Below are 406,212 nucleotides of genomic sequence, written 5' to 3'. Positions count from 1 at the left end.
CTAGAGTTGTTTAGGCGCAATCAGCTCTCACTCTTTTTCACTTTATTCATCAAAACTAATTGGTATTCACTGTCTCGTAAAATCACCTATATTTTACCTCTTTGCAAACATAGGAGTGCGCAAAGGAGTCGCAAAGCATTGTTGTTTTTCCTCGTTTCCCGCAGCAGCTTCGCCTGTCCCGTATCGTTCCTCACGGGATAGACTTGACTGCTTTTGCTTCGCAAAACCAGCCTCCTTCCGGCTGTTTCATTATTAATTATTACTTATTAATTATTAATTATTAATTACCCCCGGCTGCTCCATTATTAATTATTAATTTTTAATTATTAATTACACTTTCACATACCACTTCTTCTTATCCATCCAATACGCCAAGCTCCACATGAATGCCAGAAATACGAGTGCATAAAGGAAGGACCCGATTTTTAGGTTGGAACTAACGGGCTTGCATACATGCTCGTAGAACCAAGGCAGGGCGCTGGTATAGAGCTTTTTTCCGGCTTCGTCTGTTCCCGTTTCCCAACGGAATAGCGCAATTACTCTGGGCAAAAATCCGCTGAGTACAAATATGAAAAGTGGATTCTTCCCAAACACATCAAAGAATTTAACCCACCAACCGGATGCTTTTTTGAATTCCATTAAGTATAGCAAAACTGATAGTATCACTGTTGCAAGACCGCTCGTGTACAACACATATGAACTGGTCCAAATTTTCTTATTGATCGGGAATCCGAAATCCCAAGCATAACCCGATGCCACCAATAACACTCCGGCCATGAGCAGCTTCGCTAACATTTCATAGCTTCTTCCACTACTTTGTATATAATGCCCTACGAAATATCCAAACAACACCTGGGCAATTGGAGTGAACCCGCTCATCAGTCCTTCCGGATCAAAAGGCAGTCCTTCACCTTTGTACAAATGCGCTACTCCAAGAATATTCTTGTCGATTGCTGTTCCAAACCAACCATTTAAACTATACGGATCGGCACTGTTGCCTAGAATACAAACCAGCCAATACCCTAATAAAATAACAACTGTTAAATAAGCGCTGCCACGAATTTTCAGGAAATAGGCAGCCATCGCTGCAAAGCCATAAGCCAAGGCTATTCTTTGTAATACCCCCATGATACGAATACCGCTTTCGGGATTCTTAGGGTCTACCCAATATTTAAAAACTAGATTTTCTCCATCCCATTTGATAAATGGACTCCAATTCAGAAAGAGTCCAATGGCAAAAATGATGATCACTCTCTTCCATACTTTTTTCATCACCGCTGCAGTTCCGGCTTGCTCTAATTTCGGCATTACAAAGCTCATAGCATTGCCTACTGCAAAAAGAAAGAAGGGGAATACCAAATCGGTAGGTGTGCAACCATGCCAAGGTGCATGTGCCAGCGGTTCAAACAATTGCCCCCAATTTCCGGGGTTGTTCACGAGTATCATGAGTGCTACGGTAGCACCGCGGAAAATATCGAGGGATGGAAAGCGATTCATAGTTGGGTGTTGGGCTTTAGGTGTTGTAAGGTAATGAAAAAAGGGGGTTCACCGCAGAGAGCGCGAAGCCCGCGAAGTGTTACTCTACCTTTTATTCTGGCTGTTCAATTTTTAATTTTTTTTTTTCACCGCAGCGGCGCAGCGATCGCAGCGGCAACGCAGCGCTACCCCCTGTTCCTCCCCTTGTTCTTTCTCTGTATCTCCTCGTTTCCCGCCAACTCCACCCTCCCCTCCTTCCACTTCACCAACTTCACCCCGGATGCGGTAATTTCTAAACAGGTGATATCACCGTCGTCAAAACAACAACAACCACTGTTGTAGTAAGTGGGTTTTTCGGGGCGACGCGGTTGGTAGTCTTTAGGGAATTGATTTCGAATACGGTGCAATTCTGATAGAATATGGTTACGTTCTTCTTCTGTTGTAACTTTTTCTAAGCGAATGATCAATTGATCGAAGTGGGTAAGCGATTGAAAAATGGGTTGGTGCGTATGACCCGCTACTAAATTCATTCCCACTTGCTGTTGTGCCGACCATCGGTACATGATTTCATTGTGTAAGGAAATATTGTCGAGCGAATCAGAGAGTGAATTAATAGAGATTTTCAGCAGTCGTTGAATGGGCGACCAAATGTTCGCTACAACCCATTTGCTAAATGGGTTTCCGTCGGAACGAATATCACCCTGATGCCCATGCGCAATAAAATATTGTTGATCGGGAAATTGAAGTAAAAGTGCTTCATAAAACCAAAGCTTCCCTCCCATCAATTCGTCCAAAGTTTGCCTTGTTGCATTTTTTACAGCGTACTCTTCATCATGATTTCCGAACAAGCGATAATACCTGCCTGCAGCATAAAATTTCTTTTCTGCGAGTAGAGATTCATGATGAACCGAGAGAACTTTTTTCAGATTGCTTTCCCAAAGTTCTTCTGCGTCGCCATTGTTTATAAGTGTGAAACCGTTTTGATAGTAGTAATCGAGCGCTTTGAGATAGGCAGGTGCGGCCGGAAGAAAATCGTCGGCTCGGTCGCCGCCACCTTTGTGCTGATCGGAAACGATCACCCATTTGCTTTCGGGATCGCAAGGAATGGCCAGGCCTCTTATCGACTCGGAGTTGCAAGTATCTTTCAATAATTCATCGAGCGCCTTATGAACTTTGGATTCATCGGGAGAAGAAGACCATTTATTGATCAAACCGACCAACCATCTCTTAAAACTTGCTGCCATTTAAATTCGGTACTTTTTTCTCTCAGTTAAACTAAGCAGGAAGAATAGAAACCCTATTATGGAGAACAACAATACTATTAAAATGATGGAGAATTTTACCAAAGCCATATCGTAGGTTAAGTGCACCATGGTAGTATAGGCTTGCTTTTTAATAGTAATTAGCATTCCGATGTTTTCAACGATATCACAAATACCGGCGATAATGGAAAGAACAGCGAAGAAGTTACCTGCTTTGCGGAGAACATAATGCTTTGAGAGTTCTCCGAAAAATCGGGCGGCGCTGTAAAGCATAATGGTATAGCAAATAAGAAAGAGAAAATCGATGTAAATGCCGTTTACAAAGTGCTGTTGGTATTCGGGCGTCCAAATTTTGGTGAGTTCTGCCGCTCTTTCGGGAGTTTTGGCCATTTCAAAATCCACGATCTCTCGACCCGAAATTCCATTCGTAATCTTCCTCATTAAGAAGTAAACGATAACAGTGGCAAAAAACGACCAACCAAGTGATTTTCGAATAGCAGGATTCATGTAGTGAACCGTTTGGAGTAGGAAGGTAAGAATAATTGAGAATTAAGAGTTAGGAATTAAGAATTAAGAATTGAACAGCCGAAGTACAGGAACGAGGATAAGAGGAGACGAGGAACGAGGAAATACAGAGAAAGAACAGGGAGAAGAACAGGGGGTAATACAGGAACGAGGATGAGAGGAGACGAAGAACGAGGAAATACAGGGAAAGAACAGGGAGATGAGCAGGGGTTAGCGCTGCGTTATCGCTGCGATCTCTGCGCCGCTGCGGTTTAACTTGAACAGTCAAAATGATTGAATATCGGAGGCTAATCTGTGAGAATCTGTTGTAATCTGCGGTATCTGTGGTGAAAATTAGGAGGAAATATAGATAGACTGCCAGCGCTGCGTTACCGTTGCGATCGCTGCGCCGCCGCGGTAAAGAGCAATTTATTTTCAAGTCTTTTAAGTTAATTGTATTCCACTTGAATTACACTTTATAGCCCAGAGATTCCTTACCTTTATTTCCAACCAAACAGTCAAATATGAGAATCGCCATCACGTTCTGCTTCATGCTCTTATCCTTGTTTTCATTTGCACAATCTACTACGGTATCCGGTAAAGTACTGGACTCCAAAACAGGCAAAGGAATTACCGGCGCCTCTGTTCAAGTAGTGAGCACTAAAAAAGGAGTTAGTACGGCTTCCGATGGAAGCTTTACCGTGACGGCTGCTGCCAATGATGAATTACAAATTAGTGCCGTAGGGTATAAAACCACCACCTTTGCCGTTGCGGGTAGAACCACGCTGGAAATCAGTCTAGACGCCACTGCACAAGAACTCGGTGAAGTAGTGTTAGTAGGTACGCGCCGTGCCGGACGCGTAAAAATTGAAACTCCGGTACCCGTTGACCTCGTTAACATTGGTCAAATTTCTGCTACTACAGCCCGTACCGACATTACTTCTATTCTCAACTACGCCGCCCCCTCTTTCAACTATAACAAACAAAGTGGTAGTGACGGTGCCGATCATATTGATCTGGCTACGCTTCGCGGATTGGGCCCCGATCAAACCCTTGTTCTGGTAAACGGTAAACGCCGCCACCAAACCGCTTTTGTAGCCGTATTTGGAACGCGCGGTAGAGGTAACTCAGGCACCGATTTGAGCGCCCTACCAATGGGAGCTATTGACCGTGTTGAAATTCTTAGAGACGGTGCTTCTTCTCAATACGGGTCGGATGCTATTGCAGGGGTAATTAACCTCGTTCTTAAGAAAACGACCGGAGAATTTACCGGCTCAATTAGCACAAGTGGCTATTATGACAAGAAGTACAATACCTATTTCAAAAGAGATTACAATCAATACATTTACGAAGGCGCTATTGACGGTAAAAATGTAAATTTTAATGGCAACTACGGATTTAAAGTGGGTCAACAAGGTGGCTTCATCAACTTAACTGCCAATTTTATCAGCCAAGGAAAAACATTCCGTCAGGCTTTGGATACCAACGCCAATAGCAGTGAATTCATGTACACCAATATTTACCGTCGCGCTCATGGCGATGGAAGTGTTACCAGCGGTGGATTGTTTTACAATATGGAATTGCCGATTTTAGGCACAAAAGCCACTTTCTATTCTTTCGGCGGTTACAATGGAAAGAAAAGCGATGCTTTCGCTTTCACAAGAAACTGGAGCGCTCGACCCGATCGCTTTCCAACTAATGCAAATGGAACTTTGATTTATGTGCCTTCTATCATGAAAGTAACTGCTGATGCTGATACATTCTATAATCCTCATATTCAAACCAATATTGGAGACCTTTCCATTTCAGGAGGCATTAAAGGACAAACAAGCGGAGGCTGGGACTGGGATTTAAGCAATAGTTATGGTAGAAATAAGTTTCATTTCTACGGTGATAAAACCTTCAATGCTTCCAAAGGCGCTAGTCAAACTCATTTCGATGACGGCGGCTTTAGCTTCTCACAGAACACGGTTAACTTAAATATGAACAAAGAGCTTTCCAAAAAATTCAATCTTGCCTTTGGAGCTGAATTCAGAGCTGAACAATATAAATTGTTTGCCGGTGAAGAAGCGTCGTATAAGAATTATGATCCAACCGGAGATAAAGCAACCGGTTCTCAAGGTTTCCCTGGCTATCAACCATCAGATGTAGTAACTGCGAATAGAACCGTTGTTGGATTTTATGCTGATGGCGAATGGGATGTTACCAAGAAATTGTTCCTTGAATCTGCTTTGCGCTTTGAGCACTACAGTGATTTCGGTTCAACCTTAAATGCAAAACTGGCGGGCAAAATAAAAGCAGCTGACAATTTCAATATCAGAGGTAGCGTAAGTACCGGTTTCCGTGCACCTTCTTTGCAACAGATCAATTTTAGTTCAACGTTCACTACAGTACAAGGTGGTAATATTGCGGAAGTTAAGATTGCTCCAAACTACAGCCCTATCACAAAAGCAGCGGGTATACCAAACTTGAAGCAAGAGAAATCAGTGAATGCCAGCTTAGGTTTCACTTGGAAACCTTCAAAGAATTGGAATGTAACCATTGATGGATATTGGGTGAAAATAAAAGACAGAGTAGTATTGAGTGGTCAATTCAGTGTTGACGACAATACCCTTGACGCAGGATTAATTTCAGCCATGCAAGGGTTGAATGTGAGTCTTGCACAATTCTTCGCTAATGCCGTGAACACCAACAACCGTGGCGTTGACATCGTAATTGATTACAACAAAAAACTTTCCGGTGGCAGAAGTTTCAAGGGATTGTTTACAGCAAACTTCCAGAAGATGACCATCGACCAGGTGAATGTACCTGCAAAATTGAATGATACAGAAGATCATCGCAAAACTTTCTTCAGTGACCGAGAAGAGAAGTTTGTATTAGCGAGTGCGCCTAATAGTAAGTTTGCTTTCAACTTTGAATACGGAATTCACAAGTTTACTATTGGAACACGGTTCACCTATTTCGGGAAAGTGGTGTTGTTGGGTTATGGAGAAGATGGATTGGGAATCAATCCTCAAGTACCTTCTGATGCTGACCCTGCTAAATATGTTCCTGATCAGTACAATTACAACGGCAAGTTGGTGAGTGATTTGTATTTCAATTATGCAATTAGTAAGAAAGTAAATATAGGTTGGGGTGCTGATAACATTTTCAACGTGCATCCTGACTTGGGGATCAATCCTCTTGCTCGCGGATGGGCGTTCAACAACGAAACCGGTGGCCCTTGGGATGCTGTGCAAATGGGGGGTAATGGGATTAGAGGGTTTGTGAGATTGGGTTTTAAGTTCTAAGTTTATAGTAATTGAGTTTTTTAGTAAAACCCGCTTCGAAATTAATCGAAAGCGGGTTTCTATTTTTTTTAGTTTACGCTACCGCAAAGACACAACGAACGCAACGGTACGCAAAGACTCTACTATCAAGCTGCCACGTTGCGAACCTTTGCGTTCTTCAAAACGTTGCGGTAGCGTAAAAAAAAGAACCCTGGAGTTCCAAGAATATTTAGGGTTGTCAGCAACAACACACAACCAAAATACAATTTATTGTATTTCTATTTTTGCTTCATGGAAAAAGAAAATGAACTTTCAAAGTTAATTCTAGATGCAGCATTTGAAGCGCATAAATTATATGGTCCTGGTCTATTAGAAAGTATCTATACCGAAGCCTTGTATATACTGCTCTTACAAAAAGGATTAAAAGTATCCAAAGAGCAAGCACTGCCCGTATACCTCGGAGAGATAAAATTAGGAGTAGGTTATCGAATGGACTTAGTTGTAGAAGATTCAGTTATTGTTGAAGTGAAGTCAGTTGAAGCAATACATGAAATTCATGTAGCCCAAGTACTTACCTATTTAAAAGTAAGCAATATAAAACTCGGCCTCATCATCAACTTCAACTCCATTCTTTTGAAAGATGGTATACGGAGAGTTACGAACAGGCTTTACCCGATCAGCAATTGATAAAATGCTAAATCCAACCACCGATTGAATTTAAACCCTACCTCTTTGATCACTCCCACCTCTCTAAATCCGAATTGCTCGTGCAATTTAATACTCACCGCATTCGACGCATCAATACCCGCCATGATGCAGTGATACCCTTGCAATTTTGCTGCATTGATGATCTCAGGCATGAGAATTTTGCCAAGCCCTTTCCCGCGATGATCTTTATGAATGTAAATAGAATGCTCTACGGTTGGCTTGTAGGCCGCGCGTTCGCGGAAGGTTCCATAAGATCCAAAGCCGAGTAGTTGATCGTTTTCATCCACCAGGCCAATGACGGGGTAATTACCGGCATCTTTTGTTTTGAACCAAGCGTTCATGTTTTCGAGTGTGCGTGGTTCGTAGTCGTAGAGGGCTGTGGAGTTGAGTATGGCATCGTTGAATATTTCAAGTATCTGCGGGGCGTATGCGGGGGTGAGGTTTTTTAGTTGCATGCGAAGGTTGATTGACGATTATTTTCAAATTTAAATAAATTTCCTATTCACCGCAGAGTGCGCAAAGAACGCAGAGATGTCGCAGAGCCCTACCTGAAACTAGCAATTGGAAATACAATTAGTATGCTACAACTTATTTGTCAAGTACAATTCACCTACTAATTAGCTTTACGGAATGAAAACAGAAAACGAACTCTCGCAAATTATTCTTGATACCGCTTTCGAACTACACAATCAAATAGGACCCGGCCTCTTGGAAAGCGTGTATCAGGAAGGCATGTACCATAAACTTTTAGAAAAGGGAATCTATGTTGAGAAGGAAAAGGGCATTTCCGTTTATATTGATAATAAAAAAATTGACAAAGGGTTTAGACTAGACCTTTTGGTTGAAAACAAAGTTGTTGTAGAAATCAAATCTATAGAAGCCATTGCACCCATTCATCAAGCACAAGTCATTACCTATTTAAAATTGGGTGGTTACAAACTAGGATTACTTCTCAATTTCAACACTAAATTTTTCAAAAATGGAATCAGAAGGCTCGTAAATGGCTTATAACCTCGTTGCGACATCTTTGCGTTCTTCGCGCTCGTTGCGGTGAGATACGCCTTTCACCTCCTCCACCAAATCAAAAACCCCGTTACCGGCAACGAAGCAATCATCAAACTAAACAAAAAAGCCGCCATCTTTCCCGCAAAACCTCCGATAGCTCCTACATGAATATCATAATTCATTCGCAAAACCTTATCTGCCGCCGTTGCATCATTGTATTCTCCCCAAATATGCGTCACCGGAAGTTCCTTTAAACTGTATTGATTAAAATACCTGTAATTACTTTTCCAATAAGTTCCTTCCAACTCATTCGTAACTACTACAATACTCGAACTATCTGTCTCCACCGGATGCAATTCAATAGATTTGAATGCATGCCTTCGCTCCCATTCTTTTATAAATAATAAATCCAATGGATCTTGAAAAGCTTTTGAACTGTCTTTTATTGACACCGGCTCATGATACAACATCGACTTCTCTCCTCCCATTGCTTTGTGAAATCCATTTGCAAAACCTGGCAGCACCCATACTAAACCTGTGATAATAAATATCAATGCCACCCAAGAAGCATAAAAGCCAATCACAGCATGTAAGTCCCATGTTTTTCTTTTAACACTGGTAGACGATCTCCATTGAAAACTCAATCGCTGTTTTGCATTCTTTCGTTGCTTTGGCCACCATAACACAATTCCCGAAATCACCATAACTAAAAAAACCAATGTTGCGATCAAAACCACCGGAGCACCAATGTTTCTTGGCAACCACAAATACATGTGGCCATCTAAGATGATTCTGAAAAAACTAGTAGCCACATTTTCAACGCCCAATACTTCTCCTGAATAGGGATTTAGGTAGACAATGTAATAGTAATCATTCCCTTTCTCGGCACTGTAAAACAAGGCTTCCACAGATCTACTTGCTGTGCTATACTGAATGGAATGCACCTTTTTTCCTGGTAGTTCATTTTCAGCAATTGGTAACAAATCTGAGGGGAGTTTCACCGGTGTTTGCTGCACTGCCGTAAAACGATAGTCCTTCATCGCATCTTGAATCTCCTCTTGAAAAGTGTAGATGGCACCTGTAATGGCGATTATAAACACCAGTAGCCCGGACAGAAGTCCGAGCCAGAGGTGTATTTGTCTAACTACTGTTTTTACCATCATTAGAATTTATAAGTGAACCCTAATGAAGCAGTTCTCAACGCTTGAGGAGTAACGGTACTCCATCCGCGGTAATATTTTTGATTGGTAAGATTGTCTACTTTCACACTAATGGTATAGTTAGCGCCATTGTAAGAAAGAACCGAATTAAGAACGGTGTATTCAGGTAATGCGAATTGTCCAATATTGCTTCGGTTCAAAGTATAGTGCTTACTCGCATGATTTGCACCGAAACCAACACTTAACCCACGCAATACTCCTTTGCCTACTTTATAGTTAGCCCAGAAGTTAAAGAGATCAGTAGGACCTGCTTCTTCCGGACGCATGTTCAAGTATCCACCATCGGTAGCGTCTTTAGTAACTTTTGAATCGTTGTGGCTAAACCCTGTTACAATACTCAATCCTTCAATTGGATTTGTTGTAACGCTGAATTCAACTCCTTTGCTTTCAACTTCACCACCTTGAATGGTATTGTTTGGGTTAGTAGGATCGGTCATGGTTTTATTGGTAACCAAAATAGAATAGTAGCTAGCGGTAATAGCAATTCGGTCTTTGTACAAACTTGCTTTGGTTCCTACTTCCCACTGATTCGCATGTTCAGGATCGAAAATTTTAATAGTAGGGTTTTGTCCGTTTACATCTGAAACCGTTGCAGGGGCTAAGTTCGTGAAGCCGTTCATGTAGTTGGCGAAGAAAGACCATTTGTCTTTAACCGGTTGATAAATTAAGCCCAGCTTAGGTGATAGCGTAGTTTGCGATTTGATTTCTCCGGCTGCATACAACGGCAAGCCCTTGAAATTGTCAATACGCAAGCTAGTCATAGCACTCAGCTTATCTGTAAGATGCCACAAATTGGAAACATAAGCCGCAGCAATTTTTGTAACGGCTCTTGACTTTCCTTCACTACTGTTTACAACGAGGTTGTCTACTTTTTGACTGGTTAAGATACCACCGTCTGTTCCGTTAACAAGTGATACCACTCCGTTTGCCACCCATCCGGTGCTATTGTTTTCAATATTGGATTGAAGGTAATCGAAGCCAATAAACAAATCACTCTCAACTGATCCAAGTTCCCATTTACCGATGAAGTTTTGCTGAAGATCAGTAGTATAGGTTGCACCATTTCTCTTTGAAATATAACGAGTGAATTGATCACCATTGGAAGCGTCCCACAAATAGTGGTAGTAGCCGTCTGTCTTAGTATTGCTACTAGAAACAACAGTCTGTGAAGTCCAATATTTTGAAAGTTGGTAGTTGGCTTGCGCTTGAATCGCAAATCCGGGATTTTTAATAGAGAGGCTATTAGTAGTAAAAGCCTTCTTATAGTTCTTTTCGAAAACATCAATTGAACTAAAAGACAATGGATTGTAACGGTTCAAGAAGATCATTGGCGCATTGGCAGACTCTCCATTTCTAAATTCTGTATTGATCAAGAACGTCAATTTTTTGTTCGCATTGATCTTGAAAGAAGGCGCAACATATATTGACTTCCGGAATCCCGCATCTTGAAAGGTATTCTCATAATGATAAGCAGCATTCACGCGAGCCCATACATTTTGGGAGATTGGAGCATTGATATCTGCGGTAAAGCGATTCATATTATTGGTTCCTGTCATAAAACCAATTTCGCCTCCAAATCCTTCATAGGCTTTTTTAGTAACGATGTTGATCAATCCACCATAGGATGCAACAGCGCCGCCATAAAGCGTTCCACTGGGGCCTTTGATCACTTCAATGGTTTCAATATTAATGGGATCAATGGTTCCATTCACGATATTGGGCATACCGTTTAATAATGTGGGTTGAAGTGCAAACCCACGCATAGAATAATACTCGGCACCGTCGCCACCTCTACCGGTACTTTCCCATAGGCGACTGATACCAGTTGCGTTGTTCAATGCTGTTTGCAGATTGGTGATCTGTTGGTCTTTCAATATAAATTTCGAAATAGAATTGTACACCTGCGGATTATCCAAATCGCGCAAAGGCATTTTAGCTACTGTGTTACTAGTGTCGATTTTATAAATATTCTTTTTTCCATATACTACTACTTCATTCAAAACTTTCTTCTTCGTAGAATCCTGTGCAGTGGCGGATCCCGTAATAAATAACAACGCTACTAATAATTTTCTCATCAATTAATTTTTTACATTTTCAATTCGTGCACAAAACTAACAGTGAGAGCAAAGCGAGTTATTACGCAATGAGTAAATGGATTTATGGAATCGGGAAAACAAAGACGAATTAATAATTAAGAAGTAATAATTAAGAATGGAACAGCCGAGGTAATTAATAATTAATAAGTAATAATTAATAATGAAACAGCAGAGTACAGGAACGAGGATAAGAGGAGACGAGGAGCGAGGAAATACAGAACCACGGAGGCTCAGTGGCACGGGGATTCGCTGCGAATCCGCCGCGATCGCTGCGCCGCTGCGGTAAAGCTACTCCGAATATCAGAAGATAATCTTTGCAAATCTGTACTAATTCTTGCTATCTGTGGTCAATATAGAACTTTAGAAGGACAAACTCTTTGCGCTCCTTTTTAAACTTCTTCCCCTTTGCGAATTCCAAGCAGCGAAGCTGCACAAAACTTAATAACTAATAACTCAATAACTCAGAACTTTATTTAAAGGTATTCTATGGTCATAAAAATCCAAAGCTTAGGGCCCAACGAGTAATTCAAGACACCGAAACCACTTTCCTTTTCATGAATATGGCTACAATGGCCGCAGTAACAATACCCACTACTGCAGAAAAAATAGTAGACTCCAGCATAAAATTATCCAAATTGAAATACGCTTCAGCTTCTGCCAATTTCATTTTACCACTAGAAACATTGTAATCGATCATATTCGAGAAAAACTCAGGTGAAAGATAATTATGAATCAAGTATTGAGAAAGGGGTGTTAGAATTGCCACAAAAAGCGTCATAACTACACCCGATCTTAACCCTTGCAAATAGGTCATTGGCCCACCATAATAATCCTCTCGCTTGTTTCTCATTTCAAGAACATACAAAAGAATTGAAGGAATGGCTACAAAAAAAGTTACCGTATTGTGTTGGGCAATTCTGGTGGAATAAAATCCAAGAAATTTTTCAGCAAGCACCCAAGCTAACATCATTAGCGTGAAGTAAATGGCCCATTTGAATTCAAGAGCAATTGATCTCATGGAAGTTGAGTTTTGATGTGGTATCTAACGTAATATACAAAATCTTAATACATCACCCAAACGTCGTTATCATAGCGAAACTCAGGGTGATTGGGTGTTCCACCATATTTGCCACCCGTCATAATAATTTGATTCTTAAATACAGTGGCAGCAATTCCTCCTCGTGGCAGCCAAGGAGCCTCTTGTTCTTCCCAATGAATACCATCACTGCTATTCAATACGTTGCTGGTGAATTGGCCGTTTCTATTGCATCCAAGCAACCATATCTTCTGATTATAAACCAAAGCTGTATAGCCAAAAATTGTTTGGCCTGGCACAATGGCATCCGATACTTTTGTCCAATTGATTGCATCTGTAGAACGCCAAACATCATTGTTCAGCAAATAGAGGGTGTCTCGAAGATTAACAATTTGAGAGCCGGTTCTTTTACCCAGCGCCGTACTGGCCTTTTCTTTGAACCAATTTCTTCCATCGTTAGATGACCATATTTCTGAACTTACTTCTTGTTCTTCCCCACCAATAATCCAAAACTTGTTATTGAACACAAATGGATGATAAAAGAACAATCGTGGTAAATTGCTAGCAGATTCTTTCCAAGAACGAAGATTGGACGTAATAAACAATTTGGGTTGAAATGTATACCGTTCAATGTTTCCTTCAAAATAACCAAAACCGAAAACCGTGTCGTTTTTAACTACGTAATCAAGGAAGGCTTGATTATTAACAGCATCAGACAGACCCGAAGTGCTCCAATTAACGGCATCCAAGGAATACCAAACAGTATCGGGATGAAAGCACCAGAGCGTGTCTCTGATTGCAAAAAGCTGATAATTGTAAGTTTTCTTCCAAGGAGCAGAATCAAGTAGTTTAATCCATTGGTAAGAGCTTGTAGTTGTAATTGTGTTTTTCTGTGTAGCCTCGTCAGCATTGCGCTTTATCAATACAAATGCAAAAGGAATACAAGCGAGCATTCCTATCCACCAAATAGGAGATAATCTTTTTTGCTTCATTGATTGTAGGATAAGTTAATATTACAACAAAGCGACTTTTGACTGCTACCTGAATATACAAAATTTTTAAACAGCAGACGTGATTACATCAGCGATGCCTTATGTTTTGTTCTTAAACTGGCTTCTTTGAATTGAATCGCGTCTTCCCGCACTTTGCTCATTAGGTATTTTTGAATGGACCGATAGTCGGCCTCCGGATACACAGTAAGTACGATGAAATTAGGAGCCACATAGGGGTTTACGTCACATTCATAGGCGGCAAGGGCGAGTTCAATCCCTTTCTTCTGTTCGATACTGTTTACGAGAATTTGAATGGTACTGAACTCAGAGGCATGAATCAATTCCTCGTAATAGTTCTTGCCGTTTTCTTCTCGACAACGTACGATGTCTTCGGCAGACAAATTGGGGGCAAATACTGGGGCATTCACGAGTTTGAAATATGCTCCTTCCTTTCTTGCTTCTACGGTTTCAATAAAATAGTCTTCTATCCCTTCTCCAAAACGATAGAACACAACCACTTCGGTATATCCTGGTTCAAACATTTCGTAAAGGTATTAGATTCTATTGGCCCGTAAAATAGAGTACAACAGCAACCTGAGTGCTATAATAAAAAATAGATGTACTTTACTAACCAAATAGCACATCAATTTAACTTGAGCCATTCTCGCAACCTTGCTTCTTGCAAACGATGATGATGCAAATGCAAATACATAAAAAGCATCCATTGATCTGCTGCGAAAAATCCCAAATCGAAATGTTGCTTTTTACCCCCTTTGTTGTTGTGATGCAAATCGTGAAATATTGTGTTTACTTTTTCTTTCAGCGAACTTAATTTTTCTCTAATGTACTCAATGCTCTCAGGCTGTTGAGTGAGTTTATTAGTAGGAGGGCCTTCAATGCGAACTGCGGGTAGCGCCCCCATCTCAAAGAAACCTTGACCTTTCAAAGTGAGTTGCTCGTGTTTATTTGTATCGGATTGGATGCATTCTCTGGTGTTCTTGAAAAAATATACTGTAGCCTCCAACAGGTGCTGATACATCTGGCCTACCGACCATTCCGATGCAGATGGCTTTAATTCAAATTGTTCTGGAGTATAATCGTTGAGTTGATCGATCCAATAGTCCATTTCTGCATTGAAGTCGTTGGTTATAGGTTCAACCATGGCAATGTTTTTGTTAAATTAAGAAAACTAGGGGAATTTGGTGTTGGGTTCTTAGATTTCGATATTCGGAGTAGCTTCACCGCAACGACCGCTAAGTGCGCAAAGAATTCGCAAAGTATTGTTTTATAGCCTCGGTTCAAGTTGCAATTCATTCCCACATTCACAAACTCCCAAATTCACCAATTACCACCCCGGCTGTTCCATTCTTAATTCTTACTTCTTAATTATTAATTATAATTACCACGGCGGCGCAGCGTCCTTCGGCCTTCTCAGGACAGGCCCGCAGCGACTTCGCAGCGCAGGCTGTCTCTCTGCATTTCCTCTATCTTCGTCTCCTCTCATCCTCGTTCCTCTATTACCCCCTGTTCCTATGCCTGTTCTTTCTTTGTATTTCCTCGCTCTTCGTCTCCTCTTATCCTCGTTCCTGTACTCCGTTGTTCATTTTTAATTATTAATTGTTAATTATTAATTACCCCTCATTGCTCTCACAATCCGCTCCGTTCTTCTATCTGCGCGTGCATTTTGAAGAGAGATAACAGCCCATACTGCTGCAGGTATCCATCCAATAAGGGTTATTTGAAGAATGAGGCATAGAATTCCGGTGAGAATTCTGCCTCTCAGTATGAAAGATAAAAAGGGGAAAAAGATGGCTATAAGTGTCATGGTATTTAATCTTCAATTTGTTCTACAATTACTTTTGTACTGTCTTTACTCATCCAAATCGTTCTCCAAACAGCTCCCGGCTCCAATTCGTAATAGTATTTCCATGCTGAATCACCTATGGAGGACGGTGAAAAAGAATCGTTTGCAGTGAATGGATCCGGTGTTTTTAGAAACGAACTTGTATATGGGTATTGTTTCAAAATTGATTTCATTTCGGCACTGCATGCAGTAAACTTTATCGCAGCTCTTGTATCTACACGAGGAATCACCGGAATTTCTGAAGCTATAATACTAACACAAGGACCGGGTGCTTGTCCAAAAATGTTTTTATACATCGTAGGCGCATCTGTTTTCAGCGAATATTCTGAGCCGGTGAATAAAGACTTGATAATGGTAAACCCTGTGATGATTGCTATTATCACAAATGCAATAAAACTGATGATACTTGCATATATCACTGATTTCTTCTTCTTCTTAATACCTACCAAAAAAAGAATAAGAAAAAGGAATAAGAAGCCAACTGCAAGGATTATATAGATTGCCGTAGTGCTCATAATTTATTATTTACACCAATTTAAGCTGATTCTATTAATGTAGACTTACAACTTTCTTGATTTTCCATTTCTCGCCTTCTTGCTTCCAAATGATCACAAAACGAGCAGGGTGGGGCTTTGCATCTGGTTCTTGATTGTTTCTGAAATAATGAAAGCCAAATTCAATAGCTCCATAGTCTTTGATAGGGTATACTTCTATTGAGCCGGGCACCAAATGACGTGTTACTTTCCCACAAACATTGTTCTTGGTACCTTCCACTACGTCCTTTTTAGAGTTGGAGAAACCTCCTTTGTCGTGATAGAACTCAACATCTTCGGCATAAAAATCGGCATATGCATCAAGCATTAAGGAGCAATTATTATAGGTATTAAAGAAGATACTATCGAGGGCTACTACTTTATTGTACAAAGCCTGATCATCGGGAATATATTTACCCGGCATAAGCTCGTGATTTTGAATTTTCGAAGTACAGGCAGCAAAACTGATGGCTACCATTGCAAGTGTAGCAAACTGTTGAATAGAAAAACGATTCATGAATTAAAGTTTATTAATATAAACCGATACCACAAGCTAGGCGGGGTTGTAAAGAGAAACAAATTCTGTAGGCTCTTTGAAGTTGGTTGGAAGGCGGAAGATACGAATGTTTTGAGAATAACTCTAATACGCTTAAAACAAATATTTACTAAATCAATGATTAGCTATAAACCCGACTTTTGAACCTTTTCATGGTATTGCAAATACATTGGTAAAGCTGCTGAGCCATACCATGGTGTTACTTCCACTTCAAAAATTCCGGACTTTATTGTAGGATCTGATTCAAGTAGTTGCTGTAGTTCTTCTTGCGACTTCACATTGAATATAAACAAACCGCGGTAGGCCCTGTCGTTTTTACCAAAAGGACCTGCAACCACCAACTTACCCATCTTTGCAAGTCGGCCAATATTATCCATATGACCTTTGAATAAACTATCACGGAGTTTGCCTTCTTTAACAACTGTCTTTCCCGTTTTTAGAATTACAAAGTAATACGTTTTCATACCGTATTCATCGGCACCGAGGGAATCTGCAAGCTTCTGATTATAGGAAGTTGATTGAGCTTTCGTAGCAAGCGTTGCAAACAGGAAAATACATAGAAATGTAGACTTACTCATGGCTGAACTATTTCGTATTGAAATATACTGAATTTTCAGCATTGATGAAAAGATGAATTCCGATGAATATGTTTAAGTTTCATTCCGTTCGGAAAATCAGACAGTGGAGTTTTTCTGAAATCTTTGCTAGATAAGCTTTAGTAATTTTTTTACCACAGATACCACAAATTACAACAGATTGCCACAGATTAGAACCCGATATTCAAAGCAACTTTACCGAAGCGGCGCAGCGGTCGCAGCGATAACGCAGCGCAACCCCCTGTTCTTCTTCCTCTTCTTTCTCTATATTTCCTCTATCCTCGTCTCCTCTCATCCTCGTTCCTGTTTCTCCGCTGTTCCATTATTAATTATCAATTGTTAATTATTAATTCCCCTCACCAATCATGCTTCGCAATCAACACACAAACATATGTTTTATAGGTACTGCCGGTTTCGCTTCTTACATACCCTATTCCGATATCTTTCAAACTGCCGTTCCATTCGTTCAATCCAAGCAAATGACTGCGATGGCCCAAACCAGGTGTTTGAGCATCTATAAGTAATGTTTTGATGGCATCAACACCATTGTAGTCTCCTGCAACCAAGGATTCAAAATAATTCATACTTTTCTTCGACAACCAATCCGCATTCAATTTATATCCTGCTTTGTTGATGTAATAATTCATTCCAAATCCATCAGGATCTACATGCGCAAAATAATTTCGCTTGGCCATATCCATCGCTTTGGCTGTAGCCACCTGAGCTAAGGTGTCATTCCATATCAGCTTTATACCGGAAACTTTGATATTCTTAGCATACCCCAACTCTTTGTAATAATTGACTGGGGTACTCCTTACCTCTAATAGATATTCATAGCCTTGTTTGGCCTGAACTGGGTCTGAAACTATATCGGAAGGCCTTTTGCCAGACACCAAAGTAATTGAACACAAAACAAAAATTAAAAATCTCATAACCATCTCAATTTATTCAGAACATCTATTATTTACAAGCCTCTTAGTCAATTTAACATTTTCATGATTGAAAAGTTAGTATATGTCCATAAAGACTATTGAATTCGATAAAAAGTACTAGTATTACCAAAACCGTCGTGACGAAGAAAATGCTTGAACTGCTTTTTCTCCAAATGGTAAATTTTATGATGATCAGGTCCTGTATCGGAGCTTGGTTCCTGCAAAGAATCCAAATGTTGAGTATTGGCGACCGTGCTCATTTCTATGCTGTTCCTTTTAGCATTCAATTGAAACAATTCCCATCCGGCATTTTCATCTTTTCTATTAACAAAATAATAGCCCTTATAGCGTTTCAATACATGATCTTGATCGAACAGAAAAAGTGTATCCATAAATTCATCTCGAATTATGATTGAATCACCCATTCGCTGATAGTAATAAGACTGTCGATTGAGCGTATCTTCAACTGTATTTCCTTTTATAATCAAGTTCTTGTCCAAACTGTCGATATTAAAACGAATGAGGTTGTGATACTTTCGAACTATTGAGAAATCGTTTATTAATAAGAAGTAAGTGCTATCGGAAGAAGCATAACTCCCTTTAAGTTGAAAGGGAATGCTTGATAAAATTGGTTCTCCATCGGGTTGAGGTTGATCGAAACGCGCTGGGCTATCGCAAGAAAAGAATGTAAAACAAACAATGGCACTTGTAACCAAAATCAATTTTTTCATAACGGCATTTTAGCATTCATTCCTTGGATGCAAGACTTGTAACCTATGACAGTTCCCAAAATTCTGTTAAGCAAGAATATATGTAAAGAGGTGCTGATGCGAGGGGGAACAGCCGAAACGCAGAGGAATTGTGGTTGGAGGTCGGAGAGTGTTTTATTGCTTTAAGTTTAGTAGAGGCTGATATTCGAAGAGTCTGTACCTAAGAGCGCAAAGGCCGCTTCGCGGGGAATGTAGAACCACGGAGACACGGTGGCACGGAGTAGTTGCTTCTCCTTCCTCTTTTTCTACTTGTTTTTTTACCGCAACGGCGCAGCGATCGCAGCGATAACGCAGCGCAACCCCCTGTTCTTCTTCCTCTTCTTTCTCTGTATTTCCTCGTTCCTCGCCTCCTCTCATCCTCGCTCCTCCATCCCCCCTGTTCTTCTCCCTGTTCTTTCCCTGTATTTCCTCGTTCCTCGCCTCCTCTCATCCTCGCTCCTCCATCCCCCCTGTTCTTCTTCCTCTTCTTTCTCTGTATTTCCTCGTTCCTCGCCTCCTCTCATCCTCGCTCCTCCATCCCCCCTGTTCTTCTCCCTGTTCTTTCCCTGTATTTCCTCGTTCCTCGCCTCCTCTCATCCTCGCTCCTCCATCCCCCCTGTTCTTCCCCCTCTTCTTTCTCTGTATTTCCTCTATCCTCGTCTCCTCTCATCCTCGTTCCTGCTTCGCCGCTGTTTCATTAGTAATTATTACTTATTAATTATCTCGGCTGTTTCATTATTAATTATTACTTATTAATTATCTCCCTCCTATTTCAAATAAACCACCTTCTCAGCTTCCTCTGCTTCGTCATTTGAATAACGGATTCTAATTTTTCCTTTGCCCAATTTTGTTACCAAGCCTTTGAAGTTCTTCCATTCTTCCGGTAATTCGCCGGGTTTATAAGTATGTGTTGTATCGAATTGTTTGGCCTCTGTGCCAAAAGGCCCATAGGTGTTGGCTGATTCCGGCAAATCGGGTAGTTGCCAATCCCAAATAGAGAAAGAATAGATTTCTCTCCAACGCCCTTTCTTAAAACTTAGGATATGCCAGGTGTTGAGGTTTGACCAGTCGGCCCAGTTCACAACATAACTCAATTCATCTGCTCCATCACCGTCTAAATCTCCTTCGTTTTTAAGCAGGCTCAATCCAAACAATTGGGGGTTGGAAGAAATAACAACCGTATCTAAGTGCTTGTTAGTAGATAGCAAGAAGGAATAAGGCTTTCTCGACTCGGTAATAGCAACCAATGAATCGTAATCGTCTAAGTCAAAAAATTTATTGATTTCCTTATTAGTAAGTAGGCTAGTGTAATGTTCGGTTAGCAGTTCTTTCTTTCCATCGCCATCAAAATCGCCTTCCACTTCAAAACGATAACCCCAGATGGGCCGAACTGAGGTTTCAGCGCTGTGGGAGGCGGGTGTCTCCACATGCTTGGTTTGCGATACTAGAGAATCAGTTTGATTCGTTTGTTTTACCGGTGTTTCCTTTTCTCTGCAAGCAACTAGCAATAGGCAACTTAAGAATAAATACAATGCTTTCATATAACCATTCTAATATAAAATAGAGATGCGAAACCGTGAAATTTTACATAGACCGAAAGGGAGAAATTTATTAATGTAAAGTTGTTTTGCTTAAGGTTGAAAAGGTTGTTACTGCTTTATGTTTTTAGAAGTTTGAATTTCGAAGAGTCATCTACTTTAGGAAGCAGAGCCGCTACGCGGGGAATGTAGAACCACGGAGACACGGTGGCACGGAGTAGTTGCTTCTCCTTCCTCTTTTTTTACTTGTTTTTTAACCGCAGCGGCCGCAGCGATAACGCAGCGAATCCCCGTGCCTCTGAGCCTACTTGGTTTTGTAGTTTATCCCTCCCCCTGTTCTTTCCCGGTATTTCCTCGTTCCTNTTTACTTGTTTTTTAACCGCAGCGGCCGCAGCGATAACGCAGCGAATCCCCGTGCCTCTGAGCCTACTTGGTTTTGTAGTTTATCCCTCCCCCTGTTCTTTCCCGGTATTTCCTCGTTCCTCGCCTCCTCTCATCCTCGCTCCTCCATCCCCCCTGTTCTTCCCCCTCTTCTTTCTCTGTATTTCCTCCCTCCTCTATTCCGGCTGTTCCATTATTAATTATTAATTGTTAATTATTAATTACTTCCCTCCTACTCAATTTGTAGTACTCCTCTCTTCCTGCCCGAAAAACGGTTAACTTAGTATTCTCAACCCCCTGTATGCACAATTGTTTCTGCACCTTACTGCTTTTCCTTTGGGGACTGTCTGCTACTGCGCAAACTAAAAAAATTGATAGTCTGCGAAACCTAGTGTATTCAAGCACCTCAAAAAATGCGAAACTTGAGCAGCTGCTGGCATTAACAGAGGAATACCAAAGCATGCACAGAGATAGCCTTGAAAGCTACACCAACGAAATCAGCCAACTAGCAAGTAAATCAACAGATACACGGATCAAAACAAGGGCAGCTCTGGCCTTATCATATACGTATACACAATGGGGATGGTCTGATAGTGCACGACTTACCGTAGAGCCTGAAATCGCAAAATACCCTCCCTCCGACCCCGCTGCACGCGATCTGTATTTCAAATTACAAAGAGTGAAGGCCATGAGTTATGGCGTTAAATCTAACTACGAAAAAGCCTTGGAAGTACTTTTCGAAATGCTTCCTATAGCGGAAAAATACCAAGACAGTATATACATTGCGCTTACGTCGAATACCATTGGATCAGTGTATATGGCAATGGGTAAAATGCCCGAAGCAGTGCAGTGGATTGTAAAAGGAATGGAAGCAAGTCCAACAAATTCGAACAATTTACTACCCCGTGCCTCAAGCTTTGTAAATTATGGCATCGCTTTAATGATCACCGACAAAACAGATTCAGCCGTTTACTTCACACAGAAGGGACTAGTCCTTGGACGACAAATTGAAAACTTAAACATTGTTGCCACTGCATTGAGAACGCTAAGCTCCATCTACACCAATCAAAAAGACTATGAAAAAGCTGAAAAAGCATTGCTGGAAATGATTCAGGTTAGAAGTAAGATATCAGCTACCAGCATTTTGATTGATGATAATATTAGAATTGTAGAATTCTATGCACAGTCGGGACAACTGAAAAAAGCCATTGAACTGTGTAAGAAGTTTTTACAAAAAGGAAGTCTGGTTTCAAATGAGTTCTCTGGAGGGTCTACATTCCTAAACGATCCCAAAAACAGGGTTGAATTTTTGAAACTACTGGCCGGTTATTACAAAGAAGACCACCAATTAGAATCTTATGCGGCTACCTTGGAAGAATTAAATGCAGCAAAAGACTCGCTATACGAAGCAAACTCAGCGGAAGCCATAGCGCAGGCACAAACGCAATACGAGGTGCAGAAAAAGGAAAATACCATTCTAAAACAAAAAAATGACATTCAACAAAAGGACATCCTCTTCTATGAATCCATTGCATTTCTTGTTTTGATCGTAGCGGTTGGACTGATCCTGTTTTCTCGCTTTCGTACCAAACAAAAAATCCGCCAAACCGCAATTAGGGAAGAAGAAAAAACTAAAGCAGCTTTGGCCGTTCAAAAAGCAGAAGAACAAGAGCGCAAACGAATTGCGGCCGACCTTCATGATAATTTAGGAGCTTATGCGGCATCAATGGCGGCACAAATCGACAGCATTCATTTAAACGAAGTGGATCCCGGCATTAAAAAAACCGTACAGGGATTGCACTCTAATTCTCAAGCCATCATTTCACAGTTAAACGATACTATTTGGGTGTTAAACAAAGAAGCACTTTCTTTAACTGCCATTAGTGATCGAATTAAAAGCTATATCAATAAAATAATAGACGGTTACCCGGCTATGGATGTAGATGTGGTAGAAGAAATTGAAACCAATATCCTTCTAAGCTCTTCTCAAGCATTTAACCTATATCGTTTGATTCAAGAAGGGATTAATAATGGATTGAAACATAGTAAAGGAACAAACTTGACAATTACCATCAAGAGTGATTCAAATAACTGGAGTGCAACTGTATCCGATAACGGAGTAGGATTTAATAAGTCTGCTATGCTCCATAAAGGAAACGGACTTCACAACATGAAAAGAAGAGCGGAAGAATCGAATTGGGAGATTGATTGGAAAGAAAATCCGAACGGAGGATGCAGTGTGTATGTTTCAGGTACTTCAAATTGATTATAGTACAGGTTGAAAGACCTACCTAATTTTACAATAATGGCATTCAGAATCGCTTTTACAGAAGACAATCAGGTAAACAGAACCACTTTTCAGCAAAAATTGAAAAGCCTACCCGATTTTGATCTGATCTTTAGTGCCGTAAACGGGCACGACTGTTTGGAGCAACTAAAGGGTCTCCCTGTTCAAAAGCTTCCCGAAGTCATATTCATGGATATTGAAATGCCACAGTTAGACGGCATTGAAACCATAAAGATTGCCAAACCTTTGTATCCGGAAGTACATTTCATTGTATTAACGGTATTCGACGATGATGATAAAATTTTCGAAGCCATTAGATCCGGTGCCTCAGGATATCTGCTAAAACACGAACCGGCAAGCACTCTTCAAGAATCGGTAGTAAACGTACTTCAATACGGTGGAGCACCAATGAGTCCGGCTATTGCAAGAAAAGTGCTCTCCATTATGAGTCAGTCCAACCGGGCCAATTCGAATGATAGCGAAAAGCAAAATACCGTCCCCTCTATAATCACAACCCGCGAGGAAGAAATTCTACAGCATATGGTTCAGGGAAAAGATGCGAAACGAATTGCTGCTACTTTGAATATCAGTGTTCTTACCGTTCGCAAACACATTGCAAATATCTACGACAAGCTGCACGTTCAATCTAGAGCCGAGATCATAACGATGGCTCATAAGAACAATTGGTTTTAAAAATTAAGAATTAAGAGGTAAGAATTAAGAATTAGAAGACTTTAATTGCTTTTTCTATCAGAAGCGCATCAATTGCTTTTCACCACGCAAATAGTAAATCATTATTGGGCCCAAGTAACAAAAGCCCAAAGCCTAATTATCCAAAGCCTACCCACCTAATGCCCAACTAATACATTTTAAGTATTTCCTACACTATAGCTATCAGTTAGTTTTACACGAAACAAATTGATATGAGACCTACAACAACAAAACTTCTCAAATGCTTATTTAGCTTATCACTACTCGCTATTTCGTGCAGTAAAAGCAGCGATAGCGGGCAGGGTGATACTACGCCAAAAGCTCCATTTTGGAAAGGATTTGTAAACACACAAATTTGGGAGCACGGCGCTATTTTAGGCACGAACGGTCAGATTCGTTATTATTTTAGTGATACAGGCGGATCAATGAGCGATACTGCCAATGCAAATGTTCAGAAATACAATGGCACCTATACTACACCTGCCGGAACCGATAGCATTTACATCAACTGTGGCAATAGCAGTGTGGTGTTCTCACTGAGAGGAAAGTACAATAGTGCCAAAACAAGTATTTCAGGAATATGGAAAATGAGTGTATTCGGCATTACCAATACCTTACCATTCTCTTTGGTTTACTTACAGTAGAATCGACACATTTGAAAAGCGGCGCTGTAATCTATTTCTTAATCGGGGGGATTGAGTAAAGAAACAGGCCGCTTTCATCTTTTAAAGAAAGCGGCCTGCTAATTAAATATGATAAAGGCTATACGTTTGGAATACCCCGGCGAACCATTAGGTAGGCCTTTTTATCTTTAGAAGCTTCTTTAACATAGGCAGCATAGTACGACTTGGTCATCAAATCAACCTGATGTGTATACGTTTTCCCTTTAGCTGCGGCACCATGAAGCTTGCTAATAAAAACCTGATCAAAATCACCGGCGGTATATTTATTCAATTCACTGTTAGTTACCTTTTTTCCATCGATCCAAACTCCATATACATTTGCCTTTTTAAACGACTCAAATTGTGCTTCGCTGGGCGATTGTTTTCCAAGAGGCTTGGGTGCTTTTACAAAGAGTACGCGTTGTTTCATTTGTTGTTCAGGGCTCATTTTAACGAAAATAGCCTCTAGTTTTGCTCGTTCTTCTTCAGTGAAAGCGGTTACTAATTCATGATCGGCCCCCTTGGTTCTTTTCGTTGCCGCGTCTATAATTGCTTGATACTCGTTCAAGACTTCTTGACTCACTCCTTCTTTTGTAGAACCGATTGATTGCTTAACAAATGGATCTGTAATTTTTTGCTGTGCAGATGCGATAAATGGTGCACTGAATGCAATTAAAGTAAACAATAATGACAGGTGCTTTTTCATGGCTTTATAATTTGGATACTTAAATTAACGAACTACAGAGAATTTATTTTCCTATCTGTACAATTTGATAAAACTTTAGCATTTCACCTTACCCATTCGCCCTGAATTTAGCAAGAAGCTTTTTATAGACCAGAACATGCAGAATTAAACTAACACCCCCAATTACCAATGCGAAGGCTGTAGGAAGAATGGCACCGAAAGTTACGGTCATTCCAAGCACGAATCCTAGTATGTATTCTCCGTGATAAAGTGGAAAGAAAACGGCCAATGCAATCAGCAGATACAGCACATTCTCGAGGAACAAATCCACTTTATACGTAAAACAAACGGATAATATTATTCCAAAAGCCGCTGCAAGAAGAAACTTGTAAACAGCTGTTCTTGAGACTCTGGATCTTTGGCTTTCAGCCACAGCAAGGAGATGCTTTTCAATTCTTCCTATACAAATAAAACTCAGTACTGCCATTACGGGGAGTCCCCACCAATTGGAAATACCGGGCATATCCTTTCTTTGCAAAATATGATGAACATAAACACCTCCTCCCATCCACTCCCTAAGCAGTGCAAGTGCCACAACAAGAAGACAACCAACAATAAATAAGTACTTGTATTTCATGTGCTATTATTTGGTGAATTGTTTCAATTTGTTGACTGCATATTGATAGTTCTCATCGTCGAAGCACACTAGGATAATTTGCTCGGGTAAGGCTTGCTCATTAATGAAATGAACGATGGAGCTGATCGCTATTGCTGCGGCGCTTTCTTTGGGATAACCATAGATTCCCGTACTGATATTGGGAAATGCAATGGAATGACACTGATGTTCTTTCGCGAGTGTGAGAGCATTCAAATAACAGTTGGCCAATTTCTCAGCTTCGCCTTTTCCCCCACCATTCCAAACCGGACCTACGGTATGAATAACATATTTTGCAGAAAGCTTCCCTGCCCCTGTAATAACAGCTTCACCGGTTTTGCAGGAACCTTGCCTAGCAATAATTCTCCTACAGTCTTCCAAAATAGCAGGCCCTCCGGCACGATGAATAGCGCCGTCTACTCCGCCTCCACCAAGCAAGGAGCTGTTCGCAGCATTAACGATCGCATCTACTTGAGTTTTTGTGATATCTCCTTTTACAACGGCTATGCGGTTCAATATCATTGTAGAAAGTTACGACAAAAGACTGTGCGCTGTCTTAATTAACCCCTAGCGAGCGACCAATTAAAATAAAAAAGGTCGTTCATGAGTCAACATGAACGACCAACCGACAAACCAAATATAAAACTAAACGCCGGGCCAGGCTACTTTAATACTGGCCACTTTCGTTTCAATAACTGCACCGGTTTCAGCATTAACAGCTTTTAGAACTACACGATAGATGCCGAATGCTACTCCTAAAAAGGTTGTTTGACCACTCAAAGGAAGATTGGAACTTGACATTACCAACTCACCTGTTGTATTGTTATAAACCTCAAGAGTACCGCTGAGCGTTTGAGTGTTATCACAGGCTTTTATTCCATAAGCCACTTTGATACTCCAAATTGTTGGAATGGCTTCTCTTTTACCTTGTTTCAAATCGAGCTGATAGATGTTTGTACAAGGCGGAGGAGGCGTGGGAGCAACTTCTTTGTTTACGGAAGGTTGATTGTCATTTACCGGAGTGAGTGTTGAACCGGTTTTACTGCAAGAACTAAATCCTAAGGCAATGATTGCCAAAGCTAACAATTTTTTCATTTTGCTGTTGGTGTTATAAGTGTGGAATTGGATCACAAGTCACTGAAATCCATCCGGATGAAAATCAGAACCTTAACCATTTACACTACTTAGTAAACACCGAAATAGACGTTGTAACATTAAACAGCCAAAAAATGAGAGTCAATAAAGTTAGCGTATGAAAATAGATATCAAAGAGTAGTAATCAGCTTTTTAAGAACAACAATCTGCCCCAAATGATAATGATTGTGTTCTATTACTCCTTGAATGTTTCTATAAACTGTGCCGTATCTCTCGTTGATATTTTCCCAAAGTTGGGCCTCTGAAAGATTTTCAACCAGTGCTGCAAAGGATTCAGCATCCTGCCAAGTTTTAGAAAGCATGGCCTGCCATGTATCTTCGGTTTCTATTGCAGGTACTTTAAAACTGTCTTCATGCTTTCCGGTTAAAGGATTCCCAGCAACCCTATTAGATACGGCATTCAAATAATAGTTCATATGAAAAACCAACAAAGCAATGGTATTGCAATCTTTTACAGCCGTAGTCGCGGCTTTATAATCTACATCTTTCAAATGTTCTTGCATATTGGCCCATGTCCAATTGGTTCCAAAATGAATTTCACGAATATGTCGGGCAAGTTCTTTAGAAAGTAACATAAGATGAAGTTTTTCCTGAGTGTAGTAGATTGAAACTAAAGTTACATAATTAGCTTGTCAGAATTTGCAGCTCTCCTATAGCTCTGGATTTTTTTAACCACAGATTCTGCAGATTTAAGAGATTCTCACAGATTGAAAACTGAGAATAATGAAAGCAAAATTGAGTTGTGGAAATTAATCTATGTAATTGTATTTAATAATCTGGCTATCTGTGGTTAAATAAAAGAATGTGTCTGCCGCGTTATCACTTTGTGTAACTTCTCTTTCTTCTATCACCTTTGCGAATTCCAAGCAGCGAAGCTGCGCAAAAACTCGGACCTTAATGTAAATACCTTGTTCTATCTTCCGGACCGGCACTCGGCTTCCCCTCTCTCTCAAAAGTATAAAACATCGCGGCCATCCAAATAAGGTGCGAGGCGAGCCATGTCCAATAGCCAATACCAATCGAGGTAATTGTTTGAGACCCGCCACCTTCATTGGCTACAACAGAGTCGAATAGTAAAAATGAAAAACTCAACAAAAATGAAGCAATGGAACTGAATAGGGCTAGTTTCTGATTCTTGCGAGCTATATAAATACTGAATGCTAAAAGTGGATTCGCAAACCAGCTAATGGCTGCGCCGGAACCCATTGCAAAACCCATCCAGCCAAAAATAAATACCAAAAAGCCGATTGAACCTTCTTTCCCTGTATAGTAACAAGTTTGAGACAAAGAAAAAGCGAAAACGACACCGGATGCCAGCGCAAATTTTTTTCTGACGGCCCATTTGTTTTCGCTCATAATAAAGTCTTACAACTTAGAATAGATTACATCTTTTTATACAGCTCATATACATCTTGCTCATTGTTAGCATAGGTACGCGTAATGGTGATATGATTTGCACGAGAATAAACAGAGTAGTTACCACTTAGAATGTAAGTATGATCGAAATCGGATGTCCAAATACAGTCATTGGTAAAGCGCACACTATCAATTCCTACAGAACTGAAAACGCCTCTGCAAAGTGCGGGGTATTTGGTTGAATCACTGAGTCCCGACCAAGCGCCTTCATTGAAACTAACGCTCACTTTCACTTCTTTTCCTGTTCCACTTTTGATGCGTTGATACGTTCCGTAATAGACACCGTTGGCGATAGTATCGGCAGCTTCAATTTTCTTGCTGCAAGAAGAATAGACGAGAGAGGTAAGTACGATTGCCGCTAATAATTTATACATATGAATACTTTAAAGTTTGATCGCGGTCTTCAATCGATATGGATCTAAGTATTCAACAGGATATTAGAGAAATGTTCTTTTGAGGGTTTCTTTTAATTGCGGTAACCATTAGTAATGAACGAGTTCCGCAGTAGCTGTTGCAAAAGTAATATCTGAATTTGATAAATCATAGCGCGCAAGGGCGTAATTTCTAATAGCAGGGGTTAAACATTGGGGATAACACGCTAATTATCAATTAGATGGTACACGAGTTCAATTCAACAACTACCTGCTTTACTTGATTAGTGTTGTTTCACTAGAAAAAATCCAATCTCACCGCAAACAACATCTTTTTGCGTGAGCCAAAGGGTGTCGTTCTTATATCCGAAACGATAAACTCCCTCACAATAGGTAAAACGATTTTCTTCAGAAGGATGAGTAACATCGAAGTTTTTCAATAGCACCTGATTGGCGTCTAAAACAATATAACGTCCCTTCCTAAATGTAACAGAACTAGTCGGGTCCATTTCAGCGATCCAATTATTATTTGCAAATTGCATTTCTAGTTGCTGAACGCCTTGAAAATACCCACCGGAGACTTGTCCGGAGTAACGACCTTCTGGAACAAAGTTCTGTTTCTCATCTTTCGAACAAGAAACAAAAAAAGCCACAAAACAGATAATTAGAAACTGTTTCATGGCTTTAAAACGTTTTGTCAAATCCTGAAATTGCCCTTGAATACAGTTGGGCTGCTAGTAATTTTTTTCCAATCTGTATTCGTCTTGAAAATCAGGCCCTAGGTTGCGTTCTATCACTAAAGAATCTTTTATAAACCGAAATCTAAAACGACCCTGAAGTAAGTGCTTATTCTCAAGACCTGTAGGCCATTTTGATTCGTTTGTGAACACAATTGAGTCTTCGCCATGAAATAGATACCGTCCCTGACCCATTTTTGGGAAATCGCCGGAATCCGGATTTCCGGTCCAAGTATTATCATATAACCCAATTGTTACATATGTGGTAGAACGTTGCCCATTCTCCATTTTTTGATAGTAGCCCTTATAAGTTCCTTGTTTTAATTTGCGAGTGACCGTTTTTTCGCAAGAACTGTTTAAAAAAAAGAGAAAAATTGCAAGCAAGGTAAAATTATTCATGGGTGTCAATCATTTGAATTTGAAAACTAATTCCGCTGAAATCAGCGGTGGACGAGGCTTTCAACAACAAAATTAACGAGAAGTTCTATTGCTTATTTGCAACACTTAGCGAATCAGGAAGTTTTAATCGTAACTTAATTTTTGCGAGAAGAAACCGGAATAACCAACTTTAGCGCAGACCAAACTTCAGAAACAGCGCAAACTTTAATATCTACTAGGCCAATACTTAACGCGAGTTTTCGAATTTCATCTTCAGTAATATCTGTTTTTACACCGCTCGATTTCTTTGGCCATGAAACCCAGATCATTCCGTTCTGTGTAATTCTTTCTTTTAGCGAGGGAAGCTTTTTATAAAGAGAGGAGAGAGTGGTTTCAAAATAATGAATAAGATTCAGGTCTTTACCTTTTTGAAAAAATCCAACCGTATCGGGATGTCCTTCAATCCAATCAAAATAATGTTCAGGAGTATTCACCACCAATACCCTAAACTCGGATTGATAGCCCAACTTCTTGAACAAAGGAGTGGAAGAATATCCTGCCATAACTTCTATTTACGATAGTATACAATTGCTCTAATAATGAGTACAACTCCACTTACAATAAGCCCCCAAAGTACCAAGTAACCTCCACTCCAGGTAGAGAAATACGAAAGCAAGGTGCACGCAATTCCGGCTCCCATTACAAAAACACCCGCTATCAGCGTTCTCCAAAACTGCTTCCGATCCCATTTTTCATTCTGAATGTTTTGGATCAACTGCTGCCTATAATAGGGCTCTAAATTATAGGAGGAAAGCTTTTGTTCAATTTCTTCATTGGTCAAACCGTCTTCAATGCCCTTTCGCACGATGTGGTGGAGTTCTTCTATTTTCCTGTTGACAGTATCCATGTTTTTAGATTCAATTGTTGAATCAATACAAAATAAAATGAAGATATTTAAATTTACTCGAATTGGGAGAGTGAGAAAACGAGAAGAATTCTAAGATAGAGTTGGCTGCTTTTTAAACCACAGATTCCTCAGATTTGTAAATACAATTAACACAGATTAAAGTATGAAACTAAAAAAGTTCGCTTGTTCTGTAAGCATTAATTTGGCATCTGTGGTCAAAAGAGGAAGTTTGCTATAGCCACTCTTTGTGTACCTTCTTTTACTTCAAAAACCTTTGCGAATCACAAGCAGCGAAGCTGCGAAGAACTTAATAACTCAAAACTTAAAACTTTATCTGAAGGAACAGGCCACCGACAAACCAAACGAAAAAGGTCGGTATGCTTTTGTATCCGATCTTAATTCGTATTTCTCTTCACTGTAAGAAGAGATAGCAGTTTGGAAAAAAGGGATAATTGAAAAATTGACTTTATTGGTAGATGGAAATTCAAACACTAATTGAGTTCTACTACTAAATGCTAATTTCCTGTAGATGGCAGCCGCATTAATTGGTAACTCAGAAACCAAGGCTTGCGATATTAAGAAAGAACCCTCACGGTGTTTCAATACCGTCCATTCTGCACCTACAAATACCGACAAGTAAGAAGCAATAGCTTTTTTCTTGAAAGATTGTAATGGGTCGTAAGAAATGTCAAAACCGGATACTTCCGTTCCTTTACGATTAAATCCAAGTCCAAGAAATGGTGCCACTGCGCTTTGTTTAGAAGGGAATTTCACAGAGGTCATGATATCCGGTAAGATCAATGCCTTTTGACCGGTAATGGTAACGGTAGCCGCCTCATTTGAATAAAAGGGCTCGCTGTACAAACTCGTCTGTTGAACACCAAGCGCTATCCGAAATTCCGGCTTAACAGATTGAGCAGCAACTGTTAAGAATGGAAGTAGAAAAAAGGCAAAAGCAGTAATGTGTTTCATGGCAGTTCTTTGTCTATTATTTAGACAATACTTGATCCTGATTTGCTGCTCATTCCATCTTATCTACTATTGCAATTTTCTTTTGTATCTGCCATCGATGTCCAAACGGATCTTGAAATTCTCCTTGGCGATAACCGTAATCGTAGTCAGTACTTGGAGAAATTAAGGTGGCTCCTGCCAGAACCGCTTGCGCTATTACAGCGGGAACATCTTCTACGAACAACCCTATAATTACAGAAGTTGAATTTGTATGAAGCGGACTATGAAAAGCATCACTCATTATTTCGTGAACATGAAAAATACCTTCTCCCAGTTCAAACTCGGCTACATGAACAGAGCCATCATCATTACAAAACCTGAATATCTCTTTCGCATTTAACCCTTTCTCATAAAAACTAATATCGGTGGTACCCTTAGGTATTTTTAACTGCGGAGCAAAAAAGGCATGCATTACTATTATTTTTTAAAGATGAACTGAGCGATTGTCTCTGCTAGCTTTGGGTTGATAGGAAGTTTGAAATCGCCATATGTTTTTAGGTTGGCGGCTCGGTCGCCCACAACATCTCTAAAAATATGGTTCATATTTTCTATCAGTACCAATTGAGAAGACGGATTGGCTTCATGCAATCGGTTTGCATCAGCAACAGTTACTTGTATATCGTTAGTACCTTGAATTATTAAAATAGGAACTTTTAACTGCTTGATCAATTCTTGAGGTTCGTATTTAAACCAAGAAATCATATAAGGTTGAACACTTGGTCTGAAAAGCGAATACAAGAATGGCTTTACACTGTCTACCGTTTTACCGGCTTTCAAACTATCCAAAATAGCATACGAGGGATCTTTCACCATTGGTGGTTGAGCCGCTAATTGTTCTTTGAGTGTTTTATCTGCCGATTGACCAACACCAGCAACAGAAATGTATTTATCGGCTTTGGGAGCTGCAATCATTCCAATCAAAGAACCTTCGCTGTGTCCTACAATTGTAATGGAATTAAATTCGGAATGGGTTTTCAAGAGTCGTATCCAATCAATGGCGTCTTGAACATAGTCTTCAAAGCGCAGGTCTTGTTCCTTTTTTCCTGCTGCAAAACTAGCCGCCACTCCTCGCTTATCGTATCGAACACTTGCGATTCCTTTCTCGGCTAACTGATGCGCAAGCATTTTGGTTCCCTCCGATTTCATCATGCCGCTATTGCCATCTCTGTCAGTAGGCCCGCTTCCTGCAATGAATAAAATCACGGGGCCTTTTTTAAATTCCTTTGGAACCGTTAGCGTTCCTTTGATGACTCCGGTTGCGGTAGGTAACTCAATATCAGACTCATGGAATAAACTATCCTGCGCAAAAATGCAGTTACAATAAAGTAAACAAATGAGTACGATCCAGTTTTTCATATAGCATTATTCAAATTAAGTTTTGCGCAGCTTCGCTGCTTATAATTCGCAAAGGTGAAGAAGGGATAGAAGTAGCACAAAGAGAGGCCGTAGCAAACTTCTTCTTTTGACCACAGATAACACGAATTAAAACAGATTCCCACAGATTAGAACCCGAATGTTAATCAACCTAACTGCGATCAGGATGTACAGGATAATTTCTTAAACTCCACATTCCCCCTATTTTCCCCCTTCTACTTTCTCCGCACTCTTCCTCGTTCCTCGCTTCCTCTAATCCTCGCTCCTGTATTACCCCCTGTTCCTCCCCCTGTTCTTTCTTGATCTCACCGGCTGTTCAATTATTAATTATTAATTTCTTTTAACCGCAGCGGCGCAGCGCTCGCAGCGGAAACGCAGCGCTGGCAGGCTCTCAGTATTTCCTCCTTCTTCGTTTCCTCTAATCCTCGCTCCCGTGCTCCGGCTGTTCCATTATTAATTATTACTTATTAATTATTAATTAACCCAACGCCTTCGCATAATACTCCATCTCAGCCATGGTTCCGATTGAAATTCTCGTCCACTTTCCATTTTGTTCAAAAATTTCGCGGCCCATGATCTTGTTTTGCTCCAAAACTTTATAATAATCTTTCTTATAACCTTCAAGAGAGAAATACAAGAAGTTGGTGTAAGAAGGAATGACTTTCAAGCCCATTGCGGTCAAAGAATTGTAAGTAAATGTTCTCGCCTTTTCATTCAATGCTACATAGTCTTTTACAAATGTTGGATCAGTTAGCGCCGCTAATCCTGCCGCTACTGTTGCTATACTATTGTTGCCGTTTGGCCACGACTGTACACCAGACAGAGCTTTGATCGTGTCTTTATGTGCAATGGCATATCCTAAACGAGCACCTGCCATACCGTATACCTTCGAGAAGGTTTTAGCAACGATGATGTTTTTATTGCTATTGATCCAACCCACAAAAGATTTTTCATTGGTGAATTCGATATAAGCTTCATCGATCAATACCATAGCAGTCTTGGAGGCTTCCGTGATGAACGCTTCTAAATCGGCTCTTGTATTGAGCGTTCCAGTTGGATTATTGGGATTGCACAAATACACCAATTTGGTATCCGGTGTCATGGCTTTCAACATTGCGGGAAGATCCAATTTTTTATCAGCAGTCAGTGGAACCTTGATGCGTTTTAATCCAAGGCGCTCGGCGGTTTCTGTCCAGAATCCAAAAGTTGGATCGCCCAATACCAATGAACCTTTACTAAGTGCTGCATAACGACCCGTTACGTCCAATATCTCGGTAGAGCCCGCGCCCAAGAGAACATTCTCTGCTGCTACACTTTGCGCTTCGGCTATTTTTTCGACTAAAGTTTTTGCTTGAGGCAAATTATAACGATTGGAAACAACAGCATTTTTGATCAATGCTTCACGTGCTTTTGGACCGGGACCAAAAGGATTCTCATTGGCATTCAAACGAACGGGAAAATTGAGAAGGGAGTCGTCGAGTATTCGATGTTTTTCAAATGGGGCAGCAACCGATTCCAATTGAGTGAGGCCAATACCGGCAATGCCCAGACCAAGTTGTTTGAGCCATGAACGTCTGTTCGATTCCATAATAGCTAGATTTTAGTGTTGAAAGAATAGAATGGAAAGCACTCGCAGAAAGGGAAGTTAAGAAAATTCGGAACAGTAGGGAAATTTAAAATAAGCGGGTGTTTGTTCACCGCAAAGTTCGCAGAGAGCGCTAAGGAGTCGCGAAGTGATTTTCATTTTCTCTAATTTTTTCACCGCAGCGAATCCCCGTGCCTCTACACCTTCGTGGTTCTGTCTTTCTTCCCCCTTCTTTCTCTGTATTTCCTCGCTCCACGTTTCCTCTTATCCTCGTTCCTGTACTCCGCTGTTCATTATTAATTATTACTTCTTAATTATTAATTTCTTTTCACCGCAGCGGCGCAGCGAACGCAACGGTAACGCAGCGAATCCCCGTGCCTCCGAGCCTCCGTGGTTCTGTATTCCGGCTGTTCCATTATTAATTATTAATTCTTAATTATTAATTATCCCCCCTGTTCCTCCTCCTGTTCTTTCTTTTCCTTCCTCCCTCTTTTATTCTCAATGGAACTTTTAGCCTCACGAAAAAGAAGTAAGATTCAAACATACCATGCAATTGTTTCGTAACATTGGGTTATGAAACAATTGCGTATTATTTGCATCCAACATGTTTCGTTTGAAGGCCCTGGTACTATAGCGTTGTGGGCACAAATAAATGGCCATTCTTTCCAAACCATGCTGGCTAGCACCATTAAGGAATGGCCATCATTACATTCATTCGATTGGCTGATAGTGATGGGTGGACCCATGGCCGTATACGAAGAAGAACAACTTCCTTGGATGAAAGCTGAAAAAGCATTCATTCGTGCAGCAATTGACGCAGAAAAAATACTACTAGGAATTTGCTTGGGCTCTCAACTGATTGCTTCGGCGCTAGGAGCGAAGGTATACCCTCATCATACCAAAGAAATTGGCTGGTTTTCCGTAAATATCAATAGTGAAGAAATCAACAATCCTTTCGCTCATTTTACATATCAAGTTCCTTTTTTCCATTGGCATGGCGACACCTTCGACTTGCCAACCAACGCCAAACTGCTGGCAAGTACAGAACAATGCAAACATCAAGCTTTCTCTATGGGAAGCTCTATTCTCGGCATTCAATTTCATCCGGAGGTAGACTCGGCTTTAGTTGCAGCCATGGTAGCACACGGTTTGGATGAATTAAAAGAAGATAAGTTTGTGCAATCATCGCATCAGATATTGGCATTTGCTGATTCGTATGCTACGATACGCCAAGAGTTTTTTATTTTACTTGACGAATTTTCGAAACAGTAAAACGAACAAGATTAACAACGTTATTTGATAGCATTTCGATTGCAAATGATTGATTTACAAATTCATTGAAATTTAGCTTTGTAAAATACAATCATCGTTATTTCGATATAGAATAAACATCAAAAACATAAATTATCTTTACAGCATAGATGAAGTCTAAAATTATCATATCATCAGCTGATAAAAAAGCAACTGAAATGCTGAAAACGCTCAAGGAGCGTAAATCTCTCATGCAGAAGCATTTTGCACAGCCAGAAAATAAACTAACTACACTTAGAGTCAAGTTCAATAAAAAATCTAGTATGTAATTTATAGTTAGTTGAAACATTACCCGTTCGACTTTAAACAAGAAGCGAACATTATTGTTGCAACATTCACTACAGTAACAAACACTCAGTACAGGGTTTACTTCTACCCTTGCCAAGAATATTTTACAAACATCAATACAGATTCAAATCTGTACCGGTCTTGCTATTTTTTCGGTTTTACTAAACTCTCTCCTAATGAGAGGAAAATAGAACCAATTGATCTAAAAGTCAGAAACACCATACTGAGCATAATACATCAATTTTTTAGTATACGCGGCCAAGATCATTACTTGCTCTTTTTCTGTGGTAATGACGATAATAAGAACCTCAAAAGAGCAAAATGCTTTGATCTCTGGTATAGAAGATCAGATTTTTACAATTTGTTTGTTAAGTTAGACGAAGAGATTGTATATTATGATGAACAAGTGAATACTAAAAATTATGAGGACCTGAGCCTAATTCTTCCAATAAACAACCCGCAAAATGAACGGATACAAGAAGAATTTCTAACCTTCAAATCACAACTTTTCCAAAATAAATAAGTTACATTTCATACATGAATCTAGAACACGTTGCGATATGGACCTCCAATTTAGAACGGTTAAAAGAATACTATTCAACCTATTTTGGTGCTGTTCCTAATGAAAAATACCGCAATGAAACAAAACAATTCGAGAGTTATTTTCTAAGCTTTGATTCGGGTGCACGTCTTGAAATCATGTACAGACCGGATATTCCGCCTAACTTAAACGATACAGCATCATTGCAACATTTAGGAATCATTCACTTGGCCTTTTGTATAGGAACAAAGGATCAAGTGAATGCGAAAGCTATCGAGCTAAAAGCGGCAGGCTTTCCTATATTAGATGGACCAAGAACCACAGGCGATGGCTATTATGAGTTCGTTACCTTGGATCCCGACGGCAATAGAATTGAAGTAACGGCTGAGTAAAATCACACACCTTTTATCACAAGATCAATCGCAGTATCAATCATATTTCTTAGCTTGGGGTACACAAAGCAAGCAATATGAAAAAACAGTCTTCACGTCGCCAGTTCCTTGGAACAGGCGCATTACTTCTCGGCGGTACCGTATTGGGAGCCAATAAGCTCTTTGCGGGCCCCACTATTATTACCGATTTAAAGTCGAAAGCCTCCTTGATCAATGGAGTTCAAATTGGACTGATCACTTATTCATTTCGTGATCTCCCCGATCAAAGCGCCGAAGCTATGTTAAGTTATATCAAAGAAACGGGCATTACCGCTATTGAATTAATGGGCGATCCTGCAGAATCTTTTGCGGGAGCACCAAAGAATCCGGTCGATTTTAAAGCGGCTTTCCCATTACTGGTAAAAAGATACCGTAAAGAAGAAATGAACGACGACGAGAAAAAGCAACTCGCTGAAATTGATGCGAAAATGAAAGAGCACAAAGCTGCTATGAATCAATGGCGCTTAACCGCTCCCATGAATAAATTCAGCGAAATGAAAAAAATGTACGAAGCTGCCGGAGTAAAAATCTACGCTTTCAAACCGGATGTGTTTGGAATGGATGCTACCGACGCAGAAATTGAATACGGAATGAAGGCTGCTAAATTATTAGGTGCTTCTCATGTTACACTCGAACATCCTTCGAATGATGCACATACCCTTCGCTTGGGAAAATTGGGTGAAAAAATTGGAATGAAAGTGGGTTACCATGGTCACGAACAAGAAACACCTACACTTTGGGATACTGCTATCAATCAGTCGAAATCAAACGGATTGAACCTCGACTTCGGGCATTATATTGCTGCCGGAAATAAAAACCCGCTGGATATTTTACGTGCCAAACATGATCATATTTACAGTATGCACACGAAAGACCGTCAAACACCCGAACATGGAAAAGGCAATTTAGTTTGGGGAAGCGGCGACACACCAATTGTGGAAGCATTGCAACTCATCAGAGATCAGAAATACAAATTTCCCGCAACCATTGAATTGGAATACCAAGTACCGCAAGGTTCAACTCCAATTGCGGAAGTGAAGAAGTGTTTGGAATATTGTAAGAAAGCGCTGGCATAGGAAGGAGGAGCGAGGATAGAAGAAAGAGGAATTGATACCGCGATCCTCCATCTTCCATCCTCCCTCTTCCCTCTTTATTTAAAATGGACAACTACGCCCTCTTTATCATCCTCGCCATGATCGCTGAGATCATCGGAACGGTATCCGGCTTCGGATCGTCGATTCTCTTCGTGCCCATTGCATCCTTGTTTTTTGACTTTAAAACCGTATTGGGTATTACCGCTGTGTTTCATGTGTTCAGTAACTTATCGAAGATCTTTTTGTTCAAGAAAGGCATTGATAAAAATATTGCCCTGAAACTAGGAATACCGGCAGTGATCTTTGTGATCATTGGAGCCTACCTCACTACTATAATTCCTACAAAAGAAATTGAAATCATCATGAATATTACACTGATCGCACTATCAGTGTACCTTCTAATAAATACCCAAAAACAAATAAAACGCTCGAATGCCAACTTGTATTGGAGCGGCGTGGGATCGGGATTGCTAGCAGGACTAATAGGAACCGGAGGCGCCATAAGAGGACTGACTTTAGCGGCATTTGGACTCCCCAAAGATATTTTTATCGCCACTTCTGCTTTAATAGACTTGGGCGTAGATGCGAGCAGAGCGGTAGTATACGTTTCAAATGGATATTTTTCTAAACAATACATTGTATTGATACCGGCATTGATTGGAGTGAGCTTGGTAGGGAGTTATCTAGGGAAACTGATCTTGCAACAAACCTCCGAAAAACTCTTTCGATATATCGTGTTGGCACTGATTATCATTACAACCATTGTGCAAGTAAGTACATATTTCTATAAGAACTAAACATGATTGGTTTTTAGGTTTTTAGATGAGTTTGATGTAATCAATGAGAAGAAAGTTTCGCTCGAAACAGTTCTGCTATTAAACTAATGATGTGGCTACAATCATTGCACTTTTTAAAGTACCATTCGTCCATCGCTGCCGAAAACGATGTTCGAAGCCATTTCGAGCATGCTTCGAAAGGCCACAGGCCTGGAGAAGGGTGCGAGAAATCTGGGTTCTTTAACCCCAAACCCGTCATCCCGATCGAGCGAGGCTGCGAAGCAGTCGCAGCGAGAGAGGGACCTCAAAACGGGTTGTTAGAGAAGAGGCGCCTTTGAAAATATTTTTTTCACTAAACTCATTTGTGAGTTTTTGAGTTATTAAGTTTTGGGGCTTCGCACAAGACACAGGTTTGAATTGGTGTTTTTGCATTGTTGCGTGAACATTAGATCCACGCGACTCTAGTGCGATAACTCAAGAACTTTAAAAACTCAACAACTCAATTACTTAAAACTTAATAGCATGAGGCGCGAATGCTTCGAAATCGGATTATTTCTATAAAACACGCTTTGAGGTTCCTCTCTCCTTCGTTTGCTTTGCAAACTCAGTCGTTCGGAATGACGCCGTATTTTTTATTAAACATTCGATATTTTTCGTGGCCCCCACATCGGCCCTTCGATAATCCCTTCGGGATACTCAGGGACCTCGTGGGACCCACTCAAAATATCGGTTGGAGGATACGCTTGGCTAAAAGATGATACTGTTATGTAGTGCTATCGCTCATTAACTAGTTTGCTATAAAATGCTTAAGGCCCTTCATTTCAATACCACAATTCCCAATCTCCAATTCTTCCCACTAAACCTCGTTATTATATTCTAACACTTGCAACACATACCCTTTCTTCGGTATACTATTAATTTTCACCTTAGGATCTAGTTCCAGCTTTTTCCTCAATCGGGAAATGAATACGTCAAGACTGCGTCCAACAATCACACCTTCATCTTCCCATATTTCTTTTTGGAGTCGATTGCGATCTACCAATTCATTCAAATGCCGAGCAAGAATACTCAATACCCTGGCTTCTTTTTCAGTCAGTTCTATACTACTTTCATTGATTCGCAACTGTGCCTTGTCTATTTCAAAAATATAATTACCGATAGCAATTTCGGTTCCAATGGCTTCGGCAGGTGTACCATTATTTTCCGGTTGATCGTTGTTTGAAGAAGTGCTTTGTTCGTTCACTTCTAGCTCGTTATAAATGGGGGCTGTAGTACTAGCACTCTCTTTGATCTGCTCTGAAGACGGTATTTTGACCTCCTGTTCTTGCTTCGAAGCGCTCGCAGTTTTTCGTACTAATAACCAAATGCCAAGGGCCCCTACCAATACGACTAAAAAAGGCACCCATTGAGTCTTTTTTTCTTCAAATTGAAGTGTAATGAGGTATTTTCTTGAAGGTTGTTCGCGACCCGTACAAGGGATGATATCGTTTTGCTTGTTTTCGAAAATGGCATACCCAAACACTACTTTTTGGGAAGCTTCTTCTACTACATTCACAACATAGTTGCCCGGTAAATGATTCTCCCGAATTACTTGATCAATGGTTTTCACCAATGAATCGGGGGTAAATGAGAAACTGGTTTGAAAAGGAATTTCAAATTTGCCGTCCTCGAGTTTGCTGACACTGAGAATTCTTGTGGTACTGTCACCGGCACTACGAAGCACTTTGTGCGCAATTTGGCGCATTATAATCAAGTCTTTTGCTTCGTCAAATTCCGATCCCTTACCCTCCTTGGATGCAAAGCCCAAAAGAGCTAACAAAATTACGATGGTGCTGATGACAAGGGGCCTTTTCCAATTCATGCTTAAAATTACGCCCAACAATTTGTAAAGTGCTGATGTAAAGAAGAATTTACACCGTTTTACAGGGGAATTTACACAGCTTTTACCCTTACTGATGGATCCCTAACGTATTTTCGAAATCTAAATGAATGTCATGAAACACTTTATTGCTCTTTTGATGATAGGTCTTACTTGTGCTTGCAATGGCCAAGACAGTTCAAAAACAAGCTCAACTGCCATGGATAAGGATCTACCCGCAGTAGCATTTTCACAAGTACATGTACCATCAAAATCGGCGCTTTGGTTCGATAATATTCTCGATCAGAAGTGGAAAAAACCAACCGACCCAAGGCAAGTGAGCAAATACATTCGAACCATTTTTCAGGACAAAACCGGATCTTTTTGGCTAGGAACCAATAGCGATGGGGTGGTAAAAATGAGAGGCAATGAATTTGAATACTTCTCTTTAGAAAGAGGACTCAGTGGTTCTACTGTTCGAGCCATTTGGGAAGACAGTAACCAGGCCATGTGGTTTGCCACCAACAATGGAATCACGAAGTACATTAAGCATAGTTACACTCGCTTCAGTGCCAACTTGGGACCCGCCTACGATGAAATATGGAGTATGAAGGTTGACCGCAAGGGAATCTTCTGGCTAGGTACAGCCGGTGGTGTTTTGAAATTTGACGGAACGAAATTCACCAAATTCGAATTACCATTAGCAAAATCGACCGTTCAACCACTTGTCAGCAGGAATTTGGTTTGGTCTATTATGGAAGATCAGGATGGAGCTATCTGGTTTGGAACCGACGGATCGGGGGCTTACAAGTATGATGGGAACACGATTCAACATATTGGAAAAGAAGAAGGGCTGGCCTCTGATAGGGTAACCAATATTGTTCAAGATCGCAAGGGAGCAATTTGGTTCGCTTCGGAAGATGCAGGTGTCACAAACTATAGCCATGGAAAGTACACTCGTATTGGTGTGGAACAGGGGCTTTGTCATTCTTCAATTTGGAGCATCTATGAAGACCGAACCGGTAACCTGTGGTTTACTAGTTTAGGTGGTGGCGTTAGTAAATACAATGGAACCAGCTTCACGAATTACAAAGAAACCAAAGGAGTTACCAAAAACCATGTGCAGTCGATTTTAGAAGATGCCAATGGAAACATCTGGTTGGGCTTTTCAGGAGGCTTGTTTCGATTAGACAATGGGGTAATTGTAAATATTCGAAGAATGGAAGGTTGCTAAGCAAAGCTGTTGATGAATAACGATCATGAATAAATTCCCTTGCGATTATGACCAAGAGGGCAGCAATAGATCATTCATTCACGCAACTTTCCCTGAGAAATACTGCAGGAATATCAAAACGATTCCTAAAACCACCGACCACTTGATTCTTAGGTTGTTATAGGTATAGAATGCGTGAAACCAAAACAGCAGATACACGGAAAAGATTCCCGCGCAGAGTAATTGATACTTGGCATATACTTGCGGCGTGGAATAGTACCAAGGATTATCGGCTATTTGACCCCAAGGATAAGCAGTAATGCCACCATCGATACCCACATGAAACCACTCTCGGTAAAAACCGACGGTGAGTACCCCACAAAACAAGGCTAGAAAAATAGAGATGATTCGAATTGCAACCAAGTAAGAGAAATTTGTTCCTACAAGGTAGTCAATTATACAAAACTGCTGCCCGGAACGATAAAAATATCATAGCCGGTTCCATTGATAGACTTCGTGATCAAAACAGAAAGTTGTTTCATTCCTTCAGGTGCAGTTTCTTTAGAAATAAAAACGGCGGATTGTAGCTCATCAGCTTCTTTCTCTCTGCTGGTGATTTCACAGTAGTCGCCAAAATGCTCTACCAAAGCTTTATAAAATTCTTGTGCTTCTGCGGCAGTTTCTACACTCATCTGCCAGTTCAAACCAATGATCTTTTCCTTTTTATTAAAAGACGCAACAGACAATTCAATTTTACCTGCCGTGGCTTTGATCGTTGAAATGGGATCTTCTTTCATTTTGAACTCATAGGTAACCGAAGTAGCTTCCGGATCATTCATCGCTACCGTAGCCTCCAAACTTCTTTTTACCACCGGTTGTTCATACCAAAGCAGGGGATGCTTTTTGAAGTCGCCAACAAAAGTTGGAGAGGCGTAATTCATTTGAATACCAAAAAAGAGTTGATTTAGAGCGTCTTGATAGCTCTTGGGTTTCGAAGTGAAAGAAGAAAAGATCACAATACTCAAAAGCAGCAGGATTCGATTCATTTGATAGGATTGATTTTAAGTGTAGCACAAAAATAAGGTTCTGCGAAGAGAACACAAAGTGTTACAAATATTTGATCACCATGTACACCGCTACCATTGCCAAAAAAACGGCGTAAATCTTTTTAAAAGTTTTCACTTCTAACTTAATGGCAAATTTGGATCCGAAGAACACTCCTACTACAATTCCCGCTGCCATTAGCGCTGCATAGGTCAAATTTAAGTGCCCATCATTCGCATATACTATTACACTCGGTAAACCTACAGGTAATTGAAGTGCGGCCAAAGAAGTGGCAGTGGCTGATTTGGGTTCGTATTGGAAAAACTTAATTAGAACCGGCACTATCACCAGTCCTCCGCCCTTTCCAAACATACCTGCAATAATACCCGCTGCTAATCCAAGCAAAATGAATTGAAATACATTGAACTGCTTCCTTTCTTTAGTTTCAATGGTGGCTGGCGTTTCTTGTTTCTTTTTAAAATAAGAGGGAAGGTCTAAATAACTTACAGCTACATACAATAAAAAAAGCGCATAGAATTTTGCTAACAAATGAACCTCCACATGAAGCGCCAATTCGGCCCCTAAATAAGAACCACCAAATAATCCAATTGAAATAAGCAGTGATTCTTTGATATTGATCAACCCGGCTTTGTAATAATTGATTACCCCTAGAATACCCACCGGCAATAACATCGCTGCTAGAGAAGTGGCATTGGCAGTTAACAAATCCATGCCCAGCAATGCAACCAGCGTTGGTACAATCACAATACCTCCACCTATGCCAAACAATCCTGACATAATCCCCGCCACAATACCCACAATGGCCATTCCAATAAGTAGCATATAGAGTTGATTTGAAACCACAAAGATACAATATGAGCAAGAGGAACCACGCAAATCAGTAGTTAACTTTTCACTTCAACTTAAAGGAACGTATAATGAATATAAGCATTGGCAAAGAAAGGAGTCCAAGAATAAGTGGTAACAATAAATAACTGATATTGATATCAATTTTTTGAACAATCAAAATCGTACCCAATACCAAACTAAAAAGAATGATCATTACTGCCGCCAATAACCAACGCATCATAAGTATGGCATTGGCATATTGCTTTGCTGCATTTTCTTCTGTTATGGGTACTGTATAATTGAATTTGTGCGGGTAACGAACAAGCAAGCTTATAATGATAAAAATAAAGCTGCCAAGCAAGGGTAAAATCAACATATTGTTCTTCGATCCCTGTCTATCAACTTCTCCTTTGAAATTAAAATGGACTGGAATGGTATCGGGTAAGCTGTACCATGCATAGAGGGTTGCTCCCCATAGCAATGCAAAGAATGCGTAAGAAATGAGTTGTAGTATTCGATCAAAATTCGAGGAAGAGTGTTTAATGATGGGTCTATTTTGCATGGTTGAGAGTATTCTCCTTTAGATCAAGTGCTGAGTTTTTAGTTATTGAGTTTTGTACAGCTTCGCTGCTTGGCACTTCACCGCAGAGACCGCCAAGGCCGCTAAGGTTTCGCAAAGATTTTCTTCTTCTTAGTTTTTACCACAGATACCACCAGTTAAAACAGATTCACAGATTAGAGCTGAAATTATATCAGTCTCGTAATTAATTGTTCTTTTACCGCAGCGGCGCAGCGATCGCAGCGTTTTCGCAGCGCTGGCAGTCTCTCCGCCTTTCCTCCCTTCCTCTATCTTCCATCTTCCCTCCTCCCTCCTATACTCCCCCTCTTCTTTTTTGTATTTCCTCTTCCTTTTCTCACCCCCTCACTTCCAAAACTCCCACCACTTCTTACTTTTAGGTGGATTCTTAGGATCGGGCATTGCCAAACCCCTCGATTCATATTCTTTCATCAGAGCCGTCATTTTTGTTAAGGCTTCCACACTAGTTGCAGCGCCCGGAATCTTCAGTAAGGCAAAGAACTCGTCATTCAAATCTTGTTCGGTAAACCTATTGTAATCGGGAACCAATACAGGATCTTCTTTGACCGCAGTTGTTTCCCCCGCAATTTGATTTCCGTTGTAGAAGAATCGCACACTTACTCTATTCTTTGCAGTTGCCTCGGCCATCAATTGTGCCATTTCATTTTCCTCAATTTGCTTCGCCACACTCAAGCACTTGTCCATCAAAGCTGGACTCAATGGTTTAGCAGACTCCATTCGGTAATCAATATAGCCACCAAACTCCTTTTTCGCCATGATACCCAATAAAATCTGATTGTATGTAGCATTCACCACTTCTAAAATTTCTTCAGGTGAAGATGCATTGCATTTAATGCTATAGTTGTGCTCGCTCGATTCACTTATCAAAAAATTACCCCCGGTGCTATTTTCAGATCCTTCTCCAACCTTCTCTCCACCCATTCCTAAAATATCTCCATCTTGAATCATGAACACATTCGGACTAATAGCTGGCGATTGCGGATTCTCATAATATTGCTTTATCACATTAGGAAACTTAAAGCGTAGCGATGAATTGGCATCGGTTACAATCATCAGTCCTTTAAAGGGTATACCTACCATTGCAGTATGGAATCCTAAATTAGAAACCACTTCCCTCATGAAATCCATGTCCAATATTTTTTCAGCAGCGTATTCATGACCCGATACAAATGCTAGTTTCACTCCTTCATATTCCTGATGCTCCACATTTACAGCCACTTCTTTCAAATTCAATAGTGCTTCATCCCAGGCTTTTGGAAAGCCTGCATCGTATTCCTCCTTGCTATTAGCCGATTGGTATTCCACTCCTTCTCCAAAATCATATCCAACGGCTACAACAGGAGCTTCAGGGTCATCCATAATAGATCTCTTATAGAAAAATTCCACGTCTTTTCTGTAACCCGAAGGCTTTAAATTTGGCATCAATTTTTTTGACATGTTGGTGCTGGTTTAACGGTTATTTTTTGATCGCAGTAAATCAATGATAGACTTCAAGAAACCCATGTTTTTGGTCTTCATTGTGACAATATAAACAGGACCTTTGGAAAAATTTTTAAATCGTTCAATTCTGAAGAAACTAGGATGCGCTTTCAATTTATTGAGCTCAATTTCATTAAAATCTTCTTGCTGAAAAAACATCAAAGAGAACTTACCAAAACGAAACTTTTGATCTTTCTTTTCATCCATCGTTTTTAACAACATTGCTAAATTCTCTTCAGAACTGAGCATTTCAAAATCTTCGCTTTTGGAGGTCTGGGAAACGACTGATACAACTGGTGCAGGAACGGGTGCTGCCTCTTTCGCTTTAAACTGATAGCAATATGCTTTTGCAGCAGGATCAATTGACCAAAAAGAAGCACCAAGAACTACTTCTATTTGCTTCCATATCTTATCAGCGCTATCTGAAGTATTCAGTTCAACCTCCAATGGTGTTCCCTCAGCACTCAACTCCTCACCATTCACTTCCATAAATCTTCTTAAAACCTTTGAGCCTTCCGCATATTCAAAATTAAAGGCCATTGAAGTTTCAGACAAAGCAAAAGTGAAGCATTGTTGATCGGGTATAGAATAGCCTTCGATACAACGGTCCATACTAAGAAAGATCAGTGTTCCCCGTTCAGTAAAATAAACATCGCAAAGCACATCGTCTTTCCAATTAGAAGATGCTTCTTCAAAATAAATCTCTTTTTCAAAAACCACATTGAAGCCGAGTGCCTCCCACAGTTGTTCTTCTCTTCCTTGAAAATTACCATTAATTGCTATTCCTGATACATTGAATCCCATAGTTTGTTTCAGTTTAAAGACTAATTGAGTCAAGAAAACTACCAGCTCGAAAATTCTTCATCACGTTCCCTTCTTAGTCTTTCTGTTAAATCAATTTTTGCACCTTTTAATAAATATACTGAAATCTCCTTCTCTCGAGCATTCAGGTTGATGCGCTTAGCAGCTAAATAAACCGTATCGAACAAAGGACGTTCCTCCTTTCTATCTTTGTCTTCATCCCCACCATGGCGCACCAAAATAACATCGGTATACTTTTTTGAAAGATCAAGCCATGAAATATAATCTGCATCAAAGGAAGAAGCAATTAATTGTGGATTTTTCTTGTAATAATTGATGGCGGAAGCTTGACCGTAGTCTTGGCACAACACCAGCAAGCCCTCTTTGTTTGGAAAAGCTGTGTAAACACTGTCAACCACCAAGGCCATCTCCTTCCAACCCAACATATCGGCAAAATCTTGTGGCATGCTATGATCCTTTCCGTCTTCCCAACGAAGCAGGCCATATCTCTTGTAAGTTTCTTGATGCTGAAGAATATAGTCGGGGCCGAAATTCGGGAAGGCAATGAAATACATTCTTGCAAAAACCAACAGCGGCAATGCCATCATCACGTACGTCAGCACTTTCTTCCAGCCCATCGTCCAGTTCTCTGTAATATAAACCGCGCCAAATGCAATGAAAATGGGATACAGGCCAATGGAATAATAATTCTTTGCTTTTAGATAAGTGAAAAGAGACAGCGTAAAAACAAATGTCCAAAACAAAAATCGAAAGGGTTTAAATGCATCGTAACGCCAAAAGGCCAGCAAACTAAATAAGATCACAAAAACAGCACCTGTAAAAAATAACAATTGATCTTTTAGAAAATCAAGTCTGTTTACATTCACCAGCTGTTGCTCTTTCAGCAATTTCATGTGATGCCAAAAAGGAAAATGGTGTTGGTATTGCCAAAACAAATTTGGAAGTACCAGTACAAAAGCCACAAGCACTGCCAAATAGAATTCTTTTCTGACGAATATACTTCTAAGAGGAGTGAGTAATACCGCCGGAATCATTGCTATCAAGAGAAAAGCAATATTGTATTTATTGAGAAAACCGATCGCGAATACTATTGCTGCGAAGTAAAGCCATTTGCTTTGATTGGATTGTACATAAGAAACTCCTGTGTATAGAAATGCTGTCCAACATAAAACATCCAAAGAATTGGGCTGATATAAGGTATTTAAGCGAAGTAAAACCGAAAAGCAAACTCCAAGTGAAGCCAGAACCAGTGCAAACATTGAGCCACCGAGTTTTTCAACAGTTTTCCAAACCAATACCATGGTTAAAGCACCAAACAAGGCGGGAAAAAACTTCACCCAAAAAACTCCATTGCCCAGCCATTTAATAAGGGTAGAGATCCATGAAGTAACGGGAGGAACGGAAATGAAACCCCAATCTAAGTGATTGGCTTGGTCCAAATGCAAATACTCGTCACGCTGCAAATCGTATGCGGAACTCAGCAAAATATATTGGAGAAAGAATTTCAGCAATACAAAGCCAAGAAGGATTAGGTTTCTATTTTTCATGGTTGTAACAAGATACAAAATAGATCTTTTCGTACATTTAATTGAGCACACATTCAACTCTTTTATCATGCAAACCCGTCGCAGTTTTCTTCAACAATCGGCTCTTTTGAGCATGGGGACTCTTGTATCCCCGAGTGAATTATTTGAATCGAAGCCCTACTATTTTGACTTGCATTCACATCCGGGTGCATTTTTCTATAAGGGTAGTGGCGAATATGGTGGCGACGAAGGTGTACACAAAACCTTTCTTGAAATGAATGCGGCCGGGGTTTCAGGCGTGTTTGTGAGTTTGGTAGGCGATATGTCCCTGCTTCAAAAAACTGCCACCGGCATCAAACCCGTAAAAGCTTATGCAAAAGGAGAAGGGAAAGCGGAATATCAAAAACAAATGGGAATCATTAAATCGCTGCTCGCTAAAGAACCTGTTCAATTGGCAACTAAAAAAACATCGATTAACAGCAAATCGTCTCAGGTGGCCGTTTACCTTTCTTGCGAAGGCGGCGATGTATTAGAAGGAAGTACTGATTTGTTAGATCAAATGTATAATGACGGTATTCGTTCATTGCAACCTATGCACTACGCTCCGAATCCGCTCGGTGATGTTCAAACAGAAGCCCCTCAATTCAACGGGCTTTCTGCAGTAGGAAAAGAAGTGATCAAAAAATGTAATCGTTTGGGGATTCTAATTGACATGGCTCACGCCAGTTTCGATACGGTAAAAGATACAGCAGCCATTACCACAGCTCCTTTGATCTTATCACACAGCATTCTTCAATTAGCCGAAGAACGCCCTATTGGCAAACGAGCCATCAGTATTGAGCATGCTAAACTCATTGCATCAACGGGTGGTGTGGTAGGCGCTTGGCCCTCGGGCTTCAATACAAGCTTCGAAGATTATGTAACCAATATTAAACGTCTTATTGACGCCATCGGAATTGATCATGTTGGAATTGGAACAGATATGGACAGCAATTTCAAACCCGTACTCAACTCCTATTTGCAATACCCCACCCTTGCAGCCGCATTGGAGAACAAAGGATTTACTAAAGAAGAAGTGAGAAAAGTGATGGGAGAGAATGCGAAGCGAATAGTGAGTAATTAATAATTAATAAGTAATAATTAATAATGGGACAGCTCGAAATTAAAGAGACCCCTTCAATTCACATCCAACCGTTAACCAATCTAATGTCCTCTTATCAATGCTCTTGTCTCTACGTGGGAATTGGCATATCGCCAGATGTTGTATATTCGTTCAGTATGTATAATACAAATTGCCTGCATATCAACCTGAGCTCACCAAAACCCACCAACACTAATTCTTACCCGTATCAACCTCCATCACCTTCGCTGTCAAACCTCTCACCGGTCTTAGTAATTCCAATCCCACCCCAAAACCCAGAAACTCTCTATCCAATTCTCGATTCGGTATTACATGTATACTAAAATAGGACCACCCACTTTTTTGATACAGCAATTGCTGCGTTTTATGTATGGGCTTGGTGATAATATAAGGTGAATTGTTATAATCGGCCCGAAACTGAATTTCAATTGGCTTCTCATCTCGGCCACGTGTAACTCCTACAATTGGATCGAAATAGGTTTTGGGATCAAACCATTGATCTTTGTAATACACCGCAGATTTGCATACCCGAAATCCTTTGATACGATCTAGGGCCAAAGCCATGATATTCTTGCTTTTATTATGACACCCAAATAAAAACCATCTGTTTCTGTATTCCTTTAATAGATACGGATGAAGCCAAATCACACTTTTGCCACGAGCTTTAAAACTTTGATATTCGATGGCTAGCACTTCCTTGTTTACGATATGCTTGTACAAAGGTTCTAGCCAATTCAATCCCGTCAGCAATTCATTCTTCTCAAAATCAATCACCGGATCAACCTTGTTCTGTTCACTATAGATCTTGTCCTCAAGTCGTTGCACCATTTCCGACACTTCCCTAAAATGATGAAAACCCTTGAACTGCTGCAATAGCTGCGACACTTCTTGCAGTATTTCTAAGTCTTGACCACTCAATGGACTGTTCGCAATACTGAAATCGGGGTCTTCATATGTATAGTATTTCTTATCCTTAACCACAATGGGAGCATTGTATCCGAGCGCAGCCCCTCTCATCGCTTGCAAATCTAACCGAATGGTTCTCAAGCTAATAGCCTTACCATACACACCCGCTTCGTCGAGCGCTTGATCGCAAGCCTCCATCAAATCTTCTATGGTCCATTTCCTTCTCCGGTTCTGCAAACAGCGATCAATGGTACGGTAACGAATGAGCGCATTTCGGTTAATGGGCATCTTTTTTTCAGAAAATTAAAAAATAATTTTTACTGTGCAAAAAGATTGCACAGTGGCATTTCAATTTTACATCATGAACGAAACGAATACCAAAAATGATTATAAAAAGCTTGCTGAAAGGCAAGAGTCGTTACAAAAGGAGTGGTTCTGTTCCACCACTGTGCTACAAAAATGCTTTGTTGTATTCAGTAAATGTAGCGACACCAAGTGCGGGTTCGAATCCCGCTTGACGGTTCGTAGTCAATAACTCAACGGCAGAGTACCACTAGGATGTGTAAAAGAGCGTGTTCTCTATAAACAACACAAAGAGCGGTTCCCTCTTTAAAAAGAACAAACCATTGCCCTTACTAACATCCTTCTTGATATTCAAAAACGATGTTCCTGGGCAAACACTTGAACCGGAAAACGATTCTGCTAAAGTGAAAAGCATTCAAAAAAGCTAGGGCTTCAAGTACGATCCTTTTCACCTAAAATGAAATCCAATCCAGTTCCGTGACTTGAACTTGAGTAAGCGCAGTGGTTCTTTTCAATTTTTAGATAACAAGATAAAACTAGACTTATGTTACAGTATTTAAAAGTAAATGAATATCAAATTGCCCTTGTTTTTAAAGGCGAAGTGTATAAGAATATATTGGAAACAGGCAACTACTGGTTGTGGAATAAACATGCCATTACGTTCACTAAAAAAGGAAAGTTCATTCCACCCATTGAGATGCAATACTTATTAGTTGATGAAAAATTAAAAGCACAACTGCATGTTATTGAAGTGGCAGATCAGGAGATTGTTATCGTATTTGAGGACGGTCGTTTCAAAGAAGTATTAACCGCCGGAAACCACTTGTATTGGAAAAGCTTTGTAAACTATAGTTTCCAGCGCTACTCTATAAAGGAATTAGAAGTAGGCACTTCCGTTGATCGTGGTTTGTTGAACAAACCGGAGTTAAGTGAATACATCCGAATGGTAGAAGTGAACAACTACGAACAATGCGTATTGATGGTGAATGGAGTAGTGGAACGAATAATTCCGGCGGGAACCTACTATTTCTGGAAAAACGAACAACGTATCCAATTAGCACGTGCTGATATGCGTATACAACAACTAGAGTTGAACGGTCAAGAGATCTTAAGCTCCGATAAAGCCGGATTACGAATCAATGCTTGGGCGCAATACAAAATTGTAGATGTTTTGAAAGCAGTAATTGATACGAAAGAGACGGAACGCCAATTTCACATTGCACTGCAATTGGTATTGCGTGAATATGTTGCCGGTTTCTCCTTCGATCAATTGTTGGAAAAGAAAGAAAGCATAGCCGCATTTGTTATGGAAAAAGCGCAAACAGCGGCGAATTCCTTAGGATTGGAATTGCTCGGATTTGGGATTCGAGACATCATTTTGCCGGGCGATATTAAAGAAATAATGAACCAAGTGTTGGTTGCAGAAAAGAAAGCTCAGGCCAATATCATCACACGTCGTGAAGAAACCGCCAGCACCCGAAATCTTTTAAATACCGCGAAATTGATGGAAGAAAATCCAATGTTGTGGAAATTGAAAGAAATGGAATACATGGAACGTATCACCGATAAAGTTCAGAGCATTAGTTTGAACTCCGGTGGGAATGTAGTGGGACAGTTACAACAACTGTTCGGCGCTAAATAGAAACTAGAGTCTGGAAAGAAGAGTACCGTTCTCTTCTTTCCTCATATTGAAAACAAGTAATTTTACAATAATGAAGATGAATGGAACCACTTTGAAAGTACTGGGATTCCCTGAATCACCGATAATGGCCGCATTACTGAAAATAGTAAACGAAGAGCTAAAAGATCATAACGAATCAGAACTAACGAATGAATTGAGCGAATTAGCAGCGCATCCAGCTAAATTTATTGAACATCCTGTTTATGGAACCATTGCAAAAGAACTGTGCAAACCTTCGGCCGACGAAGATGTCATCGAATTGAACAATGCACCACTCCAAGTAAATGCCTACGGTGCAGATTTCATTGAAGCGGGAGCTTTTAGTCAGATGCATAACGCTGCTCGACTTCCCATTAGCGTTGCCGCAGCCGTGATGCCCGATGCGCATCAAGGATATGGACTTCCTATAGGAGGGGTATTAGCTACTAAGAATGCTGTCATTCCTTATGGTGTTGGTGTAGATATTGGATGCAGAATGTGTTTGAGTATTTATGAGATCAATCCTTTACTACTGGAAGAAAAGAAAGCCTTTTTCACTCGAGAATTGGGTGCAGCTACCCTATTCGGGTCAGGTGCCGGATTTAAAAACCCTACAGCGCACGAAGTGATCGATCATAAGCTATTTAACGAAATTCCACTTTTAAAAAACTTACAGTCTAAGGCTGCGGTGCAATTGGGAACTTCAGGAAGCGGAAATCACTTTGCAGAGTTTGGAGTGGTCACTATTACTGAATACGATCCTACTGTAGATCTTCAACCGGGAACATATCTAGGATTTCTTACCCATTCCGGATCTAGAGGATTAGGTGCTAATATAGCGGCTCACTATACTAAAATTGCAAAAGAAACTTGCAAGCTTCCAAAAGAAGCGGTGAATCTTGCATGGCTATCGCTCGATTCTGAAGCAGGCATGGAATACTGGTTGGCGATGAATTTTGCAGGTGATTATGCGAGTGCTTGTCACCACGTGATTCACGATAAAATAGCAGCACAGCTAAAGGAAACACCGCTGAAGCGAATTGAGAACCATCACAATTTTGCTTGGAAAGAGATTTTGAATGGCGAAGAAGTGATTGTTCACCGTAAAGGAGCTACTCCAGCCGGTAAAGATGTGTTAGGAGTTATTCCGGGATCCATGACTGCACCCGGGTTTATTGTGAAAGGTAAAGGTGAAGTCAATTCCATTCAATCTGCTTCACATGGAGCCGGTCGATTGATGAGTAGAACAAAGGCAATGGAATCGATCACCCATGCTGAATTAAAATCAATACTTACCGATCACGGTGTAACATTGATCGGTGGGGGACTAGATGAAGCCCCTCACGCCTATAAAAACATTCATGAAGTAATGAATGCACAGCAAGAATTAGTGGATGTAGTGGGAACCTTTCTCCCTAAAATTGTAAAGATGGATGGAGGACAACAGGAAAGAGGGCGGAAGAAGCGAGGAAATGAGGAATGAGTCAATTGGTTGATTTGAGAATTTGGAAGACGCATTAGTTAGAAAATAATATGCAGATCGAGGCTTCGATGATGAGCTATTTGTATGGCTCAATCGAAGCCTTTCCATTTCACCACCCTCCTTGCCCCAATTCAGCAACTCAATTTCCTACCACTCCTCATTATTAACGAATTATTGAAGCTTCCTCATGAGTAATTCAATAGTTTTGAGGAAACACCTACCACATGAGATTAGTGTTACTAGCCGCTTTCCTTTCTACTTTCAGCTTATCTTTAAAAGCTCAAAAGAAAGGCAGCTTAGAACTTTCAATTTCGGGAGGGCTTGCCGTTCCACTCGGAAAATTCTCTTCAACGGATCAAAACGATCCAAAAGCAGGCTTTGCAAACACGGGTTATGGGATCACAATCAACTACTCCTATTTCATTAACTCGGTAGCAAGCATAGAAGCGATGGTACTAGGCAATTCGAATCCCATCAACAGAAAAACACTGGCCGATCAATTTTCAAAAACCAACTTCAATATTCTTAGTAGCAGTATAACTTACTATCCCAATTGGCAAATAGAAAAAGCGAATTGGAGATCGGCTGCGGTATTGGCGGGCTTGGGAAGTCAATGGACCATGCCCGACGAAGGTTGGCGCTTCAAAGTGAAAGCCATGGCCGGCTACATTTATGTCAATTCTCCGGAGTTCAAGGCTGAGAGCAAAACAGACACTTCGTATGCATTCTTCAATCAGAAAGATTCGGATGGCCGAGGCTTTGCTTTTGGGTTTGGTGGAACAGCAGTAAAAGACCTATCAAAACGATTTGCCATCGGAATTGATCTCTTTAAATTATATACACAACAAATCACCTTTAAACAAGTTAGCAGTAATTTTGGAGGAACCACAGGTGGATTGGTAGTGCCAGGACTGTATGATATCAGCAACTCGAAAGGACCATCCTTTATCGGAGCATTTACCATCGACCAGAAACAAGACTTCGATATTTTCACTCTTCAACTGAAACTAATCTTAAAACTGTAACTTGTACCATGGCCATCCAATCACTTCAACAACTCTTTTCACGCGACTTGAACAAGCTTCGTTCGGAAATAGAAGCCTATCAAAATGAATCGAATATCTGGATCATCGATCAGAAGATATCCAACTCAGCCGGCAACTTAACCTTACACTTAATCGGTAACCTAAATACCTATATCGGCGCAGAAATTGGAAAAACAGGTTATCTGAGAAACAGAGAGCTTGAGTTTTCTGCTAAGGACATAGCCAGAGCCGAACTCATCAATATGATCAATGCTACTATTCACACAGTGCAAAAGAGTCTCGATCTATTAAAAGAAGAAGACCTTGCATCAGAGTATCCGATACTCGTATTCAAAGAAAAAACTTCAATGGAATACATGCTCATTCATTTAGCTACACACCTTGCCTATCACTTGGGACAAGTAAACTATCACAGACGATTACTCGACAAATAGTGTTCTTCCAAGTTCCTATATTTGCGTAAAATTGATTCATGAGTTACGACTTCTACGTTTATTTAGCATTTGTACCAAATACCAGCGAAGCCAGTATTGAGAACCTTTTCTCCTTGTTAAAAGAATATTATCAGAAATCAAACTCAGCCGCACAAGTAGTCCTTGAAGACCAAACAATTTATGTTCGTTTCAAAAACTACGAATTCAAAATAGACTTAAACGAAGAAGAGTATGTAAAAGAAGAAGCAGAAGAACTCAGTACCATTCGACATGAAGATTACCAACAACGCGACCTAAATAAAGATCTACTAAGAACCTACTCCAGACGATTTGAATTAGGTGCTCCGGTGGACCCTAACATGGATTATTTCAACGACAGCCTCTATATTGTTGAAACTATTGAAAAAATAGAGGGAGCAATAATATTTTCATTCTAATCAGTATTTAGCAATAAAATCAAGCACCAACTTATTGAAACGAGGGCCATCTTCTTGAGGGAAATAATGCGATCTCTTGGGCTCAATATGTAGTTCGCCTTTTGGAATATTTGCCGCAATACTCTTAGTATGATTTTCCTTAATCAAATCCTTTTCTCCTGCCATCACCAAAACCGGACAGGATATCTGTTTTAACTCTTCAAAACTATGATTCGGCTCGGTTACCAATAGATTCAGCAATCGAACCCTGTTTCTTCCTTTTGGTGTACTGTCATTTTCAAGTTCTTGTAATTGCACTTTTATCTCTTTGAAAACGCTGTTAGGCACCACAGTTCGGTCGATAAATACATTGGCACCCATAGTAACCAAGGTCTTTATTTTCTTAGGATACTTCATTGCCATGATCAATCCGGTATTACCACCATCGCTCCAACCAACCACATGCACACTATCCAATCCTAACTGATCCAAAAAAGCATTCATATCTTCTGCAAAAAGCTCATAAGTATAGCGGCGATCATCTGTTGTAGACCTTCCATGTCCGCGTGTATCAACTGCAATGACCCGATAGTACTTGGAAAGCTCGCCAATCTGCTTTTCGAAAGAATGAATGTTTTCAGAATTTCCATGAAGAAGCAAAAGCGGTGCACCTTTCCCATATTCCTCATAATACAATCGAACACCATTTACATTTTCGTATTTACCTAAACTATCATTGCTACCATAGCTGGCCACATACGAAACCTCCCGACTGTCTACTATTAAACACAGATTTCCCTGATACGGATTTTGATTCCCTGCTTTAACCTTGGTTCCTTTCAAAGGCATCATCAATCCGGTGTACCAATTCTTCAATTCTGCCGACTCAAATCCGGGGTCTACCATGTCAATTTCTTGCATTTCGCCCTTTTCATTTTCAATGAAAATTCGGAATTGATCGTAAAAGAACTGACCACGTCCATAAAAGATCCCGCCAAGATTCAACCACTGGCCCGTTTTACCAATTTTACCTGTCATTGAATAGAGCGCCCATTCACTTTTGATGATGGGTCGATCGTAGGTGTTTGCATAGAAATCAATTTTACCTTTTGTATCATCGACTCTTACCCACATACCGGCAAAAGCAGAACTGTCTTTTCGTTCAGTTCTAATGGCGGCTTCTACTCTAAATTTCTTTCCGGTAAACTTGGAAACATCTAATCGCTGACTAATAGCGCCCCAATCCTGTCGCGATTGCGCCGAGGAAAAACCCACTAGGAAAAAAAGTACGACTGTCAGTAAGAAGGAACGCATCAACATCAGGGAGTGTTTTAGCTTTTTTTAGCGCGTAATTGAAATACATTTCCTTCGGGATCCATTCCATCAAAAACAGTAAAGGGGTATCCATCCCAATTTTGAATTTCGCCCACGCGAATACCCTTGGCGCTTAAATCGGCATGAGCAGTTTCTATCGGAACGTCTATATCAAAGATTATTTTAACGTTTGACTCGGCTTGGTGGAGCGCTTCATAACCAGGTCCAATTCGGTGCAGACCGATGTCAATACTACCGGCATTCATTAAAATCCACACTTCGCTTTCTTCTTTGATCTCAAATCCAAATTCTCTCGTGTAGAACAATTTCATCCACTCTAAATTGGAAACAAAAAGAACGATCATTCGAGTATTGCAAAGCATAGCAAACAGTTTGTTCCGAAGGTACTCATTTCTTTATTTCAAACTACCGAACTCAACAAAATGATACTCAGGTGAGCACTCAAAAAGCTGTCGCAATATGGCTGCATGACCATTTCCATAGATAACCATAATTCGATCCTTAGGACTAGTGGTAATTTCTTGAATGCGTCGAAAAATGCGAAGATTGCGATTGTACCACCAAATCGATAAAATGTCCGGGCCTCTGGTTCCACTCAGCTTGAAATCACCAATTAGATACGCTCCATAGCCCAAGAGATGGAGCTCCCTTGAATTGATTCGTTTGATATAGTCTAGTAACTTTATTTTAGGGACCAAAAGATCTTCGTAGTTCAACCATTTCTTAAGCATGGTTTCTAGTGAATCAGTGCTCTGAAAGTCAAAATCCTGAAAGAGTGCTTTAAAATAATTCGTATCGAGCTTACTCAAATCGTCGTCGAACGAATTCATATCAATTGAATAAATCGTATCCATTTTAAGTTCGCTGGCCACACGTATGCCCAATTGAACACGTTCATCCCGTTGATCTCTTAACTTGCCTTCTTTGTATTGACGAAGCTTCTGCCCGGCATTCCAACTGGGCCAAGCTTCAATAACAATTTTGGTAGGCTTGAATTTTTTAATGTAAGCAACCAGCTCATTCATCTCCGATTTCTTTGGTTCTTTCAATACGTCTATCTTGTTCTCGTCGCTGGTTTTATGAGCATCAAGGCCCGGATAATCCATATGAAAAGTGCCTACTACTAGAACCTGAGCTTTATCTTTTGGGAAGAAGGAAGAGGCAGATTTTATTTGGCTGAAAGCCCCTACAGAAAGCAAGGTGGAAGCAATAATGAAAACTAATTTGCGCATGGTGTGTTTTAACCTATGACGCAGAGCTATCTAAAAAGTTACAGTTCGCGATTGTTTCTCGAAAAGTTTTCGTTCATACCAAATACTAGGATGAACACGGTCTTTTCGAAAAAAGCCCAGCTGCAGTCGGAATAAGCTTCTTTGAATCACTGCACTGTCTTTCTTGAAACCACAATTCATAACGAGGTAGTTTTCATCTTCTCCTTTCACCAAGGTATACGTACCTGAATCGCAGGCCCTGATTTCGGGTAAGGGTGATATTCGAAAAGTTCCCGGCGTATCAATATTGAACTCATGATAATCATTGAGTTTTTCAGGAATAAATCCATACGATTCAATTAATTGAAACTTGCCTTGAAATAAAGAAGGATCGGGTAAACTCCGCATCAAATGCACGGTATAGATCAAGCCGGAAATGGCGATTAAGGCTAATCCTCGCATCAACCATTTTCCAATCACGATCTTGCGAAGCCACAGAAAGCTATTGGGAAAGAAGAAATAAAACAGGCTGATAAAAAGAACAGCCATGGACGAGTATAATGTGATGAGAATTTCCATGCAATTACCAAAGTTAATTGAAGTAACCAACGCTATAAAATCTTCTCCATCAAAGCTTCATTAAAAGCAGTGTCATAGTAGTACACAATGGTGTCTTCAACTTTCCTCCAACCCTGCTTTAAATAAAATCCCTCTCCAACAGGAGAGGCAGACAATTCAATTCTTACAAAACCATTTTCGGCAGCATAATTTTCTAGGTATTTCAAAAGAGCAGTACCTATTCCCTTTCCAATGTAAGCGACCTTGGTATAGAACCCAACAACCAGGTCTTCGTCTAATCCTATAGATCCCAGAATTTCACCTTGAGATTCTGCCACAAACAAAACTGTTTTGCCTATCCTAGATCGAATGGCTTCAGGAGCATAGTGTCGAAGGAAAACCGCCATTTGAATTTCAGAATAATAGGAAGCAAGGATTGCTTTTGCGTTGTTTGAAATCATGACACTGAGTTCTTCCGCATCAAATTCGGTGGCACGTCGGATGCTAAATTCTAACATGAGGCAAAATTATCATTATTTATCCGGGAATTAGGGGTTGAAAACACGGCAAACTTCTCCTTAGATGCTAATTCCAAAATCCGCAATCATGTATTAAATGAAAAGGTGGGGCGTTTCAACAAGATCCAAGCATTTACACCAATTGCAGCCAGCAAGGGCAGATAGATAATTACAAAGTAGATGAAATAGCTTACTTGTACATTCGGAACAGGCTGTACTTCTACTAATAATTGATCGCCGATGAGCTTCCCGGAAAACAATACCGACCCTACAATATTCCAGCCTAAATGAATTCCAATGGGCGTTAACAAAGAGCCTGTTTTCGTATAGCCCAATGCATATACAACACCCATAATTCCGGTGGTTAAGAACTCAACGATCATGGGAATGGGCTGTCCCAACACCCCGTGCGAAAACCAATGATACACACCAAATGATATGGAAGAAAGAAGTATCGCCCATTTGATACCCAATCGTACAATAAGTATGTAGAACAAAGCGCCTCGAAAAATCAACTCTTCGAACAATACTGATTTAATATTCCACCAAGTTCCTTCTGCAATCAAAGCGATACTAACTTTCGGATTCACTACCCAACGCTCCATGGCCCATATCATTCGAAAGAAATACTGGCTTGAACTAATTAGTAAGGTAAGTAGAAAGAAACCAAAAAAGTCTGTCGATTGTTGTTTCATGCCGCCCCCGCACAATACCATCAACGATTTCTTTTGAAGAAACCACAACAAGGCTGCCGATAATATCAGTTGTACTAAAATGCCTATCATTACTTTTATTTAATTCGAACGAATTCAGCCACCGGATCTCCTAACCAAACATTCATCTTTCCCACTTCGCCTTTCATATTGGTTTCGAAATGAACCCTAAAATCGGGACGATCCAACGCAGACTCATCGGTATAGAATTGATCGTAATGCAAATGTTTCAATAGGAACTTGTTTCCTCGATATACCAAATACAATTGATCATTGGTCCATTCTACACCCATTTCTCCATAAATTGGACTTGAAAACTGTCCAACAAATTCTTTTAAAGGATGAGAGGGGCGCGTATTTTTAACTGCAGTTGCTAAAATAGAATCCTTCGCTTTCTTCTCTGCGGCCAATCCCTTCTTATAATCGTCCATATAGCGTTCGCTCCAAGGACTAGCACTAAGGCCCATCAATCGATCAACCACCGGAAAAGCCATCATAGAGCGTACCGAGCCGGCAGGAACACTGTTGTGTACCATAAAGACGGCAATTCCTTCAGAAGGAATGAAGGTTAGATTTGAATAGTACCCGTCAATTGATCCTGTATGTGTCGCAATTTTGTACCCCTTGTAAGTTTGAATGATGCGTCCTAATCCATACAAACCGTTTGATAACTCCGGCCAGCGACCATCCTTATCGGCAATATTTTGTGGGATGAGTGTTTCTTTAATGGCCGCATCAGGGATCACTTGTACACCATTGTACTTCCCTTGATTGAGCTGCGCAATCATCCAATGACTCATGTCTTCCACATTCGATTTTATAATGCCTGCAGGACCAAGTGCAGGGCATTGTGCATTGAAGGTTTTCTTTAATAACTTATTGGAACTGTCGGGAGCATAGTAAGCCCAAGCAAAATTCCCCGACTTCCTTGTTTCTTCGTCGGTGTAACCGGTTGCATTCATTGCAAGCGGTTGCAAGAGTTTCTCTCGTATCAGATCCTCCCAAGATTTACCCGTTACCGCTTCTTCCACTGCTCCGGAAGCTACAAACATCATGTTATTGTAGATATATCCTTCTCGAAATCCAAACTGCGGTTTCATATAAACGATCTTCTCCAACACTTCTTTTCTTGAAAATGGAGCTGCCACCCAAATGGCGTCATAACGCGGCAAACCGGTTCTATGAGAAAGCATGTCTCGGACCGTTACTTTGGCATTCAACTCATCGTTGGAAAAATTCAGAGAGGGTAAATATGTCCTTGCCGGCTTGTCTAAATTTAATTTCCCTTCTACGGCTAACATGGTTGCCGCCGTTGCGGTAAAGAGTTTTGTATTGGAGGCGATCGGAAATATTGTAGTAGCAGTAACCGGTAATTTGGCTTCTAGATCACGATAACCATAACCTTTGGCATAAATCAATTTGTCTTTATAAACGATACCCATGGCCAAACCTGGGATATTCCAGGCTTTCATGAAACTATCGATGTACTTATCAATATTAGGGAACTTCTTATCAAAAGGAGTGGTTTGCGAAAATGCAGCTCCTGAAAAGCCTATTAGAAAGGCTACAAAAAGGTATTTTCTCATGTTGGAAGGAATATGTAGGAAATTACTAATAATTACCAAGTCCACACGACAAAACTGAAAATTTCGGATTAAGATTAATTGCTATGTTGATAAGTGGCCAAATAGCTCGCTGTAAACCAAAAGACCCAACGTAAGGGGAAAGGGAGAACCGATTAGAATCCAAATTATCACCCACCACTTTTTATCCCCTAACCAACCGCGACGCCAAACATAAAGCGCCTTCAACAGTCCTACAAAAACAAGGGAGATAATAATGGCTTGAAGAATTAGTCCATAGTTATCGTCGTAAGATAAACTACATGCTTTAGCATAGCAATACCAGCAATACGCAGTTTGCAAGAGGAATAATAATTTGATAAGGTTTCGCTTGCCCGGCATTGAATAAGGCGTCTGTTAACATGATACAATTCAGTTAACATAAGGGGAAGGATTTATCGACCTACACTACAAATAAAAAAGGAGAATCCTTAGTTTTTATAATACGATTCGTATTCATCTACAATATCGGTAACGTCAATTTCTTTTACCTGCTTTGTTGGATCAAACAACAATACCGACCATAAACTACTAAGCGTATCTATTTTGATCACATGGCTTCCAACGGTACTTCTAAATCCAATTAGCGGACGCCCACTCACACGAATGGTTTTAACTCCCATACTATCTAAATAATGATGAGCATCACTCGTGTAAAACACAAGATCATCAACCACTGTTGCACGTACTGAAGTGTCAATCTGTTCTTTCCAACGTTCAGCAGCAATACTGTCGGGCTCCAAAAAAACAGCGCATTTCTCATTAAACCAGAGGGTGTCATATTTAGGCCCAATAGAAGCGCCAGTATTCATTCCGGATCCTCCGTTCTCATTGGTACAACCAATAATCAACACCATGAAAGTACCAAGTATTGTAACAAAAGCTCTCATATTCTAACTTTTCTATAATTCATTAAACAAACCTAAATTGCGAAGCAACTGTAGTAATTATTAATTCTTACTTATTAATCCCTCAGTGTTTGATTGCCTGATAATGCTTTTTCAACAGATCCTCGCCATATTCATTCCCCTTCTCTCTCCAAATGCTATGAATATGATTTGCATTTCCACCAAAGCCACTGTTATCAAATTCAATCAAGAAAGTGGGGCCATTCAATACAAAATAATGAGCTTTTCCTTCTTCATAAGCACCAATCCATCCGAAATAAATCTGATCAATTCCGGCCTTTTTGATCTTCTCAAATTCGGCACTTGCTTTCTCATATTCTAAATTAAAAACGTATTCTCGAATGATGTACTCAAGCACTGCTTTTTGAGCCGGATTCATATCTGAAGCTTTCAAACCCCAATAATCGATCAGGCGCTTGCCCGATTCAGCTCCGGTGATAATATCGCCAGGAACTTCCGTACTAAGAGTCGCCTTCTTCTTTTGCGCTTCGCTCAACATTCCAACAAGTCTAATGCCAAGATCCTCTTCCTGTCCTAAAACACGCCAGCCTGCATATTCGGTACTTGGATATTCCGCCGGATCCGTACCCACAAACCAAGGAGTTACTGATAGCTGCTTTCCGGTGAACGTAAAATTAACCGACAAATGGTGCCCTTCTAATTTATACCCCCAAATTGAATCCGAAGGGTTTCCAAAGAAAGCAAAGTAAAAGTTGCGGTGCGACCATTTTAGATCGTGTAGAAATTTATAGCTGTCTGAATCAATCTCCTTCTTGTAATAAAGGCTATCATAGTATTGATTCAGCAAATCATCCAAATGCATGATGCTTCCTGCTTTCAAATACCCTTGTGAACTAAGAGAAGCGGAGAGAATCCGATGTACTAGCTTTCGCTGTTCAATGCTCATATTACCAATGCTCACCCCGGCTCTCGCTCTTAAGCCAACCGGCAGATTGTTCCATTTCAATCGAGCTGTATCACTAAAAGAAAGCAATCCGGCTTTTTTTTGAATTGGATTAAAGGATTGCGCCAACTGAATGCCATAGCTTGTAATTTCTTTTTGATAGGGAGTTTGTCCGTGAACAACAGTACCTAACAGAAGGAAAACAGGCAATAAAACAGTATTCCAAATGAAGTATTTTTTCATAAACTCGACGCCTTTCGTGAGGTAAATTCGTGTTTTTTTAAATATAACACATAAGTCGTTACTATTCTTTGAAAATCATTCTAAGCAGTCTTCTTTGAGCGTATGCAGATAAATGCGGGAAACTGCATTAGTTCTTTGTAGTGTCTCGAATCTAGTTCTTTAAACCTTTCAACAGGTAAAGGCTCCAGAATTCGGTCGATCACAAATCCACTGTTCGTTAGCGGCATAATATATTCTTGCAATGGCCTACGGAAACAGTTTATTTCAACCTTTTTTCCAAAGCCACCCCAAACCGACTTTACATGTTCAATTGAGAAGTAGGACTTCGACCTGTAATAGTTATAGTCAAAAAAAGGATGTTCCAAAGAGATTATCAATATGCCACCGGGCTTTAGCAGCCTATTGAACTCTTGAATGGTAGGATTCCAATCTTCTACATAGTGGAGCGCTAATGCACATAAAACAATATCAAAAGATGTGTCGGAGAATTGAGGTAAAGGATCACTTAGGTCGTGAACAAAAAAGGAAGAGGTATCACCAAGGCGCTTTTGGGCAAGTTCAATCATTTGAGGGCTAAAATCGAAACCAACTACCTCCGCTCCTCTTTCCTTCAATATTTCAGCATATTTCCCCGGACCACAGGCTGCATCTATAATTTTCAGGCCCTTTACATCGGGAAATAAAGAAAGTGTGTTCGGCCGATCGTAGTAAGCGTTGTGAGGCTTGTGCTCAATCAACTCATTGTATTTTGCTGCAAGCTGTTCATAAGCAGCAAGAATCTTTTCCTTTATCATGTAACAAAGGTAAGAAACCGATCAGAACGACTTATTTAGAAGAAGGCACTTCCGCTAAAGAACGATAGATGATCTTATTCTTCTCCAAACCCACTTTCACCATTTTATCTGCTCCTGAGCTGGGACCGCCTATCCTCAACACCGCATCACAATGACTGATCAAATCAATTGCAACCGGATGAAAAATCTCATTGAAAACAGCATCACCAATTTCGCGCGACCCGGCGGCTTTAATCAGAGGCAAAGCAAACCATTCTCCCAAAACCGGCATATGCCCCATTCTGTATAAAAGAAGGGCTGTATCAGTCATTGCCTGTACATTTTGCTCTATAAGATGCGGATCGTCATTCGTTCCGGATCGATATGGGCCTGCTACCAAAATCATCATCTGTTTGTTCTCCATAGATAACTATCTGAATTTTTTGATTAGAAAAAACACTAAGATGGCTAAAACAAAAATTGCCAAAACGATCCAATTCTCTGTTTTCTTACTGATTGTAAATTGCTTTTGTTGTTTTGGAATAGAGTCGCTCGAACTCTGATAATGTTGCTTATAAAGAAGAGAAAGGTCTATTTCATTTAGTGAAGTATGTTGCAATGCCTTGGCTATGGATATAACCGGCACCGAGTGGTCAATGCGTTCATCAGGATCTACCAAAAATCCCAATTTTGAGCTGTACAACAAATAACCTTCTTCACTTATAATGCATGCGTCTAAAAATTTTGCAAGTTCTGCAAGGTCATAATAGAGTTCAAAATCAAAAATGGGATTGGCATTGATCGAATTGCTGTCTTCCGAAATCCATAAAAGAGGCAACCACTCTTGCTGAGCCTCATGCCAAATAAGCAAAGTATCTGAAGCCCCTTCATTTTCTATTTTTAAGTCGCTTCTATCCTTACAAAATTCTTGTACTCCTTGAATAGTAATAGCAGTAGCATTGGTAAAGCTATCATCATAACGAACCAATCCAATTGTATAAGGCATTTGCGTCTTTTCTCAAATCTACAAAAAAAGACTATTCCATTTTTTCGCCCTTGTAAGGAATAGCATTGTATCTTAGAAAAGTAAACAGTGCTTCTAAAGACTTGAAGTCTCGATCCAGAAATTGGATCGTTTGATGTGATTTAGTTTCAATCGCTACTCCATAATTTTCAGATTTTGACGAAGGAGTGGTTGTTCGGAAATAGCCTTCCAAGTCATCGACACTCAACTCAATAGTTTTGTAGAAGTAATTAAATTTCACCTTCTTTTTCTCTGTATTTACGTTAATAGATAGTACCCTAAAGAAGGTCCACACGAGAAAAAGAATACCAAAACTCAATGGAATGCTAATCACCCAAAACTGAAAAGGATGGGAAAACAGCTCATGTTCAATGTAAGAAAGAATGAAATAGGTGAGGGTAAGAGCGGCCAGAACCAATAGTCCAAACCGAATGATGATGCTGGCATAGCTTGGGGCAATTGTTTTCATACTTCGATAATTTTAAATGAATAGAAATAATGCAGCTTTTTAAAAGCAGCATTTTCAAATAATCGAATAGCAATCGTAGTTTAAAGCAATGCCTGGCAAGAATCAATCCACTATGAATATACATAGTTTATCATATCAAACCGAAACCTTAACTAATGTGAAGGAGTGTCGGCATCGTCACGTAGAAATCCCTCATATGGGTGCTCTCTGGCCCAGTCTTCCAGATTATCGCGGATGTTCTTTATTGTGTAGAAAATATAAATAGCAATGATGATTCCAAGTGAAAATCCAAAGAAAACATACACCCCAAAAACACCCAATACCACCAACATTCTCCAACCTACTTTAGTGCAAAGCTCTTCATCTAATTCAAATTTGTTGGCCAATTGGTTACCAATGATACCCGACCAACCAAGAAAAAACCAACTTACCAATGCTGCAATAATAGAGAACCATTGCATTGGTTGAAGTTCAGGGATTATATAGGCAGAAAAAATAGTTAATCCAAAAGCGATTACTGAAACAATTATCGCAGAAAGCGCATATACACGAACAAAACTTAATTTAAACATAACGGCTAGTGTTGTTTGAATAGAATCAAAATTCCATTTAAAGTAAAGTACGCATTTTTTAGTCGTCTTTTCTTTACCGCGGCGGCGCAGCGATCGCAGCGTTCTCGCAACGCCGGCAGCCTCACTGTATTTCCTCCATCTTCCCTCCTACCTAATGTATTCCGGTTATTCCATTATTAATAATTAATTATTCCCCCTGTTCCTGCCCATCTTCCTTCTTTGTCCATCCTCCCTCCTCGTCTCCTCTCATCCTCGTTCCAGCTTCGCGGCTGTTCCATTCTTAATTATTAATTCCCCTCACCTATTCTGCTCACTCACCCAATGAAACGGCTTCTCAGAAAGCGGGAAAGGCTTGATTCTTCTTTTTACCCTTACAAATAATGAGTCGGGTCGGGGGTAAGACCTCAGTTCAATGGTCGTACTGTCTTTTATGGAAAAAGTGAATTTTACAATGGGTAAGCTGTCATTCGAGGTACGTTTCAAGCTCAAATAAGTGTTGGTGCTATCGAACTCCATACTGAAATAGGCCCTGCCATAGCGCTTTCTAAACCTAGAATCAGTAGCATTGATACTACCAGAATAGTTCTTGTCGAAAATAATATCCCTCCATAATACTGAATCTACTGTTCCTACTTGCAAGGTATCCCCTTCTTTTACTTGTTGCACTACATCATAAACACCCGATTGAAAAGGTTTAGGTTCTTTTGCTGCTTGCACGTTCTGATATCCTTCAATACCCCCCATTACTCCATACACAATATTCACCAACACGAAAATCCATTTCCAAATTCTAGCCGCCCAAATGGCCTTTTTGGTTTCGAAGGGGAATACAAACACCTCCGTTGGTTTTGCAAGATTATTAAAAGTAAACGCTAGAAGCCTTGGTGCCTCCTGAGCCAATAAATACAAACTCAGAATGGTTAGCATGATGGAATTGATCTTCACCGGTATGTCATAGCTCAAATTCAACATCATCACGTTCAAGAAAACTGCGAACGCGCCAATCACCCCAAGCAAGCTTGTCTTCCTAAAAATCAACAACAAGGCTACAGCAACTTCGGCAGCACCTGAGAATATTTGATACGGACCCGAATAACCAATAAACATCCAAGAAAAACGCATGGGTAAGAAATCACCCAAGGGCGTTGCCAATTGACTTAAATTGGGAAAAGGCATCTGCAACATGAATAGCTTAATGATTCCATAGCCAAGTCCGGTTACAATTAAGAAATAGCGTATGCACAAACAGAACCAATAGTTCAACTTTACATAGTGAGCGCGTTTACGATCCAGTATCGACCATACTATCATCCCTACAACGCCAATTAGCAAAGCGGCACAAACATGCATCCATTGTTCCGGATAATCGCCGTTACCATTGGGCGTTAATGCAGCGGGTTTAATGTGAAAGAACCAACTGTTTAATACGCCATTTACTTTCTCTAATGCGGTATAATAATACTGTACAAGGTAGGCCACTCCCGGAATGAACTCAAAGAAAACAACCGGCGGAAGCAACCAAACGATGTAAATAAAGAAGAAGCGAAAAAAGGCCTTTCTGCCAAATGACCATGGGCTTAGGGATGATGCGTCGAACTGCATAGTGCTAGTTTTGATTTCTGGTTAAGAAATAAATCTACAATTTTTCTTGATTCTTACTAACGAATGCGTACACCGGGATATATATTCTCAACAATTGCCCCCTTATTCAAAAGCAGTACACCGTTCACCACCACATACTCTACTCCGGTAGAAAAGGAAAGTCCTTTTTCGAAACTGGCATTGTCTTGAACCGTTTCGGGATTAAAAATGGTAATATCGGCATCCATTCCTACCTGCAGACGCCCTTTTTTCTTCATGGAAGGTGCAATGGTTTCCAATCGTTTTGCGGGTAATAGAGTCATCTTTTCCAATGCTGTCATCAATTCAATTACCTTTTCTTCTCTAACGTATTTTGCCAATACCCGAGAGAAAGTTCCTGCAGTTCTAGGATGTGCCAATGGCGCATAACCCATTCCGTCGGATGCGATCATCACTCCCGGTGCAGCTATACCCGCCCTTATCCACTCTGGTTTCATCATGTGCATAATGGCTAGTCCACCTTCTTTACGGTACTTTTCAAAACTTTCTTTAGTTAATCGTTCACCGGTCGACACCAATTGGATATCTTGATAAGTCATCCCAAGTCGCTCTTGCCAACCATCGGTGAAGATGGCACTTTGAAGAGAGGTGGATGCCGCTGTGTAGGGATAAAGTTCAGTCGTAATATCTAAGCCTCGTTTTCTTGCGGCTTCAACCAAATTAATGGCAAACTGAATATTCCCTAAACTCATACTATTAATGTGTACAATGTGCAAAGAAGCTCCGGTGAGAGCAGCGTTAGAGATAGCTTCTTGAACAGCATATACATTCGGATCACGAACATGCGAATACACTAGTGTTTTCTGTTGCACAGCCAGTTGAAATACATGAAAGAATTCTACAGGTCGTGTAAACTTCAAGTAGCCAATAGGGGCTCCAATACCGATCCCTCCATCTTTTAAACTTGATTTAATATTTTGATCCATCTGAATTCGCTCGTCTTCAGTCAACGTATCTAAAAACGAAGGAGCCATGGCGTTGTTGGAAACAACGAGATCAGAGTTACCGGCGATGGTAATTTTCTTCAATTCTTCTGCAGCGGCCTGGTATTTTTTCATTGCCCGAAAACGCTCGAACGGCCAATTCACGCTGGCGCCGAAGTTGATCAAAGCTTTATGCTCGCGTGTTGCATACCATTCTTTCAAATTATCGACGCCCCATTCCAGCTCCAAGGAAGTGGTAAGTCCATCATGTACTTGGTATTCTTGTTCTTTATTGGTTCTTCCGTGTGCATGCAAATCAATGAAGCCGGGAGCTACCACCATGCTTTTTGCATCAATGGTTTGTTTGCCTTTAATCGTTTCCTTCGTGATAATTACAATTTTATTCCCCTTAATACCAATATTTCGAATGGCGTCTAGTTTGGTTTCAGGATCTATCACCCTTCCGCCAATAATAACAAGATCGTATACAGAGTTTTGTGCAGAAACCGATACTCCTAATAGCAGGAGTAGCAGTAAATAGAAGGTTTGTTTCATAAAAAAAAGACCTCATATTAGAGATCTTACTAAAGTTACGGTTTTCTTGTTTTGATTCACTGCGCTCACATTTTAGATCCACCTAATCGGTAACCCTGATTCCGGGGATTTTAGAAACGACCCAAAAGTACACGCACCATTAGATTCGTGCTTTCTCGGTGTCTTTAAAATCGATCTACTTATGAACCATCACTTTTTGAACCAAGCTATCGGGTCCAAGCTTTATTACGAGGGTTATGGTGTGGAGCGGGAAACTGCCAATTCGCTCTTGTTTTACTTGATAGAAGAGATAGTCCTTGTCAGCTCTAGTAGGTTCACCTAAATCGCGCAGCAATGAGTCTTTGGTTACACCATGGAGATCGTGGTGATCCATCAAATCCTTCAACATCCAAATTCGATTGGGGAAATCAGGACCATCTGATTCTTTCCATTTAATTGAATCAAATGCCATGGGCTGCTTTGTTTCATCGCTTTGATGACAAGATGCCATAACAAGGAGACTCGGAATAAGAAAAAGTTTTCTCACACTGCAAAACTATTCATTTCCAAGTTAGAATGCTCGAGTGTTCCCTTTTTTTGATTTAACCGCCGATTTTTCAGCCTCCCTTAACTCTTCCATAGTTACTTTCGATCGAGTTTGAACAGAGTCATTATAGTAATTGGCCAGCGAATGAAAATACGGAGTAAGTACAGGATCATTAATGGCAGTTTGAAGTTTAACTAAAATGGCTTGAGAGCTTCTGAAGTACCAACCGTCTTCATCGCGAACTTGTCCAATAGCCATAAACAATTTTCCTTTCGAATCACTTCGTTCGAAGGACACATCCAATCCGTTTTGAACATTCATACCGGTATCGATCAACTCCACTGAAAGGAGGCTATCAAGGTAAAGCTTCCAATTTTCTTTCACCTGATCGGTCAGCTTTTGTTGATATACATAACGACCGTTTCCTTGGGCCCCTGTAATCTTCTTATTCTTTACTTGAATGGTGAGAATACCTGAATCTCCTTTGTCTTCAAGTCGAAATTCTGAATTTCCTTCAGACTGAGAGGAGAAATGAATGGAATAATTTTCCTTAGAAGGCACCACAGGCTTGCTCGATCCGGTCTCGACCTCAAATTTTGCTTCGCAAGACACCAAGAAAACTACGGAGAGTAAAAATAAATACTTCATCGACTACTTTTTTGCTTTAAATAATAATTCGCATTCAGCGGCAGCCGGCTCTGACTTAAATTCATGGAGTTGACCTAACAGTACGAATTATTGCAAGCAAAACTGTAATCATTAGTTGACAACAAATGTGACATCAATCACCTTTAAACCTCATTTAGATCAGCTTACTTAAAATCACTGAAATAAGAGGCTACTACTATGTACTTTGTGGAGAGGTAATAACATTAATGGTTAAACTACGACTATAAATCCTATGAGAGGTTTAATAGTTACTGTAATTAACCACATATTTAACATTCGATAGGGAACTCGAATCTTTCACAGCCACTTGCGACTCAATACTTTCCTTTGCAATGGACGCATCACTTTCTTTGTTTTCTGAAACACCACAAGCCCAAATAAGCCCGATGATGTACGCAGGAAACACAAAAAAACCTAACAGGGGTTGCACTAAACTAGATTGCTTCATACACTTGATGTTTGATGATATGCTACTATCAAAATCAACCTTGTGTACGATCAACGAAATTGTCTGATTCTAATAATGAAATAACCGAATTGTGAGCTACGACCAACAGTAGGAGATTCGAAGGAGAGGATTGGAGAACAATACAGGATTGCTCTAACAGTTCAAATATACAACTTTATCAGAATTCAATGACCAATTACCCCATCAAAAGATGAAAACTAGCGTCCTTTCATCGAAATACCCATTGCCCTTAGGAATTAAATCGTGCAAGTATTTCATTTTCAATTGTTTTAGCCAATCGAGCATTCATAGCTACAAACATAAATCGAGCAAATGAGTAAAATACCAATGGCACAAGGGTGATAACTGCAGGAATTTTAATTTCCATGGTTTCCGCACTAATACCAATTACAAACATGGCAATGATGGTATACACCATTAAATAGCGCCAATTGTATTGGCCGGAAAAGTGTAATTCAGAAAATGTATTGGGATAGATCAAGAAATACTCTCTATTTGAATCAATATATGCAATGGGAAGCTCCCCATCCCAAACGATGATCAATTCATCGCCGGCTTTTATAGGCAAGTCTTTTTGCGTTAAAAGAAGCGTTTTCTCAAATCCGGTGGAATCAACAAAGCAAAACTCATATTTGCCTCTTAGATACAGCAAATCTGCCAACTTAAATGACGGCGCTTTTTCAGTTCGCTTGTAATGAAGCATTTTACCTTTTGAATATTCTAGTGACAATGAGACGCTTTTTAGTTTAAATAAAAAAGAAAGCGGCAATTGAAATTACTTAAACAAGTACCGCTTTTCACGTGCAAAATAAGAAGCTTTAGCTTATTAACGCAGCGTAAACTGAAATCCCTTGGCATTCCAGATTCCGGTTTCGTCACATTCGAACCCCACTTCCCAGTCCCCTTTTTGATGAATTTGTTCTCGATCGAGATGCAACACTACTTGCATTTTCCCCTTTACCACACCCTGCTTTTCATCAGCTACAAGCTCCAGGGCGTCCAACTCCTCAATCTCAATATCCTCATAACTATTTTTAAAATCACGGATGAATTTTGCAAAGTTATCCCTTGAATCGAATTTGCGATCATTAAAAGTCAATCCTTGAGATGCAAAAGGCATCAAGTTCCACAATTCTAGCTTGGAATAAATAGCTTTGATCACATTCTCACAAGCAATGTATTTCAACTCTTTTTCCACGTTAAAATGAAACTCATCGTACATAAATACAGTAAAATAGCCGGGAATCACTTGTCGAATCACGGGCATTTCCATGATCTCTGTTGTAATAAACTGATACAGTTCCTCATCGGTTACTGTTTCATCGTATTCTAACTGAATAAAATTTGCCATTAAACAATCAATCAGTTCTTTGTTTAACTCCTTTAACTTTTCCGGCTGGTCTTTGTAGTCAGTTGCCGGAGGAAAAACGGTCTTAATTCCCAAACGATCTTTAATTGGAATAAAATCGCGGCAAGCATGTGCTTGCTCGTACTTCAATACATTTTGGAGGAAACTTAATTCAACGGTTTTTGGAATTTCACCGGGGCTGTCCGGAAATCGCATTCCGAATTCTAACATCATTTTCATTTTGAGAGCGTCAATTTCAACTTGCAGGTCTTTAGAAGATAATGGGTTGTTCATACTTTAGGTTTTAATTCATGCAATAGCGCATGCAAATCAAAACTAAGCTGCAAATCAAATTGACAGAGCGAACAAAAGCAGTTCTGGTTGTGGCCTACAACAAAAAAACTCGAAGCGTCAACAACAAAATTCACCAAAACTTACTACAATAAAGGTGGTTGTTATTGAACGCTTCGAGCTCAACGGCACTAACAAAACAAGCTAGGACCTATAGAAACTTGAAAAGCCTACTTGAAAGCCATTGGAGAAAGAACCTTCAATTCTTGTCCTCGTTGCGGCATCCCTTCAATCAATGGCATGGCCTTCGTAATCATCAACTTCACTTCCGGATTCTTCAATGAATTATCGTGATCTTCCTTGCTATCCCATATCTCCGTTACATACACCGTATTGCGTTCTTCCGGATCAATGCTTACCGCATACAAATGACAGCCACCGTTACCCTGCATTTTTTCAGAAGCCTCAAGGAGTACTTCTGCCATGGCATCTCGCTTCCCTTCCTTTGTAGAAAGCTTTCCGTGTAGTAAATACATTTGAATACAATTAAAAATTAAAAAATTAAGATTGAATGGCTCTCAACTACTTGAACCAAGCCATCATCCAAATTGATCTACCATCTTCTGCACAAGCACCAAACAAATACAATTCCAAAATCCATACCACCACTAGAATTCTCAAAATGGCATTTTTATTTGTCCACCCGGAATTTGAAATTTGCTACTGTCTAATTCCCATTCTTCCCCATTCAACTTATACAGCTGGGTATACTTTTTATATTGTTGATTCACTAGTTCAGCAATAGGGCCTTCACCACGCATTCGTTCTCCGAATCTACTGTCGTTTACTTTTCCCCCATGTGCCGACTCTATCAAATGCCATACCTTATCGGCCCTATCGGGAAAGGTTTTGTAAAGCCAGTCGTGAAACAAGAGCTTCACCGATCCATTCAAGCGAACAAATGTGTATGAGGCAAAACTTGCTCCGGCTTCCGAAGCTTCTTTTAGAATAGCAGGCATCTCCTGCTCATTCAGTCCCGGAATCATAGGACCCAACATCACACCGGTTTTCACGCCGCCTTCACTGAGTTCTTTCAATACACGCAACCGCTGACGAGCCGTTGTAGTTCGAGGTTCCAGCACTCTTCGCAGCGGCTCATGTAAACTAGTGATCGACATCAGCACCGATACCAATCCCTTCTTACCCATTGCAATCAAAAGATCCTTATCCCTTAAAACACCTGCATTTTTGGTTATGATGCCTACCGGCTGATTGAACTCGTTGCACACTTCCAATAATCGTCTGGTTAACCGAAATCGTTGCTCTGCAGGCTGATAGCAATCAGTGTTACCACTCATACTCAAGGGCGTCCCATCCCAACCTGGTTTCATCAAAAACTTTCGCAGGAGCTGCGGAGCATTTCTCTTCACGATTATTTTTTGTTCAAAATCAATTCCCGCACTATAACCCCAATACTCATGCGCATTGCGCGCATAACAATAAACGCATCCGTGTTCACATCCCGCATAGGGGTTCATACTGTAATACATACCCACATCCGGACTTTCAACCTTGTTCACGATGCTCCTTGCCTCCTGCTCTATAAATTGTGTAGCCAATGCCTCTTCCGTAAAATCGTCTATCCCGTCCACCTCTTCTTTTGATAAAGTGGTCTTCAAAAACCGATTCGGTGTATTGATCTGCGCACCTCTCATGTAAAAGGATTAATACGATTTAATAAATGCCATTTTCTTCCGCCCCAACCGGTTCACCCCATTTCCCATTCCCCATTTACCGATATGCAACCCTCACCGGGTTATTGGGTAATGCACTCCTCTTTTATTTGATAGGCGCCACCAATTTGCGTGCTTCAACACCCAGTTCTACCAGGCTCCGCTGATCGCTCAGCAACCATCTGCACCCATTACCCGCGCTACTTTCTCAGCACTGACCTCTGACATTCAATTCACCTGACTGCCGTCTGTTCAATTCTTAATTCTTACCTATTAATTATTAATTCTTCCCTGCTTCTTCACGCAACCATTCCCCACAAATCGCCCTGCCTTACCTGCACCGGCATGTTCTTCAATTCCATGCGCTCAACAATTTGCCAAGCCAGCCCTCCTTCAGGGCGTTTCAGCACCAACACCGCATCGGCAATGCACTGACCACTGAACGATTTCTGACTGTATTCTGCCCAACCTTGCTCATATTGCCAAGGCTTTAGTTTGTTCGCAATAGTAACCGTAGGTTCTAACATGAAATAAGGCTTCTCACTGTCGCTGCTTTTCATCAATCGCTGCGCTTCCGAACGAATGGACTTCACCAATTCCTGCACCGGACCCTTGTTCGCCACTCCTATATAGATGGTATGTGAAGGAAAACTTCCAAAATTTTGCAACTGCACCTTAAACGGATGATGACCCATGGTCACCGTTCGAAGCCGATTCAATAAGCGATCTTCCATCATCGCATACTGCTTGAACTTCGCCAAGCCAATGTATGGCTTCGACATCCAATTCATCGGCGTCTTATACGAATCCGAAAAAGATTTTCGAACCATCATCACTTTCTGACGTAAAGCTTCCGCTAAAGGCAGTACCACAAGGTACTCATACACCCGGTAGCCGGGCATCGCTGTTGTGTTCATTGTCATAACCCATCCGTTTTGTGTAAGTAATTGGTAAGCCACTTGCAGCTTCACTTTCCTCGTATCCACATCCGAAAAAAATGTCCTTGCAAATTTTGTTAGCATAAAAATACTAAATAATTTAGTACACGCAAAATTTAATTTCTATGGATGGGGAAAATTTTTACGGAGCCGCCTATCGCGGCTCTAAAGACTTCACGCAACAAGATGTCTATACCGCCAATGCCACCGGCTTTGGCGCCGCTGCCGACGACTATGCCGAACGCGGAATAGACCTCAACGAACAACTGATTCGAAACAAACCCGCTACCTTCTTCTTTCGAATGAAAGGCGATGCCATGGTGGATGCAGGCCTCTACGATAATGACGTACTCATCGTAGACCGATCCATTAAAGTAACGAGTGGAAAAATCATCGTGGCCGTTCTCAACGGAGAACTGCTGATCCGACGCTTCCATAAAAACTTTACATCCGCCTTCCTCATTCCGGAAAACAGCCGCTACAAAACCATTAACCTCGCCGAATTCACCGACTTCGCCGTATGGGGCGTGGTTACTTATGCTATTCATCCGTTGGGTTAAGGAGGCTAGGTTTTAGGTATTAGGCTTTAGGTGTTAGGTATTAGGCCTTAGGCATTGGGCTTTAGCCGAACCATTCGATCGTCATCACTAGTTAAAACAGGCAAATACACATGTTCGCCATTGTAGACTGTAACTCCTTTTATTGCTCTTGTGAGCGTTTGTTCCGACCCGATCTCTGGAACAAACCCGTTGTGGTATTGAGCAATAACGATGGCTGTATCATCGCCCGCACCGATGAAGCCAAACAATTGGGCGTGGGAATGGCCGCGCCGTATTACCAAAACCGTGGCATCATTGAACAACACAAAGTAGCCGTTTTTTCGTCTAACTATCACCTTTATGGCGATATGAGCAAACGCGTGATGGAAACCCTCCGCTTCCTCACCAGTACCAAACAAGTAGAAGTGTATTCGGTAGACGAAGCCTTTGTAAACCTCGCTCAATTCCAACCCGACCAACTGACGCAACTGGCCTTTCAATTCAAAGACACCGTTGAACTCTGGACCGGTATCAAAGTATCGGTAGGCCTCGCACCCAGTAAAGTGCTTTCCAAAGTAGCAAACCGATTGGCGAAAAAAGATAAGAAAGGAAGCCGAGGCGTAATGGTATTGCAAACCGGCGAACAAATAAAAGAAGCACTGGAACGCACCCCCATTGAAGACATCTGGGGTGTAGGAAGACAATACGCATTGAAACTAAGAAATCTTGGAATCGACAACGGACTTCGGCTAAGCACCATGCCTATCGAATGGGCGCGGAAAAACCTTGGAGGCGTAGTAGGCACTCGACTCATCCGGGAACTCAACGGCGAACCCTGCATCCCCATGAAAGATCCACTTGAAACTAAAAAGATGATTGCCACTACTCGAATGTTTGGAACTACTGTTACCGAACTGAAAGATCTAAAAGAAGCCGTGGCCACCTATGCATCCAGAGCAGCAGAAAAGTTGCGCAGGCAATATTGCGCCGCTTCCTACATCGATGTGTTTTTAGTAACCAACGGAACCGTTAATGAAAAATATGTTTACAGTCCGCAAACACGTCACTTAAGCACCAATCTACCCCATGCTACCAACAACACCGATGATTTCATCAAGTATGCCATGCCGTTAGTAGAGCAATTGTATGAACGCGGATTGAAATACCTCAAAGCAGGGATCACGTTGGGCGAAATTGTACCGGAATCAGCTATTCAAACCAATCTCTTTGCATCGACTATGCCTGAATCAAAGCGAGCCTTGATGGATGCCATTGATAACATCAATTTCAGTCAGCGAAACGATGCCATAAAATACGCTGCAAGTGGCCTCACCAGAAATTGGAAGATGCGGCAAGAAATGCGAAGCGGTCGATTTACCACGCGTTGGGAAGAACTACCCGATGCACATTAAAATAATTGCTATGACAGGAGCAGACGACTATATAAAACCACCTTTCAATGAAGATCCATTCCCAACGGGATCGGGGAATGAAGCAGCAGGAAAGCTTCATAACGCCTACACTATTTCCTTCGCCCTGCTCACACCGCCATTATTGGTAGCAATGACCAAACAACCCATGTACTTCGTGCGACAATATTACCCGGATGGAGAAGGCTGGCGCGATGATAAAAGAACGCCATTACTCTTCACGCATTATACTGCCCATGAAACAGACCGTGAGCGCGCAGAACGCCATATGCGCTTGTTATTTCACGACAAGTACCGCTTTCTTTACTATTCCAACAACCCCGAACACATGGATCGCCTGTTAAAAGCAGCCCATCAACCGGAAGGATATCGTATCCACGTGAACCTTTTGGATCGAAAATGGAAACCTTCTCAACTAATCAAAAAACGCATCAATGAATACATTGAACGAGAATTGCGGTGGTGGAAATACCAGCCCAACGATTCCGTAAAAGTGACCCTGAAAGACCGCTACGGAAAAATTTACCTTGCCATCAAGTGGAAAGAATTTCAGGTGGAAGTGGGTTACAATGAAGTGATTGGTATTAAATCCTAAACCAATTTTCGCATCGCTAACATGTAACCCATATGCATGCCTTCGTGGTAATTGTTGAAGATCAACGCATCTTCCAGTGAGGCTAGATGAAAGCCGGTAACCGTAGTACGTTCGGTATACTGAGTGAAAAGTCCTTTCTCTAAATCGGCTTCCAATTGATCGGGTAGTGAATGCAAAAGAATCCGTAAATGATCCACTTCTTCTTGTGTCAGGTCTCGCTCCGGTTTGCTTCCGGGTTTAAACTGATCGAACAAAGCATCCGAAACATAGAGGGGTAGTCCGGAACCACGGTAAACAATTGACTGCTGCGCTACAATAACATGACCAACATTCCAGATCAAATTGTTCTTAAATCCTTCCGGGATCTTATTCAATTGATCCAAGGAATAACTGTCTACACTATTTTGCACTAACTTTCTTCCGGAGCGAAGGGCTTTGATGTGGGGGTTCATGTCAATTTTTTATAGTTCAAAAGTAACCATTAATTACTCGCTTAAAGCCATTTTTCAATAAAACCGTATTGAAGTTAATCAGTACGCCGAGCTTTTTATCAGTCAATCTTAAATAAGTAATCAATTGAGCGCGGTGAATCTCCAAAATTTCAGAAATCGCTTTTAATTCAACAACTACTGAATCTTCCACCATTAAATCAATACGGTATCCTTCATCGAGGGCTACTCCGTTATAAACAATCGGGACACGCATTTGCCGAACTACTTTTAGTCCCGCCGCTTTCAACTCTATCGCCAAACATTTTTCATAAACACTCTCCAATAAACCCGGACCCAACGTTCTATGTACTTTCAATGCACATTCAAAAATGATGTCACATATTTCGTTTTCAGTCATCTAACAAAACTAATACAGCTTAGCGATTGTAAACGTCACTTTAGTTGTAGCGCACAATCAAAACCACAGGGACACGAAGTCACGAAGTCACGGACGCTCTAAAAAACCAAGCAAACACCCACTACCCCGTGCCTCTGTGCCTCCGTGGTTCCGTGGTTCCTTGGTTCCCTAACACTCATCCAACCTACAACCTAGTAACTTTTCCAAATGGCCCTTCCCGCTCGGGTTTACCACAGTCTTGTACAAACGCTCCGGTACATTGTACGAATGAACTTCGTAAATACTCTTCAACAAGGCGATACCCGTAGCAACCGGCTTAAACAACTGATAATCCGTCACTATTATACGCATGCCATAAATAACTTCTCCCGCAAACAATCCCCATTCAGGAACATACGATTGATGTTCGAAGCGGACGCCGGCTAACGCCTTCGACCTTAAAGCATCCAATACCCTCACTGGATTCATCCAAGGTGCCCCAAAAATGCGAAACGGATAGGGAGTGCCTCGGCCTTCATTTACTTCAATGCCTTCCAACAGTCCCATACCCGGATATACCATAGCAGTTTCCCAATTCGGAATTGCCGGCGAGGTAGGTCTAAAGATCCAATTAGTAGGTGCAATAGCCATTCGATCCCAATTTCGAGTATTCACTACCGTTAAATCAACACCTAAGTGCTTAGTTTCATTGAAATAGGTGGCTAACTCACCCAGTGTTTTATTGTGACGAATTGGAATATCCCATCGTCCAATAAAGGAACTGTACTTTCTTTCGTTTAAGCCCGGGCCCTCTATTTTCGAGGGATTGCCTCCCAAAGGATTGGGTCGATCTAATACAAACAAAGGCTTTCCCGCGGCGGCGGCAGCTTCCATTACATAGGTCATGGTCCACAGATAGGTATAGAACCTGCAACCCACATCGGGTATATCAAAAAGTAGGAGGTCAACATCCTTTAAATCATCCATGCTCGGCGCCAATCGGTCTCCATACAAACTAATAACCGGAATAGTCGTTCCTTCATATACACTGTGCGCCTGCGCCACCCCATCTTCACCGGCCGCGCTGAATCCATGCTCAGGGCTAAACAATTTCACAACATTAAATCCATTCGCGAGCAGTGCATCCACCGATTTTACATCGTTCCTTGTATGCGCTACTGAATTCGTTACAAAACCCATGCGCCTACTCTTAAGATGCGTATACTCTTGCAACCAAATATCAATACCAAACAGTAACTCGTCCATGAATTTAAAAAAGTGTGTTATCAATGCGTTGTATAACAGAAGCGTCGTCGGCCTTTCTCGTGCGAATCGTATTCACCGGCCAAGCTTCCATTCTACTATCGGGGAATTCGAAACTCAGTATATTACGAATGCCTTCATCCGTTAAATTTGGATCCAACCATTTAAACAAATGCTCTTTCGATAAGAGCATCGGCATTCGATGACTATTTGGACCGCCATTGTGTATAGACGCCATTAAAGGATTCGCTTCTCGCGTAATAACGGTGAAGGTTCCAATGACCTCTCCCGTTTCCGGATTGGGTAATGGAGAATAGTTGTAAAGACCGGCTATGAAGAAAACCGGGCCATCGGTTGTTTTGATGAAATAGGGAGTTTTTTTCTTGCCACCGGTATCCTTGTGTTCAAAGAATCCGGTTGTTGGAACCAAGCAACGTTGGTTTCTTAATTTATGCCAAACAGAGCGCTTATCATCTAACAACTTTTCACTTCTCGCATTGGCCATGCTGGTTCTGTATTCTTTGATTTTCTCCGCCGTGTTCATATAATCGGCAATCACGCCCCATTCAAACAACTCGATACTCAACTCCTTCCCATCGTTAACTACTACAGGCCATTTGGAAAAGCTTTGGGCTACTTTGTGATAGGTTGGTTCGAATTGAAAAGGAGGCTCCTTAGTGTTGAGGTAGTCTGATACCAATTTGATATTGCTAAAAAAAGAGAGATCGTAACACATAGTGCAGGCATTTGATAGTTGAGCTTTGGCTCATACGCAATCAAAAGTATCAAATTTTAGGTTGCTTGAGGGGTCAAAAAACGAAAAGCAACCCGACTGGGGATTGTCGTTTTCTCATTCTTCTTATTTTCACCACAGATACCCTTTAGATCAAGTTTTGAGTTATTGAGTTTTAAGTTATTAAGTATTGCGCAGCTGCGCTGCTTGTTATTCGCAAAGGGGAAGAAGTTAAAAATGGAGCGCAAAGGGTTTGGTCTTCTAAAGTTTTTTTGAACCGCGGCGGCGCAGCGCTGGCAGTCTCTCTATAATTCCTCGCTTCCCGTCTCCTCCATCCTCATTCCTGTATTCCCCTTGTTCCTCTCCCTGTTCTTTCTCTGTATTTCCTCTATCCTCGTTTCCTCTCATCCTCGTTCCTACTTCGCGGCCGTTTAATTATTAATTCTTAACTCTTAATTCAATTCCCCCTGTTCCTCTCCCTGTTCTTTCTCTGTATTTCCTCTATCCTCGTTTCCTCTCATCCTCGTTCCTGCTTCGCGGCTGTTCAATTATTAATTATTACTTATTAATTATTAATTCACTGGTATTTCCTCACCAACTCCGCCAATATCTTCCGATCCCCATCACCAATAACTTTTGTAGTATCTGCAGGTGAGAAATGAATTTTATAACTCTGAATGGCAGCTAAACTGTCTTTAATATTATAACCAACAATGCGAAGGGCTTGCATGGCATTGAAATTATCAGGAACTACGGTTGTAGTAGTATCATACCAATACCCATAACCGGCATCTGCCAATTGCTTCCAAGGGAAGAAGCGACTGGGATCTACTTTACGACCCGGTGCTATATCGGCATGACCAACAAAATTTGCTTGTGGAATATTATAGGCGCGTTTCAATCTTCCTAATAAATCTACTAATGAATTGATCTGTGCTTCTGTAAAGGGTTCAAATCCATTGTTGTCAATTTCAATGCCCATGCTGCAACTGTTTAAATCGGTAGTATTACCCCATCGGCTCACGCCCGCGTGAAAGGCTCTCAATTGATCATTCAACATATGGAACACCGTTCCCTCTCTGCATACCACATAATGAGCACTTACTTGGGTAGCCGTTTTTGTGAAGGTCTTAAGCGTTTGATCGCAGCTGTTCTGCGCAGTATGATGAATCACTACAAAATTCGGGCGGCGCATCGAAAAATTCACTGTTCCTGCAAAATAAGGCGCATTGCTTACTGAATCTTCCAATGGATACATCCGCAACAACTTACTATAGGCCTTGGCCTGCTTCTTATAGTCTCTGTTAGTAGAAGAATACGGCCCTTTCGAACAGGCCATAAAAAACAGTAAACCCATCAGAACAGTTGCTGTTATTCTCATAACTTATCTTTTCTTATAGTAGAACTTCTTTTTTTGATCACCACCTCCTTGTCTTCTACCTCTTGGTTGATAGAGCGGAACCGGGCCCAAGCTCTGAGGCACCTCCCCTTTGTCAACGGTTTTTCCAATCAATTGCTCAATAGCTGCAAACTTATTTTGTTCTCTCTCGCCCACAAATGTGTAAGCAATACCATCTGCCTCTGCCCTCGCTGTTCTTCCAATGCGATGCACATAATCTTCCCCATCTGAAGGAACATCAAAATTGATCACCAAATCGATGGTATCTATATCAATTCCTCTGCTCAAAATATCGGTAGCTACTAAAATTGGGATTCTTCCACTTGTGAATCCGTTGATCACTTCTTCACGCTGCGATTGCTCTAAATCACTGTGCATATCAAACACATTCAACCTAGCTCGTTTCAAAGCCATGGTCAATTGCTTTACTTCCTGTTTCTTTCCACAGAAAATCAAAGCACTTTTATAAGGAGTAGTAGCAAGAATATGTTTTACTAGTTCTAACTTTTGGGTATCATATACCACAAATGCTTTCTGCACAATTTTCTCCGGTGGTTTTGAAATGGCAATATTGATCTCAACCGGATTCTTCAAAATAGCGCGAGACAATTGACGAATCTTCTCGGGCATGGTAGCTGAAAACAACAAGGTTTGACGCGATTCCGGAAGTTTCTGAATGATTCGATTGATATCATCCATGAATCCCATGTCCAACATCCGATCCGATTCATCCAATACCAGAAAACGTAATTTCTCCATGTTCACATAGCCCATGTTCAAGTGCGAAATCATTCTACCGGGTGTACAAACGATAATATCTGCACCCATTTGCAATGCCTTCTTCTCATTCACAAAGTTCTGCCCGTCGTTACCACCGTAAATAGCAATGGAACTTAGTGAAGTAAAATAGGTGAGCCCTTCTAAGTGTTGAGAAATTTGAATAGCCAATTCACGTGTTGGCACAATAATCAATGCTCCTACATTACCGTCCATCGGCTTTTCCAACAAACTATGGATAATGGGAAGTACAAAGGCGGCCGTTTTACCGGTGCCTGTTTGTGCCGAAGCGATGATATCTCGACCTTCCAATATAGGAGGAATCACTTGTTCCTGAACAGGTGTCGCTTTTTCGTAACCGCTGGCATCAATCCCCTCCATCAATGAAGGGTGAAGATTTAATTCACTAAAATACAAGTGCGTTGTGTTTAATTATGATATAAACGGCTTGAAATTATACAGCCGTTTCTTTCTTTTCTACTTCTTCTTGTCCATATTCACTGATCAACTCCGCAACTAGGGCCGTCCAACCAGTTTGGTGATTCGCCCCCAGTCCCCAACCATTGTCGCCATTGAAATACTCATAAAAGAGCACCAAATGCTCATTACCCGGACGCTTGTAAAACCAATTATGCGGGCCATAGCATCTGCGCTCCCCTTTCTCATTGCGTTCAAACAAACTAATAACCCTTCTGGTTAAACGATGCGCCACTTCAATAAGGTTGATCTTTTCACCGGAACCCTTCGGATATTCTACCAATAAACTGTCACCGTAAAATTCGCCGTATCGGTGAATCGCTTGAATAATCAAGTAGTTCAACGGCATCCACACAGGACCCCGCCAGTTACTATTTCCTCCAAACATATCGGAAGTAGAATCACCGGGATCGTATTGAATACTGTGTTGCCATCCATCCACCGTTACTGAATAAGGATGCTTCTCATGATATTTCGACAAAGCTCGAATTCCCCCTTCAGAAAGGAAGCCTTCTTCATCTAATAATTTATCTAACAGATGTAACAGTCTTTCTTTAGGAACCAAACTCAGCAACATTTTCGAACCATCGCTGGTTTCTTCATTGGGCCAGAACTTATTGTTCTTCTTACGATAGTTTTCAAACCAAGCAACACGCTTTTTAAAGTCGGGCATGTTATCAAGTTCCTTCATATCCATCGTTGATACGGCATACAAAGAAGTAAGCCCCACCGCTGACTGAATTTTCAACTGAATTGGATCTGCTCCCTGTGTTACCAGTACATCGTAAAAGAACTTGTCCTCTTCATTCCACAAGTGCTGCTCATTCAATGCTTCTGCAATCAATACAAATTGTTCGAAGAATTTTGTAGCAGTATCTTGGAAGGTTTCGTCGTACTGAGCAATTTCAATCGCCATGTCCAACATATCAAGCGCGTAAGTTCCCATCCAACTGGTACCATCGGCTTGCTCGAGCGTTACCTCATTACTAAAGTGATGACTTCTATTGAACACTCCAATATTATCTAGCCCTAAGAATCCGCCTTCAAAGATGGAATCGCCTTGTGGATCTTTACGATTGATCCACCAAGTAAAATTGATGAGTAATTTATGGAAAGCCCTTTTTAAGAAATTGATATCGCCTTTGCCGTTCTGCTTCTTCTCGATATTGTACACTTGCATAGCGGCCCAGGCATGAACCGGAGGGTTTACATCACTGAAATTCCATTCATATGCCGGTAGCTGTCCGTCGGGCTTCATATACCATTCGCGCATCACCAACAACAATTGGTGCTTTGCAAAAGTAGGATCGGCCACTGCCATCGAAATACATTGAAAAGCCAGATCCCAAGCGGCATACCAAGGATATTCCCATTTATCGGGCATGGAAATAATATCCTGATTTTTCAAGTGCTTCCAGTCATTATTACGCCCCTTCTGTTTCAATTCACTAACAGGAGTAATACCATCACTCGTAGTTAACCAACGTTCTACATCGTAATGATAATATTGCTTACTCCACAACAAACCAGCCAGCGCCTGACGTTGGATGCGCGCCATTTCACTACTCATCCCTTTCGGCAGAATAGCTGCATAGTATTCGTCTGCTTCTTTTTTCTTTTCTTGAAAAATATTCGCGAAGCCCACGCCAAACGCATTGTCCATAAGTTGATTGCTCAACCTACAATAAATGGTTTTGGTTGCTCCGGCGGCAATAGACCCCTTGTAAACTGCTGCGAACTTTGTTCCCTTCTTCCTTTCCCTCAGCTCGGTCTTGTTTTTATTGTTGATCAATGCCTCGTGAAATGCATCCTTTACAAAAATGCTTTCATTAGGAACATTCATCACTTTCTCTGTATTGGTTTCATTATCGGTAAACCAAGCATCTGTTGCCTGTTGATAATAGAAGTAGTAGGTACCCAAATTTTCGTGAGTAGCTTTCACTGCCGTTTTACTGATCGCACTGATCAAAGGCTTCTGATTCATTTGCTTGTTCACCCATCTGTTGTAAAACCAAAGTGTGGGTAGAATATGAATATCGGCCGCCTGCGGACCCCTATTGGTTACATCAATACGAACGAAGATGTCTTGATCACTCTGCTTCGCATAGGTAACCATTACATCGAAATACTCATCGTTGTCGAACACACCGGTATCCAGAATCTCATATTCCGGTTCCAAGCGTCCGCGACGGGCATTCTCTTCTTTTAATTTCTTGTAGGGAAATTCTTGCTGCGGATACTTATAGAGGTACTCCATGTATCCATGTGTAGGAATATTATCGAGGTAATAGTAGAGTTCTTTTACATCCTCTCCGTGATTTCCTTCGCGGTTACCCAATCCAAACAGGCGTTCCTTGATGATGGAATCCTTTCCGTTCCATACACCTACAGAAAAACAGAGGTTCTGTAAATAATCTGATATCCCCGCAATTCCATCCTCACCCCATCTATATACTCTGCAATGTGCATGATCAAAAGGGAAATAATTCCAGGCATCTCCATATGGACTATAGTCCTCTCGCACAGTACCCCACTGCCGTTCACTCAAATACGGCCCCCATTGTACCAGTGGAATGGGCTTGGTGGCATTCACCGCAAGCCTTTGATGTTCTGCTGTCATTCAATCTTTTTAGTTGCTACCAATGTAGCAGGCAATCGTTGGAATGTATAAAGATAGTGAAAAAGGAGCAAAGAACCCTGCCGTAAAGGCCTCCGGCTTATAGCTCCCATGCAGAATCGTTTTTGCGTCCAACTGGGCGCGTCTTCAAACAACTTAATAACTAAAAAACTAAACCACATAACAACTCCTTGTCTACATATTCCTCCTATACTGCCCTCCCACCGCATACAAGGCTCTCGTTATCTCACCCAAAGAACAATACTTCACGGTTTCCATCAACTCTTCAAACAAATTTCCATTCTCGATCGCTTTCTTTTGCAAAGCCTCCAATGCAGATTTGCTTTTCTGTGCATTGCGATTTTTGAAAGCATTCAAATTGGCTATCTGCTGTTCTTTTTCTTCGGTTGTACTTCGAATTACTTCGCCGGGAATAACAGTAGGACTGCCATTCTTATTCAAGAAAGTATTCACTCCAATGATAGGTAACTCTCCCGTATGTTTCTGATGTTCGTAGTATAAACTCTCTTCTTGAATTTTATTACGTTGGTACATTCTTTCCATGGCACCCAATACGCCACCACGTTCTGTGATTCGATCAAACTCAGTCAACACAGCTTCCTCCACCAAGTTCGTCAACTCTTCCACGGCAAAACTTCCTTGAATAAAATTCTCAGACTTCGCTGTTCCTAACTCCCGATTAATGATCAACTGAATGGCCATCGCTCTTCTTACACTCTCTTCTGTTGGTGTAGTGATGGCTTCGTCGTAAGCATTGGTATGAAGACTATTACAGTTATCATAAATAGCATACAAGGCCTGCAAAGTGGTTCTGATATCATTGAAATCAATCTCTTGCGCATGCAAACTTCTTCCCGAAGTTTGAATATGATATTTCAATACTTGACTTCTGGAATTAGCCTTGTACTTATACCTCATCGCCTTCGCCCAAATTCTACGCGCTACTCTTCCAATTACACTGTACTCAGGATCCATCCCATTACTGAAGAAGAAACTTAAGTTCGGAGCAAAGTCATCAATATTCATTCCTCTGCTCAAATAATATTCAACATAAGTAAATCCATTCGCCAAGGTAAATGCCAATTGAGTAATAGGATTCGCACCCGCCTCAGCAATATGATACCCACTTATTGAAACACTGTAGAAATTGCGCACCTGTTCTCTAATAAAATACTCTTGCACATCTCCCATTAACTTCAACGCAAATTCAGTAGAGAATATACACGTGTTTTGCGCCTGATCTTCTTTTAAAATATCGGCTTGAACGGTTCCTCTAACTTGGGTAAGTGCCTTCTTTTTTAATTCAATATACACTTCGGCAGGCAACACTTCATCTCCACTCAATCCCAACAAACGCAGCCCCAGTCCATTGTTCGACTCAGGCAATACGCCCGGTGCCAAAGGGTTGTGATATACAGGACGATTACCATCAGGATACTTTTCTTTTGCCTTTTGCTCTACCTCATCCCACAATCCATTTTCAGTGATGTACCTTTCGCATTGCTGATCAATGGCCGCATTCATAAAAAAGGCCAAGAGCATGGGAGCCGGACCGTTAATGGTCATTGAAACGGATGTCTTAGGATCACACAAATCGAATCCACTGTACAATTTCTTCGCATCATCAACAGTAGCAATGCTTACCCCACTGTTTCCAATTTTACCATAAATATCAGGACGATGATCAGGATCTTCTCCATACAAGGTTACACTATCAAATGCTGTACTCAAACGCTTGGCAGGTTGATCGCTCGACACATAGTGAAAGCGCTTGTTCGTGCGCTCCGGACCACCTTCGCCGGCAAACATACGCGTGGGGTCTTCTCCTTCACGTTTCAAAGGAAATACACCGGCTGTATAAGGGAATGAACCGGCTACATTTTCTTGCGACAACCAAATTAAAATATCACCCCAGTCTTTAAACTTGGGTAAACTCACCCGAGGCAATCGAGTACCACTTAAACTGGTAGAATAAAGTGGTTGCTTGATTATTTTGTCGCGAACCTTGTATTCATAGAAGTCTTTCTGATACGACTGTACCAATTCACTCCATTGCGAAAGTGCCTGCTTCGACTCATAAGTCAATTGCTGCTCATAATGATGGATCTGTTGATCCAAAGCGGCTTGTAAAGCAACTTCATTACTGCCAATGGCATCTTTAGCCCCTTTTAATTGATAAAGTTTACTTGCAATTGCCGCTTGTTCTTCAATTCGCTTATCGTAATTACGGTTGTTTTCGCTGATCTCACTCAAATAACGTACACGACTAGCCGGAATCACTGATTGCCCTAATTGAGCTGTTACATCAAAAGAGTAGGTTCCAAAACTCACACCGGTTTTGTCGGCAATTTTTTGAATCAATAATGAAAAGAGCTTGTTCACTCCTTCATCATTGAATTTACTAGCCATGGTTCCTACAATTGGGAGGCTCTCATCGGTAGCCGTCCATAAATTATGATTTCGCTTGTATTGCTTTTTTACATCGGCGAGTGCATCTAAAGCACCTGCTTTATCAAACTTATTGATACACACCAGATCAGCATAGTCTAACATGTTGATCTTCTCTAACTGAGACGCAGCGCCGTATTCAGGCGTCATCACGTACATGCTCACATCACAGAAATCGAGAATAGAAGCGTCGCTTTGACCTACACCGGCGCTTTCCAAAATCACAAAATCGAATCCGGCTTTTTTGCAAATGGCAATCGCTTCTGTTACATAGGCACTCAACGCTGTATTGTCGTCACGAGTAGCCAAACTTCTCATATAAGCACGGGGATGAGAAATCGAATTCATTCGTATACGATCGCCCAACAATGCTCCACCTGTTTTCTTTTTAGAAGGGTCAACCGATATTACGGCGATGGTTTTATCATGAAAATTATTCAGGAAACGTCTCACAATTTCATCGGTTACAGAGCTCTTTCCTGCGCCACCGGTGCCGGTAATACCCAAAACAGGAATGCCATTGGTGGCTTCAACCGCTTCTCCTTTTCCTGCTTCTGCCAAGGTGATGGCACGCGCAATGCGACGAATGTCTTTAGCCTCATCTAACGGCAGTTTGCCATTCCACGTAGCCGCTGCATCCCAATAAGAAGGTTTCGAAGGAAGTACTACTTCGGGCTTGCAGGTATTGATCACGTCTTCAATCATCCCTTCCAGTCCCATTTGTCTTCCATCATCGGGTGAATAAATGCGCGTGATTCCGTATTCGTGAAGTTCCTTTATTTCTTCGGGGAGAATGGTGCCACCGCCACCACCGAAAATCTTAATATGTCCGCAGCCATTCTGATCCAGCAAATCCTTCATGTATTTGAAGAATTCAACGTGACCACCCTGATAGCTGGTAATTGCTATTCCATGTGCATCTTCTTCAATGGCTGCTTCTACAATTTCCTTTACAGAACGATTGTGGCCCAAATGAATAATCTCGGCTCCCTTACTCTGCATAATTCTGCGCATAATATTGATGGCAGCATCATGCCCATCAAACAAACTCGCAGCCGTAACAATCCTGATTTTCATTGATTTAGAACTTTAGCTAACAAAGGTAATAAAAAAAGCTAATGACTGTTAGCAATTGCATAGAGAGTTTAGTTTTAGAAACGAAGCAATGAAACAGCCTTTCTTAAAGAAAACGATGCCGGCTTCAATCTATTTCATTTGTTAGGCCGAGTTAATAATAAAGTGAATGAAATAACTAATTTTCTAATTATCGCTTTTTTCTTTGCGAAACGCTGCTTTCAACTTAGTTTCACCTGCAAATTCTCTCAAACACAACAGCATGAAACTGATTCGATTTGGAGCCGTGGATGCGGAAAAACCCGGCGTTTTATTGGCCGACGGAACGCGCCTCGATGTGAGCGCTTTTGGCGAAGATTATACAGAACAATTCTTCGCTACTGATGGACTGACAAGATTGAAGAATTGGTTGTCAAACAATCAAGCTTCTTGTCCGGTTGTAAGCAACGAAGTTCGTCTTGGTCCTCCCACCACTCGACCCTCAAAAATCATTTGCATCGGTTTGAACTATTCCGACCATGCGAAAGAAAGTAATATGCAATTGCCACCCGAACCGGTGGTGTTCTTTAAAGCTACTTCCGCAATATGCGGCCCTAATGATCCATTGATCATCCCTCGCAACAGTACCAAAACCGATTGGGAAGTGGAACTTGCCGTAGTAATTGGCAAACGCGCTTCGTATGTTAGTGAAGAAGAAGCGTTGAACTATGTTGCAGGATACATGCTTCACAACGACTACAGCGAACGCGCATTCCAATTGGAAAGAGCCGGTCAATGGGTGAAAGGTAAGAGCTGCGACAGCTTTGCCCCACTCGGACCCTTCCTCGCCACTCCCGATGAAATCAAAGATGTTCACAACCTTCGTTTGTGGTTATCAGTAAACGATAAAATGTACCAAGACGGAAATACTTCCAACCTCGTTTTTAAAATCCCTTTCCTGATCTCTTATTTGAGTGAATTCATGAGCTTGCTTCCGGGTGATATTATTAGTACCGGAACGCCTGCAGGCGTGGGTTTGGGCCAAAAACCCGATCCTATTTACATCAAAAAAGGAGATGTGATTAAACTAGGAATTGAAGGTTTGGGTGAAAGCACTCAAACTGCCATCTAACCCTTAAATACAGACGATATGCGCCATTGCCTTGCTCTGGATCTGGTTGACGATCCGGCCTTGATTGCTGAATACGAACGCTACCACAAAAATGTGTGGCCCGAAATTGTTGCAAGCATACGCGACAGTGGTATCACTGCGCTTGATATCTACAGAACAGGAAACCGCTTGTTCATGATCATCGAAGCAGATGAAACTTTTAGCTTTGAACGCAAAGCAGCAATGGATGCTGCCAATGGAAAAGTACAAGCATGGGAAGAATTAATGTGGACCTTTCAACAAGCATTACCGGGCTCAAAGCCGGGAGAAAAATGGAAACTCATGACCCAAATTTTTGAATTACCATGAGCATCGATTCACACGTACATTTTTGGAAATACGATAAGAAGAAACACGATTGGATCACCGACGATATGAAAGTGCTTCGTCAGAATTATCTGCCTGAAGACCTTTCCATGATCACCAGAAGAAACGATATCCAAGGTGTTGTGGCCGTGCAAGCCGATCAATCTGAACTAGAAACCCACTTCCTCGTAGAACTGGCGCAAACGCATCCTTTGATCAAAGGCGTAGTGGGGTGGATTGATTTGAGAAACGATAACCTTCAAGAGAGACTAGACTACTTCAACCAATACCCCATTATCAAAGGCTGGCGTCATATTGTTCAAAGCGAACCCGATGATTACTTACTCAATAAAAAATTTCAAGAGGGCGTAGCCTTACTTAAAGAATACGATTACACCTATGATATTTTGGTATACCACCATCAATTGCCGGCTGTAGCATCTTTTGTAGAAGCCTTACCCGATCAAGCTTTCATCATTGATCATTGCGCAAAACCGAATATTAAAGAAGCAAAAATTACCGAATGGAAGCAGTGGATGCGTACCATTGCAAAACATCCAAATGTGTATTGTAAGATTTCAGGGCTATTCACCGAAGCCGCTTGGAAAGAATGGCAACCGGCCGATTTCTATCCCTATCTGGATGTTGTTTTCGAAGCATTTGGAACCGACCGTTTGGTGTATGGAAGTGATTGGCCGGTTATTTTAGTAAGCGGTATTTATGTTCAATGGAAAAGCTTACTCGAAAAATATATGGAGGGCATGAAACCCGAAGTAAAAGAAGCCATTTTCGATACCAACGCAAAACGATTTTATAAACTTGATTCGATCGCTTAATTATGGATTTACATCTTCAACAAAAAGTATTCATTGTAACGGGTGGAGCCAAAGGAATTGGCGCAGCTATTAGTAAAACGCTCGCAGAAGAAGGTGCTTCTGTTGTGATTGCGGGTCGTGATAAAAACGACAACCAAAAAATGGTAGATGAAATTGTGCTGGCCAAAGGAAAAGCCACTTCGCATACCATTGAATTGGCCGATCCTGAAGCATGCAAAGAACTGATTCAATTTACAGTAGATAAATTCGGTCGACTAGATGGCTTGATCAACAACGCCGGCGTGAACGATGGAGTGAGTATTGAAGAAGGAAGTCCGGAAGCATTTATGCAATCTATAGTGAAGAACTTAAGCCATATTTACAACCTTACTCACTACGCGTTACCGCATCTAAAAACAAGTAAAGGTGTGGTTATCAATATTGGATCGAAAGTAGCGGAAACCGGTCAGGGCCGCACTTCCGGCTACGCAGCATCCAAGGGTGGCATGAATGCCCTCACCCGCGAATGGGCTGCCGCTTTCCTACCATACGGTATCCGCGTGAACACTGTTATTCCGGCTGAAGTGTGGACCCCACTTTATGCTACCTGGATCAAAACCTTCGAAAACCCCGATGCAAAACTGAAAGAAATTACGTCAAAAATTCCATTCGAACAGCGCTTTACCACTTCTGAAGAAATTGCCAATATGGTGGTATTCTTAGCCAGCGATCGTTCTTCGCACACTACAGGACAAATCATTTATGTAGATGGTGGTTATACGCATTTAGACCGAAGCCTCACTTAATTCAACTTACAACTTAACGATACATGCCAACAACAGAAAAAAAGAACAGCTACTTAGTGCCCTTTATCTTGGTCACTACATTATTCTTCCTTTGGGCCTTTCTTCACAACATCAACCCAATTTTGATTCCCCATTTGAAGAAAGCTTGTCAGCTAACCAATACACAATCTGCATTCATTGATACCGCTGTATACCTTGGCTATTTCACAATGGCCATTCCTGCTGGTATTTTCATGAAGAAATACGGATACAAAAAGGGAATTCTCTTAGGACTCATTTTATATGCTGTTGGAGATTTACTTTTCATTCCGGCTGCCGGATCATTGAGTTATGCATTGTTCTTAACCGCTTTGTTCATCACTGCCAGCGGTGCAACTTTCTTGGAAACAGTTGCTAATCCTTATATCACGAAATTAGGCGATCCCGCTACTTCAGAACAACGATTAAATTTCGCTCAGTCCTTCAACGGCGTAGGTTCTGTTGTTGCTCCATTAATTGGTGGAAGTTTTATTCTTACCGGAATTGAACACAGCGAAACTGAAATCAAAGCAATGGATGAAGCCACCCGTCAGGCTTACTTTCTAAGCGAAGCAGCTACGGTGAAAATACCCTACTTAGTAATCGCTATCATCGTATTAATAGTAGCTGCATTGTTCTTTGTTGCACGCATTCCTGAAATCAAAGAAGGGGGTGATGATGCACACGATCATCGTTTCTCAACTCGTGTACTGCGTCACTCTCATGTTAAATGGGCGGTTATTGCGCAATTGTTTTATGTAGGTGCCCAGGTTTGTGTGGGCAGCTTCTTCGTTCGTTTTGCAGGAGAAATGATGCAGATGCCGGAGAAGAAAGCTGCTGTGGTGTGGGGAACCATTGCCATGGTTGGTTTTATGCTCGGTCGATTTGTAGGAACCTTCCTTATGCGTTATATCAGTGCCGCGAAACTGCTTAGCTTATACGCTATCATTAATGTATTGTTGTTATTAGCCGCCATGTTTGCCAAAGGGTCTGTTGCTACGTATGCGGTGGTAACGGTACCTTTCTTTATGTCGATCATGTTCCCCACCATTTTTGCCTTGGGTATTAAAGATATTGGGGAAGAAACCAAATCTGCTTCTTCATTTATTGTAATGTCAATTGCAGGTGGCGCATTCTTCCCGTTATTGATGGGATTGATTGCCGATAAAACCGGAACCATGCAACCGGCCTATATTGTACCATTGCTTTGCTTCTTAGTGGTATTGTATTATGGATGGAAAGGACATCAAGTAAAATCTGTTCAATCATAAACTTTTTTCTATGTTACGTTTGGATCACAAAACAGCAGTTATTACCGGTGCAGGAAGTGGAATTGGAAAAGCAATGGCCGTATTGTTTGCACAACAAGGTGCTTTCGTTCACATATTAGACATGGATGAAAACGGAGCTAATGCCACTGTTAAAGAAATTCAAGAAGCAGGCGGCGGTGCCAGTTTTCACAAGGCAGATGTAAGTGATCAGGCCGCCATAAAAGCCATCATGGATGCTATTGCTTCCAAAACAGGAACTATTCATATTCTCATCAACAATGCAGGGATCGCTCATGTAGGAAGTGCTTTGAATACAGAGGAAGCAGACTTCGACCGACTGATGCGCGTAAATGTGAAAGGTGTTTACAACTGCGTTCACACTGCTTTACCATATATGATCGATAAGAATGCAGTAATTCTTAATCTTGCGTCCATCGCAGCAAGTATAGGTCTTCCCGATCGTTTCGCTTACAGTACTACAAAAGGAGCCATCGTGGGAATGACGCTGTCAATCGCGAAAGATTACATTAATAAAGGAGTGCGTTGTAACTGTATCTCTCCTGCTCGAGTTCATACTCCTTTTGTTGATGGCTTCATTGCAAAGAATTATCCCGGTAAAGAAGCAGAGATGTTTGAGAAACTCTCGAAAACGCAACCCATTGGCAGAATGGGTCAACCCTCCGAAATCGCCTTCCTCGCACTTTATTTATGCAGTGACGAAGCAGGTTTCATAACCGGTTGCGATTACCCAATTGATGGAGGATTTATTAAACTCAACAATTAAATTTTTGCGATATCACTCAAAGGTTACCCTGTAGCACTTGAATAGCTTCAGGGTAACTTTACTCTCAAACAGTCGGCGGCTCTCTCCTATTTTTCCGATTTGATAGCTACTCCATCAACGATCGACAACGTACGCTAGCTTTCTTTTTTGTGTTTCTTCCTTAATTTGCACTAAAATCATTGTTATGCGTGCCATACTGTTGCTCCTTTTATTTTTCTCGTTGAATACGTTCGCACAAGACCCCTGGAAAATTTCAGCCACCAACTTCGACACTAAGAATTATTATGGAATTACCGTTGCAAACGGAATGATTGGAATTGTTTCTGCACCCGAACCCTTCAAAGTAAAAGATGTGGTACTTGCGGGAGCCTACGATCTTTACGGTCGCGGCAGAGTGAGCAATTTCCTTAGAAGCTTCAACTTGCTCAACATGCGCCTCGAAATTGACGGGCGGAGCATCGGAATTAATGAAGCAAAAAACTTTAAGCAAGAATTGAACATGCGCGAAGCTTCTTTCACTACAAGCTTCGAATACTCAGATAAAGCAACTGTAGAATATACGTACTACTCGCTTCGTCAATTGCCTTTCACAGTATTAATGGATGTAAGCATTACTCCCAAAAAAGATATTAGCATTACCGGTTCAAGTGTAATGGAAGCACCCGATGCATTGAAGGATGTTGAGAATTATTACAATGAAATTGATCGGCCGCATGTTGTAATTAGCCTGCTCACCTCACAAGCCAAAAGCCCTACAGGCAAATTGTTGATGTGCGCTTCTAATACTTTTTTATTCAGCGAACCGCACGGTTCAGAACCGAGAGTAATTCATGAAATGTGGGATAACAACATGCATCTCATGAAATTCACCAAAACATTAAAGGCAGGAAACACGTATCGTTTCTCCATTGCAGGATCTTCCATTACTTCCGCACACCACGACGATCCATTGAATGAAGCAGAAAGACTTACACTCTACGCAAAACTTGAAGGAAGAGAACGCTTAATTCAATTTCATAAAAAAGCTTGGGATCAACTGTGGTCGAGCGATATTTCCATCGAACCTTCTGCACCTCAATACGCGGCAGAAGTAGCACAAACTCAACAAGACGTACACAGTATGATGTACCATTTGTATTCTTTTGTTCGCCCCGGCACCGCCCTCTCTCCTTCTCCTATGGGATTAAGTGGCTTAGGCTACAATGGACACGTATTTTGGGATACTGAATTATGGATGTACCCCGCGTTATTAGTGTTGCACCCTGATCTAGGAAAATCAATGGTGGAATACCGCTACCAACGATTGGATGCTGCCAAGCGAAATGCATTTTCAAAAGGATTCAAAGGGGCGATGTTTCCATGGGAAAGTGCCGCCAGTGGCGTAGAAGAAACACCGGTGTGGGCTTTGAGCGGTCCTTTTGAACACCATATTACAGCATGCGTTGCTATTGCTACCTGGAACTATTTCCGAGTAAGCAAAGACACCGTTTGGCTTCGCGAAAAAGGTTGGCCGATCCTCAGCGCCACAGCCGATTTCTGGACTAGCCGTGTAGAACGTAACGGCCCCGGACATTACGATATTAAAAATGTAGTTGCTGCCGATGAATGGGCTGAAAATGTAGACAACAACGCTTTCACCAATGCAGCCGCCAAGGCCAACTTACAGTTTGCTACCAAAGCAGCTGCTATTCTAAAAATAAAAGCAGATCCCGATTGGATGAATGTTGCAGCCAATATCCCCATACTAAAAATGGAAAACGGAGTAACGCAAGAACATGCCAGCTATAAAGGAGAGGGCATTAAGCAAGCCGATGTGAACCTGCTCTCTTATCCTTTGAAAGAAATTTCCGATACCGCATTAATGATGAAAGATCTTGAATTTTACAGTGAGCGAGTGCCCAATGAAGGCACTCCGGCTATGACACAGGCTGTTTTTACCACACTCTACTCCAGATTGGGAAAGGGCGACAAAGCTTATCATTGGTTCAAAGATGCTTACATTCCCAACTTGAACCCACCTTTTAGAGTGATTGCTGAAACAAAAGGGGGTACCAATCCTTATTTCGCAACAGGAGCTGGCGGTATTGTTCAAAGCATGTTGATGGGATTTGGCGGATTAGAAATAACGGATAAAGGAATTATTAAAATAAAAACGGCTTTGCCTAAAGAATGGAAGTCGGTGAAAGTAACGCTCGAAGGAAAAACAATAAATTAAACCGTATTCAAAAGATAGAAAGCCTGAAGTAACGCTGTTACTTCAGGCTTTCATTTAAACCTCTGAGAAAACACGACCCAAAAACACAAAACCCCAAACGAACAACCTATAGTATTGAAAACGAACCACTTCACCCTCAAAATCAGAAGGTCTCTATCCGCTTTCTCCAAAAATTCCTTCAATTTTCTCAAAATTCCGTATTTTGCGTTCCAGTGAAACGCATTGCTACCATACTTCTGCTCAGCCTCCTGTTCTTCAATTGGTACGGATACCGATTGTGGACAGACCTGATGAACAATAAAGCAGAGAAGGAATTGCAAGCAAAATTAGACCGCCTCGACTACGATGATGCCCAACTCATCGAAATGCGTGTTCCACTGAATCTTCCTTATCATAACGACTGGACTGAATTTGAACGCTACAACGGTTCTATTGAAATCAACGGCGTTCATTATAACTATGTAAAGCGTAAAGTTGAAAAGGGAGAGTTGGTATTGCTTTGCTTACCTAACGAAGAAAAGCAATTACTCCAATCGGCTCGCGATCAGTTCTTCAAATTAGTGAACGATCTCAACCAGCCAAACTCGAACAAGAAATCTGCTCCCTCAAGCGCAGGAGCTCAAAAAGCATTATTTGCTGAATACAAGCAAGAAAAAAATCAATGGTTATTAGAGGCACCCATTCAAATGCAGGGCGCTCTAATTGGTTATGAACCTATCTTCGCGACGCAGTATTTCAAAGGCTGCTCAGAACAACCTCCCGACCAGGCATAATCAATAAAAAAACCATCAATCTCATTTGCCCTAACTCAGGGCTGTATTTTATTTAGTTTCAGATGAAAGCATGGATATTGGCATTCGCCACTTCACTCGTATTTATTAGTTGCCAGGAAAAAGACTATAAAGCCTACACAAACAACCCTTTTCTTTTCAGTAAAACAGTAAAGAAATTGAACGATGTTGTGTTAGAAAACAATTTTGCCCCAATGGTGGCATCACGCAACTATGCGTATGCTTCTATAGCAGCTTATGAATGTATGGTTGCAGGCGACTCAACCTATCAATCGCTAGCAGGCCAAATAAAACATTTTCCTGTGATGCCAAAACCGCAAGCAGGAACTTCCATCGATTTTCCGCTGGCAGCTATGTTGGCCTTTACAAAAGTGGGTAATGCCGTTACATTCCCCGAAGGAAGTTTGATGGGCTACTATGAATCACTAAAACAAAGTGCCGATTCTGCCGGAATGCCTTCCGATGTTCTCAAAAACACGGTAGCTTTCTCAGATACCATCGTAGCAACTGTTTTAGCTTGGTCCAAAAAAGACAATTACGCTCAAACGCGTACTTCCTCTCGCTACACTGTTTTGGATTCTCCCGGTCGTTGGGTTCCAACTCCTCCGCAATACACTTCTGGAGTAGAGCCACACTGGAGAGAGATCCGCACACTCGTACTTGATTCCGCTTCAGAATGTATGCCTGTTCGCCCTCCCGTTTTTGATATCAACAACAGAAACGGCGTATACTATAAAGCTTTAATAGAAGTAAAGAATATCGGCGACAGCTTAACAGATGAACAAAAACATATTGCAGATTTCTGGGACGACAATCCTTTCAAACTCGTAGTTACAGGACATGCTCAATACGCCGTGAAGAAATTCTCTCCTCCCGGCCACTGGATGAACATTGTTGGAATTGCAGCGCAAAAAGCCAAAGCAAATTTCAGCGCTACCGTTGCCGCATATGCGGAAACTTCCATTGCTATGTTTGAAGCATTTATTAGTTGCTGGGATGAAAAATACCGCAGCAATTATGTTCGCCCCGAAACCATCATCAATAAATATGTAAGTGCTGATTGGAGACCTTATATTCAAACCCCTCCTTTCCCTTCTTACACCAGTGGCCATGCTACTGTTAGCGCAGCCACTGCTGAAGTTTTGACAGCACATTTCGGTGAAAACCTTTCTTTCACCGATACATCTCTTCTGGAATTCGGAATCAAAAACAGAGAAATCAAATCTTTCCGCTCAGCAGCCGCTGAAGCGGCCATGTCTCGCTTGTACGGCGGTATCCACTACCGCTTCGATAATGAGAATGGAGCCGTTGCCGGAAAGAAAGTTGGCGAGTTGGTAATACGTCGTTTGCGTTTGAAAAAATAACGTAAACCGCACATTTTACCTCAAGTAAAATGTGTTGAACTGCACGAATAAATAAAATCGTGTTGTTCAGCAAACCAACTCATTATGAAGAAATTACTGTTTGTATTTGCAATATGCTTATTAGCAAAACTCGATACTATTGCCCAAGGTTGTGTAGCCATTCGTTCTAATGGTGCCTCTTGTACCGGAGAAGAAGCGTCTTCAACAAATGCGTCTGGTTGGCAACTCAATACCAATTATCGTTACTTCCATTCCTACAAACACTTTGTAGGCAAAGTGGAACAAAAAGAAAGAGAAGAGAAAGGAACCGATGTAAGAAACTGGCAGCATGCACTAACCATTAGTGTGGTGCGCAAGTTTAACAATCGTTGGAGTATGACTCTTGATGTTCCGGTACTTGTGAACACCCGTTCTTCAATGTACGAACATTATGGCAACACCAGCACCAATCCCAATGCTCGTCGTAAAACCTACGCCAATGGCTTAGGAGACGTTCGTGTAGCAGGTAACTATTGGTTATTCGATCCCTCTAAATATAAAAAAGGAAACGTTCAAGTTGGTCTAGGCATTAAACTCGCTACAGGCAACTACAATGTGCAAGATCTTTTCTGGAAAAACGATTCTACTTACGCCATTGGACCTGTAGACCAATCTATTCAACTGGGTGACGGCGGCACAGGCTTCACTACAGAAATGAATGCGTATTTCAACTTCACTCCAAGAATTGGAGTTTATGGAAACGCATATTACCTCTTCAATCCAAGAGAACAAAACGGTGTTTCTACAACCAGAGGCGGTACTGCCAGTGCCACTACTTTAAAATACTTCACCGCCACCATGAGTGTTCCGGACCAATTCATGTTCAGAGCAGGCGCTCACTATAACATCAACAAATTAATGGCAAGTGCCGGACTACGTGTAGAAGGCATTCCTGCTAAAGACGCCATCGGTGGAAGCAAAGGATTCAGAAGACCCGGCTACGTGGTTTCAATTGAACCTGTTGTAGCATACCATTTCTCTAAATTCAACGCCTTCGTAAGCGTGCCTGTTGCTGTTGAACGCAACCGCACACAAAGCTATTCCGACTTGTTGAGATCAGCTGACACCGGTACAAAAGTTCAAGGTGATGCGGCTTTCTCTAACTATTCTATCAACTGGGGATTGAGCTTCAAACTTTAAACACTCGTGCGTCAAAGAACTCAACTCACTGCAATCAAAAACGATTATGAAAATAAAATTAGTAATCATCGTAGCATTCTCTGTTTTAGCCAAGTTCTCGTTTGCGCAAACAGATGTTGATGCCATTATGATGAATAAAAACCAATTCTGCTTCGGTCCCATGTACAGCTACAGCTCTTGGGATCATTATTGGGAAGGCACATTGAAACGAAACAATGAAAACTTAGGAACTGTTAGCACCAAAATGTTCAATGTAATGGGCAATTGGGGAATTACTAACAATCTAAATCTAATGTTCAGTGTTCCTTATGTAAAAACAAAAGCAACTGCCGGTACATTGGCCGGAATGAAAGGTATTCAAGATTTGAGCATCTATGCGAAATGGAGATTTCTCAATGCATCTATAGGAAAAGCTAAACTGAAACTCTTTGCGATTGCCGGTTTCAGTACTCCGCTCGACAACTACGTAATTGATTTTCTTCCGCTTTCCGTAGGTCTCGGTTCTACCAATGGAATCTTCCGTTTTCAAGCCGATTATCAATACAAAAAATTCACAGTAACGGCCTCCACCGCGAGCTGGGAAAGAAGCAACGTAAAAATTGACCGCACTTCTTACTACGACACTGAAATGCATTATACCAATGTTGTAGACATGCCCAATGCATCGCAACAACAACTCAGAGCCGGCTACCGTGGCAAATATTTAATCGCTGAAGCCATTCTTAATAAATGGACTACCAAAGGTGGGTTCGACATTACCAGAAACAACATGCCTTTCCCCAGCAATCGCATGAACAGCACCTCCTTGGGAGTAAGCGCAAAATATACAATCCCGTCTTTTACAAACCTTAGCATCTTGGCTGGCACTCAATACACGGTAGCGGGAAGAAACGTAGGACAAAGCACTCAGTACTACGGCGGTGTTTTCTACGCATTTTATGGAAACAAAAAAAGTAAACCACAACCAAAAAAATAACTGTCATGAAAAACCGAATATATTCTCTCGCAATCATCGCCGCAGCGATCCTTACGATTGGAAGCTGTTCGAAGTCAATCAATGACAGAACAGCAGACTTACCGGCTTTAAACCCAACCAGTGTAGACGAAAATGCCGGAACCTGGAAACCCATTCTGCTAACCAGCGCTTCTGAATTTGCAGTAGCTGCTCCGGGAGCAACTACCTCACCCGATTATATTGCACAGTTAAATGAAATCAAAGACTGGCAGCAAGACATTTCAAAAGAAGAAGAATCTTTGGTGAAATACTGGGGAGCAGGAGCCGTACTTAGATGGAACGAAATTCTGAGAACTTTGGTAGCGCAACACAACCTACCGCCCTATCAGAATGCCGACGGAACCTACCCATTCCCAAATGCGAACAACCCATTAGCCTATCCCCTTTTTCCATTCGCTAATCCTCCCTATGCCGCTCGTGCATATGCTTATGTAAGTGCTGCACAGTATGATGCATTAGTGGCGGCTTACTATTACAAGAAATTGTACAACAGGCCTGCCCCATCTACAGTAGATGCGAACATCAAAACCTTATTGCCAAAGCAATCCATCGCATCTTATCCATCGGAAGACGCGGTGATTGCCGGCGTAAGTGTTGAAATGATGAAACTTTTATTCCCCGGCGATCAAGAGTTCATTCAAAAACAGGCCGAAGAACACATGCGAGCTCGCATCATTTCAGGCGCTAATGTGAGAAGTGATCTCGAAGCAGGTATGGCCCTCGGTAAATTGGTAGCACAAAAATTCGTTACCCGAGCAAGAGGTGATAGAGCAGGCGCCGCAGCCAGCAATGCTACCCAATGGGCGCAAATGGAAACTGATGCCATCAACAAAGGAGAAACTCCTTGGATCAGCTTGGAACTTCCAAAACGTCCGCCAATGCTTCCCCTATTCGGGAAAGTAAAAGCATTCTTGTTCGATTCATTGACGGCTATAAGTCTTCGTCCACCTCCACCACCAGCTACTTCTAGCCAAAAAATGAAAGATGAATTGGCAGAAGTATACAACTATGTAAAAAATCCAACCCGAGAAAACATTCGCATCGTACACTTCTGGGCCGATGGAGTTGGTACCTATACGCCTCCGGGTCACTGGAATGCCATTGCCTGCGAAGACTTCTTAAAGAAGAACTTTAGCGAAGTGCGTTGGGCTAGAAACCTTGCCTTGCTCAACATGGCTGTAATGGATGCGGGAATTGTTTGCTGGGACACGAAGTATTACTATTTCAACCCTCGTCCAACACAACTGAATCCTGCCATCAAAACACTCACCGGTATTCCGAATTTCCCTGCATACATATCAGGCCACTCTACCTTCAGCGCAGCAGCTGCAACGATCTTAAGTGTGATTGTTCCTGAAAGAGCCGCCGATTACGATGCTATGGCGAAAGAAGCATCCATGAGCCGCTTGTATGGAGGCATCCACTACAGAAGCGATTGTGAAGTAGGATTGGTAGTAGGTAAAAACGTAGGTAATTACGCAGTTGCTCGGTCTCAAACCGATGGCGCAGGCAACTAAGATTTTTGATAAAGGGTTTTATAATGATTGAGATGAAATTCGTTGTGCAGGTTTCGCCCTGCACAACCTATTACATTTAGTCCGTCACTCGAAAACAGAGGAAAAGAAAATGCCAAGAGCGTCAAACCATACAAATGAATTCATTTCTGCAGTTCAGAAAGTAAGAACAACTTGGTTGGTCTTAGTTAGCAAGATGACCTTCAAAGCCATTTTGATAACCCTATATATTCTCTTCTTACTATTATGGACCATTCGTACCAATGCACAAACAAAGGATAGTTCCAGAATAAAGGCACTCGATACAGTTACGCATACCGCTTTCGACAAAGAAGCAAGTCAACACCCCATTTCCTTAATAAAAAATGGATTCATTTATGCAGGAAAGAAAACAGAATCGATTCAACTCGCCAATACTCCGGCAGATATTGCAAACAAATCGGGCCGACAGGTATTTGCCAAAGTTCCCGGCATCTTCGTTTACGACATGGATGGATCGGGTAACCAGATCAACATTTCTGCAAGAGGCCTCGACCCGCATCGCGGCTGGGAATTCAACAACAGAAAAGACGGCATTCTCACCAATTCCGACCTCTATGGCTATCCCGCTTCACATTACAGTGCTCCGCTGGAAAGCATCGACCGAATAGAAATTGTGAGAGGAACAGGTTCACTCCAATACGGAGCTCAATTCGGAGGAATGGTTAATTATATCAGCAAACAGGGCGATACTACCCGAAAAATTTCAGGTGAAACCATCACAAGTGTTGGATCTTACAACCTACTCAGCAACTACACTTCTATTGGCGGCAAAATTGGGAAATTCCAATACTTCGCATATAACCATATTAAATTTAGAAACGGATACCGCCAAAATGAACAGACAAATTCCAATGCACAGTCGATACAATTGAGCTATGCATTCAAACCTAATTTCATTGTAAAACTTGACTGGTCGCATTCCTACTACCGTTACCGACTACCCGGAGCACTCACCGACAGTATGTTTTATGCAAATCCGAAACAAGCCACTCGTTCCAGAAATTATTACAGTCCCGATATTCATATTCCCTCTATTACACTCAATTGGAACATTGGCAACAATACTCAAGTATATGCAGTGTTCAGTGCAATACTGGGAAACAGAAGCAGTGTGATGTTCGACAAGCCAACGAATATTCGCGACACTGTAAATACAGTAACCAACCAATACAACAATCGTCAAGTAGACATCGACAATTACCATAGTTATACATCCGAAGTGAAGATGGTTCATCGCTATACAGCTTTTCATCAAACACATTATTTTCTGGCAGGCATTCAATATTTGAATAATGATTTGCATCGCCGCCAGCTTGGTGTTGGAACAACCGGCTCCGATTATGATTTAACCCTAGTGAACCCAACATGGGGACGCGATATTCACTTCAAAACCACCAATATCGCGCTCTACATGGAACATCGCTGGCAGCTATCGAAAGCGTTCAGTTTGGGCGCAGGACTACGTTATGAAAATGGCGAAACCAATTTATCGGGAACCATCGTTTACTACCCCGGCAATCAAGTGCCTGTTTCTATTCCAAGAAATTTCGCACTTCCCGGTGCCAACTTCTCCCTTAAAACAGGAAGAAGCACCGAAATATACGGTGGCATAGCCAGTGCTTATCACTCCATGTATTTAAAAGACTTGTTACCCGGATCTACTTTTGAACGTGTAGATCCCAATATCAAAGACGCAAAAGGATACAATGCTGAACTAGGATTTAGAGGAACCCATGAATCTTGGCGTTGGGACCTTACTTCTTTCGCACTTCGCTATAACAACCGCTTTGGAACGATCGCCATTATTGAATCGAATGGAAACTTGATTACTTACAAAACCAATGTCGGAAATTCCTTCACTTATGGATTAGAAACCTTTGTGCAGAAAGATTGGAACTTATCGGCTTTCAGTAAACTTAGCATTCACACAGCAACAGCAATCTTTCATGGTCGCTATGTTTCAGGAAATGTAAAATCAGGATCAAACAATATCAATATCACCGGAAATAGAATTGAATCAGTTCCGGAACTCATTAGTAGAAACGGCCTTAGCTACCGATACAAAACATTCACAGCATCTATTCTTTACAGTTATACAGGCGCTTCTTATGCCGACGCTTTGAATACCAAAGAACCTCAAAAAACTACCGGTGCTGTAGGACTCGTTCCTTCTTACGGCATTATCGATTTGAATATAGGATTCAAACCAAGTGCATCCACCGTTTTGAAACTTTCAATCAACAATCTCACCAATAAACAATACTTTACTAAGCGCCCCAGCTTCTACCCTGGCCCCGGCATTTGGTCTTCTGATGGCATCAATGGTCAAATCAGTTTCGCATTGTCTTTCTAAACGTTTTCAACAGGTTTTTTTTGAACCGCAGCGGCGCAGCGTTATTTCTATTCTACTAATACGCGACCCCTACAGGGTCGTTTACACCATTGCACGCCTTATCACTAATTCCCAAATCACCAAATTAACCAATTAACATACAGGCTACTGATATGCGACCCCTACAGGGTCGTGTACACCATTGTGCGCTTCATCACTAATTCCCAAATCACCAAATTCCCCAATTAACATCCAGGCTACTGATATGCGACTCCTACAGGGTCGTGCACTTTCTTTCTCCTCCCTCCTCTCATCCTCGTCTCCTCCTTCCTGTATTCCGGCTGTTCCATTATTAATTATCAACTATTAATTAATTCCCCCTGTTCCTCCCCCTGTTCTTTCTCTGTATTTCCTCCCTCCTCTCATCCTCGTCTCCTCCTTCCTGTATTCCGGCTGTTCCATTATTAATTATCAACTATTAATTAATTCCCCCTGTTCCTCCCCCTGTTCTTTCTCTGTATTTCCTCCCTCCTCTCATCCTCGTCTCCTCCCTCCCGTATTCCGGCTGTTCCATTATTAATTATCAACTATTAATTAATTCCCCCTGTTCCTCCCCCTCTGCTTTCTCTGTATTTCCTCCCTCCTCTCATCCTCGTCTCCTCCTTCCTCTATTCCCCTATCTTTGCCTAAAATTTCCACCTGTGACCAAGCTTTTCAATACCTCTAAACTAGTTCCGGCCTTCGTATTCGTTTCCTTTTATCTAATAGTTGCGTCCTGCACTCCCGACAACATAAAAGAAGACGACTCTTTAAAGACCTTCTTCGATGAACACAAAAGCACGGGCACTTTTGGACTTTACTCCAATGGCACCGGCTCTTTCAATATCTACAACTTATCGCGCTTTGCCGATAGCACTTATACACCTGCCTCTACCTTCAAAATTGTAAACTCTCTTATTGGAACCGAACTTGGAATTGTACCAAACGATAGCACCGTATTGGACTGGGGCTTCCGAGTGTCAGGAAGAACAGAATGCGATACGCCTCTTACTATGAGAGAAGCGTTCCGCCGCTCCTGCCCTAATTGGTACCAGAAACTAGCACAGAAAATAGGTGTAGCAACCATGCAACGCTACCTCGATACCTTGGGCTATGGCGCTCGCTATAAGAAGTTTGTAATAAAGAACAATCTCGACACCTTCTGGCTTAACAACGACTTGAAAGTAACCGCCGACGAAGAATTGGGTGTAGTTAAAAAACTGTACTTCAACCAGTTACCATTTCAAAACCGTACTCAAGAATTGGTTCGAAACATGATGTTATGGGAGGACAATGCGAACTATAAACTCTATTATAAAACAGGCTGGGGTACCACACCATCAGGCAATCAGCTCGGCTGGATCGTAGGTTGGATTGAAGAAAACAAACATCCCTATTTCTTCGCCCTGCAAGTAGAATCTCCCGATTCCAAAATAGATATGAAAACCGTGCGTTTATCTATTCTGAAAAACATCCTCAAAAAATATGGCTTTTTTGAGGGTAAGAAATAATTAATCAATTGAATATCTGTAACTTAGGTAAAATTGCACCAAGATTGGTTTGATTCTTGTTATAGATTGGCATCCAATGTCTGACTTCAAATTCCAATATAACTGGATCCTTTTCCTTTTGGGTATCGTCCCATTCCTCATCCTTGTATGGTTGAGTTTCGTGTACTGGCGTAAAAAGCAGATCAAAAAAATCGGAGATCCCACGCTCGTTTCCCAACAACTTAGATCCTATTCAAATGGCAATGCCCGTTTCAAAGGCATATTAGCGCTAATTGCATTAGCCCTTATCATTACGGCTGCAGCCAATTTGCAAAAACCCGGGAAAAACGCCGACCTAAAACGTAAAGGAATTGATGTGATGATTGCCCTCGACCTCAGCAAAAGCATGCTGGCAGCAGATATCAAGCCCAATCGACTCGAAAAAGCACGTCAATTTATCTACAAAATGATTGACGCCATGCCCAATGATCGAATCGGGTTTGTAGTTTTTGCAGGTCATTCATATTTACAAATGCCTCTTACTACCGACCATGCAGCTGCGCGTTTGTATGTACAAAATGCTGATCCCGATCTAATTCCCACTCAAGGTACCGTTATCAGCGAAGCATTGAAAATGTGCTACAACGGCTTCAACAGCAAAGAAAGAAGATACAAATCAATCATATTGATCACCGACGGTGAAGACCATGACGCTGAAGCAGTAAGTCTGATTCCTTCATTAAATGATGCCGGTATCATGGTAAATACAGTGGGAATAGGCTCCCCGGATGGTGCGCCTATTGTAGATCCGCTCACCAATACCTACAAAACAGATCTGGCCGGAAACCAAGTGATTTCAAAATTGAATACTGCTTTACTTGAGCAAATTTCAAAAGGAACCAAAGGAAAATTCACCTTACTAAACAATGTTCCCGAAGCAGTTTCTGAGGTAGACGCGCAACTGAACACAATCGAAAAAGCACCGCTTGAAGACAACAGCTTTCGAGAATACAATCATTATTTCTTCTACTTTGTAGCAGCTGCCATCTTTGTGCTATTGTTAGAATTCTTCTGGCCTGCTCGAAAATGGAAAACAGCATGAACCTAAAGTCCTTACATATCACTTTATGCTTTTCAATAGTGGCAATAAGTTCAGTGGCACAAACCACGGAAGATCCCATGAACCTTGGCAATCAGCGATACCTTCAAGGAAAATATTCGGAAGCAGTTCCGTTCTACCAACAAATCCTACAAAAAAACAACAGCAACTTCAACGCTTGGTATAATCTGGGCGCCGCTTATTATAAATCAGACAAGGCCGACGAAGCTTTGGCAGCCTACGATGGCATCATCAAATCTTCAGCCGACCCCAAACTCGTTCAAAAAGCTTGGTACAACAAAGGCGTAGTGCTCACCCATCAGAAAAAACTGTTGGAAAGCATCGAAGCCTATAAAAAAGCACTTCGCTTGGATCCCACTGACGAAGACGCACGCTTCAATCTGCAAAAAGCCCTCGAAGAACTGCGCAAACAGCAAAAACAGAAAAAAGAGCAGCAGAAAAACAAACAAACGGAACAAGAAAGCCCTGAACAATCGCCAATGAACAAAAAGCAGATTGACCAATGGCTTCAATCCCTCCGCCAAAAAGAGCAAGACGTTCAGAAAAAAATGCAACAAAAGAACGGCAAAGGTGTTAGTAAACCGGAGAAAGACTGGTAACCACAAGCATTGCCAATCCTTCTCTAGCGCAAAGAATCTGAATCTATTCAGGAATCAATTGGTTCCTCTATATTAATTATTAAATCTTACTCATTAATTTACAATTGCTTGTAATTTTGAGCCATGTTAACATACGCAGCTGCACTAAATAAGTACAAACGTCTGGCCACTCGTGAGGTATCCATTGGCGACCTGAAACTGGGAAATTTCAATCCCATCCGTGTTCAAACCATGACTACCACCGATACCATGGACACTATTGCTACTGTAGAGCAAACCATCCGTTGTATTGAAGCAGGTGCCGAACTGGTTCGCATTACCGCCCCCAGTAAGAAAGAAGCTGAAAACCTTTTGGAGATAAAAAAAGAACTGCGCAGAAGGGGGTACAATACACCTCTCATCGCAGATATTCACTTTACCCCAAATGCTGCCGAGATCGCAGCACGTATCATTGAAAAAGTACGTGTGAATCCCGGAAACTATGTCGATAAAAAGAAATTCGAACTCATTGAATATACCGATGCTGATTATGCGGAAGAAATTGAACGTATTCGCGAACGATTTACACCATTGGTGAAAATTTGTAAAGAATACGGAACCGCCATGCGCATCGGAACCAATCATGGCTCATTGAGTGATCGCATCATGAGTCGCTATGGCGATACACCCAATGGAATGGTAGAAAGTGCCATGGAATTTCTACGCATCGCTCGCGACGAAAATTACCACAACATTGTATTGAGCATGAAAAGCTCGAACCCGCAAGTAATGGTTCAAGCTTACAGACTGCTCATCTCAAGCATGCAAACAGAATTTGGCGAAGCGTATCCTTTGCACTTGGGTGTAACGGAAGCAGGTGATGGAGAAGACGGACGCATAAAATCTGCTATCGGAATTGGTACATTACTGGAAGATGGAATTGGCGATACCATACGCGTATCCTTAACCGAAGATCCGGAATTTGAAATTCCGGTTTGTAAAGACCTGGTAAAAAGATACGCTGTTACAGACAGGAAAGAACCGGCCCTTGCTGAACCTCAAAACTTACCCTACAATCCTTTTGAATACAAAAGAAGAACTTCCACCCCTATCAAAAATATTGGTGGTAAGAATGTTCCCGTTGTGATAGCCGATTTGAGCAAAAAAGAATCCATTCAACCATCCGATTTGCAAAGCGTTGGATACACTTACGATGAGCAAACAGACAAATGGGCGATTGGTGATGCGGCTGCAGACTATATTTACATTGGCTCGAAAAGCCTTTCATTTGCTATTCCGGGAACCCTGCGGGTTATTACTGATGGAAACAGTTGGTTAAACCAAACAGATCATCAAACTTATTATCCCATTATTGATAGCTCGCACTATGGAAAACAGGCATTGCACAAAGAACTCAACTTTGTAATGATCGATTGTTTTTCAGAAACAAACAGTCTTCCCGATTTCTCGGCACCTGTATTCAAAGATCCAACAGTTGTATTTTGCTTCAGTAGCACCAACACGAATGCCATGCAATCGGTACGTGCCATGTGTGTAGCATTCATGCAAAACAACATTCAAAATCCGGTGATCTTGATAACCGATAGCAACTTGCAAACACCCGACGAACACCTCATCCATTTCGCTACAGAAACAGGATCACTTTTATTAGAAGGCATGGGCGATGGAATTTGCCTTGGCTACGGATCCAATGCTCATATGGACAATGTGAAAGTGAGTGGTAGAACCTATCTCGAAGTAAAGGACCGCGAACAATTTACCAATAATACAGCCTTCTCAATTCTACAGGCAACTAGAACAAGGATCTCTAAAACCGAATACATCAGCTGCCCAAGCTGTGGTCGCACTTTGTTCGATTTGCAAGAAACCACTGCGAAAATCAGAGCCGTTACCAATCACCTTAAAGGCGTTAAAATTGCCATTATGGGTTGTATTGTGAATGGGCCTGGTGAAATGGCAGACGCCGATTTTGGCTATGTAGGCAGTGGCCCGGGCAAAATCACCCTCTATAAAGGCAAAGAAGTGGTAAAGCGTAATATCGACAGCGCCGGAGCAGTAGAACAACTCATCGATCTACTGAAAGAAAACGGAGCCTGGAAATAAAAGGTATCCCTATTCCCACAAGAAGTAACCGTCAAGCGCAGACTTCATTCAGCACCCACTATTAATTACTAATTCTTAATTTAACAGTTGCTGCATCTCTGCCCTTGACCTGCATTACGTATCTTTAAGGTCTATTTCAACGAAATGCCAGAACTATGAATTTCACCATAGAACAAGTTAGTGAGAATGGTTTGCAGGTGTACAAAATCATCAATCAAAAAACCAAAACATCCGTATCCATTCTACCCGATCATGGAGCGCTGCTGCATGCTTTCGAAGTAATGACTCCAAACGGACCACTTAATATCATTGAAAACTATAAAAGCGAAGAAGAGGTTCAACAAGAATTAACACGCTCATTCAAAAGTGCGAAGCTAAGTCCATTTGCATGTCGAATCCCCGAAGGAAAATACAATTGGGAAGGAAAAGCCTACGAATTCAAAACTAAATTCTTTGATGGATCTGCCATCCACGGATTATTGCATTCCAAGCCTTATCAAGTAACAGAAGTGATCACCGATGAAAGTCAGGCCTCCATCCACCTTCAATATCGTTATCAATCCGATGACGAAGGATACCCATTCGATTATACCTGTGACATAGTATACAGTTTAAGGGAAAACGACCTCGTTCAACTTTCTACAACTATACACAACCACAGCACCCAAGCCATTCCTTTAGCCGATGGATGGCATCCCTATTTCAAACTAGGCGAAGATCCAATCAATACTTATACGCTGGAATTCGCATCTAACCAAATGCTGGAATTTGATTCAAAGCTAATTCCAACCGGGAAACTTCTAAATGACACAAGATTTAGCAAGGCTACACTATTAGAAGCAACCTTTCTCGACAATTGTTTCTTGCTCAACAATTTCGATCAACACGTTTGTACCTTAACCAACCCTGGCAACGGAATACAACTTCAAATTCACACCAACAGTCATTATCCCTACCTCCAACTATACACACCAGACGATCGCAAAAGCATCGCCATAGAAAACTTGAGTGGAGCACCCAATTGCTTCGAAAACAAAATGGGTTTAATTGTTTTGCCCCCAAATCAAGAACAAGTGTTTAAAGTAAAATATCAGATCAAAAAGATTCAATAATATGAGAACGCTTAAATTCTTCTTCCTAGCTACCATCATTAGTATTGTTGCACTGGCCTGCTACGAAGTAAACGACTCCGTTACAATTAACAGTAATGGTTCCGGTTCCTATGTCGCCAAAATGGATATGGGACAAATGCTAGAAATGCTCAAATCAATGAGCACAGAAGAAGACATCAAAAAACTTCAAAAAACAATTGATACCGTTGTAAACTTAGGTAGCATCACCGATACACTAAGCAACTTGTCGAAAGAGCAACGGGAGCTTTTTCACAACGGTCAAATTGGGATGAAAATGGACTTTAACAATAGCGTGTTTGTTATCACCACTACTGTTCCATTTAAATCTTACTCACAATTACAAACGCTTTTACAAGGAACCGGAAGCATGAGTGCCATTAGTGGTATGATGAAAAAGGCGCTTCCTTCAACGGGCGATCAAAGTAGCGGCGCAGATAATGCTAGTCCCGATGAAGTATTCTCTGCATTCTCTGTTACAGCATCAAAAGGTACAATCAAAAAAACATTGGATGCCGGCAAATTCAAAGAAATCATGGCTCGCCCTGAAATGCAACAATACACACAAATGGGAGGAGCCGGCATTGAAATACCCTACACTACTACTATAAATCTCCCAAGTCCTGTGACAGCGCTAACCGGAACCAATGCAACACTTTCAGCCGATAAAAAAACGGTTACAATTAAATACAATTTCTTGTCGCTTTTCGATAACCCTGAGCAATTGAATTATTCAATCAGCTTCTAATTATAAGTGAACATGGCAGCCACCACACATCAAACAGATTTTTTAGTCATTGGATCCGGAATCGCCGGATTGACGTATGCACTCAAAATAGCCGACACCTACCCCGACAAAAAAATTACAGTCATCACAAAAACTCAAACCGATGAAACCAATACCAAATATGCGCAAGGCGGTATTGCAGGAGTATGGGATGCAGAACATGATAGTTTTAATAAACATATCGAAGACACGTTAATTGCAGGAGATGGTCTTTGTAATAAAGAAGTAGTAGAAATTGTTGTGAAAGAAGGGGTTGAAAGAATTCATGATATTATTGAATGGGGCGCCCGTTTCGATAAAGCAGAAGACGGGGAATACAAATTGGGCAAAGAAGGAGGCCATAGCGAATACAGAATTCTTCACCACAAAGACGTTACCGGAAAAGAAATGGAACGCGCCTTGGTAGAAGCCGTTGCCGCGCATAAGAATATTGAGATCATCAAACATTGCTTTGTAGTAGACCTAATCACACAACACCATTTAGGCTACCTGGTTACAAAAGGCACCCCCGACATTACTTGTTTGGGAGTGTACGTACTCAATCACACCAATAACCAAATTGAAAAGATATTATCACCTGTTACTTTATTAGCAACAGGAGGTAACGGTCAGGTATACCGCTCCACCACCAACCCATTCATTGCAACAGGCGATGGAGTAGCGATGGTGTACAGAGCCAAAGGAAGAATTGAAAACATGGAATTCATTCAGTTCCATCCTACAGCCCTATATGAACCCGGAGTGCGCGGTCAATCCTTTCTTATTACAGAAGCTGTAAGAGGCGATGGTGGAATTCTTCGTAATAAGAATGGAGAAGCTTTTATGGAGCGATACGATCATCGAAAAGACCTTGCCCCACGTGATATTGTAGCAAGAGCCATCGATAGCGAAATGAAAATCAACGGTACCGAACATGTGTACCTCGATTGCCGACACATGGACCTTGAAAAATTCAAAGAGCACTTCCCTAACATTTACGAGAAATGTAAATCCATAGGCATCGATGTTTCCAAACACATGATTCCCGTAGCACCCGCGGCACACTATAGTTGTGGTGGTATTAAAACAGACGAATGGGGTCGTACCTCCATTCACAACCTCTACGCCGCCGGAGAATGCGCTAGTACCGGATTGCATGGGGCAAATCGATTGGCGAGTAACTCCCTATTAGAAGCCATGGTGTTTGCGCACCGTTGCTTCCTCGACGTAAAAGATAAAACCACTTCCGGCAAAATTGCCACTCAATACGATGCCAATGCAGTTCCCGACTGGAATGCCAGCGGTACCAATCAGCCAAAGGAAATGATCCTTATTACCCAAAGCTTGAAAGAAGTGCAACAAATTATGAGCGACTACGTGGGTATTGTAAGAACCGATACGCGCTTGCAACGTGCAATGAAACGCATCGATCTGTTATGGGAAGAAACAGAAGCATTGTATGAAACCACTACACTGTCGCCTCAGCTTTGCGAACTCAGAAATATGATTACAGTGAGCTACTTGATCGTGAAATGTGCTACATTCCGAAAAGAAAGCAGAGGACTTCATTTCAATACTGACTATCCAAACAAAAGCGCTTTACTTCAAAACATCGTTCTATAAAATCCATGAAAGCCATTATTTTTTCTGCAGGACTCGGAACTCGTTTCAAACCTTGGACCGACCACCATCCCAAAGCATTGGCTCCGGTCAATGGAAAGCCCTTGTTACAACGAAACATAGAGTACCTGCAGCAATACGGCATTCGAGATGTGGTGGTGAATGTGCATCACTTTCCGGACCAAATTATTGAAGCCGTTAAAACCAATAATGGATGGGGGTCGAATGTAATGATCAGCGATGAAAGCGATTCGGTTTTGGAAACCGGTGGTGGACTATTAAAAGCCGCAGACCTCCTTCGCTCAAACGAACCGTTTATAAGTATTAATGCCGACATCTTAACAAACCTTAATATCACCAAGCTTCTTGAATACCATAAAAAACAAGAAGCGCTGATTTCTTTCGGAGTTACAACCCGCCCAAGTTCCCGAAACCTTCTCTTCGATGAAAACTACCGATTAGTAGGTTGGAAAAACAATCAAACAGAAGAATACAGGATGGCGAACAAAAGCCTAAGCGGTAAAGAACCAAACATCATTGCACGCTCCTATAGTTGCGTTGTGGTGTATCAACCGGAAGTATTGGACCTAATAACCCAAAGAGGCAAATTCTCCGTTATCGACGTTTATCTCGACCTCGGTGGAGCACATAAAATAATGGGGTACGACCATAGTGGCGATTTATTGGTAGACGTAGGCAAACCCGATTCTGTTGCGAAAGCAGAAGCGCTTTTCCCATAGTCGAGCTATTACCGTACTTTTGCGCTTCAACGATCAACAAACATCCATGCATCCTGTACTAGTTTCAATTAGCCAACTCTTCGAAAAATGGAGTGGAACTGCTCCCGATAAAATAGATCTATTGCCGCAGGCGGGATCAGACCGCAGGTATTACCGTGTTTATGGCAACAGCACCAGTGTAATTGCTACACATGGCAACAACATTCCTGAAAACGAATCTTTTATCTATTTCACCGAACAATTCAATAAGAAAAAACTAGCTGCACCTACAATTTTGGCTGTTTCAGAAGACAAAACGATCTACCTGCAAACAGATCTAGGAGATGTATCACTTCTCAATAGACTAGAATCGGAAGGCTTAACAGATGAAATTTATGCACTTTTTAAAACAAGCCTTTCTTCTTTAGCAAAACTTCAAGTTCAAGCCGACCAAGATATTGACTACAGAAAATGTTTGACCAACCAAGAATTTGGACGGCAAGCGATTCTTGCAGACCTCCTCTATTTCAAATATTATTTTTTAGATGCCCTGCGCAAACCTTACGATAAACAAAAACTAATCGACGATTTCGAAGCGTTGAGTACTTACCTAACTCATACAGAGTATAAATTTTTCATGTTCCGTGATTTCCAAAGTAGAAACATCATGGTGCAGCCTGACCAATCCGTTGCTTTCATCGACTATCAAGGCGGTATGAAAGGCGCACCCCAATATGATGTGGCAAGCATGCTTTGGCAAGCCAGAGCCAACTTACCAGATGATTGGAAAGATGGACTGCTAAAAGACTATATCGATGCGTTTGAGGTAGAAGTGGGGCATCCGGTAAACAGAGCCGTGTTTCAAAGTCAATACAACGGATACGTACTCATCCGTCTTCTTCAAGTATTAGGAGCCTATGGCTTCAGAGGACTGTTTGAAAGAAAAGCACAATTCCTAACCAGCATCCCTCAAGCACTGGCAAACCTAAAATGGTTCTTCGAAAATCAAAGCCTAGGCATTGCTGTACCCGAGTTTAAAAAAGTGCTGGAAATCTGTATCAGCGACGAAATCGTGAATCGATTTACACCGCTTCGCGCTACAGATGAAACTCCCTTAGTAGTCAAAATTGCGAGCTTCTCATTTAGAAAAGGAATACCCGCTGATGAATCTGAAAACGGAGGCGGCTTTGTGTTTGACTGCAGAGGAATTCTCAACCCCGGTAGAATTGAGAAATACAAAACAATGACGGGAAGAGACAAAGAGGTAAAAGACTATCTGGAACAAGAAACCCGTATGCCGGAATTCTTAAATAGTGTGTTTGATATTGTAGATATCTCTGTTGAAGATTACATTAAACGTGGTTTTGGCAGCTTGATGATCAACTTTGGCTGCACCGGTGGTCAGCACAGAAGCGTGTACGCCGCCGACGCCACTGCACGCCACCTGCGAAATAAATTCAAAGTAAAAGTTGAATTGCAGCACATCGAACAAGAAGCAAAAAATTGGATCAACTTACCATATTAATAGCATGTACTACTTGATATTCATACCACTTTACCTACTAAGCTTATTGCCGGTTAGAGTATTGTATTTCTTTGGAGACGCAATCTATGGTGTACTCTTCTACATTATTGGGTACAGAAAACAAGTAGTGCTGAACAATCTAAAAATCGCCTTCCCGGAAAAGTCGGATGTAGAACGCTATAAAATTGCAAAAGGATTCTATCATAACTTCATCGATACCTTTATGGAAACCATCAAGTTCATTACTTGGGGTGAGAAAGAAATGAAGAAGCGCTTCGAAGCCGATCTTAGTAATTTTGAAAAAGCCTATCAATACAATAAACCCATTCACTTAATAGGCATGCATAATTTCAACTGGGAATATGTAAATCTTGGATTATGCACCAGACTTAAATATCCTTTCCTCGGAATCTATATGCCGGTTGGAAACAAAGCCTTCGATCGAATTATTTATAATATGCGCAGCAAATTAGGAACCATCCTGATTCCTGCAACAGATTTTAAGAACAACTATCTCAAATACGCTTCAACACTGCATGTATTGGGAACAGCTGCAGATCAAAGTCCCGGTAATCCAAAATCAGCCTATTGGACCAATTTCTTTGGAAGACCCACGGCTTTTGTGGTTGGACCTGAAAAGGGAGCCAAAGTAAATGACGCAGTAATTTTATTCGCCCATTTTTACAAAACAAAAAGAGGCTATTACAAAATAGATACAGAATTCATTACAGCAGAACCAAACAGTTTACCTCAAGGTGAAATCACCGCACTCTACGCCAAATACATTGAGAAATGCCTTCGCCAACATCCTTCGAACTACCTATGGAGCCACCGCCGTTGGAAGCACGAATGGAAAGATGAATACGGGAAAGTAATTGGTTAATTTGAGAATGTGAAAATTTGTGGCTCCTCGCTCAAATTACCCAATCGATATTGTCATCTTAAGCTCTATTGAAATCCAATTCAGGGTTCATATACCAAAAGTAATCCACAGAATTTTTCCTATGTGAAGATTAAATTAACTTGACAATGAATCAATGCAATTCATTTGATGAAATATGGATTTGACCTAAAATTCTTGTGTATTAATCGAATTAACAAATCAACCAATTACCAAATTAGTTACCGCTTCTTCTTTGCCTCTAAAAAGTAAATTACTTTCACACTAAAATTATTGTTTTGGTCGCTTCTTACACTATTTCCAAAATTCTTGAAATAGTCGTTCACCACATCATTTGAATACAAGAAAGAAGCATCCTTCCAAACCACATTCAAGAAACTTCCCGGTGCGAACTGCCATGTGTACACCATATCAATATTGAATAAGTTCAAGTTCTGATTCGCTGAACCCGTAAATCCACTGTTCTCATTCAACTTTCCGGTTTTCTCATCCAACTTGAAATATTGTTTGTATTGTACAGAGCTTAAATAATGGCGAGCACGAAAAGTAATGCCCATTTTATTGGTGAAATTATACTTGAGACTCAGAATGTCTTCTACAGTATTCACACGGCGCTTCCCAATAATAACATCATTTCCATTCATGGTTGCAAATCCAATTCCCGTTGGTCTCGGCATAAAGTTCAAACTATGGTCAATTGAAAATTTGCTATTAAAACGATAACGATGTGTGAAGCTAATATCTGACCCCCAAGCTCCGTAGAAATTAAAAAACACTCTCGTAATGGATTCGAAACTTACAGAGTATTTCTTAGCGGAATTTGATTCGTAGCCCAGGCCAATAGCAGAACTGGCATTTCTTCTAAACATAGCCCCATATTTACGAGGCTCGTAAAAATCATTCTGCGCCGGATTAAAATTCACATAAATCCAGTACCAATTCAATTTCTTGGTTTGAAAATTCACATTACTATTGATATGAGCTTCCATGTATTGCTTATCTAAACCGGGAATTGCCGTAAACAGTTTCTGAACATTCGCATTGAAGTTCAAGAATATTCGATTGTACCATCCTTTGGGTTCCGTCCATCTTCTACCCATCCAAACGCCATGTGTGATATAGTTGTTATTGGTGAAATATCCCATATCATTATGCGAATAATTCTTATCAGACAACTCTTGGAACACGTTGAAATTAAACTTACCACTGGTTTTCCCAAAATACAACAAACTACTAACGCCATTTACGTTTCCGCCGTTTGACTTGATTCCCATTAACTGACTATAAGCAATCTTCCCTCCCAAATTATACATGTTCTGCTTATTGTTCAGATCAAAAAGCACAGCACTCACATTCGCGTCGTAATCCCTACCACCTCTCCACACATTGGTATTCACAAAAGATACCGAAGAATTGTGCTTTAGGTTTTGATCCAGTACAATTATGTTATAGTTTGTCAAAGGATCCGTTTCAAACTTACGCTGACCTTTTGTATTAATATCCTCAATGGTAGCATACTGTGCTTTCGTTATGGCATTTAAGATACCTACACCCAAACCACCCTTGGTTCTCCCTGAAATTTTTGAGGCATTGATCAATTTAGACTCCGTTGGATTCTTGATCACCTCTTCATTTGCTCCTAGAGTGTTGTAAACATCGTACTGATGCAACGGCGATCCTCCAATTCTTCTTGAATAAAACAAATCACCCTTACTAAACAATTCTGTTCCCTCTGTAAAGAAAGATCGATTTTCATTATACTTCACCTCAAAAGGAGTCAGGTTCAATACTCGGTTATCACTTTGCACTTGTCCGAAATCCGGAATCAATGTGGCATCTAAAGTAAAGGCTTGGTTGATACCATATTTTACATCCATTCCTCCATTCACTTGAGAGGTCCAGTTTTTTACACCTGTTTGATTATAGGGATAATGATTTGCATACACCGAGAAATAAGGAGAGAATTGCAAACGCAACGGCGGCTTGATGTCTTTGATATTGGTCCAGTGACCTGCTTGAGTGAGAAATCCATTCACATTTGGATCGATGGGGTTCCAAGTAACCTGCTGATCCGTTTTACGTCTTCTTCTGGTTACGTGAAAGCCCCAGGTTTGAACATCTTTCTTTGCAAATCGAATCGCACCATAGGGAATGAACATTTCAAAGCTCCATCCATTTGAATGAATAACGGCTCCGCTTTTCCACACCGCATTCCAACTAAAATCTTCTCCACCATTATTACTGGTTGGATTGGAACTCATCTTAGCATCCCATTGTTCGTTCAGTGGAGTTATAAAATATTCGAATCCGTTCAATCGATCCGAATACGTATCGAAAATAATTCCTATAAAGTCGTTGGCGCCAAAGCCATCCCTGCCTTTGAGCTCAGTAGTAATGCTGTCTTTAGTGTTCTCATAACAGAAGCCTCCAAAATAAATCCCATTATCATCGTACATCAAATAGGCTTCCGTTCTGGTTTGCGGGTTTTCTTTACGCCCCACTTTCGGACGAAACTCAATAAAATCGTCCATCCGAGCTGCTTCTTTCCAAGCTTCATCGTTAATTAAACCGTCAATTTTTACTGATTTGGTAGTGCGTTGGGCTGGAAGTGTTTTCCCAACATTTACATTTTGGCTATAGGCTGTAAAAGAGACAGCAATCCCCATTAAGCAGCATACGAGTCTGTTAAACATGGCTAGGTCTTTGTTTTTCTATGGTTAGTTGAACGTGAGCGATGGCTATTTCGCCCACCTAGTGAATAGAGACGCGCCGAGTTTTCAGATGTTACAAAACAGCTGTTGGCATAATGTTAAAAGGACTACAGATCGGATAAATGGCAATAAAAAAGCAATGCCGAAACATTGCTTTAATGATAGTTTAAATATGTAGAATCGAATAAAAACGGATCTGTGCGGCCGTCAAATCTTGTATAACAAATTAATTCAATGCGGCCTGTACCTTTTCTACCTCAATTCCTTTCTGATCTTTGATCTTTGCCCAACCACCTTCTACATTTCTCAAATTATGAATACCCTGACGTTTCAACATTGAAGCGCCAATCACACTTCTATATCCTCCCGCACAATGCACATAAATATTCAAATGATCTTCCAACTGCGCCACACGAGCCATATCAGTCATTTCTATCAAAGGCATGTTCACTGCACCTTTCACATGTCCATCTGCATACTCAGCCTCTTTTCTTACATCCAACACAACCAAATTAGTATCGAAAGGAAGATCCATTGCCAATTCATCTGCTTCAACATTGATAATCATATCGATCTTATTGCCGGCTTCTTGCCATGCTTCATATCCTCCACTCAAGTACCCTTTAATCTTAGAAAATCCAACACGCGCCAAACGAACCACTGATTCTTTTTCCATTCCGGGTTCTGTTACCAATACCATCGATTTCTCAAAACTCAATAAGCTTCCCGCCCATTCCGCAAATCTTCCCTCAAGTCCAATAAAAATAGATCCGGGTATGAATCCTTCTACAAATTTTGATGCATGTCTGGTATCCAATACTATTACATCTTCATCTTTGGTCATAGATTTGAATTCCTCCATACTCAATGCTTTTGTTCCTTCGGCTAACACTGCCTCTAAACTATCGTATCCTTCTTTATTCAATAAAACATTGATAGGAAAATATGAAGGGGGTTCTTGCAATCCATCCGTAACACTTCTAATAAATGAGTCACGATCAGGAGCTTGCAAAGCATAGTTCGTTTGCTTTTGAACGCCAATGGTACTATAGGTTTCAGGACCTAAGTTCTTACCGCAACTACTTCCGGCACCATGAGCAGGATAAACCAGCACTTCGTCCGGTAAATTCACAATCTTCTTTTGCAAACTATCATAGAGCATACCTGCCAATTCAACCATAGTTAAATTAGAGCCTTTTTGCGCTAAATCCGGACGGCCAACATCACCTACAAACAATGTATCACCTGTAAATACTGCATAAGGCAAACCATTTTCATCCTTTAATAAATAACAAGTACTCTCTAATGTATGACCTGGTGTGTGCATCACTTCAATGCTAATGCTTCCAAGTTGAAACACTTGTCCATCCGTTGCAATGGTAACCGGTAGTTTCGTATTGGTTTCAGGTCCATAAATAATGGGGGCGCCTGTAGCCTTACTCAAGTCTAAATGACCACTCACAAAATCGGCATGAAAATGTGTTTCAAATACATAACTGATGTTAGCTCCTCTCTCTTTCGCTAAGTTCAAGTAAACATCAATATCACGCATTGGATCAATAATGGCCGCTTTTCCATCACTCTCAATATAATAAGCCGCCTCACTCAAACATCCTGTATATAATTGCTGTATAAACATCGATTCAATTTTAGGCAAAGATACTTGTAAAAAAGAAAAGCGAAAACCCACCGGTCTTCGCTTCTACACGCAAACAACAAGACTCTTATAATCAAGCAATTAACTCGTCAACACACTTCATGATCTGTGCTACACGAGCATTGTCAACTGAATAATAAATGAACTTTCCTTCACGATCTGTTCTTACTATGCCTGCTCTACGCAATATGGCCAAATGCTGAGAAGCAACAGACTGCTCTAAACGAAGGTTTACATAAATTTCGGTTACAGTGATCTTCTTCTTCTCATCAACCAATTTTACAATTTGCTGACGAAGTTTATGGTTCAATGCACGCAAAATCATTGCCCCCTTCTTCAAACTCACGAAATCAACACTCACTGAATTCGTCTCTCCGTTCAAAGTCATCGAATAACTGGTAATAGCATTCATAATTGAAAGGGTATTAAATAGAAAAAGTATAAATCTTAAAAGAACAAATATAGAATGAAATCAATGAATCGTATGTTATTATATTTTAAAAATGCTTAATGGTAATTAAGATTGATGAGTATAAAATTCTTTGATATAAACGGGTTCAGAATAAGGCAGATCAGTAAATTTTTGCATTAAAAACAGATTAAAAGCAATCTTTGCAAATGCGCTACCAATCACAGTTGTAGCGGAAAAGAGTACACCGTCTTTCGTACACAAACTTCGAAATTTTGCGGAACCGTTTCCGCAAAAAACTATGTCATTATTTTGTAAATATTTTTCGTACGACCCCCCCGATAGTATCAACGCTTCCGGTTTGCTCTCTTCATTCAAATTAAAATCATAAACCGCTGTAAACACTTCCATCCTTCTTGCATCAATCATCGGAACAATATAATCTACCCTTCTACCCATTTGCATTAGCTCTACTTGCATAGACGCCGCTAATAATAACAATGTGCCAACACCAATTAATGGCTTGTTTAGCGCATAGGCGAGACCTTTAGCTGTCGACATCCCTACCCTTAATCCCGTATATGAACCGGGACCCTCACTTACCGCAATGGCATCCAACGCCGATAACTCAAAACCGGTTTCATCAAACATCCTTTTAATCGCAGTATGTATCCAAGATGCATGATCTCTTTGATTCGTTTCAACATCCGATGCTAAAACCACGCCATCTTTGGATAGCCACAAGCCACCCTGTTCAGTAGCCGTATCAATCAATAATATCAATGCCATTATCCTTGTATTTTAACACATTCATTAATCAACAATGGAGCCACAGTATACCGAGAATCCTCAGTAGCCAAGCGTTTCATCAATCGAAATACCTGCTCTTTTCCAATGCTTTCAGCCCATTCAAAAGGTCCATACGGGTAACCCGTCCCTAACTTCATAGCAATATCAATATCTTCTTTGCTGCTAATTCCATCCCCGGCAGTTATGTAGGCCTCGTTTATAATACAGGCTACCACCCGAGCCCCAATCATTCCCGGAACATCCGGAACTACTCGGTATTGCTTTCCAATTGTCTCAAAAAAACGATCGCAAATAGCTCTTTGTTCTTCGCTCAATCCCGCAATTTCCCAAACTGCTCTTTTCAAAAAGCCATTCCACCCGTTAAACCGCGCAAATGGAACCGAATCAACTACCTCATTCACTAATATCAAAGCACCGGATCTTTGCATCAATACAGCATCTCTTTCCGGATCTTTATGATAACTCATGTCAACATAAACATCTGCGGTACTGGCAGCCAAGGCCCTCACCGACCCACACCACAACCAGTCTCCTTCACCAAAAGCCGCTACCCAAGCCTGTTTTTGATCATCATTCGCCAATATCGCAATTTGCATGCTTCTAATTTTCTGCAAAAATAACCCTTTCTCCCCCATCTCTTCATTTCATTCAGCAGCTACTAATGTGGGCCCCCTACAGGGCCCTACTGATATGCGCCCCCTGCCCCTCCTCTTGCTTCTTTGTATTTCCTCGTTCCTCGTCTCCTCGCTTCCTCGTTCCTGTATACCGGCTGTTCCATTATTAATTATTAATTCCTAATTCTTAATTACTCCCTCTCGCTTTTCCTTATTTTTGGGCATGGAAAAAACGATCATCAATTCTAACAGCGCACCAGCCCCCATTGGGCCCTATAGTCAAGCCGTTCAAGTAGGAAACCTCCTTTTCTTATCAGGTCAAGTGGCCATCAATCCCACCACCGGTACCATCGACGCAACAGATGTTCTAGGAGAAACACATCAGGTAATGCACAACCTGAAAGCAGTGTTAGCTGAAGCAGGAATGGACTTCAGCAACGTGGTTAAAACCACCATTTTCCTTTCTGATATGGACTTGTTCTCCACGGTAAATGAAGTATACGGTAAGTATTTTCAAGGGAACTTTCCGGCCCGAGAAACCGTAGCTGTAAAAGGATTGCCTAAAAATGTAAACGTTGAAATCAGTATGATCGCTTCTAAATAATTAATTCACATCTCATAGTTCTTGCATGAATCCATCATTATCGAACCGAATTGCTCAGGAGTTAGAGGAAATCAAAACCGCCGGCCTCTTTAAAACCGAACGCATCATCGAATCTCCCCAAGGAGCAGAAATAATAGTAAACGGCAAAAAAGTATTGAACTTTTGCGCAAACAACTACTTAGGACTCTCTTCTCATCCAAAAGTGCTGGAAGCAGCAAAAAAATACATTGACCTGAGAGGATTTGGAATGAGCAGTGTTCGCTTTATCTGCGGAACACAAGACATTCACAAAGAACTCGAGGCTAAGATTTCCGCATTTCTTGGTACCGAAGATACCATCTTATATGCAGCAGCTTTTGATGCCAACGGAGGTGTTTTCGAACCGCTCTTCAATGAACAAGATGCCATCATTTCTGATGCACTGAACCACGCTTCCATTATTGATGGCGTTCGTTTGTGCAAAGCCCAACGCTTTCGCTACGAACATAACAATATGGACGACCTCGAAGCGAAACTAAAAGAAGCCGCCGGAGCAAGAAGCAGAATCATTGTAACAGACGGTTCATTCAGCATGGACGGCACCATCGCACAACTCGATAAAATTGTGGCATTGGCAGAGCAATACGATGCTGCTATTATGGTAGACGAATGTCACAGCAGCGGCTTCCTGGGCAAAACCGGTAGAGGCACACACGAATACAGAGGAGTAATGGGAAAGATCGACATCATTACCGGAACCTTGGGTAAAGCATTGGGCGGTGCCTCCGGTGGATTTACCTCAGGCAAAAAAGAAGTGATTGAAATGTTGCGTCAGCGCTCACGTCCCTATTTGTTCTCAAACACACTTGCACCCAGCATTGTTGGTGCCTCTATCGCCGTGTTGGATTTACTTAGTGAAACAACTGAATTGCGCGACAAATTGGAGTTCAACACAAAATATTTCAGAGATAACATGACGAAAGCGGGCTTCGACATTAAACCCGGAGATCACCCCATCGTTCCTATCATGTTATACGATGCAGTAGTTGCTCAAAAATTTGCAGCAGCGTTATTAAATGAAGGAATTTATGTGATCGGATTCTTCTATCCGGTTGTTGCCAAAGGACTGGCACGAATCCGGGTTCAATTAAGTGCCGCCCACGACCAACACCACCTCGATACCGCAATCGCTGCATTCACGAAAGTGGGTAAAGAACTCGGTGTTCTCAAATAAGATTTATTCTCAAATTCTTTACTTTTCAAAAGAGAACCCCAGGGTTCTCTTTTTGTTTGCCTTAATTGATCCTACCTTTCTACGCTAAAAACAACAGTACAATTAACGCTACTCGGAAATTTATCGTCCAACCTGTAACATTCCCCTTATTGCTGCGTCTTATTCCTACAACCAGCCTTTATGTTTCGCAAGAATTTTATACGCTTTGTTTGGACCATTTTCGTCGCCTCCGCAATTTTAGTTGTGGCAGCCGCCATACGTCAAAACAACGGCTTGAATTCAGATCTAATTGAAAGTCAAACTGATAAGCCTGATTTGGGCAACGGTGAATTTATTATCCTTGAAAGTTTAGGAGCCTATATTCTACCCAAAATAATACAATAACTACCTGATATATAAACACTTATCTTTAGTAAGGAGGCCCAAAGGCCTCTTTTTTTATTTTTTTCAAAAACCCTGTAACATTATCTCCCCCTTATTCGTACTACCTTTAATCAGCTAACCTTTCCTAATCAACTGTATGACCGAAAGAGAATATAACCAATGTGTAAATCAGTACGCCGACAACGTGTACCGCTTTATATATAAAAATCTCAGGCACGAAGAAGATGCCAGAGACGTGGTTCAAACAGCATTTGAAAAAATGTGGGTGAACAGAGACGAAGTAGACGCTTCGAAATCTAAAAGCTACCTTTTCACCGTTGCCTATCACCAAATGATAGACCATCTGCGTAAAGTGAAAAGAATTACGCTAAAAGATGAATTCAAAGAAGACGCTCGCGTTATTGATCGCCCCGTTTCGAATACAAAAAAGATCCTTGATGAAGCATTGAGCCGTTTACCGGAACAACAAAAATCACTGGTTCTTTTAAAAGACTATGAAGGATACTCCTATGAGGAGATCGGGAAAATAACAGGCCTCAGTGAAAGTCAAGTTAAAGTGTACTTGCACAGAGCCCGTGTTCAACTAAAAAATTATTTAGTAAGCCCCGAAAACGTATTATAACATGAACATTAACAGATACAATTACGAAGAATATTTTCTGCTTTACGTAGACAACGAATTGTCTACCGAAGAACAAAAAGCTGTGGAAGCTTTTGTAGCGGAAAACCCCGATCTGGCAGAAGAACTAACCCTTCTTCAAGAAACTGTTCAGTTGCCTGAATTGAAAACACCATTCTTCGATAAATCTTCTCTGTATAGAACTGAGAATGAAAATGCTTTTATCAATGAATTGAACTGCGAAGAAAAGTTTATTGATTATAGCGACAACGAACTCAGTAACGAAGAAAAAGCCAAAGTTGAAGCGTTCGTTTATCAAAATCCTCAACATCAAGCCAATTTCGAACTATTGCAATTAGCTCGCGTAACAGCAGACACTTCAATTGTATTCCCCGATAAGAACTTATTGTATAGAAAAGAAGAAGGAAAACGAGTTATTATGATTCGTTGGTGGCAGGTTGCCGCAGCAGCTGTTGTAATTCTCGCTATCGGCACTACCGGTTATTTCTATAATAGCAAGCCTTCAGTTGAAATGGCAGGGACTCAACCAAAAGTGAACACACCTGCACCTTCTCAACAAGCAAATACAGCACCTGGATCAAAATCAATCGTTCTTCCTAGCGAAGAAGCAAGCTCACAAAAAGAAAACATAGCATATTCGCCGGTTAGAAATAGTGTGCCCAACAACGTTACTAGCGTTAAATCAACAAATGCTAATGGAAAAGAAAATAAATCTGAAAATCCTAGTAACTTTTCGAACAACACAATCGTTAAACCTATAGAGCCGATTGTTGCAGTAAACGAGCCTAAAACAATAACTACTACACCAACTGTTATTGATGGGCCGGTAGATGTAAAAGGAATCGAAACTACTCCAAGTACACCGAGTATCGCAACCTATGCATCAAACACTGACAACAACAATGCTTTCGAACCTATCAATACCGATAACCGTCAAAAAGGTAAATTAAGAGGCTTCTTCCGCAAAGTTTCCCGGGTTGCAGAAAAAGCCATGAGTATCAAAGGCGGTGAAGCCAGTGGAGATAACAATGTAAGCATTGCAGGTTTCGCGCTTCGTTAATAACAATCACTCAACTTCAAAAAAAATAATTATGAAAAGGATGTTTTTACTCCTGACAGGATTTTGCTTTGCCCTAGGCCTTCAAGCTCAGGAAACTGAAAAATCAGACACCGTAAAAATTGGAAACATTACCATTATTAAGAAAGACGATGGTAAATCAAAAGGTTCTTCCTCTAATGACACCGAAGTGAAGATCGAAAAAAAGAAAAGTAAAGGAAAGTCAACCAATTGGGGTATTGTAGATATTGGAATCAATCAATTCAATGATCAAACCAATTATAGCAGCGCAGCTATCCAAGATCCTTCTACAGGCTTCGCACCCGGTGCAAACGAAGATTGGTTTAAATTGAGAAACAACAAATCAATCAACGTAAACATTTGGATCTTTACGCAACGTGTGAGCCTGATCAAAGATGTTGTGAATTTAAAATACGGTATCGGTTTAGAGTTAAACAACTACCGTTTTTCAAGACAAGTGAAATTCAACACCGACCCTACGAAGGTAGTTCTTGACAATAGCACTTCTTACAGCAAGAACAAATTAGCAGCTGATTATTTAACCGTTCCAATGATGTTAAACTTCAACCTTACTCCTAAGAAAAAGAATCCGGTTGGCTTCAGTGCCGGAGTAAGCGCCGGTTATTTGTACAGCAGCCGTCAAAAAACGATCACAGCTGCCGACGGTAAGCAAAAAACAAGAAATGATTTCGACTTGCGTCCATTCAAACTTTCGTACGTAGGTGAACTGAACTTAGGTTTTATCCGCCTCTATGGTTCTCTCGCAACTCAAAGCATGTTTAAAAAAGGTTTAGACCAAACTCCATATAACATCGGTATCCGATTGAGCAATTGGTAATCGCTTTTCCCGATTTCTCTCATGTTAACCGACCGTCAGGGCAAATGATGGTCGGTTTTTATTTTTTTGTAACCAACCATGCTCCCGCAATTACCAATCCTATTCCAAGTAACTTCTTCACTGTAATAGCACTAGCTGCTAAGCCTAACAATCCAAAATGATCCATCAATAGAGCTGTCGCCAATTGCCCCGCTACTATTAACACAAACATATTTGACGCACCTACTTGATGCACACTCAAAATCACAAAACTGACCACTATAACTCCCAAGAAGCCTCCGGTATATTTATACCACTCAATTCCCCGATACACTTCCACAGCCGGTAAAGACTGTTTCGAAAACAACAATATCAGCGCCAATGCCAGCGTACCACCTAGAAATGATAAAAATGCAGCTAGAATCGGATGATTCAATCCGGCACGCAGTTGACCATTCACCCCCGATTGAATAGACATCGATATCCCGGCAATTATTGGCATCAAGAAAAATAGGTATTTCATATTCAACTTATTATAACACAAAGCTAACAAACTGACCTCTAATCTGTTAATCATTAATTAATAGTACCATCCCCATCGTCCTCCATTGCAAACTTGGCAAAAAGATTGTATGTTAGTACTTGAAAGTTAAACCGGAAAATCACAGCGAAATTCTACTTAAACGACCCCCGTATGCAAACGAAATTTCTAACAGGCCTATTACTGCTCAGTAGCCTGCTCCTGGTTTCTTTCAAACACACAAGTGTAAGAAGCACTAAGCATTCCAAATTCAACAATCAACCCAATGGAACGGTTTATCTCATTATTGACAAAACCGATTACGAACTGAGTGTTTACGATGATGATGGTTGGTTTGCTACCTACCCTGTTGTTTTTGGAAACAAAGTGCTGACCGATAAACTCATGGAGGGTGATAAAAAAACACCTGAAGGATCTTTTAAAATACTTTCAAAAAGAGTACACGATAAATGGCATCGAATGTTCCTGCTCGATTTTCCCAACAAAGAATCTTGGGATAAATTCAAACAACGAAAGGCGGCAGGTATTATACCCGCTAATGCTAAAATTGGAAATGGAATTGCCATCCACGGCACTTGGCCAAATGATGATATCGTAGTAGATACCTATACCAACTGGACCAATGGATGCATTTCCCTTCGTAATGATGACATAGATGAGCTCAACGAAATTCTCAAAGTGGGAAGCAAAGTAATAATCCGCTATTAGGCATTGCTATTAAATTTTAGTTCAAAAAACTTTTGATTTCTTTCAACCACAAATCGGTCTGTTTTTCATACAACGACTCGTGACCCGCGTCCTTGTAAACTACCAGCTTCTTATTATTTCCTTTAATAGCGCCATAAATAGCATCAATTTCTGCTCTAGTTACACGCGGATCCTTTTCACCCCATTGCACTAGTACCGGACATTTTATGGAAGCCGCATACTCATATGGATTATGCGAAAAAGCCCAGAAGCCTCTCTCTACTCCACCCCAAAAACATAACAAAGTGGCAACCGGCTGTTCAGGAATTCCCATAATGCGTACCCTTCCTTTAACCGCTTCCGATAATGATCCAAAAGGCATTTCAAGAATCACCTGATCGGGCTCCACACCCTCATGTGCAACAGCCCTAGTAATGGTAGCCGCACCCAAAGAAATACCCCACAGTACCACTTTCCCTTTGGTATGCGCCCGAGCATAGTCGTAAACAAGCTTAACTTCCTCCGACTCGTCATGCCCAATGGTACAAGTATTGCCGTCACTTCCTCCATGTGCACGAAAATCAACTAACAGAATCGAATATCCCATTTTTCGCATGGCCGCAGCCTCACCCAATATCCTCGACTTGCTAGAGCCATGTCCGTGAAACATCACAACATATCCTTGAGAAGAATCAATTGGCCAATCCCAAGACTCAATCTTCAATCCATCATTTGTTTTAAAATTGATAGTTTGATAAGCGCCGGTTGGAAAAGCTTTATTTACAGACTTGTAATAATTAATTCCAAAAAATAGGGATTTTGTTTTCTGCCAAAAACCCATTTGCTCCGGCCTTTGAATCACCGGCTCATTTGTAGCATCGTAAAAATGAGTAAACTTATAGGCATGAAAAACGGCCATCAAATTCAAAACAATAAACAATAGCAGGACTACGCGCAGCAGATTACGTAATAGTTTCATGACCTTCCGTTCTTTTGCTTCGTAAATTAACGTTTTTCAATTTATTTAGTGATAAAACCTACTATGCAACTTAGTTTGGCAATATTCCTGCTATACTAACCAGAAGCCATACTGTTTAGAACGGTCGGTTGTAGCGGTCGTTCAGTTTACAAGTAAATGTTACCACAAAAGGAAAAGGTCTCGCTTTCCAGCGAGACCTTCATTATTAATTCTTACCAATTAATTTTTAATTTGACGCCCTCTACTAAATTTTTCCATTCTTAATTTCTTCAACCACACCCGGATCCAACAAAGTAGAAGTATCGCCTAGGTTTTCAGTTTCGCCTTCCGCTACCTTTCTCAAAATGCGACGCATGATTTTTCCACTTCTCGTTTTAGGTAATCCGCTTACAAATTGAATTTTGTCTGGCTTCGCAATGGGACCAATAACTCTAGTTACCGTTTGCAAAATGTCTTGACGAGTCAATGCTTCATCGCCATGCATTTGACCAAACACCACATAGGCATAAATGCCTTGGCCTTTGATATCGTGCGGATAGCCTACTACGGCACTTTCCACCACACCAGCATGCATGTTGATCGCATTTTCAACCTCAGCCGTTCCAATACGGTGACCACTTACGTTCAATACATCATCTACCCTACCGGTAATTCTGTAATTACCTTCTTCATCTCTCAAAGCACCGTCACCCGTAAAGTACATATTCTCGTAAGTAGCGAAATAGTTTACCCTGCAGCGTTCGTGATCGCCATAGGTAGTTCTTAAAATTGAAGGCCAAGGATGCTTGATGCATAAATTACCACTTACTCCATTCCCTTCAAGCTCAACTCCTTTCTCATCAACCAACACAGGTTGAACACCCGGTAAGGGCAGTGTAGCATGCGCAGGTTTACCCGGTGTAATTCCTGCCATATTTGAAATTAGTACACCACCGGTTTCAGTTTGCCACCAAGTATCTACAATAGGGCAACGCTTCTTTCCAATGTGTTCATCATACCAATGCCAAGCCTCTTCATTAATAGGCTCACCAACAGTACCCAATACCTTTAATGAACTCAAATCATGACCTTGAACAGGACCCAATCCAAAACCCATCAAAGAACGAATTGCTGTGGGGGCTGTATAAAGAATATTTACTTTGTATTTATCAATGATATCCCAGAATCGTCCGGCATCAGGCCATGTAGGTACACCTTCAAACATCAAAGTGGTAGCGCCTGCTGCAAGAGGACCGTATACAATATAGCTGTGACCTGTAATCCAGCCAATATCGGCTGTACAAAAATGAATATCACCGGGCTGATATTGAAATACGTTTACAAACGAATATGTAGTGTATACCATGTAACCTGCGCAGCTGTGAACTACTCCTTTTGGTTTACCGGTAGAACCTGATGTGTATAGAATGAAGAGTGGATCTTCAGCATCCATTTCCTCAGCAGGGCAATCGGGGTTACCCATGGTCTCTACTTTTTTAATTTCGTCTTCCCACCACACATCACGTCCTTTTAGCATACTCACAGGAGTGCGGGTACGTGTGGCCACAATTACTTTCTTCACAAATCGGCATCCAACCAATGCATCGTCGATCACCGATTTCAAAGGAATATCTTTATTACCACGAAACGCTCCATCACAAGTAATGATGTACTCTGCATTCGCGTCGTACAGGCGATCGGCAATGCTTTGTGCACTAAAGCCACCAAATACTACAGAGTGAATGGCACCAATACGCGCACAGGCCAATACGGCAATAGCCAACTCAGGAATCATACCCATGTAAATACACACTCGGTCACCTTTCTTAACTCCATTGTTCTTTAAAACATTGGCAAACTGAGAAACCTTGTTGTATAAATCGCGGTAAGTAATAACGCGATGGTGTTCTTCGGGGTCATTTGGCTCCCAAATAATGGCAGGCCTATTTCCTAAAGTCCCTAAATGACGATCCAAGCAGTTCTCCGTAATGTTCAACTTACCATTTACAAACCACTTGATATTCGGCTCTTTAAAATTCCAATCCAATACTTTATCCCACTTCTTTCTCCAATAAAAACTAGAAGCTACATCTCCCCAAAATCCTTCCGGATCAGAAACACTTTTCTTATAGGCCGATTGATACCCTGCTGCATCTTTGATTTGAAATGAATATGACATGATCGTTAGGAATTAACTTGCTAAAATTTTTAAAAATTGAGCTTGTAAATTTGAGTTCTAAAGATACACATTCTCAATTTCTAAAAGACCAAGCTAAGGCCTTTCTAATAAAAAGATAAAACTCAAATCAAAAAAAGTACAATCATCCTACTTATTGAATTATACTTTGTTAACCATTTATTGTGTTATTCGTACATTTCAATGTTTGAGCCTGTTTATAACCAAACTCTTTAAAAAAATAGGTATATTCAACTCAGTTTTTGAACTCCCTTTCAACGCCAACTTGCTTATGAGTACTTTGAACAATACACCCGGTAAAATGGGTTTCATTATTGGTGCATCCTCTGTTGGAACACTTATCGAGTGGTATGATTTCTATATTTTCGGAATGCTCGCCAAAGTGATCTCGAGTCAATTTTTTCCCGAAGATTCCGGAACAGCTGCCTTGTTAAGCACTTTAGCAATATTTGCAGCAGGCTTCATCGTTCGCCCATTCGGTGCATTGGTATTCGGACGATTGGGAGACCTCATTGGAAGAAAATACACATTCCTTCTAACACTGGTTTTAATGGGTGGTTCAACCTTCGCTATAGGCCTTATTCCGGGCTACGTCACCATTGGTTGGTGGGCACCATTATTAGTTTTACTACTAAGACTTGTTCAAGGGCTCGCCTTGGGAGGAGAATACGGTGGCGCCGCAACGTATGTAGCTGAACACGCTCCAATTAATAGAAGAGGCTTCTGGACCTCCTGGATCCAAACTACAGCAACCCTTGGCCTTTTCTTAGCCCTAGGCGTAATCATCTTAATTCGTAAATCACAGAGCATAACCGATTTTGAATCTGAATGGGGTGGCTGGAGATATCCATTTTGGATATCATTGTTACTTGTGTTCGTGTCCATTATCATTCGAATGAGAATGAGCGAGTCTCCATTGTTCGAAAAAATCAAATCATCCGGAAAAACTTCTAAAAACCCACTCAAAGAAAGTTTTGGCAACAAAGCCAATTTTAAAATGGTGTTGTTGGCTCTCTTTGGAGCCGTTATGGGTCAAGGAGTAGTTTGGTATACCGGCCAGTTTTACGCTCAATCATTTCTAGAGAATACCTGTGGAGTAAATTTTGAAGATTCAAGAAATATCATTTTAGTAGCAATTCTTTTCGCTACTCCATTCTTTGTGATCTTTGGTTCATGGAGCGATAGAGTCGGAAGAAAATGGATTATATTAACCGGTATGTTGGTAGCTGCTTGTTCCTATTATTTCATTTACGATAGCATGTTGAACACCACCAGCGCTACTACCAAACGAGCTTTGTTTAGTAGTGCTACCGAACCCAGTTCAGTAGTAACAGTAGATAGTAAGAGGCCAAATGTATTGCACCGAATTACAAAATACGACACCCTTTACAGTGATGGCGCGAAATTTAGCTTTACAAAAACGGACACCATCACCCTTTTGGAGAAGAGCGTACCCAATACAAAAGAACTAAAAATTGTGGTGGACTCAAACGCAAATGCCCTTGTTTATAGTAGAAAAGCCGGCCCAAAAACTGTTCTTGAAAATGGAAGCGCAACCGTAACTGCAAAATCAATTAGCAAGAAGCACGCGCTCTCGGTTGAAAAAGCACTCGATCGTTCCAGCTTTTGGTATTTAAGTTTCCTCGTATTCATCCAGGTATTTTTTGTTACCATGGTGTACGGTCCAATTGCAGCTTTCCTTGTTGAAATGTTCCCAACAAAAATTAGGTATACGTCTATGTCGCTGCCTTATCACATAGGAAACGGCGTATTTGGGGGGTTAGTGCCATTCTTAAGTACATTGATGGTAGAACTATCTAAAAGTAATGGAGGAACCGGAAACCCACTCATCGGATTAGGCTACCCCATTTCAGTGGCATTGCTCTGCTTTATTATTGGAACCATCTATTTAAAAAATAAACCTGCACTGTCAGAATAAAATAGTAACCAATGAACTTATTAAAAAAATACCTCGGAATTGTTTGGATGCTCCTCGCTCCAACCATCATTGCCTTTCTATTCCTTCAAGCAAATGATAAAATAGCGGCCGCTACAGTAGCCAATAAAACCAACACCATTCTCCAATGGTCAATCATATTGGTTATATTCATACCCATCACTACCGGTCTCTTTATTTTTGGAAAATATGCGTGGAATAATGAATACGAAGAGTAAACCATTATAAGCGAAAACCAAAGTTTATTCTTCGCGGCAATAGCCACAATCCTCAACAACGTCAGGCATCCCCAATTCTTAATTATTAATTGCTTTCTGCCCTCTCTGCACCAAATACACTCCTAACAATGTAATCATACCACCGGCTATAATATAGATAGTGAGCGGCTCCTGAAACAATGCCGCACCAAACAATACAGCGATAATTGGATTGATATAAGCATATATCGAAGACTGCTCTGCACTCAAATGCTGAAGTGCATACAAATATGCGATAAAAGAAATCACTGAACCAAAAATGACGAGATAGGAAATTGCAACCCAACTCTGCCAAGGTATTTCCCAAATAGGAACGGTAGCACCTGTAACACCACTTACTGCACTCAATGCAATGCCGGAAATCACCATTTGCAAACCAATACTCATATACGGATTGAATGACAAGGCCTGCTTCTTTGTATACAACGAACCAATAGCCCAGGTTAGGGTAGCCGTAATAGACATAAAGATCCCAAAACTGAACTGCGGGTTAAAGAAATCATGCAAGTGCTCAAAAAATACCACGCAAATACCTCCAAAGCCCAACACAATACCAAATGTAGTTATTGGCTTCAATTCCCTCGTTCTCAAATAACCAATCAGTACGATCCACAATGGAACAATGGCGCCAATAATAGAGCCCAGCCCTGCTGTAATGTATTTAACACCCCAAGTACTCAGCCCATTGGAAAGAGAAAAATTCAAAATAGCCAGCAAGATAATGGGACCCCATTCCTTACCCTTGGGCCATGTAGCGCCTTTATAAAGGAAATAAAGTAAATAGCAAGAACCTCCGAGCAATTGCCGAATACCGGCCAATTGCAAGGCGGGCATATACTTCACTCCTTGCTTTGAAGCGATCCATGTGGTACCCCAAAAAAAACAAACCATACCCAATGCAAAAATTGCCTTGGCATGCGTTCCCTTTTGTCGGAAATTCTTTGGATGAATCACCGAAATTCGTCTCATCGTTTCCTTAGATGCCGCCCGAATTGTACCTGTAAAACTAATTTTTGCCAAAACAAATAGTCTGAATCTTCAGTTTCAAATTCACCGCAGAGAACGCCAAGTCCGCAAAGAATTCGCAAATAAATTATTTCTCTGTCTTTCCTCGTCTCCTCTCATCCTCACTCCTGTATTCCCCCTGTTCCTGCTCCTCTTCCTTTTTCGCATTTCCTCTCTCCTCGTCTCCTCTTATCCTCCCTCTTGTATTCCCTGTTTTTTCACCACAGCGGCGCAGCCGTCGCAGCGGTTACGCAACGCTGGCTCCATGCCTGCAGTTAATTCCCTCATTAACACATCACCACATAAACAAATTGCAGCTTCCTCCCTCCTGTATTCCCTGTTTTTTCACCGCAGCGGCGCAGTCGTCGCAGCGGTTACGCAACGCTGGCTCCATGCCTGCAGTTAATTCCCTCATTAACACATCACCACATAAACAAATTGCAGCTTCCTCTCTCCTCGTCTCCTCTCATCCTCGCTCCTGTATTTCGGCTGTTCCATTATCAATTATTAATTCTTTAATTATTAATTAAGAATTATACGCATCCCAATATACCGTTTCCTTCATAAACAACTCAAACATCTCAGCCCATCCTTTAAACATCGGATGTGAACCCAACATATGATTGTGCCATATGGAAATAAATAAACCTGAATGACGCTTCACCTGCTGGTACAATTGCATCAGTTCTGCATAAGCTTGTTGCGGTTGATAGCGCTGCTCATAAAATGCATTGGCATCCATAAAACAATAGGGATACAACACCAAATCAGAAATTCGCTCTTGCTCCAAATCATACCATTGATAAGAGGACGCAACCGATGCTCTAAACCCATTGATCGTTCCGTACCCCATTGAAAACTCCTTCTCTATTCCTATCTCTTCCAGGGTTCTAAATGTAGTCGGCAATTCAAATCGGATATAATGTTGTCGCGAATGGGTAATTTCTTTATCAGCCACCACCTCCAACCAATCTCGCTCTTCTTTTAATAAGGTCGTGTCATCACCACTTTGCCAAGAAGGATGTATCCCAATTTTGTACTGCTGAGATGCATATCCAATCAATTCCTGCAAAGCCTTATTGGAAGTAGGCGTATTCTTGTCATATTCTCCTCTCTTAGACGCTACCAAGAAAAAATAATGAGGCTTTATTCTGCAATACAAATGCAGGGCATCCAGCCACTCAAAACAGTCGTAAGGATCTTTCTCTTTTCCTGCCAACACCTGCGTTCGCTGCTCTAACTCCGCCCAATTGCCTTTCAAAAGATCTTTTAAATAACCACCCCATTTTAGTAGAGTGCTTTTTTTCGTATAGGCATAAGCTATATCGATGTCATAAGTTATCAAACATTGAAAAGTATGGTGTTTAAAAAGAAGACCGGGATATTTTCGCTCCAAGGTTTTCTTGAAATCAGTCAACCATATATTCACCAATGGCTGTTGCAGAAATCCTTCTTTATATGCGAGCGATTGATAATGCGCATACCTTCCATAATGGTCTTTTTCATGTGGCAAGTATTCTTCATACCTGCTAATCAAATAAAAAATAGCTGAAAACAAATCGAAAGGATGATCACCTTTGCTTGGAAAGAAAGCCTTGTGAAAATTAAGTTCAAAACATTCAATTTGCTGAGGCTTTACACCTGTTTCAAACAACAAACCTTGGGGCTGTATATGGAATTCAGCCTCTGAAAAAGGGTCTTCCGAATAATTAATTTTGGCTCCATCATACGCCTGAAATTGTACAGCATCCGTTGTAATCTCAATTGGATCAGGAAACAATTCTTTTCCAACAAAGGAAATCACATAACGTAACCTATTCGATATGGAGGTACTGTACAACAACATGTTGTACACAAAATAGAGAAGTATTAGCGGCTTACCAAAATCAGTTCTTTACTCGCCTCTTTTTTCTTTCCACATCTGATTGAAGGTCTTAGGCGAAAAATTCAACTCTGAACGATGTGTGGTCCAACCTTTGAAAATCTTATTGACTATTTTATTCTTCAAAGAGCCGGAGCCCTGATTCATCCAACTTCTGCGCAAACTAGCTTGTTTCCAAACCTTCCATGCCATCTTCTCTGAGAAACTTGCATCTCCTGCTTCAACTGCCTCCGCCCTATTCTCCAACAAAAGCTCGTGCAAATTGATTTTTACTGCACACACTTCCGTACAGTTACCACATAAACTGGATGCATAACTTAAATGCTTCCATTCGTGCATCTCTTTCAGATGCGGAGTAATCACCGATCCAATCGGGCCACTGTACGTAGTTTCATAACTATGACCACCAATATTCTTATAAACCGGACAAGCATTCAAACAAGCACCACATCGAATGCAATACAAACTCTCACGTGCTTTCTCATTCGCTAAAATATTGGTCCTTCCATTGTCCAATAAAATCACATACATCTCATCGGGACCATCTAATTCACCTTGTTGGCGAGGGCCACTCACGATAGAATTGTACACGGTCACTTGCTGACCCGTTCCAAAAGTTGCTAGCAATGGCCAAAACAATCCCAAATCAGTAAAAGATGGAATTACCTTCTCAATGCCTGTAATCGCAATATGTGTTTTAGGATAAGAACAACTCAACCTACCATTCCCTTCGTTTTCTGTGATCGCTATACTACCGGTATCGGCAATCAAAAAGTTTGCCCCCGTAATTCCAATTTCAGCTTCTGCATACTTTTGACGCAATTTCTCGCGCGCTACTAAAGTCAGTTGCTCCGGCGTTAAATTAGAAGGCGTTCCTAATTTTTCTGCAAATAATTTCGCTACATCTTCTTTGCTTTTATGCATCGCCGGAGTTACAATATGATAAGGCGGTTCACCATCTAATTGTTGAATGTATTCACCCAAATCCGTTTCTACGCTTTCAATTCCGTTCTTTTCCAAAAAATCATTCAAATGGATCTCTTCTGTAACCATACTCTTGCTCTTCACTATGCTCTTGCAATTTTTGGCTTTACAGATCTTTAGAATTTCATCTAAAGCTTGTTCAGTGGTCTCTGCCCAAATTACCTTGCCGCCTCTTTTTGTGAAATTTGCTTCAAAATCTTCCAAATGTTTATCCAATTGCGAAATCGCCTTCCACTTCAAATTCTTCGCACGCTCACGTGCAGTCTCCAATGCAGAAAACTGCTGCTTCCCAATCGGAACTACACTATTGTACTTTCCAATATTAAAATTGATTTTCTTGCGGTGCTCAAGATCTGCCGCCTTAATCGTACTCTTTGCCAAGAAAGATTGTGACATCTCACTCATACTACCATCGTTTATTATTTCTTATTCGATGCTTCATAGGCTTCTGCAGCCCCTTCCAACGCCTTGTAAAAATCTTCACCATATAATCGAACCAAAGGTTCTTTCAAAAATTCATATACCGGCACCTTCAGCTTATCTCCTAACTTACAAGCAGCCTTGCACAAATCCTGACGTGGCTCGTAATTCAAAAGACCATAATTACCGTGTTTTCCTTTCTTATGAATAATTGGAAATAAATGACAACTGATAGGTTTCTTCCAAGGAATAATGCCGTCGTAATAAGCTTGCTCAAAACCGCATTTAATAACTCCTTTGGGATCCCTAAATGCATATACGCATATCTCGTTATCGTTACCCAGGGTTGGCGTTACCCAACCAAAGTCTTTGTGATAAACATATTTTCCTTTCTTTTCTACTTCAGCAATAGCATCGGCAGGTAAATAAGGTTTGATCTTGTCGAAGTATTGCACCATCAAGTCCAACTCTTCCTCTGTTAAGGGAGCACCTGCATCGCCTTCTTCACAACAACCACCTTTGCACTTGTTTAAATCACAAACAAATTGCTTTTCTACGATATCATCACTGATATATACATTGTCTATTATTATCACAATCTTTTATTTAGACTTCCATTGAAGTGTGTTAATCAAATGTTTCATATCGGCTTGCAGAAACTCATTCACGATGCGCAAAGAGTCTTCATTCGGTGTGGCATCGAAATACAAAGCTCCCCTTAGAAAATGTTTCACGCTATCTGTAACAAAGAACTGTTTTGCAGTAGCGGTATTTCCGCGAACATTGAACCAAAGACCTGACAGCCCTTTCGGAGTGGTCATTAAAGAGTCCTGAATTTCGGTTGCCTTGCTGGTATGCTTATAGGTCATCTTAAAAGCATCGTCTACCAATTTATCAAACCCCGTATCAACGATGGTTTTATAACTTACATAGATCTTACCCTGAAAACTAGGGAAGTCGATATTGATCCAATAGGGGGTGTCGTTATCATCAAACATGGTCGTATCCTTCTCCACTTTTGCATAAACGGGATACTCAAAAGTATAAGGATAACCGGGTTCATTGAACACTTGATACTTATGTTCGGGAAAATCAATTTTGAAATACCCTTTTGGTTTAATTGTATAATCACTATTACAAGCAGAGATGCCTGAGATCACAACAATGAATAAAGCCGTTAGCCAATGAACTCTCATTATGGTTCCTGAATTTTTATCGTAAGTTTTACTTTTTGAATTCTATTTTTTTCAACTTCTAATACAGTAAACTCGAAGTCTCCAACTGTTAACACATCTCCGGCTTTTGGAATCACGCCTGCCAACTCCAACATCAATCCGGCAATAGAGTCACTTTCACCCCTAACATCATCGAAGGTATCGAGTGGAAGATTCATCAAACTACACGCTTCATGAATCATCAACCTGCCTTCAAGAATATAAGTGCTATCGTCTAATTTTTTATTAGCCGTTTCATCGTCATCAAACTCATCCTTAATTTCTCCAATAATTTCTTCCAATATATCTTCAAGCGTTACGATTCCACTCGTGCCGCCGAATTCATCTACTACTACAGCAAAGTGAATACGCTTGCTCTGAAATTCTTGTAGCAGATCTTCAATGTATTTGTGCTCGTGAACAAAATAAGGCGTACGCATCAGGGTATGCCAGTCGAAGTTTGCATCTTCATGCAAATAAGGAACAATATCCTTGGTATGTATCATTCCAACAATATCATCTAAACTAACTTTATATACCGGTAGTCTGGAATAGTGCTGTTCTTCAATTTGCTTTTTCAATTGAATATAATTGAAATTGAAATCAATTCCATTTACATCCAATCTGGTTTTCATGATCTGTTTAACAGTAATATGTCGGAACTTATAAATGCCAGTAAGCATTCTCTGACCATCTTCTTCATTCACACTACTCTTAATGGCTTCTTCAACTTGCTGATTGTATGCTTGAGTAGGAACCCCACCAAAGAATTTTTCAATTTGCTCCGAAATGCCCAATAACCAACCCGCCAATCTTCGAAAAGCATAATAAATGACTTCCACCAAGGAGGCCGACTCGTAAGCCGTTCTTAAGCTATTGTGCGTTGCTCTTATTTTGGGTAGTATTTCTCCAAATAAGATGATGGCAAAAGTGATTGCAGGAATCTTGATGATCAATTTGGTGTAGGCCCCCATTTCCTGAGGAAGAATTTGATCAATTAGAAGATTGGCAAGAATGATCGTGGCAATGTTTACAAATCCATTGGCCACCGTTAACGAAGTCATCAACACTTTGGGCTCTTCTAGCAATTGCGCAATACGTTTCCATCCTGCGTCTTGCTTTGTTCTAAGTGCATTGATGTCTCTATAATTCAAGGAAAGAAAAGCAATTTCAGCTCCTGATATGAAGAATGACAAAATGAGGAACACTACCACAAATAAAGCGAGAATGGTAGAAGTTGCCTGAAAAGCAGCGTCCAATAAAATGCTTGCAAATAAATGCTGAAATAAGAATACCAAATCGGTTTCCAAAATAGAATATTTAGTTCACGATACTATCGTCAACATCGTTTCCGATATTGTCCCCCGCAAAAATAACAATTGTAGCGCTAAAATGGTAAGTCGGGGGAATGTTCTCCAAACGGTGGAATTTCCTGATTTCCAAAACTTTCCGATCCGGGACCGCCATGGCCTCCGTCTTGTCTCTTATCTAGCATAATCAAATTATCGCCAATTACTTCTGTTGCAAACTTTTTATTGCCCTCTTTATCTTCCCAACTTCTTGTGCGTAAACGGCCTTCGATGTATACCAAACTGCCTTTGTGAAGGTATTTCTGCGCTAACTCAGCCAGTCCTCGCCAAAGAACTACGGTATGCCATTCAGTTTGAGATACCAATTTGCCGGTTCGGTCTTTGAATGTTTCAGTAGTAGCTAGAGGAAACTTTGCTACCCCAATATTTCCCTCCAAAAACTGCACATCCGGATCCTTGCCCAAGTTTCCAATGAGCATTACTCGGTTAACGCCTCTCATATGTGATAAAGTTTAGTCGTGTTAAAGAGCTGTATCCAAAAGTCTATTGAACCAATGAACTACAACCTCCTTAAAGTTATATTTTAAAAGCCGTTATTGCCAATTTTTTAACGCACATCTGTGCTAAAATACCCGCTTACAGTGGCAGGTTTGGGAGATAATTAACAATTACTTTAGGAAAGGCAAACAGTTCGATCTCTTTCCGTGAAATCCATTGAAAATCTTTTCCCAAATTGGGCCGGATCTCTACATGAACTACGTAAAACTTTACATGAAGCGTTTGGTGCGAAAGTTTGTGTTTGATGGGGTCTGCACCTTCTTCTATTCGAAAAGAAGACAGCTTCAATTCTTGCTTCAAATATTTTTTCAAGGCTGCTGTATCAGTAGCTGCAGTACTCGATTCAAGCAATGCAAATTCATGAAGATTTTGCCATACGTCTTTCCCTGTTCTCAAATGAATAGCTACTCGCTTTTTATAAACCAACGCGAAGTAATTCAAGTACCGATCTCTCACAACTATTTTCTTACTCTTTACGGGTAATAACGAAACAGTATTTGTTTGGAAGGCGGCACAGTGTTGTTGCAATGGACAATCGCTGCACAAGGGCTGTTGCGGCTTGCACACCGTAGCGCCAAAATCCATAATAGCCTGATTATAAGTTGCAGGATGCTTCTTGCTTAGCAACTCCTGTGCTTTTTCGGAGAACCATTTTTTTCCTTCAGTACTATCAATGGGTGTTTGATTGCCAAAATAACGCGCCAATACTCGTTGTACATTCCCATCCACCACTGCATGTGGTAAGTTGAACGCAAAAGAAGCGATGGCAGCTGCGGTATAAGGACCCACGCCTTTTAGTGATAAAATGGCTTCATAGCTAGAAGGAAAAATACCGTTGAAATCATTCACAATTGTTTTTGCCGAAGCAATCAAATTTCTGCAACGCGAATAGTAACCAAGGCCTTCCCATAATTTAAAAACCTTGTTTTCGGGTGCAGCGGCTAAATCTTGTACTGTTGGAAAAGCTTCGATAAATCGGAGATAATAGTTCCATCCCTGTTCTACCCGAGTTTGTTGAAGAATGATTTCACTGAGCCAAATTTTGTAGGGATCTGTCTCGTTTTTCCAGGGCATGGTGCGCTTGTTCTCTACCCTATTCCAACTCAATAACTCCTTAATAAACAAGGCACTCATACTAATTTTATTAAAATAACGTTTTGAAAATGAATACAGTTGTCAAAATTGAGCAAAAAAGTCTTAAAAATTTCATTATCAATATTTTAGACTTTTCTTGTTAAATTGCAATAAATAACATAATTTCAGTAAAGAATTGATTCTGTGGGTTTTGGCAGAAAAAATTTTTTATAACAACTTTGTAAACCCATTAAAAATTCAATTATATGAGAAAAGCAGACCTCGTTAACCAAATATCTGAAAAAACAGGTATTCCCAAGGTTGATGTTTTGGTTACGCTGGAAACCATGTTTAAGGAAGTTAAGGACACCTTAGCTACGGGTGAAAACATTTACATCCGTGGGTTTGGTAGCTTTATTACGAAAAAGAGAGCTGCGAAGATCGGACGCAACATCAAGAAAAACGTTGCTGTGCACATTCCCGAACATTTTATCCCGGCGTTCAAACCAGCCAAGGAGTTTGTAGCCGAAGTAAAAAAATTGCAATCTGTAAAAGAAGATCAACCAAACCCGGATGATGAGATGTAATTTTGCTGCTTCATTAAACTACGTGAAGTGAAAAAACAGCAAATTATCTTCCTAAGTACCGGACTTGTGCTCTTCTGTGCGATTTATTTTTTTGCAAGAACAACACCTAAAAAAGATACCAATGCTCCCGTAGCTACCTCCAAACAGGAAGCTGCAGGAGCATTTGATTTTACCTCCTATATCAAACAAGTAAAATCACAACTACCTGATTATCAACAAAATTACCTCGAAAAACTAGAAAATTCAGTAGTTCGAGGCAATGTAAAAGAGCAGCAGGTAAAAGTGTATCATCAGCTTGCCGACTTCTGGAAAGACACCCTCCATTCCCTGCTTCCCAACGCATATTACGTTGCACTAGCATCTAAATTGGAAAATTCTGAAAAAAGCCTCACCTTTGCAGGCCACAATTTTTTGGAAGGCTTGCGCCAGCAGCAAGATCCGGCCTTGAAAAAGTGGATGGCAACTGAAGCCAAAGAGTTATTTGAAAAAGCGCTGACTATAAATCCTAACAACGATTCTACCAAAGTGGGTCTCGGTAGTTGTTACCTTTTCGGTAATATTAGCGACAACCCCATGCAGGGAATCCAAATGTTAAGAGAAGTAGCGGAAAGAGATACAACCAATATGTACGCTCAGTTTATGCTGGCAATGGGTGGTATGGAATCCGGTCAATTCGACAAAGCAGCCGAGCGCCTCAAAAAAGTAGTTCGCAACCAACCCAAGAATGTTGAAGCCATTCTTGCTCTGGCCGAATCACTGGAACGCTCCGGCAATAAGAAAGAAGCCATTACCTGGTATCAAGCCAGCAAACCCTTCTTTCAAGAAAAAGAAATTTTACAGGAAATCGATAAACGTATCGATCTCTTGAAAAAATAAATCCGGCAACGGAAAGAAATTAAATTAATTAACTAAATCATTGAGTGCATTATGCCTTGTGGTAAAAAAAGAAAGCGTCATAAAATTGCGACGCACAAGCGTAAGAAAAGATTGAGAAAGAACCGCCATAAGAAGAAGAGCAGATAATTTCTTCTACTAAGCGGCCGGCAAACCCCCTTGTATGCCGGCTGTTTCCTTCTTATTCGCTGAAAAGATTGTTTGCCTTACATGAGCCCTACGGCTTATCTGGAGCAAGCAATCCCTACTTCAGCATATTTCCTTGTAGTGATGATGGTTTGACGGTTAAAGAAGAAAACGCTTGAATAAGGAATTAATCATTAATGCTGCTCCCCAGGGTGTTGAAATAGCACTTTTAGAGGATAAAAAACTCGTGGAATTACATCATGAAAAAGCTGATGCAAATTTCGCTGTGGGTGATTTATACCTCGGTAAAGTAAAAAAACTCATTCCCGGACTTAACGCGGCCTTTGTAGACGTTGGTTTTGAGAAGGATGCCTTCCTTCACTATACCGACCTGAGCCCCTATGCGCGCTCCCTACTCAAATTCACCAACATCGCCATAAACGATAACTCCGAAAACGGCTACGATTTCGCCCAATTTCAGGTTGAACCCGAAATTATTAAAACCGGCAAAATCAATGAAGTTCTTAGCGGAAAGCCCAATATTTTGGTGCAAATCCTCAAAGAACCCATCGCCGCCAAAGGACCTCGCCTTAGCTGCGAAATCTCCCTCCCCGGACGATTTGTGGTGATCACTCCATTTAACGACATCGTGGCTGTTTCGCGCAAAATTCACTCTGCCGACGAACGTAAACGCCTCCAAAAGATCATTGAAGCCATCAAGCCCAAGAACTTTGGAGTAATTGTACGTACCGCCGCAGAAGGCAAGAATACCGCTGAATTGCACGAAGATTTATCAATGCTGGTTGATACCTGGAATAGCATTCAAAGCAACCTTAAAGGCGCTATCGCTCCCGCAAAGATTTTGAGTGAACAAACCAAAACCACCAGCATGCTCCGCGATTTGTTGAACGAAGACTTCAACAAAATTGTAGTGAACGATAAAAACCTTTTCAACGACACGCGCTCTTATATCCAGCGCATCGCTCCCGAAAAGGCTGAAATTGTTACCTACTCTAGCAATAGTTCTCCTATTTTCGATCAATTCGGTGTTACCAAGCAAGTAAAAGCTGCTTTCGGTAAAACAGTGAACCTTCCAAGTGGTGCTTATCTTATTATCGAGCACACCGAAGCCCTTCACGTTATTGATGTAAACAGCGGATACAAAAGCGTAGGAAACAATCAGGAGTTAAATGCGTTGGAAACCAACCTCGAAGCAGCCGCAGAAATAGCGCGTCAAATGCGCTTGCGCGACTTAGGTGGTATCATCGTGGTAGACTTTATTGATATGAAGCTGCCCGAAAACAAAAAGAAATTAATGGAATCGATGGAAGAACTCATGCGCCCCGATAGAGCGAAGCATGCCGTACTTCCAATTTCTAAATTCGGACTCATGCAAATTACGCGTCAGCGCATGAAACCCGAAATGAATATCAATACGCAAGAGGTTTGTCCTAGCTGTGCCGGTACCGGTAAAATTTCATCCACTTTAATTCTAGAAGATGAAATTGAAAAGAACTTAAGTTATTTGGTAACCCACCAGCACAAAAATCTAACGATCAGCGTAAACCCTATTATTTATTCCTTCCTCACAAAAGGATTGTTCTTCCGATCTAAATTATGGCAATGGCGTTTCAAATATGGCCGCTCCATCAAATTGAAGGAAAACACCAATTACCACCTCACTGAATTTCATTTCTTCGATCAACACGAAGAAGAAATCAAACTCTAAGAATCAATCAAAATTTAATACATCATTATAGGCGCACCCCCGGTGCGCTTTTTCTTTTATCATCAATGTATCTTCTACTGATGTTCGACCCTTACAGGGTCGCTCACGGCATTCAACGCATCTCCTCCTTCCTCGTCTCCTCCTTCCTCGTCTCCACGTTCCTACTAATGTTCGACCGTACAGGGTCGTTCACGCCATTCAACGTCTCTCTTTCTTCCTCGCCTCCTCATCTCCTCGCCTCCTCTCATCCTCGTCTCCTCTCATCCTCATCCTCCTACAAAATCCATCCTGTAAATCCTTTAATCCTGTAAATCCTGATCAAAGAGAAAGGCGCTCGATTTCTCAAGCGCCTCTTCAGATATAAACTAACAATTCCGAATTAGAAGTTAGGATTCTTCACAGCTGCAGAACCTGTAGCCGGTGCGTTCTTTTCGATTTCATCACCGGGAACATCCCAATAGTCCATGAAGTTGTAGTTGATGGTTGCATTCGTATAAACTACGCGGTTGAAGATCAAAGTAGCACCATATCTACCACCACCATTAGCAGTAGAGTAGGTCCAACCCCATCTTCTTGCGTCGAAGAAAGACAAACCTCTGAATGCTAAAGCTGCATATCTTTCTTTTGTCAACTCAGTTAAAGCTTGAGCCAAAGTTAAACCGGTTCCTGCTACTGCAGCTACTCCGGCACCTTGATAATTTCTAACTTGATCAATCAAAGCCAAACCGGCTTCAATATTACCTGTTCTGATATTTGCTTCAGCAGCCATCAATGCGTTTTCTTCGTAAGTAGGACCGATATAGATCTCTAATTTACCTACAGCACGAGTACCTAGGGTTTTGAATCCCGACAAACCAGCGATATCAAAATCTACCAAGGTGTAACGAGTTGAGTTGGTATTCGCATCACCATAGAAGGTTCCGTTAGCAGTTGAGAAGTTACCCAAACGCTTGTCACCTGTTTTGAATGAAGACACCAAACGCTCACTCACTTTGTAAGTAGTGCTTTGATTAGAGAAGGCACACATACCGGCTACAGATCCACCGTTAGCAGAGAAGAATGAGTTGCTGGAAGCAGTTCTTCCTGTAAACACATTGAATCCTTGTTTAACACCGGCTGTTGTATAAGTCAATACTTGATTCCAATCAGCAGCGGTCATTGTTCCAATAGAAGCTTTCGCAATGGTAGCGGAAGGGTTTCCATTTACAAAAGGAGAAAGTTTGTTCAAAACAATGTTTCTAGCCAACATAGTATTCACAGTAGCAATGAAATGAGCTTTTGTTAATGCACCACCCAAACCAACTTGGTTTTGACCGGGAATTAACTGACTCATCATTGCCAAATAATCAGACTCATTGCTCACTGCATTCAATGTTGTTAAAGCCAAGTTCAATTGCTTGTTTGATTCAGCAATGATCTTATCTTGACTCACATAAACATTTTGTGGACCTGCAGAACCTGCTTGATCATAGATCAAACCGGCATAATACAAAGTGCCAATTTGAGCATAAGCATATCCTTTCCACCAATACGCCCATGCCTTCACTGCATTCACTTTATCAGTAGTTAAACTGATTGAAGGAAGCACTTCAAGGATGGTGTTGGCAGAGTTAATCATTGCATACATACTCTTCCACTCATAAATCAATGCATTGTTACCTTGTCCGGTAGATGCAGAGTTATTGAATGAACGAATGATTGATGATGCTTGAGGAGAAGTATTCGTGAATGTAGTAGCGGCCGCATTAGTAGGATCAGCCACAAAACTATCGGGAACACCCATAGTTGTGGTTTGGTTGTTTGAACCTTGACCTCCACCAATGGCATCTCCCATCAACTCATGATAACCCCAGGGAAGAGAGAAATAACTGTCTCCCAACCATCCGTTACCATAAGCAAAACCATTCCAATAAATACTTCCCTTTGCATACGAAGCCAAACCGGCTTCATTTGCTACGTTAACACCAAACGTAGGATCGTTCGGATTCTTAACGTCTAGTTGCTTCTTACAAGAAGTACCCAACAAACTCGCAGCCAATAATACATACCAGCTGGCGCGGGTTCCCTTGAATAATTTATTATTTAATCTCATTTTCATTTCTGTAAGTTTAAACGGTTAAGATTAGAACCCTAGGTTCAATGTCAACTGGTAAGACTTCATGTTAGGGATTGTTGAGTGGTCAACACCTCTATCGAATGCTGAGTTAGCAGCACCAGATGAAATCTCAGGATCCATACCAGGATACTTTGTAAATGTCAACAAGTTTCTTCCGCTAAGAACCAGCTGAGTCTTTTTCAACCATGGCTTCTTAGCAATTTTTGCAAAGTCAACACCCAAAGAAACGTTTCTTAATCTTACAAAAGAAGCATCATAATAGAAGTAATCTTTTGTTACGTTGTTACCAACACCTCTTGGAGTTGCACCCAAAGCGTAGTAAGCACTAGCATAGTAAGCAGTCCAAGCACCGGTTTCACCATTGATGGTTACAGGTTTTGTAAAGTCGCTGCTGATACCATCACGATACATCCACTCTTTCGTTTGGTTGTACAAGTGAGCACCTGCGATCCAATCGAATTGGAATCCTAAAGTAACAATGCCTTTATAGTTCAAGTTGTTGATGAAAGAAGCCATCAAGCTTGGGTTTGGATCTCCCAATGATTCCGCTTCATCAGAGAAGTAAATTGCCTTAGTAAGCTTGTTTACCACTCGTCCTTCAACAATCTCATAGTTTTTCTGATTAGCAGCTGAGATAAACGGAGTAACTCCATCAGCTCTTAATTGATCAACTTTAGTCAAAGCTTTATATCCATAGATTTCTCCGATCTTTCTTCCTGCAGCCAATACCAAGCCGGTAGAACCTGCGAAAGATGTCAAAGGAATATCACCACCCTCTACCTTGTCAATCATAGAAGTTTGACGGCTTAAGTTAGTAGTCAAATCCCAAGAGAAATTCTTAGAAGTATAAACAGGAAGGTTGATTCCAATTTGCCAACCGTGTGAAGACAAGCCAATGGCGTTCGTTAACAAACTAGATGCACCTGTTGAAGGTGGAACGTTTTGATAGAAGATCGCATTGTCTGTCTTTCTTTGCCAGTAGGTAAAGGCGAAGTTTACATTCTTAAGCCAGCTTCCTTTCAAAAGATCAATGGTTACATCTGTACCGAACTCTGTTTCAGAAGAAACTTCCACGTTCAGAGCAGGGTTCTTTTGACTTGGGTTAGCAGCATAAGTCAACTCGTTTCCTGTTGGTTGAGAAATCAAAGTAGGATAACGATCGAATGCACCTGGTTGGATACCTGCTTTACCATAAGCAGCTCTCAATTTGAAAGCAGGAACTGCTTTGCTTAAACCATCCCAGAATGGAAATGAAGCTACGTTCACATAACCATTGTAGTGAGGGAAGGTAAAGGGTTTAGAACCCGCGCCGAATGCTGAAGAATAGTCAGTACGAACACCAACAGTAATACCCGCGTAGTTATCGTAATCAAATTTCTGATCCACCAAGAAACCATAAGTTACAAATGGTTCGATGTAATCAGTAATGATGTGCTGAGAAGAAGTAGAGTTTACGTTAAATGGAGGGAACAAAGGCAATGATTGGCCCCAAGTATCGTATTCTCTGTACTCATTCTTTCTCCAGTCGAAAGCTACCTGAGTAGAAGTGAAGATCGGAAGCTTGATATTGAAATCTTTTTGGAAATCAGTTGTTACAAACGCAGAAGCTAAGAAGTTCTGACGAACGTTGTTGTATTGATAGTTTACGATTTCACCTGTGTTATCTGCTCCATTATATGCAGAAGCCCATGAACCGTAAAAGTTTGAACTTTCATTCAAAGTTTGATTGTAGAAAGTCCATTTATCGTTTTCGCTTCTTACACTCACGCCGTATTTAGCATTCAAAGTAAGGAACTTGTTCACTTTATAGTTTGCTTCCAAGTTCTGGATTACATTGTATTGTTTGCTATCGCCATCAGAATACATCATTCTGTAGTAAGGGTTTCCGGCGTTTACACTCAAGAAGCTAGCTACTTGATACGCTGGATAAACACCACCTGCTACCGTATCTTTCAAGCTGAAGAATGGTGAAGTGTTCAAGAAACCATACACCTGACCTACGCCGGCGTTTTGATCTCCTCTACCAAAACCTACACCACCCGGAGCTCCCAAACCTGGATGCATGTTGTTTTGAACATAGGCCACGCTTGTTACAGAACGAATGGTAAATCCTTTGAACAACTCGATACCAATATTAGAAGTCAAGTTGGTTCTGTTCAATTTACCATTGTTCTCCAAGAAAGGAGAAGTAGTTTGGTTATTAGAAATAGTTAAGTTGGCATCTACTTTTTCACCACCACCGCTAATTGAAAGCGAGTTGTTGATAGAGGTAGAACCGGTAAATACTTCTTTGAAATGATCGCGATATTGCAACGCACCTACATATGGTTGGTTTGCATTATTACGTGGATCCAAAATACCATAACGTGTATAGTTAGCAGTACCGCCCGGAGTTGTGAAACCCAAACCGGAAATGTTAGTACCGTACTTGTACGCAATAGAACCTGAACCTAAGATAGAACCCAAAGTAGGATCAATGCTAATTACTTGACCTGCTGTAAATCCACCACTGTTGTTAGCAGAAATGATATTACCCGAAGCATCTGTTAAATAAGGATGTTTGTCGGCCTTACCAAAATTACCTGCGTTGATGAATTCATTGCTGGCATAACTAGTTGAGAAGTTAACGGAAACTTTTCCTTTAACACCTTTCTTAGTAAACAATTGAATTACCCCGTTGGCACCTTGTGCACCATAGATGGTTGCAGAAGCCGCACCTTGTACCACCTCTACACGCTCAATTTGAGTAAGATCCAAGGTTGTTAAACTTGAGAATGGAACTTCCACCCCGTCTAACATCACCAACGGACGAGTACCACCCGATACCGTGTTGATACCTCTTAACACGATGTTTACTTGGTCGCCAGGGTTACCCGATACAGATGAAATCTGCGCACCTGGAATTTTACCAATCAACGCCTGGTCAACCGAAGCTGCAGGTACAATTGGTAATTTGTCTGATTTGATCGACTCAACTGAGATACCTAAGCGTCTTTTTGTGGTAGCAACACCGGAACCGGTTACTACTACCTCACTCAAAGCCTTCGTATCCAAACTAAGTTTCACATCAATAACCGCACTAGAACCTACGGTTACTTCTTTAGCTTCGAAACCAATCGAAGAGATTACTAACACATCTCCAACGTTGGCTTTGATAGCAAAGCTACCATTCGCTGCTGTTGAAGTGGCTGTCTTCGATTTTTTGATCGTTACTGTAGCGCCCACAACCGGTGCATCATTTGCGTCTGTTACTTTACCAGTAACCTGAACCGATTGCGAAAAAGCTACGTTGTAGGCGAATACTAACATCACCAACAAACTTTTTGCAATTTTTCCCATGTTGTTGTTTTACTTGAAGTTTATGATACAGTTAAAAAAGCCGCATTTTTTGGCTTGCAATCGTAGAGCGTTGGTGGCAACCAACGATGTTTACTAAGTTTAGGCTTACGACGAAAAACTCTGAATCATTACCAAATGATCTAATGAACACCACTGTTCATTACCCATTTGAGGCAGCATAATTTTTGAGCTTTCGTGCGAAAAAGGACTGGTCTTGGTACTGGTAAGAGACGCTTTCAAGGTGCTGGTCTGCATTTTCAACAACAATTTTTCGGTTGAATAGCTAGAGCCGGCGAAATGTTGGGTGGCGGAATTTGAATATCGTGTAGTAATGAAACTCGTAGTAACTCCTTTCGAAGGCAGCGCAACAGAACTATTGGGAAAGGAAGAGGGAACTGAGGGTGAAACAGCAGATTTACCTAAAATCTGAGCAAAAAAAGCAGGTGTAACTACCAACAGCAGCAGATTAATGGTAAATATTGCAAATTTCCTCATGTCTTTCAGTTGTATTGTGGTCGCATTAAAAATAGATTAAAATTTCTTAACGGCCAAAAACTATGACAGGAGGTAAAATACGAGTGCTGCTTACTAATTATATGTTAACATATGTAAATAAAAGGTTGGCTTTAGGCTTTGCTTAACATATCTCTCTGTGAATCATGGTGTTATTTAAATATATGTTATCACATTAAAAATAATCATTAATTTTTATTTCTTCTTGAAAATAAATATCCCCCTCAAATTGAGGGGGATATTCCATAATAACAATATGAACAGTTTCACTCACTAAAGTTTCTTCAAACGTAAGGTATAATCACCCCAGTTTGCAGCACCTGTGTGGTTAAGTTTCAAGGTAATAGTTCCAGTACATGAGAATACCCAGTTATTTGTACCTACCGTTTTTACTTTAATATCATTGTCGAATCCTGCATATCCACCATAGGATTGAGCAGTTGCGATAGAAGCTGCACCAGTAGCTGCATTCACGGTAACCGTAACAGGTTGCTGATTGAAGCCGCCAAAGGCTGGGTTCGGATACACAAGTAAAGTAACAGAAGTTGCGGTTGCTGCTGAAACTTGAACAACATCACCTGCACTCCAGTCGGCCCAACCGTCTTCTAATACCTGAAAGTTTCCTGCAAAGCCAGTAGAGTTAAAAGGACAAACCACAATTGCGTTCCAGGTCATCGCCATATTGTAATTGGTAATACCCTGAAAAGCTGAGTTTGTATTCGCGGGATCAATGATACGTCCATCTTTCAACACCAATTGATTGTAGAAGGTATATTGAGTACCGGTTTTAAGAGCAGTTGGAGCAATACCCAAACCTGCAGCCAATTCAGTTGCAGTTACAACTAACTTGGTATCACCACTTAAAGGCACTTCCTTTACTTTTTTCCAAGCGGTTCTATTAAGGTTTGCCGCACCTTCAGTAGCATAAATAATAACCGAAGTGATAGGGCTACCGAACTCTCGTACTGTGATATCAGCAGAGGTTGTCGCCAAGTTGCCATAGTCCAAAATGCTATTGCCTTTTGAAACCAGCGTCACATAGGCGCCCACATCCATCGATTCGAAACTACCATAGGTCTCTACTTTTTTACAAGAAAAGAGCGTAGTAGTCAGTGTTGCGATGAACGCTAATGATACAAATATTTTACGCATAATTTTCAATTTTATTTGTTAAAGCCTGCGGGGTTGTTATCCCAAAATACATGTACGTCAACTCCTGATTTTTGGGTTCCGTTTAAGTTACGGTTCACGTGAACAGAAGGATAATACATTGAACTAGTGAAGGCACCTGGAGCTGTTACAATTGGCAATTGGAAATTTCCAGGTTTACCGGTTCTTCTGTAATTGTTATAAGCGTCAACTCCATTACCCCAAAGTGCAAGGTAGAATTCTTTCATAATTACATCCAAACGAGCGTCATTGGTTGTAGCGGCATCGTAGGTAGTAAGTACAGCAGCCACGTAGTTATCTTGACGAGTTGTAGATGGTACGTATGTAGCGTTAGGAGTAACGGCAATAGTTGCTGGGAAACCCAATACCTTTGCGAAGCTAGCTCGTATACCAGACTCTAACAAAGTACGTGCACTTCCTGTTGTACCCAACATTAAAGCAGCTTCAGCTTTTAAGAACTGCGTAAAGGCGGTTTGCCATATTGGCTGTATACCTGCGCCTTGGCCACCTCTTGTTAAGCTAACACTCGTACCTTGACCAGAATCAAAATCACCGCCTGCTGGATAAATCCCCCAAGTTGTACGCAATGGTCCATCAGGTGGAATACCACTGTTATCGCCATGATCTCTTCCCCAGAAACCACCGCCGAAGCCAGGAATAGGAGAACAGAAAGGCATGTCTGTTGTATAATGCGCAGGACGTGGAGCAACAGAACATGAAGAAGAAGCTGAGTTCACATCAGAACTGTTGATACGTTGACGGTACAAATAATAACGTGTGCGAGGGTCACTCTTGTCGGAAGTTGGGTTATTACTAAAAGTACCCTTTGTTTGATCGTATACCAATGCCCACATCATATAAGTTCCGATATAGTCTCCGGCACTTCCGGTAGCAGAATAGTTACCGTTGTAACGTGGGTGACGGCTATTGGGGTTGGTTTGCTTTGTAGAATACTTGAATTCGAAATCCTCTGCTTGAGTATCGATCAAATCATTCTCGGTTAAAAGTGCATTGATTTTCGCTGTTACAGTATTGTCAACCAAACGTGTTGTAACATAGGCTCTTAGCTTAAGTGTTTTAGCTAATGTAACCCATTTCTTAGCTCCGGTTGCATTGGTTGCACCATAGAACAAATCAAATACACCAGGGTAAGAACCGGGAGTTTTTGCTAAATCAGCAATTGCCTCATCTAATAAAGCGATCGCTTTGGCGTAAACATCCTTTCCTTGCTCTACTGTTGGGTTTACATTATCAGCACCTAAATTAGCATCAGTGTACGGTATGTTGCCAAAATAGTCAACTAATGTCATCATAGTATAGGCTTTCATTATTTTAGCCATACCTACTACAACATATTTCTTTTCTGCATTCGCAATAGGAATCAAAGCGTTTGCATGCTTAAATACAGTAGTATAAGCATTGTCCCAAAGTCCATCAAAACTTTGAGGTTGGTAAGCCGTACCATAGGTTGGTCCGTACATCACAATTTGTCGCGTTACCTGCATACCGTAGTCTGAGAAACCGTCGAACAATCCGGCGAATCCCAACTGCAATACATTCAGATACAAATCTGAACTCGCAGACTCAGGAGCAGGGGTATTGGGGTTGTTCAAATTGGAATCCAATTTGTCAGCAATCTTGCTGCAGGATCCAAGAACAGCCAAAACCATCAAGCTGTATATGATCTTTTTAATATTCATATCAATTCAATTTAAAATTCAATAATTAGAAGGTTACACGAATACTAGCACCGATACGACGTGAAGTAGGACCGGCCAATGTTTCGTAACCACGACCATTACTTACACCCAAGCTGTTAACTTCAGGATCGAAGTTGGTATACTTAGGGAAATAAGGCGCTAAATACCACAGGTTCTGACCAGAGATCGTTAAGGATGCTGATCCGAATGGAGTTTTAGCTAAATAAGAAGTAGGTAAGTTGTAAGATAATGAAGCTTCACGCAAACGAATAATCGTAGCATCGTAAGTGATCAAATCTTGCATTCCGAAGAAACCACTCCAGTTATTGAAATAAGCCTGGCTGGCACTAATTTGAACATCATTAGGTGTACCATCTTCTTTAACACCTGGAAGAATCAACGGCAAATAACGATCGAAATCAGTATCCTTCGTTAAACCACGACCCAACAAAGTACCGGGAGTATAAGCTAACATATCGCCACCTTTTGTATAATCCCATTGCATACGGAATGAGAATGCTTTATACGTTAAGGTAGAAATACCGGTTAATTTGTAGTCAGGATTTGGATCTCCAATAACGGTTAAAGAATTGTTCGAAACATAATCACCATTACTGTTTACAATACGTTGGCCAGTTTTGCTATCCTTAATTGTAGAAGAAGCCATGATCACACCTAAAGGTTGCCCTTCCAATACGAAGAGACCTTCGTTAGAGAAACCGGCGATACCAATTTGTTTAACATCAGTTGGCAAGTCAAATACCTTATTTCTATTGCGAGTAAAGTTGAAATCTACCTGCCAGTTCCAATCCTTGGTTCTAACAGCAGTGTAACCCAATGCAATTTCAATACCTTGGTTGCGAACCGAACCAGCATTAATTGATGTCACAGTAAATCCACTTGCAGGATCCAATGCGCGATCCAAGATTTGATCTTTTGATACACGATTGTAATAAGTGAAGTCTAAGCTCAAACGGTTGTTGATGAATTTTGCTTCCGCACCTACTTCAACTTCCGCCAATAACTCAGGCTTCAAATTAGGATTCGCCAAACGATCACTGATCGTATTTGAGTTCAATACAGTACCTACGCGATCTTGGAATACATTAGTGCTGATGTTCAATACGTTTCTAGTATTGTAAGGAGAACCGAAGTTCGCACTGGTTGCATAACCTGCACGCAATTTCAAGTAGTTAATAATCTTGTTGTTCTGTAATGCAGCAATTGCTGAAGTAGGAACAAATGAAACACTTCCACTTGGATAGAAGATAGAACGATTCGCTTTCTCCAAATTAGAAGTCCAGCTATTACGTCCACCAGCAGTGAAATACAAAAATTCCTTATATCCAAAAGTCGCTTGTGCAAACACACCTATTGACTGTGTAGCAGATTTAAAATCTAATCCGCCTCCACCTTCACTTGTATTCAAGTGGTTGATGAAGTTATCGTGATCAAACAAACCATACACCAATTGCTGAGTAGAACGTTGTCCATTCTGAGAATAAATACGCTCTTGAGAGTTGATACCCGCATTCACGTTTACATTCCAATTGCTGTTAATATCTGTTAAGTAATCAGCCAAAAATGCATGATCCCAAATAGTGTTGTAACCGTTGGCAGTACGATGCAAACCCAAGGTCCAATCAGATCCACCTACAGTGCCACCCTTGTTTTGACTCAAGAAGTTGTAATCACTGTAAGTATCGTATCCTACACGATAAGAAAGGGCCAATCCTTTCTTCACTTCATAACGCGCTTGAAGGTTACCATATACGCGGTTGATCTTCTGACCTGTGAAACTGTTGTTTACAGTCCAAATTGGGTTTTGAATATCGTTACCACCACGGTAGTAGATCGATGATTTGTCTACAGGGTTTTCCCAAGGCAAATAGTTAGCTCCATCTGCAGGGGTTCCCATCAAGTTTACGGCAATTGGAGTGTAAATCAAGTTACCGAATACTGAAGATACGGAAGGGTTAGAACCAAATGAAGTAGAAGTAGGAGGCGACTTGAAATCAGTAGAGGCATAGTTGAATGTACCACTGATAGTAAAATTATTCGCCAACTTAGCTGTACCACCCATACCGAAAGTGTTTTTGTAAACACTGTTACCGGGAGTGAAACCCTGATCATCCATATAGCTATAGTTCGCATTGAAATTCACGTTCTGACCTGAAGCAGCAACGTTCACTGAAGTTGTCTTCACGTGACCGGTACGGAAGAATTTCTTTACAGAATTATAGTAAGGTTTGTATTCATAAATCAAGTCATTACCATTACCGGGAACTTGCTGGAACTCAGGGAATACACCTTGTAACGCAGCACGATCGTAAGGGTGTGCTACTTTTACAGGAGTAGACTGGAAACGAGCTCCCCAGTTACTGAAGAAAGCCAATCCCAAACTTTGATCAAAACCACCACCATAAGAATACTGGTAGTCAGGCAAGTTTGAAACAGTGTTTGTAAAGTAAGATTGTAACACAGTTACTTCCGCTTTCTTATTGATTTTGCGGTTGGTACCGTTCTTAGTAGTAATAACAACTACACCGTTACGTCCCAACTCACCATAAAGGGTAGTGGCACTCAAACCTTTCAGGATACTCACGTTCTCAATGTTATTGGGATCGAGATCCAAGAAACGGCTGGTAGTAGTATTACCATAAACGAAACTAGATTGCGCATTGGTAGAGGCATCGAAAGGAACTCCATCCACAATGAATAATGGTTGTGAGCTACCGGAAATGGTGTTCACACCACGAATCACGATGTTTGTACCGGAACCAGAGATACCACTGGTTGCACCGATATCAACACCTGGTGCTTTACCGTTCAACAAACGAACTACGTCACCATCAGGGCGCAATTCCAACGCCTTCTTGTCTACAGTAGCAACTGCATAACCCAAGGCTTTCTTTTCACGGCGAATACCCAAGGCAGTTACAACCACCTCGGTCAATTCTTCTTTCTTAACTGTTAACTGAATTTTCATAGCAGTACCCGGTGTAGCTTTTACCTCAGTGGCTTGATAGCCCGCACCCGAGATAACCAATACTGCTCCTTCCTTAACCTGGATCGAGAAATTACCGCTGGCATCAGAGGTCGTACCCGTTTTAGTTCCTTTTACAAGAACACTAACTCCGGGAAGAGGAGCACCTGAGGCATCAGTAACACGTCCAGTAACTTCCTTTGTCTGAGCGAACGCTGTAGCAAATAGGAACAGCATACTCATAACCAGTGTTACGATTTTTCTCATGTCTGTTAGTTTTGTTGATAAATCTTGTTAAAAATATGCAAATGCCATCTAACGGCCAAAAACGATGACAAGCGGCACAATTAAATTGCTGCTTATTTTAATTAATCTTCATATTACAATAATATTCAATCTGAATATTGATTATCAATAAGTTAAGCATGTTTACAAATTCCTATATAAAAGACTAAACATCCACTTAATCTTAGTATAACTTGCTATATTTTAATTACTTATATAATTTTTTTGTAAACTATATACCTAAGCGCAAAAAAAAGAGAGCCCTTTGGCTCTCTTAGTATGGCATTAAAAATTTTTAATCCGATTTTAATCTTCTCGCCGACTATTGCCCAAAAACAACATTGCATACTGAGCTAAAGTGGCTATCGAGGCCAATGCTGCAATGGCATAGGTAGAAGCCGCCCATGTTAAAGCTTCTTTTGCCTGTGGGTATTCAACTGCATTGGTAATAGTTGATTTATTCAACCACGCCAAAGCCCTTCTACTCGCATCAAATTCAACCGGCAATGTAATTACAGAAAACAGCGTGGTAGCAGCAAAAAGAATGATCCCAACCAACAACAACGAAGGGAATACATTGATCATCAGCACCCCGGCCAACAATACCCATTGCACTATACTAGAGCTGAATTGCACTACCGGAACCAATTTGCTGCGCATGGTTAACCAAGGGTACGCATTGGCGTGCTGAACCGCATGCCCCACTTCATGTGCCGCCACTGCCGCCGCCGCTACCGATACTCCATGATATACTTCCGGGCTCAGGTTCACAGTTTTCTTGGTGGGATCATAATGATCACTCAGAAACCCTTGAACACTAACCACTTGTACATCATAAATGCCGTGAGTCCGGAGCATCTCCTGCGCCACTTCAGCTCCTGATAGTCCCGATCTTAAGGGCACGGCGCTGAATTTCTTGAATTTTGACTGCAAAATCCCCGACACTAGCATACTTAATCCTAAAAACAATAAGGAAACAATCCAAATAGAGGTTGTCATCTTTAATAATTTATACTTCAATTCCTCAAAGCAAACACCAGTTTTTTAAGACCCTCATTTCGTCAGATTTTAACAGAATTTAACGCGCAATTTGACAGCCCCTAAACCTATGAAAGCCAATGGCTGACAGTATAACAGCCATATTTATATAATTTTATTATTATATTTGTATATATTTGTTTTTCAATATATTATTAAATTTATCTTGATTTTTTTTTGGGAAAACCTGTTTTCAAAAAAAAATATGAAGAAGAGGCAAAATTAATTTTGTTATCTGCAGCCAATTTGTAATTTAGTGGCAGAATTTAATGGGTTAGTAAGTAAAAGGTCAGCAGCAATGCTGGCCTTTTTACTTTGTATACATCTTCACTTCTTTTTTCCTCTTTGTACAATTTATTTCAAGCAATTTTTTGAGTGTACCTTTATCACATGAGTAAAGTGAAAACAAGTTTTTTCTGTTCGCAATGTGGTTATGAAAGTGCAAAATGGTTAGGAAAATGTCCTTCTTGTAATAATTGGAACACATTTATTGAAGAAACGGTGCAAAAAAATGCGGCGAAAACTTCTGAAACGAACTGGAACGACTATAATGAAGATAAACGAATCTCCAAATCAATTCCTATTGATGATATTACTTCAACAGAACAAGAACGTATCGTAACATCAGATCCTGAATTGAATCGAGTATTGGGTGGTGGCATTGTTCCGGGAAGTATTATTTTGGTAGCCGGAGAACCCGGAATTGGGAAATCAACCTTATTCCTTCAAAATGGATTGCAACTTACTTCACATAGAATACTCTATATCAGCGGAGAAGAAAGTGAACAGCAAATCAAACTTAGAGCCAATCGACTGCAAATAAAAAATCCCAACTTTTATCTTTTAACGGCTACTTCAACACAAACCATTTTTCAAGAAATCAAGAAAATAAAACCGGGTGTAGTGATTGTAGATTCCATACAAACACTTCAGTCACCATATATTGATGCATCGCCCGGAAGCATATCTCAAATCAGAGAAACAGCAGGTGAACTACAACGTTTTGCAAAGGAGACCAATACACCTGTTATCGTAATTGGTCATATTACAAAAGAAGGAAGTATTGCCGGACCGAAAATCCTGGAACACATGGTGGACGCGGTTTTGCAGTTCGAAGGGGATCGTCATTATGCGTACAGAATATTAAGAACATTAAAGAATCGTTTTGGCAGTACAGCTGAATTAGGTATCTATGAAATGGGAGGAAATGGTATGCGTGCCGTTACTAATCCAAGCGAAATTTTGATCACGCAGAAAGAAGAATTGTTGAGTGGAATAAGTATCGCAGCAACCATTGAAGGTATGCGTCCTTTATTAATTGAAGTACAAGCATTGGTCACTCAATCGGTGTACGGCACCCCTCAAAGAACGGTTTCCGGATTTGATACAAGACGTTTACAACTTTTATTAGCCGTTTTAGAAAAAAGAGGTGGTTTTCATTTCGGGGTGAAAGATGTTTTTTTGAATATTGCGGGTGGATTGAAGATTGAAGATCCAAGTATCGACTTGGCAGTGTTGGTTGCATTACTAAGTTCTTATGAAGATGTGATCATTCCACAATCGGTTTGTTTTGCAGGTGAAGTTGGTTTGAGTGGTGAAATTAGAGCGGTCAATAGAATTGAACAGAGAATTGCAGAAGCAGAGAAACTTGGTTTTGAAAAAATCGTTGTTTCTAAATACAACTTGAAATCATTAAATTTTTCTTCTTTCAATATTGAAATCATACCAATGAGTAGAGTAGAAGAATTGTATCAATACTTCTTCAATTAACTAAAACAACTGCTGCAATACCATTCAATGTATGCATGCAGTAATGAACAAAATGATTCAACCTATTGAAGGGTTGATGCATTTATTTTTTCCAAATTGTTGTGAAGGATGTGGGTCAGAATTGATTCAAAATCGCCATAAATTATGCCTTTCTTGTTGGTCACAATTGCCCCTCACCCGCTTCGAATGGCACCCCAACAACCCGGTTGAACGGATTTTTTGGGGTAGAATTCCGCTCTTAGGAGCTTCCAGTCATCTTTATTTTACGAAGGAAAGCCTCCTCCAACACCTCATGCACCAGTTCAAATACAAAGGGGCACAAGAACTTGGTTTGGAATTGGGCAGATCTATGGGACGCTCCATTCAGGAATCCAATCGCTTTTCAAATATTTCAGGCCTCATTCCGCTGCCACTCCACCCAAGTAGGGAGCGAAAAAGAGGATACAACCAGGCCCGCGTGCTTTGCGAGGGCCTATCCGAAGAGACCGGCATTCCCGTATTTAATAATTTAATAATACGTAATACCGCTACCATTACTCAAACCCACAAATCGAGGGTGGAGCGCTGGCAGAATATGGTGGGAAAGTTCAGCATTCCAAACCCTCGATTACTGCAAAACAAAGATTGGCTATTGGTTGACGATGTTATTACTACTGGCGCCACCCTCGAAGCCTGCGCTGCCGGAATTCTTCAAGTACCCGGTGCGCGATTGGGTATTGCTAGCTTGGCGTATACGAATAAATAAAGGAACGAGGATGAGAGGAGACGAGGAACGAGGAAATACAGAAAAGAAGAGGGAGGAGGGAAGATAGAGGATGGAGGAAATGCAGTCAGGCTGCCAGCGCTGCGAAACCGCTGCGGTCGTTGCGCCGTTGCGGTAAAAAAAATAAACAAATCAGATAAGAATATTCCTCGCCCATATCTAAGCTGCTGCTCTTTTCCCCCTGTTTCTCCTCCTGTTCTTTCTTTGTATTTCATTTCATCTTCTTTTGCTCGCTCCTCGTTCCTCGTCTCCTCTCATCCTCTTTCCTGTATTCCCTCCTCAACAATTTCCCCCCCTCACCCATCGTTATATTCCCGTCAACACATTAATTTTGAACCACATGAATCGCATTTGGCTAGTTTTGGGACTCTTTGTTTTTGGGATGCTTTCTTGCCAAAAAACCGGGTTTATTACCGATCAGTCGGCTATTTTGGATACCACAACCGACAGTCTGCGATTCGATACCGTTTTTACTTCCACCGGTTCCATCACTCAATTCTTTAAGATTTATAATAGAAATGATCAGAAACTGCGCATCAGCTCTATCAATTTAATGGGAGGAAACAGTTCTCCGTACAAGATCAATGTAGATGGTGATGCCGGTACGCAGTTTAGTAATATTGAAATGGAGGCCAACGATAGTATCTACGTGTTTGTTTCTGTTACTATAAATCCAACCGCAGCGAATGCACCTTTTATTGCGCAAGACAGTATTAAGATAAACTTCAACGGCAAAACCAAATGGGTACAATTGGAAGCTTTTGGTCAAAATGCCAATTACATTCGATCATTAGCGCTTTCCGGGAACAATACTTGGACTAACAGCAAGCCATATGTGATTTTAGGTGGGATGCAAATTTTGCCCAATGCTAGTTTAACCATTCAGCAAGGAACCAAAGTTTATGTACATGCAGATGCTCCAATAATAGTAGATGGCACTTTGATTACTCAAGGTGGGCCGGAAGCGGCCAACAGAGTGGTTTTCAAAGGAGATCGTCTGGATCAACCTTATGCCGATTTTCCTGCTTCTTGGCCCGGCATCTATTTCAGATCCACTAGCAAAAACAATGTATTACAATACACTTCTATACTTAATGCTTACCAAGCTCTTGTTACAGAAAATGGTGTTGCCAATAGTAATCCAACACTAACATTGGAAAGTTGTATAGTTGATAATGCTTATGATGCCGGTATCATTGCACTCAATAGTTCAATAAAAGCCTCTAATAGTTTGATAAGTAACTGCGGGAAAAACATTCAATTGGCCTTGGGCGGAATTTATTCATTCACCAATTGCACCAATGTTGCCTATTCCAATAGTTACATATTGCACAAAGAGCCGGGCTTGTTTGTAAGTAATAGTTACAAGCAAAACAACGCGGTAATTGTGAGTCCATTGTATGCTCAATTTACCAATTGCATTTTCTGGGGTGCATTTGGCACGGTAGACAATGAAGTGGTAACGAGTAAAGATAATTCTGCTGTATTCGACGCTAGCTTCATCAATTGCAGCTGGAAGGTGAAATCAGCCCCTGCAAACGCAACGGTTAACAATATGGTAACCATCGACGACCCCCAATTTGATAGCATTAACACTTCTAAACGATACTTCGATTTCCACCTAAAGGAAACCTCCCCTTTAATCAACAAAGGCGCATCTGTAGGGCTTTTGAAAGATCTAGACGGGAAGAATCGTTCGGTTGCTCAACCCGATCTGGGATGTTATGAACGGCAATAGGGTAAGGAAACGCTTCGCCTAAAATATCCGTACATTTACAGGAACAATTTGCATTTCCATCTGTTATAAAGATTGATAAACACATTAAATCAACTTGCTATGTTTAAAGCAGCTTTATTATTCATGACACTATTTCTTGCAGGCTCCATTTATGAGTTCAATGTTGCCGGTCTCGATGGCAGCCAAATCGATTTAAAGAAATACAAGGGAAAGAAAATTTTGATTGTAAATACCGCTTCTCAGTGTGGTTATACTCCACAGTACACTGATCTGGAAGCATTGTATGAGAAGTACAAAGACAAATTGGTGATCATTGGCTTTCCGGCAAATAATTTTGGAGGTCAAGAACCAGGCACCAACACTGAAATCAAAGAATTTTGCAAAAAGAATTACGGTGTAACCTTCCCAATGGCAGAGAAAATCTCTGTGAAAGGTGGCGACATTCATCCCTTGTTTCAGTACTTAGTAGACGAGGCCAAGAAAAAAGGAATTGAAGATCCAATTAAATGGAACTTCACGAAGTTCTTAATTGACGAGAAAGGAAATTTGATCACGGTTTTCCCTAGTAAAGTGAAGCCAATGAGTGAAGAAATCACCAAATACCTTAACTAAGATTTTCAAGAATAGTACAAAAGAGGCTTCGGCCTCTTTTTTTATGCGCATCCGTTGGTATAAATGGCATTTAAAAAATCAGCAGAACTATTATCTTCACATAAAATAATTTATCCATGAGATCAAATCATGAAATTGACTATCGTATTGTGGGTGAAGAAATGCAATACGTAGAAATAGAACTCGATCCTCAAGAAACAGCTGTTGCTGAAAGCGGTGCTTTTATGATGATGGACGACGGCATTCAAATGGAAACCATTTTTGGTGATGGCTCTCGTCCCAATTCAGGTTTTCTAGGAAAACTAGTGAGTGCCGGTAAACGAATGCTTACAGGTGAAAGCTTGTTCATGACGGCGTTTACCAATGTAGGTCAGGGAAAGAAGAGAGTGAGTTTCGCTTCCCCTTATCCCGGTAAAATCATTCCTCTCGATTTGATGCAATTGAATGGCAAGATCATTTGTCAAAAAGATGCCTTCTTGTGCGCTGCAAAAGGAGTAAGCGTGGGCATTGAATTCCAACGCAAATTAGGTACCGGTTTATTTGGCGGTGAAGGTTTCATCATGGAGAAACTAGAAGGTGATGGTATGGCGTTTGTGCATGCCGGTGGTCACGTTTTTGAAAGAACTTTACAACCAGGAGAAATGCTACGTGTAGACACCGGTTGTTTGGTAGCTTATACATCCACCATCGACTATGATATTCAGTTTGTGGGCGGTATCAAGAATACCTTATTCGGTGGTGAAGGATTGTTCTTTGCTACCCTTCGTGGCCCCGGAAAAATATGGATTCAAACATTGCCCATTAGTCGTCTCGCCAGTAGAATCATTTCATATGGCACAACTTCTAGAAAAGAAGAAGGTGGTATGTTGGGAGGATTGGGGAATTTGTTGGATGGAGATGGATGGTAGGAACAATTAATTATTAATTAATAATTAAAAATTAATAATTAATAATGGGAGAGCCCGCGCAAACGCACGGGCTCTTTCGATTTATTAAATATGATAGTTGAACTTTTAAAATGTAAATTTTAGTCTGATTAATTACCGTAGTAGTAGCATTTTATTCAATAGAAAAGCCCGCGTCTTTACGCGGGCTTCCTGCAATATCGGAGTGTCCTAATTATTAATTATTAATTGTTAATTATTAATTACTTCCTGTCTGCCAACTTCGCCAACAATCTCAAGATCTCTAAATACAACCACACAATAGTAACCATTAAACCGAAGGCACCGTACCATTCCATGTATTTAGGAGCGCCTTGTTCTGAGCCTCTTTCAATGAAATCGAAATCAAGAATTAAGTTCATGGCGGCAATGGCAACAACAATCAAAGAGAAAACAATTCCCATTGGTGTGCTATCATGAATGAGTGGCATTTGAATGCTGAAGAATCGCAGCACAAATGCAATCACGTAAAACACGGCTATACCGGCAGTTGCTACAAAAACAATTTTCTTAAAACTTTCGGTTGCACGAATGATTCCTGATCTATACAAAAGAAACATTGCCAATACTACGCCAAAGGTTAAGCCTACGGCTTGCATTACGATACCGGGTGCTTTGGTTGCAAATGCATCGTTGAAGAAAGCTGAAATTCCACCTAAGAACAATCCTTCCGCTAATGCATATACAGGCACTAAATAAGGAGACCAGGTTGGTTTAAAAATTATAACCAATGCTGCAATGAGTCCCACAATAATTCCACCAAATAAATACGGCATTATGTTGGCTCCTTCATAAAACCCTTTCCAAGTATAGGCAGCTGCCGCTACCATCAAAAGCAAGGTAATTCCGAACTTATTCAATGTGCCGGAAACCGTCATTTGTTCAGACGACACATCGTAACGAACTTTCTCAAAAACACTATCCTTTAAAGTAGGATTGCTTGATTTAAACAGTGACATATTTCATCATTTTAAAGCGTTAAAATAGAACATTTGATCCATTATTCCGAATCCATCCGATACGAACTGGAATCAAGATTCAAGAGCAATTTTTGTATAAAAGCAAACTGCGTCCACGGTATAAAATGGTTCTCATTAGGGAAATAATGAATATCTACTTTCGATGCATTGATAAGACTTTTTCTCGCGTATTCAGCGTTGGAAACAGGTACTAATTGATCTTTTTGACCGTGAAGTATATAAACGGGGCATTTTACTTTGGGAAAATCTTGCTTCAAGTCAACCAGGTCTTTTTTCAAGTACCAAAGCTCTTCATTACTGGGTCTTAATGCACCGGGTATTAAAAGATTGAGTGGTGTTTTAAAGAGAATCGGTCTCCACTTTTCTTTTTTCTCTGCGGCGGGGTCTTCAGATCCGGCAAGAATGACCATCGCTGAAAAAACGCCTGGATTGTCGGCCGCCAATTTCACAATCATTGGTCCTCCCATCGAATGTCCAATAATATACGAAGGCTTACCATTTCCTAATTTCTTAAAAAGCGGGCTTATGATATCTGATTGTTCACGAAGGTTACAGGCTTTACCGAAATCGCTGTAACCAAAACCGGGGCGATCAATGGAAACCATTCGATATTTTTTCAACAGGGAACTATCGCTTAAATACGATTCAAATGCATCCCAACTTCCGGGCGTGCCATGAACGAAGTAAAGTGTTGGCAAGCTATCGCTTCCCGTTAGCGCATAATGGAGGGTGCGCCCTTCCACTAATTGAAATCCGGTTTTCAATTCAATTCCGGAGGCTTGAAATTTCTGCTTCATTTCAGCATCGGCTTTTCTAAATGTCATGCACGATGGTGCTATGAAACACCAAACAACCAATAAGATGGTGAGCAATAATGCTGTTCTTTTGAAAAAAGATCTCATATACAAAGTTGAGGGGCTGTATAAAAGTAAATAACCGTTCCCATACACTACGTTACGGAACGGTTATTCTATTGGTTTTGTGAAACCTTTAATTTATTAAGAAGCGTCTCCCTGTGGAGGGTTCTGCTTTTGATCGGGCTTTTTGATTTCAGGGCGAGGCCTGTTCGGATTCGGAGCGCCTCCACCTTGTGGTTTACGTTGATCGGGGCGCGGACCTCGAGGTGCTTGCGCTTGATCAGGTCTTCTAGGTCCCTCATTTCTTGGACCTTGTTGAGGAGGACGTTGTTGACCTTGACCAGGACCCTGCGGCTGACCAGGTCTTTTGGGAGGTTCAGGCCTTCTATTGTCAGGTCTGCGTTGCTGATCTTGACGTTGTTGTTGACGCTTTTTCTTGTCGTTCTTTTCAAGTGTACGTAAGCTAATTTGACCAACAACATCCACAAATTCCGGTTCTACTTCCTTCGGCTTGTTGTGGCTAATCAACTCAACAGCTTCAAGTTCTTCAGGTACTACACCTTGCGCATTCAATTGCTTGATTTTACGCACTCTTTCAATGGTAACAGGATACTGCTTATTGCTATCCGGTAAAATATACCACATCAAGTTCTTGAAGATATCCTTCTTGATCAAAGTAGCATTTCCTTTCGCAACACGGAGTGTATCGGCATGATCAGGGAAATGTTGCAATGCATCGAGATAGGTATCGAGTTCGTAATTCAAACAGCATTTCAAGCGACCGCATTGGCCACTCAATTTACTCTGGTTGATGGAAAGGTTTTGGTAGCGAGCAGCGGTAGTATTAACAGATTTGAATTCGGTAAGCCAGCTACTGCAACACAATTCACGACCACAACTTCCAACTCCCCCAACTTTCGCAGCTTCTTGACGCGCACCAATTTGGCGCATCTCTACTTTTACTTTGAATTCGCGGGCATATACTTTGATCAATTCACGGAAGTCGACGCGGTCATCGGCAATGTAAAAGAAGGTCGCCTTTTTTCCATCGGCCTGAATTTCAACCTCGCTGATTTTCATCTGGAGATTGAGTTGTTTGGCAATGGCTCTTGAGCGAATAATTGCTTCCGGTTCGCGAGCTTTGTTGATCTTCAAGATCTCAAGATCTTTCTCACCGGCTCTTCTCAACACTTTTTTGATCTCTTGATCATTCTCATCGGTACCGGCTTTTTTCATTTGTAAGCGTACAATTTCTCCGGTTAGAGAAACGGTACCCACATCAAAACCGGCAATTCCTTCCACCGTTACCATATCACCTTTTTCAAAAAGATGCGTGGTATTGTTGCGGTAGAAATCTTTGCGACTTCCATTATTAAAACTTACTTCGATGATTCTACAAGCAGTATCGGGATCGGCAAAAGGAAGATTGGCAAGCCAGTCGTATGCATTCATACGATTGCAGCTTCCGCTGCTACAGCCGCCATTGCTTTTACAGCCTAATATTTTACCACCTGCTGTGCCACAAGAACTACAGCCCATTACAATGATTCATTTAAATATGATAAAAACCGAAAATGAATGGCGGGCTCAGAACTAGGCCACTGTTGTATATGATAGATGAAGACTTGGAAAGCTTCATTAAAGATTGAACAGTACATCACTCAAACAAACGCAGCACTCATTTTCGAAACCGTACTAACACAGTTCCCTTCCACATTATTGCGTCAAAATTAGCGATTTATCTTGGATTATATGGTAGAGTTTCAAGGTTAAGGCCATAAAGAGCATTTTCCCATTAGCATTTCTTTCTATATAATAGGCCGCCTTGTCCAACTCCCCAATAATGGCTTCCTGCTGAGAAATATCGGAAAATTTGTTTAAGCGGGAGGCAAAATCGACCTCGGCCGCAGGAATTTGGAAAATATTGTTGTTTCCTCCGGCTACTTTTAACCGGATAGCTTGTTCCAATAAGTGATTAAAATAGCGTAATAATTGTTTTTGCTTTTCCCGGCCGAGCTTCGAGGTCTCGTCTACCCACTTCACTTGAGCACCCGGACCACCCTTCAAAATAGCATTCAGCCACTCGCGAATCATGGCTTGCCAATCTTCATCGGCATGTTGCAATTGTTGCAAGGCCATCCGGTAATTTCCCTCGCTTACTGCTGAAATTTGAATGGCTTGTTCTTCCTGAATGCCGGCACGAGCCACCAATGCTTCTTTTACCACCGAATCGTGTAATGGCGGAATGCGCACTAATTGGCATCTCGACAAAATGGTTGGAAGAATCTGAGACTCCGATTCTGCCACTAAAATGAATAAGGTTTTAGCAGGGGGCTCTTCAATAAGCTTTAGGAGTTTATTGCCTTCTTTTTCGAGGTATTCGGGCATCCATAAAACCAGTATTTTATACTCTCCTTCGTAGCTTTTCAGGTTGAGCTTGCGGATAATTTCCGAACACTCTGCTGCGGTAATGTTCCCTTGTTTGTTTTCAGCGCCAATAAATTGAAGCCAGTCGTAAGAATCGCCGTAAGGATATTGATCCAGAAACTCCCTCCATTCTGTGATGAAATCGGCACTGATGGGCTTTTCTCCCGACTTTTTAGTAATAACGGGATATGAATAGTGCAAATCGGGATGTATCCATTTGGAAGCTTTTTGGCAAGAAGGGCATTCCCCGCAGGCATCAAACATCGGAACTGACGGTGCGGCCGGTTCTTCTCCAAACAACCCCATTACCGGGGCAGCCGGTTGTTGAGATCGGGTCACTTTTTCGCATAGAATATATTGCGCAAAAGCCAAGGCCAGTGGTAGGGCTCCGGCACCTTCATTTCCTAGAAAAAGCAATGCGTGGCTCAGGCGGTTTTGAAGGACCATCTCCGCCAATTGCTGCTTCACCCCATCTTGTCCAATTACCTGAGAAAATTGCATGCGCGAATTTAGCTAAAAAACAAAAAAGGCAGCGGGAAGAATCCCACCGCCTATATACACTACAACTTAAACTGCTAATTTTTCTTGTAAGTACCGTTCCACACTTTCTTGCCCTGTAAGGCCTTCACTAAATACATGATACCTACAAATATGAAGAAGAAAGGACCCGCAAAACCTAATAAGGCAATGAAACGAGTTCCGTAGAAACGTGACATCGGTCTGCGTAAGCGCTCCGAAATCACATACATACTTGGAACCATCACCAAGGTCAAGAAGAAGGCGAAGATCAATCCGAAGATGATCGTCCAACTCAAAGGACCCCAGAATACTACGCTATCACCACCTAAAAAGATATGTGGATTGAATTCTGTAAACAACTTCACGAAATCAATATTGAATCCAATAGCCAAAGGCAAAAGTCCCAACATCGTTGCAAGCGCTGTTAACATTACCGGAATGATACGAATTTTACCGGCTTGAATAGCCGCTTCTCTCGTCTTCATACCTCTTCCTCGCAACTCATCGGTAAATTCAATCAAGAGAATACCATTCTTTACCACAATACCAGCCAGTCCAATTACCCCTACACCCATCATGATCGTAGCAATACTCATTCCGGTGATGGCATACCCTAACAATACTCCAATGATAGAGAAGAAGATCTCAGTCAATACAATGAATGGTTTACTCATGGAGTTGAACTGAATTACCAAGATCAAGAAGATCAACAAAAGAGCCAATAACAATGCATTGCCTAAGAAGCTGATCGTTTCTTGTTGTTGCTCACTCACACCGGACTGGCGCATTACTACGCCGTTCGGCATATTGTATTTCGATTTGAACTCTGCAATTTTAACTGCTAAGTCGGCATTGATTTGGTTCACTTGTGTTTCAACCAAAACATTCGACTGCAATTGAATGGTACGTTTGAAATTCTTCCGTTTGATTCCACCGGAAGTATTCGTGTATTCAATACTTGCTACAGCATTCAAAGGAATCTGTTTGATGGCCATTGTTGTGAAATCACGGAACGTAATGCGCATGTTCATCAAGTCGGTAATATTATTACGAACGAGATCAGAATAACGCAATTGAATTTTGTATTCATCTTCTCCGTCTTTCAACTTGCTTACTTCTTTACCAAAAATCGCTGTTCTCAACTCCATACCTACTTGAGCAGTGCTCAATCCTTCGGCCAATACTTTTTGGCGGTCTACATTCACCGTGATCTCCGGATTCGTAAGATCAACATCCAAACGAAGTGTTTCAATGCCGTTTACTTTATTGGTATCAATGAAGTTTTTAAAATCGTACGCCACTTTTGCGATGGCTTCAAAATTATCACCAATCACTTCTACGTTCACCGGAGGATCCGTGGGCGGACCATTACTCTCCTGTTCTACAACAACCTGAGCACCGGGTATTCCTTGCACTGCTGCCCGAATTTTATCCAAATATGGCTTGGTAGCTTTCCCTTCACGCTTTTCGAATTCAACGAAGGTCAACTGAATACGACCAAGGTTTGGCTGCGTACTACGGTTATTATCTTGTGGGTTGTTCGCACTTACCGCAACGTTGGCGATCATGCTTTCAACTATAGAACCTTCTTTGCCCGGCTTCTCATCACCCAATACTTTCAATACACGTTGCTCCAGCACTTTCGTGAGGGAATCCGTTTTATTGATATTGGTACCCACCGGAAGTTTCAAGTAAACAAAGATGTTGTTAGGATCTCCTGAAGGGAAGAACTGAACACCGGGGCTTCTCAATACCAACAATCCAACTGATACAGGGAATAATGCAAATAAGAGGACCATCAATCGAACCGGACGTCTTCCATGCAATACCCAACGCAACAATTGCTCGTATTTGTTCATCAAGTTAGGAAGTACACGATCCTGGAAATAGTGTATGATCTTTCTAATTACATATACATTCAATATTGAAAGCAATGGCAGCATCAATAAGAAATTAGCGAAACCATGCCATCCAAAAAGATGGAACAATACACCAAAACCAATGAATGCATAAAACCACCATTCTCTAAAAATATGTTTCGCAGGCTTTTCGTACTCTTTACCCTCAGGCTTCATGAAGCTCACCGCAAACACGGGGTTGAAGATAAAGGCAACGATCAACGAAGCTGCCAATGTTAAGATCAACATCACCGGCAAGTAGATCATGAATTTTCCGATCAATCCTTTCCAAGCTAGTAGAGGGAAGAAGGGAGCCAAAGTGGTTAGGGTACCCGCTAATACAGGCAACCAAACTTCACCGGCTGCTTCTTTCGCCGATTTCACAATGGGAACTTTTCCATTTTGATAAATACGGTGCGTATTCTCAATTACCACAATGGCATCGTCTACAATAATCCCCAGTCCAAAAAGCAAGGCGAAGAGTACAATGAAGTTCAGCGTAATGGTTCCGTTTACAAAGATCTCACCAATAGGCAAGAACATGAACGCCACAAACACACTCAGAGGAACGCTCAATGCCACAAAGAAGGCATTGGTAACACCCATGAAGAACATCAAAACCACCAGTACTAAAATAAATCCAATTACAATAGTATTGATCAAATCATTGAAAGAAGTTTTCGTTTGCTTACTCTGATCACCGGTAAATTCAACACGCATATCGGGAGGCAGATCACCTTTCTCTTTCATGTCGGCTACTATACCTTTGATCTTATCAGCTGCTTCAATCAAGTTTTCACCCGAACGTTTTACAATGTTCAGGGTAATAACGTTCTTTCCATCCAAGCGAGCATAGCTCTCTTTCTCTTTCACCGTATCTTTTAACTCGGCAATATCTCTCAAATAGATGGCTGCACCTTGAATGTTCTTAACAACGATGTTCTGCAGATCATAAGCCGACTGAAACTGTCCTTTCACCTTAATACTGCGTTTCATATCGCCCTCAGCAATGGTACCACCACTGATATCACGGTTCTCGCGATTGATCGCATTTTCGATATCGGTGAAGCTCAATTTCGCTGCCTGCATTTTGTAAGGATCCACGTTTACTTGGATCTCACGCTCTGGGGCACCCACAATATCGGCACGAGTAATTTCTTTCATCTCCTCGAAACGATCTTGCATTTTATCAGCAAACTGCTTCAATTTCACGCCATCATAATCACCACTAATGTTTACATACATGATAGGCATTTCACTAAAAGCGAACTCTTGCACATCAGGTTGTTGTGTAAGATCGTTGGGCAGATCCGCTTTGGCCTTGTCTACCGCATCTTTTACTTTCTGCTTAGCCAATTCGGGTTTGATGTCGGTGTCAAACTCTACGATGATCAGCGAATAGTCTTGCTGACTCATAGAAGTCACCTTATTAACTTTCGCACCACTGATAGACTTTATTTGCTTTTCAATAGGACGAGCAACCAAGTTTTCAATGTCTTTTGGTGAGTTCCCTACATGCACTGTAACTACTGAAATAGTAGGAACGGTGATATCCGGGAAGGATTCTTTTGGCATACCATTAAACTTGGTAATACCATATAAAGAGATGAGAATCGCCAAGATGTAAATCACTGTAGTATTATCTACAGCCCAACTGGTTGGCTTAAACTCTTTGAATTTATTTTTAACGCCTTCTAAAATATTCATTGCGATATTTTTGAAAATAACAGCCTACCCTTTAAATAAGTACTGAAGCGGGCGGGCTTCAATGGCTCCAGTGGTATTGTTTATTTTAAAACAGAGATCAATTGGCCTTCGTACAAGGTTTGATATCCCTCAGTAACCACTTCTTCATTTGCAGCCAATCCGCTCAACACTTCAATCTTTCCTCCGTACGACTCTCCGGTTACAATTGTTTTTCTTTTTGCAAACAACTTTCCGTTCTTCGCTTCGGTAACATATAGGTATTTGCCTTTCTCATCACTTTGAACCAAGTTCACTGGAACGGCAATAGCTTGCGCTGCACTGTAATCAAGAATTTTTACACTTGCCACTTGCTTTGGCTTCAAGGTGCCATCGGTAGGTAATTTAGCTTCGCCGGTAAAACTTCTAGTAGAGGCATTGATAGCTTCCGTTACTACAGAAAGAGTAGTGTTGAATTCCTTGTTTACATCAATTACAGATACAACTACTTTTGAACCTTTTCTCACTTTAGTGATATAGTTTTCAGGAATATCTACTACTGTTTTCAAACGACTGTTGTTCACAATTCTAATCTGAGGACCGGCAGCGGTAACTCCCTGGAACAACTCTCCTACACGAACAGACAGGATGTCTACAACTCCGGAAACATCGCTGTAAACAGAGGTGAAGTTCACTTGCTCTTGTGCCAAACGAATGTTTTCATTCATCTGCTTCAATTGGTTTTCCAAAGCATCTACATTGTTTTTTGCATTCAACAATTGTACTTCAGAGCCGATATTTTGATCCCATAGATTTTTATAACGCTGGTAAAGATTCTTTGCTAAAGCCAGCTGGGTTTTAATTCCTTCAGCCCCTTGTTGAGCAGAAGCAAGTTGAGTACGTGCAATGGCATCGTCTAATTTCAAAATGAGTTGACCCTTTTGTACACGGTCGCCCAATTTCACATTGATCGATTTTACTTGGCCCCCCATTCCGCGAGGAGATACATAGGAAATGTCTTCTGCGTCTATAATTCCTTGCAATTCGATGTAGTGATTGAATTCTCCGGGAACGAGTTTCAAAACAGAAACTTGTTTGGCTGCTGCAGCCGCTGCTGATGGATCAGCTTTCATGATCTCTTCTTGCAACGTTGTGATTTTTGCATCGAGTGCAGCCTTATCGGATTTGAGTTTCTCCAGTTCTTTCTTTTTTGCATCTAGGTTATTAGCAGTTTCGCCGCCGCCGCCACATGCTGCGAGTGTTCCCAAGAACACAACAAGAATAGCAGCTTGATAAAAAAGTTTCATGTATTTGTTTTTTATTCTTTTCGTAATTATAGTTTACCGGTTGCTTTTTGGAAATCGATCTTAGCGATGATCGCATCGTACAAAGCGTTGAAATAATTGGTTTCTGCCACACGCAATTCTGTTTGAGCATTTGTTACCTCAATGTTTGCGCCCAAACCTTGTTCGTATTTTTTAACCGTAGTATTGTATACGCTGGTTGCAAGTTCCATATTCTTCTGTTGATAGTCGAGTGTTAGAATGGCGTTTTGCAAACTCGATTTTGCTCTGGCAACATCATTGTCGATAGAGAGCTTCAATAAGTCAACATTGTTCTTAGTTTGCTCCAATTCGTAACGTGCTTTGCGAATGGTGGCATTTCTGCTGAACCCTTGAAAAAGGGGAGCAGATAATTTCAATCCAATTAAAGAAGAAGGCAACCAGGGTTGCTTGGAATCACCTAAATCAAGCTGGTTTCTTTGCGCATTGGTGCTGTATTGCCCAAATAAAGCCAAAGTTGGAATTTTTGCAAGTTGGTAGCGCTTTACATTGTACTCGCCCAATTTTTGAGCGATCAACAGTTGTTGCATTTCCTTACGATCATTGTAATTGTATGCTGCTTCTAAAACATTCGATTTTAATTCATCAATAGAAACAGTATCCGTCAATATCAATGAATCAGTGGTTGGCATTCCCATTAAGAGCTTCAAACCTAAATAACCATTATCGATCTGACGGTTAATTTTTACGATCTCAGTTTGGAGATTGGTAAGGGTAACATTCACTTTATCGATATCAAGCTTTTCTGAAAATCCATTTTTCACCAACTCTTTTGTATTGAAAGCAAGTTTCTCAATTAAGTGAAGGTTGGCATCCAAAGCATCCATCTGCTTCTTAGCGGCCACCAATTGGAAATATACTTTCATGATATTCACCTTTATGTTCTCGGTGGTAACCTCCGCCGATTTGCGGGCGAAATTCATGGCAGCTGCTCTGGCTTGTAGGCCTACAAATACTTGGCCGTCGAACAAGAGTTGAGAGAAGTCGGCTCCTACAGACGCAGTGTATTTTGTACCGAATTGCGCTTGTACAAATCCAAAATCATTGGGTGCTGCGATGGTATTTCCATTTCCATCTCTTACTCCTTCCTTCACCAATACGCCATAGGTAGCCGCCGCAATAAAGTTGGGAAATACCTGCGTAGCTACTTGAGGAAAATAGTTAACGCCTGCACTGGCATTTACACGAGGTAATGCGGCACCGGTAATTTCATTGTTGGTTTCCTGTTGGATTTTAATGTTCAGTAAAGCATTCTTTACTTGTGGACTGTTTTTTTCAGCATAGGCTACGCACTGAGCCATGGTGAAAGCGTTTGTTTGCTGAGCCTGTGCTGCGCCAGTTATCAGCAGGAATAACAACACCAATCCCTTCACTTTTCTAGGTTCACTTGTTTGCATGTGTGTTTAGTTTTTGTTGCAGATCTCTTTTATATTTTTCAATCAATTGATATCCTTTTTCATTTGCTACCCCATAAACAAACAATTCAATCAATTCGCGGGTAATATCGGCTAAGTCGAATTGTTTAGGAGGAAACAGCTCTGTATCAAAAGCCAACATCATGCTTTCGAGTCTGAAGCGCGCTATCACCGGAATCTTTATGTCTTCGCGGTAAATTCCTTCTTCTACTCCTCGTTCTAAATTCCGGATAATCAGACCCAAGAGGTATTCACGTTTGTGGGCTTCAATTTTTTGATAGGCTTGATGGTGAAATTTCCGAAGATCAAATACCAATGTGGGGTTAAATGATTTGAATTGCTCCAAAATGATCTCGATCGTGAGGAAAATCTCATCTACTGCATCCCTAGCATTCACGCTACAGTAAACGCACTCTTGTTCCATTCGAACCACTTCCTCTTGAATAATGTCGCCCACCAACGCATCTTTATCGGCAAAAAACTGGTAGATCGTTTTCTTAGAAACGCCTATTTGATTGGCGATATCGTCCATGGAAACCGAGCGGATACCGAATTTCATGAACAACTCATGCGCCTTTTGCTGTATTCTTTCTTTTACTTCCATATTAAAAACACGCGCAAAACTATGGAAACTTAAAACGGAATCAAAGTTTCCAACGAAGAATTTTCTACTTTTTTCTGGTTTTACCCAACAACCCTCGGTTTTTTTAGGTTTTATTTCCCCGAAAACTCCCCCTACTTTTGTGAAAGGATGACGAGAAGTATAAAATTCAGACTGCTGCTCAGAAAACTGTTCCAGTACTTTCTGCAAGGCTTAATTATTTTGGCCCCCATTGCCATTACAATATGGGCAGTTAGTAGTTTGTTCAATACGGTAGACGGAATTCTGCCCGGAATACTTCAAAAAATTGCCCCCAGTTTATTAAAAGATGCCAATGGGCAAGAAATACGGTTCCCGGGAATAGGGGCTGCATTGGTAATACTGATCGTAATTGGAGTGGGGTATATCTCCTCGTCCTTTATAGTAGGACGTTTGGTAAGTTTATTCGACAAGGTTCTGGAGAAAACACCCGGTATTAAAATCATCTATACTACAGTAAAAGACTTCTTTGAAGCTTTTGCCGGGAATAAGAGAAAGTTCAACAAATCGGTATTGGTGAGCATTGAAGCCCCAGATGTTTGGAGACTTGGATTTATTACTCAAGATGAGCTCAACCAATTTGGCTTGAGTGAATATGTAGCCGTATACGTTCCACAATCATATGCTTTTGCCGGCCATCTCTACTTCGTAAAAAAAGAGCGGATTCGTTTGGTGACCGATCTCAGCGCCTCCGATGCCATGAAATTTGCGATCTCAGGCGGTGTAACGGATATTGACGACGATGATCCCCACGCCGAAACACCTGCCAAGTAATCACTAAAATCAAAAACATGAAAAGGCTTTTACTGAGCCTTTTGTGCCTGCTTTTGTGCTCAAAAGCATGGTGCTGGGGCTTTTTTGGACATGAACGGATCAATGAACTGGCGATTTACCTACTTCCACCCGAATTGATCGCCTTCTTCAAACCCAACAAGGATTATTTAGTAGCCCATGCTACTGACCCCGACAAGCGACGCTATGCAGTAGCTCCTGAAGGTGCCCGTCATTACCTCGATTTGGATCGTTATGGAACCTATCCTTACGATAGTTTACCCAGAACCTGGAATGCCGCTGTGGCAAAATTTGGTGAAGACAGTTTAAACAAACACGGTATCGTTCCTTGGTGGGTAGATGTTATGAAACGCAGGCTCACGGCTGCTTTTGAAAAGAAAAATGCTTCCCTTATCTTAAAGTTATCTGCAGAAATAGGGCACTACATTGCAGATGCGCATGTACCCTTGCACGCCAGTAGCAATCACAATGGCCAACTTACCAATCAAAGAGGCATCCATGGATTTTGGGAATCGCGTTTACCTGAACTCTGGGCCAATACATCTTATGATTTTTTCATAGATAAGGCACAGTATTTGAACGATCCATTGGGTTTTATTTGGAAAAGAATAGAGGAAAGTGGATTAGCCGCTGATACGGTGCTGAGATATGAAAAAGAACTTCAATTGTTATACCCTGAACAACAGCGGTATGCATTTGAGGAACGCAATGGTAAAACTATCAAACAGTACAGTACTGGCTATTCCCTTGCTTACCATACAAAACTCAACGGAATGGTGGAGCGCCGCATGCGGGCCTCTATTTTCGCAGTGGCGAGTTTTTGGTATACCGCTTGGGTAGATGCAGGACAACCCAATTTAAAAGGATTAAATAGAGCTGAATGGACGGTGGAAGACCAAAAAGAACTGGAGGAATTGGAGAAAGCTTGGAAAAAAGGGACCATTTTAGGAAAAGATTGCGAGGAATTCTGAATTTACAAATGCCTGTTAGCTAGTAATTGAATAATTTCGTGCTCTCAAATTTTACTATTTAAAGTACACAAGGTGACTACAACTGAACAAGCCGTCATTCACAACTTCAACGCAGGCCCTAGTATTCTGCCAAAAGAAGTGTTTCAACAAGCCAGTGAAGCCATTCTCAATTTCAACAATACAGGATTATCGATATTAGAAATTGGTCACCGTACTTCCTTGTTTCAAGCAGTGATGGATGAAGCACAAGCTTTGGTGAAAGAATTGATGGGCTTAGATAATAGTAAAGCGGTGTTGTTCTTACATGGAGGTGCCAGCACGCAATTCATGCAAATTCCAATGAACTTATTGGATGAAAAAGGAACAGCTGCTTACACCGAAACAGGAACATGGGCTAATAAAGCCATTAAAGAAGCCAAACTATTTGGTTCTGTTCAAATAGCCGGTTCAGGAAAAGAATCGAACTATACGGCGCTACCCAAATCACTACAAGTAGATCCAACTAGCACTTACTTACATATAACTACAAACGAAACCATTGCAGGTACACAATGGAAGAATATGCCCTTTGAGTATGGAGTGCCTGTTATTGCCGACATGAGCAGCGATATTTTGAGTAGAAATCTTGATTTCAACAAGTTTTCGCTCATTTATGCAGGTGCACAGAAAAACATGGGCGCTGCCGGTGTAAACTTGGTAGTGCTTGATGAATCTGTTTTAGGTAAAGTAAACAGAACCATCCCAACCATGCTGGACTATAGAAACCACATCAAGGAAGGAAGTATGTTGAACACTCCGCCTGTATTTGCGGTTTATGTAGTGTTGCTTACGTTGAGATGGTTGAAAAATATGGGAGGGGTTGCTGCTATTGAAAAACTAAATAGAGAGAAAGCGGACCTTCTCTACCATACCATTGATAGCAATCCGATCTTCAAAGGCACCATTGCCAGAGAAGACCGTAGTGATATGAACGTTGTATTCGTAATGGACAATCCAACACTTGAAGCAGAATTCCAACAAATTTGTAAGGAAAACAATATGATTGGAGTAAAAGGGCATCGAAGTGTGGGCGGTTTCCGTATTTCTTTATACAACGCCTTACAACTCTCTAGTGTGAAAGCGCTGACCGACTTAATGAATGATTTCGCAAAAAGAAAAGGTTAATATCAAACTATATTATGGCATCCATACTTCCGTTTAGAGCACTCAGACCAACAAAAGAAATTGCACCGAAATTGGCTTCAAGACCTTACGATGTATTGAATTCTCAAGAAGCCCGTGAAGAAGCGGCAGGCAATCCTGAATCCTTTCTTCACATCACAAAATCTGAAATTGATCTGCCCGAAAACATCGACATTCATACGCAAGCTGTGTATGAAAAAGCAAAAGAGAATATCCAACAATTCATTGAAAAAGGTTGGTTGTTCCGTGAAGACAAGCCTTGCTATTATATCTATCGTCTGATCATGAACGGAAGAAGTCAAACAGGAATTGTAGCGGTGAGCTCCGTAAATGATTATGAAAAAGACATCATCAAGAAACACGAGTTCACGCGTCCTGAAAAAGAATTGGACCGCATCAATCACATCAAAACCAGCGGTGCTCAAACAGGAAACGTGTTTCTCGCATATAAAAACGTTCCGGCCATTGATGCATTGGTAGAACTCTGGCAGAATTCACACAAAGCCGATTATGATTTCACAGCTTCTGATGGTATTCAGCACACCATTTGGGTGGTGGCCGATTCAGAAGTGATTGGAACGCTCACCGATTTATTCGAATCAAAAGTTCCTTGTACCTATATTGCCGATGGACACCACCGTGCCGCTTCAGCCGCTAAAGTGCGAAAAGCCTTGGGCAAAAAAGCTCCCGATGGAACCAACTACTTCCTCACCACATTGTTTCCTTCCAATCAATTGCACATTCTCGACTATAACCGTGTGGTAAAAGATTTGAATGGAATGGACGAAGAAGAATTGCTCAGCTATTTGCAAGATGATTTCAATGTTACCCTGATAGGTAGCGAAGCATACCGACCCGAGCATTTACACGATTTTGGAATGTACTTGGGTGGAAAATGGTACAAACTAACGGCACGTAGAGACAGTTATGCTACCGACCCAATCGGCGTGTTGGATGTAACCATTCTATCACAAACCATCCTCAGCAAACTTTTTGGAATCAAAGACCAGCGCACCGATAAACGCATCGATTTCGTAGGTGGCATTAGAGGCCTCGGAGAATTGGAAAAGCGTGTGAACAGTGGTGAAATGGCGGTTGCTTTCAGTTTATACCCGGTTTCAATTCAACAATTGTTTGATATTGCTGATATGGGCGAAGTAATGCCTCCTAAAAGCACTTGGTTTGAACCTAAGCTCAGAGATGGTTTATTGACGCATCTTATTTACGAATAAGTTGATTATTAAAAGATTAACACCCTCTTCAAACCAGGGCTGGCATCAATATTGTAGTTTTGTAGCACAATGAAGCAACAATTACTCTTCTTATTATTCGTTTTAGCATCCTTCTGCAGCATGGCTCAGGAAAACGATCCACGCAAACTGCAAGAAACGGCGCGTACTTTTATGCGTCAAGGTGATTATTCGAATGCGGTAATTGTGCTCACACGCGCCAACCAAATTAGCCCCGACAATCTTGAAATTCTAAAGGACCTCGCTTTTTGTCATTACCTCAAGAAGGACTATGCTTCGGCCATTCAAGTAGCCAAGCCACTAGCAGAAAGGAAAGACATCGATGTTCAAGGCTATCAAATTACAGCGCTGATTTACAAAGCCATGGAAGATCGCAAAGAATGCGAGCGCTTGTACAGAGCTGGAATCAAGAAATTCCCCGCTAGTGGTGTGTTGTACAATGAATACGGCGAAATGCTTTGGACGAAGAAAGAATTCACCGAAGCAGTTAAGAACTGGGAGAAAGGAATTGAGATGGATCCTAATTACGCCGGCAACTACTACAATGCAGCCAAATACTATTATTTCTCTGCCGATAAATTCTGGGGCCTTATTTATGGTGAGATCTTCGTGAACATGGAAAGCTATTCCGACCGTACCATCGAAATCAAAAAGATGTTGCTCGACGGCTACAAAAAGCTTTATACCGGCGATGATTTCTATAAAGGTCAGGACACAAAGAACAGCTTTGTATCCACTTGCCTCGATTTATATAAAAAGCACGGTGGTCTCGTTACCAATGGTATTACTCCGGAAAGCATTACCAAATTGAGAACACGATTCATTCTCGATTGGTATGCAAACGGCAATAATACCCGTTTTGCTTTTCGATTGTTTGACCACCACCAGCAGCTCTTGAAAATGGGCTATTTTGAAGCCTATAATCAATGGTTGTTAGGTGCCAGTGCCAGCTTACCTTCTTATCAAATGTGGACCAATACCCACGAAGAGGAAAACAAAGAATTTCTTCGCCTCCAGCAAAACAGGCTATTTAAAGTACCGCAGGGGCAGTACTATCAAACCCGCATGTAAGCCAGATAATTCCTAATTTATAGTGGATTTACATCCATAATCACTATTTTGTTGCTTGAATAAGCACCTAAAAAGCTTGCTATGGCTCATCCACAACGATTGTTTGATTGCATTGCTTTTCAATTGGAAAAAAGACCAACCAATAGTATGTTGTCCGGAAAAGAAGCCGGTCAATGGAAAAGCTATACTACAAAAGATGTTCAACAGATCACTACGAAACTCGGAGCCGGGTTATTAGCACTTGGCATAAGCAGAAACAACGGCACTGTTGAAGGCAGTGATAAAGTAGCGTTGATTTCAAAAAACCGTCCGGAATGGATCATGGTTGATTTAGCGGTCCAACAAATAGGAGCCATTCTAACTCCAATCTATCCTACCATTAATGTAAATGAACTCGAATTCATTCTCAACGATGCTCAGGTGAAAGTGGCTTTTGTAAACGATGAAGAACTATTCTTAAAAGTGCTGAGTGTAAAAGAGCGCGTACCTTCTTTACAAGCGATCTATACCTTCGAACATGTTGCCAATGCAGCTCATTGGAAAGAACTTTGGACCAAAGCTAGTCCCGAGCTGGAAGCTCAGGTTCCAACTATTTCTGCCCAAGTAAAAAACTCAGATATAGCAACCATTATCTATACTTCCGGCACTACCGGAAAACCCAAAGGTGTGATGCTCAGTCATAATAATATCTTGAGCAATGTTTTGGCGAGTATTCCATGTTTCCCTTCAGGCTCCGAACATAAAGTGTTGAGTTTTCTACCGCTCAACCATATCTTCGAAAAGATGGTGACCTATGTGTATCTGTTCTCGGGTAAGTCAATTTATTATGCTGAAAGTCTTGACACCATCGGAGAGAATTTGAAAGAAGTACATCCCGATATGTTCACTACGGTTCCTCGACTTTTAGAGAAAGTATACGAACGCATCATGCTCACCGGTAGTAGTTTAACCGGTATCAAACGCAAACTCTTCTTTTGGGCACATGGATTGGCGGAGCAATTTGAAATCAACAAACCGCTTTCACTGAGCTATCGCATTCAATTGGCCATTGCCAACAAACTCGTATTTAAGAAATGGAGAGAAGCACTTGGTAATAATGTAAAGTGCATTGTTACCGGTGGTGCAGCTTGTCAAGTACGTTTGATTCGAATTTTCACGGCAGCACAAATTCCGGTGATGGAAGGATACGGTTTAACTGAAAGCTCTCCCGTTATTTGTGTGAATAGAATTGATATCAAAGACCGAATGTTTGGAACAGTAGGCCCAAAATTGAGCAATGTTGAGATCAAGATTGCTGAAGATGGTGAGGTGCTGTGTAAAGGACCCAATGTAATGGTAGGCTATTACAAACGACCCGATTTAACGGAAGAAGTAATCAAAGATGGCTGGTTGTATACAGGAGACATTGGTACCATTATCGATAACAAATTCCTAAAAATCACCGACCGCAAGAAAGAGCTGTTCAAAACCAGTGGTGGCAAATACGTGGCTCCGCTTACCATTGAGAATAAATTAAAAGAGAGTATGTTCATTGAACAAGTGATGGTAGTAGGGCCGGAACGCAAGTTCGTGGGTGCTTTGATCGTTCCTTCCTTTCCGAATTTATTGGTGTGGGCCAGAGAACAGGGCATCACAGAAACTGCACCTGAGAAACTGATTCAGAATGAGAAGGTATTAGAATTATACAAAGAATTGGTAGAAAGCTTCAATAAGTTTTTCAATCATGTTGAGCAGATCAAGAAGTTTGAACTACTTCCTAATGAATGGAGTGTGAACACAGGAGAACTCACGCCGAAAATGTCGTTGAAACGAAAAGTAGTAATGGAGAAATACGGCGCGGCGATTGAAAGGATTTATGCGTAGGAGTTGAAGGGTAATTTTCTTCTTAAGTTATACTTTGAACATGGGTAACTTGTAAGTTTTCAGTTATTGAGTTCTGTGTGTTGGGCTTTAGGCTTTAGGCGTTAGGCTTTTTTGACCACAGAATACGCAGATTAAGTCAGATTTACACAGATTAGAGTACTCATGCCTAAACTGCTAATTGCATTCAAGTCCCAAATCATCTTTTTCTCAGCTCTATAATGTTATTGAAGGCTTCACTATCAATTGATTTTAATCGAACAACACTGACTCCCGAATTAACTAATTCACTAATTTACAAACCAATTCTCGGTCTCATAGTTTAATGGATAAAACGAGCGTTTCCTAAACGCTTGATCCAAGTTCGATTCTTGGTGAGACCACTAACTAATTCGCAAATTCAAAAATTTGTGAATGTGAAAATGAAAAAGTCCCAACTCGCTATGCGAAGTTGGGACTTCTATTTTCAAATCAACTAATGATCAAATTATCTAATTAGTTAACCGCTTCTGCTTGCATTCTCTTCAACTGCTTCTTACGCTCTTCTTCATCCAAAATGGTCTTACGCATACGAATGAAATTAGGCGTTACTTCAATACACTCATCAAACTGAATGTATTCCATACACTCTTCCAAAGTCAATAATACTTTAGGAGCGATGTTAGTAGCAGCATCACTACCACTGGCGCGCATATTGGTCAATTTCTTTCCTTCAATTGCGTTTACCACTAAGTCGCCCGGTTTGATGTGTTCCGCTATAATTTGACCAGCGTAAACATCTTCACCCGGATCAACAAAGAAAGTACCGCGGTCTTGTAATTTATCAATTGAGTATCCGGTTGTTGTTCCGGTTTGTTTTGCTAACAATACACCGTTGTTTCTTCCGGGGATAGGTCCTTTCCACGGTTTGTAATCGATGAAACGGTGAGCCATTACAGCTTCACCAGTAGTAGCCGTCAACATTTGAGTACGCAATCCGATCAATCCTCTTGAAGGGATTTCAAACTCTAAGTGTTGCATTTCACCCTTGGTTTCCATTACATGCATTTCACCTTTTCTACGTGTAACCAAGTCAATTACTTTAGAAGCAAATTCTTGAGGAACGTCTACTACCAAGCTCTCATATGGTTCGCATTTCTTACCATCGATCTCTTTCACAATTACTTGTGGTTGACCTACTGTAAGTTCATATCCTTCACGACGCATGGTTTCAATCAATACACCCAAGTGTAAGATACCACGACCGTAAACAATGAAACTATCACCTTCATCACTGTCCATTACACGCAAAGCGAGGTTCTTTTCTGTTTCTTTCATCAAGCGATCACGCAAGTGACGGCTGGTAACGAACTTACCATCCTTACCAAAGAAAGGTGAGTTGTTGATAGAGAACAACATGTTCATGGTTGGTTCGTCTACACTGATCACCGGTAATGCTTCAGGGTTTTCAGCATCAGCAATGGTATCACCGATGTTGAAATCTTCGATACCTACTACTGCACACAAATCACCTGCTACAACTTCAGTAACTTTTTTCTTACCCATTCCTTCGAACACATACAATTCACGCACTTTCTGCTTTTTGATAGAACCATCGGCCTGCATCAAGGCAACCGCTTGGTTTTCTTTGATCACGCCACGGCTTACTTTACCGATAGCGATACGACCTAAGAAAGAAGAGTAATCCAAAGAGGTAATTTGCATTTGCAAAGGACCTTCAGCTACTTTAGGTTCGGGAACATATTTCAAAATACCATCCAACAAAGGATTGATATTATCGATCTGAGTTAAAGAATCGTTGAACCATCCGTTCTTACCACTTCCGTAGTAGGTAGGGAAATTCAACTGCTCTTCAGAAGCATCGAGGTTGAAAAACAATTCGAAAACAGCATCGTGCACTTCATCAGGACGACAGTTCGGCTTGTCTACTTTGTTAATTACCACGATAGGCTTCAAGTTCAACTGCAATGCTTTTTGCAATACGAAACGAGTTTGAGGCATGGGTCCTTCAAATGCATCCACCAACAAGATTACCCCGTCGGCCATTTTAAGAACGCGCTCCACTTCACCACCGAAGTCGGCGTGGCCTGGAGTATCAATTACGTTGATCTTAACGTCGTTGTAAGTAACCGCGGCGTTTTTACTGAAAATGGTGATACCACGCTCTCTTTCGAGGTCGTTGTTATCCATGATCAATTCGCCTGTTTCCTGATTGTCGCGGAATACTTTAGTGGCGTGTAAGATTTTATCAACCAGGGTAGTTTTACCGTGGTCAACGTGAGCGATAATTGCGATGTTGCGAATATTCATTTGTATTGCTTTGAAAGGCAAGCAGTTAGCAGTTGATCACCAGCCGGATGGCAGATGTAGCACAGCGTTCACCCCGGCCAAGTTTTTTGAGGGTGCAAATGTACAACAAATAAAGGGGATTATCACTATCCGGTCCCTAAAATTGCCGATAGCGCTGAATTTGAGCCAATTAGTAACGAAAAAATAACAAATAATACGAGCTATTGGAACTGTGCCTTCACAAAGCTTCTGGTATACTTTAAGACCGATTCTACATCCTTTGATTTAATAGGAGAGGCTAAAACATGGTCGCCAACATTGGGAAGTTCAACCATTTGCTTGTTGGCTGCGGCTGTTCCCAACTGCTCAAACATGGTTTTCATGGCCGAAACTTTCACTACCGGATCTTGATGCTCCTCATCCTTGTAATAACAGAGCACTAAAGTAGGCTGGTGTATTTTTTTGAAAGTTTCTTCGTTCATGGTGGTTTCTAACAATTCTTCTAAAGCTACTGCACCTTCCAATCGATACTTTGAATACCAGTACTTCTTATAGATCGGGCGTTGATCAGGCGTAATATTATAATCTGATCCTTTCACTAGTCGGGCAATTTGCAATCCCCATGGATTGTTAAGCAGCCAAGCATTGGGATCATTGATCGCAATATTGGGTGAATAAAGAATCAGTCCTGCTATTTTATCAGGATAAGCAGCCGCTAATTGCAAAGCATTGGTACCTCCCGTGGAAGTAGCCATCAAAATCACTTTCTCTCCCAATTTCGATCCAATGGCCAACGCTTGTTTGCAGGTCTCCCAATAGTGGTCAGCCGTTAATTGCATGAAGGGTTCGGTGGTATCCACGCCATGATCGGCTAAACGCGACAAATACAAATTCGCACCCATTTCACGAGCAATTGTGATATGCACCGGATTGCCTTCTTCATGAGAAGCCGAGAAACCATGCAAATAAACTATGGCATATTTTGTTTTAGCAGGCATGGAATCATTGTTCCAAACTATTTTGGCCTCGTTGTCTTCTTTTACTTTTTGAACTCGTTCAAGCTGAGAAACATATTGACTCAGTTGCTGAAGATCTGCCGGAGCATCCGGAAGTTTCGTGTCGTATACAGGAGTTGCTGGATGAGGACCGAGTAGGTAAACGATGGTTAACAATAGTAAAACGACTACTGTAATTTTCAGCTTTTTCATTGAAGGCAATCTTTGCTTAAAGATACGATGAGAATGATTGAAAATAACTATCTTCCCAAATCAAACACTGCATATGAGCTCTCAACGCTTTCAGGCCTTGGATGTATTTAGAGGCCTCACGATTTGCTTCATGATCATCGTAAATACAGGAGGAGATGAATATACATTTGCCCCATTGTTACATGCAAACTGGCATGGATTTACACCCACCGATCTGGTATTTCCTTCCTTTCTTTTTGCGGTAGGAAATGCGATGAGTTTCGTGCTTCCAAAATGGGAAAGTTTACCCACCTCAAAAGTGGTACTCAAAATTCTCAAAAGAACCTTTCTTATTTTCTTACTAGGCTTCCTCATGTATTGGTTTCCCTTTGTAGACCATACTGCCAACGGATGGGTATTCAGACCTTTCGATCATACCCGCATTTTGGGTGTACTGCAACGCATTGGTTTATGCTATGGCATTGCTTCTTTAATGGTGTATTTCTTAAAACCTAAATGGGTATTTGGTATCACCTTGTTCATATTGGTAGCTTACAAATGGGTGATGAGTGCCTATGGTGATTTCACTTTGGAAGGGAACGCCGCACTTAAATTCGACTTATGGCTCATGGGTCCAAACCATTTGTACCATGGCGAAGGAATAGCTTTCGATCCCGAAGGCGTATTGAGCACTTTCCCGGCTATTGGAAATGTGGTGTTCGGTTATTTTGCAGGGATCTACATCCAACAAAAAGGAAAAAGCTTCGAAGGGCTTACACACTTATTACTGGCGGGTGCCGCTTGTATCACCCTTGCTTATTTCTGGGACAGCAGCTTCCCCATCAATAAAAAATTATGGACCAGCTCATTTGTATTGTATACCGTGGGCATCGACCTAATGATCATTTCTGCCATCATTTATTTGGTAGACATCCGTCAAAAAAACAAATATGCTTGGTTCTTTGAAACAGTGGGCAAGAACCCCCTCTTTATTTATTTACTAAGTGAAGTAGGCGTGATACTCATGTGGACCATTAAAGTGGGCGACCTTCCCTTGTACAGATGGATCTTCTTGAACGTATTTAGTTATCTCGGACACTACTGGGCTTCTCTCGCCTTCGCGCTTTGGTGGATGCTCACTTGCTGGCTTGCAGGCTGGTGGATGGATAAGAAAAAATGGTATGTACGTGTTTAAATAATTGCTATGATTCCAATAAAATCTCTTCAGCATATAGGCATTCCTGTTAGCAACCTCGCCCAAAGCGAGCCTTTCTATCAAAAACTTGGGTTTAAAACAACCATGAGAAAACCTTTCGACTATGAAGGAGGAAAGGGAACCTGTATCATGATGGAATTGAATGCAATTGTTTTAGAATTGTACCAATTCCCCGATCCTATCATTCCTTCCATCACAAGCAGAAAAGATGGTCACATCGATCACATCTGTTTTGATGTAGATGATGTGAACGAATGTTTCCGCATCGCAAAAGAAAACGGTTACAATGTATTAGAAGAAGCGCCCGTACACCTCAACTTTTGGGAGAAAGGCGTGGCCTTTTTTAACATTACCGGACCCGATGGCGAACGCTTGGAGTTCAATCAGATCTTTAAGTAAAACATTTTAGCTTTACTACTGTTACACTATAACGATTAAACAGCTTGCACATGTTCAGTTCAAAAATTGCAGGAATAGGCATGTATGTGCCGAATAATGTAGTTACCAATCAGGACCTTACCAAGTATATGGATACCAGCGACGAATGGATCCAAGAAAGAACCGGCATCAAAGAACGCCGTTATGCCCATCGCACAGAAGAAACTACCACCACAATGGCAGTAGAAGCTTCTAAAATCGCCATCGAAAGAGCAGGCATTACTCCTCAGGATATCGACTTCATTGTATTTGCAACACTCTCGCCCGACTATTATTTCCCAGGCTGTGGCGTATTGGTACAAAGAGCCATGAAGATGAAAGAAATTGGAGCTTTAGACATTCGCAATCAATGCAGCGGTTTCGTCTATGCCTTAAGTGTAGCCGATCAATTCATAAAAACCGGCATGTACAAAAACATATTGGTAATTGGAAGTGAGAAACATTCTTTCGGACTCGATTTTAGTACTCGAGGCAGAAATGTTAGTGTGATTTTCGGAGACGGTGCCGGCGCGGTAGTATTGCAGCCCTCTTCCGATGATCAATCTGCGATCTTAAGCACGCACTTGCACAGCGATGGAGAAAGTGCCGAGATATTGGCAATGTACAATCCCGGCACGCACGCCAACCATTGGACAAAAGAGCCGTTGGCTAATTTTGACGAAGCGCCTATTGGACAAATGTTCATGAGTCACAACATGATCGACAATGCACAGAACTTCCCTTTTATGGACGGCCCCTCGGTATTCAAAAAAGCGGTAGTAAAATTTCCGGAAGTCATTGTAGAAGCGCTGCAAGCCAATGGCTATCAGCCTTCCGATATTTCGGTGTTGATTCCCCACCAAGCCAACTTAAGAATCGCCCAGTTTGTTCAGCAAAAACTTGGATTGCGCGACGACCAAGTATTCAATAACATTCACAAATACGGCAATACAACAGCCGCTTCCGTACCCATAGCCTTATGCGAAGCTTGGGAAGCAGGAAAAATAAAGAAAGGAGACCTCGTTTGTTTAGCAGCGTTTGGAAGCGGGTTTACCTGGGCGAGTTGTTTGATGAAATGGTGAGAAGAGGGAGGAACGAGGATGAGAGGAGACGAGGAAACGAGGAAAGACAGAGAAAGAACAGGAAGAGGAACAGGAGGAATAGAATTTGAAGCAACTATCCTGTCAATCCTTTAATCCTGAAAATCCTGATCAATGAAATACAGGGTGACTGCCAGCGCTGCGCAATCGCTGCGCACGCCGCGCCGCTGCGGTGAAAAAACAATAAGGAGAGGACTGGAGAAAGGAAATATTGAGAAAGAAGAGAGGGAAGAACAGGTGGAATACAAGAACGAGGGTCTTTGCGACTACTTAGCGGACTTTGCGAGCACTGCGGTGAACCAAAATTTATTATAAAATTCACTATCTTGTCACCATGAAACAGGCAATCGTATTCATCGCTTTATTGGCTATTTCTTTATCCGCATCCGCTCAAATGAGCAGTTGGAAAATTACTCTCAACAAAAAAGCTGTTATAAAATCATCTACCGTTGACGATACCGTTGCAAACGTCATTCGTGTGAAAAAAGCCGATCTATCGAACAACAACCTGTTCAAAATTGAATTCGACGACAACAAAGCCAATGAAGTTCCCAAAGGTTGGGTAAGAAGCATTGGACTATTTGATGAAAAAGGAGAAGGAACGGCTCAGAAAGACAGTGCCGATCAGATCTTCCTATTCAATAAAGACCTGCTCAAAATAATTTGGACCAGAAAAAAATTGAACATCTGCGCTTGGCTCGCTCCTGCTGATCCCGCCATGGCAAAAGCCATACGCATCAAAAGAAATGTCTTGGGTGTATTGATATTGGAAGATTAAGTATATCGCATTACTACTGTATCTTCGTGCTCGATATTGACGCACATGAAACGGGATAAAATACTTTACTTAATGAACCCAATTTCCGGTACCAGATCTAAAAAGGTGCTGAGAAACAAAATTGAAAACATCACCCGTTCAGCAATCATCGACTTTACTTTTGAAGGAACCACCCAAGATGGCAACTACGATCATCTAGTTGATTATATCAAAACAGAGAGGTTTAACAAAATTGGGATCTGCGGTGGCGATGGCAGTGTCAATCAAGTAGTAAATGCACTCGCCCATTTAGACATCCCTTTCGGAATCATTCCCATGGGATCGGGAAACGGACTTGCACTTACTGCCAACATTCCTAAAAATCCCGAAAAAGCATTAGAGATCCTCTTCACCGGCAAGCCGGCTTTAACTGATGGATTCATGATCAACAATCGTTTTGCATGCATGTTGGCTGGCTTAGGTTTTGATGCCGGAGTGGCCCATGAATTTGCAGAACAAGAAAGCAGGGGATTGAAAACCTATGCACGACTCACCACACGTCACTTCTTTACTGCTCCCTTTTACCCCTTTACAATCAGCGCTAATGGTTTGCGTTTCGATACAGAAGCATTCTTCATCAGTGTAGCCAATAGCAATCAATTCGGAAATAGCTTCACCATTGCACCGGAAGCTTTATTAAACGACGGGTTATTGGATATTGTAATAGTGAAGAAAACTGCTAAACCGCTTTTATTACTAAATGTAGTGAAACAGGTATTGCTCGGGAAAGTAAAAACTGCAGAGAACTCTTTGCAACAATCCATCATCTATTTTCAAACGGATCAACTGACTATTGAGAATCCCAGCAAAGCACCTTTGCATATTGATGGTGAGCCTTCCGAAACCGAGAGTAGATTTGAAATCAAAATTCTTCCGAATTTTTTCAAACTAATACGACCTAGAGCGGGGGTTAATTAAGAGTTAAGAATTAAGAATTGGGGCCTCCGAAGATTTGGTCTTGCTGCTAAATGAATATAATTATCAAACTAATTAATTAGAGTTATTCACTGCAAAGCATTACTCTATTTTTTTACCGCGGCGGCGCGGCGTCCGCAGCGTTAACGCAGCGCTAGGAGTCTTTCAATATTTCACCGTTATTTTTGACCACCGATTCCCACAAATTAAAACGGATTAACACAGATTAGCCTCCGATATTCAATCAACCTGACTGCCGGCTGTTTCATTATTAATTATTAATTGTTAATTATTAATTACCACTCAGTTTCGCGAAATAACTCAAGGCCTCCTGGTTCATCTTCAAATGCAGCGATTTCGTGATATCTTGTTGCTCTCGTTTTGTTAAATGGAAGCTCAAGGCTGCGCCGGATTCTTCGGTTTGGGCATTGTATTGAAAAGTGATCTTGTGAATTTTCCCTTTGAACAATTGTTGCTCGCTTTGAAAAAGATCGGTTTGATTGTACTCTTGCATTTTATACCAGTTGTTTTGCAACAACAAAAACGGACGCGTTAATACCTCGCTGATATTTCCCGATTCAAAAGGATGATCCCAGCCTCCTGTTTTACGATCCCGAATTTGAATCAATACAATGCCCCTGCAATTCTTTTCAATCCAAGGTCGCATAGCTGTTAAAAATCGATAACTGGTCTCCATGCCGTAGTTATCACGCAAACCCGCATCCATCACATCAATCACCGGATTCGAAGGCAACCATACATTCGGCAGTACATAAGGGAAGGTTGCATTCATTCTCATAGCACTCAATACCCGCAATTGATCGGGCGACTGATATTTGAAAAAGGCATTGAAATCGATCGCATCAGGACTATCGTCTACGTTGGCTTTCATTAAAAAACTCATTGGCTGCGTTCCAATCAAAAACTTTCTTCCATCTCTTGAAACCACCGTATTGTAAACAACCATGGGGCTTTCTGCTTTCGATTCTAGTTCTTTATAGTCGCGTATCGATTTATTAAAAAGTCCTCCTGCATTCTCATTCAATTTCTCTTCAAAAGCATACCCCCTATCTTTCAAGTATTGAAAACTGCCGATCTTGAACTTTTGCGCTGGCGCAGCAATATCACGAGCAACCCATGAACTAAAGATCGGATTCAAGAGGTCTTGAGAAATATTGTCGGCATATACCGGATCTGTTATATTTTTTAGGAGTCCTTTTTGTCGCTGCAAATCCAATTCTCGAAAATAAGAGGCCCCTAACATACCACCGCTTGCGCCATTGATCAAAACAGTCTTACGCAGAATGGTTCCATTACTCACTGAATCGAGGTGTTGCAACACTTCCATTGTAAAGCGAGCACTTCGGTTTCCACCACCACTGGTATTAATAATGTAAAGCAAGGGCAAACTATCTTTTTGTTTTGCCTTCCATCGATCTAACAACGCCTCCATATTTCTCCGATCACTAAAAACAATACTATCGCTACACAAAGCGGCTAAATACTCAGGACTATAGTCTGGACGCTCTTTCTTATTAGCGTAATTAATTCCGTAGGCTTTATTGGTAGGATCGATGATGTCAAATTTGAACAACAAGTTTATCAGAAAAAATAGCAAGAGCAACAAAGGAATGCTCCACGATTGCGTAAAGTAGGTAAAGGCACCTATAACGGCAATTACAATAGCAAAAAAAACAGTAATGCCGGCCGCCGCGGGCAATTGAAATGCCTTGTAATCGAGGAAATATCCCACTACTACTAAAAAGATAAAAGCAATAAATACGGCTACAACAGAAGCAAAGTGATGTCGCTTCAAAACAGATTCGATAAAATCGTCGCTGTAATGCGATACATCTCTTACTTTTTTAATTGTAAAGGGACCACGGAAAAACCAATCAACTTGAATCACTCGGCTATCGTTCAACTTCACATGCTTCTTCTTGAATTGTGATTTGAAAAGTTGAGGATTGCTGATCACCGGACTTAAATTTCGGGCGATACGACGGTCGTAACGAAAGAAGTAGAGAAAAGAAATCAAGATCAAAAACAATATCCCCGCCAAAAAGCCCAATACTTGAAGGGTAACATCTCCCGCGCTCATTAATTCATTTCCACTATCGTAAATGGACATTCGAATAATATAATAAATTAAAAACACAGCAGGGAGCGCACTATTATTGATACAATATTTTAAAAACGGGTTGGAAGTAGTAGCTAGAAACCGAAAGTGTCGAGAGAACAATATGAAAGTTGTAATATGCCAACTCATGATAAAAATGCCAATGGCCACTCCAACTATTGCAGCCCCTAATGGGTTTACAGAGCCCAAGTATTCGGGGCCAAGAAACAGCGAATAAGCGCCATAACTTTTCATGAAACCGCTGCTGATGGTGCTAAATAGAATGTACCAGAATATGAGCAATACAGGGAACTTCTTGATATGTAAAATCAAGAGTTGGAAAGGAAAGGAATGGTAAACAAATCGTATGAATGGTTTCATAAAAGCAACACCTTAACAAGTTAACAATTAAACGTTGCTTTTCATAACCCTTCCGTTACTTTAAATTCAAACCCGTTGGTTTTAATAAATAAATGGAAACCACAATACTGCTGGCAAAAGCCATTCCTATAAACTGATGCAATGCTCCGAATAAAATGAGCAAATTCGGCTGAGTTGCATTCAATACCGTGAGAATCCCGAGTGCCAATTGAGCAAAAATCAAGAGCACCGGTACATTCTTCCATCGGTCGAAGGGCTTGTATCCGGTGGCTGCTCTGTTCTTCCACCACCAAGCAAGCGTTGCCACAACCAACAAATAAGCCAAGCCTCTATGAATAAAGTGAATGGTAATAACATCGTGCAGCACATTACCGGTCATTGATTCGGGGAACCAAGAACCGTTGATGGTTGGCCAAGTAGGAGCGGCAAGGGCTGCTTTTAATCCGGCCATGAATGCTCCATAAATGAGTTGAAGAACGGTGAGTGCTAAGAGCCAGAACAATTGTTTTCTTGGAGCGGCAGGTAAAATTTGTGCAGGCTTTTGCACCAGCAATCGCAATGCAAACCAAACCGCGAAGTTTACCAATACCAATGCGGAGATAAAATGAATGGCCAGTTTGAAATGGCTTACATATATATTTTCATCATTCAATCCACTTGCCACCATGATCCAACCAATGGCCCCTTGAAGTCCACCCATAGCAAACAACACTAACAAAGGGGTGATCATTGCTTTGGTAAAGCGCTTTTGAAACAAGAAGATCACGAAGGGAATTGCAAAGGCAACAGCAATTAAACGTGCCCATTCTCTATGAAACCATTCCCAGAAGTAAATGAATTTGAAATCGGATAAAGTGAAATGAAAATTGATCTGCTTGTACTGACCAATGGTTTTGTATTTCTCGAAAGCCTCGAGCCATGCTTGTTCTGTAGTAGGCGGAACGGCACCCAAGATAGGTTTCCATTCTGTAATCGATAAACCGGATCCTGTTAAACGGGTAATTCCTCCCAGTACAACTTGAATCATTAACATCACTACCCCAATCAACACCCAAATGGCTACGGGGCGAATGCGTTTCTGCAGGTCATTCTCTATCATAGCGCAAAGGTACTATCACTTCATCAAGTGAACACCGCTTGTTCTATTTTTTGATCAGAAATTAGTGCGGGAGTTTCTCACGTAGCAATCCGTACAACCAAGTACCAAAAATGGCTGAAAGAAGTGTAACAATAGTTACGGTAGCACCGGTGCCTAATTGGGCGTACAAGGGACCCGGACAAGCACCTGTAAGAGCCCATCCAAATCCAAAAAGTAATCCGCCATAGATCTGCCCTTTGTTCAAGGGCTTTTTAGGGAAATGAATTTCCTCGCCTTGAATGGTTTTAACTTTCAGTTTCTTAATGATCCAAACACTGATCATGCCCACCACTACGGCCGAGCCAATTACTCCGAACATGTGAAAGCTCTGGAGTCGGAACATCTCTTGAATGCGGTACCATGAAATCACTTCCGATTTCACGAGTAAAATTCCAAAGAGAAATCCGGGTATGATGAATTTGATGTTTGAATACCAAGGTGCGGGCAATTCTGAATCGTTGATACAGATGCTGTCAAGCGAACGCACTTCAAAATCGGTATTGGTTTCTATTGGCATCTGATTATAATTTAAGAATGAAAGGAATTAACAAATTACTCATGGCAAAACCGCCGGCCATGAAACAACAAGTGGCAACTAAAGAAGGGAACTGCAGGGTGCTTAGTCCCATGATGGCATGTCCACTAGTACATCCGCCGGCATAGCGGGTTCCAAAGCCTACGAGAATACCACCCAAAACCATTAAGAACAGTCCTTTTGCTGTAAGCAAGGCAGGCCAGTTGAATAAATCGAGAGGTAATAATCCTTGTGGTGTTTCAACTCCATAAGAGCTCAATTCTGCCACCAGTTTCGGGTTGAGAGAAATGGGATCGGGGTTCTGCAACCAAGTACCGGCTACAATTCCACCCAATAAAACACCGGCTACAAAAACCAGGTTCCACGATTCTTTCCTCCAATTGTACTTGAAAAAGGGAATGTTAGCAGGAATGCATGCGGCGCAAATATGCCGCAGCGAAGAAGAGATTCCAAATGATTTGTTTCCGAGAATCAGTAATAAGGGCACTGTTAAGCCAATGAGAGGACCCGCCACATACCATGGCCAGGGCTTGCTCAACCATTCAATCATAATTTATAAGCAGTTATTGTTGCGAACTTCTGCGAGGCTCCCAGAACGATAAGAAAAGGCCACCAATTACGGCGCCATACATAGATGTTCTGTAAGGACTAGAAATAATAAGACTTTCCGCTGACGCATAGTCGCCCATGTATTTCCAGTAAAAGAGGCCGCCTACGGCGCCTAGTACGATACCAACAACTCCTAGAAGGATGGCTTTTCTGTTGGATTGAAAGAATTCCTTTAACATGCTACTAATCGGTTTAGTCAGAATATAATTTGGATTATCATGAGTACTGAAGCAAAATCTGTTCCAATTGTTTTGCTCCCACCACTCCGGATTGACGCCATTTCACCTCACCATTTTTAAAGACGATCAATGTAGGAACCCCTTGAACATTGTATACCGATGCTGCTTGTGGATTTTTGTCGACGTCCACTTTGAGAATGGTAACGCTTTCGCCTAGTTGATTTTTTACTTCTGTTAAAATCGGGGCCATCATTTTACATGGACCACACCATGTTGCAAAAAAGTCAACCAAAACGGGTTTATCTGCATTGATTATCTCCTGAAAAGTACCCATAAAAAATTAATTTACCGCAAAAAATATTCGGGGGTTTTTCCCCAGTTGCCTTAGGGTAAATTTCGGACGGTGAGAGAGAAAGAATTGCGACTTATATCACAAATAACACAGGGCCTCAAAAAAAGTTCTATAAATCAATGATTTCTATTTCATTGCGGTGAAGTTTTACTTTTCCAAGTTGCTCCATTTTTTTCAGTAATCGGCTAACCACCTCTCGGGAAGAGTTCAGTTCGTCTGCAATTTCTTGGTGGCTGATTTCTATTTTATTGGTATTCAACGTGTTTTGATGTCTTTTGAGGTAAAACACCAGTCGTTCATCCAGCGCCCTAAAAGCGATCTGGTCGATGGTCAAAAGTAATTCCTCAAAACGAGAGCGGTAGGTTTCGAGCACAAAATGGTACCAACTCTTGTATTGGGTCATCCATTGGTCCATGTACTGGAGGGGAATGGCGATCACCCCGGTATCTTTAACCGCCTTGGCCATAATTTGACTGGTTTCCTGTTTGGTGGCGCAAACCATGCTGAGGGCGCAGGCTTGACCGGGCTGTAGGTAGTACATGAAAAATTCATTGCCTTGGTCGTCTTCCCGGTACACTTTGATCAATCCCTCGAAAATGAGCATGGTACTTTTAAAATACTGCCCTGTCCGCATCAATTGCTCCCCTGCTTTAAAATAGCGTACTTCACTATTCGACTCGATCGCTTCTTTTAGCTTCGGTTCGAAATCGGGGAACACTTCTTCAAACATTACAGGATCCATAGCAATTGACTTAAATAGTGACACTCAAGTTACGCCATTCAAAGCACAACCGAAAAACAGTTGAAAAAAACTTACTCGTATCTTTACTTAGTGTTATTGAATTTTTACAATGAAGAATTGATAGAAGCCGGCTGCGATGAAGCGGGAAGAGGTTGTTTGGCCGGACCCGTAGTAGCTGCCGCAGTTATTCTTCCCAAAGATTTTCATCATCCCTTACTCAACGATTCAAAAAAAGTTACCGAAGCAAATAGAAACACCTTACGTGAATACATTGAAGCGAATGCTGTTTCGTATGGTGTAGCATTTATTGATGCGGAAGAAATTGATAAGATCAATATTTTAAAAGCTGCAATGAAAGCCATGCACGGCGCTATTGATCAGTTAAAGCCTAAACCAAAACAGTTACTCATCGATGGTAATTACTTCATTCCTTATAAAAAAATTCCGCATCAGTGTTTTGTAAAAGGCGATGGACGCTTCACGGCCATTGCTGCTGCTAGCATACTCGCGAAAACGTATCGTGACGAGTTCATGTTAAAATTGCACGAAGAATTTCCTGCGTATAAATGGGATAAGAACAAGGGCTATGGTACTGCCGATCATCGAAAAGCGTTGGAAGCATTCGGGCAGTGTGTGTATCACCGGAAAACGTTTCAGTTGAAGGAAGTGCAGTTGAAGTTATCAATTTAGATCACCGCAGAGAGCGCGAAGTTCGCGAAGAAGTCGCAAAGCCCCTCGGTCTTCGTATTCCCCCTGCTCTTCTTCCTGTTCTTTCTCTCTCTTTCCTCGTTTCCTCCCTCCTCTATCTTCCCTCCTCCATCTTGTATTCCGGCTGTTCCATTATTAATTATTACTTATTAATTATTAATTAATTCCCCCTGTTCCTCCCCCTCTTCTTTTTCAACAATCTCCTCCATTAAACCTTCCCCCTCCCCCACAGTCTATACCAGTATAACAAAAAGTATAGCCATGAAACTCAAAATGTTAATCGCTTTTGCATTGATTGCCATCGTAAGTATTGGTACCGCAGAAGCACACGGAATTGGAAAAAGAGCTCAGAAAGCAAGAATTGCACAAGGCATTCGCAATGGATCGATCAATAAAAGAGAAGCCCGCTTGTTGATGCATGAGCAACGCTCGATTCAACGTCAACGCAGACATTTTCGCGCCAATGACGGTCGTATCGGACCACGTGAACGCCGCATCTTGCGTCATGAACGTCGCGCAGCAAACCGACATATTTTCCGCGCAAAACATAATGGTAGATAAACAATGGTTGTGTAGCACAAAAAAATGCCGGCGATAGAAATCGCCGGCCTGTGCTTACCTCTGAAACCACAAAAAGAAAGAAGGTAAATACGTTTATACCTATGTTAGCAGTGCAGCACAGCTCGGCTGCAGTTAGTATTGGTTACAAAACTTTTTACGGGTTCGTTTTCAACAGTATATAATACATACTATCCGGTACGGAGAATAGCGATAAAGCTAAAAATCAAGTAATTGAAAAGGGATGTAGATGCAACCGGAAATTGGATGGTTCGAGCGTGGAAAATGGATTAGGAGACTCTTGCACGTCAGATATTCGTGCGTTATAGTGGGGCTAAATTAGGTACTGTATTTAATAAAATCAATTATTTTATTAACTATTTTTTCATCGCTTCTTAACTCATTCAAACCCACACTATAACGCAAACGCAATAGTTCTTCTCAGCCTATACAATCTTACGATCTGCCGCTTGAAACAACTTTTCTTTCTTGTATTCATACCACCATTGTGGCGCTGTTTTCTTGAATACAGTATCAATATTTCTCATGCCCACAATGTTCCAAACTCCCTTCAATTTATCCGTCAATTTGGGCTGTAACGCTCTCAAGCTCATAGCAAAACCACTCTCAAGGTATTCCATATGATGCCAGTATCCTCCGGGCATGAACAAAGTGTCTCCATGCTCCAGAATGATCTCATACCCATTAGCATCTTTTAATGCAGGAAATTCTTCGTAATTGATTTTGCTTCTCTCCGGATCCCAATAGTTGCTAAAGTCGGCTAAACTCAAGACCTCGAATGGTTTACGATAAAGTTTGTGTTGCTCTTCATAAGGAAACAACAACACACGCTTGCGACCCACAAATTGTGTATGAAGTATATGCGATAGGTCGATGTCGAAATGCATGTGTGTGATCGATCCCTGTCCGCCTACAAACAACATCGGCACTCGCTTCACAAATCCTTTCATTAAATGATCGGGCCAGGTAAAGTCTTTGGTGAGTTGCGGCGCATGACTAAAAATATTGAAGAGGAAAATTCTCCACGCGGCCGGACCCGATTTAATCATATCAATGTATTCACCAAAACTGGTGTAATCATCTGCTTTATTGATAGGTGTGTATGCATCGCTTTTTACATTGTTGTAAATGCCTACTTGCTTATCGCCCACAATTGATTTGAAATAGTCCCAGTTCAATTTATTCAATGCCGGCCAATCTTTAGAAAGATCTCGAATCACCACCGGCTTCTGTGCATCGTAATACTTCTCTTTGAATTCTGCAGCGCTTATCGAAGTCACTACAGGAACATTTTGTAGATTCATACGCGACTGTTTTGTACAAAACTATAAACAGTCTGGCTTGGGTTTGGTTTAGTAATTCTTAAAATTGATGAGCGGCGGGGGAGAGAGTGATGAGTTGTTTAGTTGTTGAGTTTTTTAGTTTTTTAGTTTTTAACACAAAGTCCGCGAAGAGCGCAAAGGTTGCTCGATCAGGATTTTCAGGATTAAAGGATTGACAGGATAGTTGCTTCAAATTCTGTCCTTCCTGTTCTTTCTCTGTCTTTCCTCACTCTTTTCTTCACCGCAGCGGCGCAGCGATCGCAGCGGCAACGCAGCGCTGGCGATTCCTCTGTATTTCCTCCCTCCTCTATCCTCCCTCCTCCCGCCTGATATTCCTCGTTCCTGTATCCCCCCTGTTCTTCCCCCTCTTCTTTCTCTGTATTTCCTCCATCTTCCCTCCTCCCTCCTGTTATTCCTCGTCTCCTCTATTCCTCGCTCCCGAACTCCCCCTTCCCCTGCCTCACCACCACCGGTTCCGCACCTGTGCAATCAATGACAGTAGAAGGAACGATGCCCCCAATTCCGCCGTCGATCACCATATCTACTCTGTTCTCGAAGTGCTCGTGGATCCAATCGGGATCGGCGATTTCTTCGGGCCATTCGCCGGGTAAGGAGGCGCTTAGAATGGGATGCCCCAAGGTTTGAATGATGGTTCTCGCAATGGTATTGTCAGGAATGCGCAGTCCAATGGTGTCTTTCTTGCTTTTCAAGATTTTGGGGACTTCCTTGCTCGCAGGTAAAATAAAAGTGTATGGACCTGGCAGGTAATGCTTTAATAATCGATAGATGGGAGTGGAAATGCTTTTTGTGTACTTGCTTAAATCACTCAGGTCGGAGCAGATGAATGATAGTTGCGCTTTGTGCGGATCAACATTTTTGATGGCACATATGCGTTCCACCGATTTGTGTTGAAAGATATCGCATCCCAATCCGTAAACAGTGTCGGTGGGATATATTATGACGCCACCTTTTTGTATGCAGGGCACTACATCCTTGTCAATTAATCGTTGTTGCGGGTTTTGTGGATGTAGGGAAATTAGCATGTGGTAAATTAGGGATTCTGTATGAAAAAAGCGCCTGTTGAGCTTTTTTTCACCGCAGAGACCGCGAAGAGCGCGAAGGAGTCGCAAAGTGTTGGTTCTTCTTTTATTCAAGCAGCGCAGTGCTGGCAATATCTTTTTATTTCCTCCGTCCTCTATCCTCCCTCCTAATTTTCACCGCAGCGGCGCAGCGAACGCAGCGATTACGCAGCGCTGGCAGTCACCCTGTATTTCCTCGTCTCCTCTCATCCTCGTTCCTATATCCCCCCTGTTCTTCCTCCTGCTCTTTCTCTGTATTTCCTCTCATCCTCGTTCCTGTATCCCCCCTGTTCTTTCTCTGTATTTCCTCCTTCCTCGTTTCCTCTATCCTCCCTCCTACTCAATACTCCACACCTCATTCCCCCTCAACAACTTATCCAAATTACCCTTTCCCTTCGCTGTAATCACTTCTTCAATTTGGAGGTTGAGCATTTCTTCGTAGCAAGGACGCTCGGTTTCGTAGAACACGCCGAATGGACGAGGTAGGTGACCTTCAATTCTGGGGTCATCGAACATGCGTACCAATATTTGTGCTTTGTAAAAGTCTTTTTCGTCGTGGATCCACAAATCGTCTAAACTCGCTTCAGTGCCTATTTCTACCACTTTCGGACGGAAGCCGTCGATCTTAATTCCTTTGTTTTGTTGCGCACCAAATACCAATGGTTTGCCGTGTTCGAGGAACAAGGTATTATCGGGTTTGGTAGACTTTTCCGTGAAGGTTTCAAATGCACCATCGTTGAAGATGTTACAGTTTTGATAGATCTCAAGGAAAGAAGCGCCTTTGTGTTTTTGGCTTCTCAGCAACATGTCTTGCAAATGTTTGGGATCGCGGTCCATGCTTCTCGCTACAAAAGTGGCGTCGGCTCCGAGTGCCAATGCAGCCGGATTGAAAGGATGATCGATGCTACCAAATGGTGTCGACTTGGTTACCTTTCTCTCTTCCGAAGTAGGAGAATATTGGCCTTTGGTCAAACCGTAGATCTGGTTATTGAACAACAGTAAGTTGACGTCGAAATTTCTGCGGAGCAAGTGGATGGTATGGTTACCGCCGATGCTCAATCCATCACCGTCGCCCGTTACGATCCATACGCTCAAATCGGGGCGGGATGCTTTCAAGCCCGAAGCAACAGCGGTTGCTCTCCCGTGGATCGAGTGCATACCGTAGGTGTTCATGTAGTAGGGGAAACGACTGCTACAGCCAATTCCGGAGATCACTACAATGTTTTCTTTGGGAATACCTAAGGAAGGCATGATCTTTTGCACTTGCGCCAAAATAGAATAGTCGCCACATCCGGGGCACCAGCGTACTTCCTGGTCGGTAGCAAAATCTTTGGCGGTCAATGCAGGAGCGATTGTTTGACTCATATAGAAAGGATTCGTTGCAAAGTTAACCAATGAATGGGTAAATAAATCTAGGGAAATTATCGGGAATGGGAAAACTTGGATTTTAGGCTTTAGGTGTTAGGCTTTGGGCTTTAGGTTTGGAGAGGCTGTGTTTTCTGCGGACTTTTGTTCACCGCAGAGCTCGCAAAGGGCGCAGAGAAGTCGCAAAGCCCCCTGTTCTTCTTCCTCTTCTTTCTATGCTTTTCCTCCTTCCTGTATTCCCCCTGTTCCTCCCCCTCTTCCTTCTCTGTATTTCCTCCCTCCTAATTTTCACCGCAGCGGCGCAGCGAACGCAGCGACTACGCAGCGCTGGCAGTCACCTTGTATTTCCTCGTTTCCTCGTCTCCTCTCATCCTCGTTCCTGTATTCCCCCCTGTTCCTCCCCCTCTTCTTTCACAATAACCTCCTCCCAATACTCCGCCGCTCTCCTCGTATGCGGAATCACTATCGTGCCGCCAACAATATTGGCTACGGCGAAGATTTCGTAGAGCTCTTCGGTGGTGACGCCCAGTTCATGGCATTTTTCTACGTGGTATTTGATACAGTCGTCGCAACGCAATACCATGCTGGCGACTAAGCCCAACATCTCTTTGGTTTTTTTGGGAAGCGCACCATCGTCGTAGGTATTGGTATCGAGGTTCCACAAGCGCTTCATCACTAAATTGTTCTTGCTTAAAATCACCTCGTTCATTTTAGAACGGTATTCATTGAACTCTTGCTGTAATTTGCCCATAATCGTCGTAATTTAAGTGCCCAAAGTTCGTGATTTTAATGGTGTGAAGGGAATCACGTACATTTAAATGACGGATTTCAAACAATTTTTTAAACGAGAGATTATGAGAAAAACAGCTGCTTGGATACTCGTATCCTTCTTTTACATTACTGCCTTCGCTCAAACAAAAGAAGGCATCAAAGTTACCGACCTCCTTCAGGTAAAATCCATCAACAGCGTGGCATTGAGCCCCGATGGCTCAAAAGCCCTGTACGCGCTAACTTCCATTGAACTGAACGATAATGCTAAATGGGACTACAAATACACAACCCAACTTTGGATCGCCCCTACCGATGGTAACGGAGAAGCCTATCCTATTACAACCGCTAAAGAAGGTGCTTCACAAGGTAGTTTTAGTCCGAATGGAAAAGACATTGTTTTTGTAAGAGCCGTAAACGGTCGACCACAATTGTTCTTGCTTTCCTTGAGTGGAGGCGAACCCAAGCAATTGACCAATTTCAAATACGGTGCTTCCAATCCACGTTGGAATGCCGATGGTACCGCGCTCTTGTTCACTGCTTCCATCAATCTCAAAGAATTCATTCGCGATCCGCATCTCAATCCCAACAAAGAAGTGCCCAGTTGGAACAGCGAGAAACCCGGATTCACCAATAACAGCAACCTCGTTCCCAATACTGCCAAACCCGATCCCAATGGATCAATGGAAGAAGTGAGAGCTTATTTAGAGCTCAACGAAACCGACCGCATGGCGAAAGTGATCAACAAACTCAATTTTCAAGAGGAGTCAACCACCAGCGGCGAATCTTCCATCAGCCATGTGTTCTTACTCAACCTCAAAAAAGGCGGCAATCCCGTTCCGGTTACCAAAGGATTCTACAGTTTCTCCAATCCTCAATTCATTCCCGGCACCAATAGTATTTTAGTGGATGCCGATTACAATACTGAAGTCAGCCCCGATAGAACACAGGAATCACAGATCATGAAAGTAGATCTCAGCACCGGAGCTGCTACTTTATTCCTTGGCAAAAAAGACATGAGTTATAACGGTTCCGTTGTTTCTCCCGATGGTAAATTCATTGCCTTTCAATATGGCAATACCGGCTTTGCCTCCGTTCCTGCGCTGGGCATCATTGCAGTAGATGGCAGTCCGGAATCTGTTCTCACCATTCCTTTCGACAGAAATAAGAACAGTGTGATCTGGGGGCCCGATAACAATACCCTCTATTTCACCGCTTCTTCAAACGGTGGTATTACCTTGAATAAATTGGAGATTCCAACCAGAAAAATCACCACCCTCACCGATGTGAATTCCGGTATCAACGCCATTGCTATTAAAAACGGCGTGGCAGTGTATTCCAAAACACAGGTCACCAATCCATTTGAACTGTATGTGAGTACGGGCGATTTCAAAACCGATAAAGCACTCACGCATCATAACAGCGACTGGATCGCAAACAAACAATTAAGCATACCCGAAAAACACAGTTTTGTGAATGAGAAAGGGTTAACGGTTGAATACTGGGTGATGAAACCCACCAATTACGAGCCCGGCAAGAAATATCCATTGTTATTGGAAATCCACGGTGGACCTTCTGCTATGTGGGGACCCGGCGAAAACTCAATGTGGCATGAGTTTCAGTTCTGGTGTTCAAAAGGCTATGGTGTGGTGTACAGCAATCCCCGCGGATCGGGTGGTTATGGAGTGAATTTCCTCAGAGCCAATGTGAACGATTGGGGCAATGGACCGATGAGAGATGTGCTCACTTCTCTCGACAAAGCGGTAGCCGAAGGTTGGGCCGATACTTCTAAACTGGCCATAACCGGTGGTTCTTATGCAGGTTATTTGGTGGCCTATATTATTGGTCACGACAAACGTTTCAAAGCGGCTTGCTCACAGAGAGGGGTATACGATTTAAGAACTTTCTTTGGTGAGGGTAATGCTTGGCGTTTGGTACCGAATTATTTTGGGGGATATCCTTGGGAGAAGAATGTATTGCCGATTCTAGAGCGTGAATCGCCCATCAACTATGTTCAAAACATCACTACTCCGTATATCATTTTCCATGGTGAGAACGATTTAAGAACCGGTGTTATTCAAGGTGAGCAATTATACAAGAGCTTGAAAGTATTAGGCAGACCGGTGGAATATGTGCGTCATCCGGGTGCTACCCATGAAATCACGAGAAGTGGAGTGAATAGGCAGAGAATTGATCAGATGCTGAGGACTTGGGAGTTTTTTGCGAGATATATAAATTAAGTTGTTGAGTTCTAAGTTTTTTAGTTTTGAGTTTTGAACCGCGGCGGCGCAGCGAACGCAGCGATTACGCGGCGTTTAAACCCTCTTATAAAATAAGTAAATGCTTAAGTTATCTAGGGAAATTCCTTTACGAGCTGTTTTCAAAACTTTTGAGGCTGACACAATGAGAGACTCGCTGCGTTACCGCCGCGTCCGCTGCGCCGCCGCGGTAAAAAAAACTTTACCCTAACTTAATAACCAAAAAACTAAACAACTTGCTTCCTATCCGGATGCAATGCCCTATACGCCATATAAGCACTCACCACCATAAACACCGCTCCAACATAAAACGGAATACCCGGCATTTTAACCGCCACTTTATTACTCGTGAAATAGGAGAACAATCCGGTCATCATCAGCGGACCAATAATAGAAGTTAAACTAATCAAACTCGTAAGCGCCCCTTGGATCTCCCCCTGTTCATTCGCCGCCACTTGGTTGGAAATAATACCTTGGATCGCGGGACCCGCAATACCACCCAAGCAATACACGATCGTGAACGCATACATCATCCAACCCTGCGAAGCCAGCGCGAACAATACCATCCCCAATGCATAAAACAAGAAACCGATGTACACGCTCTTTTCTTGTCCAAACAATTGCAAACTCTTCTTCATCAATCCCGCTTGCACAATGGCCACGCAAACACCAACCACACCCAAAGAAATACCCACTTCACGTTCATGCCAATTGAATTTATAGATGCTGTAATAACTCCAATTGCTTTGTACGGCATGAGAAGCCAGGTAGATCAATCCGAAGGATACAACCAGTCCCGACAGGGCCGGATATTTCTGAATCGCTTTTAAAGAACCGATGGGATTGGCGCGTTTCCAATCGAACTCGCGGCGGTTTTCCAGCGACAAAGACTCTGGCAATACAAAAAAGCCATAGAGCCAGTTGAGTAAAGTAAGAATGGCCGCCACAACAAAGGGGAAGCGGGGACCGAAGCCACCGAGGAGTCCACCAATAACGGGACCGATGATAAAGCCCATCCCGAATGCCGCGCCGATCATACCGAAATTCTTGGCCTTGGTTTCCGGTGTACTCACATCGGCGATATAGGCGGTAGCGGTAGTAAAGCTGGCACCGGTAATACCGGCGATCACTCTACCAAGGAAGAGCCAACCGATGGAGGGGGCGAAAGCGAGAAAGAGGTAATCGAGTCCGAAGCCAAACAAGGAGATCAGCAGTACGGGTCTGCGACCGTATTTATCGCTCAGGTTACCGAGCACGGGGGCGAATAGGAACTGAACGCCGGCATAGGCGAAGAGCAGGTAGCCGCCCCAGCGGGATGCGTCGCTGATATCGCCATGGATCATTTGTTGGATCAGTTTGGGCATCACGGGGATGATGATTCCAAAGCCTATAACATCGATGAGGAGGGTGATAAAGATGAAGCCGATAGCAGCTTGTTTGTTTTTGGTGGCCATAAATGCAAAATAAACCGAAAAAAATCAAAGATCGGGTGACAGTTTATTGACAAATAATCGTCAAATTCACAGTAATGAATCTTGAGAGGCACAACCTTCCTTTGGGGATTCGCGTAACAAACACCAATCAACATGACTATGAACAAGAAATTTGCAGTAGTGCTGCTGCTCTCAGCCACTGTGGTATTGGGCATTGCAGCCAGCCAGCCACCACAAGAACAACCCAAGCGCAATTTAAAAGTATTACCCAAGGACATCAGCCACGAAGATCTCGACAAGATCATGCACGGCTTCAATGATGCATTGGGAGTAAAATGTAATTTCTGTCATGCCGGCGCTCAAGTAGACGGCCGTTTCAAAATGGATTTCGCCAGTGACGAGAAGCCCGAAAAGAACGCAGCACGCGGCATGTGGAAAATGACCGGTAAGATCAACAAGAAATTCTTCAAGTTCAATTCCGGCGCCTCCGATGCAGTTCCCCCTGTAACCTGTATGACCTGTCACAACGGCAAGCCACACCCTAGCAACGGAGCACCTGCACACTAAGAGGGATTAAAAAATAATCATAGGAGAGACCGCGAGAGCGGTCTTTTTTTGCACTATCTTCTCTGTGAATTTTTCAATAGCACCTAACTAAAAACAGACCGAGTCAAATAGACTACAACCCAACAACCAACCAAATTGAAATTGATGCAAAAAAGTACTACGACAAATATGGAAGAATTGGCGCTAGTGGTGATGAATTAAAAAAGTATATTATTAATATCTATAAAACTCTAATGTATAGAGGAATACGAGGCACGTACATATATGCTTGCAATAAATCACTTCAAGAATATCTCAAAAAACATATTGAAACGTTTAAAAACCCTTCCAATTTAGAGTTTTACGCAACGATGAGATAAAGCCATACGTCAATTGTATCCCATTGATTGATATCACAGTTGCAGCTGGTGATTTCAGTCCCTTACAACAACAATCTGAGCTAACATGGGTTGAACCACCTTTCAACGTAGCAGCTAGAGAAGGTTACTTCATATGTAAGGTAGTTGGCGAATCGATGAATAAAAGAATTCCGAATGGTTCCTACTGTTTGTTTTCAGAAGATCCAGGTGGATCTCGAAACGGGAAAATAGTTTTAGTTCAATCAACATCAATAAATGACTCAGAATTTGGATCAGGCTACACAGTCAAAGAGTACCATAGCGTAAAGAGTAGATCTGAAGATACATGGAGACACGAATCTATTGTGCTAAAGCCGTTGTCCGACTTGAATTTCTACGAAGACATTGTATTAACTGAAGATGATTTACAAAAGTTTAAAGTTGTGGGTGTCTTTGTGAAAGTAATTAATTAGCATTACGGAATCATCAATGTAGCTTTATAACACATAGGACATTTTTTGCAATGGCTTAACTGATTCAATTAACGATTATTTCTCGTATTTCATTTGTGCTGTATAAGATAGTATTTCTTTCGCCCAAGAGTTTGAGCCCCTTTCACTAACAAAAACAAAAGAACAACAGTCTTTTAATCTTTTGCTCAAAAACCACAAAATTGTGATCCACAATTACAACTTCTCTGCTCAACAACTTCTACTTCAAAGATGTTAAGTGAAAGAATCTCAAAAAAAATCCCGCCTTACAGCGGGACTCCATTAAGAGAACGGACAAATTAAGCGTAGTTCTTACTTAATCTGTTTATTATAGTTTATACGTGTTATCAGCTAAAATTTTATCGGCGATGAAACGCTTGGCGGCCTTGCTGTTGAAAGGGGCAGCTTTGGTGAAGCGTTTCAGTCCTAATAAAATCATGCGGTGCTCGTCGCCTTCAGAGAAACTGTTAACGGCATCCTTTGCGTGCTTGTGAATGCGGTCGGCGGCATCGTACAAATAAGTGCTTACAATGGCTTTTTCGTATTCAACAGCAGCTGCACCTTTTTGTTCAGTCAATTTCATCAAACGCAACAACGCAGATTCTGCATTGTAGGTTTCAATGGCCATGTCGGCAATATTCATCAAGATCTCTTGCTCGCCTTCAATCTTCTGCATGTATTTCTGAATGGCCGCACCGGCAGTCAATAAAATCGCTTTCTTGAAATTGGCGATCAACTTGCGCTCCGCTTCAAAGGGCGCTTCTTCCCCACTGCCAAAATCAGGAATGCTCATCAACTCTTTCTGTACCGCAAAAGCCGGACCCATCAAATCCAATTTACCTTTCATCGCACGCTTCAATACCATGTCCACCGTTAACAATCGGTTGATCTCATTCGTTCCTTCATAAATACGGTTGATCCGGCTGTCTCTATACGCTTTTGAAATCACGTACTCATCGCTATACCCATTACCACCGTGTATTTGCACGCCTTCGTCTACAATATGATCCAACACTTCACTTCCATATACTTTCAACATCGCACATTCAATGGCATATTCTTCCGCAGCTCCTAACAAAGCCTCGTTAAAAGGTTTGCCACTGTTCAACAATTCATGTTCCTTGTCATCGATCCATTTAGAGGCTCGGTACAAAGCCGATTCGCATACCCACAGTCGCACCGCCATTTCTCCCAACTTGTTTTTAATCGCACCAAACTGACCAATAGGTGTTTTGAACTGCTCTCTGGTATTGGCATACTGAACGGTAATGCCCATCGCACGCTTCGCACCACCCAAAGCAGCAGCACATAATTTCAAACGACCAATGTTCAAAATGTTGAAGGCAATTACATGGCCTCTTCCAATTTCTCCCAATACATTCTCTACTGGCACTTTACAATCTTGGAAGAACAATTGAACGGTAGAAGATCCCTTGATCCCCATCTTGTGCTCTTCCTGCCCTTGCGTGAACCCTTCAAATCCGCGCTCTACAATAAAGGCGGTAAACTTATCACCGTCAATTTTTGCAAACACCGTATATACATCTGCAAAACCACCATTGGTGATCCAGCATTTCTGACCATTCAAAATATAGTGCTTGCCATCGGCACTCAACACGGCAGTTGTTTTCGCACCCAAGGCATCACTGCCACTATTGGGCTCCGTGAGTCCATAAGCACCTTTCCATTCGCCCGTTGCCAACTTTGGAATGTACTTGGCTTTTTGTGCGTCGTTACCAAAGTAAAGGATCGGCAAAGTTCCTATACCGGTATGCGCCGCAACCGCCACGCTGAAACTGAAACCACCACCCAAGCCTTCGTTCACAAGGGTAGAAGTGATAAAGTCTTTTCCCAATCCACCCAATTCTTCCGGAATAGAAGCACCTAACAAACCTTGCTCACCCGCTTTGGCAACCAACGACGGCATCAACCCTTCTTCCATTTTATCAATGCGATCGAGGATCGGCAATACTTCCGCTTCCAAGAAAGAACCACACATGTCTTTTACCATCTGTTGTTCTTCGTTGAAATCTTCGGGAGAAAAAGTTTCAAAAGGAGAACTTTCTTTGATCAGCCATTCGCCGCCCTTGATGGAGGCTTGTTTGATTTCAGTGCTCATATGACGTAGTTTAATATGTTAGAATTCGAATTACTTTAAATTGTCGTACACGATCTGCAATACTTCTTTACACACTTCTATTTTATCTGGCGGTACCGATTCCAAGGCTTCCATCAAGGTTTCTTCCGCCATTCCCATCGTATCTTCCTGCAATTGCTGCGATTGCTTGGTGAGATAAATTAAGTTGATGCGTCTGTCGGCATCCGATGGCACCCGTTTTACTAATTGAAGCTTCTCCAAATTGTCGACCAATCTGGTTATGCTGGGTTTGTCGCGGAAGGTAGCATTGCACAATTCTTGCTGACTAATTCCATCCTGCTTCCACAAATGATACAACACACTCCATTGCTCAATCGTCAAATTCAATCCTGCGTTGTTAAACTTCTTCTGCAATCGTCTTGCTATCGCGGTGCTGGCCTTTCCGGTAATAAAGCTGTAGAGTTCTCCTCTTTTAAATTGGTTGTTTGGCATATAGTTGTTTATACAACTATATGAAGGTACTAATTGGTGTTCGTATCTCCAAAGTTTTTAAACAAATTATTTTCTAAAGCTGTGAAAGGGGTTGTAATTTTATAACATGCAGATTTTCAATCAATATTGTATGGAATCGGGTCCCATAAAACTGTTTGTGGAGCACACAACACCCGGTCGCCCCCTGCTTTTCTGCTTTCCGGGCTATGGAAATTCGCCCTTTATTTTTGAAGAAATGGCCGCCCAATTAACCGAATACACGGTGGTAGCCATCCACCTCCCCTGGCACGGCATCACTCAATGGCCCACATCTGTTAAGCAAACAGATAGCAAATGGGGCCAACTGTTAGTAGCCCTTCAACAACAGTTCTCGCCACAGCATCCTCACTATTCTTTATTAGGATATAGTATGGGCGGACGCTACGCTGCTTCCATTTATTGCCATCAACCCAATACCGTTGATCGTCTCTTTTTATTGGCACCCGATGGATTGCTGCGCCGATTCTGGTATCAACTCGCTACTAGCACTAGTGCAGGTCGCTTGTTCTTTAAAGCCTGTCTTGCCAGTTACCGTTTGATTTACGGCTTGCTTTCTTTATCAGTGAAACTAGGCATCAGCACCAAAGGATTTTTAAAGATGACGAGCCAATACCTTTTAGATGCACAAGAACGAAAAGCTTTGTACGATCGATGGGTGAACAGTCGCTACCTCAACAGTCATCCCACCACCCTTACCCAACAATTGAACGAACACAAAACCCCGGCAACCCTCATCTTAGGCGAATACGATTCGGTGATTGTGCCCAAAGCTGCCAAGGCTTTGAAAGGAGTACTTCATTTGAAAATCAAATGGATCAAAGGTTCGCATGCCCTGTACAAGTCATCGTATTTACCCACCCTAATCTCGTATCTTAGAGGCCAAGACGAATCAGCATAAACAAGCGCTTCATGGCCACTACTTTTCTCATACTATTCCTCTTTCTACTCTTTATTGGCTATGCCATTCTAATTGATTTTTATAGAAGAAAATGGAAAGCCATTCCGATGTTTTTGGCAGAAGACAAAGACCCTGTTACTAAAGTAGCAGTCATCATACCTTTTAGAAATGAAGCCGTGCATTTACCGGCCCTCTTGCATTGCTTGCAAACACAAGAATATCCAAAGCACTTGTGTGAATACATTTTCATCGACGATCATTCCACCGACCCATCGGTGTCCATCATTCATTCCTTCAATCTTTCTTTTCCTTATCAGGTGCTTTCATTGAATGAATTGGAACCTCATTTGGAAGCCGGTGCCCATAAAAAGAGAGCCATTAATGCCGGCATCAAAGCAAGTCAAGCCGATTTGATTATCACCACCGATGCAGATTGTACGATGAGCTCTCGTTGGATCTATCGATTGGTAGCTCATTATGAAAACATGGATACTGCCTTCATTGCGGCGCCTGTGAAAATTATTTCGAAGAAGAAGAGTTTTGTGGCCTTGTTTCAGACCATGGACTTTCTGACACTTCAAGGCATCACCGGAGCTGCTGTGTATTCCGGATTTCATTCTTTGTGCAACGGTGCTAATCTGGCCTATTCCAAAAAACTATTTGAAGAAATAAAGGGCTTTGAAGGAATAGAGGGTACCCCTTCAGGTGATGATGTATTGTTGATGCAAAAGATCAGAAGCATTCGTCCCGATACCATTTCCTATTGCAAACATCCGGAAGCCATTGTTTCTACGGCAGCAGTCAACAGTTGGTCCGATTTTTTCAGTCAACGAATCCGCTGGGCCAGCAAGGCCAAATTTTATACGGAGAAGAACTTACAAACGGTGATGGGCGGAGTGTATGTACTGAACTGTTGTTTGTTGCTCTTGGTATTCAAAGCTTTGTTCTCAGAAACAGCGGCGTCGATGTTGTTGATCTTCTTCCTAGCCAAAATACTCATTGAATTTCCCTTCTTGAATGCGGTAATGAAGTTCTTCCATCAGCAGCGCTTGGCTGTTTGGTTTGTGCTGATGCAACCCTTTCATATTTTGTACACCATTATAGCCGGAGGTTTTGGATTGATTGGGAACTACACTTGGAAAGAACGCAAACACAGTAATTAAGAAGCATGTCTACCACCGCCAATATTTCCCTATTCAAGAAGCTGCTTCGTAATAAAGGAGCGGTCTTTGCATTGGTGGTCATTTCATTGAGCCTAATAATTGCTATTACAGCCTATTGGTGGGCACCCGATGCAAGTCCGAACGCCAATAGAATCATCGTAGAAATTGGAGGAAAGAAGCCGGGCTTTTCTCTCGACTTTCTCTTAGTACCCATCCCCAATAAAACCATTGAGAAGAGTGCATTCTTCGGAACCACCGATGCTTATCAATACGTTCCTATTCACAGCTATCAACTATTGCGCGACAGTATTGTAGTCAACAAATACGTAGACGATGATACGGGCATAGTACAGAAATATGCGCTGCAGCAAAAAGGCGGCACACTCAGCAAAGCATCGATTGTGCGTAAAACGTTTTATCTAGGTACCGATAAGTTTGGAAGAGATATTTTGAGCAGATTACTCATAGGAACGCGGGTAAGCTTATCCGTTGGATTGATGACGGTATTGGTGTCGTTGAGTTTGGGTTTATTCCTCGGTGCCATTGCCGGCTATTTTGGGGGAAGAACCGATGCCATTGTGATGTGGTTCATCAATGTGATCTGGAGCATTCCCACTTTGTTATTGGTATTTGCGTTAACGCTCTTATTAGGAAAAGGCTTTTGGCAAGTGCTCTTAGCCATTGGATTGACCTTATGGGTAAACATCGCACGATTGGTAAGAACGCAGATGCAATCGGCCCGCGAGTTAGAATACGTGAATGCGGCGAAGGTATTGGGATATTCGTCTATGCGTACTATTTGGAAGCACATCATCCCCAATATCATGGGACCGGTGTGGGTGGTAGTAGCCGCGAACTTCGCAACAGCTATTGTAATTGAAGCGGGTTTGAGCTTTTTAGGAATTGGTGTACAGCCTCCACAACCCAGTTGGGGATTGATGATCAAGGAAAATTATAATTATATTATCACGAATAACCCTTTTCTCGCTTTAATACCCGGCTTCGCGATTATGTTGTTGGTGTTATCGTTTAATTTGTTGGGGAATGGGTTGAGGGATTCATTAGATAAGAAAGGATAGGGTACATGTGATGATTGGGGAGTTTCTTCACCGCAGCGGCGCAGCGTCCGCAGCGGTTTCGCAGCGCTGGCTTTTCCTCGTTCCTCGCTTCCTCTCATCCTCGCTCCTGATCTCTCGGCTGTTTCATTCTTAATTCTTAATTAACTCCGCGTTTCTCTGCGCCTCTTTAAATAGCAACTCAAAATAAAACACTCACCTATCTCTGCGTTCTTTCTATAAACAAAAATCCCCATTCCGAGAACGGAACGGGGTGTCAATCTCTTCAGTTCTTGCTTGCTTGTTAGAGATTATGAGAAAAATCCGCTGTAGAGGGAGGACTCGAACCTCCACGGGGCAGTTAGCTGCAACACAAAGAAGATAGTGGTCAACCCTGGTCGGCCTTACCAATGGTAACGTCGGCTCTATGCTGCGTTTATCCTGTGACCCCCACCCTCGAGACGAGAGGGCATGTCTGCCAAAATTCCATCACTCCACAGTATGTGTGTCGTTGTTGTTAAAGAACGATTACAGTGCAATATTAAAGTAATTGGGGTATATTTTGATAATATTTCAACAAAAATTTTGAAAATATAGATATTGTATAAATATTTGCATATAAATGTAAATTTATTCAAAAATCAACGGTCAAATGCCAGTAAAATTGAATTTAGATAAACTCGATTTGCAAATTATTCAAGAAATGATGCTCACTGCTGAAATTTCTTATGCAGATTTAGGTAAAAAGTTGTTCGTTTCAGGGGGTACTATCCACGTTCGAATAAAAAAACTTCAAGAAGCAGGTATCGTAATGGGTACCAAATTGAATGTAGACTTAAAGCAACTAGGCTATGATGTTATAGCCTTCATTGGTATCTACTTAGAAAAGAGTTCGCTCTACGATCAAGTTGCCAAAGAATTACAGAAGATCCCACAAATCGTTCGTCTCAACTACACTACCGGTAACTATAGCATGTTCGCTGAAATTGTATGCAAAGACATCAACCAGCTTCGCTTCGTTCTCCACGATGAACTACAAAAGATCAAAGGGATTGAAAGAACAGAAACCTTTATCTCTTTGGATGAGAGTTTTAATAGGAATGTGCAGGTGTACAATGGGTAGTTGTTAATTAATAATTGATAATTAATAATTAAACGGCCGAGAGATCAGGATCGAGGATGAGAGGAAGCGAGGAACGAGGAAAAGCCAGCGCTGCGAAATCGCTGCGTTCGCTGCGCCGCTGCGGTGAATGAAACTATGTCTCAAAGCCTAAAGCCTAATGCCTAAAACCTCATACCCAGCAGATTCTTCAACGAACCTTGTGAGGTTGACCTTTTTTCACTATTTTACGTATATAAAGTATCGGAGGGGACTGAGAACCAATCCTTCGTAAAAAATCATAACATGAAAAAATTGCTTTTTACCTGCCTAGCGCTTGCAACACTTGCAGTATCAATGCCATTTTGTGGAAAGAAAGGCGGTACATCCGATAGCTGTAGCACAGAAAAAACATTAACCGTTACTACTAGTCCGGCCAATGGCGCCAACGAAGCAGCGGCTCCCGGACCAACATTCCCATTGACCGTTACAATCGGCAGCACCTTGCCAACCAGCGGTGTTACCATCCAAGTAAAAGCCCGTCCCGACGGTGTTTCAACAACCTTTTTTACCGAAGAAAGAAGCAGTACTTCTGCTAGCAATAGCTTTACCATTACCGGCACCCCAGCATCTACAACTTGCGTAGTGGAGATTACCGTTACTTCTAAAACTTGTGCTACGAATAAGTGGACAGGATCGTATCGTTATTCGAGAAAATAGTTGAGGAATTAAGAATTAAGAGTTAATAATTAATAATGAAACAGCCGAGAGATCAGGAGCGAGGATGAGAGGAAGCGAGGAACGAGGAAAAGCCAGCGCTGCGAAATCGCTGCGTTCGCTGCGCCGCTGCGGTGAAAAAAGAAAGCAATTAATAGTGATCCAGCGCCGACAATCAAGCTGATTGAATATCGGAGGCTAATCTGTGTCAATCAGTAATAATTTGCGCTATCTGTGGTCAAGAAAAAGAGAGCTAACACAAAGAAATTGCCAGCGCTGCGAAATCGCTGCGTTCGCTGCGCCGCTGCGGTGGAGAAACTATGTCTCTCAAAACCTAAAGCCTAACTCCCAACACCTCAGGGTCTCCCCATTATTAATTATTAATTCTTTAACTATTAATTATCTCCGCTGGATCCCAAAACAACCTCTCAAAATCCACCACCGTATCATTCTTCACCGTCACCCCTTCCTTCTCTAACAATTCCTGCATCTCCGTAGGCGTCTTAAAATGCGCTTTTCCGCTGAGCATGCCGTTTCGGTTGACCACGCGGTGCGCAGGAACCTTGGGCTTCGCAATGTGCGCTGCATTCATAGCCCAGCCTACCATACGGGCCGACATCCTAGTACCCAATACCGCAGCAATGGCCCCATAACTGGTTACCCTGCCCTTTGGAATCATTCGCGCTACATCGTGTACTTGTTCGAAAAAAGAGGATTTCTCTTCCTTTTGAGAAGGCAATATCGATTTTAATTGGCTTAGGCCTTTTTTAGCGCCCTTCTTCATGAGTTGCTTTGTTTTGTAGTAGTTCCGACCGGCGAGGCTCCGGTACATTCTCATATTGGTAAGGACAATGCCTGCAACCATACCCACAACAATACCCTTTGTCCAAATGGTATTTCTCCGTCAATACTACATACCCTTCCGGACTAAAATAGAAATCAACTCCTTCAACTAGATTCTCTTTCAACGATGATTTGTTTTAAGGTTTCGTCTTTATCTGGTAATGGTACCGTGGGCAATTTAAACTTAAGATAATGAACTCTGTTACTTTGTGCAATGTCTAGCTGTTCGTAGTGCGTTTTAATTGATAATTCGGGGTTGGTGGCTCCCTGATGATAGAGATTATCGTATTCTTCTACCAATTCCAGCTCGTATAAATCAATCACAGCTTTCGTAAACTGATACAATACCGGTGAATCGGTTTTCAAATGAATAAAGCCATTGGGCGCTAGAATCTGCTGATACAAACGCAAGAACTTCGGATGCGTTAATCGCTTCTTCATTCTCGATAAACGCAATTGCGGGTCGGGAAAGGTGATCCAGATCTCAGATACTTCACCTGGTTCAAAATATTCCGCAATGCGATCGATTTGAGTTCTCATGAAACCCACATTGGGCAAGGGTTCTCTAAGCGCTGTTTTCGCTCCTACCCATATTCTGTTTCCCTTCTGATCTACTCCTAGGAAATTCCGATCGGCATGCATTCTACCTAATCCAACAGCATACTCTCCTTTTCCACAGGCCAATTCCAACGTCAAGGGTTGTTGCTTCTCAAAAAAACCGCCCCATTTACCCTTCATGTTCTCGGGATATTGCAACACATTGGTGAAGGTTTCCAATTCAGCGAAGCGTATCAACTTTTTCTGACCCATGATAACAGTTTACACAACAGTTCCAATTACTGTTGATTCTTAAGATTGAGTAATAAAGAAAGGACTTGCGCTTTCGGCATGAATAAGAACAATACAAACAAATGTACCAGCGCTAAAATGAAAAATGCAATATTTCCCGTGATGATATAACACACCATTGCAAACAATCCGGGCCCCTCAATCATTGCATACCACACAATACTAGCCGCACGGTATTGCATTATTTTTTGACCATCGCTTGCATCACTGTTTCGAATTTTTAAAACCGTTTTATTGAATAACTTAAATCCAATAAATAGAAAGGCGCCCGATAAGGCCACGGCAATTACTTGAAACAAACGGTCTTGTTGTTCGGAAAGAATGGGCAACATGATTTTTCCATTCACTAAAAAAAGTCCTCCGGCTAAAACCAAGGAGAACACCAACATCAATCCTTTGTGTAGCAGCGCAATGGGCTTTATAGCTTGTTGTATATCCATGATTAAACGTAATAAGGACTGATCATAAAATATACCACCACACCCGTTACGGCTACATAAAACCAGATAGGCCATGTGATCTTCGCTAATTTTTTATGCGCAGGATATTCTGCAATCATAGCACGATATGCCGTGTATAAAATAAACGGAAGAATAATCGCCGCTAAAAAGATATGTGTGATCAAGATGAAGAAGTATACATAACGAATAGCACCCTCACCACCAAACTTGGTATCTCCTGCAAACAAATGGTGACAGATATAAGAAACGAGGAAGAGGATCGACAATACCATTGCAGTCATCATCAAGTTTTTGTGCAATTGATATTTGCCCGATTTTACTGCAAACAAAGCAGCCAACAACAATACAGCTACTAAGGAGTTGATCACGGCATTGATGCTTGCAAACATATGCACATCAAAACCAAGGTCAACCTGCAGTGTAATTCTACTCAAGGCAACAACGGCCACAAAAACAATTACAGAGAAAATTCCAATCAACCAGGCTGCTTTCTTATCGTTCTTGGTTAAACTAGCTTTCAACATACGCGTTATTTTATAATGTTTTTTGATCTGGAGCTAAAGAATAAAAGTGCTCCTACTAATACAAGTACGATTACAAAAATGGGCCATAATTGTTTCAGTTGCTGGAAGATGGCCGAGGGCTTCTTTTTGTCTTTTTCTAGGCTAAGAAATACAATGTCTTGCGACAGTTTCAGAATCTGAGCCGTATCCATTCCATTGTAGTAGCCTCTAATTACATGGTCTTTATCGAGTAATACAAATTTTGGGGAATGTTCGAAAAGGGTATCTACGCCGTTACCATCGATGGCACCCAGTCTCATTTCATGTACGCCAAAATCGTAGATGCTATCGATATTGCCGGTAAGCATCCACCAGCGTTCATGGTCAACACCGTGTTTGTCGGCATAAGCTTTTAATGCTGCTACCGTATCTCTCTTCGGATCAATGGAGATGGAAATCAGTTGTACTATAGAACTGTCTACGATCTTTCGAGGATCAGTGGAATGCATCATGTCCTGCAGACGACGCATGTTCTTGGTCATGTAAGGACAGATACTAGGACAGTGGGTGAAGAAGAAATCCATTACAATCACTTTGTCCTTTATGCTGTCTAAGGAGACCTTTGCGCCGAGTTGGTTAGTGAGGTTGATATTGCCTACTTGATGCCAAATGGTATCACTGATTTTTTTCCCGTCTTTCACTTCTTCATTGATAGCATCGGGGTAGAATCGGGGAGGCATTTTTACAGCACCATCGCTATACCCCTTCACAAACAAGTAGCTCACCACCGGAAGCAGAACAGCTATCAACAAGGCCAATAATGCTTTCTTACTCATACCAAAAATTGAAGTGCAAAGGTAGCGCAGACGGGGCGTTTGTGAGCGAAAACGAATAAAAAAAGAGGGATGAACCACGGGGGTGGTTTGTATTCACCGCAGAGTGCGCCAAGTCCGCCAAGGAGTCGCAAAGTATTTTTTTCACCGCAACGGCGCAGCGATCACAGCGGTTTCGCAGCGTCCCTATTTTCTCTCGGCATCTCCTCGCTCCTCGTTTCCTCGCTCTTCGTCTCCTGTACCCCCCTGTTCCTCCCCCTCTTCTTTCTCTCAATTTCCTCGCTTCCCGCAACGGCTTCGCCTGCGGGACTAAAATTTATTCCGCTGCGCTTCATAAATTTCAGCCTCCTTCCTCGCTCCTCGTTTCCTCGCCTCCTCGTCTCCTCTCATCCTCCATCAAAAAAAAAGAGGAAGCCTCTCAGCTCCCTCTCTCTAACTATTTCAACAAAGCATTACAATTAATGTACTTTTTCTCCGTGCTCAGCTGCTTTTTCGCCATGTCCTGATTTTTCAGAATTGTGCTCTTCAACAGGAGCTGCTTCTTTGCTGTGCTCGAGGTGTTGTCTGTCGTAAGTGTTACGAAGGTTCTTGTAAGAAGTACCATCCCAAAGGAAGGCCAAAATGAACCAAATGAACAACATCAAAGGCACTACAATGGTCATGATCATGTTTCTGATTTCATCACCTAAGTGCATGAAAATTGAAACGATGTAGAATGCTTTCGCTAAAGAAAGAATTACGATTACACCTTTAATGAAGTGAACCAATGTTACGCTGTGGTTTGGATCTTTATTGATGAAGAAAATCCAGTAACCGAGCGCCAATTCAATGAGGGTGATCACACTCAACAATACAGTGGTGCGTATGATCTTTTTCACCGTTTCTTTCGAATCGTGGTGTACGGTATACGTTACTTCAGGTGAAACTTCTTGATGTGACATATTATAATCAGATTATTAAGTTCTTAAATGAATTAGAGCAGATAGAAGCACAGGAATACGAATACCCATACCAGATCCACAAAGTGCCAATACAAACCTGCTTTCTCAATCATCAAATAATGACCTTTCTTATCGAAAGTACCATTCAAGGTCATGATCAACATAATGATATTGATCACAACACCAGAGAACACGTGGAAACCGTGGAAACCGGTGATGGTAAAGAAGAAGTTAGCGAAGTTTGAAGTAGAGATGGTTCCATCGGCGTTAGGGAAAGGATTGCTACCCCACCAAGCACCTTCATGGTACAAGTGCGTCCACTCCCAAGCCTGACAGCCCAAGAAAGCAGCACCACCAATGATGGTCCAGATCAACCATTTTACTACCCCTTTTCTATTCATGTTGTGACCTTCATGAACAGCCAACACCATGGTAACAGAGCTTACGATCAGAATAAAGGTCATTAAACTCACGAATACCAGTGGTAACCCATTTCCTAAGAGTGGAGCAGATTGGAACACATGGTTAGGGTCGGGCCATCCGTTGCTACTGATTCTCACGGTTCCGTAAGAAATCAAGAAAGCGCCGAACGTGAAGGCATCACTCATCAAGAAATACCACATCATTAATTTACCATACTCGATGTTGAAGGGGCTCTTACCACCACTCCACCATTTTGTATTTGCAGCTACAGGTTGTGACATGTTACTGTTTTAAAGGTTCTAATTAAACAAAAAATCTAAAATACTTTTATTACAATCGCATCAAAAAGAATACGAATAAATACACCCAAAGTAGATCCACAAAATGCCAGTAGGTAGCAACTACTTCCAATGGCACCGGATTGTAAGATCTGATCTTGATACTAAACGCTTTCATAAACATCACGATCAATGCAATTACACCTCCAATTACGTGAACGGCGTGTAATCCAAAAATGATGTATAAGAACTGTCCCGCTCCGGATCCTTCCATTTTGATTCCCGAGTCGTACAACCCGATGAAACCAAACCACTGCATTCCTACGAACAAAGAACCCAAAAGCGCTGTTACAGTTATCAGCGTTCTGTATTTTCCTCTTTCTCTTTCTTTAAAAGCCTTTAAACTCATTTGCATCGTTACGCTACTAATCAACATAATGGCTGTTGAATAATAGAAGATCGGAGGCAAAATGATGGGTGTCCAACCCGGCAAACTTCCTTTAACGATGTAGGCACTGGTTAAACCGGCAAACATCATAATGATACTCGCGATGCCTACCCAAAGGGTAAACTTATGCGGATGTATCTTTTTTCGTTGCGTACTCACACTCTCTGTCATCACTTATTAATTTACTTACCAAATTTTATCAGCCAATAACGCTAGTAACACGATTGGTAAATAGAAATAACTGCTAAACATTACTCTTCTTGCTGCCGATCTTTCCATTTCACGATACAAACGAACACATTGCCAAACCATGAAAAGATTCGCGATAAACAAGATTCCCATACTCACCAGCCCGCTAATTCCAACCAAGTAAGGTAGAAAACCTACCGGTATCATTACCAGCGAATAGATTATCGATTGAATTGCTGAATATTTTGTGGGTCCTTCTGTTGAGGGCATCAGCTTAAAACCTGCATTGCTGTAGTCTTTATGCGCTACCCAAGCAATTGCCCAAAAATGTGGGAACTGCCAGAAGAACTGGATCGCAAACAATACCCATCCACCAACTCCTAAATCATCGTTTCCGGCAGCCCAACCAATTAAGCAAGGCAATGCTCCGGGAACGGCACCCACTAACACCGATATCGCACTCACTTTCTTCAAAGGAGTGTACATATAGGCATAAATGAACCAACTTACCAATGATACAATAGCAGATAGCAGGTTAAAATACTTCCACAAAATGAACAAACCCAACACCAGCATTACTACTGCTGCGATGCTTGCTTCTGTGGTCGACATTCTTCCCGCTGCTACCGGACGATTGGAAGTACGATGCATTTGGGCGTCGGTATCTTTTTCTGCAATCTGATTTACCGTATTGGCGCTACCTGTTATCAAATAACCACCAATGAACAGCAATGTCATCATCCACCAATCGTACTCCGCAATTTTTGGAGCCAATAAGTAGCTGATCACTGCAGAAAAAGCCACCATGAAAGTGAGACTGAACTTGGTGAGCAGTCTGTAATCTTTCAGCTTTTCCGAAAATTTAAAAGAACTGTTTCCCTTCACTGTTTCCTTCTCCATACAAAACTGTTTTTATTGAATCCGTTTGCAGGTTCATCGAAAACGGGAACCTCTAGCTTCCTACTAGTGATGGTGACTTTCGTCAGGACTAATAGGTTCAGTTTGAGGAATAAACTCTCTTCCGTCTTTAGCATAGTCGTACGCCCAACGGTGTACTTCAGGAATTTCACCAGGCCAGTTACCGTGACCAGGACGGATTGGAGCAGTCCACTCTAATGTAGTAGCACCCCAAGGGTTCTGATTGGTTACTTTTCTACCTTTCCAAATGCTATAGAAGAAGTTGAATACAAACAAGATTTGTACAGCGAATACAATCATTGCAACAGTAGAAATGAACTTGTTCAATTCAGCAAATTGCTTGAATGATTCCCAGTTTGAATAATCTAAATAACGACGAGGCATACCCGCTAAACCTTCGTAGTGCATAGGCCAGAAGATCAAATAAGCACCGGCCAATGTTACCCAGAAGTGGATATACGCCAAGGTATTATTTAAATAGCGACCATACATTTTAGGATACCAGTGGTACACACCGGCAAACATTCCGAAGAACGCACTCACACCCATTACGATGTGGAAGTGGGCAATTACGAAATAAGTATCGTGTAAGTGAATATCCAAAGTAGAGTTACCTAAGAAGATACCTGTTAAACCACCGGAGATGAACAAGCTTACGAAGCCAAGCGCGAACATCATACCGGGAGTGAAGCGGATGCTTCCTTTCCAAATCGTAGTCAACCAGTTGAATACTTTGATAGCAGAAGGTACCGCAATCAAGAGCGTCAACAATACGAATACAGAACCGAGGAATGGATTCAATCCGGTTACGAACATGTGGTGTGCCCACACCAAGAAGGCGAGGATACAGATCGCAAACATTGAACCCACCATCGCCATGTATCCGAAGATTGGCTTACGAGAGTTAACAGAAAGAATTTCAGAAGCCATACCCATTGCAGGCAACAAGATGATGTATACCTCAGGGTGACCTAAGAACCAGAACAAGTGTTGATAAAGAATGGCACTACCACCTTCATTGTGCAAAGCACCAACACCGTTAATATAAAGATCGCTCAGGTAGAAGCTGGTTCCACCGTGACGGTCGAAAAGCAATAAGATGAAACCTGACAACAATACAGGGAATGACAATACTCCCAATACTGCTGTAAAGAACAAGGCCCAGATGGTAAGAGGCAAACGAGTCATGCTCATACCCTTTGTACGCATGTTCAATACGGTTGAGATATAGTTCAAACCACCGAGCAATGAAGACACTACGAACAATGCCATGGCAGTGATCCAGAGGTCCATACCTACTTTAGATCCCGGCGAGGCCGCTCCAATAGCACTTAATGGCGGATAAGCCGTCCAACCACCACTGAAAGGACCGGTTTGAACGAACAATGAAGAAATCATTACGATACTAGCCAAGAAGAAGAACCAATACGAAAGCATGTTCATGAATGGCGAAGCCATGTCACGAGCACCAATTTGTAAAGGAATCAAGAAGTTTGCGAAAGTACCACTCAAACCACCGGTCAACACGAAGAATACCAGAACGGTACCGTGCATGGTAACCAATGCATAGTAGTTTTCGGCGCTGATCTTACCACCTTTAGCCCAACGACCAAGGATGTCTTCCAACCAAGGGAAGGTTTGATCAGGATAACCTAATTGGAGACGGAATAATACAGACATTAAACCACCTAATAATGCCCACACCATACCAGAAATCAAGAACTGTTTCGCAATGGTTTTGTGATCCATGCTGAACACGTACTTTGAAATGAAGGTTTCTTTGTGATGGTGTACATGATGCTCATCATGGTGTACATCGTGTGACGTACCTACTTCTGAATGACCATGCAATACTGCTTCGTTGCTCATGTTAAAATAGTTTTGAAAATCTTAAATGATTCTATCGCTTCTTGGTAGTTGTTTAATTCTTTGTAACGGCTGCTTTCAAATCGCTTACTACAGCCATTTTCTTTGCTGTGTCAGTAGAAGCTGCAGGAGCTTCTGCCGGGGCGAAACTTGCATAGGCAGGTTTCTGTTGTGCTTTCCAAAGCAAGTATTCTTGTTTGGTTACCACTTTAATCACACCCTTCATTGAATAGTGACCGTTTCCGCACATTTGGTCGCAAGAAATTTCATATTCAAAATCGGGGTTGCCGGTGATCTTCTTCATCTCGTCTGTAGTGTACTTAGGAGTAAACCACAAAGTTGTGGGCGTACCTGGAACAGCGTCCATTTTCAAACGGAAATGAGGAAGACCTACATCGTGAATAACATCACGAGAACCGATGATCAACTTTACGGGCTGATCTTTTGGTATGTACATGGTTTGAGTAAGAACGATATCGTCGTGTGTTGCTGGGTCGCCCTTCAAATCAGTTTTACCAATTACATTGCGGTTCTTGTCAAGTTTATCTACAGCAGTGTCTTTATAAATCAGACCTAAAACGTTTGTTGAGTTATCAATATTGGCGAAGTATTTTCTTCCGAACTCATTGTCCTTACCCGGGTAACGGAAAATCCAGCTGAACTGTTGTCCGGTAACTTCTACCTGAATTGCATCTTTTGGAGCTTCTCCGGTAATTTGGAACCAGTAGTACAAACCGAAACCAACCAAAACGCACAATGCAATTGCGGGAACGGTTGTCCAAATCAATTCCAATTTATTACTATGAGGGAAGTAAAAAGCCTTCTTTCCTTCTTTTGCCTGATACTTGTATGCAAACCAGAACAACAAGATTTGTGTAAGTAAGAATACAAAACCGGTGATGGCCAGTGTGATCTTCAACATGAAGTCGATTTGCTCTCCATGGTCTGAAGCCGAAGGAACCACCAAAAGAGTTTTGTTTACGAACAACTCATTGCAGTACCAAACGCCCACTAGACCAACAAGCAAAAACACCACCATCAGGAATGCATTCACCTTGTTACTTTGCTCAATGGCTTTCTTTTCACCTTTCAGCACAGATACGTATTCGCTGGCTTTCGCAATTTGGAAAGTAATCAAGAATCCTAATGCCAATATCGCCACCAGAAAAAATGCTGTCGTTGTCATGATAATTCAAATAGTTTTATACAATCAAGTCAAATATGTCTACTTCACCAAAATAGCCGAAGCTATTAGGTATGGTGAATGATACTTTCTTTAATGAACGGATGGTTTTTGCTGATCAATGGGTGCTTCGTTAACGCAGTGCTAGTAGCATACATGATGATTCCCACGAACAAAGCGGCTACACCAAAATCCAACCATCCCAATTCAACATGCTCAGGTGATACGCTTGCAAAAATCATTTGATAAAAATCGAGCCAGTGACCGAAAATGATCACAAAAGCCATAATAGTAATAGTGGTGTAGTTTCTCTTCGATCCTCTTCTCATTAGTATTAACAAAGGACCGAGGAAATTGATCACAAATTGGAACCAGAACAAGAAAGTATAAGCTCCAGAATGGTGATCGGTTGTAATTCTTGAGTTGAAGTAAACGGTTTCCTCAGGAATGTTTGCATACCAAATAAGCATGTATTGAGAGAACCACAAATAAGTCCAGAACACGGAGAAGGCAAACATCAATTTACCAATATCGTGTAAGTGTTCGTCGTTGGTTAATTCCAAATAGCCTTTGTTTTTAAGATATACTACAAACAAAGCCATTACAGAAATACCAGACACCCAGCTACTTGCGAAAGTATACCAGCTATACATGGTGCTGTACCAATGTGCATCGATGCTCATCAACCAGAACCAAGGCACTGTACTCATTACAGTTAAAGAGAACCATACAATGAACAAAGCTGCCCAAACGGTATTCTTCCAAATATATTTACGAGCTTCTGCTGCTGAATCGAATCCTTTTTCGTCGATTTCACGAGAGAGGTTACGCATTTTTTGACCCAATACATACCATAATACTACAGTAGCGATGGTCCAAACGGTAAAGAATTTCAAGTTCAAGAATCCGCTTTTACCTTTTAAGATCGGATCTGCTTCAACAGCAGCTTCGTCTGTCCAATGGTAAATATGCGTCATATGATGTCCGCCCCAAGCGATCGCCAACAATACTACCAAGGCAACGATACCTAATGGTAATACGGCAGTTGAAATAGCTTCAGGAACGCGACGGAAACTCATTTGCCATCCACCCCAAGCAAGGGTAGTTGCACAAATGAAGAACATGCTTGCGTTGGCTACTAACAGGAAGAAAACACTGTTGTGCAACAAAGAAGCCCAAAAACGAGTTTTGTGGTGCACATCTCCTGTACCGTATACGAAAAATCCAAGAACAACCGCGAGAATACCTACGCCCATAAGAGCTAAAGACCAAGTCTTAAATTTCTTAGGTATTTCAAAAAATTCTTTAATAGCCATTATCTACAATTTATAAATTCTTGAACGGGTTTTAATTATTTTTTAGCAGCGCTATCGGTTGCAGCAGGTGCAGCAGGCGCGGGCTTTTGTTTCTCTTTGATAAAGTGTACCAACATCCAACGTTGAGTTGTGCTCAACTGAGTTCCGTAACCACCCATGGCGTTCTTACCATACGTGATAGAATAGAACATTTGACCTTCAGGCATATTTACTACAACCGGGTCAGTCATCAAGTTTCTTGGAGCCGCAGTGTACGGACCTTTACCGTCTTTGTACAAAGGACCATTACCGTCCATTTTCTGACCATGACAAACGCCACAGTTTACCAAGTACAAACGTTCTGCTTCTACAGACTGCTCTTTCGACAAAGCAGGAAGCGGATTTGCAACTTGCTTTGATGCAATATAGTTAGTGGTGTCACCATCTTTATCTTTCGCGTAAGGGAAAGGAAGCAATTCACCTCTTTTCACTGTTCCGGAAACCGGAGTAGCATTGTAGAAAATACCTTGTTCTTTCAAGTTTTCAGTAGAAGAATAGGTTTCTACCGCACGGCTGTAAGCCATGTCGGGCATATACACATCTTTAGGCTGCTTTTTGTCATGTCCGCATCCGGTAATCATTAGTCCTACCAGTGCTACTGAAAAAATGGCTGCGTATTTCATTTCTTAGTTTAGTTTATCTGAAGAACGGAAGGCCGTTCAATACGTTATTCTAAATCCGGTTTATCCGATACTTGTTTTTCTTAGAAAGGCTTGGTGTCTTTGTCGTAAGTTCCTAACCACCATCCGGTTTCTGCTTGCTGAACATTGATCTCAGTAGCGCCGGTGCTGTTTAAGAAACTGCTTACTTCATTTTCATCCGTTTTCGGAGTACACTCAATGGCCATTACAAACGTATCGTCTGTAGCGCGCTCATGGAAGTGGTGCTTCTTAACGAATGGAGCCAATTGACAGATATAGCAGAAGGTCAACACCATGCCCACGCAAGCACACAATACTGTGAACTCGAACATGATGGGGATCCATGCCGGTAAAGCGAAATGTGGTTTACCACCAATGTTCAAAGGCCAATCTTTCGTAAACACCCAAGTAATGAAACTTAGAGCGGTGGTGGTACCAAAAATACCATAGATAAAGCCCGCAGTGTGAATGCTGGTGTCGCGCAATCCCATAGCTTGATCCAAACCATGGATAGGGAAAGGAGTGTATACGTCGTGCAGTTTGTATCCTGCTTTGCGTACTTTCTTAACGGCATCGAATAATACCGCTTCTTCTTTAAAGCTCCCTACTACAAATTTTTTTTCTGCCATATAGCGATGTTCTAGTAGTTTCTAAATTGGATTAATGATGATGTGAAACTTGGTGGTAGAATTCTTCAGTTGATTCTGTTTCCACTTTCTCATTTGCAGGCTTGTACGCCTCACCTGATTTCTTCAAGATGTGCTTGATTTCCGCCACTGCAATTACAGGGAAGAATTTCGAGAACAAGAAGTAGCAAGTGAAGAACAATCCGAAAGTACCTACATAGAATCCGATCTCATAGATCGTAGGTGTGTAGTAGGTACTCCAGCTACTAGGCAAGTAGTCGCGGTAAATAGAAGTAACGATGATTACGAAACGTTCGAACCACATACCAATGTTTACCAGAATACTCATGAAGAAAGTCACAAACAAGTTTCTTCTCATTTTACGGAACCAGAAAATTTGAGGAGACAATACGTTACATCCCATCATCAAATAGTAGCTCCATCCATATGGGCTGAACAGATCCAAACGGTTGTGCATGAATGCCCATCCTTCGAATTTGTTTTGACCATACCAAGAAATGAACAACTCGGTTAAGTAAGCGATACCTACAATAGAACCGGTTAATACAATTACCTTGTTCATCACTTCAATGTGTTCCAAAGTGATGTATTCTTCTAGTTTTAATACTTTACGTGTAATCAACAACAGCGTTTGTACCATCGCAAATCCGGAGAAGATCGCACCCGCAACGAAATATGGCGGGAAGATGGTAGTGTGCCATCCGGGAATTACAGAGGTTGCGAAGTCGAAAGATACCACCGTGTGAACCGACAATACAAGCGGAGTACTCATACCTGCCAATACCAATGATAAACTTTCATGACGCTGCCAGTGCTTGGTAGAACCGGTCCAACCGAAGGCCAATACACCGTACATTTTCTTTCTCCATTTCAATTTTGCACGGTCACGTACAGTAGCCAAATCCGGAATCAAACCAGAATACCAGAATAATAATGATACAGTGAAATAAGTTGAGATCGCAAATACGTCCCACAACAAGGGAGAGTTAAAGTTTACCCACAAAGGACCGCGTGTGTTAGGGTAAGGAAGTACGAAGAAGGCCATCCATACACGACCCATGTGCCAAATCGGGAATTGACCCGCACACATTACCGCAAAGATGGTCATCGCTTCCGCAGCACGGTTTACACCCGTTCTCCAACCCTGACGGAACAATAACAAGATCGCTGAGATCAATGTACCGGCGTGACCGATACCAACCCACCAAACGAAGTTGGTGATGTCCCAACCCCAACCAATTGTTTTGTTCAGGTTCCATTCACCCACACCGTAAGTAACCTCACGGTAGATTGAATAAACACCAAATAATAAGAGAATCACTGAGATAATAAATCCTACCCACCATAACTTGGAAGGACTGCTCTCAATAGGACGCACGATGTCTTCCGTTACCTGGTGGTAATCCTTCTTTCCTTCCACCAATGGTTCTCTTACATGCGATTCATACTTAAATGCTGCCATAGTTAAAGCTTTTAGCTGGAAACCCTTGCGGGCATCATTCGCTTTTTATTATTAGGGTCAATAGTTTCGTTCAATTATGCGTGCTTTTCTTCATGCTTTGCCTCTGCATGCTCTGCGCCACCTTCGTGCTCAGCATGTCCTGCAATGTGTTCAGCATTTCTCACTTTCGCTAAGTAAGTTACACTTGGCAACACGTGGATTTGCTCCAATGCTGCGAAATAACGCTGGCTATTGCTCTTACGAACTTTGCTGATCTCACTTTCAGGATTGTTTGCATTACCGAATACGATCGCATCAGTAGGACAAGCTTGCTGACAAGCGCTCTTCACATCTGTATCTTCCAATACACGACCTTCTTTCTTCGCTTTCAACTTACCTTCTTGAGTACGTTGTACGCAGAAAGAACATTTTTCGATAACACCACGGCTACGAACAGTAACATCCGGGTTCAATACCATGCGGGTTAAGTCGTCGTTCATTTGGAATACAGCAGGATCCAACTTACCAACACCTTCAGTCAATTGGTTGTCTTTGAAGCTATCAGCTCCGGTATAATCCAACCAGTTGAAGCGACGTACTTTATAAGGACAGTTGTTTGCGCAATAACGTGTACCGATACAACGGTTATAAGTCATTTGGTTGATACCTTCACTGCTGTGGTTGGTTGCGGCCACCGGACATACGTTTTCGCAAGGAGCGTTGTCGCAATGTTGACACAACATTGGTTGATAGATCGTTTGTACGCTATCTGCATCGTATGGGTTACCACTGAAGTAACGGTCGATGCGCATCCAATGCATTTCATGGAAACGCAACACTTCACTCTTGCCTACTACAGGAATATTGTTCTCTGCAGTACAAGCCACGCTACAAGCACCACAACCGATACAGCTGTTCAAGTCGATGCTCATTCCCCATTTGATACCTGGGCGATCGTGCAATGGATAAGGTGATCCGTCTCTTTCGTAATTGTCGAGTCCACCGTAATTTTTCAACTCAGCATTACGCTCTTCACGAATGAGTTCAGGGTTTGCTTTGAAATCTTTCAAAGTAACTTCTTTGATCACTTCATGACGACCTTCGTAGCTGCTGTGTGTTTGTGTTTGTGCAACTTCATACCAAGTTTCTGTTTTGGCAATTGCAACATCACTTACAGTCCAACTAACAGTAGAACCACTATATGTTAAGAATTGATAAGCATTCTTACCAACTTCATTACCTGCTTTACCTGCTTTTGTTCTACCGTAACCTACTGCAATAGCAATGGTACCGGCATGAACACCAGGAACGATTAATACAGGAAGTTCAATTTCTTTTTTGTTGATGGTGAACTTCACTACAGGCTTCTTCATGAATACTTCATACTTATCTGCCTGACGTGAATCCGCGATATCGATTCCTAATACTTCTTTACCGAATTGAGGAGAAACGATGGCGTAGTTGTCCCAAGTTGCTTTGGTGATAGGATCGGGTAACTCTTGCAACCAAGGGTTGTTCGCTTGTTTACCATCGCCCAAACTTACTTTTTGGTATACTACTAATTCGTATTTACCACCTTTTTTACCACTCACGGCACTTACAGCAGCAGCAACACCAGCAGCATTGAAAGCGGCACCGCCAACTGTTTCAGGAGCTTCTACTACACCGTCTTGCAAAGCTTTCATGTAAGCATCTGCACTGCCCAATTTGCTTGTCCAAGTTGATTTGAACAAAGACTCATAGGTATTGGCACTTCCGGCCCATACTAACAATGAATCTTGGAATTGACGTGTTTTGAAAAGAGGGTTGATGGTTGGTTGCATCAATGTGTAAGAACCTGCTTTAGGTTCTGCATCGCCCCAGCTTTCCAAGAAATGGTGAGAAGGAACGGCGTATTTACACAAGCTCGCTGTTTCATCTAAGCGTTCGCTCAATGAAACAGAGATTTTTGCTTTTTTCAAGGCTGCAGCAAATCCGGCAGCATTGTAATATTCATAAGCAGGGTTCACACCGTAGATCACTACAGCGTTTACAGCACCGCTGTTCAAATCGGCAACCAAGGTTTCAAATTCGCTATCGATACCTTGCGCTACTTGCAAAGGAGCTGCCCAGTTGATGGTAGTTCCATAAGCTCCAACGGCGTTGTTGATAGCGTTTACGATAATTTGAACGTTTGGATCAGTGCTTCCTGAAACAACCAAAGCTTTACCGGCAGCAGCTTTCAATGCTTCTGCAGTAGCTTCAATTCCTTTCTTCAAAGCACCTTCAACTCCAGTAGCACCTGTTCCTGAAACTGCACCTAATAAAGCAGCAGCAACAGTTCCTTCAGCTGATGGAGCGTGCGTATAACGTTTGTCGGCGTTAGAACCGGTTAAGCTCAAGGCACTTTCGAACTGCACATGCAAGCTTAATTCAGGATTCTTTTGATCGAATTTGCGACCAGCCGCGTATTGTTTAGCAAAAGTTACAGGGCTCAACCAAGTTCCGAGGAAATCGGCGCTTAAGCTCACAATTACTTTTGCGTTTTCGAAATGATAAGAAGGGATGGCTTTTTTACCGAAACTTGCTTCGTTGGCTAATAACAAAGAACTGTAAGAAACCGCATCGAACTGAACGTGACGGCTTCCGGGGTATTTAGCTAAGAACTCAGCGATCACCAATTTAGTAGTAGGAGAAGAGATAGACGGAGTTACCAAGGCAACTTTTGCATCTTTCAAACCTTCTAAAATGGCTTTATCAGCAGCATCAATTGCCAAAGCAGTGCTGGCATCTCCGCTGATTGAAACCGGTGTACGTAAACGAGCGGTATCGTATAGGTCTAACACGGCAGCTTGTACACGTGCAGAAGTACCACCTTTTGAATATGTTGAAAGCGTGTTACCCTCTAATTTAATTGGGCGACCGTCTCTAACTTTTGCAACAACAGGAATAGCCTCGCCACCGCTCACGTAGGTAGTAGCATAATAATCAGCTACACCGGGAACAAGGTTTTGAGGTTTGTTGAGATAAGGAATGGCTTTCTTAACAGGCGTTTCGCAACTAGCAGCAGCCATTGCAGCAGCCGTACTAAAACCCAAATACTTTAAGAAATCACGGCGAGAAGCAGAAGCATTTTCGATGCCTTTACCTTCACCACTCACAACAGGCAGTTCCTCACGAAACTCATTTGCAGCCAATTTCTGGTGCGTTTCAGTTTGATTGAGCTCGGTAAAACTTTGCCAATATTTTTTCTTAGCCATTTATAACAATTTGAAAATTTGTGAATTGTTTCTGTTTCGCGCTGAATTTGATTAGTAGTGACATTTTTGACACTCCAAACCTCCAATATCACTTACGGTTACGCTGTCTCTCTTCTTCTCTTTAATTTCTTTGTGATATTTCTCGTAGATGCTGTAAAACTTGTTACCACCACCTTTTTCATCGTTGAAATCAACTTTGCTTTCGCGGTGACAGTTTACGCACCATCCCATGCTTAATTCAGAGAACTGGTACACTTCATCCATTTTATTGATTTCTCCGTGGCAGGTTTGACATTGTACTTTACCCGCTTTGGTGTGTTGAGAGTGGTTGAAGTAAACGTGGTCAGGCAGGTTGTGGATTTTCACCCATTCAATTGGCTTGCCTTGACCTACATATTTGTTCTGAGCAGGATCCCATCCGGCTGCAGCAAATAGTTTCTTCAATTCTTCTGTACCGTTCACCTCAGTTCCATCTTCTTTGTACAGTTTCTCACCACCGTATTCTTTAATGTTGTTGTGACAGTTCATACAAACGTTCACAGAAGGAATGTTCGCATGTTTGCCTTCATATGCACCGCCATGGCAGTACAAACAGTTGATTTGGTTAGTACCGGCGTGTACTTTATGTGAGTAGAAGATCGGTTGGTCGGGTTGGTATCCTTTCTGACGGCCCATTCCGATAGCCCACTGGCTAAGGAAATAACCGGCAATTACGAACAACACGATGGTCATTAAAGTGATGTAAGACTTATTACGGTAGAATGGAATTGGCTCAGCTGCCGGAACGCCGTCTTTATCATCTGCCAATTTGCGGAGGTTGGCGTTCACTTGGAGCATGATCAATGAAACTACAGCGAGGATCAGGGTCAAAACACCGTACAACAGTGAATTGTCTGACTCTTCTGTTTTTCCGCCCGGACCACCTGGAACAGTTGTTGGAGCTGCATTCAAGGCATCCGTTTCGGTTTTAATATATGCGAGAATCGCATCTACGTCTTTGTCGGAGAGGTTTTCAAACACACTCATCGCAACACCCGGATTCCATTCCTTAATTTTCACTGCATAAGCGTCGCCAGTTGCAACGGCCTTGTTCCAGTTCTTGATCCAGGTTACTAACAATTGTTTGCTGGGCCAGCGAGATTCTACGTCCTTCAATGCCGGACCGGTCGCATCTTTTGCGATGTTATGACAGGCAGCACAGTTCGCTTTGAACAACGCTTTACCGTCTTGAGCAGCAGCCTCATTGGCAAATGAGAGGAATGAAAGAAGAATTACTGAAAGTGCTATTCGCTGGGCAATGGTTCGGAGTTCGCTCATACCTATAGAATATGATGAAAATGATGTGGAAAAATTTCCAATATTGGCTGCAAAAATAAGCTATGAAATTAACAAAATGCCAACACTGTTGAATTTTTTTTGAGCTAGTGCTAGTCTGCGTTTCGGCTTAATTTTCAATTATTTTTGAATGATTTGAAGCAAACATGTCATGATTTTGTCAACCCGTTAATAAGTTTCATTTAAGGACTTCCATTTATATGGATAAGTCGAAAAAATGGAGCAGTTTTGCACCCATGTTTAAGCGACTTCAAGAAAAATGGAATGTTTCCGGAATTCAATTGGCACTTATATTTATCACTTTTGCCCTCGGGGGCAGTTGCTGTGGATACCTAGGCAGAACACTCCTCGGGTTATTGCAAATTGAGAATGCTGCTATACGCATTCCCCTCTACCTAATTTTGATCACATTATTGTGGCCACTTTGCGTTATTCTGATCAGTATTCCCTTCGGGCAGTTTCCCTTCTTCCGTTCTTACTTGAAAAAAATGTGGGCTCGAATTTCAGGCAATAAATAATTAATAATCAATATATTGTATTTATATTCCACTCCCATTTCTATCTTTAGTACAAATTCTTTTAAATTGGTTTTTGCAACCTTAAACAAACTGCTTTTTCTGTTTAATTTTTGAAGAATTTTATGGAGGTTCGGTTTAAATAAGGCAGTTTTGCCACCAAATCAGTTTTCATGCCTACCATCGCCATTTTTGCCTCTGGAGCCGGATCCAATGCACGCAAAATTTTAGAACACTTGAAGGGTCATTCTTCCATTAAGGTTGGATTGATTGTATGCAACAAACCCGGCGCAGGGGTGCTTTCAATTGCAGAAGAATGGCAGGTGCCTACTTTAATCATCGAAAAAGAGATCTTTTTCAGGGGAAATCACTACCTACCTGAACTGGCAGCTCATGGAATCAACTTTATAGTACTTGCCGGATTCCTTTGGAAAATACCGAGTGGACTGATCAAGGCCTACCCAAACAAAATCATCAATATTCACCCGGCCTTGCTGCCTAACTATGGCGGAAAAGGAATGTATGGCATGCATGTACACGAAGCCGTGATTGCTGCCGGAGAGAAGCAAAGCGGGATTACCATCCACTATGTAGATGAGCATTACGACCATGGCGATCATATCTTCCAAGCTACCTGCTCAATTGAACCCGGTGATACTCCCGATCAATTGGCTCATAAAATTCATGCGCTTGAACATGCTCATTTCCCAAGAATTGTAGAACAAACGGTTCTGAAAAATTAGTTAAACCGATGGTTTCGACCCCATAACTGCGAAAACAATCGTAATATCACGGCGTCAAATACACGGAACCCTGAAAACTAGAAAAAACGCCTAAACATTGAATAGGTCTAAAGGTTACATATTTACTTTAATTACACTACTGGCTACTTCTGCCACTTTTGCTCAGGTAAAAGTGAGTGGACGGATTTTTGATGTTACTAAACAAAAAACATTAGAAGCAGTAAGTGTATTAAGTAATAACGGTGGAGGTACCATGACCGACGAAAAGGGTAAATATACCATCATTGTTGACGAAAACGATTCCATCTGGTTTTCATATCTGGGCAAACCCACGCCAAAGTTCGCAGTAGCTAAAATTGTTAATATCCAGAACTTCGAATTGGCATTGCATGTAAACATCATGGATTTGAAACAAGTTGTGGTGATGCCTAAAAGCTACCGCCGCGATTCCATTCAAAATCGACTCGACTATGCAAAAGCCTTTAATTTCCAACGGCCTAATTTAAGCACGCTTACCTCCATAGGCCCTAATGGCGTTGGATTGGATATCGATGAATTCATTCGCTTGTTTCAATTCAGGAAAAACAGAAGAATGGAGGCCTTCCAAGATCGCTTGTTAAGAGAAGAAATGGAAGCATTCATCGATCATCGTTTCAGCAGAGCTTTAATTATTAAAATTACGGGCTTACGCGGCGCAGAGCTCGATACCTTCATTCGCATTTATCGTCCAAAAGTTGAATTTATTGAAACTGCCTCTGAATACGAACTACAAGCATATATCAAGAAATCATACCTCCAGTACATGCGATACAAAAGTTTGTTTGGAGAATTTAGGAAGCCGGAACAAGAATAAGCTATTCAGTATTTGCGTATCTTGAAGCAAATACGCTTGTTCTATGAAGAACATTTTTCTCCCCTTATTCCTTTTGATTGCAACAGTAGTAGTTGCACAAAATTCAAGTAAAGTTTTAACAGCCACCACTCCCGAAGCCGGAGGATTTTCATCAGAGCGATTGAAGAGAATTGATGACAATGTTCAGCAATGGTTAGGCACCGGTAGATTGAATGGCACGGTAGCACTTATTGTTCACGACGGAAAAATAGTGTATCACAAGGCTTTTGGCTTCAATGATCCGGAGAAGAAAGATCCTATAAAAAAAGATGCCATCTATCGCATCGCTTCCCAAACAAAAGCCATCACCAGTGTTGCTGTGATGATGTTGTACGAAGAAGGAAAGTTCTTGCTCGACGATCCCATTTCCAAATACATTCCGGAATTCTCCAAACCAACTGTATTGGCAAGCTTTAATGAAAAAGACAGCAGTTATACTACCATGCCTGCAAAGTCTGAAATAACCATTCGTCAACTGCTTACACATACTTCCGGAATTGGCTATGCGCAAATTGGAAGCAAAGAGTCGAATGCGATCTATGCAAAAGCAGGCATCACGGCCGGTTTTGGTGTACCAAATGGACACTCACTTGCGAAAGACATGAAAACACTGGCCAAGCTTCCGTTGATGCATCAACCAGGCGAACGTTATACTTATGGACTGAACACCGACGTATTGGGTTATTTGATTGAAGTTGTTTCAGGCAAAAGCCTTGATGAGTTCTTTCGCACCAGAATATTTGAGCCACTCGGAATGAAAGACACGTATTTCTTCTTACCAAAAGAAAAACAAGCACGATTGGTAACATTGTATGAAGAAATAGATGGCAAAGTGCAACCTGCAGGCGACACACTCCAATACAACGGCGTTTTCATTTCCAAATATCCAAATCTTCCGGGAACCTATTTATCGGGTGGTGCAGGCCTCTCATCTACCGCATTAGATTATGCGATTTTCTTACAAATGTTATTAAATGGAGGGGAATATGGCGGCAAACGATTGTTGTCGAGAAACAGTGTTCGTATGATGACCATGAATCAAATTGGCGACATTGACAATGGCGTCAACAAATTTGGTTTAGGGTTTGGCATTACCACGGAAAGAGGATCGGCCTTGTTGCCCACTCCTGTTGGCGTATTTGAATGGGGCGGAGCCTATTCAACTACGTATTGGGCGGATCCAAAAGAAAAAATTATTGGAATAATCTACCGTCAGCAATGGAGAACAGGATTGGGAGAAGTGGCCAATAAATTCAAAGTACTTGTATACAGTGCACTCAATTAATAAAACACCATGAAAAAAATCTTGTTACTATTATTGCTTTGTCCGGCTTTGCTTAAAGCGCAGGACAGCATTCCATCTTTTGTAAAAGACAGTATTGACGGCTACGTTGCTAGAGGGATGAAGAACTGGCAAATACCCGGCGTAAGCGTTGCCATTGTAAAAAATGGAAAACTTGTTTTTGTAAAAGGCTATGGCGTTACCAAGCTAGGCGGTGCTGAAGCCGTAGATGAAAACACCTTGTTCATGATAGGCTCCAATTCAAAAGCCTTTACAGGGACCGCTTTAGCGATGTTGGAAGCCGATAAGAAAATAAGCTTGGATGATAAAGTGAAGAAATGGCTGCCCTGGTTCAAAGTATACGATCCTTGGGTAACAGAGAATATGATCGTTAAAGACTTGATGTCGCACCGCATGGGATATGAGACGTTTCAGGGCGACTTCATGTATTTCGATTCTGATTTATCAAAGGAGCAATTATTCGAAAAGTTCGGAAAGTTGAAGCCCGATCATCCTTTCAGAACAAAATGGGGTTATACCAATGCTGGCTTTGCAGTAGCCGGCGAAGTATTGAAAGCAGCAAGCGGTATGAGTTGGGCTGAATTCCTGCGATCAAGAATTTTTAGTCCCTTGCAAATGACGAGAACATTAGCCCTTTCTTCAGAAATTAAGACAGCCACAAATAGATGTTACGCGCACACAGTTGTAAACGGTCAAGTAAAATTGATCCCTTACGGTGATATCGACAACATGGCTCCTGCAGGTGCTATCAGCTCTTCCGCTAAAGACCTAAGCAATTGGGTTACCGCCTTACTAGCCAATGGCAATTTTGAAGGAAAGCAAGTGATTCCAACCAGTGCCATTAACCAAACCCGATTCCCACATTCGGTTTTAGGAAATGGCGGCTATTTGTACAATAAAGGGCATTTCAATTTGTATGGATTGGGTTGGTTTATGGAAGAATATTGTGGCCGAAAAATAGTGTCACATACCGGTGGTGTGAATGGTTTTGTTACCAGTGTAACGCTGATTCCGGAAGAAAAAACCGGCATCATTGTACTCACCAACACAGATATGAATGCATTTTATGAGTCGCTGAAATGGGAAATCATGGACGCTTATTTAGGAAATCAGTTCCGCAACTATGACAAAACCTATTTCGCTCAGCAAACCATGCAGGAAAAACAGCAACAACAATGGCTGGATAAGAAAAGAGACACAATTGCACAACACCCTAAAACCAGTTTACCGCTGAAAGACTTTGCCGGAACCTATGTTCATGCCATTTATGGCAAAATGACCATTGCGTTGGAAAAAGACAGTTTAATTGCTCGATTTGAACATCACAAAGGAAGGTATGCAGTATTGGAGGCATTGGGTGAGGGACGTTTCTTAGCAACATTTAGTGATCCATTGTATGGTATCAAGGTTTGGCCTTTCACCATTAAGAATGGTAAAGTAGAGAAATGTGTTGTTACAGTGGCAGATTTTGTAGAACACAATCCATACGAGTTTATCAAACAAACAAAATAAACGAGAATCCCCTGGAGTTTTGCTTCAGGGGATTTTTCTATTTCAAATAGATCGGTTGCTTCATCAAATTTTTTTATTGTTTCACCTTGCAGGTATTAATGCCAAGTAAGGTGTATATAGGGCAAAAACTAATTAGACTGGTCAACACAAACACAGCTGCTACTACAACCAGTACAATGCCCCAAGTTCCGGTTACAATTCCACCGAAATATAAGTAAGCCAATACTGCGGCTACTAAAACGCGGATAATGCGGTCTGCTGAACCCATATTCTTTTTCATAAACGATGCTTTTAGGTTAAGAATGATTAGCAGAAGTAAAATTAAGGTTGCAACAACGATGGCTCCGTGATGTTTGTCACACGGATGGCTAGTTCTTCCTAAAAAGCGATATGATTTTAATCAGGTTAGAGTTGTTTTTCGAAATAAACAACGTTGGAGAGCGGGTTATTGTAATAGGGCGTTGTTTCTCGAAATCCGCGCTTACGGTAGAGTTCACAAGCCGCCACTAGTTTGGTGAGTGTATCCAGTTTCATTTTTGTATAGCCCGCTTCTTGTGCCTGTTGAAGAATTTGATCTACTAATTGTCCGCCAATTTTAAAGGATCGAAATGCCGGCTTAACATACAAGCGTTTCATCTCACAAACACCCTCTTCTTTCAAAGGAGTAAGCGCAATGGTACCGGCAATTTCATCGTTCCAATAGGCCAATATCAATCGGCCCTTAGGTTCACCGTATTTAACCAAAGGATTCTCCAGTTCTTTTTCAAAGGACTGAAAACAGATATTCTCATCCAGTTCTGTTTCGTACTGTTTGAAAAGCGTTCTGATTTCTTGCAATTCAGCTCCTTCTTCTTTTATGTTAACAAGTTTCAACATCTCCTTTAGCTTTCTTAAATTTAGGCATTATGAGAAAAATAGTAGCCAAACTTTCTACAGGGTGTGCACTAATACTATTAGTTGCCTCCGCTCATGCACAATCATCTGCAAAATTACACCAAAAGTCGATTGTTGTAGACACGCACAACGACATTCCAACTACTGCCATTGACAAAGGTGTTTCATTTGATCAATCATTAAAAGGAATCACCCATTCCGACTTGGGAAGAATGAAAGAAGGTGGAATCGACATTCAGATCTTCTCCATTTGGTGCGATGGCAATAAGCCGCAACCTTACCAATGGGCATTGAGAGAAATAGATACAGTATGGGCTTGGACGCTTAGAAATCCCGACAAAATGATGTTCGTTCGAAACAGTGCCGATTTGAAAAAAGCAGTGAAGCAAGGGAAACTAGGTGCCATGATGGGCGTAGAAGGCGGCCATATGATTGAAAACGATTTGGCAAAACTGGACACCTTATACAATCGTGGTGTTCGATACATGACACTCACTTGGAATAACTCTACGCCTTGGGCAAGTTCAGCTATGGAGGAAACTAACGGAACGGTGAAACAAAAAGGGTTGAATGATTTTGGCAAGCAGATCGTTCGAAGAATGAATGAATTGGGGATGTTGGTTGATTTGAGCCATGTTGGTGAACAAACATTCTGGGACGCCATTAGTACTACCACAAAACCGGTGCTGGTTTCACATAGCTGCGCGTATAGCCTGAGTCCCGTTTTTAGAAATCTAAAAGATGATCAAATTAAAGCAGTTGGAAAAAACGGAGGCGTAATTCATCTCAATTTTTTCTCCGGATTTGTTGACTCCAATTTCTTCAAAAGAAGTGAAGCCTTTGAAAAAGCACACAAGGCCGAAAGAGACTCTTTGTTGAAAACGGTTAGCGATCCCTACTTCGCAGATAAGTACTTGTTTGAAAAATATGCAGATGAGGTGAAAGCGCTGCGTCCGCCAATGAGCCTTTTATTAGACCATTTAGACCATATCGTGAAATTAATTGGTGTAGATCACGTAGGATTGGGGTCCGATTTTGACGGCATCAATTCTTCGCCTAGAGAATTGGATGATGTTACCAATATGCCGCTCATTACCGCTGCCTTATTGGAAAGAGGCTATTCCAAAAAAGACGTAGAGAAAATATTAGGGGGAAACTTTATACGATTGCTGAAAGCAAACGAAGCTAAATAGAACAGATTATGAGAAAAATTGGATTGCTACTAACTGCTGTATTGTTCTTTTGTATTGATTCGAATGGTCAACAGGAAATTAAGAAATGGGAGGCGCAGGCAAAACGTGTAACCATTATTCGCGACCAATGGGGTATACCGCATATTTATGGGAAGAGTGACGCCGATGCTGTATTTGGTTTGTTGTATGCACAATGCGAAGATGATTTCAAGCGCGTAGAGCTGAACTATGTTGAGAAATTGGGGCGAATGGCAGAAGTGAAGGGAACTGCTTTCATTTATGAAGACCTTTTGATTCGAATGATCATTGATACCAATGATGCAAAAGCCGATTTTAAAAAAGCACCGGCTTGGTTAAAAAAACTTTGCTATGCCTATGCCGATGGCATCAACTATTACCTATATAAACACCCGGAAACAAAACCGGCACTGCTTACACATTTCGAACCCTGGTATCCGTTTCTTTGGACCGATGGAAGTATTGGTGCCATCAATACTGCCGATTTGGGCGCGAACGATCTTCACAAGCTATACGAACCCGGTGCAATAACCGCATTGAATACAAAAGCGCCGGATAGAGATGGTTTTGAAACCGATGCCATGCTTACCGGTAGCAATGGATTTGCTTTCTCACCAAAAATTACTTCCAGTGGAAAATCCATTCTTTATATCAATCCACACGTAACTTTTTACTTCCGACCTGAAGTTCATATGGTAAGTGAAGAAGGATTGAATGCGTATGGCGCAGTAACATGGGGTCAGTTTTTCATCTATCAAGGTTTTAATCAGAATTGCGGTTGGATGCACACGAGCTGTTATGTAGATGCAGCCGATACATATATAGAAAAAGTGAATGCCGGATTGAATTCGTATGAGTACGATGGTAAATCAAGGCCTCTCACAAAAAAGGAAATCAAAATCAGCTATACTGAAAACGGCACCCTTCGATCCAAAACTTTTTCAACGCTGTTTACGCACCATGGTCCGATCATGGCAAAAAAGAATGATCAATATTATAGTTTAAGGGCCGATAATAGAATCTACAACGGCGTATTGCAATGCTGGCTTCGTACTAAAGCTGATGGATTGGAAAGCTTCAAAAAGACATTAGATTTAAGAGGCAACATTTCGAACAATACAGTTTACGCTGATAAGAACGGAAACATTGCTTATTGGCATGGAAATCGAATTCCCAAAAGAGATCAAAAATACGATTGGACCAAACCGGTAGACGGCAGTACCTCTGCTACTGAATGGCAAGGATTGCACACTATCGATGAAACCGTTCATTCGATCAATCCGAGCAATGGATGGCTTCAAAATTGCAACGCAACTCCATTTACAGTAGCAGGCAGCAATAGTCCAAAGAAATCAGATTACCCTGTTTACATGGCTCCTGATCCTGAGAATTTCAGAGGAATCAATGCTGTGAGGGTATTGAGCGAGGAATCAAATTATGATATTGATAAAGTTATAAAAGCGGGTTATGACCGCAGGCTATCTGCCTTTGAAATATTGATTCCTGCTTTGGTGAATCGATTTGAAACTTCAATTAAACCAACAGATTCTTTGTATGCCTACTTAGTAGGTCCAATCAGCGTATTGAAAAACTGGGATTATAAAACAAATGTGAATTCAATTGCAACTACGCTCGCAATTGAATGGGGTCAACGCATGTTACCCATTCTTTACAGAACACAAGTAATTGACGATGAAGAAGCCGATATCATTTCAAAATCAAAATACTTTGCAGCCAATGGTTCTGCAAATGAAATGCTGGGGCAACTTTTGATCACGATCAAAGATCTTGAAAAAAGATTCGGAAGATGGCAGTTGCCTTGGGGAACCATCAATCGCTTTCAACGAATTTCATCTGATATCGATAACAAGTTCGACGATTCAAAACCAAGCATACCTGTTGGATTTGTTTCTTCTACTTGGGGTATGCTTCCTTCTTACACCAGTAGAACTTATCCCGGCACACAAAAACGATACGGCGTGAACGGCAACAGTTTTATTTGTGCTGTTGAATTTGGTGAAAGAATTAAAGCAAAATCATTGTTAGCAGGTGGCGAAAGCGGTGATCCCAATTCACCACATTTTTTCGATCAAGCAGCGATGTATGCTGAAGGAAAGTTCAAAGATGTATTGTTTTATAAAGAAGATGTATTGAAAAACGCAACTAAAACATATCACCCCGGCGAATAAACTAGTTATGAATAGAAGATTTTTTTTAAAGAATACCGGATTGGCAGGAGCCGGTCTTGGTGTAGCAGCCAATCTCAGTTCATGCAAAGAAGCCAAATCTGAAGAGGCTAAAACAACAGATGTTGCCGCAAACTTCGAATTGCTGGAAGCAACCATCGATCAATTACAAGAGAAAATGAAATCGGGAGCGTTGACTTCCGAGAAAATCACTCAACTCTACCTAGATCGCATTCAAGCCATAGATAAATCGGGACCAAAACTTAATGCCGTTATCGAGATCAATCCGGATGCATTGTCGATTGCAAAAACGATGGATCAAGAAAGAGCAGCCGGGAAATTAAGAGGACCCTTGCATGGCATTCCTGTTTTAATAAAAGACAATATTGATACAGGGGATAAAATGCAAACTACTGCCGGCGCCCTCGCACTCGCAGGAAATATTGCAGCCAAGGATGCTTTTATTGTAAAGAAATTAAGAGATGCCGGTGCTGTTCTATTAGGCAAGACGAATTTGAGTGAATGGGCCAATTACCGCTCTACATCTTCTTCATCGGGATGGAGCAGTCGTGGCGGTCAAACAAAGATGCCCTATGTGCTCGATCACAATCCATGCGGGTCAAGTTCCGGAACGGGTTCTGCAGTATCTGCAAATCTTTGCGCCATAGGTATTGGAACAGAAACGGATGGTTCCATCACTTGTCCTTCTTCAGTAAGTGGTTTGGTAGGAATTAAACCTACAGTTGGATTGTGGAGCCGGAGTGGTATCATTCCAATCTCAAGTACACAAGATACTGCCGGTCCAATGGCCAGAACCGTAAAAGATGCTGCGATCTTTTTAGGTGTATTGGCAGGAATTGATGCTGAAGACGAGAGAACAAAGGAAAGCGAAGGAAAATCGCTTGCAGATTATACCGTTGCCTTGAAAACAGATGCTTTAAAAGGCAAGAGAATTGGAGTTGATTTGAAGAAGAAGAGTACCAATCAATTCATCAATCGCTTACAAGATGCTACAATTAAAAAACTGGAAGAATTAGGTGCAACAATTGTAGATGTAAGCTATATAAGTGCAATAGGTGAGTTGGGAAAATATGAGGGTGAGATCTTGAACACCGAGTTTAAAGTAGGCGTGAATGCTTATCTGGCAAAAACAAAAATTAGCAATAACACACTCACCAAGGTAATAGCATTCAACAAAACGAATGAAGACGCTGCCATGCCATATTTCAAACAAGAGCTACTAGAAGCCTGTGAAAAAACAACTGGGCCGAATTCGGAAGCCTATCAAGAAGCTTTAGAAATAGGCAGAGACGGCTCAAGAAAAATTCTGCTTGATTTGATGAAAGAGCATCAATTGGATGCATTTGCAGGAATCACCATGGGTCCTTCTTGTAGCATCGATGTAATGTACGGTGATCGTTGGGGTGACGATTTCTTGACGCAACCTGCCGCTATGTCGGGCTTCCCTCACATTACAGTGCCGGCGGGCATGGTATACGAGTTGCCTGTTGGATTCTCTTTCTTTGGCGCACCTTATACAGAGGCGACGCTGATTGGATTCGCTTATGCATTTGAACAAGCAACCAAAAAACGCGTGGTACCAAATTTCAAACCTTCATTTCTACCTTAATGATGAATCGTATCGTTCTTCTATCAATGGTATGCCTACTTGGTATTAAGTCGGGCTTTTCTCAAAGTCAAGCTGCTTTTGATTCAGTGTTGAAAAAACACCCCGGCTTCAATGGGGTAGTATTGGTTGCTGATCAAAACAAGATTGTGTTTGAAAAAGCAGTGGGTTTTGCTGAATACGAAAAACAAAAAGCATTACAGAAGAACGACATTTTTGAATTGGCCTCCATTTCAAAACAGTTTACAGCCATGATTGTGTTGATGTTGAAAGAGAAAAAACTGTTAGACTTACAAGACCCGGTTTCAAAATATGTAAAGATCCCTTATCCTAATATCAAGATCGTTCACTTACTTACCCATACAAGTGGGTTGCCCGATTATCAGTCAATCATGGACCAACATTGGGACAAGTCGAAGGTAGCCGGCAACAAAGACATCATCGAATACTTAAATAAATTCGCACCACCTTCACAATTCGAACCCGGAAGCAAATACGAATATTCAAATACCGGTTATGTAATACTCGCTAGCATTGCTGAAAAGGCCGCCGGTAAAGACTTTATCTGGATGTGCAGAAACTGGATATTCAAACCATTGGGAATGACCAGTACAGATATTCGAACACTTCAAGAAAAAGCTGCATTAAAAAACGCAGCCATCGGGCATATTTATGTAGAAGAAAGGAAGAGATTTATTCGAGCCGATTCATTTCCTTCTTCAAACTATACTATTTGGTTGGGAAATAGAAAAGGACCGGGAAGAATTAGCAGCTCCGCTGAAGATCTTTTCAAATGGGATCAAGCTTTGTACACCAACAAATTGATCAGTAAAGAATTAATGGAAGAAGCTTTCAGAAGCTTCCGTTTAAATGATGGCAGCTTTTCGCACTATGGATATGGCTGGGAGCTGCCCGACAACACCTATCTCGGACGCACCGTTACTCATACCGGTGATAATCCGGGCTACCACAATCAAATTACCCGAAATATCGGAAGACATAAAACAATCATCATCTTGTCAAATAACGCCTATCGTGACACACAAGGGCTTACAGATGATTTTGCGAAATTGGTGTATTAAGAAAGAACAGAGGGATCTTTAACTCTAAATTCACGAACTAAGCCAACTAATAGGTCAATAAGTCTTGGACAAAATCATCAAGTCTGTTTTTAGCGAGATAATTCTTTTCTAATTCTAGATTAAAAGGAATAGGAGTGTCTAAAGAAGCACAACGTTTAACAGGTGCATCTAATAGTTCAAAACAATGTTCGGCGATCCAAGCGGCTATTTCACCGCCAATTCCTCCAAACAAATTGTCTTCATGCAATATCAACACCTTTCCGGTTCTCTTCACTGCTGAACGAATTGCATCATAGTCCAACGGAAGTAAAGTACGGAGGTCGGTAATATCGATGCTCAGCTCGGGATGTGCTTTGGCATAATCCAGTGCCCAATGCAGGCCTGCCCCATAAGTAATAATGGATAGGTCGCTGCCTTCCTGAACCCATTTCGCTTTTCCGATTTCAATTTCATAAGCGGTCTCTGGAACCAATCCCGACACACTTCTATACAAAGCTTTGTGTTCAAAGTAAAGCACCGGGTTAGGATCATTAAAAGACGCGATCAATAAACCTTTTGCATCTATTGGCGTGGAAGGATATACCACTTTTAAACCGGGAACATGGGTAAACCAAGCCTCGTTACTTTGACTATGAAAGGGACCTGCACCCACACCACCACCGGTAGGCATTCTTACTACCACATCGGCACTCTGACCCCAACGATAATGTATTTTAGCTAGGTTGTTTACAATTTGATTGAACCCAACAGAAACGAAGTCGGCAAATTGCATTTCCATCATCGACTTGTATCCTTTGATGCTTAATCCGAGTGCAGCACCAACAATAGCACTCTCACACAGCGGTGTGTTTCGCACGCGTTCTTTGCCAAATTCTTGTACAAAACCTTCTGTGATCTTAAATGCACCGCCGTATTCTGCAATGTCTTGACCCATCAGGATCAAATTCGAATGAAGCTTCATAGAAGTTCGCATTCCGTCACTGATGGCATCAATAAAGCGCATTTCTTTTCCGGAAGGATGAAAATAATGTTGGCTATTGTCTATAATGGTAACAGGAAAATCTTCTCTGGGCGCATACACATCTGTCATTTCTTCGATGGTATCCGGTTCAATGGCCGAGGCCTTATAAGCGATCTGTAATTCGGATTCAATCAACTCTTTCAATTCTTCTTTCACCACTTCAACAGAGCCTTCATTCAATACACCCAATTCAATAAGATAGCGTTCAAAGTTCTTCACCGGATCTTTCAATTCCCATTGTTCGAACAAATAAGAGGGAACATATTTGGTACCACTTGCTTCTTCATGACCTCTCATGCGGAAGGTCATACACTCGATCAAATAAGGCTTCTCATTCTTTATACAATAATCCTTCACTCCTTTAATGGTATCATACACAGCCAAAAGGTTATTGCCATCAATTTTCACTCCTTCCATTCCATATCCCTTCGCCCTGTCTACCAAACTTTCACATCGGAACTGTTCGTTAATGGGAGTGCTCAAGCCGTATCCGTTGTTTTCAATGATGAAAATAACGGGTAAGTCCCATACGGCAGCCGTATTCAATGCCTCGTGAAAATCACCTTCGCTGGTGCCACCATCGCCTGTAAACGCAACAGAAACTTTGTTTTCTTTTTTTAGTTTATGAGCTAACGCAATGCCATCGGCAATGGCGAGCTGTGGACCAAGGTGAGATATCATTCCACAGATATGGTGCTCTTTCGTGCCGAAATGGAAACTTCTTTCCCTTCCTTTACTATAGCCCTCTTTATTACCTTGCCATTGTTGAAATAGTTTGTGGAGCGGCATGTTACGAGTTGTAAACACACCCAAATTGCGATGCAGCGGCATGATCCATTCGTCTTCATCCAAAGCTAAGGTAGCTCCAACAGCTATCGCTTCTTGACCAATTCCACTGAACCACTTACTAATTCTACCCTGACGAAGGAGAACCAGCATCTTTTCCTCAATCATTCTTGGCCAAAGAATGCTTTTATAAAAATGAAGCAACTCTTGATTCGAGAGTTCTTTTCGATCAAACTGCATGTGCAAGCAAAATTTTATTGAAGTTACTACAAATAAACGATGCGTTTATTCCTCTGATTCTTCCTGTTTTTCTTTGTACAATATCGAAGTAACAATTGATAAAAGCAAGCTGAATAGCAGCGCCCACCAGAATCCGTCTACACGGAAACCCTCTAACAACTCGTCTGCCAACAAAATCATGCCTGCATTAATAACGAACAGGAAAAGACCCAAGGTAACCAATGTAATGGGCAGGGTTAATATTACCAGAATTGGCTTTAGTATTCCGTTGAGAATGGCCAAAACGAGGGCCAGAGAGATAGCAGTCCAAAAGTCATCCACATGAATTCCTTTCAGAACTTTGGAAAGCCCGAAAGCGATGATGGAGGTAACCACTATACGCATCAAAAATTTCATGGTCTAATTCTTTCCGGAAAGGTAGTATTTCCGCTGTTAAGATTCTCTAAATAACAACCAATTCATGGAAAGCCTCCGGTTTCAAATACTTGTTGGCCAATTCCATCAAGTACTCCGGACTTGCCGTTTTTATCGTTTGCAAACTGGTGTAGAAATACTGTTCATCGAGATTGTTCAATAACAAGTTTCTCCAACGAGCCATTATTTGAAAAGCTCCATCCAAATCGCCTAATATAGAACCAATCATATAATTCTTTGTAGTTAACAACTCTTCATCGTCAACCGGTTCTTCGCACAACAATTTCATTTCTTTGTACACCTCCTCAATGGTTGCTTCGGCAACATCTCTTCCCGCTTCCGTACTCACCATCCAAGCCGTTTCTCCTAAGTGATTTTGGATATAACTGTAAATACCATACGTATAGCCTTTTTCTTCTCTGATATTCGCCATCAATCGAGATCCAAAAAAACCGCCAAACAAGGTATTTAGTAACAATGCAGGCTGAAAGTCGGGATTAGAACGATCAGGAAACGGCCTTGCTATTCGAATGGCCGCTTGTACTCCTTTTTCATCATTTACAATCCAATGCTTTTTTTGCTCCGCCGGTGTTGGCTTGAAAATTCTAGAAGCTTTATAACCCTTGTGGTTTTTGAAAGGCAATGATCCGAAATGCAAATCCAATTCTTCTAAAATTCCTTTTGGTAGTTTACCCGCTAAAAATATTGCACAATAGCCCTGCTTATAATGCTTTTCATAGAACTGCACCAAGTCTTCTCGCGTTAAAGCGGTATAGTCTTCGGCATTGTTATAGCGACCATAAGGATGTTCTTCACCATATATCAAAGCATCAATTAAACGCCCAGCCACAAAATCGCTCTTCGTCAGATTTACTTTCAATCGCTGAAGCGAGTTTTGTTTAAACAATGCCAATTCATCTTCCGGAAAAACAGAATCCATGATCAACTTACTCACTTCGGGTAGTAATACACTAACGTGCTTGTTCAATGTATGCAGTGTAAGATCGGCTGTTTCGGTATAGCAAGTACGATTCAAGTACGCACCGTAGTACTCAAAGAATTCATTGATCTCAAAAGCTGATTTTTCAGATGTCCCGTTTTTCAACATAAAGTTGGTAGCACCTGCTTGCGACTTCTTATCTTCATTCCAACTTCCCGCATAAAACATCCAACTAATCTGTACAGCTTCCTCAGTACCCATGTCTAAATAATAAACATCTACTCCATTCTTCAAAGTAGCTTTTTGAACAAGTGGTAAACTGATCTTGAAATCAATGGGCTCCTTAATATCCGGAGCAATTTTTCTATCTAAACTCATGTGAATTAATTCTGTGTGCTTTTGTAGTAAAGCGTGTTTGAATTTTTAGTGTCGAAGATTTGACGGCTGTAGTTCAACATATCATCAGCAGTGATAGCAAAGTACTGGTCACGATCGCTATTGAACAATGCCGCATCGCCAAGTAGCTCGTAAAAAGCCAAACTATTGGCACGTGCCATTACGCTCATGTCTTCGAATGCCAAGGCAGATTCGGTTTTATTCTTAACCTTCACCAATTCTTTTTCAGAGATACCGTCTTGCACCAATTTTTCTACAATTTCATTTACAGCTTGGTGTGCTTTGTCTAATGAAACCCCTTTCACCAACTTACCCTCAATGGTAACCAATCCGGGTTCTACTGTACCAAAATGAAAACAATCAATATTGCTGAACAATTTCTGTTCTTTTACCAAGCTTTGGTACAATCTACTTGAACCGCCACCACCGAGTATTTCAGTGATCAAGTCAGCAGCAAAATATCCTTTGCTTAATCGCTGATCCATGTGCCAGCACTTATAGAAGGCATCAAGAGGAACATCGGCATTCACTTCTTTGAATCGTGCTTCGGTTTGTTTTGGCTCTAACGCTATGGCGCGTTGGTATTTTTCACCTGACTCTATGGTTCCAAACCATTTTTCAGCCAAGCGTCTTACTTCCTCCGTTTTTACATTGCCTGCCACAACAAGAATTGCATTTACGGGGCGGTAATGTTTGAAGAAGAAACTTTTTACATCTTGTAAAGTGGCTGTTTCGATATGCGACAACTCTTTCCCTATCGTCATCCATTGATAAGGATGCACTTTGTAGCAAAGCTCTCTCATATGAAACCATACATCTCCGTATGGCTTATTGATATAATGCTCTTTGAACTCTTCGCATACTACTTTGCGTTGTACGTCCAAGCTCTTTTCCGAAAAAGCAAGTGATAACATGCGATCACTTTCCAACCAAAAAGCAGTTTCCAAGTTCTCTGCCGGAAGTTGTACATAGTAGTTGGTAAGATCGTTACTCGTATAGGCATTGTTTTCACCTCCTGCCATTTGCAAGGGTGTTTCAAAATCTTCGATATTGATGGAACCTCCGAACATCAAGTGTTCGAAAAGGTGAGCAAAACCGGTTTTAGAAGGGTTCTCGTCTTTTGCGCCTACATCGTACATCACATTCACAACTGCCATAGGAGTAGAAGGATCTTCATGTACTACCACTCTCAATCCATTCGAAAGGACAAATTTCTCTAATTGAATCATATGCTACTGTTTCGAAAGGCAAAGGTAACGATTCACGTAGGCTAAATGCTGCGAAATGAGGAATTTGTTGGTAGCAAATTAGTTAGTGATACTCTTAACTTTCAAAGTAAGCATAATCGGCCCTTCGTCACGCATCACAAGAATTTTCAAGCGCCCACCCGGGGTTTGCAACAGTGTTTTGTATGCTTGAATATTGCTACTGAAATTATTTTCAACTGCCATAACCACATCGCCCGCTTTAAAGCCTGCCTCTTCAGCGGGAGACCCAGGCATTACATCGATAATTCGAATTTCACCATCAATCATATACATACCCAAGCCTGTATAGGAATAATCGAACGGCTCATAAAAATGTGAATTGGGCATTAAATAGATGTCTCGCTTATCGTAATTAATGATCAAATTGAAACGACGCAACAAATCATTTCCAATCAATCCTCCCAAATAGGGATAAGATGTAACATTGTATTCATCGGTGAAAATAAAGGCCGGTACATTTTTAAATTTAAAAGGACCTATTTTCACAGACTTTACCACCCCCGTTTTCATGGGCGCCTTTCCTCCGAGCCCCTCGGCTTGCGTGGCATACCATTTACGCTTTGATTTAATAAAACTACTATCACTTACAAAATCGCTCGACATTAATAAACACATGCCGGCTCCTGTATCAAAATAAAACCGGTTGGTAACCTCATCCTCGTCTCTAACTGTTGCTGAAAATATAGGGAGGTTTACTAACAGTGGTTTCAACAAGTGTCCTCCTCTAGGATATTTTATCGTGCCCTTGGTATACACATACAACTTGGAGCTATCGTAGTCTACTTTAACAATAAATCTGCTGAGAAATGCATATCCTATAATTCCGTCTATTTTTTCGCCATAAGAAGAGGTCAACACTTCATAATCATTGATATGAAAATTCATACTATCCACCGTCAGCCCGGGCAAATGAAGGGTATTGTTGTACGCAAAACGAACTTGGCGAATTCCTGCAATTCCTCGGATGGTTCGATCACTCAATTGGGTAGGGAGGCTAAGCCGCTGAGTGGTGGTTGAATCGAGTGAAATACCGCCACTACCGGTATCAAGGATAAAGTTCAACGTGTCGGTAAAATTATTTAGTTTCCCCTTGAGGGTAATAATTCCACCGGTTAATAATTTGAATTTGAAGCTAGTAATGAGTTTAGCTGGAGGAGGGATGAATTCTTCCTGTGCAAAAGACATGAGGCACGCAAAACAAAGCAGTAGTATCGTTAAAATCTTCTTCATGAAAGGTCTAAACTCTTCAATAAATACGCAGTTATTGAGCAAAATGTTTCTGCGAAGGCTGAATTTCAATAAAAATTTACGCCATTTTTATTGATTTAGGATAGTTTTCCCAAGTTTGACTTGTTAAGCCGGCTATTTTCGGATTGATTCAACTTTTTCTTGCCTAATTTTGTATCTCTATTATGATGAACTTATCTGAATTGTACGAAAGAGCCCTGCGCCTCGAGTTCCTATCGGCAGCAGAAGGGCAATATTTGTTTGAAAATGCGCCCCTCACTGAGTTGATGTTTGTAGCAAACGAGATCAGAAAAATACAGGTTCCGCACGGGAAAGTTACTTGGCAAATCGACCGAAACGTGAACACCACGAACGTATGTATAGCCAATTGTAAATTCTGTAATTTCTACCGTATACCCGGACATGCAGAAGCATACATCACCGACATAGACACCTATAAAAAGAAAATCGACGAAACCATCCGTTGGGGTGGCGATCAGCTCTTGCTTCAAGGAGGACATCACCCGGAACTCGGACTTTCTTTCTATACAAATCTGTTCAGCGAATTAAAGTCGTTATACCCAAATATTAAATTGCACACCCTCGGACCACCCGAAGTGGCCCATATCACCAAATTGGAAAAATCGACCCATGCCGAAGTGTTGAAAGCATTGAAAGATGCGGGCATGGACAGCTTACCCGGTGCAGGAGCCGAAATATTGGTAGATCGCGTTCGCCGCTTGATTTCAAAAGGAAAGTGTGGATCTCAAGAATGGCTTGATATTATGCACGAAGCTCACAAGTTGCACATCACAACTTCTGCAACAATGATGTTCGGACATGTTGAAACATTGGAAGAACGTTTTGAACACCTACTCAAAATTCGAGAAGTGCAATCCAGAAAACCTGCAGACGCAAAAGGTTTTCTCGCCTTTATTCCGTGGACTTTCCAGGATGCAGATACTCTTTTGGCTCGAATTCGTGGAGTTCAAAACCTTACAACGCCTGAAGAATACATCAGAATGATCGCAATTTCAAGAATCATGCTTCCTAATATTAAAAACATTCAAGCCTCTTGGCTAACAGTGGGCAAACAAACCGCTCAAATCTGTTTACACGCCGGTGCGAATGATTTCGGAAGTATTATGCTAGAAGAAAATGTAGTGAGTGCTGCCGGCGCCCCCCACCGATTTACCTATAAAAGCATCCAAGAAGCCATCCGAGAAGGCGGATTCGAACCCCAACTTCGCAACCAACAATATGAATGGAGAGAATTGCCTTCAATAATTGAAGAGCAAACCATTAATTATTAGGAAAAAGACTCAAGTATATTAAAAAACGTCGTCCATTGGGACGACGTTTTTTGCTTTTAAATTCACTGCCATATTTACTTACCTAATACTATTCAGATAGCTTTTCTAAACATAAATTTAGCTGGAGCGGGTGAAAACACTTAGTTATTCAAAAAACATACCCTTGTTTTCAATAGCCTATACAGATATGTTGTTATACTTGTTATACCAATATTCTATCCTTTTAATACATGAGTTCTACTCTGAAAAAATCACTGAGAATTGCACTGGTTTTAGTAGCCGCCGTAATGTTTATTCAGTACTTACGTTACTATCAGTCGAATCCTACCGACAAGGATAGAGACCTCAATCTTCAATTAACTGAGTTATCGGCAAAACAGCACGTTTTACATCAAACCATCTTCAAAAACGCTTACTTGGCTTGCAGCCCCGTTAACGACTCTCTCAGCTTTCAAGGATACAAACTCATTCTAAAGTCTAACACAGAAGAACTTGAAAAGAATCAAGTTGCCATGACCAAATTGCTAAATGAAAGCAATTTGGGAACTACAGACATCAGCCTTGATAGCAAACGCCTGTTAACCAATGTTCAAGTTCTCAACAAATCACTTCTATCAACTTTAGCACCTCTATTGGGTGCCAAAAAGCTTGGAACACCAGAACTACATAATAAATTAATCAGCGACTTACAAAAACTGGATGCTTCAATTAATCCGGTAATTGAAGAAGCAGTAAGCGCTTTGCGAACACAAAGAGACAAACAAGTAATTGCCGCAAGAAAACTCGATACCGGTAAATTAATGATTCTATTGCTGGCTTTCTTAATTCTTAGCGTCTTGGTATTAGAACCTGTACTTAAGGGGACGCAAGAAAATATGGAAGCGCTTCAAAATGCACAATCCAATTTGATCAGCGAAAAACAATCCTTGGCTTCTATTCTCCATTCACAAACAAACTTTGTGGTGAGAATTGATCAAAATGGGATCTTTCAATACGCCAACCCTTCCTTTCTTGGCGCTTTTGGTTATTCTGAAAACGAATTGATCAATACTCCATTTTACAATACACTTTTACCAAAAGACATCGTGCTTAGTCAAAAAGCAGCTGAAGAGTGTTGGAGAAATCCTGGTAAAGTAGTACCCCTTTTGATCAGAAAGCCTCTCAAAAACTCTAAGGAGTATTTATGGACCGAATGGGAATTCGTTTCATTGAAAAATGAGAATGGCGAAATGGTGATTCAAGGCATCGGTAGCAATGTGAATGATCGAGTAATTGCAGAACAACAAAAGGAAGAGGCAATGCGAACTGCTTCTTACGCGATGACCTATGCCAACATGGGAGCTTGGAAACTCAACCTAATTAGCGAAGAATTAGTATTGAGTAAAGAGGTCTTAAAACTCATTGGTGAGTCGGAGAACAGCAATCCAAATATCAATGTACTTCAGTTTGTAAAAACCTATATAGTAGCGGAGGATCATCCCTTGGTGCTTAAAGAATTGGTTGAAGTTAAGAATGATAAAGAAAATATCAATTCAGAAACCAGCTTTCAATTCAGAATCAGAACACAACAAGGCCTCATAAAACATATCTTATTAAAAGGGAAAGTAATTGCAGACTATAATGCTTTCGGAATTGTTCAAGACATAAGCGACCAAAAGCTTGCAGAGCAAGCATTGCTTCACAGCGAACAACAATTCAGGCTTCTTGCAGAACATTCGGAAGACATTATTACAGAAACAACTCTTGACGGCAGGATGCTATATATTTCTCCATCTGTTTCCAGAACCTTGGGTTATGAACGAGAGGAAGTAGAGGGAAAAAACATCATCGACTATGTACATAGTGACGATGTTTTCAAATTTAGCTCCACAGAAGAAACCAACCCATTGGAATCAGCTGAAAACCTCACCATTCGCTACCGCATTCGGAAAAAAGACGGTGACTATATTTGGTTAGAAACCATCATGAAGCCGGTAAAAGAAAACGGAACCGTATCAAAGCTTATCTGTACTTCCAGAAATATCACAGAACGCAAACAAGCAGAATCTGAACGCGAGCAATTGCTTTCTGAAGTTAAACAATCAGAAGAGCTCTTGCGAACAGTAATTGATTCCACTCCTGATTGGATCTTTATCAAAGACCGCTCTCATCGATACCTACTTGTTAACCAAGCCTTCGCGGCCGGTGCCAATATGCATCCCAAAGATTTTGTGGGTAAAACAGATATCGAAGTTGGTTTTGAAGTAGACATCGTGAAAGGAAATCAAGAAAAAGGGATTAGAGGGTTTTGGGAAGATGATAATGAAGTAATTCAGAGCGGAAAGACAAAACACATACAAGAAGAACCTAATCAATATCACGGAAAAGAACAAATATTCAGTACAGTAAAAATTCCATTAAAAGATGCTGATGGATATGTTTGGGGAGTACTAGGTTTTGCGCATAACATAACCGAAATGAAACGTGTTGAAGCGCATTTGCAGCAAAAAGATCTTTTGTTGCAAGCAGTTACAGAAGCTACACACCAACTGGTAAGCAATAGTCAATTAAATGATGCACTAACCGAAGCCATTCAATTGATCGGAAATAAAATTAAAGTAAACAGTGTAAAAGTATTCCAGATAAGCACCTCAAATACGGGTATTGAAGAAGCTGTACCGGTAACACATTGGATGAGTGAAGACGACGGCTCTTGTTCTTTGGAGCCAATTGCATTATCGAAATTGAAATCGCTACTTACCAAACTTAAACAGGAAGAACTATTCCATGCTACAAAGAATGATTTGTCGGCCGACCTGTTTAAATGCAAGCTTTTTCATGAGAAAGCCGAGTCTATAATGGTGGTACCTATCTTCGTAAGAAAAGAGCTGTGGGGTTTTGTTGACTTTTGTCAGTGGTACCAAGAGCGCGAATGGAGTTTGAGTGAGTTCTCCATTTTACAGTCTTTCGCAACAACTGTTGGTGCTGCAGTAGAAAGAATTCAAATGGAAGAAGAATTGATGATTGCTAAAGATGCGGCAGAAACAGCCAGCCGAGCAAAAAGTGAATTCATGGCCAACATGAGCCATGAATTGAGAACACCGATGAATGGTATCATCGGATTTACAGACCTCGTGCTTACCACAGAACTACAACGATCTCAAAGAGATTATCTCGAAAACGTAAAGAAATCGGCTTACGGATTACTGAATATTATTAATGATATCTTAGACTTCTCAAAAATTGAAGCCGGAAAACTCTTGATTGATGATGTTGACTTCAGACTAGATGAATTGGTTGAGGATGCGGTTGATCTTCTTACCGTTAAATCCTATGAGAAAAATCTGGAAATGATCTGCTACATCGATCCGCGTTTGCCTTCAACTCTAAAAGGAGACCCCATTCGTATCAGACAGATTTTGGTGAACTTGCTCGGTAATGCGATTAAGTTTACGCAAAAAGGAGAAATTGAAGTAAGTGTTGAAATGAATAGCGATCTGTATGAAAAATCAAACCGTCAATTTGTAGATATTACCATTGCCGTTCGTGATTCCGGAATCGGAATCTCAAAGGAAAAACTGAATAAAGTTTTTGAAAGCTTTACACAAGCCGACTCATCCACCACTCGGAAATTTGGCGGAACAGGTCTTGGGTTAACCATTTCAAAAAACTTGGCCGAGCTTATGCACGGCGATTTAAGCGTAACTAGCAATTTAGGAGAAGGAAGTCGCTTCAGTTTAGCGCTTACCTTAGAAGTAGTCAATGCTAATCCTCATTGGGTTTTGGGTGATTCAATTCCATTGAAACGAGTGCTTATTATCGACGACAATGCAAGTAATCGAAAATGGATCAAGAAAACCCTTTCATTTGTAAACATTGACCCTGTATTAGCCGCTTCTGCACAAGAGGCAATGATCTACCTCGATAAAGTAAAAGGCAGCATTCATGCACCTCAACTCATTATCTGTGATCAACATTTGTCGGGAGTAACCGGCATTGAGTTCATTCGCAGTTTGCAGAGTCAGAATAGCATATCAGGTATTCCTACCTGCATCATGTTGTCGAACATGGAAAAGACCTTGTATCAGAACGAAGCTGAAAAAGCAGGAATATATAATATACTAAGCAAGCCGGTTAAACTGTATGAAATGTACAGTCTACTCTTTGCTATCAGTGCCGGCACCAATGTTGCGGAAAGCTCTGATAAAGAGACGCCTGTAATCGAAAAGATAACCGAAGCTGCGACGATTATGGTTGTCGAAGACGATCCGATCAATATGATGCTTATTACCGAAGTTCTAAGAAAGATGGGCTTCGATATTATTAAGGCCAACGACGGAAAACAAGCCATCGATATGCTTCCTCATATTGATCCGGTATTGATTTTTATGGACGTAAACATGCCTGAAATGGACGGTTACACCGCCACCCGACATATTAGAAAAATGGGCGAACAATACAGAACCCTCCCCATTATTGCCCTTACGGCAGATGCCATGCAGGGAGATCGAGAAAAGTGTATCGCGGCAGGTATGAACGACTATGTAACCAAACCATTCAAAATCGATGAAATAGAAGCAGTGCTTAAAAAATCGATGCTCCTCGTTTAGTTTACTTACCGTTTACAAAGCCAAATTCACCTTCTAAACTGACCCAAACTCAGGCTGAAATTGAGTTTTCAGCGAATTTTTTCAAATTTTTTTTGAACAAAACTGAACCTCTAAATCCTTGATTTGCAGTATTAATACTGCCAAATTCGTAGATCTACGATATGCGGAAAACTGCAAAATGCTTGCATTTACTGAAATTGGATTATATGTTTACACCGTAGTTCATAAGAACAAACACTTAACAATCCAACACATCCTCACGAAATAACCTACCAATTAGTCCAGAAAAACCATTCGTACATTTTTTCGATTACCCTTTAGAAATGAATTTTATGAAAACGAATGGTACCCTTGTTAACGCATTTATGGCTATTGCCTGCTTCTTTGTAAGCGTTTCTGCATCAGCACAAGCTGATTATGTATTCAAAAACCCCAGCCTCGAAAGTGGCCAGAACCTTAAAGTAAACGCCGTTTACAGATTCCCCAGTGTTAAAACAGGAGTTGATGCTTTAGTTAAAATTACCAATATGACAGGTGGTTTTACAATGACTAATATCGATAGAACCGCCGATGGTTTTGGCGATGCGTTTCAACCTGAATATAGAGTTCCAGCAATTTTAGGAAGTGGTTATGTAGAGTTCTTGATCACTTTTGTACAAGCAGGTACAAATAATGTTGCCATTCAATCGAAAGTTAATACTACTGCGCTCGATATTGATGGAGCGACCGGTGGTGCCGGCAACCTGTTGAAATTGTATGAGTTTAACATGATTGATATGGGAACCGGATTAATTGACTACAACACTGTTGGTAAAGCTTTGGCGATTACTACTCAAGGAACAGCTTATACTGCTACCAACACTACCGGTGTAATGGTTGGTTCTTCTGTTGATACTGCTCAAGATATTCGTTACACGGTATTAGGTACGAATGTAAGTTCAATCACCTACCGTGTAGGTTCGAACAACCTGATCGGTTCTAGCACTCCTCGTTATGCTAGTTTGTACTTCCAAAGAATGAACTATTCTTTCTCTACACTTCCAATTAGAGACCTACAAAATTTCAAGGCAACAAAGAAAAGTGCAAGTGTAGAACTTGGATGGGACTTGGTTGCAAACACTACCATTGAAACGATCATTGTTGAAAAGGCTGTTAGCGCAAACAAATTCAATAGTATTGGAGAAATGTGGGTTGAAAAAGATCCCCGTACTGTAAGCATCAAATTTATGGACAACCATTTCAGCGGAACCAGCTACTACAGACTTAAAGTGATCAACACAAACGGATTTATCGAGTATAGCAATGTAATTGTAATTCGCAGTGAAGAACAGAAAACTAATGTATTGAAAGTATATCCTTCTTTAATTACTAGCAGTGCTACTGTTTCTGTAAATGCTTCAAAAACCCAAAGTACACAATTGCAAGTAGTGGATATGTTTGGAAGAGTTATCAGCAAACAAACCATTCATTTAACTGAAGGAAACAATAACATCAGTTACAGCAAACCAGCCTCCGTACAAGCCGGAAACTATGTAATGGCTATTTCAGTAGACGAAAAGATTCAATCACAAAAAGTGATTCTTCAATAAGCTTAATTTGTAGCTTTCTCTTTCTACCATCAAAAAGTCCCGCAGTAGCGGGACTTTTCTATATTAATTACTAGCTATATCAATAGTTTGGCCATCATACACCCGTAGCCAGAGCTTCCAAACTCCGGAGCTATGTTCCATTAATAAATCAACTTTTAATTGCTGAAACCCATTGGTATTGGGTAGCAATTGAAAAGGAAGCATAAAATTAACTTTGTCTGAGCTCGGCGAATCATACACCCCACTTAAGATAAAGGGTGGATATCCCTCAATTCTTATAATCGTATTCTTGATATGCTGAAAAACTTGCTTTAATTGTTGCGAGCATTCTACAAATGATTCATTTTGATAGAGTTCGCTTCGCCAACTATAGGCACCTCCATTGTTGGCGCTCTTTAATTGCACATAGGCAGGACCGCCACCTTGAACTCTTATAGTAGAATTGTATTCCTGTGAAGAATTCCCCGTTGCTGTACCAATAATATTCTTAAATCGATTGGGATAATCGGCAATGACCTTTTGAAGGGCAGCATTGGTTTGATTGGTAAACACACTTTGCGCATGCGTACTCATAACCAACAGGCACATAGCCAGAATGGATAGGTTTCTCATGACACGGGATTTATAATAAAACTATAAAATTGTGCCAGGCTTTGCAATAGGAAAAATACTCAGTATCTTTAAGAACAATAAACAAGCAATTCCGGCGTTGTGTATTGTTTGTTATACTAATAATCCTCTAAAAACCAGAATCAATGTCAAAGAATCCAATGTATTACGATACCCACCGTACCAAAATCTACAAGGGTATCTATCGCCCATCATCAAATCTGATGAGCTTTTTCAAATCTTTATTAGCTGTTGTTGTTTTGGGGAACTCCCCTTTTGCTACAAGCGAGAATCGCTACGGCAAGCATTAATAGCCTGAATATCAAATAGTTAAATTTATAGCACTTACCTCTGAAACCAAATACGTTAGTGCTAGTCCCCTGGAGCAATCCGGGGGATTTTTTTATAAGAAAATCCCTTCAAATAGACCTAAGTCTATCTGAAGGGACTCACTCGCTTTATGTAGCGATCTGTTATTGACCTCCGTTGGGGCCGGGCATCATCCCGCCTCCACCTGTTCTGAACTGACGGTTGATTTGACGTTCAACGCCTGGCGGTAAATTAGGCATTCCAGACTGCTGGCGCTGACCCTTGCTCAAATTGTATGTGAAGGTTAGCAAGAAATAGCGCTTTAACACCAATTGACGGGTATCTTGGATATAGTTATCACCTACACTTCTTGAAATTGATTGGTTCTGATTCAATAAGTCGTTTACAGACAATTTCAACTCACCATTTTTCTTCTTAAACAATTGATGCGCGATGCTCGCATTCCACAAAGGAATGGTTTGGTTAAACCCTGCTCCACGACCCGTATTTACATAATAGTCGAAATCACTCGAAAACACCCAATTCTTCAATCCCAAATAACTCACATCCGCAGAGTAGGTTTGCGTATAGTATTTCTGATTGAGGTTGCTACTCGTTGCTACTGAATAATTCACCTTATTGTATGCTAAACTAGCATTCAATCCTAAATTCAATTTCTGTTTGATATCGAGATTAATTCCAACCGTTTGCGTAATGATCCAAGTTTGTGTAATATTCTTTTGTTTGTACAGCAAGCTCACGTCTTTGTTATAGCGAATACTGTTGTTGAAATTGAAATTACTTCCTTTCAATTTCCCTTTCAATGGTAAGCCCAAGGTAACAAAAGAGTTGGCATTCATTGCGCCGTCTAAGTTCACAGGTCTAATCAATTGAACCCCTTTACTTACTGTATCAATACTATTTACAATCTTGTTATTGGTATTTCCGGCACTCAAATTCACATTCAAAAACTTAAATGATGCCATGTTGAATGTACGGTACGACAAGTTGATGTTGTTGGTAAACTCTTGCTTCAATGAAGGATTACCGGTAACAATTTGAAGAGGGTTGCTTACATCCGGAACGTCTTGTAATTGAGATACAGACGGTTGATTGGTACGGCCGTTGTAACGCATATTCAGCGTTTTGCTTCTCGACCAGCTGTATTGGAAATTAGCAGTTGGGAAGAAGTTAACGAAGTTCTGTTTAAGCGTGGTATCTTTCCCGGTAGCGGCTCTTACGCTTCTACTCGACAAACTCGATTGTTGCATTGCGCCACCAATTTGATAGTTATACTTAGCGTTCTGTACTCTGAAATTTGCGCCAATTCTGTTTGCCACAAAATCATTTTCAAAATAGTTGGTTTGCTGCAAGTTTAAAGAATCATACTTACCGCTGATCGTACCATAATCGTACACTTTACGATCGCTGGTATTGTGATTGTTGGTATACGCATAGTTGAATTCCAACAACTTATTATTAGCGATAGGCTCAGTGTATGACGCGCTGATAACGTTGTTGAACGACTTTGTTGTTTGCTCGCTCACTTGATCTTGACGACGAATACGGTTGATAGTACCATCGCTGTTGTAGAAAGTATAAGGAGAAAAATTCTCACCACTACCATCGCTATTGCCTACTGAGCTATTCAAGCCTAGAGTGAAAGTTCTACCTATCGTTTTAAATTTATGGCGGAACAAGAAATTATTATTCAACGTATAACCATCTCTTTCTGTGTGGTTGTTGGTTACACCGGTAATTGCTTGGTAGGTTTTTGTTGGCGACACAGAATTGGTAAAACTAGTATCGCGACTATCTGCAGTAGAATGCTGCAATGTAAAACTAGGAGTATACAATAACGAGTTGCTTGAATCCATAAAATACTCCAACCTCAAATTGAAACGGTGGTTTTGATTCAACGTCTTTGAAATACTCTCTGAAGTTTGTTGTGCGGTACTGTCATTGGGGAAGAAGGTTTGACGATAACTGCTTCTTTCGTTTCTATTCAAACTATTAGAAAAGAAATAGCTGCCGGTTAAATCTACTTTCTTGTACTTATCAGTGAAGTTTAAGCCTACGTTAGTATTGGTGTTAATACCATTTCCGGTGTTAACCCCAAAATTAGAACCACCGCCACCACCGAATCCGGCTCCACCGCCCATGCCGCCACCGCCACGAGATCCAAAACCTCCCATTGAACTAACAATATCTGAAAAAGAGAAGGTTTGCTTGTTTAAGTTGTTAGAACCTGCCAACAATGAAATTCTTTGATCGCCATTGAACTTATTAAACGACAAGCTGCTCTCATAACGATCGTCTGTACCACCTCCGGCAACAAATTTTCCAAAATATCCTTTTTTCTTGTCTTTTTTCAATTTGATATTGATGGTCTTTGTTCTACTTCCATCATCAATTTTTGTAAACTTGGCTTGATCGCTCATATCATCGAATACTTGAATTGACTCGATCATGTCAGCAGTAATATTCTTTGTCGCCAATTTAGGATCAGTTCCAAAAAATTCTTTACCATCTACAACCACCTTTTGTACATCTTCACCTTGAGCCTTTACGTTACCGTCTTTATCAACTTGTACTCCGGGTAGTTTCTTTAAAATATCTTCAGCATTCGCATTTGGTTTTACCTTAAACGCACTGGCTCTGAATTCAACCGTATCCTTCTTAACCTGAATTGGAGGACCTTCCACCACCACAGCATCTAAGGTAGTACCCTTGCGATCCATATAAATATTGTTCAAGTTTACTGTAGGAAAGTCATTTGAGATCATGAAGTTCTTTGAATAGGGGTCGTATCCCGAAAAGCTGACAGTTAAACGGTACATGCCCGGATCAAGATTCTTAATTTCAAATTCACCCTTTGCATTTGCCAAGGTATATCCAATAACAGATGAATCTTTTGCATTATATACGGTAACAGTTGCCTCTGCCATTGATTCCTTCTTCACAGAATCAATCAACTTACCTTTTACCGATCCGGTCACTTTTGTTTGGGCTAAAACAGGGAGCGCTGCACCTAACAGCATCACACTCAACAGAATAATGATTTTTCTCATAAAATTGATTAGGGGAACTTACTTATGACAGTATTAGACGCCGGAAGGTTAAGAAACTTGTAAGGTCTTCGTAGTTATTTTGTCCTTTAACCTTTCCTTTGGGTTAAAAGGCATTTAAAACGGACAAGTGGACGCCTCAAGCAGGCCTTAATTTCAATGTTTTGACTCCGGAAACAAAAGCTCCCGGTTTCTCAAGAAAACAGCCTTTTCAATCAAGCGTTTACCACCAAAACTTATACGCATGCCTACAAAATTTGTTACCACGGTGCCAATGAGGAGTCCAGTAGACAATTGACGATTGCTGTTAATTGTAGCCAAGGACACAATATTGGCAGCCAAAGCTGTAAATGTTAGCACTTTACCTGTTCTGTACCTTCTATAGCCCTGCTCAAATGCGATATAAGCCTTAGGAGAAATGAACAGATCATCTTTAAGCTTTCTTAAAGGCAACCGAACATCATTTTTATAATAGTAGGGAAAACTTAGAAGAATGGCCTCTTTGTTGTATCGATCTCGCAAAACGGTAGTCGAATCTTGTGCATTCGCTGAAAAAACGATCAGTAGTCCAATAGAAATTGCCAACATCCATTTCATACTGCTAAGATGAGTTTTAAACACTATTGATAAAGGTTACAACAAAAAGGCAAGGAACGAGTCCTTGCCCTATTAATTAGCTAAACAAATACTCAACATCTTCTTTCGTGAGGCTCTTCACAAAACCATCATCATCAGTTATTAAGTCTTTCGCTAAAGCTCTCTTTTTCTCTTGGAGCTGAAGAATTTTATCTTCAATGGTATCTTTACAAATCATTCGATAAGCGAAGATATTCTTCGTCTGACCAATACGGTGGGTACGGTCAATAGCTTGCTGCTCAACAGCCGGGTTCCACCATGGATCAACGATGTATACATAGTCGGCCGCTGTCAAGTTCAAACCCACACCACCGGCTTTCAACGATATCAAAAACACCCTGCACTTTTCATCATTTTGGAAGCGCTGAATGGCTCGCTCACGATCAACAGCAGTGGTACTTCCGTCGAAGTATTCAAAATCAACTTCCAACTCCTTCAACTTATCTTTGATCAACGCCAACATTCCTAAGAATTGAGAGAAGATCAGAGCTTTGTGATTACTGATGTTTTCAGTGATTTCTCTTCCAATTTCTTCCAATTTAATTGAGTGATTTGGGAACTTCTCTTGCTCATTCATAATAGCCGGAGAATCGCAAATTTGTCGCAACTTCATCAAGCCCTGCAAAATCGTCAACTGCGATTTCTGTATACCGGCCGATTCAATAGTGCCCAAAATCTTATCCCTAAAATCATTTCTATACGCATCGTAAATTGCTCTTTGATCTTCTTGCATCTCGCAGAACAACACCATTTCCAATTTCTCAGGAAGATCCTTCGCCACTTGCTCTTTCGTTCTTCTTAGAATGAAAGGGAACAACAACTTTCTCAAATGATCTTTTCGATCGGCTTCCCCGAATTTATCGATGGGTATGGCAAACTCCTGGCGGAAATATTCCATACTTCCCAACATACCCGGATTGAGGAAGTTCATCTGCGCATAAATATCAAAAGTGTTGTTTTGAAGCGGCGTACCACTCAAACACAAACGATGTTTGGCGTTAATGAGCGAAGCAGCTTTTGTAACCTTGCTTGCAGGGTTTTTAATGGCTTGCGATTCATCCAATACTACATAATCGAACGGAATGTCAACCAACAACTTAATATCGCTTCTTAAAGTTCCATATGTGGTAATGATCACATTCGTGGTCATGAACTGATCCTTGATCCTTGTTCTTTCACCACCATGATGAATATGGTATGTCAAGTTGGGTGTAAATTTCTTGATCTCATTCTCCCAGTTGAACATCAAGGTTGTTGGACACACTACCAAGGCCCTCAAATTACCGGTGCTTGCTTTGAAATGATGCAAGTAACAGAGCGCTTGAATGGTTTTACCCAAACCCATATCATCTGCTAAAATCCCGCCCCAACCCACTTCAGTTAAATAGTTCAACCAATGGAAACCATGCTCCTGATAAGGCCTGAGAATAGGTGCCAAATGCGCCGGTGGTGGCACTTCCCGAATATTCTTGAATTCTCTTAATTGCTCATATTTCTCCTCCAATTTCAGTACCAGCTCTTCTTCGTTTCTGTTCTCATACAACTCGTCGATCACACTCATGTGGTACTTAGAAAGCTTCAATTGATTCTGCTTTCCTTCACCAACCCTAAACAACAATGAATATTTCTTGATCCACTCTTCAGGCAAAATACCCAAAGTACCATCCTGAAGCGGAACAAATTGCTGTTTGTTGGAGAGCGCCTTCTTTACGTCGGCGATCGTTACTTTTTGGTCGCCAAATTCTATGTCAATTTTTGCATCAAACCAATCGGTATTGCTACTAATATGAATCTTGGTTTGCGGCTTCGCAGTATTGAATCGGAAATTCTTTAATGCATCATGTCCAAAAACAGGCACTTTTAGATCCCTCATCGCATCCACGAACAAGAAAAACCAATTGTTCTTCAACACATCTCCACCCTTCAAGGCCAATTGCTGGCCGCCATCAGGTCGAATAAAGTTGGAGTGCAAGGCTTCCAGCTTTTGAATGAAGTGCAACTCCTTCTCTTTGTCGCGCTTTACCACCATCACTTTATTGCCATCAGGTATTATTAATTCATCTTTCCCTCCGGGCTTCGTTTCAAAGCCTTTGTAAGTGAACAGCGGTTGAAATACCAGATAATCACCTTTCTCTTGTAACACTACACGCTTCTCCGGCTCTCCGTCTTTCACTTCACTGATCAAAGAAGGCTCAAATTCTACAGAATAGGTTCTACTCAATGGCAACACAGTTTGTTGCAATTGAACAGGCCAATCGGTTTTAGAATAACTTAATTTTCCTTTGCTTTCAAATTGTAAGAGGAGGTTTGCATCTTCCGCACTTCCCCAGCAATAAAGATTTTCTTCAAAGAAAAAGAGTAAGTTGTTTTTTAACTCATTGCTGCTAAGAGGAACATCTTTACCATTCAAACGAACCCAGCATTGCACTTCATACTGCGACTTTTCCATCTTCACCTTGAAAAAAGGCGTGATGAAATCAGTACTCATTCCAAAGGTTTTCAGGTCTTCGGTTTTAAACGATTTCTTATTCTTATAGTAAAAAAGTAATGGGTTCAGAGAATTCTCAGCGAAGAACTTTTTCAGTTTCGGATGAAGATAATCAATCATCAAAGCCTTGGTGTCTTCCGGCAAATCATCTTCTTCGTGATGTATGATGTTCTCCCATATCGCACTAAAAGGAGAGTTTCTGTTCAAATATTTAGTGATCTCGGAGGTGTGCATCTTTCGAAGCGTAGGAATCAATTGCTGATCCAACTCATTATAATCTTCCGGATTTACAAACTTGCTTAAATCAAGTTTCTCCACCTTTCCTACAAATGCATCACTGTTATCGTTCACTTCGCCACCAATAGCGTCTACTGTAAAGCCCGGATAGCTATCGTGACTCAAATTAAAAACAGCGCCAATCCTAGTTGATTTACCCGCAGGAACGACCTTCACCTCTTCTTCACTCACTACTTCCTTCTCAACAGGAGCAATGGTTGGAATTGGTTTCGACTTTGCAACTTCTTGCGGACTTACTCTTTTTATGCTCGTATCCAATACGCGTAAAAATGGCTTCCCTTCCTTATACGTAAACTCAAACTTACCGGTTAAATCGTCACTTAGTGAGTAGCCATAGGCTTCTAATAACTTGTTCTTTTCTTTATCCCAATTGCGAATGGTGTCGAAATAATGAGGACCATACGTATTCAAGAGATGCAAGAATAAAATTACTTTGGGTAAGCTCAAGGGATGATTGGCATCCTCAAATGTTGAACTTGTATCGAAGTTACGTTCTTCGTTCTTTCTTAATACAACGGGATAATTTGTACCGTCAATAGCTACACTAGCTTTTACCACCTCATCTTTGGCGTGTTCTATTCGTGGCTTTTGTGTACGCAAGTATTTCTCAGCTGCTTGATACGATTCGGGAGAACAAAGCAATCGAAGTGTTTTCAAATCTATAAACTTCATCTTCACCACCGTGTGCTTCTGGTCGTAAGCGATCTGTTCACTCTTCAACATATTCCGATCAATCAACTCTTGAAGTTGAATAAGTGATGCAGCCTCGTGACGGCAAATATCTCCTAAATTATAGGGGCAGGCACATCGTAGCGACATCGCCTTTGGGTCTTTGAACTTTTGGATATGAACTTTATAGTAGGTAGCATAACTGTCATCTTTTACGCGAAACGTAACAGAGTCCAACAGTTCATCAAAGTCAACCAACTCTACATATCCAATAGCGTGTATCTTTTTACCTCTACGGATCACTTCATCGGTTCCATGGGTGTACACATATTTCGTAAGATGGGGTAAGGCCATTCGGTTCGTTTTTTTTAGCAGCTTTCGCGTCAATACTTAAAAATGGCTCTTCAGATAAGGCCAATTGGCAAAAGTAAAGGAAAAAAGTCCAGTTGAAGAAACAGATTTTAAATTATTTAAATAAGGGGCGAACCGATAAAATGACCCTATTTCGTGGTCCAGAGCCGTTTAGGCTTCCATTATCCTGTTTATTCCAGTAATTTTGCCTCATGAAATCTTATCTCTTATACGCCCTTCTTCTATTGGTTGCAGTAGCTTGCGAATCAAACCCAAGCGACTCAGCAACCATTCAATCCGCTGCCATTTTAAGTGCGCCTTCAATTGACGGTAAGAAAAATGATGATTGTTGGAGCACTGCTCCCTCCGTTCTATTGGATAAGAATTTTGAAGGCAAACTGCCCCACGCCACCGATTATATGGGAAAATTCAAAATCTGTTGGGATGCAAACTACATCTACATTTTAGGTGAAGCATATGATGACAGCCTCGTTTATCCCGATAGCACAAGCCCTGGCGACCATTTCGAGTTAATCCTAGCACCGAAAGACAGCACCCAAACTCAAACGAGCTCCATTCAAGCTCTCCTCAACCAAAAACTACAAGCAGATATAAAAGATAGTATCGCACAAAAAATAATCAGCGATTCTAAAATCGCCGTAAACAGGCAAGACAAATCCGTTGTTTTTGAGATTGCCATTAAAAAATCACCCTTATTAGAAAAAACCTTTCTGAAAAACGGAAATGAGCTTCAATTTGCGCTTACCTACCATGATTTTGACAAACCGGGTGTTCGCAAAGCCATTATGTCGAATTTAGAAAAAAAGGCCTTAACCGGTGCCCAGGCCGGATGGGTATTACAGTATTCAAAACTGATCTTAAATCCCTAAAACGGTAAAGAATTTAACAGATTCTCCTGCTACCTTTGCACTATTATTGATTTTGATTTACAAACCAGTATACATGCGCACCTATATTACGATCGCTCTATCAGCACTTACATTAGTTGGTAACGCTCAAAAACTCAAAAAAGCCGACAAACCTATCTTTACAAACCTTCAAACTCATATCAGCTTCTTAGCAAGCGATGAACTAGAGGGCAGACGTGCAGGAACAGAAGGAGAGAAGAAGGCGCAAGAATATATTGTTAAACAGTTTGAAGCCATTGGACTGAGTCCAAAAGGAAATGATGGATTTCGACAGGAATTTGACATCAATGATGGAAAACAGATTGGTTCTGCAACTTTTTTGATCATCAATGGAAATGAACTAAAGGTAAATCAAGACTTCTACCCCCTTACTTTCAGCGCTAATGGCAGCACCGAAGCGGCGGTTTCTGCTACGCTTCCAGAAAAAGGCGTTCCCTGGTTTATTGATCTAAAAGAATATTTAGAAGAAAATAAAGACAATCCACATTTCGATCTTTCTACCGAATTGAAAAACAAGGCTGCGAAGGCCGCGGAAAAAGGCGCTACAGCGTTTATTGTTTACAATACAGGTACTATAGTTGACAATCTGAAATTCAACCCAAAAGATCGCCCTGAAATGGCGCCAATCCCGGTACTGTACATCACTGAGACCGGTAGAAAGAAAGTCCTTAGCGATCCGGAAGCTACACTTGACATGAAATTGAAAGTTGCCATCACCGACAAAATAAGGAAAGGAGCCAATATTGTTGGATACATTGACAATGGTGCTAGCTCTACCGTTGTAATAGGTGCACACTTCGACCACCTCGGATACGGAGAAGATGGTAACTCTATGGTAAGAACCGGCGAAAAATTGATTCACAATGGAGCCGACGATAACGCGAGTGGCACCGCAGCCATGATTGAATTGGCCCGCTATTTCAAAAACAAGAAAGAAACAAAACAAAACTACTTGTTCCTAGCCTTCTCTGCCGAAGAGCTTGGATTGAATGGATCAAAATACTTTGCCGATAATCCAACTATTGACTTAAAGTCGGTTAACTATATGATCAATATGGATATGGTGGGTCGATTGAACGACAGCACCAAAGTACTTACAGTGGGCGGTTTTGGCACTTCGCCTTGGTGGAGTCAGCTATTTACAAAGTACAGCTCCGATAAGAAATCCTATTTCACCCTCAAGTACGATTCAAGTGGCACCGGACCAAGTGATCATACCTCATTTTACAGAAAAGACATTCCCGTTCTTTTCTTCTTCACAGGTTTACACAGCGATTACCACCGCCCTAGCGACGATGCCGATAAAATCAATTATATGGGCGAACTTCAGATCGTAAAATTTGTAAGTTCAATTGTAGATGCAACTCCGGCCTATAATAGACTTGTATTTACCAAAACCCGCGAAACACAAACCACTACTTCTGCCCGCTTCAGTGTTAGCATGGGTATCATGCCCGACTATACCTATGCCGGAACCGGAGTACATGTAGACGGTGTAACCGAGGGTCGACCTGCACAAAAAGCAGGAATTCAAAAAAACGATGTTATCTTACAACTAGGCGATTTCCCTACCAATACCGTTGAAGCATACATGCAAGCATTGGGGAAATTTAAAAAAGGCGACAAAACAACCGTTAAATATAAGAGAGGAGAAGCCGTTGCTTCAACTGAAGTTCAGTTCTAGTTATGAAACTCAAAATTGATTTAGACGAAATGGAAAAAGAATTCTTCGAGGATACATTAATCCTCGGAGTGGTAGCGCCGGTAGATGATTATAAAATCTGCTGGCAGCTAAATCAATTGTTGAGTTATGACTTTAGAAGAAACGCTGATTTAGAAGTTCAGTTGAGGAGAAAACAACGCGACTACTACTTCTCAATTTTTGAATACCCCATGCCCAACAGTAGTTTGGTGCATTATGTGTACTGCAATCAAAACGATGGAGAGTACTTGTTGCCGGAAATGAAGCACCTTGATTTTATTTGGCTGATGAAAGGTGATGTTGTAAGTTCCGATTATTTGGAAGACCTTACCAAAACCCTTCGATCCATCCCTGCTGTACAATTGGTAGTTGAAGTTTCCCCGGTAAAAATCAAAAGCAAATCAAATCTGATCTTTTAACTTCTTCATATGTGGATTGAAAAAGAAAATGCCTTGTATAAAAAATTTGTTTTTTCAAACTTCTCAGAAGCATTTGCCTTTATGACACGAGTAGCTATTGAGGCAGAAAAAGCTAACCACCATCCTCGTTGGAGCAATGTTTGGAATCAAGTTGAAATATGGTTAAACACGCATGATGCAGGTGACATTGTTACCGAAAAAGATCACGCTTTAGCCAAAGCCATAGATTCTTTAAGCGCTTAAATCAATACTTCAATTCGCTTTTCTCCTGCTTGCACAAAACTTCCAATGGGGCTGCAGAAATCTGAAAGCCCATTCGATTTCAATACATCGATTACTGTTTCTACAGAATCAGGTCGTACTGAAAACAAGATTCCTCCATTTGTTTGAGGATCGGGAAGCAATGTAAATGCTTCCATTACATTCACGCCTTTCTCAAAACGTACACCTGCACTATAGCTGCTCCAATTTCTACTAGTTGCATCCGGAAAAATTCGTTGCTTGATGTAGTCTGAAACGCCTTCGATAAGTGGTAGTTTAGAATACTGCAAATGAGCTGTCAACCCGCTCCCCTCGGCCATTTCAGTAAGATGCCCTAATATTCCGAATCCTGTTACATCGGTCATGGCCGTAACACCATCCAACTGCCCAAGTTCATAACCAATTGTATTGACGGTAGTAAGGGTGTCTAGTAAAAGCGCCTTATGTTCTGATTGCAATAGTCCTCTTTTCATTGCCGTTGTAAGTACGCCAACGCCTAATGGTTTTGTAATAAAAAGGAGATCTCCTTCTTTTACGCTATTGTTTTGCTTTAAGTGTTTGTTTGACACCAATCCATTTACCGACAAGCCAAACAATGGCTCGGTAGTATCAACACTGTGACCGCCGGCCAACGGAATTCCAACTTCTGCACATACGGACCTTCCGCCTTCAATTATTTTTGTTGCCCATTCCAAGGGTAATTGCTCAACCGGCCAGCCTAAAATTGCCAAAGCCACCAATGGCCTTCCGCCCATCGCATATACGTCGCTGATGGCATTTGCCGCAGCTATGCGTCCAAAATCGTAAGGGTCATCAACAATAGGCATAAAGAAATCCGTGGTTGCCACTAATGATGTTCCGTTACCCAAGTCGTAAACAGCCGCATCATCTTTCGATTGATTACCCACGAGTAATGAAGGAAAGGTTTTACCATCTACCCATGCATCTTTTAATATTGTTTCTAGAGCCTTTGGCGCTATTTTGCAGCCACATCCGGCACCTCTTGAATATTGTGTCAGTTTAACTTCTTCACTCATATACTTGCTTTATTCGCTCAATAGTTGCCAATGCGTTTACATCAGCACATTCTATTTTTTTAAGTTGGTCTTTTAAATCTGCTCTGTTCAAGAGCCCTTTTGTATAATACTTGTCGTAGTATTTCAATAAAATTCTAAAACTCTCTTTAATATTCCCTTCCCTCAAGAAGGCAATAGCTGTTTTTGTTTCCAGTGGTCCCAAGCGCTTTTGGATGCGTTCAATAGATTCCACCATTTTCTCTTTATCCAAACTACCGTATTCTAATTCCAGGTACTCCAATCTTTTCTCGAAAGGAATATCTAAAAATAAAAGAGGTGCTGCCCTCATTTGAGCCCAAAATGCATGAGGAATATTGACGTGCCCGATACGTTGACTTTCATCTTCAAGCCAAACAGGTGCATCAGCATTCTTCTTCTTAAGAAAATACAAATGATAACTCAGAAGGTTTTCAAACTGCTCTTGAGTTGGCTGCTCGGGCATTCCTAAATGCCCAAAAGTGGATCCCTTATGGGAAGCCAACGCTTCAAGGTCTAATACCAATTCCGATTTTGCGAGCTCCTTTAGTACCCATGTCTTTCCAGACCCTGTATAGCCACCCAGTAAACTTAATTGATGAGATGATTTGTGGTAGTCAATCACCCAATTTCTAAACTTTTTGTATCCACCTACTAAACTATATACTTTGAATCCATAAAGATCCAATAACCAGGCTATTGCACCGCTTCTCATTCCACCTCTCCAACAATGAACTAAAATGGTTTTTGAAGGGTTTAACTGATCACTCGTTAATGCCTCAGCCTGCTCCACAAAAGGGCGCATTTTCGGACCAAAATAATCAAGCCCTACCTTGATTGCTTTTTCCCGGCTTTGTTGTTTATAGGCTGTTCCAACTACTTTGCGCTCCTCATCAGAGAATAATGGCATTGAGTGAGCTCCCGGGATTCTTGCGTGCTTGTATTCTCCGGGGCTACGAACATCTAATACCGGGTAGTTTTGTGCCAGTTCTAAAAACGCTTCAACATTTAATTTCTGAACAGCCATAGTCTGTAATAAAGGAAACAAAAAAGGCTGAATAATCAGCCTTTATAATTTATTTAGAAGAATGCTTATCCGTTCATGCTGGCGAGAAACTCTTCGTTGCTCTTGGTTCCGCGCATGCGCTTTAACAATTCGTGCATCGCTTCTTCCGTATTCATATCGTTCAAGTAAACACGCAGAAGATTCACACGTTGAAGAACATCTCTTTCTAACAACAAGTCATCTCTACGAGTTGAAGATGCTACAATATCAATGGCAGGGAAGATCCGCTTGTTTGCCAAACGACGATCGAGTTGCAATTCCATGTTACCGGTACCTTTGAATTCTTCAAAAATCACCTCATCCATTTTGGAACCGGTATCAATTAATGCTGTAGCCAAAATAGTCAAGGACCCTCCATGTTCTACTTTTCTTGCCGCTCCAAAAAACTGCTTTGGTTTTTGCATGGCATTGGCTTCCACACCACCCGACAACACTTTACCTGAAGAGGGAGCTACTGTATTATGTGCACGAGCCAAACGAGTAATTGAATCTAATAAGATCACCACATCGTGTCCGCACTCCACCAAACGTTTTGCTTTTTGCAAAGCTATGGTACTCACTTTCACGTGCTTTTCTGCCGGCTCATCAAATGTAGAGGCAATCACTTCTGCTTTAACACTACGTTCCATATCCGTTACTTCCTCCGGTCTTTCATCAACCAACACCACCATCAAGTAACATTCCGGATGGTTTGAAGCAATGGCATTGGCCACTTCTTTCAACAACACCGTTTTACCGGTTTTTGGTTGTGCTACAATCAAACCACGTTGTCCTTTACCTATCGGTGTGAACAAGTCCATGATTCTGGTACTGTATATAGAAGGTGTAGTAAACAAATTTAAACGCTCGAATGGGAACAATGGAGTTAAGTAATCGAAAGGAACGCGGTCTCTTACTTCTTCCGGACTCTTTCCATTAATTGTTTCTACTTTCAATAACGCAAAGTATTTCTCCCCTTCTTTTGGAGGACGCACTGATCCATACACGCTATCCCCGGTTTTTAAACCAAACAGTTTGATTTGAGAAGGAGATACATACACATCATCCGGAGACGACAAATAGTTATAATCGGAAGAGCGCAGGAATCCATATCCATCAGGCATCATTTCTAACACACCTTCACCGGTAATAACACCATCAAACTCTATATTGAATACTGGTTCTTTCTTCTGGTTCTGAAAGGTTCTGAAATTTTGCTGAGGAGGAGCCGGTGCCGGTTCAATGGGCAGGCCAGGTTCTTGAATAGAACTAGCTTCTGTTTGTGCCGGTTGAAAATCGATATTCGCTATTTCTGATGTATGCTCGCTTTCAACAGAATTGTTCGCATCAGTTTCCATGTCTGTATCATCATCCTCTTTCTTGCGTCCTTTCTTAATAGGGCCCGCTTTTTCAATTGGAATTTTTTTACGAACAGGCTCTTTCTTTATATCTTTTTTAGGCTTATCATCTCCACTTACAACTTCTGCATCTTCTGTAGCATTTCCTGTAGTGGTTTTAATAATGCGTTTACGCTTTCCTTTATCGTCTGAACCCGATTTGTCTTCACTAGCAATTACAGCTTGTTTGTCAAGAATTTTGTAAACAAGTTCTTGCTTGTCCATTTTCTTGGCATTCTGAATTTTAAGTTGTTCGGCAATGTCTAAGAGTTCAGGAACGAGCATGTCGTTCAATTGGAGGATATCGTACATAACAATACTTGAAAGATTAAATTCTTAAGACGGGCAGTCTTTTTGAGTTGAAAAAGTGAATTGAATTAATAAATGAATGGAAAGAAATACTGACGAGCTGAGAGGTTTGAGCTGCGACTTATCAGCTATTCCTAGGGCAATATTAATGCAAAAATGGAAAAAAGCGAAATTTTACCCATCTAAATAACGGTTTTTGGGCATTTTTATTGCCTTGAATCATGCTTTAGGGCTCATTTTGCTATTAGTTTCCCATTAGTATAGTAGGGAAGTACGGGGGCACAATCTTCAGTAAGACAGAATCTGATGTCTTCAATCAATCCAAAACGAGCCACCAATCTGTGGTAGTGAGTGATATTTGGTGCGAAACCAATAAGGTCAGATTTGTGCTGTTCGTACAACAATTGAGCAGCCAATGTACTGTCACAATGAATGGTAAAATGTTCTTTTATTCTGGATGCTACGGCACCGGCAAAGAGCGTGTCTTCTAAATTGAATCGATCTTTCCAACCGGCACAGCCGAGTACTACATTCTTTCCCGATTCAATTAGATATTTACAAACAGCTGATAAATTAGGGAAGGAACCAGTAATGATACTCTCTGCTCCATTGTTCAAAGCCATGTGCAGTAACTTGGTTCCATTTGTAGTAGTTAGCACCAGTGTTTTTCCTTCGATAAACGATCTTGGATATTCTAAAGGAGAGTTTCCGTGACTAAGCCCATCAGCTATTTTACCATCTCTTTCTCCTGCTGCAATACCTCCAATCTTTTCACTTATTTCTATCGCACCGGGCACAGTATCTACAGGAATGATTTCTTTTGCACCTTGATGCAAAACAGAAGCAATGGTAGATGTGGCGCGGAATACATCAATTACAACTACTACCGTATTCTTCAAATCGTATAAATGCAATAACGCGGGAGATACACAAGTAAACAGGGTGGGTTTTTCACTACTCATAATTCAAATCTTTAGTGCCGTTCCGCGGCTTCTTTCAATTGTTTGTTTCTCAATTCAAGCAGCCTTTTAAGATAGTTCGTTAAGTACAACTGATTAAACAAGGATCCAACCACTCCATAAGGAGTTCTAAATTCAAACAGATCAATCATCAAAGTGCCATTTTCAATTGATTTGAAAAAGTGTTGATGCTTTATTGATTTGAAATCACCTTTGATCATTTCATCTGTAAAATTATTCGGCGCTTGCATTTCGGTAATTTTCATCGTCAAGTACCGCTGCTTTCCTACATGTTTGGCCTTCCAAGTAACAGATTCTCCCAAATTAATCAGCCCCATGGTTACGCCGGCCACCGCTTTTTCACCGGTGTGTTTCATCGATTTTTCATGCCAGCTGATGTCGCGACTAAGATCGAACACCTTTTGTACGGGTGCCTCAATAAAGGTGGTTAAATAAATAAGCGGCATAAGATCGTTTATGCCGCTTTATTCAAAAATCATGCAAAAGGGAATTTTACCACCTTTGCTTTTAATAATTTATCTCGAACAGCAACAAATATCTCTGAATCAATGGTGGCGTAGCCGGTTTGTACATAGCCCATACCAATGGCTTTAGATAGGCTAGGAGACTGGGTTCCGGAAGTCACAAATCCAATTGTTTCACCTGTTGCCGTTTTAATTTCATAATGATGACGGGGAATTCCTTTGTCGATCATTTCAAATCCAACCAACTTTCTTGTTACCCCTGCTGCTTTTTGTTGCTCAAGAATTGACTTTGCAGTAAACTCTTTTGTAAATTTTGTGATCCAGCCTAATCCTGCTTCCAGAGGTGAGGTTTGGTCATCGATGTCGTTGCCATACAAACAGAATCCCATTTCCAAACGGAGGGTATCACGAGCTCCTAATCCAATTGGTTTAATGCCGTACGAAGCGCCGGCTTCAAAAATAGCATCCCATATTTTATCGGCTGCACCATTTACATCTTCAAAATAGATTTCTACTCCGCCCGCACCGGTATAGCCCGTTGCACTGATCAGTACGTTTTCAACTCCCGCAAATACACCTTTTGCAAACGTGTAGTACTTTAAGTTCAAAACATCCATACTCGTCAAACTCTGAATCACTTTAGTTGCTTCGGGGCCTTGAACCGCTAACAAAGCTGTTTTATCAGAGATATTATGCATTTCAACATTGTCGGTATTGTGCTTGCTGATCCAGTTCCAATCTTTCTCAATATTAGAAGCGTTTACAACCAACATGTATACTTTGTTCTCTTCTACACAATAAACCAACAAGTCGTCTACGATGCCTCCTTGTTCGTTGGGCAAACAACTGTATTGAGCTTGGCCATTCTTGAGTTTTGATGCATCGTTACTCGTAACTTTTTGAATGAGGGCCAATGCACCTTCACCTTTCAAAATGAATTCTCCCATATGGCTTACATCAAAAACACCCACTGCTTTGCGAACTGTAGCGTGTTCATCATTAATACCACTGTAACTAATGGGCATGTTATAACCGGCAAAAGGAGCCATTTTAGCACCAAGCGCAATGTGTTTCTGAGTAAAAGGAGTATTCTTCATTCAAGCAAGATTTTGAAGCGCAAAAATAAAACAAGGAATGTTGGCATCCAATGAAAGAAAAAGGCCCCGCGACCGGGGCCTTTTGTTCCAACTTCAACCCCGCCAACAGCCCTAATGGATGCGGCGGCGGGTGTCTACAGTTCTAACATTCGAGCGAAAATATCGTAAGAAGCGAGTTCATCAATTTCCTCTTTTTCATGGCTATTCTTTTGGTTGGAGATCAAATCCCCCACTTCTTTGGTTTTAATTTTAGTGGTTGCTTTTACAGCAGTATCCACAGTAACTTCCGGCTTTGTATCACGGTATCTGTAATTACCACCCTTTTGTTCTGGCTTTGTATTTCCATTGGGTGTTTCCTCTTTAGCAGGCTCCTGATCTTTTATCTTGTATTCGCCTCTTTTAAGAGCATCTTGATCCATTCTGGAAACATCTTCAAAGTTTCCTTTGTTGGTCATTACATATTCTCTTCCTGCTTCAGGGATATACAATCCTCTCCAAGTATCGTAGTCATTGTCATAAGAATTGATACTGATGCCTCTTCTTCTAACATTGATATCGAAGTAATTGTAGTGTTCAATATCATAGCCGAATTTTACTTTCTTTCCAACAGGCACTTCCAATATCAATACTACTTGTTGATTTCTAAACTTATCCTGACGCATCACAGAGAATCGAGAAGGAAGTACAAGTAAACTGTCCCTTTGAACAAGATTGAAATGAATTTTTTCGGCGGTTTGTCTAGCTTTTACTGTGGTATTTCCTCTAGCAGATTTCAGTAGGTAAGCATGGAACTCATTGTCTTTGCTTTCTGTCATTCCGATCATTACAGTATTCAAAAACACTGAATCTCTATCACCATCAGCAAAAGTCCAATCTTCGTCCATATCCCATCCCCAGAATTCGTTGCGATTGTCTCTCCAAGTTCTTTTCTCTACGTCAACGATTAATTTGTCGGTACTAGGTTTTTGTAATACTACTGCCTGTTCAACATTGTCCTTTGTTTTGAACTCTCTAGTTACCATTGAGATCAAGAAAATCAAACTGATCAATCCAACGGTCCAAAGCAACCCAAAAGCCATACTTAAATAAGGTTTCTTACTTTTCACACCCATAATGCTACGGATGAGTTTTGTAACCAAGCCAACAATTGGAACGCCAAGGAAAAGAATAAGGGTGGCCCAAGTTAACAGGTTAGGCCAAAAACCTGCGATGATGAAGTCTTTCAAGGGGATGATGGCAAAACCACCAACCAATAAACCTAAAAGAACTCCGAATAATGCTAGTAACATAATACCGCCAATAAAAAGGAAGAATGCTTTAAAAATGACACTGATAATGTGTCCAATACCTGAACTTGCTGTTCTCGCAATTGGAGCAGCTTCTTGAGAAAAATTACGTGCAGAACTGCCCGCTTGTTTTCCAAATTCTTTTGCTCTTTCTCCAAAACGCTCAGCATCTTGCTTTACTTCTTGACTCCATTTCTCTGCTCTGGTCTTGAAACTTTCGATATCAGCTTTCACTGTTTCTTTGATCGAATTCACGTCAATTTTTTCACCTTTCATTTCAAGCTTTTCGGCAGCTGTAGTTGCTACCGGAACAGCAATCCATAGTACAACATAGGTAAAGAACAAAGTGGTGCCCAGTGATCCAGTGATGATTCTTGGACCCATCCAAATGTCCCAGCTATCCCACCAGAAATTTGTAACTCCTGAGAAGATTCCAAAGATGAGCGGGAAAGCAAAAATCAAACGGGGAATCCAAACGGCTACATTAAAATATGCAGCTAAACCACCGGCCACACCCGCTATTACCTTTTCTTCAGAACTACGGAACAAGCGTTTCGTAACATTGGTGTGCATTGATTTTGATGGAACTACAACCCATAGCAAGAGGTACACCCAAAATAGAGCACCGAATAAAATCACAAATACAATCCGAAGTACAACCGGATCAATATTGAAGTAATTGGCCAAGCCACTTGCTACACCACCAATTATCTTATCATCGTCATTTCTATACAAACGGCCTCTGGCCTCAGTAGTAGAGCCATAGTTGGTGCTACTACCGGAATTAGAAGTAGATTGCTGATTGGAATAAGTGTTTGACTCAGTTTTTGTTGATTGTGTATACGTAGAATCGTTTTCAACAGCGTCGAAATCTTCCGGGCGACCCATATTCGCAATGATCGTGTTTACGTCCTCATCTGTTATGCAGGTAACCCCTTTTTTCAAACGCTCCCCAAACAATTCTGCAATACGGCTTTCAATGTCATTGATAATTTCATTGCTGCCTTCTTCATTTGCGAAATACTTACGCAAACTATCGATGTATTGTTTCAACATTTCAAACGCAGTTTCCTCAATAGGAATCACCCTGCCTTGAAAGTTTATATTGATGACCTTTTTCATTGTTTAAAGTTTGTGTTGGTTGAAGGTTAGAAGTTAGTTGGGTTTTCAAAAGATCCGGGATTCATGTTATTGCTAAGCGAGTCTCGTTTACTCGCTAAGGTGTTCACTGCGTTCGCCAGTTCGTTCCAGGTAGTGGCCAATTCGTTGTAAAAAGCCTCTCCTTTGGGCGTAAGCGAGAAATACTTGCGGGGAGGTCCTGAATTACTTTCCACCCAGCGGTAGGTTAACATATCAGAATTCTTCAAACGAGTTAGCAAGGGATACAAGGTGCCTTCCAAAATCTGAAGGTTCGCTCCTCGCATTTCTTCAACAATATCACTTGGGTAAGCTTCCCCGCGGCGAATGATCGAAAGAATGCAGAACTCCAGAATTCCCTTTCGCATCTGACTCTGTGTGTTCTCTATATTCATATACTTTCTGTTTTTAAAAAGTGGCCGAAATTGATTTTTCCAAGAATAAGGTTTGAATAAGGTTCTTTTTCAACTTCGGCGCACTTCAATCATTTATTCATTGACAATACAAAGATAAGGGCATTTTATTGTACTATGCAACACATAGTACTAATTTTTTTCTAGTAATAGTCGTGCTAGAGATGCTGTTATAAATCTATCTTATTGATATATATATAGTTATAAAACCACCAGGATAATAAAAAAAATTTATGGATTTCTGAAGAGGGGTTCTCCAAAATGATAAATGGCGAAAAAATGGGGTAAATTTGGCTCTAAATTAGCTTTCAACTGTGGCTTTACGACTTATCCCCTTTCTCCTTTTCACCAGCATTGTGCTCTTTTCTTGTGCACCAACGTATAAAAAATATGTATCAGGCTATCAAGTAGCCGGTAAAACCGAAAACCCTAATTACAGTGACCTCTACTATTGGGCAGCTCATCCCTTAAAATCAGACCCCTCCGATAGTGTTCCTCATCCACTACAAGAAAATCATAAGGTCGACAAGCGCGTTGCCGTTTTCTTTGTACACCCAACTACATTAACCGATTACAAAAATGAAATTTGGAATGCTTCTTTAAATGACGCAGAACTGAATGCAAAAACCGACTACTCTTCAATACTATTTCAAGCAAGCGCTTTCAATGAATATGATTTGTATGCGCCCAGATACAGACAGGCGCACATCAAGTCTTATTTCACAACCGACACTGTAACAGCATTGAGGGCTTTTGATACTGCTTACTCCGATGTTAAAAATGCTTTTACTAAATTTATAAATGAAATACAAGGTCGACCTTTTATAATAGCCTCACATAGTCAAGGTAGCACACATGCCATACGTTTAATAAAAGAATTGATTGATGGCAGTTCGCTAAAAAAACAATTGATAGCCGCCTACTTAATAGGAATGTATATACCTGGCAAAAACTACCAATCAATTTCCTTGTGCAAAACACCGGAAGAAACACAGTGTATATGTGGATGGAGAACGTATAAAATAGGATTCACGCCTAGCTTTGTTCAAACCGAGGAAGAACCCTGGTGGATTACCAATCCTTTATCTTGGACAACCGACACAACTAAAGTGAATCGATCTAATAATCCCGGCGCTGTTTTAACGAAGTTTAATAAAATTGTGCGCCGTGTAGCCGACGCACAAGTAAGCAATGGTGTACTCTGGACGCGTAAACCGAATTTTCCCGGTAGCTTTCTGTTACGAACCAATAACTATCATATTGGTGATATCAATTTGTATTATGTAAGTATTCAGATGAACCTTCGAGAACGGGTGGCTAGTTATTTTGCTTCATCAATGAAGTAATTAATTCCTCTTCGTCTTTTGGAAAATCAATAATTGCATACCGTTTCATTTCATTGATCATAACCTCATCTAAAGCATCTACCGTATTTTGATAGGTACTTTTAGAAGACGGCTTTATTAAAAGCATCAGATCATCTCTATTATAGCGCTGCTTTTTTAAATCATTCTGTATATTTCGAATTACTTCTCCAAAACCCGCTTTTACATCATAGTTTGTGATAGAATACGAGTGCGATTTTATTGCGTCCTCTAGTGCGCCTCGGTAGTAAAATACCTTGTTGTTGTCCATTAAGCAGGCTGTTAATGCATACTTATCTTCAAGTTTATTGGGCTTTGGTGTGGGCGTGTCATCCGGCATTTTCAGATCAGTAGCCTTCGGGAGTGCCATAGTAGTTGTAAAAATAAAGAAGGTTATTAGCAGAAAACCGAGATCAACCATGGGCGTTAAGTCAACCCTTGTCGACAGTTTCTTTGATTTACCTACACCGGGCTTTGAACCGGATGTGGCGCTAGTAATTTCAGCCATAGCAAGTTGTTTCCAATGGGATGTGATTCCACCATTTTTCCATAAAATCAAAGTGCCGTATGATGAAAGTCATTACATCCAACCGTTTCAATCTAGTAGCTTTACTTAACAAAATCAATGGGTATGAAAACAATCATTGTTGCAACAGACTTTTCACCGGTAGCTCATAATGCGGCTTTATATGCGGCCGATATGGCTAAAGAGATAAATGCTTCACTTCTATTGTTTCATGCATATCAAATACCGGTAGCTTTAGCAGAAGTTCCGGTAGCTTCTATTAGTGTTGAAGAAATGCATCAAGCAAGTTTGGAACAACTCCAAAACCTCCGAGCATCCCTTCAACATGTTTATGGAGAATCACTACAAATATCCATAGAGGCTGTTTTAGGAGATACAGTTGAGGAATTGAAAACAAAAACAGAAGAGTTGAAACCGTTTGCAGTGATTATGGGTTCGAAAGACAATCTAGGTTTGGAGAAAATCTTTCTTGGCAGCACAACCTTACACGCAATAAAGCATCTTAGCTATCCTGTAATTGCAATTCCGAGAGGCGTTAGTTACAAACACATTTCTAAAATGGGACTGGCCTGCGATTTCAGAGATGTAGTAAACGTTACACCGGTGAATGTTATCAAAGAAATGGTTGGTACTTTTAATGCCGAACTTCATGTATTAAACATACGTGATGAAGAACAGGATTTTGATGAGGCTGCTTTAGAATCAGCTTACCTAGAAACCATCCTCGAATCTGTAAAACCCAAATATCATTTCCTACCTGAAAGTGGATTTGCTGAAGGAATTGATCAATTTGCAATCAAAAATCAATTAGACCTTGTAATTGTATTGCCCAAAAAACATCCTTTCTGGGAATCGTTGTTCCATAAAAGCAGAAGTGCTGCATTGGTGAAGGAATCACATATTCCAATTATGAGTATTCATGAGAGTTGATCAAAACCAACCTCTTCTTTTAAATACTGTAATCATCCAAATTGGAATAAAAAGCATGGTCCCAACGGCAAGCCAAAAACCGTATTCATTGTGTAAGTAGGGAATTTTATCGAAGTTCATTCCAAATATTCCTCCTATAACCGTTGCGGGCGCTAGTAAACAAGTAACTATTGCCATCACTTTCATCACCTCGTTCATTTTAAGATTTACATTGTTAATGTAGAGGTCTTGCATGCTCACCATAATATCTCGGTAGTTCTCTGTTAAGTCGTGCGCTTGAATAATATGATCGTGAACGTCCTTGAAATACTTATTGGTTCGATCATCTAGTAATTCACTCTCACTCCTAATGATGCTTCCCAACAAATCACGGACCGGTACAATATTACGTTTCAATACAATGAGCTCTTTTCTTAATTGATTGATCTTAGCCAAACTTTGGGTGTTGCTGGACCGAACCACTTCTTCCTCTACCAACTCAATTTGCTCTCCAAGTTTTTCCATCACAGTGAAGTAGTTGTCTACAATCAAGTCCATCATATTGTAAAGCAAGTAGGCGGCACTTCTTTGCCGAATTTGACTTCTATCGATACTGAGTTTATGGCGTAGTGGGTTAAACACATCTCTGCTTGCATCTTCCTGAAAACTAATAACAAAGTCTTTCCCCAATGCGATACTTATTTGTTCTGTTTCTACGGTATTCTTCTCGGAGTTATAATACAACATATTCAATAAACAGAACAAGACCCCTTCTACGTCATCCATTTTTGGCCGCTGGTTCATGCTTAAGATATCTTCTTGCAAAAGCAGGTGAATCCCAAAATGGTTGCTAATTGTTTCGACATCAGATTTGCGTAGGCCGTCTACGTTGATCCAAGTAATTTTATTGCTATTCTTATAAGGAAAACAAGCGGCGATGGCATTCAATTCCTTACTCTCAATAGTATCTGCATCATAGTCATAAACGTTAATTACAATACGATCGGGTTCCTGGCGAACTGGGGCGATGGTTGGATTTACCTGCAAAATTTCCTTGGTACGGTCTGTTCCGAATAAATTGGGCAGGTACAAATATTTAAGGTATTTCTTGGTTTGTTTTCGAACACTCATGTTCAATATCTGTTTAATTGAATAGGTTGCTTTTTTGGTCTACATTTACAGTCTAATTCTTGAAATATGAAATGGTTACTCAGCTTATTATTTGCTTTCACGGTTTGGTCTTCTTTTTCACAAGCCACTTCTACTAAAAACTCAGACTACTATCAAATTTATGTATATCATTTCAAAACCGCTGAACAAGAAGCAGTTTTGGATAATTATCTTTCAAAAGCGTATATCTCTGCCGCGAAAAAATTTGGGATTAAACAAGTAGGCGCATTCAAACCGATCGCAAACGATACGGCGTCCGACAAGTTATTGGTGGTAGTGAGTACGCTCAGCAAGCTAGATCAATTGGTTCAATTACCAGCCGCTTTGCTGGCCAATGCAGACTATCAAAAAGAGGGCGCGACATACATCAATGCGAGTCACGACAATCCTCCTTACAATAGAATGGAGACCATCATTCTAAAAGGATTTAGATTAGCTACAAAATTTCAATTACCAAACTTAAGTAATGGAGTAGATAAGAAAATCTACGAGCTTAGAAGTTATGAAAGTCCTACTGAAAAGTATTATCGAAATAAAGTAGAAATGTTCAATGAGGGGGGGGAAATTCCACTTTTCAAGCGCCTAAACTTTAATGCAATTTTCTATGGTGATGTACTTGCCGGCTCCAGAATGCCCAATCTTATGTATATGACGAGTTTTGAAAGCATGGAAGCAAGAGAACAACATTGGAAAGAGTTCTTCGATTCACCTGAATGGAAAGCCCTGATAAGCAATAAGTACTACGAAAAAAATGTAAGCAAGGTCAATATTGTGTTGATGAAAGCCACAGCTTATTCAGATTACTAATCTCATAAAAAAGCCCCGATCTTAGGACCGGGGCTTTTTTAATGCTATAACTTTTCGTAAAGCGCGCGGAGTTTATCGCGCGTCATAATTTTTTCCCAATCAGCTCCGAGGGCATTTTCCCACAAAGGCTTCATGCCCAAACTCACATCCATCATTTTATTGAACTGCTCATCGCTTAGTCCTTTACAGATACCGGTAGGAATCTCAATTTGATTCTTCTCTACCATGTATTTGAATTCTTTCACACCGGCAGGATAATATTCTTCCAGGTGATTCATTACAATACAGTTACCAATTCCGTGTTTGGTTCCTAGTAAATAGCTTAAGCCATAACTTACTGCATGTGCAACTCCAACTTGAGAATAAGCGATGCTCATACCACCGGCATAACTGGCCATCATCAACATATCGTCACAAGTATCATCCCATGTATCTTTCTCAACAAATACTTTCTGGCATAGCTGGAGTGCTTTTTCTCCATAACTCTTACTGAACTCATTCAAATACGTTCCTTCCAAGCTTTCGATGCAATGGATATAGCAATCCATACCTGTATAGAAGCGCTGATTGGCGGGAGCATTGGCTGTTAATTCCGGATCCAATACAATTTGATCGAAAGGAGTGAAATCGGAGTTCATGCCTAATTTACGAGTAGGACCCGTTAATACGGTTGTTCTCGATACTTCAGCGCCGGTGCCACTGAGGGTAGGGATTCCCACCTTGTAAACGCCGGGAACTTTTACCAAATCCCAACCTTGATAATCAGCTGAAGAGCCGGGGTTGTTCATCATTAGGCCAACCGCTTTGGCTAAATCCATGGTGCTACCTCCACCGATACCGATGATTCCACTAACGGTACCAAACTCTTCTTTTAATTGTTTGGCCAAGGCATCAACCTGTGTTGTTTTAGGTTCATAAGTAACATCGGCCAAAATCACTTTATCTTTTCCTCTTACAGGAATTCTGTTCAGCAAGGGCTTTCCGTCAAAAAAATGATCTACCAAGAAGATCATTGGCGCGTCGCCTTTTCTTTGCGGAGCTAAAATTTCGTCGAGTTGGTTAAATGAGCCACGTCCATATACAACGTAACCCACCATTTTAAAGTTTCTGAATTTCATAGTAGGAACTACAATAGTTGATTGCAAAAGTACAGAAACATCTCAAGCTATGAATTAAAGATATTCAAGGATATTAGTATATATTATTAATTGTTAGTTCCTAATTCTTAATTTCTTCCCTATCTTAGAATCAAACTTGCTGCATATGAATAAGGCTAAACTGTTTATGTACTCCATTGTGGCCGCTTTGGCCGGGTTTATCTTTGGGTTCGATACTGTAGTTATTTCAGGTGCGAACCTTCCCATTAAAGAGCTATGGCACACTACACCCTTCTTTCACGGGTTGTTTATCATGTCTGCTGCATTGTGGGGTACTGTAATCGGTGCATTATTTGCCGGAGGGCCCATTGAAAAATATGGCAGAAAGAAAGTACTGTTAGCTATTGGAATTATCTATACAGTCTCGGCCTTTGGATCTGCCTTGGCCCAAGACCCTTACACTTTCTCCATTTTTAGAATTCTTGGTGGACTTGGAATTGGCGTGTCTTCTGTTGTAGCACCTACCTATATCTCAGAAATTTCAACGGCACAAATGCGAGGTAGACTGGTAGCGATGTATCAGTTTAATATCGTGTTTGGTATTCTGATCGCTTTCTTATCGAACTACTTCCTACAAGGTTTTGATGGCGCCAATGATTGGAGATGGATGTTGGGAGTACTAGCGATACCATCGGTTTTATATACTGTTTTTGTAATGGCGGTTCCTGAAAGTCCTCGTTGGTTAATTAGTTCGAAAAATGATATCGAAGGGGCCAAAAAAGTGTTGGCCACTTTAGGAACTGAAGATATCGACCAGTCAATAAGAGAAATTCAAGAAGGAGGAAAGCATGTTGCCGGATCCAATGACTCTATCTTAAAACCAAAATACAGACGCATACTCATGCTTGCTTTCTGGGTAGCATTTTTTAACCAATTAAGCGGCATCAACTTCATTCTCTATTATGCACCCGAACTATTGGTGCGAGCCGGAGTAGCTACCAAAGATTCTTTGTTTCAGTCCATTTCCATTGGAGGAATCAATTTGCTGTTCACCTTTGTAGGATTGTACTTAATTGACAGGGTTGGAAGAAAGACTTTATTGGTAATTGGCTCTTTTGGGTACATCATTAGCTTAGCAGCCGTTGCTTGGTGTTTCTATGCTGCAGCTTCTCCAAGCATTCTATTATTTTTCATATTATTATTTATTGCAGCCCATGCCATTGGTCAAGGTGCAGTGATCTGGGTATTTATTTCAGAAGTGTTCCCCAATTCGGTAAGAGCTGTGGGGCAAGGTTTCGGAGCGAGTGTTCACTGGGTATTTGCAGCATTGATTACATTGATTACACCTGTTTTCTTAGACGACAAAGACGGCATCTTAAAAGACAAACCCTATATCATCTTTGTTTTCTTTACAATCATGATGGTATTACAACTCATCTGGGTACTTACCAAAGTACCTGAAACCAAAGGTGTTTCTTTGGAGGATCTTGAAAAGAAATTAGTTGATAAAGAATAAAAAAGGGGTCTCGAAAATTCGAGACCCTTTTTTTATGAACCCAATACTTTTAGGGCTTTGGCTATATCTTCAGGCGTGTCAATTTCCACACCCATATAATCAACTACAATCATTCGCAAGGGTACACCATATTCCAAATAACGTAAACATTCAACTTTCTCAGCGGCTTCCAATGGCGTCATTGGCCAGTTTGTAAAATTCAACAGAGCTTGTTTGGTAAATGCGTAAACACCAATGTGTTCATAATAGGTAAGAGCTGCTTTTGTATCGCGTGGATAGGGAATTACAGAACGACTAAAAAACAATGAGTTCATGTTTTTGTCGACCGCTACTTTAACAAAATTAGGATCATTAATTTCTTCCTGCTTGGTTAATACCTGCATCATAGACGCCACTTGTACGGAAGGGTCGTTGAAACAATTCAACAAGCGTTCCAACGGTTCTCTCTTCACAAAAGGTGTATCGCCTTGAACATTCACTACAATATCAACCTCCATACCGGCAACAGCTTCCGCAATTCTATCGCTTCCGCTTTCGTGTTCTTTCTTACTCATCACCGCTTTACCGCCGTTAGAAACAATTTCATTGAAAATGATATCACTGTCTGTAACTACCCACACTTCATCAAACAAGCCGGTAGCAATGGTATTGTCGTACGTATGACGAATCACTGATTTATCGCCAAGCACTTGCATAAGTTTAGCCGGAAAACGAGTAGCCGCGTATCGGGCGGGAATCATCGCAACTTTCTTCATTGATCTTATTTGTTGCAAAATTAAGTGAATGAAGCTTCTGCTGCTAATAATCTGTTTTGATACTAGAGTCGAAAGGAAGTTTTAACTGTTCCAGTACATTTTCATCAGAACGATTTTCCAATACATCTAGTCCATATTTCACTTTTGTAACATCTCCATTTACAAAAGTTCCAAACAGTCGGTCCCATAGTGAAAAGATGTTTCCGAAATTAGTATCTGTCCAAGGACGTTCAAAATGGTGGTGGAATTTATGAATATTGGGTGTTACGAAAATAAGGCCCAGCGAGGACTCTAAAAAAGCTGGAATTCGAATATTGGCATGCGTGAGATAAGTAAAAATTACATTCAAGAATCGAAACACAAAATAAAAGGCAACAGGCGCTCCGGTAATGATTATTGCAGTAAGTGCAAACGCTTCACGTATCAACCAATCGCCGGGATGATGGCGTGTTCCGGTGGTAACATCTACATGGGTATCGCTATGATGCACCATGTGAAACTTCCAAAACCATTTGTACTTATGCAGCACGTAGTGACTGCAATACATTCCTATAAAATCCAATAATAAAATTGATACAAGTAGTTGAAGCCAAATGGGCATTGGAACCCAGTGAATGATTCCAATCTGTTTATCTTGAACCCATGTATAAACACCTGCTGTTGCTAATCCAACAATAAAGTTCACTACTGCGGTAGTGAGCAAGAAGCTCAAATTCACTCCTGCATGCTTCCATCTTTTGTATTGAAAACCAAAAACAGGTATCAGTTGCTCTAATAAACCAAATCCTACCATCCAAAAAGCCACCCACAAAAACAATTGCCAGGTTTTGATATGACTGAAGAATTCGAGAAAGTTTTGCATATAACAAGCTTTAAAAAAAATTCCCGCGAATACTCGCGGGAACTAATATAAAGTATTTCTACTGGAATTGTATTAGCTGTTCAACATCAAAGGCATTACCAGCATCAACAAATCTTCGCTTTCGCCTTGATCGGTTGGCTTAATGATACCGGCCTTAGTAGAAGTAGAGAGCTCCATAACGATATCATCGCTTTCAGCAGCATTCAGCATTTCAATCAAAAACTTCGCGTTGAAGGCAATTTGAAGGTCTTCGCCATTGTACTGACATTTCATTCTTTCGTTACCCTCGAAACTGAAGTCAACGTCTTGTGCAGCCAATTGCAATTCACTACCGGTAATGTTCAAAACAACTTGATTAGTGCTTTTATTACTGAAAATGCTTACACGACGAAGAGCGCTTTGGAAATCGGCTTTCGTTACGTTCAACTTGTATGGGTTATCAGAAGGAATTACCACTTTGTAGTCAGGGAAACGAGCATCAATCAAACGACAACTCAACTGAGTAGTTCCATGTTGAACAAAAAGGTGATTCGCATTGTAGCTAATAGTTAATTCGTCTTCATTATCGGGCATAGCCGATTTCAATAAAGTAAGAGGTTTCTTAGGAACGATCAAGTTGCCTGCTTTGGGACAAGCAACATCTGTTCTTTTATAACGAACAAGGCGATGTGCGTCTGTAGCAACAAATTGGATGAACTTTTTATCCATTTCGAAAAACACCCCTGTCATTGCCGGACGAAGATCATCGGTGCTCACAGCAAAAAGTGTTTTGTTGATGGCGGTAACCAAGGCGCTAGAGGTCATTGTGAAGGATGAGGTATCATCAGCAGCCGGTTCTTTAGGGAAATTATCTGGATTTTCTCCCATCACTTTATACTTACCATTATCGGAAGTGATTTCAACACCAAAGTTTTTATCGATATTAAAAGTGAGCGGTTGATCAGGTAGATTTTTGAGTGAATCCATCAAGATTTTTGCAGGGATACACACTTTACCGCTATCTTTTGCTTCAACTTCCAATTGAATTTTCATTACAGTTTCAAGGTCAGTCGCTACTACTGTCAACTTACCCTTTTCTACTTCAAAAAGAAAATCTTCCAGAATAGGGAGTACAGTGTTTGCATTAATTACCCCACTGATCTGTTGCAATTGCTTCAATAATGCTGAGGACGAAACGATGAACTTCATAAACAGAGTTAATAATTATTATAGGGGGCGAAACTACTGATTTTTAGCTAAAAGCGGTGAAATGTTACGAAATAGTGGATTACCTGTGATTTTACGGCACAACTGTTATTTCTAGGAGGTTTTGGGGGTAAAAATCAGTTGTTTTTCACCTCTAATTTGGGCGGAAACGGGGAGGAAATGGGCTAATTTTGCGTCATGCCTTTTCAACGAACGTTTACAAAAGAGCAGGCCCTTCAGAAAGCTCGCCACTATTGTGCCTACCAAGAACGCTGCCACCAGGAAGTGAAGGAAAAACTCTATTCATTTGGACTCTATAAGCAAGACGTGGAAACGCTTTTATCGCAGTTGATTGAGGAGGACTATTTAAACGAAGAGCGTTTTGCGATTCAATTTGCCGGTGGGAAATTTAGAATGAAACAGTGGGGACGAGTGAAAATCACCTATGAACTAAAGCAAAAAAGGGTAAGTCCCTATTGCATAAAAAAAGCATTGAAAGCCATTGATGAGCAAGAATACCAGGATTGTCTACAACGCCTAACAGAGAAAAAATGGAAGTCTGTAAGCGGTCCAGGTGTTAACAAGTTTGTTAAGCTCTCTAAAACCACCGATCACCTACTTCAAAAAGGATTCGAGAATGATCTGGTACGTGCCGCCGTTCAACAAGTTTCTAAAGGAGAGGTAGGCTAAAATGCAGTAAATTAGGATATGGATCCTAAAATTATCAAGCTCTACGACGAGTACACCCACAAACCACTCAGCAGAGAGGTTTTCCTCAAACGTTTGGTATTGCTAACCGGTAGTTTAACGGCCGCACTGAATGTATTGCCCAATCTAGAAGGCAATTACACGATTGCAGAAACCTCGGAAATCGACGAAGAACTTTTTACCGAAAAAGTGAGTTTTTCGGTAAAGTCGGGTAATATGAATGCCTATATTGCCCGTCCTGTAAAAGCAGGCAAATACCCAACAGTGCTGGTGATCCATGAAAACCGTGGACTCAATGCGCATATTGAAGATGTTGCTCGAAGAGCAGCAAAAGAGGGATTTCTTGCAATTGCGCCTGATGCACTTTCTCCGTTTGGTGGAACACCTGCTAATGAGGACGAAGCACGAGCCTTATTTACCAAACTAGACGCCGCAGCCAATTTAGAAAACTTCAAAGACACCGTTGCTTATGCTGCGAAGAGATCCGACAGTACCGGAAAAATAGGTTGTGTAGGATTTTGTTGGGGCGGAGGTATTGCCAATCAATTAGCCGTAAACAGTGCCGATATGAAGGCTGCTGTTGCTTTCTATGGCAGACAACCTGAATCCACTCAGGTGGGAATGATTAAAGGTGCGGTACAATTACACTATGCAGAACTCGACGAACGCATCAACGCAGGGATTGCCGCATATGAAAGCGCCTTGAAAGAAAACAAAATTGACTACGAACTCTATATGTATGCCGGTGTGAATCACGCATTTCACAACAATACTTCAACCGCGAGATACAATGAAGCTGCAGCAAAATTAGCTTGGTCGCGAACAGTTGAGTTTTGGAAGAAAAAATTGATGAATGCTTAATAGACCTTACAAATAATAAAAGGCCGAAGTAAATACTTCGGCCTTTTATTTTATAGCATGAGCTAATTATTTCTTTGGTTCTAACAATTGGAAGAACTGATCCAACATTGGTAATACAACAATACGTGTACGACGATTGATGGCTTTGTTCTCTTTTGTATCGTTACTAACCAGTGGTTTGTATTCTCCACGGCCGGCTGCAACCATTTTAGCAGGGTTCAAACCATATTTCTTTTGCAACAAACGAACCACAGTAGTAGCGCGTTTCACACTCAAATCCCAGTTGTCAACCAAAACTCCATTGCTGTAAGCAACATTATCAGTATGACCTTCTACCATGAATTCTAATTCAGGTTGATTCTTCAAAACAGCGGCAACTTTACCCAATACTTCTTGAGCTTTAGTAGTTACTTCATATTTACCGCTTTTGAAAAGAAGTTTATCTGAGATATCGATGTATACAACACCTTTATCAACTTTGATGTTGATGTCTTGATCATCCATGCTTCCAACAGCACCTTTCAAGTTCATAACCAAAGCAAGGTTTAATGAATCTTTGCGAGCCATTTGCTCTTGAAGCGTTTGAATGTAGTTGTCTTTTGCACCGATGTTTTCAAGTGACTTCTTAATGTTTTCAGCTTGTTGAGCAGAGATTACAGATAGATCCTGTAATTGCTTCAACGCTTGAGTGTTGTTTTCTTTGAGGAAAGCGATTTGTTTTGTTAAACCATCAACTTCTGCTGTTAAACCTGCGTTCTTTTTTGCCAGTTCATTCTTATCATCATTACAAGATTTTACATCTCCTTGTAATTTTAGGTAAGCAGCATTTAACTCGTTGTACTTAGCTAAAGCCGCAGCCTCAGCAGCCTTAAATTTTTTTGTACTTACGCAAGAACTTAAACTTGCGACAGCTACGATCAGTAATAAAAATCTACTTGTCATTTCAATTGGTTTTGAATGTTTGGAGTGCAAAGGTATTGGCTAAACCAAGTTCTGCCATCAATTTTAACAAAAAACTCTCCAGAAATTCAAAATTTACGCAAAGGTTTGAGATGCCTTAAATCTTGGTCAGGGAAGGCGCCTTTGATGTCACCAAAAAAAGAATAGATGTATTCAAAATCCTTCTGTTGATCCCCTGTAAGCAAATAGGGCTTGTCTACAATCAACTTCTTTTTTTCATAATCCATTCCAATTAATAAAATGGGCACTTTCGCTTCGGATGCAATATGATAGAAACCGGTTCGTAAACCGTCCACTTTTTTTCGGGTTCCCTCTGGCGCCATTGCCAACCAAAATTTAGGATGCGTATTAAATAAATGCGCCACTTCTCCCACCACCCCATGCGAAGATTTTCGATCAACCGGCTTACCACCGGCTGCGTAAAAAAACCAACCAAATGGGCCATCAAACAGCTCTTTTTTACCGATAAATCGAATGTGGGGAATATTTAATACAGAACGAGCTGCCAACCCATTTACAAAATCCATCCAACTTGTATGAGGCCCCACCAATAACAGAAGTTTAGGTTCGTTATAAGGAATGGTGCCTTGAGTTGACCAACCTTTCAATCGCCAGAAAAGTTTCCAAAACCATTTCATTTTATGAAGCAAAATTGTGCTATGAGGCAAATCATACTAATTGACTATCAATATCATTCTTTCCAAATATAATTTAATTAACTTGCATTCGTTAGTTTTTTATTCTCTCACGAATCAAGCTTGTTATGTATCATTATTCTGTGTTTCCATCGAAAGAACATTCAACAGCCCAGGCCGAATTAGAGGGCTGGATCAAATCGATGGCGGATCATTTACAACCTACCAATATTCATTGGTGCAACGGCAGTCAGGAAGAATACGATTCTTTATGCGATTTGCTAGTGAAGAAAGGAACTTTTATCAAACTCAACCCTGAAAAACGCCCCAACAGCTATGCCTGCTTCAGTGACCCTAGTGATGTTGCACGTGTAGAGGACCGAACATTTATCTGTAGTAGAAAAAAAGAAGATGCAGGACCCACCAACAATTGGATGGAACCTCGAGAAATGAAAAACATTTTGGAAGGCTTAACTGCCGGAGCCATGAAAGGAAGAACCATGTATGTGATTCCTTTTTGCATGGGACCTGTAGGATCTCCATTATCAAGATATGGTGTTCAAATAACAGATTCTGAATATGTGGTGGTGAACATGAGAATCATGACGAGAATGGGCGCATCCATTTTGCCCTATATCTACCAACATGGTTTTGTAAAATGTGTTCATACCAATGGCGCTCCATTGGAAGCCGGAAAAGAGGACAGTAAATGGCCTTGCAACCCCACCGTTAAATACATCTCACATTTTCCTGAAGAGCGTTTGATCATCTCATACGGCAGTGGATATGGTGGTAATGCATTGCTTGGTAAAAAATGTTTTGCACTCCGAATTGCTTCAGTTATGGGACAGGAAGAAGGTTGGCTTGCAGAACACATGCTTATACTCGGTGTAACCAATCCACAAGGCGAAAAAACGTATGTGGCGGCAGCTTTTCCAAGTGCTTGCGGTAAAACCAATTTTGCAATGATGATTCCGCCGAAAGGAATGGATGATTGGAAAGTGAGTACTGTAGGAGATGATATTGCTTGGATCCATAAAGGCGAAAATGGTAAGCTCTATGCAATCAATCCGGAAGCAGGATATTTTGGCGTAGCTCCAGGCACGAATGCCAAAACAAATCCGAATGCAATGGAGTCTATCAAGGCAAATACCATTTTTACCAATGTTGCCATTACAGCTGATGGTGATGTTTGGTGGGAAGGTATGACCAAAGAAGTGCCCGATGGATTGACCGATTGGCATGGCAAACCTTATGATAAAAGCAGTGGCAAACCTGCTGCACACCCCAATGCTCGTTTTACTGCGCCGGCATATCAAAACCCTGCAATTGATGAGAACTGGGAAAACCCTGAGGGTGTTATTATTGAGGCATTCATTTTTGGTGGAAGAAGAAGCACCGCTGTTCCACTCGTTTACCAATCCTTCAACTGGAGTTTTGGTGTATATCTAGCTGCCACTATGGGTAGTGAAATGACTGCCGCAGCGTTTGGAGAAATTGGAAAAGTGCGTCGTGACCCATATGCAATGCTGCCTTTCATGGGATATCATATGGGATCTTATTTTAATCATTGGCTTCAATTTGGACGCGACCTACCCAATGCTCCAAGAATTTTTGGCGTAAACTGGTTTAATAAAAATGAAAAGGGAGAGTTTGTATGGCCGGGCTTTGGTCAAAACCTCCGCGTGCTGAAATGGATTGTTGGAAGAGTGAAAGGAAAAGCCGCCGCTGTTGAATGCCCAATTGGCTGGAGACCTCGTTACCGTGATATGGACTGGAATGGCTTAGAAGACTTCAATAGAGAAGTTTTCCATAATATGATGCTAGTTGATCGCGAAACATGGAAACAAGAATTATTATCACACGAGGAATTGTTTTCAAAGCTCTACGACAGACTTCCGAAGGAGTTCTTATTCATGAGAGAGCTGTTGCTTTCTTCTTTATGGAGATCTCCTGAAAAAGTATCTTTAGCTCCTGAAAGAGAATAAACGAAAAGGCCGGAATACCGGCCTTTTTTATTTCGTACCATTTTTTGAATGTTTTATCACTTATTTTTCCGCTTGGAACGATGGCAAGGTATTCTTGCATAAATCTTTTATCATGCAAATCAAGTGGCGGAAATACGATCTCTATTTTACACTCATTACCTATGCTTTTTTCTTAATTGGCCTTATTGTTGAACCGATCAGTGGATGGTCGGCTGAAGCCAATTCCATGAAGATTCAATTCTCGGAGCTCAATTTGGTATTCGAACCATTTCCCTTTTATGTGCTTCCGAAGTTTCTTCAAATCAGCTCAATTGTGCTCATTGTATTACTTGGGCATTTTATACTTTTTGGAACTGATGGAAAAAAATTTCGCTCAATAAAAGCTGTTACATTATTAATTGTATGCTTTATTGTGAGTGCTCTGATCAACACAGAATCGTATTGGTTAAGCCATGCCTATCAATTAAAGATCGAAAATTATGGAGGGAGTTCACTTCAGCAACGTTCATTGAACTTTGGAATGATGTTTGGGTTAGTAACTGTGTTCTTATTAACTGTATACTATAGTGTTCGTGAAATTGTAATTCGAGCGATTCTCTTAGCTGATCACCAAAAAGATTTTAAGATAGTTCTATTGAATAGAATTGTTCTTGGACTATACGCTTATTTAGGCATCTTTTTCTTTTTCGCTTCACTTGGAGTTCTTAGGTCCGACGGCGCCGCCATCTTTTTCGTCTGCTTCTTAGCCCCTTTAATCATTTGCGTTTATTTTAATACTTTCTATTTGTTCCCTCGCTTTGAAGCATCAAAAAACCTCGGATTTTGGAAGAAGCTGCTTCGACAGCTTATTTTACCAACAGCCTTAACCATATTCGTTGGCATTCCCTTTATTGCTATTGACAGTCATTTGGCCGGACCTGTAATTAGCTTATTGTGGTTGTTTTTGGTAGTTGCAAGCCCGCTGGTTTCATTGGTTGCTTACCAGTTCTACAAAAAACAATTGTCTGAAATTTTAGACTTAAAAGAAAGTCTATCCACCACCACCGCCAGTTTACAATACTTACAAGCACAAGTAAACCCACACTTTCTTTTCAATGCATTAAATAATTTATACGGCGCGTCTATACAAGAAAACGCTCCTTTAACAGGTGAGGGCTTGTTGAATTTGAGCAATATGATGCGTTATCTTCTGGATCAACAACGCAATAAGTATATTCTGCTCAAAGACGAAGTGGACTTTATTAAATCCTACGTGAACTTCGAAAAAAAGCGTTGGGAAGGAAATCACTTGATCAAAATTGAATTGGACATTTCAGCGGAGCATTTACATCAGCAAATTAGCCCCATGCTCATCGTACCATTTATAGAAAATGCTTTTAAGCACGGACTTAGTTTGGAGCAAGAGGTATATATCAAAATCTCCATTCATACTACAACCGATTCTGTATATGTAGAAGTCACAAATCCAATTTTAGAAAAGAGCCACAGTGATCCGGAAAAAAATAGCCACGGAATTGGAATCAACAATGTGCGAGAACGTTTGGAACTGCTCTACCCCAAACAACATGAATTGATCATTCACTCCATTAACCAGCAATTCATTGTTCGATTGCTGATAAAAACAGTATAGCCATGAAATTCGTATTATTATCAATCCTGCTAGGAGCGGGACTAGGATCTTATTGTCAAAACTTTTCATTGACGCTTGAATCGAACGACAGTTCTGCTTATCAGTTAATCCCTCTTATTGCAGATAGAAACTATTCGAGTCCTGCAATTGAACTCGGAACAGTTATTTCCAAACCAAAGCATTATTCCATTCCACTTGAAAGAGCTCATTTTGCGTTGCTAAAATCGGAAGGAAGAGAGTTCAGGATCATGATCGCCCCAAACGAAAAGCTGGATATCAAAATTGGTCCTACACTTCAATTCTCGGGTTCACTTAAATCAGCCAACGAACTATTACAAAAACTAGGATTTGATTCGATCCCATTTTACCAGAAACTTCATGGAAGAGAAAACATCTATCGGAATTTGGGTTACAAGGAACTACTTGATCAAGTGCTGGAAGTTCAAATAAAAGAAGTGGAAGTAAAAAAAGCATTGATTCAGAAAACTAAAGTAAAACCGGTTTATAAAGCAATGCTCAGTAAGGAAGTTGAATACCTTGCGCAATGCTACTTATATGATTTAGGAAGAATCGATTTAAGAAATAGTAGTAACCCCGCAACTGATAGCTTCTTGGTAAATGTTATGAAGTGGCTGCCCATACCATCAGCAGCAACCTTGTCGAATAGTGTATATGGAGGAATGGTTACAGATTTTAGAATTCAGTACTCCATTAACAGCATTGCTATGGGAAGGAAAAAAGATCCCGAAGCCATGAAAAAAAGAATCAGCGATACACTGGGACTCTCTTTTGATTCTATCACTAGTTTAATCAACAAATATGGCGAAAGATACATCGTTGATTGGCTCTATTCGAAAAAACATTTTAAGCCAAATGTAGCTGAGAAAATACTCTTTAATAAGATCATTGATGCCTACAATGACCACTGGAATCACTCTGTTGCATATCTAACTGATGCTTTTCAAAAATCCTATCCTCAGTCTAGTTATCTCGAATCTTTAAATTCTTTAAATCAGTCAATTGAAATGACTTTAAAAAGCAACGAGACAAATCTAAACATTCATTTTATAACAGATTCTAGCACTAAGTCATTTGCAAGCCTCTTAGAAAAATACCGTGGCTCTTATGTTTATCTGGATTTCTGGGGTACTTGGTGCGGACCATGCAGAATGGAAATTCCTTATGCGAAAAAAATCAAAGAGCGATATAAGGGAACCGATCTAAAGTTTGTTTACTTAGATCTAGACGAAGAAGACAAGGATCAATTTTGGAAGAATTTTGTTCGATACAATGGTATGGAAGGCGATCATTATAGATTTAACCGCAGGGCAATGGAAGATTTTTGGAAACCAATTGAGGCAGCCGGAGGCAAAACGAATCTCTATCCAACCTATGTAATTATTGATCCCATGGGAAACATCCTGTTTCCAAATGCAGCACGCCCATCAGAAAAGGAAAAATTGTATGAGCAATTAGATCCATTAATTTTGAAAAAATGAAAGCACTTAGAACGGTAGCACTTGATGATGAGTCAATGGCATTATCGATCATAAAATCGATGGCAGAAGACATTCCTTTTGTAGAATTTAAAGCCCAATTTACGCAGCCTTCGAAAGCTTTAGAATACCTGCGTACAGAAGAAATCGATTTGTTGTTTCTAGACATCAAAATGCCGGATATTTCCGGCTTTGAGTTTTTGTCATTGCTCAAAAAAATTCCATTGATCATTCTTACTACCGCTTATTCAGAACATGCGGTAAAAGGATTTGAAATCAATGCTGTTGACTATTTGCTAAAACCCTTTTCGAGAGATCGCTTTAGAGAAGCTTGTACAAAAGCAAAAGAAAGATACCAATGGTTAGAAGGCAGAAGCAGCCAATCGGTTTTTATTAAAAGTGGCTATGAGCAAATAAAACTACAGATCAGCGATATATTATACGTTCAAAGTGCCGGAAACTATGTACAGTTTGTGCTCAACAACGACAAAATATTATCGCGAATGAGCATGCAAGAAGCAGTAGATTTATTAGAGCCATTCAATTTTAGTCGGGTACATCGTTCTTACATTGTATCCAATGAAAAGATCGATCGAAAAGAACGTGCCGCAGTATGGATTGGAACACACCGCATTCCACTTGCCGGTTAAGGAACACACGATCGGAATAATAATGGATTTTCGTTGTATGCTTTTAGAATTACCGGATGATATAAAACAGAGAAGCGGCGGAGAACCGTCGCTTCTTACTTACTAACCCATCAAAAATTACCGATTTACAACTGACAACGTCAGTACTATTTTTACGCGGCCTGCATTTCTTTCAGCTTCTCGCGAATTTTTGTTTCAATTTCTGTTGCGAGTTCAGGATTGTCGCGCAACAATTGTTTTACTGCTTCTCTACCTTGACCGAGTTTATCGGTATTATAGCTGAACCAACTACCGCTTTTGTTTACGATACCCAATTCAACACCCATATCAATGATCTCACCTGTTTTAGAGATGCCTTCTCCGAATACGATGTCAAATTCAGCAGCGCGGAATGGAGGAGCTACTTTGTTTTTCACCACTTTTACTTTTACTCGGTTACCAACTGCTTCGTCACCATCTTTAATTTGCGCCATTCTGCGAATATCCAAACGAACAGATGCATAGAATTTCAAAGCGTTACCACCGGTTGTTGTTTCGGGGTTTCCGAACATCACTCCAATTTTCTCACGAAGTTGGTTGATGAAAATACAAATGGTGTTGGTTTTGCTGATAGTAGCTGTAAGCTTACGCAAAGCCTGGCTCATCAATCGAGCTTGAAGACCCATTTTGCTATCACCCATTTCACCTTCCAATTCACCTTTTGGTACAAGGGCGGCAACAGAGTCGATCACTACTACATCCAACGCTCCTGAAAGAATCAAGCGATCAGCGATTTCCAATGCTTGCTCACCATAATCTGGTTGAGAAATCAGAAGATTGTCTACATCTACACCCAATCTTTGAGCATAAGCGCTATCAAAAGCATGTTCCGCATCGATGATGGCACACATTCCACCTTTCTTTTGAGCTTCTGCAATTACGTGCGTAGCAATGGTAGTTTTACCAGAAGATTCAGGACCATAAATTTCAATGATTCTGCCTTTAGGAAATCCGCCAATACCGAGGGCCGCATCCAATCCAATTGAGCCTGTAGAAACGATTTCCATTTGGCTTTCTCCCTTCTCATTCATCATCATCACACTTCCTTTTCCGAAATCCTTTTCAATCTTATCTATTGTAAGTTTGAGCGCTTTGAGTTTTTCACTGTTAGACATAGTAGTAAGTTTATTTTTCAAATTTATTGTAAACCAAAGGTAGGGGAAATATTCTTATTCACACTAATAAATTTAGTAAAATACAACTAATTTTTTTGGGGAGGCTATAAGAAAGCCCTGCCGATGCGACTCAACAGGGCGTCTCACATGAGTAAAAATGGTAAAAAGGACAAGGAAAAGGCTGAAATTTCTGTCGTATACAAATTTAACCTCATCTTAATGGCCTTACCAATACCACGAACTGGTAGTTTTTTGGAAATCGGCTTCAGGCAGCAGATATTTGCTAAAACTATGCGATTATGAAAAAAACCGTTTTATCCCTGCTTTTTAGCGCTTTTACGGGCTTATTGGCCTTTAGTCAAGAAAAGATAACTCCTGCCGAAGCTGGTGTCACCTATGGCGCCGGAACAACTAATACGAAAACGATCCCTGCCGCAGAATTGGAAAAGAAACTGAAAGACGAGAAATACCAAGGGAAGATCACCGGTAAAGTTCTTGAGGTTTGCCAAGAAAGAGGCTGTTGGATGAAGGTAGAAACAACCGAAGGAAAATCACTGATGGTAAAATTTAAAGACTATGGTTTTTTCATGCCTCAGAACATCGTTGGTAAGAAAGTAGTATTGGAAGGCGAAGCTATTGTAAAAGAAGTTTCAGTGAAACAACAACAAGACTATGCACAAGATGCAGGTAAGAGCGAAGAAGAAGTGAAGAAAATAACGAAAGTCAAAAAAGAATTGCAGTTTATTGCTGCAGGTGTACTGGTTTTATAAGATCAAGTATTATAGAAAAGTCCCGCTAGTTTCTTTTGGTTCTTACCAAGAGCTGCTAGCGGGATTTCTTATGCTTTGAAGAACGGAAAGTCTATAAAATAAAAAAGGGCCCGAATGGAAATTCAGCCCCGTTTTAAAATCCAATATCCTATGAAAAACCGAGGTAAAACTAAGGGCGATTTTTCAAAAATGCAATAGTCAAGCAAAAAAAGTTCGAATATTTTTTATTGTGCAAACTTGAAAAAAAATCTTTCCGCTTCCCGCTTGAATTTCAAGCGAATAGAAAATCATTTACCCGGTTTTCATTGTGTCTAATTGTTTTTGTAAAGCAAACATTTCATCTCTTAAACGTGCTGCTTCCATAAAATCAAGGTCTCGGGCTGCTTTCTCCATTTCTTTTTTGATCTTAGAAATGGCCTTCTCCACCTGAGGAATGGTTTGATAAACTACCTGTTCTTCCGCGGCTACCGGTACCAATTCCTGATCGCTTACCATTGCATATGGATTGTTAGGGTCAAAACCCTTGATGTCCAACACCGATGTTTGTGCGAATACTTGTTCTTTTGACTTAATAACTGTTCTAGGAGTGATGTTGTGTTCAATATTGTAAGCAATTTGCTTCTCTCTTCTTCTACCGGTCTCGTCAATTGTCTTTTGCATGCTTTCCGTCATCTTATCGGCATAAAAGATCACCAGTCCGTCCACATTACGGGCAGCTCTACCCGCAGTTTGAGTCAACGACTTTTCGTTTCGCAAAAATCCTTCTTTATCTGCATCCAGAATAGCCACCAATGAAACTTCGGGTAGATCCAATCCTTCCCTTAACAAGTTTACTCCTACCAATACATCTATTTCACCCAATCGCAATTGTCGTAATATCTCCACTCGATCCAAGGTATCTACTTCACTGTGAATGTACTTGCTCTTTATATTGATTCGATGCAAATACTTGTCCATTTCCTCCGCCATTCGCTTGGTGAGTGTTGTTACCAACACACGGTCACCCTTTGTTACACGCTTATCGATTTCGTCCAATAAATCATCAATTTGATTGTAGCTCGGTCTAATTTCAATAGGAGGGTCTAATAAACCTGTTGGCCTTACTACTTGTTCCACTACCACCCCACCGCATTTCTCCAATTCATAGTGGTCTGGGGTAGCAGAAACATAAATGGTTTGATTGAGCATCGACTCAAATTCGTGGAAGTTAAGCGGACGGTTATCAAGGGCCGAAGGCAATCGGAAGCCATAGTCAACCAAAACCAGCTTTCTACTTCTGTCTCCTCCATACATACCGCTTACTTGAGGAATGGTTTGATGACTCTCATCAATTACACATAAAAAGTCTTTAGGAAAATAATCTAATAAACAGAAGGGTCGGGTACCCGGAGAACGACGATCAAAAAATCGGGAGTAGTTTTCAACTCCATTACAATACCCTAATTCACGAATCATTTCCAAGTCGAAATTTACACGCTCATTGAGTCGTTGCGCTTCAATATATTTTCCGGTTTTCTTGAAGTATTCCACTTGAGCTGCGCATTCATCTTGAATTTCATAAATAACTTGCTGCAGCATGTCCTTTGGTGCTAAATACAAGTTAGCCGGGAAAATAGCTGCAGTATCCATCATACCAATACGCTTGCCGGTGTTTACATCAAAGCTTTCGATGGATTCAATTTCGTCGCCAAAGAAAGTTATTCGATAACCAAAATCAACATAAGGCAAATTGATGTCTACTGTATCTCCCTTTACACGGAAACTGCCACGGCCAAATTCTCCCTGACTTCTTGAATACAACGAATTGACCAAGGCATGCAAAAATCCTTGACGAGATAAAGTCATGCCTTGGTTTATACGAATAATTCCGTTCTCATATTCGGTAGGGTTTCCCATACCGTATATACAACTCACAGAAGCAACTACAATGATATCTCTTCTACCACTCAACAATTCTGAAGTGGCATGTAAGCGAAGTTTATCCAATTCTTCATTAATAGAAAGGTCTTTTTCTATATACGTATCACTTACCGGCATATAGGCTTCCGGTTGATAGTAATCATAATAACTTACAAAATAGCCAACTGCATTATCCGGAAAGAACTGCTTAAACTCACCGTACAATTGCGCCACCAATGTTTTATTGTGAGTTAAAACCAAGGTTGGTTTTTGTACATTCTGAATTACGTTTGCAATGGTAAATGTTTTACCACTTCCGGTTACACCTAGTAAGGTTTGATACTTTTCCCCTTCTATTAATCCCTTCGTTAGTTCTGCAATAGCAGTGGGTTGATCCCCTGCAGGACTATAGGGCGCCTGTAGTTTAAATGGCATACAACAATTCTATTTTATAGAAGCAGCGGTCTTTGTTAAGTATGCTGCCAGGTTTTCGATTGCTTTGGCAGCCAATACAATTTGTTCCTGTGCTTCTTTCCAACTTCTTTGTTCAATGGCCTCCCGAATTCCAGGCAAGGTTTTTACTCCATACCCTGTATAAAAACCGGGAGCATAAATGCTATGCTTGTACCAAGGTCTTCTTGGCAATCCTTGCTCCAATAACAAACTTTGCTCGGCCAAATAAAGATGCTTGTTCAATTCAGTTTGTTGCGCAGCAGTCAAACCCGTTTTCTGTAAAACAGCAGTTAAGGCTGTTGTTGCTTGAGACAAGGCGGCTACTGCATTGTGCAAACTTGCAAATTCCAAATAAGGCACTTCATCCTTTGGTAAGGGAGCATTGTACACTTCACGGGGGTCAGCAGCCAGCGTGTATTTCTTTTCTTTAATGATTTGATTCTCCACTTGAGTGGCCTCTCTTAAATTGTCGGCAAGTGCCACCACTTCAGTTACATAACCTGAAATTGTTTTTTGTAAAGAAGCATAATCAAAAGGCAATACTTCTGCATTTGCAAAGCGCATCGTTACACGGCCTGCTGTTTTTGCCAACGCAACGCCATAGGCAAATTCAGGGTCTTTAAATCTTCTATAATTGTCGTAAGAATCGTAGATAGAGTGGTACTCCCCACCTTCGTTTTCTCCACCAAAACCGAGGTTCAACGAAGGTATACCGATGTGTTGGAAGAAAGGTGAATAATCGGACCCAGCACCCAATGCACCGATACTGATCGTTTTTTTAGCCAATAAGTTTTTCTTCGCCGCCACTGAACTTGCATTTGTAATAGCGCGAGCTCTGTTTCTTTCCAAAACACTTACATCGGTTTGTGGATCAATAACGTCTCTTGCTACTTCATTCATGAAAGGTTCTAATGCATGTGAGCCCGCTGCTCCTAGAAACCCTCTGCCATTTCCATCACTATTTATATAGAGAACCGCTTTTTCTGCGAGCTCCTTTTGATGAAATTCTGCCCACTCAGTACTACCTAATAAACCGGGTTCTTCTCCATCCCAACCACAAAAGATAATCGTGCGTTTTGGTTTCCAACCTTGTTTCATTAATAATGAAATACCACGGGCCTCTTCCATTAAGGCAGCCATTCCACTCAAGGGATCGCTAGCACCATTTACCCAAGCATCGTGGTGATTTCCACGAATGATCCACTCATCCGGAAATTCAGTTCCCTTTATCGTTGCAATTACATTGTAAACAGGTTTTACTTCCCAGTTGAAAGCTAATTTCAAATGTACTTTAGTGGTACTCGGACCAACATGATAGGTAATAGGAAGAGCCCCTCTCCATGCGTCCGGAGCTACAGGTCCTGTCAATTGTTTCAAAAGCGGTAAAGCATCATGATAGCTAATGGGCAATACCGGAATCTTCAATAAGTTGATGACTTCACTTTTATCCAAGGTTTTGGCATCTTTCGAATGTCCGTATCCGGGAGTCAAAGGGTCACCGGGATAAATTGGCATGTCCATTACAGATCCTCTTTGCACACCCCATTCATTTTTGAAAGCACCCTGTGGATATACATCCCCTTGAAAATAGCCATCATCCATTGGGTCGGAATAGATCAAACAACCAATAGCACCGTGTTCTTGCGCTACTTTAGGTTTAATCCCCCTCCAAGATCTACCATATTTTGCGATTACAATTTTGCCTTTTACATCAATCCCTTTTTCTCTTAAAAACTCATAGTCTTCAGGTAAACCATAGTTTACAAAAACCAATTCTGCGGTCACGTCACCATCTGCACTCCAACAATTATACGTTGGCAGTTGCTCAGCTGTTTGATTAGAGGTTGCATCTTCTTTTAGAGCCGGCTCACTCAATACAGCTTTGAATTTTACAGGACCGGTCAATTCCAATACCCGTTCCTTAGGGGTGCTGAAAAGAGAATACAGTACTTCCACCTTGGAATCAATACCCAAACTCAGAAAGTAGTTGTTGATATACTCTGCAACAGCCTTTGTGCCGGGAGATCCCATAGCATGAGGCTTTGCCGACATATCCTTCAGGAGTTTGTCAACATTGGAGGCTTGTAAACTTTGATCGAAAGCTGCTTCCCATTTTTGTTGTTGTGCAGCATTTGCTCCGGGATAGCCGGAAATGGGAGATTGACTGAATGCGAGTCCGCTGAACAGGCCTAAGCCCATTGCAAGCAGTAATTTTTTTCTCATGCTTAGTTGAATTTTAAGTAGTGCAGGAGCTTAAAATTACAACTAAGCAGTCAATTCTCCTTAATCAACTTTGCGTTTTAAGTAAGAGCCGTAGTCGGGAATAGCGGCTTCATAATCTTCGTGCATGAGGGGAGAGGTCATTAAAAAATCGGCAGTCGCTCTGTTACTAGCAGTAGGGATGTTCCAAGCTACCGCCAAACGCAACAGTGCTTTTACATCACTGTCGTGCGGTTGTGCTTCCATGGGATCCCAGAAAAAGATGAGGGCATCAACTTCGCCTTCTGCAATCATGGCTCCCAATTGCTGATCACCACCCAAAGGACCACTAAGCATCCGTTTAACCGGGCGATCCAATTTTTCTTCCAATAGCTTACCTGTAGTACCGGTTGCAAACAATTCATGTTTGGCCAATACTGTTTTATTGTAAATAGCCCATTCAATCAAATCCTTCTTCTTATGATCGTGCGCCACCAGTGCTATCTTCTTACGTTTTTTTATAATACGTGTCTCCGCCATAACTGTTTTCTTATTTATATCGAAACAGGCAAAAGGTAATCCTGTTTTCATAAATGTTTAACAATCAACTGATAATTTTTACTGTTTTTTTGAGTTTTCCACAATTGGGCATGAATATTGTGGATAAACGAATCCCTTACGCCCATTATTTCTATGCAAAAGCTGCTTTTTACCGGACTTATTTGCCTTCTTTTTGAATGCGGATTTTCTCAAGGTTGGATGGTACTTCCTAATTTGAATGACCCCAAGCTCAAGAAAATTGACGCCCCATCTTTTTCCATTCAAATTAAAGAAAATAAAAATGTGTTGCTTCTTTGGGAAAGCACCGATTCTAGTCTGCAATATTTTACGATAGAAAGAAGCAGTAATAATCTGAATTTCGAGACGATTGGAGTGATAAAAAACGAAAACGGGTTGGGCAAGTTTAGCTGGATGGATGAGCAGCCGATCACCGGCAAAAGCTATTATCGGATCAAATGTAATAACGCTGCAGGCTTTACCGCTCGAACAATCAGCCAGCCGGCCTTCATCAACGGAGCACTGGAGTTTAAATTCTACCCGAATCCTGTAGACAACATTTTAATCGTTCGTACCGAACAGCCCTTGGAAATTTCTATTCTTGATCTTACCGGAAAACTGAAGTTAAACTTTCCTCAAGTTTCTGGTCTTCAACCACTTAATGTTAGTTCGTTAGAAAAAGGAATTTATTGGATGCGCGTCTATAACAAAACCTCCAATACCATTAACCTCGAACGATTGGCGAAAAACTAGTCCCCCTGTAATGATCATTGAGCCTTACTTAAATCACATTTAAAATTAATGTCTGGGAGGTTTTTCCATGCTTCGATGTGAAAACACTTATTTTCATCGCTTTACAAAATAACAATAAGGCAGCAAGCGTTCATAAGAGAGTTAATCCAAATCCAAATAAAAACATTCCATTTTCTTATGAACCGTTATCAAAGAAAACTTCTCAACCTGTTCGCTTTTGGCTTACTGGCGTTCGCAGTTTACATCAACTTCTTTCACAAAGAAGCGGGAGACAAACTGATTCGTTCGGTATCTTCGCAAGCAAGTTCTGCAACTTCAATGCGTTAATGTTAAGACGAGCAATTACAATGTTAAAAGCCGTTCGGTTCTGAATCGAATGGCTTTTTTATTCCAACAAACAGCGTTGGATTCTTGACTCGGATGCTGCGTGAGCTACGATCGTACCTAATAAAAAGAAGGCCAAGCTCATCGTTGCCAAATTAACACCTGTCCCTCCTAATAATACTAAATCATATACTATAGCCCCCAGTCCAATTACAAGGCCCATTGTAATAAAAGGAGGAAGGGGGAATTTTCCTTCATAGCCACCCGCCTCCGATTTTGCCAGTATTAAATGGGTGCGATACGAATAATGCATTCCCATATTCAAAAACGGCTTCGCCAATACAACCGCATAAGCTGAAGGCGATACCTTCACAACTTCTAATTCTTCAATCTCCCCAGAGATTATTTTTTGCATAAAAGCCTCCGATAGTTCAATCTTAGCCATGCTTCAATTTAGCCCTTTTTATTCGCATATAATTATACGTTAGTATACAACTTGTTTCGGAGGAACATTTTTTTCCAAAATAGGCTTTCCCTAACTTAGTGTTATGAGTAAGAAATTGTTTTTAGTAGACGCCCTCGCTCTGGTTTTTAGAGCATACTATGCATTAATTAGAAATCCCAGAATAACCTCGAAGGGACGAAACACCAATGCCCAATTTGGATTTACCAACGCTCTGGTAGACCTACTAAACAACCAAAAGCCATCTCATATGGCGGTTTGCTTCGATACTTCGGCTCCAACCGAACGTCACACAGACTTTGCCGAGTACAAAGCAAACAGAGAAGAAGCACCTGAGGACTTAATTGCTGCTCTTCCCGATATTAAAAGAATTATTGAAGGCTTCAATATTCCGGTTATGGAGCTAGACGGATATGAGGCCGATGACCTAATCGGAACCTTGGCGCAACAAGCCGCCAAAGTAGGCTACGAAGTGTATATGGTAACCCCCGATAAAGATTATGGTCAATTGGTTAGTGATAAAATAAAAATATACAAACCCGGTTATCAAGGCGGAGAAGTAGAGATTTTAGGTCCAACAGAAGTATGTGCTAAATGGAATATTAAAGAAGTGAGTCAAGTAATCGATATTCTGGGAATGATGGGCGATGCTGTCGATAATATTCCAGGTATTCCCGGTGTTGGCGAAAAAACAGCGGCCAAATTGTTGGCTGAATATGGTACGCTAGAGAATGTGCTGGAAAATGCCGACAAAATAAAAGGAGCCATGGGTGAAAAAGTTAGAAATGGTCGCGAATCGGCTATTCTCTCTAAAAAGCTAGCAACTATTATAACCAATGTTCCTGTTGAATTCCATGAGGAAGACTTCAAAGTAAAAGAATGGAATAAAGAAGAGTTAAAAGATGTGTTTACTGAACTTGAATTTAAAACCATTGCTCAAAGGCTCTTAGGCGAACAGATTCAAGTTGCCGCTCGAAAATCAAATATTGAAAAAGAGCAACCTCAAGGCGTTCAAACAGATTTGTTTGGCAATATCATTGAACCTGAAATAAAACAAACAGAAGAGCCGGTAGAGGAACCACAAGGGGAACGCAAAACGGTTCACAGCACTTCACATGTCTATCATTCTATTACTGAAGAAAAAGAACTAAAGTCGTTTATTCAACAACTCGGTAGTCAAAAAGAAATTTGTTTTGATACTGAAACCACCAATATCGACGCCAACAATGCAGAGTTAGTGGGAATGAGTTTTTCTTGGGTAGAACATGAAGCCTACTATGTTCCGGTTCCGTCCGATCAAAAACAAGCGGCTGCCTTACTTGCGCATTTTGCACCGGTTTTCGCGGATGTTTCCAAGAAATGGATCGGTCAAAACATCAAATACGACTTACTCGTATTAAAATGGTATGGATACACGCTGGCCGGCGACATATTCGATACCATGCTAGCTCATTATGTTATAGAACCGGATGGAAAAAGAAGCATGGATCTATTAAGTGCTCAATATTTGAATTACGAACCAATACATATTGATGAACTTATTGGTAAAAAGGGAAAGACACAAGGTAACATGCGTGATGTAGCACTTGAAAAAATTACTGAATATGCAGCTGAAGACGCCGACATCACTCTTCAATTAAAAAAGGTATTCGAACCCCAATTAGCTGCAAAGGAAGTAACGAAGGTATTTTACGAAGTAGAGAATCCTTTGGTAAAAGTGCTGACCGATATGGAATTTGAAGGTGTTAAGATTGATGTCGATTTCTTACAAGACTATTCCAAACAATTGGATGAAGAGGCCAAAAAAGCCGAGAAAAGGGTTTATGAACAAGCGGGAGTAAAATTCAATCTAGCTTCCCCAAAACAATTAGGTGAAGTACTATTTGAGAAACTAAAGTTAGACCCCAAGGCGAAAAAAACGAAAACAGGTCAATATGCAACAGGCGAAGACGTGTTGGCCAAATTAGCCGCAACCAATCCTATTGTAGATGATATTCTTGCATTTAGAGAATTGACAAAACTAAAATCAACTTATGTTGATGCACTTCCTGAACTGGTTAATGAAAAAACCGGCCGTGTGCATACTTCTTATGCTCAAGCGGTGGCTGTTACCGGTCGCCTTGCCAGCAATAATCCTAACCTTCAGAACATACCTGTAAGAACTGAAAGAGGAAAGGAAATTCGAAAAGCATTTATTCCAAGAGACGATAAGCACGTATTGCTTTCTGCCGATTACTCGCAAATTGAGCTCCGAATTGTGGCTGCTATAAGCGAAGATCCGGCAATGTGCGAGGCTTTCAAAAAAGGAACTGATATTCATACGGCTACCGCAGCAAAAGTTTACAATGTGCCAGAATCGGAAGTAACAAAGGAAATGCGTTACAAAGCAAAAAGCGTAAACTTTGGGATCATTTATGGACAGGGCGCTTTTGGTTTGGCCGATAATCTAGGAATTAGTAGAACAGAAGCAAAAGAAATCATTGATAACTATAAGAAGCAGTTCCAAGGAATTCAACAATATATGGACAACACGATCAATTTTGCACGTGAACATGGATATGTTGAAACTCTCATGGGAAGAAAACGTTGGTTGAGAGATATCAACTCTTCCAATTTTACAGTGCGAGGTTTTGCAGAACGTAACGCGATCAATTCTCCAATCCAAGGAACAGCCGCCGATATGATCAAACTTGCCATGCAGAAAGTTCATGCAGCAATGAAGAAAGCCGGAATGAAAAGTAAAATGATATTGCAAGTGCACGATGAATTGATTTTCGATGCATTGAAAGAAGAAGTGAAAGAACTAAAGCCTCTTATTATTGAAAACATGCAGTCCGCTCTTTTACTTCCGGGCGGTGTACCTGTAATAGCCGAGTGTGGTCAAGGTAATAACTGGCTGGAAGCACACTAAAATATTGAACATGAGTTACAAAAAGGATCCTAGGGTTGATGCATACATAAAAAATGCAGCGCCTTTTGCACGCCCCATACTTAAGCATTTAAGAGAATTGATTGTAACCACCTGTCCGGATGTTGAAGAAGGTATCAAATGGAGTTTCCCCAATTATAGTTATGCAGGGAGCATCTTATGCGGCTTTGCTTCATTCAAGGAACATTGTTCACTTGGGTTTTGGAAAGCATCGCTTATGAAAGATCCCACCTTGACTATGAACGCAAAATCTGAGGTTGCGATGGGACATTTAGGGAAAATCACTTCTCTAGAAATGCTTCCGCCCGATAAAAAGATAATAGCCTGGATAAAAGAAGCGATGGCATTAAACGAAGCAGGCATCAAACCAGTCAAACCTAAAAAATTAACTCCTAAAAAAACAGTGATTCCGGCCTATTTGGCTGCTTCTTTGAAAAAGTCGAAAAAGGCAGAAGCGCATTTTGAATCATTTTCGCCTTCCGGCAAAAAAGAATATATTGATTGGTTAGAAGAAGCAAAAACGGAGCCTACAAGAAATAAACGACTTGAGCAAGCGATGGAGTGGATTGAACAAGGATTACCCCGCAACTGGAAATACATGAAACAATACCAACATTTATTATGAAGTTTTTCTTAGCTATTGACTGGAGTTTTTATGGAAAAGTGGTAAACTTGATCGGGAGTCGATACGTTGTTTTTGCAGGCCTAACATTCATTTTAGCATATGTTGTATTCAAAAAAAAGATTGCATACAAAAAGATACAACCCAAGTTTCCGAAAAACACAGACTACTTACGAGAGATCTTCTACTCCATTATAACAATCGCTTTATTTGGATTGGTCCCTGTTTTTTTCATTAAAACTGATTCAATTAGAGTTCACACTTTTTATTATACTGATATCAATCAATACGGAAGCATCTATTTTATAAGTGCTTTCATAATCATGCTATTTCTACACGACAGCTATTTTTACTGGATGCATCGCTTGATGCATCATCCCAAAATATTTAAGTACGTTCACTTAATACATCACAAGTCTAACAACCCTTCACCCTGGGCAGCATATGCTTTTCATCCATTGGAAGCGATCATTGAAACCGGGATAGTTGTGTTATTCCTTTTTATCATGCCAATCCACACCTACCATCTTCCTTTCTTTTTTCTATTCATGATTGTTTACAATGTGTATGGACACCTGGGATGGGAGCTCTATCCAAAATGGTTTGCAACTCACCCAATTGGAAAGTGGATCAACACCTCTGTAAATCACAATCAGCACCACCAATATTTTAAAGGCAACTACGGACTCTACTTCTTATTCTGGGACCGATGGATGGGAACCATTCGTGATGATTACGAACAACAGTTCGTTTCTGTAAAAGAGCGCGCTTCTTCGAAATGACCTGTTTTGTAGTAACTTCGCTTCATGCAACTCAATCTTATTTATTGTTATGACGCCTATTGTGGATGGTGTTATGGTTTTAGTCCGGTGATAAGGAAAATTTCAGAGGAGTTTAAGGAGGATTTTCGATTTGAAGTATTGAGTGGAGGGATGATCATCACAGAAACGCCAATACCCATCAGCAGTACCGCGGCATACATACAAAAAGCATATAAAACAGTTGAAGAGTATACCGGTATTGAATTTGGACAAGATTATCTCTGGCATATTTTCAACCCCGATCAAAGTGATTGGTTCCCCTCATCTGAAAAGCCTTCAATCGCATTGTGCATTTTCAAAGAAATAAAGCCCGAGTTACAAGTAAGCTTTGCATCCGATCTGCAACACGCATTGCACTATGAGGGTCGCGATTTATGCGACGACGAAGCGTATCGTCATTTACTTGAAAAATACGAATTAGATCCGGATGATTTCTATACAAAACTTCATAGTGAATCTTACAAAGAGAAAGCCTATTATGAGTTTTCGCTGTGCAAGCAACTACAAGTCACCGGCTATCCTACTGTATTCGTTCAGGCCAATGAATCAAAATATTATTTGGTAGCTAAGGGTTATACCGATCACGCCACTCTTTCTGAACGTTTGAAAAATGTTATTGCAGAACTAAGTAAACTGAATTAAAATGATTTTGACCATTACACTCAATCCTTGCATCGATAAAAGTTCCACCTTACCCATTTTAGAACCGGAAACAAAGCTTCGCTGTGCGGAAGTAGTACATGAAGCCGGCGGTGGCGGCATCAATGTGTCAAAAGCATTGAAAAAATTAAGCTTACCCTCCTTTGCATTATTTCCTGCGGGTGGTCACAATGGAAACATGCTTTGTTCAATTTTGAAGAAAGATGATATTCTCTTTCATGCAATAGATACGCAAGTTGAAACCAGAGAGAATTGGATAGTATTAGAAAACAATACCAATCACCAATTCCGTTTTACTTTTCCTGGCAGAAAGGTTTCAGAAGATATCATTCACAGAATCGTAGATAAGATTCGTTCCATTAAGCCCGAGTTTATTATCGCGAGTGGCAGCATGCCCCCGGGTTTACCGGAATCAAGCTACGGAATGATCATAGATGCTGCAGCAGAAATTGGCTGCAAATGTGTGATTGACACTTCAGGTTCGGCCTTGGAAGCAATAAAAGGTAGAAAAGCTTTTTTAATTAAGCCAAATATTGGTGAAATGAGTAAGCTTCTTGATATGGATAAAATAGCGCCACATGAAGTAGCTGATTGTGCCCATAAATTGATTGAGGAGGAATATTCTTCCTTTGTTGTAGTTTCTATGGGCGCAGATGGAGCATGGTTGGTAGGAAAAGAAGAACGGCATTTCGTAAAAGCCCCTTCCGTTCCAAAGAAGAGTACTGTAGGAGCCGGCGATAGTATGGTTGCCGGAATTACCTACGCGCTTCACAATGGCTGTAGCATTAAGGAAGCGATACAATGGGGTGTTGCATGTGGAAGTGCTGCTACAATGAACGAGGGTACACAGCTATTTGATGCGAGTACCGTTGAACTTTTATTGAAACAAATACAACTTTCTTAGCTATTTTTTTCGAAAAGCAGATTCATACATTTCAATCCATTTATCAACTGAAATTTTCTTACATAATTCTCCAATCAAATCATAGGGAATTTGATCTGGTTTCTTAAATCGAATACAAGACTTACCCATATCTAATTTTGCTAGTCCCAATTTGGCGTATTCTTCTTGAAACCATTTGGTTAATACCGGGTCAGCATACAACCCCATATTATACAATGCTATAAAGTTCTTTTGAGCGGCAATATTAAGGAAAGGAAGGGGTAGCTTAGGGTCGCAATGGTAGCCATTGGGGTAAGTACTATGCGGTACAACAAAGCCGATCATGTTATAACTGATCTGTTCTTTAAATCCTTTTGGCAAGTTTTTCTTTACGATTGCTCTGAGTTTTTTTACTGCTGCTTGTTGTGGCTCGGCAATCTTTTCGATGTATTCATCAACCGAACCGGCTTCAATTTTCATACAAGAGGTTTTCACTAAAGTTAAAGAGCCGTCCCGATATTTTGGGATGGCTCTTTATTTATTTTATTGAATGATTACTGTCGGGGGCCTCTTTGGGGTCTCATAGAAGGTTCTATTTCTTCTTTCCATTTTTTATACTGTTCTTCCGTCAAAATCTTCTTGAGTTTTGAGTCTCTTTCGTCTGTAAGCGGTTGCATTTTTTCACGCATTACTTGCGGATCAGGACGCTCGCCGCTACCCATCATCTCTTCTCTTAATTTGTCTTGACCTTTGTAATAGGTAGTAAATACTTCATCAATTTCTTTCAGTTTAGCCTCTCCGGGTTTGAAAGCTGAATCCATTTTTTCGTGAATCATTTTCACTCTTTCTTCAACCGTTCTGCGCTGAAAACCGCCTCCGCCGCCTTGGGCGAATAATGCTACAGATGATACTGTAAGGGCAAAAGCCAACAGGAATAACTTCTTCATATTATTAAGTTTAATAGAAGATTGGACGTCGATTCTTCAAAAACCTTTTCTTGAGGAAATGAAAATTTTGTTAATCGTGCTTTTGGGGTCCGCGGTTCTTACCAAACCAAGGTGGTCGGTTGATCATTCTACTTACAACGGTATCAAACTTAGGAAGTTGATCGGGAGTACAAATGGCTCTCACTTTTGCAAAATGACGGTACATCGATAATTCCATTTTTGCTTGTGTAGCAGCCAAGTTATCTGCTTTTACAGCTAAAGCACTGTCACCGATACTTGTGTTGTTTAGATTACTGTACATCGACTTCTTGATGGACCGAACTTGTTCACTCCAATATTTCATAGAGTCACGGTTTTGATCCAACAGTATTTTAAAAGTATCTGCTTGTGATTTTGAGAAACCCAGTTCCTTCGTCATTTGTTCTACCATTGAAAACCCTCCTCTATTCATCGGTGGCTTTCCCGAACGATTGCTCCAAACGGTAAAATACAGCACTAATAATACGTTCGACACCAAGAGGATGCCTATGAGTATTACCAAAGCTTTGTTATTACGAATTAGTTGATTCATTTCTCATCAATTGTTGCAAGATAGCTTTCTGAGGCAGTATTGGTAAGTGAATATTCATTAGCCATCATTTGTTCCACATCAGAAGAGTTTGCTCCGGCTGAAGTTTCATTATTGGTGCTTGATGAATTAAAAGCCCAGAAGTTTAAAATGAGCACCAGTAAGGCTGTGGCTAATGCAAAAGAAGGTTTTGCAAGCTGACTGGAAAATCGACCCCAAGTCGATTGTCTCGCATACATCGCCGCCTCAATTCTTGTGTACAAAAAAGGCGAAGCTTCGGCACGTTGTATGCCGTCAACACTATTTAATGTTGATTCAATTCGTTCTTCTATGTTGTAGCTTTTGCTCATCTTACTTCAATTTAGACGTTTTAAGGGACAAAAACTTGCTTTTAATCTTTGGATTTTTCGTAATAATCTGCCAGAAACTTTCTAAGATTTTGCTTTGCTCTATGCATCAATGACTCGATGGATGGAACAGAAGTCTCCAAAATCTCCGCCACTTCTGCGTAACTCAACCCCTCAATTTTGTTTAAAGTAAATGCAACTTTTTGATTTTCAGGAAGTTTCTGTATTGCTTGAAACAAAACGGAAGCGTTTTCTTTGTTTTCTATTACCACGCCGGGATGATGGAATTCCGGCAATTCGATCGGTTCAAGGGATTCCCCGGTGAACAAGCTCTGAATAAACCCAAATCTCTTTTTTCGTTTCTTCTTTCTGATCCAATCGAGTGATTTGGTAACGGCAATTCGGTACAACCAGGTCGACAATTTCGACTCTCCCTTGAATTGATGAATACTCTCGAACGCTTGAACAAATACGTCTTGTGTTATGTCTTCTGCATCCTCCGGATGTTGTAGAATGCCTAAAACCGTGTTGTAAATCATGTCTTTCCATTGATTAACAACAGTTTTGTAGGCTTCCGGGTTACCCTTTTTGAGTTGTATGATGAGATCCTGATCGTTCAAAAAAAGATACAAGTTTGCGGAAAATTAAGGCTAATTGATCGATAATGGCCTATCAATTGCTGAAGTTTCTATGAACGGCGAACCGCCGTTTTAAACCCTCGTTAATTGAATTTCAATAACTAAACTTATCTTGCACCTTCAAAATGTGTAATTGACAACTATGGAATACAGTAAACTTATTGCCGTAACGGGCTTACCTGGTCTTCAAGAATTAATCAGTAGTAAAAATGATGGCGCTATTGTGCGTTCATTAGAGGACAAGTCAACAAAATTTGTGTCTTCTCGCATTCACAACTTTTCTCATTTGGAAAGTATTGAAGTATATACCATTCGTGAAAATGTAAACTTGATCGAGATTTTTCACGCAATGGACAAAGCCGGGGTAACCCTTCCGGACGAAAAAGATGCAAAAGCCGTAAAGTCTTACTTTGAAAAAGTATATGCGGATTTGGATTTCGACCGTGTTTACAACAGCGATATGAAGAAGATGGTTAAGTGGTTCTCTATCTTGAAAACGGCCGGTGTTGAGCTAAAATTGAGTGAAGTTCCTGCTGAAGAAGAAGTAGTTGAAGAAGCTCCAGCGGTTGTGGAAGAAACACCAAAAAAGAAAGCAGCCCCTAAAGCAAAAAAAGAAGCTACTGAAGAAAGTGAGGCGGCTCCAAAGAAAAAGGCGGCCCCTAAAGCTAAAAAGGAAGCCACTGAATCTGATGAAGAAGCTCCTAAGAAAAAAGCAGCTCCTAAAAAGAAATAACAATAACGATTTATTAATAAAGCTGTTCCTATCTTCAGGAACGGCTTTTGTTTTTTAAATAATCAGTCTAAACTATGAGTTACTCAGCAGCAATAGAAAAACCAGTACGTCATTTCTTGCCAGAAAACTTTACCATCTCCGATTGGCAATCGCTTGAACCATACTTCAATAACCTACTTCAAAGAGAGCTTATCAGTGTAGAAGCGCTCGAGGCTTGGTTAAAAGATAGTAGTGAGTTGGAAGCTGTAATAAGCGAAGACGCTTGCTGGCGTCAAATAAGAATGACTTGTGACACTACCGACAAAGAATTGGAAAACGCATTCGTATTTTTTGTTACGGAAATTCAACCTAAAATTCAGCCCATCGCAGATTTGTTGAACCGTAAGTTCATTGAATGTCCATTCACCGCCTCTCTGAACAAAGAGAAGTACTTTACTTATATACGTAGCATTAAGAAAAGCATTGAATTGTTTCGCGAAGAAAACATACCCCTTCAATCTGAATTAAGCGTGTTGGGTCAACAATTTGGTGCGATCTCGGGCAAAATGACCATTGAAGTGAATGGTAAAGAGTACACTTTACAACAGGCCGCAAAATTTCTAGAACAAGAAGATCGAGGTTTACGTGAGTCGGTTTATCGCAAAATCAATGAACGCAGATTAGAAGACAAACAAGCCCTTGATGACTTGTTCAGTACACTCGTTCAAAAAAGACATCAGGTTGCTTTAAATGCAGGGTTTGAGAACTACAGAGATTATAAGTTTAAAGAACTAGGACGGTTCGATTATACAAAAGAGTCTTGCTTTGAATTCCATCGGGCAGTAAAAGAAGAAGTACTCCCTTTGGTTAAACTTATTTATCAGCGGAAACAAAAATCGCTTAAACTTGAAAAGCTCCGCCCCTGGGATTTAGAAGCACAACCATCCGGTGTTCAGCCATTGAAACCATTCACAACAGGAGCAGAGTTATTGAGCAAAACCGTTCAATGTTTTGAAAAATTGAATCCCTTTTTTGCAGATTGTTTGCGCACCATGGATAAAATGAAGCGGTTTGATCTTGAAAGTAGAATTGGAAAAGCGCCCGGAGGATACAACTGTCCGTTAGCAGAAACAGGTGCGCCCTTTATTTTCATGAATGCTGCCGGACAAATGAGCGATGTTACAACAATGGTTCACGAGGGCGGACATGCGATACATTCTTTCCTGGCGCATCCGCTTGAATTAAGCGCTTTCAAAGAGTATCCTATGGAAATTGCCGAAGTGGCCAGTATGGCTATGGAATTGTTCAGCATGGACCATTGGGAAGTATTTTTCGAGAATGCGGAAGACCTGAAACGTGCTAAGGAACATCAATTGGAGCGCGTTATTACCATCTTCCCTTGGATTGCAACTATTGACAAGTTTCAACATTGGATTTATGAAAATCCACAACATAGCTTAGATGCCAGAAAAGTTAAATGGTTAGAAATCTTGAATGAGTTCTCTACTGATGTAATTGATTTTGAAGGATTAACAAAATACCGTGAATACGGGTGGCAGCGCCAACTTCACTTATTCGAAGTGCCTTTCTATTACATTGAATATGGTATTGCACAATTGGGTGCAATTGGGCTATGGAAGCGATATAAAGAAAACAAGCAAGCAGCACTTGAGGGCTATATTGCGTCTTTAAGTAAAGGTGGAACATTAACTCTACCTGAATTATATAGTACTGCCGGCATAGAATTTAATTTTTCGCCTGCACATATTAAGCAATTAATGCAATTCGTTAAGAACGAGATGGATAGTTTGCTAAACAACTAAGTGTTTTAAAAAATACCCACATTGTGGTATAGGCAATGTCATTTAGTGGGCTATCTTTGGTATATCAAATGAACTGATAGCGATTGTATCGCTCCATCATAAAAAAGCTACTAATCAGAGCCTTAACCAAAAGTCCCGGTGTTTCCACATCGGGGCTTTCTTTTTAGCGGCAGTTCTTGCAAACGCCGTTTACTACCATGTGAAATTCTTTTGCTTTAAATCCGTTGGGGAGTTTAACTATTGGAATTGATACTTCCGACAAACAAGAAGTATCGCCGCAGTTGTCACAAATGAAATGAACGTGATTATCGTGGTGGTGTCCTTCTTTACAGTCATCTTTACATAGAGCGTAGCGAATAGAGTTATCAGCCGTTGGAATTGTATGAACCATTCCTTTCTCTAAGAAAGTTTGAAGGGTTCTATAAACCGTTACCCGATCATACTTTTCGTCTGTCTTTTTTTCGATGTCGGCGTGTGAGAGCGCTCCATTTGCTTCTAAAAACAATTCTAGAATTCGTTTACGGCTTTCCGTAACACTTAGCTGATTTTGCTTTAATAAATAATCGATCTGAGCTTGCATGGTCTGCTATTTACTAAATAAGTTATTCGAGAAATTTCCATCCATTGCCTTTTCCTTCAAAATTCGAGGAATATCTTCCTCCAGTTCTTTTAATTCCTTTTTCTTTAGACCATCGTAAATTTTTCTTACTCTTCCATTTCTATCCACCAAGGCGAAGAATTGCGTATGCATAAACTGATCTTCTATTTTCTGCAGGCCGTTCTTTGGGTCGTCTAATAAATAACTATTTCTAGCTGTTAAATACAAACTGTCTTTTCTGCCGGTCAAAAACCACCATTTTTTGTTGTCTACCTGCAAAGAATCGGAATAATGTTTTAGCACGGGAAAACTATCGCGATCAGGATCACAGGTATGAGATACTACAATGAAGTCGGGCTCCGATTTAAACTTCTCGTAAATCACCTTCATGTTGGTGTTCAGCATTGGACAAATATTCGGGCAAGTGGTAAAGAAAAATTCCGTTACATAGACTCTTCCTTTTAAATCGGTTTCTGTCACTTTTTCCCCATCCTGATTAATAAAACTAAAGGGGCGAACGTAACTGAGCACCGGTAGTTTCACTTCTTCATACCCGGGTATCAATTTGGTCATCGTGAAATAAAATCCTCCGATCAAAACCGCGAAAAAAACGCCGTAATAAAGCCACTTCCTATTCATTTTGCTCCGTTTTTGTAAAGGTAGTTTCTTTTTTAGTGGAACCTTTGTTAAGTCGTTACAACAAAATATTTGCAACAAAGTTGCATCAATTTAAAATAAGAACCTACCTTTGCGGTATGAATTTTAAGATTAATTGGGATGCTTTGGGTATTTCTGCCTCTCTTGCCTGTGCTATACATTGTGCACTTTTGCCCCTGTTAATCAATAGTTTACCAATTTTAGGTGTTGAAATTATTCACAATACGAAGTTTGAATATTTCATGATTGGGTTGGCATTTGTAATTGGCGCCTATTCATTTTGGCATGGCTACAAAAAGCACCACCATAGTTTGACCCCATTTTTGATCTTCTCGGCCGGTATGGCTTTTCTTGTTGCCAAACAAATATGGCATGAATATCAATTGATTCTGTTGATTCCGGCGGTTGTTTTGATCGTTTATGGTCATGTTTCGAACTACCGATCTTGCAGGGTTCACAATCATGCTCATGCCGACGATTGCGATCATTAGCGAGTTTTCCCTATTTCAGAAACAGAATAGGCCTTGAATTTGTTATTTTTGTTATCCAAATTGAGAGCGCTATGATTAAAACAGGTAATCCCGTGATTAGCATTTATACAGAAATGACTCCAAACCCGGAAACAATGAAGTTTGTTGCCAACAAACTTTTGTATCCCGGTAAGAGCATTGATTTTCCGGATGTAGACGCAGCGAAGCCCTCGCCTTTAGCCACTGAATTGTTTGGCTTCCCCTTTATTAAGGCTGTTTTTATTGCCAGCAATTTCGTGACCCTTACTAAAAATTATGAAACGGAATGGAGTGATGTTATTCCTACCATCCGTCAGTTTTTGAAAGAATATTTAGAAGAAGGTAAGCCAGTAATCAACGAAGAGGAGTTGGCTACGCGCAAACAAGAGAGTTCTAATGAAGTTACCGCCGACGACGATGATGTGGTAAAGCGCATCAAAGAACTATTAGAGAATTACGTTAAACCAGCTGTAGAGATGGATGGTGGAGCCATTCAATTTAAAAGCTATAGTGAAGGAGTCGTAAATCTGATGTTGCAAGGAAGTTGTTCCGGTTGTCCTTCCTCAATGATCACACTTAAAACAGGAATCGAAGGAATGATGAAGCGAATGATACCGGAAGTAAAAGAAGTAGTAGCAGAAGCTGAATAAAAAATTAAATCCCGCAAATAGCGGGATTTTTTATTGTTGGCCTTTTTTGTTTTCCTTTAGCTCAAGTTGCTTTTTCAATTCATCTACTTGTGCCTTTAATTCTTGGATGGCGTTGATTAACACAGGAACCAGTTCTGCATAATTCATTCCAAGTTGACCTTTAGTGTCGTCTCCACTAACCACTTCGGGAACCAGTTTCTTTACCTCTTGAGCAATCAGTCCAATTTTGTGCTGTTGCGGTTGCTCAATCCAATCGTAAGATACAGGTCGCATCAACATCACTTCTTTCAATCCGTATGTTAAGGCATTTATGTTTTTCTTGAAACGAATATCAGAAGTTTGAATGGTTCCATTAACAGACCATACTTCCGTCCATCGCAAACCGGTTTTTCCAAGTGTGTAGGTATTATCCGCTCCCGGTACTATACCTTCGCTAGTAATTCGCGCACGCTCATTTGTTGTATTTGATCCATCGGTAAAAAATACTAAAGCCCTACCATTTGTTTCGTTTCCAATTACAAAGTCGGTTCCTGAAGCGCTGAGGTAAGCGGTATTGGCGCCCCCTTTTATACCCGAAGTATTGTTTGTAGAAGAATTGATGCCGGCCTTCAAAAAATTTGTGTTTCCGGAGGCGTTGTTTGCTGCTATTGAAAAAGTGCTGGTAGCTGAAAGGCCTCCATTTGTATTCTGCAGTTGAAAAATAAGAGCATCATTAATGCTCCCTTTTGCACCCATCACATTTTTTGAAGCAGTGTTTCCCGCATCTACTAAAAACTTTTCAGGATGGGTGGCATTAAATGTAGCGGTTCCTACGCCAACTCTTCCACTATGCATAACCGACAGTATGTTTGCATTAACATTTGCAGACCCATCATCAGAAACTGCTTGATAATTTACATACGCATCTGAACCACCATTGGCGGTATAATTGATTTTAAAAAGCTTTTGTGCAACCGGGTTGTCGGTATTCTCCAAATAAAAACCTGGTCCACCAAATCCATATCCTCCAACACCTGTAATGGTCACGCCATTAATATAAGAAGTTGAGATTCCGGACCCCTCGGTTCCCGACAAAATGTGAAACTCTGTTTTTGGAGAAGTATTTCCGAGGCCGATAAAGCCATCCTCAGCAATTCGCATCCGCTCAATGTTGTTGGTAATAAAAGGGAGCGGCTGATATGAGATCGTTCCAAGTAATTTGGTGCTCGAAATATTATTTCCGTCAAAATTCCAGGTGCTTCCGCCTGTTTGCGGAATAGATTGAGACCCAACTATCCAATTAGTTCCGTCACTAAACAACAAAGCTGATTCCTGTAACTGACTCAAAACAATCGATGCCACACCGTCGATGTTTTCACCATTTCCGGTGGCAATGGTAAGCGAAGGGGTTACTCCGGCGGTGCTTGCATTTTTTATTCTATATGATCGACCACTACAAGTAGTGGCATCTGGTAACGTAATGGTGGTTGCTGTGGCTCCGGTGAATACAACGGCATGATCGTTTTGATCAAGCTGCGTATCTGCTGTAACCGTTCTTACACGTAATGATACTGAACCGCGAACATCGAGGGTTGAATTCGGAGTAGTTGTTCCAATACCAACTTGAGCCGACGCGGCGCCGGAGCCTAACATTAGGGCTAGAAAGATGATGCGGTTTTTCATAGTTTGTATTGTTGAAATACAACTTTGGATTTAAGGACCGATCATCGAACCAATATTTGCTGAGTTAATTTGTGTTGAGCATTTCTAATGTCCAGAACATACGAGCCTGGTACTACAGAAGATGATAAACTGATCGAACAAATTCCTCCGGCTTGGGTGGTGATCTTTCCCTTTTGAATCAATTGTCCATTTACAGAAAGCAACTGGTAATCATACGTTCCTTCGTATTTTCCGGTAGCAGCAATGTAAACAAATTGATGAGCCGGATTATTTACCAAATAGAAATCGTCTGATTTGTTGCCACCCTGAATCAGTTCAATGGTTGAATACAATTCGTGACCGTCTGTATTCACACATTTGATTCGATACCAAGTGTTTCCGGTAAAAGCACGGGAATCTTGATAGTGAAAGTATCCTGACAACAGGGGTAATCCTTTTAACGTTCCAATTTTAGTAAAATTGCGCCCGTCTAAACTTCGTTCTATTTCAAAGCTGGCATCTGAGCTTACCCCACCCATTTTCCACTGAAGGAGGTTGTAAGAAGCTTGAGCTTTCGCGTTAAAATCAATAAAATAAAGAGGAGTGGCCCAGTTGATACTAGCAATGGCAAATTGTCCAAAACTTGAGGTACTGGTGCTTGAAATCGTCCCTTGTGTAGTAATGGTTCCGGAAGCGGTGCCGCCTCTGCTCGTCCATAAGCCGCCACTGTAATTTGCAACACGCATTTCCGACAATAGATAATCTGCAATGTTTACCTTGGGGTCGTCCCAGTTCAATGTTACAACAGCTGCGCCTCCGCTAACCTGATTCAAATCCCAATATTCATTCGGATTAACGATTACCAAAGGAGCTGCAACATTGGTTGCATTGGGTGTAGGTTTATTGTATCTCGCGTTGAATTCAGAACTAGAAGCTAATGAACTAATGGCGATGTTTCGATAGTAGGTATTATCGCCTACGGGAAAAGTAAATGCAGTAGTACCAATTTTCTTAACCCAACCTGAAACGTGGGCTGCATCCGATACACCTGAGTAAGACGAACCTGCCTCATATACCAAATAATTGGGAGTAACAGACGAGGCAATCAGCCCATCTGTAAATGTATGAGTCCCCGAAATACTCAAATTATTGTTCAAAGTAAACCCGGCTGCGTTATTTGTAACTAGGTTATAGGTTTTGAAGGTTTGCGTTCCATTAATTTGTTGTGCTGTAGTGCCAATTAAACGAAGGGTTCCCGTTCCGGCACTCATACCCACTTGAGCGTTGGATATATTTTGAGTGACATAAAAATCACCATTATTTGTAAAGGATGCACCACTGGCATTCGTAAAACCACCATTAACATACAGTGCTACAGCAGAGTTTGTAATATACATTGTACCGGTATTGGTCAAATCGACCTGAGCCTGCACATAATGTACACACAACAATACTAGAGCAGTTATGATGCGTATCGTTTTCATAGACTGGATTTGGGTTAAGGATATGGAGCTGGACTATTGACGAATCTGCTTTTTCACTTGCTCCAACTCTTTCTTTGTTTCATTCAATTCAGCCTTCAATTCTTTAATTGCATTGATCAATACAGGCACTAGTTCCGCATAATTCATCCCTAAGTTTTCCTTTGTTGAATCTCCAACAACAACCTCAGGAACAATTGCCTGCACTTCTTGAGCAATTAAGCCAACCTTATTTGTACCGCTGTTATCTTTCCAATCATAACGAACCGGGCGCATTTTTAGTACCTCGCTCAATCCGTATTGAAGTGGCTGGATGTTCTTTTTAAGCCTGAAATCAGATGTTTGGATGGTTCCATTGGCCGCATAAACCACACTCCAGCGTTTGGCAGAGGTTCCATTAGAGATACTATTATCAGTACCGGGCTGTATGGTAGTACTTGTTATTCGTACTCTTTCATCGGTTGTTGCTGTACCACCCGTAAAGAAAACCAGATCTTTACCGTTTGTTGCATTTCCAATTACGAGATCTTGACCGGTAGCATATAAATAGGCTGTATTTGTTCCACCAAGAATACCCGATGAGGAATACCCACTTCCGTTAATACCCATATCTATAAACTTATCAGTCTCACTTCCATTATTAGCCGTGGCAACAACATCAGAACTTGCTGCTGAACCACTACTAGTATTTTGGATATTCAATTGCAAATAGTTGTTGATACTACCCTTCCCGCTTATTACATTATAAGAGGTAGTGGTGCCTGCGTCAACTAGCAGTCTTTCAGGATAAGTACCATGAAAATTGGTAGAAGAAGAGCCGATTGCTACATTACCGTCGTCAGTTAAAAACATGGTTCTTCTGTTGGTAGTGCCTGAGCCGGTATAAATGGCTAAATCACCTTCACCCCAAATCTCTGGCGCACCTGAAGTGTTTACACCGTAAAAGAATCCATCCCACGCTCCTGAACCGCTGGAACTATTAGTAATTTGCATCCAGTTACTCGATGCTGAAGCTTTATGAATATGGAGGAGGTAGTTGGGTGAAGTTATTCCTATTCCCACATCTCCATCATCCTTGATTCTCATCTTTTCATCGGAACTTGCCGTTCCGTTGGTAAAGAATAGTAAATCTTTTGAAGAGGTTGCATTACCGATAGCAAAGTTATTTCCGGTTGCATATAAGTAAGCCAAGTTTGCTCCGCCTAATACACCTGTAGAAGTGTTCCCACCTCCATTAATTCCTAGATTTACAAACTTGTCACTTTCACTACCGTTGTTAGCCGTAGCTACAACGTCCGAACTAGCTGCTGTTCCAGAACTTGTGTTTTGAATATTCAACTGTAAATAACTGTTGATAGATCCCTTACCACTAATTACGTTAAAAGAAGTAGTGGTTCCTGCATCAACTAATAATTTCTCAGGATAGGTTGCATTGAAGCTACTTGTTCCAATGGCAACATTCCCCGTTTTACTGATACGAACTCGTTCTGTATTGTTGGTAATTATAGGAAGGTCGTAGTTGCTGGTTGTACCCAACTTCTTTTCCGATGTAACGTTATTACCACCTTGGATCCACGAAGTACCGGCTGTATTGCCAGGCAAGGTTTCTGAAACAACATACCAAACTGATCCGGTACTAAACAATCGAAGGGCCTCATGTTGTTCGTCTATCACCCATGTCGTTAATCCATCGATGGTTTGGGAAGAAGTAGTGGCAATGGTTAAATCAGAGCCATTTGAACTTTCGTTTTTAATCCAATAGAAACGACCTGCACAAGCAGTTGCATCGGGCAAGGTTAAGGTTGCCGCACTCGTTCCTGTGAATGCCAGTGTATTATCTGTTGTAGCAATAGAGGTGGAAGTAGTAAAAGATCGGTAGTTATAGGCGATCGTCCCTCTCACATCTAAATAAGAGTGTGGACTGGTTGTTCCAATTCCAATCTGAGCCATAGATTGTTGAACTGAAATTGCAAATAAAAGGATGGATGCAAGTTTTTTCATAGTAACGAAAGATTAATATTGGATATACATGAAACGAAATAATAATGCCATCATTTCAGATAGGTACATCTATTCAAACATAACTAGTGTATGCTTTAGCGTTAACTAAGTGCTTTACTTTACGAATCGCAACTTTACTAGTAGCTTCTACTACACTATTTTTTCTCCCAAATTATCCCTAGTACATAAAATCGGTTGGTTTGATAACGATTAAATGCATAAAAAGGAATGGTGACAGATTTGATATTAATTCCAAACATGATCCCGGGCTCGTTCAAATATTCGCCTGAATACAATCGAGTATTCTGCATCGTTAATCCGGCGTAAAACCATTTGTTGATATTGATGCCCGCTTCAGACCAATTGAAGAAAAATGATGAATATTCAAGCGATTTTGATTTTGTGGATTGTGTTTGATTGCTAATAAAGAACCGCTCGTTTTCAAAACTAGAATTCAATCCGAACGTGTAGCCTTTGAAACTGCCAAATGAAATTCCGGCAAGAGGAGTGAGTCCTATTTCAAAATCAGATCCAAAAACAAATTTCTTACCGGCTAGAAAAGTGAATGTATTGTCTTCATCGTAATTATACCTCGCTTCTCCATACCAACCTTTTTTCGATTGAAGATGAATAACAGGGACCACTGCGGCGCCTGAGCTCTGGCCTAAATAGTGGTATTGCTCTATACCCAATTGTGCAAACAAGGATGTAGAAGCAAGGGTTAGGATTACAAGTATCGAACAAAGTCGAATCATAATTATGCTGCTGACTCCACGGCCATCTTCTTCACATTGTCTATAACCAATATTTCAGCATTGGTAAGTTTATCAAGTATTAAGATATCCTTTAAGTAGGGATTCCATTGAAACACGAGCTTATCAAACGGACGCCATAATGTTACCCAGCTGAAAACATCCAAACTGTTTGTTACTGCGCTCATAAATCCATGAGGAGCTCCCTCGGGAAGTACGCTGGGCAAAATCCAATGACAGAGAATTCCAACCGCCAATGCAAACACCAATAGAATTACCGAGCGCTTTTTAAATCGTTTGAACTCGGCCTCTTTCAATGTTTTACGAATGGAAAAATGGCGTCGAATGGCGTGAATCAACGGCTCAATGTATTGTTTGTCGTTTTCACTATTGCAAGTAAACTTGTATTGAATAGTAGTGTATCGCTTCGCGGCAATGATGTAGTTCAAAATGTAGTTCTCGAATTCGTAGCTCAATTGCCTTCTGTAAAATGGAGCAGGATCGTGCTGATTGAAGTACTGGTCAATCGTCTCCTCGTTTACGGATAAATAGATGTTTATATGCTTAAACAGCGGGTTACTCATACATAGGGGATTGAATCCTCCGGCCAGTGCCGGTAGGTGACAAAACGATCCCAAGCAAAGTCTATGATATAAAGAGAACTCTTTGTTAAGCAACTAAAAGTAAACACTCATAAACCTAGAAATATCCACTTATTCGTTTTCGTTGGTAAAACAAAACACCCAAGCCGAATTGACTTGGGTGTTTTAAATATGTATTTGTATCAATTAAGATCCGAGCACTTCTCTGATTACCGCAACTAATTTTGATCCTTTTTCTTCAATAAGCTGCTCTGTCCAAGTTAAACTAATCGCTGTTGATATACAACGCCCCATTATGGCATCACTCGCTTTGAATTCCTTATTCGCTTGTGCTATTACTGCAGCCTTGTGCTCCGGACTCAAGGCGTTGAGGGTAATTCCTTGTTTCAGATGATCCCATTTGCGGATATAATGCCAGTTATTATCATACCAATAAAAGTTTCCGGCTAAAATACCTTGTTCTTTCAATTTTGCTACCACAGCTCTTGTCTGTTCTTCGGTGGGCAAAAACCAACTCAAAAAAGTATGACTGTCTCCTTGAGGATCGGGTATTCTTCTGAAACTTACTTCAGGTACTTGTGATAAGATATTCTTTAACTGTGTATGATGTTTTTTTTGTGTTGCCAAAAATTGAGGCAGTTTTCGTATTTGCGCTAAACCAACGGCAGCGTGTAATTCTGAAATTCGGAAATTGTATCCAACAAAAGGATGAAGGTCTGCTCCTCTGTCTACTCCTTTATGATCATGACCGTGGTCACTGTATCCATCACTCTTGATATAAACATCCTCTCTATTAGTCATTACAACACCACCTTCTCCGCAGGTCATAGTCTTCACAAAGTCGAAGGAAAAGGTTCCCGCATCTCCAATGGATCCCAATTGCTGGCCTTTATAGGTTCCGCCAATACTTTGACACGCGTCCTCCAACAAAACCAAATTGAATTCTTTACAGATTTCTTTTAAAGCATCAAGATCTGCCATGCTACCGCACATATGTACGGGCATAATGCATTTCGTTTTGGGTGTAATCGCTTTTCGTACTGCTTCAGGGTTAAGCGTTAAGGTATCGTCTACATCAACTAAAACAGGAGTAGCACCTACACTGATAACAGCTTCAAAACTTGCCACGAAAGTGAAAGAGGGAGTAATTACTTCGTCACCGTAGCCAACACCTAAAGCGCTGAGAGCAGTTGTAAGGGCAGCGGTGCCACTGCTTACCAATTGAGCATACTTGGTTCCAAAAGTCTTGCAGATCTCTTTTTCCAAGTCTACGGCTTTCCAAATACCTTTTCTCGGACCGTCGAACCCATATCGCATCAATATACCGTTATCCAATACATCTTGCAGTTCTTTGCGTTCTTCGGCGCCCCATGTTTCAAATCCTGGCATAAATTCGATTTATCTCATTATTAATAATGCAAAAATATAAAAAGTTTACTGGATCTCCTGCGGATCGCTTTCATTGTTACTTTGATCGATGGCCGTAACCCGATATTTTTCCGCACCTTGCTTAAAATAGGGGATCGAGAATTTTCCTTCTCCATTCAATGCGGGAATGATTTTTACTGCTGTAGCACGCTCGGTACCTCCGGCTTCTCCCTGCTGAATTTTGTAAAGTACAAACTTTCGAACAGGCTGAGATGATGTTGCAGAAAGCACTACCACATCAGCATAAGATGAGGTGGTGCTAATTTTAACTAAAGGCTTCTGAGGCTTATTTGAGTCGAACCATGTCATAGACGGAACAACCGCAGGTTCTGCAAAATAAGTGAGTCTCAAACTATCACTCCAACCGTTTGGATTGTTGTCAAATGATTTGCTACTGAAGAAAATCATTCCTTGAATATTCTCAGTGTTGCGAAGCGCTTGAATTTGCCTTGGCAGCATCGATTTGTCTTTCCAAGCAGCATTTGAATTCGCTCGATAGGGGGCCAATCCAATATAACAATGTTTACCATAACTGTGCTTGCTCCACCAATCGAGCAATACCTCATAGGCGGCACGAGGATGATTGAACTCCCAATACAATTGTGGAGCAACATAATCTATCCAATCTTTCTTAAGCCACAACAAAATATCGGCATACAAATCGTCGTAATTAGTTTGTCCGGCTTGTGTAGCACTTCCTTCCGGATCTTTGTCTTTATTTCTCCAAACACCAAAAGGAGAAATACCAAATCGAACATTTTTGTTGATCTTTTTTATGGCGGTATTCAACTTTACAATGATAGAGTCTACATTGGATCTTCTCCAGTCGTCTTTTGACAATCCATTTCCGTATTGAGAAAAGGATTTTTCATCGGGAAATTCTTTACCAGCGATGCGATAGGGATAGAAATAATCATCAAAATGAATCGCATCTACATCGTACCGGTTTACTACATCTTCAATTACTTTCACCACGAACTCTTGAGCATCTTTGTTTCCGGGGTCAAAATATTTTTTATCGCCGTAGTTTAAGAACCATTCCGGATGAATTTTAGTGATGTGATTATCTGCAATGGAAGATTTATTTAAATCAAAAACAGCTCTGTAAGGATTACACCACGCATGAAACTCCATTCCACGCTTATGTGCTTCTTCAATCATAAATTGCAGTGGATCATAATACGGAACGGGCGGCTTTCCTTGTTTGCCCGTTAGCCATTGACTCCACGGTTCATAAGGAGAGGGGTAGAAGGCATCTGTAGCGGGTCGAATTTGCATGATAATGGCGTTAATGCCATTCCGCTGATGCATATCGAGTATCTTGATAAACTCTTCTTTTTGACTATCGCTATTGTAATTACCGCGAGTGGGCCAGTCAATATGATCAACCGTGGCGATCCAAACAGCACGAAATTCCTTTTTTACTTGTGCAAAGCAAACCAGAATAGGCAGTAACGCAATTATGAGTGTAAGCAGTTTCTTCATTTGAATCATTGGATTTCTTCTATTATGTTGTTTCCCGAATTTTATCGAGCAGTTGATTAAGTTGATCTATTTCAGCTTCATTCAAACCTTTCAAAGCCGATTCTATTTCATCATTATATTGATCGAGATGCGACAAAAGCTCCAACCCTTTTTGAGTGATGGTTACATCTACCAGTCGTTTATCATGTGCGCAAACTACTTTTTGTACCAGCTCTTTTTTGATGAGTCGGTCCACAATTCTGCTGGTGTCGCTCATTTTATCCAGCATTCTTTGACGAATCTGTAAGGTACTTAACGGAGCATTTGCACCTCTAAGTATTCGGAGAATATTAAACTGTTGAGGGGTGATGTCGGCGCGTTCAAAAAAACCTTTATTCCGCTCCATCACCCAGTTGCTAGTGAATACAATATTTATCAATGCTTTGTGATAACCATTTCGAAACTTGTTTGAATTAATGTCTTTTTCAATACTCATATGAAAGGGTTTAAGTTTTGATTATAGGCTTACGCATCTTCCCACACTTTGGTTCCTTCGCTACAGTTGGCACATATATCAATGTTTTTTCTTCCGTGTAATACGTTATTTCTAAATTCTTTATACTCTTTCTGTTGCCACAATTCTTTAAAGCTCTGCTTTTTCAAGTCTCCCATTTTATGATCTGCGTCTTTGTCGAAGCAACAAGGGACCACTAAACCATCCCAAGTAATTACAGGAGCATGCCACAGTCGCCAACATTGATTTTCCAGATTACTCTTGACAATCATCTTGCCATCTTTTCCAATTTTGTACCGGCTGTATTTTTTATTATTTGGAATCAAGTTATTGGGATCTGTTTCATAGTCGTAAACTTGTGCAGTCTTGAATCGAACTTGGTCTACACCTACTTCAACACCGAGCCTCTTTACGTCTTCAATTTGGTGTTCGTTTGGCTTCACTACCAAAAATTGGAAAATAATGAAGGGAGTGTTGCTCTTCAACTCCTTCTTCCATTTTACGATTCTCTTAGCTCCTTCAATTACCTTTTCGAGCTGACCTCCCACCCTGTATTGTTGATATACGTCTTGAGTAGTTCCGTCTATTGAAATGATCAATCGATCCAGCCCGCTTTCCACCGTTTGGCGGGCATTGGCCTCCGTTAAATAATGGCCGTTTGTACTGGTAGCTGTATACAAGTTTTTATCAGCTGCATAGCGCACCATTTGCAAGAAGGCCGGATTCAGATACGGTTCCCCTTGAAAATAGAAGATCATGTAGAAGATGTCTTTCGACAACTGGTCAACAGTTGTGCGGAAAAAATCTTCTTGAAGCATTCCGGTAGGTCTCGTAAAAGACCGCAAACCACTTGGGCATTCCGGGCATCTCAAATTGCAGGAAGTTGTTGGTTCAATGGCCACTGAAACCGGTAGGCCCCATTGGATGGGTTTTTTTGACCATTTACTGATGTAGAAACTCGACCATACTTTCGCGATATTCCAAATTCTTCGAAGGCTCATTTTTCGAAGGATAGTAAGAGTATCGTTTACATTCAGCTGCGGCATCAACTGCAAAATTAGGATATAGCATTGAAAACTATTGATTTAGAACGATGTTTTCCAAATCTATGGCATAGAATCTTGGTTTTGAGGGATCTGCCATTCGTTGATTCGAATCAAGCCCTTAAAATTGGCTCAAATACAATGTATTGCAGGGTTTAATCGTTTATATCCATGGTAAAAACCAACTGTATTTACTATTTTTTCGTTCATTAGAATGTACCAACAGTCATCCATGAAACAACTATATCTACTGCTATTTCTTTTCGTTTCTTCCGCAGCTCTAGCTCAGGAGAAAATAGACACAGAAGCATTCATTAAAGAACAAGAGCAAATTCGAACCGCAGAGCAAGCGAGAGCCAGACGATTATCACCTGATAATACCAATGGAATCAACGGCACCTTTTCTGTAGCTACAGACAATTTTGATATTCACCATAGTACCATGGAATGGTATGTAAACCCCGCTATTCGATATATTTCGGGAAAAATAACATTCGATTATACTATCGTCAGCGCAACCAATACCATCACATTCGATTTAATAAAATCCCTGATTGTTGACAGTGTGCTCTACCATGGATCAAAAATCAGTTTTGTTCAAACCGATGCAAATGGAGTAGATATTAGTTTTCCTACTACACTTGCAAAAGGTCTAAAAGATTCTGTTAGTATTTTCTATCAAGGAGTTCCCGACAATACCGGAATGGGCTCTTACTACAATGGAGTTCACAATGGAACGATTCCTGTTAGTTGGACCCTTTCAGAACCTTATGGCTCTCGAGACTGGTGGCCTTGTAAAAACAACTTGCTGGATAAAACAGATTCTATTGATATCTATTTGAGTTGCCCCCAAGAGTTTCAAGGTTCCTCTAACGGCATGATCATCTCAAATACCGTAAATGGAAGTACGCGCACAACGCACTTCAAGCATCGCCACCCCATTGCTACTTACTTAGTAGCGATTGCTATATCAGATTATGAGATCACAAACGACTCCGTTATTGTAAACAATAAAAGTTATCTCATTCAAAATTTTACCTATAAAGGAATTGCTGCCAATTTCTTGTCGTTTGCTTCTTACTATAGAAACGGTTACAGAATTTTCACCAATTTATTTGGTCCGTATCCATTTGCTGATGAAAAATATGGCCATACCCAGTGGGGTTGGAACGGAGGAATGGAACATCAAACCAATAGCTTTATAAACCTTCCAACACCCAACCTTGCGGCCCACGAATTGGCGCATCATTGGTTTGGTGACTATATTACATGTGGCAGTTGGCAAGACACCTGGCTCAACGAAGGTTTTGCAACCTATGCTACGCTACTTTTTCTCGAATATGGCTACCCAAACTCCTACGGATCAACGCTAAACTCAACATTCAGAAGCGCCACTACTGATTCTTCGGGTGCAGTGTTTTGTTCCGATACGTCTAACGTAGCAAGAATTTTCAGTGGAAGAATTACCTACAATAAAGGTGCTTACGTATTACACATGCTGCGCTATGTTATGGGTGATTCTGCGTTTTATAAAGGCATCAGATATTATTTAGCAGATCCTGCCGTTAAAAATGGATTTGCAAAAACACCGGATCTGAAAAGAAACCTAGAGTTGGCATACGGAAAAGACCTTGGCTGGTTTTTCAATCAATGGGTATACGGAGAAGGGTATGCGAACTACAAAGGCGAATGGTATCAAAAACCAAACAATTGGATTAAACTCAAACTTTCGCAAAGTACCACACATCAATCTGTGCAATTCTATAAGATGCCTGTAACGGTTACCTTGAAAAATAGTACTCAAGCAAAATCATATGTGCTAGATCATGTTTCCAGTGGTCAAGAGTTCTGGTTGAACCCGGAGTTTGCAGTAGATACAATTATTATTGATCCGCAACAGAAGATCCTAGCTAAAATCAAACAAACAATAAAGATTTCGGCTCCGGACTTACCTGCTAATGGGCTTAAAATTTTTCCGAATCCAACTAGCGGTCCTTTACAAGTAGCTATTACAAACCCCGACGACGCCAAACTCTCAGTAAAAGTATTCAGTTCAACCGGTCAACTTGTTTATACCACAAGTTGGGAAACACCCGGTTATGATCAGGTGTTTACCATTCCTATGCAACAGTTTGCTCATGGTACCTATTTTGTTGAGGTGAAAAACTCAAAGTCATTAAAAGTCACAAAAAAAATAGTTCACTAGCCTACACTCAATACAAGGCCTTTAGTGATTCGATTTCAATCGGATGGTTCCTTAGTGCTACACCTGTAGTATATTTGCACCCATGGCCAAAAGAAAGAAGAAAAAGACGGCTAGATCGGGACCTTGGAAAGTATTTCTATATACGTTGATTATTGGCAACGTATTTCTCCTTGGCTATTTCGGTTATGTATGGATGAAGGAACGGTATGCTGCCGGCATCCGTTACAAGGCATTCGGAATACCGATCCCGGGTTCTTATTCTATTCACGGAATAGATGTTTCAAAATATCAAGATTTCATTGATTGGGAAAGTGTACAAGAAATGGAAGTAGAGCAAATTAAAATTGGCTTTGCTTTCATGAAAGCAACCGAAGGTGTTGGCAATAAAGACGCCCTCTTTAAAAGAAACTGGAAAAAAGCAAAAGAAGCCGGAATAACAAGAGGAGCCTATCACTTCTTCATATCTTCAAAAAGTGGCCGAATGCAGGCCGAAAATTTCATTAAAACGGTAAAACTAGAATCCGGCGATCTACCTCCTGTTTTGGATATAGAACAAACGAATGGTACACCCCCGGCTAAAATCAGAGAAAGAGCTCTCGAATTTTTAAAGATTGTAGAGAACTATTATGGAGTAACGCCTGTTATTTACACCAATGTTGATTTTTACAAACAGTATTTGAAAGAAGACTTCGACCGCTATCCTTTATGGGTTGCGCACTATTTAAGAAAAGAAGGGCCTAGAATTCAACGCGATTGGCACTTCTGGCAACACAGTGAAACAGGGTCTGTGAACGGTATTGGTTCGAAAGTGGATTTCAATGTTTTCAGTGGAGACTCAGCAGCTTTTCGTAAATTACTAGTACCGTAAATCAAACTCTAATGAGTGAATTTGAACCCGATGTTCGGAATTTTCTGGTAAGTATTGCCAAAATCGTTTCATTGACGCTGATGTGGCTTATGCTAACATTAGGATTGGGTTTGTACAATAACTGGCTAATACCCAAAGGAGAGCTACGCTGGCCTAACTATGTGTTCTACATCATTGTAATTGTAACATTTGTACTCCTGCTTCGCAAGTTGATAGAATTTTGGAAGCAAAGGTATCCGCACGGATAAACCTAAGAGCTGTGGTCCACCATGATCTTCCAAGACCCCTTTATCTTCTTAATAATAAGAGTGAAATGACCGGAAGCATCACCAATAGTTCTAGTGAGGTAGTATTTTCCGACAAGAAAGTAAGTGTCGGCATTCAGCTTTTTAAATTCGATAAAAGTAAATTGTAAGGTACCCATGGCAGCTCTATCAGGATATCCCTTCTTGTAATTATTGAGTGTATTGGTGTAGCCATAGGTAACACCCGACTTGCCTACGAACATCAACGAATCACTCTCCCAGTAGCCAACCATAAAGGAATCTACATTTCCTTGATTCCAATAGTTCTGTTGCTTCAGCATCATTGCTTTGATTGCTTCAACATCTTTATTGTTTTGAGCCTGGACAGAACCGCAGATAGCGATAATAAAGAAAAGAGAGTATAGTGCTTTCATCCCACTAATATAAAAAAAAGAGGCCGTATAAAACGACCTCTTTTATGTGGTGTGTTGATTTCTTAATTAAATAGTGAGCGCTTTCAAATAGGCTGCATCTACTTCGGCACTCTTTAACGGAGTGCTGTTTTCGTATTTCTCTTGCTCAACAATGTAGTATTTCATACCTGTTTGTGATGCCGTTTTCAACACTTTCTTATAGTCAATAGACCCTGTTCCTAAATCTACAGAAGCATCGTGTTCCTCAGCTTTAGCAGTTTTTGAGCGGTCTTTAACATGACAAAGCGTGAAGCGATTGGCATATTTTTTCATCCAGGCTTCTGGGTCTTGACCGGCTGTTACAACCCAATACATATCCATTTCAAAGTCGACCAATGAAGCATCGGTATTTTGGAGGAAAATGTCTTGAGGCATTTGACCATCAAGTGCTTTGAAGCTATAATCGTGGTTGTGATATGCGAAACGGATGCCGTTTTTCTTACAGATCTCACCGTTCTTATTGAACTGCTCAGCAAGCTTCTTATAGTCGTCGAGCGTTTTTTGAGCACCCACATAAGGGTTGATCAAGTATTTAAGGCCCACAGAAGCAGCTGAAGCTGCTTTTTTCTCGAAATCCTTTCCGGTATCACAATGGCTGCTCACCATTGAAAGACCCAGCTCATCGAGGGTTTTCTTGAAATCTACGGCGGTTAAGCCCCACCATAATCCGTTTGGACCTTCAAATCCTTCTACCTGTTTGTAGCCAAAGCCTGCAACTTGTTTCAGAACACCTTTAGGGTCTTTAGGGAAATCGTCGCGAAGCGTGTACAACTGTAATCCAAAATCACCCAATGGTTGCTCTGTTACAGTTGAAGCTGTGGCAGCAGTGCTGTCCTTTTTTTCAGAAGAACCCGGGCCACTGTCGTTACAGGAAGCCAGAGATCCGAAAGCGAATGCCGATGCAAACAGACCGGACTTTTTCAAAAAATCTCTACGATTTGAAGACATAATACGCTGTTGAATAAATTCAATAATAATATAGTAGTCCTTCGTCGAACAAAAAATTCGACAAAGACAGTCTTAATAGCGTTACAATACTAAACTAGGTTGCCCAAGCTCTGTCACCTTTTTTATAAGGAACACAGCCTTCGTATTTACCCGGAACGGCTACATAACGAAGGGCCTTGGTAGCACCTACTTCAGATGTAAAGAATCCTAACAATGTCAACTGTTTCATTAAACTGAAATAGTGTGTAGGATCTTCCGGTTTTTTAGACTTCTGATATTCTTTGGCTTCTTTATCCAAAGCAATCAACAAGTCTTTTCTTTGTTGAGGCGTTGCAGACATGAAGTCGGTCTTGTGCATTTTTTCACAAGCTTCGTTCACTTTTCCGATGCCTTCCAAGAATACTTTTTGATCTTTCTCTTCGTAACAATCCATTACCATGGTGTTCATAAATTCACCCACTTTCGCTTCTTTAGCGCCGGGTGTGCTTGTTGCCGGGATAATGGTTTCAGCGATTTCATCGAGAAGCGCAATGGTTTCTTTGCTCAATGGTAAACCTGCCGCTTTATCAGCTCCGGTTTTACAACCACTGAGAAAAAACTCAGCTCCTACAACGGTACCACCTACCAACACAGCAACTCTAGACAATGCTTCGCGTCTGTTCATATGTGATCGTTTATAGTTTTAAATTTATAAATTTCCTTTTTTCAATTCTTCAACCGCATGGTTAGCTGCTCTAGCTGTTAAGGCCATATAAGTTAAAGAAGGGTTTTGACAAGCAGATGAAGTCATACAAGCTCCGTCGGTCACAAACACATTTTTTGCATCCCACACTTGATTGAATTCATTCAATACAGATGTTTTAGCATCTCTACCCATTCTGGCTGTGCCCATTTCGTGAATTCCATGACCAATTGCATGCCCTGCATCCCAAGTAGAAATATCTTTTACTCCGGTTGCTTCCAACATGTTTTTCATTTCTTCAACAATGGCCTTGCGCATTTTCAGTTCATTCTCTTTCAACTCTGCGTCCATTGCAAGAATAGGTAAGCCCCATTTATCTGTCTTCTGTTTATCAAGATAAATTCTGTTTTCATGATAAGGAAGAATTTCACCGAAGCCGGTTGCCCCCATGGTCCAACCTCCCGGTTCTACGATCGCTTCTTTATAATCGGCACCAATACTCATTTCTGCGATCTCTCTACTCCAACCTCCTCTACCTGCACTACCTTGATAGCCGAATCCTCTTAAGAAATCGCGCTTGTCATCTCCAATATTTGCAAAACGAGGAATGTAAAAACCATTGGCTCTTCTTCCGTAATAATAGCTGTCTTCGTATCCATCCACTTTTCCACTAGCACCCAAATTATAATGGTGGTCCATTACATTGTGCCCCAACTCACCCGAACTACTTCCTAATCCGCCTTCCCATACATCGGTGGCTGAATTGAAAAGAATCCAAGTTGAATTCAAAGCCGAAGCGCAAGAAAAAACAATCTTGGCGGTAAACTCATACGTTTTATTCGTGACCGCATCCAACACCTCCACACCTTTGGCTTTTTTGGTGTCTTTGTCGTAAATGATCTTGGTTACAATTGAATCCGGACGAACAGTTAAATTTCCTGTTGCTAAGGCCGGTGGCAAGGTAGACGATTGTGTACTAAAGTAACCACCGAAAGGACAACCCTCCCAGCAACGGTTTCTAAACTGACAATTGGTTCTGCCGGGAATTGCCTGTGTTAGGTTTGCAACACGACCAATAATCAAATGACGAGTGCCTTTATAATGTTCCTTAATTCTTGCTGCCGCATCTTTCTCTACACAATTCAAATCCATTGGTGGAAGAAACTGCCCATCAGGTAAATTTGGAATACCTTCTTTACTTCCGCTGATTCCCGCATGTTTTTCAACATGGTCGTACCAAGGAGCAATGTCTTTATATCGAATCGGCCAATCCACGCCGTGTCCATCTTTCAAATTAGCTTCGAAGTCAAGGTCGCTTAAACGATAGCTTTGACGACCCCATAAAATACTTCTGCCGCCCATTCTATATACCCTCCACCAAGTAAATGGCTTCACTTCGTGGTAAGGACATTCTTTTTCGTTTACCCATGCATCAATAACTTGCTCTTGGGCGGCCCATCCTCTGTGAACAACAGGCTTATCATGTCGCTGTTGCGCTGTGGTTTGGCCTCTGTGCTTAAAATCCCAAGGATTCATTCCGGCGGTCTTGTAATCTTTTAAGTGCTCAAAAGCTCCTCCTCTTTCGAGCATCAATACCTTCAATCCTTTTTCGGTGAGCTCTTTTGCTGCCCAACCTCCGCTGATTCCACTTCCAATTACGATTGCATCGTAACTGTTTTGAATATCCGCTTTGGTATTGATGTTTACATTTGGTGAATCCGCAGGCATGTTATAGTTAAGGTTTAGTGATTATAAGTTTCCTTTTTTCAATTCTTCAACTGCATGATTGGCCGCTCTCGCTGTTAGCGCCATATAAGTGAGCGATGGATTTTGAGTTCCGGTGCTTACCATACTTGCGCCATCTGTTACGAAAACATTACTACAATGATGCAATTGATTCCATTTGTTAAGCAAAGAAGTTTTGGGATCATTTCCCATTCTCACACCGCCCATTTCATGAATGTCGTTACCCGGTACACGACCGTTATCGAATGGATTGATATTTTTGCAACCTGCTGCTTCCAGCATTGCAACTCCTTGCTCCAAAAAGTCTTTCAATATTTTGTTATCATTCTCGCCATAGTCAACAGAGGTGATTAACAACGGTACTCCCCATTCATCTTTCTGATCCTTGCTTAATCGAACGTGATTCTTTTCTTGTGGAATCGTTTCTCCTTGCATCATCATAAAAACACCCCAACCGCCCGGTTGACTTGCAAATTCCTTGAAGCCTTCTCCTATACCTTCTGCACCGTCTGAATTATGCCAGTTTACTCTACTGCAAGAATAGTGTACCATATAACCTCGCAGAAAATCCATCTCTTGCTTCCGAACATTTCTAAAGTTTGGCATCATGGCAGCAGTTGGCCTTCTTCCATATTCTTCTATATCATCAAAGCCTTCAATACCGGCGGTAATGTTGCCGCGGTAATCATGGAAAGCAATGTATTTTCCCATCAAGCCATTATCGTTACCCAATCCGTTTGGAAATCGATTGGAAGTTGAATTCAACAAAATCAGGTTCGAGTTCAAACATGCAGCATTCACGAAAATAATTTTCGCGAAATATTCTGTTGCTTCGTGCGTGTTTGAATCAATTACTCGTACTCCTACAGCCTTTTGTTTTTGTTCATCATAAATTATTGAATGAACAACCGCATGAGGACGAATGGTTAAGTTCCCGGTATTCGCAGCCCAAGGAAGTGTTGATGAATTGGAGCTGAAATAGCCTCCAAATGGGCAACCGCGATAACAGATATTTCTTGCTTGACACTGCCCTCTTCCTTGTTCCAAATGAACCGGATTGGGTTGTGTTAAATGCGCACATCTGCCTTGTATAACAGTTCTTCCGGGAAACTTCGAATGGATTTTTGATTGAATATGCTTTTCAGGGCAATTCATTTCCCAAGGAGGAAGAAACTCACCATCGGGTAATGTTTCCAAGCCGTCCTTATTTCCACTGATTCCTGCAAACTTCTCAACATAGCTATACCAAGGAGCAAGATCATCATAACGTATGGGCCAATCAATTGCAAAACCATCACGAGCGGGTGCTTCAAATTCAAACCGGCTCCAACGCTGGGTTTGACGTGCCCATATTAAACTCTTCCCTCCAACTTGATAACCTCTGATCCAATCGAAAGGCTTTTCTTGAATATAAGGGTGGTGTTTGTCTTTAATAAAGAAATGCTCCGTTGCTTCATCGTACGCATAGCATTTTGAAGCTATAGGATTTTCTTCTACCATCGCCTTTGTTCTTCCACCTCGGTGTTTCATTTCCCAAGGATTCAAAAGGGTAGTAGGATAATCTTTCTTGTGCTGAACATCTCGGCCACGTTCCAATACCAATGTTTTCAATCCTTTCTCGCATAGTTCTTTTGCGGCCCAGCCACCACTGATGCCACTGCCGATAACAATTGCATCGAATGTGTTTTGAGCAACGCCTCCGGAATTAATATTTACACTGGTTGAATCGTTTGGCATGTTACTATTATATAGTTCCTTTTTTCAATTCTTTTACAGCAAAATCAGCGGCTCTTGCTGTAAGAGCCATGTATGTAAGGGATGGATTTACGCAAGCTGCACTTACCATGCAAGAACCATCTGTTACAAATACATTTTTAGCGTCCCAAACCTGGTTGTTTCCGTTGAGTACTGAAGTCTTTGGATCTTTACCCATACGAGCAGTTCCCATTTCATGAATTCCCATACCCAACGCATAATCGCGATCGTATCCTTTGATATTTTTCAAGCCGGCAGCTTCAAGCATTGCTTTTGCTTGATTCTGCATGTCTACGCGCATCTTCTTTTCGTTCTCTTTAATCTCAGCATCAATAGCAAGTACAGGCAATCCCCATTTATCTTTCTTATTGGGATCCAGTGTCACTTTATTTTCATGATAAGGAAGCGTTTCACCAAATGCGGTCATACCAATAGTCCATGGACCCGGTTCAGATAATGCTTCTTTCAATTCTGTACCGATATTCAATTCAGCAATTTCTCTGCCCCATCCTTGTCTGCTAGCACTTCCTTGATATCCGTATCCTCTTATATAGTCTTGTTTGTCGCCAAACAAATTTTGCCAGCGAGGAATATAGAAACCGTTGGGTCTTCTTCCGTAGTAGTACTTATCTTCAAATCCTTCAACTGTTGCAGAAGCGCCTACTCTAAAGTGATGATCCATTAAGTTATGTCCAAGCTCACCACTGCTGCTACCCAATCCGGCCGGCCAAATATCAGTCGCTGTATTCATGAGAATCCAGGTTGAGTTGAGAGTAGAGGCATTCAAGAACACAATCTTAGCATAATACTCATAGGTTTTGTTGGTTTCTGCATCTAATACTTCAACCCCTTTCGCTTTCTTCGTGTCTTTATCGTAAATAAGCTTGGTTACAATTGAGTTTACACGCATGGTCAAATTACCGGTAGCCATTGCCGCAGGCAGTGTAGAGGACTGCGTACTGAAATAACCTCCAAACGGACATCCGTGAGAACATCTGTTTCTATATTGGCAAAGTGTTCTTCCGGGCAACTCTTTAGTGAGGTTAGCAGAGCGACCAATAGTAAGCAATCTCTTGCCCTGATAATGATCTTTTAATTTAGCTGCCACATCTTTCTCTACACAATTCAACTCCATCGGTGGTTGAAAATCTCCGTCAGGCAACTGAAGTAATCCATCTTTATTACCATTCACCCCTGCAAACTTTTCTGCGTAGCTATACCAAGGAGCAATATCTTTATAACGAATAGGCCAATCGATCGCAACACCATCTTTGGCGTTTGCCTCAAAGTCGAAGTCGCTCCAACGGTACGACTGACGACCCCACATCAATGAACGACCTCCAACATGGTATCCTCTGTACCAATCGAAACGTTTCACTTCAGTGTAAGGACAATCTTTATCACTTGCCCACCATTTTAAATTGATCTCGTTGAGAGGATAATCTCTTTTTAAAACGGGGTAATCTTTGATCATTTGTTGGGTTCTACCTCCACGGTGTGGGTACTCCCAAGGATCTTTACCGGTGTCAACATAATCGACCTTGTGTTTGATATCGAACCCTCGTTCAAGCATCAATACTTTTAATCCTTTTTCTGTGAGTTCCTTTGCGGCCCATCCGCCACTGATTCCGGAACCAATAACGATGGCATCAAAAGTGTTTTGCTCTTTTGCTGCTCCGTTTACATTCACCGAGGTAGTATCATTTGGCATAGCGATTCAATTTGCAATTAGTTGAATGGAGGAATCCCGACTGGTTTAAACCAGTCGGGATCTATCTTAAATCTTATAAATTACCTTTTTTCAATTCACTTACCGCATAATCTGCAGCGCGTGCTGTAAATGCCATGTAAGTGAGAGATGGGTTTTGACAAGCCGCAGAAGTCATGAAACTTCCGTCTGTTACAAATACATTCTTTGCATCCCATACTTGGTTCCACTTGTTAAGAACCGATGTTTTAGGATCGTGGCCCATACGTGCCGTACCCATTTCGTGGATACCGCGACCAGGTGTACCATCGCCATCGAACGCTTGAACATTTTTCAAACCGGCTGCTTCCAACATTTCTTGCGCATCGTCTTTCATGTCTTTGCGCATTTTCAATTCGTTCTCTTTCAATTCACAATCAAATGCCAACACATTCAAGCCCCACTTATCTTTTTTGGATTTATCGAGTGTTACTTTATTCTCATGATAAGGAAGAATTTCACCGAAACCACCCATACCAAATTGCCATGGTCCTGGTTCTAACAATTCTTCTTTGAATTCTGCGCCAATTGTAAATTCAGCAATTTCACGACCCCAGCCTGTTCTGCTCGCTCCTCCTTGATATCCAAAACCGCGCAAATAATCGCGTTTGTCTCCAAAGAAGTTGCGATAACGAGGAATGTATACTCCATTTGCTCTACGGCCATATGTATATCTGTCTTCGTAACCTTCAAAAGAACCAAAAGCGTATACGCCTAGGTGATGGTCCATTAAATTGTGACCCAACTCACCACTGCTACTTCCTAAACCACCCTCCCACACATCGGTAGCGGAGTTCATCATAATCCAAGTTGAGTTTAAAGTAGATGCATTTAAGAAAATGATCTTTGCTTTATACTCGTAGGTTTTATTTGTTTCTGCATCCAACACTTCAACACCGGTTGCTTTCTTAGTGTCTTTGTCATAAAGTACTTTAGTAACAATACTCCATGGACGAAGAGTTAGATTTCCGGTTTTTTCAGCGGCAGGTAAAGTAGCCGATTGAGTACTGAAATAACCGCCGAAAGGACAACCGTACCAGCATTTATCGCGGAACTGACATTGACGATCATTCAAAGGAACAGTGGCGTGTGCGCAACGTCCGATGATCATTTTGCGAATTCCTTTATAGTGTTGCTTAATTCGAGCTGCTACATCTTTCTCAACGCAGGTCATGTCCATCGGAGGTAAGAATTCGCTATCCGGTAATTCGGGAAGTCCTTCTTTAGAACCACTGATTCCGGCGAATTTTTCAACATAGCTGTACCATTGTTCCAGCTCTTTATAGCGCACCGGCCAGTCTACTGCAATTCCTTGTTTAGCATTTTCTTCAAAATACAAATCGCTCCATCTATAAGACTGACGGCCCCACATCAAGGAACGGCCACCTACGTGGTAACCACGGAACCAATCGAATCTTTTAATTTCAGTATAGGGAGAATCTTTATCACTTGCCCACCAATCGAGGTTGCGTTCGTTCAATGGATAGTCTCTCTTCAACACCGGATAATTGTTGATCATTTCTTGGGTTCTTTGCCCGCGATGGGGATGGTCCCAAGCCTCTTTATTTGCTTCTAAATAATCAACTTTGTGTTTGATATCTTTTCCTCTTTCGAGCATCAATACCTTGAGTCCTTTTTCGGTTAACTCTTTGGCAGCCCAGCCACCACTGATTCCGGAACCAACGACGATTGCGTCATAAACATTCTCAGCCATATTAATTCTTTGATGGGTTTACAATAGTTAGTACTAATTCTTTAATGAATCCTAATTTATTAAATGATTCGATTATACATCGCAAATTTGAACTGCTTTTTGAAGAGCGGCTAATTGTTGGGCTTGATCATTGCTGGTAGGAATGAATTCTTGCGCAACATATCCTTTGTATCCTAGGTCCAGTATGGCTTTCATGATAGCCGGGTAGTAGAGCTCTTGACTTTCGTCAATTTCACGACGACCGGGAACGCCTCCTGTATGAATGTGACCAATATAGTCTTTATAAGTGCGAATGGTTCTGATCACATCTCCTTCATCTATTTGCATGTGATAGATGTCGTAAAGTAGTTTGAAGTTGGGCGATCCAATTCGTTTTGCAAGTTCAACACCCCATGCTGTTTTATCACACTGGTAATCTTTATGATCCACTTTGCTGTTCAATAATTCCATTACGATGGTTACTCCGTGTTGCTCCGCGGTACTCATGATCTTCTTCAACCCGTCACTACAGTTTTTCCAACCGGTTTCGTCGTCTTTACCTCTACGACTGCCGCTGAAGCAAATCAGGTTTTTATACCCGGCTTTTGCAACCAGAGGAATCATATCGAGGTAATTTTGGATAAGTTTTGAATGAAAATTAGTGTCGTTCCATCCATCTACAAGGTTAATTTCTGCTCCATTGCACATCGTTGATATGAGGTTGTACTTTTTTAACGTTGGCCATTCTGAGGGGCCCACTAAGTCAATTCCAATCAATCCAATCTTTTTGCCTTCTGCGCACAATGTTTCCAATGGAATATTTCCATAGCACCAACGACAGGCGGAGTGCTGAATATTACCTTTCAATGTTGTGGAGTTTGATGTTTCATTTGAGAAAGAACCCAATACTGTAGTGGCGCCAATGGCCGCCGTTCCGGCTACGAGATTCTTCAATGCATTGCGGCGAGACTGATTTGTAGGCATACAGCAATAGTTGATAAGATGGAAGGGTAAATTACTAAAGAAAAAAACATCACCCATAAAATAGGTGATGTTTAACGAAAAAAATTATTTAGTGTAACGAACAGTTGTTTTGAACTGGTATTATTTTAACAAAGACTGATAGTATTTTATCAGGCTGCTTTCTTCTTTGATTTCATGAAGAAGTACAAACCTGCAAATGCTACAGTTAAAATAATCGGAATCACCAATGTTGCATTGATAATTTCCGGACCTGCTGCTTTCTTCGCCGCGTCTACTGCTTCTGCAGAAGCATTTGCAGCGTCAGAACCAAGCTTAGAGTTTACGATGTTATCATAGAATTTACCCATGAAAATCATATAAACAGAAACGGCAAACATTCCTGCACCGCCCATTAAATTCAATCCAACGGCGCCGGTTTTAGGTAAGTTTTCAGCCACGAAACCGAGCATGTTTGGCCAGAAATAACAAACTCCTAATCCAAAGATCAAGGCTCCAACGAACACGGTGTTTCCTGTAGCGTGGCCTAGAATATACAAACCAACCGCTGAAAGCGCTGCTGAAATCAACAACACACCAGTAGTAGAAAGTTTGTGAACCACAGGCTCTGCCAATCCGCGACCAATTACCATTACTCCGGTAGAAATAGTAAGAATGAGAAGGGCATTGTCTGTAACCGATTTCAATAATACCTCGATCCACTGACCGGTAAACAATTCAGTAATAGCGGTACCGAACATTAGAACGATCATTAATATGAAAAGTGGGTTGCCTAAAGACTTATACATTTCTGAAGAGGAAACTCCGGATGCAACTCTCTCTGTTACCGGAAAATCGAGTTTGAAGAACAAATAGCCATACAATACAGTTGGAACCAACATTACGGCTACTAGTACTTTCCAGTTAGAAAGAACATGGGTTGCTGCATCTGTTTGTCCAAAGAAATATACAATTAGAGTTCCAATTACAATTCCACCGGGGAACCACAAATGAAAGTGATTGAGTTTGATAGCTTTCTTTTCTGTGTAAAGAGCTGTAACCAGTGGGTTACAAGCAGCTTCTACCGTACCATTGCCCATTCCAATAAAGAGTGTTGAAATAAACAATCCGGTAAAACCTGAAGCGGTAATGGTTAGAATGATCCCTGCAAGGTGAAGTACAAAAGCACCTACAAGCAGTTTCTTCATTCCTATAATATCTACTAAAAATCCGCCTAAAATTACGGCGAGAGGAAAGCCCCAAAAAGCAGTACTTGTGATGATACTCGCATCTTCTTGCGACAAATTGAAATCAACTTTCCAGGTACCCAATAATCCTGCACGGATACCAAAAGACAAAGACGTAACTAACAGAGCTAAACAGCTTGCAATGAACAGCTGGTTTCGGTTAATGTTGGCTTGCATATCGTGTTGTTTTGTTTTGTGACGTGAATATATATTTTATGGAACTAACACTTGTTTATTAAACGGAGCAGTATATATATTTTTATGAGTGGATAAATGTATATTATTTTATCTTATTTTACTACTCGTTTTTTTATTAGGTTTGTGACCTTCATACACCTTTTTCAAATCACTAATTGCTTTCACATGAATAGAAAACTTAGAATGGGAATGGTAGGTGGTGGTAAAGATGCATTCATCGGAGCCATTCATCGCCATGCAGCATTTATGGACGGTTTAGTAGAACTGTCTTGCGGTGCGTTGAGTATCAATCCGGAAATTGCAGTGGCATCGGGCAAATCTTTGTTTTTGCCGGAAGATCGAATTTATTTGACCTATGAAGAAATGATCAAGAAAGAGGCAGCATTGCCTGCCGATAAAAGAATCGACTTCATTACCATTGTTACTCCCAATTTCGCGCATTTCGCACCGGCAATGATGGCTTTAGATCATGGTTTTCACGTGGTGATTGAAAAGCCGATAACTTTTACAATTGAAGAAGCGAAGCAGTTAAAACAGAAAGTAGAAGAAACCGGCTTATTGCTTTGTTTAACGCATACTTATTCAGGATACCCAATGGTAAAGCAAGCCAAGGCAATGTTTGCCGGAGGTGCTTTTGGAGCCATTCGTAAAGTTTGGGTAGAATATCCTCAAGGATGGTTGAGTAAACTTTCTGAAAGAGAAGGAAATGCACAAGCTGCTTGGAGAACCGATCCGAAGAAAAGCGGTAAGAGCGGATGTATGGGTGATATTGGAACCCACGCAGCTCACTTAGCAGAATATATTACAGGTGCAAAAATTACCAAAATTTGTGCTGACTTAAACGTGATGGTGCCGGGTCGTATGTTAGACGATGACGGAAACGTTTTGTTGAAATTCGATAACGGAGCGGCGGGTGTACTCATGGCTTCACAAGTTGCTGCCGGTGAAGAAAACGCACTCAAGATTCGTGTATATGGCGAGAAAGGTGGTATTGAATGGGCGCAACACGAGCCGAATACTTTGTTGGTAAAATGGTTGGATCAACCTACTCAAATATTGAGAGCCGGTGGTAACTATGGTGATCGATTGAGCAGTTTTGCTACTCACAACTGCCGCACTCCGGGTGGTCATCCGGAAGGCTACTTGGAAGCTTTCGGCAACATCTACCGAAATTTTGCTTTAAGCCTTGCAGCAAGAATTGACGGAACTACTGCTACACCTGAAATGCAAGACTTCCCCAAAGTTGATGAAGGCATTAGAGGTATGGCTTTTATAGACAATGTGGTTGCTTCTTCACAGTCAGACGCAAAATGGTACGATCATACGATTTAATATAACTACAGGGGTTCCTTTGGAACTCCTGTTTTAATTTTCACTTGTTTATGAATACAATTAAAGGACCGGCAATTTTTCTGGCGCAATTTATGGGCGATACAGCGCCGTTCAATTCTTTAAAGTCTATTTGCCAATGGGCAAGAAGTCTCGGTTTTGTTGGGGTGCAAATCCCAAGTTGGGACCCCCGCTGCATCGATCTTCAAAAAGCAGCAGAAAGTAAAACCTATGCCGATGAAATTAAAGGCATCGTAAATAGTTGTGGTTTGGAAATCACAGAGCTAAGCACACACCTTCAAGGACAATTGGTTGCCGTACATCCTGCTTACGATACTTTGTTCGACGGTTTTGCTCCCGAAGCAGTTCGAGGCAATCCTAAAGCCAGAACCGAATGGGCCATTCAACAATTAAAATACGCCGCCAAAGCGTCTCAAAACCTTGGCCTTAATGCTCATGCTACCTTTAGTGGGGCTTTGTTATGGCCAACTGTTTACCCCTGGCCTCAGCGTCCGGCAGGTTTGGTTGAAACCGGATTCAAAGAGCTGGCGAACCGTTGGTTGCCAATTTTGAACGTATTTGACGAAAACGGTGTTGACCTTTGCTACGAAGTTCACCCGGGTGAAGATCTCCACGATGGTGTGAGCTATGAACTCTTCTTAAAACATACAAACAACCACCCTCGTGCTTGTTTGTTGTACGATCCCTCTCACTTTGTATTGCAATGCTTAAACTACTTAGAATATATCGATATCTACCACGAACGAATTCGCATGTTCCATGTTAAAGATGCAGAGTTCAATCCAACCGGAAGACAAGGTGTTTATGGCGGCTATCAAGGATGGGTTGATAGAGCCGGACGATTCCGCAGCTTGGGCGATGGTCAAGTTGATTTCAAAGGCGTTTTCAGCAAACTAACTCAATACAATTATAAAGGTTGGGCAGTTATGGAATGGGAATGCGCTTTGAAGCATCCGGAAGATGGAGCAGCTGAAGGTGCTGTTTTTATCAAGAACAATATCATAAGAGTAACAGAAAAAGCGTTTGATGACTTCGCCGGTACCGGAAGCGATGAAAATTTCAATCGCTCCGTATTGGGTTTGTAAAGTACATTTGTAATTGAAATCTAAGAACATAAAAATAAAGAAAATGAAAAAGTTATTATTTGTAATGAGTGCGGCTGTATTACTGTATGCTTGTGGCGGAAGTGAAGCTGCTAAACCTGAAGAAAAGAAAGAAGAAGCGTCTGCACAAACAGCATCTGTTAGTAGTGCCGACGAAAAAGCGTTGGAATTAATCGGTTCTAAGGGATGTACCGCTTGTCACGCTATTGATAAAAAAGTGATCGGACCCGCATACATCGATGTTTCTAAAAAATACGAATCAAGTCCTGCTCAAATTGATTCGCTCGCAACAAAAGTAATCAAAGGAGGCAAAGGCGTTTGGGGTGAAGTTATGATGACTCCAAACAACGTAACCCCGGAAGAAGCAAAAGATATGGTTACTTACATCCTGAACTTAAAAAATGCAAAATAAAAACGAGGGCCGCTTAAACAGCGGCCTTTGTTTTTAAAAAGATTCGATAAGTGGGCTATTAATTGTTAAAGTCGTTTTTTCTCAATCCACTTATCAAACTTTAAGCAAAACATTCTCGTCTATTCCGTTAATTTGTTGCAAACAACATCGAACAAATCTATTATTGTAGTTTTTACATTTAAATTGAATAAAATCACAAGCATGAAAAAATGGCTCTCCTTTGCTGCAATTGTTGTGGCAGCTGCTACCTGGATCGCAATGCGCCCGATCACTAACAATTCCGATGCAAAAGCCGGTGACAATACACTAACAGCCAAAGAAAAGAAAGAAGGTTGGAAACTACTATTCGATGGTAAAACAAAGAAAGGATGGCACGTTTACAATAACAAAAGCGATGGTTCTGCTTGGAAGGTAGAAAATGGTTGTCTTCATTTAGATCCGGCTCAAATGAACGGATGGCAAACTGTTGGTGGTGGCGATATCGTGAGTGAAGAAGAGTACGATAATTTTCATCTGAAATTAGAATGGAAACTAGCCGATAGCGCTAATAGCGGTGTTATTCTTTTTGTGAAAGAAGATCCCAAATATGCATTCCCTTGGGTTACAGGTCCTGAAATGCAAGTGCTCGACAACAATGGTCACCCCGATGCAAAAATCATCAAACACCGCGCAAGCGATTTGTATGATATGATTAGCTCTAGCCCCGAAACCGTTAAGAAAGCCGGAGAATGGAATTTAGCAGAAGTGATCAGCGATCACGGTAAACTCGAATTTCGTTTGAACGGCGTAAGTGTTTTGAAAACAACTATGTGGGATGATAATTGGAGAGCAATGATCAAGAAAAGCAAATTCAAAGACATGGCCGATTTCGGTACCTACAAAAAAGGTAAACTCGGATTACAAGATCATGGAAATAAAGTATGGTTTAAGAATATCAAGATTAAGGCACTGAAATAAGAGTCGTAATCGACTTCAACATAAAAGGCGCTCCATAATGGAAGCGCCTTTTTGTTTATCTATTCTTTTACAATTCAACCATGGATCACTATTTCTTACTCCAGTAGTCAACCACCAAAACATTGTCCAATATGGGTTTTAGAAGATTCCCAAACTCTTTATGTTTCGGGTGTGGCAAATAAGTATCTCTATCTTTTTCACTGTCAAAACTCAGAAAGAAACAGTGGGTGAACCCTTGATTGAGACCCTCGGGACTGTTGTTCAAGCCCCATTCAAAAGCTTTGATCTCTTTTATTTCATTTTTTAAATTGGCAAAAGCCTTGATCACCGCTTCTATTTGTTCTGGCTTCGCATCGTCTTTAAACTTGAACATTACCACGTGTTGTAGCATTGATTTGCTTTTTTTCGTTTGCGCAAACCCGGTCATTGTTCCGAAAAGCGCTAGCACTAACAATAATTGTTTCATTTATTAGATTTTAGGGAGTTTGTATCCATTGAAATACTCTTTACCCAAGTATTTCTTATTTACAGCTTCGTCTGTAAAACGCTCTTTCGTTGCATCCCACACCAATTTCTGTTGTGTTCTGAAAGCTATATTGCCAAGCTGACATACTGTTGCAATATGGGCGCCTGTTTCAATTGGGCAATTAAGCATGTCTTGCTTTCTCGCTCTAACAGCTGCAATAAAATTCTCCCAATGCTTTTGTAAGCCATTATCGCTTGGCGATTTGCGCTCAACTTTTACTTTCTCTTTGCTTTGTCTTTCTTCATACACTTCCCAACCTCCTCTATCCAACTCGAGCGTTCCATTGTTTCCGATAAAAGCAATGCCGTGATCCTTTCCATACAAACCGTTGTCGATTCCCATGGCATGATCCCAAATCAAATTGAATTTATCGAACTCGTATAAAGCTCCCATGGTGTCGGGTGTTTCCTGACTTAAATCGGGATAAGCAAAGTTGCCGCCGAGAGCAGAAACCGACTTAGGCACAGAAGCATTCATTCCAAATACAGCATAATCCATTAGGTGAACACCCCAATCGGTCATCAAACCTCCTGCATAATCCCAAAACCAACGGAAGTGAAAATGGAAGCGGCTTGCATTAAACGCTCTTTTCGGTGCCGGACCAAGCCACATATCGTAATGAACACCGGGAGGCGGTGCAGTATCCGGTCTTTTTGGTTCCGGACGCATCCATCCTTGATAACACCAAACTTTAACAGTACGAATATTTCCCAAAGCACCGGTTCTAATATAATCAACAGCATCTCTGAAGTGTTGCTGACTTCTTTGCCATTGACCGCCTTGTACAATTCGATTGTATTTTTTCTGAGCGGCTACCATGGCCCTGCATTCTTCAATAGAATTTCCAACAGGCTTTTCTACATACACATCTTTTCCAAGCGCCACAGCCTCAATCATAATCAATGCATGCCAATGATCCGGAGTTCCAATAATTACGGCATCAATATCTTTCTGCTCCAATAACTTCCTGTAATCTGTATAAAGCTTCACTTTGGAAGCATCAATATTCTGTTTTGCTAATTCTCCTGCTCGCTTATTTAATACGTTTTCATCTACGTCACAAAGTGCTACTACATTCACACCGGGAACTTTAATGGCTGCTTGTAAATTGCTCCACCCCATCCCTGCAATTCCGATTGCACCAATATTAACTTGATCACTAGGAGCGATGCCTGATTTTAAAATATGAAAACCCGGAGTATTGAAGGCAGACAATAGCATACCCCCTCCTGCCAATGCTGCAGATTGTTGTAAAAACCGACGACGTTGGTTCATATGTTTATAAATGTATGATGAAGAAATTACTGCAAGTTTGCCTTGATGTATTCAATGCTCTTCGTAATACTATCCATTGGAGCACCCGGACAAATATCTTGTTCAACAAAGAAGTGCTTCATGCCACTTTTCTTCGCATTGGCGAAAATGGTTTTGAAATCAATAACACCATTTCCAACTTCAGTGAAGAATTTCTTTTCTGTTTTGTCCATGTCTTTAACATGCCACATCGGGAATCTACCGGGGTTTGCAGCAAACAAGTCAACAGGATTCTTACCTGCTTTTACTGCCCAGTACAAGTCCAATTCAAACTTCACCAATTTAGAATCGGTTTCTTTGATCAATATATCTAAAGGAGTAACACCATTCAGGTTAGCAAATTCAAAGTCGTGGTTGTGATAAGCCAATTGAAGTCCGGCAGACTTAGCCACTTCACCTGCTTTATTCAATCCCTCGGCGATTTTCTTGAAGTTATCAGCAGATCCACGGTGTTGTTCTTCTAACCAAGGAATAACAATAAATGATTGGCCAAGGGCTTTTGAATCGTCTACGGTTTGTTTCCAATCAGATTCCCAGCCATCTTTCAAAAAGATACCGGCCGCGAAAGTATGTCCACTTGGAGATGTCAAACCATTTGCGCTCAATTCTGCTTTCAATTCTGCCGGAGTCAATCCAAACCATTTTCCTTTGCCGTAAGCAAAGGTTTCTACTTCCTTAAAGCCTTTTGATGCAACAAGTTTCAGGGTTCCTTTGGGGTCTTTGAACATTTCATTGCGAAGTGTATAAAGCTGAACACCGATGGCGTGTTTCTTTTTGAAGAAATCAGAACCGTCTACCATGAAAGCTGCAGAAAGCAGAGAAGATTGCTTGATAAAATCACGACGTGATGGCATAGCAAAATGATTTAGTGTTGAAATTATTGGACGTGGAAATTACTAAATCCTTTGACGGCTAAAAAATATATTTCCAAGAACTAAAATGAACTGTGGATTTGACAATTAACTGTTTACAATTGCTTTTGAAAGAACCCTGGGATTTGATCAAGCATAAAAAAAACGCGATTTCTCGCGTTTCTTTAATTATTTTTCATCTGGAAGCACTATTCATTCCATTTCCTTCAATAATGTTTTAAGAGCATCCACATGTTGACCGTACAATTTCCGTACGTACCATTTATTTAAAAAATAAACGCCGATTGTTAACACTACTGCCGAGCCAAAAAGTATAGGATACACCTCACTTGAATGTGCTTCATGATTGGGGGTCTTATAAAAGGCGATGAGTCCGGCACTTATATAGGCTACAGGAGTCAATACGTTACCCAATATGAAATACAAACGAACGTATTGTTCGAGTAGCTTTACCTGATTTTCTAAATTGGACTTCACTTCACAAGCAACGCATTCCATTTTATGCAAAAGCTTGCTTTTCTTGTAGTAATAGAATCCAAATATGGCACCCAATGCAAAGAGCAAAATGGAAACGGTCCAATAAAGACCATCGTCTGATAAGAAATAATAGGCGGTAAAGCTCACGTACAAAACGAGAACCGCCATCAATTCCCAGAACAAATTGCGCTTGATTTTAGCAATCGGTCGCTTTGATTTACGCTGTAAAATCCGAGCTAAAGCAGCATCGTCTACTACTTTACTTTCGCCAAGCGACTGCCAACCTTGTTTTAATAGATCAAGACTCATAGGCCACTTCTTGAGTTAGTTTACGTAACTTTTCTTTAATTCGATTCATTTTTACCCGCAGGTTGTTTTGGTTGATACCCATAATCTCTTCCATCTCCTCGTAACTCTTATCATCTAGGTATAACATTACAATTGCTTTTTCGATGGCTCCTAGTTGTTCTATGGCTTTATATAAAAACTGTATTTGTTGCTCTTTCTCTTTATCGGCTTGTTCGTCTTGAATATTCGCGGGTGCGAGTTCCGGATATACGATCGGTACGGCCCGCTGTGCTTTTCTTACGCCCGATATAGCAGTATTAAGTGCAATTCTATAAATCCAAGTTGTGAATTTGGAATCGCCCCTAAAGCCCGGATAGGCTTTCCAAATTTGAATAACAATTTCTTGGAACAAATCCTCACGGTCCTGTTCCTGGTCACAATACACATGACAAACCTTGTGCAGTAATGCCTGGTGTTGTTGAATTAGTTTTACAATTTCGTCTTGTTGTACCTTTGGCGGCAAACAAAATAGTTTTAGTGGTGTAGTATAAGTAGCGTTCAACGCAAAAATATTACAACAGGAATTAAATTAGTATGAAGAAGATTTATCATTTGGGCACTTGCAGCACCAACCAACGCATTATCCAAGAAACCGGTATCACACCGCAAAAATTTGAGATGCAGGATATTAAGACTGAAAAGATCAGTCCGGAACAATTGGATCAAATGAAAGAAATGGCAGGATCCTACGAAGCCCTTTTTAGCAGAAAAGCGCTCAAATACAAGGAATTAGGGTTGAAAGACAAGGCGCTAAGCGAAAAAGACTATCGTAATTATATCTTGGAAGAGTACACATTTTTAAAACGCCCGGTTGTTATTATTGGCAAGGAGATCTTTGTTGGTAACGACAAAAAAACGGTTGAGAAACTGTCACTTGCCGTAAAATAAAAAGCGGATTGAATCATCAATCCGCCCTTCGTTTATAATGGTTTTCCAATTTACTTTTCTAAGGTTTTGGTAATCACATCAAGTAATCCGGCTTCAGGTTTATCCAGCGTGAGCTCCCAGAACATGATGCCTCCTAATTTCAGCTTTTTACAATATTCTGTTTTTGCTTTGATGGAAGTGGGGTCGTCAAAAGTCATGAAGATTTTCTTCTCCGCGCTATAACGCCAAATGGCTTTTGAAATCGGATCTGTATAGGTTACATACCCATCTGTATCGGGATATTTTGAATACAAGATCTTATACGGTACGAAATCTAAAAACACACCGGATTGATAAATGCCGTTTCTATCCGCTGAAACGTTGGCCCAAGCACGAGCATAAAAAGCTGCACCCAGCACTATTTTTGATGCGGGTACTCCGGCTTTCATCAATAATTTCACGCCATTATCTCCCGACTCTTTTTGGTCTTTATTCGAATACAGCGGAGTGTGATGACCGGTTACTCTGCTAAAACCGCTTACCAAATCATAACTCATGAGGTTAACGCGATCTACCAACGGCATTACCGCTTTCCAATCAATCGCCGAATCTACAAATGGCGTAAATCCACCTGCAGCAAAACTTATCTCGCGACCCTTTCCTATCGATTTACGCAATTTTCGAATGAGATCTGTAAAATTGTCTTTATCAGAAAGGCTTCTTGAGTGGCCCGGATAACCTTCAATAACGGGGTATTCCCAATCTAGGTCCAATCCATCGGCATTGTAATTATCCATGATGCGTCGAACGCTGGCAGCAAACTTTGCCCTGCTGGTATCACGGGAAAAAACCTCCGAACAAGGAGCACATCCACCCCATCCACCAAGCGCCACCATAACTTTAAGTTGAGGATTTTGCTTCTTAAGATCTGTAAGTGCTTTTAAAATCTGACGTTGGCGATCACTTCCAAATGCCAATGTATCTCCATTTAAATGCAAAAAGCTATAAATGATATGTGTAAGTGATTTTACGGAATAGGCATTGATTACGGTATCATTACCGGTATAATAAGCGATAACATCCGGTTTTTTGGTTTGAGCCGAAGATGGTGTAACAAATACCAATAAAAAAGCAAATGCCATCAGGAATTTAATACCCGCCATTCTGAAATTCATGTGATCTCTCTTTAAGTTTAGTTAATAAATACTTCATCAATAAAAGCCCATCCTTTCTCACCCTTCCCGCTATGCCATTTGGGAAGTTTCGAAACAGGAATAGCTTTGAGTTTGATGCATTGCACCGTTTTTGGCTCAAAGCTCAAATAGAAAGGCACTACTTGAGGGGCTTCATATGCGGCAGGCTGTTTGGGCGTAATGGTTCCAATTAACTTTAAATCTTTTGGATTGGTGCCACCCCAAACTTCAATCTTTAGAGGAGGAAATATATAGCTACTAACGCTGCTCAATGTACTAACAGCGAGTTCTTTTATTGTCACAGGTTTGTTGAAAAAAGCAAGCGCTTCCATATCATTGTTTTGATAACCCAACCACTGTCCGCCCGCGAAATTATTCTCCCCTTTGATCAAATCGAACAAGGCTTTTGGACCGGTAGAGCCATATTTGGGATCCGATGGCAAGGTCAACACTACGCTATCGGGGCGATAGGTACTCTTATAAAAATACTGCGACACCAATGCGCTGCTATGCCAGCCCGGCTTGAACGCCTTCGCCTTAATGGCCATAGTACCGGTTATCATCTCCCTTCCATCATAAACCTTCGACTTCAAACTATCGGGCTCTGTTCCATCCGTTGTATACCGAATCACAGCTCCATTGATATAATGTTTCATCTTCAATAGCTGTGGCTCAATTATAGTGGTCTCTTCGTTCAAGATTACAGGAGAGGGAAGTTGCATTACCAAGGTATCGTTCTTATATCCCAATTCAACCAATAAGCCTGGATTCGATTTTTTTAGTGCTGCTACTTGATCTTTTTCTAATCCTGTATTCCAGGCTACCAGGTTTTTTAAACTTTTCAAGGGAGCTACCGCATTTACTAAACCTGCATCTGTTTTAGTACCCGTTAAACTGAGCATTTCCAGTTTCTTGAGTCCTTGCAATGCATCGATACCGGATGTAGTAACATTGGTAAAGTTCAAGTGCAATCGCTCCAAATTAGCGAAGCCTGCAATTACTTTTAAGTCTTCATCCGTAACCGGCATCTTATTCAAATCCAACTCCACAATTTGCTTACCAACAGGTTCCAATTCTTTCAACGCTGCTTGATTGTAGAAGGGAGCATTATAGAAATGAACCAGTAAAGCCGGACTTTGCAATGCAATAGCAGTGATCACTCTATTACTATTGTTTAGTTTGGCAATTGTTCCTGCATCGGCCGGCGGGAAGGTATAGGTTTTGATAGAAGATTTGTCGAATTTACTTGCAGCTAATAATCTCAATGTATCTGTTTCAGGCAAGGCAGACAGTTTCTGAGTAAAGGAAGCTCCCGAATTGATCCACGCACCCAAGAGCACCATCTCCTCGTCCGTCAGCGATGGTTTTCCCGGAGGCGGCATGTGTTTCTTATCCGTTTCAGGTAAATGAATTCGCTTCAACAAAAGACTGGCAGTAGGGTTGGCGCTGTCCCACAAGGCACCCGATTTGCCTCCCTTTAAAAGGTCTTCCATCGTTTCCATGATCAACTCGCCCTTGCTCTTCTTTGTATTATGACAGGTTACGCATTTTGCATCAAGTATGGGCTGAATTACATCGGCGAAAACCAAGGCCTGATCAAAAGAAACTTCGGGCTTTTGCTTGTCAGACTGTAAAGGCGCAAACACAAAGTCCTCGCCGTGCGTAATATTGGCACCTAAATGTGCAACGATCACAACGATGATCACAAGCAATGGACTAAGGATCCACTTTAATTTAGGAACAAGGCTATTTGCATTCAGCTTATCACGAAACAAATACCAGCAAAGTGTAAGCGCAGACAATACAATTCCAAACCACTTATGGCGAACCAAGGTATCTCCTTCATATCCGGGTTCTTGAGATAGAAACAAACCAAATAGAGACGTAAGTACAGTGAAAAAAGCAGTTAACAAAATGAGGGTATCGCTCAGTTCTTTTGAAATGATCTTTTTTGGCTCAAGGAAGAAATAAGTAACGACACTAAAAAAAATCAATACAATTGGAAAGTGCAGAATCATTGGATGCATTCTTCCAAATACTTGAATAAAGGCAGGCACTTGCAAACTGCTATCGAACAACACTAGAAAAAAAAGTAGCGCTGTAATTCCAATTAATATTGTAAAAATGATGCTGCGCAATCGTGTCATACTTAATAAACATTTATTTCATCAATGAAAAACCATGCGTGCAAGCCCTTACCATCGTGCCATTCAGGTATTTTGGTAACAGCAGCAGCTACAACCTTTATTTTGGACCCGTATAAATTTCTTGGAAGTTTTATATCTACAAATTGACCCGTAGCACCGTTGTGCTGCTCAGTAGCATTGATATCAATACTCGTTTCCCAGGTTTCGACGCCATTCTTATCAATACTATAAATAGATACCGCTTTCGGTAAGAAAATCCAAGCGGCCTGATTTTCCAAAACATGTAAGCTTACCGTATGCACTTGGCGAGGTTGCACAAACTCAATTGTAAACGAAATCGAATCGCTGTCGAATCCTTTCCATGCCGAATCTTGATGTGAACCTGTTCCACTCTTTGCATCAAACAAAGAACTGCCCGTTCCGGGATATTTTGAATTGGTAGGCGAGGTTTCAATTGCTTTGATTGTGTAGCCGGTTTTTGCAAACTCAACAGTTACAACCTTAGACGGAATAAAACCTTTGCCGGCCGATAGCGCTTTTAATTGAACGCGGTCTCCTTTTAAATAAATATACTTCCTCGCCTTCGTAGATTGAATCGAGGGTTCTGTCCCATCTATTGTATAATAGATTTGTGTATGGGGTTGATTAAATTCCAATTGAACTTTGGCTGACCTGTTATAAAACAATGAAGCATATCTTACAATAGGTGGTGCCAATTGAAAACTGTCTTGAGCTAAAACAGTAAAAGAAGTCAACATTAAAAGAATAAAACACAAAAATCTCATTACGCAATCGGTCTTAATTTGTAAGGATATACTTTCCCTGAATTCCATTGAGCCACATATAAGTTTTCCTCATCATCCACGCATACATCGTGCGGATAATCGAACACTTTTATGGTTTGATACATTTCTTGCAACTGATTGCTCTTATACGTGGGTTCACTTCCTGCAATATTTGAAACCACTTTATTGTTCTTATCAAGAATGGTAACAAAACCCGACTGCTGCCAAAGCCTGCTCTGACTCTGTAGCACAGCTGCATACAAATAGTCACCTTTAATTACCGGCCTGCATACCCATGCTCCCGGAAGCGCAATAGTGTCGATATAGGTGCCGTCCATTTCATAACGTTTGAATGCATTCTCTTCTCTCGATGTTACAATCAACACCGGATGTGATGCATCTCGCGCATCAATGCAAACACCGTGGGCATTTTTTACAAATGCAGCTCCTGATCCTCTTCCTCCAAAATGCCGGATATACTGTCCTTTTGAATTGTATTGTATGATAAAGTCCTTACCGTATCCATCCGCTACATATATATCACCATTAGGCGCAATGGCCGTTTCAGTTGGAATGTATTCTTCTTGTTTGGCATACATTCCTGTTTCTTTAGGATAATCCAGCGTCATGAAAACTCTTCCACTCAAGGTTGTTTTAACCACCTGATGACGATTGTTGTCGCAAATAAACAATACCTCCTCGCCATTTTCGTCGAACAATGTTAAACCATGCGCTCCAGGATATTCAGAGCCCCAGCTGTCTAGCAGGTTGCCCGATTTATCATAGATGATTACGTTGTTCTTTGTTTCATTGGTCAGCAAAAAAATGCGACCTTTTTTGTCTTGAACCATTTCATGACAATCCTTTACCGGATTCTTCATGGCATCGGCCTTGCTCCATTTTGTGTCAATTTTGTAACGCTTATTGCCGTATCCAAGAATGGTGTCTTGAGTTGGAAAGGCGTTTACCAATGGAGACATTGCTAAACCGGCACCGGTCAACAATGAGTTTTGAAGGAAAGTTCTTCTTTTCATATTAAGCAATAATGCCTTTAACGAGGTTACCGGATACATCGGTCAAGCGGTAACGACGTCCAAGATGTTTGTAGGTCAGTTCTTCGTGATTCAATCCCATTAAATGAAGAATAGTTGCATGCAAATCGTGCACGTGCACCGGATCTTTCACAATATTGTATCCAAAATCATCTGTTTCTCCATACACAACTCCGGGCTTCACACCACCACCGGCCATCCAAATAGTAAAGCAGCGCGGATGGTGATCGCGACCATAATTTTCTTTCTCTAATTTACCTTGACAATAGTTGGTTCTTCCAAACTCTCCACCCCAAATCACCAAGGTTTCATCTAACAAGCCTCTTTGCTTTAGATCAGTAATCAATGCTGCCGATGCCTGATCCACATCCTGACACTGGCCCTTCATTTGACCAGGTAAATTATCATGCGCATCCCAACCTTGATGGTATAGTTGTACAAATCGAACCCCGTTTTCTGAAAGCTTCCGAGCCAGCAAGCAATTGGCTGCAAAAGTGCCGGGCACCAAACAATCGGGACCGTACATTTTTACAATGCTCTCTGGTTCTTTGCTTAAATCAGTAATATCGGGAACCGCTGTTTGCATGCGGTAGGCCATTTCGTATTGTTGAATCTTGGTGGTGATTTCCGGATCTCCGAATTCATTGTAAGAATCTTGGTTCAACTCCGATAATTTATCCAACATCTTTCTTCGATCCTCTTTGCTCACACTTTCGGGATCATTCAAATAAAGAACCGGATGATCGCCACTACTGAATTGAACACCTTGGTGCACTGAATCTAAGAAACCATTCGACCACAACTTAGAATATACTCCTTGACCATTACCCTTACCTCTTGATAACAACACGCAGAATGCCGGTAGATTTTTATTCTCACTTCCCAATCCATAACTCAACCAAGAACCCATACTAGGCCTGTTACCCACCTGAGCACCTGTTTGGAAGAAGGTCAAAGCCGGATCATGATTGATGGCTTCTGTATACATACTCTTGATGATACAAAGTTCATCTACTACACTGGCCGTATGCGGCAATAATTCGCTTATCCAAGCACGTGATTGACCATACTGATCAAATTTAAACGCTGATGGCGCCAAGGGGAATTTTGCCTGGTTGGCAGTCATACCGGTCAAGCGTTGTCCCATTCGAATGGAAGCCGGGAGGTCTTCTCCAAACATCTCAATCAGCTTAGGCTTATAATCAAACAAGTCTAATTGCGAAGGAGCACCGTTTTGGAAAAGATAAATGATGCGTTTTGCTTTAGGCGCAAAATGGGGCAAACCCGCAACGAGCGCATCTTTTTCTTTTGATCCGAATAGATCGGGGATCATCAATGACCCCAAAGCCACACTTCCAACGCCCACTCCCAATCGCGACAAAAAGCGGCGACGGTTCATATTCAGATGGTGTTCCAAAAATTCTTTTGCCATAACTATGATTTTGTAATGGTTTCTTCCAAATTATAAATGGTAGTAATCGTTTTCATCAGCGCCGCTAATTTGTTCTGATCCAATTTAGGATCTTGCGGATATTCACCTGCTTTTAAAGTAAGCGCTGCATTGAGTTTTTTAGAAGTGAATTGTTGAAGTTGATCTTGGTAATAAGAACTCAACACTTGCAATTCTTTTGAACTTGGCTTTCTACATACAATTCGCTCGAACGCATTTTCAACTGCTTTCTCTCCGTCTGATCCGCTGCTTACTATTTTCTGTGCTAATACACGAGAGGCTTCCAAAACCGTAGGATCATTGAGCATCATCAAGGCTTGTAACGGTGTATTGGTCTTAGACCTCTTTACTTCGCATTGATCTCTGTTGCTGGCATCAAATAAGATCATTGATGGCGGAGGCACTGTTAATTTGATGAAGGTGTACAAACCTCTTCTATACAAAGCATCCCCGTGATCTTGTCTATAACTTGCCAATGCACCGCGGCCTGAAGTAGCGGCTTCCCATAATCCTTTGGGTTGATAGGGCTTCACACTCGGGCCACCAATCTCTTTCACCAACATACCACTGGAAGAAAGTACAATGTCTCTCACTAATTCTGCTTTTACTCTCACGCGAGGCGCATGTGATAAGTAGATGTTCTCCGGATCTTTTTCTTGTTTTTCAGAAGTAGTTTTTGCCGACTGACGATACGTGGCCGACATTAATATTTGCTTGATCAAATATTTAACATCCCAGTTGTGTTCCATGAAATCTACTGCCAACCAATCGAGCAATGCGGGATGAGAAGGCAATTCACCTTGCATACCAAAATCGCCTACTGTTTTAACAATCCCTCTTCCGAACAATTCTTGCCAAATCTGATTCACAAATACTCTTGCTGTAAGCGGATTGTTCTTATCAACCGTCCATTCTGCTAAACCAAGTCTATTCGATGGAAATTTCTTCTGATCGAATTTCATCACGGCCGGTAATGCTTGCGGTTGTACTTCTTGGTCGGGCAAATTGTAAACACCTCTTTTAAGAGTAAAGGTTTTTCTTACCGAATCTTTCAACTCGCCCATTACAGAAACGGTCAAGGCAGACGTATCTTTCCAATTAATGAATTTCAACAGGCTGTTTCGATCCTCTTGTGTAATTTTTATCAAAGGATTTTTAGCAGGTTTTGAAATGCTCACATCACCCTCATATCCTACTTCATACGTGTTATTGAAGAACGCGAGCATTTGATAATAATCCTTTTGACTAAAAGGATCGTACTTATGATCGTGACATTGAGCACATTCAATCGTAAGTCCGAGTATACCTTTACCAAATGTTTTTGTCTTATCTAAAAGGTATTCAATTCTGTATTCTTCATCAATCACCCCGCCTTCTTCCGTATACTTATGGTTTCTAAAAAAGCCGGTAGCCAGTTGCTGTTCTTTCGTTGCATTCGGCAACATATCTCCGGCAATTTGATAGGTGAGGAATTGATCGTAATGCATGTTGCTGTTAAAAGCATGAATCACCCAATCGCGCCAGGGCCATTGCGTACGAACATTATCATCTTGATATCCATAACTATCGGCATAACGAGCAAGGTCCATCCAATACACAGCCATTTTTTCACCGTATTGGGGTTGCGCCAACAATCGATCTACTTGTTTTTCGTATGCGTTGTCCGATTTATCGTTTACAAAAGCTTGCGTTTCTTCAGGAGTCGGTACAAGACCTGTAACATCTAGGCTAACACGCTTGAGTAATCGCTCTTTATCGGCTTCTTCGTTTGGCTCTAAACCTCTGCGATCGAGTTCTTGATAGATGAACTTATCGATGTCATTTTTTACCCAATCAGAAGAAACATCGGGAGGACTTGCTTTTTTAGGTTGGATAAAAGCCCAGTGCTTTTCGTATCGAGCACCTTGCTTGATCCACTTTTTAACCAATGCCACTTCATACTCGGTTAATGCACCTAAATGCGATTCAGGTGTCGGCATTTGATAGGTAGTGTCTTTTGAACTAACACGTAGGTAAACTTCCGATGCATCGGGGTCTCCGGGTTTTAACGCAAAAGCACCTTTTGTTTCCTTTAGAGGAGCGTATGCACTATCTGCAATATCGAGTCTAAGTCCCGCTTTGCGGTGGCCTGCGTCCGGACCATGACAAGCAAAGCATTTATCGGAGAAAATGGGTCTGATGTGGAAATTATAGCTTACCTGGTCGGGGAGTTCAGGACTGTTTCCGCTTGAGAAGCAAGAAGCCGCCAAAACCATTCCGGTAAAGCATGCAATAACGCCTAATTTTTTTGAGATCATAGTATAAAGCAATCAGGCAGAGAAGTTACGACGAAAAGCCCGTTCAGAGTGCACTTGTGGAGGTCGTTAAAGCAAAAAGGAACAATCGGTTGAGTAATACAGTTTTTTAAAAAGTTAGCTTCCTTTTTTTGCTAAGAAAACACTGTAAAATTTTTCTATATGATGCTCTTACTTGTTTGAAACTAAGCATCTTTTTAGCTTAAAACAAGGTTTAGGGTTTGTCAAAAATGCTAAATAGCAGAATGGTGAAAATCGACGATTTTAAAAGAAAAAAGGGTCATTTTGAGCCGAAAACGACTAAAAATGACCCCTTTTTGCCTATTTTTTGATTATTCTATGATTCTCAATTTTGCGTAATTCAGCATGATCTTCTTCTCGCCATTGTGCTCAAATTTTACGGTGGCGATCGGATTGTGAGCTGCTCCCTCCATTTTCACTACTTCACCAAAACCAAATTTTTGATGCTCTACTCGCTCTCCAACTTTCAAATTGCTGGTATCACTTGCTACGAAATCGGCCGAAGGAGTGTGTTCCACCACTTTCGGTGCAGCGGGTTTCGGGGGCAAATAACTGGGTTGGGCCGGTGCCTGTTTTTTAGCCGGAGGAGGACCATACCTTCTTTCCGCATCCGAAGCTTCTCTTCTGGATCCACCGCTTCCCCATCCGCCTCCATTCATTCTATCAAAAGCAGAGGACTGATTGAAATTTGTGAATCCTTGATTCTTAATGCCGCCTCCCGCAAAGGAACGATCCAAATAATCTTCCGGAAGTTCGTCGATGAAACGACTCGGTTCGTTCTGAATCAAATTGCCAAAACGATAACGCGAATTCGCATAACTAATCCAGAGTTTTTTCTTTGCACGCGTGATCACCACATAGAACAAGCGGCGTTCTTCTTCCAATTCTTCGCGCGTATTAATTGACATCGCACTCGGAAACAGTGTTTCTTCCAAGCCACCGGCAAACACACAACTGAACTCAAGTCCTTTTGCGGCGTGAATGGTCATGAGTTTCACCGTATCTGAATCAGGATCTTTATCATCTGCATCGGTAAGCAGGGTTACTTGTTGTAAATAACCTCCCAAACTTTTATCAACCAATTCACCGTCTTCATTATCGGGGCTTTCTGTCCATTCTTTGATACTGTTCAACAATTCCTGGATGTTCTCATAACGCTGAACACCTTCTGCACTTTTATCGTTGAACATCTCTTTTACAATGCCCGTTTGTTTACCAACATGAAAAGCTACTTCATAAGCATTGGCCTTGGTCAGCATGCTTTGAAAGCTCTTGATCATGGTAACAAAATTATCTATGGACTCAAGCGTACCTGCTTTGTAGCCAAACATCGCAGCGTTTTCCAATACTTGCCACATGCTGATGTTTCGGTCGTTGGCATTCAATACCGCTCTGTCTACCGATGTTTTACCAATACCACGAGCCGGATAATTTACAATCCGCTTCAGCGCTTCCTCATCATTGGGGTTTACCACCAATCGCAGGTAAGCGATCATATCCTTGATCTCCTTTCTTTGATAGAAGCTGATACCGCCATAAATCGTATACGGAATGGCCATCCTTCTCAAAGCTTCTTCAAAAGCACGGCTCTGAGCGTTTGTGCGATAGAGAATGGCAAAGTCGCGGTTCATGAAATGATTGCGCAACTTTTGTTCTTGAATGGTATCGGCTACAAACTTACCCTCATCGTTATCTGAATTGGTTCTTACCAATCGAATTTTTTCACCATCCGCATTGTCGGTCCAAAGGTCTTTAGGAATCTGTCCCTTATTGTTGCGAATCACTTCGTTCGCTACATTAATGATCGTTTTGGTACTTCTGTAATTCTGTTCCAGCTTCACCACTTTTACATTGTCATAGTCTTGTTGGAACTGCAAGATGTTTTCAATGGTAGCACCGCGGAAACTGTAGATACTCTGCGCATCATCACCCACTACACATACATTCTCGTGCATGGCACCGAGAAGTTTGATGATCTCGTATTGTGCCGGGTTGGTATCTTGATACTCGTCGATCAAAATGTATTTGAACTTGCGTTGGTATTTGGACAAGGCTTCCGGACTCGTCTTCAGTAATTCATAAAACTTCAACAACAAATCATCAAAGTCCATCGCACCGTTTTTGAAACAGCGCTTTACATATGCGTCATAAATCTGGGCAATAGCAGGACGATTGGCGCGCATGTCTTCCTGCTGGATATGATAATCTGCGGCATATTGTGCAGCACTTACCAAAGCGTTCTTCGCTGAAGAAATGCGGTTGTAAACGGTTGCGGGTTTGTAGTGTTTGTCGTCTAAATTCATTTCATTCACCACTGTTTTCACTACGCTTTTCGCATCGTCGGTATCATAAATCGTGAAATGATTGGGATATCCAATCTTGTCGGCTTCGGAACGAAGAATTCGCGCGAACACGCTGTGAAAAGTTCCGATGTATAGATTTCTAGCTTCGCCATTGCCGAGGATGCGCTCCACGCGCTCCTTCATTTCTTTGGCGGCTTTGTTTGTAAATGTTAGGGCGAGAATATTGAAGGCATCTACTCCGTTCGCCATCAAATGGGCGATTCGGGTGGTCAATACTTTGGTCTTTCCACTTCCTGCACCTGCTACGATCATGATCGGACCGTTTATATGGGTCACGGCTTCTCGTTGGCGCTCATTCAAGTCATTCAAATACGATTGCATGGTTGCAAATTACATCGTTTGCCGCTGCCAACAGCATTTTAGAGTGGGATGTTTTTGGGAAAAAGTGGTAAACAGGAAACGAGGATGAGAGGAACGAGGAGACGAGGAAGGGGAGAGAAGACTGAAGTTTAAATTTTCATTTCACCAAAGACACCATGTAGTTCAAGTTTTGAGTTATTGAGTTCTGTGTGGTAGGTTTTGGGCTTTAGGTTTTAGGCTTTTTTTTGACCACAGATTCCACAAATTAATACAGATTCCCACAGATTAGCCCCTGATATTCAATCAACCTGACTGCGATCAGGATTTACAGGATTAAAGGATTGACAGGATAGTTGCCGCAACTCTTGTTTTCCGGCTTTTCATTTTTGCACCGCAACGGCGCAGCGAGCGCAGCGGTTTCGCAGCGTCCCTCTTCCTTATTTGTATTTCATTCCCACATTATCAAATAATCACACTCTCAAATCATCCTCCTCCTCGTTCCTCGCCTCCTCGTCTCCTCATTTCCCTATCTTTGATCAATGAAATTAACTGCCGGACAATACCATCAGCTCGCTATCCAACGCATCAATGCCTCCGGCGCATTTTTAGACGATGGCGATAAAGGCCTCTTACTTCCCGGAAAATTCATCCCCAAAGACGCCAAAGTGGGTGATGTGCTCGAGGTTTTTGTTTACCATGATTCTGAGGATCGTTTGATTGCAACAACCACCAAGCCCAAAGCCGTATTAGGCGATATCGCCAATTTGAAAGTTGTTTCTACTACTAACCAAGGGGCATTTTTGGATTGGGGATTGATGAAAGATCTCTTTGTTCCGCGGAGTAAACAACGATCGGGAATGCGCGTGGGTGGTTATTATATCGTAAAAATTTATACCGACGAGCAGACCGGTCGAGTAGTGGCTTCAGAAAAAATTGAGCCCTTTCTTTCCAATGAAACGCTTACTGTAAAGGAAAAGGAGATCGTAGACCTATTGGTGTATCGAACTACCAATCTTGGTTATGAAGTAATCATCAACAATCAACACATTGGTTTGGTCTACTTCAATGAGGTTTTCCAAAAATTGGCCTTGGGCGATACATTAAAAGGGACCATTAAAACCATTCGCCCGGATAACAAAATCGACGTTTCTATAGGTCAAACCGGATACAAGAAAGTAGTAAACGAAGAAACCAAGATCCTTGACTTATTAAGAGAACACAACGGATACCTACCCTTTCACGACAAATCGGATCCGGAAGAAGTGTATGAGTTTTTTGGAATGAGTAAGAAAACCTTCAAAATGACTCTTGGAAAACTTTATAAAGAACGCAAAATTGAGTTCACGCAAACCGGCATAAAACTGATCGATAAAGATTAGGGGATTTTTGAGTGTTTTGACCAATTTTGCCCTATTTCCGACCAAAATCACTCAAATTTTGGCCGAATTTGTCCGAAAACATACTTTTTCAAATACCTGCTTATGCTCAAAAAGACATTATTGTTAGCTGCTTTTGTTGGAGCTTTTTCCTTTTCAAAGGCGCAAGTCAATCTTTCCGCTACAGAATCGGCTCTATTGGCAAAAGTGGAGGCTTCTATGCCCGAAACTTGGAAATTATTGGAGGAATCGGTGAATATCAATAGCGGTACCTTCAATATAGCGGGTGTCAAAAAAGTAGGAGAAATCTATGCAAAAGAGCTAAAAAAGCTCGGATTTACGGTAGAATGGGTCAATTTACCCGATTCTTTGAAAAGAGCGGGGCATTTGGTTGCGTACCGTAAAGGTGGTAAAGGAAAGAAAATTTTCTTGATAGGACATTTGGATACTGTGTTTGAACCGGACATGCCTTCTACTCCATTTACCAAGTTAAACGATAGTACGGCAACGGGTCAAGGTGTCAATGATATGAAGGGAGGAGATGTGGTCATCATTGCTGCTTTGAAAGCGCTCGAACAACAGGGACTCTTGAAAGATGCGAATATTACGGTATACATGACCGGCGACGAAGAAAATGCCGGCGATCCGCACGAAGTAAGCAGAAAAGACTTTATTGAGCGCGCCAAACAACACGATATTGCTCTGGCATTCGAAACGGCCACCTCCTTTAATATTATAACTACAGCACGCCGCGGAGCGAGTGGCTGGCAATTGGAAGTAGAAGCGACCCAGGGTCATTCATCCGGAGTCTTTGGTTCGGGTGGATATGGGTCTATTTATGAGGCAAGTAGAATTATCAATAGCTTCAGAGAACGTCTTTCAGGTATACAATACTTGACATTTAACCCGGGACTCATTATTGGCGGATCGGAGGTAAATTACAATGAATCGAAGCAAAATGGGCTTGTTTCGGGCAAAACCAACATCATTTCGCCCAAAACGGTGGTAATTGGAGACCTTCGTTTTATATCGGAACAACAGAAAAATGCGGCTCGCGATAGCATGCGAGCCATCGTTGCTAATAACCTACCCGGCACAAAAGCCTATATCAGATTTTCCGATGGAATTCCTGCCATGCCCCCAACTCAAGGCAACTTATTGCTCGCGGAAAAGCTCAGCGAGGTAAGTCAGGCAATGGGGCTGGGACCAGTATCTCCCGGAAATCCCGGTTTGAGAGGAGCAGGAGATATCTCCTATGTTGCAGAGTACCTGAATTGTTTGGATGGATTGGGTGCTTCCGGTAGAGGAGCACACGCGCCCGGTGAAACCATTAAATTGAATGAATATCCATTTCTGATTAAAAGAGCGGCTGTTTTGATAAGTAGATTGATAGCAAATTAGTATTAGTTGCATTTTGTAGAAAAGGGTCGATTTCGAGTGAAATTGGCCCTTTTTTGATTGATTTATCTTGTTTTTGAGGTTTTTTGACCACAGATAACGCGGATTAGGACAGATAGACACAGATTAGCGGTTGTGTGTTTGATTAGACTAATTGAATTTCAGCCTTTAATCTGTGTTAATTTGCATTTATAATCCTGCAAATCTGTGGTCAAAAAAAGCCTAACACCTAAAGCCCAAAGCCTAAGGCGTAACGCCTAATACCTAACCACCTCTTCATCATCCTTAATCTTCAATTAACCGTTCATTAACGAGCGCTTAACACACGTGAACAAGTTTTGCAGTTCAAAACTCTGCAAATGAAAAAATATGTACTCTCTTTAGTTGCTTTAGCATTATTGGCTACGGCCTGTAAAAAAGGTGATCCGATTGACCACCCTCATTTTTCAAATGAAGACGCTGCAACTTTCAGTGAAATCAGCTCTATTAAAGTTGGAGAATTGGGCGCTGCCGAAATCACCGCCTTCGACCCCGAAACAAACCGACTTTTTGTTGTTACCAACAGCGGCTCCAGCCGAATCGACATTCTCGATCTTTCAAACCCGGCTCTTCCTGTATTAATCGGGAACATTAGCATTACACCTTATGGTGGCGGTGTAAACAGTGTTTCTGTGAGCGATGGGAAACTGGCAGCAGCGGTAGAAGGTTTTGTAAAGACCGATCCGGGTAAAGTAGTTGTGTTTAGAACGAAGGACTATAAACTGATTAAAGAAATTCCGGTGGGAGCGCTACCCGATATGGTTACCTATTCTCCCGACGGAGAGTTCATCTTAACTGCCAATGAAGGTGAGCCAAATGACTCTTATACAATTGATCCGGTTGGTTCCGTTTCCATCATTGAAGTGAAAAGAAACTACGCAGTACAAACCATCGGTTTTGAAGCATTTACGGGCAAAAAAGACGAATTATTGGCAAAAGGACTGAGAATTTATGGTCCAAATGCCAGTTTTATGCAAGATATCGAACCTGAGTATGTGGCCATTTCTCAGGATTCCAGAACAGCTTGGGTAACCTTACAAGAGAACAATGGTATCGCGAAAATTGACATTAAGAGCAGAAAAGTCACCAATATCTTCCCTTTAGGCTTCAAATCCTTCAATTTAGCTGAAAATGCGATCGATCCCAGTGATCGCGATGGAGGAATCAATTTCAATGCCTGGCCTGTAAAAGCGAGCTACCTTCCTGATGGTATCGGCGTTTTTGAATTATGGGGTAAGCCTTATGTATTTACAGCCAACGAAGGTGATGCACGTGAATATGCCGGCTTTGTAGAAAACAAGCGTGTGAAAGACATCGTATTAAATCCGGCTGTTTTCACAGACGCAAGCTTGAGAACAGATGCCAAACTAGGCAGACTTAACATTACCACTACGCTGGGTAATACCGATGGTGATGCCAAAAACTTCGAAGAATTGTATACGGGCGGCGCTCGCTCTTTCAGTGTATGGAATGGAAATACCGGTGCCTTGCTTTTTGACAGCAAAAATGAGCTGGATAAATCTTGCGCAGCCCTTGGTTATTACGACGATGCTCGCAGTGATGACAAAGGTGTAGAACCGGAAGGCATGACCTTGGGTTGGGTTGGAAAGCGCCCAATTGCTTTTGTTGGAATGGAACGTGCCGATGCGGTTGCTATCTATGATATCAGTCAGCCCACAAGCCCTGTATTGATTAAAATATTGAAAACCGGCGATGCTCCTGAGGGGGTAACTTTTGTTCCGGCCTGCGATAGTCCAACCAAGAAAAGTCTCTTGATTGTGAGCAGTGAAAACGACGGAGTAGTAAAAGTGTATTCTGTAGAATAAGGGCAAAAACAGCTAAAATTTGTCAAAAAAGGGGTGTTTTTAATCAAAAACACCCCTTTTTTATGCATTTTTTCAATTATTGAGCTCTGAGAATTCTTTGCGCATCTTTGCGTTCTTCTTCTCTTTGCGGTAAAGTAAACTGTTCGAAAATTTAGTAAGCTAAAAAAACCAAGTAGGTATCTATTATTTTTTTGACCACTGATTCGCACAGATTAGAACGGATTAACCACAGATTAGTGACCGCAAATTCTAACACCCAATAAATTGAAGCATCAGCCTAAGGCCTAAAGCCCAAAGCCTAGCCCTGCCTCTTCAACAATTTCATCCCAATTTCCCTTCCCTGCCCCTGAAATAGCGCCAAATTGATCCAAAAAAAGGCAAATTGCTCCATTAATTCGAATTTATCATTGCCACCAATATCGTAACAAGCGGCGAAACCGGAATCGAGTGCCAATTGTTGGGCGGCAGCTTTTCCGGGCTTGCTATCTCCGGCAACAAAGAGGTCCAATGATTGATCTCCGTACACCGGATTTTGCATGTTATTGAAACCTGTGGTATTGAAGCATTTTACCACATCGCGGGTGGCGGTGTTATCGAGAATTGCCTGAGCCGTATTTGAATATCCTTGGGGACCGCGGTTCATTACGATGTTCATGGAGTCGATAATGATTTTGCCGCTGGTATCTCCGAGGCTTCTAGCCACTTCAACCGCCATAGGCGCCGGCGTGGCCAATAACACAATTGTTGCTTTTTGAACCGCCTCTTGGATCGACAAAACAGCAGTATTGGGATTGTTCAAGAGTTGTTGTCCTTTAAAGGAAGCCAAGTCACGAACACCCAATAGAATGGTGTGTCCTTTTCGAGCCCATTGAGTGGCGAGCGCTCCGCCAACATTTCCTGTACCTATAATGGCAATAGTCATAATCTTTTATTTGTGTTCTTTAAGTTAGTACAAAAAGCCGCTCTCGGCTACTGCTTTTTTGGGTAGAGCTGCTTCACCCAGCATTTCTTTTAGATTTCTTTCAATGGGATTGCAGATGGCAGTTAATGGGATTACAAGGAGAAGGCTTTATCACCCGCAAAGTATACCCCGTAGTTCCCCCGAAAGTAGAGTACACCATCACAGACCGTGGCCTCCGTGCGGTGGAGATCATCAAAATTATTAGGGGTTATGGAGTGGAGTTGATGAAGGAGTTTGGGGTGGAGGAGGGTTGACATATTCATATAGCTCAATCCCACAAACCAGCGCTTTCAAATTGCAATGTCTTCTTTTCGCATTTTGGGCATATATAGAAAAATCGGGCACCGTCTAGATCGGAATCGTCATGTTGTTTTATGTACCTGCCTCTGCTATTAAAAGGGCCCAATTGTGGATCGCTTCCATAAATCTTAAACCGTTCCGGGTCTAATTTCGTGGGCTTGGGGGGATTGCTAATACCAAGAACCTCCGTGTCGAACTCAGTAGGTTCGCTGTAAATAGTCTTCGATATCAGAGACCTTTTCTTACTGTCTAGAATTATTTCAGAAGCCCCGGTATCGAGAAGCATTCCTACTCCATGCATCAGCATTTTTGACTGATATTCACAGGACTTGCATTTCGCTTGATAGATATGGCCCATAGCATGAAATTTCATTTAGTCAAAAGACTATTTCGTGTGCACCACTACCTTACGTTATGTTTATTATGATACTTGTCTTCTCGCTCACCCTATACACATTTACTTTCTAAATCAGAAAATAATAAATGATGTCCTTTGTGCTGACTTAGTAAATTTTTCTGCAAAGACTTTGATTCTTCTAGACTATCTATAGTATGGTTTACTTCATTACGATTAACTCGTCCTTTTGCAAAAATCTCAAAAAATGTAGCCAACGTTTCGGATTTAGCGTTCATGCAAGATTTCAGGACATAAAACCGCCAACCCGGCACTAAATTTTATTTAAAGAACTGCAATTAAATTTAAGCACTTCACCCCGCATGACGTCAAACCCATATAACCGCCTCGTGCTTCTTTTCTGTCGTGTTGTTGTCTGTCCATTTCGTGTCGTATTGGTGCGTTGGCTTGGTGGCTCTTTATTTTTTCATTTGTCCAATCTTAGGAACTATTGTTATTAGAAATCTTTGGTTTGCATCGCCAATGTCAGGCTGCGTCCTTGGAATACCTTTCTCACCACTGCCAGCAACAATTATTTCACAGTTCTTCAATTCGTCAAGTCCAAGATTGTTTTGCTCCCAAAACTTAATTAGCGATTGAGCCCTGTGATAGCTTAGGTCGTCATTTCCAGCCCAATTGTCTTTTGATGCTTGACCCTCGACTACAATTAGATATTTGATATTTTCCTCCTCTGGATATTTTAAAATGAGTTGTTTAATTACGTTACCGGCTTTAAGCAAGTCAGCTCGTTTGTCAGGCACAATTTTAGAGATGTCATAACTACCTTTTGGAAACAAAAACTGCATATTTAAAATGTGTTTTTTGTTCTCTGCGTCATACTTAAAATATGCCGTGTCGATATTGTTGACTGTTTTTTCGATTTCCTTAATTCGGTCAAGTTCCCTGCCTTTTTCTCCAAGTTCTCCAATCATCTTATTTTGCATGGTATAAACCAAAACAAAGAGAACAAGCATGACAAAAAACAAACTTGTCATTAAGTCTGAATAGCTTAACCAAAAGAAGTCTCTTTTTTTCTCGTTTGATTTAGCCATCTTATTTCTCTATTGGGATTTCTATTTTGCTTAAGGTTTTTTTCAAGTCAATAATAGCTTCAATTAGAGCCTTATTAGTTTCAATTGATTGCTTTTGCGAATCCTTGAAATCATTTCGCATGTCAACGATTTGATTTTTCAAAACATTGAATTCATCCTTTTGGATGGATGAGTTTTCTACAAAAACTTTAATGGCATTTTGTATTTCATTAATTCCTGTGAAAAAGTTGTTGTTACTGCCAATAAAGGATTGAATTTGCTCAGTAGAAGTTTTAAAGTAACTATTGAGTTCCTTGTAAACCTCTTTGATATCTTGATTAAGTTCATCAACTTGGGTCCGCCAAACTTCTCTGTGGTCGTTTATAGTAGGGAAGTGTTTTTCTAAAGAATCTTTGAATTGCTTCTGTAATTCAATAGTGGCAACACTATTATTGCTTATTGCTTTAAGATTTAAATTGAAGTCCTTAAACTGTTCAATGATTACATTCATGTCATGGGCAACTTTCTCTGTTTTGTCAACATAACCATTTAGGCCCTTTTGATACGCTTGAAATTTTTCTAAGTGCTCTGCTGATCCTTTAAGGTCCGCAAACACTTCTGCAATTTTGGTTGCAGTCCTGGTTAGACTTAACTTGTTTATTTCTTCAAGAACAGTCTGTTGCTTTTGTAAATTTTCATTGAGAAGATGACCTGAATCTTTGTAGTCATCCATGTTCTCACCAAATTTGATAATAAAATGATTTAAAACATCTTTAAAACTTCCAAGAGATTTGGAAACGCCAATATTCAAAAATGGTAGTAGTTCTCTTTGTAAAAAATCGTAATAATGGTTTTTGTCTGTATCATTTTTGTAGGCCGCTGGCTTGTAAACCAAAGCTGAATTAATCACAGTAAAAGCTAATCCTACCAAACTTGCAAACATTGCGGCAATAACCCCATTCAGTAACTGGGCAATACTATCAGATGAAATTGTCGTAGTAGTTCCTTCAGTTGTAGCGGAGAAATCAATCCCCCACAAACCAATAATAATTCCAACAAAGGTTCCTCCCAATCCGATATATAAAGGAACATTTATAAGGTTGCCAATTTCATTGTCAACCTTTTCAAGATGCCTTTCGCAAGTGTCTTTTAAAATCCCAAAGTCTGCTGATGCTCCTTTGTTTTTGCACAAATAGGCATTAGTGGATTTAATTATCTCTGAAAAGTGTGAATGATTCGCTTTTGTTGAATTAGGAATAACTAAAAGCTCGACTTGATCCGCATCTTCTGATTCCTCAATTATTTGGACATAATTTGGGAGTGAATCCAAGTATTTATCAAATTGGTCAGATTCACTTAGAACTGCTTTTGTTATAAAGAATTTTTCGATTTGTATTTCTTTAAACGAACTTGGAAAAAACCGCTGATACGACTTTATTTTAAAGAAGACGTTGAAAAATACTAATATTTGTAATCCGACAAGGGCTAAAATGAATATAATCTCAAATGTCATGTTCTCTGCTTTTAAAATAGGGTTGTTTGATTGTCGTCCTTTTTGTTTTGAGTTTTTTTAGTTCTCGGTTTAGTTGCTTTCTTTTTAGACTTTTCCTCGACTGGATTCAGTTTCCTTTGTTCAAGTTCTTTATACAAGTCGGTTGCCATTGGATAATTACCCTCAACGTATGCCTTCACGAGAAAGGCGTGTGAAAGCGGTTTTTTCGGGTTTAAAACATCGCAATTAGTTTCATAGTCAAGTAAAACAATATCCTCTTTTTTTGATGCTTCTTTAAGTCGCTCAATTATTTCTGAAACCTTGTTTTCTAATACCCATAAATAACTCGGAAGATAAATCTGTATTCTAGCATCAATATAATTCAGCAAGTCGGTGCCATTTACGCCTTTACGATGCCCTAAAGGTTTTCCATATTTTCTGACAGTTCTTTTTATGTCTTTCATTGTGTCATTAGAGAACATCGCTTCGTCAATATCAGCACTTTCAAAAACTTTTAAAGCCTGCCAAATCCCCTCAACAGATTTGGCTTTGCGGTTTTCTGAAAAAGGGATAGGAATATTTCCGTGGGGATAAAACGGACTCAATTTAACTAAGCCAGTTGTTGCTTTTGAGGTAACATCAACGATTTTGGCATTGGGGTATTTTGCCAACAACGCTTTTTCCTTCTTCTTTTTATTCTCGATGTATATCATTAGGCAAGACTTTCAATATTTTTAATATATTCTATCGGAATCCAAGTTTTTACGAGGACTTCCGCTTGGTTATATGGTTTTTCGTTGTCCAATAAATTGTAGTGCCTTACTCGTTCAGCTTTCTTTAAAATGTCAAACCTAATATTTGACAAATGCTGTACTTCTTTGCCAATTATAGGAGTGTAAGAAGAAAATGCCGCAGCATTTTTGTCTGAAAACTCAGTATGCTCAAAATAGGCTATCTCAATATCTATATCAAGCCAAACTGGTCTTGAAATCCTCCCGTCTCTTTGAGCAATAAATAACATCGGATGTTCTTTATTAAATGCAGCTCTTACAAAATCTTTTTTACCATTAATTGTATCGTTTTGGCGTGAACCTAAGCTACCACCAGGCATTGGGATTTCTATTCTGTTTAAATCACAATAATACCAAGAAAATAAACCTCCATTTTCCTTAATAGATTTAAGATTTGACCTATCAGTAAAATGATAAAATCCCGCAATACCATTGTCTTGTAGGATTCTTTGAAAATCTCTCCAATTGAATTTTTTTGTTAATAGTGCTTTTAGCTTATTTTCCTTTTCTGTTTTTTTTGCTTCTTCGATTTTTCTTATTTCCTCGGCTTCTTCCCTTGCAATCCTTTGTTGTTCTAATTTCTTTTCTTGTTCAATTCGCAGACTTTCGGCTTCTTCTTGTTGTTGTCTAAGAAGTTCTGCTTGTCGTTTCTTGAAAACTTCTAGTTCCTTTTCTTTGAGTTTTTCTACTGCTCTTGAAAGCCGTTCAATACCTTTTTTATAGTCCGGTTTAATTGACTTCGAAAGTCTATTTATAAGTAGTTTGGCGTCATCAAGTTTATTTTGTTCTATCAGCGAATAATGATGATTGAGTTCTTTTTTAATGTTGCTTTCATATATTTTATTTTGCCTTTTCTTTTCTTGCTCTTTGGTTTTATGACGTCTAAGGGCAGATTTTTCAGATAATAATCTTTCGAGTTGTTTGAAATCTTTGTCAAACGCAGAAACAGTGAAATCCGATAATTCAACTTTGTCATTCACTTTGTTCTTGCCGAGAAGTGAAAACAGTTTATTTATTCGTTCGTCAAATGACGAAGTGTCTGGATTGAAAACTTCTTTAACACTTGATTTCTGTAGCTCAAGTAGAGTCAAGTTTGATTGATGACGCTTGATTTCATTTTCAAGTTCATGCAGGTCGTATAATTTCTTTCTTTTCTTCGTTGGTTTTGTTTCTGATAGAATTTCAGGCTCGTTTTCTATTGCATCTACAATTTGTTCAGCAGTTACAAAATCAATCAGAGGTTGGAGAATTTCCTTTCTTTCTTCGTCATTAGTAGCACTTGACGCTTTTGTAAGTATTTCTTCTTTGTCTATTCCTTTCTCAATAGTTGCCTTAGCGTCTTGATACACTTTTACATCAGACTTTTTCTTCTTGCCTACAAAGAAGATTTTAATAGTTGTCCATATTTTTTTGAAAAACTTCATTATTCAGGTCGTGTGTTGGGGCAAACGCAAATGTGGTGCAATTGTGTGTCTGCTTTTGGGTAGCGTCGCACCTCTTTTGATTTTGCTGAAGCGTTGGCTTGTCTGTTCATTTTTCCTGTCGTTTTATTGTTGCACTGTCGTCTTTTTGCATTACCGGTACCACGTAAATATACGAAACACTAATCAAATAAATAAACTCTCAATCTGTTGTATTCCATATAGTTAGTGTTATACATTTACTATATACAATTAGCACAATCCACCAATCTCCCTCCCCTAATTCTTCATCACCGCCGTCCTCTCACTCACTCCGTTCTCATTCACACTCTCGATCTGAAAATAATAGGTGAGGTCTTTGTCCATGTATTTGATGTAGTTTTCGTTGGAACTGTGCACCATGATGCAACTGTACATATTATTGGGAGCAATGCCGTAATAGATGTTGTATGCATAGGCGTTGCTTACCGGGCTCCAACGAACCCAAGCGCTTCTTCGATTCTACTAGGTAATCTATATTTTGTTTGATTTACCATTTAGTTTTTTAATCGTCCTATTGCAAAAACCTTGAAAACAGTTCTAGGCAACGTTCAGGTTTTTGCGAAGTCGGGGAATTCACTGATTTACTAGCCCGGTATAAAAGCTCATTTGAAAATATGGTGTTGAAGTTATGAACTAAAACTGAAATTTGAACGTTGAACCCGATCCACAGCTGATGCTTGCACATAGCTGATGTAACAATGTCCACCCTGCTTTTGCAAACACTTTTGTTGGCAGCACACCATATTTATAACTTCAATTTTTCACATAGAAATAACTTCGTAAATGAGCCGTTCCGTAATATTCAACTTTTAGTATCGGAAAGTAATACCCTACTCCACTGCTAATAAGATTATCGGGGTAAAGTTTTAGCATCTTGCTTATCTACGCAGATCTGTCAATCATTACTAGAAATTTAGAATACTCTCTGGTTAGAAAAAACCGTGTCTTTCAATGGCACTATTAAACTTGAATTCAAAAGCCGAAGTATAGGAGTATATTCACTGTCAGTAAATTTATTAACGTTGGTATTGTAAAACAAATTTGTGCTTTTTTAGGAAATGCTGTCGAATTGCTTTTTTGTTATAATAATTGTAGGGTCCCAATTTATTCAGTAATCAGATACTCGTGCTAGGGTACGTTTGTTTCTTAGCTACCCATATGACATAAGGCTTAGAGAAATTAGAATTGTAAAAAGTGAATACTTTCGCTTCCGTCAGCCTGCATTTTTGGCAATACCCATTTTTTACGTTCGCCATTTTTCTCGGTTAACTTTAATGTGGATATGTGTAGAACTGCAGAGTGTTGCCTGTGCGTTGACAAAAGACGGGCTCTTATGCAAGGTTGGCTTCTGTGTGTCAGCTTTATGTACCTTTCAAATGTGTCTGACTTGGTGCGTTGGCTAAGTTTTAATGATGTCCATTAATTCCTCAAACGATGATATGCCATGAATTTCTTTGGTGTCGACCCAATCAATACCGTTATTAGGAATGTAACTTATAATTCCTGTTTTAAAATTATGCTGTTCATTAAATTGTTGTAAGTCTATAAGCCAATTCATTGGAAGCTTTTTTAGCCGTAATATTTCTTGGAAATCATTTGAAAGCTTATTTATGCTATTTCCTTTTTGTACCAACAATAGCAGTCCAATGTCTATGGTTTTTGCTACTTGCAAATAACCTGCAAGCTGTGAATAATCTTTAAGGCTTAACTGGGGTAAATATTTTGCTTCAATTAATATTAGTCTTGCTTTATTGTTTTCACAAACAGCAAAAACTATATCGACCTTTAATTTAGGAATGTATGAATTTTCTGGCTTAATAGTAATTCCCGATTGAAGTTCTAAGTCCTTAACCAGTGTATCTAAAGTGTTGTTGCACGAGTAGTAAACTTTAAAATCACCATATAAGTATGAACTTAAATACCGAATAAACTTTTTTGAAAATTCTTCGTAATAACTAATTTCATTCATCCTATTGAATATTTACATTTAATCCTTTTACTGTAATTTTCCTTTTAATCATTTCTTGGTTTAGCTTGTTTGAAACAGAAGAACAAATAAAAGCTCTTTGATTGGTAGTATTCACTACCAATAATGGGCTATTGAAGCCACTTCCAATAGTTGAAACTAAAACAATATTTTCAGAACAACTGTTCAAAATCTTACTCATTGAGCCCATATGCCTTTTACCATTCAAAGAAGTAGCAAATAAGTAGGCGATGCCTTGGTCTAATCCAGCAAAGTCAACAAATGTTTCATCTTCAAGCAGCTTGCTTATTTTAGTTTTTTTCTTTGATATTTCTTTGTCAGGAAAATATGTTGATTGAATTTTCTCGAATGCTTTTTGCAATTCTTTTTTCGAACCTTTTGATAGTCGAGGAAAGAAATTTATTAGGCTGTTTTTCTGTTTAATTAGTTTATCGATTTCGTCTTTTGGTGCATGAGGACAATTTAAAACTGCACAAAAATGATGATAATGGAAAAATATTTTATTTCTTACTTCGATGGGAAGTTCAGACGAATTTTGGTCGCTATGAACTGTTATTGGGCTCGGCTTACGTAATTTTCTTAGATAACATGGAATCTGTTCTTCTTTCTTCTGCTTCTTTTCAATTGTAGTTACATCAATTGATTTTGCCTTCAGCGCAAAAGAATGTTGCGCTAAAAAGGATTTCACAAGAAACCTAATCTTAAACCCTTTCTTCCATCCCTTGTAGTCTGGGTCAGACGCTGCATGTTGATTTGGATGATTATATAAAATTTGGTCAGTAATAGAGCCTAAATCAGTAAGCCATGAACATAATTGAACAACGAATTTGAAATTCTTTGTACTGCCAGGAATTTCGACTGATACAACAGGTGCATCATCAGTAAAACGCCTGTGAGAAAGCGTAAGACTTGCCCTTGTGTCGAAGACGCCTGAGAGAAAACTTTCAACACTTATTCCTGTAAGTTTAGTTTTTGCAATTGCTAAGTCAACAGTTGATAATAAAAAGCCGCCGATAGGTAAATTTAGGGCTTGTAAATCCTTTATCAATGGTGAAATATCTGCACCCTCAATTGGTGTAATTAACCACCGACTATTACCAATTTCGTAGGTAACATCAAAATTGTAAGTAGTATTAAAACGTTGGCGTATATTGGTAAGAATGTCACTCGCAATGATATTCATTCGCATAGGGTCCATCCCCCATTTTTTAAAGGGAAGGTCAATAACAAAAGTATTTGTGTCAACTTTACCACCACCAACTAAAAGCCCTAATAAATATGCTTTAATGTGATTGAAATTACCCATTGTCTATGTGCTTGGTTAAGGCTTTTGCAATTACCCAACCAAATATTGGAGGAACTGCATTTCCGATTACTTTATAAGCGTCAGCAATAGTTTTGAAAGGAAAAGTAAAATCGTCTGGGAACGATTGTATTCTCGCAACTTCCCTAATTGTAAAACGCCTATTTTCAAAAGGGTGGGTAATGCCACAATTTTCTGGTTGAGCTGAAGCTGTGATTGTTCCGTTTATTTCACCAAGAGCAAATCTTCTGTAGAAATTAGGGGCTCTGTATTTTTGTGGATTGTTCCAAATTTTCAAAAACCTCTCAGACATATCTTTTGGGTTCATGTTTTTCCAAGACCTTCCAGTTGTAATTGTATTTGAAATTTCATGTAATGGAGTTCTTTTTTTAAATTTTTCGAGTGCCTCTCTACCATCAAGGCAAGCACCGATTTTGTCAACCATATATTGTCCGCCTGGTGAATACTTCCAAAAGTCGTTGTATTGTGGGGCATCTTTTGGTATATCACATAAGGCAGAACCTAAATACAAATCATACGGGCTTTCTTTTTCATTCGGAAGGTTATACTCCGCAACTACTTGGTCTAAAAGAGAAAAGTCAAAGTAACCAATGTCTTTACGGATGCCAACAATTATTAACCGTTGTCTGTTTGAAGGCACGCCATAATCACAGGTCTTGAATAATTTATAATTCGTTTTGAAACCGAGTTTTTCCGTTCTTTTAACTATTTCATCAGGAATACTTGTTCCATTATCCATTTTTGAGGAAAGAATTCCTTTCACATTTTCAAATACAAATCCAATCGGTGGATTTTTTCTTTTAAGTGCTTGCTTTAAAAGGTTTTCACATTCTTCAAATAAATTACCTCTTTCATCATTGATGCCTTTTCTTAAACCAGCATTTGAAAAAGGCTGGCAAGGGAAGCCTGCAATTAAAAAATCAAAATCAGGAATAGTGTTTATGGCAATGTTTTTTATGTCATCTTTTACGAAAGAATGTTTTCCGAAAAATGATTTGTTTGAATTATAGACTAACTCTGCGGCAGGATCAATATCGTTTGCAAATTCAATTTTGAATTTATTTTTTTCAAAGTGTCTATCTCTAAAATTAAACCCTCCGGTAAATCCTAAATCTAAACCGCCGCAACCGCTAAAAAGCGATACAACTTTGTATGTTTTTTTTGTTAAAGTTATTGCCTTACTTTTTGTTGTTTTAAAATTAATCAGTATCTGCGGTTCTTCTACTGCTGACAATTCTGAATTTTCTTTATACGATTTATACATGAGTTAGATATTTAGCTTTCCTTCTTTTGTTGATTTTAATCGCAGGTATTTCGCTTTTTCTTCGGCTATTTGAAATAATTCTTTCGAGTTATCCTCTTTATAGATGAGTATTGCGATTTTTTCACTGTAAAACTCTCTGTCTAATTTTTTTCTGTCTAACTGAAAGACTTTTGCAAGTTTTGGTAGTATTTCTTCTGGAACAGTTCTTTTATTGTTCTCAATTTTTGATAAAGTTGATTGGTCAATGTCGAGAGCTGCGGCAAGTTTTGTCAGTGTCAAGTTGTTTTCAACCCTTAGCTTGTGTATATACTCTCCAAATGTTTCTTTCATGGTCTTGAAATTTTACCTTGACAGTTTTGTCAAATTTAGCAGCCTTTTTTGAATTGCCAAAATCTTTAGCTAAAATGCTTTATATAGCTTCATTGAGTTGTTGATGAAAATTGTCTTGCCCAGATTTGAATTGAAGTCCATGAGATTTCTGTCAGCTGGGTTGTACGTTGGCTAGGGGCGTTGGTATTTTTAGCTCGTTGCAAGGCTTGTTTTATGTCAGGGTTTTGTGTGCCCTGCAATGTGCTAAAGATAGCGTTGCGCAGCATGGCAAAGTCTAGGGTGTTAGAATATGTACGGTATGTTTCAATTGTGTGACATATAACGAGCAAGGCTTAATGCATGTTGGAAATTTGTGTTCCGTCTGGTGATAACTGCTGCTGATTGAAAATATAGAGTTAAATATTAAGAACTAACGTTGGTCTTTATTTAATGATCCCCGAACCGAAGTACAACAGAACTACTGCTACCGATTACTCCTAAATCAAGCCAGACTGTTGGTAATACCAATGTTAGAAGTAGTATATTTCTATTTCTTTAACTCGAAGAAATTTATTATTTCAGTCTCTCGAATTTCAAAGCCTTCGAAAACATGAACCAGATTAAAGATACCTAACGGATATTCAGATACTTGTGCAACAAAATGTCCTTTGCCCTTACTGTCGTAAATATTCAAATCATATTTTTTTTCTGTACCTAAACTTCTATAATTGTCAATACTAGATAGTTCAATATAAATTGGATAATCTCTACCTTTATATTTGACTTTTAATTCTTGTCTTTCTTTATTTGTTGCTCTTAATACCAACTTGTTGAAAAGTTTCTTGAAATCGTCAACTGAATGGTATCTGTAAGTCTCATTGTAAAAGTTAGAGTTAAATCTGTCTTGATTGTTATCAACTTCAACTACAATAAGATTAGAAATACTAATATTGAAAATACACTTATTAGTGTTGACATAAATTAGGCACTTCTCATTAAAATTTTCAATAGAAAGTTTTTTCAAATGAGTCAGATTAATATTTAGAAACCTGATTGTAGATTTCGCTAATAATATATTGAAGTTTTCCATTTTAGTTTTATCTTGTCTTTGAAATAATTATTAGTCCTGTTTTTCGATCTTTAATTACAAAGTCACCGTCATTATCAATAACTATTTCATTCCCTTTGCTTCTTGCAATAATTCTTTCATCGTCTCGAACTATAAAGTCTTCCTGAACTGGATACATTCTACCGCTATATTGTAGCTCTGGCATGCCATCGGCCACCAAACCGGAATGACAATCTTCAACTTCAACTAATACTTTATTTATCAAATTGAGCGCCTCATTGTTACTCGTACAAAAATCAGCTATTTCAAGCCTATAGTAAAATGACTAAAGTCTTTCCATTTTATTTAATTCAACACCACAATCTCTTAGGGGGAATATTGATTGTATTTAAAACATCAATGATTGTCATAGTCTAAGTTGTATTGTTGCTAAAGAGCAAGTATTGCCGATTGTGCGGAATTTTGTATTCGTCCGCCCGGAACTTCTGACTGGCTTTTTGATAAAGTTAAATATTAAGAACTAAAGCTGGGCGGCACCTGTCCCGTTTTTCACGGGATTCGTCAAGCCCCGAACCACAGCACAGAAGAATTACCGCAACCCATTGTTGCTACGTCCAGCCCCACTATTGGCAATACCAATGTTGTGCGTAGTATCAGTAATGTCACATAAGCCCCTGTATAAAATTTGAAAGGTTTCATAAATTCCTTCATAGCCCCAATCTGCCAAATAGCTTGGATGGTTCATGTAAATCATTTTTTGTCCGGCCGAATTTATTTGAATTTTATATTTTGTATGTCTGTCAATACCGTCCCCTAATATTTTGTTGTCGTACAAACAATGAATAACGGGATTACTAAAAACTATTATTAAGTCCGGTGCAATGGAATTTATTTGCAATTCAATGATGTTTTTGTTTCGAATCCCGGCGTTATAAATTTCCGGGTAGTCTAAACGAGTTGTGTTATTGTCTTCGTCATCTATAATCTTTGAAGCCTTTTTAACGTTTATCCATGCAATTTTTGATAAGGCATATTGTAGCTCTGTATAATTATTATCACTTGTTTGTAAAAATTCTGGAAAATCTCTCCATTCTATCTCTTGCCCGTGCTCAATAGACTTAAACAACAGCCAAAGTAATGCCGCGATTTTCTTAGGTGTCTGAACTTTTGGATTTCCAACACCCATAATATCTTCATTAGGCTGTTCTTCGATGTCAACAAGCTGAGCGTGGCTGTAGCCATAAGATTCTGCTAGTATGACAAGTATTTTTAGTTCTTCCTTTTGGTAAATGTCTGGGCAAATAATTCCGTCAGCAATAAACCCTTCATCTGTCTCCCATGCATGAGTTTGCTTGATTAAGTCTATTATCTCTTGTTTGGTCTGTTGATATTTTAGTCTGTCGAATTTCATAATAGAATATTACGCACAACACGTAAATATACGAAACACCAATCAAATTGCTATACCATCATCCTATTATATTCCACATAGTTAGTGTTATACACTTTTTATCAAATATTAGCACAATCCCGCCTAATTCTTCATCACACTCGTCCTCTCGCTCACCCCATTCTCATTCACACTCTCGATCTGAAAATAATAGGTGAGGTCTTTGTCCATGGTTTTGATGTAGTATTCGTTGGCGCTGTGCACCATGATGCAACTGTACATTTTATCGGGAGCAATGCCGTAATAGATGTTGTATGCATAAGCGTTGCTTACCGGACTCCAACGAACCCAAGCGCTTCTTCTGTCCTTTTCACCACGCAGCACCATGAACTCTTTTACCTTGTCGGGTTTTGCGCCCAGGCCATTTCCAAAAACACGAAACCCGCTGAGGGCAAAGGTTCCGGTGGGCATGTGAATATTCACCATCTTTATATATCGTGTTTTGATGGGAGACTTTAATTCAATATAATCGTGTGGTACGTCGGTCTTGTTATTGCTCTTATCTATCAACAGTTGCCAGTTCTTTCCATCTACTGAATGATACAATTGGTATTGATGATAGGTATTCGGAATCTTCCCTAAGAAAGCTGAATCTACATCCTGATCGGCATAGTTGATTTGAATGGCGCGAACTTCCGATACATTACCCAAATCAGTTTGAAAGTACTCGCCCTTCTTTCCTGTTTTAGCACTCCAATAAGTTTTTACATTTTCATCCACCGCCAAATTCGCACCATTGCCTCCCAATGTGCTCGACACCAATACCGGCTTCTGATAATTCAATAACATCCAACCGGTAAACTTCGACTCCAAATGATCTTCTTTTCGCTTTGGCAGATAATGAGGATAATCTCCAAAACGCGTATTCGTATACAGCAGCCCGTCTTTGTCGTAACCCGCGGGCCACAAACCCAGTCTTCGCTCAAAATTATTCTTCACATTCAGCACCATGGTTGATACGTGCCACAGGTTGTCCCAACGATCGTTAAACGTAGCTCCGTGACCCGACCCTCTAATAAACCCTCCCGGTTTAAAACTAAAGGGATTGTGGACTTGCTGCTCAAAAGGACCCAAAGGGCTATTACTTACCGCCACACCGTCGGCATATCCACTGAATTCGGTAGCGGGTGCTCCATATTGCAAGTAATATTTTCCATTGTGTTTGTTCATCCAAGCCCCTTCCATAAAGGGATCTAAGAATGTATTGTCATAGTACTCCCCAAATCGGTGCCAGCCGTATTTTTCATGATTCAAGTGCAACAACTCTTTTCTTTCGCCAATGGGTTTGAAGGTTTTTCGGTCGATCTCAATTCCATACAAAGGATACAAGTTGCTGCTTCCATAATAACAATACAGCCGACCATCATCGTCTAAAAAGAAACTCGGGTCCCAGGCTCCTACTTCAAAACTATCCACCGCTTCTTTCCACTCGTCTACACGCGGATTGGTGCTCATCCAAATCGGAAAATTCTTCGCATAGGTTGATCCAATTACAAACAAGGTATCACCCATTGAAAACACGGCCGGAGCACAGAGCTCATCGTACACTTTATGATAGGGTTTCAAAAACAAGCGCGGAACGAAATTCCATTTACTCAAATCGTGACTCCACCAATATCCCCACTGATTCGTCGAAAACAAATAATAGTCTCCTTTGAAATAAGTGATCACCGGATCTGCGGTTGCCCTGTGTCGGCCCCAAGTTGAAAAGTTGGGAATGGGCGTGTAACCATAATCCAAGTTGATGGGATTGCAATAAGTGGCAGGCTCTGAAGAGGCTTGAGCATTTACTTGGTTAACAGAAGCAAAAAATGATAAGAAAGAGAAAAAGGAAAGAAGTTTGATGATTCGCATTCGTTAGTGTTTGTGAAACGAATTTAAGAAAACAGAGAGGCTTCCCGATTCCTAATTTCAGAAAGGGTTTCAAAACCTTTGAATTGCAAGCTCGGCCTAAATTTCCTATCTTTGCCGTCCGTTAAAAACACGTAGTATATGTTCAACAAACGCATTAAGATCAAAACATTGTTACAATCAGAGCCTGCCGGACAGGAGGTGACCGTTATGGGATGGGTAAGAACCTTCCGTAACAATCAATTTATTGCCCTGAACGATGGATCTACCAATGCGAACTTGCAAGTGGTGTTGGAATTGGGTGCTTTTGACGAAACTACGCTGAAACGCCTCACCACCTCGGCTTCGGTGAAAGTTACCGGTACCGTAATTCCTTCTCTTGGAAAAGGTCAGAAATTAGAAGTAAAAGCCACTTCACTTGAAGTTTTGGGTGATAGTGATGCTGAAAAATATCCTTTGCAACCTAAAAAACACAGTCTTGAGTTCTTGCGCGAAAACGCACACTTGCGTTTCCGTACCAATACGTTTGGATCTGTGTTCCGTTTGCGTCATGCATTGGCTTTTGCGGTTCACAAATTCTACAACGAAAAAGGATTTGTATACATGCACACACCGATCATCACAGCCAGTGATGCGGAAGGTGCGGGAGAAATGTTCCGTGTGACCACCCTTCCTTTCGACGAAACTCCGAGAAACGAAGACGGTACTGTAAACTTCAAAGAAGACTTTTTTGGAAGATCTACCAACCTTACTGTGAGTGGTCAATTGGAGGGAGAGCTTGGTGCTACTGCCTTTGGTGAGATCTATACTTTTGGACCCACTTTCCGTGCAGAGAATTCAAATACAGCGCGCCACTTGGCGGAGTTCTGGATGATTGAACCGGAAATGGCTTTCTATGATTTGGAAGACAATATGAATCTTGCTGAAGAATTCATCAAGTACATCATTCAATACGCGATGGACAACAATCGCGAAGATCTTGAGTTCCTTGCGCAACGTTTGCAAGAAGAAGAAAAGAGTTTGCCTCAAGACAAGCGCAGTGAAATGGGCTTGATTGAAAAACTGGAGTTTGTTTTGAACAATGCTTTCGAGCGATTGACCTATACTGAAGCGATTGAAATTTTGAGAGAAAGCAATCACAATAAGAAGAAGAAATTCCAATATCCGATTACGGGATGGGGAATGGATCTTCAAAGTGAGCATGAGCGTTACTTGGTAGAAAAGCATTTTAAAAAGCCGGTTATTTTAACCAACTATCCAAAAGAGATCAAGGCTTTTTACATGCGTCAGAACGATGATGGAAAAACGGTAGCAGCCATGGACATCCTAGCTCCGGGCATTGGTGAAATTGTGGGTGGATCTCAGCGTGAAGAGCGCATGGAAAAATTATTGGCGAGAATGGAGGAGATGCACATCCCTGCTGAAGAGTTGTGGTGGTACCTCGATACGCGTCGCTTTGGTACGGTACCTCACGCAGGTTTCGGATTGGGCTTCGAAAGAATGGTTCAGTTTGTAACCGGTATGGGCAATATCAGAGACGTAATCGCCTTCCCAAGAACACCGAAGACTGCAGAGTTTTAATTCAGTTCAAATAATTGATATTAAAAGCCCATTGGTGAGTTTTTGAGTTGTTTGGTTATTTAGTTTTTGAGTTTGGGGCTTTGAACAAGATACTGGCTTTACCTTGTGCTTTTGCATTGTTGCGCGAACATGAGCGCCATTCATAAATAGTGTAGCAACTTAAGAACTTTAAAAACTCAACAACTCAATTACTTAGCAATTAATAGCGTGAAGCGTCAATGCTTCGAAACCGGCTTCTTTCTATAAAACCCGTTTTGAGGTTCCTCTCTGCGCTTTTTTGCTTTGCAAAAAATGCTCGTTCGGAATGACGGGCTAGGGAGTAAATAACCCAGATTTCTCGCTATCGCTCGAAATTGTCCCACTGCACACTTGTGTATCAAGTCACAATAATTTATCTTTTTATAGTACCATTTTTTTATCTCTGCCGAAATCGTTGTCCGAAGCCATTTCGAGCATGCTTCGCAAGGCCGAAGGCCTGAAGAAGGATGCGAGAAATCTTAGAATGCGTTGTTATCCAATCAGCTCTTTTGAAAGCGATTTTATCACTAAACTCATTGGTGAGTTTTTTAGTGATTTAGTTGTTTAGTTTTTGAGTTTGGGGCTATAAATAATGTCATAGCCTTGAAAGGTGCTTTTATTGAAAAGCTTTTTCATGAGAAGAATTCGCTTTTGATACGACTACTTAAAAACTAAATAACTCAATAACATATCACTTAATAGAACGTAGCGCTAATGCTTCGAAACGGGCTTCTTTCTATAAAACCCGTTCTGAGGTTCCTCTCTCCTTCGTTTGCTTTGCAAACTCAGTCGTTCGGAATGACCCCTCATTTTTTTATTAAACATTCGATATTTTTCGTGGCCCCCACTTCGGCCCTTCGATAATCCCTTCGGGTACCCTTCGACTGCTCCTTCGGAGCGTTCAGGGCAAGCTCAGGGACCTCGAAGGCCCAAGCTCAAAATATCGGTTGGAGGAATCGCACTTTAAGATGATTGATCTCAATAACACTACACCTTATCTATCATTAATTGCCCTCCATAATTCTCTGCGTTCCTCCGCGCCTCAATATTTCAACCACTCCAAATTCAAAACCACTCCACCTCTGCGTCTCAAAAACCCATCCACTCCAAACACAAAGCCTCTCCCTCTCTGCGTCAAATTCACAACTTCTCTCTGCGTTCCTCCGCGCCTCACCTCAACTCAGCCACCCAAAATTCAAAACCACTCCACCTCCGCGTCTAAAACCTCCCTCTTTCACCCAAACTCGCTACTGATTTTACTCATATCGTAATCAAAAGCCCAAAGCCTTTGGCTATTTTTGCGGACTTTGTCTAAAAAGCAGCTCCATATCGCCCTCGTAGGGAATCCGAACAGCGGAAAAAGCTCACTGTTTAACGAATTGACCGGTCTCCAGCAGAAAGTGGGGAATTTTCCGGGGGTTACGGTTGACAAGAAAGCCGGATCCTTCAAGTTAAGCACCGATGTGGAGGCCACACTGATCGATTTGCCCGGCACTTATTCCCTCTACCCGCGTCGCGAAGACGAATGGGTGGCCTATAAAGTTTTGATGCGGGAAGATCGAGAGCTGGAAATGGATCTCATCTTATTGGTTGTTGACGCCAGCAACCTCAAACGAAACCTTCTTTTTGTTTCCCAGATCATCGACCTTAAGATCCCTGTGATTGTTGCCCTGAGCATGGTGGATTTGGCAAAGCAAAAAGATATCGTAATTGACGTGCCCGCCCTCGAACGCGAATTGGGTGTTCCCGTGGTTCCGGTGAATCCGCGCAAAGGCAAAGGCATTCCCCAACTTAAAAAGGCGATCGAAGACACGGCAGCTGAAAAATACAAAGCTCCGGTTCGTGATTTTATTCCCGTAGCCGGTAATGCCCTTGAAGCTGTGAAAGAAGTGAAAGAGCTCTTCCCCGAATTGAGTGATTATAAAGCCGTTCACTACCTCATAAATCACGAAAACTTCCAACTTTCGGGCGATTTACAGCAAAAAATCGAGAAAATCGAGCAAAAACACCAGTTTAATCATACAAAAGTGCAGGCGGAAGAAATTCTGCAACGATACCAACGGATCAGCGCGATCATGAAAAAATCGGTGTCGGAACCAACACCTTTGGAAAAGAAGATTTTCAGTGATAAGCTGGATAACCTGCTTTTACATCGAGTTTGGGGCTATATTATCCTTTTGTCGGTTCTTTTCTTGCTTTTTCAATCTGTTTTCTGGTTAGCGGAATATCCCATGAATTTTATTGAATGGGGATTTGCATCTGTGAGCGATTGGTTTGCGTCATTTTTGCCCAAAAATTGGCTTTCTGACCTGTTTTTGAACGGAATTTTGGCCGGATTGAGCGGAATTTTGGTTTTTGTGCCTCAAATCATGATTCTCTTTGGTTTGATTACGGTGTTAGAAGATACCGGTTATATGGCTCGAATTAGCTTCCTTTCCGACAAATTAATGCGGAAAGTTGGCTTGAATGGGAAAAGTGTGATGCCTATGATCAGCGGGTTCGCTTGCGCGGTTCCGGCCATCATGAGTACCCGGAATATCGAAAACAAGAAGGAACGGTTACTCACCATGTTGGTGACCCCTTTAATGAGCTGCTCCGCCCGTCTGCCGGTCTATACCATTCTTATTTCTCTCGTTATTCCCGATAAACTGTTTTTCGGTTTTCTGAGTCAGCGCGGCCTGGTGATGATGGGATTGTATTTACTGGGACTGGTAATGGCGCTGATTGTTTCGTATGTGGCCAAATGGTTTATCAAAATCAAGGAAAAGAGCTTCTTCATTCTGGAATTGCCAACCTATCGCCCTCCGCGGTGGAACAACGTGGTGGTTACCATGATCAATAAGGCAAAAATCTTTGTATTTGATGCCGGTAAAATCATCATGATCATCAGCTTGATTCTCTGGGCTTTGAGTTCTTATGGTCCCGGCGATAAACGAGCAGAGATCCAAACCGAGTATGAGGCTTTGATTGTAAAAAACCCGGAGGCAAAAGACAGTTTGAGTCAAGAAATGGGTGCGAAACTATTGGAGTACTCCTATGCCGGCAGAATCGGAAAAGCGATTGAACCCGCCATCAAACCACTCGGATACGACTGGAAGATTGGAATTGCACTCGTGACTTCTTTCGCCGCTCGCGAAGTTTTTGTTGGTACGATGGCCACTTTATACAGTGTGGAAGGCGGCGATGATGCCGATGCCAATACGCTTTCCGAAAAAATGAAAGCAGCTACCTGGACAGACGGCAGACCTATTTATACCCTCGCTTCCGGCCTTTCTTTATTGATTTTCTATGTGTTAGCGATGCAGTGTATGAGCACGCTGGCGGTTGTAAAGCGCGAAACCAAGAGCTGGAAATGGCCGCTGATCCAACTCGCCTATATGACCTTCTTGGCCTACACTATGAGTTTACTCGTATATCAGCTTCTCAAGTAAGATTGGGCTTTACTTTACAAGATTTTATTGGTTTCTTCGTTTGAGAGAAAGGAAGATTTTAGACGCAGAGGCGGAGTGGTTCTGTATTTGGAGTTGCTGAGTTTTGAAGAGGCGCAGAGGTACGCAGAGGTGTCCTTTTTTTGTGTGGTTGATTTATTTGAGACCCAGAGAGGAGTTGTTGCGTGTTCGAAGAGGTTGAAGTTTGAGGTGCGGAGGTACGCAGAGTAGTTTTTTGAGACCTTTTCAGGGTCGGAACGATTTGATATAGATAAAACCCTAATCCACATACCGATGAAAGCAAATGTACTTGCATTCTTAAGCTTGTTTGTTGCAACGAGCTTGTTTGCCCAAGAATCTAAATGGCATTATACCGAAGAGTTTTACTTCGTAAAAGAAGTTCCGGTGAAAGAATACCGTGGTCATCAATTCCGTTACGAGATAGCGGTTAAATCGATGCCCGGCGATAGTTTGTCAAAGCCTCGTATTCATGGAATCAATGTAGGCAAAGGACCGGACGATTTCCTCCGCAGTAATTTTAGTTTAGAAACCCGCCAAGAACAAGACTGGACCGTTTACACCATTGTTGGTACCATCGACCCTGAAGCATTCAAGCTTTGGTTCTATACCGCAGTTAACGGAAATGGAGAATTCTACTTTGATGATATCAGCTTTTATGTTGAAGTAAGTCCTGGCTATTGGAAACAACTTCCCTTATTCAACGCCAGCTTTGAAAATGGAAAGAAAAATATTTTTGATGGTTTCTATGTGAGCGGAAGAAACAGCAAATGGGTACAAACAAAAATCACCAATACTGTTGTAAAAAGCGGACAGAAAGCATTAATGGTAAATAGTACCGGACAAAAACCCATTGCATTCAATTATTAAAGCATTGTAAATACTTAATTAGGAATATAAGTAAGCCTATTGTATAAAAGAAAAACCCGGTTAAAGACACATGCTCTAACCGGGCTTCTTTTTAAAGTATATTACTCATTAACACGTTGTTAGAGTAGAGGCGGCTTTGATAGGGATTTTTTCACTAAACTCTTTGGTGAGTTTTTGAGTTTGGGCATTACAAAAGATACCGGTTTGAATTTGTTCTTTTGGGCATACTTGCGTGAAGATCAGTGCCGCGCGTCAATAGTGTAACAACTAAAGAACTTAAAAACTCAACAACTCAATAACTAAGCAATTATTGGAGTAAATCTTCAATGCTTCGAAACCGGCTTCTTTCTATAAGACCCGTTTTGAGGTTCCTCTCTGCGCTTTTTTGCTTTGCAAAAAATGCTCGATCGGAATGACGGGCTGTGTGGGAGTCAACCCAGATTTCTCGCTATCGCTCGAAATTGTCGCACTGCACACTTCTATATCAAGCCACAATAATTTCATTCTTTGAAGTACCATTCGTTCATTCTCACCGAAAACGCTATTTAGAGTGAATTTCGAGCATGCTTCGCAAGGCCGAAGGCCTGAAGAAGGATGCGAGAAATCTGGGTTTTTAATATATTTCCCCGTCATCCCGAACGAGCGAGGCTGCGAAGCAGTCGCAGCGAGAGAGGGACCTCAAAACGCGTTGTTATGGACGAAGTGCTTGTGAAACTGTTTTGTTCACTAAACTCGTTGGTGAGTTTTTTAGTGATTTAGTTTTTGAGTTTGGCATTAAAAAAGATACGGGTTTAAATTTGTTCTTTTAGACATTTTGCGTGAAGATCAGTGCCATGTGTCAATAGTGTAACAACTAAAGAACTTAAAAACTCAACAACTCAATAACTAAGCAATTAATGGAGTAAATCTTCAATGCTTCGAAACCGGCTTCTTTCTATAAAGCCCATTCTGAGGTTCCTCTCTCCTTCGTTTGCTTTGCAAACTCAGTCGTTCGGAATGACGGGGCAATTTTTATTAATCATTCGACATTTTTCGTGGGACCCACTCAAAATATCGGTTGGAGGATTCGCTTGGCTAAAAGATTGGACTGTTATATAGTACTATCGCTCATTAACTAGTATGTTATGAAATGATTGAGATCTTTTATTTAAATAGCACAACAACTAAAATACTCATCACTTAATGCGTGTCTCAATAATTCCGTTGCTTCGCTTTCTTATACTTCTCATAAATCACTTCGCTCATCGTTTTATTTTGCACTTTGCTTTCAATCCATGATATCACATCCAAATAAGCAAAGGCCCTTGTTTCATGTCGATTCTTTTCCAGGTGCTTGATTTTTTGCAAGAGCTTTTCAAGTTCTGTTTTCAATGCTGTTCTTGGTAATCCGAACGACACTTTTAGGAATCTGAAAATTTCTTCCTCCACAACCGTCAAGTTTTTCATTTTCGACATGTATCGATACACCGATTTTGTTAAACTCTCCATCAACTCGAAGTTGCCTAATTCAAAGTGGCTCATCAAGTGCATCAGGCGCGCATAACATTGAAGATCGATACGAAGGTCTTGAGATCCGTTAATGATTTCTTGGAGATAGTCGAGCGCTCTTGAGTATTGTCCGCTACCAAAATATAGTGATGCGAACTTATACCGGAACACCAAAATTCTATGGCGGTCAACAAACACCGCATATTCATTCAACTTCGCTTCAATCTCGGGAATCAATACCAGACCCTCTTTGAAGGTCCCTCGCATTAAGTGTTGATTCAGCTTGGCGCTGTTGATATAAATGGAAGTATGTGTTCTAAAATTATCGTGTGCTTGTGCAATTTCGGTTTTTTCAAAAGCCTCAAACTTCTTTAATGCAATTTCAAATTTTTGGAAGTTGCGTAGATCAAAATGAGCATTCAACAAATTGTGCATGCCCTTGATGTAGTGACCGGTTTCAATGGCCAGCATTTGTGGACTCTCGTCGTACAAATCGATCCACTTTTGCGAATAACGATAGTACATTAAAAAGTCTTGACGAATAAATGCATACCAACAATAGCTCTGATAGAGGTAAAGTTTTTCATAAAAGCCATTAACGGCATTCATGTCTTTGGGAAGGTATTCCTTGAAGAACTGGTTTACTTCTTTTTCGTCTTCTTCATTGCGAGAGTGACCGTGCAATACATACCAGCGATAAAGCAATAGCGCAAGATTTGAAAGTCGTGTTACGCGATCGATATGGCTACTGATCTCTAAAGCCTCATTTGCTAAGTCCGCGGTTTTATCCGTAGTACTTCTAGTAATGTGAAGTGTTTCGATTTTTTTCTCTAGAGAAATGATTTGAACAAGCGTATTGAATTTTTGATTGGCGCGCGCCATTTCTTTCGCACGTTCTAAGATGCGAAGCGCTTGAATCTTTAATCCTTTGTTGTATAAGATACGAGCTTCATCTAGGTGCTCACTCAACTGAAGATCTATATTATCCGCCAGTTTCAACAAGCGTAAGCTTGCGAGTAACTGTTTGTAGAGATGCGTTTTTAAATTTGCTAGTTGTGTTTTAGTAATTCCCGACATCTTTTTCAAGATCAGGTTCTCATCATATTCTGTGAGCTTATCTAAAACATCGAACAATTGAATAATTTTCAACTCCTCTTTAGCCGAACTCCTCTTTATATATAGTTTAAAATGCCTTTTCTCGGATTTTTCCAGTGAATGAACCAGTTGAAACAAAGTATCTGAAAATTTGCTGGGCATAATAGCAAAATTAGTTATAAATCCCTTGTTTTCAAATAGTTGTGGACAAACTGATCGTTTTGCGATAATAAAACAGAGCAATAATTGATTTTTTCCGGCAAGAAACGCGCGTTACTTTTACATCATCAACAGCGCTACTAAAGCATCTGGAAAATATGGCAGGCAATCGTGAGAAATGGTGCAATCAGGTAGAGGCCAAATAACAGACAGCGCTGTTACTGAAGCGAATATAAGAATTTTTCATATGGCAAGCAATCGTTAGAGGCCGTTCCGTTTCCACGGGAGGGCTTTTTTCTTTTATATACCTCCTCATTTCTTGCTACAAGTTTTTAATTTTCAATTCATTAGTTCATTATAGCCCAGTCGGTTTTTGTTCAAAAAAAACTAAAAATAATTTTTAATTTTTTTTCAAAGTGGATTTCAGCCGGGTAACCGCGGCCAATAACGGTCAAAAGACGGCTCATCGATTTCCCGTTTGTTTTTTATCTTCATTCCATGTCACAGATTACTACCATTGTTTTTGATTTGGGAGGCGTTTTAATTGATTGGAACCCCCAATACCTATACCGCAAGATTTTCTCGAATGAAGCCGAAATGAATTGGTTTCTGGAAAATATTTGTACTTCTGATTGGAATGAGGAACAAGACGGCGGTCGTTCACTAAAAGAGGCAACCGAATTATTGATAAACGCACACCCGGAGCAGGAGGCAAATATCAGAGCCTTTTATGATCGTTGGGTCGAAATGTTGGGTGGACCTATTGAAGGAACCGTAGAAGTCTTTCGTAATATAAAATCTAATTCTAACTATTCCACCTATGCGCTTACCAATTGGAGCGCAGAAACCTTTCCAACAGCATTGGGAATGTACGATTTCCTACATTGGTTTGATGGACGCCTGGTATCGGGTGAAGAAAATACAAGAAAGCCATTTAAGATCATCTATGAAAAGTTGATTGCTCGTTTCAATATTGATCCCTCAAAATCGATTTATATCGACGACAATCTCCGCAACCTTCACCCCGCAAAAGAGCTTGGGTTTACAATCATTCACTTTCAAAATCCGGAACAATTAGCAGCGGAGTTGAAACAATTGGGAGTTCGCTTTTCTTAGATTTATAACGTATTGTGCTATTGGAATATACAGTCTCCAACGTTTCATGACATACCAGTTAATGAGTGATGAGGCTTTATAAAAGTGTACTTTTCTATCAAAGCGACTCCTCCAACCGATATTTTGAGTGGGTCCCACGAGGTCCCTGAGCGGTCCCTGAGCAGACCGTAGGTCTAGTCGAAGGGTACCCGAAGGGATTATCGAAGGGCCGAAGTGGGGCCACGAAAAATGTCGAATGATTAATAAAAATTGCCCCGTCATTCCGAACGACTGAGTTTGCAAAGCAAACGAAGGAGAGAGGAACCTCAGAACGGGTTTTGAAGATAGAAGCCGGTTTCGAAGCAATGACGCTCCAAGCCATTAAGTGCTAGGTTTTTTGAGTTGTTTAGTTTTTAAGTAGTCGTATCAACAGCGAATTCTTCTCACGAAAAAGTCTTTCAATAAAGGCGCCTTTCAACGCTCTGACATTATTCAAAGCCACAAACTCAAAAACTAAATAACCAAACCACTCAAAAACTCACCAACCAGTTTAATGAAAAGAATCCCTTTGAAAAGCGCCTCTTTCATAACAACAGGTTTTGAGGTCCCTCTCTCGCTGCGGCTGCTCCGCAGCCTCGCTCGATCGGGATGACGGGGATTTTTTATAACAACCCAGATTTCTCGCATCCTTCTTCAGGCCTTCGGCCTTGCGAAGCATGCTCGAAATGGCTTCGAACATCGTTTTCCGCAGATATGGACGAATGGTACTCAAAAAATGAAATCATTTTAAATACATAAGAAGTATGATAAAGAGCTAGTGTAGGAGAACGAACTCTTGCTTTTTTGATACCATCGCTTTTTCTTGATTCACCAATAGCACAGCGCGTTAGATTTATAATGATTTGAGCGAAACCAGCCTTTCAACGGCCCTTTCAAGCGTTTCTTCCTTTTTTGCAAAACAAAAACGGATTACTTTGTTGTCGTCTGAATTATAGTAAAATGCTGAAACAGGAATGGTGGTAACCCCCGCCTTCTTTGTTAGCTCAACCGCAAATTCATGATCGGGAAGATTGCTTATTTTATCATACTTCGCTGTAATGAAGTAACTACCGGAGCTGTGTAATAATTCGAACGGAGTTTCCTTCATCAATTGAATAAAATAATCTCTTTTCTTTTGCATGGCCGGGCCTAATCCAAGGTATGCTTCCCTGTTAGTTAAGTAGCGAGACAATGCAACTTGTGATGGAGTATGACAGCTGAAACAATTGAATTGGTGGATCTTTCTAAACTCTTCCATCAAGGGCGCATCTGCAATACAATACCCCAACTTCCAACCGGTACAGTGGTATACTTTTCCAAACGAAAAACATACAAATGAGCGTTTTTTTAATTCAGGAAATCGCAATACAGATTGGTGTTGCTTTTGATCAAAAACAAGATGTTCATATACTTCATCACTGATGATAAATATATTCGTTCCTTCAACTATTGATGCGAGTGATTTTAAATCTTCTTCCGTTAGAATGGATCCGGTTGGATTGTGCGGCGAGTTAATAATGATCGCTTTTGTTTTTGAATTTATTTTTCTTCGAACCTCATTCCAATTAACGGCATAGGAAGGAAAGTCAAGCGGGATGCGCACTGCAACGGCACCGTTTACTTCAATGTTTGGAATATAACTGTCGTATGCGGGCTCGAACACAATTACCTCATCTCCCGGATTTAATATGGTTGTTAGTGCTGTATAAATGGCATATGTGCCACCGGGGGTAATGGTTATTTCGTTTGCGGGATCAATCTTCGCGTTGTATAAAAAATCAGCCTTTTCGGCAATCGCTTCTCTTAGTGGCATATAACCCTGCATGGGTACATATTGATTAAAGCCTTCTTTCATTACTCGCGTTACTTCATCCATCAATGCTTCGTCCATTGAGAAATCGGGAAAGCCCTGACCTAAATTGATGGCATTGTGTTGTGCGGCCAAACCGCTCATTACTGTAAAAATAGTAGTGCCTACTTTGGGAAGTTTGGATTGAATGTGCATGAATGCAATTTAAGAACCTGGGGCGGTCCACCAGTAAAAATTTGTATCACTTTCCAAATGAAAGCCGGTTGCAGGGTAAAGGCTGTTGCCGATATCATTCGTTTTCGCCGTTTCTAAAAGAAGTCCTGCTGCATTTGTAGAAATCGCGAGTTCTTTTGCAGCATCTATCAGTTTCTTAGAGATTCCCTTTCCTCTATGTTCGGGTAAAACAAACAGATCGTTGAGTATCCAAATTCTTTTCATTCTTGTGGATGAATAGGAGGGATAGAGCTGGGTAAATCCTATTAATTGGTTTTCTTCTTTAAAACCATAGATCACGGATTCATTTGATTGAATTCTTGCCTTTAAAAATTCCCGCGCCCCTATAGGATCTGGTTCTTGTTTGTAAAACGCACGATATTCTTCGAAGAGGAAAGCAATTTCATCGAGGTTGGTCAGGTTTGCTAAGATGATCATTCCTATTTCTTTTTATAAACTGGTACTGTACTGCAGGGTTCTCCATACATGATACTTTTTGCAACCGGACGAAGGAGCTTGGTTGCTTCCAGATAGGCAAAGGCGCCGATTTCCAACTCGCCACAACCCTTTACAACTACTCGTTGGTCTTGATAGTCGGCGGGGTTTAATTCTTGAATCCTTTTTTGCAATACTTGTTTTTGAGCATCTTCCTCAGAGCCGAAAATTACATCTTTCGCATAAGGTTGGAGATTCGATGCAACTAACATATATGCCCATACCGGTATGATAGCATCGGATGAGCAAGTAACGGCAACAATTTTGTCTTGATATTGAGTCCAGTCGTGCGTTTGAAGAGACTGACGAAAATCCTTTTCTTTTAACATCAACTCCATGAAAAGCATGGGCTTTAGATCAAACACCATGATTTCATTTTTAGGAAAATAGGTCTCCAGATCGAGTGTTATCAACCCGCTCTCGGATACTTTATTAATAATTGGAGTAGTCATAGTGCAAAATTAGTAAAGACAGGGAAGTATAGAAGCTCCGAGTATAATATTTCGCATCTCGGAAATGCGCATTTCTGTCAATAATGTGGGTTTTGGTGCTATTAATGCACAAAAAAGCCGGCCTTTTAATGGGCCGGCTTTTCTTTATTCGTTTCTTCTTAGAAGAACTTGTATCTATTGTCCACGATATTCGCTGCTTTTCTTTTCGTGTCGAAAAGTGAGCGGCCTACGAACATTTTAAATTGATTGATTTGAATTGCTTGTTGTGCTTTCAAATCCAAGCTTGTGTTAGGTACTGCTCCAACATAAACTGTTTGCAAGTAGTACACTCCAAGCTCTCCTCCAATTGCACCTGAAAGTTTTGCTTGGAAGCCTTTATTAAAGGCGGCTCCGGCAACTTTAGGTTCAAATCCGATGTTCTTAATTGTAGGGTTACCAAAACTTACGCTATCCGCAGTTACTACTTGTGTTTGAAGCGCATTCGCTACATCAGCCAAAGTAGCCGGGTTTCCAACTTTCTTGGCAATCATGTCCTTTTTCTTTTCTTGTCTTACTTTGAACTCTACGTCAGGGCGTGCTGCTTCTGCGTCTTTCGTTCCTTCTTTATAAATTTTGCGTACCAATGGAACGATGTAGTTTCCTGAAATTTCGTAAGGTTTTTCAGAAACCGATCCTTCAGAAGCATCATTGAAAATCCAACGGATCATTTCACGTGCATTTCCTTGTACTCCCGGAATTTCGGTTGCCAACGGATCAATTTGCTCTGCTTTTAAAACACTGAAGTTTCTAGCTTTTGCATTTTCTGCAAATTTCTTTGTGTCTCTACTTTCAGCCGCAAATTGAGTAGCCAATCCTAAAGCAGCATTTGCAGTAGCATCGCTAGTAACAATCTGTTTTGTGAAGTAGGCAATTTTATAAGCAGGTGAACCGCCTTTTTGAGATAATACTTCTATATAATGATATCCGAAGTCTGTTTTCACTACACCTTTTGATCCTGCCGGATTTTCAAAAATATAGTTATTGAATTCAGGAACCATTGTACCTGGTTCTACTTTTTCATACTTACCACCTCTGGTTTTGCTACCATCATCATCTGAGTATTTTACGCAGAGTGTATCAAAATTAGCTCCGCCTCTGATGGCTGTTTGAATAGAGTCAGCCAATTTCTTAGCATCTTCTTCAGATCTAATTGGATAAGTTTGACCGGTGCTTGGATCTTGCTTAATAGTACCAATTAAAATATGACGAACATTTACAGAGTCGGGAATATTTCTTGAAGCGATTACGCGAGAGAGTACATAGGTACCACCATCATTGTATGGACCGTAGATTGCAGGATGTGCAATGATTGAATCAATTGCAGGAATCTGAATTTTTTTACGGGTGATGAAGGCGTCGTAGTACTGAGTTGCACTTCCTTGCGCTTGCAAAAATTGAGAAACGTTGGTTGTGGTTGCAAAACTATCTCTTACTGCATTCAATGAATTGATTGCAGAAACCGTGTCTTCGTGATTAGGCGCACCACTAAAAAACACAAAATCAATTGATGCAGCTTTTTCTTGTTTATAGGCCGCTTTGTTTTTATTTACATATGCAGTGATATCTTCATCGGTAACCTTTATTGCTGAATCGGGGATACTTGCATAAGGAACTGCTACGAAATTGATGGTTGCAATTTGACTGTTTTCGTTTGCACTTTTTTCAACCAACCATTTTGGTACATAAAAGCTATTTGCCAAAAGGTCTTGGTATTTCTCTCTTTTGCGAAATTTCGCAACTGCAGGCATGTATTCACCAAAGAAAGAATTATAGTCGGCACTATTCTTATTCTTTTTAATAGATTGAATTGTTTGGTAAGCTTGGTTGGCATCGTATACGCCTTCATTATTAGTGAAGCGTTGACGGAGATCTTGCGGAGGGTTTGGACCGAAGATATAGTCGCTCAATTCAGCATCGGTTGCGTCGAGACCTAAATCTGTGTAAACAGATTCCATGATAGCATCGTCTGCTAATTCATTCCAAAGCGCTTGTCTTTGTTGTGCTCTGGTATTTTCGTCCATGGTTTGTCCGTACTGACGAGCATAGTTGTCTTCGATTCTTTTCATTTTTTCCTCGAAGGATTGACGCTCGATGGTAGTACCATTTACTTTTCCAAGAGTGTTTGAGCTGTTTCCGAATACACTTTTGTTTCTCAGACCTTCTTCCACCACAAACACGATAAGGGCAAAAGCAATGGCACCAGAGATGATCCAGGCAGCACGGTCACGTAGACTTTGAATAATAGACATAGGTTCTCTTTAATTCTTTTGAATGGGTAGCAAAAATAGGGGAAAAAAGATTATGAACAAATTGTGGAAAAACGGCTGAAACTTAGGTGCGGAGAGGGGAGAGGCGGTTTTTGAAGCTGTCTTCTGCCTGATTTTGCTAAATTTCGGGATTGGGGGCCGTATTTTACAGGTGATCGCTGTTTTCTAGCCATTTCTACTATTCTTGACCATAGTTTAATTGATTCTTAAATCGTCATTTTGAGATTTATCGAAGGTTTCACGAAAATTCGTATTCTTCCTTATTATATATAGGTATAGAAAGGGTAAGAAATAGGGTTCATTTTGTGTATCCACAGCAGTATGTGAATGGAGCTGATTTTATGTTAATAAACTAGCTTTTTTTACTTTGAAACTGTTAATTGAAATAGAACAAATCATGAAGTTTCTATTAATTCTTTGAGAATTGTGGACTAAAATGATTTTGTACGGTTTTTATCAACAGCTTTATCGGATGATTTCTTTGATTGATTTTTACCCATGGCTTTTTTATCCATACTGTTGATTACTGTACTGTTTTCTTGGTTTCACTGGTTTCCACGATGTGAAAGAAATGTTGATAGCTGTGGAAAAGTCGAATTTCTTAATTTTACAAATTATAGAGACAATAGAATATCCACTAATTCACAGCCGTAATAATAGTAGGTTATTTGTCTTTATATAATATAATACAATTAATACAAGAGAAATGCACATTGAAGTTGCTGAGAAAAATTTAGATAAAGTTGGTTTTTTAGATTTGAAGGTGGATCCAAGTTTGGATCTGTTTGATGAAATCGAAAAGCTTAAGAAGGAAAAGAATATGGTTCTCTTGGCGCATTATTACCAAGAACCGGATATTCAAGATGTAGCCGATTATATTGGTGATAGTTTAGGATTGGCACAATTTGCAAAAAAAACAAGTGCTGATATGATAGTTTTTGCCGGAGTTCATTTTATGGCTGAAACTGCAAAAATTTTGAATCCTGACAAAAAAGTGCTCTTACCAGATTTGAAAGCGGGTTGTTCTCTTGCCGATAGTGCCCCGGCTGATTTGTTTAAAAAATTTAAGGAGCAGCATCCCGATCATATTGTTATCAGCTATATAAATTGTACTGCACAGATCAAAGCTCTGAGTGATATAATTTGTACGTCTTCTAATGCTGAAAAAATTATTAATTCATTACCTGCAGATCAAAAGATAATTTTTGCACCGGATAAAAATTTAGGTGGTTATTTGAATAGAAAAACAGGCAGGAATATGGTGTTGTGGAACGGTGCATGTATGGTCCATGAAATTTTTAGTTTGGAAAAGATTACGAAGCTTAAGATTAGGCATCCGGAAGCCAAGTTTATTGCACATCCTGAGTGTGAGGAGCCTTTATTGAGAATCGCTGATTTTATTGGATCCACTACTGCTTTGTTGAATTATACTATAAAGGATGATAGTAAATCTTATATAGTGGCTACAGAGACAGGGATTTTACATCAAATGCAAAAGGAAAATCCTGGTAAAACATTTATACCCGCACCTCCGGATAATAATTGTGCATGCAACGATTGTCCTCACATGAAGTTGAATACACTCGAAAAATTATACCTGTGTATGAAATACGAATTACCTGAGATTTTGATGAGTAAGGAATTGATTGAGAAGAGTAGAATACCGATTGAAAGAATGTTGGATATAAGTGCTACTTAAAATAGAAAGCTCGATCATAGATCGAGCTTTTTTTATCTTCCCATGTATACCATGAGAATTTGAATATCGCTTGGATTTACTCCACTTATTCTACTTGCTTGACCAAGTGTTCTTGGTTTTACTTTAAGAAACTTTTGCATTGCTTCTGCTGAGAGTGCCGGTATTTTTTTGTAGTCAAAGCTATCGGGAATTATTAGATCTTCTAATTG

General features: G+C 40.9%; 368 protein-coding genes and 1 tRNA gene (1 of these 369 only partly in view). 141 read left to right on the top strand and 228 right to left on the bottom strand.

Going from position 1 to position 406,212, the window contains the following annotated elements; translation table 11 throughout:
• Positions 1–330: 330 nt before the first annotated feature.
• The 3 genes from ACQ2HE_RS04040 to ACQ2HE_RS04030 all read right to left on the bottom strand — a co-directional run bounded on the left by ACQ2HE_RS04040 (position 331) and on the right by ACQ2HE_RS04030 (position 3,245).
• Positions 331–1,497 carry an acyltransferase family protein gene (locus ACQ2HE_RS04040; protein WP_430901563.1) on the bottom strand — a complete coding sequence of 389 codons (1,167 nt, stop codon included), beginning with the start codon at positions 1,495–1,497 and terminating at the stop codon, positions 331–333.
• Positions 1,498–1,661: 164 nt separating this feature from the next.
• Positions 1,662–2,720, bottom strand: a complete 1,059-nt coding sequence (locus tag ACQ2HE_RS04035; protein ID WP_430901561.1) for a metallophosphoesterase family protein — start codon at positions 2,718–2,720, stop codon at positions 1,662–1,664.
• Entirely contained in the window at positions 2,721–3,245 is a 525-nt protein-coding gene (locus ACQ2HE_RS04030) for a hypothetical protein (protein ID WP_430901559.1), read from the bottom strand.
• A gap of 521 nt (positions 3,246–3,766) precedes the next feature.
• On the opposite strand from ACQ2HE_RS04030, the gene ACQ2HE_RS04025 reads away from it, so the two are divergent.
• Together ACQ2HE_RS04025 and ACQ2HE_RS04020 are read left to right on the top strand one after the other, a co-directional pair.
• Positions 3,767–6,532, top strand: coding sequence for a TonB-dependent receptor (locus tag ACQ2HE_RS04025; RefSeq protein ID WP_430901557.1), 2,766 nt, complete (start codon positions 3,767–3,769; stop codon positions 6,530–6,532).
• A gap of 270 nt (positions 6,533–6,802) precedes the next feature.
• Positions 6,803–7,198, top strand: coding sequence for a GxxExxY protein (locus tag ACQ2HE_RS04020; protein WP_430901555.1), 396 nt, complete (start codon positions 6,803–6,805; stop codon positions 7,196–7,198).
• Here ACQ2HE_RS04020 and ACQ2HE_RS04015 read toward each other — a convergent pair.
• Complete coding sequence (locus ACQ2HE_RS04015) at positions 7,180–7,674, bottom strand: GNAT family N-acetyltransferase (RefSeq protein WP_430901553.1); 495 nt, start codon at positions 7,672–7,674, stop codon at positions 7,180–7,182. The genes ACQ2HE_RS04020 and ACQ2HE_RS04015 overlap by 19 nt on opposite strands.
• 175 nt (positions 7,675–7,849) lie before the next feature.
• Between ACQ2HE_RS04015 and ACQ2HE_RS04010 the strand changes: the two genes are divergently transcribed.
• Positions 7,850–8,230: a GxxExxY protein gene (locus ACQ2HE_RS04010; protein WP_430901551.1), complete on the top strand. Its 381-nt coding sequence runs from the start codon at positions 7,850–7,852 to the stop codon at positions 8,228–8,230.
• 53 nt (positions 8,231–8,283) lie between these two features.
• Here ACQ2HE_RS04010 and ACQ2HE_RS04005 read toward each other — a convergent pair whose 3' ends face one another.
• The 13 genes from ACQ2HE_RS04005 to ACQ2HE_RS03945 form a co-directional block, all read right to left on the bottom strand.
• Complete coding sequence (locus ACQ2HE_RS04005; protein WP_430902420.1) at positions 8,284–9,387, bottom strand: PepSY-associated TM helix domain-containing protein; 1,104 nt, start codon at positions 9,385–9,387, stop codon at positions 8,284–8,286.
• Positions 9,387–11,519, bottom strand: a complete 2,133-nt coding sequence (locus ACQ2HE_RS04000; RefSeq protein ID WP_430901547.1) for a TonB-dependent siderophore receptor — start codon at positions 11,517–11,519, stop codon at positions 9,387–9,389. Before ACQ2HE_RS04000 ends, ACQ2HE_RS04005 begins: the two co-directional genes overlap by 1 nt.
• Positions 11,520–12,066: 547 nt before the next feature.
• Positions 12,067–12,558, bottom strand: coding sequence for a DUF4199 domain-containing protein (locus ACQ2HE_RS03995; RefSeq protein WP_430901545.1), 492 nt, complete (start codon positions 12,556–12,558; stop codon positions 12,067–12,069).
• A gap of 44 nt (positions 12,559–12,602) precedes the next feature.
• A complete protein-coding gene (locus ACQ2HE_RS03990) occupies positions 12,603–13,568 on the bottom strand; it encodes a DUF6242 domain-containing protein (protein WP_430901543.1) in 966 nt (321 codons plus the stop codon).
• Positions 13,569–13,651: 83 nt separating this feature from the next.
• Positions 13,652–14,110 (bottom strand): DUF4265 domain-containing protein, encoded by a 459-nt coding sequence (locus tag ACQ2HE_RS03985; protein WP_430901541.1) that lies wholly within the window; start codon positions 14,108–14,110, stop codon positions 13,652–13,654.
• Positions 14,111–14,211: 101 nt separating this feature from the next.
• Positions 14,212–14,730 carry a DinB family protein gene (locus ACQ2HE_RS03980; protein WP_430901539.1) on the bottom strand — a complete coding sequence of 173 codons (519 nt, stop codon included), beginning with the start codon at positions 14,728–14,730 and terminating at the stop codon, positions 14,212–14,214.
• Between the two features lie 465 nt (positions 14,731–15,195).
• Positions 15,196–15,393 (bottom strand): YqaE/Pmp3 family membrane protein, encoded by a 198-nt coding sequence (locus ACQ2HE_RS03975; RefSeq protein WP_430901538.1) that lies wholly within the window; start codon positions 15,391–15,393, stop codon positions 15,196–15,198.
• Between the two features lie 5 nt (positions 15,394–15,398).
• Positions 15,399–15,947: a hypothetical protein gene (locus ACQ2HE_RS03970; RefSeq protein WP_430901537.1), complete on the bottom strand. Its 549-nt coding sequence runs from the start codon at positions 15,945–15,947 to the stop codon at positions 15,399–15,401.
• Between the two features lie 34 nt (positions 15,948–15,981).
• Complete coding sequence (locus ACQ2HE_RS03965) at positions 15,982–16,482, bottom strand: nuclear transport factor 2 family protein (RefSeq protein ID WP_430901536.1); 501 nt, start codon at positions 16,480–16,482, stop codon at positions 15,982–15,984.
• A gap of 164 nt (positions 16,483–16,646) precedes the next feature.
• The gene (locus ACQ2HE_RS03960; protein ID WP_430901535.1) at positions 16,647–17,099 is read right to left on the bottom strand and encodes a YciI family protein; all 453 of its coding nucleotides are present in this window, start codon (positions 17,097–17,099) and stop codon (positions 16,647–16,649) included.
• A 374-nt stretch (positions 17,100–17,473) separates the two neighbouring features.
• The gene (locus tag ACQ2HE_RS03955; RefSeq protein WP_430901534.1) at positions 17,474–18,049 is read right to left on the bottom strand and encodes a CAP domain-containing protein; all 576 of its coding nucleotides are present in this window, start codon (positions 18,047–18,049) and stop codon (positions 17,474–17,476) included.
• A gap of 95 nt (positions 18,050–18,144) precedes the next feature.
• Positions 18,145–18,780: a hypothetical protein gene (locus tag ACQ2HE_RS03950; RefSeq protein ID WP_430901533.1), complete on the bottom strand. Its 636-nt coding sequence runs from the start codon at positions 18,778–18,780 to the stop codon at positions 18,145–18,147.
• Between the two features lie 785 nt (positions 18,781–19,565).
• Positions 19,566–20,339, bottom strand: coding sequence for a hypothetical protein (locus ACQ2HE_RS03945; protein WP_430901532.1), 774 nt, complete (start codon positions 20,337–20,339; stop codon positions 19,566–19,568).
• A 679-nt stretch (positions 20,340–21,018) separates the two neighbouring features.
• Between ACQ2HE_RS03945 and ACQ2HE_RS03940 the strand changes: the two genes are divergently transcribed.
• The 3 genes from ACQ2HE_RS03940 to ACQ2HE_RS03930 all read left to right on the top strand — a co-directional run bounded on the left by ACQ2HE_RS03940 (position 21,019) and on the right by ACQ2HE_RS03930 (position 24,359).
• The gene (locus ACQ2HE_RS03940) at positions 21,019–22,983 is read left to right on the top strand and encodes a tetratricopeptide repeat-containing sensor histidine kinase (protein WP_430901531.1); all 1,965 of its coding nucleotides are present in this window, start codon (positions 21,019–21,021) and stop codon (positions 22,981–22,983) included.
• 39 nt (positions 22,984–23,022) lie between these two features.
• Positions 23,023–23,697: a response regulator gene (locus tag ACQ2HE_RS03935; protein WP_430901530.1), complete on the top strand. Its 675-nt coding sequence runs from the start codon at positions 23,023–23,025 to the stop codon at positions 23,695–23,697.
• 230 nt (positions 23,698–23,927) lie between these two features.
• Positions 23,928–24,359 (top strand): hypothetical protein, encoded by a 432-nt coding sequence (locus ACQ2HE_RS03930; protein WP_430901529.1) that lies wholly within the window; start codon positions 23,928–23,930, stop codon positions 24,357–24,359.
• Positions 24,360–24,477: 118 nt separating this feature from the next.
• On the opposite strand, the gene ACQ2HE_RS03925 is transcribed toward ACQ2HE_RS03930, so the two are convergent.
• From ACQ2HE_RS03925 to ACQ2HE_RS03855, 15 genes are all read right to left on the bottom strand, one after another.
• Positions 24,478–25,083 (bottom strand): hypothetical protein, encoded by a 606-nt coding sequence (locus ACQ2HE_RS03925; protein WP_430901528.1) that lies wholly within the window; start codon positions 25,081–25,083, stop codon positions 24,478–24,480.
• 88 nt (positions 25,084–25,171) lie between these two features.
• Positions 25,172–25,699: a hypothetical protein gene (locus ACQ2HE_RS03920; protein WP_430901527.1), complete on the bottom strand. Its 528-nt coding sequence runs from the start codon at positions 25,697–25,699 to the stop codon at positions 25,172–25,174.
• Between the two features lie 6 nt (positions 25,700–25,705).
• On the bottom strand, positions 25,706–26,239 hold the full coding sequence (locus tag ACQ2HE_RS03915; RefSeq protein WP_430901526.1) for an O-acetyl-ADP-ribose deacetylase: 534 nt from the start codon (positions 26,237–26,239) through the stop codon (positions 25,706–25,708).
• Between the two features lie 123 nt (positions 26,240–26,362).
• Positions 26,363–26,812, bottom strand: a complete 450-nt coding sequence (locus tag ACQ2HE_RS03910) for a putative periplasmic lipoprotein (protein ID WP_430901525.1) — start codon at positions 26,810–26,812, stop codon at positions 26,363–26,365.
• A 170-nt stretch (positions 26,813–26,982) separates the two neighbouring features.
• A complete protein-coding gene (locus ACQ2HE_RS03905) occupies positions 26,983–27,447 on the bottom strand; it encodes a DUF1572 domain-containing protein (RefSeq protein ID WP_430901524.1) in 465 nt (154 codons plus the stop codon).
• A 319-nt stretch (positions 27,448–27,766) separates the two neighbouring features.
• Complete coding sequence (locus tag ACQ2HE_RS03900; protein WP_430901522.1) at positions 27,767–28,228, bottom strand: hypothetical protein; 462 nt, start codon at positions 28,226–28,228, stop codon at positions 27,767–27,769.
• 26 nt (positions 28,229–28,254) lie between these two features.
• Entirely contained in the window at positions 28,255–28,662 is a 408-nt protein-coding gene (locus tag ACQ2HE_RS03895; protein WP_430901521.1) for a hypothetical protein, read from the bottom strand.
• Between the two features lie 281 nt (positions 28,663–28,943).
• Complete coding sequence (locus ACQ2HE_RS03890; RefSeq protein ID WP_430901520.1) at positions 28,944–29,339, bottom strand: hypothetical protein; 396 nt, start codon at positions 29,337–29,339, stop codon at positions 28,944–28,946.
• 54 nt (positions 29,340–29,393) lie between these two features.
• Positions 29,394–29,795 (bottom strand): hypothetical protein, encoded by a 402-nt coding sequence (locus ACQ2HE_RS03885; protein WP_430901519.1) that lies wholly within the window; start codon positions 29,793–29,795, stop codon positions 29,394–29,396.
• Between the two features lie 134 nt (positions 29,796–29,929).
• Positions 29,930–30,337, bottom strand: coding sequence for a DUF3052 family protein (locus ACQ2HE_RS03880; RefSeq protein WP_430901517.1), 408 nt, complete (start codon positions 30,335–30,337; stop codon positions 29,930–29,932).
• 5 nt (positions 30,338–30,342) lie between these two features.
• Complete coding sequence (locus ACQ2HE_RS03875; RefSeq protein WP_430901515.1) at positions 30,343–30,681, bottom strand: hypothetical protein; 339 nt, start codon at positions 30,679–30,681, stop codon at positions 30,343–30,345.
• Positions 30,682–31,011: 330 nt separating this feature from the next.
• Positions 31,012–31,653 carry a hypothetical protein gene (locus ACQ2HE_RS03870; RefSeq protein WP_430901513.1) on the bottom strand — a complete coding sequence of 214 codons (642 nt, stop codon included), beginning with the start codon at positions 31,651–31,653 and terminating at the stop codon, positions 31,012–31,014.
• Between the two features lie 49 nt (positions 31,654–31,702).
• A complete protein-coding gene (locus ACQ2HE_RS03865; RefSeq protein WP_430901511.1) occupies positions 31,703–32,104 on the bottom strand; it encodes a VOC family protein in 402 nt (133 codons plus the stop codon).
• 5 nt (positions 32,105–32,109) lie between these two features.
• Positions 32,110–33,048: an alpha/beta hydrolase gene (locus ACQ2HE_RS03860; protein WP_430901509.1), complete on the bottom strand. Its 939-nt coding sequence runs from the start codon at positions 33,046–33,048 to the stop codon at positions 32,110–32,112.
• A 496-nt stretch (positions 33,049–33,544) separates the two neighbouring features.
• Positions 33,545–34,654 (bottom strand): pyridoxal phosphate-dependent aminotransferase, encoded by a 1,110-nt coding sequence (locus ACQ2HE_RS03855; protein ID WP_430901507.1) that lies wholly within the window; start codon positions 34,652–34,654, stop codon positions 33,545–33,547.
• 570 nt (positions 34,655–35,224) lie between these two features.
• On the opposite strand from ACQ2HE_RS03855, the gene ACQ2HE_RS03850 reads away from it, so the two are divergent.
• The 5 genes from ACQ2HE_RS03850 (at position 35,225) to ACQ2HE_RS03830 (ending at position 39,113) form a co-directional block, all read left to right on the top strand.
• A complete protein-coding gene (locus tag ACQ2HE_RS03850) occupies positions 35,225–35,923 on the top strand; it encodes a type 1 glutamine amidotransferase (protein WP_430901505.1) in 699 nt (232 codons plus the stop codon).
• A 319-nt stretch (positions 35,924–36,242) separates the two neighbouring features.
• A complete protein-coding gene (locus ACQ2HE_RS03845; protein ID WP_430901503.1) occupies positions 36,243–36,773 on the top strand; it encodes a DUF6169 family protein in 531 nt (176 codons plus the stop codon).
• 14 nt (positions 36,774–36,787) lie between these two features.
• Positions 36,788–37,183: a VOC family protein gene (locus ACQ2HE_RS03840; protein WP_430901501.1), complete on the top strand. Its 396-nt coding sequence runs from the start codon at positions 36,788–36,790 to the stop codon at positions 37,181–37,183.
• 77 nt (positions 37,184–37,260) lie between these two features.
• Positions 37,261–38,298 carry a sugar phosphate isomerase/epimerase family protein gene (locus ACQ2HE_RS03835; protein ID WP_430901499.1) on the top strand — a complete coding sequence of 346 codons (1,038 nt, stop codon included), beginning with the start codon at positions 37,261–37,263 and terminating at the stop codon, positions 38,296–38,298.
• A gap of 83 nt (positions 38,299–38,381) precedes the next feature.
• Positions 38,382–39,113, top strand: coding sequence for a sulfite exporter TauE/SafE family protein (locus ACQ2HE_RS03830; protein ID WP_430901497.1), 732 nt, complete (start codon positions 38,382–38,384; stop codon positions 39,111–39,113).
• An 835-nt stretch (positions 39,114–39,948) separates the two neighbouring features.
• Here ACQ2HE_RS03830 and ACQ2HE_RS03825 read toward each other — a convergent pair.
• The gene (locus ACQ2HE_RS03825; protein ID WP_430901495.1) at positions 39,949–40,953 is read right to left on the bottom strand and encodes a winged helix-turn-helix domain-containing protein; all 1,005 of its coding nucleotides are present in this window, start codon (positions 40,951–40,953) and stop codon (positions 39,949–39,951) included.
• Between the two features lie 133 nt (positions 40,954–41,086).
• Between ACQ2HE_RS03825 and ACQ2HE_RS03820 the strand changes: the two genes are divergently transcribed.
• Positions 41,087–42,184, top strand: a complete 1,098-nt coding sequence (locus ACQ2HE_RS03820) for a ligand-binding sensor domain-containing protein (protein WP_430901493.1) — start codon at positions 41,087–41,089, stop codon at positions 42,182–42,184.
• A 78-nt stretch (positions 42,185–42,262) separates the two neighbouring features.
• On the opposite strand, the gene ACQ2HE_RS03815 is transcribed toward ACQ2HE_RS03820, so the two are convergent.
• The 7 genes from ACQ2HE_RS03815 to ACQ2HE_RS03785 all read right to left on the bottom strand — a co-directional run bounded on the left by ACQ2HE_RS03815 (position 42,263) and on the right by ACQ2HE_RS03785 (position 48,502).
• Positions 42,263–42,586, bottom strand: a complete 324-nt coding sequence (locus ACQ2HE_RS03815; RefSeq protein ID WP_430901491.1) for a hypothetical protein — start codon at positions 42,584–42,586, stop codon at positions 42,263–42,265.
• A gap of 32 nt (positions 42,587–42,618) precedes the next feature.
• Positions 42,619–43,209, bottom strand: a complete 591-nt coding sequence (locus ACQ2HE_RS03810; protein WP_430901489.1) for a hypothetical protein — start codon at positions 43,207–43,209, stop codon at positions 42,619–42,621.
• Between the two features lie 61 nt (positions 43,210–43,270).
• Positions 43,271–44,050, bottom strand: coding sequence for a sulfite exporter TauE/SafE family protein (locus tag ACQ2HE_RS03805; protein WP_430901487.1), 780 nt, complete (start codon positions 44,048–44,050; stop codon positions 43,271–43,273).
• A 70-nt stretch (positions 44,051–44,120) separates the two neighbouring features.
• On the bottom strand, positions 44,121–44,618 hold the full coding sequence (locus ACQ2HE_RS03800; RefSeq protein WP_430901485.1) for a DUF1648 domain-containing protein: 498 nt from the start codon (positions 44,616–44,618) through the stop codon (positions 44,121–44,123).
• Between the two features lie 360 nt (positions 44,619–44,978).
• A complete protein-coding gene (locus ACQ2HE_RS03795) occupies positions 44,979–46,091 on the bottom strand; it encodes a hypothetical protein (RefSeq protein WP_430901483.1) in 1,113 nt (370 codons plus the stop codon).
• 12 nt (positions 46,092–46,103) lie between these two features.
• Positions 46,104–46,937 (bottom strand): hypothetical protein, encoded by an 834-nt coding sequence (locus tag ACQ2HE_RS03790; protein ID WP_430901481.1) that lies wholly within the window; start codon positions 46,935–46,937, stop codon positions 46,104–46,106.
• Between the two features lie 38 nt (positions 46,938–46,975).
• The gene (locus tag ACQ2HE_RS03785; RefSeq protein WP_430901479.1) at positions 46,976–48,502 is read right to left on the bottom strand and encodes a glycosyltransferase family 39 protein; all 1,527 of its coding nucleotides are present in this window, start codon (positions 48,500–48,502) and stop codon (positions 46,976–46,978) included.
• Positions 48,503–48,569: 67 nt separating this feature from the next.
• Here ACQ2HE_RS03785 and ACQ2HE_RS03780 point away from each other — a divergent pair, with 67 nt between their 5' ends.
• The gene (locus ACQ2HE_RS03780) at positions 48,570–49,604 is read left to right on the top strand and encodes a dipeptidase (RefSeq protein ID WP_430901477.1); all 1,035 of its coding nucleotides are present in this window, start codon (positions 48,570–48,572) and stop codon (positions 49,602–49,604) included.
• A 210-nt stretch (positions 49,605–49,814) separates the two neighbouring features.
• On the opposite strand, the gene ACQ2HE_RS03775 is transcribed toward ACQ2HE_RS03780, so the two are convergent.
• Positions 49,815–50,816 carry a helix-turn-helix transcriptional regulator gene (locus tag ACQ2HE_RS03775; RefSeq protein WP_430901475.1) on the bottom strand — a complete coding sequence of 334 codons (1,002 nt, stop codon included), beginning with the start codon at positions 50,814–50,816 and terminating at the stop codon, positions 49,815–49,817.
• A 559-nt stretch (positions 50,817–51,375) separates the two neighbouring features.
• Here ACQ2HE_RS03775 and ACQ2HE_RS03770 point away from each other — a divergent pair.
• The 5 genes from ACQ2HE_RS03770 (at position 51,376) to ACQ2HE_RS03750 (ending at position 55,891) form a co-directional block, all read left to right on the top strand.
• Positions 51,376–52,473 (top strand): slipin family protein, encoded by a 1,098-nt coding sequence (locus ACQ2HE_RS03770; RefSeq protein ID WP_430901473.1) that lies wholly within the window; start codon positions 51,376–51,378, stop codon positions 52,471–52,473.
• 70 nt (positions 52,474–52,543) lie between these two features.
• Positions 52,544–53,974 carry an RtcB family protein gene (locus ACQ2HE_RS03765; RefSeq protein WP_430901472.1) on the top strand — a complete coding sequence of 477 codons (1,431 nt, stop codon included), beginning with the start codon at positions 52,544–52,546 and terminating at the stop codon, positions 53,972–53,974.
• Positions 53,975–54,198: 224 nt separating this feature from the next.
• Positions 54,199–54,999 carry a hypothetical protein gene (locus tag ACQ2HE_RS03760; protein ID WP_430901471.1) on the top strand — a complete coding sequence of 267 codons (801 nt, stop codon included), beginning with the start codon at positions 54,199–54,201 and terminating at the stop codon, positions 54,997–54,999.
• 8 nt (positions 55,000–55,007) lie between these two features.
• On the top strand, positions 55,008–55,454 hold the full coding sequence (locus tag ACQ2HE_RS03755; RefSeq protein ID WP_430901469.1) for a DUF1572 family protein: 447 nt from the start codon (positions 55,008–55,010) through the stop codon (positions 55,452–55,454).
• Between the two features lie 38 nt (positions 55,455–55,492).
• Positions 55,493–55,891 carry a hypothetical protein gene (locus tag ACQ2HE_RS03750; RefSeq protein WP_430901467.1) on the top strand — a complete coding sequence of 133 codons (399 nt, stop codon included), beginning with the start codon at positions 55,493–55,495 and terminating at the stop codon, positions 55,889–55,891.
• Here the strand turns inward: ACQ2HE_RS03750 and ACQ2HE_RS03745 are convergent, their stop codons facing one another.
• The 24 genes from ACQ2HE_RS03745 to ACQ2HE_RS03630 form a co-directional block, all read right to left on the bottom strand.
• A complete protein-coding gene (locus ACQ2HE_RS03745; RefSeq protein WP_430901466.1) occupies positions 55,892–57,190 on the bottom strand; it encodes an alpha/beta fold hydrolase in 1,299 nt (432 codons plus the stop codon). It lies immediately after the preceding gene.
• An 11-nt stretch (positions 57,191–57,201) separates the two neighbouring features.
• The gene (locus tag ACQ2HE_RS03740) at positions 57,202–57,567 is read right to left on the bottom strand and encodes a VOC family protein (RefSeq protein WP_430901464.1); all 366 of its coding nucleotides are present in this window, start codon (positions 57,565–57,567) and stop codon (positions 57,202–57,204) included.
• A gap of 33 nt (positions 57,568–57,600) precedes the next feature.
• Positions 57,601–58,437 carry a DUF5694 domain-containing protein gene (locus tag ACQ2HE_RS03735; protein ID WP_430901462.1) on the bottom strand — a complete coding sequence of 279 codons (837 nt, stop codon included), beginning with the start codon at positions 58,435–58,437 and terminating at the stop codon, positions 57,601–57,603.
• A gap of 30 nt (positions 58,438–58,467) precedes the next feature.
• Positions 58,468–58,995: a hypothetical protein gene (locus tag ACQ2HE_RS03730; protein WP_430901460.1), complete on the bottom strand. Its 528-nt coding sequence runs from the start codon at positions 58,993–58,995 to the stop codon at positions 58,468–58,470.
• A 32-nt stretch (positions 58,996–59,027) separates the two neighbouring features.
• Positions 59,028–59,492: a GNAT family N-acetyltransferase gene (locus tag ACQ2HE_RS03725; RefSeq protein WP_430901458.1), complete on the bottom strand. Its 465-nt coding sequence runs from the start codon at positions 59,490–59,492 to the stop codon at positions 59,028–59,030.
• Between the two features lie 86 nt (positions 59,493–59,578).
• Complete coding sequence (locus ACQ2HE_RS03720) at positions 59,579–60,277, bottom strand: CPBP family intramembrane glutamic endopeptidase (RefSeq protein WP_430901456.1); 699 nt, start codon at positions 60,275–60,277, stop codon at positions 59,579–59,581.
• A 5-nt stretch (positions 60,278–60,282) separates the two neighbouring features.
• Positions 60,283–61,791, bottom strand: a complete 1,509-nt coding sequence (locus ACQ2HE_RS03715) for a serine hydrolase (protein ID WP_430901454.1) — start codon at positions 61,789–61,791, stop codon at positions 60,283–60,285.
• A 467-nt stretch (positions 61,792–62,258) separates the two neighbouring features.
• Positions 62,259–62,717 (bottom strand): hypothetical protein, encoded by a 459-nt coding sequence (locus ACQ2HE_RS03710; RefSeq protein WP_430901452.1) that lies wholly within the window; start codon positions 62,715–62,717, stop codon positions 62,259–62,261.
• Between the two features lie 82 nt (positions 62,718–62,799).
• Positions 62,800–63,882 (bottom strand): DUF3500 domain-containing protein, encoded by a 1,083-nt coding sequence (locus tag ACQ2HE_RS03705; RefSeq protein ID WP_430901450.1) that lies wholly within the window; start codon positions 63,880–63,882, stop codon positions 62,800–62,802.
• Between the two features lie 80 nt (positions 63,883–63,962).
• Positions 63,963–64,676 (bottom strand): class I SAM-dependent methyltransferase, encoded by a 714-nt coding sequence (locus ACQ2HE_RS03700; RefSeq protein WP_430901448.1) that lies wholly within the window; start codon positions 64,674–64,676, stop codon positions 63,963–63,965.
• A 31-nt stretch (positions 64,677–64,707) separates the two neighbouring features.
• The gene (locus tag ACQ2HE_RS03695) at positions 64,708–65,079 is read right to left on the bottom strand and encodes a hypothetical protein (RefSeq protein WP_430901446.1); all 372 of its coding nucleotides are present in this window, start codon (positions 65,077–65,079) and stop codon (positions 64,708–64,710) included.
• A 6-nt stretch (positions 65,080–65,085) separates the two neighbouring features.
• Complete coding sequence (locus ACQ2HE_RS03690) at positions 65,086–65,661, bottom strand: hypothetical protein (RefSeq protein WP_430901444.1); 576 nt, start codon at positions 65,659–65,661, stop codon at positions 65,086–65,088.
• 31 nt (positions 65,662–65,692) lie between these two features.
• On the bottom strand, positions 65,693–66,148 hold the full coding sequence (locus ACQ2HE_RS03685; RefSeq protein ID WP_430901442.1) for a hypothetical protein: 456 nt from the start codon (positions 66,146–66,148) through the stop codon (positions 65,693–65,695).
• Between the two features lie 152 nt (positions 66,149–66,300).
• Entirely contained in the window at positions 66,301–66,720 is a 420-nt protein-coding gene (locus tag ACQ2HE_RS03680; RefSeq protein WP_430901440.1) for a hypothetical protein, read from the bottom strand.
• 297 nt (positions 66,721–67,017) lie between these two features.
• Positions 67,018–68,322, bottom strand: coding sequence for a hypothetical protein (locus ACQ2HE_RS03675; RefSeq protein WP_430901438.1), 1,305 nt, complete (start codon positions 68,320–68,322; stop codon positions 67,018–67,020).
• Between the two features lie 56 nt (positions 68,323–68,378).
• Complete coding sequence (locus ACQ2HE_RS03670) at positions 68,379–69,839, bottom strand: amidohydrolase family protein (RefSeq protein WP_430901436.1); 1,461 nt, start codon at positions 69,837–69,839, stop codon at positions 68,379–68,381.
• Between the two features lie 175 nt (positions 69,840–70,014).
• The gene (locus ACQ2HE_RS03665; protein ID WP_430901434.1) at positions 70,015–70,329 is read right to left on the bottom strand and encodes a hypothetical protein; all 315 of its coding nucleotides are present in this window, start codon (positions 70,327–70,329) and stop codon (positions 70,015–70,017) included.
• 60 nt (positions 70,330–70,389) lie between these two features.
• Positions 70,390–71,013 (bottom strand): hypothetical protein, encoded by a 624-nt coding sequence (locus tag ACQ2HE_RS03660; protein ID WP_430901432.1) that lies wholly within the window; start codon positions 71,011–71,013, stop codon positions 70,390–70,392.
• Positions 71,014–71,275: 262 nt separating this feature from the next.
• Positions 71,276–71,482, bottom strand: coding sequence for a hypothetical protein (locus ACQ2HE_RS03655; protein WP_430901430.1), 207 nt, complete (start codon positions 71,480–71,482; stop codon positions 71,276–71,278).
• A gap of 250 nt (positions 71,483–71,732) precedes the next feature.
• Positions 71,733–72,233: a hypothetical protein gene (locus ACQ2HE_RS03650; RefSeq protein WP_430901428.1), complete on the bottom strand. Its 501-nt coding sequence runs from the start codon at positions 72,231–72,233 to the stop codon at positions 71,733–71,735.
• Between the two features lie 96 nt (positions 72,234–72,329).
• The gene (locus tag ACQ2HE_RS03645) at positions 72,330–73,145 is read right to left on the bottom strand and encodes a hypothetical protein (RefSeq protein WP_430901426.1); all 816 of its coding nucleotides are present in this window, start codon (positions 73,143–73,145) and stop codon (positions 72,330–72,332) included.
• Positions 73,146–73,372: 227 nt separating this feature from the next.
• Positions 73,373–73,678, bottom strand: a complete 306-nt coding sequence (locus ACQ2HE_RS03640; RefSeq protein ID WP_430901424.1) for a putative quinol monooxygenase — start codon at positions 73,676–73,678, stop codon at positions 73,373–73,375.
• Between the two features lie 141 nt (positions 73,679–73,819).
• Complete coding sequence (locus ACQ2HE_RS03635) at positions 73,820–74,857, bottom strand: PA0069 family radical SAM protein (protein WP_430901422.1); 1,038 nt, start codon at positions 74,855–74,857, stop codon at positions 73,820–73,822.
• Between the two features lie 317 nt (positions 74,858–75,174).
• The gene (locus ACQ2HE_RS03630; protein ID WP_430901420.1) at positions 75,175–75,798 is read right to left on the bottom strand and encodes a 2'-5' RNA ligase family protein; all 624 of its coding nucleotides are present in this window, start codon (positions 75,796–75,798) and stop codon (positions 75,175–75,177) included.
• A 140-nt stretch (positions 75,799–75,938) separates the two neighbouring features.
• Here ACQ2HE_RS03630 and ACQ2HE_RS03625 point away from each other — a divergent pair, with 140 nt between their 5' ends.
• The 3 genes from ACQ2HE_RS03625 (at position 75,939) to ACQ2HE_RS03615 (ending at position 78,377) form a co-directional block, all read left to right on the top strand.
• Positions 75,939–76,373: a LexA family protein gene (locus ACQ2HE_RS03625; RefSeq protein WP_430901418.1), complete on the top strand. Its 435-nt coding sequence runs from the start codon at positions 75,939–75,941 to the stop codon at positions 76,371–76,373.
• A gap of 110 nt (positions 76,374–76,483) precedes the next feature.
• Entirely contained in the window at positions 76,484–77,764 is a 1,281-nt protein-coding gene (locus ACQ2HE_RS03620) for a Y-family DNA polymerase (RefSeq protein ID WP_430901416.1), read from the top strand.
• Between the two features lie 10 nt (positions 77,765–77,774).
• Entirely contained in the window at positions 77,775–78,377 is a 603-nt protein-coding gene (locus ACQ2HE_RS03615) for a hypothetical protein (RefSeq protein WP_430901414.1), read from the top strand.
• On the opposite strand, the gene ACQ2HE_RS03610 is transcribed toward ACQ2HE_RS03615, so the two are convergent.
• The 8 genes from ACQ2HE_RS03610 to ACQ2HE_RS03575 form a co-directional block, all read right to left on the bottom strand.
• Positions 78,374–78,829 (bottom strand): DinB family protein, encoded by a 456-nt coding sequence (locus tag ACQ2HE_RS03610; protein WP_430901412.1) that lies wholly within the window; start codon positions 78,827–78,829, stop codon positions 78,374–78,376. The genes ACQ2HE_RS03615 and ACQ2HE_RS03610 overlap by 4 nt on opposite strands.
• 16 nt (positions 78,830–78,845) lie before the next feature.
• Positions 78,846–79,226, bottom strand: coding sequence for a GxxExxY protein (locus ACQ2HE_RS03605; protein WP_430901410.1), 381 nt, complete (start codon positions 79,224–79,226; stop codon positions 78,846–78,848).
• A gap of 168 nt (positions 79,227–79,394) precedes the next feature.
• On the bottom strand, positions 79,395–80,471 hold the full coding sequence (locus ACQ2HE_RS03600) for an exo-beta-N-acetylmuramidase NamZ family protein (protein WP_430901408.1): 1,077 nt from the start codon (positions 80,469–80,471) through the stop codon (positions 79,395–79,397).
• 4 nt (positions 80,472–80,475) lie between these two features.
• Positions 80,476–81,204 carry an SOS response-associated peptidase gene (locus ACQ2HE_RS03595; RefSeq protein ID WP_430901406.1) on the bottom strand — a complete coding sequence of 243 codons (729 nt, stop codon included), beginning with the start codon at positions 81,202–81,204 and terminating at the stop codon, positions 80,476–80,478.
• A 574-nt stretch (positions 81,205–81,778) separates the two neighbouring features.
• Complete coding sequence (locus ACQ2HE_RS03590; protein WP_430901404.1) at positions 81,779–82,582, bottom strand: N-acetylmuramoyl-L-alanine amidase; 804 nt, start codon at positions 82,580–82,582, stop codon at positions 81,779–81,781.
• Positions 82,583–82,585: 3 nt separating this feature from the next.
• A complete protein-coding gene (locus tag ACQ2HE_RS03585; RefSeq protein ID WP_430901402.1) occupies positions 82,586–83,794 on the bottom strand; it encodes a DEAD/DEAH box helicase in 1,209 nt (402 codons plus the stop codon).
• A 37-nt stretch (positions 83,795–83,831) separates the two neighbouring features.
• The gene (locus ACQ2HE_RS03580; RefSeq protein WP_430901400.1) at positions 83,832–86,474 is read right to left on the bottom strand and encodes an MGH1-like glycoside hydrolase domain-containing protein; all 2,643 of its coding nucleotides are present in this window, start codon (positions 86,472–86,474) and stop codon (positions 83,832–83,834) included.
• Positions 86,475–86,666: 192 nt separating this feature from the next.
• Complete coding sequence (locus ACQ2HE_RS03575) at positions 86,667–90,017, bottom strand: methylmalonyl-CoA mutase family protein (protein ID WP_430901398.1); 3,351 nt, start codon at positions 90,015–90,017, stop codon at positions 86,667–86,669.
• A gap of 259 nt (positions 90,018–90,276) precedes the next feature.
• Here ACQ2HE_RS03575 and ACQ2HE_RS03570 point away from each other — a divergent pair, with 259 nt between their 5' ends.
• The 23 genes from ACQ2HE_RS03570 (at position 90,277) to ACQ2HE_RS03460 (ending at position 117,610) form a co-directional block, all read left to right on the top strand.
• On the top strand, positions 90,277–91,125 hold the full coding sequence (locus ACQ2HE_RS03570) for a fumarylacetoacetate hydrolase family protein (RefSeq protein ID WP_430901396.1): 849 nt from the start codon (positions 90,277–90,279) through the stop codon (positions 91,123–91,125).
• A gap of 18 nt (positions 91,126–91,143) precedes the next feature.
• Entirely contained in the window at positions 91,144–91,473 is a 330-nt protein-coding gene (locus ACQ2HE_RS03565; RefSeq protein WP_430901394.1) for an L-rhamnose mutarotase, read from the top strand.
• Complete coding sequence (locus tag ACQ2HE_RS03560) at positions 91,470–92,306, top strand: amidohydrolase family protein (protein ID WP_430901392.1); 837 nt, start codon at positions 91,470–91,472, stop codon at positions 92,304–92,306. The genes ACQ2HE_RS03565 and ACQ2HE_RS03560 overlap by 4 nt, the downstream gene beginning before the upstream one ends.
• 2 nt (positions 92,307–92,308) lie before the next feature.
• Positions 92,309–93,091, top strand: a complete 783-nt coding sequence (locus tag ACQ2HE_RS03555; protein WP_430901390.1) for an L-fucose dehydrogenase — start codon at positions 92,309–92,311, stop codon at positions 93,089–93,091.
• Positions 93,092–93,114: 23 nt separating this feature from the next.
• The gene (fucP, locus tag ACQ2HE_RS03550) at positions 93,115–94,380 is read left to right on the top strand and encodes an L-fucose:H+ symporter permease (protein WP_430901388.1); all 1,266 of its coding nucleotides are present in this window, start codon (positions 93,115–93,117) and stop codon (positions 94,378–94,380) included.
• A gap of 10 nt (positions 94,381–94,390) precedes the next feature.
• Positions 94,391–95,164, top strand: a complete 774-nt coding sequence (locus ACQ2HE_RS03545) for an SDR family NAD(P)-dependent oxidoreductase (RefSeq protein WP_430901386.1) — start codon at positions 94,391–94,393, stop codon at positions 95,162–95,164.
• Between the two features lie 184 nt (positions 95,165–95,348).
• Positions 95,349–97,379: a glycoside hydrolase family 65 protein gene (locus ACQ2HE_RS03540; RefSeq protein ID WP_430901384.1), complete on the top strand. Its 2,031-nt coding sequence runs from the start codon at positions 95,349–95,351 to the stop codon at positions 97,377–97,379.
• 212 nt (positions 97,380–97,591) lie between these two features.
• Positions 97,592–98,152 carry a hypothetical protein gene (locus ACQ2HE_RS03535; RefSeq protein WP_430901382.1) on the top strand — a complete coding sequence of 187 codons (561 nt, stop codon included), beginning with the start codon at positions 97,592–97,594 and terminating at the stop codon, positions 98,150–98,152.
• Positions 98,153–98,214: 62 nt separating this feature from the next.
• Positions 98,215–99,534, top strand: coding sequence for a vanadium-dependent haloperoxidase (locus ACQ2HE_RS03530; RefSeq protein WP_430901380.1), 1,320 nt, complete (start codon positions 98,215–98,217; stop codon positions 99,532–99,534).
• A gap of 84 nt (positions 99,535–99,618) precedes the next feature.
• The gene (locus ACQ2HE_RS03525; RefSeq protein WP_430901378.1) at positions 99,619–100,713 is read left to right on the top strand and encodes a hypothetical protein; all 1,095 of its coding nucleotides are present in this window, start codon (positions 99,619–99,621) and stop codon (positions 100,711–100,713) included.
• A gap of 46 nt (positions 100,714–100,759) precedes the next feature.
• Positions 100,760–101,689 carry a hypothetical protein gene (locus tag ACQ2HE_RS03520; protein WP_430901376.1) on the top strand — a complete coding sequence of 310 codons (930 nt, stop codon included), beginning with the start codon at positions 100,760–100,762 and terminating at the stop codon, positions 101,687–101,689.
• A gap of 5 nt (positions 101,690–101,694) precedes the next feature.
• Positions 101,695–103,245, top strand: coding sequence for a vanadium-dependent haloperoxidase (locus tag ACQ2HE_RS03515; RefSeq protein WP_430901374.1), 1,551 nt, complete (start codon positions 101,695–101,697; stop codon positions 103,243–103,245).
• 109 nt (positions 103,246–103,354) lie between these two features.
• Complete coding sequence (locus ACQ2HE_RS03510) at positions 103,355–105,637, top strand: TonB-dependent receptor family protein (RefSeq protein WP_430901372.1); 2,283 nt, start codon at positions 103,355–103,357, stop codon at positions 105,635–105,637.
• Positions 105,638–106,317: 680 nt separating this feature from the next.
• Positions 106,318–107,166, top strand: coding sequence for a penicillin-binding transpeptidase domain-containing protein (locus ACQ2HE_RS03505; protein ID WP_430894500.1), 849 nt, complete (start codon positions 106,318–106,320; stop codon positions 107,164–107,166).
• A gap of 76 nt (positions 107,167–107,242) precedes the next feature.
• Entirely contained in the window at positions 107,243–108,247 is a 1,005-nt protein-coding gene (locus ACQ2HE_RS03500) for a VWA domain-containing protein (RefSeq protein ID WP_430894502.1), read from the top strand.
• Positions 108,244–108,864: a tetratricopeptide repeat protein gene (locus tag ACQ2HE_RS03495; protein WP_430894504.1), complete on the top strand. Its 621-nt coding sequence runs from the start codon at positions 108,244–108,246 to the stop codon at positions 108,862–108,864. The genes ACQ2HE_RS03500 and ACQ2HE_RS03495 overlap by 4 nt, the downstream gene beginning before the upstream one ends.
• A 123-nt stretch (positions 108,865–108,987) precedes the next feature.
• Positions 108,988–110,967: a (E)-4-hydroxy-3-methylbut-2-enyl-diphosphate synthase gene (gene ispG, locus ACQ2HE_RS03490; protein WP_430894506.1), complete on the top strand. Its 1,980-nt coding sequence runs from the start codon at positions 108,988–108,990 to the stop codon at positions 110,965–110,967.
• 155 nt (positions 110,968–111,122) lie between these two features.
• Entirely contained in the window at positions 111,123–112,079 is a 957-nt protein-coding gene (locus ACQ2HE_RS03485) for an aldose 1-epimerase (RefSeq protein ID WP_430894508.1), read from the top strand.
• A gap of 1 nt (position 112,080) precedes the next feature.
• Complete coding sequence (locus ACQ2HE_RS03480) at positions 112,081–112,845, top strand: hypothetical protein (protein ID WP_430894510.1); 765 nt, start codon at positions 112,081–112,083, stop codon at positions 112,843–112,845.
• A gap of 12 nt (positions 112,846–112,857) precedes the next feature.
• Positions 112,858–114,486, top strand: coding sequence for an L-aspartate oxidase (gene nadB / locus ACQ2HE_RS03475; RefSeq protein WP_430894512.1), 1,629 nt, complete (start codon positions 112,858–112,860; stop codon positions 114,484–114,486).
• 5 nt (positions 114,487–114,491) lie between these two features.
• The gene (locus ACQ2HE_RS03470) at positions 114,492–115,223 is read left to right on the top strand and encodes a nucleotidyltransferase family protein (RefSeq protein WP_430894514.1); all 732 of its coding nucleotides are present in this window, start codon (positions 114,492–114,494) and stop codon (positions 115,221–115,223) included.
• Positions 115,224–115,269: 46 nt separating this feature from the next.
• Positions 115,270–116,727 (top strand): RapZ C-terminal domain-containing protein, encoded by a 1,458-nt coding sequence (locus tag ACQ2HE_RS03465; protein WP_430894516.1) that lies wholly within the window; start codon positions 115,270–115,272, stop codon positions 116,725–116,727.
• A gap of 4 nt (positions 116,728–116,731) precedes the next feature.
• Positions 116,732–117,610: a lysophospholipid acyltransferase family protein gene (locus ACQ2HE_RS03460; protein ID WP_430894518.1), complete on the top strand. Its 879-nt coding sequence runs from the start codon at positions 116,732–116,734 to the stop codon at positions 117,608–117,610.
• Between the two features lie 239 nt (positions 117,611–117,849).
• Here the strand turns inward: ACQ2HE_RS03460 and ACQ2HE_RS03455 are convergent, their stop codons facing one another.
• The 5 genes from ACQ2HE_RS03455 to ACQ2HE_RS03435 form a co-directional block, all read right to left on the bottom strand.
• Entirely contained in the window at positions 117,850–120,321 is a 2,472-nt protein-coding gene (locus ACQ2HE_RS03455; protein ID WP_430894520.1) for a DUF5916 domain-containing protein, read from the bottom strand.
• A 244-nt stretch (positions 120,322–120,565) separates the two neighbouring features.
• Positions 120,566–121,978 carry an MBL fold metallo-hydrolase gene (locus ACQ2HE_RS03450; protein ID WP_430894522.1) on the bottom strand — a complete coding sequence of 471 codons (1,413 nt, stop codon included), beginning with the start codon at positions 121,976–121,978 and terminating at the stop codon, positions 120,566–120,568.
• 91 nt (positions 121,979–122,069) lie between these two features.
• Positions 122,070–122,408, bottom strand: a complete 339-nt coding sequence (locus ACQ2HE_RS03445; protein ID WP_430894524.1) for an ArsR/SmtB family transcription factor — start codon at positions 122,406–122,408, stop codon at positions 122,070–122,072.
• A 105-nt stretch (positions 122,409–122,513) separates the two neighbouring features.
• Positions 122,514–123,194: a tRNA (adenosine(37)-N6)-threonylcarbamoyltransferase complex dimerization subunit type 1 TsaB gene (gene tsaB, locus ACQ2HE_RS03440; RefSeq protein ID WP_430894526.1), complete on the bottom strand. Its 681-nt coding sequence runs from the start codon at positions 123,192–123,194 to the stop codon at positions 122,514–122,516.
• Entirely contained in the window at positions 123,194–123,811 is a 618-nt protein-coding gene (locus tag ACQ2HE_RS03435; protein ID WP_430894528.1) for a 3-hydroxyacyl-CoA dehydrogenase family protein, read from the bottom strand. Before ACQ2HE_RS03435 ends, tsaB begins: the two co-directional genes overlap by 1 nt.
• Positions 123,812–124,052: 241 nt before the next feature.
• Here ACQ2HE_RS03435 and ACQ2HE_RS03430 point away from each other — a divergent pair, with 241 nt between their 5' ends.
• From ACQ2HE_RS03430 to ACQ2HE_RS03405, 6 genes are all read left to right on the top strand, one after another.
• The gene (locus tag ACQ2HE_RS03430) at positions 124,053–124,433 is read left to right on the top strand and encodes a RidA family protein (RefSeq protein WP_430894529.1); all 381 of its coding nucleotides are present in this window, start codon (positions 124,053–124,055) and stop codon (positions 124,431–124,433) included.
• A 25-nt stretch (positions 124,434–124,458) separates the two neighbouring features.
• Positions 124,459–125,646, top strand: a complete 1,188-nt coding sequence (kbl, locus tag ACQ2HE_RS03425; RefSeq protein WP_430894530.1) for a glycine C-acetyltransferase — start codon at positions 124,459–124,461, stop codon at positions 125,644–125,646.
• A gap of 180 nt (positions 125,647–125,826) precedes the next feature.
• The gene (locus ACQ2HE_RS03420) at positions 125,827–126,030 is read left to right on the top strand and encodes a hypothetical protein (protein WP_430894531.1); all 204 of its coding nucleotides are present in this window, start codon (positions 125,827–125,829) and stop codon (positions 126,028–126,030) included.
• Positions 126,031–126,166: 136 nt separating this feature from the next.
• Entirely contained in the window at positions 126,167–126,652 is a 486-nt protein-coding gene (locus ACQ2HE_RS03415) for an RNA polymerase sigma factor (protein WP_430894532.1), read from the top strand.
• A gap of 1 nt (position 126,653) precedes the next feature.
• Positions 126,654–127,730 (top strand): anti-sigma factor family protein, encoded by a 1,077-nt coding sequence (locus ACQ2HE_RS03410; protein WP_430894533.1) that lies wholly within the window; start codon positions 126,654–126,656, stop codon positions 127,728–127,730.
• A 31-nt stretch (positions 127,731–127,761) separates the two neighbouring features.
• Positions 127,762–128,586, top strand: coding sequence for an outer membrane beta-barrel protein (locus ACQ2HE_RS03405; RefSeq protein WP_430894535.1), 825 nt, complete (start codon positions 127,762–127,764; stop codon positions 128,584–128,586).
• 58 nt (positions 128,587–128,644) lie between these two features.
• Here the strand turns inward: ACQ2HE_RS03405 and ACQ2HE_RS03400 are convergent, their stop codons facing one another.
• Positions 128,645–129,088, bottom strand: coding sequence for a DMT family transporter (locus tag ACQ2HE_RS03400; protein ID WP_430894537.1), 444 nt, complete (start codon positions 129,086–129,088; stop codon positions 128,645–128,647).
• Positions 129,089–129,259: 171 nt separating this feature from the next.
• Between ACQ2HE_RS03400 and ACQ2HE_RS03395 the strand changes: the two genes are divergently transcribed.
• The gene (locus ACQ2HE_RS03395) at positions 129,260–129,814 is read left to right on the top strand and encodes a L,D-transpeptidase family protein (RefSeq protein WP_430894539.1); all 555 of its coding nucleotides are present in this window, start codon (positions 129,260–129,262) and stop codon (positions 129,812–129,814) included.
• A 16-nt stretch (positions 129,815–129,830) separates the two neighbouring features.
• On the opposite strand, the gene ACQ2HE_RS03390 is transcribed toward ACQ2HE_RS03395, so the two are convergent.
• Positions 129,831–130,772 (bottom strand): alpha/beta hydrolase, encoded by a 942-nt coding sequence (locus ACQ2HE_RS03390; protein ID WP_430894541.1) that lies wholly within the window; start codon positions 130,770–130,772, stop codon positions 129,831–129,833.
• A 244-nt stretch (positions 130,773–131,016) separates the two neighbouring features.
• On the bottom strand, positions 131,017–132,930 hold the full coding sequence (gene acs / locus ACQ2HE_RS03385; RefSeq protein ID WP_430894543.1) for an acetate--CoA ligase: 1,914 nt from the start codon (positions 132,928–132,930) through the stop codon (positions 131,017–131,019).
• 289 nt (positions 132,931–133,219) lie between these two features.
• Here acs and ACQ2HE_RS03380 point away from each other — a divergent pair, with 289 nt between their 5' ends.
• Together ACQ2HE_RS03380 and ACQ2HE_RS03375 are read left to right on the top strand one after the other, a co-directional pair.
• On the top strand, positions 133,220–134,887 hold the full coding sequence (locus ACQ2HE_RS03380) for an MFS transporter (protein ID WP_430894545.1): 1,668 nt from the start codon (positions 133,220–133,222) through the stop codon (positions 134,885–134,887).
• Between the two features lie 11 nt (positions 134,888–134,898).
• Positions 134,899–135,123, top strand: coding sequence for a DUF6814 family protein (locus ACQ2HE_RS03375; protein WP_430894547.1), 225 nt, complete (start codon positions 134,899–134,901; stop codon positions 135,121–135,123).
• Positions 135,124–135,201: 78 nt separating this feature from the next.
• Here the strand turns inward: ACQ2HE_RS03375 and ACQ2HE_RS03370 are convergent, their stop codons facing one another.
• From ACQ2HE_RS03370 to mutY, 8 genes are all read right to left on the bottom strand, one after another.
• A complete protein-coding gene (locus tag ACQ2HE_RS03370) occupies positions 135,202–136,131 on the bottom strand; it encodes a DMT family transporter (RefSeq protein WP_430894549.1) in 930 nt (309 codons plus the stop codon).
• Positions 136,132–136,693: 562 nt separating this feature from the next.
• Complete coding sequence (locus tag ACQ2HE_RS03365) at positions 136,694–138,013, bottom strand: polysaccharide deacetylase family protein (protein ID WP_430894551.1); 1,320 nt, start codon at positions 138,011–138,013, stop codon at positions 136,694–136,696.
• Positions 138,014–138,061: 48 nt separating this feature from the next.
• The gene (locus tag ACQ2HE_RS03360; protein WP_430894553.1) at positions 138,062–139,438 is read right to left on the bottom strand and encodes a LutB/LldF family L-lactate oxidation iron-sulfur protein; all 1,377 of its coding nucleotides are present in this window, start codon (positions 139,436–139,438) and stop codon (positions 138,062–138,064) included.
• A gap of 14 nt (positions 139,439–139,452) precedes the next feature.
• Positions 139,453–140,049 (bottom strand): DUF3109 family protein, encoded by a 597-nt coding sequence (locus ACQ2HE_RS03355; protein WP_430894555.1) that lies wholly within the window; start codon positions 140,047–140,049, stop codon positions 139,453–139,455.
• Positions 140,050–140,055: 6 nt separating this feature from the next.
• On the bottom strand, positions 140,056–140,649 hold the full coding sequence (gene gldD, locus ACQ2HE_RS03350; protein WP_430894557.1) for a gliding motility lipoprotein GldD: 594 nt from the start codon (positions 140,647–140,649) through the stop codon (positions 140,056–140,058).
• Complete coding sequence (locus ACQ2HE_RS03345) at positions 140,649–141,977, bottom strand: hemolysin family protein (RefSeq protein ID WP_430894559.1); 1,329 nt, start codon at positions 141,975–141,977, stop codon at positions 140,649–140,651. Before ACQ2HE_RS03345 ends, gldD begins: the two co-directional genes overlap by 1 nt.
• Positions 141,978–142,054: 77 nt before the next feature.
• Positions 142,055–142,477, bottom strand: coding sequence for a single-stranded DNA-binding protein (locus ACQ2HE_RS03340; protein WP_430894561.1), 423 nt, complete (start codon positions 142,475–142,477; stop codon positions 142,055–142,057).
• Between the two features lie 136 nt (positions 142,478–142,613).
• A complete protein-coding gene (mutY, locus tag ACQ2HE_RS03335) occupies positions 142,614–143,669 on the bottom strand; it encodes an A/G-specific adenine glycosylase (protein WP_430894563.1) in 1,056 nt (351 codons plus the stop codon).
• 206 nt (positions 143,670–143,875) lie between these two features.
• On the opposite strand from mutY, the gene ACQ2HE_RS03330 reads away from it, so the two are divergent.
• The 3 genes from ACQ2HE_RS03330 to ACQ2HE_RS03320 all read left to right on the top strand — a co-directional run bounded on the left by ACQ2HE_RS03330 (position 143,876) and on the right by ACQ2HE_RS03320 (position 146,945).
• Positions 143,876–144,196: an HU family DNA-binding protein gene (locus tag ACQ2HE_RS03330; RefSeq protein WP_430894565.1), complete on the top strand. Its 321-nt coding sequence runs from the start codon at positions 143,876–143,878 to the stop codon at positions 144,194–144,196.
• 27 nt (positions 144,197–144,223) lie between these two features.
• The gene (locus ACQ2HE_RS03325; protein ID WP_430894567.1) at positions 144,224–145,072 is read left to right on the top strand and encodes a tetratricopeptide repeat protein; all 849 of its coding nucleotides are present in this window, start codon (positions 144,224–144,226) and stop codon (positions 145,070–145,072) included.
• A gap of 319 nt (positions 145,073–145,391) precedes the next feature.
• On the top strand, positions 145,392–146,945 hold the full coding sequence (locus ACQ2HE_RS03320) for an Rne/Rng family ribonuclease (RefSeq protein ID WP_430894569.1): 1,554 nt from the start codon (positions 145,392–145,394) through the stop codon (positions 146,943–146,945).
• 379 nt (positions 146,946–147,324) lie between these two features.
• Here ACQ2HE_RS03320 and ACQ2HE_RS03315 read toward each other — a convergent pair whose 3' ends face one another.
• From ACQ2HE_RS03315 to ACQ2HE_RS03285, 7 genes are all read right to left on the bottom strand, one after another.
• On the bottom strand, positions 147,325–149,043 hold the full coding sequence (locus ACQ2HE_RS03315) for a RagB/SusD family nutrient uptake outer membrane protein (RefSeq protein ID WP_430894571.1): 1,719 nt from the start codon (positions 149,041–149,043) through the stop codon (positions 147,325–147,327).
• 24 nt (positions 149,044–149,067) lie between these two features.
• Positions 149,068–152,400, bottom strand: coding sequence for a SusC/RagA family TonB-linked outer membrane protein (locus ACQ2HE_RS03310; RefSeq protein WP_430894573.1), 3,333 nt, complete (start codon positions 152,398–152,400; stop codon positions 149,068–149,070).
• 105 nt (positions 152,401–152,505) lie between these two features.
• The gene (locus ACQ2HE_RS03305; protein WP_430894575.1) at positions 152,506–152,895 is read right to left on the bottom strand and encodes a hypothetical protein; all 390 of its coding nucleotides are present in this window, start codon (positions 152,893–152,895) and stop codon (positions 152,506–152,508) included.
• A gap of 291 nt (positions 152,896–153,186) precedes the next feature.
• Entirely contained in the window at positions 153,187–154,065 is an 879-nt protein-coding gene (locus ACQ2HE_RS03300; protein WP_430894577.1) for a hypothetical protein, read from the bottom strand.
• A gap of 11 nt (positions 154,066–154,076) precedes the next feature.
• The gene (locus ACQ2HE_RS03295; RefSeq protein WP_430894579.1) at positions 154,077–155,783 is read right to left on the bottom strand and encodes a SusD/RagB family nutrient-binding outer membrane lipoprotein; all 1,707 of its coding nucleotides are present in this window, start codon (positions 155,781–155,783) and stop codon (positions 154,077–154,079) included.
• Between the two features lie 25 nt (positions 155,784–155,808).
• Positions 155,809–159,036, bottom strand: a complete 3,228-nt coding sequence (locus ACQ2HE_RS03290) for a SusC/RagA family TonB-linked outer membrane protein (RefSeq protein ID WP_430894580.1) — start codon at positions 159,034–159,036, stop codon at positions 155,809–155,811.
• 324 nt (positions 159,037–159,360) lie between these two features.
• Positions 159,361–160,053, bottom strand: coding sequence for a zinc metallopeptidase (locus ACQ2HE_RS03285; RefSeq protein WP_430894582.1), 693 nt, complete (start codon positions 160,051–160,053; stop codon positions 159,361–159,363).
• Positions 160,054–160,482: 429 nt separating this feature from the next.
• On the opposite strand from ACQ2HE_RS03285, the gene radA reads away from it, so the two are divergent.
• The 5 genes from radA to ACQ2HE_RS03260 all read left to right on the top strand — a co-directional run bounded on the left by radA (position 160,483) and on the right by ACQ2HE_RS03260 (position 165,883).
• Positions 160,483–161,862, top strand: coding sequence for a DNA repair protein RadA (gene radA / locus ACQ2HE_RS03280; protein ID WP_430894584.1), 1,380 nt, complete (start codon positions 160,483–160,485; stop codon positions 161,860–161,862).
• A gap of 292 nt (positions 161,863–162,154) precedes the next feature.
• A complete protein-coding gene (locus tag ACQ2HE_RS03275; RefSeq protein WP_430902419.1) occupies positions 162,155–162,607 on the top strand; it encodes a ComF family protein in 453 nt (150 codons plus the stop codon).
• A 358-nt stretch (positions 162,608–162,965) separates the two neighbouring features.
• Positions 162,966–164,363 (top strand): hypothetical protein, encoded by a 1,398-nt coding sequence (locus tag ACQ2HE_RS03270; protein ID WP_430894588.1) that lies wholly within the window; start codon positions 162,966–162,968, stop codon positions 164,361–164,363.
• A 99-nt stretch (positions 164,364–164,462) separates the two neighbouring features.
• Positions 164,463–164,975: a glutathione peroxidase gene (locus tag ACQ2HE_RS03265; protein WP_430894590.1), complete on the top strand. Its 513-nt coding sequence runs from the start codon at positions 164,463–164,465 to the stop codon at positions 164,973–164,975.
• Between the two features lie 116 nt (positions 164,976–165,091).
• On the top strand, positions 165,092–165,883 hold the full coding sequence (locus ACQ2HE_RS03260; protein WP_430894592.1) for a TIGR00266 family protein: 792 nt from the start codon (positions 165,092–165,094) through the stop codon (positions 165,881–165,883).
• A 239-nt stretch (positions 165,884–166,122) separates the two neighbouring features.
• Here the strand turns inward: ACQ2HE_RS03260 and ACQ2HE_RS03255 are convergent, their stop codons facing one another.
• The 8 genes from ACQ2HE_RS03255 to ACQ2HE_RS03220 all read right to left on the bottom strand — a co-directional run bounded on the left by ACQ2HE_RS03255 (position 166,123) and on the right by ACQ2HE_RS03220 (position 177,852).
• Positions 166,123–166,878 (bottom strand): Bax inhibitor-1/YccA family protein, encoded by a 756-nt coding sequence (locus tag ACQ2HE_RS03255; RefSeq protein WP_430894594.1) that lies wholly within the window; start codon positions 166,876–166,878, stop codon positions 166,123–166,125.
• A 41-nt stretch (positions 166,879–166,919) separates the two neighbouring features.
• Entirely contained in the window at positions 166,920–167,801 is an 882-nt protein-coding gene (locus ACQ2HE_RS03250) for an alpha/beta fold hydrolase (RefSeq protein ID WP_430894596.1), read from the bottom strand.
• A 96-nt stretch (positions 167,802–167,897) separates the two neighbouring features.
• On the bottom strand, positions 167,898–169,295 hold the full coding sequence (locus tag ACQ2HE_RS03245) for a PSP1 domain-containing protein (RefSeq protein WP_430894598.1): 1,398 nt from the start codon (positions 169,293–169,295) through the stop codon (positions 167,898–167,900).
• Between the two features lie 177 nt (positions 169,296–169,472).
• The gene (locus tag ACQ2HE_RS03240; protein WP_430894600.1) at positions 169,473–170,684 is read right to left on the bottom strand and encodes a DNA polymerase III subunit; all 1,212 of its coding nucleotides are present in this window, start codon (positions 170,682–170,684) and stop codon (positions 169,473–169,475) included.
• A 74-nt stretch (positions 170,685–170,758) separates the two neighbouring features.
• Positions 170,759–174,307 (bottom strand): efflux RND transporter permease subunit, encoded by a 3,549-nt coding sequence (locus ACQ2HE_RS03235; RefSeq protein ID WP_430894602.1) that lies wholly within the window; start codon positions 174,305–174,307, stop codon positions 170,759–170,761.
• Positions 174,308–174,387: 80 nt separating this feature from the next.
• Positions 174,388–175,590, bottom strand: a complete 1,203-nt coding sequence (locus ACQ2HE_RS03230; protein ID WP_430894604.1) for an efflux RND transporter periplasmic adaptor subunit — start codon at positions 175,588–175,590, stop codon at positions 174,388–174,390.
• A gap of 26 nt (positions 175,591–175,616) precedes the next feature.
• Entirely contained in the window at positions 175,617–177,023 is a 1,407-nt protein-coding gene (locus tag ACQ2HE_RS03225) for a TolC family protein (RefSeq protein ID WP_430894606.1), read from the bottom strand.
• Positions 177,010–177,852 (bottom strand): TetR/AcrR family transcriptional regulator, encoded by an 843-nt coding sequence (locus ACQ2HE_RS03220; RefSeq protein ID WP_430894608.1) that lies wholly within the window; start codon positions 177,850–177,852, stop codon positions 177,010–177,012. The genes ACQ2HE_RS03225 and ACQ2HE_RS03220 overlap by 14 nt, the downstream gene beginning before the upstream one ends.
• 12 nt (positions 177,853–177,864) lie before the next feature.
• Between ACQ2HE_RS03220 and ACQ2HE_RS03215 the strand changes: the two genes are divergently transcribed.
• From ACQ2HE_RS03215 to ACQ2HE_RS03185, 7 genes are all read left to right on the top strand, one after another.
• Positions 177,865–178,455 (top strand): DUF502 domain-containing protein, encoded by a 591-nt coding sequence (locus ACQ2HE_RS03215; RefSeq protein WP_430894610.1) that lies wholly within the window; start codon positions 177,865–177,867, stop codon positions 178,453–178,455.
• Between the two features lie 17 nt (positions 178,456–178,472).
• Positions 178,473–179,444, top strand: a complete 972-nt coding sequence (locus ACQ2HE_RS03210) for a zinc dependent phospholipase C family protein (RefSeq protein ID WP_430894612.1) — start codon at positions 178,473–178,475, stop codon at positions 179,442–179,444.
• A 72-nt stretch (positions 179,445–179,516) separates the two neighbouring features.
• Positions 179,517–180,608, top strand: coding sequence for a 3-phosphoserine/phosphohydroxythreonine transaminase (serC, locus tag ACQ2HE_RS03205; protein ID WP_430894614.1), 1,092 nt, complete (start codon positions 179,517–179,519; stop codon positions 180,606–180,608).
• A 14-nt stretch (positions 180,609–180,622) separates the two neighbouring features.
• Positions 180,623–181,858, top strand: coding sequence for a DUF1015 domain-containing protein (locus ACQ2HE_RS03200; RefSeq protein ID WP_430894616.1), 1,236 nt, complete (start codon positions 180,623–180,625; stop codon positions 181,856–181,858).
• A 69-nt stretch (positions 181,859–181,927) separates the two neighbouring features.
• Positions 181,928–182,947 carry a tetratricopeptide repeat protein gene (locus tag ACQ2HE_RS03195; protein WP_430894618.1) on the top strand — a complete coding sequence of 340 codons (1,020 nt, stop codon included), beginning with the start codon at positions 181,928–181,930 and terminating at the stop codon, positions 182,945–182,947.
• 81 nt (positions 182,948–183,028) lie between these two features.
• Positions 183,029–184,810, top strand: coding sequence for an AMP-dependent synthetase/ligase (locus ACQ2HE_RS03190; protein WP_430894620.1), 1,782 nt, complete (start codon positions 183,029–183,031; stop codon positions 184,808–184,810).
• A 308-nt stretch (positions 184,811–185,118) separates the two neighbouring features.
• Positions 185,119–185,190: transfer RNA gene (locus tag ACQ2HE_RS03185), tRNA-Arg, on the top strand.
• A gap of 112 nt (positions 185,191–185,302) precedes the next feature.
• Here the strand turns inward: ACQ2HE_RS03185 and typA are convergent.
• Positions 185,303–187,117, bottom strand: coding sequence for a translational GTPase TypA (gene typA / locus ACQ2HE_RS03180; protein WP_430894622.1), 1,815 nt, complete (start codon positions 187,115–187,117; stop codon positions 185,303–185,305).
• A 200-nt stretch (positions 187,118–187,317) separates the two neighbouring features.
• Positions 187,318–188,304, bottom strand: a complete 987-nt coding sequence (locus ACQ2HE_RS03175; RefSeq protein WP_430894624.1) for an alpha/beta hydrolase — start codon at positions 188,302–188,304, stop codon at positions 187,318–187,320.
• A gap of 73 nt (positions 188,305–188,377) precedes the next feature.
• On the opposite strand from ACQ2HE_RS03175, the gene ACQ2HE_RS03170 reads away from it, so the two are divergent.
• The 6 genes from ACQ2HE_RS03170 (at position 188,378) to ACQ2HE_RS03145 (ending at position 192,751) form a co-directional block, all read left to right on the top strand.
• Positions 188,378–189,478, top strand: coding sequence for an acyltransferase family protein (locus ACQ2HE_RS03170; RefSeq protein ID WP_430894626.1), 1,101 nt, complete (start codon positions 188,378–188,380; stop codon positions 189,476–189,478).
• 9 nt (positions 189,479–189,487) lie between these two features.
• Positions 189,488–189,898 (top strand): VOC family protein, encoded by a 411-nt coding sequence (locus ACQ2HE_RS03165; protein WP_430894628.1) that lies wholly within the window; start codon positions 189,488–189,490, stop codon positions 189,896–189,898.
• A 50-nt stretch (positions 189,899–189,948) separates the two neighbouring features.
• Positions 189,949–190,998, top strand: a complete 1,050-nt coding sequence (locus ACQ2HE_RS03160) for a 3-oxoacyl-ACP synthase III family protein (RefSeq protein WP_430894630.1) — start codon at positions 189,949–189,951, stop codon at positions 190,996–190,998.
• A gap of 132 nt (positions 190,999–191,130) precedes the next feature.
• Complete coding sequence (locus ACQ2HE_RS03155; RefSeq protein ID WP_430894632.1) at positions 191,131–191,331, top strand: hypothetical protein; 201 nt, start codon at positions 191,131–191,133, stop codon at positions 191,329–191,331.
• 19 nt (positions 191,332–191,350) lie between these two features.
• The gene (locus tag ACQ2HE_RS03150) at positions 191,351–191,794 is read left to right on the top strand and encodes a hypothetical protein (protein ID WP_430894634.1); all 444 of its coding nucleotides are present in this window, start codon (positions 191,351–191,353) and stop codon (positions 191,792–191,794) included.
• A gap of 45 nt (positions 191,795–191,839) precedes the next feature.
• Complete coding sequence (locus ACQ2HE_RS03145; RefSeq protein ID WP_430894636.1) at positions 191,840–192,751, top strand: diacylglycerol/lipid kinase family protein; 912 nt, start codon at positions 191,840–191,842, stop codon at positions 192,749–192,751.
• Between the two features lie 289 nt (positions 192,752–193,040).
• Here the strand turns inward: ACQ2HE_RS03145 and ACQ2HE_RS03140 are convergent, their stop codons facing one another.
• The 7 genes from ACQ2HE_RS03140 to ACQ2HE_RS03110 form a co-directional block, all read right to left on the bottom strand.
• Positions 193,041–195,248, bottom strand: coding sequence for a hypothetical protein (locus ACQ2HE_RS03140; protein WP_430894638.1), 2,208 nt, complete (start codon positions 195,246–195,248; stop codon positions 193,041–193,043).
• Positions 195,249–195,303: 55 nt separating this feature from the next.
• Complete coding sequence (locus ACQ2HE_RS03135; RefSeq protein WP_430894640.1) at positions 195,304–196,347, bottom strand: COX15/CtaA family protein; 1,044 nt, start codon at positions 196,345–196,347, stop codon at positions 195,304–195,306.
• Positions 196,348–196,408: 61 nt separating this feature from the next.
• Positions 196,409–196,903 (bottom strand): DUF6691 family protein, encoded by a 495-nt coding sequence (locus ACQ2HE_RS03130; RefSeq protein WP_430894642.1) that lies wholly within the window; start codon positions 196,901–196,903, stop codon positions 196,409–196,411.
• A 4-nt stretch (positions 196,904–196,907) separates the two neighbouring features.
• Complete coding sequence (locus tag ACQ2HE_RS03125) at positions 196,908–197,471, bottom strand: YeeE/YedE family protein (RefSeq protein ID WP_430894643.1); 564 nt, start codon at positions 197,469–197,471, stop codon at positions 196,908–196,910.
• A gap of 13 nt (positions 197,472–197,484) precedes the next feature.
• Entirely contained in the window at positions 197,485–197,709 is a 225-nt protein-coding gene (locus ACQ2HE_RS03120) for a hypothetical protein (RefSeq protein WP_430894645.1), read from the bottom strand.
• 37 nt (positions 197,710–197,746) lie between these two features.
• The gene (trxA, locus tag ACQ2HE_RS03115; protein WP_430894647.1) at positions 197,747–198,043 is read right to left on the bottom strand and encodes a thioredoxin; all 297 of its coding nucleotides are present in this window, start codon (positions 198,041–198,043) and stop codon (positions 197,747–197,749) included.
• 127 nt (positions 198,044–198,170) lie between these two features.
• Positions 198,171–198,803, bottom strand: coding sequence for a Crp/Fnr family transcriptional regulator (locus tag ACQ2HE_RS03110; protein WP_430894649.1), 633 nt, complete (start codon positions 198,801–198,803; stop codon positions 198,171–198,173).
• 60 nt (positions 198,804–198,863) lie between these two features.
• On the opposite strand from ACQ2HE_RS03110, the gene ACQ2HE_RS03105 reads away from it, so the two are divergent.
• Together ACQ2HE_RS03105 and ACQ2HE_RS03100 are read left to right on the top strand one after the other, a co-directional pair.
• On the top strand, positions 198,864–199,493 hold the full coding sequence (locus ACQ2HE_RS03105; RefSeq protein WP_430894651.1) for a ribonuclease HII: 630 nt from the start codon (positions 198,864–198,866) through the stop codon (positions 199,491–199,493).
• Positions 199,494–199,772: 279 nt separating this feature from the next.
• On the top strand, positions 199,773–200,072 hold the full coding sequence (locus ACQ2HE_RS03100; protein ID WP_430894653.1) for a hypothetical protein: 300 nt from the start codon (positions 199,773–199,775) through the stop codon (positions 200,070–200,072).
• A 443-nt stretch (positions 200,073–200,515) separates the two neighbouring features.
• Here ACQ2HE_RS03100 and ACQ2HE_RS03095 read toward each other — a convergent pair whose 3' ends face one another.
• Both ACQ2HE_RS03095 and ACQ2HE_RS03090 read right to left on the bottom strand, forming a co-directional pair.
• Positions 200,516–201,394: a cupin-like domain-containing protein gene (locus ACQ2HE_RS03095; RefSeq protein WP_430894655.1), complete on the bottom strand. Its 879-nt coding sequence runs from the start codon at positions 201,392–201,394 to the stop codon at positions 200,516–200,518.
• A gap of 443 nt (positions 201,395–201,837) precedes the next feature.
• Positions 201,838–202,455 carry an L-threonylcarbamoyladenylate synthase gene (locus tag ACQ2HE_RS03090; RefSeq protein WP_430894657.1) on the bottom strand — a complete coding sequence of 206 codons (618 nt, stop codon included), beginning with the start codon at positions 202,453–202,455 and terminating at the stop codon, positions 201,838–201,840.
• Positions 202,456–202,476: 21 nt separating this feature from the next.
• Between ACQ2HE_RS03090 and ACQ2HE_RS03085 the strand changes: the two genes are divergently transcribed.
• Positions 202,477–202,623 carry a hypothetical protein gene (locus ACQ2HE_RS03085; RefSeq protein ID WP_430894659.1) on the top strand — a complete coding sequence of 49 codons (147 nt, stop codon included), beginning with the start codon at positions 202,477–202,479 and terminating at the stop codon, positions 202,621–202,623.
• Positions 202,624–202,827: 204 nt separating this feature from the next.
• On the opposite strand, the gene ACQ2HE_RS03080 is transcribed toward ACQ2HE_RS03085, so the two are convergent.
• The gene (locus tag ACQ2HE_RS03080) at positions 202,828–203,856 is read right to left on the bottom strand and encodes a 2-oxoacid:ferredoxin oxidoreductase subunit beta (RefSeq protein ID WP_430894661.1); all 1,029 of its coding nucleotides are present in this window, start codon (positions 203,854–203,856) and stop codon (positions 202,828–202,830) included.
• 367 nt (positions 203,857–204,223) lie between these two features.
• Positions 204,224–204,607, bottom strand: coding sequence for a carboxymuconolactone decarboxylase family protein (locus ACQ2HE_RS03075; protein ID WP_430894663.1), 384 nt, complete (start codon positions 204,605–204,607; stop codon positions 204,224–204,226).
• A 103-nt stretch (positions 204,608–204,710) separates the two neighbouring features.
• On the opposite strand from ACQ2HE_RS03075, the gene ACQ2HE_RS03070 reads away from it, so the two are divergent.
• Complete coding sequence (locus ACQ2HE_RS03070; protein WP_430894665.1) at positions 204,711–206,864, top strand: S9 family peptidase; 2,154 nt, start codon at positions 204,711–204,713, stop codon at positions 206,862–206,864.
• Positions 206,865–207,109: 245 nt separating this feature from the next.
• On the opposite strand, the gene ACQ2HE_RS03065 is transcribed toward ACQ2HE_RS03070, so the two are convergent.
• Positions 207,110–208,336 (bottom strand): TCR/Tet family MFS transporter, encoded by a 1,227-nt coding sequence (locus ACQ2HE_RS03065; protein WP_430894667.1) that lies wholly within the window; start codon positions 208,334–208,336, stop codon positions 207,110–207,112.
• Positions 208,337–208,474: 138 nt separating this feature from the next.
• On the opposite strand from ACQ2HE_RS03065, the gene ACQ2HE_RS03060 reads away from it, so the two are divergent.
• The 3 genes from ACQ2HE_RS03060 (at position 208,475) to ACQ2HE_RS03050 (ending at position 209,693) form a co-directional block, all read left to right on the top strand.
• Positions 208,475–208,882, top strand: coding sequence for a c-type cytochrome (locus ACQ2HE_RS03060; protein ID WP_430894669.1), 408 nt, complete (start codon positions 208,475–208,477; stop codon positions 208,880–208,882).
• Positions 208,883–208,989: 107 nt separating this feature from the next.
• A complete protein-coding gene (locus ACQ2HE_RS03055) occupies positions 208,990–209,241 on the top strand; it encodes a DNA/RNA helicase domain-containing protein (RefSeq protein WP_430895795.1) in 252 nt (83 codons plus the stop codon).
• A gap of 23 nt (positions 209,242–209,264) precedes the next feature.
• A complete protein-coding gene (locus ACQ2HE_RS03050; RefSeq protein WP_430894671.1) occupies positions 209,265–209,693 on the top strand; it encodes a S24 family peptidase in 429 nt (142 codons plus the stop codon).
• Positions 209,694–210,039: 346 nt separating this feature from the next.
• Here the strand turns inward: ACQ2HE_RS03050 and ACQ2HE_RS03045 are convergent, their stop codons facing one another.
• Together ACQ2HE_RS03045 and ACQ2HE_RS03040 are read right to left on the bottom strand one after the other, a co-directional pair.
• A complete protein-coding gene (locus ACQ2HE_RS03045; protein ID WP_430894673.1) occupies positions 210,040–211,830 on the bottom strand; it encodes an acyl-CoA dehydrogenase family protein in 1,791 nt (596 codons plus the stop codon).
• 30 nt (positions 211,831–211,860) lie between these two features.
• Positions 211,861–212,301 (bottom strand): MarR family winged helix-turn-helix transcriptional regulator, encoded by a 441-nt coding sequence (locus tag ACQ2HE_RS03040; RefSeq protein WP_430894675.1) that lies wholly within the window; start codon positions 212,299–212,301, stop codon positions 211,861–211,863.
• Positions 212,302–212,407: 106 nt separating this feature from the next.
• On the opposite strand from ACQ2HE_RS03040, the gene ACQ2HE_RS03035 reads away from it, so the two are divergent.
• The 5 genes from ACQ2HE_RS03035 (at position 212,408) to ACQ2HE_RS03015 (ending at position 217,275) form a co-directional block, all read left to right on the top strand.
• The gene (locus tag ACQ2HE_RS03035; RefSeq protein WP_430894677.1) at positions 212,408–213,238 is read left to right on the top strand and encodes an alpha/beta fold hydrolase; all 831 of its coding nucleotides are present in this window, start codon (positions 212,408–212,410) and stop codon (positions 213,236–213,238) included.
• Between the two features lie 11 nt (positions 213,239–213,249).
• A complete protein-coding gene (locus ACQ2HE_RS03030) occupies positions 213,250–214,401 on the top strand; it encodes a glycosyltransferase (protein ID WP_430894679.1) in 1,152 nt (383 codons plus the stop codon).
• Positions 214,402–214,406: 5 nt separating this feature from the next.
• Complete coding sequence (locus tag ACQ2HE_RS03025) at positions 214,407–215,480, top strand: ABC transporter permease (RefSeq protein ID WP_430894681.1); 1,074 nt, start codon at positions 214,407–214,409, stop codon at positions 215,478–215,480.
• 628 nt (positions 215,481–216,108) lie between these two features.
• The gene (locus ACQ2HE_RS03020) at positions 216,109–216,579 is read left to right on the top strand and encodes an Lrp/AsnC ligand binding domain-containing protein (protein ID WP_430894683.1); all 471 of its coding nucleotides are present in this window, start codon (positions 216,109–216,111) and stop codon (positions 216,577–216,579) included.
• A gap of 282 nt (positions 216,580–216,861) precedes the next feature.
• Complete coding sequence (locus tag ACQ2HE_RS03015; protein ID WP_430894685.1) at positions 216,862–217,275, top strand: hypothetical protein; 414 nt, start codon at positions 216,862–216,864, stop codon at positions 217,273–217,275.
• Positions 217,276–217,660: 385 nt separating this feature from the next.
• Here ACQ2HE_RS03015 and ACQ2HE_RS03010 read toward each other — a convergent pair whose 3' ends face one another.
• From ACQ2HE_RS03010 to ACQ2HE_RS02925, 18 genes are all read right to left on the bottom strand, one after another.
• Positions 217,661–218,056, bottom strand: coding sequence for an MGMT family protein (locus tag ACQ2HE_RS03010; RefSeq protein ID WP_430894687.1), 396 nt, complete (start codon positions 218,054–218,056; stop codon positions 217,661–217,663).
• On the bottom strand, positions 218,040–218,240 hold the full coding sequence (locus ACQ2HE_RS03005) for a DUF5522 domain-containing protein (RefSeq protein ID WP_430894689.1): 201 nt from the start codon (positions 218,238–218,240) through the stop codon (positions 218,040–218,042). The genes ACQ2HE_RS03010 and ACQ2HE_RS03005 overlap by 17 nt, the downstream gene beginning before the upstream one ends.
• Positions 218,221–218,925 carry a tRNA (guanosine(46)-N7)-methyltransferase TrmB gene (gene trmB, locus ACQ2HE_RS03000; RefSeq protein ID WP_430894691.1) on the bottom strand — a complete coding sequence of 235 codons (705 nt, stop codon included), beginning with the start codon at positions 218,923–218,925 and terminating at the stop codon, positions 218,221–218,223. The genes ACQ2HE_RS03005 and trmB overlap by 20 nt, the downstream gene beginning before the upstream one ends.
• Positions 218,926–218,951: 26 nt before the next feature.
• Positions 218,952–219,404, bottom strand: coding sequence for a hypothetical protein (locus ACQ2HE_RS02995; RefSeq protein WP_430894693.1), 453 nt, complete (start codon positions 219,402–219,404; stop codon positions 218,952–218,954).
• Between the two features lie 2 nt (positions 219,405–219,406).
• Entirely contained in the window at positions 219,407–219,949 is a 543-nt protein-coding gene (locus ACQ2HE_RS02990) for a DUF420 domain-containing protein (RefSeq protein WP_430894695.1), read from the bottom strand.
• 5 nt (positions 219,950–219,954) lie between these two features.
• Complete coding sequence (locus ACQ2HE_RS02985; RefSeq protein WP_430894697.1) at positions 219,955–220,764, bottom strand: SCO family protein; 810 nt, start codon at positions 220,762–220,764, stop codon at positions 219,955–219,957.
• A gap of 455 nt (positions 220,765–221,219) precedes the next feature.
• On the bottom strand, positions 221,220–221,702 hold the full coding sequence (locus ACQ2HE_RS02980) for a cytochrome C oxidase subunit IV family protein (protein ID WP_430894699.1): 483 nt from the start codon (positions 221,700–221,702) through the stop codon (positions 221,220–221,222).
• Between the two features lie 32 nt (positions 221,703–221,734).
• A complete protein-coding gene (locus tag ACQ2HE_RS02975; protein WP_430894701.1) occupies positions 221,735–222,406 on the bottom strand; it encodes a cytochrome c oxidase subunit 3 in 672 nt (223 codons plus the stop codon).
• Positions 222,407–222,455: 49 nt separating this feature from the next.
• Positions 222,456–223,022 (bottom strand): cytochrome c oxidase subunit 3, encoded by a 567-nt coding sequence (locus tag ACQ2HE_RS02970; protein WP_430894703.1) that lies wholly within the window; start codon positions 223,020–223,022, stop codon positions 222,456–222,458.
• A gap of 15 nt (positions 223,023–223,037) precedes the next feature.
• Positions 223,038–223,940 carry a heme o synthase gene (gene cyoE, locus ACQ2HE_RS02965; protein ID WP_430894705.1) on the bottom strand — a complete coding sequence of 301 codons (903 nt, stop codon included), beginning with the start codon at positions 223,938–223,940 and terminating at the stop codon, positions 223,038–223,040.
• Positions 223,941–224,003: 63 nt separating this feature from the next.
• On the bottom strand, positions 224,004–225,827 hold the full coding sequence (locus ACQ2HE_RS02960; protein WP_430894707.1) for a cytochrome c oxidase subunit I: 1,824 nt from the start codon (positions 225,825–225,827) through the stop codon (positions 224,004–224,006).
• Between the two features lie 52 nt (positions 225,828–225,879).
• Positions 225,880–227,010: a cytochrome c oxidase subunit II gene (locus ACQ2HE_RS02955; protein WP_430894709.1), complete on the bottom strand. Its 1,131-nt coding sequence runs from the start codon at positions 227,008–227,010 to the stop codon at positions 225,880–225,882.
• 65 nt (positions 227,011–227,075) lie between these two features.
• Entirely contained in the window at positions 227,076–228,323 is a 1,248-nt protein-coding gene (locus tag ACQ2HE_RS02950; protein WP_430894711.1) for a quinol:cytochrome C oxidoreductase, read from the bottom strand.
• A gap of 35 nt (positions 228,324–228,358) precedes the next feature.
• The gene (locus ACQ2HE_RS02945) at positions 228,359–228,985 is read right to left on the bottom strand and encodes a c-type cytochrome (protein WP_430894713.1); all 627 of its coding nucleotides are present in this window, start codon (positions 228,983–228,985) and stop codon (positions 228,359–228,361) included.
• A gap of 80 nt (positions 228,986–229,065) precedes the next feature.
• The gene (locus tag ACQ2HE_RS02940; RefSeq protein ID WP_430894715.1) at positions 229,066–229,632 is read right to left on the bottom strand and encodes a DUF3341 domain-containing protein; all 567 of its coding nucleotides are present in this window, start codon (positions 229,630–229,632) and stop codon (positions 229,066–229,068) included.
• A gap of 31 nt (positions 229,633–229,663) precedes the next feature.
• Entirely contained in the window at positions 229,664–231,112 is a 1,449-nt protein-coding gene (gene nrfD, locus ACQ2HE_RS02935; RefSeq protein ID WP_430894717.1) for an NrfD/PsrC family molybdoenzyme membrane anchor subunit, read from the bottom strand.
• A gap of 74 nt (positions 231,113–231,186) precedes the next feature.
• The gene (locus tag ACQ2HE_RS02930) at positions 231,187–234,330 is read right to left on the bottom strand and encodes a TAT-variant-translocated molybdopterin oxidoreductase (protein WP_430894719.1); all 3,144 of its coding nucleotides are present in this window, start codon (positions 234,328–234,330) and stop codon (positions 231,187–231,189) included.
• A 51-nt stretch (positions 234,331–234,381) separates the two neighbouring features.
• The gene (locus ACQ2HE_RS02925) at positions 234,382–235,647 is read right to left on the bottom strand and encodes a c-type cytochrome (RefSeq protein WP_430894721.1); all 1,266 of its coding nucleotides are present in this window, start codon (positions 235,645–235,647) and stop codon (positions 234,382–234,384) included.
• 218 nt (positions 235,648–235,865) lie between these two features.
• Between ACQ2HE_RS02925 and ACQ2HE_RS02920 the strand changes: the two genes are divergently transcribed.
• From ACQ2HE_RS02920 to ACQ2HE_RS02900, 5 genes are all read left to right on the top strand, one after another.
• Entirely contained in the window at positions 235,866–236,183 is a 318-nt protein-coding gene (locus tag ACQ2HE_RS02920) for a DUF6787 family protein (protein WP_430894723.1), read from the top strand.
• Between the two features lie 170 nt (positions 236,184–236,353).
• Positions 236,354–236,923: a phosphoribosylglycinamide formyltransferase gene (gene purN, locus ACQ2HE_RS02915; protein ID WP_430894725.1), complete on the top strand. Its 570-nt coding sequence runs from the start codon at positions 236,354–236,356 to the stop codon at positions 236,921–236,923.
• Positions 236,924–237,020: 97 nt separating this feature from the next.
• On the top strand, positions 237,021–237,776 hold the full coding sequence (locus ACQ2HE_RS02910; protein ID WP_430894727.1) for a carboxypeptidase-like regulatory domain-containing protein: 756 nt from the start codon (positions 237,021–237,023) through the stop codon (positions 237,774–237,776).
• A 43-nt stretch (positions 237,777–237,819) separates the two neighbouring features.
• A complete protein-coding gene (locus tag ACQ2HE_RS02905) occupies positions 237,820–239,100 on the top strand; it encodes a serine hydrolase domain-containing protein (RefSeq protein WP_430894729.1) in 1,281 nt (426 codons plus the stop codon).
• Between the two features lie 9 nt (positions 239,101–239,109).
• On the top strand, positions 239,110–240,630 hold the full coding sequence (locus ACQ2HE_RS02900; RefSeq protein ID WP_430894731.1) for a serine hydrolase: 1,521 nt from the start codon (positions 239,110–239,112) through the stop codon (positions 240,628–240,630).
• Positions 240,631–240,703: 73 nt separating this feature from the next.
• Here the strand turns inward: ACQ2HE_RS02900 and ACQ2HE_RS02895 are convergent, their stop codons facing one another.
• Both ACQ2HE_RS02895 and ACQ2HE_RS02890 read right to left on the bottom strand, forming a co-directional pair.
• On the bottom strand, positions 240,704–240,910 hold the full coding sequence (locus tag ACQ2HE_RS02895) for a YgaP family membrane protein (protein WP_430894733.1): 207 nt from the start codon (positions 240,908–240,910) through the stop codon (positions 240,704–240,706).
• A 125-nt stretch (positions 240,911–241,035) separates the two neighbouring features.
• Complete coding sequence (locus ACQ2HE_RS02890; RefSeq protein WP_430894735.1) at positions 241,036–241,506, bottom strand: GNAT family N-acetyltransferase; 471 nt, start codon at positions 241,504–241,506, stop codon at positions 241,036–241,038.
• Positions 241,507–241,535: 29 nt separating this feature from the next.
• On the opposite strand from ACQ2HE_RS02890, the gene ACQ2HE_RS02885 reads away from it, so the two are divergent.
• From ACQ2HE_RS02885 to ACQ2HE_RS02870, 4 genes are read left to right on the top strand one after another with little or no spacing between them, the layout of a single operon-like run.
• Positions 241,536–242,717 (top strand): dipeptidase, encoded by a 1,182-nt coding sequence (locus ACQ2HE_RS02885; protein WP_430894737.1) that lies wholly within the window; start codon positions 241,536–241,538, stop codon positions 242,715–242,717.
• 8 nt (positions 242,718–242,725) lie between these two features.
• A complete protein-coding gene (locus ACQ2HE_RS02880; RefSeq protein ID WP_430894739.1) occupies positions 242,726–244,924 on the top strand; it encodes a penicillin acylase family protein in 2,199 nt (732 codons plus the stop codon).
• A gap of 7 nt (positions 244,925–244,931) precedes the next feature.
• Positions 244,932–246,551 carry an amidase gene (locus tag ACQ2HE_RS02875; RefSeq protein ID WP_430894741.1) on the top strand — a complete coding sequence of 540 codons (1,620 nt, stop codon included), beginning with the start codon at positions 244,932–244,934 and terminating at the stop codon, positions 246,549–246,551.
• Positions 246,551–247,630 carry a serine hydrolase domain-containing protein gene (locus tag ACQ2HE_RS02870; RefSeq protein ID WP_430894743.1) on the top strand — a complete coding sequence of 360 codons (1,080 nt, stop codon included), beginning with the start codon at positions 246,551–246,553 and terminating at the stop codon, positions 247,628–247,630. The genes ACQ2HE_RS02875 and ACQ2HE_RS02870 overlap by 1 nt, the downstream gene beginning before the upstream one ends.
• A gap of 46 nt (positions 247,631–247,676) precedes the next feature.
• On the opposite strand, the gene ACQ2HE_RS02865 is transcribed toward ACQ2HE_RS02870, so the two are convergent.
• The 5 genes from ACQ2HE_RS02865 to ACQ2HE_RS02845 all read right to left on the bottom strand — a co-directional run bounded on the left by ACQ2HE_RS02865 (position 247,677) and on the right by ACQ2HE_RS02845 (position 253,925).
• On the bottom strand, positions 247,677–249,677 hold the full coding sequence (locus ACQ2HE_RS02865) for an alpha-ketoacid dehydrogenase subunit alpha/beta (protein WP_430894745.1): 2,001 nt from the start codon (positions 249,675–249,677) through the stop codon (positions 247,677–247,679).
• A gap of 45 nt (positions 249,678–249,722) precedes the next feature.
• Positions 249,723–250,073, bottom strand: a complete 351-nt coding sequence (locus ACQ2HE_RS02860) for a phage holin family protein (RefSeq protein ID WP_430894747.1) — start codon at positions 250,071–250,073, stop codon at positions 249,723–249,725.
• Positions 250,074–250,119: 46 nt separating this feature from the next.
• Positions 250,120–251,409, bottom strand: coding sequence for a M16 family metallopeptidase (locus tag ACQ2HE_RS02855; protein WP_430894749.1), 1,290 nt, complete (start codon positions 251,407–251,409; stop codon positions 250,120–250,122).
• Between the two features lie 5 nt (positions 251,410–251,414).
• Positions 251,415–252,656 (bottom strand): M16 family metallopeptidase, encoded by a 1,242-nt coding sequence (locus ACQ2HE_RS02850; protein WP_430894751.1) that lies wholly within the window; start codon positions 252,654–252,656, stop codon positions 251,415–251,417.
• Between the two features lie 78 nt (positions 252,657–252,734).
• Entirely contained in the window at positions 252,735–253,925 is a 1,191-nt protein-coding gene (locus ACQ2HE_RS02845) for an aspartyl protease family protein (RefSeq protein WP_430894753.1), read from the bottom strand.
• A 182-nt stretch (positions 253,926–254,107) separates the two neighbouring features.
• Between ACQ2HE_RS02845 and mqnC the strand changes: the two genes are divergently transcribed.
• The 3 genes from mqnC to ACQ2HE_RS02830 all read left to right on the top strand — a co-directional run bounded on the left by mqnC (position 254,108) and on the right by ACQ2HE_RS02830 (position 261,413).
• A complete protein-coding gene (gene mqnC / locus ACQ2HE_RS02840; RefSeq protein WP_430894755.1) occupies positions 254,108–255,235 on the top strand; it encodes a cyclic dehypoxanthinyl futalosine synthase in 1,128 nt (375 codons plus the stop codon).
• 230 nt (positions 255,236–255,465) lie between these two features.
• Entirely contained in the window at positions 255,466–259,824 is a 4,359-nt protein-coding gene (locus ACQ2HE_RS02835) for a PAS domain S-box protein (RefSeq protein WP_430894757.1), read from the top strand.
• A 332-nt stretch (positions 259,825–260,156) separates the two neighbouring features.
• The gene (locus tag ACQ2HE_RS02830) at positions 260,157–261,413 is read left to right on the top strand and encodes a T9SS type A sorting domain-containing protein (RefSeq protein ID WP_430894759.1); all 1,257 of its coding nucleotides are present in this window, start codon (positions 260,157–260,159) and stop codon (positions 261,411–261,413) included.
• Positions 261,414–261,476: 63 nt separating this feature from the next.
• Here the strand turns inward: ACQ2HE_RS02830 and ACQ2HE_RS02825 are convergent, their stop codons facing one another.
• The 4 genes from ACQ2HE_RS02825 to ACQ2HE_RS02810 form a co-directional block, all read right to left on the bottom strand.
• On the bottom strand, positions 261,477–262,025 hold the full coding sequence (locus tag ACQ2HE_RS02825; RefSeq protein WP_430894761.1) for a hypothetical protein: 549 nt from the start codon (positions 262,023–262,025) through the stop codon (positions 261,477–261,479).
• Positions 262,026–262,495: 470 nt separating this feature from the next.
• A complete protein-coding gene (locus ACQ2HE_RS02820; protein ID WP_430894765.1) occupies positions 262,496–265,402 on the bottom strand; it encodes an outer membrane beta-barrel protein in 2,907 nt (968 codons plus the stop codon).
• A gap of 153 nt (positions 265,403–265,555) precedes the next feature.
• Positions 265,556–265,996 (bottom strand): hypothetical protein, encoded by a 441-nt coding sequence (locus ACQ2HE_RS02815; protein WP_430894767.1) that lies wholly within the window; start codon positions 265,994–265,996, stop codon positions 265,556–265,558.
• A gap of 76 nt (positions 265,997–266,072) precedes the next feature.
• Positions 266,073–269,843 (bottom strand): DEAD/DEAH box helicase, encoded by a 3,771-nt coding sequence (locus tag ACQ2HE_RS02810; protein WP_430894769.1) that lies wholly within the window; start codon positions 269,841–269,843, stop codon positions 266,073–266,075.
• A 209-nt stretch (positions 269,844–270,052) separates the two neighbouring features.
• Here ACQ2HE_RS02810 and ACQ2HE_RS02805 point away from each other — a divergent pair, with 209 nt between their 5' ends.
• The 4 genes from ACQ2HE_RS02805 (at position 270,053) to ACQ2HE_RS02790 (ending at position 273,133) form a co-directional block, all read left to right on the top strand.
• Positions 270,053–270,730: a sugar-binding protein gene (locus ACQ2HE_RS02805; protein ID WP_430894771.1), complete on the top strand. Its 678-nt coding sequence runs from the start codon at positions 270,053–270,055 to the stop codon at positions 270,728–270,730.
• Between the two features lie 73 nt (positions 270,731–270,803).
• Complete coding sequence (locus ACQ2HE_RS02800) at positions 270,804–272,453, top strand: M20/M25/M40 family metallo-hydrolase (RefSeq protein ID WP_430894773.1); 1,650 nt, start codon at positions 270,804–270,806, stop codon at positions 272,451–272,453.
• 2 nt (positions 272,454–272,455) lie between these two features.
• Entirely contained in the window at positions 272,456–272,890 is a 435-nt protein-coding gene (locus ACQ2HE_RS02795) for an IPExxxVDY family protein (RefSeq protein WP_430894775.1), read from the top strand.
• Positions 272,891–272,899: 9 nt separating this feature from the next.
• Positions 272,900–273,133, top strand: coding sequence for a 4a-hydroxytetrahydrobiopterin dehydratase (locus tag ACQ2HE_RS02790; protein WP_430894777.1), 234 nt, complete (start codon positions 272,900–272,902; stop codon positions 273,131–273,133).
• Here ACQ2HE_RS02790 and selD read toward each other — a convergent pair.
• The 8 genes from selD to ACQ2HE_RS02750 all read right to left on the bottom strand — a co-directional run bounded on the left by selD (position 273,130) and on the right by ACQ2HE_RS02750 (position 282,313).
• Entirely contained in the window at positions 273,130–274,188 is a 1,059-nt protein-coding gene (gene selD / locus ACQ2HE_RS02785; RefSeq protein ID WP_430894779.1) for a selenide, water dikinase SelD, read from the bottom strand. The genes ACQ2HE_RS02790 and selD overlap by 4 nt on opposite strands.
• Positions 274,181–275,230: a tRNA 2-selenouridine(34) synthase MnmH gene (gene mnmH, locus ACQ2HE_RS02780; RefSeq protein WP_430894781.1), complete on the bottom strand. Its 1,050-nt coding sequence runs from the start codon at positions 275,228–275,230 to the stop codon at positions 274,181–274,183. Before mnmH ends, selD begins: the two co-directional genes overlap by 8 nt.
• A gap of 65 nt (positions 275,231–275,295) precedes the next feature.
• Positions 275,296–276,957 (bottom strand): transcription termination factor Rho, encoded by a 1,662-nt coding sequence (rho, locus tag ACQ2HE_RS02775; protein WP_430894783.1) that lies wholly within the window; start codon positions 276,955–276,957, stop codon positions 275,296–275,298.
• A gap of 230 nt (positions 276,958–277,187) precedes the next feature.
• Positions 277,188–277,916 carry a 2-phosphosulfolactate phosphatase gene (locus ACQ2HE_RS02770; RefSeq protein WP_430894785.1) on the bottom strand — a complete coding sequence of 243 codons (729 nt, stop codon included), beginning with the start codon at positions 277,914–277,916 and terminating at the stop codon, positions 277,188–277,190.
• A gap of 11 nt (positions 277,917–277,927) precedes the next feature.
• The gene (locus ACQ2HE_RS02765) at positions 277,928–278,380 is read right to left on the bottom strand and encodes an SRPBCC family protein (protein ID WP_430894787.1); all 453 of its coding nucleotides are present in this window, start codon (positions 278,378–278,380) and stop codon (positions 277,928–277,930) included.
• A 29-nt stretch (positions 278,381–278,409) separates the two neighbouring features.
• Complete coding sequence (gene gcvT / locus ACQ2HE_RS02760) at positions 278,410–279,495, bottom strand: glycine cleavage system aminomethyltransferase GcvT (protein WP_430894789.1); 1,086 nt, start codon at positions 279,493–279,495, stop codon at positions 278,410–278,412.
• A 134-nt stretch (positions 279,496–279,629) separates the two neighbouring features.
• Complete coding sequence (locus tag ACQ2HE_RS02755) at positions 279,630–281,903, bottom strand: PspC domain-containing protein (protein ID WP_430894791.1); 2,274 nt, start codon at positions 281,901–281,903, stop codon at positions 279,630–279,632.
• A 26-nt stretch (positions 281,904–281,929) separates the two neighbouring features.
• On the bottom strand, positions 281,930–282,313 hold the full coding sequence (locus tag ACQ2HE_RS02750) for a PadR family transcriptional regulator (RefSeq protein WP_430894793.1): 384 nt from the start codon (positions 282,311–282,313) through the stop codon (positions 281,930–281,932).
• A 332-nt stretch (positions 282,314–282,645) separates the two neighbouring features.
• On the opposite strand from ACQ2HE_RS02750, the gene ACQ2HE_RS02745 reads away from it, so the two are divergent.
• Positions 282,646–283,677 (top strand): DUF3089 domain-containing protein, encoded by a 1,032-nt coding sequence (locus ACQ2HE_RS02745; protein ID WP_430894795.1) that lies wholly within the window; start codon positions 282,646–282,648, stop codon positions 283,675–283,677.
• Here ACQ2HE_RS02745 and ACQ2HE_RS02740 read toward each other — a convergent pair.
• A complete protein-coding gene (locus tag ACQ2HE_RS02740) occupies positions 283,649–284,203 on the bottom strand; it encodes an ExbD/TolR family protein (protein ID WP_430894797.1) in 555 nt (184 codons plus the stop codon). The two genes, ACQ2HE_RS02745 and ACQ2HE_RS02740, sit on opposite strands and share 29 nt — an antisense overlap.
• Positions 284,204–284,326: 123 nt before the next feature.
• Between ACQ2HE_RS02740 and ACQ2HE_RS02735 the strand changes: the two genes are divergently transcribed.
• On the top strand, positions 284,327–285,151 hold the full coding sequence (locus ACQ2HE_RS02735; RefSeq protein WP_430894799.1) for a universal stress protein: 825 nt from the start codon (positions 284,327–284,329) through the stop codon (positions 285,149–285,151).
• Here the strand turns inward: ACQ2HE_RS02735 and corA are convergent, their stop codons facing one another.
• The gene (gene corA, locus ACQ2HE_RS02730; protein ID WP_430894801.1) at positions 285,152–286,261 is read right to left on the bottom strand and encodes a magnesium/cobalt transporter CorA; all 1,110 of its coding nucleotides are present in this window, start codon (positions 286,259–286,261) and stop codon (positions 285,152–285,154) included.
• 66 nt (positions 286,262–286,327) lie between these two features.
• Between corA and ACQ2HE_RS02725 the strand changes: the two genes are divergently transcribed.
• Entirely contained in the window at positions 286,328–287,107 is a 780-nt protein-coding gene (locus tag ACQ2HE_RS02725) for an NIPSNAP family protein (protein WP_430894803.1), read from the top strand.
• Between the two features lie 44 nt (positions 287,108–287,151).
• Here ACQ2HE_RS02725 and ACQ2HE_RS02720 read toward each other — a convergent pair whose 3' ends face one another.
• On the bottom strand, positions 287,152–288,225 hold the full coding sequence (locus tag ACQ2HE_RS02720; protein ID WP_430894805.1) for an iron-containing alcohol dehydrogenase family protein: 1,074 nt from the start codon (positions 288,223–288,225) through the stop codon (positions 287,152–287,154).
• A 145-nt stretch (positions 288,226–288,370) separates the two neighbouring features.
• Between ACQ2HE_RS02720 and ACQ2HE_RS02715 the strand changes: the two genes are divergently transcribed.
• Positions 288,371–289,720 (top strand): sugar porter family MFS transporter, encoded by a 1,350-nt coding sequence (locus ACQ2HE_RS02715; RefSeq protein ID WP_430894807.1) that lies wholly within the window; start codon positions 288,371–288,373, stop codon positions 289,718–289,720.
• Positions 289,721–289,752: 32 nt separating this feature from the next.
• Here ACQ2HE_RS02715 and kdsB read toward each other — a convergent pair whose 3' ends face one another.
• From kdsB to dnaN, 3 genes are all read right to left on the bottom strand, one after another.
• Positions 289,753–290,475, bottom strand: coding sequence for a 3-deoxy-manno-octulosonate cytidylyltransferase (gene kdsB, locus ACQ2HE_RS02710; RefSeq protein ID WP_430894809.1), 723 nt, complete (start codon positions 290,473–290,475; stop codon positions 289,753–289,755).
• Between the two features lie 43 nt (positions 290,476–290,518).
• Positions 290,519–291,337 carry a sterol desaturase family protein gene (locus ACQ2HE_RS02705; RefSeq protein WP_430894811.1) on the bottom strand — a complete coding sequence of 273 codons (819 nt, stop codon included), beginning with the start codon at positions 291,335–291,337 and terminating at the stop codon, positions 290,519–290,521.
• 72 nt (positions 291,338–291,409) lie between these two features.
• The gene (gene dnaN / locus ACQ2HE_RS02700) at positions 291,410–292,525 is read right to left on the bottom strand and encodes a DNA polymerase III subunit beta (RefSeq protein ID WP_430894813.1); all 1,116 of its coding nucleotides are present in this window, start codon (positions 292,523–292,525) and stop codon (positions 291,410–291,412) included.
• A 195-nt stretch (positions 292,526–292,720) separates the two neighbouring features.
• Here dnaN and ACQ2HE_RS02695 point away from each other — a divergent pair, with 195 nt between their 5' ends.
• Both ACQ2HE_RS02695 and ACQ2HE_RS02690 read left to right on the top strand, forming a co-directional pair.
• Positions 292,721–293,212, top strand: coding sequence for a regulatory protein RecX (locus tag ACQ2HE_RS02695; protein ID WP_430894815.1), 492 nt, complete (start codon positions 292,721–292,723; stop codon positions 293,210–293,212).
• An 18-nt stretch (positions 293,213–293,230) separates the two neighbouring features.
• Complete coding sequence (locus tag ACQ2HE_RS02690) at positions 293,231–294,091, top strand: dienelactone hydrolase family protein (RefSeq protein WP_430894817.1); 861 nt, start codon at positions 293,231–293,233, stop codon at positions 294,089–294,091.
• Between the two features lie 66 nt (positions 294,092–294,157).
• Here the strand turns inward: ACQ2HE_RS02690 and ACQ2HE_RS02685 are convergent, their stop codons facing one another.
• Entirely contained in the window at positions 294,158–295,033 is an 876-nt protein-coding gene (locus tag ACQ2HE_RS02685; protein WP_430894819.1) for an OmpA/MotB family protein, read from the bottom strand.
• Between the two features lie 86 nt (positions 295,034–295,119).
• A complete protein-coding gene (locus tag ACQ2HE_RS02680) occupies positions 295,120–295,689 on the bottom strand; it encodes a 1-acyl-sn-glycerol-3-phosphate acyltransferase (protein ID WP_430894821.1) in 570 nt (189 codons plus the stop codon).
• A gap of 125 nt (positions 295,690–295,814) precedes the next feature.
• On the opposite strand from ACQ2HE_RS02680, the gene ACQ2HE_RS02675 reads away from it, so the two are divergent.
• The 4 genes from ACQ2HE_RS02675 (at position 295,815) to ACQ2HE_RS02660 (ending at position 301,450) form a co-directional block, all read left to right on the top strand.
• The gene (locus tag ACQ2HE_RS02675; RefSeq protein WP_430894823.1) at positions 295,815–297,674 is read left to right on the top strand and encodes a phosphoenolpyruvate carboxykinase (GTP); all 1,860 of its coding nucleotides are present in this window, start codon (positions 295,815–295,817) and stop codon (positions 297,672–297,674) included.
• Positions 297,675–297,786: 112 nt separating this feature from the next.
• Positions 297,787–299,304: a sensor histidine kinase gene (locus tag ACQ2HE_RS02670; protein WP_430894825.1), complete on the top strand. Its 1,518-nt coding sequence runs from the start codon at positions 297,787–297,789 to the stop codon at positions 299,302–299,304.
• A 2-nt stretch (positions 299,305–299,306) separates the two neighbouring features.
• Complete coding sequence (locus ACQ2HE_RS02665; protein WP_430894827.1) at positions 299,307–300,803, top strand: TlpA family protein disulfide reductase; 1,497 nt, start codon at positions 299,307–299,309, stop codon at positions 300,801–300,803.
• The gene (locus ACQ2HE_RS02660) at positions 300,800–301,450 is read left to right on the top strand and encodes a LytR/AlgR family response regulator transcription factor (RefSeq protein ID WP_430894829.1); all 651 of its coding nucleotides are present in this window, start codon (positions 300,800–300,802) and stop codon (positions 301,448–301,450) included. The genes ACQ2HE_RS02665 and ACQ2HE_RS02660 overlap by 4 nt, the downstream gene beginning before the upstream one ends.
• 152 nt (positions 301,451–301,602) lie before the next feature.
• Here the strand turns inward: ACQ2HE_RS02660 and recA are convergent, their stop codons facing one another.
• The gene (gene recA, locus ACQ2HE_RS02655) at positions 301,603–302,604 is read right to left on the bottom strand and encodes a recombinase RecA (RefSeq protein WP_430894831.1); all 1,002 of its coding nucleotides are present in this window, start codon (positions 302,602–302,604) and stop codon (positions 301,603–301,605) included.
• Between the two features lie 299 nt (positions 302,605–302,903).
• On the opposite strand from recA, the gene ACQ2HE_RS02650 reads away from it, so the two are divergent.
• Positions 302,904–303,374 carry a DUF4920 domain-containing protein gene (locus ACQ2HE_RS02650; RefSeq protein WP_430894833.1) on the top strand — a complete coding sequence of 157 codons (471 nt, stop codon included), beginning with the start codon at positions 302,904–302,906 and terminating at the stop codon, positions 303,372–303,374.
• 291 nt (positions 303,375–303,665) lie between these two features.
• On the opposite strand, the gene uvrB is transcribed toward ACQ2HE_RS02650, so the two are convergent.
• From uvrB to ACQ2HE_RS02635, 3 genes are read right to left on the bottom strand one after another with little or no spacing between them, the layout of a single operon-like run.
• Positions 303,666–305,708, bottom strand: coding sequence for an excinuclease ABC subunit UvrB (gene uvrB, locus ACQ2HE_RS02645; RefSeq protein ID WP_430894835.1), 2,043 nt, complete (start codon positions 305,706–305,708; stop codon positions 303,666–303,668).
• A 9-nt stretch (positions 305,709–305,717) separates the two neighbouring features.
• On the bottom strand, positions 305,718–307,949 hold the full coding sequence (locus ACQ2HE_RS02640; protein WP_430894837.1) for a transferrin receptor-like dimerization domain-containing protein: 2,232 nt from the start codon (positions 307,947–307,949) through the stop codon (positions 305,718–305,720).
• A gap of 60 nt (positions 307,950–308,009) precedes the next feature.
• Positions 308,010–308,516 (bottom strand): methylglyoxal synthase, encoded by a 507-nt coding sequence (locus ACQ2HE_RS02635; protein WP_430894839.1) that lies wholly within the window; start codon positions 308,514–308,516, stop codon positions 308,010–308,012.
• A gap of 102 nt (positions 308,517–308,618) precedes the next feature.
• Here ACQ2HE_RS02635 and ACQ2HE_RS02630 point away from each other — a divergent pair, with 102 nt between their 5' ends.
• Entirely contained in the window at positions 308,619–309,236 is a 618-nt protein-coding gene (locus ACQ2HE_RS02630) for a T9SS type A sorting domain-containing protein (RefSeq protein ID WP_430894841.1), read from the top strand.
• A gap of 177 nt (positions 309,237–309,413) precedes the next feature.
• The gene (locus tag ACQ2HE_RS02625) at positions 309,414–309,563 is read left to right on the top strand and encodes a hypothetical protein (RefSeq protein ID WP_430894843.1); all 150 of its coding nucleotides are present in this window, start codon (positions 309,414–309,416) and stop codon (positions 309,561–309,563) included.
• 58 nt (positions 309,564–309,621) lie between these two features.
• Here ACQ2HE_RS02625 and ACQ2HE_RS02620 read toward each other — a convergent pair whose 3' ends face one another.
• Positions 309,622–310,005 carry a hypothetical protein gene (locus tag ACQ2HE_RS02620; protein WP_430894845.1) on the bottom strand — a complete coding sequence of 128 codons (384 nt, stop codon included), beginning with the start codon at positions 310,003–310,005 and terminating at the stop codon, positions 309,622–309,624.
• Positions 310,006–310,108: 103 nt separating this feature from the next.
• Between ACQ2HE_RS02620 and polA the strand changes: the two genes are divergently transcribed.
• From polA to ACQ2HE_RS02595, 5 genes are read left to right on the top strand one after another with little or no spacing between them, the layout of a single operon-like run.
• Positions 310,109–312,934, top strand: coding sequence for a DNA polymerase I (gene polA, locus ACQ2HE_RS02615; protein WP_430894847.1), 2,826 nt, complete (start codon positions 310,109–310,111; stop codon positions 312,932–312,934).
• A 10-nt stretch (positions 312,935–312,944) separates the two neighbouring features.
• Positions 312,945–313,577 (top strand): YdeI/OmpD-associated family protein, encoded by a 633-nt coding sequence (locus ACQ2HE_RS02610; RefSeq protein WP_430894849.1) that lies wholly within the window; start codon positions 312,945–312,947, stop codon positions 313,575–313,577.
• Positions 313,574–314,356, top strand: a complete 783-nt coding sequence (locus ACQ2HE_RS02605) for a sterol desaturase family protein (RefSeq protein ID WP_430894851.1) — start codon at positions 313,574–313,576, stop codon at positions 314,354–314,356. Before ACQ2HE_RS02610 ends, ACQ2HE_RS02605 begins: the two co-directional genes overlap by 4 nt.
• A gap of 24 nt (positions 314,357–314,380) precedes the next feature.
• Positions 314,381–315,037 carry a DsbA family protein gene (locus ACQ2HE_RS02600; protein ID WP_430894853.1) on the top strand — a complete coding sequence of 219 codons (657 nt, stop codon included), beginning with the start codon at positions 314,381–314,383 and terminating at the stop codon, positions 315,035–315,037.
• Between the two features lies 1 nt (position 315,038).
• Positions 315,039–315,959 carry a 1-phosphofructokinase family hexose kinase gene (locus ACQ2HE_RS02595; protein ID WP_430894855.1) on the top strand — a complete coding sequence of 307 codons (921 nt, stop codon included), beginning with the start codon at positions 315,039–315,041 and terminating at the stop codon, positions 315,957–315,959.
• Here the strand turns inward: ACQ2HE_RS02595 and ACQ2HE_RS02590 are convergent, their stop codons facing one another.
• The 5 genes from ACQ2HE_RS02590 to ACQ2HE_RS02570 form a co-directional block, all read right to left on the bottom strand.
• Positions 315,960–316,418, bottom strand: coding sequence for an iron chaperone (locus ACQ2HE_RS02590; RefSeq protein ID WP_430894857.1), 459 nt, complete (start codon positions 316,416–316,418; stop codon positions 315,960–315,962).
• A 74-nt stretch (positions 316,419–316,492) separates the two neighbouring features.
• Positions 316,493–316,885 (bottom strand): hypothetical protein, encoded by a 393-nt coding sequence (locus tag ACQ2HE_RS02585; RefSeq protein ID WP_430894859.1) that lies wholly within the window; start codon positions 316,883–316,885, stop codon positions 316,493–316,495.
• A gap of 70 nt (positions 316,886–316,955) precedes the next feature.
• Positions 316,956–317,456, bottom strand: a complete 501-nt coding sequence (locus ACQ2HE_RS02580; RefSeq protein WP_430894861.1) for a Spy/CpxP family protein refolding chaperone — start codon at positions 317,454–317,456, stop codon at positions 316,956–316,958.
• A complete protein-coding gene (locus tag ACQ2HE_RS02575) occupies positions 317,453–317,803 on the bottom strand; it encodes a hypothetical protein (RefSeq protein ID WP_430894863.1) in 351 nt (116 codons plus the stop codon). Before ACQ2HE_RS02575 ends, ACQ2HE_RS02580 begins: the two co-directional genes overlap by 4 nt.
• A 41-nt stretch (positions 317,804–317,844) precedes the next feature.
• Positions 317,845–318,420, bottom strand: coding sequence for an RNA polymerase sigma factor (locus tag ACQ2HE_RS02570; RefSeq protein ID WP_430894865.1), 576 nt, complete (start codon positions 318,418–318,420; stop codon positions 317,845–317,847).
• Positions 318,421–318,580: 160 nt separating this feature from the next.
• Between ACQ2HE_RS02570 and ACQ2HE_RS02565 the strand changes: the two genes are divergently transcribed.
• Together ACQ2HE_RS02565 and ACQ2HE_RS02560 are read left to right on the top strand one after the other, a co-directional pair.
• The gene (locus ACQ2HE_RS02565) at positions 318,581–319,171 is read left to right on the top strand and encodes a DUF5606 family protein (protein ID WP_430894867.1); all 591 of its coding nucleotides are present in this window, start codon (positions 318,581–318,583) and stop codon (positions 319,169–319,171) included.
• A gap of 74 nt (positions 319,172–319,245) precedes the next feature.
• On the top strand, positions 319,246–320,973 hold the full coding sequence (locus ACQ2HE_RS02560; protein ID WP_430894869.1) for a M3 family oligoendopeptidase: 1,728 nt from the start codon (positions 319,246–319,248) through the stop codon (positions 320,971–320,973).
• A 163-nt stretch (positions 320,974–321,136) separates the two neighbouring features.
• Here the strand turns inward: ACQ2HE_RS02560 and ACQ2HE_RS02555 are convergent, their stop codons facing one another.
• Together ACQ2HE_RS02555 and ACQ2HE_RS02550 are read right to left on the bottom strand one after the other, a co-directional pair.
• The gene (locus ACQ2HE_RS02555; RefSeq protein WP_430894871.1) at positions 321,137–321,553 is read right to left on the bottom strand and encodes a Fur family transcriptional regulator; all 417 of its coding nucleotides are present in this window, start codon (positions 321,551–321,553) and stop codon (positions 321,137–321,139) included.
• Positions 321,554–321,559: 6 nt separating this feature from the next.
• A complete protein-coding gene (locus tag ACQ2HE_RS02550; RefSeq protein WP_430894873.1) occupies positions 321,560–322,210 on the bottom strand; it encodes an SCO family protein in 651 nt (216 codons plus the stop codon).
• Positions 322,211–322,326: 116 nt separating this feature from the next.
• Between ACQ2HE_RS02550 and ACQ2HE_RS02545 the strand changes: the two genes are divergently transcribed.
• Entirely contained in the window at positions 322,327–322,719 is a 393-nt protein-coding gene (locus tag ACQ2HE_RS02545) for a MerC domain-containing protein (protein ID WP_430894875.1), read from the top strand.
• Positions 322,720–322,790: 71 nt separating this feature from the next.
• Positions 322,791–323,387, top strand: coding sequence for a NifU family protein (locus ACQ2HE_RS02540; RefSeq protein ID WP_430894877.1), 597 nt, complete (start codon positions 322,791–322,793; stop codon positions 323,385–323,387).
• Between the two features lie 30 nt (positions 323,388–323,417).
• Here the strand turns inward: ACQ2HE_RS02540 and ACQ2HE_RS02535 are convergent, their stop codons facing one another.
• From ACQ2HE_RS02535 to ACQ2HE_RS02495, 9 genes are all read right to left on the bottom strand, one after another.
• A complete protein-coding gene (locus ACQ2HE_RS02535; protein WP_430894879.1) occupies positions 323,418–325,049 on the bottom strand; it encodes a tail fiber domain-containing protein in 1,632 nt (543 codons plus the stop codon).
• Positions 325,050–325,090: 41 nt separating this feature from the next.
• Entirely contained in the window at positions 325,091–326,512 is a 1,422-nt protein-coding gene (locus ACQ2HE_RS02530; protein WP_430894881.1) for a hypothetical protein, read from the bottom strand.
• A 33-nt stretch (positions 326,513–326,545) separates the two neighbouring features.
• Positions 326,546–328,510, bottom strand: coding sequence for a tail fiber domain-containing protein (locus ACQ2HE_RS02525; protein ID WP_430894883.1), 1,965 nt, complete (start codon positions 328,508–328,510; stop codon positions 326,546–326,548).
• A 155-nt stretch (positions 328,511–328,665) separates the two neighbouring features.
• Positions 328,666–329,265, bottom strand: coding sequence for a hypothetical protein (locus tag ACQ2HE_RS02520; protein WP_430894885.1), 600 nt, complete (start codon positions 329,263–329,265; stop codon positions 328,666–328,668).
• A gap of 2 nt (positions 329,266–329,267) precedes the next feature.
• Positions 329,268–329,846: a hypothetical protein gene (locus ACQ2HE_RS02515; RefSeq protein WP_430894887.1), complete on the bottom strand. Its 579-nt coding sequence runs from the start codon at positions 329,844–329,846 to the stop codon at positions 329,268–329,270.
• 204 nt (positions 329,847–330,050) lie between these two features.
• Positions 330,051–331,253, bottom strand: a complete 1,203-nt coding sequence (locus ACQ2HE_RS02510; RefSeq protein ID WP_430894889.1) for a DegT/DnrJ/EryC1/StrS family aminotransferase — start codon at positions 331,251–331,253, stop codon at positions 330,051–330,053.
• A 45-nt stretch (positions 331,254–331,298) separates the two neighbouring features.
• A complete protein-coding gene (locus ACQ2HE_RS02505) occupies positions 331,299–332,777 on the bottom strand; it encodes a glycoside hydrolase family 10-like protein (RefSeq protein WP_430894890.1) in 1,479 nt (492 codons plus the stop codon).
• A gap of 22 nt (positions 332,778–332,799) precedes the next feature.
• Positions 332,800–333,252 (bottom strand): MarR family winged helix-turn-helix transcriptional regulator, encoded by a 453-nt coding sequence (locus ACQ2HE_RS02500; protein WP_430894892.1) that lies wholly within the window; start codon positions 333,250–333,252, stop codon positions 332,800–332,802.
• 29 nt (positions 333,253–333,281) lie between these two features.
• Positions 333,282–334,316 carry a radical SAM/SPASM domain-containing protein gene (locus ACQ2HE_RS02495; RefSeq protein WP_430902418.1) on the bottom strand — a complete coding sequence of 345 codons (1,035 nt, stop codon included), beginning with the start codon at positions 334,314–334,316 and terminating at the stop codon, positions 333,282–333,284.
• A 229-nt stretch (positions 334,317–334,545) separates the two neighbouring features.
• Between ACQ2HE_RS02495 and ACQ2HE_RS02490 the strand changes: the two genes are divergently transcribed.
• The 3 genes from ACQ2HE_RS02490 (at position 334,546) to ACQ2HE_RS02480 (ending at position 337,635) form a co-directional block, all read left to right on the top strand.
• Positions 334,546–336,519 carry a M1 family metallopeptidase gene (locus ACQ2HE_RS02490; protein ID WP_430894897.1) on the top strand — a complete coding sequence of 658 codons (1,974 nt, stop codon included), beginning with the start codon at positions 334,546–334,548 and terminating at the stop codon, positions 336,517–336,519.
• An 82-nt stretch (positions 336,520–336,601) separates the two neighbouring features.
• Positions 336,602–337,387 carry a glycoside hydrolase family 25 protein gene (locus tag ACQ2HE_RS02485; protein ID WP_430894899.1) on the top strand — a complete coding sequence of 262 codons (786 nt, stop codon included), beginning with the start codon at positions 336,602–336,604 and terminating at the stop codon, positions 337,385–337,387.
• Between the two features lie 11 nt (positions 337,388–337,398).
• Complete coding sequence (locus ACQ2HE_RS02480; RefSeq protein ID WP_430894901.1) at positions 337,399–337,635, top strand: hypothetical protein; 237 nt, start codon at positions 337,399–337,401, stop codon at positions 337,633–337,635.
• A 2-nt stretch (positions 337,636–337,637) separates the two neighbouring features.
• Here ACQ2HE_RS02480 and ACQ2HE_RS02475 read toward each other — a convergent pair whose 3' ends face one another.
• The 9 genes from ACQ2HE_RS02475 to ACQ2HE_RS02435 all read right to left on the bottom strand — a co-directional run bounded on the left by ACQ2HE_RS02475 (position 337,638) and on the right by ACQ2HE_RS02435 (position 349,060).
• Positions 337,638–338,066: a YybH family protein gene (locus tag ACQ2HE_RS02475; protein ID WP_430894903.1), complete on the bottom strand. Its 429-nt coding sequence runs from the start codon at positions 338,064–338,066 to the stop codon at positions 337,638–337,640.
• Between the two features lie 66 nt (positions 338,067–338,132).
• Positions 338,133–339,053, bottom strand: coding sequence for a sugar phosphate isomerase/epimerase family protein (locus ACQ2HE_RS02470; RefSeq protein ID WP_430894905.1), 921 nt, complete (start codon positions 339,051–339,053; stop codon positions 338,133–338,135).
• A gap of 94 nt (positions 339,054–339,147) precedes the next feature.
• A complete protein-coding gene (locus ACQ2HE_RS02465) occupies positions 339,148–339,717 on the bottom strand; it encodes a gluconate 2-dehydrogenase subunit 3 family protein (protein ID WP_430894907.1) in 570 nt (189 codons plus the stop codon).
• A gap of 24 nt (positions 339,718–339,741) precedes the next feature.
• The gene (locus ACQ2HE_RS02460; RefSeq protein ID WP_430894909.1) at positions 339,742–341,463 is read right to left on the bottom strand and encodes a GMC oxidoreductase; all 1,722 of its coding nucleotides are present in this window, start codon (positions 341,461–341,463) and stop codon (positions 339,742–339,744) included.
• Between the two features lie 21 nt (positions 341,464–341,484).
• Positions 341,485–343,218, bottom strand: a complete 1,734-nt coding sequence (locus ACQ2HE_RS02455; protein WP_430894911.1) for a GMC oxidoreductase — start codon at positions 343,216–343,218, stop codon at positions 341,485–341,487.
• A 7-nt stretch (positions 343,219–343,225) separates the two neighbouring features.
• Positions 343,226–344,947 (bottom strand): GMC oxidoreductase, encoded by a 1,722-nt coding sequence (locus ACQ2HE_RS02450; protein WP_430894913.1) that lies wholly within the window; start codon positions 344,945–344,947, stop codon positions 343,226–343,228.
• A 73-nt stretch (positions 344,948–345,020) separates the two neighbouring features.
• Positions 345,021–346,697 carry a GMC oxidoreductase gene (locus tag ACQ2HE_RS02445; protein WP_430894915.1) on the bottom strand — a complete coding sequence of 559 codons (1,677 nt, stop codon included), beginning with the start codon at positions 346,695–346,697 and terminating at the stop codon, positions 345,021–345,023.
• Positions 346,698–346,769: 72 nt separating this feature from the next.
• Positions 346,770–347,660, bottom strand: a complete 891-nt coding sequence (locus tag ACQ2HE_RS02440; protein WP_430894917.1) for a hydroxypyruvate isomerase family protein — start codon at positions 347,658–347,660, stop codon at positions 346,770–346,772.
• 149 nt (positions 347,661–347,809) lie between these two features.
• A complete protein-coding gene (locus ACQ2HE_RS02435) occupies positions 347,810–349,060 on the bottom strand; it encodes an MFS transporter (protein WP_430894919.1) in 1,251 nt (416 codons plus the stop codon).
• Between the two features lie 186 nt (positions 349,061–349,246).
• Between ACQ2HE_RS02435 and ACQ2HE_RS02430 the strand changes: the two genes are divergently transcribed.
• The 4 genes from ACQ2HE_RS02430 to ACQ2HE_RS02415 all read left to right on the top strand — a co-directional run bounded on the left by ACQ2HE_RS02430 (position 349,247) and on the right by ACQ2HE_RS02415 (position 352,903).
• A complete protein-coding gene (locus tag ACQ2HE_RS02430) occupies positions 349,247–350,413 on the top strand; it encodes a Gfo/Idh/MocA family protein (RefSeq protein WP_430894921.1) in 1,167 nt (388 codons plus the stop codon).
• Between the two features lie 50 nt (positions 350,414–350,463).
• Positions 350,464–351,516: a sugar phosphate isomerase/epimerase family protein gene (locus tag ACQ2HE_RS02425; RefSeq protein ID WP_430894923.1), complete on the top strand. Its 1,053-nt coding sequence runs from the start codon at positions 350,464–350,466 to the stop codon at positions 351,514–351,516.
• Between the two features lie 43 nt (positions 351,517–351,559).
• The gene (locus ACQ2HE_RS02420) at positions 351,560–351,946 is read left to right on the top strand and encodes a c-type cytochrome (RefSeq protein WP_430894925.1); all 387 of its coding nucleotides are present in this window, start codon (positions 351,560–351,562) and stop codon (positions 351,944–351,946) included.
• Between the two features lie 201 nt (positions 351,947–352,147).
• Positions 352,148–352,903 carry a 3-keto-disaccharide hydrolase gene (locus tag ACQ2HE_RS02415; RefSeq protein ID WP_430894927.1) on the top strand — a complete coding sequence of 252 codons (756 nt, stop codon included), beginning with the start codon at positions 352,148–352,150 and terminating at the stop codon, positions 352,901–352,903.
• Positions 352,904–352,991: 88 nt separating this feature from the next.
• Here the strand turns inward: ACQ2HE_RS02415 and ACQ2HE_RS02410 are convergent, their stop codons facing one another.
• From ACQ2HE_RS02410 to ACQ2HE_RS02390, 5 genes are all read right to left on the bottom strand, one after another.
• Positions 352,992–353,369, bottom strand: a complete 378-nt coding sequence (locus ACQ2HE_RS02410; protein ID WP_430894928.1) for a Dabb family protein — start codon at positions 353,367–353,369, stop codon at positions 352,992–352,994.
• 3 nt (positions 353,370–353,372) lie between these two features.
• Complete coding sequence (locus ACQ2HE_RS02405; protein ID WP_430894930.1) at positions 353,373–354,704, bottom strand: Gfo/Idh/MocA family protein; 1,332 nt, start codon at positions 354,702–354,704, stop codon at positions 353,373–353,375.
• A gap of 26 nt (positions 354,705–354,730) precedes the next feature.
• Positions 354,731–355,597: a sugar phosphate isomerase/epimerase family protein gene (locus tag ACQ2HE_RS02400; RefSeq protein WP_430894932.1), complete on the bottom strand. Its 867-nt coding sequence runs from the start codon at positions 355,595–355,597 to the stop codon at positions 354,731–354,733.
• Between the two features lie 210 nt (positions 355,598–355,807).
• Complete coding sequence (locus ACQ2HE_RS02395) at positions 355,808–356,401, bottom strand: hypothetical protein (RefSeq protein WP_430894934.1); 594 nt, start codon at positions 356,399–356,401, stop codon at positions 355,808–355,810.
• Complete coding sequence (locus tag ACQ2HE_RS02390; protein ID WP_430894936.1) at positions 356,391–356,903, bottom strand: RNA polymerase sigma factor; 513 nt, start codon at positions 356,901–356,903, stop codon at positions 356,391–356,393. Before ACQ2HE_RS02390 ends, ACQ2HE_RS02395 begins: the two co-directional genes overlap by 11 nt.
• A 71-nt stretch (positions 356,904–356,974) precedes the next feature.
• On the opposite strand from ACQ2HE_RS02390, the gene ACQ2HE_RS02385 reads away from it, so the two are divergent.
• On the top strand, positions 356,975–357,328 hold the full coding sequence (locus tag ACQ2HE_RS02385; protein WP_430894937.1) for an arsenate reductase family protein: 354 nt from the start codon (positions 356,975–356,977) through the stop codon (positions 357,326–357,328).
• A gap of 50 nt (positions 357,329–357,378) precedes the next feature.
• Here the strand turns inward: ACQ2HE_RS02385 and ACQ2HE_RS02380 are convergent, their stop codons facing one another.
• The 7 genes from ACQ2HE_RS02380 to ACQ2HE_RS02350 form a co-directional block, all read right to left on the bottom strand.
• Entirely contained in the window at positions 357,379–358,482 is a 1,104-nt protein-coding gene (locus tag ACQ2HE_RS02380; protein WP_430894938.1) for a glycoside hydrolase family 18 protein, read from the bottom strand.
• Between the two features lie 17 nt (positions 358,483–358,499).
• Positions 358,500–360,647 carry a c-type cytochrome domain-containing protein gene (locus ACQ2HE_RS02375; RefSeq protein ID WP_430894939.1) on the bottom strand — a complete coding sequence of 716 codons (2,148 nt, stop codon included), beginning with the start codon at positions 360,645–360,647 and terminating at the stop codon, positions 358,500–358,502.
• A gap of 2 nt (positions 360,648–360,649) precedes the next feature.
• A complete protein-coding gene (locus ACQ2HE_RS02370; RefSeq protein ID WP_430894941.1) occupies positions 360,650–361,432 on the bottom strand; it encodes an FN3 associated domain-containing protein in 783 nt (260 codons plus the stop codon).
• Positions 361,432–362,466, bottom strand: a complete 1,035-nt coding sequence (locus ACQ2HE_RS02365) for an NHL repeat-containing protein (protein WP_430894942.1) — start codon at positions 362,464–362,466, stop codon at positions 361,432–361,434. Before ACQ2HE_RS02365 ends, ACQ2HE_RS02370 begins: the two co-directional genes overlap by 1 nt.
• A gap of 1 nt (position 362,467) precedes the next feature.
• A complete protein-coding gene (locus ACQ2HE_RS02360; RefSeq protein ID WP_430894943.1) occupies positions 362,468–363,916 on the bottom strand; it encodes a DUF1501 domain-containing protein in 1,449 nt (482 codons plus the stop codon).
• 2 nt (positions 363,917–363,918) lie between these two features.
• Positions 363,919–366,231 carry a PSD1 and planctomycete cytochrome C domain-containing protein gene (locus ACQ2HE_RS02355; protein WP_430894944.1) on the bottom strand — a complete coding sequence of 771 codons (2,313 nt, stop codon included), beginning with the start codon at positions 366,229–366,231 and terminating at the stop codon, positions 363,919–363,921.
• 329 nt (positions 366,232–366,560) lie between these two features.
• On the bottom strand, positions 366,561–368,933 hold the full coding sequence (locus ACQ2HE_RS02350) for an ATP-dependent helicase (RefSeq protein ID WP_430894945.1): 2,373 nt from the start codon (positions 368,931–368,933) through the stop codon (positions 366,561–366,563).
• A gap of 518 nt (positions 368,934–369,451) precedes the next feature.
• Between ACQ2HE_RS02350 and ACQ2HE_RS02345 the strand changes: the two genes are divergently transcribed.
• The 3 genes from ACQ2HE_RS02345 (at position 369,452) to ACQ2HE_RS02335 (ending at position 373,551) form a co-directional block, all read left to right on the top strand.
• Positions 369,452–370,291 carry a CvfB family protein gene (locus tag ACQ2HE_RS02345; protein WP_430894946.1) on the top strand — a complete coding sequence of 280 codons (840 nt, stop codon included), beginning with the start codon at positions 369,452–369,454 and terminating at the stop codon, positions 370,289–370,291.
• Positions 370,292–370,393: 102 nt separating this feature from the next.
• Positions 370,394–371,689: a M20/M25/M40 family metallo-hydrolase gene (locus ACQ2HE_RS02340; protein WP_430894947.1), complete on the top strand. Its 1,296-nt coding sequence runs from the start codon at positions 370,394–370,396 to the stop codon at positions 371,687–371,689.
• Positions 371,690–372,045: 356 nt separating this feature from the next.
• Positions 372,046–373,551: a choice-of-anchor I family protein gene (locus tag ACQ2HE_RS02335; protein ID WP_430894948.1), complete on the top strand. Its 1,506-nt coding sequence runs from the start codon at positions 372,046–372,048 to the stop codon at positions 373,549–373,551.
• Between the two features lie 298 nt (positions 373,552–373,849).
• Here the strand turns inward: ACQ2HE_RS02335 and ACQ2HE_RS02330 are convergent, their stop codons facing one another.
• Positions 373,850–374,473 (bottom strand): NADPH-dependent F420 reductase, encoded by a 624-nt coding sequence (locus ACQ2HE_RS02330; protein WP_430894949.1) that lies wholly within the window; start codon positions 374,471–374,473, stop codon positions 373,850–373,852.
• Positions 374,474–374,598: 125 nt separating this feature from the next.
• On the opposite strand from ACQ2HE_RS02330, the gene ACQ2HE_RS02325 reads away from it, so the two are divergent.
• Positions 374,599–374,766, top strand: coding sequence for a winged helix-turn-helix transcriptional regulator (locus ACQ2HE_RS02325; RefSeq protein ID WP_430894950.1), 168 nt, complete (start codon positions 374,599–374,601; stop codon positions 374,764–374,766).
• Between the two features lie 14 nt (positions 374,767–374,780).
• On the opposite strand, the gene ACQ2HE_RS02320 is transcribed toward ACQ2HE_RS02325, so the two are convergent.
• The 14 genes from ACQ2HE_RS02320 to ACQ2HE_RS02255 form a co-directional block, all read right to left on the bottom strand.
• Positions 374,781–375,170 (bottom strand): hypothetical protein, encoded by a 390-nt coding sequence (locus ACQ2HE_RS02320; RefSeq protein WP_430894951.1) that lies wholly within the window; start codon positions 375,168–375,170, stop codon positions 374,781–374,783.
• A 455-nt stretch (positions 375,171–375,625) separates the two neighbouring features.
• Entirely contained in the window at positions 375,626–376,258 is a 633-nt protein-coding gene (locus ACQ2HE_RS02315) for a hypothetical protein (RefSeq protein WP_430894952.1), read from the bottom strand.
• Position 376,259: 1 nt separating this feature from the next.
• Complete coding sequence (locus ACQ2HE_RS02310) at positions 376,260–377,750, bottom strand: hypothetical protein (RefSeq protein ID WP_430894953.1); 1,491 nt, start codon at positions 377,748–377,750, stop codon at positions 376,260–376,262.
• A gap of 11 nt (positions 377,751–377,761) precedes the next feature.
• Entirely contained in the window at positions 377,762–378,442 is a 681-nt protein-coding gene (locus tag ACQ2HE_RS02305; RefSeq protein WP_430894955.1) for a DUF6939 family protein, read from the bottom strand.
• Positions 378,442–379,944 (bottom strand): DarT ssDNA thymidine ADP-ribosyltransferase family protein, encoded by a 1,503-nt coding sequence (locus ACQ2HE_RS02300; RefSeq protein WP_430894957.1) that lies wholly within the window; start codon positions 379,942–379,944, stop codon positions 378,442–378,444. Before ACQ2HE_RS02300 ends, ACQ2HE_RS02305 begins: the two co-directional genes overlap by 1 nt.
• A 276-nt stretch (positions 379,945–380,220) precedes the next feature.
• Positions 380,221–380,358: a hypothetical protein gene (locus tag ACQ2HE_RS02295; RefSeq protein WP_430894959.1), complete on the bottom strand. Its 138-nt coding sequence runs from the start codon at positions 380,356–380,358 to the stop codon at positions 380,221–380,223.
• Positions 380,359–381,382: 1,024 nt separating this feature from the next.
• Positions 381,383–381,952 (bottom strand): hypothetical protein, encoded by a 570-nt coding sequence (locus ACQ2HE_RS02290; protein ID WP_430894961.1) that lies wholly within the window; start codon positions 381,950–381,952, stop codon positions 381,383–381,385.
• A gap of 1 nt (position 381,953) precedes the next feature.
• Entirely contained in the window at positions 381,954–383,276 is a 1,323-nt protein-coding gene (locus ACQ2HE_RS02285) for a hypothetical protein (protein ID WP_430894963.1), read from the bottom strand.
• Positions 383,269–384,558 (bottom strand): DNA cytosine methyltransferase, encoded by a 1,290-nt coding sequence (locus ACQ2HE_RS02280; protein ID WP_430894965.1) that lies wholly within the window; start codon positions 384,556–384,558, stop codon positions 383,269–383,271. The genes ACQ2HE_RS02285 and ACQ2HE_RS02280 overlap by 8 nt, the downstream gene beginning before the upstream one ends.
• A 3-nt stretch (positions 384,559–384,561) precedes the next feature.
• The gene (locus tag ACQ2HE_RS02275; RefSeq protein ID WP_430894967.1) at positions 384,562–384,888 is read right to left on the bottom strand and encodes a helix-turn-helix domain-containing protein; all 327 of its coding nucleotides are present in this window, start codon (positions 384,886–384,888) and stop codon (positions 384,562–384,564) included.
• 526 nt (positions 384,889–385,414) lie between these two features.
• The gene (locus tag ACQ2HE_RS02270) at positions 385,415–385,891 is read right to left on the bottom strand and encodes a hypothetical protein (protein ID WP_430894969.1); all 477 of its coding nucleotides are present in this window, start codon (positions 385,889–385,891) and stop codon (positions 385,415–385,417) included.
• Between the two features lie 73 nt (positions 385,892–385,964).
• A complete protein-coding gene (locus tag ACQ2HE_RS02265) occupies positions 385,965–386,201 on the bottom strand; it encodes a hypothetical protein (RefSeq protein ID WP_430894971.1) in 237 nt (78 codons plus the stop codon).
• 324 nt (positions 386,202–386,525) lie between these two features.
• Entirely contained in the window at positions 386,526–387,347 is an 822-nt protein-coding gene (locus tag ACQ2HE_RS02260) for a hypothetical protein (RefSeq protein WP_430894973.1), read from the bottom strand.
• A gap of 123 nt (positions 387,348–387,470) precedes the next feature.
• A complete protein-coding gene (locus ACQ2HE_RS02255) occupies positions 387,471–389,240 on the bottom strand; it encodes a family 43 glycosylhydrolase (protein WP_430894975.1) in 1,770 nt (589 codons plus the stop codon).
• A 138-nt stretch (positions 389,241–389,378) separates the two neighbouring features.
• Between ACQ2HE_RS02255 and asnS the strand changes: the two genes are divergently transcribed.
• From asnS to ACQ2HE_RS02240, 3 genes are all read left to right on the top strand, one after another.
• On the top strand, positions 389,379–390,818 hold the full coding sequence (gene asnS / locus ACQ2HE_RS02250) for an asparagine--tRNA ligase (RefSeq protein WP_430894977.1): 1,440 nt from the start codon (positions 389,379–389,381) through the stop codon (positions 390,816–390,818).
• 1,325 nt (positions 390,819–392,143) lie between these two features.
• The gene (gene feoB / locus ACQ2HE_RS02245; RefSeq protein WP_430894979.1) at positions 392,144–394,267 is read left to right on the top strand and encodes a ferrous iron transport protein B; all 2,124 of its coding nucleotides are present in this window, start codon (positions 392,144–392,146) and stop codon (positions 394,265–394,267) included.
• A 291-nt stretch (positions 394,268–394,558) separates the two neighbouring features.
• Positions 394,559–395,152, top strand: coding sequence for a hypothetical protein (locus ACQ2HE_RS02240; protein WP_430894980.1), 594 nt, complete (start codon positions 394,559–394,561; stop codon positions 395,150–395,152).
• Between the two features lie 1,191 nt (positions 395,153–396,343).
• Here the strand turns inward: ACQ2HE_RS02240 and ACQ2HE_RS02235 are convergent.
• Positions 396,344–397,897, bottom strand: a complete 1,554-nt coding sequence (locus ACQ2HE_RS02235; protein WP_430894982.1) for a hypothetical protein — start codon at positions 397,895–397,897, stop codon at positions 396,344–396,346.
• Positions 397,898–398,392: 495 nt separating this feature from the next.
• On the opposite strand from ACQ2HE_RS02235, the gene ACQ2HE_RS02230 reads away from it, so the two are divergent.
• The gene (locus ACQ2HE_RS02230) at positions 398,393–399,010 is read left to right on the top strand and encodes an HAD family hydrolase (protein WP_430894984.1); all 618 of its coding nucleotides are present in this window, start codon (positions 398,393–398,395) and stop codon (positions 399,008–399,010) included.
• 871 nt (positions 399,011–399,881) lie between these two features.
• Here ACQ2HE_RS02230 and ACQ2HE_RS02225 read toward each other — a convergent pair.
• The 4 genes from ACQ2HE_RS02225 to ACQ2HE_RS02210 all read right to left on the bottom strand — a co-directional run bounded on the left by ACQ2HE_RS02225 (position 399,882) and on the right by ACQ2HE_RS02210 (position 404,286).
• Positions 399,882–401,033, bottom strand: coding sequence for a methionine aminotransferase (locus tag ACQ2HE_RS02225; RefSeq protein WP_430894986.1), 1,152 nt, complete (start codon positions 401,031–401,033; stop codon positions 399,882–399,884).
• A gap of 9 nt (positions 401,034–401,042) precedes the next feature.
• Entirely contained in the window at positions 401,043–401,489 is a 447-nt protein-coding gene (locus ACQ2HE_RS02220) for a GNAT family N-acetyltransferase (protein ID WP_430894988.1), read from the bottom strand.
• Positions 401,490–401,491: 2 nt separating this feature from the next.
• A complete protein-coding gene (locus ACQ2HE_RS02215; protein WP_430894990.1) occupies positions 401,492–401,998 on the bottom strand; it encodes a DUF2480 family protein in 507 nt (168 codons plus the stop codon).
• 158 nt (positions 401,999–402,156) lie between these two features.
• The gene (locus ACQ2HE_RS02210) at positions 402,157–404,286 is read right to left on the bottom strand and encodes a peptidylprolyl isomerase (RefSeq protein WP_430894992.1); all 2,130 of its coding nucleotides are present in this window, start codon (positions 404,284–404,286) and stop codon (positions 402,157–402,159) included.
• A 724-nt stretch (positions 404,287–405,010) separates the two neighbouring features.
• On the opposite strand from ACQ2HE_RS02210, the gene nadA reads away from it, so the two are divergent.
• Positions 405,011–406,003, top strand: coding sequence for a quinolinate synthase NadA (gene nadA, locus ACQ2HE_RS02205; RefSeq protein WP_430894994.1), 993 nt, complete (start codon positions 405,011–405,013; stop codon positions 406,001–406,003).
• A gap of 32 nt (positions 406,004–406,035) precedes the next feature.
• Here nadA and mnmG read toward each other — a convergent pair whose 3' ends face one another.
• On the bottom strand, positions 406,036–406,212 hold the final stretch of the coding sequence (gene mnmG / locus ACQ2HE_RS02200; protein ID WP_430894996.1) for a tRNA uridine-5-carboxymethylaminomethyl(34) synthesis enzyme MnmG. The gene runs 1,683 nt beyond the window's last position; the window shows 177 of its 1,860 coding nt (coding positions 1,684–1,860); its start codon lies off the right edge, out of view — the gene reads right to left on this strand; the stop codon is at positions 406,036–406,038.

Origin of the sequence: Endoryza foliicola (assembly GCF_050589245.1) — a bacterium.
GTDB classification, from domain to species: domain Bacteria; phylum Bacteroidota; class Bacteroidia; order Chitinophagales; family Chitinophagaceae; genus Endoryza; species Endoryza foliicola.
This window is presented reverse-complemented; position numbering and strand designations above follow the sequence as displayed.

Bases quoted from the DNA above. Each gene is read 5' to 3' on its own strand.
- ACQ2HE_RS03910 (WP_430901525.1), bottom strand. From the start codon at position 26,812: ATGAAAAAATTGTTAGCTTTGGCAATCATTGCCTTAGGATTTAGTTCT.
- ACQ2HE_RS02975 (WP_430894701.1), bottom strand. From the start codon at position 222,406: ATGTCACAACCTGTAGCTGCAAATACAAAATGGTGGAGTGGTGGTAAG.
- ACQ2HE_RS03640 (WP_430901424.1), bottom strand. From the start codon at position 73,678: ATGTATTTACTACACGGAAAGCTTTCTACAAAGGAAGGGAAGCGAGAT.
- ACQ2HE_RS02305 (WP_430894955.1), bottom strand. From the start codon at position 378,442: ATGATATACATCGAGAATAAAAAGAAGAAGGAAAAAGCGTTGTTGGCA.
- ACQ2HE_RS03945 (WP_430901532.1), bottom strand. From the start codon at position 20,339: ATGAAAGCATTGTATTTATTCTTAAGTTGCCTATTGCTAGTTGCTTGC.
- ACQ2HE_RS02695 (WP_430894815.1), top strand. From the start codon at position 292,721: ATGCCTTTTCAACGAACGTTTACAAAAGAGCAGGCCCTTCAGAAAGCT.
- nadA (WP_430894994.1), top strand. From the start codon at position 405,011: ATGCACATTGAAGTTGCTGAGAAAAATTTAGATAAAGTTGGTTTTTTA.
- ACQ2HE_RS04040 (WP_430901563.1), bottom strand. From the start codon at position 1,497: ATGAATCGCTTTCCATCCCTCGATATTTTCCGCGGTGCTACCGTAGCA.
- ACQ2HE_RS03885 (WP_430901519.1), bottom strand. From the start codon at position 29,795: ATGAATAATTTTACCTTGCTTGCAATTTTTCTCTTTTTTTTAAACAGT.
- ACQ2HE_RS02940 (WP_430894715.1), bottom strand. From the start codon at position 229,632: ATGGCAGAAAAAAAATTTGTAGTAGGGAGCTTTAAAGAAGAAGCGGTA.
- ACQ2HE_RS03095 (WP_430894655.1), bottom strand. From the start codon at position 201,394: ATGAATCTACAAAATGTTCCTGTAGTGACTTCGATAAGCGCTGCAGAA.
- trmB (WP_430894691.1), bottom strand. From the start codon at position 218,925: ATGGGTCAGAAAAAGTTGATACGCTTCGCTGAATTGGAAACCTTCACC.
- ACQ2HE_RS02960 (WP_430894707.1), bottom strand. From the start codon at position 225,827: ATGAGCAACGAAGCAGTATTGCATGGTCATTCAGAAGTAGGTACGTCA.
- ACQ2HE_RS02705 (WP_430894811.1), bottom strand. From the start codon at position 291,337: ATGCAAAACTTTCTCGAATTCTTCAGTCATATCAAAACCTGGCAATTG.
- ACQ2HE_RS03525 (WP_430901378.1), top strand. From the start codon at position 99,619: ATGAAGAAATTACTGTTTGTATTTGCAATATGCTTATTAGCAAAACTC.
- mnmH (WP_430894781.1), bottom strand. From the start codon at position 275,230: ATGGCTGTTCAGAAATTAAATGTTGAAGCGTTTTTAGAACTGGCACAA.
- ACQ2HE_RS02275 (WP_430894967.1), bottom strand. From the start codon at position 384,888: ATGAAAGAAACATTTGGAGAGTATATACACAAGCTAAGGGTTGAAAAC.
- ACQ2HE_RS02385 (WP_430894937.1), top strand. From the start codon at position 356,975: ATGAAGAAGATTTATCATTTGGGCACTTGCAGCACCAACCAACGCATT.
- mqnC (WP_430894755.1), top strand. From the start codon at position 254,108: ATGATGAACTTATCTGAATTGTACGAAAGAGCCCTGCGCCTCGAGTTC.
- ACQ2HE_RS02475 (WP_430894903.1), bottom strand. From the start codon at position 338,066: ATGAAAGCACTATACTCTCTTTTCTTTATTATCGCTATCTGCGGTTCT.
- ACQ2HE_RS03555 (WP_430901390.1), top strand. From the start codon at position 92,309: ATGGATTTACATCTTCAACAAAAAGTATTCATTGTAACGGGTGGAGCC.
- ACQ2HE_RS03635 (WP_430901422.1), bottom strand. From the start codon at position 74,857: ATGAGAGGTGCGCAGATCAATACACCGAATCGGTTTTTGAAGACCACT.
- ACQ2HE_RS02920 (WP_430894723.1), top strand. From the start codon at position 235,866: ATGGATAAGTCGAAAAAATGGAGCAGTTTTGCACCCATGTTTAAGCGA.
- ACQ2HE_RS02925 (WP_430894721.1), bottom strand. From the start codon at position 235,647: ATGAGCGAACTCCGAACCATTGCCCAGCGAATAGCACTTTCAGTAATT.
- ACQ2HE_RS03245 (WP_430894598.1), bottom strand. From the start codon at position 169,295: ATGGGCTGTAGTTCTTGTGGCACAGCAGGTGGTAAAATATTAGGCTGT.
- ACQ2HE_RS03590 (WP_430901404.1), bottom strand. From the start codon at position 82,582: ATGAGAATAACAGCAACTGTTCTGATGGGTTTACTGTTTTTTATGGCC.
- ACQ2HE_RS02405 (WP_430894930.1), bottom strand. From the start codon at position 354,704: ATGAACCAACGTCGTCGGTTTTTACAACAATCTGCAGCATTGGCAGGA.
- trxA (WP_430894647.1), bottom strand. From the start codon at position 198,043: ATGGGTACTTTTCAGGAGATAATCAATGCAGATAAACCCGTTTTGGTT.
- ACQ2HE_RS03995 (WP_430901545.1), bottom strand. From the start codon at position 12,558: ATGAGATCAATTGCTCTTGAATTCAAATGGGCCATTTACTTCACGCTA.
- ACQ2HE_RS03530 (WP_430901380.1), top strand. From the start codon at position 98,215: ATGAAAGCATGGATATTGGCATTCGCCACTTCACTCGTATTTATTAGT.
- ACQ2HE_RS04025 (WP_430901557.1), top strand. From the start codon at position 3,767: ATGAGAATCGCCATCACGTTCTGCTTCATGCTCTTATCCTTGTTTTCA.
- ACQ2HE_RS02625 (WP_430894843.1), top strand. From the start codon at position 309,414: ATGAACCGTTATCAAAGAAAACTTCTCAACCTGTTCGCTTTTGGCTTA.
- ACQ2HE_RS03605 (WP_430901410.1), bottom strand. From the start codon at position 79,226: ATGACTGAAAACGAAATATGTGACATCATTTTTGAATGTGCATTGAAA.
- ACQ2HE_RS02320 (WP_430894951.1), bottom strand. From the start codon at position 375,170: ATGGGCCATATCTATCAAGCGAAATGCAAGTCCTGTGAATATCAGTCA.
- ACQ2HE_RS02510 (WP_430894889.1), bottom strand. From the start codon at position 331,253: ATGCCAGGATTTGAAACATGGGGCGCCGAAGAACGCAAAGAACTGCAA.
- selD (WP_430894779.1), bottom strand. From the start codon at position 274,188: ATGAGTGAAGAAGTTAAACTGACACAATATTCAAGAGGTGCCGGATGT.
- ACQ2HE_RS03560 (WP_430901392.1), top strand. From the start codon at position 91,470: ATGAGCATCGATTCACACGTACATTTTTGGAAATACGATAAGAAGAAA.
- ACQ2HE_RS02545 (WP_430894875.1), top strand. From the start codon at position 322,327: ATGAATTTTAAGATTAATTGGGATGCTTTGGGTATTTCTGCCTCTCTT.
- ACQ2HE_RS02395 (WP_430894934.1), bottom strand. From the start codon at position 356,401: ATGAGTCTTGATCTATTAAAACAAGGTTGGCAGTCGCTTGGCGAAAGT.
- ACQ2HE_RS02905 (WP_430894729.1), top strand. From the start codon at position 237,820: ATGAAGAACATTTTTCTCCCCTTATTCCTTTTGATTGCAACAGTAGTA.
- cyoE (WP_430894705.1), bottom strand. From the start codon at position 223,940: ATGGAGAAGGAAACAGTGAAGGGAAACAGTTCTTTTAAATTTTCGGAA.
- ACQ2HE_RS02575 (WP_430894863.1), bottom strand. From the start codon at position 317,803: ATGAGCAAAAGCTACAACATAGAAGAACGAATTGAATCAACATTAAAT.
- ACQ2HE_RS02490 (WP_430894897.1), top strand. From the start codon at position 334,546: ATGAAACAACTATATCTACTGCTATTTCTTTTCGTTTCTTCCGCAGCT.
- ACQ2HE_RS02485 (WP_430894899.1), top strand. From the start codon at position 336,602: ATGGCCAAAAGAAAGAAGAAAAAGACGGCTAGATCGGGACCTTGGAAA.
- ACQ2HE_RS02855 (WP_430894749.1), bottom strand. From the start codon at position 251,409: ATGAGTTTAGATAGAAAAATTGCTCCGGATATTAAGGAGCCCATTGAT.
- ACQ2HE_RS03835 (WP_430901499.1), top strand. From the start codon at position 37,261: ATGAAAAAACAGTCTTCACGTCGCCAGTTCCTTGGAACAGGCGCATTA.
- ACQ2HE_RS03905 (WP_430901524.1), bottom strand. From the start codon at position 27,447: ATGTTACTTTCTAAAGAACTTGCCCGACATATTCGTGAAATTCATTTT.
- ACQ2HE_RS02310 (WP_430894953.1), bottom strand. From the start codon at position 377,750: ATGACATTTGAGATTATATTCATTTTAGCCCTTGTCGGATTACAAATA.
- uvrB (WP_430894835.1), bottom strand. From the start codon at position 305,708: ATGCCATTTAAACTACAGGCGCCCTATAGTCCTGCAGGGGATCAACCC.
- ACQ2HE_RS02875 (WP_430894741.1), top strand. From the start codon at position 244,932: ATGAATAGAAGATTTTTTTTAAAGAATACCGGATTGGCAGGAGCCGGT.
- ACQ2HE_RS03370 (WP_430894549.1), bottom strand. From the start codon at position 136,131: ATGAGACGAATTTCGGTGATTCATCCAAAGAATTTCCGACAAAAGGGA.
- ACQ2HE_RS03500 (WP_430894502.1), top strand. From the start codon at position 107,243: ATGTCTGACTTCAAATTCCAATATAACTGGATCCTTTTCCTTTTGGGT.
- ACQ2HE_RS03365 (WP_430894551.1), bottom strand. From the start codon at position 138,013: ATGTTGTTGTACAGTACCTCCATATCGAATAGGTTACGTTATGTGATT.
- kdsB (WP_430894809.1), bottom strand. From the start codon at position 290,475: ATGAAGAAAGTTGCGATGATTCCCGCCCGATACGCGGCTACTCGTTTT.
- ACQ2HE_RS03625 (WP_430901418.1), top strand. From the start codon at position 75,939: ATGGATGGGGAAAATTTTTACGGAGCCGCCTATCGCGGCTCTAAAGAC.
- ACQ2HE_RS02650 (WP_430894833.1), top strand. From the start codon at position 302,904: ATGAAAAAAACCGTTTTATCCCTGCTTTTTAGCGCTTTTACGGGCTTA.
- ACQ2HE_RS02810 (WP_430894769.1), bottom strand. From the start codon at position 269,843: ATGGCCTTACCCCATCTTACGAAATATGTGTACACCCATGGAACCGAT.
- ACQ2HE_RS02955 (WP_430894709.1), bottom strand. From the start codon at position 227,010: ATGACAACGACAGCATTTTTTCTGGTGGCGATATTGGCATTAGGATTC.
- ACQ2HE_RS03070 (WP_430894665.1), top strand. From the start codon at position 204,711: ATGAGAAAAACAGCTGCTTGGATACTCGTATCCTTCTTTTACATTACT.
- ACQ2HE_RS02285 (WP_430894963.1), bottom strand. From the start codon at position 383,276: ATGGGTAATTTCAATCACATTAAAGCATATTTATTAGGGCTTTTAGTT.
- ACQ2HE_RS02225 (WP_430894986.1), bottom strand. From the start codon at position 401,033: ATGCACATTCAATCCAAACTTCCCAAAGTAGGCACTACTATTTTTACA.
- ACQ2HE_RS04015 (WP_430901553.1), bottom strand. From the start codon at position 7,674: ATGCAACTAAAAAACCTCACCCCCGCATACGCCCCGCAGATACTTGAA.
- ACQ2HE_RS03485 (WP_430894508.1), top strand. From the start codon at position 111,123: ATGAATTTCACCATAGAACAAGTTAGTGAGAATGGTTTGCAGGTGTAC.
- ACQ2HE_RS03410 (WP_430894533.1), top strand. From the start codon at position 126,654: ATGAACATTAACAGATACAATTACGAAGAATATTTTCTGCTTTACGTA.
- ACQ2HE_RS03150 (WP_430894634.1), top strand. From the start codon at position 191,351: ATGAAACAGGCAATCGTATTCATCGCTTTATTGGCTATTTCTTTATCC.
- ACQ2HE_RS03775 (WP_430901475.1), bottom strand. From the start codon at position 50,816: ATGCCCATTAACCGAAATGCGCTCATTCGTTACCGTACCATTGATCGC.
- ACQ2HE_RS03340 (WP_430894561.1), bottom strand. From the start codon at position 142,477: ATGAGAGGCGTTAACCGAGTAATGCTCATTGGAAACTTGGGCAAGGAT.
- ACQ2HE_RS02400 (WP_430894932.1), bottom strand. From the start codon at position 355,597: ATGCCATCACGTCGTGATTTTATCAAGCAATCTTCTCTGCTTTCTGCA.
- purN (WP_430894725.1), top strand. From the start codon at position 236,354: ATGCCTACCATCGCCATTTTTGCCTCTGGAGCCGGATCCAATGCACGC.
- ACQ2HE_RS03705 (WP_430901450.1), bottom strand. From the start codon at position 63,882: ATGAAAAAATACTTCATTTGGAATACTGTTTTATTGCCTGTTTTCCTT.
- ACQ2HE_RS02835 (WP_430894757.1), top strand. From the start codon at position 255,466: ATGAGTTCTACTCTGAAAAAATCACTGAGAATTGCACTGGTTTTAGTA.
- ACQ2HE_RS03045 (WP_430894673.1), bottom strand. From the start codon at position 211,830: ATGAGCACTGAAATCAAACAAGCCTCCATCAAGGGCGGCGAATGGCTG.
- ACQ2HE_RS03880 (WP_430901517.1), bottom strand. From the start codon at position 30,337: ATGGCAGGATATTCTTCCACTCCTTTGTTCAAGAAGTTGGGCTATCAA.
- ACQ2HE_RS03655 (WP_430901430.1), bottom strand. From the start codon at position 71,482: ATGAAGCAATCTAGTTTAGTGCAACCCCTGTTAGGTTTTTTTGTGTTT.
- ACQ2HE_RS03270 (WP_430894588.1), top strand. From the start codon at position 162,966: ATGAATCGCATTTGGCTAGTTTTGGGACTCTTTGTTTTTGGGATGCTT.
- ACQ2HE_RS03255 (WP_430894594.1), bottom strand. From the start codon at position 166,878: ATGTCACTGTTTAAATCAAGCAATCCTACTTTAAAGGATAGTGTTTTT.
- ACQ2HE_RS02420 (WP_430894925.1), top strand. From the start codon at position 351,560: ATGAAAAAGTTATTATTTGTAATGAGTGCGGCTGTATTACTGTATGCT.
- ispG (WP_430894506.1), top strand. From the start codon at position 108,988: ATGTTAACATACGCAGCTGCACTAAATAAGTACAAACGTCTGGCCACT.
- ACQ2HE_RS03310 (WP_430894573.1), bottom strand. From the start codon at position 152,400: ATGGGAAAAATTGCAAAAAGTTTGTTGGTGATGTTAGTATTCGCCTAC.
- ACQ2HE_RS02455 (WP_430894911.1), bottom strand. From the start codon at position 343,218: ATGCCAAACGATTCAACCAGTGTAAATATTAATTCCGGAGGCGTTGCT.
- ACQ2HE_RS03290 (WP_430894580.1), bottom strand. From the start codon at position 159,036: ATGAGAAAAATCGTAACACTGGTTATGAGTATGCTGTTCCTATTTGCT.
- ACQ2HE_RS03455 (WP_430894520.1), bottom strand. From the start codon at position 120,321: ATGTTTAACAGACTCGTATGCTGCTTAATGGGGATTGCTGTCTCTTTT.
- ACQ2HE_RS02260 (WP_430894973.1), bottom strand. From the start codon at position 387,347: ATGAAATTCGACAGACTAAAATATCAACAGACCAAACAAGAGATAATA.
- ACQ2HE_RS03690 (WP_430901444.1), bottom strand. From the start codon at position 65,661: ATGCCTTATACAATTGGATTGGTTCGTTATGATGATAGCTTTACCAAT.
- ACQ2HE_RS03725 (WP_430901458.1), bottom strand. From the start codon at position 59,492: ATGTTAGAATTTAGCATCCGACGTGCCACCGAATTTGATGCGGAAGAA.
- ACQ2HE_RS03760 (WP_430901471.1), top strand. From the start codon at position 54,199: ATGAGATTAGTGTTACTAGCCGCTTTCCTTTCTACTTTCAGCTTATCT.
- ACQ2HE_RS03990 (WP_430901543.1), bottom strand. From the start codon at position 13,568: ATGAAGCAAAAAAGATTATCTCCTATTTGGTGGATAGGAATGCTCGCT.
- ACQ2HE_RS02830 (WP_430894759.1), top strand. From the start codon at position 260,157: ATGAAAACGAATGGTACCCTTGTTAACGCATTTATGGCTATTGCCTGC.
- ACQ2HE_RS03165 (WP_430894628.1), top strand. From the start codon at position 189,488: ATGATTCCAATAAAATCTCTTCAGCATATAGGCATTCCTGTTAGCAAC.
- ACQ2HE_RS03175 (WP_430894624.1), bottom strand. From the start codon at position 188,304: ATGAAAAAGCTGAAAATTACAGTAGTCGTTTTACTATTGTTAACCATC.
- ACQ2HE_RS03750 (WP_430901467.1), top strand. From the start codon at position 55,493: ATGAGTTACGACTTCTACGTTTATTTAGCATTTGTACCAAATACCAGC.
- ACQ2HE_RS03235 (WP_430894602.1), bottom strand. From the start codon at position 174,307: ATGAATATTTTAGAAGGCGTTAAAAATAAATTCAAAGAGTTTAAGCCA.
- ACQ2HE_RS02860 (WP_430894747.1), bottom strand. From the start codon at position 250,073: ATGAAATTTTTGATGCGTATAGTGGTTACCTCCATCATCGCTTTCGGG.
- ACQ2HE_RS02720 (WP_430894805.1), bottom strand. From the start codon at position 288,225: ATGAAATTCAGAAACTTTAAAATGGTGGGTTACGTTGTATATGGACGT.
- ACQ2HE_RS03985 (WP_430901541.1), bottom strand. From the start codon at position 14,110: ATGTTTGAACCAGGATATACCGAAGTGGTTGTGTTCTATCGTTTTGGA.
- ACQ2HE_RS03770 (WP_430901473.1), top strand. From the start codon at position 51,376: ATGTTACAGTATTTAAAAGTAAATGAATATCAAATTGCCCTTGTTTTT.
- ACQ2HE_RS02240 (WP_430894980.1), top strand. From the start codon at position 394,559: ATGAAAGCAAATGTACTTGCATTCTTAAGCTTGTTTGTTGCAACGAGC.
- ACQ2HE_RS03700 (WP_430901448.1), bottom strand. From the start codon at position 64,676: ATGATAAAGGAAAAGATTCTTGCTGCTTATGAACAGCTTGCAGCAAAA.
- ACQ2HE_RS03660 (WP_430901432.1), bottom strand. From the start codon at position 71,013: ATGAAGTATTTATTTTTACTCTCCGTAGTTTTCTTGGTGTCTTGCGAA.
- ACQ2HE_RS03110 (WP_430894649.1), bottom strand. From the start codon at position 198,803: ATGGATCCTGTAATGTTTGAAGAAGTGTTCCCCGATTTCGAACCGAAG.
- ACQ2HE_RS02560 (WP_430894869.1), top strand. From the start codon at position 319,246: ATGAGTTACTCAGCAGCAATAGAAAAACCAGTACGTCATTTCTTGCCA.
- asnS (WP_430894977.1), top strand. From the start codon at position 389,379: ATGTTCAACAAACGCATTAAGATCAAAACATTGTTACAATCAGAGCCT.
- ACQ2HE_RS03865 (WP_430901511.1), bottom strand. From the start codon at position 32,104: ATGCATGCCTTTTTTGCTCCGCAGTTAAAAATACCTAAGGGTACCACC.
- ACQ2HE_RS02825 (WP_430894761.1), bottom strand. From the start codon at position 262,025: ATGAGAAACCTATCCATTCTGGCTATGTGCCTGTTGGTTATGAGTACG.
- ACQ2HE_RS02540 (WP_430894877.1), top strand. From the start codon at position 322,791: ATGATTAAAACAGGTAATCCCGTGATTAGCATTTATACAGAAATGACT.
- ACQ2HE_RS02605 (WP_430894851.1), top strand. From the start codon at position 313,574: ATGAAGTTTTTCTTAGCTATTGACTGGAGTTTTTATGGAAAAGTGGTA.
- ACQ2HE_RS03010 (WP_430894687.1), bottom strand. From the start codon at position 218,056: ATGAAGAAGGGCGCTAAAAAAGGCCTAAGCCAATTAAAATCGATATTG.
- ACQ2HE_RS03720 (WP_430901456.1), bottom strand. From the start codon at position 60,277: ATGATAGGCATTTTAGTACAACTGATATTATCGGCAGCCTTGTTGTGG.
- ACQ2HE_RS02660 (WP_430894829.1), top strand. From the start codon at position 300,800: ATGAAAGCACTTAGAACGGTAGCACTTGATGATGAGTCAATGGCATTA.
- ACQ2HE_RS02430 (WP_430894921.1), top strand. From the start codon at position 349,247: ATGAATAGAAAACTTAGAATGGGAATGGTAGGTGGTGGTAAAGATGCA.
- ACQ2HE_RS03075 (WP_430894663.1), bottom strand. From the start codon at position 204,607: ATGGGCAAATTACAGCAAGAGTTCAATGAATACCGTTCTAAAATGAAC.
- ACQ2HE_RS03930 (WP_430901529.1), top strand. From the start codon at position 23,928: ATGAGACCTACAACAACAAAACTTCTCAAATGCTTATTTAGCTTATCA.
- ACQ2HE_RS02370 (WP_430894941.1), bottom strand. From the start codon at position 361,432: ATGAGATTTTTGTGTTTTATTCTTTTAATGTTGACTTCTTTTACTGTT.
- ACQ2HE_RS02970 (WP_430894703.1), bottom strand. From the start codon at position 223,022: ATGACAGAGAGTGTGAGTACGCAACGAAAAAAGATACATCCGCATAAG.
- ACQ2HE_RS03575 (WP_430901398.1), bottom strand. From the start codon at position 90,017: ATGAAAATCAGGATTGTTACGGCTGCGAGTTTGTTTGATGGGCATGAT.
- ACQ2HE_RS03970 (WP_430901537.1), bottom strand. From the start codon at position 15,947: ATGAGCACTACGGCAATCTATATAATCCTTGCAGTTGGCTTCTTATTC.
- ACQ2HE_RS03855 (WP_430901507.1), bottom strand. From the start codon at position 34,654: ATGGAATCGAACAGACGTTCATGGCTCAAACAACTTGGTCTGGGCATT.
- ACQ2HE_RS04035 (WP_430901561.1), bottom strand. From the start codon at position 2,720: ATGGCAGCAAGTTTTAAGAGATGGTTGGTCGGTTTGATCAATAAATGG.
- ACQ2HE_RS03445 (WP_430894524.1), bottom strand. From the start codon at position 122,408: ATGAATGCTATTACCAGTTATTCGATGACTTTGAACGGAGAGACGAAT.
- ACQ2HE_RS03955 (WP_430901534.1), bottom strand. From the start codon at position 18,049: ATGAGATTTTTAATTTTTGTTTTGTGTTCAATTACTTTGGTGTCTGGC.
- ACQ2HE_RS03665 (WP_430901434.1), bottom strand. From the start codon at position 70,329: ATGGCATCTTGTCATCAAAGCGATGAAACAAAGCAGCCCATGGCATTT.
- ACQ2HE_RS03800 (WP_430901485.1), bottom strand. From the start codon at position 44,618: ATGCAAAATAGACCCATCATTAAACACTCTTCCTCGAATTTTGATCGA.
- ACQ2HE_RS02805 (WP_430894771.1), top strand. From the start codon at position 270,053: ATGAAATCTTATCTCTTATACGCCCTTCTTCTATTGGTTGCAGTAGCT.
- ACQ2HE_RS03695 (WP_430901446.1), bottom strand. From the start codon at position 65,079: ATGGAGAACAAACAGATGATGATTTTGGTAGCAGGCCCATATCGATCC.
- ACQ2HE_RS02255 (WP_430894975.1), bottom strand. From the start codon at position 389,240: ATGCGAATCATCAAACTTCTTTCCTTTTTCTCTTTCTTATCATTTTTT.
- ACQ2HE_RS02335 (WP_430894948.1), top strand. From the start codon at position 372,046: ATGAAAAAATATGTACTCTCTTTAGTTGCTTTAGCATTATTGGCTACG.
- ACQ2HE_RS03015 (WP_430894685.1), top strand. From the start codon at position 216,862: ATGAAAAAATTGCTTTTTACCTGCCTAGCGCTTGCAACACTTGCAGTA.
- ACQ2HE_RS03125 (WP_430894643.1), bottom strand. From the start codon at position 197,471: ATGATTGAATGGTTGAGCAAGCCCTGGCCATGGTATGTGGCGGGTCCT.
- ACQ2HE_RS02350 (WP_430894945.1), bottom strand. From the start codon at position 368,933: ATGCAATCGTATTTGAATGACTTGAATGAGCGCCAACGAGAAGCCGTG.
- ACQ2HE_RS03170 (WP_430894626.1), top strand. From the start codon at position 188,378: ATGAGCTCTCAACGCTTTCAGGCCTTGGATGTATTTAGAGGCCTCACG.
- ACQ2HE_RS03615 (WP_430901414.1), top strand. From the start codon at position 77,775: ATGACAGGAGCAGACGACTATATAAAACCACCTTTCAATGAAGATCCA.
- ACQ2HE_RS02995 (WP_430894693.1), bottom strand. From the start codon at position 219,404: ATGGATATACAACAAGCTATAAAGCCCATTGCGCTGCTACACAAAGGA.
- kbl (WP_430894530.1), top strand. From the start codon at position 124,459: ATGAATCCATCATTATCGAACCGAATTGCTCAGGAGTTAGAGGAAATC.
- ACQ2HE_RS03780 (WP_430901477.1), top strand. From the start codon at position 48,570: ATGCAAACCCGTCGCAGTTTTCTTCAACAATCGGCTCTTTTGAGCATG.
- ACQ2HE_RS03375 (WP_430894547.1), top strand. From the start codon at position 134,899: ATGAACTTATTAAAAAAATACCTCGGAATTGTTTGGATGCTCCTCGCT.
- ACQ2HE_RS02715 (WP_430894807.1), top strand. From the start codon at position 288,371: ATGAATAAGGCTAAACTGTTTATGTACTCCATTGTGGCCGCTTTGGCC.
- ACQ2HE_RS02530 (WP_430894881.1), bottom strand. From the start codon at position 326,512: ATGAAAACGATACGCATCATAACTGCTCTAGTATTGTTGTGTGTACAT.
- ACQ2HE_RS03265 (WP_430894590.1), top strand. From the start codon at position 164,463: ATGTTTAAAGCAGCTTTATTATTCATGACACTATTTCTTGCAGGCTCC.
- ACQ2HE_RS02330 (WP_430894949.1), bottom strand. From the start codon at position 374,473: ATGACTATTGCCATTATAGGTACAGGAAATGTTGGCGGAGCGCTCGCC.
- rho (WP_430894783.1), bottom strand. From the start codon at position 276,957: ATGTACGATATCCTCCAATTGAACGACATGCTCGTTCCTGAACTCTTA.
- ACQ2HE_RS03080 (WP_430894661.1), bottom strand. From the start codon at position 203,856: ATGAGTCAAACAATCGCTCCTGCATTGACCGCCAAAGATTTTGCTACC.
- ACQ2HE_RS02550 (WP_430894873.1), bottom strand. From the start codon at position 322,210: ATGAATAGGAAGTGGCTTTATTACGGCGTTTTTTTCGCGGTTTTGATC.
- ACQ2HE_RS03920 (WP_430901527.1), bottom strand. From the start codon at position 25,699: ATGAAATACAAGTACTTATTTATTGTTGGTTGTCTTCTTGTTGTGGCA.
- ACQ2HE_RS02895 (WP_430894733.1), bottom strand. From the start codon at position 240,910: ATGAAAAAGAATATGGGTTCAGCAGACCGCATTATCCGCGTTTTAGTA.
- ACQ2HE_RS02460 (WP_430894909.1), bottom strand. From the start codon at position 341,463: ATGCCTGCGGATTCACCAAATGTAAACATCAATACCAAAGCGGATATT.
- ACQ2HE_RS02425 (WP_430894923.1), top strand. From the start codon at position 350,464: ATGAATACAATTAAAGGACCGGCAATTTTTCTGGCGCAATTTATGGGC.
- ACQ2HE_RS03540 (WP_430901384.1), top strand. From the start codon at position 95,349: ATGCGTGCCATACTGTTGCTCCTTTTATTTTTCTCGTTGAATACGTTC.
- ACQ2HE_RS02210 (WP_430894992.1), bottom strand. From the start codon at position 404,286: ATGTCTATTATTCAAAGTCTACGTGACCGTGCTGCCTGGATCATCTCT.
- ACQ2HE_RS02815 (WP_430894767.1), bottom strand. From the start codon at position 265,996: ATGAAATGGATGTTGGCAATTTCTATTGGACTACTGATCGTTTTTTCA.
- ACQ2HE_RS03740 (WP_430901464.1), bottom strand. From the start codon at position 57,567: ATGCTTTGCAATACTCGAATGATCGTTCTTTTTGTTTCCAATTTAGAG.
- ACQ2HE_RS03805 (WP_430901487.1), bottom strand. From the start codon at position 44,050: ATGCTACTTATTGGAATGGCCATTGTGGGTATTGTGGCGGGGATTATG.
- ACQ2HE_RS02515 (WP_430894887.1), bottom strand. From the start codon at position 329,846: ATGAGTAACCCGCTGTTTAAGCATATAAACATCTATTTATCCGTAAAC.
- ACQ2HE_RS03060 (WP_430894669.1), top strand. From the start codon at position 208,475: ATGAACAAGAAATTTGCAGTAGTGCTGCTGCTCTCAGCCACTGTGGTA.
- ACQ2HE_RS03685 (WP_430901442.1), bottom strand. From the start codon at position 66,148: ATGAAAACAATTGCCCCAAGCTATGCCAGCATCATCATTCGGTTTGGA.
- ACQ2HE_RS03520 (WP_430901376.1), top strand. From the start codon at position 100,760: ATGAAAATAAAATTAGTAATCATCGTAGCATTCTCTGTTTTAGCCAAG.
- ACQ2HE_RS03100 (WP_430894653.1), top strand. From the start codon at position 199,773: ATGAAACTCAAAATGTTAATCGCTTTTGCATTGATTGCCATCGTAAGT.
- ACQ2HE_RS03480 (WP_430894510.1), top strand. From the start codon at position 112,081: ATGAGAACGCTTAAATTCTTCTTCCTAGCTACCATCATTAGTATTGTT.
- ACQ2HE_RS03975 (WP_430901538.1), bottom strand. From the start codon at position 15,393: ATGACACTTATAGCCATCTTTTTCCCCTTTTTATCTTTCATACTGAGA.
- ACQ2HE_RS03790 (WP_430901481.1), bottom strand. From the start codon at position 46,937: ATGGGATTCAATGTATCAGGAATAGCAATTAATGGTAATTTTCAAGGA.
- nrfD (WP_430894717.1), bottom strand. From the start codon at position 231,112: ATGGCAGCATTTAAGTATGAATCGCATGTAAGAGAACCATTGGTGGAA.
- ACQ2HE_RS02355 (WP_430894944.1), bottom strand. From the start codon at position 366,231: ATGATCTCAAAAAAATTAGGCGTTATTGCATGCTTTACCGGAATGGTT.
- ACQ2HE_RS04020 (WP_430901555.1), top strand. From the start codon at position 6,803: ATGGAAAAAGAAAATGAACTTTCAAAGTTAATTCTAGATGCAGCATTT.
- ACQ2HE_RS02865 (WP_430894745.1), bottom strand. From the start codon at position 249,677: ATGCAGTTTGATCGAAAAGAACTCTCGAATCAAGAGTTGCTTCATTTT.
- ACQ2HE_RS02735 (WP_430894799.1), top strand. From the start codon at position 284,327: ATGAAAACAATCATTGTTGCAACAGACTTTTCACCGGTAGCTCATAAT.
- ACQ2HE_RS03285 (WP_430894582.1), bottom strand. From the start codon at position 160,053: ATGACAACCTCTATTTGGATTGTTTCCTTATTGTTTTTAGGATTAAGT.
- acs (WP_430894543.1), bottom strand. From the start codon at position 132,930: ATGTCATATTCATTTCAAATCAAAGATGCAGCAGGGTATCAATCGGCC.
- ACQ2HE_RS03645 (WP_430901426.1), bottom strand. From the start codon at position 73,145: ATGAACAACCCATTATCTTCTAAAGACCTGCAAGTTGAAATTGACGCT.
- ACQ2HE_RS02665 (WP_430894827.1), top strand. From the start codon at position 299,307: ATGAAATTCGTATTATTATCAATCCTGCTAGGAGCGGGACTAGGATCT.
- ACQ2HE_RS02850 (WP_430894751.1), bottom strand. From the start codon at position 252,656: ATGATTCAATTAGAGAAATTTGTCCTTTCGAATGGATTGAGAGTGGTA.
- ACQ2HE_RS03305 (WP_430894575.1), bottom strand. From the start codon at position 152,895: ATGAGGAAATTTGCAATATTTACCATTAATCTGCTGCTGTTGGTAGTT.
- ACQ2HE_RS03155 (WP_430894632.1), top strand. From the start codon at position 191,131: ATGAAATACAGGGTGACTGCCAGCGCTGCGCAATCGCTGCGCACGCCG.
- ACQ2HE_RS02415 (WP_430894927.1), top strand. From the start codon at position 352,148: ATGAAAAAATGGCTCTCCTTTGCTGCAATTGTTGTGGCAGCTGCTACC.
- ACQ2HE_RS02680 (WP_430894821.1), bottom strand. From the start codon at position 295,689: ATGAAATGGTTTTGGAAACTTTTCTGGCGATTGAAAGGTTGGTCAACT.
- ACQ2HE_RS02525 (WP_430894883.1), bottom strand. From the start codon at position 328,510: ATGAAAAAACTTGCATCCATCCTTTTATTTGCAATTTCAGTTCAACAA.
- ACQ2HE_RS02595 (WP_430894855.1), top strand. From the start codon at position 315,039: ATGATTTTGACCATTACACTCAATCCTTGCATCGATAAAAGTTCCACC.
- ACQ2HE_RS02930 (WP_430894719.1), bottom strand. From the start codon at position 234,330: ATGGCTAAGAAAAAATATTGGCAAAGTTTTACCGAGCTCAATCAAACT.
- ACQ2HE_RS04005 (WP_430902420.1), bottom strand. From the start codon at position 9,387: ATGATGGTAAAAACAGTAGTTAGACAAATACACCTCTGGCTCGGACTT.
- ACQ2HE_RS03870 (WP_430901513.1), bottom strand. From the start codon at position 31,653: ATGAAACACATTACTGCTTTTGCCTTTTTTCTACTTCCATTCTTAACA.
- ACQ2HE_RS03840 (WP_430901501.1), top strand. From the start codon at position 36,788: ATGAATCTAGAACACGTTGCGATATGGACCTCCAATTTAGAACGGTTA.
- ACQ2HE_RS02990 (WP_430894695.1), bottom strand. From the start codon at position 219,949: ATGTTGAAAGCTAGTTTAACCAAGAACGATAAGAAAGCAGCCTGGTTG.
- ACQ2HE_RS03415 (WP_430894532.1), top strand. From the start codon at position 126,167: ATGACCGAAAGAGAATATAACCAATGTGTAAATCAGTACGCCGACAAC.
- ACQ2HE_RS02480 (WP_430894901.1), top strand. From the start codon at position 337,399: ATGAGTGAATTTGAACCCGATGTTCGGAATTTTCTGGTAAGTATTGCC.
- ACQ2HE_RS03260 (WP_430894592.1), top strand. From the start codon at position 165,092: ATGAGATCAAATCATGAAATTGACTATCGTATTGTGGGTGAAGAAATG.
- ACQ2HE_RS02300 (WP_430894957.1), bottom strand. From the start codon at position 379,944: ATGAAGTTTTTCAAAAAAATATGGACAACTATTAAAATCTTCTTTGTA.
- ACQ2HE_RS02800 (WP_430894773.1), top strand. From the start codon at position 270,804: ATGCGCACCTATATTACGATCGCTCTATCAGCACTTACATTAGTTGGT.
- ACQ2HE_RS02580 (WP_430894861.1), bottom strand. From the start codon at position 317,456: ATGAATCAACTAATTCGTAATAACAAAGCTTTGGTAATACTCATAGGC.
- ACQ2HE_RS02900 (WP_430894731.1), top strand. From the start codon at position 239,110: ATGAAAAAAATCTTGTTACTATTATTGCTTTGTCCGGCTTTGCTTAAA.
- ACQ2HE_RS02820 (WP_430894765.1), bottom strand. From the start codon at position 265,402: ATGAGAAAAATCATTATTCTGTTGAGTGTGATGCTGTTAGGTGCAGCG.
- ACQ2HE_RS03860 (WP_430901509.1), bottom strand. From the start codon at position 33,048: ATGAAAAACTGGATCGTACTCATTTGTTTACTTTATTGTAACTGCATT.
- ACQ2HE_RS03420 (WP_430894531.1), top strand. From the start codon at position 125,827: ATGTTTCGCAAGAATTTTATACGCTTTGTTTGGACCATTTTCGTCGCC.
- ACQ2HE_RS03435 (WP_430894528.1), bottom strand. From the start codon at position 123,811: ATGCAAATTGCGATATTGGCGAATGATGATCAAAAACAGGCTTGGGTA.
- ACQ2HE_RS02750 (WP_430894793.1), bottom strand. From the start codon at position 282,313: ATGAATATAGAGAACACACAGAGTCAGATGCGAAAGGGAATTCTGGAG.
- ACQ2HE_RS03495 (WP_430894504.1), top strand. From the start codon at position 108,244: ATGAACCTAAAGTCCTTACATATCACTTTATGCTTTTCAATAGTGGCA.
- ACQ2HE_RS02500 (WP_430894892.1), bottom strand. From the start codon at position 333,252: ATGAGTATTGAAAAAGACATTAATTCAAACAAGTTTCGAAATGGTTAT.
- ACQ2HE_RS02945 (WP_430894713.1), bottom strand. From the start codon at position 228,985: ATGAAATACGCAGCCATTTTTTCAGTAGCACTGGTAGGACTAATGATT.
- ACQ2HE_RS02725 (WP_430894803.1), top strand. From the start codon at position 286,328: ATGAAATGGTTACTCAGCTTATTATTTGCTTTCACGGTTTGGTCTTCT.
- ACQ2HE_RS03755 (WP_430901469.1), top strand. From the start codon at position 55,008: ATGGCCATCCAATCACTTCAACAACTCTTTTCACGCGACTTGAACAAG.
- ACQ2HE_RS03935 (WP_430901530.1), top strand. From the start codon at position 23,023: ATGGCATTCAGAATCGCTTTTACAGAAGACAATCAGGTAAACAGAACC.
- ACQ2HE_RS03030 (WP_430894679.1), top strand. From the start codon at position 213,250: ATGGCCACTACTTTTCTCATACTATTCCTCTTTCTACTCTTTATTGGC.
- ACQ2HE_RS03745 (WP_430901466.1), bottom strand. From the start codon at position 57,190: ATGTTGATGCGTTCCTTCTTACTGACAGTCGTACTTTTTTTCCTAGTG.
- ACQ2HE_RS02845 (WP_430894753.1), bottom strand. From the start codon at position 253,925: ATGAAGAAGATTTTAACGATACTACTGCTTTGTTTTGCGTGCCTCATG.
- gldD (WP_430894557.1), bottom strand. From the start codon at position 140,649: ATGAGAGTTCATTGGCTAACGGCTTTATTCATTGTTGTGATCTCAGGC.
- ACQ2HE_RS03190 (WP_430894620.1), top strand. From the start codon at position 183,029: ATGGCTCATCCACAACGATTGTTTGATTGCATTGCTTTTCAATTGGAA.
- ACQ2HE_RS03315 (WP_430894571.1), bottom strand. From the start codon at position 149,043: ATGAAAATGAGATTAAATAATAAATTATTCAAGGGAACCCGCGCCAGC.
- ACQ2HE_RS02585 (WP_430894859.1), bottom strand. From the start codon at position 316,885: ATGAAGAAGTTATTCCTGTTGGCTTTTGCCCTTACAGTATCATCTGTA.
- ACQ2HE_RS03240 (WP_430894600.1), bottom strand. From the start codon at position 170,684: ATGCAATTTTCTCAGGTAATTGGACAAGATGGGGTGAAGCAGCAATTG.
- ACQ2HE_RS04030 (WP_430901559.1), bottom strand. From the start codon at position 3,245: ATGAATCCTGCTATTCGAAAATCACTTGGTTGGTCGTTTTTTGCCACT.
- ACQ2HE_RS03195 (WP_430894618.1), top strand. From the start codon at position 181,928: ATGAAGCAACAATTACTCTTCTTATTATTCGTTTTAGCATCCTTCTGC.
- polA (WP_430894847.1), top strand. From the start codon at position 310,109: ATGAGTAAGAAATTGTTTTTAGTAGACGCCCTCGCTCTGGTTTTTAGA.
- ACQ2HE_RS02890 (WP_430894735.1), bottom strand. From the start codon at position 241,506: ATGTTGAAACTTGTTAACATAAAAGAAGAAGGAGCTGAATTGCAAGAA.
- ACQ2HE_RS03330 (WP_430894565.1), top strand. From the start codon at position 143,876: ATGAGAAAAGCAGACCTCGTTAACCAAATATCTGAAAAAACAGGTATT.
- ACQ2HE_RS03940 (WP_430901531.1), top strand. From the start codon at position 21,019: ATGCACAATTGTTTCTGCACCTTACTGCTTTTCCTTTGGGGACTGTCT.
- ACQ2HE_RS03250 (WP_430894596.1), bottom strand. From the start codon at position 167,801: ATGAGATCTTTTTTCAAAAGAACAGCATTATTGCTCACCATCTTATTG.
- ACQ2HE_RS02280 (WP_430894965.1), bottom strand. From the start codon at position 384,558: ATGTATAAATCGTATAAAGAAAATTCAGAATTGTCAGCAGTAGAAGAA.
- ACQ2HE_RS03795 (WP_430901483.1), bottom strand. From the start codon at position 46,091: ATGTCAAAAAAATTGATGCCAAATTTAAAGCCTTCGGGTTACAGAAAA.
- ACQ2HE_RS03230 (WP_430894604.1), bottom strand. From the start codon at position 175,590: ATGAAACTTTTTTATCAAGCTGCTATTCTTGTTGTGTTCTTGGGAACA.
- ACQ2HE_RS02215 (WP_430894990.1), bottom strand. From the start codon at position 401,998: ATGACTACTCCAATTATTAATAAAGTATCCGAGAGCGGGTTGATAACA.
- ACQ2HE_RS03965 (WP_430901536.1), bottom strand. From the start codon at position 16,482: ATGAATCGTTTTTCTATTCAACAGTTTGCTACACTTGCAATGGTAGCC.
- ACQ2HE_RS02950 (WP_430894711.1), bottom strand. From the start codon at position 228,323: ATGGCTATTAAAGAATTTTTTGAAATACCTAAGAAATTTAAGACTTGG.
- ACQ2HE_RS02635 (WP_430894839.1), bottom strand. From the start codon at position 308,516: ATGAAAACAGGATTACCTTTTGCCTGTTTCGATATAAATAAGAAAACA.
- radA (WP_430894584.1), top strand. From the start codon at position 160,483: ATGAGTAAAGTGAAAACAAGTTTTTTCTGTTCGCAATGTGGTTATGAA.
- ACQ2HE_RS03200 (WP_430894616.1), top strand. From the start codon at position 180,623: ATGGCATCCATACTTCCGTTTAGAGCACTCAGACCAACAAAAGAAATT.
- ACQ2HE_RS03145 (WP_430894636.1), top strand. From the start codon at position 191,840: ATGAAACGGGATAAAATACTTTACTTAATGAACCCAATTTCCGGTACC.
- ACQ2HE_RS03295 (WP_430894579.1), bottom strand. From the start codon at position 155,783: ATGAATATTAAAAAGATCATATACAGCTTGATGGTTTTGGCTGTTCTT.
- ACQ2HE_RS03785 (WP_430901479.1), bottom strand. From the start codon at position 48,502: ATGAAAAATAGAAACCTAATCCTTCTTGGCTTTGTATTGCTGAAATTC.
- gcvT (WP_430894789.1), bottom strand. From the start codon at position 279,495: ATGAAGAATACTCCTTTTACTCAGAAACACATTGCGCTTGGTGCTAAA.
- ACQ2HE_RS03675 (WP_430901438.1), bottom strand. From the start codon at position 68,322: ATGCAGTTCGACGCATCATCCCTAAGCCCATGGTCATTTGGCAGAAAG.
- ACQ2HE_RS02440 (WP_430894917.1), bottom strand. From the start codon at position 347,660: ATGCCTACAAATCAGTCTCGCCGCAATGCATTGAAGAATCTCGTAGCC.
- ACQ2HE_RS02295 (WP_430894959.1), bottom strand. From the start codon at position 380,358: ATGTACAGTTGCATCATGGTGCACAGTTCCAACGAAAACTACATCAAA.
- ACQ2HE_RS03730 (WP_430901460.1), bottom strand. From the start codon at position 58,995: ATGGAAATTCTCATCACATTATACTCGTCCATGGCTGTTCTTTTTATC.
- ACQ2HE_RS02340 (WP_430894947.1), top strand. From the start codon at position 370,394: ATGCTCAAAAAGACATTATTGTTAGCTGCTTTTGTTGGAGCTTTTTCC.
- ACQ2HE_RS02505 (WP_430894890.1), bottom strand. From the start codon at position 332,777: ATGAAGAAACTGCTTACACTCATAATTGCGTTACTGCCTATTCTGGTT.
- ACQ2HE_RS03450 (WP_430894522.1), bottom strand. From the start codon at position 121,978: ATGTTTATACAGCAATTATATACAGGATGTTTGAGTGAGGCGGCTTAT.
- ACQ2HE_RS03040 (WP_430894675.1), bottom strand. From the start codon at position 212,301: ATGCCAAACAACCAATTTAAAAGAGGAGAACTCTACAGCTTTATTACC.
- ACQ2HE_RS03225 (WP_430894606.1), bottom strand. From the start codon at position 177,023: ATGCAAACAAGTGAACCTAGAAAAGTGAAGGGATTGGTGTTGTTATTC.
- ACQ2HE_RS03765 (WP_430901472.1), top strand. From the start codon at position 52,544: ATGAAGATGAATGGAACCACTTTGAAAGTACTGGGATTCCCTGAATCA.
- ACQ2HE_RS02770 (WP_430894785.1), bottom strand. From the start codon at position 277,916: ATGAGTAGTGAAAAACCCACCCTGTTTACTTGTGTATCTCCCGCGTTA.
- ACQ2HE_RS02325 (WP_430894950.1), top strand. From the start codon at position 374,599: ATGGGATTACAAGGAGAAGGCTTTATCACCCGCAAAGTATACCCCGTA.
- ACQ2HE_RS03025 (WP_430894681.1), top strand. From the start codon at position 214,407: ATGTCTACCACCGCCAATATTTCCCTATTCAAGAAGCTGCTTCGTAAT.
- ACQ2HE_RS03430 (WP_430894529.1), top strand. From the start codon at position 124,053: ATGGAAAAAACGATCATCAATTCTAACAGCGCACCAGCCCCCATTGGG.
- ACQ2HE_RS03510 (WP_430901372.1), top strand. From the start codon at position 103,355: ATGCCAAGAGCGTCAAACCATACAAATGAATTCATTTCTGCAGTTCAG.
- fucP (WP_430901388.1), top strand. From the start codon at position 93,115: ATGCCAACAACAGAAAAAAAGAACAGCTACTTAGTGCCCTTTATCTTG.
- ACQ2HE_RS02685 (WP_430894819.1), bottom strand. From the start codon at position 295,033: ATGACAAGTAGATTTTTATTACTGATCGTAGCTGTCGCAAGTTTAAGT.
- ACQ2HE_RS02590 (WP_430894857.1), bottom strand. From the start codon at position 316,418: ATGAAAATTGAAGCCGGTTCGGTTGATGAATACATCGAAAAGATTGCC.
- ACQ2HE_RS02675 (WP_430894823.1), top strand. From the start codon at position 295,815: ATGTATCATTATTCTGTGTTTCCATCGAAAGAACATTCAACAGCCCAG.
- ACQ2HE_RS02535 (WP_430894879.1), bottom strand. From the start codon at position 325,049: ATGAAAAACCGCATCATCTTTCTAGCCCTAATGTTAGGCTCCGGCGCC.
- ACQ2HE_RS03735 (WP_430901462.1), bottom strand. From the start codon at position 58,437: ATGCGCAAATTAGTTTTCATTATTGCTTCCACCTTGCTTTCTGTAGGG.
- ACQ2HE_RS03090 (WP_430894657.1), bottom strand. From the start codon at position 202,455: ATGCTAATTTCCCTACATCCACAAAACCCGCAACAACGATTAATTGAC.
- ACQ2HE_RS02235 (WP_430894982.1), bottom strand. From the start codon at position 397,897: ATGCCCAGCAAATTTTCAGATACTTTGTTTCAACTGGTTCATTCACTG.
- ACQ2HE_RS03915 (WP_430901526.1), bottom strand. From the start codon at position 26,239: ATGATATTGAACCGCATAGCCGTTGTAAAAGGAGATATCACAAAAACT.
- recA (WP_430894831.1), bottom strand. From the start codon at position 302,604: ATGTCTAACAGTGAAAAACTCAAAGCGCTCAAACTTACAATAGATAAG.
- ACQ2HE_RS03135 (WP_430894640.1), bottom strand. From the start codon at position 196,347: ATGATAGAGAATGACCTGCAGAAACGCATTCGCCCCGTAGCCATTTGG.
- ACQ2HE_RS02765 (WP_430894787.1), bottom strand. From the start codon at position 278,380: ATGCCGCTTATTTATTTAACCACCTTTATTGAGGCACCCGTACAAAAG.
- ACQ2HE_RS03980 (WP_430901539.1), bottom strand. From the start codon at position 14,730: ATGGTTGAACCTATAACCAACGACTTCAATGCAGAAATGGACTATTGG.
- ACQ2HE_RS02380 (WP_430894938.1), bottom strand. From the start codon at position 358,482: ATGAATTTCAGAATGGCGGGTATTAAATTCCTGATGGCATTTGCTTTT.
- ACQ2HE_RS03595 (WP_430901406.1), bottom strand. From the start codon at position 81,204: ATGTGTTACGATCTCTCTTTTTTTAGCAATATCAAATTGGTATCAGAC.
- ACQ2HE_RS03680 (WP_430901440.1), bottom strand. From the start codon at position 66,720: ATGTTTAAATTAAGTTTTGTTCGTGTATATGCGCTTTCTGCGATAATT.
- ACQ2HE_RS02230 (WP_430894984.1), top strand. From the start codon at position 398,393: ATGTCACAGATTACTACCATTGTTTTTGATTTGGGAGGCGTTTTAATT.
- ACQ2HE_RS03875 (WP_430901515.1), bottom strand. From the start codon at position 30,681: ATGGATACTGTCAACAGGAAAATAGAAGAACTCCACCACATCGTGCGA.
- ACQ2HE_RS02410 (WP_430894928.1), bottom strand. From the start codon at position 353,369: ATGAAACAATTATTGTTAGTGCTAGCGCTTTTCGGAACAATGACCGGG.
- ACQ2HE_RS03460 (WP_430894518.1), top strand. From the start codon at position 116,732: ATGTACTACTTGATATTCATACCACTTTACCTACTAAGCTTATTGCCG.
- ACQ2HE_RS02220 (WP_430894988.1), bottom strand. From the start codon at position 401,489: ATGATCATCTTAGCAAACCTGACCAACCTCGATGAAATTGCTTTCCTC.
- ACQ2HE_RS02740 (WP_430894797.1), bottom strand. From the start codon at position 284,203: ATGGCTGAAATTACTAGCGCCACATCCGGTTCAAAGCCCGGTGTAGGT.
- ACQ2HE_RS03360 (WP_430894553.1), bottom strand. From the start codon at position 139,438: ATGAGTGAGATGTCACAATCTTTCTTGGCAAAGAGTACGATTAAGGCG.
- ACQ2HE_RS02670 (WP_430894825.1), top strand. From the start codon at position 297,787: ATGCAAATCAAGTGGCGGAAATACGATCTCTATTTTACACTCATTACC.
- ACQ2HE_RS03565 (WP_430901394.1), top strand. From the start codon at position 91,144: ATGCGCCATTGCCTTGCTCTGGATCTGGTTGACGATCCGGCCTTGATT.
- ACQ2HE_RS03140 (WP_430894638.1), bottom strand. From the start codon at position 195,248: ATGAAACCATTCATACGATTTGTTTACCATTCCTTTCCTTTCCAACTC.
- ACQ2HE_RS03515 (WP_430901374.1), top strand. From the start codon at position 101,695: ATGAAAAACCGAATATATTCTCTCGCAATCATCGCCGCAGCGATCCTT.
- ACQ2HE_RS03395 (WP_430894539.1), top strand. From the start codon at position 129,260: ATGCAAACGAAATTTCTAACAGGCCTATTACTGCTCAGTAGCCTGCTC.
- ACQ2HE_RS03405 (WP_430894535.1), top strand. From the start codon at position 127,762: ATGAAAAGGATGTTTTTACTCCTGACAGGATTTTGCTTTGCCCTAGGC.
- ACQ2HE_RS03830 (WP_430901497.1), top strand. From the start codon at position 38,382: ATGGACAACTACGCCCTCTTTATCATCCTCGCCATGATCGCTGAGATC.
- ACQ2HE_RS03020 (WP_430894683.1), top strand. From the start codon at position 216,109: ATGCCAGTAAAATTGAATTTAGATAAACTCGATTTGCAAATTATTCAA.
- ACQ2HE_RS02795 (WP_430894775.1), top strand. From the start codon at position 272,456: ATGAAACTCAAAATTGATTTAGACGAAATGGAAAAAGAATTCTTCGAG.
- ACQ2HE_RS03630 (WP_430901420.1), bottom strand. From the start codon at position 75,798: ATGACAATGAACACAACAGCGATGCCCGGCTACCGGGTGTATGAGTAC.
- ACQ2HE_RS02690 (WP_430894817.1), top strand. From the start codon at position 293,231: ATGGATCCTAAAATTATCAAGCTCTACGACGAGTACACCCACAAACCA.
- ACQ2HE_RS03065 (WP_430894667.1), bottom strand. From the start codon at position 208,336: ATGGCCACCAAAAACAAACAAGCTGCTATCGGCTTCATCTTTATCACC.
- tsaB (WP_430894526.1), bottom strand. From the start codon at position 123,194: ATGGCATTGATATTATTGATTGATACGGCTACTGAACAGGGTGGCTTG.
- ACQ2HE_RS02630 (WP_430894841.1), top strand. From the start codon at position 308,619: ATGCAAAAGCTGCTTTTTACCGGACTTATTTGCCTTCTTTTTGAATGC.
- ACQ2HE_RS02470 (WP_430894905.1), bottom strand. From the start codon at position 339,053: ATGTCTTCAAATCGTAGAGATTTTTTGAAAAAGTCCGGTCTGTTTGCA.
- ACQ2HE_RS04000 (WP_430901547.1), bottom strand. From the start codon at position 11,519: ATGAGAAAATTATTAGTAGCGTTGTTATTTATTACGGGATCCGCCACT.
- ACQ2HE_RS02450 (WP_430894913.1), bottom strand. From the start codon at position 344,947: ATGCCAAATGATACTACCTCGGTGAATGTAAACGGAGCAGCAAAAGAG.
- ACQ2HE_RS03925 (WP_430901528.1), bottom strand. From the start codon at position 25,083: ATGAAAAAGCACCTGTCATTATTGTTTACTTTAATTGCATTCAGTGCA.
- ACQ2HE_RS03035 (WP_430894677.1), top strand. From the start codon at position 212,408: ATGCAGATTTTCAATCAATATTGTATGGAATCGGGTCCCATAAAACTG.
- mutY (WP_430894563.1), bottom strand. From the start codon at position 143,669: ATGAGTGCCTTGTTTATTAAGGAGTTATTGAGTTGGAATAGGGTAGAG.
- ACQ2HE_RS03210 (WP_430894612.1), top strand. From the start codon at position 178,473: ATGAAAAGGCTTTTACTGAGCCTTTTGTGCCTGCTTTTGTGCTCAAAA.
- ACQ2HE_RS02290 (WP_430894961.1), bottom strand. From the start codon at position 381,952: ATGAATGAAATTAGTTATTACGAAGAATTTTCAAAAAAGTTTATTCGG.
- ACQ2HE_RS03960 (WP_430901535.1), bottom strand. From the start codon at position 17,099: ATGAGTAAGTCTACATTTCTATGTATTTTCCTGTTTGCAACGCTTGCT.
- ACQ2HE_RS03085 (WP_430894659.1), top strand. From the start codon at position 202,477: ATGAAAAAAGCGCCTGTTGAGCTTTTTTTCACCGCAGAGACCGCGAAG.
- ACQ2HE_RS02435 (WP_430894919.1), bottom strand. From the start codon at position 349,060: ATGCAAGCCAACATTAACCGAAACCAGCTGTTCATTGCAAGCTGTTTA.
- corA (WP_430894801.1), bottom strand. From the start codon at position 286,261: ATGAGTGTTCGAAAACAAACCAAGAAATACCTTAAATATTTGTACCTG.
- ACQ2HE_RS02870 (WP_430894743.1), top strand. From the start codon at position 246,551: ATGATGAATCGTATCGTTCTTCTATCAATGGTATGCCTACTTGGTATT.
- ACQ2HE_RS02980 (WP_430894699.1), bottom strand. From the start codon at position 221,702: ATGTCACATCAAGAAGTTTCACCTGAAGTAACGTATACCGTACACCAC.
- ACQ2HE_RS04010 (WP_430901551.1), top strand. From the start codon at position 7,850: ATGAAAACAGAAAACGAACTCTCGCAAATTATTCTTGATACCGCTTTC.
- ACQ2HE_RS02755 (WP_430894791.1), bottom strand. From the start codon at position 281,903: ATGAAAAAGGTCATCAATATAAACTTTCAAGGCAGGGTGATTCCTATT.
- ACQ2HE_RS03620 (WP_430901416.1), top strand. From the start codon at position 76,484: ATGTTCGCCATTGTAGACTGTAACTCCTTTTATTGCTCTTGTGAGCGT.
- ACQ2HE_RS02315 (WP_430894952.1), bottom strand. From the start codon at position 376,258: ATGGCTAAATCAAACGAGAAAAAAAGAGACTTCTTTTGGTTAAGCTAT.
- ACQ2HE_RS03580 (WP_430901400.1), bottom strand. From the start codon at position 86,474: ATGACAGCAGAACATCAAAGGCTTGCGGTGAATGCCACCAAGCCCATT.
- ACQ2HE_RS02345 (WP_430894946.1), top strand. From the start codon at position 369,452: ATGAAATTAACTGCCGGACAATACCATCAGCTCGCTATCCAACGCATC.
- ACQ2HE_RS02885 (WP_430894737.1), top strand. From the start codon at position 241,536: ATGAGAAAAATAGTAGCCAAACTTTCTACAGGGTGTGCACTAATACTA.
- ACQ2HE_RS03300 (WP_430894577.1), bottom strand. From the start codon at position 154,065: ATGCGTAAAATATTTGTATCATTAGCGTTCATCGCAACACTGACTACT.
- ACQ2HE_RS02360 (WP_430894943.1), bottom strand. From the start codon at position 363,916: ATGGCAAAAGAATTTTTGGAACACCATCTGAATATGAACCGTCGCCGC.
- ACQ2HE_RS03470 (WP_430894514.1), top strand. From the start codon at position 114,492: ATGAAAGCCATTATTTTTTCTGCAGGACTCGGAACTCGTTTCAAACCT.
- ACQ2HE_RS03610 (WP_430901412.1), bottom strand. From the start codon at position 78,829: ATGAACCCCCACATCAAAGCCCTTCGCTCCGGAAGAAAGTTAGTGCAA.
- ACQ2HE_RS03380 (WP_430894545.1), top strand. From the start codon at position 133,220: ATGAGTACTTTGAACAATACACCCGGTAAAATGGGTTTCATTATTGGT.
- ACQ2HE_RS03670 (WP_430901436.1), bottom strand. From the start codon at position 69,839: ATGAAACAAACCTTCTATTTACTGCTACTCCTGCTATTAGGAGTATCG.
- ACQ2HE_RS02465 (WP_430894907.1), bottom strand. From the start codon at position 339,717: ATGAACAGACGCGAAGCATTGTCTAGAGTTGCTGTGTTGGTAGGTGGT.
- ACQ2HE_RS03465 (WP_430894516.1), top strand. From the start codon at position 115,270: ATGCATCCTGTACTAGTTTCAATTAGCCAACTCTTCGAAAAATGGAGT.
- ACQ2HE_RS03570 (WP_430901396.1), top strand. From the start codon at position 90,277: ATGAAACTGATTCGATTTGGAGCCGTGGATGCGGAAAAACCCGGCGTT.
- ACQ2HE_RS03390 (WP_430894541.1), bottom strand. From the start codon at position 130,772: ATGAAACTATTACGTAATCTGCTGCGCGTAGTCCTGCTATTGTTTATT.
- ACQ2HE_RS03710 (WP_430901452.1), bottom strand. From the start codon at position 62,717: ATGAGAGCTTTTGTTACAATACTTGGTACTTTCATGGTGTTGATTATT.
- ACQ2HE_RS02880 (WP_430894739.1), top strand. From the start codon at position 242,726: ATGAGAAAAATTGGATTGCTACTAACTGCTGTATTGTTCTTTTGTATT.
- ACQ2HE_RS03715 (WP_430901454.1), bottom strand. From the start codon at position 61,791: ATGAGAAAATACCTTTTTGTAGCCTTTCTAATAGGCTTTTCAGGAGCT.
- ACQ2HE_RS03895 (WP_430901521.1), bottom strand. From the start codon at position 28,662: ATGTATAAATTATTAGCGGCAATCGTACTTACCTCTCTCGTCTATTCT.
- ACQ2HE_RS02640 (WP_430894837.1), bottom strand. From the start codon at position 307,949: ATGAGAAAAAAATTACTGCTTGCAATGGGCTTAGGCCTGTTCAGCGGA.
- ACQ2HE_RS03900 (WP_430901522.1), bottom strand. From the start codon at position 28,228: ATGAGCGAAAACAAATGGGCCGTCAGAAAAAAATTTGCGCTGGCATCC.
- ACQ2HE_RS02375 (WP_430894939.1), bottom strand. From the start codon at position 360,647: ATGACACGATTGCGCAGCATCATTTTTACAATATTAATTGGAATTACA.
- ACQ2HE_RS03890 (WP_430901520.1), bottom strand. From the start codon at position 29,339: ATGAAACAGTTTCTAATTATCTGTTTTGTGGCTTTTTTTGTTTCTTGT.
- ACQ2HE_RS03120 (WP_430894645.1), bottom strand. From the start codon at position 197,709: ATGTTAAAGGAATTCTTTCAATCCAACAGAAAAGCCATCCTTCTAGGA.
- ACQ2HE_RS02565 (WP_430894867.1), top strand. From the start codon at position 318,581: ATGGAATACAGTAAACTTATTGCCGTAACGGGCTTACCTGGTCTTCAA.
- dnaN (WP_430894813.1), bottom strand. From the start codon at position 292,525: ATGAAGTTCATCGTTTCGTCCTCAGCATTATTGAAGCAATTGCAACAG.
- ACQ2HE_RS03275 (WP_430902419.1), top strand. From the start codon at position 162,155: ATGCACCAGTTCAAATACAAAGGGGCACAAGAACTTGGTTTGGAATTG.
- ACQ2HE_RS02790 (WP_430894777.1), top strand. From the start codon at position 272,900: ATGTGGATTGAAAAAGAAAATGCCTTGTATAAAAAATTTGTTTTTTCA.
- ACQ2HE_RS03850 (WP_430901505.1), top strand. From the start codon at position 35,225: ATGAAACAATTGCGTATTATTTGCATCCAACATGTTTCGTTTGAAGGC.
- ACQ2HE_RS03130 (WP_430894642.1), bottom strand. From the start codon at position 196,903: ATGCCAATAGAAACCAATACCGATTTTGAAGTGCGTTCGCTTGACAGC.
- ACQ2HE_RS02610 (WP_430894849.1), top strand. From the start codon at position 312,945: ATGAGTTACAAAAAGGATCCTAGGGTTGATGCATACATAAAAAATGCA.
- ACQ2HE_RS03950 (WP_430901533.1), bottom strand. From the start codon at position 18,780: ATGAAAAAATTGATTTTGGTTACAAGTGCCATTGTTTGTTTTACATTC.
- ACQ2HE_RS03545 (WP_430901386.1), top strand. From the start codon at position 94,391: ATGTTACGTTTGGATCACAAAACAGCAGTTATTACCGGTGCAGGAAGT.
- ACQ2HE_RS03810 (WP_430901489.1), bottom strand. From the start codon at position 43,209: ATGAATCGAATCCTGCTGCTTTTGAGTATTGTGATCTTTTCTTCTTTC.
- ACQ2HE_RS03160 (WP_430894630.1), top strand. From the start codon at position 189,949: ATGTTCAGTTCAAAAATTGCAGGAATAGGCATGTATGTGCCGAATAAT.
- ACQ2HE_RS02600 (WP_430894853.1), top strand. From the start codon at position 314,381: ATGCAACTCAATCTTATTTATTGTTATGACGCCTATTGTGGATGGTGT.
- ACQ2HE_RS02520 (WP_430894885.1), bottom strand. From the start codon at position 329,265: ATGATTCGACTTTGTTCGATACTTGTAATCCTAACCCTTGCTTCTACA.
- ACQ2HE_RS02555 (WP_430894871.1), bottom strand. From the start codon at position 321,553: ATGCAAGCTCAGATCGATTATTTATTAAAGCAAAATCAGCTAAGTGTT.
- ACQ2HE_RS03820 (WP_430901493.1), top strand. From the start codon at position 41,087: ATGAAACACTTTATTGCTCTTTTGATGATAGGTCTTACTTGTGCTTGC.
- nadB (WP_430894512.1), top strand. From the start codon at position 112,858: ATGGCAGCCACCACACATCAAACAGATTTTTTAGTCATTGGATCCGGA.
- ACQ2HE_RS03825 (WP_430901495.1), bottom strand. From the start codon at position 40,953: ATGAATTGGAAAAGGCCCCTTGTCATCAGCACCATCGTAATTTTGTTA.
- ACQ2HE_RS02620 (WP_430894845.1), bottom strand. From the start codon at position 310,005: ATGGCTAAGATTGAACTATCGGAGGCTTTTATGCAAAAAATAATCTCT.
- ACQ2HE_RS02365 (WP_430894942.1), bottom strand. From the start codon at position 362,466: ATGAAAAGAAGAACTTTCCTTCAAAACTCATTGTTGACCGGTGCCGGT.
- ACQ2HE_RS02445 (WP_430894915.1), bottom strand. From the start codon at position 346,697: ATGGCTGAGAATGTTTATGACGCAATCGTCGTTGGTTCCGGAATCAGT.
- ACQ2HE_RS03600 (WP_430901408.1), bottom strand. From the start codon at position 80,471: ATGGACGAGTTACTGTTTGGTATTGATATTTGGTTGCAAGAGTATACG.
- ACQ2HE_RS02495 (WP_430902418.1), bottom strand. From the start codon at position 334,316: ATGCCGCAGCTGAATGTAAACGATACTCTTACTATCCTTCGAAAAATG.
- ACQ2HE_RS02985 (WP_430894697.1), bottom strand. From the start codon at position 220,764: ATGAGTAAGAAAGCATTATTGGCCTTGTTGATAGCTGTTCTGCTTCCG.
- ACQ2HE_RS03400 (WP_430894537.1), bottom strand. From the start codon at position 129,088: ATGAAATACCTATTTTTCTTGATGCCAATAATTGCCGGGATATCGATG.
- typA (WP_430894622.1), bottom strand. From the start codon at position 187,117: ATGAATATTCGCAACATCGCAATTATCGCTCACGTTGACCACGGTAAA.